The sequence below is a fragment of the Sphingomonas mollis genome (assembly GCF_016427505.1).
GTDB lineage: Bacteria > Pseudomonadota > Alphaproteobacteria > Sphingomonadales > Sphingomonadaceae > Sphingomonas > Sphingomonas mollis.
The window spans coordinates 57,008-516,115 of the sequence record NZ_JAELXS010000001.1; the positions used below are offsets into that span (position 1 = coordinate 57,008).

A 459,108-nucleotide genomic window follows, 5' to 3' on the forward strand; every position below is an offset into this window, starting at 1 on the left:
TCACGACCGCCGAACATGCCATCGCCCTGATGTTCGCGCTCGCCCGCCAGTTGCCCGAGGCGGATGCCTCGACGCAGGCCGGCAAGTGGGAGAAGAACCGCTTCATGGGGGTCGAGCTGACCGCCAAGACGCTGGGCCTGATCGGCGCGGGCAATATCGGCGGCATCGTCGCCGACCGCGCGCGCGGGCTGAAGATGAAGGTCGTGGCGTTCGATCCGTTCCTGACGCCGGAGCGCGCGGTGGAGATGGGCGTCGAGAAGGTGACGCTGGACGAACTGCTGGCGCGCGCCGACTTCATCACGCTGCATACGCCGCTGACCGACTCGACGCGCAACATCCTGTCGGCCGAGAACATCGCCAAGACGAAGAAGGGTGTGCGGATCATCAACTGCGCGCGCGGCGGCCTGATCGACGAGGCGGCGTTGAAGGCGGCGCTGGATTCGGGCCAGGTCGGCGGCGCGGCGCTCGACGTGTTCCAGACCGAGCCGGCCAAGGACTCTCCGCTGTTCGGCACGCCGAACTTCGTCTCGACCCCGCATCTGGGTGCATCGACGACCGAGGCGCAGGTGAACGTGGCGATCCAGGTGGCCGAGCAGATGGCCGATTTCCTGGTGTCGGGCGGCGTCACCAACGCGCTGAACATGCCGAGCCTGTCGGCGGAGGAAGCGCCGAAGCTGAAGCCGTACATGGCGCTGGCCGAAAAGCTGGGCTCGCTGGTCGGGCAGCTGACGACCGGATCGATCGGTCGCATTTCGATCCATGCGGAGGGTGCCGCCGCCGAATTGAACCAGAAGCCGCTGGTGCAGGCGGTACTGGCCGGGTTCCTGCGCACGCAGACCGACACCGCCAACATGGTCAACGCGCCGGTGCTGGCGCGCGAGCGCGGCATCGAGGTGCGCGAAGTGCGGACCGAGCGCGAGGGCGATTACCACACGCTGCTGCGCGTGTCGGTGAAGACGGAGGCCGGCGAGCGGTCGGTCGCGGGCACGTTGTTCGGCGATGCCGCGCCGCGGATCGTGGAACTGTTCGGCATCAAGGTCGAGGCCGATCTGGATGGGCCGATGCTGTATGTCGTCAACGAGGACGCGCCGGGCTTCATCGGTCGTCTGGGTACGGCGCTGGGCGAGGCGGGCGTGAATATCGGCACGTTCCACCTCGGCCGTCGTCAGGCCGGTGGCGAGGCGGTGCTGCTGCTGTCGGTGGACGAGCCGGTGACGGCGGACCTGTTGGCCAAGGTGAAGGCGCTGCCGGGCGTCAAGGTCGCGATGGGCCTGTCGTTCTGAGCGAGCCTTTACATAACCGCCTGAAGGTCTGGCTGGCGAACACCACCGGGCTCGACCACGCGACGCTCCACGTCCATATCGGCATGCTGATATGGATCGTGGGCGTCGCCGTGGCGGGCGATGTCGGTGCGGTGTGGCCGCTGGTGATCGTGATCGTCGCGGAACTGGTCAACGAAGTGTTCGACCGGATGCGGGTGGGATCGTGGCGGATCGCCGATACCACGCAGGACATCGTCAATTCGGTTTTGTGGCCGGTCGTGCTGTTCACGCTGGCGCGCACGGGAATAATCTGACCCGGACGGAATAAGCACGTGTCCTTCGCCTTTGTTAAAGGCATGGGACGTATGCGATACCGGATGGAGGACGATTGAGCGTGTTGGCATGGACGACGGCGTTGTTGCTGGCTACCAATCCGGTGGTGCAGGAAGTCGTGCCGGTCGATCCTGCGGCAGCCGCGCCGGCGGATGCGCAGGCTGTGCCACCATCGACGCCGCCGGCGGTCACCCCCGTTTCGCCGCCAGTCCCGACACAGATCCCGACCCCGGTCGCACCGCCGCCGCCTGTTCCGGCCAACGCCCCCGTCGATGCCGTCCACAACGATATCGTGGTCACGGCGCGGGCGCGGTGGGAGGCGCCCGATCCCTTTGCCGATGTCAACGCCGAGTCGTTCGCGGTGACGCAGAAGATCGACAATGCGGTGATGGGTCCGGCGGCGCTGGCATACAAGAAGAAGGTCCCCGGTCCGGTGCGCCGCGGTATCCACAATTTCCTCTATAACCTGCGCGAGCCGGTGGTGTTCGTGAACTTCGTCCTGCAGCACAAGATCGGCAAGGCGGCCGAGACGGTGGGGCGCTTCGCGATCAACACGACGATCGGCGCGATCGGCCTGTTCGATGTCGCGAAGAAGAAGCCGTTCAGGCTGCCCCGCCGCAGCAACGGGTTCGCCAACACGCTGGGTTTCTATGGCGTGCCGAACGGGCCGTTCATGTTCCTGCCGATCGTCGGGCCGACGACGGTGCGCGACCTGTTCGGCGGCGCGATCGACCGGATCGTGTTGCCGGTGACGCTGGGGCAGGGCGTCACCGATCCGAAATTCGCGATTCCCGCCGGGGTGCTGGGCGCGCTCGACCACCGGGCCGAATTTGACGAGACACTTAAGCGGTTGCACGACGGCGCGGCCGATCCGTACGCGAATTCGCGTGATTTCTACCTGCAACGGCGGCAGGCTGAGATCGACCTGTTGAAGGGGCGCGGCAAGGGCAATGGTGGTCCGCTGTCCGATCCCCCCAAGGGGCCGATCATTCTGAAACCGCGTACCGGAGCTTCCCCGGTGGTGCTGCCCCCTGCCACACCGGTAGAGCCTGTTCCGTCGCTGCGATGAGTATGTCGGGCCAGTAAGTATAAGATTGGTTCGCGCGGAGACGCGGAGACGCGGAGGGGGGGCGCCCGATGAAGGGTTTGGCATGATAACACGGCGTGTCTGAAATTGTCGCCGTTGTGGAGATGACGGGCTGCGCCGCACGAGACGTCTCCGCGTCTCCGCGTGAACCTCTTCAGGGTTGTCCGACTCAGTGGTGCGGTGCGACGGAAGGGCATCGCCGTGGCCGCGATTAGCCGCTAACAGCGCGCGCATGACGATGCCCGGTTTGCTCCCCGAAGGATTCCACGACCGCCTGCCGCCGGTGGCCGATGCCGCCGCGGCGGTGGAGGCGCGCGTGTTGGAGGCGGCGCGGCTGCATGGATATGAGCGCGTCGATCCGCCGCTGGCCGAATTCGCCGACGAACTGGCGGTGAGATTGAAGCCTGTCCTGAGCGGCCGGCACGGCCGGCCAGTCGAAGGGACGGGCGGGCTGACCGACGCGGTGCGCTTCGTCGATCCGGTCGGACAGGCGACGCTGGCCATCCGGCCGGACATGACGGCGCAGGTCGCGCGGATCGCGGCGACGCGGATGGGACATCACCCGCGACCGGTGCGGCTGTCCTATGCCGGATCGGTGCTGAAGCTGCGCGCCTCGCAACTGGCCCCCGCGCGCGAGCGGCGGCAGGTGGGGGCCGAATTGATCGGTCTCGATTCGATCGCCGCCGCTTGTGAGGTCGTGCGCGTCGCGGTCGAGGGGCTGGCGGCGGCGGGGATCGTCGATGTGTCGATCGATTTCACGCTGCCCGATCTGGTCGATACGCTGGCGACGGGGTCGTTGCCGGTGGCGGCCGAGGCGATCGGGCCTTTGCGCGAACGGCTGGATGCCAAGGATGCGGGCGGGGTCGCGGCGATCGCGCCGGCCTATCTGCCGCTGGTCGAGGCGGCGGGGCCGTTCGACAGCGCGATGGCGCGGTTGCGCGCGTTCGATACGGACGGCGTGCTGGCGAGCCGGCTTGACGGGCTGGCGACGATCGCGGCCGCGCTGGGCGACACGGCGGCGATGACGCTGGACCCGACCGAGCGGCACGGCTTCGAATATCAGTCGTGGCTGGGATTCTCGCTGTTCGCGGCGGGCGCGGCGCGCGAACTGGGGCGTGGCGGCACCTATGTCATCGTCCATCCCGATGGCACCGAGGAGCCGGCGACCGGCTTCTCGCTCTATGCCGACATGCTCGGCGGCATCGGCGCGGCACCGGCACGGCGGCGACTGTTCCTGCCGCATGGTACGCCGGCACACGAAGGCGCGGCGATGCGCGCGGCCGGGTGGGTGACGGTGGCGGCGCTGGAGCCGGGCGATACGCCCGAGGCGCAACTCTGTACGCACCGGTGGGTGGCGGGCGCGGCGCAGGCGGTAACTCCCGCCGGGTAACCGGACGCCCGCCATGGTAACGGCATGCCGCTTGGCGGTTGACCCCGGCACCATCCCCCTTTAGGCGCGCCCTCGCATCTATCGAACCATTCGTGTGCCGAGTCCTGTCGAAGGGCGCACGGATCGACCCCGGCAGGGGGAAACCTGTACATGGCGAACGTAGCGGTCATCGGCGCGCAATGGGGCGACGAGGGCAAGGGCAAGATCGTCGACTGGCTCGCCGAGCGCGCTGACATGGTCGTCCGGTTCCAGGGCGGGCACAATGCCGGCCATACGCTGGTGGTGGGCGAGAATGTCTACAAACTGTCGCTGCTGCCGTCGGGCATCGTACGCGGTACGCCGTCGGTGATCGGCAACGGCGTGGTGCTCGACCCGTGGGCGCTGAAGGCGGAGATCGCGCGGCTGGGCGAACAGGGTGTCCATGCCACGCCCGATACGCTGCGCATCGCCGACAATTGCGCGCTGATCCTGCCGTTCCACCGTGATCTGGACGGGTTGCGCGAGGATGCGTCGGGCGCGGGCAAGATCGGCACCACGCGGCGCGGCATCGGCCCGGCTTATGAGGACAAGGTCGGCCGTCGCGCGATCCGGGTTTGCGATCTGGCGCATCTGGATGATCTGGGGCCGCAGCTCGACCGGCTGACCGCGCATCACGACGCGCTGCGCGCCGGCTTCGGCGAACCGCCGATCGACCGCGAGCGGTTGCTGGGCGAACTGCGCGAAATCGCCGGCTTCGTCCTGCCTTTCGCCAAGCCGGTGTGGCGCGACCTGAACGAGGCGCGCGCGGCCGGCAAGCGTATTCTGTTCGAAGGCGCGCAGGGTGTGTTGCTCGATGTCGATCACGGCACCTACCCCTTCGTCACCTCGTCGAACACGATTGCGGGCGCGGCGGCGGGTGGTTCCGGCCTCGGGCCATCGGGTGTCGGTTTCGTGCTGGGCATCGCCAAGGCGTACACGACCCGCGTCGGCTCCGGCCCGTTCCCGACCGAGCTGGAAGATGCGATCGGCGAGCAACTCGGCGTGCGCGGCCATGAGTTCGGCACCGTCACCGGCCGCAAGCGCCGCTGCGGCTGGTTCGACGCGGTGCTGGTGCGCCAGTCGGCGGCGGTCGGCGGCATCACCGGCATCGCCCTGACCAAGATCGACGTGCTCGACGGCATGGACGAGGTGAAGATCTGCACCGGATACCGCCTGCGCGGCGAGACGCTGGATTACTTCCCGTCGCACTCGGCGGATCAGGCGGCGGTCGAGCCGGTGTACGAGACGATGGAGGGCTGGCAGGGCACCACCGCCGGCGCGCGGAGCTGGGCCGACCTGCCGGCACAGGCGATCAAGTATATCCGCCGGGTCGAAGAGTTGATCCGCTGTCCGGTGGCGCTGGTATCGACCAGTCCGCAGCGCGCGGACACGATCCTGGTGCGCGATCCGTTCGCGGACTGAGGGGTCTCGGCACAGTTGAGCAGGCGGAGCGGCGGCATGACGATGGCGGATCGGCGAAAGCCGGTCTGACCACGGCCGCCGCTTTCAGCCCGTTTTCCGGCGCAGGGTTTTCGCGATCAGCCAGAAGTGCATGAGCTGGATCGCGATGAACATCGTGCCGAGGCCGGCCAGTGTGGGTATCACAAGGCCCTCCTGCCCCGCTCGGGGCGGGACGGTCAACGACATGATGACGAAGACGACGAGGGTGGCGATGGCAACCGCCGGTATGAAGGCAAGGGCCAGACGACGCGGCGCGGACCAGGTGACCTCTCCCGTGATCCACCATTGCATCGGCAGTCGATCCTCGTGCCGGAAGCGGGCATCGGCCCGGCAGGCCAATCCACCCAGCATCAGGCTGAATATCGCCGCGACGATCAGTGTGGTCATCGGACACTCCTTCGTCGAACCGGATAGCATATTCCACACCGCCGGGCATCCCGCCGGTCGCGGCGTGTTGTACCGGGGATGACGAGGGGCGGCATCCTGACCGTCGCGGTTCGCGTACAAACTGGCCATCGCCGATCCTTGCCACCCCATCGCCCCTGTCGCATAGCGGGGGGATGGAGACGCCCCCTGAGATTGCGATCGACGATCTGTCGTTCGAAGACGCCCTGAAGGAACTGGAACGGATCGTCGGCCGGCTGGAAAGCGGCGATGCGACGCTCGACGAATCGATCCGGCTGTACGAGCGCGGTGACCGACTGCGCGTGCGCTGTGCCGAGCGGCTGGATGCGGCGCAGGCGCGGATCGAGGCGATCCGGCTGGATGCCGAGGGCAAGCCACAGGGCACGCGCCCCTTTGCCGCCGGTTGATCGCGTGAGCGCATTGCCCGCTTCGCTGCCCGATGCGATCGCCGTCGTGGCGGCCGATATCGACCGCCGGTTCGACCAGTTGCTGGCGGTGCCGGACGATCCGCGCGCCGACCTGTACCGCTGCATGCGCCACGCTGCGATCGGTGGCGGCAAGCGGTTGCGGCCGCTGCTGACGATGGCCACCGCCGATCTGTTCGGGGTCGATCGCGACTGTGCGGCGCTCGTGGGGACGGCGATCGAGGCGATCCATGTCTATTCGCTGATCCATGACGATCTGCCGGCGATGGACGACGACGACCTGCGTCGTGGCAAGCCGACCGCGCACAAGGCGTTCGGCGAGGCGACGGCGATCCTGGCGGGCGATTGCCTGCATGCGCTGGCGTTCGAGGTGCTGGCCGATCCGGCGACGCATGCCGATCCGTTCGTGCGTGCCGAACTGGTGCTCGATCTGGCGCGGGCGGCGGGGCCGTCGGGCATGGCGGGTGGGCAGATGATGGATCTGGCGGCGGAACAGACGCGCTTCGACCTGAACACCGTCACCCGGTTGCAGCAGATGAAGACCGGCGCGTTGATCTGCGCGGCGGTGGAGGCGGGCGCGATCCTGGGCCGGTTGCCGGCGGAGGGACGCACGGGCCTGCGCGGTTATGCCCATGATCTGGGGCTGGCGTTCCAGATCGCCGACGACCTGCTCGATGCCGAGGGGGACGAGGCGCTGGCCGGCAAGAAACTGCGCAAGGACGAGGAAGCGGGCAAGGAGACGTTCCTGACGCTGATGGGCGTCGATCGCGCACGGGCGCAGTGCGCGATGCTGGTCGATCAGGCCGTCAGCCACCTGCATGCCTATGGCGCCGAGGCCGATCTGTTGCGCGCCGTGGCGCGGTATGTGGTGGAGCGCGACCGTTGACCCGCGTCGGCGTCTATCCGGGGACGTTCGATCCCGTGACGCTGGGACATATGGACATCATCCGGCGCGGCGCGAAGCTGGTCGACCGGCTGGTGATCGGGGTCACGACCAATCCGTCCAAGTCGCCGATGTTCACGCTCGACGAGCGAATGGCGACGGTGCGGCGCGAGGTGGCGGACGTGCCGGGTGTAATCGATGTGGTCGCATTCGATTCGCTGCTGATGGACTTCGCCACGCGCGAGGGGGCAAAGGTGATCGTCCGCGGCCTGCGCGCGGTCGCCGATTTCGAATATGAGTACCAGATGGCCGGCATGAACCAGCAGATCAACCGCAGCGTCGAGACGGTGTTCCTGATGGCCGATGTCGGCCTGCAACCGATCGCGTCGCGGCTGGTGAAGGAGATCGCGCTGTATGGCGGCGATGTGTCGAAGTTCGTGACGCCGTCCGTGTGTGACGAATTGGCCACGCGTGTTGCCCTGATCGGACGCAAGGGCAGCTGAGCCGCGTTGACCCGTGCGGTCCCGGTACGGTAACCGCCGGCGCGTGACGGGTTCCCGGCGACGGGATCAAAAGGGAAGTCGGTGAGCGGGAAGCCCCCGCGGTTCCGGCGCTGTTCCCGCAACTGTGACCGGCGAGCGGCCACCCCATGATGCCACTGGATCGTTTTCCGGGAAGGCGGGGCGGTTCGCGACGACCCGGAAGCCAGGAGACCTGCCTGTCACGGTCGATCCTTCGCGCCGGCGGGAGTACCGGAGCGGACGAGGGGTTCCCCCTCGAGCGAGCGACGCCCGACGGCCGGTCGCAATCACGCGCACGGCCAGCAAGGACGTGCCCGATGCTGAAATACTTGCTTCTCTCCGCCGCGGCGATCGCCGCGCCCGCCGCCGCCCAAAGCCTTGACCAGCCCTCCACCAATGACGACCGGATCGTCGTGACCGCGACCCGCGCCGAACAATCGGTGCGCGAGGTCGGGCAGGCGATCACCGTCATCGACCGCGACGAGATCGAGCGCCGCCAGACCGTGGTTGTCTCCGACCTGCTGGCGACGATGCCGGGTGTAACGGTGACGCGCAACGGATCGATCGGTGGCTTCACCGGCGTACGCCTGCGCGGCGCGGAGGCCGAACAGACGCTGGTGGTGATCGACGGCGTGCGCGTGAACGATCCGTCGTCGCCGGGCGGCGGCTTCGATTTCGCCAACCTGTTGTCGAGTTCGGTCGAGCGGATCGAAATCCTGCGTGGCCCCAATTCGGTGCCATGGGGCAGCCAGGCGATCGGCGGTGTGGTCAACATCATCACCGCCCAGCCAACCGAGGGGCTGCGCGTGCGCGGCAACGCCGAATATGGCTATGCCGATCAGGTGTTTACCAGCGCCGGCGTGGCCGGTGGTACGGGCGGGCTGACGGGATCGCTGACCGGCGGCTACCTGCGCACCGACGGCATCTCGTCGGCAGCGGTCGGCAGCGAGCGGGACGGGTATCGCCAATATGGCGCCAACGGGCGGCTGGGATACGAGATCGTGCCGGGCATCGGCGTCGACCTGCGCGGCTGGTACGCGCATAGCCGGGCGCGGCTGGACGGGTTTCCGGCGCCGGCCTTCACCTTCGCCGACACCAACGAATATTCGACGATGCAGGAAGTCTATGGCTATGCCGGCGTCCATGCCGATCTGGCCGATGGCCGCTTCCGCAACCGCGCGGCGTTCACCATCGCCGACATCAACCGCGACAATTACGCGCCCGATTTCGGCGACGAGCCGTCGTTCATCGGTCGCGGGCGATCGGAGCGGTACGAGTATCAGGGCGATTTCCGGCTGATCGAGCAAGCCCGTCTGGTCGGCGGCGTCGAGCATGAGACCAGCCGCTATGGCGATGACTTCGCGCGCTATTCGGTCGGCATCACCAGCGTTTATGGCCAGTTGATCGTGAAGCCGGTCGACATGCTGACGCTGACCGGTGGCGTCCGCAACGACGATCACGACCAGTTCGGCAGCCACACCACGTTCGGCGGCGATGCGGCGCTGGCGCTGGACACGGGTACGACCTTGCGCGCGAGCTATGGCGAGGGGTTCAAGGCGCCGACGCTGTACCAGCTCTACAGCGATTTCGGTAACGGGCGGCTCGATCCGGAAACCGCGCGCAATTACGATCTGGGCGTCGAGCAGACGTTTCTGGGCGGCCGTGCGCGGGTCGGCGCGACCTATTTCAACCGGCGGACGAAGAACCAGATCAATTTCCGGTCGTGCACGCTGGCGGAGCGGAACACGGCCGGCTCGATCTGCGTCGGGCGCCCCTTCGGCGTCTATGACAATATCCAGCGCGCCGATGCGGAGGGTGTCGAACTGACGATCGCGTTGATGCCGGTCGATGGGTTCACCGTGACGGGCAATTACAATTACATCGACAGCGAGAACCGGACGCCGGGCGCCAATTTCGGACGCGATCTGGCGCGGCGACCGCATCAGACGGTGACGATGAACGCCGATTATCGCTGGTCGTTCGGTCTGTCGCTGGGCGGCACGATCACGCATGTCGGCGACAGTTTCGACAATGCGGCGAACACCGTGCGGCTGGACGGATATGTGCTGGCGGGCCTGCGCGCCGAATTCCCGATCGGCGAGCGGCTGGTGATCTATGGCCGCGTCGACAATCTGTTCGACGAGGATTACCGCAGCGTCGCCGGTTACGGCACGGTCGGGCGGGCGGCGTTCGGCGGGATACGGGTGAAGCTGGACCAGTGAAGCGGGTGAGCGCCCCCGTCTTTAGCATTGCCCTGACGCTGGCGGCCTGCGCGTCGCCACCGCCAGACTTCAGGGGCGGGGGCGGGGGGATCGTGTCGGTCAATCCGTGTGCGGACGCGATGCTGGTGCGGCTGGTCCCGGCATCGCGGATCGCGGCGATCAGCCATTATTCGCACGACCCGGTGGCGACGTCGCTACCGATCGCGGTCGCCCGCCGCTTTCGCGCGACTGCGGGGACGGCGGAGGAGGTGATCGCGCTGGCGCCCGATCTGGTCGTCGCGTCCAGCTTCACCGCCCCCGCAACCCGCGATGCGTTCGCGCGGGCGGGGGTGAAGACGCTGTATCTGGATGCACCGGCGACGATCGCGGCGAGCGAGGCGCAGGTGCGGCAACTCGCGGCGGCAGTCGATGCGAGCGCGGCGGGGGAGCGGATGGTGACGGCGATCGAGCGATCGTTGCCGCCGGTCCCAACGGGAAGACGGCCGGCGGCGCTGCTGTTCATTGCCGGCGATCTGGCGACGGGGGTCGGGACGCTGCTCGACGAGATGATGACGCGGGCCGGGTTCGCCAATGCGGCGACGGCATATGGCTTGCAGTTCACCGGCCGCCTTCCCGCCGAGCAACTGGTGGCCCGACCGCCCGAGGTGGTGATCGCGCCGGCGGGCGGGCGCGGCGTCGATCTGCGCCGGCGGTTGCTGCCTCATACGGTCGAGGCGAATTTCCCCCGGCAATTGGTGAATTGCGGCGGACCGAGCATCGTGCCGGCGATGCGGCGACTGATGGCGATCCGGGCGAAACTGGCATGAGCCGGGCCATGAAGCTCGCGCTGTTGGCGGCGCTGGTCGGCCTGTCGTTTGCCGGGTCGCTGATGACGGGCAAGTCGGTCGTGCCGTTGTCGGCGTGGTTTTCCGACGATCCGCGCTGGTGGATCATCCTGCAATTGCGATTGCCGCGGGCGGTGCTGGGGCTGGCGCTGGGCGCGGTGCTGGGCCTGTCGGGCGCGGTGTTGCAGGGATATCTGCGCAATCCGCTGGCCGATCCGGGCGTGGTCGGCGTGTCGTCGGCGGCGGCGCTGGGCGCGGTGACGGCGATCGTCGCGGGCGTGGCGACGGGGGCGGGCGTGTTCGCGGCGGCGATCGTCGCGGCGGCGGGGGCGATGGCGTTGCTCGCGGCGCTGACATGGCGGTCGGATGGCACGGTGACGTTCGTGCTGGCGGGGACGGTGCTGGCCAGCCTGGCGGGGGCGCTGACGGCGTTTGTGATCTCGGTCGCGCCCAATCCCTATGCGGTGGCGGAGGTGATGGACTGGCTGATGGGTGCGCTGACCGATCGAGGTTGGGGCGACGTGGCGCTGGCGGGGCCGCCGATGGCGGCGGGGGCGACTCTGTTGCTGCTGACGGCGCGGTCGCTGGATGCATTGTCTTTGGGCGAGGCAGCGGCGCGGTCGCTGGGCGTCGATCTGGGGCGGACGCGCGGGCTGGTGGTGGCCGGCACCGGGCTGGCGGTGGGGGCGGGCGTGGCGGCGACGGGGGTGATCGGTTTCGTCGGGCTGATCGTGCCGCATCTGTTGAGGCCGGTGTTCGGGGCGCGGCCGGGGGCGTTGCTGGTGCCGTCTGCCCTGGGTGGCGCGGTGCTGGTGCTGGTCGCCGATGCGCTGGTGCGGCTGGTGCCGGGGGCGGGGGAAGTGCGGCTGGGCGTGGCGATGGCGCTGATCGGGGCGCCGTTCTTCCTGATGCTTTTGCTGCGGTCGCGGGGTGAGGCGTGGCGCTGATCGTCCATCGCCTGTCGGTGAGGCTGGGGACGCGTGCCATTCTGCGCGACGTGTCGGCGCGGTTCGAGGCGGGGCGCGTCACCGCGATCCTGGGGCCGAACGGGGCGGGCAAGAGTACGCTGGTGAAGGCGATGGCGGCGCTGGTGACGGCAAGCGGATCGGTGACGCTGGACGGCGCGGCGATCGGCGACATGGACCCGCGCGCGCGAGCGAGGGCGATCGGATATCTGCCGCAGGACGCGGTGGTCCACTGGAACATGCCGGCGCGCGAGGTGGTGGCGCTCGGCCGTCTGCCGCATCGGCGCGCGTCGGTGGCACCGTCGGCGCTCGACGCCGTGGCGATCGACCGGGCGATGGCGGCGACCGATACCGCGACGCTGGCGATGCGGCCGGTGGGCGAGTTGTCGGGCGGCGAGCGGGCGCGGGTGTTGCTGGCACGGGTGCTGGCGGGGGAGCCGCGCTGGTTACTGGCGGACGAGCCGCTCGCCAGTCTAGATCCCGCGCACCAGATCGATCTGCTGGCGCGGTTGCAGGCGCATGCGCAGGGTGGCGCTGGCGTCATCGTGGTGCTGCACGATCTGGTGCAGGCGGCGCGGGCGGCGGACGATGTTCTGTTGCTGAAGGACGGCGGCGTGCTGGCGTTCGGGCCGGTGGCGACGGTGTTGACGCCGGCGTTGCTGGAACAGGCATTCGGTGTACGGGTGGCGATGCTGGACGAGGGCGGGCGGCGATTGCCCGTGCCGGTCGGGCGGATCGACCGATAGGTCGACGGATGCGGCGGCGGCGCTTATGTCGCCGACGTGATCGATATTCCCGCTCCGCTCCGCCTGCGTCTCGATAGCGAGGCCCTCGTCCATAACTGGCGCACGCTGGATCGCCTGAGCGGCCGTGCGGCATGCGGGGCGGCCGTGAAGGCCGATGGCTATGGTCTGGGCGCAACCGGGGTGGCGGAGCGGCTGGCGGCGGCGGGGTGCCGCGATTTTTTCGTCGCCACATGGAGCGAGGCGCAGGCACTGGCCCCGCTCGGCCTGCCGGTATCGGTGCTGCACGGCGTGCGGGCAGAGGACATGCCGGCGGCGATGGCCGGCTTCGCACGACCGGTGCTGAACACCGCGCAACAGATCGCGCGCTGGCGGGCGGCGGGCGGCGGTGCGTGCGACGTGATGGTGGACACGGGCATGAACCGATTGGGCGTATCGCCCGACGAGGTTCGCGGTGGCCTGCTCGACGGTCTGGCGATCGAGACGCTGATGAGCCACCTCGCCTCCGCCGACGAGGACACCGACACCGCCCGTGCGATGAGCGAGCGCCAGCGGGCGACGTTCGCGGCATTGGCGGGCGTGACGGGCGCGCGGCGGATGAGCCTGGCCAATTCCGCGGGCATCGGTCTGGGGGCGGATTATGCGTTCGATCTGACCCGGCCGGGACTGGCGCTGTATGGCGGTGTGCCGCGTGCGGAGATGGCGGCGGCGATCCGGCAGGTCGTGTTTCCGGAAGCGCAGGTGCTGCAACGCCGACGCGTGCGGGCGGGGGAGAGCGTGGGGTACAACGCGACGTGGACGGCGGCGGTGGATACCGAGGTGGCGATTATAAATCTGGGGTATGCGGATGGGTATCGGCGGGCGTTTTCGGGGGTTGGATCGGCCAGCTTTGGAGAACATCGGTTGCCGGTGCTGGGGCGGGTTTCGATGGATCTGGTGGCACTTAAACTGCCAACGAATTGCCATGCAGATGACGAAGCTTGGGTATCGATCGATTATCGCTTGGCGTCCAATGCGATCATAGCAGCAGTATCGCAGTATGAATTGTTGACCAACCTCGGCGCACGATATGATCGTCGTTGGGTGTCAAACGTTTAAATAAAAGTAAGTGTCTCTTAGTCTTAATTCAAACAAAAAGGGCCGCCTATCTTAGGCGGCCCTATCTAGTGTATTATCGCTTAAAACTTTGCTTCGAAGCCTGCATACATGAAGCGGCCAACATTTTCATAGATTCCCTGTGCGCCAGTTGTACCGGTGATATCGTAAGGTGGCTGCTTATCGAAAACGTTATCAACGCCCGCATAGAAGCGGAACTTCTCGTTAATGTCTGCTCCGATGCGGATATTGTGATAAGTAACATCCGGGTAAAACACAAACGGGAAAGCATCAGGATTAAGCGCAGGGCGCCCTTGGACAGAATTTTGCGTTTCATACTGTGCGGCGACAGTCTGCTTGCCAACATACCGCATATTATAGTTTAGATCAAAAACACCAAAATCGGCGTTGATGGTGAATGAGCCTGCCCATTCCGGATCGCCAACTTCGAATTTCTGCTGGTCGATGTAGCCCGGCGTATTAATGTCCGTGTAATTGTCACGATTAATCAGATAGCTCACAATACCGCGCATCGTGATCTTCGTATCACCAAAATTATGGCTGTAGCTCAGATCTGCGTCGATGCCCGACGTCTTCTGCTTCGCGAAATTAAACGGACCTGACAGGAACGACTGACCAGTCGCCGGAAAGGAAACCTGCACACCGCCGTTGGTGACCCCGGTCTGTCCAGCAAATGTGCCGTTCGGATTGCGCGTCAATGCAGCGCAATACTGATTGTTGATGCCGCTAGGGCTGTCATAACACTGGTTGATGATCGTCTGCGGCGCCAACGAGAAAATTACGTTGTTGATCGTGATATTGTAGTAATCGACCGACAACGTGAGGCCTGGGATCATGCTCGGCTGAAGTACAACGCCTCCGGTAAAGCTGTCAGCAGTTTCTTCACGCAGATTTGGGTTGCTTCCGTTCAGGCCGCTGATGCCCGATGTCGGCACGTTAGTGAATGGCTCGGTGATGCCGTTGAACGTCTGGGTCGTGGGCACGCCCGCCGCGGCGCAGTTGGCGACGCGGTTGGGATTGTCACGGATATTGTTCTGGCTGCACGGATCGATCAGACCGTTCAGGAAGGTCTGGCTCGGCGAAGAGAACAGATCCGACTGCGTAGGCGCACGAACGGAGCGAGCATAGCTGCCCCGCAAGCGAACATCGCGCACCGGCGACCAGGTCAATCCGCCGTTATACGACCAGACGGTCCCTGTTGCGCCGATGTTGTAATTCGAAACGCGAGCCGCGCCATCGATCGTCAGTTCCTGAAAGAACGGAACGTCCTTGAGCAAGGGAATACGAATTTCGCCATAACCTTCCTTCACGATCTGCGCGGGCGGATCGAAAATCGGGATGGCGTTGAGGAAGGTGGCGCCGCTGCGCGTTACGTCGTCGAACGCGGAATAGGCGGTTTCACGACGATATTCTCCACCGATCGAGAACTGGATTGGCCCACCTGGCAATTCGAACAGCTGCGAAAGGTCACCCGAGACAAACGCCGTGGCGTCGTACTGGTCCGCCTTTTCGCGACGCGTCGAATTGACAACAAAGTAGTTCAATGCAGCAGCGCTCGGCGTGTTCATTCCGAACAAATTGACCGGCACGCAACTGGCGTCGTCATTGGTGGTGATCGCGTCGGCGTTTATGCCGCAAACGATCGCGCCGGAAGTGTTGCGAACCGCATTCTGCGAGTTGCGGAACTTCTGAACATTTACGTTGCCCTGCGTTGCGTAGAACGTGTCCAGATGCCCATAGTTCAGTGCAACTTCGTAACGCCAGTCGGTATTGAACGTACCTTCGACACCACCAACGATCCGATAGGTTTCGCGACGATGATCCTCACCGCGTGCACCGAAGTCGACGTTGATACGCTGAGCCGTGAAGGTCGTTGCGCCTGGCGCCAGGCTTTGTGCGAGCACCGAACGAGCCTGCGTGCTCAGATATGGATTGTTGACGCTGTATGTGGCCGGCAACGTACCTTGTAAGAAGGTCGGCTGACCTTCCTGAAGTGCGTCGACACGCACATACTTCGCCTCGACAAACGGCCGGAACGCGTCCGAGACATCGTAATGTGCCAGGATATTGGCGGAATAGCGCTTGACGCCCGGCTGCAACTGGCCAGTCAGGCGTTGCGACGAACCCAGACCGCCGATGGCATTACCCGAACCAAAGGGCCGGAAATCCTTCACGACGTTGTTGGGCACGAGGTTGCCGGTGTTGTCGAAGACAAAGACGCGACCAAGTGCAGCACCGGTATTGCTGAATTCGCCGGTGCAGTTGAAAGCGCGACGGGCGGCATTGGCTGCGTCACCGGCCACTGCGGTCGGACACGCCGACGTGTATGCGCCGCCTTCGGAAATCGCGATGTTGCGGACATTCCGCAGGAAAGTCGTGTCCGGAACGCCGTTTCCGGTTGATGGTTCGTTCAGAACATTCTCGGTCGCATTAAACTGACGACGGCCTGTAGTGCTATAACGGCTACGGTCGGTGAAATAAAGTGCGTCCGACTGGCTGTATTCCAGTGCTGCGGCAATATTGCCACGTCCATCACCGAAGTTCTTACCTGCGGTCAGGCTGCCAAAATATGACGGGCGATCGCCTTTCGATGTTACACCGCTTTGGCCGCGAAGGCGAAAGCCGTCGTAATCACGTTTCAGAACGAAGTTAACGGCGCCAGCCACTGCATCGGAACCATAGATGGCTGAGTTACCGCCCGTCACCACATCTACCCGCTCGATCAGATCGACTGGAATCGTGTTGATGTCCACGCTGCTGTCGCCGGGTGTCGTGGTCACGTGGCGGCGACCGTTGACGATGACCAGCGTGCGATTCGTTCCTAGACCGCGAAGGTCCAGAACGTTCAACCCCGCCGTTCCGATGAACCGCGTCGAGTTCGATCCGCTAAACGTCGAGCGAAGTGCAGGCAGCTTGTTGAGCGTGTCGCCGAGCGACACGTCACCTGTCTGTGTCAACTCCTGCGCGCTCAGCGACGTAATCGGTGCTGGCGAATCAAGATTGGGGCGGGCAATGCGCGAGCCGGTTACGACGATAGCCGTATCGTCGGAAGCCTCCGCAGCTTCCGCGGCAACCTGCGTACCGGTCTCCATCGGCGTATCATCTTTTGTCGATGGCGCAGTCTGCGCAATGGCAGAGTTTGGCAATACCACTGCGCCGAGCAACATGGAACTTACCAGCGCGGTTGCGCCGAGAAAACGGTTGATTGACAAAATCGGCCCCTTTGGAATGGCGTTATGCCCTATCCACAGTGAGCCGATTTTCTCAGATTGATGCAAGCGACCCTTGGCCAGACATTACAGTTTGCTGAATGAATGTTGCAGCATTGCAACATATTAGTAATGCGTCGGCAATCTACGCCTCACCGCTCCAGACACATCGCAATGCCCATGCCGCCGCCGATGCACAGCGTAGCCAGCCCCTTCTTGGCATCGCGCTTGCCCATTTCATAAATCAGCGTCGTCAGCACGCGCGCACCGCTGGCGCCGATGGGATGGCCCAGCGCGATGGCGCCGCCGTTGACGTTGACCTTGTCGGGGTCGAAACCCAGCTCCTTGCCGACCGACAGGGCTTGCGCGGCGAAGGCTTCGTTGGCTTCGATCAGGTCGAGGTCGGCGACGGTCCAGCCGGCCTTGGCGAGTGCGCGCTTCGTGGCGGGGACGGGTCCGATGCCCATGACGGAGGGGTCGACGCCGGCCGATGCCCAGCTCTTGATGGTGGCCAGCACGGTCAGGCCGCGCTTGTCGGCTTCGGCGCGGCTGGTGACGACGATCGCGGCGGCGCCGTCGTTCAGGCCGGAGGCGTTGGCGGCGGTGACGGTGCCGTCCTTCTTGAAGGCGGGGCGGACGCCCGACACGCTGTCGAGAGTGGCGCCGGCGCGGATATATTCGTCGTCGGCGACGATGGTGTCGCCCTTGCGGCCCTTGATGGTGACGGTGGCGATCTCGTCCTTGAAGCGGCCCGATCCGCGCGCGGCCTCGGCCTTGTTCTGCGAGGCGACGGAGAAGGCGTCCTGCTCGCCGCGGGTCACCTGATATTGCTCTGCGAGATTTTCGGCAGTGATGCCCATGTGGTAACCGTTGAAGACGTCGGTCAGGCCGTCATGCACCATCGTATCGACGAGGCTGACCGCACCCATCTTGGTGCCGGCGCGCATATTCTGCGCATGGGCGGAGAGCGACATCGATTCCTGACCGCCGGCGACGACGATCGTCGCATCGCCGGTCGCCACCGCCTGTGCGGCAAGGGCCACGGCGCGCAGGCCCGATCCGCAGACCTGATTGACACCCCAGGCAGGGACTTCCTTGGGAACGCCCGCGGCCATCGATGCCTGGCGCGCGGGGTTCTGGCCCTGCGCGGCGGTGAGGACCTGGCCCATGATGACTTCCGATACGTCTTCGCCGGCGATGCCGGCCTGCGTCAGGGCGGCCTCGATCGCGACGCGGCCCAGTTCGTGCGCCGGGGTTGCGGCGAACGCGCCGAGGAAGCTGCCGACCGGCGTGCGCTTGGCGGCGACGATGACGATATCGGTGGGTGCGGTCATGAAGCTGTCCTCTCGAATCCGTTGTTGCGTTCTATCTAGGGGGAGGAAGGCCGTCGATCCAGTCGGCAAGCGGATGCCATAGCTGGTTGCGCGCCTTGCCGCCGACGATCATGCCGACATGGCCGGCGGCAACGTCGCGCCGGTCGGGCAGGCCGATCGCGGTGGCGGCGGGGACGATGCGATCGGGCAGCGAGACGAACTCGACCATCGGGCAGGATAGGTCATGCGGCACGATCGTGCAGCCACCGACGTGCCAAGCGCAGGTGCCGGGCAGGTCGGCGGCGATCATATCCTCGAACAGCGAACGCCCGGCAGCGTAGGTGAGGGGCGCGCCGGCATTGGCCCAGTCCTCCAGCCGGACGAAGGCGCGGGCGGCATCGCCGGTGGCGGTGGCGAATGCCTCGTACTTGGCGATCGTGCGGGCGGCGTCGAGCGTCCAGAACCCGGTTTGCAACAACTCCACCGGGACGAGGCCCATCGCCGCGCAGGCATCACGCGCGCCGTTCCATAGCCGGGCGAGCGGCGCGCGGGACTCGCCATAGCCGGCGAAATGCCAAGGCGCGGCGATGGTGGCGAGGCCGGCGACAGGATGTAGCGCGGCGGCGGCGATGGCCATGGTGCCGCCGAGGCAATAGCCGACCAGGACGGGTGGCTCGTCCAGCCGGGCGAGCAACGGGAGCAGCAGCCGTTCGACATGGCCGGCGATATCGAGATCGCGCTCGTCGGGCGTCGGCATGCCCCAGTCCAGCAGCCACGTGGCGTGGCCCCGATCGCCCAGCCAACGGACCAGCGATTGTTTGGTGGAGAGGTCGAGAATGGTCGAGGGATTGATGAGCGAGGGGATCAGCACCACCGGCCGCCCCGCGCCGCCGGTGCCGTTCAACGTCGCCCGGTCGTGGCGATGCTGCATCGGCAGCGCGGGCGGTGGCGGCGGGCGATCGGCGTGCTGATAGGCCGTCAGACCGGCCAGCGCGGCGCGGCGGCGGTCGGGCGATGCTGCGGTCTCGTTGCGCAGCATGTCCATGAATAAGGGCAGTGGTCGCGGTGCATGTTGCGGCGCGGTATCCCGGCGTGTAGGCTCGTCACAAGACATGGAAGGGGAGAGCCATGAAGAAGCAGAACACCACCGGTATCGTCACCATCAAGAAGTACGCCAACCGTCGGCTCTACAACACCGAAACATCATCCTACATCACGCTCGAACATCTGGCGACGATGACGCGCGAGGGGCGTGATTTCAAGGTCGTCGATGCGAAGACCGACGAGGACATCACGCACAATGTGCTGACCCAGATCATCATGGAAGAGGAAAGCCGGGGTGAGGCGATGCTGCCGGTCAGTTTCCTGCGCCAGCTGATCTCGATGTACGGCGATTCGATGCAGGGCATGGTGCCCGGCTATCTCGCCGAATCGATGGACAATTTCCGGCGTAATCAGGACCAGTTCCGCTCGGCCGTCGAAGGGGCGTTCGCGCAGACGCCGTTCGCCGAACTCGCCAAACGCAATCTGGCGATGTTCGATGCGGCGGCCAGCGCGTTCAAGCCGCCGGTCGGAGGTGTCGCTTCGGCTCCCGCCGCTGCACCGACACCGGCCGAGACGACGGCATCGGCCAGCAAGGACGATGAGATCGCCGCGTTGAAGGCGACGCTGGCGCAGTTGCAGGCGAAGGTGGACAAGCTGGTCTCGTAACGCGAGCCCTCGCACCGTGCGGCGATTGATCCCGCCGCACGGCGCCCCATATCCGGCGCATGAGCGGTAACAATGACTCCATGCCGGTATGGCATGGCACGACGATCCTTTCGGTGCGACGCGGCGGCAAGGTCGTTCTGATCGGCGATGGCCAGGTATCGATGGGCCAGACGGTGATGAAGCCCAATGCACGCAAGGTGCGGCGGCTGGGCGACGGATCGGTGATCGGCGGGTTCGCTGGCGCGACGGCGGATGCCTTCACCCTGTTCGAGCGGCTGGAACGCAAGCTGGAACAGCATCAGGGACAATTGCTGCGCGCGGCGGTCGAACTGGCCAAGGACTGGCGCACCGACAAATATCTCCGCAATCTGGAGGCGATGATGATCGTCGCCGATAAGGACGTGACGCTGATCCTGACGGGTAACGGCGATGTGCTGGAACCGGAAGCGGGCGTCGCGGCGATCGGATCGGGCGGTAATTATGCGCTGGCCGCGGCGCGGGCGCTGGTCGATTACGAAGCGGATGCCGAGACGGTGTGCCGCAAGGCGATGGCGATCGCGGCGCAGCTTTGCGTCTATACGAACGACCGGCTGACCGTCGAAGTGATGGATTCTTCTTCCTAAACTTCCCTCCCGCTCGCGGAAGGAGCTGGGGGAGGGCCTGTCCTCCCCGGCCCGCTCGCGGACATGCCCTCCCCCGACCCCTCCCGCAAGCGGGAGGAGAGAGAGATTACACCATGAACGAACAGCTTACCCCCAAGGCGATCGTCGCCGCGCTCGACGCCCACATCATCGGTCAGGCCGACGCCAAGCGCGCGGTCGCGGTTGCGCTGCGCAATCGCTGGCGGCGGCAGCAACTGTCGGCCGATCTGCGCGACGAGGTGACGCCGAAGAACATCCTGATGATCGGGCCCACCGGGTGCGGCAAGACGGAGATCAGCCGGCGTCTGGCGAAGCTGGCCGATGCGCCGTTCGTAAAGGTCGAGGCGACCAAGTTCACCGAGGTCGGCTATGTCGGCCGCGACGTGGAGCAGATCGCGCGCGATCTGGTCGAGGAGGCGATCCGGCTGGAAAAGGAACGCCGCCGTATCGCGGTGAAGGACAAGGCCGAAGAGGCGGCGATGGGGCGGCTGCTCGATGCGCTGGTCGGCAAGGATTCGAGCCAGGCGACGCGCGAGAGCTTCAAGCAGCGCTTCGCCGATGGCCATCTCGACCAGAGCGAGATCGAGATTGAACTGGAACAGGCGCCGGCGATGCCGTTCGAGGTGCCGGGCGGCGCGCCGCAGATGATCAATCTCGGCGAGATGATGAAGTCGTTCGGCGGCGGCCAGCAGTTGAAGCGGCGCAAGCTGACGGTGCGGGCGGCGTGGGAGAAGCTGGTCGACGAAGAGGCGGACAAGCGGCTCGATCAGGACGAGGTCAGCCGCTTCGCGCTGGCGGATGCGGAGGCGAACGGCATCGTCTTCCTCGACGAGATCGACAAGATCGCGATGTCCGAACATCGCGGCGGCGGGTCGGTCAGCCGTGAAGGCGTGCAGCGCGATCTGTTGCCGTTGATCGAGGGTACGACGGTCGCGACCAAATACGGGCCGATGAAGACCGACCATGTATTGTTCATCGCCAGCGGCGCGTTCCATGTCGCCAAGCCATCGGACCTGCTGCCCGAATTGCAGGGCCGCTTGCCGATCCGGGTCGAGCTGAAGGGGCTGACCGAGGCGGATTTCGTCGCGATCCTGTCCGACACCAAGGCATCGTTGCCGGCACAATATCGCGCGCTGCTTGGCACCGAGGGCGTGTCGATCGAATTCACCGAAGACGGTATCGCCGCGGTCGCGCGGATCGCGGCCGAGGTGAACGGCGAGATCGAGAATATCGGTGCGCGCCGGTTGCAGACGGTGATGGAGAAGCTGCTGGAGGAAATCAGCTTCGGCGCGGAGGATCGGCAGGGCGAGACGCTGACGATCGACGCGGCCTATGTCGACAAGCAGTTGGCGAGCATCGCGCGCAACACCGACCTCAGCCGGTTCGTGCTGTAAAACATTCGTCGTTGCGAGCACAGCGAAGCAATCCAGGGCAGCGCGGGCGACACTGGTTTGCTTCGCTACGCTCGCAATGACGATGCAGGCTTATTGAAATCGCTCAGGGCTTCTTCGGCTTCTCATACGGGGTGAATTCGCGGAAGCGGCAATAGGCCGATGCGATGCTGGTGCCGGGCTGCAGCACCCGGAATAGGTCGTTGCGGCATAGCTGGCCCGAACGGATCTCGACGATCAGCGTGGTCATCGGGCGCAGCGACGGGCATTTGCCCACCGGACCGGTGCGATACAGGCGCCGGCCATTGGCGTTGTAGAGGATCGTGTCCGCATCGATGATCGTCGGGCCGTTATTCATTTGCGGATCGATGCAGTTGACGGGCTTGCCCGCCACCCGACCGGCAAGGAAATCCTTGTCGGCGGCGGACGACGGAATGGCAAGCGTGACGAACGCCAGAGGCGCCAGTGCGACGATCCGGCGCATCAGCGGGCCTTCCGATAGGGGATGAAGTCTCCGAACGAGCAACTGCCGGTCGGGAAGCCGGAGACCCGATCGACCAGACGGACGATGTCGCCGCGGCAGAATCGGCCCATCGGCGTGCTGGCGACCATGACGTCGCCGGAATTGCCCATCCGCTCGCAACCCGGACCCATGTCGTTGCGGTATTTCAGGTTGGCGCTGTATCGATAGACGATCGTGCGCCCATAGGAGGAGCTGGACGGCGTGCGGGTCTGGGGCAGGCAGCTTTCCGGTTTGCCTGGGGTGAGGCCAGCCAGCGCCTGATCGAGTTTCTGGCCGCTGTCGTAAGACACCTGTTCGCCCAACGGTTTTTCGGGCGTTCGCGAACCGCTGCCGGCGCAACCGACCAGCGTCATCGCGACGAGGGGGATCAACAGGGATCGCATCGACATTCTCCAGTCATGACGGATTCGGTCGGGGGTCAGCCACGAAAGCCGTCCTTTTGCGTACGAAGTTCACCCAGCCGTGCCGCGGAGCCGGCGCGCATGAAGGGATTCGTGTCGCGCTCCTGACCGATGGTCGTCGGGATCGTCGGTTCGTTGCGGGCGCGCAGGGCATCGACCGTCGCGCGGCGATCGGCGATCGCCGTGTTGTCCGGTTCGACATGGGCGGCGAAGGCGGCGTTCGATTTGGTATACTCGTGACCGCAATAAACCACCGTCTCGGCGGGCATCGCGGCATAGCGTTCCATGTTCGCCCACATCTCGGCCGGCGTCCCTTCGAACAACTTGCCGCATCCCATCGCGAACAGTGTGTCGCCGGTGAACAGGACCGCATCGTCGGCAAAATGGAACGCGACATGGCCAGCGGTGTGACCGGGCACGGCCAGCACCTTGCCCGTGTGGCTGCCCAGCCGGATCACGTCGCCTTCGCGCACGAAGGTGTCGAGCGTCGGGATGCGCTCCTTTTCGGCGCGCGGACCGGTGATCGTAACACCTGTCCGCTTCATATCGGCATTGCCGCCGGTGTGGTCGGGATGCCAGTGCGTCGTCCACACCTGCGAGATATGCCACCCCCGCTCCGCCGCGGCGGCAAGGACCGGCGCGGCTTCGCCCGGATCGACAACGGCGGCGTCGTCGGTCTTCGGGTCATAGATCAGCCACGCGTAATTGTCGGCCAGCACCGGCACCGCGACGATCTGGAGCGGGGGCGTCGTGGTCATCTCACCATGTCCCGGTGTTGGGCATCGACGCCCATGGTTCGGCCGGGGGCAGGGAGCCATCCTGCAACAACTCGATCGAGATGCCGTCGGGCGTCTTCACGAACGCCATATGGCCGTCGCGCGGCGGCCGGTTGATCGTGACGCCGGCATCCATCAACCGCTGGCACGTGTCGTAGATGTCATCGACGCGGTAGGCGAGATGGCCGAAATTGCGACCGCCTTCATAGTCTTCCGGGTCCCAGTTGTGGGTCAGTTCGACCTCTGCCGACTCGTCGCCGGGAACGGAGAGAAAGATCAGCGTGAAGCGACCCTTCTCGTTCTCCATGCGGCGGGCTTCTTTCAGCCCGAGCAGTTCGAAGAACCGGATCGTCGCGTCGGGGTCGGTCACGCGGATCATGGTGTGTAGGTAGCGCATCGTCTCTCCGGTGGTCAGTATAGCGCTTCAACCCCCCGGCGGTCGAACATATCCCTATCGCGTGCCGGTACTGCCGAACTGGGCCAGCGCGGCGGTGGCGCTCCGACCGGCGGGCAGGGTCGGGGCCAGCCGGGCGGCTTCTCCCCACGCGCGGCGCGCGGCGGCCTCGTCGCCGGTCAGCGCGGCGAGATTGCCCGCCTCCAGCTGGACCGCCGCATCGTCGGGGGATCGTTTCAGCGCCTCGGCCAGATCGGTGCGCGCGCGGGGCAGGTCGCCCATCCGCCGGGCGAGCGTCGCCGACAACAGCCACGCGAGCGGATCGTCAGGCGCGTTGCGCAGCGCCGAATCGAGATCGAGCCGCGCGGCCGCCGGTTGTTGCAGGGCGACGAGCGTGCGCGCCCGATCGAGTTGCGCCTCACCCAGATCGAGACCGGTCAGCGTACCGGCGGCCAGCGCGGCATCGAGCGCGGCGCGGGCCTTGGTCGCATCGGCCGCGGCCAGCCATGCGTTGCCGGCCTGCGCCCAATAGGTGGCGGCGGCGGGATCACGCGCCACCTCTGCCTCGCGCGCGGCCTGTTCGAAACTGGCGGCGGCATCCAGCCAGCGCGCGTCCTTCGCCCAGGCCAGACCCATGCACTGGCGTGCCATGGGACCACCCCCGGCGAGGCGCCAGCGTTCGGCATTGCCCCGCGCCCTGGCGGGATCGCGTGCCGCCAAAGCGGCACAGGATTCGGTCGGTGGCGGGGCCGGTGGGCCGGCGACCTGCGCGGCCAGCAGCAACAGGGCAGGGATCATCGCGTCACATCCTCGACCGCGCGGATCAGCAGCGCGATATCGGACGCGCGCGACAGGCGGTGGTCGCCGTCCTTGACCAGCATGGTCTGCACATCGGCTGAACGGATCAGCCCGGCGAGCTGCATCGTGCGTTGCCAGGGGACGTCGGCATCCGCCTGCCCCTGCAACAGGCGGACCGGGCCATCGAACGCGATCGGCCCGAACATCAGCCGGTTCGCCTCGCCCGACGACCAGAAGGCGCGGGTGTAGAGCGTCGGTTCGGGGCCATAGGGATTGGCGCGTTCCAGCTTGCCGTGGTTCAGCATCGTCATCTTTTCATCGATGGTGAAGCCCCAGTCGGTGAAGTCGGGCGCCGGCGCGATGCCCACCAGCGCCACGACCCGGTCGGGCCGCGCGCGAGCCGCCAGCAGCATCAGCCAGCCACCCATCGACGAACCGACCAGCACCACCGGTCCCGTCGTCACATCGTCCAGGATCGCCAGCACATCGTCGCGCCAGCCGGCCAGCGTCTGATCGGCAAAGGCACCTTCGCTGAGGCCGCAGCCCGCGTAATCGAACCGGACGAAGGCGCGGCCGCTGGATTTCGCCCAAGCCTCCAGCGCGATCGCCTTCGTCCCGCTCATGTCGGACGCGTAGCCGGGCAGGAAGACGATGGTCGGTCCGGTGCCGGGCGTGTGGTGGAAGGCGAGGCGCGGGCGGGGGGCGGCAGGGGGTGTCATCGGACACGCCTTGCCATCGCCGATGCAGGCCGCCCAGCGGAAACGCGCGGCAGACAGGCTCCGCCATCAAGGCACGCCGTTTATGACGCCGTGGCGACAACGACGTGATAACCAATCCATGTCAGAGTGATTCGTGTCGCGCAGGGCGGCGAAGGAACGACATGGTTCTCGACATGGGCACCCTCTATGCAGTGGCTGCGATCGCTTCTGCGGTGGCGGGCGTTCTGCACCTGATTCCGTGGTTGACCGGGCGTCTTGCCCCGTGGGCGGCATGGTGGGGCCTCGGTCATATCGCCGTGGGCGGCAGCAGCCTGATGGTGGCCATCTTCGACGTTAAGTCGGTGGCCATGCCGGTGTTCATCCCCAACATCCTGTCGGTCATCGGCTATGCGGCGGTATTGCAGGGTGTCCGCGTCTTCGAACGGCCGCAAGCGCGGGCGGCGCCGTTGTTGATCCTGGTGGCGATCGCGGCGGTGCCGCTGTTCCTGTCGCGCGATCCGCAGGCGTTTGCGGGGCGGATCGCCTATCTGTGTGCGGTTCGTGCGTGCTGCGATCTGGCCGTCGCCTATGTGGCGGTGCGGATGGCGCAGCGGCAGGGTTTGCAGAATGCGTGGCTGATGGCGTTCCTGTTCGGGGCGACGGTGCCGTTGTTCGTCGGGCGGGCATGGCTGGCGGCGACGGGCCGGATCGGATCGACGCTGCTGGGACCGGCGGATGATCTGGCGTCGTGGCTGGCGGCCAGCGCGATCGCCTTCATCGTGTTCCGTGGCTTCTCGCTGTTGTTGCTGGATGCCGAACGGAGCCACCGGTCGCTGGCCGATCTGGCGTGTCGCGATGCGCTGACCGGCGCACTGAACCGGATGGGACTGGCGCAGTTGCGGCAGCGGCTGGACGGGCAGGTGGCGGTGATGATGATCGACGTCGATCGGTTCAAGGCGCTGAACGATGTCGAGGGCCATGTGGTGGGCGATACCGCGCTGCGCCTGCTGGCGGAGACCGGCCAGATGGTGCTCGGCCAGCGCGGATCGCTGGTCCGGACCGGCGGCGACGAGTTCCTGGGCGTGATGCCGCGCCTGTCGCACGAAGAGGCGCGGGCGCTGGCGGACGCGATCGAGCTTCGCTTCGATCAGGAGATCGGCCGCTGTACCGCGCTTGCGCCGCGCCCGACGCTGAGCATCGGGCTGGCGGAGGGGGCGATCGCCGATGGCTTCGAACGCCTGATCGCGCAGGCGGATCAGGCAATGTACGCGGTGAAGCGGATGCGGCAGGGCAACCGCCGCGCGGCCTAACCGCCCAACCGGGCAAGCATATCCGCGGCCAGCGTGCTCAGCGTATCGTCGCGTGCGCCCATCACGACGATGCGGTCGCCCGGTCGCGCCAGCTCTACCAGCCGGCGGGCGGCATCGGTGCGATCGGAGTCGTGATATGCCCGTCGTCCCGCATCCGCCACCGCCGCGACGATGTCGCCGCTGCCGACTTCACGATTTACGGTGCCGCCGAAATAGGCCGGGTCGGGCATCGTCAGCACGTCGTCGGGGGCCATCCGTTCGGCAAAGGTGCGCGCCAGTTCATGGCCCATGACCTTCAGCGGGCCATAGCCGTGCGGCTGGAACAGGATCAGCAGCCGGCCGGGATGCGCGTGCAGTGTGTCGAGCGTAGCGGCGATCTTGTCGGGATTATGCCCGAAATCGTCGATCACCGCGACGCCGGCCGCCTCGCCGACCAGATCGAAACGGCGGCGCAGGCCGGTGAAGCCGGCGATCGCCGCGATCGCATCGTCGCGATCCACCCCCGCCGCGATCGCCGCGCCGATCGCGGTCAGGGCGTTGGCGACGTTGTGGCGGCCGGGAACGGACAGCCGCACGCGGTGCCTTGCGTTGCCCGTGACCAGATCGAACGCGATGGCGAAGGGTTCGGGCGACAGGTTCTCTGCCATCAGATCGGCCGGTGATTCGATGGCGACAGTCACCAGCGTCTCGCGTGGGAGCGTCTCGACCAGCGCCGCGGCCTCCGGATCGCCGATATTGACGATCGTCGTCGTCGCTTTTGCCGCGAAGTCACCGAACAACTGCCGAAGCTCGTCGAGCGTTTTGTGGTCGAGGCTGACATTGTTGAGCACGGCGATACGCGGTGCATACAGCGCGATCGAGCCATCGCTTTCGTCCACTTCGCTGACGAAGGCGTCGCCCGCGCCGACCAGCGCACTGGCGAACGGTGCGTCGGGGCGGACGAAGTTCTTCATCACCGCGCCGTTCATCACCGTCGGGTCGCGGCCGGCGGCGTGGAGAATCCAGCCGATCATGCCGGTGACGGTCGATTTGCCGCTGGTGCCGGCGACGCCGATCGGGAGCGCGGCCTCGTTGAACAGGCGCGCGAGCAGTTCTGCGCGGCTGGCGCGGGGCGCGCCCAGGCGGTGGGCGGCGGCGATGTCCGGGACGCTGTCCTCCACCGCGGCGGAGGCGACGACCAGACGGTCGGCGGCGATGCCGCTGCCGTCCTGCGGGAACAGGCGGATGCCGGCGGCGGCGAGGGCATCGAACTTCGGCGTGCTGCGACCGGCATCGAAACCGCGATCCGATCCGGCGACGTCACCGCCGCGCGCCCGGACGATCATCGCCAGCGGCATCATGCCCGATCCGCCGAGCCCCACGAAGAAGAATTTGCCGTGCTCCATGCTGGCGGGCTATCGAGATCGGCGGACCGGGGCAAGCGTTGGGGAAGAGTGTTGAGGATAGGCGTGGTGGCGCCCGGACGGCCGATCGATCCCATCGTGGCGGCGCGGGCCGGTGCCTTTGCGGCAATCGCCTATCCGGCAATCGATCTGGTCTTTCATCCGCAATGTTTCATGAGCGAGGGGCATTTCGCCGGGTCGGACGCGGTGCGGGCGGCGGCGTTCCTCGATGTGGCGAACGATCCGTCGTTCGGCGCGGTCTGGTTCGCACGCGGCGGTTACGGATCGAACCGCATCCTGGCGGAGGTGATGCCGAAACTGGCGCCGGCCGCGCGGAACAAGAGCTATGCCGGTTATTCCGATGTCGGGTTCCTGCTCGCCGCGCTCTATACACGCGGGATCGGCCGCCCCGTGCACGCGCCGATGGCGACCGACATCAACCGTGCCAAGGGTGACGAGACGGTCGCGCGGACGCTCGGCTGGCTGCTGCGACGCGACCGGCAGGGGCTGGAGCCGGGACTGGCCGGGCGGCCGGCGGTGGCCTTCAACCTCGCCATCCTGCAGGCGCTGGTGGGGACGCCGTGGCTGCCCGATCTGGCCGATCACGTCCTGATGATCGAGGAGGTCTCGGAGCCGCTGTATAACGTGGACCGCATGCTCTTCACGATCGCCAATGCGACCCAGTTGAAGGGGGTGGCGGGGGTACGGCTGGGGCTGGTCAACGACATTCAGGAAAACGAGCCGCCCTGGGGCGAGACGCTGGAGTTCATGATGGATCGCTGGTGCCGCGACATGGGCGTGCCGTATCTGGGGCGCGCGCAGATCGGCCATGCGCAGGCCAACATGGTCGTGCCGTTCGGTATCGCCTGATGACGGAGCGATCGACCTTCGACGGGTTGATGACCCGGCGCGTGATGATCGGCGGGGTCATGGCGGGGGTCGCCGCGCCCGCGCTCGGCCTGACCGCGCCGGGGGTGACGACGGCATGGGCGACGCTGGACAAGGCCACCGGTCGGTTCTCCGGCGTGAACGTCAACGATCGCATGCCGATGTGTTCGACCTTCAAATGGCTGTTGGTCGCGTGCGTGCTGGCACGCACCGATCGCGGGCTGGAACGGCTGAGCCAGCGGATTTCGTTCGGGCCGGATGATTTGCTGGGGTACGCGCCGACGGTCCGTGCCGCCCTGACGGCGGCCGGTGGCGATCGCGCTTCGCTCAGCATCAAGAATTTGTGCGAGGCGGCGGTGACGGTCAGCGACAACAGCGCGGCCAATCTGCTGCTGCCCGTCGTCGGCGGGCCGGAGGGACTGACGGCGTGGTTGCGGCGGGCCGGCGACCCCATCACCCGGCTCGACCGGACCGAGCCGGCGCTCAACCGGGTGCCGCCGGGCGATCCGCGCGATACGACGAACGCGGCGGCGATGCTGGGAACGCTCGACCGGTTGCTGTTCGGCGCGGTGCTGTCGCGCGGATCGCGGCACCGGCTGACGGAGTGGCTGCTGGCGTGCAAGACGGGCGCCGACCGGCTGCCGGCGGGATTGCCGGCGGGGTGGCGGGCCGGACACAAGACCGGCACCTATACGACCGACCGGCCGACCCGGATCGATCGCAACGCCGCGGGCGATGTCGGCCTGTTGCTGCCGCCATCGGGCAAGCCGATCCTGATCGTCGCCTATGTCGCCGGCAGTCGCCAGCCGCAGCCGGTGGTCGATCGCTGGTTCGCCGGTCTCGCCCGCGATGCCGTCAGGCGCCGGATCGGGTGACACCCGCGGCGCTTGCCTGTATGCGCCACCGGGCGGCATAAGCCGCTCCCCTCTTGTCTTTTGCGAGTTTCTCCATGTCCGCCATGTTCCGCATCACGCTGCCCGACGGTTCCGTCCGCGAGGTTGCGCCCGGAACTACCCCCGCCGACGTGGCCGCCGCGATCGGGCCTGGCCTGGCCAAGGCGGCGCTGGCGGCGCGGATCGACGGACAGGTGCGCGACCTGAGCCGGCCGTTCGATGGCGATACCGCACTGGCGCTGGTGACGGCGCGCGACGAAGCCGATGCGCTGGAACTGGTACGCCACGATCTGGCGCATGTGATGGCGGAGGCCGTGCAGCATCTGTTCCCCGGCACGCAGATCACGTTCGGCCCGGCAACCGACGACGGCTTCTATTACGACTTCGCGCCAAAGGACCGGCCCTTCACCGAGGACGACCTGCCCGCGATCGAGGCGGAGATGCGCGCGATCATCGCCCGCAACGAGCCGTTCGTTCGCGAGGTCTGGTCGCGCCAGCAGCTGATCGACCGGTGGACCGAACAGGGCGAGACGTTCAAGGCCGAATGGGCCGCCGAACTGCCGGAAGGCGAGGAACTGACGATCTATCGTCAGGGCCAGTGGCTCGACATGTGCCGGGGGCCGCACATGGTATCGACCGGCAAGCTTGACCCGCAGGCGTTCAAGCTGACGCGCGTGTCGGGCGCCTATTGGCGCGGCGACCAGAAGAACGCGATGCTCAGCCGCATCTACGGCACAGGCTGGCTGAACAAGAAACAGCTCGACCAGCACCTGTTCCGGCTGGAGGAGGCGGCCAAGCGCGATCACCGCAAGATCGGGCAGGAGATGGACCTGTTCCACCTCCAGTCCGAAGCGCAGGGGTCGGTGTTCTGGCATCCCAAGGGCTTCGTCCTGTGGCGGCAGATGGAGGCGTATATGCGCCGCCGGCTGGACGCCGCCGATTACGAGGAAGTGAAGACGCCGCAGCTGATGGACGCGCGCCAGTGGGAGCAGTCCGGCCACTGGGGCAAGTACCGCGAGAACATGTTCGTCGTGCCGGACGAGATTCCGAACACGGAAGACGAGGGTGCCGTGCTGTCGGGCGAAGGCGACCTGATGGCCCTGAAGCCGATGAACTGCCCGGCGCACGTCCTGATCTTCAAACAGGGGATCAAGTCGTATCGCGACCTGCCGATCCGCATGGCGGAATTCGGCTGTTGCCACCGCAACGAACCGCATGGCGCGTTGCACGGCATCATGCGGGTGCGCCAGTTCACGCAGGACGACGCGCATATCTTCGTGCGCGAGGACCAACTGGTCGGCGAGGTGCGCAAATTCTGCGAGTTGCTCGACAGCGTCTACAAGGATCTGGGATTCGAGGATTACGCGGTGAAGCTGGCGCTGCGCCCCGACAAGCGCTTCGGCGACGACGCGATGTGGGACAAGGCGGAGGCGGAGCTGCGCGAGGCGGTGAAGCAGTCGACGCTGTCCGACACGATCAAGGACAAGTTCGAGGAACTGCCGGGCGAGGGCGCCTTTTATGCGCCCAAGCTGGAATTCCACCTGACCGACGCGATCGGGCGGACGTGGCAGGTCGGGACGATCCAGTCGGACCGGGTGCTACCCGACCGGCTCGACGCATCCTATGTCGGTGAAGACGGCAACCGGCATCGTCCGGTCATGCTGCACCGTGCGATCCTGGGGACGTTCGAACGCTTCATCGGCATCCTGATCGAACATCATGCCGGCCGCTTCCCGCTATGGCTGTCGCCGGTGCAGGCGGTGGTGGCGACGATCGTGTCCGACGCCGACGATTATGCGCGGGACGTCGTCGCCCGGTTGAAGGCGGCGGGCATCCGCGTCGAATCCGATCTGCGCAACGAAAAGATCAACTACAAGGTGCGCGAGCACTCGCTGGCCAAGGTGCCGAACCTGCTGGTGGTGGGCAAGCGCGAGGCCGAGGAGGGCAAGGTCGCGCTGCGCCGTCTGGGCAGTCAGGGTCAGACGATGCTGACGCTGGACGAGGCGATCGCGATGCTGACCGAACAGGCGACGCCGCCCGATCTGCTCCGACCCGTACCGGCTTGACAGATACCCCCATTCGCGGGGTGCGGGACGGCTTTCAAATGGGCGGCGGATGCCCTATATCGGACGAGTAATTTTACAGGAGCTATACCCATACGTCCTCCCACGATGCGCCGACCCAATCAGGCGCCGCCGATGAACGGTCCTCGTTTCAACGAATGGATCCAAAGCCCCAAGGTCCGCGTGATCGACCACGAGGGCGAGAATCTCGGCGTGATGTACACGCGCGAGGCGATGGCGGCTGCGCAGGAGCTGGGTCTCGATCTGGTCGAGGTGTCGCCCAACGCCGATCCGCCGGTCGCGAAGTATCTGGACGTGGGCAAGTTCAAGTATGAGGCCCAGAAAAAGGCGAACCTCGCCCGCAAGTCGCAGAAGACGCAGGAAATCAAGGAGATCAAGATGCGTCCGAACATCGACGACCATGACTACGACACCAAGATGAAAAAGGTGCACGAGTTCATCGGTGAGGGCGACAAGGTGAAGGTGACGCTGCGCTTCCGCGGTCGCGAACTCAGCCACGGCCAGCTCGGCATGGCGGTGTTGCAGCGCGTGGCGCAGGATACGACCGAAGTGGCCAAGGTCGAAGCCTATCCGCGCATGGAAGGCCGGCAGATGCTGATGGTGCTGTCGCCCAAATAAGGTGCGCCTGCCCCTTTCGATTCAAACGAGGCGATCGGCGACGGTCGCCTTTTTTTGTTGCATTGCACGATGTTGCTTCAGTGCGACACCCTCGATCAAAAAAGATGGGGTCCCATTAAAAAACAGGGGCGATCTTCAAATTCGTTGGACGGCACTCGGTAAATCGCCCTAGCATCCATCAAACCAGATATTCGAATTATTCGGAACGGGTTGTTTAGGAGAGATGCCACCATGCGCCTGACCGCGTACCTGCTGTCTGCTGCCGCCACCATTGCGATCGCAGCGCCCGCTCTGGCGCAGGAGCCCGTCCCGACCAACGGCGCGGCGCGGCAGGTGTCGAGCCAGGCCACCGCCAACGGCGCGGTACAGGCCGAATCCCCCAATGCCGGCGCGCCGGCCCAGAACGCCGGTGCGACCGATCGTGACGCGGATGGACCCAGCGCGGGCGACATCATCGTCACCGCCACCCGCCGTGCCAGCCCGCTGTCGGACGTGCCGATCGCGGTCAGCGCGGTGACGCAGGAGGCGTTGCAGAACACCGGCGCCAATGACATCCGCTCGCTCAACCAGCTGGCCCCGTCGCTGCTGGTGTCTTCCACCGGTTCGGAAGCGAACGCCTCTGCCCGTATCCGCGGTATCGGCACGGTCGGCGACAACCCCGGCCTCGAAAGCTCGGTCGCGGTCTTCATCGATGGCGTCTATCGCAGCCGTACGGGTGTCGGCCTGAACGAACTGGGCGAGATCGAGCGGGTCGAGGTGCTGCGCGGGCCGCAGGGCACGTTGTTCGGCCGCAATGCGTCGGCCGGCCTCATCAACATCGTAACCCAATTGCCGAAGTTCAAATTCGGCGGCGTGGCCGAGGCGACCTATGGCAATTATGACAATTACCGCTTCGTCGGTGGCCTGACCGGGCCTTTGATCGGTGACTCGCTCGCGTTCCGGGTCGACGGCATCTATAACAAGCGCGACGGCTTCTACCGCAACGTCACCGCCGCCAATGGCAGCGAATCGCGCGTCAACGACCGCGACCGCTATTTCGTCCGCGGGCAGTTGCTGTTCAAACCGACCGACGCGATCAGCTTCCGCCTGATCGGCGATTACACGCATCGCAACGAAAGCTGCTGCGGCGCGGTCTATTACAGCCAGAACGAGACGACCGACCCGACCGCAAATCCAGCTCAGGCGAACGGCAGCACGGTCAACGCCGATGGCCAGGTTACCTATGGCACGTCGAACCGGATCGTCGATGTGCTGCGCCGACAGGGCGCGGTCTATCCGCTGGCCGGCACGCGCGCCAATCCGTTCAGCCGCGAAGTGGCGGTGACGCCGGGCCAGACATACCGCAACAAGACCGAGGATTATGGCGGTTCGGGCCAGCTCGACTGGGATCTGGGCGGCGCCACGCTGACCTCGATCACCGCCTATCGCGAATACAAGTCGGGCAATGCCGGCGACGTCGATTACACCAATGTCGACCTCACGCACCGTGCCGCCGACGGCAATGCGTATCGCCAGTTCAAGACGTTCACGCAGGAAGTGCGGCTGAACGGCTCGCTGTTCGAGGGCAAGCTCGACTGGCTGGTCGGCGGGTTCTATTCGAAGGAGAAGCTGAAGCTGGTCGACAACGTCGTGTTCGGCGCCAATTACGGCGCGTTCGCGGCTTGCCGGCTGGTCGCCACCGCCAACCCGGCAGCGTTCCTGCAGAACCAGGCGAATCCGGGCTGTCTCGGCACCACGCCGCTGGCGGCACTGGGTGGCGCCACGGCGCGGCAGGCGCTGGGTGCGAATTTCGGAGCGCTCGCCAACACGGTGCTGGGTGGCCTCGATCGCCTGTCGACGCTGAACAGCCGTGGTGACCAGCGGTCGGTCTATCGGCAGGACAGCGAGAATTATGCGTTCTTCACGCACAACATCCTGAACATCACCGACACGCTGTCGGTGACGCTGGGGCTGCGTTATACGCACGAGAGCAAGGACTTCCGCGCCAATTTCAACAACAACAATACGATCTGCCCACAACAACAGGCAGCGTTGTCGCCGTTTATCGCCAATGCTGCGGTGCCGGCTGCGGCGCGTCAGTATATCGCCGCGATCGTCACCCTGTCTTGCACGGGTAATTCGTCGTCGACGCTGAACGCGCTGAACCTGAACGATGGGTTCGATGACGGCGAGTTCACCGGCACCGGCGTGGTGTCGTGGAAGCCGACGCCGCGACTGCTGACCTATGCATCCTATGCCAAGGGGTACAAGGCCGGCGGATACAATCTCGACCGGTCCGATCTGGGCGGCCTGACCGGCGTCTTCGCGCCGCGCACCAATGCGGATGCACCGGGTCTGCGCTTCGATGCGGAAAAGGTGAACGCGTATGAAATCGGCGCGAAGTACAACATCCGCGGCGCGTTCAGCCTGAACGTCGCGGCATTCCGTCAGGAGTTCAAGGACTTCCAGCTGAACACCTTCAACGGGTCGGTGTTCGTCGTGCAGAACATCCAGTCGTGCAAGAACAACCTGGCCGGTGCCGATACCGACAGCCTGTCCGGCAACGGCACCTGCGCCGGCAATGCCGACAAGGCGGGCGTTATCTCGCAAGGTGTCGAACTGGAAGCGACGATGAACCCGGCGCGACACGTGACGTTCACCGCCGGCTACACCTATGCCGACACGCATTTCCGCAAGAACCTGGTCGGCAGTTCGCAGGGCGAGGCGCTTGATCCGGCCCTGTTCCTGCTGCCGGGCAACCAGTTGTCGAACGCCCCGAAGAACGTCGTCACGACCTCGTTCGCGTGGACGCCGGATATCGGCAGCAACGGCATGTCGGCCCTGTTCTACGTCGATAGCCGCCTGACCTCCGACTACAACACCGGGTCGGATCTGGCGCCGGAGAAGAAGCAGGACGGGTTTGCGCTGGTCAATGCGCGCATCGGCATCCGTGGCCGCGATCAGCTCTGGGCGCTGGAATTCTGGGCGCAGAACCTGCTGAATCAGGATTACATCCAGGTCGCCTTCAATACGCCTTTCCAGGGGGCAGGGTCGATCGCCAACACCCAGCGCTTCGGCACGACGGCCAACGCGCTCTACTCGTCCTTCCTGGCCGAGCCGCGCACCTATGGCGTGACGCTCCGCTCGCGCTTCTGAACATATCGTCCGGGAAAAGGGCCGGTCCGCTCCACCGGGCGGGCCGGCCCTTTCGTGTCAGGCGGCGACCATGTCGACCGCGTGTCCAGCCGCTGCATCAAGCAGGCGCTTTTCCAGCGTTTTCAACCGGGTGGGCTGGGTCAGCCGGTCGCCGGTCAGATCGGTGAGGTAGAAGGTGTCGACCGCGCGCTCGCCATAGGTGGCGACGTGCGCCGAATGGATCGTGACCTTCGACTGGAACAGCGCCTGTGCCAGTTGATTGAGCAGCGCCGGCCGGTCCCGAGCATTGACCTCGACCACGGTGAAGCGGTTCGAGGCGTCGTTGTTGATGAGGACGTTGGGCTGGATCGTGAACGCATCGGCGCGCATCCGTGCGGCGGGCTTGGCAACCAGCCGATCGTTCAGCTTGCCGCGATTGGCCAGCGCATCCTCGATCGCGATGCGCAGCCGGTTCAGCTGCGCCGGATCGTCGAACGGCCGGCCGAACGGGTCCTGCACCAGAAAATTGTCGATCGCCATGCCGTCGCGCGTCGTGTGGATACGCGCATCGATGATGTTGCCGCCGGCGACATGGATCGCACCGGCGATGCGATAGAACAGGCCGGGGTGATCGGCGGCATATATCGTGACGAGGGTCGCACCACGCTCCGCATAGACCTGTGCATCGATCGACAACGGCGCATCGCCGGCCGCCGCCATCAGCCGGGCGTTATGTTCCAGCACGTCCTCCGGTTCGGCGATCCAGTAGGATTCGGGCAGGCGGCGGACGAAGACGGCAAAACGCGCATCTCCCCAGTCGAGCGCCCGGGCCAGCCGCGCCTGCTTGGCGGCGATACGTTCTTCCCGACCGCGTTGCTTGTGACCGAGGCGCAGCACCTCCTCGGCCGATTCGTAGAGTGTGGAGAGCAACTGGCGTTTCCAGCTGTTCCACGTTCCCGGCCCTACCGCGCGGATATCGACGACGGTCAGCAGCAGCAGCAGGCGCAGTCGTTCCGGACTGGCGATGATGGCGCTGAAATCGAGGATCGTCTTGAAGTCCGACAGGTCGCGCTTGAACGCGGTATCCGACATCAGCAGATGATACCGGACCAGCCACGACACCGTCTCGGTTTCGGCGGGCGTCAGGCCGAAACGCGGGCAGAGCCGACAGGCGACTTCGGCCCCCAGCACCGAATGGTCGCCGCCGCGTCCCTTGGCGATATCGTGCAGCAGCACAGCGACGCGCAGCACCCGGCGCGAGATGATCTGGTCGATCACGGCGCTGGCGAGCGGGTGATCCTCGCGCAGGGTGCCCGCCTCGATCCGGGCGAGCAGGCCGATCGCCTGGATGGTGTGCTCGTCGACGGTGAAGTGGTGGTACATGTCGAACTGCATCATCGCCACGACGCGGCCAAAATCGGGGACGAAGCGGCCGAACACTCCCGCCTCGTTCATCCATCGCAGCACCAGTTCGGGATCGCCGGGACTGGTCAGGACTTCCAGGAACAGCGCGTTGGCGTGCCGGTCCTGCCGGTAATCGTCGATCAGCTTGGCATCGCGGGAGGCGGCGCGCATCGCCAGCGGATGGATTTCCAGATGATGGGCATCGGCCAGCGCGAAAATCTCGATCAGGCGGACCGGATCCTCGGCGAAGAAATCGTCGCCGGGCAGCGCAAGGCGTCCGCGATCCAGCACGAAGCCGTTCAGCCGTTTCGGCGCGCGGCGGATCGTCGGCAAGCCGAAACGCTTGCCCCGCGATGCGAACCGCTCGTCGAGATGCGCGAGGAACACCCCCGTCAACGTACCGACGGTGCGCGCTTGCAGGAAATAGAATTGCATGAAGCGTTCGACGGCGGGCTTGTCGTGCCGGTCCTTGAACCGCATCCTCGCCGCGACCTCGCGCTGCACGTCGAAGGTCAGGCGGTCCTCCGCCCGGCGCGCAATGACGTGCAGGTGGCACCGCACCGCCCACAGGAACTCGTCGGCACGGTGGAAGGCGCGGTATTCGGCGGGCGTGAAAAGGCCGACATCGACCAGCTGACGCGCTCGCTGCACGTCATAGACATATTTGCCGATCCAGAAGAGCGCGTGCAGATCGCGCAGGCCGCCCTTGCCCTCCTTCACATTGGGTTCGACCACGTACCGCGTGTCGCCCATCCGGCGATGGCGGGCGTCGCGCTCGGCCAGCTTGTCGGCCACGAACTGGCGCTCGGTGCCGCGCTGTACCTCTGCCTTGAAGCGGCGGGCGGCGTCGTCATACAGCGTGGTGTCGCCGGTGACGAAGCGCGCCTCCAGCAGCGCGGTACGCACCGTCACATCGGCCTTGGACTGGCGGATCATCTCGTCCAGCGAGCGGCTGGAATGGCCGACCTTCAGCCCCAGATCCCATAGCGCGTACAGCATCGTCTCGATCACCAGCGCGGTGCGCGGCGACGGCGTGTTGCGCGTCAGGAAACCGATATCGATGTCGGAATGCGCCGCCATCTCGCCCCGGCCATAGCCACCGACCGCCAGCAGCGTGATCGGCTCGTCCGCCGGATGCAGGCGCGTGGTGGCAAGGTCGAACAGGATCGCCAGCAACTGATCGATCAGATATGCCTGTCCGCTGGCGACCTCCAGCCCCTTGGTCGGCCGCTCGGCGAGCCGGTGCGCGATCTCGGCGCGGCCGGCGGTGAGCGCGTCCTTCAGCAACTGGATCGTGGCGGCACGCAGCCCGGCCTCGGGCAGCGCCGCCACCGCCTCCGCCAGCGCCCGACGATCGACGATCGCGCGGCGGTTGGGTAGGTGTTCGAAACGGGAGGAGGGTGATGGCATGGCGGCTCGCTCAGGCTGGTTGCGGCTGGGCGCGAAGCCAGCCGGTGATCGAATAACGTCGGTCCGGCGCGGCGCGCGTTACCATCGATACGCTATGCGGCTGCGGCACCGAGAGGATGTCCAGCGTGTTGAAGGCAGGCACGCTGCCCGACACGCTGCTGTCATCATCATGGAACAGCAGTATCCCGCCCCATTCCGGCCGCCAGCGCGGATTGAGGCCCAGGACATAGGCCGCCCGCCGGTCTTTGCCCGCCACCTCATCGTCATGCGCGGTGAGCAAATCGCCCGGAGAATAGGCAGTCGCCTGCGCGTCGGCAAAGACGATGTCGCCGGCACCGGTGATATGGCGCAGAAAGGCGAGCGGTTCCGGGCCGGAGAGCCAGATCGCGAAATCGTTCAGGACGTCGGCCGCGGTGCGCCGGGCGGAGGCGGCGTCCGATACGCGGATCGATTCGTACCGGTACTGGAACCCGTCACGAACCCCCGCCATCACGCCGTCGTCGAGCGCGGATCGCTGGGTATCGGTCATCCCGGCGCGGGTGGCGCGGTCCAGCTCGAACACCTTGTCACCGCTGTTCAGTATCTGCCGCCAGTCTTCGCGCGCGCTCAAATGCTTATGCAACCGGGCGGCATCATCGGGCATGAGGAAATCATGTACCCGCACGCGCCCATCGCGCCGATACACCGTGCCAAGTACCCCCGCATCGAGATCGGGATTGAGACGGAACGAGGGGGAGGACATACGATCTATCCGTAGTGTGGCGGTCATGTAGCGGGCCATGCCTACCATCTCCGATATGGTATCGCGACCCGCCTATCCCTCGCGCGCCAGGGCTTTCAGGCGATAGAGCGTGTCGAGCGCCTCGCGCGGCGTCAGTGCGTCGATGTCGAGCGCTTCCACCTCGGCGCGGATCGCGTCGCATTCTTCTTTCTCTGCGAGCTGCGCGGCGGCGAACAGGGGCAGGTCGTCCAGCCCGGCCGCCAGTCCGCCGGTCTTGGCACGACCGGCCTCCAGCTTGGCGAGCACCGCCTTGGCGCGGGCCACGGTCTGCGGCGCCATGCCGGCGAGGCGGGCGACGGCGAGGCCATAGCTGCGGTCGGCGGGGCCGTCCGTCAGTTCGTGCAGAAGGACGAGATCGCCCTTCCATTCGCGGGCGCGGACATGGTGGAGGGACAGCGCCTCGCATCGTTCGGCGAGACGCGTCAGTTCGTGATAATGGGTGGCGAACAGGCAGCGGCAGCGATTGTCCTCATGGATCGCCTCCACCACCGCCCACGCGATGGCGAGACCGTCATAGGTCGACGTGCCGCGCCCGACCTCGTCGAGGATCACGAAGCTGCGCGGCGTCGCCTGCGCCAGGATCGCGGCGGTCTCGACCATCTCGACCATGAAGGTGGAGCGGCCACGCGCCAGATTGTCGGACGCACCGACGCGGCTGAACAGGCGATCGACCAGTCCGAGCGTCGCGCGGGTCGCGGGGACGTAACTGCCGCATTGCGCCAGGACGGCGATCAGTGCGTTCTGGCGGAGGAAGGTCGATTTGCCGCCCATGTTGGGGCCGGTGACGAGCCACAGGCGCGAGCTTTCCGACAGGCAGCAATCATTGGCGACGAAGCGGTCGCCGGCGCGCGCGACCGCCGCCTCGACTACCGGGTGACGGCCACCCTCGACATCGAAACAGGGGTGTTCCACCAGCACCGGCCGCGCCCAGCCGCCCTCCGCCGCGCGCTCCGCCAGTCCGGTCGCGACGTCGAGGCGGGCGAGCGCGTCGGCGGTGGCGGCGATCGCCTCGCGCCGGTCGAGCGCCTGTGCGGTCAGGTCTTCCAGATGCGCCGCCTCCGCCGCCAGCGCGTGGGCGCCGGCCTGCGCCACTTTCGTCGCCACGTCGTGCAGCGCGGGGGTATTGAAGCGGACGACGCCAGCCAGCGTCTGGCGGTGGGTGAAGCCGCTGTCGGGCTTCATCAGCGCGTCGGCTGCCCGGGCCGGCACCTCGACATGATAGCCGAGCACGTTGTTGTGGCGGATCTTGAGCGCGGTGACGCCGGTCTGTTGCCGAAACTCGGCCTCCAGCGCGGCGATGGCACGCCGACCGCCGGCGCCGGTATCGCGCAGATCGTCCAGCGCCACATCGTACCCGGCAGCGATATAGCCGCCATCGCTCGCTTCGATCGGGGGCGAGGGGACGAGCGCGCGGCGCAACAGATCGATCAGCGCGCCGTGACCGCGCAGTTGCGGTGCCAGTTGCGCGAGCAGCGGCGGCGCGCCGGCCACATCGAGCCGCTCGCCCAGCGCCCATGCGCCGTCCAGACCGTCGCGCAACTGGCCCAGATCGCGCGGGCCACCACGCCCCGCCACCAGTCGCCCCATCGCGCGGCCGATATCGGGCAGCGCACGCAGCGCCGCCCTGATCCGCTCGCGCAAACCCGCATCGTCATGAACATGCGCCACCAGTTGCAGCCGCGCGTCGATCGCTGCCCGGTCCATCAGCGGCGCGCCGATATCCGCCGCCAGCAACCGCGCACCGGCGCCCGTCACCGTCCGGTCCACCGCATCGAGCAGGCTGCCGCGCCGCTGGCCGCCGGCGGTCTGCGTCAGTTCCAGACTTTCGCGCGTCGCCGCGTCGATCGCCATCGTCGTGGCGGCGCGGTGCAGGACGGGGGGACGCAGGAACGGCAACGCGCCCTTGGCGGTGTGGTCGAGATAGGCGATCAGCCCGCCCGCCGCGGCCAACTCCGCGCGGCCAAACTGGCCGAACCCGTCGAGCGTCGCGACCGCGAACAGGCGTTTCAGCCGCGTCTCGCCGGTGCCGCTGTCGAAATCCGCCTTGGGTCGCATCGACGTGGCGGCCTCGATGAACGCGCCCGCTTCGGAGGCGACGACCTCGGCCGGGGACAGGCGGGCCAGCTCGGCAGGCAGCGTTGCCGCGTCGAGCGCGATCACCTGGAACCGGCCGGTCGAGACATCGGCCGCGGCGAGTGCCACGTCGCCGCCCGCCTCACCGATCGCCACGCACCAATTGTCGGATCGCGCGTCGAGCAGCGCTTCCTCGGTCAGGGTGCCGGCGGTGACGACGCGGACGATCGCGCGGTTGACCAGCGCCTTGGAGCCGCGTGCCTTGCGGGCGGCGTCCGGGCTTTCGGTCTGCTCGGCGATGGCGACGCGGTGGCCCGCCTTGATAAGGCGTTGCAGATAGGCGGTGGCGGCGTGGACCGGCACGCCGCACATCGGAATCTTCTCGCCATCATGCTCGCCGCGCGCGGTCAGCGCGATGTCGAGCACGGCGGCGGCAATGCGGGCGTCGTCGAAGAACAGCTCGAAAAAATCGCCCATCCGGTAGAAGAGCAGGCAATCCGCCGCTTCCGCCTTCAACGTCAGATATTGCGCCATCATCGGGGTGGGGGCAGCGGCAGGGGTGGGGGAGGCGGCGGACATCGACCCCGTCTAGCGAGCGTGGCGGCGCGGCCCAAGTCCTGCCGACATGGCCGCGGCGGGTTTCGCGCGAAGTGCCGATTCCTGCACATGAAATGGCGTCTGCAGGGCGCGGACGAGGCTCCAAGGGGCGAAACCCGCCTGAAACGTGTCGAATCGAGCGTTCCCTTGGCGGGCCGCTACGCCTAATACCGTCCCAAAATCCGTGGGAGAGTTGTTCATGTCCGAGGCCGTCAACGTCCAGTTCTCCGAGCGTGAAGCATTGCTGTTCCATTCGGAGGGGCGTCCCGGCAAGATCGAGATCATCGCGTCCAAGCCGATGGCGACGCAGCGTGATCTGGCGCTGGCCTATTCGCCGGGCGTCGCGGTGCCGGTGCAGGCGATCGCCGACGATCCGTCGACCGCGTACGACTATACCGCGAAGGGCAATCTGGTCGCGGTGATTTCCAACGGCACCGCGATCCTGGGCATGGGCAATCTCGGCGCGCTGGCGTCGAAGCCGGTGATGGAGGGCAAGGCGGTGCTCTTCAAGCGCTTCGCCGACGTCGATTCGATCGATATCGAACTGAAGACCGAGGATGTCGATCGCTTCATCGACGCGGTCGAGCTGATGGAGCCGACCTTCGGCGGCATTAATCTGGAAGACATCAAGGCGCCGGAATGCTTCATCATCGAGCAGACGCTGCGCGAGCGGATGAACATTCCGGTCTTCCATGACGACCAGCACGGCACCGCGATCATCTGCGCCGCGGGCCTCATCAATGCGTGCATGCTGACCGGCCGTCACCTGAAAGACGTGAAGGTCGTGGTGAACGGCGCCGGCGCGGCGGCGATCGCGTGCACCGAGCTTATCAAGGCGATGGGCGTCCGCGCCGACAACGTCCTGATGTGCGATCGGACCGGCGTGATCTATCAGGGGCGCGACGATGTGAACCAGTGGCAGTCGGCGCACGCCGCCGTCACCGAGCGGCGCACCCTGACCGAAGCGCTGGCGGGCGCGGACATGTTCCTGGGCCTGTCGGCGGCGGGGGCGCTGAAGCCGGAGATGGTAAAGGACATGGCGCCGTCGCCGATCATCTTCGCGATGGCCAACCCGGAACCTGAGATCCGCCCCGAACTGGCCAAGGCCGCGCGGCCCGACGCGATCGTCGCCACCGGTCGGTCGGACTATCCCAATCAGGTCAACAACGTGATCTGCTTCCCGTTCATCTTCCGCGGCGCGCTCGACGTGCGGGCGACGGGGATCAACGACGCGATGAAGATCGCCGCCGCCAACGCCATCGCCGAACTGGCGCGCCAGCGCGTGCCCGACGAGGTCGCGGTCGCATATGGCGTGCAGCACAGCTTCGGCCCGGAATACATCATCCCGTCGCCGTTCGATCCGCGCCTGATGGAGATCGTGCCGGTCGCGGTCGCCAAAGCGGCGATGGATTCGGGCGTCGCGACCAAGCCGATCATCGACATGGCGGCGTACCGCCAGTCGCTGCGCGAGCGGCTGAACCCGACCACCTCGGTCCTGACGCTCGCCTATGAAGGGGCCAAGGCGCATCCCAAGCGCGTGCTGTTCGCCGAGGGCGAGGAGGAGGTCGTGCTGCGCGCGGCGATCGCGTTCAAGGAGGGTGGCTACGGCACGCCGGTGCTGGTCGGCCGCGACGATGTGCACGACCGGCTGCGCGCGCTGGGCGTGACCAAGCCCGACGAATACGAGGTGCATAACAGCCGCACCTCGACGCTGGTGCCGGAAATGGTCGAGTTCCTGTACCGCCGGTTGCAACGTCGCGGCTATCTGCGCCGCGATATCGAACGGATGGTCAATCAGGACCGCAACACCTTCGCCTCGATCCTGCTCCAGCTGGGCCATGCCGATGCGATGATCACCGGCATCACCCGCACCTATGCCAAGACGTTCAAGGACGTGCGCCGGGTGATCGACCCGATGAAGGGCAAGGTGCCGTTCGGCATCCACCTGCTCGTCGGGCAGAGCCACACCGTGTTCATGGCCGACACCACGATCAACGAACGCCCGACCGGCGAGGAACTGGCCGACATCGCCGAACAGACCGCCCAGGTCGCGCGGCGGATGGGGCATGAGCCGCGCGTCGCGTTCCTCAGCTATTCCACCTTCGGCAATCCGGACGGTCAATGGCTCGATAATATCCGCGAAGGCGTAAAGGTGCTCGACGGGCGGCAGGTTAGTTTCGAATATGAGGGAGAGATGGCGCCCGATGTTGCACTGAACCCGAAGCAGTTGAAGAACTTTCCGTTCGCGCGCCTGTCCGGTCCCGCCAACATCCTCATCATGCCGGGTCTGCAATCGGCCAATATCTCGGCCAAGCTGCTGCGCGAACTGGGTGGCGACGACATGATCGGGCCGATGCTGATCGGCATGGAAAAGCCGGTGCAGATCGCACCGATGACCTCGACCGCCAGCGAGCTGGTGACCTTGGCGGTGCTCGCCGCGGGCGGGATCGCGCGCTGAGGGGTTTTATGGTCGACCGATGGTGGGCGGCGCTGGCCGGCGTCGCCCTGTTGCTGGCCCCGGCCGTGGTCGCGCAAGGGCCGGCGGCGGGGGCGCGGCCCGGCATCGTCCGGGTGCGGCTGGATACGTCGCGCGGGCCGATCATGCTGGCGCTCGACGCGCGGCGGGCGCCGAAGACGACGGCCAATTTCATGGCCTATGTCGATGATGGCCGGTTCGATGGCACGACCTTCTATCGCGCGGCACGGGGCAAGGCCGATCCGACCAAGGGGTTCGTGCAGGCTGGCATCCGCACTGATGCCAAGCGCATCCTGCCGCCCTTTCCGCTGGAGACGACCGCCCAGACAGGTATCCGCCATCTCGACGCGACGATCTCGATGGCGCGCGGCGACAATCCGGCATCGGCGGGCGGCAATTTCGTGCTGACGGTGGGGCCGACGCCGCAGATGGACACGCGGCCGGGCTATGCCGGCTATGCCGCATTCGGGCGGGTGGTCGGCGGCATGGACGTCGTGAAGCGTATCCTCGCCGAGCCGTCGGGCGGCGGCTTCGATGCGATGAAGGGCCAGATGATCCTGCAACCGGTGCGCCTGTTCCGCGCCGTGCGGATCGATGGCCAGCCCAAACCGACGAAGGAACCGCGCGTCTGGTTGCTGGTGCCGCAAAGGCACTGACGGAAAAAAAGCCCCTCCCGCTCGCGGGAGGGGTTGGGGTGGGCCTGTCCCGGCACGGCGCGTTTGCGGACAGGCCCACCCCCGACCCAGTTCCGGGTGAACAGCGCCCCACGCTGTTCAGGCCATGCCGGGGGCATGGCCGACCCGGAACTCGTAAACGGGAGGGGAGTTTACGCGTCGATCGAACTGCCCAGCGAGGCATGGACCAGCCCGCCATCGACGGTGATCGTCTCACCCACCACATAATCGCCGGCCCGGCTGGCGAGGTAGATCGCCGCGCCGGCCATGTCCTCCGCGGCGCCGATCCGGCCGGCGGGAATGGTGTGGGCTACGGTATCGCCATGATCGCGCGCCGCCTTGTTCATATCGCTGGCAAAGGCGCCGGGCGCGATCGAGGTCACGTTGATCGCGTCGCGCACCAGCCGCGCCGCCATCCGCTTGGTCAACTGGATCAACGCGGCCTTCGACGCCTGATAGCTGTACGTTTCCCACGCATTCAGCCGCATGCCGTCGATCGAGGTGATGTTGATGACCTTGGCGGGCCGGTCCGGCTTGCCCGCCGTCTTCAACAGGCCGTGCAACGCCTGCGTCAGGAAGAACGGCGATTTGACGTTCAGGTCCATCACCTTGTCCCAGCCGCTTTCCGAAAATTCCTCGAACGGCACGCCCCAGGCCGCGCCGGCATTGTTGACGAGGATGTCGAGTGCGCCCTCGCGCTCGCCCAGCGCCGTGGCCAGCGCACGGCAGCCGTCGATCGTCGACACATCGGCGGGCAGCGCATGGCACTTCGGCCCCAGCGCCGCCGCGGTCTCTTCACAGGCGGCCGCCTTGCGCGACGAGACATAGACCGTCGCCCCCTGGGCGATGAAGCCCGCCGCGATCATCCGGCCGATGCCGCGACTGCCGCCGGTGACGAGCGCGACGCGGCCGTCGAGGCGAAACAGGTTGCTGGTGTCCATCATCTCTCTCCTGTGTTTGCCACAGGCGTAAGAGAGCGGCGGGGCGGGGGCAAGCGCGGCCGGCCGAAGGCGTTCAGCAGGCGTCAAAATCCGGTCGTCGCCGGCGATACACCGTTCGCCCGATAAGGTTCCCGACCTTATTTCCTATTAACGAATTTGCCCGTAGCCACACTCCCACAACCGATTTCAACCCGGGGGGTCCCGAGCATGATGAAGGCGTTGGCAGTGCGTTTCGCGCTGGTGTTTTCGTGCGGCCTGATGATGGCGGCACCGGCGGCCGCCCAGTTCTGGCAGTGCGCGCCCTATGCCCGGCAGATTTCGGGCATCGACATCCATGGCAACGCCGACACATGGTGGAGCCAGGCCGAGGGCCGGTACGAGCGCGGGCATCTGCCCAGGCCGGGATCGGTACTGGCGTTCGCGGCGACCGGCCGGATGCGCGTCGGCCATGTCGCGATGGTGTCACGCATCGTCAGCGACCGTGAAGTGCTGCTCACCCATGCCAACTGGTCGCGCCGTGGCGGCATCGAAACCGATGTCCGCGCGATCGACGTATCGCCCGCCGGCGACTGGAGCGTGGTGAAAGTATGGTACGGGCCGCAGGGCGATCTGGGCACGTCCAGCTACCCGACCAGGGGCTTCATCTACGCCGATCACGGCCCGACGCCGCTGCCGCCGCTGCAGTTCGCCCGGAACGTCATCACTGCCGACGGTATCGCCGGCTGATCCCGGCTCAGGCGGCGCGGAAGGTCATCGCGACGCCGTTCATGCAGTAACGCTTGCCGGTCGGCTTCGGACCGTCGTCGAAGACATGGCCCAAATGGCCGCCGCAGCGGCTGCAATGCACCTCGACCCGCGACATCATCATCGATCCATCGGTCCGCGTACCGACCGCACCCTTCAGCGGCGCCCAGAAACTGGGCCAGCCCGTGCCGCTCTCGAACTTGGTCTTCGAGGAGAACAGCGGCTGCGCACAGCCCTTGCAGCCGAAGATACCGGCGCGATGCTCGCCGTTCAGCGGGCTGGAATAGGGCTGCTCGGTCGCCTCCTGCCGCAGCACATTATACGCCGCGCCGCCCAGCTTCTTCTTCCACTCGGCGTCGCTCATGCTGACGGGGAAGCGCTCCGCCGCCACGGCCGCGCCGCGACAGCCGAACAGGGCGACGGCTGCGGTGCCGAGGCTGGCGATGGTCAGGAACGAGCGGCGGTCGGCGGACTGGGTCATGCCCCTGATATAAGCGGGATTCCGGCGGTTGCTATGCCTTCGCCCGCCGCCGCCAGAATGGCCGCGCGCTGCCGGATTGCAGCACGCCGCGGCGGAACAGGCGCGCGCCGATGGTGATGAACAGCACCACCCACACCCCCTGCCACAGGATCGCCAGCGCATGTGGCCACAGTTCGGGTGAATTGGCGGCGCGGCCGGCCATCGCGAAGGGCGAGGAGAGCGGGAACACCTCCGCCACCGTCGCGATCCAGCTGCCGGGCAGGCGGGCGGCGGCGCTGGCGAGCGCGAACATGCCGACCTGCACCAGCGTGATCGGCAGCGACAGCATCTGGATCTCGCGCATCGTCGATGCCTGCGCGCCGATGCCGAGAAAGACCGAACCGAGCAGCAGATACGCCATCGAGAAATAGGCGGCGAACAGCACCGCGAACATTGGCGCGCCGACCGCCGGATACAGATCGCCGAACGCGGCGGCGGCGGCGGGTGGCAGCAGCGTGGTCAACTGCCCGACGACGGTGCCCCAGAACGCGACGAACAGCACCGCGACGCCGAACATGCCGACCAGCTTGCCAAAGAACACCGCCTCCAGCGGGACGGCGGCGGCCAGCACCTCGATCACCTTGTTGTTGCGCTCCTCGGCCATGGTGCCGACGACCTGCCCGGCGAGGAACAGCGTCAGGAAGAAGATGCCGAACACCGCGAAGAAGCCGGACTGGTGCTGGCCGCCGATCGACGTGCGGGTGCGGGCGGCGGTGATCCGGGTCGCGGTGACCATCGTGGCGCCGGGGCGGATGGCGGCCACCGTCGCCTGCGCCAGCGCCTCCAGATAATTGCCGGTGTAGCGGCCCGGCGCCGCGAGCAGCACGGTGGGGCGATCGAGCGGGCCATAGAGGACCGCGTCGATATCATATTGCTTTTCGTCGATGGTCGCTCTCGCCTGCGCGGCGGGATCGGCGGACGGGGTCGCGATGGACAATTCCGGCGGCCGCTCGTCGCCGCGGAACAGGCGGCGCAGGCGGTCATCCTCGCGAATCATCGCCGGGGCGATCGTGGCGGGGACGATGGCGACGAGGCGCGATTTGTCGGCGGCACCGTCGCTCATGCTCGCCGCGCCCATCCCGCCGATCGCGCCGAACGATCCCATCAGGATCGGCGCGAACAGGAACAGCAGGAAGATCGGGGTGAAGACGGTGGCGACGAAATCGCGGCGGGCGATGGTCAGCGTCTGGCGCAGCGTGCGGCGGAACCGGGTCATGCGATCGTCTCCGCGCGCGGCGCATGGCCGATGTTGCCGACGATGCGGACGAACGCCTCGTGCAGGCTGGGGCGCTCGACCGTCAGGCCGGCGATGCCATGACCTGCTTCGATCAGTGGCACCAGCAGCGGCTCGATCCCGCTGGCGGGTAGCATGAAGCGCCAGCCATTGCCCACCGCCACCGCATCCGGCGGCAACAGGCGGGCGATGGCGGGATCGGGGCGATGCGGCAGGTAATGGACATGCGCGGGCAGGGTGGCGCGGGCATCGTCCACCGTCCCCTCGAACCGGCGCTTGCCGCCGGCGATGATGGCGAGCCGGTCACAGAGCCGTTCGGCATGGGCCATGACGTGGGTCGAGAACAGGATGGTAGCGCCGCGGTCGCGCTCGGCGACGATCAGCGCCTCCAGCTTCTCCTGATTGACGGGGTCGAGGCCGGAGAACGGCTCGTCCAGCACGATCAGGTCGGGGCGATGGACGACGGAGCCGAGCAACTGGACGATCTGGGCCATGCCCTTGGACAGTTTGCGGACCTTTTCATCGACGGCGTGGCCGAGACCGGCTTCCTCCAGCAATTCGGCCGCCCGCTTGCGGCCCTCGCGCCACGGCAGGCCGCGCAGCGCGCCCATGAAGGCCACGGCCTCGCGCGCCTTCATGCCCGGATAAAGCCCGCGTTCCTCGGGCAGATAGCCGACGCGGTCGCCGGCATCGCGGGGATTGTCCTCGCCCAGCAGCGTCCGCTGTCCCTCGTCGGGTTCGATGATGCCCAGTAACATGCGCAGCGTGGTCGTCTTGCCAGCGCCGTTGGGGCCGAGCACGCCATAAATCGCGCCCCTGGGCACCATCAGGTCGACGCCGTCGACGACGCGGCGATCCTCGAACCGCTTCACCAACCCGGCGGCGGTGACCGCCCATTCATCCGACACGATCTTCCTCCCGCCTGCCCCGTCGTGGTAGCGGGACGGTGTGGCCGAACACAAGCTGGAAGACCGGATCAAGGAAAAGGCCGCCGAGCTGGGCTTTGCGGCGTGCGGCATCGCGCGGGCGGATGCGGCGCCGCTGGCCGGCGAGCGGCTGCGGCAATGGCTGTCCGAAGGCCAGCATGGCGACATGATCTGGATGGAGGAACGGGCGCATCATCGCGAAAGCCCGGCCGGCTTGTGGCCAGAGGTGCGCAGCGTCGTGTCGCTGGGGATGAGCTATGCCCCCGCCATCGACCCCCTCGCGCTGGCGGGGGAGGGCGGGATCGGCCGTATCTCCGTCTATGCGCAAGGGGCGGATTATCACGATGTCGTAAAGCGTCAGTTGAAGGCGCTGGGCCGCTGGCTGGCGGGCGATGCGGGGTGCGACCTGAAGGTCTTCGTCGATACCGCGCCGGTGATGGAGAAGCCGCTGGCCGAGGCGGCGGGGATCGGGTGGCAGGGCAAGCACACCAACCTCGTCAGCCGGACCGAGGGTAGCTGGCTGTTCCTGGGCGCGATCTACACCACGCTGGACCTGACGCCGGACGGCAGGGGCGGCGGCGCGTGCGGCAGTTGCGATGCGTGTCAGGTGGCATGCCCGACCGACGCCTTTCCCGCGCCCTATCGGCTGGATGCGCGGCGGTGCATCTCGTACCTGACGATCGAACATGCCGGGCCGATCCCGATGGAGTTTCGCGAGGGGATCGGCAACCGCATCTATGGCTGCGACGATTGCCTGGCGGTGTGTCCGTGGAACAAGTTCGCGGTGCGGGCGGCCGCCAATCTGGCCTTTGCGCCACGGGCGGAGCTGGTCGCGCCGGCGCTGGCGGACCTGCTGGCGCTGGACGATGCCGGGTTCCGGCAGGTGTTTTCCGGGTCGCCGATCAAGCGGATCGGGCGGGACCGGATGGTGCGCAATGCCTGTATCGCGGCGGGGAACAGCGGCGATCCGGGGCTGGCCGCAGTGCTGCGGCCGTTACTGGCGGATGCGTCGCCGGTGGTGCGCGAGGCGGCGGACTGGGCGATCGGGCGATTGCCTGTTGCGAATGGAAGTTCGCACTGATTCGCACCCAGAGGGGGTTTTTAGGGTGTTCGATATATTGATATAATCGTTTATTATCAATGCTATAGAATGTTTTCGCTATTCTAGCGGCGGATGCTGGCAGCCGCCAGGCCGGCGAAGATCAGGGCGCCACCGCCGGCGCGCTGCGACCAGCGCAGGGCCTTGGGGGAGGCGAACAGGCTGCGGGTGCCGGAGGCCAGCCATGCATACAGGAAATCGGTCGCGGCCAGCGTCAGGCAGAAGGTGGCGGCAAGGATCGCGGCTTGCGGCGCATAGGCGCGGGTCGGGTCCATGAACTGCGGGGCGAAGGCGGCGAGGAACAGGATCGTCTTGGGATGAAAGGCACCGATCGCGATGTTGGCGAGGAAGGCGGTGCGCGGCGCGACGGCGGGGGTGGCGGCGACGGTCAGCGGGCCGGCGCCGCGCGCCTTCCAGATGGTCAGCAGGCCGACCCCGATCAAATAGCCGGCACCCGCCCATTTGACGATTCCGAACGCCAGCGCCGATGCGGCGAGCAGTGCGCCGACGCCGATCAGACTCGCCACCGCCGCGACGAAATTGCCTGAGGCCAGCCCCGCCACCGAGGCGAAGGCGGTGCGCCGCCCCGATCCGATCGCATAGCCGACGATCGCCGCGACGCCCGGCCCCGGCACGAAACCGATCACCATCGTCGCCGCGACGAAGGCCAGCCACAGGTCCGGGCGCATCAGCGGGCGCCGGGTCGCCGGGTAAGGGCGGCGACGCAACTGGCGCGGTCGATCGCGCTACCGTCCGGCTCGCGCGCGTCGAGATAGGTGACGCGCGGTTCGGCACCATCCTTGGGATAGAGATAGGTGTCGAGGATGCAGATCGCGCTGGCGAATTGCAGTTTGCGCGCGGTGCCTTCACGGACATCGGCGTCGGGCTGGCCGAACAGCTTCGTCAGCCCGGCGGCATCCTGACCGATCACGCGTTCCAGCCCGACGGTGGGATAGGCGATCGCCATCGGCGGTGGTGCGACGCGGGCGGCGGGCGGAGCGGTGGCGCAGCCTGCGAGCAGCAGGCCGGTGGCAAGGGCCAGTTTCTTCATATGCGCCTCGTGTGGAACAGATGGGTGGCCATCGCCGCGCCTAGCACGGGGGCGACGAGGTTGACGAAGGGGATCAGGAACAGCGCGGCATCGCCGGTACCGAGCAGGAAGCGACGGCCGTTGGTCAGTCGCCGCCACGCCGCCATCGCGCCGACATCCATATGGCGGGCCGCGACCATGTCGCCGAGATCGCGGCCGAGCAGCCAACCATTGACGATCAGGAACGCCGCCGCCGTGCCGACGCCGGTCGCGAGCAGCACGACGTACAACGGCAACAGGATCAGGTTGGTGACGATGACCCGCACCGCCGACCGCAGCCCCATCGCCGCCGAGCGCGCGAACGGCACCGGCCGGGCGGTGGCGAGCGCGGCGGGATAATGCCGCCGTTCGACCGCCTCCACCACCTCGTCCGCGAACAGGCCGACCACCGCGACGGCGACCGCGCGGAACAGCAGCCACATCGCCAGCACGGTGACGACGGCGGCGAACGCGGTGGCGAGGCCGGTCGCGCCCCAGCCGACCCAATGCGCCAGCAGCGCCTGCAACCCCCACCACAGCGCAAAGCCGGCGACGGCGAAGATCGCCAGCGTCAGGCCCATCGATTTCGCAAATACGCGCAGCACCGCCGGATCGCCGAGCTGGCCGACGGACAGAATGAACGCGCGCATCATGCGACCGGGATGGCCGGGCCACCGCGCGCCGTCAACATTGCGTGCGGCAGGGGGCACCGGTAGGGCGGCGGTTTCGATGCCTGACCGGAGCATATCCTTTTGACCACCCCCCAATATGACGTCGTCGCGATCGGCAATGCCATCGTCGACATCCTCGCCCAGACCGACGACGCCTTTCTGGCGGAACAGGGGATGACGAAGGGGGCGATGCAGTTGATCTTCTCGCCCGAAGAGGCCGATGCGCTGTATGCCAAGATGGGGCCGGGACGTGAAATTTCGGGTGGCTCGGCGGCGAACACGCTGGCCGGCATCGCGGCGCTGGGCGGCAAGTGCGGCTTCGTCGGGCAGGTCGCCGACGATCAACTGGGTCAGGTGTTCGCGCATGACATTCGCGCCGCCGGCATCCGCTTCGACACCCCCGAGCGCGCCGGCGCGCCGACGACGGGCCGTTGCCTGATCTTCGTGACGCCCGATGGCCAGCGGACGATGAACACGTTTCTGGGCGCGTCGCATTATCTGCCCGAGGCGGCGCTGGACCGCGCGCTGATCGCCGATGCGGCGTATCTGTATATCGAGGGCTACCTCTGGGACCCCGAAGAGCCGCGCGCCGCGATGCGCGCCGCGATCGAGGTGGCGCGCAAGGCCAGCCGCCAGATCGCCTTCACCCTGTCGGCCGAATTCGTGATCGACCGCCATCGCGCCGATTTCCACGACCTGATCGACCATGACCTGATCGACATATTGTTCGCCAACGAGGCGGAGATCATGGCGCTGACCGAGACGACCGATGTCGAGGCGGCGATCGCGGCGGTGCAGGACAAGGTGCCGACCGTGGTGGTGACGCTGGCCGAACAGGGCGCCTGTGCGATCCGCGGCGGCAAGCGCACGACGGTGCCGGCCGAACCGGTGGCGCAGGTGGTCGACACGACCGGCGCGGGCGACCTCTTCGCGGCGGGCTTCCTCCACGCTCAGGCGCGAGGGCATGATCTGGAGACGTCGCTGAAGCTGGGCGCGGTATGTGCGGCGGAGATCATCAGCCACTTCGGGGCGCGGCCGCAGGTGGATCTGAAGGCGCTGGCGGCGAAGACGTTGGGGTGAGCTGGCGTCTTGGCGTGGTGATGTGAAAAAGGCCGGGGAGCGATCCCCGGCCTTTTTTAGTTCCCCGGCGAAGGCCGGGGTCCAGTTGGGTGAAGCGCCGTGATTACCCACTATGGCCTTCCCAACTGGGCCCCGGCCTCCGCCGGGGAACAGTTAAATGCAGGGCGCAAACCTCAAAACCTCAATGCCCCCCGCCGATCATGTCGTCGGTCACGACCTCGACCCGCCCGTGCGCGACGTGGCTCGTCCGGTATCCGTACAGGTAATAGACCACGAGGCCGATCGCGCCCCAGATCACCAGCACCAGCATGGCGGCCGTCGGCAGATTGAAGAACAGGAAGATGCAGCCGACGATCGTGGCCGGCGCGACGAACCAGATGGCCGGCGTGCGGAACGAGCGCGGGCGGTTCGGTTCGACCTTGCGCAGGATCAGCACCGCGAACGCCACCATCATGAACGCATACAGCGTACCGGCATTGGCGATGTCGGCGAGCGCCCCGACCGGCAGGAACGCGGCGGCGAACGCCACGGCCGCGCCGGTGATCGCGGTGACGACGTGCGGCGTCTTCCACTTCGGATGCACCTTGCTCAGCGCATCGGGCAACAGGCCGTCACGGCTCATCACGAAGAAGATGCGGGTCTGGCCGAACAGCAGCACGAGGATGACCGACGGCAGCGCGACGAAGGCGGCGATGCCCAGCATGTTGCCGATCGTTCCGAAACCGATCGTGCGCAGCACATGGGCCAGCGCCTCGTTGGAGCAGACCAGCGCCTGCGCGTGCTGCGGCAGGGCGCACTGGCGCGCGAGTTCTTCCGATCCGGCGGGGAAGGGCACGCCGCCCGGCCCCATGATCGGCTGGCCGCCGATCGTGCCGATCGCGCCGGCCGCGACGAGGATGTAGAAGACGGTGCAGAACAGCAGCGATCCGATCAGGCCGATCGGCACGTTGCGTTGCGGGTTCTTGGTCTCCTCCGCCGCGGTCGACACCGCGTCGAAGCCGACATAGGCGAAGAAGATCGTCGCCGCCGCACCGACCGCACCCACACCCGTGCCGAAACCGCCGAAGACGCCGGCGGGCAGGAAGGGATTGAACTTCGTCGTGTCGATCTTGCCATAGGTGAGGAAGATGAACGCGGTCAGGGCGACGACCTTGATCGCCACCAGGATCGCATTGACCTTCGCGCTTTCCGAGGTGCCGATGATGAGCAGCCACGTGACCAGCCCGGCGATCACGACGGCCGGCAGGTTGATGAAACCGCCCGCGACGCCGCCCAGCGCCAATGGCCCCGCCGACAGCCAGACGGGCAGCTGGATGCCGAGGAACTGGTTCAGGATGGTCCCGGTGAAATATCCGGACCATCCGACCGCGACGGCGGAGGCGGCGACGGCATATTCCAGCACCAGCGCCCAGCCGACGGTCCACGCCACCAGCTCGCCCATCGTCGCATAGCTATAGGTATAGGCGGAGCCGGCGACCGGGATCATCGCCGCGATCTCCGCATAGCAGAGCGCGGCGACGATGCAGATCGCCCCGGCGATGGCGAAAGCGAGCATCAGACCGGGTCCGGCCTTTTGCGCACCGGCGGCGGTTAGGACGAAAATGCCCGTGCCGATGACCGATCCGATGCCGAACAGCGTCAGCTGGAACGCCCCCAGCGTTCGATGGAGCGACTTGCCTTCAGTCGCAGCGAGGATGGCGTCCAGAGATTTGACGCGCCCGAATATCATGTGCCTGATCCCCCAATCGACCGGCGCTTGCTGCGCCGCGTCAAGGTATGGCCGGGATGCTAATGGCAATTTTATTACGCGCAACTCCTAACGCGATCTGATGCGGCAGGGCGCGGGTGCTACTTCACCAGCATCGGCCCCAAAGGTGCACCGCCGAACAGGTGGACGTGGAGGTGCGGCACCTCCTGCCCGGCCTCGACGCCGATGTTGGCGAGCAGGCGATAACCGGGGGCGACCAGCCCGTGGTTGCGGGCGACCTGACCGATCGCGCGGACGAACCCGGCGATTTCCTCGGGCGAGGCGTGGCTGCTGAAATCGTCCCACGACACATAGGGGCCGCGCGGGATGACGAGGATATGGACGGGCGCCTGCGGGGCGATGTCGTTGAAGGCGATCGCCCATTCGTCTTCATGCACGACGGTCGCCGGGATCTCGCCACGCAGGATGCGGGCGAAGATGTTGCTGTCGTCATAGGGCAGGGTGGCGTCGATCGGCATCGGGCGGCTCCTTCAGGAAGCGGGGCGTTCAGGAAGCTGGACGGGCGGCTTTCTCGTCATGGCCCGACACCCCGTCGCGGCGGGAGAGTTCGGCGCGGACGTCGTCCAGCCCCAGCCCCGCATCGGCGAGCAGGACGATCAGGTGGAAGACGAGGTCGGCGGCCTCGGACACCAGCTTGTCGGGCTGGGCCATGGCGGCGATGACGGTCTCGACCGCTTCCTCGCCCAGTTTCTGCGCGATCTTCGGCCTACCCTTGGCGAACAGGCTGGCGGTGTAGGAGCCGGCGGGGTCGGCGCCACGACGGGCGAGGATCGTGGCTTCGAGGCGGTCTAGCGGGTCCATCGCGGTTCCTGGGCGGTGACGGGGCGGCGCACGGGGATGCCGGCGGCGGCGAGGGCGGCATGCGCGTCGGCGATGCTCGCCTCGCCGAAGTGGAAGATCGAGGCGGCGAGGACCGCGGACGCATGGCCGTCGCGGATGCCGGCGACGAGGTCGTCGAGGCCGCCGACCCCGCCGGAGGCGACGACGGGCACGGTAGTGCGGTCGGCGATGGCGCGGATCAGGTCGAGGTCGTAACCGCCGCGCGTACCGTCGCGGTCCATCGAGGTGACGAGCAATTCGCCCGCGCCGAGTTCGGCAAGGCGGAGCGCGTGGGCGACGGCGTCGATGCCGGTCGGGCGGCGGCCACCATGGGTGAATACCTCCCAGCCGCCGTCGACACGGCGGGCGTCGATGCTGGCGACGCAGCACTGGCTGCCGAAGCGTTCGGCGATATCGGCGACGACCTCCGGCCGGGACACGGCGGCGGAGTTGACCGCGACCTTGTCGGCGCCGGCCAGCAACAGCGCGCGGGCGTCGTCGGCGGTGCGGACGCCGCCGCCGACGGTGAGCGGCATGAAGCAGACCGCGGCGGTGCGGCGGACGACGTCGAGGATGGTGCCGCGATCCTCGTGACTGGCGGTGATGTCGAGAAAGCAGAGCTCGTCGGCGCCGGCCGCGTCATAGGCGCGGGCCTGTTCGACCGGATCGCCGGCGTCGCGGAGTTCGACGAAGTTGACGCCCTTGACGACGCGGCCGTTGGCGACGTCGAGACAGGGGATGACACGGGCGCGGACGGTCATGCGGGGTGCCGGAGAAGAGGTTCACGCGGAGACGCGGAGACGCGGAGGGGCGGCTTTGCCGCCCAAAAATGTTCACGCGAAGGCGCGAAGGCGCGAAGGCGCGGTTTCTTCCAAGTCTTCGCGTCTTCGCGACTTCGCGTGAGAATTTCCATGCCTGCGGCGCAAACAAATCCTCCGCGTCTCCGCGTCTCCGCGTGAACACTCATGCCGCGCTCGCCACGGCGATCGCCGCCGCCAGATCGAGACGACCGTCATACAGAGCGCGGCCGGTGATGACACCTTCGATGCCGTCGCGGGCATGGAGCGCGAGGACGTGGATGTCGGCGATGCCGGCGACGCCGCCGCTCGCGATCACGGGAATCGATACGGCGCGGGCGAGATCGACGGTGGCCTCCACGTTGCAGCCCTTCAGCAACCCGTCGCGGCCGACATCGGTGAACAGCAGCGCGGCGACGCCGGCATCCTCGAACCGGCGGGCGAGGTCGGTCGCGGTGGTGGTGGAGACGTCCGCCCAGCCCTTGGTCGCGACCATGCCGTCCTTCGCATCGACCGCGACGACGATGCCGCCGGGGAAATCGCGCGCGACACCACGCACGAAATCGGGATCGTCCAGCGCGGCGGTGCCGATCACGACGCGAGCGACGCCGAGACCGAACCAGCGTTCCACGGACTCGCGGGTACGGATGCCGCCGCCCAGCTGGACATGGCCGGGGAAGCGTTCGACCACGGCGCGCACCGCGTCGCCATTGACCGACGCGCCCGCGAAGGCACCGTCGAGATCGACGACGTGGAGATGCGTCGCACCGGCATCGGCGAACAGCATCGCCTGATGCGCGGGATCGTCGCCATAGACGGTGGCGCGGTCCATATCGCCCTCGGCGAGGCGGACGACCTGCCCGCCCTTCAGGTCGATGGCGGGGAAGACGATCAGGCCGGAATTCAGGAGCGCCATGCGAGGAATCTTTCGAGGATCGCCAGCCCATAGGACTGGCTCTTTTCCGGGTGGAACTGCACGCCCAGCATATTGTCACGGCCGATCGCGGCGGTGACGGGGCCGGCATGGTCGGTGGTGGCGATCACGTCGGCGCCGTCGAAGGCGTAGCTGTGGAGGAAATACGCCTCGCCAGGGACGATCAGCGGATGCTCGCCGGTCGGGATCACGTCGTTCCAGCCCATGTGAGGCACTTTGGCGTCCATGCTGCCCGGCTCCAGCTTGCGGACGCGGCCGGCGATCCAGCCGAGGCCGGGATGCGTGCCCATTTCCTCACCGGCATCGGCCATCAACTGCATACCGACGCACACGCCGAGAAAGGGTGCCGCCTCGGTCCGCACGCGCCGGTCCAGTGCATCCACCATGCCATCGATCGACCGCAGCGCCCTGGCGCAGGCACCGAACGCGCCGACACCGGGCAGGACGATCCGGTCGGCCCGCGCCACGGCATCGGGATCGGCGGTGACGATCAGGTCGTCGCAACCGGCGGCCTTCAGCGCGTTGGCGACCGAATACAGGTTGCCCGCGCCGTAATCGATCAGCGCTAGCAAAGCAGGTCGCCGATCTCTTCCATTGCGAGGGTCGCGGTGAAGGGAATTACCTCAAACGTGGCGACACCATTGACCACGAAGGGATCCTTTGCCGCTTCCTCGCTCACGACATCGGCCTCGCCCTTGAACAGCAGGACACCTCCGGTCGGTGGGTCACGCCGCCCGGCCAGCAGCATCACGTTTTCCTCAACATAGTTTTCGATCCACCGGACATGTGCGGCGCGATGCCGGTCGACCTCGTCAAGCGGTTTCACATAGGTGAGCAGCACGAGGCACAGTGGTGTCATCGGACGGGCAACCATTATAGCGTACCCTTGGTCGAGGGGATCGCATCGCCCTTGCGCGGATCGATCTCGATCGCCTTGCGCAGCGCGCGGGCGAGGCCCTTGAACGCGCTTTCGGCGATGTGATGGTTGTTCTCGCCGTGCAGCGTCTCGACGTGCAGCGTGATGCCGGCGGCCTGCGCGAAGCTGTGGAACCAGTGCTGGAACATCTCGGTATCCATCTCGCCCAGCCGTTTCTGGCTGAATTCGGTCTTCCACACGAGCCATGGCCGCCCGGAAATGTCGAGCGCCACCCGCGTCAGCGTCTCGTCCATCGGGCTGAGCGCGTCGCCGTACCGGTGGATGCCGCGCTTGTCGCCCAGGGCCTTCGCCACCGCCTCGCCGATGGCGATGCCGGTATCCTCGACGGTGTGGTGCTGGTCGATGTGCAGGTCGCCGACGGTGCGGACGTGCAGGTCGATCAGCGAATGGCGCGACAATTGTTCGAGCATATGGTCGAAAAAGCCGACGCCGGTGTCGATGTCATAGACGCCGGTGCCGTCGAGATTGACGGTGACGGCGATTTTCGTCTCGCTGGTGTCGCGATTGATCGTGGCGATGCGCATATCGCGGTCCATAACGCACCACGCGGTTCGTGCAATCTTGACGCTGGGGTGGAGGGGGGCCTACCCAAAGAGAATGAGCGATGGCCTTCCCGACAGCCTGATCCCGTATGACGAGATCGTCCAGGAAGCCCTGCGTGCGGTGGTGGGCCGTGTGCTGGGTTCCGTGGCGGAGGCCGGCGGGCTGCCCGGCGAGCATCATTTCTACATCACGTTCAAGACGCAGGCGCCCGGGGTCGACATCCCCCGGCGGCTGATCGAGCGGTTTCCGGACGAGATGACGATCGTCATGCAGAACCGGTACTGGGACCTGACCGTCGATGACGAGCGGTTCTCGGTGGGGCTGAGCTTCAATCAGGTGCCGTCGAAGCTGGTGATTCCCTATTCGGCGATTACCGGGTTCCACGATCCGGCGGTGAATTTCGAATTGCGCTTCCAGGCGCAGGAGGAAGTGGACGGTCTGCCCGAAATCCCCGACGCCGCCGAGAATGACGGCCCGCTCGCGCAGCCGGTCGAGGACGGATCGAACGTCGTCAGCGTGGACTTCAAGCGGAAGAAGTAGAAAAGCGAGGCGCAAGAGCGCCAAGCCCCGCCCGGCCGACGGGCCAAAAGCCCGTTCGACGACGCGGCTTCGCCGCGGCGCGGGCGTGTCCGAGCGTGATGGTATGTTACAGATCCATCCGTCATTGCGAGCGCAGCGAAGCAACCCAGAGTCGCGCACGACGCCCTGGGTTGCTTCGCTGCGCTCGCAATGACGACTGGGATAATATTCCGCTAAAGAAGCACGCTGGCCATACACGGCAGTCCGCAACAAGATCACGCGGTCCGCCGTTATCCCGGCATGACCAACACCCGCACCGAAACCGACTCGATCGGCCCGATCGAGGTCCCCGCCGACGCCTATTGGGGCGCACAGACCGAACGCAGCCTCGAAAATTTCCCGTTCGGCGCGCGCGAGCGGATGCCGATCGGGATCGTCCACGCGCTGGCGATCGTGAAGCAGGCCTGCGCGCGCGTGAACCGCGATCACGGTCTGGACGCGGGCAAGGCCGACGCGATCGAATCGGCGGCGGCAGAGATCGTCGCGGGCACGCTCGACGACCAGTTCCCGCTCGTGATCTGGCAGACGGGCAGCGGCACGCAATCGAACATGAACGTCAACGAGGTGATCGCCGGCCGCGCCAACGAGGTGCTGGCGGGGACGCGCGGCGGCAAGATGCCGGTCCATCCCAATGACGATGTGAACCGGGGGCAGTCCTCGAACGACAGCTTCCCTACCGCGCTGCACGTCGCCGCCGCGCTGGCGGTGACGCGGGTGCTGTATCCCGCGCTCGACCGGCTGCACGCGGCGCTCGACGCCAAGGCGCGCGAGTGGGACGATCTGGTGAAGATCGGCCGTACGCATCTGCAGGATGCGACGCCGTTGACGCTGGGGCAGGAGTTCTCCGGCTATGCGGCGCAGATCGCCAACGCCCGCGACCGGATCGAGGGGACGCTACACCGCAACATCATGCCGCTGGCGCAGGGCGGCACCGCGGTCGGCACCGGGCTGAACGCCCCGGCGGGGTTCGGCGAGGCGGTGGCGGCGGCGATCGCCGACCTGACCGGGCTGCCGTTCGTCACCGCGCCCAACAAGTTCGAGGCGCTGGCGTCGAACGATGGGCTTGTCGACCTGCACGGCGCGCTCAACGTGCTGGCGGTGGCGCTGGCCAAAATCGCCAACGATATCCGGCTGTTGGGCAGCGGACCGCGATCGGGGCTGGGCGAGCTGGAACTGCCCGCCAACGAACCGGGCAGCTCGATCATGCCGGGCAAGGTCAACCCGACCCAGTGCGAGATGCTGACGATGGTGGCCGCGCAGGTGATGGGCAACAACGTCGCGGTCACCGTCGGCGGGTTGCAGGGCCATCTGGAACTGAACGTCTTCAAGCCGTTGATCGGCGCCAACGTGCTGCGGTCGATCGACCTGCTAGGCATCGGCATGACCAGCTTCGCCGAACGGACGGTGGAGGGCATGACCGCCAATCGCGACCGGATCGCCGAACTGGTCGACCGATCGCTGATGCTCGTCACCGCGCTGGCACCCGAGATTGGGTACGACAATGCCGCGAAGATCGCCAAGCACGCGCATCGTCACGGCCTGACCCTGAAGGAGGCCGGCGTGCAGATGGGGCTGGTGGACCCCGAAACGTTCGATCGCGTCGTCAAACCGGAATCGATGCTGGGCCGGTGACGGAACCTCGCGGGCGTTGCCGCGCTATGCCTGCGATGAAGGAGATCGGTTCGTGAGTGCAACGACGATAGGCGCTTTGGTCGGTGGTGTGATCGACAGCATGGGCGGCGATGATGACGGCAATTGGGATGGCGCGATCAAGGGCGCGATCGTGGCCAATGTGCTGAAGGTCGCGATCCCGGTAGCGATCACCTACGCGGTCGGCTGGGCGGTATTGCGTGGCGCGGCGGAACTGAAGGATCAGGTTTTTGGAGAAGTGAAATGATCGGCAAGATTATCGGTGCACTGGTGGGTCGCGAGATGGATCGTCGCGATGGTTCGGGCGGCATGAAGGGCGCGGCGATGGGCGCGCTGATCGGTGGCGGCCTGCGCCGGATGGGGCCGCTGGGCATGATCCTGGGCGGCGGTTACGTTGCCAAGAAGGCGTATGATCGCCGTCGCGCATCGCGCTCGGCACCGCCGGTGATCTGAACGGCATTGGCCGGCGGGGCGTCATCGGGCGCCCTGCCGGGTTGACGACGCCGGGTTGACGACGCCGGGTTGACGACGGGGGCATCGCCCGGCCAAAGGCGCGCATGGCGCCTGTTCTCCCCACCGATCCGCACAACCTCAAGCGGCGGGGCATGTTGTTCGTGCTGTCGTCGCCATCGGGCGCGGGAAAATCGACCATTGCGCGCCTCTTGCTGGCCGACGAACCCGAACTCGAAATGTCGGTATCGGCCACGACCCGCCCGATTCGGGAGGGCGAGATCGATGGCCGCGATTATCATTTCGTCGATCTGGAAGAATTCCGTCGCATGGTAGCGGCGGACGAATTTCTCGAATGGGCGCACGTCTTCGACAATCGTTACGGCACGCCGCGGGCGCAGGTCGAGGCATTGCTGGCGGATGGCAAGGACGTGCTGTTCGATATCGACTGGCAGGGCGCGCAACAGCTGTTCCAGATCGCCGGCGGCGACGTGGTGCGCGTGTTCATCTTCCCGCCGTCGATGCCCGAACTGCGCCAGCGGCTGGAACGGCGGGCGACCGATTCGCCCGAGGTCATCGACGCCCGCATGGCGCGCGCCGCGAACGAGGTCAGCCACTGGGATGGCTACGACTATGTCCTCGTCAATCACGACGTCGAAACCTGCTTTCGCGGCGTGAAGACGATCATCGCGGCCGAGCGGTTGAAGCGGTCGCGGCAGACGGGATTGATCGGCTTCATCCGGCGCCTGACGCGATAGGCCTGACGCGATAGGCCTGACGCGATATGCCTGACGCGATAGGCCTGACGCGATAGGGTCGCTCAGCCGCGTTGCTCCGGCACCCGCAACAGGCAACTGGTGCCATGGTCGCGCTCGATCGTGATCGTCGCATCGATCGCATCGGCCAGCCCCTGGATCAGACGCGACCCGATGCCGGGTTGACGGACGGCGCTGGCCATCACCCCGTCATCGGCCACCACGACCATCACCTCCGTCCCCACCTGTCGCGCATCGATCACGATCGTGCCCGCGCCGTCGCCGAAGGCGTATTTGACGGCGTTCGTCACCCATTCGTTGACGATCAGGCCGATCATCAGCGCCTTGTGCGCCTCCATCGCGATTGGTGAACTGGTCAGCGACAGGTCGATGCCAGCGGGCACGAAGCCGGCGCGCAGCGATCCGACGATCTCCGTCAGATATTCGTCGAGCATCAATTGATGCGCCTGACGGCCCGCCAGCCCCAGATTGCGATAGACCGAGGCGATCGATTCCAGCCGCACGGCGGCGCGTTGCAGCTCGATCGTCACCTCCGTGCTGGCCGATGCCCGCGCCTGCGTCGACAGCAACGCGGCGGCGATCTGGAAATTGTTCTTCGTACGGTGGTCCATTTCACCGATCAGCAGCGACAGCGTCTTCACCTCGCGCTGGCAGGTCTGGCGTAGCTGCGCCGCCGCCGTCCGGTACGCCGCCGTCGCCCAGATGGTGAGCAGCAGCGCAAGGCTCGACAGGACCAGATTGGCGGCGCTGGTCGATCCGACACGGGTCACCGTCCAGTGCGGAAAGACGAAGAAGACGACCAGCGCCTGGCATCCGATCGCCGCGACGATCCCCGCGCGCGCACCCGCCAGCAGGGTGGCGACGATGACCATGGGAAAGGTGAGGACGAACGGGATCACGCCGCCGACGACCTGTTCGATCGCGATCCGCGCCAGCACGGCGGCGGCCACGGTCGACAGCCCGACCGCCAGTTCGATCGGCCATGTGACGGTGCCGTTGCGGGCCAGGATGTCGCCGCGTTGCAGGCCGGTGAACAGCCGCGCCAGCGACCATCGCTGTGACCGCACCACGGCGACGCCGTCCGCACGCATCAGCGGTCTTTACCTACGATAGTGGCCGACTCGCCGGATCGTGCATGGCTCATGGCGACGCTCCCTCTTCGGCATCGTGCACCTGCGCCAAGCCGCTGTCACGCCCGCATATCGGGGGTGATTTCAATCAGCCCAGAGCATCGAGCGCTTAATCCAACCCGTTCGTGCTGAGCGAAGTCGAAGCACATTGCGGAGAGGTAGCCTTCGACTTCGCTCAGGCCAAACGGTCAGGAGATGGCTCCGATTTCACGCCATTTGCTCCAGCGTCGCGAGGAAGGCGGCGGCGGCATCGAACTCGCGGCGATGCGCGGCGGTGGTCGCCGCGGCCAGCGCATCCTCGCCCCAGCGATCGATCTGCCATTGCTCGTCGACCTGCGCGGCGGTCCATGTCGCCTCTGCGGACATCGTCCCCTCCGCCAGCGCCAGCGCGAGGATCAGCGATCCGGACAGCGTCACCACCGGCGACAGGCCGGCGAGATGCCACGCGTCATAGGCACCCATCGCCTCCGCCAGCCGTGCGATCGTCGCGGGCGGCTGCGCGCGGTGGACGATGCCGGCGGTCACCTCGACATGCAAGTCATAGCGCGCGCGCGCCCAGTGGAGGGGCGGGTCCCACGCCGCAACCTGACGCTCGACCAGTTCGGGCGGCGCTTCGGCCCGGTAACAGAGCAGGTCGCTCTCGCCGTAGCGCGCCAGCCCTTGCGCGAAAAGCGCGGGATCCGGAGCGATACGATCGATCGCGGCGTTCGACAGGCCGGTCAGCGGCATCGCGCGCGGATCGATCGTCTCGTCGACCGCCAGCCATTCCGCCGCCACCGCCGCCGCCAGCGCATCGGTCGGCAATGCCAGCGGCACCCGGCCGGGGGTGCGGACGGGCCGCCCGTCGAGCAGCACCTCGCGCCCGGCGATCGTGACGTCCTGCCAGAACCGCTTCATGGCGCGGGCGGACTGCGCCAGCGATGGGCGAGGCTGGCGGGCACCACGGCGATCACTACCAATGCCGACAGGACGAGAAGGATGCCGATCACCTTCACCGGCCATTCCTGCGCCCGCGCCGCGATCACCATGCCGAACACCGCGCCGGCGACGCCGACGATCCGGATGCCGACCAGCGCCAGCCAGCGCCGCTGCGCGACATGTTCCGGCACGCTCATGCCAGCAACGCCGGCAGGTCGCGGGCGTGGTCGGCGACCATATCGGCACCGGCGCCGATCAGTTCGGCGGCTGCGTGATAGCCCCAGGCGACACCCACCGCGCGCGTGCCGGCGGCGCGGGCCATCGCCATATCGAAACTGGTATCGCCTATCATCGCCGTCATGTGGGGCATCGCGCCGGTTTCCGCCATGGCCGCGTGCAACATCGCCGGGTCGGGCTTCGACGGATGACGATCCGCCGTCTGCAACGTCGCGAAATACCGTTCCAGACCGTGATGGGCCAGGACATGCGCCAGACCGCGATCGGATTTGCCGGTGGCGACGCCCAGCTTCCAGCCGTCGTCCGCCAGCCGCTCGATCACGTCGACGATCCCCTCGAAAAGCGGTTCGTCGTCCAGCCCGCCATCGGCGCGCAGCCGCTGGAACGCCTGTTTGTAATCAGCGGCCAGCCGGTGATGGTCGGCACCCGGCCGCAGCACGCGCATCGCCTCCACCAGACTGAGGCCGACGATGCGGCGAGTATCGGCGCGGGGCGGCGGATCGAGCGCGGATTGCTGGAACGCCGCCTCCATCGCGCGACAGATGTTCGCCTGGCTGTCGACCAGCGTGCCGTCGCAATCGAAGACGGCAAGGCGGATGGTGGTTAAACGCATCGGTTCGCCATAGCGCCACCGTGCGGCCTGTCACCCGTTGACGGCAGCACGTCCAGCATGGCTTCGGCCAACGCATCGTTCCCGCAAGCCGTCAGACCGGCGATGACGCCGTCGCGGTCGGGTGGGCGCTTGTTCTGGCTGAGCTTGGTGGTCGTGCGGATCGCCGTCACCGTCAGTTCGAAGCCACGGATCGCGCGCAGCATCGCGGCGAAGGCGCGCGGGTCCATCTTGTCGCGGGTCCACGGCGCGGCGGGATTGACGCGGAGTTCGTGGGTTGCGGCCAGCGTATCGAGCTGTTCGACCAGCCCGGCCTCGTCCAGCGCCCGCACATACCCGTCGATCTCGATCGCGACATAATTCCACGTCGGCACCTGATCGCCCGGCACCGGATACCAGTTCGGGCTGACATAGCCGTCCGGCCCGACGATGCTGACGAGCGCGGTCGCGCCATCCAGATGCGGGGCGATGCGATTGCTCCGCGCGACGTGAAAGCGCAGCGTCGTGCCGTGGCGCGTGACGGGCACGTGCGCGACCATCAGCCCCGCCGGCGTCGCGATCGTCAGATGTGCAAAGCCGATCGCCGCCGCCCGCGCCAACACCGCCGCGACGGGTTCATCGGCACGGAAGGCGGGGTTGGGGTGCACTATTCGCGCGTACCCCGCCCGCGCCGCTCGCCGCGGCGTTCCTTGCGGACCGATTTGGCATGCGCCTTGGCCCGCTGTTTCAGGATAGCCTTGGGCGGCGGGCCCTTTTCCTCTTCCAGATCGAACGCGTCGGCGGCGGACAGTTCGAAGCCGAGACCGGCGAGGCTTTCGCTGAAATGTGTCGGCAGTTCGGCGGTCTCGTCGATGCGGCCGCCATCGGGGTGGTCGACGCGGATGCGGCGCGCGTGGAGGTGCATCTTGCGACTGATGCCGCCGGTCAGGAACGCGGCGGGGCCGCCATATTTGCCATCGCCGACGATCGGGTGGCCGATCGCCGCCATATGGACGCGCAACTGATGCGTCCGGCCGGTGAACGGCTGCAACTCCACCCAACTGGCCCGGTTGCCGGCCTGTTCGATGACGCGGTACCGGCTGCGCGAGGGCAGGCCGTTCTCCTCGTCGACATGCATCTTCTCGCCGCCGGTGCCGGGCTGTTTGGCGATCGGCAGGTCGATGGTGCCGTCCTCGATCGAGGGGACGCCGACGACGAGCGCCCAATAGACCTTGCGCGCGGTGCGGCCCGAAAACGCCTTGGCGAAGAACGCGGCGGCGCGGCTGGTGCGCGCGACCAGCAGGGCGCCGGACGTATCCTTGTCGAGCCGGTGGACCAGTTTCGGCCGCCCCTCGTCGTCATAGCACAGGGCATCGAGCAGGCCGTCGACATGCGTCGTCGTCTTAGTGCCGCCCTGCGTGGCGAGGCCGGGGGGCTTGTTGAGGACCAGCGCCTGCGGATCGCGGTGGATCACCATCGCGCGGGCATAGGCGATCTGTTCGTCGGACAACTGGACCCGCTCGCGCTCCGGCTTGGCACCGGGCGGCAACGGCGCCTCGGGCGGGGGGACGCGCAGGATCTGGCCGGCGGCGATGCGGTCGCCCGGCGTCGCGCGCGACCCGTCGACCCGCAACTGGCCGGTGCGCGCCCATTTGGCGACGGTGGTGAAACTGGTGTCGGGCAGATGCCGCTTGAACCAGCGATCCAGGCGGATGCCGTCATCGTCATACCCGACGGTGAACTGGCGCACCTCCTTCGGATCGGCCTTGGCCGTGTTTTTCGGGGCGGCGGCCTTTTTCGGAGCAGGGGACTTGGGAGAAGACGTATCGGCGCTCATACGAGGCTCCGGGAGATGGCGAGGCCAGCGACAAGGGCGGCGACCGCGCCGACGACCGAGATCAGGGCATAACCGAGCGCGATGCCCGGCTGTCCCCGTTCGGCCAGCGACACGACGTCGAGCGAAAAGGCGGAAAAGGTGGTGAAGCCGCCGAGCACGCCGACGCCCAGAAACAGGCGCCACGGCTCCCCCGCGGTCGTGCGGGCGAGGATGCCGGCGAGCAGTCCCATGAACAGCCCGCCGATCAGGTTCACCGCCAGCGTGCCGGCCGGAAAATCCGGGCCGAACAGCGCCAGCGTCGCCCGGCCGGTCAGATACCGGGCGCCGGAACCGAGCGCACCGCCGAGCATGACGAGGAATAGAGAGGGCATCGTGCCGCCCTAGCCGCTCGTCGGCGCCACGGCAAACGATGGGGGCGGCGTACTGGAATCTCCGCCATCTTGTCTGGCGGGGCGGATCGAACCATGTTGGCGACCATGCTCAACATCGTCTCCGTCCTGATCGGCCTCGTCACGCTGGCGCTGGGTCTCGTCGCGTTCTTTCCCCTGCTGGGGTGGATGAACTGGCTCGTCATCCCGATCGGGATCGTCGGTGCCGCGGTCGGCGCGCTGTCGTCGAGCAATGGCGGTCGCAACCTGAACCTGGTGCTGATCGTGATCTTCGCGCTGCGCCTGTCGCTGGGCGGCGGCATCATCTGAACGAAAAGGCCCGGCGATCGCTCGCCGGGCCTTCGTCATGGTCGGCCGCCGATCAGCGGCAGCGCACGTTGCCGCGATCGATCGACTGGCCGAGCAGCGCACCGCCGCCGCCACCGATCAACGCGCCGAGCAGGCTCGATCGACCATTGGCGATGACGCTGCCCAGCGCGCCGCCCGCCAGACCGCCGACGATCAGGCCCGTGGTGCCGTCGTTGCGCCGGCAATAATAGCGCCCGTTGCCGCCGCGATAGATGCGGTCGTTACGACCCAGCCGGCGGGGCTGGTAATACCGGCCGTCGCGATAATAGCGGTCGGCATAATAGGTGCGCTGGCCGGGTTCGAACCGGTTGTAATCGTAATTGCGATAACGGCGGATGTCGCGCAGGTCGCCGCGCCGGTCCTGACGGGCGTCGCGGACGTCATCGCGATACTCGCGCCGTGCCTCGCGCACATCGCGCCGTGAATCGGCGTTGCGGACGTCGCGGCGATAATCGCGCTGCGCATCCCGAATTTCGCCGCGATATTCGCGATTGGCCTCGCGCCGTGTGTCCTGCGCCGTGGCCGGGATCGCTGCAAAGGTCGTCGCGGCCAGTGCGACGGTGAGAAAGGCGATACGCATACAAACTCCTTCGTTCGTGACGGGATGAAAACGATCCTGTCGATGGCGAAGTTGCGTGAACCGGAAACTACCTGCCGTTCACCGGCCGGACACCTCGAATGACGGACACGGAAAAGGGCGTCACGGTTGCCCGTAACGCCCTTTCCGACGAAAACCGATATGATCGGCGATCAGCGGCAGCGGTTGTTCGTGCCGCCACGATCGATCGCGCGGCCGGCCAGCGCGCCGGCAGCGGCACCGCCCAGTGTGCCAACCGTACGGTCGCCGCGGGTGTCGATCGTGCGGCCGAGCAACGCACCGCCCACGCCGCCGACGATCGCGCCGGTCGTGCCGCTGTTCTTCTTGCAGCGCACGCGACCGCGGTTGTCGCGATACTCGCGGTCGCGGTCGATGTTGCGATAGCGCCGCTGCGCATCCGCCGGGCTGACCGTGACCATCAGGCTGGGCACCACCATCGCGGCACAACCCAGTGCCAACAGGATCTTACGCATTACCATTCTCCCGTACTAAGAATATGTTGATAGCGTAACGTTGTTCTATCGGCCGGGTTGCATGAACGTCATACAACGACGTTGCCGGCGCCATTTGGTCGTCCCGCATCGGGATGGCGTTCCCATCTGCCGATGGTTCGCGGTACAGGCGCTCGCGATGATTCCCCCCGTACCCTTGCTGCCGACCGCTGCGCCGTGGCTCGATCTCGCCGGCCTCGCCGTTTTCGCCACGTCCGGCGCGCTGGCGGCGGCGCAGCGTAGGCAGACGCTGGTGACGCTGTCGTTCTTCGCGCTCATCACCGGGGTCGGCGGCGGCACGGTGCGCGATCTGCTGATCGGGGCGCCGGTGTTCTGGGTGCGCGACGGGAAGGTCGCCGCGCTGTGCCTGATCGTCGCGCTGCTGATCTGGATGACGCCCCGGCGCTGGTGGTCGGGCGCGGCGCTCGACTGGTTCGATGCGGTCGGGCTGGCGGCCTATGCCGCATACGGCGCGGCGAAGGCGCTGAAATACGGCGTGCCGCCGGTGCCGGCGGCGGTGATGGGCGTGGTGTCCGCCTGCGTCGGCGGCATCATCCGCGACGTGCTGGCGGGCGAGCCGTCGATCCTGATGCGGCCGGAGCTGTACGTGACGGCGGCGGCGCTGGCGTCGGCCAGCTTCGTGACGCTGACCGCGCTGGGGCTGGACGCGACAACCGCCGGCCTGATCGCGGCGACCGCCGGCTTCGCGCTGCGGGCGGCGGCGATCCGGTGGAAACTGGCGCTGCCGGGGTATCGTTGACGCTATTCGGTGCGATGGGGTTCGCAAGCGATCCCGTCATCATCGCCGTCCATCTCCGGGCGATAGCCGGGCGAACCGCGATGGATCGGCGCAACACCGGCGGCGCGCGCGGCGCGGCAGCCAGGATAATAGACCGATCGTTCGACCTGGGCGATATCCTCGGTCGAAGAGGTCGATGCCGGTAAGGCCGATCCGGTGACGGGTGCCATCCGGAACACGGTCAATCCGACCACGACGGCGGCGCCCAGCACCTTGGCCATAAAGGCGCCGGTGATGCCTCCGTCAGCCCCCATGGGGCCGCCGCGACATGGCGGGAGAATCGATACGCATGACCGCAATGTCGGCGAGGGGCGTTACGGAAAGTTTAACGGGGGGCGTGAATGGCCCCGGTCATGGCGAAGCTATCTCCAGATGGAGTATTATTGGGCGAGCCCCGAACGGGTTCACGCAGAGACGCGGAAAAAAGAAAAAGAGAGATCATGGCGCTGCGCGCAACATCCGGGGTCTCAGGTTCTTTTCAATTATCATAGAGGTCGTGCCGGATCGTGATCCCCAACATCGCGATCGAAACCTTGCAAACCGTTCTTCTCCGCGTCTCTGCGTGACAACCCCTGTACCTCTGGCGCGGACGCCTAGTCCCGCACGATCAGTCCCGCACGACGCCCGTGTCGGTGAACGGGCGCGGTTCGGCGGGTGGGGTGGCGGGCTGGGCCAGTTCGCGCTGCCACAGGCCGACATCGATCCAGCGGCCGTGCTTGAAACCGATCTCGCGCTGGACGCCGGCGCGGCGGAAGCCGACGCCCTCATGCAGCGCGATCGAGGCGTCGTTGGGCAGGGCGATGCGCGCGATCGCCTGCGTGAAGCCCTGCGCGGTCAGCGTGTCGACCAGCGCTTCGTACAACAGGCGGCCGGCCCCGCGTTGCTGCGCGGCGTCGGCGACGTAGATCGTCGTCTCCACCGACCAGCGATAGGCCGCGCGACTGTGGAACGCGGTGGCATAGGCATAGGCGAGCACACCGCCCCGCGCCTCTCCCTGCGTCGCGACGATCCACGGATACAGCCCTTCGCTCGCCGCCATCCGCCTCGCGATCGTTCGCGTATCGGGTGCCTGTTCCTCGAACGACGCGGCCCCGATCAGCACGTGCGGCGCATAGATCGCCGCGATCGCGGCGGCGTCGTCCGGAGTCGCGGCGCGGATCGCGATCATCGCCCGATCCTATAGCCCGAGACGGGCGACGAGCAGATCGAGCAGCCGGGTGTCACCGATCGTCGTCGCGCTCGGCCCCAGACCGCCGCATTCCAGACAACGCGCCTGCACCGATCCGCCGCTGGTCAGCCGCGCCACATCGCCCAGCGCGCGCGCCACGACGGCACGGCGATCGGCGGCGATCCGGGCGAAGGCGTCGCCGCCGGGCGTGGCGGTATCCTCGTCCTGGCTCGACAGCGACTGCGCCAGCTTCGCGGCCCAGCCCGGCTCCTTTTCCAGATAGACGGTATGCACCTTGGCCGGATCGAGCTTCGCGCGCCGCGCGGCAAAGGCCACCGCGTCGCTCAGCGAGCCGAAATTATCGACCAGCCCCAGTTGATGCGCGGTGCCGCCGTCCCAGACGCGGCCCTGACCGATCTCATCGACGCGCGCCGTCGTCATCTTGCGCGCCGCGGCGACGCGACCGATGAACTGGCGATAGCCGTTTTCGATGCCCGCCTGCAGGATCGCGTCCAGCTCGGGGCTGGTGCCCGCCAGCACGTTGGGCTGGCCGGTCAGCGGTGTGCTGCGCACCCCGTCGGTGGTCACGCCGATCTTGGCCAGCGTGTTCTCGAAGGTGGGGATGATGCCGAAGATGCCGATCGATCCGGTGATCGTCGCCGGTTCCGCGAAGATCGTGTCGCCCGCCGTCGACACCCAGTAACCGCCCGACGCGGCGAGGCCGCCCATCGACACGACGATCGGCAGGCCGCGCTTCTTGGCCTCCATCACCGCCAGACGGATGCGCTCCGACGCCAGCGCCGATCCGCCCGGCGAATCGACGCGGACGACCAGCGCCTTCAGGTTCTTCGTCGCCAGACCGTTCAGCATCGCCTTGGCGATCGTGTCGCCCGCCGCGGTGCCGGGGCCAGCCTCGCCATCGACGATGTCTCCAGCAACGGTCAGGATGCCGATCGCCTCGCCCACGGTCGGCAGCGGATTGGCCGCGACCCAGGCGTCATAGGCGATCGTGCGGAAGCTGCCGATCGGCTTGCCCGACGCCGCGCCCGCCAGTTGCGCGACACGCTGGCCAAAGGCGATGCGGTCGCCCAGCTTGTCGACCAGTCCGGCGCGCAGGTTGGCCTGAGCAATATCGCCATTGGTGGCCAGCACCGCCTGTTGCGGGTTGGCGAGGAACGGCCCGACCTGCGCCTTGGGCCGCGCCCGCGCGACGCCGTCATGCCATTGTTGCAACAGCGATCCGTACAGCGCCTCCGATGCGGCGCGCGCATCGGGGCTCTGGTCGGCGCGGGTATAGGGTTCGACGAACGACTTGTAGCGGCCGACGCGATAGACGTGCGCGTTGACGCCCAGCTTGTCGATCAGACCCTTGTAGTAAAGCTGCGTGCCGCCCGGCCCGGTAAACAGCGTGCCGCCCAGCGGGTTCACCCACACCTCGCTCGCCGCCGCCGCCAGCCGGTAGCTGCCATCGGTATAGGCGGTGGCATAGGTCAGGACGGGCTTGCCCGACTGGCGCACGCGGACCAGCGCATCGGCGATCTCGCCCAGCGCCGCCGGATAGGCGCCGCCGAAGCCGTCGAGGTCGAGCACCACCGCCTTCACCCGCGCATCGGTGCGCGCGGTATCGATCGCGCGCAGCACGTCGCGCAGGCGGAACTGGCGCGCGACCTGTTGCCCCGACAGGGCGGCGAAGGCGGCGGGTTCCTCGGGCTGTTCGACGATCGATCCGCTCAGATCGAGCAGCAGCGCACCATCGGTGATCGCCTTCGTCCCCGGCCGCGCATTCAGCGCCGCGAAGAGCAGGCCGAAGAACAGCAGCAACAGGATCAGCGCGAGGCCGTCCTTGATCGCCACCATCAGCTTCCACGCACCGCGCACCAGCCGCCAGCCACCGCTGCGTTGCTTGGGCGGACGGCCATCGGTGAAGGAGGGGACGGGACGGGGCACGGCGGTGTCTGTCATGGCCGGTACGGCTAGAACAACCGTGCAGGGCTGGCAACATGGGTGGCGGGGGTGGCGCATCTTTCCATGTTTTGGGCTTCCAGCTGGCCAGCCATGTCGATGCTCCCTCCCGTCATCCCGGCGCATGCCGGGACCCATGGTCACGGAGAGCGGGGTGACGTTGCGCGCGCTATCCCATTGTACCGTGACCATGGGTCCCGACTTTCGTCGGGATGACGGAAAGGGGTTCTAGGGTGCCGCGTCACAAGCCTGGGGAAAGGCCAACGCCGCCCCTCGACTTGCCACCAAGGTCCGGGCAGGGGACGCCTATGCATTCCCCCGCTCCCCCCTCCATCACGGCCGCCGCGCCGGCGAGCGTGCGGGCGGAGCTGCGCGCCACGCTGGCGCTGGCGACGCCGCTGGTGGCGGCGAACCTGTTGCAGATGGGCGTGTATTCGATCGACGTGATCTTCGTCGCGCGGCTGGGGACGACCGAACTCGCGGCGGCGACGCTGGGGGTGTATCTCTACAGCGTCCTCGCCTTTGCCATGATCGGGCTGGTGAGCGCGGCGGCGCCGTTGATCGCCGCCGAACTCGGACGGCGCGCGCATGCGGTGCGGCAGGTCCGGCGGTCGTTCCGGATGGCGATGTGGCTGGCGGTGGTCGCGGGACTGGCGACGATGTCAGTGCTGGCCAATGGCGAGCGACTGCTGCTGCTGACGCATCAGGACGCGCATGTCGCGGCGCGGGCGGGGCGGTTCCTCGACATCCTGTTATGGGCAACGATCCCGGCGGTGGCGACCGGGGTGATGCGCGTCACCGCATCGGCGCTGGGGCGGCCGGGCTGGGCGATGCTCGTGACTGGGCTGGGCCTGTGCATGGGTCTGCTCGGCAACTGGTTGCTGGTGTTCGGGCGGGCGGGGTTCCCCGCGCTGGGGCTGGAGGGATCGGCGATCGCCAGTGTCGCGACCAGCGTGGCGATGATGCTGGCGTTCGTGCTGATCCTGCTGCTCGACCGCAAGCTGCGCCGTTATCGCCTGTTCGGCCATTGGTGGAGGACGGAATGGTCGCGGCTGCGCGAGATATTCCGGCTGGGCGCGCCGATCGCGCTGACCATGACGTTCGAGGGTGCGCTGTTCTCCGCGGCCGGTTTCCTGATGGGCCTGATCGGCGTGACCGAGGTGGCGGCGCATGCCATCGCGCTCCAGATCGCGGCGATCGCGTTTCAGGTGCCGTTCGGGATCGCGCAGGCGGCGACGATCCGCGTCGGCATGGCGTACGGCGCGCGCGATCATGTCTGGATCGGGCGGGCGGGGCGGGTGTCGCTGACGGTCGGGATCGGCTTCATGGTGTTCACCGCGTCGTTGTTGCTGATCGCGCCGCGGCTGTTCGTCGGTGTCTATGTCGATCCCGATGCGCCCGCCAACGCGGCGCTGGTCGCGCTCGCCCTGCAATATCTGGGTGTCGCCGCCGCGTTCCAGTTGTTCGACGGGGCGCAGGCGGTGGCGGCGGGGGTGCTGCGCGGGCTACAGGATACGCGGGTGCCGATGCTGGCGGCGCTGTTCGGATACTGGGTCATCGGCGCGGGGTGCGCGGTATTGTTGGGCTTCGGTGCCGGGTGGCAGGGGCTGGGCATTTGGTGGGGTCTGGCGGCCGGGCTGGCGGCCGTGTCCGCGCTGTTGCTGTGGCGGTGGACGGCGCGTGCCCGGCTCGGCCTGCTTCCGCCCACGCTTCATCCAAATTAGTTCCATGACCCCGTTGACGACGGTCGGCGGCCTGCACATATGAGCGGTGTTGGCACTCGCCGCTTGTGAGTGCCAGAAATCTGTAACACTGTACCAGAAAGAGGGCACAGCAATGAACTTTCGTCCGTTGCACGACCGCGTTCTCGTCCGCCGCGTTGAGGCAGAGGAGAAGACGGCCGGTGGGATCATCATCCCCGACACCGCCAAGGAAAAGCCGCAGGAAGGCGAAGTCGTCGCCGCCGGCACCGGCGCCCGCAGCGAGTCCGGCGAGGTCCACCCGCTCGAGGTGAAGGCCGGCGACCGCGTGCTGTTCGGCAAGTGGTCCGGCACCGAGGTCAAGGTCGATGGCGAAGACCTGCTCATCATGAAGGAAAGCGACATCCTCGGGATCGTCGGCTGACCTGCCGGTCGCTCCCCGCGCGCGCATCCGCGCGTGAAGGGTGTGACTTTCGAGACTTTACAACTCATCTGAAAGGGTAGCCACCATGGCAGCCAAGGACGTGAAATTCAGCCGTGACGCGCGCGAGCGCATCCTGCGCGGCGTCGACATCCTCGCCGATGCGGTGAAGGTGACGCTCGGCCCCAAGGGCCGCAACGTCGTGATCGACAAGAGCTTCGGCGCACCGCGCATCACCAAGGACGGCGTCACCGTCGCCAAGGAAATCGAGCTCAAGGACAAGTTCGAGAACATGGGTGCGCAGATGCTGCGCGAAGTGGCCTCGAAGACCAACGACATCGCCGGCGACGGCACGACCACCGCGACCGTTCTGGCGCAGGCGATCGTCCGCGAAGGCATGAAGTCGGTGGCCGCCGGCATGAACCCGATGGACCTGAAGCGCGGCATCGATCTCGCCGTCGTCAAGGTCGTCGAGGACGTGAAGGCGCGTTCGAAGCCGGTTTCGGGTTCGAAGGAAGTGGCGCAGGTCGGCATCATCTCGGCCAATGGCGACCGTGAAGTCGGCGAGAAGATCGCCGAAGCCATGGAGAAGGTCGGCAAGGAAGGCGTCATCACCGTCGAGGAAGCGAAGGGTCTCGAATTCGAGCTCGACGTCGTCGAGGGTATGCAGTTCGACCGCGGCTATCTGTCGCCGTACTTCATCACCAACCCGGAAAAGATGACGGTCGAGCTGAACGATCCGTACATCCTGATCCACGAGAAGAAGCTGTCGAACCTGCAGGCGATGCTCCCGATCCTGGAAGCGGTCGTGCAGTCGGGTCGCCCGCTGCTCATCATCGCCGAGGATATCGAGGGTGAGGCTCTGGCTACGCTCGTCGTCAACAAGCTGCGCGGCGGCCTGAAGGTCGCAGCGGTCAAGGCGCCCGGTTTCGGCGATCGTCGCAAGGCGATGCTGGAAGACATCGCGATCCTGACCAAGGGCGAGATGATTTCGGAAGACCTGGGCATCAAGCTCGAGACGGTTTCGCTGGCGATGCTCGGTACCGCCAAGCGCGTCACGATCGACAAGGACAACACCGTCATCGTCGACGGTGCCGGCGATCATGACTCGATCAAGGGCCGCACCGAAGCGATCCGCCAGCAGATCGAGAACACCACCAGCGACTATGACAAGGAGAAGCTCCAGGAGCGTCTTGCCAAGCTCGCCGGCGGCGTCGCGGTCATCAAGGTCGGTGGCTCGTCCGAGGTCGAGGTCAAGGAGCGCAAGGATCGCGTCGACGACGCGCTGCACGCAACCCGCGCAGCCGTCGAAGAAGGCATCGTCCCCGGTGGCGGTACGGCGCTGCTGTACGCGACCAAGGCACTCGAGGGCCTGACCGGCGCCAACGAGGACCAGACGCGCGGTATCGACATCGTCCGCAAGTCGCTGACCGCTCTGGTTCGCCAGATCGCCAGCAACGCGGGCCATGACGGCGCCGTGGTGTCGGGCAAGCTGCTCGACGGCAACGACTCGAACATCGGCTTCAACGCCGCGACCGACACCTACGAGAACCTGGTGGAAGCCGGCGTGATCGACCCGACCAAGGTCGTCCGCACCGCGCTGCAGAATGCGGCATCGGTCGCCGGCCTGCTCATCACGACCGAAGCGGCCGTGAGCGAACTGGCCGAAGACAAGCCCGCCATGCCCATGGGCGGCGGTGGCGGCATGGGTGGTATGGGCGGCATGGACTTCTGATTTCGGACGGGGCCAGCGGTGCTGGCCCCGACACGAAATCGGAAGCGGCCGGCCGGTCGGCATTGCCGATCCGGTTCGACGTCCAGCGCGGGCTTTGACCGCGCCACCTGACCGACAAAGCACAGAGCCGGCGGAGCGATCCGCCGGCTCTTTGTTTGTTGGAGGGCTCATGATAGCATCCGGTTATGCGCCAGGACCCGTTCTACGAGCCGATCACGGTCGAACAGTTCCTCGACATCGATTTCCCGAGCGATCGGAAATACGAGTTGGTCGACGGCGTGATCCGGATGATGACCGGCGGCACGCCCGCGCATTCGCGGGTGGCCGGCAATATTTTCGGTTATCTGTACGTCAAACTGCGAGGCTCGGGCTGCCGGCCCTATAATTCCGACATGGGCGTTCGCGTCACGGATACCGATATCCGCTATCCCGACGTCAGCGTCTATTGCGGTAACCCGGCGAGCGTGGAGCGAGAGGAAGAGCGGCTGTTCACCGACCCGGTCGTGCTGTTCGAGGTTTTGTCCGCCTCGACGGTCCGTATCGATGAAGGGGAAAAACTGGCGCAATACCGGGCACTGCCGTCGGTCGATACGATCGTCTTCGTCGATCCGCAGAACGAAACCAGCCGCGTCGTCCAGCGGCTCGGCCCCGCTTCCTGGCGCGACGATCTCTTCGCGCAGCCGCATGATGTCGATCTGCCGGCGCTGGGCCTGTCGATCCCCCATGCCGAGATATTCGCCCGCGACTGATCCCGGCCGCGGGCGAAGGATCACCGTTTCATCGCCTCGATCAGCTTCTTGATCTCCTGACTGCGGCCACGCGGCAGGATCAGGACGTCGTTACCGCTCGCCACGACGATCAGGTCGCTGACGCCGACCATCGCGATGCGGATGCCGTCGGAGCGAACCAGGCAATGACTGGTGTCGAGCGCGATCACCTCGCCGCCATGGGCGTTGCCATCGGCATCCAGATCGCTGATCGCATGCAGCGCATCCCAGCTGCCGACGTCGTTCCAGCCCATCTGGACGGGGACGACCGCGACGCGCTCCGCCTTCTCCATCACCGCGTAATCGATCGAATCGGCGGGTGATGCGGCGAAGGCGGCGGCATCGGGATACAGGCGCAGGCCATCGTGACGGGCACCGGCGATCGACGCCTGCACGGCGGTCAGCATCGCCGGCGCGAAGGCGGCCAGCGCGCCCAGATACATGTCGGCGCGGAACAGGAAGATGCCGCCGTTCCAGGCATGGCCACCGGCGGCCAGCATCGCCTCCGCCCGGTCGAGCGGCGGCTTTTCGACGAAACGCGCCACGCGGTGAACGCCGGGTGCGATCTGTTCCCCGGTCTGGATCCAGCCATAGCCGATCTCGGGCGCATCGGGTTCGATGCCGAACGTGACGAGCCAGCCGTCGTTGACCAGCGGCAGCGCCGCCTTGATCGCGGCATGGAAGGCCGGGATGTCGGCGATGACATGATCCGACGGCATCACCAGCAACGCCGCTTCGGGATCGGGGGCGGCGAGGGCAGCCAGCGCGATCGCGGGGGCGGTGTTGCGGCCGGCAGGCTCCAGGATGATCGCCTGCGGTGTCACGCCGACGGCGGCGAGCTGCGTCTCCACCTCTTCGGCATGCTGGGCGTTAGCCACCACGACGGGGTCGGCGAACCGGTCGCCGGTCGCGCGCTGGACCGTCAGTTGCAGCATCGTCTCGTCGGCGGTGAGCGGCAGGAATTGCTTGGGCCGTTCGGGCCGGGACATCGGCCAAAGGCGGGTGCCCGACCCACCGGACAGGATAACGGGAACGATGGTATTGGCGGTCATGGGTCCTCCTGAAGCCCTTCCTATACACGGAAGGCGGCATTGCCCAACGTGGCCGTCCGCATTTCGCTGCGTTCAGGCTTTATTGGTGTTTTGCTGGCACTGCGCCTGTCGGCATTCCTTACAATGCAGGCGATCGATGGCGGGACGATGACGGCAATCCTGATCCTTTGGGGTCACGCGCTGGCGGCCTTGCTGTTCGGCGCGCTGGGGCTGGCCGAATGGCGGCGCGGCGTGACCGATCGCTGGTCGGGGCGGGCGTTCGTCGCGGCGCTGGCGCTGACCGCGCTGTGGGCGCTGGCGGTGGCCGGGATCGATTCCCGCGACGTGAGTACACATCTGGCCGAGGCGGCGCGCAACATCGCCTGGTTGTGCCTGATGGCGGCATCGGTGAAGCGGGCGCGGGCGGGGCATGTGCCGCTGGCGGCGCTCTATGCCGTGGTGATGCTGGTGACGGCCGCGGCAGGCATGGTGGCGCTGCTGGAGCGGGCGCCGTTCGACGGCGACATGCTGATCGCGCTGGCCATCGCCCGGCATATGCTGCGGATGATGGCGATCGCGGGGGCGCTGTTGCTGCTAAGCCATGTGGCGCAGGCGACGGAGGCGGCGCGATCGGGCGCACGGCGTCTGTTCGTGCTGGCGCTGGCGGTGATGTGGGGGCTGGACCTGGGCGTCGCGGTGATGGCGTTCGTCCATCCCGGCTGGACGGGCATGCTGGTGGTGGTGCGCGGGCCGGTGATGGCGGCGGTGGCGCTGTTGCTCGCGGCCTCGACGACGCAGAGCGGGGCGGCTCCGGCGACCGTGTCGCGGACGGTGGCGATGCAGTTGCTCGTGGTCGCGGCGCTGCTGCTGTATGCGGGCGCGACCGCGCTGGCGGCCAATCTGGCGGGCGCGATCGCCGGCGGGCAGGCGCGGGCGGCGCAGACGGCGATCGTGTTCGGCGCGACGGCGGCGTTGCTGGCGCTGGTATCGACGCCGTGGCTGCGGGCGTGGATGCGGGTGAAGGTTGCCAAGCACCTGTTCAGCCATCGCTATGACTATCGTATCGAATGGCAGCGCTTCACCGCGACGCTGGGGGTGCCGGGCGATGGCGCGGCGCCGCTGGGAACGCGGATCGTGAAGGCGGTGGCGGATTTGACCGACTCGCCGGCGGGGCTGTTGCTGGTGGCCGATGGTGGCGGGCTGGCACCGGCGGCGGGATGGCGCTGGGCGGATGGCGGGCAGGCGATGGAGGCGGGGTTCGCCCAACATCTGGCGAGCACGGGGCGGATCGTTTCGCTGGACGAGGCGCGGGTTGAGACGGGTGAAACGACGATGCTGCCGGCTTGGCTGATGACGGATCGAGATGCCTGGGCGGTGGTGCCGTTGATCCATGGCGACGACTTGGCCGGCGCGATCGTGCTGGCCCGGCCGCCGGTCGACCGGTCGCTGGACTGGGAGGACTTCGACCTGTTGCGCGTCGCGGGGCGGCAGGCGGCGAGCTATCTGGCGGAGGACCGGGCGCATGCGGCGTTGGCGGATGCGCGGCGGTTCGACGAGTTCAACCGGCGCTTCGCGTTCCTGATGCACGATATCAAGAATGTCGCGAGCCAGCTGACGCTGGTGGCGCGCAATGCCGAGCGGCATGCCGACAATCCGGATTTTCGCGCCGACATGGTGGTGACGCTGCGTGATTCGGCGGCGCGGATGACGACGTTGCTGGCCCGGCTGGGGCAGCATGACGGTGCGCGGCCGGAGGCGACGCAGCCGGTCGACGCGGTGGCGCTGGTGCGGCGGATCGCGGCGAACTGGCGGGCCAAGCATCGGATCGATGTCGTCGGCGAGGGACCGGCGATAGTGGTGGCGCAGCCCGGTCGGCTGGAACAGGCGCTGTGCCATCTGGTGCAGAACGCGGTCGAGGCGAGTGCGGCGGGGGCGGCGGTGACGATCGCGGTGCAGCGGGACGATCGCGGCGGGGTGGCGATCGAGGTGATCGATACCGGGTGCGGCATGGCGCCGGGCTTTGTCCGCGATCAGCTGTTCCGGCCGTTCGCCTCGTCCAAGCCGGACGGGTTCGGGATCGGTGCCTATGAAGCGCGGCAATTGGTGCGGGCGATGGGCGGGGAGATGGATGTGGAGAGCCGTGAGGAGGAAGGCACGCGCTTTCGCATCCGCTTGCCGATCGCTGGCGATGCAGCCGCGGCGATGGAGCAGGCGGCGTGACGCGGCCGGTGTTGCTGGTCGTCGAGGATGACGACGGTCTCGCCCGGCAATTGCGCTGGGCGTACGAAGCGTATGAGGTCGTGGTCGCGGGCGACCGGGCGGCGGCGCTGGATGCGGTGCGGCTGTATGAGCCGGCGGTGGTGACGCTGGACCTGGGCCTGCCGCCCGATCCGGACGGGACGGCGGAGGGCTTTGCGACCCTGCATGCCATTCTGGCGATGGCGCCGGGGACGAAGGTGATCGTCGCGTCCGGCCACGGGGCGCGGGAAAGCGCGCTGACGGCGATCGGGGACGGCGCCTGGGATTTCTATGCCAAGCCGATCGATATCGATGCGCTGGGGCTGATCGTGGCGCGGGCGTTTCATGTCCACGCGCTGGAGGCCGAGAACCGGCGGCTGGCGATGCGGGTCGGCGGCGCCAACATCAATGGGGGTTTCGGCGGGCTGCTGTATGCGTCGCCGGAGATGGCGGTCGTGGCGCGGACGCTGGAGCGGGTGGCGCCGGCCGATGTGTCGGTGATGCTGCTGGGGGCGAGCGGGACGGGCAAGGAATTGCTGGCGCGGGGGGTGCATGATGCGTCGCCCCGAAAGCGCGGGCAGTTCGTGGCGATCAACTGCGCGGCGATCCCGGAGACGCTGCTGGAAGCCGAACTGTTCGGCTATGAGAAGGGTGCGTTCACCGGCGCGGTGAAGACGACCGAGGGCAAGATCGAACAGGCGGCGGGCGGCACGCTGTTCCTCGACGAGATCGGCGATGTGCCGCTGCATCTGCAGGTTAAGCTGCTGCGGTTCCTGCAGGAGCGGGTGATCGAGCGGGTCGGCGGGCGGCGGGCGATTCCGGTCGATACGCGGATCGTGTGCGCCACGCATCAGGATGTCGATGCGATGGTCGCGGACGGGCGGTTCAGGGAGGACCTGTACTACCGGCTGGCGGAGATCGTGGTGCGAATTCCGACGCTGGCGCAGCGGACGGGGGATGCAGGCCTGCTCGCGCGGCATTTCGTCGGGCGATATGCGGCGACGCTGAACCGGGCGGTGACGGGGCTGGCAGCGGATGCGCGGGCGGCGGTGGATGCGTGGCGTTGGCCGGGGAATGTCCGCGAACTGGAAAACCGGGTGAAGCGCGCGGTCATCATGGCGGAGGGGCGGCTGGTGACGGCGGCGGACCTCGATCTGGCTGCGCCGGTCGATCCGGCTGAGCTGAACCTGCGGGCGGCGCGGGAGGCGGCCGATCGGAGGGCGATCGGGCGGGCGCTGGCGCAGGCGGAGGGCAATATCTCCGGCGCGTCGAGGCTGCTGGGGATCAGCCGGCCGACGCTGTACGACCTGATGAAGAGTTACGACCTGAGCGCCTGATGCTTGCACTGGCCGCGAGGCGCTTCCAAGGGGGCGGCATGGACCCGCTGGAACGTATCGCCGCGGCGCTGGAGCGCCTGTCGCCGCCCGCCCCGCCTGCCGCCAATCCTCGTGCGCATCCGGCCTATCGCTGGACCGGCGAGACGCTGGCGGCGACGCGGGGCTTCGCGCCGTTGCCGCTCGACCGGCTGATCGGGATCGACCGGCAGAAGACGGCGCTGGTGCGGAACCTGACGCGGCTGGCGGCGGGCCATGCGGCGCAGGACGTGTTGTTGTGGGGTGCGCGCGGCACGGGCAAATCGGCGCTTGTGAAGAGCGCGGTGGCGGCGGTTCAGGCTGCCGATGGACAAGAGGGCGGCGGCGATCTGGCATTGGTCGAGGTGACGGCGCTAGACCGGTTGCCGGCGTTGTTCGCGGCGCTGGCGCCGGTGTCGCGGGGCTTTGCGCTGTTCGTCGACGATCTGGGCGTGGATGAACCCGCCGAGGCGCGGGCGCTGCGATCGATGCTGGAGGGCGGGGCGGAGCCGCGACCGGCGAATGCGCGGTTGCTGGTGACCGCGAACCGCCGCCATTTGATGCCGCGTGACATCGCCGAACAGGACAGCGCGATCAATCTGCGTGACTCGGTTGACGATCATCTGGCGCTGGCGGACCGGTTTGGGCTGAGCCTGGGGTTCCATGCGCTGGATCAGGACGGGTATCTGGCGATCGTCGGTCGCTATGCCGAGGTGCATGGGTTGCCGTTCGATCCGGTCGAGGCGGTGCGGTGGGCGACGCAGCGGGGCAGCCGGTCGGGGCGGGTGGCGTGGCAATATGTGGTTGATGTGGCGGGGCGTGAGGGGCGTTCGGTATGACGTTAAATGACGTCAGCTCGATCCGTTCGTGCCGGGCAGCGCGGCAAGGGGTGTGTCGAGGCTCTTTTCCGAGCGCCAACCTGTCCTTCGATACGGGTCCTCGGCTACGCTCGGCCCCTACTCTGGACGAACGGTGGGGGGTGGGATCGATACGAAATCATCCCGTGTCAGCGGGCGGAAAGTCCCGAAAGTCATACCTGCCATCGCGCGCGATCGTGCGCGCCTGTGTGCGGGCGCGAGGGGTGGCCGGAGTTTAATCGGGGGTGAGAAAGAGCAGTGGTTTGGAGGTAACTTAGGTCGGGGGTTGTAGGACAGCGGTTTTTCGATCTGTTTCGCCTCTACGATCCGGTTCGCTCGCGGCGATCCCCCTCCACCGGCTTTGCCGGTCCCCCTCCCCGTGCCGGGGAGGATTTTAGGTTAGTTCAGCGCTTCGAGTTGTTCGGCGAGGTCGAGCCAGCGGAGTTCGGCGGCGTCCTTTTCGGTGCGGGCCTTGTCGATCGCCTGCATCAGGCGGGCGAAGGTCGCGGGTTCCTTCACGTACAGGTCGGGGTCGGCCAGCTTCGCCTCGTCGCGGGCGATGGTCGCCTCGATCTCCTCGATCCGTTTGGGGAGGAGGTCGTAATCGCGCTGGTCCTTATACGATAGTTTGCGCGAGGGGGCGGGCGCAGGCGTCGGGGCGGTGGCGGCGACCTTGGCGGGCTTCTTGCCATCGCCGCGCGGGCGGCGGCGCTTTTCCCAGTCCTCGTAGCCGCCTGCGACGACATCCACCGTGCCGCTGCCGTCGAGGCCGAGCGTGACCGTCACGGTGCGGTCGAGGAAGTCGCGGTCGTGGCTGACGATCAGGACGGTGCCGTCGTAATCGGCGATCACCTCCTGCAACAGGTCGAGCGTTTCGAGGTCGAGGTCGTTGGTCGGTTCGTCGAGGACCAGCAGGTTCGACGGGCGGGCGAATTCGCGCGCCAGCAACAGCCGCGATCGCTCGCCGCCCGACAGCGTGCCGACCTTCGCCTCGGTCAACGAAGGATCGAACAGGAATTCCTTCAGATAGCCGTGGATGTGCTTGCGCGTGCCGAGCACGTCGATCCACTCGCCACCCTCCGCCAGCACGTCGCGCACCGTCTTGTCGGGGGCCATCAGCTTGCGCTGCTGGTCGATGACGATGCCGTCGAGCGTTTTCGCCAGCTTGATGGTGCCCGCGTCCGGCTGGAGTTCGCCGGTCAGGAGGCGGAGCAGCGTCGTCTTGCCGGCCCCGTTCGCGCCGACCACGCCGATGCGGTCGCCGCGCGTGACGCGCAGGTTGAAGTCGCGGATGATGGTGCGCTTAGTGTCTCCGGCACCAAAATTCTTGGTGACGTGGGTGGCATCGATTACGACTTTCGAGCGGCCATCCTCGTGACCGATCGAGATGGCGGCGGTGCCCTGCGGCCCCATCATCGCGGCGCGTTCGGCGCGCATGTCCTTCAGCTTGGCGAGGCGGCCCTGGTTGCGGCGGCGGCGACCGGTGACGCCGCGTTGCAGCCAATGCTCCTCGATCTTCAGCTTGGCGTCGAGGCGTTCGGCGTTGCGCTGTTCCTCGGCAAAGACGGTTTCCGTCCATGCCTCGAAGCCGCCGAAGCCGATCTCGGCACGGCGGACGCTGCCGCGGTCGAGCCACAACGTCTGCTTCGTCAGGCGGGTGAGGAAGGTGCGATCATGGCTGATAACGACGAACGCGCCGTTGAAGCGGCCGAGCCACCCCTCCAGCCAGTCGATCGCGTGGATATCGAGATGGTTGGTCGGCTCGTCGAGCAGCAGCACGTCGGGTTCCTGCGCCAGCGCGCGGACGATGGCGGCACGGCGGCGTTCGCCGCCCGAAGCGGATTGCGCCTCGCGGTCGAGGTCGATGCCCAGCTTGTCGGCGATCGCCTCCGCCTCATGGCCCAGCGGCGCGTCGTCCCCGGCGGCGACGTAATCGCGCAAGGTGGCGAAGGCGGAGACGTCCGGGTCCTGTTCCAGCATCACGACGCGGGTGCCGGGGACGATGGTGCGGCGGCCCTCGTCGGGATCGACCGCGCCGGCGAGCAGGCGAAGCAGGGTGGACTTGCCGGCGCCGTTGCGGCCGATCAGGGCGAGGCGGTCGCGCTGACCGACCTGGATATCGAGGTGGCGGAACAGCCAGCCCGATCCCTGAACGAGGCCGAGGTCTTCATAGGATAGGATCGGTGCGGCCATGGTCCGCCACGTAAGCGGCGCGGGTCGTCGCGGCAACCTTTGGGGTGCAGTGCGGCATATTTGCCACGGCTTTGCGTAACCGAACCATATCGGGACGGGATGCATTCACAGCGCGTTCAATGCCCTCTAGCTATCGCCCCTGTCCATGATGCGTTCCACCATCCCCGCGATACTGGCCGCCCTGTCGGTCGCATCGACGCCCGGTCCGGCCGGGGCGCAGAAGCGTGGCGACCAGATGCAGGCGTATCAGGCGCGCAAGCAGGGCAAGCTGCTGCCCCTCCCCGAGATCGAGCGGCGCGTGGTGCCGCAGATGAACGGCGCCGAATATCTGGGTTTCGATTTCGATGGCGGCAGCGGCGTCTATACGCTGAAATTCCTGCGCGACGGGACGGTGATCTGGGTCGATGTGGATGGCCGGTCGGGACAGGTGATCGGCCGCACCGGGCGGTGATTGGCGCGGGGGTTTAGCCCTTCTTTCCCGCTTGATCGCGTCAACGCTGTTCCCCGGCGGAGGCCGGGGTCCAGTTGGGTAAAGGTCGTGATGAATTACGACGGCCATCGCAACTGGGCCCCGGCCTCCGCCGGGGAGCAGACTGGTTTGGCCCATCTATTGCCTGCACAAACAGGTCCCGCCTGCGCGGGAATGACGATAGGGACACGATTCCGTTAAGCCCCCCGACAGCGACGTTTCCGTAACCGCCGGCACCGTGGTAGCGGATGCGGGCCGTTTCGTTAGAGGACTGGAGAGAAGATGCGCGTCTTGATCGTCGAGGACGAGCCCAATCTGGGCCAGCAGTTGAAGAATACGCTGGAAGGCGCCGGCTATGCCATCGACCTCGCCACCGATGGCGAGGAGGGGCATTATCTGGGTTCCACCGAGAGTTACGATGCGATCGTGCTCGATCTGGGCCTGCCGGAGATCGACGGGCTGACGGTGCTCGACCGCTGGCGCAAGGAGGGGCGGACCGCACCGGTCCTGGTGCTGACCGCGCGCGACAGCTGGTCGGACAAGGTCGCCGGGCTGGATGCGGGCGCGGACGATTATGTCGCCAAGCCGTTCCAGACCGAGGAGCTGATCGCCCGCCTGCGCGCGCTGATCCGCCGTGCATCGGGCAATGCGTCGTCCGAACTGACCGCCGGCGACGTGCGGCTCGACACGCGGTCGGGCAAGGTGACCAAGGCCGGCGAGGCGGTGAAGCTGACCGCGCAGGAATACAAGCTGCTCAGCTATCTGCTCCATCACAAGGGCAAGGTCGTCAGCCGGACCGAGTTGATCGAGCATATCTACGATCAGGATTTCGACCGCGATTCGAACACGATCGAGGTGTTCGTGACGCGTATCCGCAAGAAGCTGGGCCAGGATGTCATCACGACCATCCGTGGTCTGGGCTATAGCCTGGAAGATCCGGACGCCTGAGCCGGTCATGAGCGAGCCGCTTCCCGAACAGCGGGTGCGACCGAAGGCGACGGGATCGCTGTCGCGACGGATGATCCTGATCGCGGCGGCGTGGATCGTCGTGCTGCTGGCGGGCGGCGGCTTTGCGCTCGACCGGGTGCTGGCGTCGGCGGTGACGCGCAACTTCGACGACCAGCTGGAATATGTGATGACCGCGCTGATCGTGTCGGCGGAAATCGATTCCGGCGGCGAGGTGATGTTCACGCGCGAGGCGGCGGACCAGCGGTTTCTGGAGCCGAATTCCGGGTTGTACTGGCAGGTCGGTGCGCAGGGGCGGGAGGCGTTTCCGTCGCGGTCGCTGTGGGACCGGCGGCTGGCGTACGGCACGCCGCACAGCGACCGGGGGGTGCACAGTTATGACAGCGCGCAGTTCGGCACCGAGAAGCTGCGCATCGTCGAGCGCGACGTGAAGCTGCCGGGATCGCCGGTACGCTGGCGGTTTCAGGTGGCGCAGAGCCGCGAGGGGCTGGATTCGCAGATCACGGTGCTCCGGCGGACGCTGGTGCGGTCGTTCGCGCTGCTGGCGCTGGGGCTGATCGCGATGGCGGCGTTGCAGACCTTTTATGGGCTATGGCCGCTGAGGAAGGTGCGGGCCGAGATCGCGCGGATGCGGGCGGGTCAGTCGGCGCGGGTGTCGGATGCGATGCCGCTGGAAGTGCAGCCGATGGTCGAGGAACTGAACGCGCTGATCGAACATAACGAGCGGCAGGCGGAAGAGGCGCGGCGGCATGCGGGCAATCTGGCGCATGCGCTGAAGACGCCGCTGACGGTCATCATGAACGCCGCGACCGCGCAGGCCGACGACCTCGCCGATACGGTGATCCGCGAGGCGCGGACGATGCGGCGACAGGTCGATCACCATCTGGCGCGTGCGCGCGCAGTCGGCCGGCGCGGATCGGCGCACAGCCGGGCGGAGGTGTGGCCGAGCGTGGAATCGGTCGAACGCGCGGTCGCCCGCCTGTACCGCCATGTCCGCATCGACGTGGCGGGGCCGAAAGACCTGTCGGTGCATGTCGAGCGGCAGGATCTGGACGAGATGCTCGGCAACCTGATCGAGAATGCCGCGAAATATGGCGGCGGCAGCGTGTTCGTGACGGTGGTGGCGGAGGCGGGCTTCGTGGAACTGCTGGTCGAGGACGACGGCACCGGCATCCCCGAGGAGGACCGCATCCGCATCTTCGATCGCGGCGTACGGCTGGACACGGGGAAGCCGGGCACGGGGCTGGGCCTCGCGATCGTGCGCGACGTCGCCGAGATCTACGAGGGTACGGTGTCGCTGGAGGAGAGCGAGGATCTGGGCGGGTTGATGGTCAGGCTGCGCTTGCCCGCGGCGGGGTGACAGCGGGTCAGGCGGCCACCTTCATTTCGCGCGCGGCGTCGGCGGTGATCGACAGGCTGCGCTTGCGGGCGTCGTGATCGTAGATCGCGCTCGTCACCATGATCTCGTCGACCTGCGTACGCTTCATGAAGGCGGCAAGGGCGTTCGCGACCTTTGCGGGGCCGCCGATGGCCGAACAGGACAGGACCTGATCGAGGACGGCATTGCCTTGCGCGCCGAGCGATTCGCGATAACCGGCGACGGGCGGGGGTAGCTGGCGCGGGTTGCCGGTGCGCAGCGCCACGAACGCCTGTTGCTGCGAGGTGGCGAGCAGTTCCGCCTCCGCATCGGTGTCGGCGGCGAAGACGTTAAAGCCGGCCATCGCGTAGGGGCGGTCGAGCTGCGCCGAGGGGCGGAAATGGCGGCGGTACATGTCGAGCGCCTGATCCAGCGCGTCGGGCGCGAAATGCGAGGCGAAGGCGTAGGGCAAGCCGAACTGCGCCGCGACCTGCGCGCCGTACAGGCTGGAGCCGAGAATCCACAGGTCGGGCTTGGCACCCGCGCCGGGGGTGGCGACGATGCCGGTCTGGCCGTCATTCGCAAAATAGCTCTGCAGTTCCAGCACGTCCTGCGGGAAGGCGTTGGGATCGCTGTCGAGCGTGCGGCGCATCGCGCGGGCGACGCGCTGGTCGCTGCCGGGCGCGCGGCCGAGGCCGAGATCGATGCGGCCGGGAAAGAGGGCGTCGAGCGTGCCGAACTGTTCGGCGATCACCAGCGGTGCGTGGTTGGGCAGCATGATACCGCCGGCACCGATGCGGATGGTGCGGGTCGCGGCGCCGATATGCGCGATGACGACGGCGGTCGCGGCCGATGCGATGCCGGCCATGCCGTGATGCTCGGCAACCCAATAGCGGCTGTATCCGAGGGTTTCGGCATGGACGGCGAGATCGGCGGCGCGGGTCAGCGCCTGCGGGATGGTGCCGCCTTCGACGACGGGAACGAGATCGAGAAAGGAGAGGTTGGGCATGGGGCGAAGATGGGGAGGGATGCTGCTGAGTTCCAGTCGGGGATGGGGGCTATCACCTTTGGCATGTGGCTTGGCGGAGACCTGAATTGGTTCGCGCGGAGGCGCGGAGGCGCGGAGAAGAAGATTGATGAAGGCGCTGCGCGCAAAGTGCCGGGGCCGCGGTCCTTGCCCTCCGCACTTCTTTCTCACGTGTCCGCGTGGGTTCGTTTTTCCGGGGGAGTTTCAGAACCCGAACGAATACCTTAGCGCCAGACCGTAGTCGTCGGGCAGGGCGGCGATGTTGCCGGGGTCGCGGCGCCAGAACAGGTTGGTCTGCACGGTGCCGGGGCCGAGGAGATACGCGTAGCGCGCCTCGATATCGAGTTCGCGGCCCTGGGGGGCGAGGTTCAGGCGCTGGGTGGCCCAGTCCGTGACGCTGAGCGTGTCGTAATCCCATAGCGTCGGCAGGCGCATGTCGATGCCGCCCGAGGCGATGCGCAGCGGCTGGGCGATGCGCAGGCCGAGGCTGTCGGTGCCGAACACGCCGTCCTTGCCGATGTCGGCGGCGAAGGCGCCGGTGCGGATGCGGCCGGTGCCGTCGATGCCGCCGCGGACGCGGGCGTCGGTCCAGCCGCGACGCAGCGAGCCGCCGGCGGTCCAGCCGTCGCCGACGTCGAGACGCGCGCCGACATCCGCGAACCAGCTGACCGCGCGGGTGGCGCCCAGCCCCGAGCCGAAGCGCGCGCCGAGCAGCGTGTCCTGTTCGGCGAGACGGGTGCCGGTGGCGGTCAGTGCGATGGGACCGACGTGGCGATCAAGGGTGAACGAGGCGCGGTCGAAGCCGGAACGGGCATAGGGATCGGCGAACGGCGTGAGCTGGTCGCGCCGTGTCGAGACGCGGCCGCTCTCCATCGCGGCGGTGATGCCGAGTGCGCCCCATTGCTGGCGGATCGCGCCGGAGGCCCGGGCGCCGCCGTCGAACCCCAGACCATCGGCGGTGGCGACGAGGAAGGCGGGCTCGCGCCGTCCGGCCAGTTGCGCGTTGAGGGTGCCGGACCCTTGCACGAAGCCGAAGCCGAACGACAGTTTCTCGCCCAGTCGCTGCGTCACCGTGCCGGCGATCGCGCGGGCGATGCCGGCATCGGCCATGCCGAGCCGCGATGGCTCGACCGACACGCCGCCGCCGATACGCGGTGCCAGCGTCATCGCGATGGTCATGCCGCCGGCGCTGGCCGCGACCTGACGCCCGCGAAAGCCGAGCGCGCCGAGCATCGTGCGCGGCGGCGCGGCGCGGGTGATGGTCCGGGCCAGATCGATGCCGAACGCGCGGCCGAAGCCATCGAGGATCACCGCGCCGAGACCGGCCTGCATCGCGTCGCCCATCGGCGCGGACAGGATGGCGTTGCCGGTCAGCGAGACGGCGGCGGTGCTGCCCGCGACCTGCGTGCTGCCGAGCGGCTGGAATGCACGGGTAATATCGATGACGCCGTTGCCATAGACCGGATCGACGCCGGCCGCGCCGACATCGCGCGCGCTGGAAAACAGGATCTGGACGATCTGCGCGCCCGACAGGTTGGGGAATGCCTGTGCCAGCAGCGCGACCGCGCCCGAAATCTGTGGTGCGGCGAACGAGGTGCCGGACCAGAGGAAGACGGTCCCTGCCTCGTCCGGCGCGCGCACGCGCTCGCCGACCGCGGTCAGGAAATGCGCGGCGCCGGTGCCGGCGCGGTCGCTGAAAGTGGAGATGCCGTCGGTCGATCCGACCGAGCCGGCGATGATGACCTGATTGCGGGCAACGGAAGCGTTGTTCGCGACCTCGGTAAAGGCGTCCGGGTTGTCGGAGCCGTCATTGCCGGCGGAGATGACGATGACGATGCCGGCCGCCGTCGCGCGGCCGATCGCGGCCTGCAACGCGGTGGGCATGGTGGTGCCGCCCAGCGACATGTTGATGACCTTTGCCCCGGCGACGCGCGCGGCATCGACGCCGCGCGCGATCGCGTCCGACCCGAACTTGCAGCCGCTGTCGGCGACGGCGGCATCCTCGGTCGCGCAACTGCCGGGGCGATCGGCCCGGAGCGCGATGACGGTGGAATCGAACGCGACGCCGTGCGTGCCGGTGCCGTTGCGGCGGCCGGCGGCGGTGAAGGCGACGGCGGTGCCATGGCCGTCCTCGTCATTGACCGACGCATTGCCGGCGACGTCGGCGGAGGCGGCGGACAGGCGGCCGGTGAACTCCTCGCTCGCCAGCGCGATGCCGCTGTCGATGACGCCGATCGCGATGCCGGCGCCGGTCGCGCCGCGTTGATAGGCGGCGAGCGCGTTCATCGATACCGCGCCGACGGTCGCACGATATTCGGTGGTGTCGTAATTGGTCGCGGATGGTGTCGGCGTGGGGGCCGGCGTCGGTGCTGGTGTAGGCGCGGGTGTCGGCGCCGGGGTGGCGATCGGCGTCGGGATTTCGGCGCTGGGCGGGGTGGGCGTGCTGTTGACGCCGCCACCCCCACCGCCGCCGCAGCCGGCGAGCAAGCCGGAGACCATGACGGCGACGCCCCCCAACAACGCTGTCTTCAGGGTCATACGCCACGTCACTCCGGGGGGATTCTATGTGCTGATAGGGCGATACCCTTAATCCATGGTTCATCCAAGCGGCGGGCTGTTCGACTGGTCGTGCCGTGGAGAGATATGGGGTTCACGCGGAGACGCGGAGAGCAGAAGTGATGTTCGCGCAGAGGCGCGGAGGACGCGGAGATGTAGCGCGCCGGACTGATCGGGGCATTCCATCATCAGGACGGGGCGATCCGGATGTATCCCTCTGCGTCCTCCGCGCCTCTGCGCGAAATCCCTTTCTGCGCGCGACTTGCCAGTCGGCCGATGCGATCACCTTCGGTGTCATGCGCTTGCCCGCGCCCGCCCGCTTGCCTATTGCGCGCGGCGATGATCGAGCGCCTTGCCCATGTCCGCAACTGGATATTCGACCTCGACAACACGCTGTATCCGGCGAGCGCGGACCTGTTCGCGCATATCGATACGCGGATGACGGCGTTCGTCGCCGACCTGTTGCAGGTGGACCGAGTGGAGGCGCGGCGTATCCAGAAGGAATATTTCCTGGGCCATGGCACGACGCTGGCCGGGTTGATGACCGAGCATGACGTCGATCCGTACGCGTTCCTCGATTACGTCCACGATATCGAGATGGACGTGCTGGCGGCGGATGCGCCGCTCGCCGCCGCCCTTGCACGGTTGCCGGGGCGCAAGATCGTGTTCACCAATGGCGACCGGCCCTATGCGCTGAAGGTGCTGGAGCGGCTGGGGCTGGGCGGCAGTTTCGAGGGGGTGCACGACATCCATTCGATGAACCTGCGCCCCAAGCCGCAGCCGGACGCCTATGCGGGGCTGTGCGCGGCGTTCGACATCGATCCGGCCGAAAGCCTGTTCGTCGAGGACATGGCGCGCAACCTGAAACCGGCCAAGGCGATCGGCATGACGACGGTGTGGGTCGACAACGGTTCCGAACAGGCGAGCGACGTCGATCGCAGCTTCATCGATTTTCATATCCACGAACTGAATCCGTGGCTGCATCATATTCTGGAGACCGCATGACCGAGCAATCTGGCGATCTGGCCACCACCATCGACGCCGCATGGGAAGACCGCGCAGCGTTGGGTTTCGACACCAGGGGCGCGGTGCGCGACGCGGTGGAGACGGCGCTGGCGATGCTCGACGCGGGTACGGCGCGGGTGGCGGAGCCCGACGGTGCCAAAAACGGGGGGGGCTGGCGCGTCAACCAGTGGTTGAAGAAGGCGGTGCTGCTGTCGTTCCGGTTGAACGACAATGTGCTGATCGATGGCGGTCCGGGTGCGGGCCATTGGTTCGACAAGGTGCCGTCGAAGTTTTCGGGCTGGTCGGAAGCCGAATTCCGCAGCGCGGGTTTCCGGGCGGTGCCGGGCAGCATCGTGCGGCGTGGCGCCTTCATCGGCAAGGGCGCGGTGCTGTTGCCGAGCTTCGTCAACATCGGCGCCTATGTCGGTGAGGGATCGATGATCGATGCATGGGCGACCGTCGGGTCGTGCGCGCAGATCGGCAAGGGCGTGCACGTGTCGGGCGGCGCGGGCATCGGCGGCGTATTGGAACCGTTGCAGGCGGACCCGGTCATCATCGGCGACGGCGCGTTCATCGGTGCGCGTGCGGAAGTGGCCGAGGGCGTTCGCGTGGGCGAGGGCGCGGTGCTGTCGATGGGCGTGTATCTGGGCGCGTCCACCAAGATCGTCGACCGCGCGACCGGTGAGGTCTTCAAGGGCGAGGTGCCGGCCTATTCGGTGGTCGTGCCCGGGACGCTGGGCGGCGGCGACGGCAAGCCAGGCCTGTATTGCGCGGTGATCGTGAAGCGGGTGGACGCGCAAACGCGGTCGAAGACGAGCATCAACGAGTTGTTGCGGGACTGAACTTTTTCCGTTCGCGGGTAGATTTGGTTCACGCGAAGTCACGGAGAGAAGAGTTATTCGCGCGGAGGCGCGGAGGACGCTGAGGTGTTGTGTTCGGTGCTGATCGTAGGGTCGATCACCGCTCCGTGAGATTGTTTATAAGGACGACGCCGGGGCGCGAGGCTAACCCTCCGCGCTCTCTGCGCCTCTGCGCGAATTCCTTTTTGCTTCGCGTCTTCGCGGCGTCGCGTAGGTATTTGTTCCGGCCGGTCGGGGAGTCGTGACCGGGTTGCCCTTGGCCGTCCACGCGCCTATCGTCGTGTTTAACGTGTTCAACAAACCGGCCTTGCCGAGGAGACTTCCATGACCGCGACGCCCAGCTCCGTCCTCGACCGCGTTCTTGTCCTCGAAATGGTGCGGGTGACCGAGGCGGCGGCGATCGCGTGTCTGCCGCTGGTCGGGCGCGGCGACGAGAAGGCGGCCGATGCGGCAGCGGTCGAGGCGATGCGTGCGGCGCTGAACGAACTCGACATGGACGGCACGGTGGTGATCGGCGAGGGCGAGCGCGACGAGGCGCCGATGCTGTTCATCGGCGAGAAGGTAGGAACCGGCAACGGTCCGGCAATCGACATCGCGCTCGATCCGCTGGAAGGCACGACGATCTGCGCCACCGCCGGCCCCAACAGCCTGGCGGTACTGGCGATCGCGGAGAAGGGCGGGCTGCTGAATGCGCCGGACGTGTATATGGACAAGATCGCGGTGGGGCCGGGCTATCCGGAGGGGATCATCGACCTCGATCGCTCGCCGACCGAGAATGTCTGTGCGGTAGCCAAAGCCAAGGGCGTCGATCCGCGCGACATCATCGTGTGCGTGCTGGATCGACCACGGCATGAGGCGATGATCGCGGAACTGCGCGCGGTCGGGTGCGGCGTGATGCTGATCGGCGATGGCGACGTCGCGGGGGTGATCGCGACGACCAATCCGGATACGACGATCGACATCTATATGGGATCGGGCGGGGCGCCGGAGGGGGTGCTGGCGTGCGCGGCGCTGCGCTGCGTCGGCGGGCAGTTCAAGGGGCGGCTGCTGTTCCGCAACGACGACGAGCGCGGGCGTGCGGCGAAGTGGGGCGTGACCGACCTCGACAAGCAATATGACCTGACCGAACTGGCGCGCGGCGACTGCATCTTCGCGGCGACCGGCGTGACCGACGGGTCGCTGCTGGAAGGCGTGAAGCGCAAGGGCGGCATGATGACTACCGAAAGCGTCGTGATGCGCGCCTCGTCGGGCACGGTGCGCTGGGTGAAGGGCGAGCACCGGCAGGGATGACGACGGCGCTCGCGCTGCTGGCGGGCGTGCTGGCGGCGCTGTGGTGGTTCGTGCGGGCGCGCGGCCGGCCGGTCGGGCGGGCGGCGCGCTATGTCCGGTGGATGCGGCGGGCGATGCTGGGCTTTGCGGTGCCGGTGGTCGTGGTGCTGGCGGTGCTGGGGCGGATCGATGCGCTGTGGGTGATGCCTGCGGAGTTCGAGCCGCTGCGCGCGTGGTTGCCGGTGATGGCGCCGATCGATCTGATGATCGGTGCCTTGGCGGGGATCTCGATCGGGCTGGCCGTGGCGGCGGTGCGGGCGCTGCGAGGCGCGCGACCGATCGGGCGGCCGGGCGCGCTGACGCCGCGGAACCGGGCGGAGCTGCCCTGGGGTGCGGCGATTGCCGTCGTCGCGGGGGTGACGGAGGAGCCGTTCTTTCGACTGGTGCTGCCGCTGTTGGTGACGCTGGTGACGGGGAGTGCGCTGGCGGGTTTCGGTGTCGCGACGCTGCTGTTCGGGGCGCTGCACCGGTATCAGGGATGGCGCGGGATGGTTGCCACGACGCTGTTCGGCGGGGTGATGACGTCGGTGTATCTGATGAGCGGGGCGTTGTGGCTGGTGATGCTGATCCACGCGCTGATCGATCTGAACGGGCTGGTGGTGTGGCCGGCGCTGTCGCCGCAGTGGCTATCGGAAGACCGTGGTCGAGGCGTCTCGCCCGAAGTAGGATGTTCACGCGAAGGCGCGAAGCAGTAAAGATTTGGTTCGCGCGGAGGCGCGGAGGACGCAGAGATGCAGCATACTGGTCCAATGGCAGGGCTTGCCCGACAGGGCTGATAGATTGCTTTGATAAGGAGGATGAGGCCGCGTCACACGCAACTCTCCGCGTCCTCCGCGCCTCCGCGCGAACCATCATTCTTCTCTTCGCGCCTTTGCGCCCTTCGCGGGAACCCCATGCCTTTCCGTGACGAAGACGGATCGGCCGTCAGCTCTTCAGGCGCCAGCCGGTGCGAAAGATCAGGGTGATGGCGGCGAGGCAGGCGAGCAGGAACGCGATCGTCACGGTCAGGCTGATGCCGACGGCGACGTCGCTGGTGCCAAAGAAGGTCCAGCGGAAGCCGTTGATGAGGTACACGACCGGATTGAACAATGTGATCGTGCGCCACGGTTCGGGCAGGATCGTGACCGAATAGAAGGCGCCGCCGAGGAAGGTTAGCGGGGTGACGACGAGCAGCGGGATCACCTGTAATTGCTCGAAGCCCTTCGCCCAGATACCGATGGTAAAGCCGAACAGGCAGAAACTGGCGGCGACCAGCACCAGGAAGCCGAAGGCGAGCAGCGGGTGTGCCACGGGCAGATCGACGAACAGATGCGCGGTGGCGAAGATGACGAGGCCGATCAGCACCGACTTGGTCGTCGCTGCACCGACATAGCCCAGCACGGTTTCCAGCGGTGACAGGGGTGCCGACAGGATCTCGTAGATCGTGCCGGTGAATTTGGGCATGTAGATGCCGAGCGACGCGTTCAGGATGCTTTCCGAAAAGATCGCGAGCAGCATCAGGCCGGGGACGATGAACGCGCCGTACGGGATGCCCGACACCTGTTGCATCTGGCTGCCGATCGCGGAGCCGAATACGATGAAATAGAGCGAGGTGGTGATGACGGGGACGAGCAGGCTGGTCCAGATCGTGCGGCCGAAGCGCGCCATTTCGAAGCGATAGATCGCCCAGATGCCGTGTAGGTTCATGGGCGTTCTCCGACGAGATCGACAAAGATGTCTTCCAGGCTCGATTTCGAGGTTTCGAGATCCTTGAATGCGATGCCGCATTCGGACAGGCGGTTGAGGAACGACGGGATGCCGGTGCGTTCCCCGGTCGCGTCGAACACATAGCGCAGGGTGTGGCCATCATGTTCGAGACTGGGGTGCCAGTCGGCGAGTTCGGGCGGAATCGCGGCAAGGGGTTCGACCAGGGTCAGGTCGAGCTGACGCTTGCCGAGTTTCTTCATCAGCGCGGTCTTGTCGTCGACCAACAGCAATTTGCCTTTGGCGATCACGCCGACGCGGTCGGCCATCTCCTCGGCCTCTTCGATGTAATGCGTGGTCAGGATGATGGTGACGCCGCGTTCGCGCAGGCCCCGGACCATGTTCCACATGTCACGGCGCAGCGCCACGTCGACGCCGGCGGAGGGTTCGTCGAGGAACAGGATGTCGGGTTCGTGCGCCAGTGCCTTGGCGATCAGGACGCGGCGTTTCATGCCGCCCGACAGTTCCATGATCTTGGCGTTGCGCTTGTCCCACAGCGCCAGATCGCGGAGCAATTGTTCGATATAGGCGGCATTGGCGGCGCGGCCGAACAGGCGGCGCGAAAAGCTGACGGTGGCCAGCACGCTTTCGAATGCGTCGGTCGCCAGTTCCTGCGGCACGAGGCCGATGCGGCGGCGCGCCTGCCGATAGCCGGTCTGCGTATCGATGCCGTCGATGGTGATCGCGCCGGTGGAGGGGACGACGATGCCGCAGACGATCGAGATCAGCGTGGTCTTGCCGGCGCCGTTGGGGCCGAGCAGCGCGAAGATCTCGCCGCGTCGAATGTCGAGATCGACCGCGTGGAGCGCGGTGACGGCGGGCGCCTTGCCGCGCGCGGCATAGGTTTTCGAGACGCCGGCGATGGAGAGGATGGTATCGGTCATGCGGTGCCCGAACGGGCGGCGGCGATGGCGCGTTCCAGTTCCTCGATCGGCAGCGCGCCCGAGAGGATGCGATCGCCGACCACCCAGGCGGGCGTGCCGCTGACGCCGAGACGGGCGGCGGTTTCCATATTCTTCGCAATTTCCGCATCGACCCTGGGCGCGACGCTGGCGATCTGGCCGGGATCGATGCCGGCGGTCTTCGCGGCGGCGGCGATGGTGGCATCCGTCACGCGACCACCCGCATAGAGCGCGTCGTGGAAGGCGGCGAATTTGCCCTGTAGCGCGGCGACCAGACTGATGCGCGCGGCGCTGCGGCTGGTGTCGGCGAGGATCGGCAGTTCGCGGAAGACGACGCGCAGCTTCGGGTCGCGTTCGATCAACTGGTGGATCATCGGCAAACTGGCGCGGCAATATCCGCAATTATAGTCGTAATATTCGACCAAGGTGACGTCGCCCTTCGGGTTACCCGCCCATGCGCTGGCGAAGGGCGTGACGATCGCCGGGCGGTTGGCGGCGACGGAGGCGCCGGCCTCGCGCTCCTGCAATTTCTGCATCGCCTCTGGAATCACCTCGGGATGGGCGAGCAGATAGGAGCGGACGTCGGTGCCGGCGCCGCCCGCCTGACCGAGGCCGTAGACGGCGCCGCCGCCAGCGAGGCCACCGGCGAGCGCGACCAGTGCGATGGTCCAGCGGGTCATCGGCGCTTGCGCTTCTGGTTCGCGGCGGCGTCTCCTGAAGTCATGGCGATATCCTGTGCGCGGATCCAGTCCGGCGTGTTGGCGGGGATGTTGGCCATGGCGTATTTCGCGGAGGCGACGGCGGTGCGGGCATCGCCCATCATGCTGGCGCGCTCGGCGGTGGCGAGGGCGGCGCGGGCCTCGTCACCGGTCAGTTCATAGGCGGTGCCGAGCTGCATCCACGCCCATGGATTGTCGTCGTCGCGTTGAGTGGCGACGCGCAGCACGCGGATTGCCTCTGGCACGTTCGCCTTGTCCTCGGTCGCGATCAGCGCGTGGCCGAAGGTGGTGGCGATCAACGGGTTGTTGCGCGAGCCTTCGGTCGCGGCGCGCAGGGGGACCAGTGCGTCGCGGGGCCGGCCGGCCTCCAGCAGGATCTGGCCCTGTATCTCCTGAAAATAGGGATCGTTCGGCTTGGCGGCGACCAGCGCGTTCGCCTCGGCATCGGCTTTGTCCGGGTAGCCGCCCTTGTGATAGGCATAGGCGCGGGCATAATGGCCGTAGATGGTCCGGTCGGTCTCGGGATAATCCTGCAACGTACGCTCGGGCGGCATTACGAAGCCCTCCAGCTTGGCCTTTACGCGGCGGAAGCGGTCGTCGAGCGCGGGATCGGGTTTGGCGTTGTACGCGGGCGATGCCTGCACGTCGGCGGTCAGGTTGGCGATGCGCTCGCCCGACAGCGGATGGCTCTGCATGAACGGATCGATCTGGCCGCGATAGCGCAGTTCCTGGCGCTGCAACTTCTTGAAGAAAGTGAGCATGCCGCGACCCGACAGGCCGGCGGTGGCGAGATAGCGGATCGCGGAGGCGTCGGCGGTGGCCTCCTGCGTGCGGTTGAAGGCGAGGTACTGGCCCATCGCCGCCTGCTGGCCCATCGCCATGATGCCGGCCCCCGCCGCGCCACCGCCCGCCGCCATCGCGCCGAGGCCCAGCACCATCGACAGGATCGTCATCGCGAGCGCGGGTTTCTGCGCCGCCGCGCCCGAGATGACATGGCCGTCGGCGATGTGGCCGAGTTCGTGGGCGATCACGCCCTGCACCTCGTTGGCGTTATCGGCCGCCTGGATCAGGCCCGAATGGACATAGACGACCTGCCCGCCGACGACGAAGGCGTTGATCGAGTCGTCGTTGATGAGCACGACCTTCACGTGGCGCGGATCGAGCCCGGCGGCCTTCACGATGCCGGTGGACATGTCCTGAAACATCGATTCGGTTTCGGCGTCGCGCAGGATCGATTGCGCGGCGGCCGGCTGCGCCCAGAGCAGCGCGCCGATCAGCAGGGCGGGGAGGCGGGCGGCGGAACGCTTCATTGCTGAGGGTCTATCGGCCAAACGGGAGGTCGGATCAACGCCGGCAGATGCGGTTCGCGTGCTGAACGGGGTGTGAAGGGCGGTTATCTGGCGGGCAAAAAGAAAGGGGCACGTCCGGGTATCGGACGTGCCCCTGTTCGATCAGGCGCCGAAAGTACGCTGCCACCAGCCGCGGCGGGGGCCGCCGGACTGATCGTCCGGCTCACCCTCGCCACCGGTCGGCGCCGGGTCGGCGTCGGCCGTGGGAGAGGCTGTGGAGGCTACCGGCTCCGGTGCCGGTTCGGCGACCGGTTCAGCCTCCGGTGCCGGCGCGGGCTTCGGGGTGCGCGGCGTCCGTGCCTTGGGCGTTGCCGCCGGTGCGGCGACGGTGTCGGCGTCCGACGCCTTGCGGCGGCCGCGACGCGGCTTGGGTGCCGCTTCTTCCTCGGTCGGGGCGGCGGGCTCCGGTGCTACCTCCGCAGGTGCCTCGACGGCCGTGTCGGCTGCCTTGCGACGCGAGCGGCGCGGCTTGGCGGGGGCCGGTTCGGCTGCTTCCTCGACGGCGGGCGCCGGTGCCGGTGCCGGTGCCTCGGCAACCGTTTCGGGTGCGGCGGCACGGGCGCGGGGACGACGGCGGGTCTTGGGGGCGGCTGCCTCCGCTTCCTCTACCGGTGCCTCGGCGACGGGCTGGACGACCACTTCGACGGGTGCCGGGGTCGGCAACGCGAGCGGATCGGCGACCGGGCCGGCATCGCTGGCATCGGCCGCTTCGGCCGGCGTCTCGACGACAGGCTGATCGTCGTCGTTGGCGACCGAGGCATCGGCCACGGTGTCACCACGGCGACCGCCGCGACGACCCCGGCGACCACGCCGACGACGACCGCCGGTCTCACCCTCGGCCGGCTGCTCACCGGCGAATTCACCGGTATCCACCGTCTCGTCATCGGTCTGGTCGGCGGTGTCGATCTCAGCCTGATCGTCGCCCTGCTCACCCTCGGCCAGCTCGGACTGTTCGCCTGCCGACCCACCTTCGGGATGTGCGCGACCGCGACGACCGCGACGGCGGCGGCGGCGCTTGCCGCGGGCTTCGCCTTCATCGTCACCACGGGCTTCGCGCGGTTCGCGAGGGGCGCGGACGGTGGCCTCTACGGCCTCCTCCTCGATCTCCTCTTCCTCGACCTCGGGCTCCTCGATGTAGTCGTCCTCTTCCTCGTCCATGACGAGTTCGTCGATGCGTGGTGCATGCGCGGGCGGCGGGCCGCTGGCCTCCACCGACATGCGCGCGCCTTCCTCCTCGCGATCCGGGATCACCTCGATCGTCACGCCGTAGCGATCCTCGACCTCGGCGATGTCGGCGCGCTTGCGGTTGAGGACGTAGATCGTCGCTTCGTGGCTGGCGCGCAGCGTGAGCAGCGAACCGCGGCCGCGGGCAGCCTCCTCTTCGAGCAGACGCAGCGCAGACAAGCCGGCGGACGAGGCGGTGCGGACAAGGCCGGTGCCCTCGCAATGCGGGCAGGCGCGGGTGGATGCCTCCAGCACGCCGGTGCGCAGGCGCTGGCGGCTCATCTCCATCAGGCCGAACGACGAGATGCGGCCGACCTGGATGCGGGCGCGATCGTTCTTCAGTGCCTCCTTCATCGCCTTTTCGACCTTACGGACGTTGGACGAGTGATCCATGTCGATGAAGTCGATCACGACGAGGCCGGCCATGTCGCGCAGGCGCAACTGACGCGCGATTTCCTGCGCCGCTTCCAGATTGGTCGCGGTGGCGGTCTGTTCGATATTGTGTTCGCGGGTCGACCGGCCGGAGTTGATGTCGATCGACACCAGCGCTTCGGTCGGGTTGATGACCAGATAGCCGCCCGATTTCAGCTGGACGACGGGGTTGTACATCGCCGCCAACTGGTCCTCGACATGCGCGCGCTGGAACAGCGGCACGGCGTCGGCATACTGCTTCACCTTCTTGGCGTGGCTGGGCATCAGCAGACGCATGAAGTCCTTGGCCTGACGATAGCCTTCCTCGCCCTCGATCACGACCTCGTCGATATCCTTGTTGTAGATATCGCGGATCGCGCGCTTCATCAGGTCGCTGTCGCCGTAGACGAGCGCGGGCGCGGCCGACGTCAGCGTCTTTTCGCGGATCTCGTCCCACAGGCGGGCGAGATAATCGAAGTCGCGCTTGATCTCGACCTTGGTGCGCTGGAGCCCGGCGGTGCGGACGATGCAGCCCATCGACTGCGGCAGCGCGAGATCGGCCATGATCGTCTTCAGGCGCTTGCGATCGCCCGCGTTCGAGATCTTGCGGCTGATGCCGCCGCCATGCGACGTGTTGGGCATCAGGACGCAGTAACGGCCGGCGAGAGACAGATACGTCGTCAGCGCCGCGCCCTTGTTGCCGCGTTCTTCCTTCACGACCTGCACCAGCAGCACCTGACGGCGGCGGATGACGTCCTGTATCTTGTAGCGACGGCGCAGGTTCTGGCGACGCTGGCGCAGCGCCTCTACCTGATCGTCGTTGCTGCCACCCTTGCGTGCCGGACGCGGAGCATCGCCGTCCGATTCGCCATCGGCGTCATCATGGTCGTGATCGTCGTCGTCATGGTCGCCGACGAAATCGCCCCTGCCGTCATGATCGTCGTCGTCATGATCCTCGTCATCGTCCAGCTCGGCGCGCAGTGCTGCTTCCTCGGCGGCGTGTTCCGCCTCCTCGGCCAGCAGCGCCTCGCGATCCTCCTTGGGGATCTGGTAGTAATCGGGGTGGATTTCCGAGAAGGCGAGGAAGCCGTGGCGATTGCCGCCATATTCCACGAACGCCGCCTGCAGCGACGGTTCGACGCGGGTCACCTTGGCGAGGTAGATATTGCCCTTGAGCTGCTTTCGCTCGGCGGATTCGAAGTCGAATTCCTCGATCCGGTTATTCTGTACGACGGCAACCCGGGTCTCTTCCCGGTGGCGTGCGTCGATCAGCATACGCGTGGTCATCAAATGGTCTCCGCGCGCGCGTCGGGCATGTCCTCAAAAAGGGCCCTCGCGCGCGATGATAGAAGGCGACCGGCCGCGAACGGGCCGGAACGCCGGGTTCATGAAAAATCGTGTCTGCGCGCGCGACGTGCCGGGGCAAATGGCCCTGCGGCTGAATCCCGGTCGCGCCGCCGCCGGCCGAGGCCTGGCGGTGTTGCGAAAGGGAATGATACGTCATGCGAGCGTCAACCTGGATTGGCCCGCCGGATGGCGGGCTGGCAGCCCGGCGGCGCGTCCGCGAGATCGCGGGCAACGCATGGGTGCACGCACTAGCTAGCATCGCCCGTCATTCGTCGCAACCGGCGCGATGCGATCGCCGGCGACGTCTTCAACGACCGGAATCCCGTTAACGCCAAGTCAAGGGCGACCCGTGCATCCGGGCGTGCTACATGGCGAGGCGGGAGGCGATCGCGATGATCGCAAAGGGTATGAAGGGCAAACGGGTCTGGACCCATGGCCGTCCGACACGGCATGGACGGCGCGTGCTCGCGATCCTGATCTTTCTGTCGACCCTGTTCGGCGACGTGCCGGCCGCGTTCGCGGCGGCCCTGACGGCGGCGGTGTCGTCGATCGGGTCGAGCGTCACCATCGATTCCGCGCGAATCATTATCCGCTTCGATCGCGGCATGGCGAGCGCGCAGGCGACGCTGGACGATGCGCCGCGACGGATCGCGATCGACCTGCCCGCATCGGTCGCCAGCGGACCGACGCGCGCGACCGGCCCGGTCGCGGCGGTGCGGCAACAGCGGACGACCACCGGCACGCGGCTGGTGTTCGACCTGAAACGGCCCGTGGTGATCGTCGACGGCGGTTTCGACGCGGACGGGCGGGAACTGACGCTGGCGCTGAAACCCGTGGACGAGGCGACCTTTGCCGAGGCGAGCATGGCGGGGCCGCTCGATTTCTTCCCGTTCAACCTGTCGTTCGGGCGGCGGCCGCGATACCGGGTATCGGTGCCGGTGCCGCCACCGGCCAAGGCGCCGCCGCTGCCCAGGGTGCGCGGCGACGATGCCCGGCCGCTGGTGGTGATCGATGCCGGCCATGGCGGCGTCGATCCCGGTGCGATCAACCCCGCCACGGGACTTCGCGAAAAGGACGTGACGCTGCGGATCGCGCGCGCGATCCGGCAGGAACTGCTCGCCAGCGGGCGGGTGCGGGTGGCGTTGACGCGTGACAGCGACAAATATCTGGTGCTGCGCGAGCGGTACGGCATCGCCCGCCGGCTGAAGGCGGACCTGTTCATCTCGATCCACTGCGACAGCGTGGGATCGCCGACCGCGCGCGGCGCATCGGTCTATACCCTGTCGGAGGTCGCGTCGGACAAGGAAGCCGCGCGGCTGGCGGCGCGCGAGAACAAGGCCGACGTGATCGCGGGCGTGAACCTGGGCGAGGCGGGCGAGGACGTGTCGTCGATCCTGATCGACCTGACCCGGCGCGAGACGATGAACAATTCGGCCACTTTCGCCCGCCTGCTGGGTCGCGAGGCGCGGACGCTGGTGCCGATGAAGGTCAATTTCCACCGGATGGCGTCGCTGATGGTGCTGAAGGCGCCGGATATGCCGTCGATCCTGTTCGAGACGGGCTATATCTCGAACCCGCAGGACGCCGACTTTCTCGATTCGACCGAGGGACGCGAGCGGATCGCGGAGAGCGTGCGCCGCGCGGTGGAGGTGCATTTCGCCAAGCGGATGGCGGTCCGGTAGGGGTGGGGCTGCTTCAGTCGTTCGTGCAGAGTAGAGACCGAGTAGCCCGAAGGGCGTATCGAGGGCTCGTATCGAAGCACCGTTTCGCGCGCTAACCTGTCCTTCGATACGGGCCTTCGACAGGCTCAGTCCCTACTCTGGACGAACGGTAGAGAGTGGATCAACTGAAGTAGTCTACCCATCCTTCACTCGCCAACCGCGCGGCTGGCGAGCCGCGATCAAGCTGGTATAGGGTCGGGTGATGGTTCGCGTATCTCCCTGTTCGTCTGTATCTGCGATCCGTCGCGCGTCGGGGCATGCCGCGTGATTGCGGGTTGGTGGCGGCGCTGGTGGGTGAAGCTGCTGGCGGTGCTGGTATTGCTCGCGGGTTTTGCGTGGGCGCTGCTGTGGCTGCTGGTCATCCGCGACCTGCCGTCGGTGGATCAACTGCGCACCTATGAGCCGCCGTTGCCGACCAATGTCCGCGGCGGCGACGGCGTGCCGGTGCAATCCTATGCGCGTGAGCGGCGGGTGGAACTGGCCTATTCGGAATATCCGCCGTTGCTGGTGAAGGCGTATCTGGCCGCCGAGGACCGGACGTTCTTCGACCATCACGGCGTCGATTTTCCGGGGCTGGCGGGTGCGGTGGTCGATTACGCGTCGAAGATCGGGACCGGCCGCCGGGCCAAGGGCGGATCGACGATCACGCAGCAGGTGGCCAAGAACCTGTTGATCGGCAACGAATATTCACCGACGCGCAAGCTGAAGGAGGCGATCCTCGCCTACAAGATCGAGGATACGCTGACCAAGGAACAGATCCTCGAACTGTACCTGAACCAGATCGCGCTGGGGCGGAACGCGTTCGGGGTCGAGGCGGCGGCGCATGCCTATTTCGACAAGGAACTGGATCAGCTGACGCTGGCGCAGATGGCGTATCTGGCGATCCTGCCCAAGGGGCCGTCGAATTACGACCCGGTGCGCCATCCCGAACGGGCGATGGAGCGGCGCGATTACGTGCTGCGCGAGATGCTGCGCAACGGTTTCATCACGCAGGGGCAGGCGAGCGAGGCGCGGGGCGAGCCGTTGGGCACGGTGCTGCGGCGGACGCCGAAGTACGAGGCGTTCGGCGGCTATTTCGTCGAGGAGGTCCGCCGCCTGCTGATCGCGCGGTTCGGCGAGACGGCGAAGGCCGGGCCGCTGAGCGTGTACGAAGGCGGGCTGTGGGTGCGGACCTCGCTCGACAAGCGGTTGCAGGAACTGGCGGCGCAGGCGTTGCGCGACGGCCTGATCCGCTTCGATGGGGGACGTAGCTGGACCGGGCCGATCCGGCATGTCGACATCGTCGAGGGCAATTGGCTGCAGCCGCTGCTCAACACCAATATCGGGCTGGATTACAACGACTGGCGTGCCGGCATCGCGATCGCGCGCGAAGGCGATGGCTGGCAGATCGGCTTCGCCAACGGCAAGACGGGGACGCTGCCGCGCTGGGCCGCGCAGATGCCGCGGCGCGGCACCGCCAGCGCCGCATTCGGCGCGATCGAGCCGGGCGATATCATCGCGGTGTCGCCATCCGGCAGTGACTGGGCGCTGCGGTCGATTCCGCGTATCTCCGGCGGCTTCGTGGTCGAGGAACCCGCGACCGGCCGGGTGCTGGCGATGCAGGGCGGCTTCGACGCGCGCATCCAGGCGTTCAATCGCGCGACCCAGGCGATGCGGCAGCCGGGATCGACGATCAAGCCGATCGTCTATTCGGCGGCGCTGGAAAACGGGATGACCCCGGCGTCGATTATCGTCGACGGGCCGTTCTGCGTCTATCAGGGCGCGCGCCTGGGCAATAAATGCTTCCGCAACTTCGCCAATATGCGCGCGGCGGGGCCGAAGACGATGCGCTGGGGCATCGAACAATCACGTAACCTGATGACGGTGCGCACCGCCGCGCAGACGGGGATGCCGCGCGTGGTCGATGTGATGAAGCGGATGGGGATCGGCGATTATCCGCCCTATCTGTCGTTCGCGCTGGGCGCGGGCGAGACGACGGTCGGGCGGATGGTCAACGCCTATGCGATGCTGGCCAATAACGGTCGCGGCAACGCGCCGAGCCTCGTCGATTTCGTGCAGGATCGCCATGGCAAGGTCGTGTTCCCCGACAATTGGCGCCCCTGCGACAATTGCAACGCGCGCGACTGGAACGGCGGGCCGATGCCCCGGCCGGGCAGCCGGATGCGGCAGGCGATCGACGCACAGACCGCGTATCAGATGGTCCACATCACCGAGGGCGTGATCCAGCGTGGCACCGCGACGGTGCTCCGCGATCTCGACCGGCCGATGTTCGGCAAGACGGGGACGACCAGCGGGCCGACCGACGTCTGGTTCATCGGCGGGACGCCGCAGTTCATCGGTGGCCTGTATATCGGCTACGACACGCCCCGGAACCTCGGCGGGGCGGAGGGCGGTACGGTGGCGGCGCCCATCTTCAAGCAGTTCGCGGTCAAGGCGTATGAAGGGCTGGAGAAGCTGCCGTTCCGCGCGCCGGCCGGTATCCGCATGGTGCGGATCGACCGGATGAGCGGGCGGCCGGTGTTCGGCACCTTCCCGACCGACACCGATCCCAAGGCGGCCGTGATCTGGGAAGCGTTCAAGCCCGAGACCGAACCGCGCCGCGCATCGCGTCGAAACGGCCCGGCAGCCACCACCGCCGCGCCTGCCGCGACACAGACCCAGGCGCCCCGCGACAGCGATTTCTTGCAAAGGGAAGGCGGAATCTACTAGCCGCCCTATATCATCAGGTCAGCGGCCGCTGGCCTGATGGATGAGTTTTGGAGAACTGCAATGCGCGCCGAAGCGCAGGCTCATGTCGATACGATCAACGAAGCGCTGGCCTTGCTGCGCCGTTTTCTGGATTGGGACCGCGCGCTGCGCCGTCTCGACGAACTGAACGCGCGCGTCGAGGATCAGGCGCTGTGGAACGATCCGAAGGCCGCACAGGAGGTGATGCGCGAGCGTCGCCGGCTGGACGAGGCGATCGCCGCGACGCGCGCGATCGAGGCGGAACTGGAGGGGACGGTCGAGCTGATCGAACTCGCCGATGCCGAGGGCGATACCGCGCTGGCGGACGAGGGCGCGCAGAGCCTCGCCGAACTCGCCGCACGGGCGGATCGCGACAAGGTGAAGGCGCTGCTGGCGGGCGAGGCCGATGGCAACGACACCTATATCGAGGTGAACGCCGGCGCCGGCGGCACCGAGAGCCAGGATTGGGCGGGGATGCTCAGCCGGATGTATTCACGCTGGGGCGAGCGCCACGGCCTGAAGGTGGAACTGATCGACCAGCATTCGGGCGAGCAGGCGGGCATCAAGTCCGCCACGCTGCTGCTGAAAGGCGAGAACGCGTACGGTTATGCCAAGACCGAATCGGGTGTGCATCGGCTGGTGCGGATCAGCCCGTATGATTCAGCGGCGCGGCGGCACACGTCGTTCGCGTCGGTGTGGGTCTATCCGGTGGTCGATGACAATATCGAGGTCGAGTATAATGAGAGCGACCTGCGCATCGACACGTACCGCGCATCGGGCGCAGGTGGTCAGCACATCAACACGACCGATTCGGCGGTGCGGATCACGCATATCCCGACCGGCATCGTCGTGCAGTGCCAGAACCAGCGGTCGCAGCACAAGAACAAGGCGGAGGCGTACAACCAGTTGCGCGCCCGCCTGTACGAACGCGAACTCGCGATCCGCGAACAGGCGGCCAATGCCGAGAATGCCGGCAAGACCGATATCGGCTGGGGCCACCAGATCCGGTCCTATGTCCTGCAACCGTATCAGATGGTGAAGGACCTGCGCACCGGGATCGTTTCGACCAGTCCGTCCGACGTGCTGGACGGCGATCTCGATCCGTTCATGGCGGCGGCGCTGTCGCAGCGGGTCACGGGCGAGGTGGCCGAGGTGGAGGACGTGGATTGAGCCTGCCCCGGACCGGATTGCTGGCTGTCCTGTCGCTGGGCGTCCTGTCGCTGGGCGCGTGCGACGGGTCCAAGCCGCTGATCAAGCGCGAGCCGGAACAGCCCGAATTTCCGGTCGCCGACCGGCCGGTGGCGCATATCGTGTCGCCGCGCTGGTCGAACGAGGAAGCGCGCGACCGGGTGCGCGAGGCGGCGACGGTGATGGACAAGGCGTCGATCCGTTCCGGTATGACGGTCGCCGATATCGGCGCGGGCGAGGGATATTACACGATCCGCCTCGCCGCGCGGGTGGGCGAGGACGGGCGGGTGCTGGCGGAGGACGTGGTCGCCGCGACCCGCGACCAGTTGGCCGAACGCGTGTCGCGCGAGCGGCTGGAGAATGTCAGCGTGCGGCTGGGCACGCCCGCCGACCCGAAGCTGCCCGACAACAGCTTCGACCGGGTGCTGATGGTGCATATGTATCATGAGATCGAGCAGCCCTACGAGTTCCTGTGGCGGCTGCGGCCGTCGCTGAAGCCCGATGGGCTGGTCGTGGTGGTCGATGCCAACCGCCCGACGCGGGATCACGGCACGCCGCCGGAACTGCTGCGCTGCGAATTCGCGGCGGTCGGTTATGTGCCGGTATCGTTCGAGCCGATGCCGCGTGCGGGCGGCTATTTCGCGACGTTCCGCGTGCAGGGTCCGCGGCCGCAACCGGAAGCGATCAAGCCGTGCCGGATGCAGCCGGCACCCGCCGCCAATCCGGGAGTTGCGCACCCATGAGGCAATATCTCGACCTGATGGACCGGGTGCTGACGACCGGATCGCGGCAGATGGACCGTACCGGCACGGGGACGCTGTCGGTATTCGGCGCGCAGATGCGTTTCGACCTCCGCCAGGGCTTTCCGGTGCTGACGACGAAGAAACTGCATCTACGGTCGATCCTCGTCGAACTGCTGTGGTTCCTGCGCGGCGACACCAACGTGCAGTGGCTGCGTGATCGCAAGGTGAGCATCTGGGACGAATGGGCGGACGAGGCGGGTGATCTCGGCCCCGTCTATGGCAAGCAGTGGCGCGACTGGGAGGCGGCGGACGGTCGCCATCTCGACCAGATCGCCGAGCTGGTGACGACGATACGCGACAATCCCGCCTCGCGCCGGCAGATCGTGACGGCGTGGAATCCGGGCGAGCTGCACGCGATGGCGCTGTCGCCCTGCCATTGCCTGTTCCAGACGCATGTCGCGGACGGGCGGCTGTCGTTGCAACTGTACCAGCGGTCGGCGGACATCTTCCTGGGGGTGCCGTTCAACATCGCCAGCTATGCGCTGCTGACGCATATGCTGGCACAGCAATGCGGGCTGGAAGTGGGCGACTTCATCTGGACCGGCGGCGATTGCCATCTGTATTCGAACCATCTGGATCAGGCGCGCACGCAACTGGCGCGTGATCCGGGGCCGTTGCCGACGCTGGAGATCCTGCGGCGGCCGGATGCGATCGACGCGTATGAGCCGGAGGATTTCGTGCTGCACGATTACGTCGCGCAGCCGCATATCAAGGCGCCGGTCGCGGTCTGATCCGAGAGTAATTCGCAAGAGGAACGCGTCGTCCTGTCCGCGGTTGGGCGGGCATGGACATCACGCAACTCATCCTCGACGAGCATGCCGAACAGCGGAAGCTCTTTTCCCAGATCGAACAGATCGATCGCAGCGACAAGGCCGCGCTGGGTGCGATCTGGAACCGGCTGAAATCGCTGCTCGACAGCCATGCCGAGGCGGAGGAGCGGTTCTTCTACCCGCGGCTGATGGAGATCGGCACCGGCGGTGGCGATGCCGATTCGGCCGCCGAGGAAACCGAGGATGCGATCGAGGATCACAACGACATCCGCGACACCGGCGAGGCGGTCGACCAGCATCCGATCGGCAGCGACGAATGGTTCGAGGCGATCAACAAGTGCAACGAGGCCAATAGCGACCATATGGCCGAGGAGGAACGGCAGGGCCTGACCGATTTCCGCCGCCATGCCTCGCTGGAGGAACGCCATGCGCTGGCGGTGCGGTTCGCGCAGTTCGAGGCGGAGCACCGGATGGGGGTGAAGCCGGTCGACAAGGACCCCAAGGCGTATGTGAAGGAACACGCGCCGAATTGATCCGTGGTGGTGGTCCGGGGCAGGGATGGGCGATGATAAGCTTTCACCTTGCCCGTGCCGACAATGGCGTGATCGGTGTCGATGGCCAGTTGCCCTGGCATATCCCGGCCGACCTGAAGCGGTTCAAGGCGCAGACGCTGGGCCGGGCGATGGTGATGGGGCGCAAGACGTTCGAGAGCTTTCCCGCGCCGTTGCCGGGACGGCGGCATATCGTGTTGACGCGCGATATCACTTGGCGCGCGGACGGGGCGGAGGTCGCGCATACGGTGGCGGAGGCGCTGGCACTGGCTGGCGATGATGTGGCGGTGATCGGCGGCGCGGAGGTATTCGCGTTGTTCGAGCCGGACCGGGTGGAACTGACCGAGGTACATTGTTCGCCCGAGGGTGATGCGCTGGTGCCGCCGTTCGATGCGTGGAACGAGGTGTTCCGTGAGGAGCATCCGGCGGAGGGCGATCGGCCGGGGTATAGTTTCGTGACGCTGGTTCGGTAGGCTTCCTTCCTTGGTTCCCCGGCGGAGGCCGGGGTCCAGTTGGAAAGGCGATCGTAACGGATCACGGCCCGTCATTATCAACGTCCCCCAACTGGACCCCGGCCTCCGCCGGGGAACGGCGTGTGCAACCCCACTCGCTATCCTCCCGTCGCGAAGCTAAGGCGCGGCGATGCAGCGGCTTGACGGCGGCGCGGCCATTCCTCCGCATCTGGCGGGCGGGATTGTTGCGCTGGGTAATTTCGACGGATTTCATCTCGGCCACCAGGCGGTGGTCGGGGAGGCGGTGGCGCGAGCGCGGGCCGAGGGGCGGCCGGCGCTGGTCGCGACGTTCGATCCGCATCCGGTGCGGCATTTCCGGCCCGATGCGGCGCCGTTCCGGCTGACGACGCTCGACCAGCGCGAGCGGCTGTTCGCGGCGGCGGGGGCGGATGCGATGGTCGTGTTCGGATTCGATGGCGCGCTGGCGGGGCTGGATGCGGAGGCGTTCGTGGCCGAGCGGCTGGTGGGTGCGCTGCGCGTCGGCGGCGTGGTGACGGGGGAGGATTTCACTTTCGGGCGGCACAAGGGCGGCAATGTCGCGGTGCTGCGCGCGGCGGGTGTCGCGCATGGCTTTTCCACCGATGCGGTCGGGGCGGTGACGCTGAACGGCGACACGGTGTCGTCCACCGCGATCCGCACGCATTTGCGGAACGGCGAGGTGCGCGAGGCGGCGCGGTTGCTGACGCGACCCTATACGATCCAGGGCGTGGTGCAGCATGGCGACAAGGTGGGGCGGACGATCGGTTATCCCACCGCCAATATCGACATGGGGAATTATCTGCGTCCCGCTTACGGCATCTATGCGGTGCGCGGTCGCCTTGACGCCAACGGACCGGATGGGGGCCAAGTCCTGAACGGCGCGGCGAATCTAGGCATTCGCCCGCAATTCTCGCCGCCCAAGGAATTGCTGGAGCCGTATTTCTTCGACTTCGACGGCGACCTCTATGGCCGCACGATCGAGGTGTCGCTGATCGAATATCTGCGGCCCGAGGCGAAGTTCGATGGGCTGGACGCGTTGATCGAACAGATGGACGCCGATTGTGCGCGGGCGCGGGAGGTTCTAAGCGGCACGCACTCATGACCGACGCTGCTGACACCACCCCGCACGACGCCACCCGCGATTGGCGCGATACCGTCTTCCTGCCGAAGACCGATTTTCCGATGAAGGCGGGGCTTGCCGCCAAGGAACCGGCGATCCTGGAACGCTGGGCGCGGATCGGGGTGTACGATACGCTGCGCAAGGAGCGCAGCGGGCGCGAGCGCTTTATCCTGCATGACGGCCCGCCCTATGCCAATGGCGACATCCATATGGGTCACGCCATGAACAAGGTGCTGAAGGACATCATCGTCCGCAGCCAGACCCTGATGGGCAAGGACGCGCCGTACGTCCCCGGCTGGGATTGCCACGGCCTGCCGATCGAATGGAAGGTCGAGGAAGCGTATCGTGCGAAGAAGCTGAACAAGGACGACGTGCCCGTCGACCAGTTCCGCGCTGAATGCCGTGCCTATGCCGAGAAATGGGTCGCGGTGCAGCGCGCACAGTTCGAGCGGCTGGGCGTGATGGGCGACTGGGCCGATCCGTATCTGACGATGAAGTACGAGGCCGAGGCGGCGATCGTCGGCGAACTGCTGAAATTCGCCGAGAGCGGCCAGCTGTATCGTGGGGCCAAGCCCGTGATGTGGTCGCCGGTGGAAAAGACCGCGCTGGCAGAGGCGGAGGTCGAGTATGAAGACGTCGTGTCGACGCAGATCGACGTGGCGTTCGAAATCGTGGACGCGCCGAACGCGCCGGAACTGGTCGGCGCGCATGCGGTGATCTGGACGACGACGCCGTGGACGATCCCGGTGAATCAGGCGCTGAGTTATGGGCCTGAGATCGAGTATGTTTTGCTGGACGTGTTGGTTGGAGGTGAACTCACCACAAGCAGTAATGAGCAGGTTCAAAGCTCTCGGCAGATCAAATCAGATACGAAAATTCTTATCGCTGCTGATTTGGTTTCTTCGTTCTCCAAGCGCTTGCCAATTCATGAATTTGTAGAAGTTCCGTTATGGCGCGGTAAGGGCTCCGATCTCGAAGGCGCGACCGCGCGTCACCCGATGCACGCGCTGGGTGGGTTCTTCGCCAAGCCGCGCCCGTTCCTCCCCGGCGATTTCGTAACGACCGATGCCGGCACCGGCCTCGTCCATATGGCGCCGGATCATGGCGAGGACGATTTTCTGCTGTGCAAGCAATACGGGATCGACCCCGTGTTCGCGGTCGATGGTGCGGGGATGTACCGGGCGGACTGGGCCTGGCTGGGCGGGCAGGGCTCGGTCATCAACAAGAAGTTTGTTGCTGCGGAGGGGCCGATCTGTACGGACCTGCGCGCGGCAGGGGCCTTGCTGGCGGCGAGCGATGATTTCGCGCACAGCTATCCGCATTCGTGGCGGTCGAAGGCGAAGGTGATCTTCCGCGCGACGCCGCAGTGGTTCATTCCGATGGACAAGAGCGCAACCCAGTCCCCCGCCCGCTTGCGAGTTTCAGGTCGGTCATGCTCCCAGCATGACCTAAACGATGCGGGGCATCGTTTACCTGAAACTGGGTTAGGGGAGGGCTTGTCCGCAAGCGATACCCTAGCTGATTTGGCAGGCCCTCCCCCGACCCCTCCCGCGAGCGGGAGGGGAGCAGAAGAAGGCAATGGTGCTACGCTTCGCCAGATCGCCCTCGACGCGATCGCCGCAACAAAGTGGGTGCCGGCCCGCGCGGAGAATCGCATCACCTCGATGGTGTCCGGCCGCCCCGACTGGGTGATCTCGCGCCAGCGCGCATGGGGCGTGCCGATCGCGCTGTACGTGCATCGCCAGACCGGCGAGTATCTGAACGATCCGGCCGTCAATGCCCGGATCGTGGCGGCGTTTCGCGAAGGCGGGGCGGATGCGTGGTTCACCGCGGATCATGCGGTACTGCTGGGCGCGGGATACGACTTGGCCGAGTATGAGCCTCAGCGCGACATTCTGGACGTCTGGTTCGATTCGGGTTGCACCCATGTCTTCACCGTCGAGGCGCGCTATGGCGAGGGGACGCGCGCGAACCTGTATCTGGAGGGGTCCGACCAGCATCGCGGCTGGTTCCAGTCGTCGTTGCTGGAAAGCTGCGGCACGCGCGGGCGGGCGCCGTATGATGCGGTGCTGACGCACGGCTTCGCGCTCGACGGGCAGGGGCGCAAGATGTCCAAGTCGCTGGGCAATGTCGTCGATCCGCTGAAGATCATCGGCGAGAGCGGCGCGGACATTCTGCGCATGTGGGTCGCCTCGACCGATTATTTCGACGATGTGAAGATCGGCAAGGAAGTGCTGGCGACGGCATCGGATGCGTATCGCAAGCTGCGCAATACGTTCCGCTATCTGCTCGGCGCGCTCGACGGGTTCGACGAGGCGGAGCGGGTGCCGGTGGCCGACATGCCCGAGCTGGAGCGGTATGTGCTGCACCGGCTGGCGATGCTCGACACCGAGCTGCGCGAAGCGGCGACGGGGTATGAGTTCAACCGCTATATCCGGTTGCTGACCGACTTCGCGAACGAGGACCTGTCGGCGTTCTTCTTCGACGTGCGCAAGGACAGCCTGTACTGCGACGCGCCGGATAGCGTGACGCGGCGCAGTTATCGCACCGTGCTCGACGTGCTGTATCATGCACTGGTCCGCTATGCGGCGCCGGTGCTGTGCTTCACCGCCGAGGAAGTGTGGCAGGCGCGGTTCCCCAGCGAGGACCGGTCGGTGCATTTCCTGGAATGGCCGACACTGCCTGATCTGGCCGCCGACGGCGCGCTGATCGAGCGGTGGCGGACTTTGCGGCTGGTGCGCGGCGACATCAACGTGGCGCTGGAAAGCGCGCGGCGTGAAAAGCGAGTGCGGACGGGGCTGGAAGCCGATCTCGACGTGCGGATCGCCCTGGCGCCGCCGCTGCGCGCGATCGAGGAAGTCGGGCTGGATGCCTTTACCGAGATGTGCATCGCCGCCTCGGTCGAGGTCGCGCCGGGTGACACCGCCGGGGCCGCGGTCGCCGTGGTGGTGACGCCGACGGAGAAGCATAAATGCGGTCGTTGCTGGCGGCATCTGCCGGAGGTCACGGTGGACGGCGCACTGTGCGACCGCTGCACGTCGGTGGTCGCGTGAGCGTGCCGGTGCGCGGCCTTGGCGCCGCCATCGCCCTGTTCGTGGCGGACCAGTTGAGCAAGTGGGTCGTCACCGGGCCGCTCGGCATCGATCACCTCGGTGCGTCGCAGGATCTGACCGGGTTCTTCTCGCTCCGCTTCGTGCCCAATATCGGCGTGTCGCTGGGGCTGTTGTCGGCCGATAGCGACGCCACCCGGTGGGCGTTGGTGGCGATGACGGGGGTGATTGCGGCGGGTGTCGCGGTGTGGATGACGCGTGAGAAGCATTCGCTGGATCAGGTCGCGTTGGGGCTGGTGCTGGGCGGCGCGCTCGGCAACATCCTCGATCGCATACGTTTTGGTTATGTCGTCGATTTCGCCGATCTGCATATCGGTGAGTGGCGACCGTTTTTGGTCTTCAATGTCGCCGACGCGGCGATTACGGTGGGCGTGCTGGTGCTGCTCGTCCGTGCGCTGCTGACCCGCGACAAGCCCCGGCCTTCTGTGGAGAGTCCCCATGCGTAACGTCGTTTTTCTGGCCGCGGGGCTTGCGCTCCTGTCCGGCTGCGCGAGCAAGTCGCTCGACCGGGCGCGGCCCGACGAGTTCGCGGTGGCGAGGCAGGCGCCGCTGGTGATCCCGCCCGATTACGCGCTCGTCCCGCCGCAGCCGGGCGCCGCGCGGCCGCAGGATGCCGCCGGGCAGACCCAGACGCTGGACGCGCTGTTCGGTGGTGCTGCCCCACGCAGTGCGGCCGAGACGGCAACGCTGGATCAGGCGGGTGCCGATGCGGTCGATCCTGGCATCCGCTCGTCGGTCGGCGATCCGGGCACGAACGTGGTCGACAAGGGCGCCACGACGCGCGCGATCGTCGCCGCGCCGGCCGGTGACGGGCAGGACGCCCGCGCGACCGCCAATGGCGCGACGCCTAGCGCAGCACCGGTTCCTGCGGCTACGCCTACGCCTACGCCCAAGCCGTAAAGGTACGCCGACAGCGCCAGCCATGAAAAAGCCCCGCTCGCTGGTCGCGAGCGGGGCTTTTTGCTGTCGAAGATGGGCGGCGCCTTCCCCCCGGAAGCGCCGCCCGCTCGCTCAGAACGCGGCGGTCAGCGCGAACACCACGGTCGAGCCGGCGATCGAGCCGGCGCCGTCCTGGCCCCGGCTGAAACTGGGCTGGAGATAGGCCGAATCGGACTTGCTGATGTTGGTGTCGGTGTACGCGACGCCCACGGTCAGCGGTGTGCCCTTGATCGCGTAGTCGGCGCCGATCAGCCAGTCGACATATTCGCCCGTCGGCGCGACGCTGGTGGCGAACGGTCCCAGCCCCTTGTTGCCGTTGGAATAGCCGAGATGTCCCTTCACGGTCAGGCCGGTGTTCGGGATGCCGGCGCTGGCGTCGCCCCAGATGTAGAGGTTGTCGTCCTTGGCACCGCGATTGGTGTACGTTTCGGCGGCGGCGGCAGCGCCGTTCGCATACCACGGACCCAGCGCCTCCTGCTTGGGTGCATAGGCGACGCCAGCCGTCAGACTGGCGGGGCCGACGGTGCCCGACAGCTTTGCATACGGCTCGATAAAGTCGGTGTTATTGAAGCCGGCGGGGTACATGTACCACGTGGCGCCGACGTCGAGCGTGCCGCCGCCGACCGGAACCTTGTAGCCCGCGATCAGGTCCAGTTCCATGTTGGCGCCGCCGAACGTGCCCCATCCGGCCAGGTTCGATCCCCAGGTGCCGATGTACAGGCCGCTTTCATGCGCGATGGTGATGCCGCCCTGGACCGCGAGATTGCGATCCGATTGCGATACGCCGCGGAAGCGATAATCGGACACCAGCCCGACCGAACCGGAAACGGTGACCGGTTTGGGAGGAGCGGTTTCTTCCTGCGCGAGTGCAGGCGTAGCGGCCATCAGGCAAAGCCCGCTGGCCATGAGGTGCGAGAAGCGCATCGTTTCCCCTTTCGTGGGATAAGTCCGATGTTCTCGCCTGCGGGTACCGGGATGCCGCGTCTTTGCCGGGATATAGTCCCGTGCGCGATCTGTCCGCTGGTAGGGCGGACATGCCAGCGGGCTGGCACACACACAAGAACATTTGTGAGTGTGCGAAGTCATGAGGCAACGGATGTTGCGTGGGGGACACAGGGTAGATGGTTGGGATGGCACCGAGGCGGGGAGAAGCGTGCTCCTCCCCATCACCGATTTCCGTTAGAACAGCTTGTCGAGCGCGATGCGGGCGCCGGCATAGAAATACCGTCCGACGAATGAATAGGGGATCGAATTGCTGGCGACGTCGCCTTCCTTGCCGGTCAGATTGTTGACGCCGACATAGAAGCTGTAGCGGTCGTTAGGTGCGATCGACGCCTGAAGATCGTGTTCCCATTTCTCACGGAAGAACAGATATTCGGGCGCGGCGATGTCCGGGTTGGCCCGAACCTGATCCTCCGTATAGCGGCGCGTCTTGCTGTAATAATTGATGCCGTAGTTCAGCGTAACGGGCCCGTTCGACCATGTCAGATCGAAAATGCCGCTGTATTTGGGGGCCGGCAGGTTGGACAGCAGACGCTGGTTCTCGCGATCCGCCCCTGGCGTCGGCACGAAATCGAGGCGGTCGAGGTAATTGCCGACGACCCTGGCATTGAAAGCGCCGATCGAGCCGGCATCCAGACGGTAATTGACCACCAGGTCCAGTCCCTGCGTCCGGAATGCCGCGACGTTCTGCGGACCGACCAGATAATCGCTGACATATCCGGTCGTGCCGCTGCGCGTGATGTTGGTGCAGTAGACATTGTCCAGCGTCGGTTGATCGACGCACAGATCGACCAACTGCTGCGCGGTCGGCGTGTTCACGGCGTTGGTCAGCTTGATGTTGTACCAGTCCGCCGTCACCATCAGCCCGGAGAGGAAGCGTGGTTGCAAGACGACGCCGGCTGTCCAGGTCTTCGCGGTTTCCTCCGACAGATCGCGGTTGCCGCCTGCTCGGCCCGGCAGGCTGACGGTCGCCGTTGGGTCGTTGACCGGATTGAAGGCGGCGATCTGGGTCGGGGACAGGCCCGCGGCGGTCAGCGCGGCCCGGCAATTCGCGGCGCGGAACGACGTCCCCTCCGGCACATTTTCGGGATCACATGGATCGTCGATGAACGAGAAGGTGCCGTTGGTTGGCGAGAACAACTCGGTGATGTTTGGCGCGCGCACAGCCTCCGAATAGCCACCGCGGATACGAATATCGCGGATCGGCGCCCAGATGCCGCTGAGTTGCCACGTGGTCGTGCGACCGACGGTGGAATAATCAGACAGACGAACGGCGGCATTGAATTCCAGCGTTTCGGCGAACGGCAGCTTGCTCAACAGCGGAATGCGAAGTTCGCCAAAGGCTTCCTTGACGTCGAAACTGCCCTTTTCCGGTAGAATCTGCGCCAGATCGGCCAATGCCCCCGCTTGGGACAGGGGATCGGAAACGAACGCGCTGCTTTCCTTGCGATACTCACCGCCGACGGCAAAGCCGATCGGACCACCCGGCAGTTCGAAGAACTGGCCGAAATCGCCGCTGATCGATCCTGATGCAACGTGCTGCTGTACCTTGTACGTATTGACCAGATCGGCGTTGATGAATGACAGCGCCGCCGCGCTGGGCGATCCTTCGCCCAGAATGTTCAATGGCTGGCAACCGCTATTGGCGCCCGGGGTGAACGTGGTGGCGGGCTCATCGAGATTATTGGGATCAATGTTGGCACCGGGCGTCAGGTTGGACCGGCATACAACCTGTCCGGTCGCCGGATTGCGCACGGCATCGAGCGCGGCGAAATACCGGTCCCGAATACGATAGTTGGTGCTGAGGAACGTGCTGTCCGTACGACCATAGACATAGGACAATTCGTAGCGCGCGTGATCGCTGATCCGCCCGTCCGCGCCGATCACGCCGCGATAGGTTTCACGCTTCGTCGATTCGCCGCGTACGCCCAGATCGAAATTGTCGCGTGAAACCAGCGCGCCGTTCGATGCGGCGGCGCTGCCGAACCGGTCGATCAGGAAGGCGTTGTCGGGGGCGAGATAGGTGAAGAAGTCGAAGCTCGGCTGCGCCACCGTAAAGCTCTTCGTATTGGTGTATTTGCCTTGGGCGAACAGGCGCAGCGCCGGCGATACTTCGAAACTGGTCAGCAGGTTGACGTTGTGGATGCGGTTCTTGGGTTGAAGATCGCCCTGATACCCTGCCAGCGGGGTGCTGTCGCCGCCCTGAACCAGTCCCGTACCTGGTAGATTACGGCCGCGATCATAGGGGGTGCCGTTGCCGTTGAAATCTGGAATGCCGTCCAGATCGAGATCAACGGCACCGCCGCGAGAAGTGTCGGCGTAACGCAGATTGTTGGTCAGGACGCGGTCGAACCGCGAGGCATCGTCCGGAAAATCGTTCGGGTCACGGACGATACCGAAGGATTGCAGCGGATCGCCGGAGCGAGCGCGATCGAAAGAGTTGACCCGGTCGTCGTCGCGAAATTCGTAATTGAGGGCGATATTACCACGGCCGCCGGCGAAGTTCTTGCCGCCGGTGATCGAGAAATACCGGTTGCCGGCGTCGCCATCCTCGGAAATGCCGGTCTGGCCGCGGGCGACCAGTCCTTCGAAATTGCGCTTCAACACGAAATTGACGACGCCCGACACGCCATCGGCGCCATAGATCGCCGATGCGCCACCGGTCGTTACGTCGATGCGATCGATCAGGTCGGCAGGAATGGTGTTGATATCGACCGAGGCTGAACCGGGCAGACCGGCGACGTGGCGGCGACCGTCGACCAAGACCAGCGTGCGCGCGGTCCCGAGATTTCGGAGGTTGAGCAGGTTCACCCCGGTCTGGCCGAAGCCGCCGGTGGAGCCGGACTGCTGCGCGCTGGTCGATGAGCCGATCAGGGCGGGGGTCTGCGCCAGAAAGTCGGTGACGTTGACACGGCCCGATTGCTGCAAGGTTGCCGCGGAATAGGATGTCACGGGCGTCGGCGAGTCCAGTTCCGGCCGAGCGATCCGCGATCCAGTGACGACGATTTCCGTATCGCCGGCCTCGTCGGACGGCGTCGCCACGTCGGCGGCGGTGGGTGCCGCATCGACCGGGGCCTGTGTCGGGGTTGGTGCGGTTTGCGCCTGCAAACCCGTGGCCAAGCCGAAGGATGCCACGGCCAGACTGATGATGGAGGTGCGAACAGCCAGATCGCAGCGGCGGCCAAAGGTCATCATGTACTTCCCTGTCAGCGTCGCGGTTCACCTGCCGGAGACCGCAAGATCGTTTCAGAGACAGCGGGGTCGGGCCTGACGCAACCCCTTGATGACCGAATATGGGACAGTGTTGCTGTCTGGCCACAGAGGGATCAGGCTGGCGATCAGCTATATTTCGCGGTCTGGCGGTTCGCGCCGTTCGATGATCCGGATGTCGCGGCGGGGGACGGGGATGTCGATGCCGTTGTCCTTCAACAGCCACCACAACCGGTTCAGCACGTCGGAACGGACATTGCCGACGCCGCCTTCGGGATCGCTGATCCAGGCGAGGATTTCGTGTTCGACCGCATAGTCGCCGTACGACGTCAGCCAGACATTGGGTTTGGGGCTGTTCAGCACGCGCGGGGATTCGCGCGCGGCCTGCAGCATCAGTTGCTGGGCGACGCGCAGGTCGCATTCGTACGGAACGCCGACGGGGATGCGGACGCGGACGTTGCGGTCGGAGAAGGACCAGTTCTCCACCTCCTGCGTCATCAGATTCTCGTTCGGGATCAGATGTTCCTTGCCGTCGCGGGTGATGATCGAGACGGCGCGGACGCCGATCCGGTTCACGCGGCCGGCTTCCTGCCCGACGACGATGACATCGCCCGGTTTGATCGACCGGTCCATCAACAGGATGATGCCGGCGATCAGGTTGCCGACGGTCTTCTGCAAGCCGAACCCGACCGCGAGGCCGAGCGCACCGGAGAAGACCGCGAAGGTCGTCAGGTCGATGCCGAGCAGATCGATGCCAAAGAAGAAGGCGGCGATGACGACGAAGATGCTGATGAGCTTTTGGGCGAGCAGTTTCTGCGTCGCGTCCAGACTGCCGGTACGCGCGATCCAGTGGGCGATGACCCGGTTGGCGAGGCGGACGATGGCGAACAGCACGACGACCGTCAGCATCATGGTGATGACGGTGAGAACCGACAGGCGACGACGGCCGATGTTGATGCCGATCCGCTCCAGCACCGCGGTAATCGGGTCGAGGCCGCCGACCGCCTGACTGAGGAGTGCGACGAAGGCGATCAGGGCGACCGACCAGCCGATCCAGCGCGGCAGGCCCAGTCCGCGCAATATCTGGTGCGCGGTGAATGCGGCGGCGAGGCCGAGCGCGATCCCGATCGGCAGCGCCGCGAACGATCCCCACGGATAGACCGCGAGCAGCAGTTCCAGCAGCAGCGCGGCAGTGCCGTGGCGGACGATCGCACATAGACGCGGCGCGACGCCCTCTCCCCAGGCGGGCTCGTGATGCCCGGCGACATGATCTTTCCACCAGCGGGCGATGACGGGGCCAAGGTGACGCCCGGCCATGACGCCGGCGACGAGACACAACAGCACGAAGCCGCCGGCGATCGCCACTTCGGTCAGGTCGGTGCGGTCCGGCGTGTCGAAGCCGGTCGAATGCCACCAGACGGCGAAAGGATTGGCGCCCCCCGCAAGGCCCGGTGACGGCGTCATCCCCGCGCGGCAGCGAAGCGGGCGAGGCCGCGGTCGAGATCGGCGATCAGGTCGTCGGCATCCTCCAGCCCGATCTGTAGCCGGATCATCGGCCCGGCTTGGTCGCGGCGGGTGACGCTGCGGTGGCGATGCGGATCGACGGGGATGGCGAGGCTTTCATAGCCGCCCCAGCTATAGCCGATGCCGAAATGGGCAAGGCCGTCGATCAGCGCGGCGCGCGCGGCCTCGTCGCCACCGTTCAGGACGAACGAGAACAGGCCGGCGGGGCCGCGGAAATCGCGGACGAACACGTCGTGGCCGGGGCAGTCGGGCAGGGCGGGGTGGAGGACGGTGGCGACTTCCGGCCGTCCGTTCAGCCAATGCGCGATCTTCAGCGCGCTTTCGCCATGCTGCTTCAGGCGGATCGCCATCGTGCGCAGGCCACGGCTGCCGAGCCACGCGTCGTCGGGGGAGACGTGCTGGCCGAGCTGGAAACTGGTATCGCGCAGGGCGGCGAAGCGGTCGGGGCCGGCGGTGACGGAGCCGAGCATGACGTCGGAATGACCGACGATATATTTGGTGCAGGCGAGAATGGTGTAGTCGATGCCGAATGCGATGGCGGGCAGCAGCAGCGGCGTCGCCCAGGTGTTGTCGAGCAGGGTCGCGATCCCGTGCGCCTTCGCGACGGCGACGATGGCAAGTATATCCTGCACCTCGAACGTCAGGCTGCCGGGGCTTTCCATGAAGATCGCGCGCGTGTTCGGGCCGATCAGGTCGGCGATGCCGGCGCCAATCATCGGGTCGTAGAAGCGGGTGGTGATGCCGAAGCGCTTGAGCAGCCCGGTGGCGAGGCCACGGGTGGGATCATAGGCGCTGTCGACCAGCAGCAGCTCGTCGCCCCGCGACAGGATCGCGAGCAGCGCGGCGGCGATCGCGGCGACGCCCGAGGGGTAGAGGAAGGTGCCCTCCGCTCCCGGTTCCAGTTCGGTCAGCGCATCGGCGAGCGACCATTGCGTCGGCGTGCCACGCCGGCCGTAAAACAGGCGGTGATGCGTGTCCCGACCAGCGGAGTCGCGCAGATGGGCGACCGAGTCATAGAGGATGGTCGATGCGCGCCAGACCGGCGGGTTGACGATGCCGGCGGTCCATTCGGGTCGGCGACCCGCCTGTACGACCTGCGTGGCGGGTTTGTCGGAACGGGAATCGTGGCTCATGCGGTGCCGGTCGCCTTGGGAGTGGAGGGATCGCGGCCCCATTCGGACCAGCTGCCGTCATAGATCGCGGCCTCGCGACCGAGCAGATGCAGGCCGAACGCGAGCACCGCGGCGGTGACGCCGGAGCCGCAGGTGGCCACGATGGGCGCGTCGAGATCGAAGTCGGCGAATTCGGCCGCCAATGCCTCGCCCTGTTTCCAGGTGCCGTCGGCGGTGAACAGGCGGCCATAGGGAATGTTGCGCGATCCGGGGATGTGGCCAGGGGCGGCACCGTGTGGGTCGCCTTCATCGCCGGTGAAACGCGCGGCGGAGCGGGCGTCGATCAGTTGTTCGGCGCCGCTCGCCAGATTGGCGCGGATCTGGGCCATGTCGCGCCGCCGGGCCTCGTTGAACAACGGTGTCGCCGAACGCTGGGTCGGAGTTGCCGGGCCGGTAGCGAGGGGGCGGCCTTCGCCACGCCATCTGGCGATGCCGCCATCGAGGATCGCGACGTCGCCGATGCCGTAACTGCGGATCAGCCACCACGCCCGCGCGGCGGTGCGCCATGGCGACGCGTCGTACAGGACGATGCGCTTGCCGTCGCCGATCCCCAGCGCCGACAGATGCGCAGCGACTTGTGCGGCGTCGGGCAGCATGTTGGGCAGCGACGACGCGGTATCGCGCAGGTTCGCGAGGTCGAGAAAGACCGCGCCGGGGATGTGCCCGTCCTCGAATTCCGCGCGCGCATCGCGGCCAAGCGACGCGTCGAGCAACGTCGCATCGACGACGATCAGATCGGGCGCGCCGAGGGCGTCGGCGAGCCAGTCGGTGGTTACCAGCGAGTCCATGGGGATCGTCAGTAGCCAGCGTCTCCGCTGGCGTCGAGCCGGCTGAGGAAACGGGCGGCCTGCGCGCGGGTTTCGGCCTTGGCGTCGTCCGATTGCTTGGCCCAGGTGCGGTAGGGCATCGCCATGCGGCGGTTGCGGCCGAGATTATCCTCGTGACGAGCAATGAAATCCCAGTAGAGCGCGTTGAAAGGGCAGGCATCGTCGCCGATCCGTTTCTTCACATTATACCGGCAACGCCCGCAATAATCGGACATGCGATCGATATAGGCGCCCGACGAGATATAGGGTTTGGAGCCGACGAGGCCGCCGTCGCCGAACTGGCTCATGCCCAATGTGTTGGGCAGCTCGACCCATTCATAGGCGTCGATATAGACCTCCAGATACCATTCATGCACCTGCTTCGGATCCGCGCCGATCAGCAGCGCGAAGTTTCCCGTCACCATCAGCCGCTGGATATGATGGGCGTGAGCGGTGTCGAGCGTCTGGCCGATCGCTTCCGCCAGACAATGCATGTCGGTGTCGCCGGTCCAGTACCAGCCGGGGAGCGGGCGATGATGGTCGAGCGCGTTGCGGTCGACATAATCCGGCCCCTCGCGCCAATAGATGCCGCGCATGAATTCGCGCCAGCCGATGATCTGGCGGACATAGCCCTCCACTGAGTTAAGTGGCGCGCGGCTGGCGCGGTACTCGGCCTCCGCCCGGCGGCACAGGTCGAGCGGATCGAGCAGGCCGGAATTGATGTAGGGGCTGAGGATCGAATGCCAGAGATGCCGCTCGCCGGTGAGCATCGCATCCTCGAAATCGCCGAACTGCGGCAGGGCGTTGGCGAAGAACGCAGCGGCCTGTCGCTCGGCATCGACGGCGGTGACGGCATAATCGAATGCGTCGAGGCTGCCGGGATGGTCGGCGAAGCGGGTGGCGACGAGATCGAGCACCGCTTGCGTCGTCTTGTCTGGCGGGAAGGACAGGGGGCGGGGCATCAGCAGATCGGCCCTGGCCGGCTTGCGATTGTCCTTGTCGAAATTCCAGCGGTCGCCGGCGGGCTGGTTGCCGTCCATCAACAGGCCGGTCTTGCGGCGCATGACGCGGTAGAACCACTCCATCGTCAGCTCGACCCGGCCGTCGTTCGCCCAGTCGTCGAATTCGGCATGGGTGGCGACGAAGCGGGTGTCGGGGCGGATATCGACAGGGATGCCGAACAAGGTCTCCCATGCATCGATCATCGCGGCGACGCGCCACTCGCCCGCCTCGGTCACGACGATCCGGTCCGGGGCGTGACGGGAAACGGCGCGGGCGATCTCGCCGGTGAAGCTGCCGCTGTTGTCGGGATCGTCGAGCGTGACGTAGTCGACCGTCCAGCCGGCATCGCGCAACGCATCGGCGTGGTGGCGCATGGCGGACAGGATGTACGCGATCTTGCGCTTGTGGTGGCGGACATAGGTCGTCTCGTCGGCGACCTCCATCATCAGGACGACGGTATCGGCCGGGTCCGCGTCATTCAGCGACAACAGCGTCATCGTCAGTTGATCGCCCAGCACCGGGATCAGCGTTTTCATCGAGCCGTCGATCTCCTACATGGTCGCGCATGACACCCATGCATCTTGGCCAGACCAGCGCGCTTCCCGCTACACCGGAAGAGGCGGTGCTCGATTATGTTCCCAATCCCCGGCCCGGCAGCACCTATCTGGTGCGTTTCGCGGCGCCGGAATTCACATCGCTGTGCCCGGTGACGGGGCAGCCAGATTTCGCGCACCTCGTGATCGATTACGCGCCGGGCAAGACGATCGTCGAATCCAAGTCGCTGAAGCTGTTCCTCGGCAGTTTCCGCAATCACGCCGGTTTCCACGAGGATTGCACCGTGGGCATCGGCGAGCGGCTGTTCGAGGAGATGCAACCGCGCTGGCTGCGGATCGGCGGATACTGGTATCCGCGCGGCGGCATCCCGATCGACGTCTTCTGGCAGTCGGGGACGCCACCGGCCAGTCTGTGGCTGCCCGATCAGGGGGTCGCACCCTATCGCGGACGGGGATAACGTCAGTCAGAACGACGTAATTTCTTATTGCGATGCACCATATCCATGCAACTTTCTGCCAGATGAACGGTTTATGTATCTGGTGCAGTTTCCGGGAGTGCTGTGACCACGCTCATTTAGAGGAATAAAGATGGCGGAAGCGACGAACGCGACGGCAATCAATCATCTGGCCCTGATCGGCAATTTCCTGCCGCGCCAGTGTGGCCTCGCGACGTTTACCACCGACGTCTATACGGCGGTCCGCCATCGTTTTCCCGATATCCGCGTCGACGTATACGCGATGGACGATCATCCGGGTAAATACGACTATCCCGATGCGGTCATCGGCACGATCCCCCAGAACGACCTGTCGGCCTATTTCGACACCGCCCGCAAGATCGAGGCGAGCGGGGCGAAGGCGATCTGGCTGCAACACGAATACGGCATTTATGGCGGGCCGGCGGGGGAGCACATCCTCGCGCTGCTCGACCGCACGACGCTGCCGGTAATCGTGACGCTGCACACGGTGCTGGAAAAACCGAGCGTGGACGAGCGCCGGGTGCTCGAAGAGCTATTGCGCCGCGCCGCCAAGGTGATCGTGATGGCCGAGCGGGGCCGCGACATCCTGCAACGTGTCTATGGCGCCAATCTGCGGCAGGTCGTGATGATCCCGCACGGCGTACCTGATCGTGCGCTGGTCGATCCCGCCGATGTGAAGGCGAATTTCGGCTGGGCCGGACGACCGGTGGTGCTGACGTTCGGGCTGCTCGCGCCGAACAAGGGGATCGAGACGATCATCGCCGCGTTGCCCGTGGCGGTCGAGCATCATCCCAACCTCCTTTATGTCGTGCTGGGCGCGACGCACCCGAATCTGGTGGCGCATGAAGGCGAGAAATACCGCGACCGGTTGAAGGCGCTGGCCGAGGAAAAGGGTGTCGCCGCGAACGTCGAGTTCGTCGATGCCTTTCTGGAGCATGACGAACTGATCGATTATCTGCAGGCCGCGGATATCTACGTCACGCCGTACACCAACCCTGCCCAGATCACGAGCGGCACGCTTTCTTATGCGATCGGTGTCGGCAAGCCCGTGGTATCGACGCCATACGTCCATGCGACCGAGATTCTGGCGGACCGGCACGGCGTGTTGGTCGATTTCGGTGACGTCGCGGCGTTCGCACATGAGATCGACGCGCTGTTGTCGAACGATGGCGATCGCCGTCGGTTGTCCGAGCGTGCCTATGCGCGCGGGCGCACGATGATCTGGCCGCGCCTGGCCGAAGCGACGATGGAGGAGACCGAGGCGGCGGTAGCCGCCCGCCCGCGACGGATCGCCAAGGCGGCCCCGAGCGTGAAACCGCTCGCCCCCGATTTCGCTGCGGTCGAGCGGATGAGTGACTCGACGGGGATGTTGCAGCATTCGATCTATTCGATCCCCGATCGCCGCCATGGTTATTGCATCGACGACAATGCCCGCGCGCTGATGCTGGTCAGCGCGATGGCCGATCTGGATGCCGAACGGCGCGACAAGTGGATGACGATCTATGGATCGTTCATCCAGTATGCGTGGAATCCCGACAAACGCCGCTTCCGCAACTTCATGAACTTCGATCGCACCTGGTGTGAGGATGAGGGGTCTGAGGACTCCAACGGCCGGACGTTGTGGGCATTGGGCGTCACCGCGCGCGATGCACTGGAACAGAAGCATCGCGATTGGGCCGGGGCGATGTTCGACATCACCGCCAGCATCGCCTTCGATCTGGGATCGCTGCGTGCGCAGGCGTTCGCCATGCTGGGCGCAGCGGCGATGCTGGAAGCGCGGCCGGGGCATGAATTGTCGCGGTCGATCCTGCAACGCTTCCCTGACATGCATCTCGAACTGCTCGCCGGCACGCGGCGTCCGGAATGGCAATGGTTCGAGATCGTGCTCGCATACGACAATGCTCGCCTGCCCGAGGCTTTGATCCGGGCGGGACGGGCACTGGAGCGGGACGATCTGGTCCAGTGTGGCCTTTCCACACTGGAATGGATTTGCACGACGCAGACCTCGCCCGAAGGTCGGTTCCGCGCGGTGGGGACGGAGAGCTTCCACCGGCCATACGGCGAACCGCTGCAGTTCGATCAACAACCGCTGGAGGCGCAAGCGACGGTCGATGCCTGTCTGGCGGCGTTCGAGGCGACGGGTGACGAGCGGTGGATGAAGGAAGCCAAGCGCGCCTATGGCTGGTTCCTGGGGATGAACGATCTCGACCTGCCATTGGCCAGTCCGAAGGACGGTGGCTGTTTCGATGGGTTGATGCCCACCGGTCTCAACCGGAATCAGGGTGCTGAATCGATCCTGGCCCTGCAATTGGCGAATTGTGCGATTTCTGGGCTTTCGCAAGGGGTCGTCCCCGTGGCAGGGGCTACACGCGCCGTCGCGTAGCCCCGCTCGCATCGGCGTGCCGAAGATTACGAGCGAGGCCATCTTTCTGCGATGAATCTGTTCACTCACGAACTTCGGCTGCATGCCGATCCGTCGCGCGTCGTCGTGCGCCCGTTCCACATCGCCTGGGGCGGCAAGGGCGCGACGCCGAACCGTACCGAGCGGCTGGTGGCGGAAGTGCTCGGCATGACGCCGGCTCAGGCCCGCGAGCAGCTGGAAGTGGTGCTGAAGGATTTCGAGGCCCGCCACTGGCAGACCCGCCGCGTGTTCATGACGCGGTACGACGAGATCGAGGATCTGCTCGGACTGGACGGCGCGCAGATCGGTGACGAGAAGCGGCAGTTGATCGGGGCGTATTTCTGCCACGAGTACAGCTATGCCGCCGCCGCGCTGATGAACCCCAGCGCGGTGCCGCATTTCGACCAGTCGGGCATGCCGCCGGGGTCGCTGCGCATCCTGATGTCGATGCGTGCGGTAGGCGAGGGACATATCTCGTCGGTGGCATTCCGCGAGGGGATCATCACCGACAGCCAGCAGATGAAGCTGGCGCCCGAGCCGCCCTTTGCCACGGCCACGGACGCGGTCGGCAGCGATCTGGAATCGATGCCGGAAGGGCCGATCACCGTCCATCGTCACCGCGATTCGACGCTCTCGGGCACGGTGATCTTCCCGATGACCGCCGCCCAGTCGAAGGGGCTGGAGGATCTGCGGATCGTCCATTTCCAGCACGACGACGGTACGTGGGAATGGATCGGCACCTACACCGCCTATAACGGCTCGCAGATCCAGTCGGAGCTGATGCGAACCCGCGATTTCCGTGCGTTCGATCTGGTGCCGATGACGGGCGCCGCCAGCCGGAACAAGGGCATGGCGCTGTTCCCGCGCAAGATCGACGGCCAGTATATGATGATCGGCCGGTCGGATGGCGAGAACCTGTTCCTGCTGAAGTCGGACGACCTGACCCATTGGGACGACGGCGCCAAGATACTGACGCCGGAATATCCGTGGGAACTGGTGCAGATCGGCAATTGCGGGCCACCGATCGAACTGGACGAGGGCTGGCTGTTGCTGACCCACGGTGTTGGGGCGATGCGCAAATATTCGATCGGCGCCGCGCTGCTCGACAAGCGCGATCCGTCGAAGGTCATTGGCCGGACGAAAGAACCGTTGCTGGCCGCGAAGGATCAGGATCGCGAGGGATATGTACCCAATGTGGTCTATTCATGCGGCGCGATCCGGCACGGCAATTCGCTGTTCCTGCCCTATGGCATCGCCGACAGTTCGATCGGGTTCGCGTTCGTGCCGATCAGCGAGTTGCTGGCCGCGATGTGAGGCAGCCCCGATGGCGGCCGGCGATCAGGCCGGTTCGTCGGAGGGGACGAGGGCGTGGCGATGGAAGATCGCCATGATGTCCGCCGCCAGCGTTTCGAGGCAGTGCGCCTCGGTCGGCGAGATGGGCTCGCGAGGCTCCACATCGATGACGCAGATCGTGCCGAGCGGCAGGCCGTTGTCGTCGATGATCGGGGCGCCGGCATAGAAACGCAGCTCCATCCCCTCGGTCACGACGGGGTTGCCGGCGAACCGTGGATCGCGTGTCGCATCCGGCACGCAGAAGATGGTGTCGGGCGCCATGATCGCGTGGCCGCAAAATGAGGTTGAGCGGCGATAGACGCCCGCCTTCATACCCTTGGTCGCGATCAGATATTGCCAGTCGCGAAACACGATCGATACCGACGACATCGGCGCCACGAACGCCTCGCACGCCAGATCGACGACGCGCTGCAATTCAGCGCGGCCGGTGGCGTGCAGCGCGCCGGAGCGGATCACCGCCTGCTCGCGCTGTGCCTCGTTGGCGGGATGCGGTGACATTTCGTAACTGGTAATGCCCATCGCCGCGCCGGACCCCGCCTACAACCCCGTATGTTGTGACTGGTAAGCAGTGAAGTAGATATTAATCCACCGTTTTTAGAACCAAAAGGGCAGTGATTATTGCAGATTATATACCTGCATCAGCCGCCACGAAATTCGATCCGAAAAGCGACCGGATGGTCAGGCGGGCCGGACCATTCGCTGCGCATAGCGATAGAGTATGACGACGAGGATCAGGAACAGCGCCGTCCCCCCGACGGCAGCCGTTACTGCCCACGAATCACCGACGAGGGCCAAAGGCGCGTCGCTGCCGGTCGCATAGACGATGCCGGCAAAGGCGACCCCCCACAGGCTTTCGCCGACGATCATCCCGGTCGCGGCCAGCACGCCCATCCGCTCCGCCGCCTCCGGGTCGGCCTGTCGCTTTGCCCAACGGTCGTAGACGGACCCGATCACCGCGCCGATCACCACCGGCAGCGTCACCGTCATCGGCAGATAGACGCCCAGACCGACGCCGAGCGGCGGCAGGCGCATCCGCCCCGTTCGGCCCAATGCCTCATCGACGACGATGACGATCGCGCCGGCCAGCGCGCCCCAGCCTATCATCGCCCAGTTCAGGTCGCCGCCCAGCACGCCCTTCGCCAGAGCGGAAATCAGCGCGGCTTGCGGTGCGGCCAGCGCATTGGGGCCGGCGCCCGGCGCGCCGACGAAGCCCAGCGTGCTGCCAAGGAGGTTCAGGACCGGCGGTACGACCAGCGATCCGAAGATCACGCCGAAGATCAGCGCCACCTGCTGCTTCCACGGTGTCGCGCCGACCAGCTGGCCGGTCTTCAGATCCTGAAGATTGTCGTTGGATATCGTGGCGACGCCGAACACGATGCCGGTGACGATCAGGGCATAGGCGACCAGCGCCTGCGTCGTTTCCGGCGGGGTGCCGCGACCGAACAGGCCGACGAGCATCAGGCTGGCGGCGAGGACGGAGAGGATGCCGATGCCCGACACCGGGCTGTTCGACGCGCCGATCAGGCCGGCCATGTATCCGCACACCGCCGCGATGACGAGGCCGATGACGAGGATGAACAACAGCGCCCCGCCGATCAGCGCGACTTCCGATCCCGCCAGCGGCCCGCCGGCGATGACCGACCAGAGGAGCAGGCCGATCGGGATCATCATCAGGAGCGAGACGAGGCCGACCAGACCGATCGGCAGGTCGCGTTCGGTATCGGCGATGATCGCGCCGCCGCGTCGTGCCCGCGATGCCGCCAGCGCCGAGCGGATGCCGTTGGTGACCGGACCGATGATGCGCAGCAGCGTCCAGATCGCCGCGACGCCGATCACGCCCGCGCCGAAGAAGCGCACGTCGCTGCGAAAGACGGTGCCTGCCCATTCGGCGATGCCGGCGGCGGGCATCGGGCTGGCGGCGGTCAGGATCGGCAGGACGATCCACCAGCCGATGACGATGCCGGCGAACATCGCGAGGCCGACCGACAGGCCGACCAGATGCCCGGCGCCGATCAGGGCGAACGACAGGCCGCCGGCGATGCCGGTCGCGCCGCCGCCGGCGCGGAACCAGAGGGCGGCCTCCGCCACCGCCAGCTTCGTCTGGGTCAGGATGGCGAAACCGCCCGATACCAGCGCGCTCCAGATGATAACCCACAGGCCGCGGGCGCTTTCCGCCGCGCCTTCGCGACTGCCGGCGCCGACCTTCAGCACCTCGGCGGCGGCGCGGCCCTCCGGATAGGGCAGGGGGGTGTCGATCACTAGCGCGCGGCGCAGGGGCACGGAGAACATCACGCCTAGGATGCCGCCGAAACCGGTGATCGCCGCCGTCGTCAGATACGGGAAACCCTGCCACCAGCCGATCATGACGAGGCCGGGCAGCACGAAGATGATCGCCGCCAGCGTGCCGGCCGCCGAGGCGACCGTCTGGACGATGTTGTTTTCCAGGATCGTCGCGCCGGGCAGGTAGCGCAGGATCGCCATCGAGATCACCGCCGCGGGGATCGAGGTGGCGAAGGTCAGCCCGACCTTCAGCCCCAGATAGACGTTGGCGGCGGTGAACAGCAGGGTAATCAATCCGCCGAGCAGGATGCTGCGGACGGTGAGTTCGGCGATCGGCCGGGTAGCGGTCGTGGTCATGCACCGACCATGGCGCGAACGCCGGTGCTTTGCAAAGCCGGCCGGCTCGCCTAGTCGCAGGCCATCAGGATCGGGAATTCATGACGATGGCAAAAGCGTTGCGGGTGGCGTTGGCGGGACTGGGCACGGTGGGCGGCGGGGTGATCCGCGTGCTGGACGCCAATCGCGATCTGATCGCGCGGCGGGCGGGCCGGCCGATCGAGGTCGTCGCGATATCCGCCCGCGACCGGACGCGCGATCGGGGGATCGACCTGTCGCGCTTCGAATGGGTGGATGACACCTCTGCGCTGGCGGCGCACCCGGACGTCGATGTCGTGGCCGAGCTGATCGGCGGATCGGACGGCCCGGCGCTGACGCTGGCACGGGCGACGCTGGCGGCGGGGCGCGGCTTCGTCACCGCCAATAAGGCGATGCTGGCGCATCACGGGCTGGAGCTGGCCGAGGCGGCGGAAAAGGCCGGCTGTCCGCTGAAGTTCGAGGCGGCGGTGGCGGGCGGCATCCCGGTCATCAAGGGGCTGCGTGAGGGCGCGGCGGCCAATGAGATCGGCCGCGTCTATGGCATCCTGAACGGCACGTGCAATTTCATCCTGTCGAAGATGGAGGCCGAAGGCCGCGACTTCGCCGAGGTGCTGACGGAGGCGCAGGCGCTGGGCTTTGCCGAGGCGGACCCGACGTTCGACATCGACGGCATCGATGCCGCGCACAAGCTGTCGATCCTGGCGAGCATCGCGTTCGGCACGCGGCCGGCGTTCGGCGACGTGGCGGCGCAAGGCATCCGCCACGTGCTGGGCGCCGACATCGCCGAGGCGGCGGCGTTGGGCCACCGGGTGCGGCTCGTCGGACTGGCCGAATCGGGGCCGAACGGGCTGTTCCAGCGGGTGCATCCGCATCTGGTGCCGTTCCATCATCCGCTGGCGCATGTCACCGGATCGACCAACGCGGTCGTGGCGGAGGGGAATTTCGTCGGCCGCCTGCTGTTCCAGGGGCCGGGAGCGGGCGAGGGGCCGACCGCAAGTGCGGTGGTCGCCGACCTGATCGATATCGCGCGCGGCGAGTTCGGTCCGCCGTTCGCGATGCCGGCGGCGGTGCTGACCGACGCAAAACCGGCGGACAGCGGCGAGCGCCGCGGGCGGGCGTATCTGCGCTTCATGGTCGAGGACCGGGTCGGCGTGCTGGCCGAGATCGCGGCGGCGATGCGTGACGCGGGCGTGTCGATCGAAAGCCTGATCCAGCGGGGGGCAACGGTCGACGACCGGGTGCTGGTCGCGATCGTGACGCATGAGGGACCGGAACGCTGCGTGGCGCAGGCGCTGGAGCGGCTGCGCGGGTCGCAGAGCGTGGCGGGGCAGCCGTTGTGGATGCCGATCCTGGGGTGAGGAACGGGCGCGGAAAGTCCCGAAAGTCACACCCACGTACGCGTGTGTACGCGCGAGGGGGTGCTGGTGCGGGGGGCTGGACGGTGTGAAAGAGCGGTCGTTGGGCGAGTATAGTCTGATGGCCTGCTGTAGGACATCCGGCATGTCGCCGACCGTCATCTCCGCGGAGGCGGGGATCAGAACCTTTGAAGCCTGTGATTCCTGCCGCCGCGTTCGCCAATATGGATTTCCGCCTTCGCGGGAATGACGGGGGTGATCGAGCGGCGGTCGTGGTTTCGCCGTGTTACGGCAGCAACCGGCCGGCCGTGGAGGGCGGCGGGGTATCAAGCGCGACGGACACGCGGTTCGACTTGTCGGGCTTTTTGGCGAAGGCGCGTTTGATGCCGCCGACCATGTCGCCGATCAACATGCCGGCGCTGGTCGATTCGCCGGGGCGTTCGCAGCAACTATCGGGGTCGATCAATTTGCCGATCAGCCGGATCGCGGCGGTGCCGCCGCCGAGAACATCAATGCCGGTCTGACAGCCGCCCTGTAACGAAGCGCAAGGCGCAGCAGTCTGGTTCATCGCCGTCGTGGGGCGAAGATCGGGATTGGACGGCACGGGATGATCGGGCGGACCGCGTTCGGCCGGCAGCGGCAGGCGCGGCTGCGCGACGGGGGCGCAGACGGTGATTTCCTCGCCGGTCGGTTTGGGACAATCGGACGCGAGGATCGACAGGCGTTGCGGCGGCGATGCCGGTTGCAGGGGGACGGCGGCGGTCTGTGCGGCCAGAAGCAGCGCGAGGATCACGGCGCGAGTTTTCGCATGCCGCCGACGCTGGTGCCGTTGCCGCCGGTGGTCATGTGGACGCCGGCAAAGCCGCAGCCGACCTGAATCGCGCGTTTCTCCTGACAATTGTCGGTGCGGGCGAGCAGGCGGTTTCGCTCCGCCGATACGCCTTCGTGGCGTGGATCACCCGGATCGTGGACGACGAAGGGGACGCGGTAACGATCGGCGTGGCGCAGGCCGCAGACGGTGATGTCGGTGGTATCGGCAGTGGCGACGCAGCGATGTTCGGCGGCGGTGCGGTCGCGTGCCGATTGCATCAGCGCGCCCATGTCGTCGGCCAGCATCAACATCAGCAACAGCATCCGCGCCTCCCGCTACGGCGACGATCATGCCCGGTTCGGCTCCATCGGTAAAGCGGGGCGTCCAGAAGGCAGGGGTCTCACGCGGAGACGCAGAGGGTCTTGGGTGGTTATCGTGTGCTGATCGTGAAGATCGGTTTGCGATCGTCTTCCGGTCGAACCCGATGATGTCGTCAGGCAGCAGGTTCGATGCGCGCCAGCCCAAGCCGGGGAATGTCGATGGCGGGGCAGCGGTCCATGACCACTTTCAGGCCGGCGGCCTCGGCCCGGTCGGCGGCGTCGTGGTCGATCACGCCCAACTGCATCCAGACGGCCTTGGCGCCGATGGCGATCGCCTGATCCACCGCCTCGCCCGCCGCAGCGGATTTGCGGAAGATATCGACGATGTCGATCGGATCGCCGAGCTGCGACAGTTCGCGGAAGACGAATTCGCCGTGGATGTGCTCGCCGGTGATCTGCGGGTTCACCGGGATGACGCGGTAGCCGTGGCGCTGGAGCATGGCCATCACTCCGTAGGATGGGCGATTCGGCCGATCCGAGGCGCCCACCAGGGCGATGGTGCGCGCCGATTCGAGCAGGTCGCGGATTTCGGCATCGGTCGTGAGCGGCATGGCGGGAACTCCTGATCTCTCGCCCGCCTCAACGTCCGCCCGCCGCGCCGGGTTTCACCGTGCGGCGAGCCATGCGGCGACCTGCGCGGCCAGCGGCGCGAAGACGGTATCGTCCGGCTCGGCGGCGGGTGGCCTCCCTGCGTCGGAGGCGGTGCGGATGGCGATCTCCAACGGCACCCGACCCAGAAAGGGGATGCCGAGATCGCGCGCCGCCGCCTCTGCGCCGCCGCGGCCGAAGGGGTCGGATACCTCGCCGCAATGGGGGCATTGATATCCGGCCATGTTCTCGACCAGACCGATGATCGGCACGCCTGCCTTCACGAAGAAATCGATCGCGCGGGTGGCGTCGATCAGCGCGAGATCCTGCGGCGTCGATACGATCACCGCGCCGGCCGGGCGATGTTTCTGCACCATGGTCAACTGCACATCGCCGGTGCCGGGGGGCAGATCGACGACCAGCGTGTCGGCGGCGCCCCATGCACCCTCTACCAGCTGGCTGAGGGCGCCGGCGATCATCGGCCCGCGCCACGCGATGGCGCGACCGGGTTCGACCAGCTGGCCCATCGACAACAGGGGGACGCCGAAGGGGGTGGCGACGGGAATCAGCTGCTTCTCCAGCGCCTCCGGTCGGGTGCCCTCCGCGCCCAGCAGCCGCGGCTGCGACGGGCCATAGATATCCGCATCGACCACACCGACCCGGCGGCCGCCGCGCGACAGGGCGATGGCGAGATTGGCGGCCAGCGTCGATTTGCCGACCCCGCCCTTGCCGCTGGCCACCGCGATCAGGGCGCGGGCCGCGCGTTCGGCGGTGACGATGACGCGGGCGGCGGGGGCGGCGGCGCGGACGGCGGCCTCCATCGCGTCGCGCGCGGCGGGCGACAGGCCGGTGGCGTCGATCACCACGCCCATCCGCTCACCATCCATCCGCACCGTCGCGCGCGCACCCGCCACCGCGACGATCGCCGCTTCCATCGTTTTCATATCCGCCATGGCGCATCAGATAGGCCGGCAATGGTTCCTTGCCACTGTTTTTCGCGCGACGGCCTTCCTATAGAGGAAGGATGACGATCCTGCCGCGCTGGTTCAAGCGCCCGATTATCCTCGCCGCCGACAATCCGAAGGGCCCCTGGGGCGGCTCGGACGAAGGCAATGACGGCGGTCCCCGCAACCCCTGGGCCTTGCCGCCGGGGGGGCGCAAGGGCGCGGCCCGGCCCAGCGCGCTGGACGAGTTCCTGAAAAAGGCACGTGGGCCGGGCGGCGGCGGCGGTTCGGGCGGCGGCTTTCCGGGCCTGCCCGCCGGGGCCAATCCGCGCATGTTGTGGGCGATCGGCACCGCGATCATCGTCGCGGTGTGGGTGCTGTTCACCTCGATCCACCAGATCGGGCCACAGCAGCGCGGGATCGTGACCTATTTCGGTCGCTATGCCGGGGTGCTGCAGCCGGGCGTGCAACTGACCCCGCCGGCGCCGATCGCGCGGGTGCAGACGGTGGACGTGCAGCGGTTCCGCACCGAGAATTTCCCGCGCGGCGACGGCGTCAATCTGGCGCTGACGGCGGACCAGAACATCGTCGACCTGACCTATTCGGTGCGGTGGAATATCGGCGATCCGCGCGATTACGTGTTCCAGCTGGCCCAGCCCGAGGAAACCGTACGCGCGGCGGCGGAAAGCGCGATGCGCGCGGTGATCGCCACGACGACGCTCGACCAGGCGCTGGGCGCGGGGCGGACGACGATCGAGCAGCGGGTGGCGGAATCGATGCAGTCGATCCTCAACAGCTATAAATCGGGTGTCCGAATCCAGGGCGTGTCGATCAACCGGGCAGCGGCGCCGCAGCAGATCGTCGACGATTTCAACAAGGTGACGGCGGCGCAGCAGGAAGCGGTCGGCGCGGTCAACAAGGCGCGGTCCTATGCGCAGCAGGTGATCGCCAGCGCGCAGGGCGAGGCCGCGGCGTTCGACCGGGTGTACGAGCAATATCGCCTCGCGCCCGACGTGACGCGTCGGCGCATGTATTACGAGACCATGGAGGCCGTGCTGGCGAAGTCCGACAAGACCATCGTCGAACCATCGGGCGTCGTATCGTACCTGCCTTTGCCCAACGCGAAGCGGGCAGGTGAGCCGCAGGCCGCCCAGCCGGCGGCGCAGGCGCAGCCTCAGGCGGCCGAACCGACGGCGGGAGCGGGACAGTGAACGCCATGTCGTGGAAGAACCCGGTCATCCTGGGCATCGCCGCCCTGCTGATCGTCATCCTGGCGGCGGCGACCTTCGCGATCGTGCCGGAAACGAAACAGGCGGTGGTCTATCGACTGGCGCAACCGATCCGGGTCATCAACCGGTATCAGGCGGGGCAGGCGCCGGGTAACAGTGGTGCCGGCCTGATCGCGCGGGTGCCGTTCATCGACCGCGTGACCTATGTCGACAAGCGGACGCTGGATCTCGATCTGGAAAATACGCCGGTGCTGTCGACCGACCAGTTGCGGCTGAACGTCGATGCGTTCGCGCGGTTTCGCGTGGTCGATCCCCGGCTGATGCTGGCGACGGCGGGCAGCGAGGAGGGCGTCGTCAACCAGTTGCGGCCGCTGTTCGGATCGACGCTGCGCAACGAACTGGGCAAGGTGCGGTTCGCCGTGCTGCTGACCGCCGAGCGCAGCGAAGTGATGGACGCGATCCAGACGGGACTCGACCGCCGCGCACGCCAGTACGGCGTCGAGATCGTCGATGTGCGGATCAAGCAGGCCGAACTGCCCGAGGGTACGCCGCTGGAAAGCGCGCTGCGCCGGATGCAGACCGCGCGCCAGCAGGAGGCGATCACGATCACCGCCGAGGGGCAGCGTCAGGCCCGCATCGTGCAGGCGGATGCGGATGCCGCGGCGTCGCGCGTCTATGCGCAGAGTTTCGGCAAGGATGCCGAGTTCTACGACTTCTATCGCGCGATGCAGTCATATCGCCGCACCTTCGGGGCGGACGGCAGCACCGACGGGCGTGGGGCAACGCAGATCATCCTGTCGCCGAACAATTCCTATCTTCGTCAGTTCGAAGGTCGGACACGCTGACCAGCCGTTCATATTCAACCGTCGTTCAGCCGTTTTCGTCGATAAGTCGACGGGTTCGAACGACGAACGAGAGGAACTAAACACAGTGCGCTACGCCTACGCTATTACCGGTGCGTTGCTGCTTGGCGGTGCGACCGCCACGCTGGCGCTCCAGCCGACCTCCGCCCAGACCGCGCAGAACGAGCCCGGTGCGATCCAGGCCGCTGCGCCCAAGGGCGGCGCGCCGATGAGCTTTGCCGACATGGTCGCCCGGTTGCAGCCGGCCGTGGTCAACATCTCGACCAAACAGTCGATCGCGGCACCGCAGCAGCAGGCCAATCCCTTTGCCGGGACTCCGTTCGAGGGTATGTTCGGTCAGGGTGGACCGCAGCAGCCGCAGAAGCGTGAAGGGCAGTCGCTTGGTTCGGGCTTCCTGATCTCGGCCGATGGCTATGTCGTCACCAACAATCATGTCGTGGCGCCGGCGCGCGGCGCGACGGTGGAATCGATCACCGTCACGCTGAATGACCGCAAGGAGTACACCGCGCGCCTGATCGGCCGCGACGAGGCGTCCGATCTCGCCCTGTTGAAGATCGATGCGGCGAACCTGCCGTTCGTTAAGTTCGGCGATTCGGCGCGTGCGCGGGTCGGCGACTGGGTGGTCGCGATCGGCCAGCCGTTCGGTCTCGGCGGCACGGTGACGGCGGGTATCGTGTCGGCGGTGCATCGCGTGACCGGGCAGGGCGGCGCGTATGACCGCTTCATCCAGACCGACGCCTCGATCAACCAGGGCAATTCGGGCGGCCCGATGTTCAACCTGAACGGCGACGTGATCGGCATCAACAGCCAGATCTTCTCGTCGTCGGGCGGCAATATCGGCATCGGTTTTGCGATCCCGGCCGAAGAGGCCAAGCCGATCATCGCGACCCTGATGAAGGGCCAGAAGATCCAGCGCGGCTATCTGGGCGTGACGTTGCAGCCCGGCGGTATCGATGATGATACGGCCGCCGCACTGGGCATCGCCAAGAATCAGGGCGAGTTGCTGGCGGGCGTCGCGCCCGGTGGTCCGGCGGCGAAGGCCGGTCTGCGCGCGGGCGACGTGGTGACGAAGGTGAATGGTCAGGCGGTCACGCCGGACACGACGCTGTCGTACCTCGCCTCCAACGTCGCACCGGGCCAGCCGGCGAAGCTCGACGTGCTGCGCAATGGCCGTCCGCAGTCGTTCAACGTCGTGGTGGCCGAGCGGCCGAGCGACAAGCAGCTGGCGGCGCTGAGCGGTCAGGGCGATGACTTCACCACCGACGACGGCGACGACAGCACGCCGGGCGCGACGTCACCGGCGGGCAGCAACACGCTGGGCCTGACGGTGCAGACGCTGACCCCGGCGATAGCCCGGCAGGTGAACGTTGATTCGACGGTGCAGGGCGTGGTGATCGCACAGGTCGATCCGGCCAGCGACGCGGCGGGGAAGTTGCAGCGCGGCGACGTGATCTCCGCCGTCAACGGCACGCCGATCCGCACGCCCGCCGAAATGGCGAGCGCGGTGGCACAGGCCAAGGCGGCTGGTCGCCCGCAGGTGCTTGTACTGGCGCAGCGTGGCAAGAGCCCGGCGCGATTCCTGCCGCTGAAGATCGCCAAGGGCTGAGCATTCAGGACGGCGTTGAGCCTGTCGAAGACCCGTATCGAAGGATATGCCTCTAGCGGTGGCATCCTTCGATATGGGGCTTCGACAGGCTAAGCAGCGTCAGGGCGTGATATACCTATCCGTCATTGCGAGCGTACCGAAGCAACCCAGAGCGTCATGGACCACGCTCTGGGTTGCTTCGCTACGCTCGCAATGACGGGCTAAGCCGAGGCCTCAGGCGCCAAGGCGAACGGTTCGGGCTGAGCCTGATTTTTACCAACGGCAAGGGGTCGTCGCGGGAAACCGCGGCGGCCCTTTCCTTTTGAGCGCGACGGGGCGTAGGGTGATGGCATGACCGACGGCATCTTCATCGGGCTTGGCGGCGGCAAGCCGCAGGCGATCGACCTTAAACGCGCCAACCGCCACGGCCTGATCGCCGGGGCGACGGGCACCGGCAAGACGGTGACGTTGCAGGGGATCATCGAGGGGTTCTCCGCGGTCGGGGTGCCCAGCTTCGTGTCTGACGTGAAGGGCGACCTGTCGGGACTGGCCATGGCGGGATCGGCGACGGGCAGGAACCACGCGATGTTCGCCGCCCGGGCGGCGGAGGTGGGCGATACCGGTTGGGGATATCGCGACAATCCCGTGCAGTTCTGGGACCTGTTCGGCGAACAGGGGCATCCCGTGCGCGCCACGATCAGCGAGATGGGGCCGCTGTTGCTGGCGCGGCTGATGGATCTGAACGAGGTGCAGGAAGGCGTGCTGACCATCGCCTTTCATCTGGCGGACAAGGAGGGGTTGCTGCTCCTCGATCTGGACGATCTGCAGGCGTTGCTGGCGCATTGCGCGGAGCGGGCGGCGGAATTGACGACGATGTACGGGAATGTGTCGAAGCAGTCGGTCGGTGCGATCCAGCGCGCGCTGTTGCAGTTGCGTGCCCAAGGCGGCGAGCATTTCTTCGGCGAGCCGGCGCTGGACCTCGCCGACATGATCCGCACCGACGACAAGGGGCGCGGGGTCGTCAATATCCTGGCCGCCGACAAGCTGATGGCCAGCCCCAAGCTGTACGCCACGTTCCTGTTGTGGCTGCTCAGCGAATTGTTCGAGGTGCTGCCCGAGGTGGGTGATCCCGACAAGCCGGTGATGGCGTTCTTTTTCGACGAAGCGCATCTGCTGTTCGACGAGGCGCCCGATGCGCTGCTCGACAAGATCGAACAGGTCGTCCGGCTGATCCGGTCGAAGGGCGTCGGCATCTATTTCATTACGCAGAATCCGTTGGATATTCCCGACAAGGTCGCCGGGCAACTGGGCAACCGCGTGCAGCATGCGCTGCGTGCCTTCACGCCCCGCGATCAGGCGGCGGTGCGCGCGGCGGCGGAGACGTTCCGCGCCAATCCGGACGTGGACGTCGCGACCGCGATCACCGAGTTGAAGGTGGGCGAGGCGCTGGTGTCGCTGTTGATGGCCGATGGCGCGCCCTCGCCGGTCGAACGCACGCTCATCAAGCCGCCCGCCAGTCGGGTCGGCCCGGTCACGGCCGAGGAGCGCAAGGTGCTGATCGAGACCGACATGGTCGGCGACAAATACGATCACGTCGTCGATCGAGAGTCGGCGGAGGAACTGCTGGCCGCGAAGACGCAGGAAGCCTCCGCCTCCGCCGCCGCCGCGCGGGCCGCCGACGATGCGGAGAAGGCCGCCGCACTGAAGGCGAAGGACGATGCCAGGGCCGCCAAGGAAGCCGAGCGCGCACGGATCGCCGAACAGCGCGAGGCGGATCGGCAGGCGCGCGCCGACGCGCAGGCACAGCGTGAGGCCGAGCGCGAGGCGGCGAACAGCCCGTGGTCGAAGATGGCGACGTCGGCGACGCGCGCGGCCTCGTCGTCGATCGGCCGGCAGGTGGCGAACGAGGTCGGCAAACAGATATTCGGCGGCGGCACGCGGCGGCGATCCTCGTCCGCCGGTGGTGGCCTGATCGGGCAGATCGCGCGCGGCGTGCTGGGCGGGCTGTTCCGGGGTTGATGGAGATGATGCGATGAGCCTGGACGATTCCGGCGCCGCCGACTGGCAGGGCGCGAGCGAGGCGGTGTTCGACGAGGTCGTGGCACTGCGCCGCGCGATCCATGCCGAACCGGAGATCGGCCTCCACTGCCCGCGCACGACCGACAAGATCAAGACGGCGCTGGCTGGTCTGCCGCTGGAATATCGCGAGGGATCGTCGACGACGGGCCTGATCGCGATCCTGCGCGGTGGCGGTCGGCGGGGCGGCGACAATGGCCGCACCGTGCTGTTGCGCGGCGACATGGACGCGCTGCCGATGCAGGAGGAGACGGGACTTCCGTTCGCCAGCACCATCGCCGGCGCGATGCATGCGTGCGGACATGACTCGCATACGGCGATGCTGGTCGGCGCGGCCAAGGCGCTGGCGGCGCGGGTGGACGACCTGCCGGGTACGGTCGTCTTCATGTTCCAGCCGGGTGAGGAGGGATATCACGGCGCGCGCTTCATGATCAAGGACGGCCTGCTCGCCGATCCCGCGCCCGACGCCGCGTTCGCGCTGCACATCACCCCCAATGCGCCGTCGGGCGTGGTGGTGACGCGGGCGGGATCGATCATGGCGTCGGCGGAGACGGTGCATGTCGTCGTGCGCGGCGCAGGCGGCCACGCGGCGATGCCGCACGACTGCATCGATCCGATCCCGGTGGCATGCGAGATCGTGACCGCACTGCAGACCTTCATCGCGCGCGGCATCGCCGTCACCGATCCGGCGGTGCTGTCGATCACCAAGATCGAGGCGGGATCGGCGCACAACATCATTCCGGGCGAAGTCACGATGCTAGGGACGCTGCGCACCCTGTCTGAGGCGTCACGGGTGACGATGCATGCGGCGCTGAAGCGGATCGCCGGGAACATCGCCGCCGCGCACGGCGCCACCGCCGAGGCGTGGATCGACAAGGGCTATCCCGTCACGGTCAACGATCCGCGCGGTGCGGCGATGATCCGCGACGTGGCGACCGGCTTGTTCGGCGCCACCGGCTTTGCGCCGATGCCGCAACCGATGATGGGGGCGGAGGATTTCTCCTATGTGCTGGGCGCGATCCCCGGTGCGTTCGCCTTCATCGGTGCGGCGCCCGAGGGCAGCGACCCGGCGACCAACCCCCCGCTGCACAATACGCGGATGACGATCGACGAGGCCGTGATGGCGCGCGGCGTCGCGCTGCACTGTGCGATGGCGCAGCGGTTTCTGGAGCGCGGGTTCGACTGACGATGCTGCCGGCGGCGTTGCGGGCGACGCTGGCGATGGTCGCCGGGGCGATGGCCGGGACGGTGGACCCATGGTGGGTGATCGGTAGCGCGGCGGTGGCTCTGCATGGGGCCGACGGTGTCGAGGTGGGGGACGTCGATGTCCTGTCGAGCGAACGCGATGCTTCGGCGGTGTTGGCGCGGCTGGGGGTGGCGGATGTTGGTAATGAGGGGACGGCGCTGTTCCGGTCGGCGGTGTTCGGGCGCTGGGAGGGGCCATTGTTGACGGTGGAGTTCATGGCGGGGTTTCGGTTTTGCGGGGCCGATGGCTGGCGGGCGGTTTGGCCGGTGACGCGGGAAGCGGTGATGGTGGACGGTTTCGCGGTGTTCGTGCCGGGGCGGGCGGAGTTGGCGGCGATGCTGTTTGGTTTTGGCCGGCCGAAGGATTTGGCGCGGGCCAAAGCCCTCTCCCCTTCAGGGGATAGGGTTGGGAGAGGGGGAGAGCGATGACTGTAGTTGTTGCAGGACGCCTTCGAGGTTTCTGATTACGTCCGCGTTGGTGAAGCGGATGACGCGCCAGCCTTGCTGCTCAAGGAACGTCGTGCGGTTGGCATCGTAAGTGGTTTGCGTGGCGTGGGTGTCGCCGTCGACTTCCACTACCAGCATCGCGGCGCGGCAGGTGAAGTCGGCGATATAGGGGCCGATGACGGTCTGGCGGCGAAATTTCAATTGGTCGAAACGGCCGGCCCTCAGGTGGTGCCAGAGCCGCACCTCCGCCGGCGTCATCTCGCTGCGCAGGCGTTTTGCATGCGCCAAAGAACTCTGGTTGCGCACTCCCCCTCTCCCAACCCTCTCCCCTGAAGGGGAGAGGGCTTTTTGGGCTACGCCTTTATCAGGCCGATCTCGACCAGGCGTTCGTGCAGGTAATCGTGCGCGGTGATCGGCGTCGGGTAGCGGCTCGGGTTCTCCGCCGTCACCGTCTGCGGCAGCGTTTCGATCAGGAAATCGGGTGCGGGATGCAGGAAGAAGGGCATCGAATAGCGCGAATGGCCGCGGCGCTCGGGGGGCGGGTTGACGACGCGGTGGGTGGTCGAGGGGAGGACGTGGTTGGTCAGGCGCTGGAGCATGTCGCCGACATTGACGACCATCGCTCCTTCGGGCGGCTTGATCGCCAGCCAGCGGCCGGTAGCGCGGTCGAGCAGTTCGAGGCCGGCTTCCTCGGCACCCAGCAACAGGGTGATGAGGTTGATGTCCTCATGCGCGCCGGCGCGGACGCCCTCCGCATCGAGGGGGATAGGCGGGTAATGGAGCAGGCGCAGCACGCTGTTGCCGTCCTTCACCGCCGGGTCGAACCAGTCGGGGGCGAGGCCGAGATGGCGGGCGATCGCCGACAGCAACTGGTCGCCGGCGCGGTCGAACGCGGCGAACAGATCGATGAAGGTGTCGCGGAAACCCTCCGGCCGGGTGGGCCAGATGTTCGGCGTCATCTGCCCGTCGAACCGGTGACCGGCGGGGAGTTCGCGGCCGACGTGCCAGAATTCCTTCAGATCGACGGCGCTGGCGCCCTTGGCGATCTCGGTCTTGAACGGGGTGTAGCCGCGGGCGCCGCCGCCGCCGGGGATGTGATAGCCGCGCTTCTCGTCCTCTGGCAGGGCGAACAGCGCCTCGGTTTCGGCCCAGGCGCGGTCGATCAAATCGAGCGGCACGCCGTGATCGGCGATGACGGCGAAACCGAAGCGTTCGAACGAGGCGCCGAACGCGGCGGCGAAACCGTCCGGGTCGGTCGCCTGATCGGCGAGGCTGAGCGTGGGGACGTGCGCGGCGGGGGTATCGAGCATGACATATCCTTCGAGATGACCGCAACATAACCTCTCGCACCGGCGGGCGATAGGGTTCCGCCGCGCGCCGGCAGCGGCTAAGGGCGGCGCATTATGGAAAACCCGGATCATCCCACGCCGGACCTGCCCGGCGCGCCGATCGGCTTTGTCGAGTTCGTTGCCCTCGTCGCCGCGCTGATGGCGCTGGGGGCGCTGGGCACCGATGCGATGCTGCCGGCGCTGCCCGCGATCGGCGAGGCGCTGGGCGTGGCGGACGAGAATTCGCGACAGTTCGTCGTCTCCGCTTTTCTGGGCGGGTTCGGCGTCGCGCATCTGGTGCATGGGCCGCTGGTCGACCGGTTCGGGCGGCGGCGCGTGCTGTTGTGGGCGATCGCCGGTTATGTCGTGGCGAGCAGCGCGGCGGCGGTGGCGGGCAGTTTCACGCTGTTGATCGCGGCGCGGCTGGCGGGCGGTGCCACGGTGGCGGCGACGCGGATCGCCACGATCGCGCTGGTGCGGGACTGTTACCATGGCCGGGCGATGGCGCGGGTGATGTCGATCGCGTTCATGGTGTTCATGATCGTCCCGATCCTGGCGCCGAGCGTCGGGCAGCTGGTGCTGCTGTTCGGCAACTGGCGGGCGATATTCTGGGTGATGGCGGGTAGTGCGGCGGCGTTGCTGGTGTGGGTGGCGATCCGTCTGCCCGAGACGTTGCGGCCGGAAGCGGCGCTGCCGATCGCGCCGGGACGGATCGTCGCGGGTTGGCGCCTGACGCTGACCGACCGGCAGTCGGTGGGGTATACCGCGGCGGCGACGTTGCTGACCGGGGCGCTGTATGGCTACCTGAATTCGATCCAGCAGATCATGTTCGACGTGTATCATCGGCCCGCCCTGCTGGCGGCGGTGTTCGCGGGCACGGCGGCTACGATGGCGGCGGCGAACCTGCTGAATGCGCGGTTCGTGATGCGGCTGGGCACGCGGCGGATCGCGCATGGCGCGGTCGTGGTGCTGGCGATCGTATCCGGCTTCCATCTGTTGCTGGCGGAGACGGGACGGGATTCGCTGATCGCGTTCGGGGTGTTGCAGGCGTTGACGATGGCGTGTTTCGGCCTCGCCACGTCCAATTTCTCGGCGATGGCGATGGCCAATATGGGGGCGATCGCCGGGACCGCATCCAGCGTGCAGGGCTTCATCAGCATTACCGCCGGCGTGCTGATCGGTGCGGTGATCGGGCAGGCGTTCGACGGGACGACGGTGCCGATGATCGCGGGCTTCATGGTCGTCGGCATCCTGTCGCTGGGGGCGATCGCGCTGACCGAGCGCGGACGGCTGTTCGGCGCATGAGCCGCTGAACGCCGGGAACCGCCGGCCCCTCCGCACCGTTCGCGCTCTATCAACCCCAAGGAGAGTGATATGGGCGGACATCAGGTGCCCGGCATGGGTTCGGGCGACGACGGGTACGACGAGGAAGGCTATGACGAGAGCCAGCGTGCCGAAATCCTGGAAGCCACCCGCTCCGGGCCGACCGACGGCATCGTCCTGACCGATCTGACCCCCGATCTGGGTGACGACGACGAGGAGGACGAGGCGATCGACGATCTCGACATGGATTCCGAAGAGGTCGGCAAGGCCGATTCCAGCGTCACCATGGACGAAGAGGACATGGACGAGGACGACGTCCAGGACGATTTCGACAAGGGCGAGGTCGAAGAGGACGAGCTGGACGATGGCGACGACGTCGCCCTGAAGCCCTGATCGAAACCCTGATGTTCAGGCCGGCGGCGGTAGCGATGATGTCGCTGATCGTCGCCGGGTGCTCGACGGACCGGCTGGCGGATGGCCGGCCGTCGGTGGCGACCGCGACATATGATTGCGGGCAGGCGCGGATCGTGTCTGCACGGTTCGATAACCGAGCCGACAGGCTGACGCTCTCCATGGCCGGACGCTCCACCGTGTTGACGCAACAGCGGGCGGCATCCGGTATCTGGTATATCGGCGATGGTGCGGAACTGCGCGGCAAGGGTCGGGCGGCGACCGTCACATTGCCCGGCGCAGCGCCGATGGAATGCGTCGCGCGCTGACGGATCGATATACTTTGGTATTGCCCCAAGGCCCGGCGGGAACGCGGCCGAAATGGGGCAGGTGACATCTAAACCATTATATTGCCATGGTTGGTTCATCTGGATGACAGGAACCGTGGCCGATCGGCAACACATACCAATTAGCGATCCGAAAGTGCATTTTGCACTGCAACCAACCGTCGGTTTGTGGCTTTGAGCGGGTCTGGATCGGGCCGAGGCCCTGCGGTCCGGTTGTTGTAGCAGATCAAGGTTTCATTTTTATGCGTAAGCTGTCCCTCGCCGTCGCACTCGCGGCTGCGGTCGTTGCCGTCCCCGCCGTCGCGCAGGACATGGCACCCGCCGACACCACCGTCACCACCACGACGACCACCGACGAACCCGCCCGCGCACCGGACGGCACGCGCGCCTTCGGTATCGAGCCGTACGTCGCCGTGATGGGCGGCTGGGAAGGCTTCGACCGTCGCGTCGGCCACGGCATCCCCAACACGCCGATCGGCGGCAACAAGCTGCAGGGTGCGATCGTCACCGGCATCGTCGGCGTGAACGTGCCGCTGGGCCCGGTCTTCGTCGGCGCCGAGGGTGAAGTGACCAAGGGCGTCGATGGCGCGATCGATTGGGGTTACGGCGCCGCCGGTCGCTTCGGCTTCCGCGCGGGCGAGAGCGGCCTGTTCTACGGCAAGGTCGGCTATCGCTGGGTGAACTTCGACCGGTTCGGCAAGAACAGCCCCGATTTCGACGCGATCACCTATGGCGTCGGCGCCGAGGTTGGCCCGAAGGACATCGGTCTGGGCGGCATCACCGGCAATTCGGGCGTGCGTTTCCGCTTCGAAGTGTCGACCTTCGGTTCGGCGGACAGCTTCCGTCCGCAGGCCGGTATCGTCGCTCACTTCTAAGTGACGCGCGGGCGGTAAACGCCTGACGATCGATGGGGCGGGGGTGGCCGATGGGCCGCCCCCGCCCTTTTCGTTGCGTGTCGTCGATCCGATATCGGGGCGATGGGCGGCAGGGTGAAACGCAGGGCTGGGCTGGCCGCGGCCGAGGTGCTGAGGGAGCGGGCGACGCCGCCACAGGCGTGCGCGCTGTGCGGGCGGCCGCTGGGCGCGCGGGTGGAGTGGCATCACCTAGTGCCCAAGAGCGAGGGCGGCCGCACGACCGCCCCCGTCCACCCGATCTGCCACCGCACGATCCATGCGACGCTGACCAATGCCGAACTGGCGCGCGACCATGCCGATCCGGCGGTGCTGCGGACGCACCCGGAGATCGCGCGGTTCCTGCGCTGGATCGCGAACAAACCCGCCGATTTCCACGCGCCGGTGCGGCGGGGTCGATAGGCCGCCCGCCGACCGGTCGGGAAGCTGGCCGGAAGGCTGGCCAGGGAACCGGCCAGAGAACCGGAAAGTCCCGAAAGTCACACCCTCCACGCGCGCGTGATCGCGCGGGCGTGCGCGAGGCTGGTGAACGCAGGAGCGCGGGCGGTCACGCATCGCCGCCGGTCGGCGCGTCGTTCTCGTCCCAGTCGTCGATCGGATCGGCGGCGACGGGGCTGTCGGCGAGCGCGGCCATCGTCGCCATCAACGCGACGGGATCGGGCGCGACGGGGAGCGCGGGCGCGGTGCCGGCCTCGCGACCGAAGCGGGCGGGGGCGAGGTGGCGCAGGAGGAACATCAGCATCCGGTCGGACGGTTCGCGGATATGACCGACGAGGACGCCGTCGCGCCAGATTTCCTTGGCGACCCCGCGCGTCGCCCGTTCGAACGCGATGGCGGTCAGGCGGCCGACCGCCAGATGCAACGCCGCGTCCCACCCCGCTGCGAACGCCGCACCACGCGGATCGGCGCGCAGGCGATAGGCGGAGCGGGGCGTGATGCCGGCCTCCTCGCACGCGGTGGACACGGTGCCGGTCTCGGCGAGCGCGGTGAGGAAGAGACGCTGGCGCTCGGCGGTCCAGCCGTCGTGGCGGGGGCGGAGGGTAAGCTGATCCATGTGATGCTCCTTCGATGTGAGGAGCCGGACCAGTTATACGAGGTTTGGCGTGTAGGACAGGATGGCGCTAGTCATTGAGGATTTACACTTATTCAAATATACTTGATGCGGTAATTTCGCACGACAAAAGTAGGCTATTCGCCATAAATTTTCTCCCAACGAAGTAATCCTGCCTTATCTCGAGATGTTATGGCATAATAATTTTTACAATTAGCTAATATTGAAGATGATCCGACAAATGCAACTCGACAAACATTCCCTTCTAGTTTAATTTTTGGAGAAAGTGCGTCGGTTGTGGCATCGCCATAGCCAATCGCCAATGGGCCAATTACTGCCCATGTCATTCCAAAGCATATGCCAGCTAATTTCAGTCTATCACGATCTACAAATGGCTGCAGCGGCATGCTAACATAAAATATCACAATTAAAAACATCGCAAATCCCTTAGGATTTATCATTATGGCGGGTCTTACTTCGTATAAAAGGTAGATTAAGGGCGTATAGGTTAACAGTGAGAAGAAGATTATTCTTAACCTTGATAAATTAGATAGGTCTCGCCAGATAAGTTGTTCATTGCCTTTAGATTTAGAACTTTTCATATTATCTGATAGTAACGACAATGCAGTTGTTGAGATAAAAATATATGATAATAAACATCCTACTCCAGATGCAAATATTATCGATGATTTAAATAATATGTCACCAAATAAAAACGCTCCTAAGGCATCTTTAGGAAAATCCCAAAACAAACCAGCGGCGTATAACCCAACAAATAGGGGGTATACGCCTATGGCTATAGTAAGAGCAGATTTTAGCTGCTCAGTTTTAGAGATGGGTGGCGCGGTCTTTACTCCGCCGCCACGCCAGCCCGCGCGAACATGTCGCCCATGCCGCTCAGTTCCTCATTCGCCGCCGGCATGATGATCTTCGCCTTCTGGCGCTTGTCGAAGCTGTCCCAGACGTCGTTCCACTGGCCCTTGGTCGCGGCCTTCGAATATTCGGTGGCGCGCTGTTCGAAGAAGTTGGCGTGCTCGACGCCGTTCAGCATCGGGGCGAGCCAGGGCAGGGGGTGTTCGTCGATCATGTAGATCGGCTTCAGACCCAACTGGCCCATGCGCCAGTCGGCGATGAAGCGGATGTACTTCTTGATCTCCTTGGGCGTCATGCCGTTGACCGGACCCATTTCGAACGCGAGGTCGATGAAGTTGTCCTCCAGCCGGATCGTCGTCTGGCAGACGTCGGCGATGTCGTCCTTCACCGCCTTGGTCAGGCACTGGCGCTCCTGACAGAAGGTGTGGAACATCTTGATGATGCCCTCGCAATGCAGGCTCTCGTCGCGGATCGACCAGGTGACGATCTGGCCCATGCCCTTCATCTTGTTGAAGCGCGGGAAGTTCATCAGCATGGCGAAGCTGGCGAAGAGCTGCACGCCCTCGGTAAAGCCGCCGAACATGGCGAGCGTGCGGGCGATATCCTCGTCATTGTCGACGCCGAAGGTCTGCATGTAGTCATGCTTCTCCTTCATCTCGGCATATTCGAGGAAGGCGCCATATTCGCTCTCGGGCATGCCGATGGTGTCGAGCAGGTGGCTGTAGGCGGCGATGTGGACCGTTTCCATGTTGCTGAACGCGGTCAGCATCATCTTGATCTCGGTCGGCTTGAACACGCGGCCGTATTTCTCGTGGTAGCAATCCTGCACCTCGACATCCGCCTGGGTGAAGAAGCGGAAGATCTGGGTCAGCAGGTTGCGCTCATGCTCGGACAGCTTCTGCGCCCAGTCGCGGCAATCCTCGCCCAGCGGCACCTCTTCGGGCAGCCAGTGGAGCTGTTGCTGGCGCTTCCAGAATTCGAACGCCCAGGGGTATTCGAAGGGCTTGTACTGCTTGGAGGCGTGAAGGAGGGACATGCGGGTTACTCCGGTACGAACGGGGAAAAGGGTACGAAAAAGGGGCGGGTCATGCCATGCTCCATCGCCACATGGCGGTGGCGGACATGGCGAGCACGATGCCGGCGGAGGTCAGCATGATGCCGATCATCCGATACGCATAGACCTGTCGTTCCGAGATGGTGGCCGAGCCGAGCCGTACAAGGAGCACGACGCCGGTCAGCCCCAGCACCGCGGCGACCAGATACATGATGACGACGCCGTACGTCATGCGACCAACTCCCGTGTGACGCGTTGAGCGGCCGGACCCTCTACAGGAGAATCATCATGGTCGATGTTACGCAGATCAAGGAACATGCCGAAGTCGTCGGCGCGGATGGCGTGCATGTCGGCACCGTCGATCACGTCGATGGCGACCGCATCAAGCTGACCAAGAACGACTCGCCCTCGACCGAGGACGGGCAGGGGCAGAAGCACCACTACCTGCCGATCGGCCTGGTCGCGGAAATCGAGGGCGATACGGTGCGCCTGTCCGCGACGGGGCAGAACGCGGTGGATATGTTCGAAGAGGCCGAGTGACTTCTGTCCCTCTCCCATTGGGAGAGGGAGGGAGCCGCATGGCGGCGGAAGGGTGAGGGTGGTGCGGGTCATTCCGTGCCGCCCTTTTTCGTTGTTGAAACACCCTCATCCTTCCGCGCCGTTGGCGCTCCCTCCTTCTTCCGGAGGGAGAAGGATAATTGGGTCAGGACGCCTTCTGGGTTCTGCATCACGTCGGTGTTGGCGATGCGGGTCACGCGATAGCCTTCGCGCGCGATGAACGCGGTGCGGGCGGTGTCGTAGGCGTCCGTGCTGGCATGGGTATCGCCGTCCACTTCGATGACCAGTCTTTCCGAGAAGCAGAGGATGTCGGCGTAATAGGGGCCGACGGGTGCCTGATGCCGCCATTTGAGGTGGGGGAAGGATTCGCGAAGCGCGCGGAGCAGGGTGCGTTCGGGGGTGCCGGCGTCGCGGCGGAGTTGCCGGGCGCGGGGGACGGTGCCGGAGCGATGATTGTCATAAGTCCGCACACCCTCACCCTTCCGCCGCTTTGCGGCTCCCTCCCTCTCCCGGTGGGAGAGGGAATTGGCGTTCCTTCACACCTCTCCCACCGGGAGAGGGAGGGGCCCGTCGCGTAGCGATGGGAGGGTGAGGGTGGACGCCTTTCCGTTTACTTCACTGGCAGGCCAGACACTCGTCGTAATCCGTGCTTTCCAGCTCGTATTTCGGCTTGGCGATGGTGTTGTCCGTCTCCACCCCGCCGGCGAAGCCCGCGCGCTGGACCGATTTGGAGCGCAGGTAATAGAGCGACTTGATGCCCAGTTCCCATGCGCGGAAGTGGAGCATCAGGAGGTCCCATTTTTCCACGTCGGCGGGGATGAACAGGTTCAGCGACTGCGCCTGGTCGATATAGGGCGTGCGGTCGCCGGCGAGTTCGAGCAGCCAGCGCTGGTCGATCTCGAAGCTGGTCTTGTAGCAGTCCTTTTCCTCGACCGAGAGGAAGTCGAGATGCTGGACCGATCCGCCGTTTTCGAGGATCGAGTTCCACACCGCGTCGGAGTTCTTGCTCTTTTCGCTGAGCAGCTTCTCCAGATAGGGGTTCTTGACCGAGAAACTGCCCGACAGCGTCTTGTGCGTGTAGATGTTGGCCGGGATCGGTTCGATGCAGGCGCTGGTGCCGCCGCAGATGATGCTGATCGACGCGGTGGGGGCGATCGCCATCTTGCAGCTGAACCGCTCCATCACGCCCATGTCGGCGGCGTCGGGGCAGGGGCCACGCTCGACCGCGAGCTGCATCGATGCCTCGTTCACCTGCGTGTTGATCTGCCTGAACATGCGCAGATTCCACGACTTGGCCATCGCACCCTCGAACGCGATGCCGCGGGCTTGCAGGAAGCTGTGGAAGCCCATGACGCCGAGGCCGACCGAGCGTTCGCGACCGGCGGAATAGGCAGCGCGCTCCATGCCGGGTTCGTGGCGGTCGATATAATCCTGAAGGACGTTGTCGAGGAAACGCATGACGTCCTCGACGAAGCCCTTCTCGTCCTTCCACTGGTCCCATGTTTCCAGGTTGAGCGAGGACAGGCAGCAGACGGCGGTGCGGTCGTTGCCGAGATGGTCGCGGCCGGTGGGCAGCGTGATCTCCGAACACAGGTTCGAGGTCGAGACCTTCAGGCCCAGATCGCGGTGATGCTTGGGCATGGTCGAGTTCACGTGATCGGCGAACACGATATACGGCTCACCGGTGGCGAGGCGGGTCTCGACCAGCTTCTGGAACAGCGCGCGGGCATCGACGCGGCCACGCTCGGTCTGGTCCTTCGGCGAGCGGAGGATCCATTCGCTGCCGTCGCGGACGGCCTCCATGAAGGCGTCGGGGATCAGGACGCCGTGATGGAGGTTCAGCGCCTTGCGGTTGAAATCGCCCGAGGGTTTGCGGATTTCGAGGAACTCCTCGATCTCCGGATGCGATACGTCGAGATAGACGGCGGCCGATCCCCGGCGCAGCGACCCCTGCGAAATGGCGAGGGTCAGCGAATCCATGACGCGGACGAACGGGATGATGCCGCTGGTCTTGCCGTTCAGGCCGACCGGCTCACCGATGCCGCGCACGTTGCCCCAATAGGTGCCGATGCCGCCACCGCGCGAGGCGAGCCAGACATTCTCGTTCCAGGTGTCGACGATGCCGTTCAGGCTGTCGGGCACCGAATTGAGGTAGCAGCTGATCGGCAGGCCGCGACCGGTGCCGCCGTTCGACAGCACGGGCGTGGCGGGCATGAACCACAGCTTCGAGATATAGTCGTAGATGCGCTGCGCATGCGCGGCATCGTCGGCATAGGCGGAGGCGACGCGGACGAAGAGATCCTGGAAGGATTCGCCGGGGAGCAGATAGCGATCCTTCAGCGTCTCCTTGCCGAAATCGGTCAGGAGCGCGTCGCGGCTGTGATCGACGTCCAGCGCATAGGGCTGCGGCGCGACGGCGCGGCTGTCGAGCGCCACCGGGCCGGTGGCCGGGGCGGCGGTAGGCTTGTCGCTAACCTGTTCCATCGTGTCCGTCATATCGCTGTCCCGGCCGTTGCTGAAGTCCATCACCGCGCCACTCCTTGTTCTATCCAGACCGAATCGCGGCACGCCACATCGTTATCACCATACCGCAGTATAGAGGAGAACAAACAGGGTCCATCGATCCGTATGTCACCGGCGCGAGCGTTGCCGCCAAGGTGACGAGGTTTCAACGAACACACCATCACTTGGGTCCGCCCCCGGTTCACACCGCTACTGATTGTGGCAGATCGCGGTCGGGAGCAAGTGGCTTTCGGGCCGGTCGCGACGAACCGAGCGTCGTCGGCGGGCGACCATGCGCCACGACGCGTGGATCTCTGCGGGGTTGCCGAAGTGCAAGCGGAATGTGGGGGAATGGAAATAATTCCGGGAGCCTGCGCCCCATACCCGGTAATCCAGCGTGGTCGGCTTTTACCCTCGCCCGGCACGGCGACTTGCGTGGCGGCGCGAATCCATTCAACGATTCAGCCGGTACGGGGCAGTTCGGGAGGAACGATAAATGGCGGCGATCGGGCGAGTGGCATCCTGTGTGACCCTCCTCGTTCTCACGAGCGGGACGACGTCTCCGCCTTTCCCGTCCCCGCAATCTCCGTCGGGCGATTTCTGTTCACGACTGGCCATCAACAGCGGAATCGACAAACCGGCGGCACCCGACGGACGCACCGAATGGACGGTGAACGCGATGAACTTCGGCCAACGCTTCATTCTCGGCGGTTCGGCGGCGACGGGTGTCGGCGTCAGCCCGGTCGAACCCGCGACCGTTGAGGATTATCGTCGGCTGGAAAACATGTGCATGCCCGAAGGCAAGGGCGCCGTCTGCAAGCTTGCGGGGCCGGTGATCTTCAATTTCACCTGGAAGGGACGCAAGATACCGACGCCGATGGCGATCGGAGAGCGTGCGACCATTTTGGTCGCCGGCACCCGCACGACCTGTCGATCCGAGGCCCCGCCATCGACCTGAGCGAACGGTCGCCGGATCGCGCGCCACGATTACGCCGTTTTACCATCGGCAGAGGATGCCGATGGGAAAACGGCGGAAGGATCACCCCGCCCGGCGCGTCTGGCGGGGGACGGTGAGGATCGACAGGTCGATCGGCTCGGCGAATTGCAGGCCGGCGCGGCCCCCCTCGGCCCAGCGGACGCGCGCGGCCATCATCTGGTTTTCGACCAGTTCGATCAGCACGTCGAGGCCGACCGGCTGATCGCCCAGCGCCAGACCATCGACCATCGCGCCCGTCGTCGAGATGTCGCGGATGCGGACGTCGCCGGGCCGGCCATGGACCATGATCCGGGCGGAGCGGAGCAGGCGGGTGCGCGGTGCACGACTGACCTTGAAGCCGATCGGGCTGGCATGGGGATCGATGCCGAGCGCGGTCGCGACCTCGATCGCGGGGGCGGGGCGGCCATAGACGTAACCCTGGATATGGCTGCACCCGAGATCGCGGACCAGATCGATCTCGTCCTGGATCTCGACCCCCTCGGCGGTGGTCTCCATGCCCAGCGTGTCGGCCAGCGTCACGATCGCGCGGATGATCGCGGCGTTGCGATTGCCCGGCTGGGCGGCGCCGCGGACAAAGGACTGGTCGATCTTGATCTTGTCGAACGGCGCGGTGCGCAGATAGCCGAGGCTGGAATAGCCGGTGCCGAAATCGTCGAGCGCCAGCCGCACGCCGATATTCTTCAGCGCCCGGAACATGCGGTCGGAATCGTCCGAATCGTTCAGGAAGACCCCTTCGGTGATCTCCAGTTCCAGCCGGTCCGGCAGCAGGCCCGATTGCGCCAGCGCGCTGGTGACGATGGCGGGCAGATGCGGGTTGGCGAACTGGATCGGCGACACGTTGACCGCGACGCGCACGTCGCGCGGCCAGCGGGCGGCCTCTGCACAGGCGGTGCGCAGGACCCATTCGCCCAGCCCCTCGATCAGGCCGCATTCCTCGGCGACGGGGATGAAATCGGCGGGAGAGACGAGGCCGCGCATCGGATGCTGCCAGCGGACCAGCGCCTCGTACCCGACGATGCGGGCGTCGGCGGTGCTGACGACGGGCTGGTAGCAAAGGTGGAAATCGCCACAGGCCAGCGCGGCGCGCAGATCGGTTTCCAGTTGCTGGCGGTTGCGCGCGCCGAGCAGCATGTCGCCATGATAGAAACGGTGGACGCCGCGGCCATCCGCCTTGGCCGCATAAAGCGCGAGGTCGGCGTTGCGGACCAGCGTCTCGGCATCCTCGCCGTCATGCGGGGCGATGGCGACGCCGATCGAACAGCCGATCGTGACCGACGTGCCGGCGATGAAATAGGGTTGCGACAGCGCGGTGATGAGATCGGTCGCCAGCGTCGCCAGCGGCTCGCGCGTGTCCATGCCGGGCAGCAGAACCTGAAACTCGTCGCCGCCCAGCCGGCCGACCAGCCCCGATTCGCCGACGCCGCGTTGCAGTCGCTGCGCGACCTGTTTCAACAGGGCGTCGCCGGCCTGATGACCCAGCGTGTCGTTCACCGCCTTGAACCGGTCGAGATCCATCAGGAACAGGGCGGAGGGGCGATGCTGGCCCGTGGCCTGTGCCAGCGTCTTGTCGAGCGACAGGCGCATCCGCTGGCGATTGGCGAGGCCGGTGAGGCCATCGAACAGCGCGAGGCGGGTGATCTCTGCTTCCGACCGGCGCTTTTCCGTCAGATCGCTGCCCGATCCGATGAAGCCCTGGAACCGGCCGAGATCGTCGATCACCGGCCGGCCGGAGATCGACCACCAGCGGCTGCCGTCGCGATCGCCCATCGCGCAGACCGAATAATCGGAGAACGACGTGCGCGACGACAGGTGGAAAGCGAGCGTGCGTTCGGTGCCGGGCACCGCGCCGTCCATGCGGAAGATGTCGGTCAGCAGACGGCCGATCGGCGCGGGGTCGTGTTCGGCGATCTCGGCGGCGACCTTGGCCGACAGATAGGTAACGCGGCCCTGGCGATCGGCCTCCCAGAACCAGCCGGTGCCGTGGACCTCGAACTCGGCGATCATCTTGGAGGCTTGCTGGCCCTCGTCGACCTGCCCCGCCTGTGCCAGCGTGGTGGCGTGGTCGTGGCGGGCGAGGCGCCAGGTCGCGATGGCGAGGGCAAGCAGCAGCGCCAGCGCCTCGACCAGCACCAGCGACGGGCCGACCATCAGCGCCATCGTCGCGACCAGCCCGACGCCGAAGCCGAGGATGGCGGCGCGGACCGGGTGCACCGCCAGCCCGGCCATGCCGATCGCCCCGGCCAGCGTGACGGTGGCGGCGGCCTGAATCGATCCCTCCGGCGCATGGGCGGCGGTCCAGAGCAGGCCCAGCAGCGACGCGGCGAGGAGGGCGGCGGAGGCGGTCATGCCCTGCACCCGGTGATGCGGCCGCCAGTCGCCGGGGGTGATGGCGGCGAGCAGCATGATCGCGGCGGCGGCGGCAGCGATCAGGGTGGCGAGCGACAGGGCGAGCGCCGATCGGCCATCGGCGATGCAGCCGGTGCCGACGGCGATCCCCTGCACCACGGCGGCCAGCGGCCACGACGCCGCGACCTGTGCCAGCCGCGGCAGCGTCCGCGCTTCGTCTCCCTCACCCGCCACGACGCCCAGCAGCACCGCCAGCGAAGCGGGAGGTGGGGCCGGGGGAAGGGAGGCGCGGATCTGCATGAGGATGCGATGCACCCATTCCTGTTACGATTCCCGCCTGCGAAACTGGTCAATGGCCCATTAGGAACGAACCGGCGATCGAACGGCCGCGGATTGCGTTGGGCGCGCCGGTGTCGCAAAAGCCCCGGCCATGACCACGATCATCCGCGATACCGACCTGATCGAGAGCGTCGCCGACGCGCTCCAGTTCATCAGCTATTATCACCCGATGGATTATATCCGCGCGCTGGGCGAGGCGTACGAGGCGGAGCAATCGCCGGCCGCCAAGGACGCGATCGCGCAGATCCTGACCAACAGCCGGATGTGCGCCGAGGGGCATCGCCCGATCTGTCAGGATACCGGCATCGTCACGGTGTTCGTCAAATGGGGGCAGGATTGCCGCCTGTCGGGCGACCGATCCCTGCAGGAGGTGATCGACGAGGGGGTGCGTCGCGCATACCTGCACCCGGAGAACAAGCTGCGCGCCTCGATTCTGGCCGACCCCGCCTTCACCCGGCGCAACACGAAGGACAACACGCCGAGCGTCCTGCATGTCGAGATGGTGCCGGGCGCGACCGTGTCGGTGGATGTCGCGGCCAAGGGTGGCGGGTCCGAAAACAAGTCGAAGTTCAAGATGATGAACCCCAGCGATTCGATCGTCGACTGGGTGCTGGAGATGATCCCGCAGATGGGCGCCGGCTGGTGCCCGCCGGGAATGCTGGGCATCGGCATCGGCGGCACCGCGGAAAAGGCGATGCTGCTCGCCAAGCAATCGCTGATGGGCGCGATCGACATGGGGCAGTTGAAGGCACGGGGCCCTCGGAACGATGTCGAGGCGCTGCGTATCGAGCTGATGGACAAGGTGAACGCGCTGGGGATCGGCGCGCAGGGGCTGGGTGGCCTGTCGACGGTGCTGGACGTGAAGATCCTCGACTGGCCGACGCATGCCGCGTCGAAGCCCGTCGCGATGATCCCGAACTGCGCCGCCACGCGCCACGCGCACTTCACGCTGACGGGCGCGGGGCCGGTGTATCTGGAGGCGCCGAAGCTGGACGAGTGGCCGAAGGTGGACTGGACGCCCGACAAGGCGGCGATCCGCGTCGATCTGGACACGCTGACGCCCGAAGTGGTGCAGACGTGGAAACATGGTGACCGGTTGCTGCTGAACGGCAAGATGCTGACCGGGCGCGATGCCGCGCACAAGCGGATCGCGGATATGCTCGCCAGGGGTGAGCCGCTGCCGGTCGATTTCGCGGGTCGCGTCATCTATTATGTCGGGCCGGTCGATCCGGTGGGCGAGGAAGTGGTCGGCCCCGCCGGGCCGACAACGGCGACGCGGATGGACAAGTTCACGCGGATGATGCTGGATCAGGGCCTGCTGGCGATGGTCGGCAAGGCGGAACGCGGGCCGGATGCAACGAAGGCGATCGCCGAGGGCAAGTCGGCCTATCTGATGGCGGTGGGTGGTGCGGCCTATCTGGTGGCGCGCGCGATCAAGGGATCGAAGGTCGTCGGGTTCGAGGATCTGGGCATGGAGGCGATCTATGAATTCGAGGTCGCCGATTTCCCGGTGACAGTGGCGGTGGATGCCGAGGGGCAGAACGTCCATCAGCTGGCGCCGCTGGTCTGGCGCGACAGGATCGCGCGCGAGGGGTTGTTGATGCCCGCCTGAGCGAACGGTGCCTAGAGGGAACGGTGCCTGAGGGAACGGGCGGCGGGGGGATTGGTTGAGAGGGGACAGGTTTCCCCGAGCAAGGAACGATCCCATGAAGAACGTCCTCACCGCCCTTCTCTGCGGCGCCATGATGACCGGCACCGCGACCGCGCAGACGGGGGCGGGCGGGCTTGGCGGTCTGCTCGGCGGGGCATTGCCCAACGTCGCGTCGGCGAGCGCGGGCAATGCCGCCGGGCTGCTCGGCTATTGCATCAAGAACAACGTGCTGGGCGGCAATGGCGCGGCGTCGGTGCTGGGCAAGCTGACCGGCAAGCAGGGCGTCGCCGCCTCGCCCGGCTTCGAGGCGGGGAAGCAAGGCGAGTTGCAGACGGGCGATACCGCGCTGTCGCTCGATTCGCTGAAGGGCCGGGTGAAGACCCAGGTGTGCAGCATGGTGCTGAAGCGGGCGCAGTCCTTTCTGTAAGGGCTATTTCTTCATAAATGCAGCGACCCCCAGGTCCCAGCTATCACGTCCGCGATCGAACAATACGGCGCATACCCGTCCGATCATGAGCGTCCATGCCACCATGAAAAGAGCAAGTATGCCGTTATCGCCCTGACGAATATCCAGCATCGTCGTACTCATGGTGGTGACGTAGCTGATATAGAGGAAAAGACCGCTGGCGATTGTGGCGAGAAACAACGCGGTCCACCGCTGCTTTTCGAATTTCTTCATGACGGTACGCGCGAAGCCGGCCAGTTGCGTTCCCGTGACGATCATCAGTGCTATGCCAGCGAAGACGAGTACACGCAGCACGTCGTCGAGATAGATGACATCGGCTGCCTTGTCGGCATTGCTAAGATGAATGACATATAGCAGCAGATGTATCGGTAGTATAACCAGCAGATACAGCATCTGGGTCAGCATTGCGAACATGCTCCACCGGGTTGCATGTTCCACCCAGGATGGATGACGGCGGCTGAAGCCATCACGCCATGTAAGGAAGACGATCGTCAACAGAAGCGTGCGGACAAACATCGCAATCTCCGATATCGATTTCGAACTATATCTTCCGAAAATCCGGCAATCGCGGGCAATATCACCAGATATGAAAAGAGGTTGCCGAGCGTCCCTCAGGACGCCCGACAACCCCCAGACATGGTCAGCGGCCGGAGAGCTCCAGCCCGGAGGACCATGCGAGCCTCTTCATCCTGTGGGCCTGTCGTTGATTGGAGGAGGATACCTCCCGACCGGCCCGGCGGACTTAGAAGCGCGTCCCCCGAACGAACCGAACCGAACTCACTGCTGAACCATGAGACATCGGATCACCTCCTTTCGCTAGTTGCTAAACGATGCGGCCATCTCTGCCCGCAACCGGAATGTGGGCGATCCCCGGATCACATACAAGCCTTGTTTTGCGCGATAATCCGGCCGATTATCCTTGGCTCCGCCGATCTGGAATCAGGAGCGGCAATCCTGGATCACGCGGCCGACTTCGGCCCAGGCGGGCAGGACGACCGGCGGGGTGCCTGCCTGTTCCACCACGAAGCGACCGCGGCTGAAGGCCATCGCGTCGAGCAGCGGATCGGCGGCGGGCAGGGTGGCCTGAAGGACGATCGGCGCCCACACGCCGGTCTGCGCGGTCAGGCGACCGGGCAGGGCGCGGGTGACGCTGGTCGTGCGGATGGTCATCGCGGTGGCGGTGGAGCCGGCTGTGGTCAGCGTGATCTGGCGGGCGGCGCGGTTGCAGGTCATCGACAGCGCGGGCTTGCCGGTCGCGGTTCCATAGGTCGCGACGGTATCGGTCGGGGTCGCGCCATATCGCCAGTCGCCGGGCGTCCGTGCCCAGTCGCGCCAGTCGGCGGCCAGCGGCACGGGGCGCGGCGGCGGCGCGGGGGCGGGTGTCTTTTCGACCGGTGGCGGCGGCGACGCGGGGGGCGCGACGCAGGCGGACACGGATAAAAGAGCGAACAGGATCGGCTTGGGGCGCATGGCGGCGGTTTAGGCGGGCGGGGACGCGCGCTCAACCCGCGAAACCGATGGAACCGGCAGGACGCTCCGCCGGTTCGACCGGCAACCAAAAGGAGCTACATATGTCGACCGAGACGATCCCGACCCAGATCCTCATCCAGTCCAACGTCGCGCACAGCGTGAAGATCGAAAGCCGCGATGGCGATACGGTCGGATCGGTGTATTCGTTCATGGTCCACAAAGGCACCGGCAAGGTGACGCATGCCGTGCTGAGCCTTGGCGGGTTTCTGGGCATGGGCCGCAGTTTCTATCCCATCCCGTTCGGCCTGTTGACGTTCGATCCGGTGCGCGACCTGTATGTCGTCACGATCGATCGTCGCCTGTTGGAGGGTGGCCCGAGCTGGGCGAACAATGCGCCGATATTCGATCAGGCCTATGCCGATCGTGTCGCCAGCTATTACGGCGTCGGTTCCGAAAATCTCTCGGCCGCCTGATCGACTGACGGGAGAGTATGTCATGAGCATTTTCGGCAAGATCAAGACCGCCATCTTCGGCGAACACGGCCCGCTGGGCGGCCAGTTCAGCGGCAGGAAGGATGCGCCGGCCGCGCCGACATCGGCGCCGGTCGCACCACCACAGACGACGGCGGCCGAGCCGTCGTCACCGCCGCCCGCCGCACCGGCTTTGCCTGCGCCCGCATCCGCGCCCGCTCAGGCAGTCGATGTCGAGGCGGTGCTGACGGGGATCGCACAGCGCAAGGGCGGACAGGACCTGAACTGGCGTTCCTCGATCGTCGATCTGATGAAGCTGCTCGATCTCGATTCGTCGCTGGCCAACCGCAAGGAGCTGGCGACCGAGCTGGGCTATTCGGGCGCGAAGGACGGATCGGCCGAGATGAACATCTGGCTGCACAAGGCGGTGATGCGCGAACTGGAAAAGAACGGCGGCACCGTGCCGGCCGGGTTGAAGGACTGATCCATCGGCGGACGGGGGCGGCAATGGCGTCGCCTCCGTCGATCAGGGGTCGGTTCGCGTCCGGTGCACGGCCTGTGCGATCGCCGCGCCGACGATCCATAATAACGCGACGCACAGCGCCACGACGCTGGCGAACCAGCCCATCACGATCGCGAAGCTCGGGCCAATGCCCTGATCGGGGCGAAGGTCGGTGTACAGCACATAGCCCCAGCCGATGGCGAGGATCAGGGCGGTGACACCCCAGATGGCGCGCGTGTGCCGGCGGGCCAGGCTGGCGACCACCAACGGTACGGCGATCGGCACCGCCAGCATGGGAAGCTGGATCGCCAGCGACGAAACGCTTTTATAGTAGCTCCCCGCGACCATGATCGCGAGTGTTGCCATTACCGCGACCAGCAGGCTCAGCCCGATCCATGACCGGCGGCGCATCACCGCCCGCCGCGCCGGCCGCCCATCCGCATCTTGCTTTCCTTGCCATAGCGCGTCTTGCGGGTGCCGGGTTTGCCCTCGTTACTGCGGCCCATGATCGGCAGTTTCTGCTGGTCGACGGGCAGGCCGAGTTCCTCGTTTTCCAACTGGCGGATTTCGTCCCGCAGGCGGCCGGCGGTTTCGAATTCCAGATCGGCGGCGGCCTTGCGCATCTGTTTTTCGAGGTCCTCGATATAGGCGCGCAGATTGTGGCCGACCATGTGCGGGCGGTCGTCGTCGATCTCGACCGTCACCTGATCGCGGCTGGCGACGTCCTTGATGATGTCGCCGATGTTGCGGCGGATCGTGGTCGGCGTGATGCCGTGTTCGACGTTGTACGCCTCCTGCTTCTCGCGCCGGCGCGACGTTTCGTTCATCGCCCGCTCCATCGATCCGGTGATGCGGTCGGCATAGAGGATGACGCGGCCGTCGACGTTGCGCGCGGCGCGGCCGATCGTCTGGATCAACGAGGTTTCGGAACGCAGGAACCCTTCCTTGTCGGCATCGAGGATCGCGACCAGCCCGCATTCGGGAATGTCGAGACCCTCGCGCAGCAGGTTGATGCCGATCAGCACGTCGTACACGCCGAGGCGCAGGTCGCGGATCAGCTCGATACGCTCCAGCGTCTCGACGTCGCTGTGCATGTAGCGGACCTTGATGCCGGCTTCGTGCATATATTCGGTCAGGTCCTCCGCCATGCGCTTGGTGAGCGTGGTGACGAGGGTGCGGTAACCGAGTTCGGTGGTCTTGCGCGCCTCGACGATCAGGTCCTGTACCTGTTCCTCGACCGGCTTGATCTCGATCGGCGGGTCGATCAGGCCGGTGGGGCGGATGACCTGTTCGGCGAAGACGCCGGCGGCCTGCTCCATCTCCCACGGACCGGGCGTGGCCGAGACGCAGACGGTCTGCGGGCGCATCGCGTCCCATTCGTTGAAGCGCAGCGGCCGGTTGTCGATCGCCGAGGGCAGGCGAAAGCCATATTCGGCCAGCGTGATCTTGCGACGGTGATCGCCGCGCGACATGCCGTTGATCTGGCCGATCGTCTGGTGACTCTCATCGACGAACAGCAGCGCGTTTTCGGGAAGATACTCGAACAGCGTGGGCGGCGGCTCGCCGGGCAGGCGACCGGTGAGGAAGCGGCTGTAATTCTCGATGCCGTTGCAACTCCCGGTGGCGGCGATCATCTCCAGATCGAAGTTGGTACGCTGTTCGAGACGCTGATGCTCGATCAGCTTGCCCTCCGCCTCCAGCTCCTTCAGCCGCTCGGTCAATTCGTGGCGGATGGCGTCGGCGGCCTGCTTCATCGTCGGGCCGGGCGTGACATAGTGGCTGTTGGCGTAGATGCGCACCGAGTTGAGCGAGGCGGATTTCTGGCCGGTGAGGGGATCGAATTCCACGATCTCCTCGATATCGTCCCCGAAGAACGAGATGCGCCACGCGCTGTCCTCATAATGCGACGGGAAGATTTCGAGGTTGTCGCCCTTCACGCGGAAATTACCGCGCTGGAACGCGGCGTCGTTGCGCTTGTATTGCAGCGCGACGAGCTTGCGCACGACCTCCCGCTGGTCGGCGGTCTGGCCCTTTTTCAGGTCGAAGATCATCGCCGAGTAGGTTTCGACCGAGCCGATGCCGTACAGGCACGACACGGACGCGACGATGATGACGTCGTCGCGTTCCAGCAGCGACCGGGTGGCGGAATGGCGCATCCGGTCGATCGATTCGTTGATCGAGGATTCCTTCTCGATATAGGTATCCGACCGCGCGACATAGGCTTCGGGCTGGTAGTAATCGTAATAGCTGACGAAATATTCAACGGCGTTGTTCGGGAAGAACGACTTGAATTCGCCGTACAACTGCGCCGCGAGAATCTTGTTGGGCGCGAGGATCAGGGCGGGGCGCTGCAACGCCTCGATCACCTTGGCCATGGTGAAGGTCTTGCCCGACCCGGTGACGCCGAGCAGCACCTGATCCTTTTCGCCGCGCAAGGCGGTGTCGACCAGTTCGCGGATCGCGGTCGGCTGGTCGCCGGAGGGACTGTATTCGCTGACGATCTCGAAGCGCTTGCCGCCCTCCACCTTGGATGGTCGCTGCGGGCGGTGGGGGACGAAATGCTCGTCCGTGTCCGGTTCGGCGAGGCTGGTGCGGATCTGGATGGCCATGCGCACGGATATGGGGAACGGGTGCGGAACAGGCAACGTGGGGCGGGGCCGAGATGTGTAAGGGTGACGCCGGTGCACGGCGTTTCCGATTGCCTTTTGCGTCCGTTTCGGGACTATATGCTTCCTTCTTCCATCGGGAAAGTGACGATATGATCGATGCAGTGTCACCCCCGCCGCAACAGATCGTGCAGAAGATGGTCGAATGCGGGGTCGACCGCGCCGGGATCGTCGTGGAGGCAGATGGCGAAGCGACGGGCATCATCATCAAGGTCCGGCATAAGGCCCGTGTCACGGTCGACCGGATCGCGTGCATCCATCAGGCGACGGACACGGCACTGGTCATATTCGACGATAATGCATTGCAGCATGCCTATGACCGCTATGCCCTCGAACGGTCCCGCCCGGCGATGCTGGCCAGCGCCAAGGCGGAGCTCGACCGGCTGGGATTGACCGAGCGTTTCCCGCGACGGGTGAGCTACGCCGACAAGCAGGATTATGTCCGTGCGCTGGAACGGCATGCCGGCTTCGCGGCCGGTAGTAAGTTGAGGGTGTCGGGCGACGGCGTGATGTTCGACGGGGGGGATACTTCGGGGGCGATGGCCGGGTTCGAGCGGAGCTTCAGGATTATTGCGGTGGTGATGTACGCCACGGCGATCGGCGATCTCGACGGGATGAGCTTTTCCGGCAACGTGCCGGCTGCCGGCCCGGGCCAGTAGCGGCTGCCGCGACAAGCTGCGCATGGCAGCGCAACAGGGTGACTATGGTTGACCCCCCGACGCCTCGCACTTATTGCGCCCCATTCGCAAGAAAGCTGTCGGAACCTATGACTGTCGCCACCGAAACCCGCGCGCCTGCGCTTATCCCCGAAAACGCCGCTTTCCTGAGCGCCAAGGTGCTGTGGGTGCGCCACTGGAACGAGCATTTGTTTTCGTTCGCGATCGAGCGGCCGGCGAGCTTCCGGTTCCGGTCGGGCGAATTCGTGATGATCGGCCTGCCGGGCGAGAAGAAGCCGCTGATGCGCGCCTATTCGATCGCGTCGCCGCACTATGCGGAAGAGTTGGAGTTCCTGTCGATCAAGGTGCAGGACGGCCCGCTGACGTCGCGGTTGCAGGCGATCGAGCCGGGCGACGAACTGTATCTGGGCAAGAAGCCGACGGGTACGTTGGTGCTCGACGCGCTGTTGCCGGGCAAGCGGCTGGTGATGCTGTCGACCGGCACCGGGCTGGCGCCGTTCCTCAGCCTGATGCGCGATCCGGATGTCTATTCGGTGTTCGACAAGGTGGTGGTCGCGCATTCGGTGCGGCGGGTCAGCGACCTTGCCTATCATGAGGAAATGACCGGCCGGCTGGCCGAGGACCCGCTGGTATCGGACGAGGCGGCGGCGCAGTTCCATTACGTGCCGACGGTGACGCGTGAGGCGTTCCATACGTCCGCGCGGCTGGGTGTGCTGATCGAGGACGGGACGCTGTTCAGCGGAATCGACGGCGGCGCGACGCTGGACCCGGAGACGGACCGGGTGATGCTGTGCGGATCGACCGAGATGATTCGCGACTTTGCCAAGTCGCTGGAGGCGCAGGGGTTCGTCGAGGGGTCGAACGCCAATCCGGGTAGCTTCGTGATCGAGCGGGCGTTCGTGGGGTGATGTGTCGTTGCGGCGCAGGATCGACGGACCTTCGACCGCACATGTGACTTTGATTCGACCGTCATTGCGAGCGTAGCGAAGCAACCCAGTGTCCCGCGTGACGCCCTGGGTTGCTTCGCTGCGCTCGCAATGACGGATGGACGATGTGTCGGTCACCATCCGTATGGTGTCAGCGAAGCACCCTCACCGCAGGCGTATCCATGCACCGCACCATCACGGCGTCCGACGTCGTGGTCGCCACCGCCTCCGCACCAACCGGCGCGATCGCGGTCGGGCGCCCGATCGCGACCGGCGCGAAGCCGGTGCGGCCTGCGCAGGCCATTGCCGCCTTCAGCAATCCCGGTGGTGTCCGGTATCCTTCGTATGACAGGCGAAACGTGCCCCAGTGGATGGGGATGGCGGTGGCGGCGCGGAGGCGCTCGAACACCTGCACCGCTTGCGGCGGGCCGATATGGCTGCCGCTCGCCATCTGGCCGGTGACGAAGCGGAACGCGCCGATCGGGATCAGGGCGAGGCGGATTGGCCCCAGCGCGGCGGCTTCGACGGGCCAGCGGCCATCGCCCATGCCGGTGTCGCCGGCGAAGAACAGATTGCCGCCGGGCAGGGTCACAACGAAGCTTGACCATAGCGCGCGGTTACGGTCGGCGAACCAGCGGCTGCCCCAATGATGGTTGCGGGTGACATGGACGCGCACCGGCCGGCCCCAATAGGTGTTGGCGCCGACGCGGGGACGACCCGCCACCGTCACCGCCTGATCCCAGTCCGCCGCGACCGCCGGGATGCCGCGACTGCGCAGGATCGCATCGTTGCCCAGACTGGTGACGATCAGCGGCCGGTCGCGCGCCCACAGGCGTTTGAGGGTCGACAGGTCGAGATGGTCGTAATGATTATGGCTGAGCAGGATCAGGTCGACATGCGGCAGATCGGCGAAGGCGATGCCGGGGGCCGCCACGCGCTTCGGGCCGAAACCGAACGGGCCGCTATGATCGGCCCATACCGGATCGGTCAGGATGTTGAGGCCGGGCGTCTGCACCAGCACGCTGGCATGGCCGATCCATGTGGCGACCATCGGCGTGGCGGCGGCCTGCGCGGGCGTCGCGACGGTGAAGACCGGCGGGGCGGGCAGGGGCTGCAACAGTTCGGCAGGCTTCGCGGCATGGATCGGCACGGCGTCGGGCCAGACCGGACGACCGTCACGCCCCGTCATCGCGTTCCAGAAAAAACCGGCGCGGCTGCCGCCGGTCGGCGGGGCGGCAGTGTCGGTATCGCCGTCCGGATTGAAGAAGCGTTCGGTGTCGAAATGGCCGCTGGCAGGGCCGGTGTAATAGATGCGGTCGAGGAAATGCGGGACGATCGTCATCGCCATCCCCGCCGTCACGCCGAGGAACAGCAGCGCGACGGCAATGAGGCGAAAGATGGCGGCCAAAAGCGGTTTCCTGAACGAGGCGTAGGACGATCAACGCCGCTCTGTCGCGTCGGTTCAGTCGGGACATGAGATATGACCGGTCTTGGGGGGCGGCCTTATCGCTCGTCGAGATATTCCTTGCGGACATGGATCGCGCGCAGGGACAGCCGCACCTCGAACATGAACGAGATCAGCGAGGCGATCAGCATCACCATCGCCAGGATGAAGCAGATCGCGACCGCACTGGCGAAATGCAGCTTGGCCAGCGTGGCGACGAACAGCGCGGCGACGACGAGACTGGTCATGACCGCGCTGGACACCGCGAGGAACAGCGAGGCGTTGATGATCGAGATGCGGCGATCGAGCAGGCGCAGTTCCCAGACGTGCCGGTCATGCTCCGGCCCGGTCGAGCGTGGGTGAAGCTGTTCCAGCGCGCGGACCCGGTCGATGACCCGGCTGAGGCGGCCGGTCAGCACGTTCAGCAACTGACCGATCGCGGTCAGCATGAAGATCGGCGACAGCGCGAGCGTGATGGTCTGTGCGACGGTGGTTATGCCGGGAAGCGTCGGGATCATGCGATACCTGATAGGGAAGCGGGGGGGACAGGCTGGCACGGCGGGCGCGGACATACCAGAGGCGGGTTGGCGGGTAGCGGCTGGGGGCGCGATCAGCCGCGGCGGATGACGACGACGCCGATCAGCATCAGCGCGGCGCCGGCGAGCTTGGTGATGCTGACGGGATCGCTTTTCAGCCCGAACCACCCGAAATGATCGAGCGCCAGCGCGGCGGCGACCTGCGTCGCGATCGCCACGGTCAGCGTGGTCGCCAGCCCCAGACGCGGCGCGGCGAAGGCGACGGCGGCGACGAACACCGCGCCGTAGAAACCGCCCAGCCATGCCCAGCCGGGCACATCCTTCAACGTGCTGGGCGAGGTCCGGTCGAACGCCAGCCATAGCGAGAACAGGATTGCGGTGCCGCCCGCGAACGACATCAGCGACGCAAGCAGGATCGATCCCGATGTCCGGGCCAGCATCGCATTGGTCGGCGCCTGTACGGCGACGCCGATACCGGCCAGCAGCACGGCAATCAGGGGAAAGAGCGTGGACATGGGGCGGTTAACGCGCCGGAACCGATCGGGGACCGTCAGACGCGGCGATAGCGGAAATACCAGACTTCGTGCCCCTGCCGCCGGGCCTTGCGTTCGTAGCGGGTTTCCGGCCAGTCGTCGGGACGGGTCAGGAAATCCTTCGGGCCGGTCGCCAGCCATTCGAAATCGCGGCGCTGGTCCATCACCATCATCGCCCAGCGACAATAGGTCGGATCGTCGGTGCCGAGGCGGAATTCGCCGCCGGGCGCCAGCTTGGCGGCGATCGCGTCGAGCGGGCCGTGGTTCATCATCCGGCGCTTGGCGTGGCGCGCCTTGGGCCACGGATCGGGATGGAGCAGATAGACGCGCTCCAGCGAGGCGTCGGGCAACCGCTCGACCACCTCCAGCGCGTCGCCCATGTGCAGGCGGATATTGGCGAGATCGCCGTCGCGGATATGGTTGAGCGCGCCGACGACACCGTTCAGGAACGGTTCGCAACCGATGAAACCGGTGTTCGGGTGGGCGGCCGCCTGCCCGGCAAGATGCTCGCCGGCGCCGAAGCCGATTTCCAGTTGCAACGGACGGTCGGCGCCGAACAATGTGGCGGCATCGAGCGGGCCGGTGTCGGGGACGCTGATCGTCGGCAGCAGCTCCTCGACCAGCGCGGCCTGACCGGTGCGCAGCTTGTGGCCCTGGCGACGGCCATAGAGGCGACGGATAACGGCGGGATCGTTCATGGCGCGGCTCCTAGCCGGGCCGGCGCCGGGAGCAAAGCCGGGAGCGGCTCGTTACCCGATATGAATGACCGATCCCCACCCCGATAGCGCGCCGGATGCCGGTAACGACGATGTCGAGGACCTGAAGGCGGCCGACGCGACAGAGTTGCATCGTGCGGTGCGCGAGGCGGGCGAGGAGGAACTGGACCGGCCGTTTGCCGCCTTGTTTTGGTCGGCGTTGGCGGCCGGACTGGCGATCAACACATCCCTGATCATCGAGGCAGCGCTGCACCGCGACCTGCCCGATGTGCCGTGGCGCGGGCTGGTCGTGTCGCTGGGCTATCCGATCGGTTTCCTGATCGTGATCCTCGGGCGGATGCAGTTGTTCACCGAAAGCACGGTGACGGCGATGTTGCCGCTGGTGACGCGGCCGTCGTGGTGGGCGCTGCGCCGGACGGTGCGATTATGGGGAATCGTGCTGGGTGCCAATCTGGTCGGCACCGGCATCGCCGCCGGCCTGATCGCGGCGGGCGTGCTGGGGGACGACAGCCTGCGGGTGGCGGCGATCGAAATCTCCCTGCGCATCACCGAACTGGGGCCGTGGGCGACCTTCCTGAACGCGATCCCGGCCGGCTTTCTGATCGCGGTGCTGGCCTGGACGTTGCCCAATGCGCGCGATCAGGCGTTCTGGATCATCATGGCGATCACCTATGCGGTCGCGATCGCCGGGTTCAGCCATTCGGTGGTGGGATCAGACGAGGCGTTCCTGCTGGCGTTCAGCGGCCATGTCGGCTGGGCGGAGGCGCTGTTCGCGCTGATCGCGCCGGCGGTGGTGGGCAATCTGGTCGGCGGTGCGGGCTTGTTCGCGGTGCTGGCCCATGCGCAAGTGCGCAGCGATAAGGAAAATGACGATGGCTAAGCCGAAAAAGGCCGCGAAGCAGGCAGCGAAGGCGGCGAAGCGGGCCGATATCGAACAGACGCACCGTGCGACCACCCGTCCCGATGGCCCCGTCGCGCAGATCGCGGGCAAGGCGAGCGAACTGGCTGACCAGCCGCCGCTGATCGCGATTTCCGCCGCGACGATCCTGCTGGGCGCGGCGATGCGGCGGCCGGCGGTATTGCGCAGCGGGGTACGGATGCTGGCGAGCCATCTGCTGGCGACGGGCGTGAAATCGGTGCTGAAGGCCAGTATCGACCGCACCCGGCCGGCGCGGGCGGTGAAGGAAGGGCATCGGATCGAGCGGGGCAGCGGCGCCGGGGACACGTCGATGAACTCGTTTCCCTCCGGCCACACGGCGGGCGCGGTGGCGGTGGCGCAGGCGGTCGCGACCGAATCGACCGCGGCGGGATTACCGTTACAGGTTGCGGCGCTGGGTGTGGCGGCGATGCAGCCGGTGCGCGGGAAACATTATATGAGCGATGTGCTGGCCGGCGCGGCGATCGGATGGGTGGCCGAGCGGGTGGCCCATGCCGGGCTGCGCGTCGGCGAGGCGGGGCTGAAGGCCGGCATCGCGCGGTTTCGGGAATAGGAGTGGCGTTCGCAGGCAGCGTTGGCAATCCTGCCCACCCTCACCCTTCCGCGGCTTTGCCGCTCCCTCCCTCTCCCATCGGGAGAGGGAAAGACGCCGCAGGCGGCGCAGGGTGAGGGTGATTGCCGCGCTTATACGGCGACGGCGGCCTTCAGTTGGTCGACCAGATCGGTCTTTTCCCAGGTGAACAGGTCGCCCTCGGGATCGCGGCCGAAGTGACCATAGGCGGCGGTCTTGGAATAGATCGGCGCGTTCAGTTTCAGATGTTCGCGGATGCCCTTGGGCGTCAGGCGGACGAGCTGGGGCAGGATCGCTTCCAGCTTCGCCTCGTCCACCGTGCCGGTGCCATGGGTGTCGACATAGACGCTCAGCGGCTCGGCGATGCCGATCGCGTAGGACAGCTGGATCGTGACGCGGCGGGCGAGGCCGGCGGCGACGACGTTCTTGGCGAGATAGCGCGCGACATAGGCGGCCGAGCGATCGACCTTCGTCGGGTCCTTGCCGCTGAATGCGCCGCCGCCGTGCGGGGCGGCGCCGCCGTACGTGTCGACGATGATCTTGCGACCGGTGACGCCAGCGTCGCCGTCAGGGCCGCCGATCTCGAACAGGCCGGTCGGGTTGACGTAGATCTTGTCCTCGGCGGGCAGCCAGCCATCAGGCAGGATGTCGGCGAACACGCCCTTCACATAGTCGCGCAGTTTCGCCTGACCGGCGTCGTTGGACAGGTCGGCGGAATGCTGGGTCGACACGACGAGCGCGGTGGCGCGGACGGGGACTTCGTTCTCGTACTGGAGGGTCACCTGGCTCTTGGCGTCGGGCTCAAGGAACGGCGCCGCGCCGGAGTGGCGATCGGCGGCCATCCGCTCCAGAATCTTGTGGCTGTAATAGAGCGTGGCGGGCATCAGGCCGGGCGTCTCGTCGGTGGCGTAGCCGAACATGATGCCCTGATCGCCGGCACCCTCGTCCTTGTTGCCGCTCTCGTCGACGCCCATCGCGATGTGCGCGGACTGCGGGTGCAGGTTGTTCTCGAACCGGAAGGTCTGCCAGTGGAAGCCCGACTGTTCGTAGCCGATGCGCTTCACGGTCGCGCGGACGGTCGCCTCGATTTCGTCCTTCACGCCCTCGGCCCAGTTTCCGTCGGCGTCCATGATGCCCTTGCCCCGGATTTCACCGGCGAGGACGACGAGTTGCGTGGTCGTCAGCGTCTCGCAGGCGACGCGCGCCTCCGGGTCCTTGGACAGGAACAGGTCAACGATCGAGTCGCTGATCTGGTCGGCGACCTTGTCCGGGTGGCCTTCGGAAACGGATTCGGAGGTGAAGATGAAGGAAGAGCGCATCAGTGCCTCATAACGATATAAAGATAGCTTTATATGTTCTCTATCGACCGCGACGGCGGATGGCAACGCCGACCGCGAACAGACCGAGCGCAACGATCGCCGCCAGCGCATTGCCGATGCGCGCGAACAGGGTGGGGGCGAGGGCGGGCGGGATCGGCCGTTCGATCGCGCCGGCGGTTTCGTGCGGCACGATGGCGATCAGGCGGCCATCGGCGGCGATGATCGCGGAAATGCCGGTGGGGGTCGAACGGATGATCGGCAGCCCTTCCTCGATCGCCCGCATCCGTGCCTGCGCCAGATGCTGCGGCGGTCCCCAGCGGCCGAACCACGCGTCGTTCGACGGGTTGAACAGCACGCGCGGCCGGTGCGCGCGGTCGACGACCTCGCCCGAGAAGACGATCTCGTAGCAGACCTGAATGCCGATCGGGCCGAAGCCGCGCCATTCGATCGCGCGCGGGCCGGGGCCGGGGGTGAAATCGATATCGCCGGGGACGAGCCGGGCCATGCCCAGCGGCCTGAGCAGCGCCGGCAGCGGCAGATACTCGCCGAAGGGGACGAGGTGTGCCTTGTCGTACCGCGCGACGATGCGGCGGTCGGCGGTCATCGCCAGCACCGAATTGCCCGCCCCCGCGATCCCGTCATTGGCGTCGAAGGCCAGCGTGATCGCGTTGGTCATCAGCAGATCGCGGGGGCCGAGGGTGCGGGCGATCCGCGCCCGCGTGTCCCCGGGCCAGCGTCCGGCATAGACGTACGACGGATAGCCGTCCTCCAGCAGGTCGTGCACCAGTCCCTCCGGCCAGACGACCAGCCGGGGAATGGCACCGGGGGTGCCCGACAGCCGGATCAGTCTGGCGAGGGCGAGTTCGCCGCCGGCCTCGCCGCGTTCCTCGTTGCCGATGTTTGGCTGTACGACGCGGACCAGCGGGGTGCCGGGCGCCGCATCGGGTGCGTTCGTCCACAACGCCGACAGCGCGGCGAGGCCGGTGACGCCGCCCGCCAGTGCCGGCAAGGTCCAGCGCCGCCGCGCCAGATGCAGCAGGGCGCCCGCCGCGACGATCGTCAACCCCGACAGCGCATAGGTGCCGACCCATGCCGACAGTCGCGCGACACCGATCGCGGGCAACCAGATGACGCCGAGCGGGTCCCACGCATAACCGGTGAACAGCACCGCGCGCAGATACTCGGTCGCGATCCACGCCGTGGCGAAAAACATTACATAGGCCGTATCAGGCGCCCGCCCGCGCAGGCGCCATGCGATGCCCGCCGCGACCATCGGATACACCGCCAGATACAGCGCCAGCGCGACCGCCGCGAAATAGCCGAGCACCGGCGGCATCGCGTCCTGAAAGTCGAACGCGTGCTGGAACCAGTTGTTGTTGACGGTGAAATGCCCCAGCCCGAACAGCCAGCCGCGCGACAGGGCGGTGCGGAACGTCGGCGCGGCATGGATCAGCGCCATCCAGGCCGCGAAACAGATCAGGGTCAGCGGCCACAGGTCCAGCGGCGCAAAGCCACAGGCGGCCAGCGCGCCGAGCAGGATGCACGACAGGGCCGGGCCTAGGGCGGGGCCGGGGGCGGGATAGCGGTTCATTGCCGCGCTATGGGTCGGGGCGTCCGTCGCCGCAATCCTTCCGATCATGTGGGCGATTGCGCGAGAGGGTGGGGATATCTTCGTGCCGCCGATCATTATGTCGTCATGCCGCGTCGTCCGCGGTCCCCCATCATATCCGACACGAGGAATCTTCCATGGCGACCAAAGCCTATGGCGCGCACGCCGCCGACCGTCCGCTCGAAGCGATCGAGATCGAACCGCGCGCACCCGGTGCGACCGACGTGCAGATCGACATCGCCTATTGCGGCGTCTGCCATTCCGACCTGCATCAGGTCCGCGCCGAATGGGAAGGTACGCTGTACCCTTGCGTACCGGGGCATGAGATCGTCGGCCATGTCACCGCGGTCGGCGACGGCGTGTCGGGCTTCAAGGTCGGCGATACGGTCGGCGTCGGCTGTCTGGTCGACAGCTGCCAGCATTGCGGATCGTGCGACGAGGGGCTGGAGCAATATTGCGAGAACGGCTTCACGCTGACGTACAACTCGCCGACCGAAGACAAGCCGGGCCACACGCTGGGCGGCTATGCGGAGCGGATCGTCGTCGACGAGAAATTCGTGCTGCGGATCAGCCACCCCGCCGAACAGCTCGCCGCCGTCGCGCCGCTGCTGTGCGCGGGCATCACCACCTATTCGCCGCTGAAGCATTGGGGCGCGGGTCCGGGCAAGAAGGTCGGCATCGTCGGTATCGGCGGCCTTGGCCATATGGGCGTGAAGATCGCCCATGCGCTGGGCGCGCATGTCGTCGCCTTCACGACGTCGGAATCGAAGCGTCAGGACGCGCTCGATCTGGGCGCGGACGAGGTCGTGGTGTCGCGCAACGAGGACGAGATGGCGGCGCACGCCAACAGCTTCGACATGATCCTGGATACGGTGGCGGCCAGCCATCTGCTCGACGCGTTCACCGCGCTGTTGAAGCGGGACGGCACGCTGGTGCTGGTCGGCGTGCCGGATCAGCCGCATCCGTCGCCCAATGTCGGCGCGCTGATCTTCCAGCGTCGTCAGATCGCCGGCTCGCTGATCGGCGGCATCGCCGAAACGCAGGAGATGCTCGATTTCTGCGCGGCCAACGACATCGTCTCGACCATCGAGATGATCCCGATCCAGAAGATCGACGAGGCCTATAACCGGATGCAGAAGAGCGACGTAAAGTATCGCTTCGTCATCGATACGGCGTCGCTGGCGGCGTGATCCAGACGGACGGGGCCGGTGCGTTACCGGCTCCCGTTCTTCCTGTCGAAAGCGCGGGTGCGGGTGATGACGACATTGTCGCGCACCACCTGCATCCGGCCATCGAGTTCGCGACGCTCGGCATCGGACAGACCGTTTTCGGCATACATGCCGGCCAGCAGGCCGACCGACGCGGTTTCCCGGCGAAGGCCGCGTGCTTCACGTCTGGACAGCGCACCGCTGTCACGGGCCTTGTCGACCCGTTGACGGACGTCCGCGACCTCGTCGTTGATCGTCGGACCGGCCGGGCGCTCCACCGGCAATCGCGGGGACGACCAGCTATCTGGCGGCAGGCGATCGCCCGGCAGGCTACGCTGTTTGAATTGAGCCTGCGCGCCGACCGACAGCGACAACAGAACGAACCCCATGGCCAGCCAGCGCATCACATCCTCCCGACATTGCGATGGCATAATGTCATGCCCTGTCGATGAACGGCGGCTGAGTGGCTGCGGCCTTTCGCGACCGTGGTGCATTGGCTAGAACCCGCATCATGACCCTGCGCCCCTTCCATCTCGCCTTTCCCGTCCACGATCTTGCCGCCGCGCGCGCCTTTTACGGCGATGTGCTGGGTTGCGCGGAGGGGCGATCGAGCGACCAGTGGATCGATTTCGATCTGGGCGGGCATCAGATCGTCGCGCATCTCGATCCGGCGGCGAAACCCGTCGTGGTGGAGAATGGCGTCGACGGCCATCACGTGCCGGTGCCGCATTTCGGCGTCGTACTGACCATGCCCGACTGGGAGACGATGGCCGACCGCGTTCGCGCGGCGGGCATCCCGTTCGGTATCGAACCCCATGTCCGCTTCAAGGGGCAGACGGGCGAGCAGGCGACGATGTTCTTTTACGACCCCAGCGGCAACGCGCTGGAGTTCAAGGCGTTCGCCGACGACGCTTCCCTCTTCGCCAAGGATTGACCATGGGCCAGCCGATCTCACTCGATATTCCGCATAGCCTGGGCAAGGCGGGTGTCCGCCAGCGGCTGGACGGCGGCATCACCCGGATTACCGAGAAGATCCCCGGCGGCGGCCATGTCGATCATCGCTGGGAGGGGGATACGATGCACTTCACCGTCTCGGCGATGGGCCAGACGATCGCGTCGAGCGCGACGGTGTTCGAGGACAAGGTGCATGCCGTCGTCGATCTGCCCGGTTTCCTCGGCCTGTTCGCGGGCAAGGTCCGCGACGTGATCGCGCGGGAAGCGCCGAAGCTGCTGAAGTAACCGGCGCCCGCCTCAGCCCGCCGGTGCGCGGCGTATCGGGGGCAGGGCGTTGCAGATATCCGCCCCGCCCGCCGGCACCACGAAGAATGGCGGCGCGCGGTTCTCGCGTGAAGCGATCCAGGCGGTGAAGCGTGGATTGTCGGTACGGCGATACTGGAACCGGGGACGCTCGGCCGCCGGGATCTCGCTCGCCAGCCGGACCGCCGTGATCGCCACCTGCTCGCCCGGCGTCTTGTAGAAACCCAGATCGCCGGTGCCGCGCGGCAGAGCCGACAATCGCTCGATCCCGTCGATCACCCGGCCGACGATCGCGACATTGCGGTCGAGCGCGCGGGGACCATGGCCGATCGCGGCATACAGGTCGCCGCCGCTGCCCGTGCTGGGCGCCAGATCGCGGGCGACGCCGACCATGCCATAACAATGCGGCACCCACTCGGCGGTCGCATTGCCCGCCAGCGGCCACCCGTCGCGGCTGTACCCAGCCCATGGTGCATACGGGTCCGGCTTCGTCAGCTTCGCCACCGCGGTGGTGCCGGCATGATCGTACTCGGCGGGCGGGTTGGCGACGATGCCGGGCGGCAAGGGCTTCTTCTCGGTCGCATCACCCCATTGCCCCACGTAATTGTCCTGCACCCGGTACACGCTGGCGCCGGCATCCCACCACCGCGCCGCGGCCAGCCGGCGGATATTGTCGACATGCACCGGCGCATAGGCCGGCGCCAGCCGCACCGCCACGGTGCCGCCACCCGCCAGCGTGACCACCATCACCTCGTCATCGGGGATCGCGACCCAGTCCTCGGGCAGGGGGGCGGACGGCAGGGCGGCGGGGGCCGCAGCCGGGGCGGGAACGGGCGTGGTGACAGGGGCGGCGGGTGCAGGGGCAGCCTGAACCAGGCCGGCGAGGACGAGCGCGATCATCATGCCATCAACGTGCCCGAGCGATCGTCTGCACGCAATGTCTTGCGCCGCCGCCCACTCCCGCCTAGTGCCGCCCCTTCCAGAGCATGCGGAGCGGTGGCCGAGTGGTCGAAGGCGCTCGCCTGGAAAGTGAGTATACGCCAAAAGCGTATCGAGGGTTCGAATCCCTCCCGCTCCGCCATTTCGTCTCAAAGGCAAATTGTCCTTGAGAATCGACGCCGGAAACGGCGCTGTTCCAGGCGTTTTGATAGATTCAGAGGTCTATTGATGGATTCTCCGTCGCCTTTGGGCGCGGTATGAAACCAGATGCCGCGCGCTATCGATGCTGCGCGGATCGCCTGATTGTCCGCGCGTGCCTCAGGTCGTTTCGGTTTTCCGATCGTGACCAGTACCCCAACGCTATGGGCCAGGGTCAGGGGTCGAGCGGGTCGATGGGGTCCACGCGCCGTGAGGCGGCGTCGGGGCGGAAAGTGATGGCATTCGGCGCAGGTCGCGAGCCGATCCGGCCCGGTTGATAGCCGAGTTCGCGCTGATTGCGCGCCGTGAATGCCGGACTGGCGATCGCGTCGATATGCGCGGTGTTGCTGACGACGAGCGTGTCGCGATCCAGCGGCGCGCCGAGTACGATCAGCTGACGGGTCGCGTTGCGCAGGTTGGTGGTGGTGTGCCGCGCATAGGGTTCGACGATGATCGCGTCGGCCGGAATGCCGAACCGGTCGATCAGCGCGCGGCGCATCTCCACCGCCTCGACATGCGGCGTGTCACGCGGGTGGACCGCGCTGCCGCTGACGATAATGAAAGGCGCCAGCCCCTGGTCGAACGCGTCCGCGGCCAGCCGGACGTTGGCCTTTCCACGCGCACTGAGCGGCGTTGCGATGTCTTCTGGCCCGACGCCCAATGCGATGATCGCGCTGTAGCGGAAGCGCGACCAGTCCATTCCCCGAGCCTTCGCTATCGCGCCGGCATTGTATCGCTGGCCGAGCGGCTCGAATGCGATCGCCGCGTCCTTGCCGTTCGCGTCGAGCAGGGCGAGAGCCAGCGAAAGGCTGGGATCGCCAGTGACCGCGGGATCGTTGCGCTGCATGGTCGCCAGCATCACGGCATCAGCAACTTTCGCCGCGAAGCCGGCGCTGCCGAACGCCTCGTCGGAACCGTCGATCAGGGGGTAGCGCGGCAGCTTGCCGACGCCATAGACGCGCAGCACTTCGTTCAGGCCGTCGACCTCACGCCGTACGTCGTCCGCAGCGGCGCCGGCGTCGCGGGCCAGCGCCTCGCGCTCGTCGTCGCGCCAGATCGCGGCCTCGACCAGGCAGGGCGCGGCGGCAGCGCAGTCGGCAATACGCCGTTGCCTTACCGCGCCCGCCAGCGTGCGTCCGCGCAGCGACGGGAACAGCCGGCCTGCCATGGCAGCGAGATGGGCGTCGCGAACGGGCGCTGCCGCCGCCGGGATCGCGGCGAGCAACGCCGCGGCCGTTAATGCCGCGGCGCCGCGTCTCACCATGACTTGCTGACGATGAAGCGCACGCTGCGGCCGAAGATCGGGCGGCCATAGATCGCGTCGCGCGAGGTCTGTCCGTCAAGCTGGTCGGTGCGGGGATTTCCCTCGGTCAGGCCCTTGTTGTTGAAAATGTTGTCACCGACGACCTGGAACTGAAAGCCATTGGACGTCAGCGTCCCACCCAGACCGAAGGTGTTGTAGGATGGCAGCCGCGTGTTGTTGAACAGATCGACGAAACGGCGGCCGACATATTCATAGCGACCATAGATTTCGACCTGGCTGCTGCCGGCTTCGAACGAAAACGTGGGACGCACGTTGCCGAATACCTTGGGCTCGCGGATGATCTGGTTACCGTTGACGGCCGAGGGATCGGCACCGGCCGTATTCTCCAGATTCTTGTACTTCGGGTCCTGATAGGTGAACGATCCCGACAGGAAGAACCAGGGCACCGGCACCAGTGCACCGTCGACCTCGATACCCTTGACCTCGGCCTGACCGATGAACGGCACCGCCTGATCGTTGCGGCCGGTGGTGGGGTTGAACGCGACGAACGATGCGTTGAACGGATCGAACTTGGTGTAGAAGCCGGTGAGGTACAGGTAGTTGCGGCCGAACGATGTCTTCAAGCCGGCTTCGTACTGATCGGCCTTCGTCTTCACCAATACCGGGTTGATGCCATAATAGCTGCTCGACTGCGGCGGCACCTCCAGATGCGAGGCGCGGGCGTAACCACCGAAATGGTCGCTGACGTCGTAATTGACGCCGATCGTCCAGTTCGTGGCGGTCGGGCTGTCCTTGCGTGACTGGCGGGCACCGTCGAAGCTGCGGACGCTGTTGTCGGCCAGCGTGGTGGCATCGCCCAGATTGACCGAGGTCGAGGTCAGGCCATAGCCGTCGATGTGATACCATTCGTGCCGGATGCCGCCATCGAGACGCAGGCCGCGCGTAATCTCCCACGTATCGTTCCCGTAAAGCGCATAGACTGTGGAATCGACCTCGCCCTGATTGAGCGTGGTGCCGTAGCGCAGCACGCCGCGATCGGTAACCGAACCCAGAACCGCCCCGGTGGCTGAATAGGCAACCAGATCGAGCGTCCGCGGCTGGCCGCGCACTTCCATCAGATAGTCCTGATAGACCGCCTTGTTGGTAAGGCCATAGGCCGATCCGTAGCCACCGATCCGCAGGTCGTGCGTACCGATGCCGGTGTCGAACTTGCGCGTGACGCTGACATCGCCCTGCCCCGAATAGAAGCTGGAGCCGACACCGCGATACTGACCCTGCACGACCAGCCCCGATGCCGCATAGGGATCATAGGCCGTGGCGCCGTTCGTGCCCGACAGCGCATAGCCCAGCCGCGCTACCGGTGTCGCGGCAGTCCCGAAGGCGGTATTGGCGGCCGAGCGGAAACTGGCGGCGAACGTGTTGGCGTCGACCGGGTTGGACGTCGAGTAGAGGGCGTCGAAATTCAGGCGCCCTTTGGTGAACCCGGCGCGCACGGCCAACTGCCATCCGCCGAGATCACCGTCATATTGAAGACCGATATTGCCATATTCCATGTGTCGGCCATCGGCGAGATCGCGCGTCTGGCTCTGCGTCACGCCGGCAGCATCGCGGTATTTGAGCGTCACGCCACGGAACGCGGGCGAATTCAGCGTACCACTGAAGAAATCGATGAACGGGTTGAGCGATACCGCGGGGTTGCGCGGATCGGCGACGGGAATGGGCAGATAGAAGCTGTTGTGATCGTTGAGGTAGTTGACGCTCAGTCGCACCGAGCCATTGTCCAGATCATGCTTGATGTTCGCCCGGATCTGGCCGCCGCGATCGTTCGGGAAGCCATTGTCGCGCTGGCCGCCATCCCGGCGCAGATAGCCGCCGACCGCATAATAGGTGCCCCCGCCAAGCGGGCCGGACTGCACCGCGTCGAGCCGGTAGAGATCGGTGGTGCCCGCCGTCACCTGCACCTTGCCGCGCGGCGTGTCGCCGCCCGTCACGGTGATGTTGTTGACGATCGCCGCTGCCTGGGATGCGAAGATAGGCGCGGGGCCGCCGCGCACCACCTCGACCCGCTCGGTCATCAGGTCGTAGCGGTTGAGGCTGTCGCCGCGGAAGAAATTGCCGTTGATGTCGTGGAACAGCGGCAGGCCGTCCTGCTGGAACACCGCATAACCGTCATCGGTCGGGATGCCGCGGATGCGGGTGACGTTCTGCACCTCGCCGCCGGTCGCCTCCACCTGGATACCCGGCAGCTTGCCCAGGAGATCGGCGAAGTTGAGCGGCGCCAGCCGCTTGATGTCGTCCTGCCCCAGCGAGTTCACCGCATAGGAGACGTCGAACCGCCGCTGCCGACGCGCCGAGCCGGTGACGATGATGTCCGATCCGGTGTCGTCTTCCGCCGTGTCGGTGCCGGCTGCCCGGGCGGTATCTGCATTCTGCGGCGTGCTCGGCGTGGCGACCGGTGTCGCGCTCTGCGCGGATGCCGCACCGGCGGGCAGCACGATGCCGAGCATGGCGAGACAGGTGCCGAGCAACAGCACGGACTTGGTAGAAGCGATCATTATTTCCCCCACGCATTCTTGTTGATGAGGCCCGTTGCGCGAGTTTGCGTCACTTTGATGAAAGGTCACGCATTATCGGGGGGCGGGCAGGGTGATTGCGGCAGCCCTGTTGCCTCAAAGTCGCTATCGCGCACGGGTCGTGACGGTCAGCGTGCCGCCTCGCGACAGCGTCGCATGGTCGATCCGCCAGTCCGTAAGGGGACGACCGTTCCAGTCTGCGCGAACGATCATGCCGTCATATGGCCCGACCCGCCGGATCGACACCGCGCGACCGTCGCCCAGATCGATCCGTGCATTCGCGATCGCCGGTATGGTGACGATGTACCACGGCTCGCCAGGGACAAGCGGATAGAGGCCGAGTGCCGCGAAGACGTACCACGCGGTCATCGCGCCGGCATCGTCGTCCATGCCGTCGGCAAAGCCCTGCGGCGAGAGCGCGAAGCTGGGGCCGACGAACGGCGTCGCCAGCTTGCCGCTGTTCGTATAGGGGTGCGCGATCGGCCGGGTCATGATCTTGCGGACCAGATCGGCGGTACGCTGGGGCTGGCCGACGATCGCGAACAGCCAGGGTACGTGGATGTCCGGTTCATTGGTCATGTTGAACAGGCCGGCATCGAAAAAATGGTGCAGCTCGTCCCCGAAACTGGCCGGGCCGACCGTTCGTACCAGCCAGTCGAGATCGAATACCGGCGCCCAGCGATATTGCCACAACGTGCCCTGGTAAAGGCCGCGCGCCTTTACGATGTCGGCGTCCGGCCCCGGCGTCTGGAAGGTCGATCGCCACATCGACCGATAGTCATGCGCTTTTCGTGAGAAATTGGTGGCGATGTCCGTATCGCCCAGATCGGTGGCCAGCGCGGCGGTGGCCCAGTCGTCATAGGCCGCCTCGATCTGCTGGTCGGGCGTGTCGCGTTGCAGGGTGGTGCTGTCCTTCACCATGCCGGCCAGCGCTGCTTTCGCGTCGAACCCGGTGATGCCCTTGCGCCGCAGGTCGAGCAGCGCGATCCCGGCATGTTCCGTCCGCACCGTCAGGAACGGTTCGGTCAGCGTCGCCCATTGCGGCTTACCGCGAATATATAGGTCGGCGAGCGAACGGGCGATGTCGGCGCTGCGGCGCGGCTGCAACAGCGCGAGCAGCGGCAGTTGCGTCCGGTAATTGTCCCATAGCGACCAGCTGGCGTAGCGTGTCTGTCCGCGCGCGGACCGGGCAACGCGGCCGTCATTTTCCCGGTGCCGGGAATCGGGATCGTCGATCGCGACCGGTGTCTGGAAGACGCGGAACAGCGAGGAATAGAACAAGGCGCGGTCACGCATGTCGCCGTCGATCGTGACGCCGCCCAGCACATCGTTCCACGCGGTCCGGGTCCGGGCCGCCACCGCCGCGAACGGGCGCGTCGATAGCTCCCGATCGCGCACCAGCGTCGCGCCCGTCGCGTCGACCGTCGACAGTCCGGTGCGGACCTCGATGGCGTCACCCGCCTGCATCGGCACGGCAAGGGTCGCGATGTCGCCATCCCGGGTCATCATGCGATGCAGTGGCCGTCCGTTCAGGGTGATGCGACTGCTCGTAAACAGGCGATAGCGGCCCTTGTCGCACACGGTGCCGGCGACCAGTTCCACCCGGAGATCGTCGCTGCGGTCCGTATGCCATGCGCTGGACAGGCGCTGCGCGTATTGATGGCGCAGGTCGATCCGCAGGGTCATGTCACCCGCCCGTGCCACCGTGAAACGCAACAGCCCGGCACCACGGGTCGCCGTGGCTTCGGCGAGGATGCCGTCGTCGTAACGCACGCCGTAGCGGCCCGCCCGTGCGGTCTCGCTGCGCTTGTCGATCAGGGCGTTCCCGGTCGCGCCGGTTCGGCGCAGCGACACCAGCAAGTCGCCACCACCGCCGCTGCATCCCACGCCCACGCCACGGGTATGAGAGAATCCTCGCAGCCGGGTGGCGGCATGATCGTAGCCAGCGTGGTTGGCGGGATCGGTATCCGGGCCGAGCTGCACCATGCCGAACGGTGCCACCGCCGCCGGCGAAAGCTGCCCGAAATCGGCCAGTGTCCCCACGAACGGATCGACCAGATCCGCTGGCGTATCATCGGCGGCGGCTGGCGTCCCGGTGAGAAGGAGAAGGGTCGCTACGAGGTATTTCATGGCTATGCGCGCCTTGTTTGCCGTCGATCAGGTAGGTGCGTTCGCTGCGGCGGTATCTGGATTTATCCGGCAATCAAACGGCCTTGATTCCGATAGGGGCTCCAACCCTGTTTCTGCCCGTCAGCGATGACAGCGCAATGACGTCGCAGAAGGTATCCCCCGTCCAGCCCTTAAAAAGGCCAAGCGGCCTGAACGAAAGACCGGTTCGGAGGGAATGGCATAAGAGACCAGATATTCGCTTTTGTGAAGGAAATCCGGCACCGGCAGGGGTCCGATTTCTCACAAAGCAGGAGGCGCAGTCGCTGCGGAACGGAATGTGTCCGGGTCATGATGCGGTGGTCTTGAACTTGCTGTGCCCTAGCGGCACCCCGGCCTTCGCTGGCCGGCTCCGGATCGCGAAAGATGTTATTTGAGATTTAGACGACTTTCAGGGAAACTTATCTGATCTTGATTCTGACGATTGCAATTGCTCCGCATTTTACTTCACCATAACGTGGCATGGCAATCGGGGGATTGATGATGCTCAGGTCGTTGGGGTGGATCGGCATAATTGGCGCTGCACTGGCGGGTGTCATATCAAGCTTGGGCACGCTCTACCTGTTCGCACCTTCTGCGCCGTATTTGTGGATGCTCATTGCACTGCCCTTGCTGGTCGGCGCGGCCATTGCCGCTTTGCTTGGGCGATTGGCTGCGCCTTGGGCGGGCGTGAAGCGTGCGACGGCGACTGTGATCGCGGCGATCCTGGCGATCCTGCCGCTTGGCGGTCTCGTCGCCGCGATGCTGCTCAGCCCGGCGTTACCGCAAGCGAACGCCGGCCCCGATCCACGCGGGCCGCATCGAACATTGAAGACCGCCGCGGGGTCATCGCTTGCGTGGTGGTCGATCACACCCACACATGTCGCACACAGAACGCCCGTGGTTTTCCTTCATGGCGGCCCTGGGACGTTCACGCGCAATCGCGACTTCGCCGTGGGGCAGGGATTCCGTGACGCCGGGTTTTCGACGATCTACTACGACCAGTCGGGCAGCGGTGCGTCGGGCAACCTGCCGATCGAACGTTACACGCTGGCGAACGCCGTCGCCGATCTCGAAGCGTTGCGGTCGGCGATCGGTGCCGAAAAGCTGGTCGTATGGGGACAAAGCTGGGGGGCGTCGCTCGCGGCTGCCTATGTCCGTGCTTACCCGGGCCATGTGGCGGCAACGATCCTGGATTCACCGGGTGATTTTCCCGGTGAGCCGCATCCGCTCGACTATGCGAAGACCGACAGCCGCGGCGATTTCGAACCGACGCTGCGCGACGCTACATTGTACCTTCTGATCGGCCATGCTCCGCAGCTCGCCGAGCGGTGGCAGAGCCAGGACGACGCACGCGCGACCCAGCAGGCGCGGGTCGACAAGATCACCAGCATCTATGGCTTTCAGTGCAAGGGGGAACGGGTCCCGCTTCGCCGTCCGTTGTCGCCCCCAGGTGGCAATCTCTATCCGCAGTTGCGATTGCAGGATGATCTGGCGCGGCAGCCACCGGTGATCGGTCCCCTGTCTCGTGCGCCTGCGCTGCTGATCCGCGGCGATTGCGACTACCTGCCGCTGGCGACCGCTGCGCGTTACATGAAAGCGTTTCCGGCAGCGACGCGGATCGACGTGCCCGGTCGTGGTCACGCCTTCTACGGACATGACGACGATTTGCGCATGATCCTGCACCGGTATGCATCGACGACGCTACGATCCCTTCCCTGATCGCCCGTCATGGGCTGTCGTGCGACAGGGTGCCGATGAACCAACTTATCGTGCGGCGGGCGCCGGTCCGGTCAGCAGCAGTCGCGCCTGCGTTCCCCAGCCGCCGATGAAGATGTCAGGCTGGCCGTCGCCGTCAAGATCACCCGTGGCCATGCCCCAGCTTCGCCCGGTCGTGGCCTTCGGTACGATGCCGGCCGTGGCATCGGTGAAGCGTCCGCGCCCGTTATTGATCCACGCCCGGACCTGCAAGGGCGTAAAGCCCGGCACCTGGATGGCACCGACGAGAAGATCGGGCGCGCCGTCGCGGTCGAGGTCGATCACCGTACCGGCCCAACTCGAGAAACGGTGTTTCGGCAGACGCGTTGCCGTCTCGTCACGAAACCGCCCGTTGCCGTCGTTGACGAGCAGGCGACTCTGCGGGTCCTTGTCCCACGCCTTGTTGTTGCTGGTCAGGTTGAGGAAGAAAATGTCGGGCCGGCCATCGCGATTGGCGTCGAAGACGTGGACTTCGCGCGTCTCCAGCGGGGTTCGCAGATCGAGCCTGTCGGAAGCGTCGGTAAAGCGACCCTTGCCATTGTTGAGCAGGAGGCGATTGGGCGGTGTCTGGTTGGCGACGACCATGTCGAGATCGCCGTCACCGTCCATGTCGGCGAGGGCGATGCCCTGTGCGTCCTCGGCGTTGCGGGGCAGGTGGGTATCGCTGGCATCGATGAACCGGCCGGGGCGGGCGGGGTCGTTCAGCCACAGGAAATTACGCGGATCGGGCTTCGTCTCGCCCTCCCTGGCTTCGCTCGAATTGCCGATGACGATATCCGGCAAGCCATCGCCGTCGACGTCGCCGACCGCCAGTGCGTTACCCTGGCTTTGCCGTGGCAGCCGGTCGCTTGCATCGGCGAAGCCGCCCTTGCCGTCCCCGAGATAGAGCTGGTGCCGCCGGGTGTCCTCCGCGACGAACACCACGTCCATGTGACCGTCGCGGTCGAAGTCGGCGGCGCGGACATGTTCGTTATCGTGTTCGGTGGTGCCGAATACATCCTGCTTCCACGTCAGCCGGCCTGCACCATCGTTGATATAGAGCCGGCTGACGCCGTTCTCCACGGCAAGGACGACGTCGAGATCGCCGTCCGAGTCCACGTCGATCATGACGGCGTCGAGCGCGTGGAGATCGGGTGCCATCGGAACATGCGTCGTGGTAACGTCACGATAGGGTGCGGCCGACCCCCGCGATGCGGAGACGACCGACGTGGTGAAGGACGCGCTGGCGATAAGGGTCGTGGCGAGAAACAGGGAGCGACGAAGCATATCTGCGCCTTTCGATCTGGTAGAGCGGCTTCGGTACAACCTCCATCTCATCGAACAGATGCACGTGACAGGCTCCGCCGACCGACTTCGAACAGATACTCCATTCCATGGCGCGGGCAGCACCGGCGTGGGTCAGATCAAGGGTCGCTCGCCATGGTGAAGCATCGCGGGGATGACCAGATCTTCTTCATCGGCGAGATGCTTCAGCAACAGATCGAGGAGGGTTTCAGCTTCGCCGGTATAGGCGTCCGCTGCCCGGCGCGCCGCATCGCCGGGGGACGACAGCGCGGACAATAATCCGCGCGCGTGCTCGACGGTTGTCACTAGCTGATGGTGGATCAGTGCGTGGTCCGACTCCAGCAGATCGAAGCCCGTGACGAGGCGCTGGTCCAGTTGTCGAAACTTCGGGAAATAGGCGTCATCCTCGATCCGGTGGTGCTGGTCGAGGTGCTGGAGGAAGCCGTTCAGTCGCGGCACGAACGCGCGCTGGAACTGCTCTCCACCCAGCTGCCGTTCGCGGAAGGCGTGCATGATGCGCGACACTTCGCTGCCTTCATGGCGCAGGCTGGCATGCACCTGCAGCCAGAAATCGGCGAGTCGGCCGAAGTTCGCATGCGTGCGCCAGTCACCACGCGGATAGTTTGCCCGGAGAAATGCGATATCGTCCGGCAGGCCGTTGCGATCACCGAGCCGAAGCGCGGCGGTCGAGGTGTCGTTCATCGTGACATTCCCGTTCGGTCAGGTCTGCGCGGGGCGTCGCCGCCAGTCTGACTCATTTTCCTGCCCAGCGGATCGCATTGACGAGAATGCGCCGGTAGTTCGGATCATCGTATGACGCTGGCAAATGGCCCAGCGCGGAGTACATGATGCGCGCGTTCGATGCGGGATTGATCCAGATGACGGGATGCATACCCATCGCCAGCCTAGTGCCGGGACGGTAGCTTGCCTCATCGATCCGCGCGAGAACGGTCATGCCGCGGGCGGCGGGATTGGCGTCGAAAGAGTACCATTCATCGACGGGTGACCAGGGTAGTTTGATACCGGCCATGATCGGATGATGCGGTCGATCGACGATGATCCGGGCCGGCTGGAACTGATCTGTTCCACCCGGATGGCCGATGAATTTGGTGCCGATGATCGTGTCCTTGTACCAGGCCTGCGTATGACTGTCGTCGCCGGCGGCGTGCAGGGCCACCACGCCACCGCCGCGTGCGACGAAGCGCCTGAACGCAGCCTGTTGATCGCTGGTGAGGAAATCACCGCTGGCGCTGTTGAGGACGACGACGGCAAAGTGCCGCAGTTGGTCGTCGTTGAAGACGGCGGTGTTTTCGGTAACGTAGCTTGGACGGCCCAGGCTGTGCGCGATATCGGCGAGGACGGCATTCGAGTGCGGGATATGTTCGATATGCCGCCAGCCGTTCGTCTTGGACACGATCAGGACGGCGTGTCGCAGCCCGGTGGGAAGCACCGGGGGCGTTGCGTCGAAGGTGGCGGTCGGCAGATGAGGATCGGGTGCCGATTGCGCCATCGTCAGCAGGGCCACCATCACCAGCATTCTGTGCATCGCGCGACCTCCCGGGGTAACCAGGATCGGCGATAGCGCACCGGGGCCGCCGTTTCGATACCGGGCGACACGAAGCAGCTATCGCACGCCCCACGCGTTGAGGGGGTTCAGCATGGAGGAAGCTTGATGAAGCTCTATTACTCGCCGGGCGCTTGCAGTCTGGCCGATCACATCGCGCTGCATGAGGCGGGCCTGTCGTTCGAACACGAGAAGGTCGATCTGAAGGTGAAGCGCACCGACAGCGGTGCCGATTACATGGCGATCAATCCGAAGGGATATGTCCCCGCGCTGACGCTCGACAGCGGTGAGACGCTGAGCGAGAATATCGCGATCCTCGACTGGATCGCGCATCAGGACACGAAGCTGAAGCCCGCAGGCCCGATGGGACACACGCATCTGCTGGAGGCGCTGGCGTATATCTCGACCGAGATACACAAGAGTTTCAAGCCCTTCTTCGCCGGTGCCGGTGATGATGAAAAGGCGAAGGCCGGCGAGACGATCCTGAAGCGGATGGGATATCTCGCCGACACGATGGAGGGCGATTTCCTGTTGGGCGCCGACCTGAGCGTCGCCGACTGCTACCTTTTCGTCATGCTGCTCTGGGCGCGGAAAAACGGCCTCGACGTACCGGAGAAATTGGCTGCCTATCGCGATCGGCTGATGGAGCGGCCGTCCGTCAAGACGGCGATGACGCATGAGGGGTTGATCTAAACAGACGGCGCAGGGGTGACGCCGCCTTTTCCTTAAGCTGGCGTCCCTCTGCCTTGGGAGCATTTCAACTACATACCTTCGATTGCAATTCGTTGTGCCTTTGCCCTGCGAGGTTTGCCGCGAGTCATCGCAAGGTCGTTCCCAGAAGAAGCGGCCACGGCCGGAAAAAGATCGTCGATCCTGTATGCGAAACGGCTGATATGCCAGCGTTGGCACAAACACCGTTGACTTTTATTGCCTCTCTGAGGAAGCAGGATGCCCGGCCGACGCTCCAACGCAAAAAAAGCGTGGTGACCAGTCGATAGGGAGAGAGCGATGCGCCCAGATCCGATGCGGCATATAGCCATGGCGTGCGCCATGGCGGCCGTGGTGCTTCCCGCCGCGGCGGATGCACAGGCGTTGCAGACCGAGACGATGATGCTGTCCGGTACAGGGCCTGACGATGCCGTGGATTGGGATTTCCGGATCGGCGGCGGCCGACGCGCGGCCGAGGCCGCGCACATCCCCGTTCCCTCCAATTGGCAGCAGCATGGTTTCGGACGCTATCAATATGGCGAGGAAGGACGGTCGGGCCAGCCGGATCACGGCACCTATCGCCGGCAATTCACCGTGCCGGCGGCATGGAAGGGCCGGCGCATACGGTTGATCTTCGACGGCGTGATGACCGATGCGGCGGTGACGGTGAACGGCGTGTCGGCCGGGCCGGAGCATCAGGGCGGTTTCTATCGCTTCGGCTTCGACATCACTCCGCTGCTGAAAATCGGTCAGGCGAACATGGTCGAGGTGGTCGTCCACGAAGCATCCGCCAATCCCGACACCAACCGGGCCGAGCGGGCGGCGGATTACTGGGTGTTCGGTGGCATCTTCCGTCCGGTCTGGCTGGAGGCCACGCCGGCACAGGCGATCGCCCATACCGCGATCGACGGGCGCGCGGACGGAACCCTGACCGCGGATGTCACGCTCGCCGCGCCGCAGGATGTCACCCACCTGATCGCGCAAGTGACCGCGCCCGATGGCCGGCCGATCGGTGCGGCGTTCACGCAAACGATCCCGGCGGGCGGTGGTGGCCGCATCCGGCTGGCCACCCGGATCGCCGGTCCGCGTCTGTGGACCGCCGAGACGCCAAATCTCTATGGCCTGACGCTGACGCTCTATCGGGGCGATCGGGCCGTCCATCAGATCCATGAACGCTTCGGTTTTCGCACGTTCGAGGTGCGCGCCGGGCAGGGTCTGTTCCTGAACGGGCAGCGTATCCTGTTGAAGGGTGTCAACCGGCATAGCTTCCGTCCGGATACCGCGCGTGCGCTGACCACGAAAGACAATTACGACGACGTCCGCCTGATACGCTCGATGAACATGAACGCGGTGCGGATGTCGCATTATCCACCCGACGAGTCGTTCCTGAAAGCCGCCGACGAACTCGGCCTCTATGTGCTCGACGAACTCAGCGGGTGGCAGCATGCGCACGACACGCAGGTCGGGCGGCGGCTGGTGCGCGAGATGGTCGAACGCGATGTGAACCATCCCAGCATCCTGTTCTGGGACAATGGTAACGAAGGCGGCTTCAACCTCGATCTCGACGGTGACTATGCGCTGTACGATCCGCAGAAGCGGCCCGTCCTGCACCCCTGGGCGATCCATGCCGATGTCGATACCAAACATTACCCACCCTATGCCGATGCGCTGCGGCGGCTGGCCGGTCCCAACATCTTCATGCCGACCGAATTCATGCACGGATTGTTCGACGGTGGCGGCGGTGCGGGACTTGCGGATTACTGGAAGGCGATCGCCGGTTCGCCCCGTGGCGGTGGTGGCTTCATCTGGGTGTTCGCCGATGAAGGCATCGCGCGCACCGATCGCGGCGGCGCGATCGATACGTTCAGTACCTTCGCGCCCGACGGGATCGTCGGCCCGCGCCACGAACCGGAAGCGAGCGTCGCCACCATCCGCGATCTGTGGTCGCCGGTGCAGATCGATGCGCCGACGCTGGACGATCGCTTCACGGGTCTGGTGAGCGTCCGCAACGGGTACGATTTCACCAGCCTGTCGCAACTCCGTTTCAGCTGGCGGCTGCTCCGCTTTCCCGGACCCGGCGCTGGCACGACAGTGGCGAATGTGATCGGCAAGGGCGAGACTGCTGGCCCCGACATCGCACCGCATGCCAGCGGCGGGCTGTACCTGCGTCTGCCCGCCCGCTGGCACGAGGCGGACGCGCTGGCATTGACCGCGATGCGGGACGGACAGGAAATATGGACCTGGACATGGCCCACCGCACGGCTCGATGCGGCGATGCCCGTCGTCACTGCCGGACGATCGGTGGCGCCGGCCGTCGCCCGGACCGGGGGCATGGTTCACCTGAGCGGGGGCGGCGTCGACGCGACGTTCGATCCCGTATCCGGATTGCTGCGCGAAGTCCGCCGCGGCGGTCGGCGCTATACCCTGTCCAACGGTCCACGGCTTACCTTCGCCCGGCCGCGAGACACGGGCGTATCGACATGGCTACCGATCGCCGGCGGGGACGATGCGAGCCTGACACGACAATTGCCCACCGCGATGCTGGCCAGTGTCGCTGAGGTCGAACTGGACTTCACGCAAGCCGATAGCTGGGCCGGCTTCGCGCTGGATATCTCACCCGCTGGACAGCAATGGCGGACGATCTTCGACGGATCGCGCCGCAAGACCGATGGCGAGCGCTATGTATTCCCGCCGCAGATCGTGAAGGCGATCCGCATCCGCGATCCCCAGCGTGCCGATGGACAGGCAGTCGCGGTGAAGGCGGTACGGCTGGGCTATGAACCCGATCGCTTCCCCGCCGCATCGACGCCGGTAACGGTCCAGGCCGGTCGTGGCCGCAACGCAACGACGGGCGCGGAGGAGGCGTGGGTAGAGGCACCGGGCGCGGGCGGCCTCGACCGGGTGCGCTGGACGATCGATGCGCGTGGCGCGCTCACGCTCGATTATGGCTACCGGTTATCGGGGCCGGTTCTCTATCACGGCGTCAGCTTCGATACGCCGCTGGCCGACATCCGCGCCGTCCGGGCGCTGGTGAATGGTGGCGATCCCGTATGGCGCAACCGGGTGCAGGGCGGCGTGCTGGGCGTCCACGATATCGCTGGTACGCGTGGCGGCCTGCCCGACCCGGCGACGGCGGGATATTTCGCCGGATTGCGGTGGGCGACGTTCAGCGGCAACAATACATCATGGTCCGTGACCAGTGCTGTTCCGGGTCAGTATCTGCGGGTGGGCACGCGCCCGAACGATCATCCGTACACAACGGTCGACTTCCCATCGGGCGACGTCTCTTTTCTGGGCGCGATTCCCGGGATGGGATCGAAGTTCATCAGGCCTGAGGATTCCGGGCCTTCCGGGCAGCCCACGATCGTCAGCGGCGAGCAGCGTGGAAAGCTGACCATTTCGTTTTCGCAGAATTGAACCTCGCAACCATCAAGCCCGCAAATCCGTGATCGTTTGCGATGTGGCTGTCGATCGCATGTCCCCGACCTGATCGTTCCTCGCTCTGGCATTTCGATTACCGGCTTTGACGCTCATGGCTCAATGCCGCGCTTGCGCTTCGGCCTGGCTGGTGATCGCCTCGCAGATTTCATGGGTCGACAGAATGTCTGCGGCAAGGGTCGGATGTTTCTCGCGCACGGCCAGCAGGAAGTCCGCGCACATCGCCTCGAAGCCTCGCTGACGGCCGACGGATGTCCAGTCGCCGCGCCGGTGGTGATATTCCGTGCCCGCCGATCGGACCGTTTCCGCCAGATTGCGCACCGACTGCCGAACGCCGTTTCCGATCACGTCCAGTCGTTCCTCGTCCAGCCCGCTATCCCGGTGCATGGTGCCGAGGGCGGTATAGCCGTCGCCGGCCAGCGTCAGCGTCACCACCTTCAGCAATCCATGTTCGACATGGGTTTCGATCGTGCGGCGCCGCACCGGGGCAGGGGCCAGGAACAGCAGCGTATCGACGACATGGATGAAATCGTCGAACACCACCCGTCGCGGCGTATCGGGCTGACGGTGACGATGCTTTTCCATGACGATCAGGTTCGCGCCGGTGTCGCGAAGGGCCGCATAATCGGGCGCGAAACGGCGATTGAACCCGATTTTCAGCAGCGTTTCCTGCCGTTCCGCCAGTGCGACGAGCTGTCGGGCTTCGGCAAGGCTGTCAGCGAGCGGCTTGTCGACGAAGGTGGGGATACGCCGTTCGAGAAGCATCCGGACGAGCGCCGGATGCGCCCCGGTCGCTGCATGAACGAACGCCGCGTCGAACGTCGTGGCCGCCAGTGCCCGATCGATGCCGGCATGTAGATGAGGCATACGGAACATACGGCCGGCGTCATGGAGCATCGCCTGATCGCGGGTCGCCAGATGCACCTCCAGCTCCGGAAGCGCCGACAACACCGGTAGATATCCTTTGCGAGCGATATCGCCCAATCCCGTCACCAGCACGCGCATCGCGATCTCCGAACTCTCAGTGATGGCCTGTGCGCCGGGTCGTCACCGTGTCGTAAGTATGGCGCGGCGCCCGCGGCGCATTGACCAGGTCGGCACCGCGATCAAGGGTCGGTCGCATCGACTCCGTCTGGGTTGTCAGAAGACATCCGAAGGGGATCGAATTCGTGCACCGCCTGCTCCTGACTTCCTCCGCCACATTTGCCCTGGTCGCCGCCACGTCCGCATTCGGACAGACGGTCGTCGATACGAAGCGGACGATGTCCATCCGCACATCGACCATCCGCAGTGGCACGCCCGACAATATCAGCATCGTCGCCGCCGGCGGCATCGCCCCGACCACCGGGACGGCGGTGACCATCGACAGCAACAACAACGTGACCAACGCCGGCACCATCCAGGTGACCGATGCCAACGGCGCGACCGGCATTCTGGCGCAGGCCGGTGTGCGGAGCGAGATCAGCAACAGCGGCAAGATCATCGTCGACGAAACCTACACGCCCACCGATCTGGACAAGGACGGCGATCTCGACGGTCCTTTCGCGCAAGGCACCGGCCGTACCGGCATCCGCACGGCGGGCGCGTTCACCGGTACAATCTCCAACGCTGGCGAGATCACCGTGGAGGGCAATGATTCCGCCGGCATCTATCTGGGCGGTCCGCTGACCGGCACCCTGACGCATGGTGGCAAGACCAGCGTCGTCGGCGACCGCACGGTGGGCGTGCGGGCGGCGGCGGTGACCGGCAATGTCACGCTCGGTGGCACGATCACCGCGGTCGGCCGCGATGCGGTCGGCGCGCGGCTGGACGGCAACATCGCCGGTGCGCTGGTTGTCGAGGGGGTGATCGGATCGACGGGATATCGCTCGACCACCGCACCAGCAGACGTATCGAAACTGGATGCCGACGACCTGTTGCAGGGCGGGTCGGCGCTGGTCGTCGCGGGCGATGTGACAGGCGGCATCACGCTGTCGAACGCCACCGGCAAGATCGCCGATGTCATCTCCTATGGCGCCGCGCCGGCCTTTCAGATCGGTGCGGCGGATCGGGCGATTACGATCGGTGCGGTGGCGGGTACGACGCCGTCGGCCGGGCTGGTGGTCAACGGCAAGGTGACCGGCAACGGTGTATATAACGGCGTTTCGGCCACCGCGCTGTCGATCGGCGGGCTGGGCGGTGGCGTGACGATCGCGCAAGGGGTGGCGATCGGCGGCACCGTTCAGGCATCCGCCGTGAACGCCGCCGCCACGGCGATCCACTTCGGGGCGGGCGCGGCCACGCCCGAATTGCGGGTGTCCGGCACCGTGGCCGCCACCGGCGGCGGCGTCGCGACCACCCGGTCGACGGGTGTCCTGATCGATACGGGCGCGTCGGTGGCGACGATCCGCAACAGCGGCACGATCCGCGCCGGCGCCACGGGGGCGACGGCGGCGGCCATCCTCGATCGCACCGGCGGCGTCACGCTGGTCGAAAACAGCGGCACCATCGTCGCGGCGGGCGCGGATGCGACGCGATCGGTCGCGATCGATCTGTCGGCGAACACCATCGGCGCGGTCGTCCGTCAGGTCGCGGTGACGGGTGCGGCCGCCCCGGCGATCACCGGCGCGATACGTTTCGGTTCGGGCAGCGACCGGCTGGATATCGCGGCGGGATCGGTGGCGGGTGAGGTGTCGTTCGGCAGCGGCAACAACCGGCTCGACATGAGCGGCGCCGGCACCTTCGCCGGCACCGCGATCTTTGACAGCGGCGTGGATACGCTGGCGATCGGTGGCACCGCGCGGTTCGACGGCACGGCCGATTTCGCCGGCGGCGGTCAGGATGTGCTGGCGATCGCGGGCAAGGGCGTGTTCGCCGGGCGGCTGGTCAATGCCGGCAATCTGGCGGTGACGGTCGCGGCCGGCGGCGGCACCTTCGCGGCGAGCGGCGGTGCCACGATCGGTTCGCTGACGCTCGGCGAGCAATCGATCCTGAGCGTCGCACTCGACAGGGCGAACCCGGCCGCCAACCTGATCCAGGTGACCGGTGCGACGGCGATCGGCGCCAACAGCCAGCTGGCGCTGCGCGTGACCGGCGGCACCGACATCACCGGCCGCTATGTCGTCCTGCGCTCGGGTACGCTGACCGGAGCGACCAATCTCACCCTCGCCACCACCGCCGTCCCGTTCCTCTACAAGGGAGCGATCGTCGCGACCGCCCCGAACGAGATCGCGGTCGAGGTCGTGCGCAAGGCACGTACCGAACTGGGGCTGAACGCCGCCGCCGCCAGCGCCTTCGACGCGATCGACACGGCGATCGGGAGTGACGTGAAAGTCGCCGCCGCGATCCGCGGGATTTACGACGGTGCCGCCTTTCGCGGCGCGATCGACCAGATGCTGCCCAACTATGCCGGCGGCGTGTTCGAGAGCGTGACGCTCGCGTCGCGGGCGGCGGCGGGGCAGTTGCGCGAGCCGGCGGGCGAGTTCACCGAGGAGGGTAGCTGGGGCATGTGGCTGACCCCGGTCGGCTGGGACGCATCCAAGGCGGCACGGAGCACGACCAGTTACGATGTGCGCGGCTGGGGCATCAGCGGCGGGCTGGAGCGCAAATCGCAGGCGGGCAATTTCGGCGTCTCGCTCGCCTATCTGCGCGGCCGCGACAATGAGGGCGTGGCGGTCAACCGGGTGAACCACAGCCAGTACGAGCTGGCCGGTTTCTGGCGCGGCCATTGGGGAGGGTTCGCCGCGCAGGTGCGCGGGTCGGCGGCGTTCCTGTCGTTCGACGCGCGGCGCCAGTTCGACGGTACGATCGGATCGGAAGTCGTGCAGCGTCGGGCCAATGCGGACTGGAACGGCATGCTCTATTCCGGATCGGGCGGCGTGTCGTACGAACATGTCATTGGCCAGTTCAGCCTGCGGCCCAATCTGGCGCTCGATTACTACAAGCTCAATGAGGACGCCTATCGCGAGACGGGGGGCGGCACCGCGTACGACCTGACGGTGCGCAAGCGCAGCAGTGACGAACTGGCCGTCACGGCGGCGCTGGCGGCGGGGATCAATTTCGGCGGCGACAATCGTTACGAGCAGTGGAGCCGCATCGAGGTGGAAGGGGGCCGTCGCGAACGGATCGCCGGCGCGCTCGGCCGCACCACCGCCAGCTTCGGCAGCGGCACCGCCTTCACGCTCGATCCCGAGGCGCGCGGTGGTGGTTGGACCGGCCGCGTCCGCGCGATCACCGGCACCTCGGAAGTCCGCCTCAGCGGCGAAGTGGGCGCCGAACAACGACTTGGCGACGTGGCGCTATCCGCGCGCGCCGCCCTGCAGTTCGCCTTCTAGGCGAAGCGCGTGGGCACCCCCGACCTGCGCATCCTGCCGGATCTCCACCCCGCCCCGGGGTGGAGATCCTTCTCCCATGACCGTCGTTCGGCTAGACGACCGACCTCCCCGATCCTCCAGCCGGTTCCTGTTATGCCGCCCACCGGGCTCGAAGCCGTCTATCTCGCCAATCGCGACAAGCTCGTGCGCTTCCTGAGGGCGCGCGGCGCGGACGACGCGGCGGAGGATCTGGTGCACGACCTGTGGCTGCGGGTGTCCGGGCAGATGGCAGGGCCGGTGGGCAATCCGCTGGCCTATCTGTTTCGGGCGGCGGACATGCTGATGATCGATCGCTATCGGTCGCGTCGGCAGGCGGAACGCCGGGAGCAGGCATGGGAGGAGACGCGGGCCGGCGATGCCGCATCCGGCGAACCGGAGGCGGAACGGCTGGTCGCAGTCCGGCAGGAAGCGGCACAGGTGGAGCGGATGCTCCGCGCGCTCGGCCCCCGCAAGGAAGCGATCTTTCGTCGGGCGCGGATCGACGGGGTTCCCCAGCGGCGGATCGCGGAGGAACTCGGCATCAGCATCAGCACGGTGGAAAGCGACCTGCGAGCCGCATGCAGGGCACTGGCCCAGCTCAAGGAAGACATACGATGAGCGAGGATCGCAACGACGTCGCATCCGGGCCGGTTGGCATCGATGACGAGGCACTCGACTGGGTGATCCAGATGGCGGAGCCACAGGCGGATTGGGATGCCTATCTGGCATGGCTGGAGGCGGACCCGACGCGCGCCGAACGTTACGATCGGGCGGCGTCCGCTCTGCAGGATGCGGCGATCGCCGTCGCCCGGCTGCCGGTTTCCCCGCCAGCGACCGCGGCGCACCCCGATACCGCCGACGCCGGCGGCGACCCCACTGGCTGGACACGCCGCCGCTGGCTGGGCGGCGCGGTCGCGGCGGCACTGGTCGGCGCGATCGGGCTGGGCGTCTGGACCGGGCGGAGCGATCCCTACATCGTCGCGACGGCGGCGGGTGAACAGCGGACCGTCGATCTCGGTGACGGTAGCAGCATCGTGCTGGCGGGGGCCTCGGAGGTACGGCTGGATCACAAGGCGCCCCGCGTCGCCGCGGTCGAGCGCGGCGAGGCGCTGTTTCGGGTGCGGCACGATCCGGGTCGGCCGTTCGATGTGCGGGTCGGCGATCTGGCGTTGACCGACCTCGGCACCGTGTTCGACGTGCAAAGGCTGGGGCGGCGGACGCGGGTATCGGTGGCGGAAGGCGCGGTGATGGTCGATCCCGACGGTGCGGCGCTGCGCCTCGATCCGGGGCAGGCCGTCATCGCCGATGGCGCAGTTCTCGAACGCCAGTCGATCGATGCGGTGGATGTCGGCGGCTGGCGGGACGGCCGGCTGGCCTATGACGACGCCACCTTGGCCGAAGTGGCCGAAGACCTGTCACGTCAGCTCGCGATGCGGATCGCCACGGCACCGTCGGTCGCGGGCCGGAAGTTTCGCGGGACGCTGGAGATCGGCAGTCTCAGGAACGATCCTACGCTTCTGGGCGAGTTGCTCGGTGTGAGCGTCCGGCGGACAGGGGGTGGCTGGATGCTGGAACCGCGCCGGTGAGGGGAACGGCGGCGGGTGTCGGTTCCGCCTTCCTGTTGATGGTCGCCGCGCCGGTCGCGGCCGAGCCGTTGCTGATCGACCTGCCGGCGGGCAGCGTCCGTCAGCAGGTCATGGCGCTCGGCCGGCTGGCGCGCGTCAGCATCGTCGTGCCGGATGCGCGCCTGTGGTCGCGGCGGGTGCCGGCGCTGCGCGGCCGTATGCCGGCGTCTGCGGCGCTTTCCGCCATCGCCGCCCAGGCGGGTGCCCGGGTGGAGGCGATCGGGCCGGGCAGCTGGCGGCTGACGAGACGGGTTGCCGTCGCTCCGCGACCGCCACATCGCACCGTTCCTTCTCCGCCGACCGCCGCACCGGTCGAGGTCGGACCCGATATCGTCGTGACCGCGAGCAAGCGTGACACGACGCGGGCCAATTTCGCCGGACAGGTGGTACGCGTATCGGGTCGCGATCTGGAACTGGGTGGCGCCGGCGGCACGGAACGCCTGACCCAGCGGCTGACCAGCGTCACCTCGACCTATCTGGGGGCTGGCCGCAACAAGCTGTTCATCCGCGGCATCGCCGATTCGAGTTTCACCGGACCGACCCAGGCCACCGTCGGCCAATATTATGGCGATCTGCGGCTGAGCTACAACGCGCCCGATCCCGATCTGCGGCTCGCCGATCTGGCGGCGGTCGAGGTGCTGGAGGGGCCGCAGGGTACGTTGTACGGCGCCGGTTCGCTGGGCGGGTTGATCCGCCTCGTGCCCAATCCGCCCGATCTGGTGAACATATCCGGATCGGCGGCGATCGGTGGATCGGCGACGACACACGGCAAGCCGGGGGCGGATACGCAGGTCGTGCTCAACCTGCCGGTCGTATCGGAACGACTGGCTCTCCGGCTGGTCGCCAATACGGCGAGCGAGGGGGGCTATATCGACAAGCCCCTGCTGGACCGGGTCGATGTGAACCGGACCCGCATCGCCGGCGGCCGTGCGACCGCGCATCTCGAACTGGGGGCCGGCTGGAGCGCCGAGGTCGTGAGGCTTGGCCAGCGGATCAGGGGAGCGGACAGCCAGTACGCGGATCGCGACGGGGTGCCGCTGACCCGGTCGGCCGCGGTGACCGAGGGGTTCCGGTCGGACTTCGCACAGGGCCAGTTCGTTCTCGCCGGCCGGATCGGCGACGTGCGCCTGCGATCGACCACCGGCGTCACTGCGCATGACCTGATGGAGCGGTATGATGCCACCGCGCCGGATGGACCCCCACGCCTGTTCGCTCAGGCGAACAGGACGCGGATGCAGGCCAACGAGACCCGCGTCTGGTCGTCGGCGCCCGATGGATCGGGCTGGCTCGCCGGGTTCAGCTATGTCCACAACCGGACGCGGCTGACCCGCCTGTACGGCACGCCGGGTGCACTGGTGCCGACGACGGGCGTCGTCAACGCGATCACCGAGCGGACGTTGTATGGAGAGGCCAGCGTGCGGTTGCTGCCGGGATTGCTGACGACGGGTGGGTTGCGCGTCACCCGGTCGCGGCTCGACGGCGAGGGGGAGGACGTACCGCTGTCGCTGGTTCTCCCCGCCGCCATTACGGCGCGGCGGCCGCAGACGATCGTCCTGCCGGCGGCGGCGGCGCTGATCGATCTGGCGCCGCGCGCGAAGCTGTTCCTGCGCTATCAACAGGGGTTTCGGCCGGGCGGTCTGGCGATCGAGGGCGATTACGTCCGCCAGTTCCGTAACGACCGCGTCGCGACGATCGAAGCGGGCGCGCGTCTGGGCGAGCCCGGTGTCGACACCATCGACGCCAGCCTGACGCTCGCACGCGCATCGTGGCGCGATATCCAGGCCGATTTCATCGACGGCAGCGGGCTGCCCAGCACCGCCAACATCGGCGATGGCGAGTTGTGGACCATAGAGGGCGTCGTCGGCGCGCGGGTGATGGATGGGTTGCGGCTCGAAGGGGCGTTTTCCTATAACGACGGGCGTATCGAGGAACCGTCGCAGGCGCTGATCGCGTTCGCGACCGCCGATCCGCGAGTGGACAGCGCCGCCGCCCGCGCCGAGATCCTCGCCCGGTTGAAGCAGATACCGAACATCGCCCGCATCACGGCGCGGGGTGGTGCAACGTACCGGCGACGAATGGGTGATGGGACCGATCTGACCGTCGACGGATGGCTCCGCTATGTCGGGTCCTCGCGCCTCGGCGTGGGGCCGGTGCTGGGACAACGGCAGGGCAGCTATCTCGATTCCGGTATCTCCGGGCGTCTTGGTCTGCCCGGTTTCGGCATCACCGCCAGCATCACCAATCTCACCAACGAACGCGGCAATCGCTTTGCTCTCGGCACGCCGTTCACCACCGGCCGCGATCAGGTGACACCGCTGCGGCCACGCACCGTGCGGATCGGCATCGATGCACCGTTCTGATCCGGCGATGCAAGGGATCGGCGCAATGTCTCCGTCTTGTTCCTCAAACCCATGAACGAGGAAATGCGATGATGAGCCGTGCTGCAGTCTTTCTAGCGGCCAGTGCCGCCCTGCTTGCCGGATGCGCAACGGACCGTCCGGCGATGATCCAGCCAGGGGCCGAGCGCCTCACCATCGCCGTCGGCCCCTGTTATGGAACCTGCCCGGTCTATTCGATCGAGCTTGCCCCTGATGGTACGGGTCGTTTCCAGGGCAAGGAGCATGTCGCGGTGTCCGGTACCCGATCCTTTCGTGCCGATGTAGCCGCGCAGGGCGACCTGATGGCATCGCTCGCTCCCTATCGACCGGCGACGGGTACGATTACGCAAACCAGGTGCGAGCAACAGGTCAGCGATCAACCGTCCTACACGCTCACATGGACGATGGCGGACGGGCGATCGACTATGCTGACCCATGATCGCGGATGCCTGTCGGCGGCCAATGTTCGCCTGAACGAGGTGCTTGCGGGCGTCCCGGAAACGCTCGGTTTGCGGGAGATGATAGGGCGCCGTTGAGGGCTCTCGCCGCCCGCGCGAGATCGCATCATGCTGAAACGCGGGTAAGCGCCGCCAAGGAATGGTGCGCCGGCAATTGCATCGACCGCCATAGCGCGCGACAAGCGCCGTCGATGGGAGAATTCGATGCGTGTTGCCCTTGCCCTGTTATTGATGTCGACGATGCCGATCGTCCAGGCTGCGGCGCCGGTTCCCGTGCAGACCCAGCGCACGGCAGCAGCGGACGCCGCACTGCTCAAATTCCTCGACGCCGCCTATGACCAGCAACTCGATCTGAGCCCCGAATCCCTGACGCAACTGGGCCTGAAGACGCATTACGATCGGCTGGACGATTACACCGAAGCGGCCGCCGTCCGCGCGCAGACGCTGTCGGAGCGGCAGTTGACGGCGATGCGGGCGCGGTTCCGACCCGAGCAACTGGGCGAGAGTGCCCGCGTCAGTTACCGGTTGTTCGAATATGAGGTCGAACGCGGCCGCCAGTCGCTCCAATTCCGCAAGCTGCGCTTTCCGGTGTCGACGAACGGCAGCCCGGCGGGCGAGATTCCCGTGTTGCTCATCAACAACCACAAGGTCGATACGCTTGCCGATGCGCAGGCCTATATCGCCCGCCTGCGCGACACCGAGCGCGTGATGCGCGAGATCACCACGACGATGCGGGAGCAGGCGGCGGCGGGCATCGTCCCGAACAAGGTGAATTTCGCACCGGCGCGCGCCGATGCGCGTGCGGTCATCACCGGTGCACCGTTCGATAGCGGCGCGGATTCGACGGTCATGGCCGATTTCAGCAAGAAGGTGACCGCGCTGAACGTGCCTGCCGCGACCAAGGCGACGCTGTTGCAGGAGGCGAGCACGGCGCTGACGGGGCCGTTCCGCCGGGGCTATGCCATGTTGTTCGCGACGCTGGACGCGATCGAGCCGCAATCGAAGGGCAATTTCGGCGCCTGGAGCCTGCCCGATGGTGCCGCCTATTATGCCGACCGGCTGAAGAGTTCGACCACGACCGACCTGACCGCCGACCAGATCCACGCGATCGGCCTGAAGCAGGTCGCCTCGATCCGGCAGGAGATGGAAGCGATCAAGCGCGAGGTCGGATTTCAGGGGACGCTGGAGCAGTTCTTCGACAAGATCAGGACCGATCCTCAGTTCAAATATCCCAATACGGCGGCCGGTCGCGAGCAGTATCTGAGTGACGCGCGTGGTGTGATCGCATCGGTCATGGCGGTCGCGCCGCGCTATTTTCGGAAACTGCCCAAGGCACCGCTGGAAGTCCGCGCGGTCGAGAAATGGCGCGAGGGCACCGCGTCCACCGCCTTCTACAATCCGCCGTCGGCGGACGGATCGCGGCCCGGCATCTATTACGTGAATCTGGTCGACATGAACCAGACGCAGAAGGTGCAGGTGGCCGGCATCGCCGCGCATGAGGGCGCACCGGGCCACCATTTCCAGATCGCGCGGCAACAGGAACTGACGGGCATACCGAAGTTCCGCAAGTTCGGCGGCTATGGTGCCTATGTCGAGGGCTGGGGGCTGTATTCGGAGCGGCTTGCCAACGAGATGGGCGTATACAAGGACCCTTATGCCCGGTTCGGCATGTTGTCGTTGCAGGTATGGCGGGCGATTCGGCTGGTGCTGGATACCGGTATCCATGCCAAGCGGTGGACGCGCGAACAGTCGATCGCGTATTTCAAGGCGAACAGCTCGGTGTCGGACACCGATATCGCGCGGGAGGTGGACCGGTATTTCAACTGGCCGGGGCAGGCGACCAGCTACATGGTGGGTCAACTGAAGATCGCCGAACTGCGCGCGCGGGCTGAACGTGAGTTGGGACCGCGCTTCGACATCCGCGATTTCCATGAGGCGGTCCTCGATCAGGGCGCATTGCCCCTCGACGTTCTGGACGAGCAGATCGGCCGGTACATCGCCGCGCACCGGCAATAGATGTCTGCCGCTATCTGCCGGGGCGGTAGGTGCGCTCGACATGCCCCTTGAGCTCGTCGGGATAGAAATAGACGGGACGTAGCTGTCCCTGCGCATAGCGGGCGATCTGGTCGGCGAAGTGCGGTGATGCCGGGTCGCCGCTCTGGCCGCCGGCCATGACCGCCATCGCCTTCACGCGCGGCCCGAACTCGACGACCGCGACGAAGCTGTTGCCGCTGGTGCCGTAATAGCGTTTCGTACTTGGCCATGGCTTGGCGCCGAACGACGCCAGGCTGCCCCATTGCGCCGACGTGAACGGCACCGGGACGGACGCCCGGGCATCGTCGAAATGCGGCTTGATCGCGTCGTCGAGCCGCTGGAACCGGTTGATGTCCTGCCACGGCGTCCGCCAGTCGCCGAAGTCGCGGGTCAGGCGATCGACCGCGGCGGACAGCGCGGCGAGCTTGGCATCCGGTTGCACGCGGGTGGCGATATAGTCGGGCACGTTCAACCGCTCCGCCTGCGCGAAGCTACCCACCTCGCGCCAGAGCTGGTCGCCCCAGAACACGGCGAGGCTGGTCGCGACGGAATCATAGGCCCAGCGGTGGTCCCATGCCTTCAGCAAGGCGATCGGCGCGGCGAGTGATCGCTGCCGGGGATCGTCGGCGGGCAGGGCCGCCCACGCGTCGATCAATCCGGGGATCAACCGGGCGAAGGCAGGCAGATAGGGATCGAACGCGGCGGCGCGCAGGCCATCGGGCGTCCAGCCGCGTTTGTTCGTCAGCAACAGGTCGGCATGCACACCGCGTGCGTTGCCGCCCACCTGATCCATGTAGCGGGGATAGTCGCGGGCGTCGGGGCTGTCCGGACCCGCGGCGCTCCACGGCCAGTCGTTGGTGTTGTGTACCCAGCCGGTGCGCGGGTTGGCGACGCTCGGCAGGCTGGCGAGCGTATGGAGTCCGTGCCAGTCGGTCGCCGGATCGCTGCCGTCGACGGGACGGGTATAATCGAACCGGTCGCTGCGGATCGGCATGAACTGCGGCATCAGGAACGCGATCTCACCCTTGCTGTCGGCGAACAGCGTGTCGTTCGACGAGTTCGCCTTGCGCCGGGCGACGGCCATGAAGCTGGCGAGGTCGGTCGCCCTGGTGCGCAGATAGCTTTGTTCGAGGGCGGGGACGGGTTTCCACATCAGCGCGGTGGCGATCCACCGCCCCGATTTCATCGCGACGATCGGGCCGTGATGCGTGCGATAGGTGGTGAAGCGGCGCTCCCCCATCCTGCCGTCGGCCTTGCGATAGCGCAGCGTGACGGCACGCATCGTGACCGGACGGCGGGCGGTGCCATAGCGATAGGCATAGCCGGGGCCGGTGCGCGTGATCCGTTCGGCGAATTCGTCGATATTGTCGACCGTCGAGGACGTGTGCATCCAGCCGGCGTTCGCATTGAAACCCTGATAGATGAAGAACTGGCCCCAGGTGCTGGCGCCGTACGCGTTCAGGCCCTCCGCGCTGGTCATCTGCGCTTCGGAGCGGAAATAGAAACTGGTGTGCGGGTTGATGAGCAGCAGGGCGCGGCCTTTGGTGGTCAGGCGGGGTGCGATGGCGATGCCGTTCGACCCCGACGGCTCGCGCGGCACCATGCCCCGTTCCTCCGGGGTCGGCGGGGTGGGCGTGCCGTAGAACGTCTTCAGGTCGCTGAGCGAGATCCGCTCGATATCACCGCCGATGCTGCCCTCGGTGAAGCTGAGCGCCATCCACGGTTCGAACCTTGTGATGACTTTCGGCTTCGTCTGCGGGTGCGTCGCCAGATAATAGTTCAGGCCGTCCGCCCATGCCTGCATCAGCGTGCGCAGCCAGGCCGGACTGGACGCATATTGTGCCTGCAATTCCCCCGGATCGACGAACAGCCGCTGGCGCAGATCGGCCCAGATCGCATCCTCTCCCTCCGCTTCGGCGGTGCGACCGAGCGCGGTCAGGTAATTGGCCTCGATACGGGCGAAATCGTCCTCCGCCTGCGCGTACATCAGCCCGAACACCGCATCCGCATCCGATTGCCCGCGGATATGCGGGATGCCCCAGTCGTCGCGGGTGATCGTGATGCGGGCGCTTTGCGCCTGCCACCGGGCCGCCTCGGGCAGCGGAGAATTGGACGCCGCGGCGAGCAGCGCGGGCAAGGCCAGCAGGAAGACCGGATTGCGTGTTCGCCTGAGGACCCTATCCATCGACACAGGGTAGGGCGGCAAAGGGGGAAAGACCATGCGTTGGTTGGCGATGGGGATGATGGCGGTCGTGACGACCCTGATCGGGCCGGCGGGTGCGGTGCCCGCCGCCGATCGGGCGTCGATCCTGTTGAAGCCCGCAGGCGTCTTCGACGGTATCGACGGCACGGTACACACCGGCTGGCAGGTGCTGGTTACCGGCGACCGGATCGACGCGGTCGGCCCCGACCTGCCGGCGCCTGCGAATACGCGGATCATCGAGCTTGCCGGCGATACGCTGATGCCCGGCATGATCGAGGGGCACGGGCACCTGTTCCTGCATCCCTATGACGAGACGAGCTGGGACGATCAGGTCCTGCACGAGTCGCTGGCGCTGCGAACCGCACGGGCGGTGGCGAATGCGCGGGCAACCTTGCTGGCGGGTTTTACCAGCGAGCGTGATCTCGGCACGGAGGGGGCGGGCTATGCCGATGTCGGGCTGAAAGAGGCGATCGATCAGGGGATCGTGACGGGGCCGCGCCTGTCCGTCTCGACGCGGGCCATCGTGGCGCTCGGTGCCTATGGTCCCAAGGGCTTCGAGCCGGGCGTCGCCGTGCCGCAGGGGGCGGAGGAAGTGTCCGGCGTCGATCAGATCGTCGCCGCCGTCCGTCGCCAGATCGCCGCCGGCGCCGATTGGGTGAAGCTCTATGCCGATTACCGCTGGCGGCCGGGCGACGAGAGCCGGGCGACACTGAGCCTGGCGGAGATGATCGCGGCGGTCGCCGCTGCCCATGATGCCGGCCGACCGGTCGCCGTCCACGCCGCGACGGCGGAAGGGATGCGTCGTGCGATCGCGGCCGGCGTCGATACGATCGAACATGGCTATGGCGGCACGCCCGACATCTTCGCGGCCATGGCGGCGAAGAAGATCGCCCTGTGTCCGACGCTGGCGGCATCGGACGCGACGTCGCGTTACCGCGGCTGGAACGGCAGCGAACCGGCGCCGCACGCGGTTCAGCTCAGCCGCACGAGCGTGCAGATGGCGATCAAGGCGGGTGTGCCGATCTGCATGGGCGGCGATGTCGGTGTGTTCGCCCATGGCCGGAACGCGCGCGAGATGGACCTGCTGGTCGCTGCCGGGATGAGCCCGGCCAAGGTGCTCGTCGCGGCGACATCGGGCAATGCCCGGTGGCTGTATCTCGCCGACAGGGTCGGTGCCGTGAAACCCGGCCTGCTCGCCGATCTGATCGCCGTGTCGGGCGATCCGACCAGGGATATCGGCGCGGTTCGCCGCATCCGGCTGGTCATGAAGGGCGGGGTCGTGGCCTCGTAAAACAGGGTCGCTGCTTTATTCGGCCTGTCGCAGCGTAATCCGTGTGATCTCCGACGGCACGCCAAGCCTCAGCGCGAAGCCGGGCCACAGCCCGGTGCCGTTGCTGACGTAGAGCGTCATGCCACCGACATCGTAACGCCCCGAGACGAACCCCGCATTGCCGCGTGCGACGAGCCGGTCGAGCCCGACGATCATACCGCCATGGGTGTGTCCCGATAACTGCAACGCGACGCCCCGCGCTGCCGCGGGGGGCGCCCGGCGCGGTTGATGGTCGAGCAGGACGATGGGCGCTTCGGCAGGCGCGTCTTTCAGGGCGAGGCCAAGGTCGGGTCCGGCTTCACCGACGCTCGGCGCCGACAGGTCGGTGACACCGGCGATCACCAACTGCCCGCCGCCGCGGTCGATGACGGCATGTGCGTTGGGCAACATGAGGAAACCCATGCTCGTCAAATGCCGCATCCAGTCACGATAGTTGAAGAAATATTCGTGATTGCCCGGAATGGCGTAGACCCCGTCCGGCGCCCGTAGCTGTCGCAGCGGCTCCACGTCGGCGCGGCGCATCGCCACCGATCCGTCGATGAAGTCCCCGGTCACGACGATCAGGTCGGCGCCGGCCGTGTTGGTGCGATCGACAACCGCCTGCGCCCATCCGGCCGTGAAGAGGCGGCTGATGTGGAGGTCGGTCAGCTGGACGATCCGATAGCCGTCGAACGACGCCGGAAGACCGCGGACCGCAACGGTCACGTCCCTGACCGGTGGCACGCGGAGCGCATTGCCGACACCGATCGCCGCCAACAGCGCCGCCAGCATTGCGGCGGCATAGCGAAGCTGCGCCGGTTGGCCGACGCCGTGCTGTCGGATCAGCATCGTCAGCAGGGTACCGAGATCGAGGACCAGCTGAAAGACGGCGAGCAGGACAAGCGCGCCGAACGCCCAGTTGAACAGGATCACGACCGCGCGCGGAAACTCCGGCGCGAACACCGAGCCCGACGACAGCCGGCTCCACAGATGGAACTGGGACGCGGCGAGCATCAGCAGCGCGGTCGACACCTTGGCCCAGACCGGCAGCGGGAGCGGCCATAGCCAGCGGGCGATGACGACCAGCGCCGGTACGGCAAAGACGAGGTTGAAGATGGTTGGGCTCCCGGTGTCGCGTGTGATGTCGGCTGTAACGAGGCGCACGTCGCGAATGTCCGCCGCTGGCCGTTTCCATCGTCGCTTATGTTCCCCATCTGGGCGGGATGCATCAAGAACTCAACCGCCTCGGACTGATCGACGACGAGGAGATCGACCTCGACGATGCCGCGTTGTCGCTGGCGCTGCTCGATCATCCCGATACGGATATCGCGCCTTATAATGATCTGCTGGACGCGATGGAGATGCGGCTCGATCTGGTCGGCGCCGAAACCGGAACACCTGCCGAGCGGGCCGATGCCCTTGCCGCGGTGCTGACCGGCGAGTTCGGCTTCGCCGGGGACGCCGAAACCTATGACGATCCCGCCAATGCCGATCTCATCAGCGTTCTGGATCGCCGTCGCGGATTGCCGGTGAGCCTGTCGATACTCTGGGTGGCGATGGCCCGGCGGCTTGGCTGGCGGGCCGATGTGCTGGACGTTCCGGGTCATGTCCTCGTGGTCGTCGGCGCGGAGGCGGCGCCGGTAATCGTCGATCCCTTCGCCGGCGGCGTGCGGATCGGCGCCGAACGGCTGGCGGCCCTGGTCGAAGCGTCTGCCGGTGCCGGCCGCGCGGTGGCGCATGTCGCGGCGATGCCGAACCGGGCCGTGCTCGTCCGCCTCCTGCAGAACCAGGCATCGCGCGCCGAGCAGGCGGGGCAGGGGCGCCGGGCGCTGGAACTCTATATCCGTATGACGACGATGGCGCCGGCCTTTCCCCATGCGTGGTGGGAGCGCGCCAGGCTCGAACTCGTCGACGATCAGATCGCGGCGGCGCGCGGCAGTCTGGGCGCCATGCTGGAGATCACACGCGATCCCGACTTGCGTCGTCGCGTGACGAGCATGCTCAACGCGCTGCCGGGTTGATTGAAACGGGCGGTTGGAGTCCGGTTACCAAACACGCCTCATGCGCCTGTTCTCAGGCCAGACCGATCCTTCGGGACCAGCCCAGCCAAAGATCGGGCCACGCCGCGACGGGCTTGCCCGCGATATTCCATAGCCCGAAGCCGTGGCCACCTTCCGCGAACAGATGCGTATCGACCGACACACCCGCTCGCCTGAGCGCTGCGCGCAATTGCAGGCTGTTGTCCACCGGCACGCTCGCATCGTCTTCGGCGTGGACGAGGAAATGGGGCGGCGATTTCGCCGTGACGTTGCGATCGACCGAGTGCGCCGATTCCATCGTCGCCGACGGATCGGGGCCGAGCAGTTTCTCGCGCGATCCGGGATGCGCGATCCGTGGGTCCATGCTGACGACCGGATAGATCGGCGCGGCGCAACAGGGCCGGGCCGACAACCGGTCGGCGGCATCCACCGGCGCATAGGTCGCGGCGGCGAACCGGTTCGCCAGATCGGCACAGGCATGCCCCCCCGCCGACAGGCCCATGACCGCCACCCGGTCGGGCTCGATGCCATAGACGGTTGCCCTGTGCCGGATCAGGCGGATCGCCCGCTGTGCATCGGCCAGCGGCACGTCCGCGCGGTCGGCCCAGCCTTCGCCCGGCAAACGGTGGATCAGGACGAAGGCGGTGAAGCCGTGATCGACCAGCCAGCTCGCGATCTGATAGCCGCCCTTGTCCACCGCCAGCCAGCGATAGCCGCCACCCGGCACGATCAACACCGCCGCGCCGTTCGGCCGTTCTGGCCGAAACGCGACGATGCGTGGGCGGGCGATGCCGTACACCACCCGGTCTGGACGATCAGGGATGGTCGTCCGCTCGTCGACCGTCTCCACCGGCAGGCTCGATGGAGCACCCGGCGCCGTGCCGGACCACAGATCGATGCGTTGGCCCGCGTCGGCGAAAAGGCGCGGCGTCATCGTCGCGGCGCGGGTGGTGGCAGGCAGAACGACCGGCGCGATCAAGGCACCGGCGATCAGGGCTCTGCGATCGATCGTCACGATGCCTGCCATCCTTTCGTCGATCGTCAGGCCGCTGCCTTCAGCGGTGTCTTCGCCGTTTCGACCAGCGCGGCGAGCATCGCCACTTCGTCCGGCGTCAGGTCGGTCAGCGGCGACCGGACGGGGCCGGCGGGGCGGCCGACGACGGTCATGCCCGCCTTGACGATCGACACCGCATATCCCGCGCTGCGGTTGCGGATCGCGATATAGGGAAGGACGAACGCGTTCAGCTGCGCCAATATCGTCGCCGTGTCACGTGCGCGAACCGCGTCGTAGAAGCCCAGGGCCCATTCCGGCATGAAGTTGAAGATCGCCGAGGAATAGGTCGTCACGCCCATTTCCAGATAGGCCGGCGCGAACGTCTCCGCCGTGGGCAGGCCGCCGATATAGGTCAGCCGATCGCCCATTTTGGCATAGATGCGCATCATCAGTTCGACGTCGCCGACGCCGTCCTTGTACCCGATCAGATTGGCGTTGCGATCGCACAGCCCGGCGAGCGTATCCTCCTGCACGATCGCATTGTCGCGGTTGTACACGATCACGCCGAGCGAGGTCGCGCGACACACCGCCTCGATATGCGCGGCAAGCCCCTCCTGCGTCGGCTGCACCAGATAGGGCGGCAGCAGCAGGATGCCGGCGGCGCCGGCCCGTTCCACGTCGCGCGCCATCTCGGTCGCGATCGCGGTGCCGTAGCCGCAACCGGACAGGACGGGCACCTTGCCGCCGGCTTCCTCGACCGCCGCCTTCACGATCAGCGGTACTTCGCGCGGCGTCAGCGAGAAGAACTCACCGGTGCCGCCGGCCGCGAACAGGCCGGCCACCGCATAGCCGGCGAGCCATGCGCAATGTTCGCGGTAGGCGCCTTCGTCGAAGACCATATTCCGGTCGAAGTGCGTGACCGGAAACGACAATAGGCCGCCACCGATCGTGGTGGCCATTTCCTGAGGCGACATCGCGATGCTCCGATTGACTGATGCACCGTTGGTAAAGACTGCCGGGGCGCCCACCCACCGCTTAGAATGGATCGATCCATGTCCGCGCGACATCGATCGCCCGACGGGATGAACGACGCCGCGCGCTTCCCGTTCGGGGCGACACGATGTATCCCTCGACCATGTTCGAGTTGACCCATCTGCGCTGCTTCGTCGTTCTGGCCGAGGAACTCCACTTCGGTCGGGCCGCCGAACGGTTGCACATCACGCAGTCGCCGCTCAGCCGGCAAATCCAGGTGCTGGAACGTATTCTCGGCGTCGAACTGTTCAACCGCGCCAGCCGCCGCGTCACGTTGACGCTGGCCGGCGAGACGTTCCTGCAGGAAGCGAAGCGGATCGTCCGCCTGTCCGAAAGCGCCGCACTGGCGGCGCGACGGGTGTGGAAGGGGGAGACGGGCCGTATCTCCATCGGCTTCACCGCCGTGTCCGGCTATGTCCTGTTGCCCGGTATCGTCAAACGTGCGGCGGCCGAATTGCCGGGACTGGAATTGCAGCTGCACGAACTGGTATCCGGCGATCAGTTCGAGGCGCTGCATACCGGCCTGATCGATCTCGCGCTGGTCCGCCCGCCGGTCGACCGGGTGCAGTTCGATTCGGTGCCGCTGTTGCTGGAGAAGCTGCTCGTCGCCCTGCCCGAATCCGATCCGCGATCGACGCAGGCCAGCTTCGTCCCCAAGGACTTCGACGGCACCGATCTGGTCATGTACACGCAGCGGGGGGCAGGATATTTCCACCATCTGCTCGGCAGTCTGTTCGAGCGCGCCGGCGCGTCGCCCCATTATGTCCAGCACGTCACCCAGATTCACTCGCTGTTGGGGTTGGTCGGGGCGGGACTGGCGCCGGGGATCGTTCCCGAAGCGGCGGCGGGGATGAATCCGCGCGGGGTCGTGTTCCGTCCCCTGATCTGCGAACCGCAGACCCCGGTCGAGCTGCATCTGGCGTGGCGGCGCGAAAGTGGCAATGCCGCCCTGCCGGCGTTCCGGGAACTGTGCCTGAAGGCGGTGGCGCAGCCGCATTGATCGGCGGGCGCCGACGATCGATCACCCGGTCAGGTCGGGCCAGTCGAGCGTCGGTGGCTGGCTGTGGCGCCGCATCTCCAGAACGATCCGCGCACCCGAACCGGGCTCCAGCCGTACCGTAACGTCGCGGCGGCCGACGGCGATGCGCCGGTCGCCGATCCGCACCGCCTCGATCCGGTGTTCGCCATAGCCGCCGCCACGGATCACCATCCGCCGTGGCAGTGCCGGGTTCAGGTTCACCAGCGACAACGTCGTGCTGCCCTCCTCCAGTTTCTCGACCAGCGCGGCGACGTCTTCGGGCAGGCCCGGTCGCTGGCGATCCGCATCGAAATGGCGCAACCGCGTGAACAGCAGGGTGCCGCCCTGATTGGGGGAGTTGGGTGACCAGGGCGGCCGCGCGACATGGATCGCGCCCATCGTCTGGTGCAGCAGGGCGGTGACGGACACCGGATTGCGCTCGATCGGATTGTCCGCCAGCCGGGTCTGCGCGGTCGTTTTATCCTCGCGGACGCGGACCATCTGGGTTCGCACCAGGTCCATGTCGTCCATCAACGCCTGTTCGGCCCAACCCGGTGCCTTGCCGCCCAGGAAGTCGGTCCACGGCGTGGCCGCCATTGCGGCCCGATCGCTCTCGCGCATCGACAGATACCAGATTTCGCCGGTGTTGAGCCGATAGGGACCGGGCTTGAATCCGTACCAGCCCCGGTCGCCGTGCATCGTCGGCGCGGACAGGACGCCGTCAACGGTCCGCGAAGCCGCGTTGATCCGCGCATTCTGATCGCGCCACGCTTGCAGATAACGATCGTCGCCCGTCGCGAGATAGGCGTTCATGAAGCCCATGATCGCGCGCGGGATGCGGTTGCGATCCTCGCGCTTGCCGGTCACGGGCGAGACCGGGCTGAACCCCCAGCCATAGGTGCCGCCATACCATCGGCCGCGTGCGCCGCCGCCGATGCGGCCATCGACCCCGATGTTGCTCGGCAGGATGCCGTCATTGGCGCGGGCGCGGGCGGCCCATGCGTCGACATAGTCGAGCATCCAGTCGCGGAACCGCGTCTCGCCCGTCATCATCCATGCATTGAGACCGAGCGCGGTCGAATGGAGGTTCAGCGGGTTGTCGCCCATCGTCTCGGTATATTCGCGGTAATGCTCCAGCGTCTGGGCATAGCTGGTCTCGCCATGCACCATCTCGAACCGGCTGGTGTCGAACGGGTCGCCCGCCCAGTCGAGCATGGTGGCCGGGCGCATCAGCGGACCGATGCTGCCGTTGAACATCGACCGGATCAGCCGCAGCCTGGGATCGTAATTGGGTGCCTTCGGATCGCGGCCGGTGTAGAAATCGGCGAAGCGGCGAGTGCGGTCGATCAGGCGACGATCGCCGGGCGTGCACAGGCCCAGCTGATTGAACGTCGTCAGCCCCTCGCTGATATGTTGCCAGTCCATCTGCGGCGGAAATTCGCGGACGTACATGCCCTGCCGACCCATCGGCACGTCGCGGGTACGGGCGCGGGAGAATTGCGCGAAGTGCGCCTCCTGCACCGCGCGCGCCAGATCGAGGATGCCGGCGTCGCCACCGACCAGATAGAGATAGGGCCAGTCGTTGATCGCCTCGATCGCATCGTCGGGGCCGTCGTTGGCGCCCCAGCGCAGGAACGCCTCGATCTCGTGCCGGCGGTTGAAATAGCGATCGTGGAATGCACGCGCCGCGTCGCTTTGCATCGCGATCAGATGGCGTTGCAGCACGGCCCAGCGCGGCGGCGGCATCGGCGTATCGATGACGATCGCGGCGGTCGCGGCGCGGGCGATGCCCGGCAGCGCCATCGCCAGCGCCGCCACGCCGCCACTCGTCAATACGGCGCGTCGATCGATCGTCATGCGACCAGCTCCAGCCGTTCCAGCTTCTGGACGATGACGAAATAGGCGACGATGGTCAGCAGGCAATGCGCGCCGACGAACACCAGCGCGGTATCGAACGATCCCCCGCGCGCGACCAGTATGCCGACGACGATCGGCGTGACGATGCCGGCGGTGTTGCCGAACGTGTTGAACACACCGCCCGCCAGCCCGGCCAGCTTGCGCGGCGCCACGTCGGACATCACGGCCCATCCGAGCGAGGCGACACCCTTGCCGAAGAACGCCAGCGACATGATCGCGACCACGCCCCATTGGCTGTCGATGTAGACCGCCGCCATGATGAGGCTGGCCAGCAGCATCCCGCCCAGCAACGGTGCCTTGCGCGCCAGCGTGATCGACCCGGTGCGGGCGAGGATCCTATCCGATATCAAGCCGCCGACGATGCCGCCGGCGAAACCGCACAGTGCCGGCACCGCGGCGACGAACCCGGCCTGCAGAATGTCGAACCCGCGATCCTTGACCAGATAGATCGGAAACCACGTCACGAAGAAGTACGTCAGCACGTTGATGCAATATTGACCCAGATAGACGCCGATCATCATCCGGCTGGTCAGTAACTGGCGCACATTATGCCAGGTGAAGGTCGGCTCGCTGCCCTTGCGGTTCTGCGAGTCCAGCTCCACCAGCCCGCCGCCTTCACGGATCAGGTCGATCTCGGCCTGATTTGCCCATTTGTGTTTCACCGGATCGCGGATGAACGCGGAGAAGGCGACCATCGCGAGGAGGCCGAGCCCGCCCATGACGAAGAACACGGCCCGCCAGCTCGTCGTGTGGACGATCCAGCCCATCAGCGGTGCGAACGCGACCAGCGAGAAATACTGCGCGGAATTGAAGATGGCCGACGCCGTACCGCGCTCGTGCGCCGGAAACCACGCCGCGACGATGCGGGCATTGCCGGGGAAGGACGGCGCCTCGCACAGCCCGACCAGAAAGCGCATCACGAACAACTGCGTAACGACGGTGGCGCCGAAAAAGAAACCGGCGAACCCCTGGATCGCGGTGAAGACCGACCATGTCCCGATCGCCGCGATGTAGATCCAGCGCGTGCCGAACCGGTCGAGCAATGCGCCGCCCGGTATCTGCGCGGCGGCGTAGGACCAGGCGAAGGCGGACAGAATGAAACCCATCTGCACTGCGTTCAGCCCCAGTTCGTCGGACGCGGCCGAACCGGCGATCGAGAAGGTCGCGCGATCCGCATAGTTGAGCGAGGTGATGACGAAGATCAGCGCGATGATGAAATAGCGGACGCGCGTCGGGCGTACGATCGTTCCCGTTCCGTCCGTCATGCGCGATTCTCCCGTCCGATTTTCTGGTTCTCTTGTCGGATGGTCTAGGCGAACGATGGCCGCCCGTTCCATGCCGCAATGCAAATCGATTGATGTCCTGACAGCATCGTGCGCCGATGACCGGCCATCCGCACCGATGCGGTACGCGCATCGATCCAACCTCTTTTCGCCGACGAAATCATGGCGACCTTCGCCTAGCATCGACAGGTTGATGACAAGATTGATCCCGGTGTCATATGATGCCGACAAGACAGCGAATCAAAGGACCAGCGGCGGTCGTGAACAGTCGCGGCCGATACTTGCGTCATGATGGGGAGGATAAACATGGTTTCTTCTACGGTTGCGCTTCGTCGACATTTCATCGGTGGTGTTTCGGCTGCGGTCATCGCAATCGCCTGGTTATCGCCCGCTGTCGCCCAAACTGTTGATGCAGCGCAGGAAACGCCGTCTTCCCCGCAAACTGACGATGCGCCCGAGCCCAGTGCGCCCGATATCGTGGTAACCGGTTTCCGCAGCTCCATCCAGAGCGCGCAGATCGAAAAGCGCCGCGCCACGGGCGCGGTCGATGTCATCAAGTCCGAAGACATCGCCAAGTTTCCCGACAACAATCTGGCCGAATCGCTCCAGCGCATTCCCGGCGTCGCCATCTCGCGCGAAGGCGGCGAGGGGCGCAGCATCGCGGTGCGCGGGCTTGGCCCCGAATATACCCGCGTGCGGATCAACGGCATGGAGGCGGTGGCCACGACGGGCGGCTCCGATGCCGGCGGCGCGGTCAATCGCGGTCGCGGTTTCGATTTCAATGTCTTCGCGTCGGAGCTGTTCAACTCGCTGACGGTCCGCAAGACCGCCTCTGCTTCGGTCGAGGAAGGGTCGCTGGGCGCGACCGTCGACTTGCAGGCCGCGCGCCCGCTCGATTTCCGCGACCGTTTCGTCGTCGCCGGGTCGGCGCGCGCCGGATATAACGACCTGTCGAAAAGCTGGGACCCGCGTCTTGCCGGCCTCGTCAGCTGGCAGAACGGCTCCGGCACGCTGGGGGCACTGTTCTCCGCCGCCTATTCCACCCGCACCATCGACGAGACGGGGCATTCGACGGTGCGCTGGAGCCCCACCGGTGCCAATGGCGGCTTCAACGCCGCGTCCACCCTGCCGGGATACAGTATCGCCCAGATCAATACGGTGCCCGCCACCAACGGATCGAACTGGGGCAATCTGATCTATCATCCCCGCATCCCGCGATACGACACATGGTCGAACGACATCGAACGGCTGGGTCTGACCGGTGCCGTGCAGTGGAAACCGAACGATGGCACGGAGATCGTGATCGAGGGGCTGTACGCGAAGTCCAAGACCGAGCGGCAGGAAAACTATATCGAGGCACTGTCGTTCAGCCGCACCGGCGCGACCGGCAAGGCGCAGTCGATCATCCGCACGGGTGAGGTCGACGACCGAAACAATCTGGTCTACGGTGTCTTCGACGATGTCGATGCCCGCATCGAATCCCGCCGCGATGAATTCAGTACGACCTTCTATCAGGCCAACACGGTCCTGAAGCAGGAGATCACCGATCATTTCCGCCTGAACGGCTATGTCGGTTACTCGAAGTCCACGTTCGACAGCCCCGTCCAGACCACCGTCGTGCTCGACCGGCTGAACACGGACGGGTTCAGCTGGGATTACCGCGACAACGATCGCCTGCCGACGATGAACTGGGGCTTCGACACCGCGAACCCGGCCAGCTGGTCGTTCATCAATGGCACCTCCGACATCCGCATCCGCCAGAACGAGGTAAAGAACGACTTCCTGTCGACCAAGCTCGCCGGCGAGTGGGACGTGACGGATGGCTTCAAGCTGTCGGTCGGCGGCGAGTATCGACGTTTCCGGTACGACACGTTCGAATCGCGCCGCTTCGTCGCGGAAACCAGTTCCGGTACGCTGACGGCGGCGCAGGTCGCGGCGCTGACATCGCCGTTCAACGGCGCCACCGGCGATCCGACGCGCAGCAGCTACGTCATCCCCAATCTGCAGGGGTTCATCGACACGCTCGGCATCTATTGCAACTGTGTCAGGAACATCAACGGCCAACAGGTCGACTTTCGCGTCAACGGCCGCGACGTGGCGGGTACGAACCCCAACGCCACCGCCGCCAGCAACACCGGCAACATCAAGGAAGTCGACAAGGCGCTGTGGTTCATGCTCGATTTCGAGCGGGAACTGGGTGGCATCACCTTCCGCGGCGATGCCGGTGTCCGTTACGTGAGGACCGGGCAGACATCGTTCGGCTACGGGCTGGCCAGCGGTGCCGCCAATCCGATCACGGTCAAGCGCAACTATGACAACTGGTTACCATCGATCAATCTGGTCGCGGAGCTGACGAGCAACCTGCAACTCCGCTTCGGCGCCGCGCAGGTCATCACCCGCCCCGGTCTCGGTGCGCTGTCGCCCGGCGGCAACCTGACGTTGCAGGCCGCCAACCAGGTGTTCAACCAGGGCAATCCCTTCCTGAACCCGACCGAGGCATCCAATCTGGACGTGTCGGCGGAATGGTATTTCGCGCGCGGATCGCTGCTCGCGGTCAGCCTGTTCCAGAAGAACATCGGGTCGCTCAGCGGCACGCAGATCTCCACGCTGGTGCCGTTCAACCAGCTCGGCTTCCCGCTGAACCTTGCGACCGATCAAGGACTCGCGGTCGACGTGCCCGTCACCGTGCGCCGGACGATCAACGGCGAGGGCGGCAAGCTGAAGGGCTTCGAGATCAATTATCAGCACCAGCTGTCGTTCCTGCCCGGCATCCTGCGCAACCTCGGCGTCCTGACCAACTACACCTATGTGAAGGCCGATCTGAGATATCCGGGGCCGGGCGGGGTCGGCACCGTCATCGGGCCGCTCACCAACCTGTCGAAGCACACCGCCAACGGTACGTTGTTCTACGAGGACTCGCTCCTCAGCATGCGCGGGTCGGTGTCGTACCGGTCGGGCTATGTCGAGGCGTTCGGCGGCGGTGCGCGCGACCAGAATAATGAGGAGGGGGTCAACGGCGCGCTGAACGTCGATGCCTCGATCGGCATCAACATCACCAAGAACATCACGCTGACGGTCGAGGGCAACAACCTGACCGACGAACCGAAGGATCAGTACATCGACGCCACGGACCGCGTGGTGCTCAACCATCGGTTCGGCCGGCAATTCTATTTCGGCGCACGCTTCAAGTTCTGATCGGAGACACGACGATGACCGACGGTTCCTCGATCGATCGCCGCATGGTCCTTGCGGGTGGTGTGGCGCTGCTTGCCACCACACCGCGTGTCATGGCGCAGGGGGCGACTGTCCGGAAGCGACCGCCGTTTCCCATCGAGGACGATGTCGGCCGCCGCGTCGCGCCGCCGCCGGCCGGTTATTTCGATGTGAAGGGGCGCAGCGGCCCCGGCCAGCGCGTCACGCCCGCCACGGAGCGTGGCGGCTGGGTCACCAGCGAGGCGGCGGTCGATCGCAAGGGCGTGCGCTATCGCGGCCCCGGACCGGCACCGGCCAATCTGTTGCCATGGGGCGAATCGGATTCCGGCCGCGTCGTGTCGCAGGGTCTGATTCCGCCGGTGAAGCCGCTGCTTCATGTCCATCTGCGTGACACGATCGTCTGTCTGGGCGGCGATGGAAACTATTACATGACCGGATCGACCGGCGACGACATCTGGAAACAGAATGACGGTGTCGAACTCTGGCGCTCGCCCGATCTGAAGCGTTGGGATTATCTGGGACTGGTCTGGAGCATCGAACGCGACGGCGGCTGGGAAAAGAACTGGACCGTCCGCAAGGGCGATTATTTCCGCGCGGTCTGGGCGCCCGAAATCCACTTCATCAACGGCAATTACTACATCTGCCATTCGATCAGCCGATCGGGCATCGCGATCCTGCGCAGCACGACCGGCCGTGCGGAGGGGCCGTATGTTCACGCCTTCTCGCCCGACGCGCCGCTGCGCAACGGTATCGACGCGACGCTGTTCGGCGACGACGACGGTTCGGTCTACCTGACCTATGGCGGCGCGTTCGAGATGGTCCGCCTGAAGAAGGACCTGTCGGGCTATGACGGCGACTGGCAACCGATCGTGCTGGAAACCCCCGACCCGGACCCGGCCCATCACAACAAGAAATGCATCCGGCATGATTACAAGGATATCGGGTTCGAGGGCGCGACCATGTTCAAGCATGATGGCCGCTATTATCTGGGCGCCGTCGATCGCTTCGTCCCCAACCGCTATTCCTTCGCGCTCGCGACGTCCGACAAGCCGTTCGGCCCTTACCGCGACCGGTATGAAAGTGTGCCGTGCGGTGGCGGCGGCAACATCTTTCGCGACAAGCAAGGCCGCTGGTGGTGCACCATCTTCGGCAACGACGACGAAGCGCCGTTCCGCGAAAAGCCCGGCATCGTTCCGGCACGGATGGACGAGAAGGGGCATCTGGTCGCCGATTTCCGCCCGCGCGACATCTAGGCAGTATCGCTTGCCGTGATCGCCGTCACTGCCGCCGCGCCGATGCCGCCGGATCGATCGCCGCGATGCTCAGGCGGCTGATGTCCGCCGACCCGCCGGTCGTGCTGGCCGCCCAGGTCAGCGGGCCTTTGCCTGGATAGAAACGGTCGGTGATCGTACGGGTGCCGTCGGCGGCATAGAGTTCGATGATCGAGCGATCGATCAACAGGCGCAACGTGACGGAACCGGTGCCACTTGGCAGGCGTGCCACATGCCGGTCCGCAAAGGCATCGTGGAAATGCGGGCCGGACCGGGTGCGGTCGATGAACACTTCCCGTGTCGCGGGCGTGTAGCCGACCAGCGTCTGATATCCTTGCGCATCGCTCAGCGTCAGGACGATCTGTTTCGCATCGAGCGGATCGATGGTCATCGTGGCATCCGCGCTATCGCCGGGTAGCGGCAATGGCGTGGGCGTCGCCGTCAGGCGGATATGGTCGATCTGCCGGATCGGCCCATGATGGCTATCCAGTTCGCGCACCGGCGCTTGCACGACCCGCCAGTCGCTTCCATCCCGGCGCAGGGACAGGACGCGCGGCACGGTCATCAGTCCGCGGGCGGGATAGGTCGGGATGTCGTTGGCGTAGCGCCAGTCATTGGCCCAGCCGATCCAGATACGGCGACCATCGGGCACGTCGTTCCACGACACCGCCGCATAGAAATCCGCGCCGGCATCCATCCAGTGCGGCTCTCCCGACCAGTCCGGCTCCAGCGTGAAGCGGGTGCCGTCGAACGATCCGACGAACCACTGGCCGCCCGATCCGCCACCGGGGCCGTTATCGCCCTGACTGACGCTCAGCACCCACCGCTTCTCGCCGGGACGACCGTTCGCGACGGGCAACTCGAATAGATCGGGACATTCCCAGTTCTTCCCCCGTGCGCCGGCGGGGCCGAAATCGCTGGCGTGAGTCCAGTGCTTCAGATCGGGCGAGGTATAGATCGTCGCCCTGTTCTCAATCGCCCGGACGGCGATCATCACCCACCGGTGCGTGTCGTCGTGCCAGAACACCTTCGGGTCGCGGAACTCGGACGATCCGATGTCGAGAACCTTGCCATAGGGCGTGAAGGTCCGGCCGCGATCGTTGCTGTAGGCGGCATATTGCGACTGGTTCTTCGTGACGGGATCGAAGCCGGTGTAGATGGCGACCATCGCGGGCTTGCCCGCCCGCCCGAAGCCGCTGGTGTTCCGCCGATCGACGACGGCGCTGCCCGAAAATGCCATCACGTCCGTCTCGGGGATCGCCAAGGGCAGTTCTTCCCATGTGACCAGATCGCGGCTGACGGCATGGCCCCAGCTCATATGCCCCCACCGGTCTCCGTGCGGATTATATTGATAGAACAGGTGGTACTCGCCACCGTACCAGACCAGGCCGTTGGGATCGTTCATCCAGTTTCGGGCAGGCGCGAAATGATAGCGGGGCCGCGGATCGGGTTGCGGCCATTGCGCGGCGGCGACGGTGGTCAACATGCCGCATAGAACGACGAACAACGATGCCAGACGCATGGCGATCTCCCGATCCGATCATATCATCACACCGCCGACCGGCCTTCGATCGACTGGATGATGGTGTATTGCAAACGATTGCTATGCCAATTATGCCATGTCGCGCAACGCCCGCAAAGCAGGTCGGGCGGGCATGGGCGAGGGGGCGATGATGCATCGTTGGGCGGTTCCGGCATTGGTGGGTTCCATGGTGTCGGCGGCACCCGCAGCGGCGCAGGAGTGGCGATCGATCCGATCCCCCGATGGCCGCATCGTCGTCGATCTGGCGGTGGACAAGGGCGATGCCGTCTATCGCGCCTCGTTCAAGGGGCGGCCGATCCTCGACCGGTCGAAACTGGGATTCCGGTTCAAGGACGCCGCACCCCTCGATACCGGCTTCCGTATCCTGAAGGCGCAACCGCTGGCGCATGACGCCGCTTGGCAGCAGCCATGGGGCGAACGGCGCCAGATGCGCGAGCGGTACAACGGCCTCGCGATCACGCTGGCGGCGGTGGATGGCCGTACGCTGGGCGTTGAATTCCGGGTGTTCGATGACGGCTTCGGTTTCCGCTATACGCTGCCGGGTGCGGCCGGCGACCGGTTGATCGTCGGCGACGAGGCGACCGAATTCCACTTCGCGCATAATTACCGCGCCTGGTCGATCCCCGCCTATCGCGAGAAATACAGCGAATATGAATATAGCCGATCGGCCCTGTCGGCGATCCAGACCGCGCAGACGCCGTTGACGTTGGAGGGGGACGGCATCGCACTGGCGGTTCACGAGGCGGCTTTGGTCGATTTCCCGTCGATGAACCTGCGCATGCCCGACGAGAACAGCCGCACGCTGAAGGCCGATCTGTCACCCTGGTCGAACGGTGATCGCGCGCGCGTGCAAGGCGGGCAGGCGACCCCGTGGCGGGTGGTGATGGTGGCCGACGATGCCGCGCATCTGGCGGACTCGACGATCGTCCTCAACCTGAACGAGCCCAACCGGCTGGGCGATGTGGCGTGGGCGGTGCCGCAGAAATATATCGGCATCTTCTGGGCGATGCATACCGGCCTGCTGACATGGGAGCCTGGCCCGAGGCTGGGCGCGACCACCGATCGCACCAGGCAGTATATCGACTGGGCGGCGGCGCATGGTATCAAGGGCGTGCTGGTCGAGGGCTGGAACGTCGGCTGGGATGTGCCGGAATGGTGGAAGAACGGCCATTCGCGCTTCGTCCTCGACCGCGCGCAGCCGGCATTCGATATGCCCGTTGTCTCGGCTTATGCGAAGGCGAAGGGCGTGAACCTGATCGGGCATCACGAAACCGGCGGTCAGGTGAAGGACTATCTGGCGCAACTGGAACCGGCGCTCGATTATTACGACCGCTACGGCGTGCGGTCGATCAAGCTCGGCTATGTCGGCACGAAGCTCGACCTGACGGAATGGCCGGACGGGCAATATGCCGTTGAGGCTTTCCAGAAGGTGGTGGAGGCCAGCGCCCGCCACCGGATCGCGATCTTCCCGCACGAACCCGTCAAGGATACCGGCCTGCGCCGAACCTGGCCCAATTTGATGAGCCGCGAGGGCGCGCGCGGTCAGGAATATAATGGCGGCAGCCCCGATACCGGCAACGCGCCGGACCACACGACCATCCTGCCGTTCACGCGGTTGCTGTCCGGGCCGTTCGACTACACGCCGGGCGTATTCCACTTCGATTATCGCGCGACGCGGCCGAACAACCGCGTTCCCTCCACACTCGCCAACCAGCTGGCGCTGTACGTCGTGCTCTATAGCCCGGTACAGATGGCCGTCGATCTGCCCGAGCATTATGACGAGCATCCGGGCGCCTTCCGCTTCATCCGCGACGTGCCGACCGATTGGGAACAGTCGCGGACCCTGCAGGGCCGGATCGGCGATTACGCCGTCGTCGCCCGACAGGATCGTGCCGGCCCGGACTGGTATCTGGGCGCGATCACCAATGGCGAGGCGCGCACGCTGAAGGTGCCGCTCGATTTCCTGACGAAGGGCCGCCGGTACGAGGCGCAGATCTATGCCGACGGTCCGGGCGCCGACTGGCGCACCGCGCCCGAGCGGATCGCCATCAGCAGCCGGACCGTGACCGACGTCGATATGCTTGATCTCGTTCTCGCGCCGGGCGGTGGACAGGCCATCCGGTTCAGGGCGCTCGACTGACGGCCGACGGCGCCATGGCCGGCACCGGCGTTGACGGCGATAATCATTCGCAATAATGCCGATGTGCTCGCCGTTGCCGTCGCGATCCCCGCCTGCTCGGTCACGCTTCCAGGGGCCGACGCCATGTTGATCGCCATTCCCGATGTCTTGTCGCCCGTCGAACTGGCGCGGGTGCGCGCCCTGCTCGACGCTGCCGACTGGATCGACGGCAACGCCACCTCCGGCGCGCAATCGGCGCTCGCCAAGCGCAACGAGCAACTGCCGGAAGGATCGGCGGCGGCGCGGGAAGCGGGAGGCATCGTGCTCGACGCGCTGGGCCGTTCGCCGCTGTTTATCGCCGCCGCCCTGCCGCTGAAAGTGTTCCCGCCGCTGTTCAACCGGTATGGCGACGGCCACAGCTTCGGCACGCATGTCGACAACGCGATCAGGATGCAGCGCGGCAGCGATTTCCGCATTCGCAGCGACCTGTCGGCCACGCTCTTTCTCGCCGATCCCGACAGCTATGACGGCGGCGAACTGGTGGTCGAGGAGCAGTTCGGCGATCAGCGGGTGAAGCTGCCTGCCGGCCACATGGTTCTCTATCCGGCGTCCAGCCTGCACCATGTCACGCCGGTCACGCGCGGGCGGCGCGTGGCATCGTTCTTTTGGATACAGTCGATGGTTCGCGACGATGGCGAACGCCGGCTGTTGTTCGAGCTGGATCATGCGGTCCAGGACGTCGCCGGCCGCCATGGCCATGCCGATCCGGCGGCGATCCGGCTGACGGGCGTCTATCACAATCTGCTGCGTCGCTGGGGCGATGCATAGGGCAGCGGATCGGACCCATGGATGCTAGGCGAGCAGCTGATTATCCCGTATCGCGTCCATCACTTGCGGTGCATCGTGCCGGGGTGAACGAGGGGATCGTCGCTTGTCGTCAGAAGATATACTGCCCGCGCTTGCGCTGACGGGCATCAAGGGGCTGGACGATATCCTCAACGGCGGGTTGACGCCGGACCGGATGTATCTGGTCGAAGGGACGCCGGGCACGGGCAAGACGACGCTCGGGCTGGGCTTCCTGCTGGCCGGCGCGGAAGTCGGCGACACCGGTCTTTACATCACCCTCGCCGAAACCGAGGTCGAACTGCGCGCCGTCGCGAAGACTCACGGCTGGTCGCTCGATGCGCTGACGTTGTTCGAGATGGTGCCGGTCGATGGCCTGGGCGAGGATCAGGAACAGACACTCCTCCACCCCAGCGAGGTCGAACTGGGCGAGACGATCCGCGACATGATGGCCAAGGTCGACGAACTACGCCCGACGCGCGTCGTGATCGACAGCCTGTCGGAACTGCGGCTGCTGGCGCAAAGCCCGATCCGCTATCGCCGCCAGATCCTCGCGCTGAAACATTTCTTCTCGACCCGGCAATGCACGGTTCTGTTCCTCGACGACAAGAGTGCAAGCGGCAGCGACCTGCAATTGCACAGCATCGCGCACGGCGTGATCGCCCTCGAACAGGTCCTGTCCGGTTTCGGCGCACAGCGACGGCGACTGCATGTTGTGAAGATGCGTGGCGTGCGTTTCCGCGGCGGCTATCACGATTTCGAGATCGAGCGTGGCGGCCTGTGTGTCTATCCGCGGCTGGTCGCTGCGGAACATGATGCACGGGAGGCGGGCGACACGGTATCCACCGGATCGTCCGAACTGGACGCGCTGCTGGGCGGCGGGCTAGTGCCGGGAACCGCGACATTGCTGACCGGGCCGGCGGGCGTCGGCAAGACGACCGCGTCGGTCCAGTGCATGGTGGCCGCCCTGAAACGAGGGGAGAAGGCCGCCTATTTCCTCTTCGACGAACGCCTGCCGACCCTGATGACCCGCAGCGCCGCGCTCGGCATGGACCTGCAACCCTATCTAGATAGCGGCACGCTTTCGATCCGGGCGATCGATCCGGCGGAGATGTCGCCGGGACAATTCGCCGGGTCGATCCAGGCGGCGGTCGAGGAAGACGGCGCTCGCGTCGTCATTATCGACAGCCTGAACGCCTATCTGCAATCGATGCCCAACGAGCAATTCCTGGTGCTCCAGATGCACGAGATGCTGACGTATCTTGGACAAAAGGGCGTCGTCAGCCTGCTGATCCTGGGTCTGCACGGCGTGATGGGCGATATCCGGTCGGATGTGGACCTCAGCTACCTGTCCGATACCGTCGTGCAGTTGCGCTATTTCGAGGCGCATGGCGAAGTGCGTCAGGCGATTTCCGTCATCAAGACCCGCACCGCACGGCACGAAAGGGCGATCCGCGAGTTTCAGATAGGCAGCAACGGCTTGCAGGTCGGGAAGCCGCTGCACGATTTCCAGGGCGTGCTGACGGGCGTTCCCACTTTCTCCGGTGAAGGCAAGACGTTGATGGCAAGCCGGATGGGATCAATGGACGCACACGGATAATATGGAGGGCAGGGTCCTCATCCTGGCGCCCCGTGGTCGCGACGCGGCGATCGCCGCTGGTCTGCTGGCGCGTAACGACATCCGCGCCGAAGTCTGTGCCGATCAGGTGGCGCTGTTGACGGCATTGCGGGCCGGTGCCGACGTCGTGATGCTGACCGAAGAGGCGTTGGTGATGACCGATCCGGCCGCGCTGACGGCTTGGGTAGCAGCACAGCCGGCATGGGCGGATATCCCGTTCGTCGTCCTTGCCAATGGTACCAGGGCACCGCGAACGGCGATGGCGACGCAGCGCCTGGCCGATCTGGGCAATGTCGTGTTGCTGGAACGACCGCTCCATGCCGAGGCGATGCTGGGCGCGGTGCGATCCGCCTTGAAGGCGCGGCATCGCCAATATGAACTGCGTGACGCCGCCGACACGCTCGAACGCGCGGTCGTCGACCGGACCCGCGATCTGGAGGCGGCACGCGACAGTCTCGAAATCGCACTCGATGCGGCCGCGATGGGTAGCTGGGATCTCGATCTGGTGACGGGCGACGCGCGGCGTACGCCGCGTCATGACGAGATATTTGGCTATGCGACGATGCTCGATCGGTGGGATAAGGATATGTTTCTCAACCACGTCGATCCGGCCCAGCGCGCCATGGTCGACAAGACGTTTGATGATGCGCTGAAATCCGGTACGCTGGATGTCGAATGCGCGATCACCGCCGCGACGGGGGAAAGTCGCTGGATCGTGGCACAGGGGCGGGTGCGATACGGCGCCGATGGCACGCCGGTGCGGATGACCGGCGTCATTTCCGACATCACCGACCGCCGCGAGGCCAATGCGCAACTGGCGCAGGCGCAGAAGATGGATGCGATCGGACAACTGACCGGCGGCGTGGCCCACGACTTCAACAACCTGCTGACGCCGATCGTCGGCAGCCTCGACCTGCTCCGCCGGCGTCACAAGGACGACGAGCGGACGCAGCGGATGATTAGCGGCGCATTGCAGGCGGCCGAGCGCGCCGCGACGTTGACGCAGCGGCTGCTGTCCTTCGCCCGCCGACAGGCGTTGCAACCGCGCGCCGTGGACGTCGGCGCGCTGATCGACGGGATCGTCGATCTGATCCGGCGGTCGCTGGGGCCGTCGATCGTCGTCAGCCTCGAAATCCCCCGGCATCTGTCGTCGGCGCGGGTCGATCCGAACCAGCTGGAACTGGCGCTGCTGAACCTCGCGATCAACGCGCGCGATGCGATGCCGGGTGGCGGCAAGCTGGTCATCGGTGTCGGCGATGTCGTCGTGGACGACCGCAACGGCGTCGGCCTTCAAGCCGGCAGCTATGTCCGCCTGATCGCGACCGACACCGGCACCGGCATGGATCGCGCCACGCTGGCCCGCGCCACCGAGCCGTTCTTCTCGACCAAAGGCGTCGGCAAGGGGACGGGGCTGGGCCTGTCGATGATCCATGGCCTCGCCGCGCAGTCCGGTGGCACGTTGCGCCTGAGCAGCGAGCCCGGTCGCGGCACGGCGGTGGAGTTATGGCTGCCCGCCACCGACGAAGCGGCGGCCGGCACCGGCGAGCAGAGCGCCGAACCCGTCGCGGCGCGGCGGGCGGCGACGATCCTGCTGGTCGACGACGAGGATCTGGTTCGCTCGGCCACCGCCGATATGCTGCGCGACATCGGTTATACCGTGATCGAGACGAATTCCGGGACGCAGGCGCTGAGCGCGATCCGTGCGGGGGCGGAGGCCGACATGCTCGTCAGCGACTATTTGATGCCGGGGATGACGGGCGGACAGCTCATCAACGAGGTGCGCGCATCGGGCATCCGGCTGCCGGCGCTGCTCGTCACCGGTTATGCGGCCGCGGGTGAGGATGTGCCGGCCGACGTCATGCGTCTCGCCAAGCCGTTCCGTCAGGTCGATCTCGCCGCGAAGGTCGATGAATTGCTGCGCACGGCCGCCGTCGGCCGCGCGCGGTTGAAGGTCGTCGACTGATCCGGTTCAGCGGTCGCGCCCGCCGCCGACCTGTCCCGCTGCACCCGTCAGTGCCAGCGCCACCGCCTCGGCGATCTTGATCCCGTCCACCGCCGCCGACAGGATGCCGCCCGCATACCCCGCGCCCTCGCCGGCCGGATAGAGCCCGGCGGTGTTGACGCTCTGGAAATCGTCGCCCCGCGTCACCCGGATCGGCGACGATGTCCGCGTCTCCACGCCGGTCAGCACTGCATCGGGATGATCGTAACCGGGTATCTCCCGCCCGAACGCTACCAGCGCCTCCCGCATCGCCGTTACCGCGAACTCCGGCAGGCAGGCCGCCAGATCGGTCAGCTCCACGCCGGGGCGATAGGACGGGATGACGCTGCCCAGCGCCGTCGATGGGCGCCCCGCCAGAAAGTCGCCCAGTCGCTGCGCCGGTGCCTTGTACGTGCCGCCGCCCACCTCGAACGCGCGCGTTTCCCAATGTCGTTGCAGTTCGATGCCGGCCAGCGGATGGCCTGGATAATCGCGCGCCGGATCGATGCCGACGACGATGCCGGAATTGGCATTGCGCTCGTTGCGCGAATACTGGCTCATGCCATTGGTCGCGACCCGCCCGACCTCCGATGTCGCTGCGACGACGGTGCCGCCCGGACACATGCAAAAGCTGTAGACCGTGCGCCCGTTCTTGCAGTGGTGCGACAGGCTGTACGCGGCGGCACCCAGATCGGGATGTCCGGCGCATGGCCCGAACCGCGCATGGTCGATCCAGCTTTGTGGATGTTCGATGCGGACGCCGATCGAAAACGGCTTGGCCTCCAGATACACGCCGCGATCGTGGAGCATGTGGAACGTGTCGCGTGCGCTGTGCCCGACCGCGAAGACCACCGGACCGGTCTCCATCACCTCGCCGCTGTGCAGGCGGATGCCGCGCAGGCGGCGTGCGCCATCGGCATCCTCGGCGATGTCGAGATCGTCGACCCGGTGTTCGAAGCGATATTCGCCGCCCAATGCCTCCACCGTCCGGCGCATGCTCTCGACCATCGTGACCAGCCGGAACGTGCCGATATGCGGGTGTGCCTCGGTCAGAATTTCGGGCGGCGCGCCGGCTTTCACGAACTCGATCAGCACCTTGCGGCCGAGGTGGCGGGGGTCCTTGATCTGGCTCCACAACTTGCCGTCGGAAAAGGTGCCGGCCCCGCCTTCGCCGAACTGCACGTTGGATTCGGGGTTCAGCTCGCTGCGCCGCCACAGGCCCCAAGTGTCCTTGGTCCGCTCGCGCACCACCTTGCCGCGATCGAGGATGATCGGGCGGAACCCCATCTGCGCCAGGATCAGCCCGGCGAACAGGCCGCAGGGTCCGGCACCCACCACCACCGGTCGCGGCCCCGCATAATCGGCCGGCGCCTTCGTCACGAAGCGGTATCCGGTGTCGGGCGTCGTATTTACATGCCGGTCGCGCCGGAACCGGGCGAGCACCGGCGCCTCGTTCTTCAGCGTCACGTCGACCGAATAGACGAGCTGGATGTCCATCTTGTCCCGCGCATCATGCGCGCGCCGGGCGATGGTGTAGCGGACCAGATCGCGCGGCGTGATGCGCAGCCGGTTGCGGATCGCGGCGGGCAACGCCTCCTCCGCATGGTTCAGGGGCAGCTTCAGATCGGTAATGCGCAACATACCGGCGACTTAGCGCCGCCGGCCCGCAATCGCCATGATCGATCGCGTCAGTCGGGTCGATCGGTCGGCTTCGCTTCGGCGCGATCGAGCACGTCAGCCAGCGGATCGTCGTCCACCCCCTCCATCCGGGCGCCCGACAGATAGGCCGCACGGCCCAGCAACTGCGCACCGATCGGCAGGGTCAGCAGCAGGAACAGGATCGTCAGCAACCCCGTCGACAACCGCGCCGTCTGGTCGAGCAACAGCACGCCCAGCACGATCAGGCTGGTCCCCAGCGTCCCCGCCTTCGTTGCGCTGTGCATCCGCTGAAACGGATCGGGCAACCGGACGAGGCCGATCGCCGCCACCAGCAGGAACCCGACGCCCAACGCCAGCATGGCGACCCCCAACACGATCATCGCCCGCCACCTTTCCGTTCCAGAAATACCGCGAAGGCCGCCGTCGCCACGAAATTGATGAGCGACAGGCCCAGCGCGATGTCCAGAAACGCGCTCCGCCCCGTCGATACCGCCGTCAGCGCCGAAAACGCCACCGCGACCGCCGTCAGCATGTCGAACGCGACGAACCGGTCGGCGAAGCTCGGTCCGCGCACCATCCGCCATCCGGCCAGACCCAGTGCGACGCACAGCACCACCGACAGGATGGCGGCGACCAGTTGCAGATCAATCACCGTTCCAGCTCCGCGATGGGGCGCTCGTACAGCCGCTTGAAGCGCGCGATCGTCGCCGCCGGATCGCGCGTATCCAGCACATGCAGATACAGGGTACGGCGATCGTCGGCGACATGCAGGCAGGTCGATCCCGGCGTCAGCGAGGTGAAATAGGCGAAAAGCGCCACCGCCCATGGCCGCTCCACCGCCACCGGCACCATCACGATCGCCGGATGCGTCTCGATCCGTGGCGACAGGACCAGCCGCGCCACCGCGAAGGACGAGAAGAACAGGTCGGCGACGAAGCTGACCGCCAGCACCACGACCGCGACGGCTTTGCGGAGGATGCTCATGAGCCTGTCCCTCCCAGCGCGTCCGCCGACAGCCGCGCGATCCGCAGCAGCGGTTCCGGCATCAGTCCGATCGCCAGCGTGACCGCCGACAGCACCGCCATGCCGGCCAGCATCGCGCCCGGCACCTTGCGCACCCGCCGCCCGCTCAGGCTCTTCCAGCACGCCTCCGACCAGATCGTCGCCATCGATACGATCGTCAGCATCGCCGCGACCAGCGCCGCCGCCGCGATCCACGCGCTGCCGCCGTCGAACGCGGCGCGGATCACCAGCAGCTTCGCCCAGAAACCCGACAGCGGCGGAATACCGGCCAGTGACAGGATCGGCACCGCGAACAGGAACGCGAACAAGGGATTGGACCGCGTCATCCCGCCCGCGCGCGTCAGGTCCCAGCTGCCCGTCGCGCGCCGGATCGCGCCGGCGCCCAGGAACAGGTTGGCCTGCAGGATCATCGAATGCACCATGTAGAAGACCGCCCCCGCCACGCCGTCGCGCGTGCCGATTGCCAGTCCCGCCGCCATATAACCGACCTGCGCCACGACCTGATATCCCAGGATGCGGCGGATATCGCTCTGCGCCAGCGCCGACAGCGCGCACAGGATCATTGTCGCCGCCGCCATGACGCCGATCGTCGTCAGCAGGGGGGGGCTGACCGCCGTGGTCGCGCCGATCCCGCCGAACACGCCGGCGACGATGACCAGCAGGGCGTAGAAACCCATCTTGGTCAGCAACCCCGCAAACGCCGCCGCCGCCGGCAGAGGCGCCGACGCATAGGACGCCGGCAACCACGCATGGAATGGAAACAGCCCGGACTTCAGCGCGAAACCGCACAGCAGCAAGGTCCCCGCCGCCGCGACCGCCACGCTCGGCGGACCGCTGCCCAATTGCGTCGCCAGCGTCTCCAGATCAAGTGTCCCCGCGACGCCATAGATGATGCCGATACCGGCCAGTACCGCCGTCGCCCCGACCATGCCGAACGCCGCATAGCGGATCGCGCCGCCGATCTGCGCCTCCCGCCGGTCGATCGTGATGAGACCCAGCGCGGCGAGCAACGCCAGTTCGAACCAGACGTACAGGTTGAACAGGTCGGTGGTCAGGAACGCGCCGTTGACCGCCGCCAGCATCGCGAGGCTCATCGCATCGTACCCACGCCGCCGCCGACGTGGCCCGATATCGGCATGGCCGTACAGCGCCACCGCGAGCGCGATGATCGACGCCACCACCACCAGCGCCGGGCCCGGCAGGCGGGCGGCGAACGCGATGCCGATCGCCTGTGGCCAGCCGCCGAACACCACCAGCGCCGCCGGTCCGCCATCGATCGCCCGCCGGATCAGCGCGATCGCGGCGATCAGCGTCGCGGCGACGGAGACGAAACCAAGCGCCTCGCACGCGCGTGGCCGGGTTCGCAGTAGCGCGGTGACCGCTACGCCCAGCAACGGAATGCCAACCGGCGCCAGCAGGACCAGCGGATCACCCATTGTCCGGGTCCAGAAGTTCGGGAGCGTCGGGCTGCTCGGTCGCCTCGACGGTGCGGGCATCCAGCGATCCCGTCGCCCGCCATGCGCGCAACACCACCGTCGCCAATACCACCGTCAGCGCGAAGCCGATGACGATCGCGGTCAGGATCAGCGCCTGCGCCAGCGGGTCCGCTGCGTCGCCCAAGCGGTCCTGGCCCGGCGCGATGATCGGTGGCTGGCGGTTGGAGAAGTCGCCGGCGGTGAACAGCAACAGGTTGGCGCCTGTCGACAACAGGGCAAGTCCCAGCATGATTCGCACGAGGTTGCGCGACAGGATCATATAGATCGCCGCCGCCATGATCGCGGCGACCGCAGCGGCATACAGCACGTTCATCGCGCCGCCTCGCGCTGCAACCCGAACAGGAACGCCAGCACCGCGCCGACGACGACCATGTACACGCCCAGATCGAACGAAATGGTCGTGCTCAATTTCGGCACCCAGCCATAGGGTTCGGTCCATAATTGCGTCATGAACGCCTGACCGCCCATCATGCCCGGCAGGCCGCTGACGATGGCAAGCACCAGACCCGCGCCGACCAGCGTCGATGGTTGCGCGCGCAACGTCCGCTCGGCGGATCGCACGCCCCGCGCCAGCGACAGGATCGCAAACGCCAGCGCCGCCGCCAGCCCGCCGACGAACCCGCCGCCCGGCTGGTCATGGCCGCGCCACAGGATGACGATCGATGCGACCAGCAACAGCACGAACAAGGGGCCGCTGGCGGCGGCGAAGCTGTAATGCACCGGTTGACCGGCATCGTCGCCGTCCCGCTTGCCGGGCCGCACGCCCAGCAACGATCCCGCCAGCAGCGCCGCGATGGCGATCACCGCGGTCTCGCCGAGCGTGTCGAATCCCCGGAAGTCGACGAGGATCACGTTGACGACATTATGCCCCTGTCCGGCGATGTAGCTCATCTGCCCGAACCAGTCGGCCGCGGGCGTGGCGTTCTGCACCGCCGCCATGTCGAGCAGTGTGACAAACATCACCATGCCGAACGATGCGGCGATGATGCCGTCCGTCCGTCGTTGCGAACCCGATCGCGTCGATTTCACGGACAGCGGAACGATCAGCAGCAGGGCGGTCAGCAGCACGACGATCAGCGCCTCGACCGCGAACTGCGTGATTGCCAGATCGGGTGCGCCGTTGGTCATGAAGGTGATCGCCACCGCAAACCCCGTCAGCCCCACCGCCACCATCGCCGTCAACAGGTTCTTCGCCCGCGCCGCCGCCAGTGCGCCCGCAACGCCGGTCAGCGTTACCAATATATCGCCAAGCATCGGCCGGTCGCCGATGACGATGCGCGGCGCCGCCCCAATCCGCCACCAGGTCGCGATCACCAGCGCGGCGATCACCCCGATCGTCGTCGCCAGATAGCGGCGAAGGTCGCCATGCTCCACCAGCCGCGTCAACGCCGCGCTGGCGCGCAACAGCGTACGGAGCAGACGTTCCCACATCCGCTCGATCCCGAAGCGTTCGAAGCCACCCTGACGCCGCAACCGCAGATGGATCGGCCGCCAGTAGCGCACGATCACGAAACCGATCGCGACGACGACCGCGCTCAGCGCCAGCATCGGCGTCAGCCCATGCCATACCGCCACGTCCACCTTCACCGGTTGTCGGTAGACGGCTGCCACCGCCGGACGGATCGCGACGCGGGTGATCCAGTCGGGTTCCAGGCTGATGACCAGTCCGGCCAGCGACAATAGCAGCGGCGGCACCGCGACCGACAGACTTTCGGGATGCTCGATCTCGATCGGATGATCCGCCTTCAGGAAGAACGGCTTCAGCGTGATGACCGCGGCGACGCCGACCATCACCGCGTTGACCAGCACCGCGATCGCCAGCGGGATCAGCTCCCAACTGCTCTCCAACTGCGCCTCGAACAGGAACTCCTTCGAGATAAAACCCAGAAACGGCGGGATGCCCGCCATCGACAGGCTGGCCCCAGTGCAAGCGAGCGCCGTCAGCGGTAAGGATTTGCGCAGGCCCCCCAGCGCGCGCAGACTGCCCAGTCCGGTCGAATGCAGCACCGATCCGGCGCAGAAGAACAGTGCCGCCTTGTACAGCGCATGCGCCAGCAGGAACCCGATCATCGCCACCGTCGCCGCCGGTCCGTCCAGCCCGACCAGCAACACGAGGATGCCGAGCGACGCGATCGTCGAATAGGCGAGCGCCGCCTTGAAACTCTCTGCCCGCAACGCCTGCGTAGCGGCGATCAGCATGGTGATGCAGGCGACGGTGATGAGGACGGTGCGCCCCCACCAGATACCCGCGACCAACGGTTCGAACCGCGCGAGCAGATATATGCCCAGCTTCACCATCGTCGCCGAGTGTAGATAGGACGATGCCGGCGTCGGTGCCTGCATCGCGTTCGGCAGCCAGAAATGGAACGGGAACTGCGCCGATTTGGTGAAGGCCGCGATCAGGATGCCGATGATGATCGGCGCCGCCAGCGGGCTCGCCAGTATCTCCGGCGCCCGGTCGATCGCACCCGACAGCGAATAGCTGCCCAGCACATGCCCGATCATCACCGTCGCGGCGACGAGGGCCAGGCCACCGCCGGCCGTGACCTGCAACGCCATGATCGCCGCACGGCGGGCACGGGCGCTGCGGCCGTCGAAACCGATCAGCAGGAACGACAACACGCTGGTCGCTTCCCAGAACACGATCAGCACCAGCATATTGTCGGCCAGCACCGATCCCAGCATCGCCGTCATGAACAACAGGATAAGCGTCAGGAACCGGCTGCGGTCCGGCCGCGACCTGTTGGTCAGGTAACCGCCCGAATAGATCGTCACCAACCCGCCGATGGCCGTAATCAACAGGCAGAACAGAAACGAGAAGCCATCGAGCCTCAGCGTCACGTCAAGACCCAGCGACGGCGCCCAGCGCCAGCTCTCGCTCCGCACCCAGCCACGCTCGATTACCGGCGCCAGCGCGATGAATGCGCCCAGTAGCCCGAACGGGAACAGCGCGACGACCAGCCCCGCGCCCTTCCCCATGATCCGGGCGACGAGCGGAACTATGCAACTGCCGACGAGCGCGACGAACAGGATCAGGAGCATAGCGCCCCTTCGGTACCAACCATCCTCACCGAACGCGCGTCGTCGCGATGTGTTCGGACGGGACGGTGATTTTTGCCGGACCGGGCCGACGCATCCCCGTTCAGCGTTCGCTCCGCCGCGCCGCCGGCCGCTGGCGCGGGGCCGCATCGGATTGTCGGCGCACCAGCGTGTAATCGGCGGTGACCTGGCGGGGATGCTCGGGATCGGCGGCACGGCCAGCCTTGCGTGCCCGGATCGCGCGGACCAGCAGGTCGACGGCGGTACGCGACATCTCGGTCACCGGCTGGCGGATGGTCGTCAGTTCGGGCCAGATCGTCGTCGCCAGCGCGGTGTCGTCGAACCCGCACACCGTCAGGTCGCCCGGCACGTCCAGCCCGCGGCGATGCGCGATGGCGACGGTCGCCGCCGCCATGTCGTCGTTGGAGGCGAAGATCGCGGTCGGCGGATCGGTCAGGTCCAGCAACTGGTCGGCGGCATCCAGCCCGGATCGATAGGTGAACAATCCCTCCGCGACCAGTTCCGGCACATCGGGCAAACCCAGATCGGCCAGCGCCATCCGGTAACCGGCCAGCCGCTCGCCGCTCGCCGTCTGGTTGCGGTTGCCGGTGATGAAGCCGATGCGGCGATGGCCCAGTCCGCCCAGATGACGCGTCATGTCGTAGGCCGCCCGCGCATCGTCGATGCTGACCGCCATCGCCCATTCCGGCGCGCGACCGGTGGCTACCGCGACGACCAGCACGTCCTGCTTCTCCAGTGCTGCCAGCACGGCGGCGGAATCCGACAGTGGCGGCGGCAGTACGATGCCGTCGATCCGTCCCTTCATCAGATGTTCGACCGCGGTGCCTTCCAGCCCGGCCTCGTCGCATTTCTCGACGACCAGTTGCACGTTGCTGCGGCTCGCCTGATCGAGGCTGCCGACCAGAAATTCGCTGAGATACGCAAAGCTGGGATTGGAATGGAGCAGGCCGATGCGGATTTCCTCGCCACCGGCCAGCGCCCGCGCCGCAGCGCTGGGCGCATAGTTCAGCTCGGCGATCGCGGTCCGCACGATCTCGCGCGTCTCGTCGCGGACATTGCCCTCGTTGTTGATGACGCGCGATACCGTCATCGGCGACACGCCGGCCAGTTTCGCCACGTCGCTGATCGTCGGCGCGTTGCGCTGGCGCCGGGAGGCGCGCGGTTCCTTCATGCAGACCCCTTCCGTCCGGCAGCATGAACCGCCGGACGACAGGGGGCAAGTTGCACCACGGCGCGGGCCGTCGCGCAGGTCAGCGCGGCGACACCTCGCGCGTGCCGTCCATCCGGCGGGCGACACCCCATGGATTGCCGTCGCCCAGCGCGGCTGGCAGCAACGACGGCGCCAGATTCTGGAAGCACACCGGCCGCAGGAAGCGATAGATCGCCAGCGTGCCGACCGATGTGGTGCGACCGTCGCTGGTGGCGGGGAAGGGGCCGCCATGCACCATCGCGTGGCTCACCTCGACGCCCGTCGGCCAGCCATTGGCGAGGATGCGGCCGACGCGGCGCGCGATCACCGGTACCAGATGCGCGGCATCCGCCTCGTCCGCGGCATCCATCTGCAACGTCGCGGTCAACTGGCCCTCCAGCGAGGCGATGACGCTGGCGATCTCGGCCATGTCGGCGCAGCGGACGACGATCGACGACGATCCGAACACCTCATGGCCCAGCGCACGATCGGCCAGAAAGCTGGTCGCATCCGTCTGGAACAGCGCGCCAACGGCCTGATTGACGCCATCGCCCACGCAACCGCGGGCGACCGTCTTTACCGACTGATGCGCGGCGAGGGCATCGACGCCCTGTTCGAAGCTGGCATGGATGCCCGGCGACAGCATCACGGCCGGCTGGCTGCCGGTCATCGCGGTGGTCGCTGCCGCGATGAACGCGTCCAGCGCCGGGCCGTCGATCGCGAGCACCAGACCGGGGTTGGTGCAGAACTGGCCCGCGCCCATCGTCAGCGACTGGACGAACGCCGTCGCCATCGCCTCGCCCCGTGCTTCCAGCGCGGCGGGGAACAGGATGACGGGGTTGATGCTCGACATTTCGGCATAGACCGGGATCGGCTGCTCGCGTTCGGCGGCGATCCGCACCAGCGCGAGGCCACCGCCGCGCGATCCGGTGAAGCCGACCGCCTGGATGCGCGGATCGGCAACCAGCGCACCGCCCAGATCGTTGGTTTCACCCGGCAGGTACGAGAACGTACCGGCGGGCAGGCCGGCATTCGCCACCGCCTTGGCGATCGCGCGGGCGACCAGTTCGCCGGTGCCGGGATGTGCCGGATGGCCCTTCACCACCACCGGGCAACCGGCGGCCAGTGCCGAGGCGGTGTCGCCACCGGCGACCGAGAAGGCGAGCGGGAAGTTCGACGCGCCGAACACCGCGACCGGGCCGATCGCCAGATTGACGCGGCGCAGGTCGGGGCGGGGCAGCGGGGCGCGATCGGGCAAAGCGGGATCGATCGTGGCATCCAGCCAGTCGCCCTGACGCACGACCTGCGCGAACAGCTTCAACTGGCCGACGGTCCGGCCGCGCTCACCCTCCAGCCGGGCACGCGGCAGGCCGCTTTCGCTCATCGCGCGGACGATCAGGTCGTCGCCGATCGCGACGATCTGATCGGCGATGCCTTCCAGAAACGCGGCGCGATCCTCGGGCGTCGTCGCCGAATAGACCGGGAAGGCGGCATCGGCGAGCGCACAGGCATCGGCGACCGCGCCGGCATCGGCAGACGAGAAATCGGGCGTCAGCGTCTCGCCGCTCGCAGGATCGATCGCGCTGAAACGCGCCGTCGCCTGGCGTTCGTCGCTGCCGATCAGCATGGCTCCGTCGATCATCACTCACATTCCTTGATTGTTCTATTGTCGGACAGATAGCGACTGTCGGGCCGTTTCGCGACCCCTTGATGACAGATCGCGCTATCAGACTTGGGCGGCGAGCGGCAAGGCCGGGTCAGTGGTCGCTCGCGCCCGCCGCGCCAATGCCCGTTTCCGACCGGACGCGCTGCGCCAGATAGCCGCCCCGGTCCACCGCCGCCCGGCCGCTGCGATCCAATGTCGACACCAGCCAGATGACGAAGAACGCCGCCGGCATCGAAAAGATCGCCGGCGAGCCATAAGGATAGATCGGCGCGGTATGACCCAGCACCGTCACCCAGATCGCCGGGGACAGTATGGTCAGGCCCAGCGCCAGCACCAGCCCGGTCGCGCCACCCGCCACCACGCCCCGTGTCGTGCAGCCGCGCCACAACAACGACAGCAGCAGCACCGGGAAATTGGCCGACGCCGCGAGCGCGAAGGCGAAGCTGACCATGAACGCGACATTCTGCGATTCGAACAGGATGCCCAGCACGATCGCGATGGCCGCCAGCACCAGTACGGTGATCCGCGACACGCGCAGTTCTTTCGCGGAATCGACCCGGCCGCGCGCGAAGACGCTGGCGTACAGATCGTGGCTGACCGCCGACGCGCCCGACAGGGTCAGGCCCGCGACCACCGCGAGGATGGTGGCGAACGCAACCGCCGAGATGAAGCCCAGAAAGATATCGCCACCCACCGCATGCGCCAGATGGATCGCCGCCATGTTGCCGCCACCGCGCAACGCGCCCGCCGCATCGAGATAGCCCGGATCGGTCGCTACCAGCACGATCGCGCCGAAGCCGATGATGAAGGTCAGCAGGTAGAAATACCCGATCCATCCCGTCGCCCACAGCACCGAGGTCCGCGCCGCCTTGGCATCTGGCACGGTAAAGAAGCGCATCAGGATATGCGGCAGGCCGGCGGTGCCGAACATCAGCGCCATGCCGAGCGATATGGCGGAGACCGGGTCCTTCACGAAGCCGCCGGGGGCCATGATCGCGCTGCCGGCCCTTGCGGCGACCTCTGGCGTCGCGCCCTTGCCCAGCGCCAGTTGCGTCTTCACCTCGACGGCGCGGGCGAACATCGCTTCGGGCGAAAAGCCGAATTTGGCCAGCACCGCCACCGCGATGAACGTCGCCGCGCCCAGCAACAGGCCCGCCTTGACGATCTGCACCCATGTCGTCGCGGTCATGCCGCCGAACAGGACGTAGAAGGTCATCAGCACGCCGACGATCACGACCGCATAGCCATAGGGCAGGCCGAACAGCAGCCGGATCAACTGCCCCGCGCCGACCATCTGTGCGATCAGGTAGAACAGCACGACCATCAGCGTCGATATCGCCGCGAACGTCCTGACCGGCGTCTGCGCGAAGCGGAACGAGGCGACATCGGCAAAGGTGAAGCGCCCCAGATTGCGCAGCCGCTCCGCCATCAGGAACAACAGGATCGGCCACCCGACGAGGAAGCCGATCGAATAGATCAGCCCGTCATACCCATCGGCGTAGATCTGCGCGGAAATGCCGAGGAACGACGCCGCCGACATGAAATCGCCGGCGATCGCGAGTCCATTCTGGAACCCGGTGATGCCACCGCCGGCGGTATAGAAATCGGATGCCGTCTTCGTTTTGCGCGCTGCCCAGCGGGTGATGCCCAGCGTCAGCAGGACGAAGCCCGCGAACATGCCGAGCGCGATCCAGTTGGTCGGTTGCTGCGCGCCACCGGGCGCGACGGCGTGCGCCTGCGCTGCATCGGCAAGGGCGATTCCGCCGACAGTGGCGACGCCCGTCGCGATGCGCCTCACGCGTCGACCGCGCGCAGCACGGCGGCGAGATCGGCGTCGAACACCCGGTTCGCCCGCCAGACGTATAACCCGGTCAGCGCGATCGCGAGGATGATGATGCCCAGCCCGACCGGCACCCCCAGCGTCGTCGCACCGCCGGCGATCGACCGGCCGAGAAAGGTGGGATCGAACGCGATCAGCAGGATGAAACCGAAATAGGCGATCAGGATGATCGTGGTCAGCACCGCCGCGAACCGGTTGCGGGTACGGGTGAGATGGCGATAGGCCGGTGTCGCGGCCAGTTGCTCCAGCACGTCGTCCTGAACGGTCACGGTCATCCTTTCCCCCTCGTTTATCCGATCACGCTATCCGCTGTGGCGGCGGAATCACAGCGCCATGATGCCTTGACCCGCCGCGGGTTGCTCCGCCATGTCGATGGCACGACTGGGGGAGGAATGATCCGATGAACGCAACGCTGGCACGCGGCGTCGCCGTGGGGGCGCTGGCCGGGCTGTTGTTCGGTTTCGACACGGCCGTCATCGCGGGGACGACGGCGGGCGTGCGTCAGGCGTTCTCGCTGGATGCGGCCGGCGTCGGCGTCACCGTGTCGAGCGCGTTGTGGGGTACGCTGGCCGGCGCCCTGCTGGCGGGAAAGCCGGGCGACCGGTTCGGCGCGCGCGTGTCGTTGCAGGCGATCGCGCTGCTGTATGTCGTGTCGGGTCTGGGTTGCCTGCTGGCATGGGACTGGGGCGCGTTGCTGCTGTTCCGGGTGATGGCGGGGCTGGCGGTCGGTGCGTCGTCGGTGCTGGCGCCGGTGTATATCGCGGAGATCGCGCCGGCGGAGAAGCGCGGCGCCTTGGTCGGCGCGTTCCAGTTGAACGTCGTGCTGGGCATCCTCGTCGCGTATCTGAGTAATTTCTGGGTTTCCAGCCTCGATCTCGGCGACTGGGAGTGGCGGGTGAAGTTCGGCGTCACGGCGGCGCCGGCGCTCTTGTTGCTGCTGTTGCTGTTCACCATCCCAGACAGCCCGCGCTGGCTGGCGGCAAAGCGCCGCGATGACGAGGCGTTGGACGTGCTGGGGCGGCTGGGCATCGCCGATCCAAAGGCGGAACTGGCGAGCTTTCACCGTGCTGACGACACCACCGGCGAGGCGAAGTTGAGCTGGCGGCGGCATCGCAAGCCGATGCTGCTGGCGATCACCATCGCCGCGTTCAACCAGCTGTCGGGCATCAACGCCATCCTCTATTATCTGAACGACATCTTCGCCGCCGCCGGCTTCGACAATGTGTCGGCGGACAAGCAGGCGATCGTGATCGGTGCCGCGAACCTGTTCTTCACCGCGCTGGCGCTGACCGTCATCGACCGGCTGGGGCGGCGGACGTTGCTGCTGATCGGATCGGTCGGGTTGACCGCGACGCTGGCGGGGACGGCGGCGGTGTTCCTGAGCGGGGTGGGCGAGGAGTGGCTGTTGTGGCTGCTGGTCGGTTTCATCGCGTTCTTCGCCTTCAGCCAGGGGGCGGTGATCTGGGTCTATGTCAGCGAGATCTTCCCGACCGAGGTGCGGGCGCGGGGACAGGCGCTGGGATCGTCGACCCATTGGGCGGTGGACGCGGTGATCGCCACCGGCTTTCCACTGGTCGCCGCCGCGTCGCGCGGGGCGCCGTTCGTGGTGTTCGCCGCGATGATGGCGGCGCAGTTCGTCGTCGTGCTGCTGTTCTTTCCGGAGACCAAGGGGAAGTCGCTGGAGAGGCTCGGCAGCGGGCTTTGACGGGGCTTGTTGCGAATCGAAGTTCGCACTGATTCGCACCCGGACGAGGTTTTTTCTCGCCTTGGGCGGGCGGCATGGAATGCATGCCTTTCGAGGATACCGGTTTGTTCGTGTGTAGGACAGCCCCGGATCATCGATGATTCAGAGCAAGTTGCGTGAAATCGGACCCACCCTCGACCGTTCGGCCTGAGCGCAGTCGAAGGCCACCTTTCCACACGGTGCTTCGACTTCGCTCAGCACGAACGGGTCGGATTTAGCGCTTAGTGCTCTAGGGAAGCAGCGTTCTGACCAGGTCGAGGTCGGCGGGTTTGTCGACGTCGACGGCGGCCAGGCCATAGGGCGTCGCGACCACGGCCGCTTCCACGCCGGCACGGCGGCCGAGATGGCGAACGGCATCGTTCAACGTCAGGCGGCCGGTCAGGTAGCGGAGGAGCAGGCCGGGGCCGAGGCGGCGGACGATGCGCCAGGGGCGCTTGCGATCCGCCTCGACCTGCGCCCACAGGCCGATCGCGGCGGCGGCGCGGGGGGTGGCAAGCCAGAACAGGTTGCATCCCGACCATGCGCCATCGGCGAAGCGCAGATAGGTGCGGCGCGTGCCGGGCGCCGCCGCCTCGATCACGTCCTGCCGCGCCAGTAATGTCGCCACATCCGTGCCCGGCGGCAGATCGGCGATGAAGCGGTCGATCCACGCCGGCTGCAACAAGGCATGGTCGGCGGTGGTGACGAGCAGGGGCGCCCCCAGCGCCTCCAGCCCGCGCGCGACGCTGCCGCTCGGTCCCGACGCGGTCGGGATCACGCGCAGGCTCAGCCGGTTCGCCTCGGCAATGACGGCGGGATCGTCCGCCGACACCGCGATCATCGTCGCGCCGGCCCCGCGCACGGCGGCGGCGACGCGGGCAAGCAGCGTCTCGCCGTTCAGCACGATCAGCGCCTTGTGCGGCACCCCAGCATAGGCGGCGAGCGGATCGACCACCCCCGGCCGCGACCCGGCGAGGATCAATGCCGACCAGCCTGTCGCCGTGTCGGTCATCGCCGCGACCGCCACACTTGCCAGAAGACCGCCGGTGCCGACAGGATCGGATGCCGCTCGCGCCACGGCGTCAGCGCCACCTTCACACCGGTATGCCGCTCCACCTTCCACAGGCCATAGGCGGCGGCGCCGTCGAAGGTGAAGGCGGCACGGACCAGCCGGGCGATGTTGAGCGGCTTGCCGGCGCGGCGGCGGCGGTGCCAGCGGGCGAGTATCCGTGCCCGGTCCGACACATCGGGGGTGAGGATGTCGCCGTCGCGGTCGAAGGCGATGCCACCGGCCTGCCACGCCAGCGGCAGGATCGCCTGATAGCGGCCGGCGCCGTGGTCGAGGATCTGCTCCTCCCGCCCGCTCTTTTCGACGCGCAGTTCGGCGGCATAGGTCTGGCGGAACAGCGCGCGCCAGTAATCTGCGGCGGTCCCGCGCGCTGGACCGAGCGCGGCGGCGAAGCGTGCGGCGGTTACGGCAGCGGCGGCGATCGCCTGCACCACGCCGGCGCGGGCCTCGTCATCGCGCTGCCAGACGAGGGCGGCGGGCTGGACGAAGCGGGTCCAGATCGTCGTGTCGATCAGGTCGCCCGATGCCGCCGCCCGAAACGTCGCCAGCCGCATCGTCGCGATCTTGGCGCGCAGGGTGACGCCGTCGCGCGTGACTTCACGGTAGCTGACGGTCGGCCACAGCCCGCGTTCCGGCGGGCCGGCGGTCAGGACGTAGAAATCGAGCACGCCGTCGAGCGAGCCGGTGCGCAGGTTCGATCCATAGAACAGCACCGCCTGCACCGACGGCTCCGCCGCCAGCATCTCGGCAAGATCGCGCACTTCGATGCGAACCCCGGCGTCCAGCGCGGCGGCGACATACGCGTCCAGCGCGTCAATCACGGGATCATGGGGCGATGAAGGAGAGAACCGGCCCTTGCCGCACCGCCAGCTTGCCACCGGCGAAATGCTCGCCATCGAGGATGAAGCCATCGTCCAGCGACACCTCGAACGACGCGGTGTCGATATGGTGATACCCGGCCCGCCGCATCCAGTCGGCTTCCGATCCCGCCAGCAGGGCCGGGACGGTCAGCATCAGCCGCTTCGGCGGCGCATCGACTACCAACAGCTTCATGCCGTCACGCGGTTGCCCGAACGGCTTCAGCCCCAGCGGCAACTGGCGCAGCGCAGAGGCGAGCAACAGATAGCGGGGCCGGGGATCGACCGACCCGCCGGGCAGCTTCAGACCGAGCGGGGTGCCCACACGCCAACTGCTCGTGGCCCCGCCGAACATCGTCTGGATCAACGCCCAGCCGAGGGCGAGGCCGACCGCGACGCCGTTGAAGGCACCCGCGCGGTGCGTATGCTGGGCCAGTTCGGTCGCCTTCACGAACGCACCGGCGCCGAACAGGAAACCGCGCAGCGGGCGCGATCCGTCATCGCGCGCGATCTCGACCGGGCGGCGTTCGACCCGGCGGCCGCGCGTCACGGCGGCCAGCGCATCGGCCAGCGTCCAGCCGGACGGAATGCCCAGATCGATCGCCAACGCGTTCGTCTTGCCCGACGGGATCACCGCGATATCGGGCCACTTGCCCTTCCACAGATGCGCGGCACAGGTCAGTACGTCGCGGACCGTGCCGTCACCACCGTCGATCACCAGCAGGTCGATCTTTCGCTCGGCGAACTCGGCCAGCGTATCGGCTAGTGCGGCGCGGGTGCCGGGTGCGGCGAGCAGGACGCTGTCGACGCCGGGCACGCCCGCTTCGTACTCCGCGCCATGGTTCAGATGGCTTTTGGGATTGCAGACGATGCCGATGCGCAGGCGACCGACCGCGGCGGCGGTCGGCGCGGCTTTCACCGTTACCGATCGCGCGGACTCAGGTCCGGCAAAGGCGAGAACGCTGGCAGGCGAAAATGACGACACGCTTACCTCGCTACCGCGAACATGGCATGGCTGCTACAAATTTGTGACGGGATCATCACGATCGCTCCTCAACGACGGTAACGCATCGCCATGCGGATGGTCGCACCGCCGGCGGGAACGGCGAACCGTGCGGACGCGAACGAGGGCAGGCCGATCGAGGTCGGCGCATCGTTGGAAAAGCCGAATCCTTCCTTGGGCGCCCACAGCGTCCGGTTGAAACTGTGGTCGCCATTCTCGTCGTGATATTGCGCGATGGCGTAGTAACCGGGCGGCAGCCAGAAACAGGCGGTGGTCGCCGGCGCGCGGGTCGGCACGCGCGCGCGCAGCAACTTGCCGCCCTTGGCCAGAAAGCGGCCCTTGTCGTCCGGATAGACGGTGAACGCGACCTCGCCGTCGCCGCTGTGCAGGCCGGTCGCCTGCACGGTCAGCTTCACCGCATTGCCACCGGGCGTGCCGGTGCAGGATTGCGCCGCCGCCGGGACGGCCGCCATCACGCCCGACAGGGCGGCGAGCAGGAACAGGGTTTTCATCGAACGCATCTCTTTTCGCAACTGCGATAAGGATGTGGGCGTGAACCGCGGCTTTACTGTGGCGAATTGTGGCGAGGGGCGCGTGACAGGCGCAGCGCGGCGATCGCCATCAGCACCGCGACCGCCGCCGATCCCACCGTCACTGCCATCGCGACCCCGGTGGCGCCGTACCAGGGGGTCAGCATCGCAGTCGCGCCGAACAGCACGCCGACGCCGGCGGCCCGGATCGCGAAGACGCTGCCCGCGCGCTGCATCGCGGTCATCACCGTATCGACGCCGGTCGTCGCCAGATCGAGGCAGCCGGCGACCGACAGCCACAGCAGGACCGGCCACGCGCCCCGGAAATCACGCCCGCCGACCAGATTCAGCACCGGCTTGCCCGCCACCAGCACCAGCGCCATGATCGCCACCGCCGCCAGTCCGCTGCCCAGGAACAACCGCGACATCAGCCGCGCAAGGAGCGCCGGCGGGGCATCGCGCAACGTCTTCACCACCTCCGGAAAAGCGGCACGCGAGATGAGTTGCGACAATTTCGCCAGCGCCTGCGCGATCTGCGAGGCGAGGCGGAACACGCCCGCCGCCGCCGGTCCCGCCGCCGCGCCGACCAGCAGCAACGGGATCTGCTTGCTCGACAGGCCGAGCGTGGAGCTGGCATTGGTGCTGAGCGCGAAGCGGACGATGCCGGGATGCTCACGCGCCAGATGCCGCGATCCGCGCCCGCGCCACATCAGCCCCAGATCGCCGCTGCGCGCGACCATGATCCAGTATGTCGCCGCGGTCAGCACCTCCGCCGCCGCCCACGCCGCCAGAAACCCCTGCACGGTCGGATGGATCAGCCACACCCCGATCGCGCCGAAGAAGCGCGCGACCGGCGTCACGCTGTCGGCGATGGCGGCCAGCGCGAACCGGTCGCGCAGGCGCAGGATGCCGAGCGGCGTCGACCGGATCGTGACGAGCTGGATGATGACGAAGATCAGCGTCGCCCGCTTCAGCGTGGCACCGATGCCCAGCGCCTCGCCCCACAGGTCGAGGATCAGCCAGGCCAGCCCGGCCCCGACGATCGATCCCAGAAAATCGAGGATCGCGCTGCCCCGGAACAGCCGGGCCAGCGCCCCGTCGTCGCGGGTGGCGAGCGGACCGACGCCGTATTGCACGATCACCTGCCAGCTTTGGAACGCGACCAGCGTCGCCAGCGTCTGCGCCGCGCCGGTGATGAGCGCGAAGCGGCCGAACCCGACGACGCCCAGCGAGCGCGTGGCGATACCCAGATAGAACAGGGACAGCACCGCCAGCACGCTGCGGCTTGCCAGCAGCCAGCCGAGATTGCGCGCGGCGGCGCGGAACAGGCCGCCCGAACTATCCCCGGACGGCAGGGGGGACGATGATGGCGGGGGGCTCGACATGCGTCCGTCGGGGATTAAGCGGCTCGACCGGATGCGGCAAGAGCCGTGACATGGCGGGCGGGTCCGCCCTATGCGCTGATCGCGATCAATCGGGAGTATGGCACCATCTGCGGCATCGCCGGTCTTTATGCACGCGGACGGGGCGTCTCCGCCGACACGGTGCGCGCGCAATGCGCCGCGATCGTCCACCGCGGTCCGGACGACGAGGGCGTGTTCGTCGATCGCGATTTCGGATTCGGCATGCGGCGGCTCAGCATCGTCGATCTGGCCGGCGGGCATCAGCCCTTTCATTCGCCGGGTGGCCGCTATGCGCTGGTGTTCAACGGCGAAATCTACAACTTCCCCGCCCTGCGCGCCGAGCTGGCGGCGATGGGCCGGGCGTTCGACAGCCATGGTGATACCGAGGTCGTTCTGGCCGGCTATGAACGCTGGGGCGACGGCATCTGGTCGCGGCTGGACGGGATGTTCGCGGTGGCGGTGTGGGATCGGGCGACCCGCACGCTGACGCTGGCGCGCGACCCGGTGGGGATCAAGCCTCTCTATTATACCGACCAGCCCGCCGGGTTCGCCTTCGCATCGGAACTGAAGGCGCTGACGCTGCTGCCTGGTTTCGCGTTCGACACCGACGAGCGCGGGCTGCTCGACTATTTCCGCTTCGGGCATGTGCGAACGCCGCGATCGATCCATGCGCAGGTCAGGACGCTGCCGCCGGGGCATGTGCTGACGCTGGCGGCGGGCGGCGAGCCGGTGCTGCGTGCGTATTGGACGCCGCGCTACACGACGCCCGAACCGCTCGGCGACGGCGAATGGGTCGACCGGTTCCGCACCCGGTGGCTGGAAACCGTGGCGGAACAGATGGTCGCGGATGTCGAGGTCGGCGCGTTCCTGTCGGGTGGAGTCGATTCGTCGGCGGTGGTGGCCGCGATGATGCGGATATCCGATCGCCCGGTCCGCACCTTCACGATCGGTTTCCCCGACCCGCGCGTCGACGAAAGCGGCCCGGCGGAGGCGATCGCCCGCGCGCTCGGCACCCGTCACGAAAGCCGGCGACTGGAAATGGCCCACGCCCGCGATCTGCTGCCGGCGGTGGCGGCGGCCTATGACGAGCCGTTCGCCGACCCGTCGATGGTGCCGACCTGGTATGTCAGCAAGGTGGCGGCCGAACAGGTGAAGGTCGCGCTGTCGGGGGACGGCGGCGACGAACTGTTCTTCGGCTATAAACGCCACGCCACCGAACGCCGGATCGGCCGCCTGCCAGCCCCCCTGCGCCATGCCGCCCGGGCGATCGGCGCGATCCCGCCGCTGCCCTCGCGCGCGCTGAACGAGCGTATCCAGCGATGGACGAAGACGGCGGCGAGCGCGGGCCTGCCCAGCGGCGTCGCGCGGTTCTTCGCCAAGACGCAGATCACGGCGGCGGGCTTTCGAAATCGCGTCTTCACCCCCGATTTCCTCGCCCGCGCCGGTGGCGGCGAGGGTGAGATCGAGCGGCTGTGCGCAGAATATTTTCCCGATGCCGGTGCGATTTCGGCCGACACGCTGGAGCAGTTCGGCCTGTGCGACCTGGCGCTCAACCTGCCCGGCGCGATGCTGACCAAAGTCGATCGCGCCAGCATGGCGCACTCGCTGGAGGTGCGGGTGCCGATGCTCGGCCAGCCGATGATCGATCTGGCATTGGGGACGCCGGTGCACATGAAGCTGAACGGCCGGGTGGGGAAGCATGTGGTGCGCGAAGCCATCGCGCCATGGCTGCCCACCGGCATCCTCGACCGCCGCAAGCAGGGTTTCCAGATGCCGCTGTCGGCGTGGTTCGCGGGCGATTTCGGTCGCTATGCCGAGGAGCTGTGGCGCGACAGCGGTGCGCGAGGCGAGAGTATCTGGCACGCGGCGGCGGTGGATCGGGTGTTCGCCGATCACCGTGCGGGGAAGCGGGATTACAGCCGCTTTCTTTACGCGCTGGCGGTGTATTGTTTGTGGCGGGTCAGGACGGGCTCCTGATCGTTCCGCCAGTCCTTCCCTCCGTCATCCCGGCGAACGCCGGGACCCATGGACACGCAGGTCGGGGTAAGTTTGCACCCGCTATCTAATGCGCCCCAACCATGGGTCCCGGCGTTCGCCGGGATGACGGAAGGGGGGATGGGACATGGGATTAATCCCCACCAAAATCACGCCAGCCAGCTCACCATCGCCACGCCGGCGCGCTTCACCGCCATCGCCTGCAACAGCCGCACCAGATGCACCACCAGCGAGATCGCGGTCCACGCGGCCACCCCGATGATCCCCCAGTCCGGCCGCCCGATCAGCAGTCCGGCGAGCAGGATCACCATGTTCGGATTGCGCCGCGCGGTGACCAGCCGGAAATCGCTGTCGAATTTCTGCCAGACATGGATGTGCATCCCGAAGCGGACGATGAACGCTCCCTCGATCAGCCGTTGCGCGACATAGCCGAACAACATCGTGCCGATCACGATCCAGAACATCTCGTCCGACAGCGCCCGGCCATAGGGTGCACACCCCGCCGCCCATGCCCACCACCAGAAGGGCGGATGGACCAGATCGACGCCGTGATCCCACGCATTGCCCAGTTTCGACGAGGTGATCGTGCACCGCGCCAGCTTCCCGTCGACGGTGTCGAGCACCATGAAGACGAGGCCGGTGGCGAGGCCGGTCCAGAACCAGCCGTACCAGAACGCCACCGTCGCCATGATGCACAGCACGCTGCCGATCGCGGTGATGCCGTTGGGGCTGATCCCGATACGCGCCGACAGCTGCGTCAGCCGGAACGCCCATTCGGGCCAGAGATATTTGGTCAGGACGTCGGTCACGCCCTTGTACGCACCCTTGTAGCTCAGCCGCTCGATCGCCGGCACGGTCGCGGGGGTCAGCGGTTCCATGAACGGCCGTTCGCGCTTCCTCAGCACCTCGTTCAGGATGCCAGCCTCGTCCTCCGCCTCGATCACCTTTAGGCCGGGGAGCGGCCGGCCGGCGATCATCAGCGCCGCCGCCTCGTTCGCCTCGACCTCGCCGACATGCGCCAGCACCGGCCGGCCGTTCCGCGTCACGACCGTGCCGGGCCGGGATTTCAGATACGTGGTCCACATCGGATCGAACGCGTAATCCAGATGCGCCAGGATGATGGTGGGACCCTGTTCGTCGAACCCCTGCGCCTGCGAGATGCGGCGCACGCGTTCGGCATTGGTCATGCCCCATAGATGCGTGGAATTGTCGCCGATGGTGGCGAGCGCGGGAGAAGTCATGGGGGCGCGTTACCCCATCACGCTCGTTTGTCGAGCAGGTCCCGGATGACCCGTGCCGCGCGTGCGGGGGCTGACCCGCGCGTGTCGCCCAGCGAGTCGCCTGCGAACCGTGCCTGGATCGCGGCAAACGAATCATGCACCGCCGGTGCCCGCGCCAGCATCGGCAGCAGATCGCCGACATCGTTCACGACCTCACCGCAGGTCCATTGCGCATAGGAGGGATCGCCCCGCCACTCGACGCCGCCCGCATTCAGGAACACGCAGGGGCGCGGGCGTTGCAGGAATTCGATCACCTGGCTCGACGTATCGCCCAGATAGAGGTCGGCGGCGGCGGTGTAGCTGCCATCGACCATCGCGAAGCCATCCATGTCGCAATGGACGTTGGGCAGGCCGCGTACCTCGTCCATCACCGCCCGCACCTCCGGCGCACCCTCCGCCAGCCGCTGATGCGGCGCGAAGATCAGGTTCCAGCGGCCATCCTGGGCGATCCGCCGCACGGTATCGGCCCCCCATGCCCACCAGGACGAGCGGTGTCGCTGCCAATGCGGGGCATAGAGGATCGTCGGACGCGGCTCGGCAAAGGGCAGATTGGTCATGCTCCGCTGCCGGAACGACGCCTTCACATATCCCGTCGCCACCACCCGCGCCGGATCGAAGCCGCGTTCGAGATACGTCGCGCGTTCCCGCTCGCTCGGCACCATCATCACCGCGGCGGCGCGGCGGCGAGGATCGTCGCGCGCGCTCATCGATCCGACGCCGTGCGAGGTCTTCACGAAGGGCGTGCGCAGCGGCAGCAAGCGCGGCAGCCACAGGCTGGTCTGTTCCGCACACACCGCCGCGCGGGCGCGCAGCAGATGCGGCAACAGCCGCAGCAACGTCGGGATTTTGGGCGGCAGCGGCGGATTCTGTCCCTCGCCCGCGTCGGCGATCCGCCGGAACCCCGGCACCCGGCGGATGCGGACGCCGGTCAGCCCCTCGCTCCACCGGGTCAGCAGCGTTTCGTGGACGGAGGTCGCCACCCACAGGTCGATCGCCACATCGCCGTCCGCCGCCAGCGCCTCGACGATCGGATAGAGATGCGGGATCAACAACGTCTCGCCCAGGAACAGGAAGGCGACCGGACCCTTTTTCTTCGGGCCTTGCCGGCTCAAGCGCCATGCTCCCGTCGCCAGCGTTCGATATCGTCGGGCCGGTCGATCTCCTGCCAGTGCGCGTCGCGCGGCACGGTGACGGCGGCGACCGCATCGACGCCTGCCAGCCGGTCGATAATCGCATGGTGGAACGCATGGATGCCGTCCGCCGCGCCGATGACCGCGCGAAGCGCGTCGGCATAGGCGCCGCCCCCCTTCGACGCGACGACGCCCAGCGACCGGTGCGTCGCCCGCGCGGTATCCAGCGTCTTGCCGACCGCGCGCACGCGGTTGCTCGCCACCTCGACCAGCATGTCGTCCGGCTCCGGCTCGTCCAGCGTATCGACCACCAGTTTCACGCCGCGCCGTTCGTCGTTCACCGCGGCGGCGAGGATACCGGCATCGAACACCGTATCGCCATTCATCAGCACAAACGGATCGTTCAGGCAGGCGCGCGCCGCCCAGACGCTGCCGATGCTGCTGCCCGCCGCCCAGAACGGATTGAAGATCAGGTCGGTCGCCACCGCGCCGCCATGCCGCGCCAGATGCTCGGCGATCTGTTCGACCCGGTAACCGCCGACGACCACGGCGTGGCGAATCCCCGCCTGCTCCACCGCGCGCAACTGATGATCCAGGATCGCGCGACCGCCCACCGGCACCAGGCATTTCGGCGTCTCCAGCGTCAGCGGCAACAGGCGCGAGCCCTGGCCCGCCGCGATGATGATGGCTTTCATGCGTGTGTCCGTTTTCCTTGACCGTGCCTTCAGATCGTCGAGGCCCGCCGCCCTTCTGCTCCCCGGCCTCCGCCGGGGAACAGCAAAGTGAATTCTGGTCGAACCACTAATCCGCAATGGTGGTCGGATTGCGGCGGCGGCGAAAGGGCTGTCCTACAACTAACCAGATAGGATAGTTGGTTGCCCTCAATGACGAATGGGGGTGGCCATGAACATCGATGAATTGATCGACGCGGTGATCGATCGGGAGGGCGGGTATGCCGATCATCCCGCCGATCGCGGCGGGGCGACCCGCTGGGGCATCACCATGGCGGTGGCGCGCGAGCATGGGTGGCGCGGCGACATGCGGCATTTCCTGCGCAGTGCGGCGGTGACGATCTATCGCCGGCTCTATTGGGACCGGCCGGGGCTGGACGCGGTGGCGGCGCGCGCGCCGCTGGTCGCGGCCGAGCTGTTCGACACGGGCGTGAACATGGGGACGGCGACCGCCGTCCTGTTCCTGCAACGCGTGCTGAACGCGCTCAATCGCGGCGCCACCGATTATGCCGACCTGACGCTGGACGGCCGGATCGGCGCGGCGACGCTGGCCGCACTCGACGCGTTCCTCCGTACGCGTCGTGCGATCGGGGAAAGCGTTCTGCTGAAGGCGATCGAGGCGTTGCAGGGTGCGCGCTACCTGACGCTGGCCGAACGGCGGCCGGCCAACGAGGCGTTCCTGTATGGCTGGCTGGCGAACCGGGTGGGGGAGCCGGCATGAGCGAGCAACGACTGCGCTACCGCGCGTTCCTTGCCGTCGTGCTGGCGACCCTGGTGGTCGCGCTGGCGCCGGTCATCGTGTCGGGCCTGCTCGGCAAGGTGCTGCCCGATGGCCTGATTGCTACGTCGGACAAGGTCACAACGGGGCTCGTCACGCTGCTCGGTACGATCGGCGGCCTGTTGTTCCGCCGCGTCGACACGGGGGTGGAGCGGTGAGGGCGGCGCTGATCCCGATCGCCGCGCTGTGCCTGGGCGCCTGCACGGCCATCGCGATGCGAACGACGACAGCGGACCCCGCCATCGTCCGCCTGCAACGCGCCCATGAAGCGGCACGCGCCGTCGCCCTGTTGTTCCGGCCATATCTGTCGCCTGCGCAAACCGCGCAGATCGATGCGCTCGGCCTGCTGGTCGATCGCGCACTGGCGGCGGCGCAGGTCGCCGACGACCGGGCGGCGCGGCGGGCCGCGCTCGCCGACGCGGCGACCGCCGCCTGTGCCTATCGGCTCGCCACCGGTGGCTGACCTTTCCTATTTCCATTCGGAGACATGATGATGCTGACGATCGCCAGCGATCTTTCCACCTTCACGCTGTCGGCTGGTGAGCCGTTCCTGCTCGACGTGCAATTCCTCGACCCCGCCGGCGCGGTGATGCCGCTCACGAGCCGCGCGTTCGTACTGTCCTTCTATGGCGACGGCCGCGAGACGGTCGATGCGATCGCCGGGGAGGCGATGGCCGATGCCAGCGGCGCCTTCGTCCGCTTCGCCCGCGACGGTCGCCTGTCGGAGGCGCTGTACGGCCAGCCGGTAATCGCCGAACTGGCGGAGCGATACCGGCTGGGCCGCGACGTGATCGCGAGCGGGCTGATGACGGTGGCGGCCTCGGCAAGCGGTGTCGCGTCGCTCGACGGCGGCGTGACGGGCGCGGTGGTCACGCGCGTGACGATCCGCGCGGGTGCCGATGGCGCGGCCTTCACGCAGCGATCGATGACGTTCGATGGCGAGGTTGCCGTACCGCCGCCCGCCGTTGCGCTGGGCGCTTTGACCCTGTCCGGCGCGCTGACGGCGGGAACGGCGTCCACCGGGACGATCGCGGGTGCATCGGCCGGCTCGATGTTCACCACCGACCTGCCGGGGTTGACGATCAACAGTGCCGCCCGTCGATATGCGTTCGACGGCATCGCGGCCGGCGGCGTCGCCGGATCGCTGATCGAGACGCTGGCCGGTGCGACCGGATCGCCCCGATCGACCGCGATCGCCATCGTCGCGGCGCCAGCCCCGACACCGACACCGACACCGACACCGACGCCAACGCCAACGCCTGCGCCGGCCGACGTGGTGCTTGCCCCGCACCTCACGGGGCCGATCAACGTCGGCACGCTGTCCAGCCTCGCCTATCGCGACACCGGATCGGCCGCCCAGACGGTCGGCGCGCGGTTCCGCCGGGCGACCAACACCGCCGACTTCTATTTCCGGATGACGGGACCGGGCGACGGCATGGTGTTCCGGATCATCGACGACGATCATTACCGCCTGTCGCGGCTGGTCGGCGGCGTCATGGATGACGTCAGCGGCTTCGCCTATCGCACCTTCGCGCCGCGACTGGTGGCACAACCCGGCACCGCGATGATCGCGTTGCGGACGGCGGCGGACGGCAGTGCCGGCTTCTATCAGGACGGCGTGCTGGTATCGGAATGGGTGTCGGCGGACCTGCTCGACGCCCTGCAACCGGTGCGCGGCACCGGCGTGCGCTTCGTCGTCACCGTCGGGCCGGCGATGGCGGATGTTACATGGGGCGCGGTGGTCGCGCCGCTGGCGATCCGGTCGGCGACGTTCGATGTCGGCGCTCGCACGATCGATCTGGCGATCGGCTACACCGGCAGTCCCGATGGCTATGACCATGCGCTGGACGGCGGCGACTGGACCCCTGCGCGGACGCTGTCGTCATCCATCGCGGGGCAGGCGGTGGTCCGGGTGCCGGCGCTGACGGCTGGGTATCGCGGCGTCGTGTCGGTCGCCCTGCGTCAGCGGAACCTGCCGTCGGTGACGGCGACCGTTACAGTCACCGTCTAGCGGGGCGGGGCGTCACGGAGGCGGTAGACGAACTGGCGCAGCCGGCCGATCCGCACGACGCCCACCAGCCGATACCGGTCGGCGACCGCGCGCAGTACCAGCGCCTCGGTCGCCGGATTGGTCGTCGTCTTGCGTTCGCGCATCACGATCACGCCGGGATCGCGGGCCAGCAGGCGCGCGGTCTCGGCGACCGGATCGACGCCGATCCCCTTCGATTCGACCGTCTGGCCCACATGACTGCGAAAGACATAGGCGGTCGGCAGGCAGGATCGCGTCAGGTAATAGAAGATCGGCTCGCTGTTATATCCGAACAGGCATCCCGCCGGCCGGTCGCCGATCAGCCCGACCAGCGCGGCGGCCTGGGCCGGCGTGCCACGCTGGCGCACGCGCAGCCCGGTCACCAGCACGGCGATCGCCACGCCGATCAGCAGCACCGTGATGCCGCGGCGTACCGCCAGCGCCCTCGACCCGTCCGGTCGCGGGTGATCCAGTCCAGCCGCGCTCGCCACGGACAGCGTCGTATATTTGATCTGCATCGCGATCCCGACGAGCAGCATCGCCGCCGCCCCACGCGCCCGCTGGCGTTTGGCGGAGCGAATGCCGTCCAAGGCATATAGTGCCGCACCGGCCATCGGCAGGCCGTACTGGGCGACGCGAACCGGCGGGCGATCCGCGTGGCGACGAACGCGGTGAGCGCCGCACACAGCGTCGCGCCCAGTTGATAGACGAGGATGCCGTTGCCGCCGATCGCGCGCAGCCCGGCGAAGATCAAGAACAGCCCCACCGGCTTGCGATCGAAGATATCGACGAACGGCCATGCCCCTTGCAGCATCCGGTCGCCGACCAGCAGGTAGAATTGCTCGTCGCTCAGCATCAGGGGATCGCCGTACAGCGCCACCCGCGTTGCGATTGCCGCCACCAGCAGCCACAGGAACCGCGCGACGGGCGACGACGGGATCGATCGGCCGCGCCATGCCGGGCGCGGCGCGGTGGCGACAAGGCGAACGGGGGAAGAGCGCGACATGGCCGCCCCCTATAGCGGGAACGCCCCCGTGTCTTGCCGTCAGCAGCGTTCTACAGACAGGCTTCCAGATACGCCTGATCGAACCCGAACTGCTTGGCCTTTTCCAGCGTATAGGGGCGCAGGCCCATCGACCGGTATTCGCCGATGATCTTGCCGTCGGCGCTTTCGTCGAGATACTCGAACTTGAACAGCTCCTGCGTCACGATCACCGGGCCTTCCATGCCGATGACCTCGGTGACGTTGGTCACGCGGCGAGAGCCGTCGCGCAGGCGCTTCACCTGGATGATGAGCTCGACCGAATCGGCGATCTGGCGGCTGATCGCCTCCTTGGGCACCTTGATGTCCGACATCATCACCATGTTCTCCATACGGGCCAGCGCCTCGCGCGGGGAGTTGGCGTGGAGGGTACACATCGATCCGTCATGGCCGGTGTTCATGGCCGCCAGCATGTCGAAACATTCGGAACCACGGATTTCACCCAGGATGATCCGGTCCGGTCGCATACGCAGCGCGTTCTTCACCAGATCTCGGATCGATATCTCGCCCTGACCCTCCAGATTGGCCGGCCGGGTTTCCAGCGGCAGCCAGTGCGGCTGCTGCAGGCGAAGCTCGGCCGCGTCCTCGATCGTCAGCACGCGCTCGCCGGGGTCGATCATCTTCGACAGGGCGTTCAGCATCGTCGTCTTGCCCGAACCCGTACCGCCGGAGATGACGACGTTGAACCGGCTGGCGCCCGCGATCTTCAGCGCGGTCGCCATCTTCGGGCTCATGCTGCCGAAGCCCGCCATCATGTCGATGGTGATCGGCTTGGCGGAGAATTTACGGATCGAGATCGCGGTGCCGCGCAAGCTGAGCGGCGGCACGATCACGTTGACGCGGCTGCCGTCCTTCAACCGGGCGTCGGCCAGCGGCGATGTCTGGTCGACGCGGCGGCCGACCGAATTGACGATGCGTTGCGCGATCTGGAACAGATGCTCCTCGTCGCGGAACTGCACCTGCGCCAGTTCCAGCTTGCCCTTGCGCTCGACATAGGTCTGGTCGGGACCATTGACCATGATGTCGCTGACGTTCGGATCGGCCAGCAATTCCTCCAGCGGCCCCAGACCCAGCAGTTCGTCGACCAGCACCTTTTCCAGCGCGAACTGCTCGCGGCGGTTGAGGGTCAGCTTCAGCTCGGCCAGCACCTCGCCGATGATCGGGCGGAATTCCTCGGCCAGCTCGTCCTTGCCCAGCGTCGCCGCCGCTTCGGGATCGACACGTTCCAGCAGGCGGGGGAGCACCTGTTCCTTGATCTTGTGGATCGAGCTTTCGAATCCCTCGACCCGGCTGTTGCCCGCCTCGCCCGACGAGTTCTGGCGATCGGACAGCCGCTGCATCGCATCGACGGTCGCCCCGGACATGCCGACATCGCCATCGCCCGACAGCGACGCCATGTCGATCGGCGGGAATTGCTGCCCGCCCTCTTCCGCGCGTGGCTCGGTACGGGGGGCCAGCCCGCCGCCCTGCATCGGCCGCGCGACGCCGAACGCCGGCCTCACCGGCTGACCACCACTCACGCCACTACGCCGACCGAACGCGCTCATACCCAAACCTTTCGAGTTAAGCAGATCGATAGGCGTCAACATTTTAGATTTGGCTAATTTTGCGTTGCGCGTGATCCGGATTGCGCAACCGTGCGCCGGCGATCTACACGCTCATATACGGGGGAGATGCGGATGGCACGGTGGCGACGACTGGGCTGTGCGATGGCGGCGTTGGCCGTGGCATCGCCGGCATCCGCGGCATGGCGGCTGGCCCGTTCCCCGCATTTCATCGTCTATTCCGACGGCAACGAGGCGGCCCTGCGCGAAAAGGTGACGCGGCTGGAACAGCTCGACGCGCTGATGCAGATGCTCGGGCGGGTCGATGTGCCGGACGAGGATCGCCGCGCCAATCCGCTTACCGTCTTCATCGTCGACGACATGGGGGAGGTGCAGGAACTGTTCGGCGAGGGAGGCCGCAATATCGGCGGCTTCTATATTCCACGGGCGACCGGTTCGATCGCCTTCACGCCGGCGCGCTTCCCCAATGGCACCGAACCGGACAATGTGCTGTTCCACGAATATGCCCATCATTATCTGCTCGGCACCTACGCCGCGCCCTATCCCGGCTGGTTCAGCGAAGGGTTCGCCGAATATATCGGTGTGACGGCGTTCGAGCGGGACAAGGTTCGGTTCGGCATGCCCGCCAACCACCGGGTCATGGCGTTGCGCACCAATCCCGTCCCCGTCGAACGGCTGTTCGCGTTCGGGACGGCGAAATTGTCGGATGGCGACCGGGAGGCGATGTACAGCCGCGGCTGGTTGTTGACGCATTACCTGTTCAGCAATGCCGAACGCGGGAAGCAGTTCGACGCCTATCTCGCCGCGATCGCGGCGGGCAAATCCAGCGTGGCGGCGGCACAGGAGTCGTTCGGCGACGTCGGCGTGCTGAACAAGGAACTGAACACCTATCTGTCGCGCAACCGCTTCACCGTGAAGGAGATTCCGCGTGCGCGACTGGGGTCGCCCGACATCACCATCACCACGCTCAACCGCACACAGGCGGCGATGATCCCGCTCCGGATGCGATCGACGCGCGGGGTCGGCCGTCAGACCGCGCAGCCGATCTATGCCAGGGCGATCGCCATCGCCGCCGAGGCACCGGGCGATGCGCTGGTGCAGGGATGGCTGGCGGAGATGGCCTATGACGCGGGCGAGGATATCGCGGCGGAGGCGGCCGCCGATCGCGCGCTGGCGGCCGATCCCCGGTCGGTGCAGGCGTTGCTGTACAAGGCCCGCGTCCGCCTGCGCCGCGCCGCCGCCACCAGGGCGGACGATGCCGGCTGGAAGGAAGCGCGCAGCTGGATCGTCAAGGCGAACCGGGTCGACAACAACGATGCCGCAGCGCTGTCGCTCTATTACCAGAGCTTCATGATGGAGCGGCGCAGGCCCAATACCGCTGCCATCGACGGCCTGCTTAGGGCCAGCCAACTCGTATCGCAGGACCCGTCGCTGCGCTGGCTGTCCGCCCGCGAACTGCTTCGCCGGGGGGATGTCGCCGGGGCGAAGGCGGCGTTGCGGCCATTGGCGTTCAACCCGCATGCCGCCGCCGACAATCCGGCCGCCAAGCTCGTCGCGCAACTGGATGGCATGGATGAAAAAGCCGCGCGGGCGTTTGCGGAACGGGATGCACAGTCGATGGACGACCAGCAGAAGACGGACTGACCGCTATCGATCTTGGCCCGCCCGATCCGGCGCCTGCGCCTCCCGCTCCAGCAACACCCGCTTGCGGTCGGGGCCATAGGCATAGCCGCCGATCGCGCCATCGCCGCGCAGGATGCGGTGGCAGGGGATGACCACCGCCAGATCGTTCGCCCCGCATGCACTGCCGACCGCGCGCATCGCGGTGGCATGACCGGCGAGCGCCGCCAGTTCGGCATAGCTGCGCGTCTCACCCGGCGGGATCGTGCGCAGCGCCCGCCACACCGATTCCTGAAACGCGGTGCCGCGCACGTCGAGCGGCAGGTCGGCATCGCGCCCCGGCGTCTCGACCATTGCCACCACTTGCTCGGCCCAGGCGTCCAGCGCGGCATCGCCCGGCAGGATCGTGGCATGGGGGAACGACCGCGCCAGCGTCGTCTCGTCCTCGTCGAACGCCACCCGGCACAACCCCTTGTTCGTCGCCGCGATCAGCAGCGGTCCCAGACTGGTGTCGGCCCGCGTCCACCGGATCGTTTCGCCGGGCGCCCCCCGCCGCCGCTGGCCGGGCGTCATCCCCAGTCGCGGTGCGGCCTCGTCATAGAAGCGGCTCGGCGCGGCATATCCCGCGTCGTAGATCGCCGCCGTCACGCTGTCGCTCGTCGCCAGCACAGCGGCGGCGCGGTCGGCGCGGCGCGCACGCATATAGGCGGCGGGGCTGATCCCCGTCGCGCGCACGAACAGCCGCTGGAAATGATGCGGCGCATAGCCGACCCGCGCCGCCAGATCGGCCAGCGTCGGCGTCGCGCCGGTATCCAGCAGCGCGGCGGCCGCCGCCACCGCCGTCCGGTCGCGTGCCACCGCATCGGGCAGGCACCGTCGGCACGCGCGATAGCCCGCCGTCCGCGCCGCATCGGCATCGGGGTAGAAGCGGACATGCTCGCGCTTCGGCCGCCGCGCCGGACAGCTCGGCCGGCAATAGATATGCGTGCTCGTCACCGCGACGACGAAGCGGTCGTCGGCGGCCCGGTCGCGCGCGGCAAAGGCGGCCCAGGCCGTGTCGGTATCGATGATGGCGTTGTCGATCATGCCGCCGATATAGCGCGTCCGCCCCGCCGGCTCATCCCGGCGCTTGCGGTCAAAGCGCGGCCATCCGCTTCACATCCGCCTCGCCATCGGCCAGCGACCGTACGCGGCCCAGCCCCTTGCTGATATCGCCGCCCGCTCGCGGCGAGAAGATCCGGGCGCGGGTGTAGAGGTCGCCCGCCATCGCATACCGCCCCTCCGCCTCGGCACACAGTGCCAGATTGAACAGCGTCGATCCGTTGTCGGGCGCCATCCGGTCGACATCCGCGAAGGTGCGGCAGGCGGCGGACTGGTCGGTCTTGGTCAGATGCACCGCCTGCTTGAACCGGTCGGCAGTATCGTGCGGCAGGCCGTCGCGGTTCTCCTGCACGCGGATCGTATAGCGCTCGCGGTGCGGCGCGAGATCGAGCCGCACCGCCCGCGCGATCGACTCGGTCATCACGTCCACCGCCAGCCCGACGATCGGCTCCACGCCGCCATCCTCGCACCACGATCCGCTGTCGTCGCGCGTCTGCGGCACGGCATAGAGCGTCCGCCCGTCGCTGCGACGGATCAGTTGCAGGTCGGCGCGCAAGCGGATGGTCCGTGTGGTGCAGGCGACGCGGTACGTCACCCGCCGCACGCATTTGCCGTCCTTCTTCTCGGTGCAGCGTTCGCGCGCCTCGGTATAATCATTCTCCTCGACCGCGACGTCGGCCTGTCCGCGCAACAGGCCATCGGGGCGCAGCGACGCCGGCACCAGCCGGGGATGCGGCACGCCGCTAGTTTCCAGTTCCTCCAGTTGCCGCTCGATCGCCATCCCCAGTTGCTCGCCCTCCGGCCCGGACAGGGTATCGACGCCGATCGTCGGCAGGAAACTGGCTTCCCGCGCCGTGGCGGCGAAGATGCCCTCGATACGCAGCGTTTCGGCGTGGGCGGGCAGGGCGGTCGCGATCGACCCGATCGTCATGGCCATTCCCAACACGCCGCGCCCCTCCTTGCCCAACATCGCCCGCTTCCTCCGCCATTCGAGCGACCGATACGGCCCTGATCCTGAATGCGGACTGTCCACCGTCTTGCATCCGCGCCACCCCCATGCTAGCCGCGCCGCAGCCTATCGGCAGCGCTTTTCGGCGCTCCGTTTCCTATGGGCAAAACCGTTCTGATGACGAGGAATTCCGGGTCCGTGGAGACAGCTGGCGGTATTCAGGCAAGCTTGGGCGGTCGCTATGCCGTGGCGCTGTTCGACCTTGCACGCGAATCGAAGAGCATCGAGGTGGTGGAAGCCAGCCTCGCCACGATTCGTGACGCACTGTCGCAGTCGGACGATCTGCGCCGGCTGACGACCAGCCCGCTGATCGCGCGCGGCGCGGCGGTGAAGGCCGTGCTGGCCGTCGCCGACCAGCTCGGCGTCGATCCCACGACCAAGAATTTCCTCGGCGTCCTCGCCGAAAACCGCCGTCTCGGCCAGCTATCGGCGATCGCCCGCGCGTTTCGTACGCTCGCCGCCCGCCACCGTGGCGAGATGTCGGCCGAAGTGACCAGCGCCCACCCGCTCACCGACGATCAGGTCGGCGAGCTGAAGCAGCAGTTGCGCCAGCGCGTCGGCCGCGACGTGTCGGTCGATCTGTCGGTCGATCCCGCATTGCTCGGCGGCCTGGTGGTCCGCCTCGGTTCCCAGATGATCGATTCGTCGATCCGCACCCGTTTGAACGCTCTCGCGCACGCGATGAAAGGCTGAGTTGATGGATATCCGCGCCGCAGAAATCTCGAAGGTCATCAAGGACCAGATCGCCAGTTTCGGTGACCAGGCACAGGTCTCCGAGACCGGTCAGGTGCTGTCGGTCGGCGACGGCATCGCCCGCATCTATGGCCTCGACAACGTCCAGGCCGGCGAGATGGTCGAATTCGCCAACGGCGTGCAGGGCATGGCCCTGAACCTCGAAGCCGATAACGTCGGCGTCGTGATCTTCGGCTCGGACGCCGAGATCAAGGAAGGCGACGTCGTCAAGCGCACCGGCACGATCGTCGACGTCCCCGTCGGCAAGGGTCTGCTCGGCCGCGTGGTCGACGGCCTCGGCAACCCGATCGACGGCAAGGGCCCGATCGTCGCCGAGAAGCGCAGCCGCGTCGAGGTGAAGGCCCCCGGCATCATCCCGCGCCAGTCGGTCAGCGAGCCGATGCAGTCGGGCCTGAAGGCGATCGACGCGCTGGTGCCGGTCGGCCGTGGCCAGCGCGAACTCATCATCGGCGATCGCCAGACCGGCAAGTCCGCCGTCGCGATCGACGCCTTCATCAACCAGAAGGGCGTGAACGCCGGCACCGACGAATCGAAGAAGCTGTATTGCGTGTACGTCGCGGTCGGCCAGAAGCGTTCGACCGTCGCCCAGCTTGTGAAGACGCTCGAAGAGAATGGCGCGATGGAATATTCCATCGTCGTCGCCGCGACCGCGTCGGAGCCTGCGCCGCTCCAGTTCCTGGCGCCCTATACCGGCACCGCGATGGGCGAGTATTTCCGTGACAACGGCATGCACGCACTGATCGTGTTCGACGATCTGTCGAAGCAGGCCGTCGCCTATCGCCAGATGTCGCTGCTGCTGCGTCGCCCGCCGGGCCGCGAAGCCTATCCCGGCGACGTGTTCTATCTCCACTCGCGCCTGCTGGAACGCGCCGCCAAGATGTCGGACGCCAATGGCGGCGGCTCGCTCACCGCGCTGCCGATCATCGAGACGCAGGCGGGCGACGTGTCGGCGTACATCCCGACCAACGTGATTTCGATCACCGACGGCCAGATCTTCCTCGAAACCGACCTGTTCTTCGCCGGCATCCGTCCCGCGATCAACGTCGGTCTGTCGGTCAGCCGCGTCGGCTCGGCCGCGCAGACCAAGGCGATGAAGAAGGTGTCGGGCTCGATCAAGCTGGAACTGGCGCAGTATCGCGAGATGGCGGCGTTCGCGCAGTTCGGCTCGGACCTCGATGCCTCGACGCAGAAGCTGCTGAACCGCGGCGCGCGTCTGACCGAGCTGCTGAAGCAGAAGCAGTTCGCGCCGATGCCGTTCGAGGAGCAGACCGCGTCGATCTTCGCCGGTACGCAAGGGTATATCGACAAGGTGCCGGTGGCGGACGTGACGCGGTACGAAACCGCGATGCTGTCCGACCTGCGCGCCAACCACGCCGGCGTCCTCACCAAGATCCGCGAAACCCGCGATCTGGGTGACGAGGCGAAGGCGGGGCTGAAGGCCGCGCTCGACCAGTTCGCGAAGACCTTCGCGTAAATCGTAACTCCCTCTCTCCTTTAGGGGAGAGGGCAGGGGAGAGGGGCAGTGCGGCGCACTACCCTCATCCCCCTCTCCCCGGCCCTCTCCCCTGAAGGGGAGAGGGGGTAGAAAGTAGAAGATGGCGTCACTCAAGGCCCTCAAGATCCGCATCGGCTCGGTGAAGTCGACGCAGAAGATCACCAAGGCGATGAAGATGGTCGCCGCCGCCAAGCTGCGCCGTGCGCAGGAAGCGGCGCAGAACGGCCGTCCCTATGCCGAACGGCTGGAACAGGTCATGGCCTCGCTCGCCGGTCGCATCAGCGGTGTCGGTGCGTCGCCATTGCTGGCGGGCACCGGCAAGGACCAGGTGCATCTGATCGTCGTCGCCACCTCCGAACGGGGTCTGGCCGGCGCGTTCAACACCAACATCGTCCGCGCCGCCCGCCGCAAGGCGGACGAGCTGACCGCGCAGGGCAAGACGGTGAAGTTCTACCTCGCCGGCAAGAAGGGCCGGGTGCTGAAGCGCTTCTACCCCACCGCGATCCTCGCTGACCATGAGATGGGCGCGATCAAGAAGCTGACGTTCGACGACGCCCGCGTCGTCGCCGACGACGTCATCGCGCGCTATCTGAACGGCGAATTCGACGTCGCGCACCTGTTCTATTCCAGGTTCGTCTCGGCCTTGGTGCAGGAGCCCACGGGCATCCAGATCGTCCCCGTACCGCTCGCCCCCAAAACGGGCGCGAACAAGGTCGAATCGACTAGCGGCGGTGCGGTGACGGAATATGAACCGGACGAGGAAACCATCCTTGCCGATCTGTTGCCGCGCAACGTCGCGATCCAGATCTTCCGCGCGCTCCTCGAAAATGCGGCCTCCGAACAGGGCAGCCGCATGAACGCGATGGAGAACGCGACCAAGAACGCCGGCGACATGATCAAGCGCCTCTCCATCCAGTACAACCGCGCCCGCCAGGCCGCGATCACGACCGAACTGGTCGAGATCATTTCTGGCGCGGAAGCGCTTTAACGTTTCGAAGCAGGAAGAACGCCATGGCAACCGCCGCTGAAGATATTCGCCAGACCACTGGCGCCACCAATAACGTCGGCACGATCGCGCAGGTCATCGGCGCGGTCGTCGACGTGCATTTCCCCGAGCAGCTGCCGGCGATCCTGTCCGCGCTGGAAACCAGCAACAACGGCAACAAGCTGGTGCTGGAAGTCGCGCAGCATCTGGGTGAGAACACCGTCCGCACGATCGCGATGGACGCGACCGAAGGCCTGACCCGCGGCCAGACCGTTACCGACACCGGCGCGCAGATCAGCGTCCCCGTCGGCCCGGCGACGCTCGGCCGTATCATGAACGTCATCGGCGAGCCGATCGACGAGCGTGGCCCCGTCCTCACCGACCTGCGCAGCCCGATCCATGCCGATGCGCCGCTGTTCGTCGACCAGTCGACCGAGAACGCCATCCTGGTGACCGGCATCAAGGTCATCGATCTGCTCGCGCCCTATGCGAAGGGCGGCAAGATCGGCCTGTTCGGCGGCGCCGGCGTCGGCAAAACCGTGCTGATCCAGGAGCTGATCAACAACATCGCCAAGGGTCATGGCGGCACGTCGGTGTTCGCCGGCGTCGGCGAGCGTACCCGCGAGGGTAACGATCTCTATCACGAATTCCTCGACGCGGGCGTCATCGCCAAGGATGCCGACGGCAATCCGACCAGCGAGGGATCGAAGGTCGCACTGGTGTTCGGCCAGATGAACGAGCCGCCGGGCGCCCGCGCCCGCGTCGCCCTGTCGGGCCTGACAATCGCCGAGTATTTCCGCGACGTCGAGGGGCAGGACGTGCTGTTCTTCGTCGACAACATCTTCCGCTTCACCCAGGCGGGCGCCGAAGTGTCGGCGCTGCTCGGCCGCATCCCGTCGGCGGTGGGCTATCAGCCAACGCTGTCGACCGACATGGGTGCGCTGCAGGAGCGGATCACGTCCACCAACAAGGGCTCGATCACCTCGGTGCAGGCCGTCTACGTCCCCGCCGACGATCTTACCGATCCGGCCCCGGCCACGTCGTTCGCGCATCTTGACGCCACGACGGTGCTGAACCGCGCGATTTCGGAGCTGGGCATCTACCCGGCGGTCGATCCGCTCGATTCCACGTCGCGCGTCCTCGAACCCCGCGTCGTCGGTCAGGATCACTATGATACCGCCCGTGCGGTGCAGTCGCTGCTCCAGCGCTACAAGTCGCTGCAGGACATCATCGCCATCCTCGGGATGGACGAGCTGTCCGAAGAGGACAAGCTGACCGTCACGCGCGCCCGCAAGATCCAGAAGTTCCTCAGCCAGCCGTTCCACGTCGCCGAGGTCTTCACCGGCATCAGCGGCAAGTTCGTGCAGATCGAGGACACGATCCGCAGCTTCAAGGGTGTGGTGAACGGCGAATACGACCACCTGCCCGAAGCCGCCTTCTACATGGTCGGCGGCATCGACGAAGCCGTCGCCAAGGCCGAGAAGATGGCACAGGAGGCGTAAAGCCGACTATTTGTCCCCCTCCCGCTCGCGGGAGGGGCTAGGGGAGGGCCTGTCCGCGAGGACTATCCTCCGTGACAGGCCCTCCCCCGACCCCTCCTGCAAGCGAGAGGGGAGAAGGTAACAAGATGCTCCACTTCGAACTCGTCACGCCCGAAAAGCTCCTCCGCTCGGAGGAAGTTCACATGGTCGTCGTCCCCGGCACCGAGGGCGATTTCGGCGTGCTGGAGGGCCACGCCCCCTTCATGTCCACCGTCCGCGACGGCATCATCTCGATCTATCGCAGCCAAGGCGGCACACCCGAAACCGTCGCGATCAAGAGCGGCTTCGCGGAGGTCAACGCGAAGGGCCTGACGATCCTTGCCGAACACGCAGGCTGATCCGGGCTCGCCAGTGGCATAAACGTCGTGCTCCTGCGAAGGCAGGAGTCCAGGATCAAAAGCGACATCGTCAGCGGCTCTGGGTTCCTGCGTTCGCAGGAACACGGACGTAACCAGTGTAGCTGCAAAAGCTGAGCACAAGGACGGATCGATTCTTGCCGCCTCGGTGAGAGGCTCACGCGAAGCCGCGAAGACGCGAAGCAGATAGATTTCACGCGGAGACGCGGAGGGTTGCGCCTCACGCAACCGTCTATTTTCCATCGAACCAATCTGCCCGCCCGAGAGCGCTCGGCCTCACGTTCGCCCGGTGCACAACACCTCCGCGTCTCCGCGCCTCCGCGCGAACCATCTACTTCTTCTCTTCGCGCCTTCGCGTGAACCAGCCCCGCCTCACAAAAAGCTATAAGGGTCCACATCCACCGTAACCCGCGCCTTGGCCGACCAGTCCAGCGCCCCCAGCCAGGCCCGGATCACATCCTGCACATCCAGCGCCCGGCGCGCATGGACCAGCAACCGATACCGGTGCCGCCCGCGCAGCATCGCCAGCGGTGCCGGCGCCGGCCCATACACCGCCATTCCGTCGACCTTCGGCGCCGCCCGCCCGACCAGCAACGCGGTCTCATGCGCGCAGGCCTGATCCTCCGACGACACCACGATCGCCGCATAGCGCCCGAACGGCGGCGCGCCCGCATCCGCCCGTGCCTCCGTCTCCGCCGCATAGAACGCATCGGCATCGCCGGTAATCAGCGCCTGCATCACCTGCGCGCCGGGACTGTGCGTCTGGATATAGACGCGCCCCGGCTTCTCGCCGCGACCGGCGCGACCCGATACCTGCCTTATCTGCTGGAACGTCCGCTCCGCCGCGCGCAGATCGCCGCCCTCCAGCCCCAGATCGGCATCGATCACGCCGACCAGCGTCAGGTTGGGAAAGTGGTATCCCTTCGTCACCAGCTGCGTACCGACGACGATGTCGATATCGCCCATCTCCATCCGGCCGACGAACTCCGCCGCCTTGGCCGGCGACCAGATCGTGTCGCTGGTGACGACCGCCGTCTTCGCGTCGGGAAACAGCACCGCCACCTCGTCCGCGATCCGCTCCACGCCGGGGCCGCACGCGACCAGCGTATCCTCGCCCTTGCACTCGGGGCAGGCGCGCGGAACCGGTTCGACATGCCCGCAATGATGGCACGCCAGCCGCCGCGTCAGCCGGTGTTCCACCATCCACGCGGTGCAATTGGGGCACTGGAACCGATGCCCGCACGTCCGGCACAGCGTCAGCGGTGCATAGCCCCGCCGGTTCAGGAACAGCAGCGACTGTTCGCGCCGTTCCAACGTCTCGCCCATCGCCTTTACCAGCCGGGGGCTCAGCCAGCGGCCGCGTTCGGGCGGCTCCTGGATCAGGTCGATCGCCTCGATCACCGGCATTTCCGCCAACCCGAACCGCCCGGTCAGCTTCAGTTCGGCATAGCGGCCCAGCGCCACCTGTTGCCGCGTCTCGATCGCCGGCGTGGCGGAGGCGAGGATGACGGGGCATTCCTCGAATTTGCCGCGCATCACCGCCACGTCGCGGGCGTGGTAATGCACGCCCTCTTCCTGCTTGAAACTCGTCTCGTGCGCCTCGTCCACCACGATCAGGCCGAGCGCCGCATAGGGCAGGAACAGCGCCGACCGCGCCCCCACCGTCACCAATGCCTCGCCGCTCGCGATCGCTCGCCACGCGCGCCGCCGCTGGGTGGAGCGCAGTCCCGAATGCCACGCTACCGGCTCCACCCCGAACCGGTCGCGGAAGCGTTTCAGGAACGGCTCGGTCAGCGCGATTTCGGGCAGCAGGACCAGCGTCTGGCGACCCTGCCGGATCGCTTCCGCCACCGCCTCGAAATACACCTCGGTCTTGCCCGATCCGGTCACGCCGTCGAGCAGGGTCGGCTCGAACCGGTGCGCCGCCACCCCCGCCGCCAGCACATCCGCCGCCGCGCGCTGGTCGTCGGACAGGTCGGGCGGGCCGAAGGCGGGGTCGGGCACGGGATAGGGGCTGTCGATGTCCACCGTCACCGCCTCCAGCACGCCGGCCTTCACCAGCCCCCGGATCACCGCGTCGGACACATCGGCAATACCCGCCAGCTCGCGGATCAGGCCCTGTCGATCGCCGATCCGCTCCAGCGCCTGTTCGCGCTGCGGCGTCAGCCGCCCCGGCACCTCGCCCGTGGCGCGATACTCCGTCACCGTCCGCGCGCCCTCCAGCGCCGAGGTTGAGGCGAGGCACATGCGCAGCACGGCGGCGGGCGGCGCGAGGTAGTAATCCGCCGTCCACTCCACCAGCCGCCGCAGGGCAGGGCGCAGCGGCGGCACATCGGCCACCGCCAGCAACGGCCGCAGCCGGTTGTCGCCGACCTCCGCGTCCGACGGCATCCGCTCCGCCTCCCACGCCACGCCCAGCAACTGGCGCGGCCCCAGCGGCGCGACGACGATCGACCCCGGCTCCACCGTCATCCCATGCGGCACACGGTAATCGAGCGGCCCGAGGGCGGCATTGAGGAGCAGGACACGGGCGCGCGACATCGGGCCGCTATATGGGGCCTTCGGGAGTCCCCGTGAAGTCGAAGGCGTGAAGTCGAAGGCGTGAAGTCGAGAGCATGGGGCATTCTCCCAACCCTTCGTCATTGCGAGCGCAGCGAAGCAACCCAGTGTTCCGCGCGCTGCACTGGGTTGCTTCGCTACGCTCGCAATGACGATCCAAGGGGTGACGACAGGCATGGCGCCCGGGCACGGCGGATGGCACATACCTGGCCATGCCCGTCGTCGCCCTCCCGCATCCGCTCGCCGCCGACTGGGCCGCGCATCTGTCGCGCGACCGGCGGCGGTCGGTGCATACCGTGCGCGCCTATCACGCCACCGCCGACCGGCTGCTGGCCTTCCTCAGCCAGCATTGGGGCGGCGCGATCGATGCGAAGGCGCTGGCAGCCATCACCGCGGCGGACCTGCGCGCCTTCCTCGCCAGCCGGCGCGGCGACGGCCTCGGCAACGCGTCGGCCGCGCGCGAGCTGTCGGCGGTCCGCGGCTTTCTCGAATGGACCGGCACCGCCAGCCCCCGCCTGCGCGGCCCGAAAGTGGCAAAGGGCATCCCGCGCCCCGTCGCCCCCGCCGACGTCATCGCGCTGGCCGAGGACGTGGCCGAGGACGCACGCGAACCATGGATCGGCGCCCGCGACTGGGCGCTGCTCCTGCTGCTGTACGGCGGCGGCCTGCGCATCGGCGAGGCGCTGGCGCTGACCGGCGCCGCGATGCCGCTGGGCGAGACGCTGACCGTCACCGGCAAGCGCGCCAAGACCCGCATCGTCCCGCTGCTCCCGCAAGTGCGCGTCGCGATCGAGGAGTATGTCCGCCAATGCCCCTGGCCGCTGCTCCGCACCGAGGCACTTTTTCGCGGCGCGCGCGGCGGCCCGCTCGACCCCGCCGTGGTCCGCCTGTCGGTACGCGGCGCCCGCGCCCGGCTGGGCCTTGGCGAGCGGACCACGCCCCATGCCTTGCGCCACAGCTTCGCCACGCATCTGCTCGGGCGCGGTGCCGACCTCCGCTCGCTCCAGCAATTGCTGGGGCATGCCAGCCTAAGTTCGACGCAGGTCTATACCGCCGTCGACGCCGCGCATCTGCTCGACATCTATCGCCACGCCCATCCGCGCGCGTGACAATGGTCAGTCGCGCTGCTCGCGCGGCTGCCACGTCACCACGCGGTAGATATAGAACAGCACGATCGCCACCGTCAGCGCGACCGCCGCCGGCCCGACATATCGGTCCAGTTCCTCGAACCGCTGGTCCAGATACAGCCCCGCGCCCGCCAGGATCGTGTTCCAGATCGCCGACCCGCCTGCCGTCGCGATCAGGAACCGCCAGCGCGGCATCGCCGACATGCCGGCGGGCAGCGACACCATCGTCCGGAACGTCGGCATGAAGCGGAACACGAAGACCACCCAGCCGCCCCGGTCGTGGAAAAAGCGGGTGATGCGCTCGACATCCTCCCACTCCACCGTCAGCCAGCGTCCCCACCGCGCGACGAAGGGCCGCAAGCCCTGATACCCGAACCGTCGCCCGACCCAGTACCAGAAGTAATTGCCCGCAACCGTCCCGACGGTGCCCGCCAGGATCAGCCAGCCGAGCTGCATCCGTCCCCGCGCCACCGCCATTCCGCCCAGCCCCATGATGACCTCTGACGGGATCGGCGGGACGATGTTCTCCAGCGCCATCAACAGGGCGATGCCGAGATACCCGCCCCGCGCGATCCATTCGACGATGAATTGGGTCATGGGAACTGGGTCATGATGAATGCCATCGCCGCTTAACGAGGCAGGGCGGTCTTTCGCTCGCCCACTTTTCGCTCGCCCACTTTTCGCTCGATCGCATCCCAGATCATGCCCGCGACATCCGTGCCGTCGAACCGCTCGATCGCGACGATGCCGGTGGGGGAGGTGACGTTGATCTCCGTCAGCCACTCGCCGCCGATCACGTCGATGCCGACGAACAGCAGCCCGCGCGCCTTCAGCGCCGGCCCGAGCACGGCGCAGATCTCGCGCTCCTTCTCGGTCAATTCCGTCTTCTCCGCCGATCCGCCGACCGCCAGATTGGACCTGATCTCGCCCTCTCCGGGCAGCCGGTTGATCGCGCCCGCCACCTCGCCATCGACCAGCACGATGCGCTTGTCGCCCTTGGCCACGTCGGGCAGGAACGCCTGCACCATATGCGGCTCGCGCCATGTCTGGTTGAACACCTCCATCAGCGCCGACAGGTTCTCGCCCTCCGGCCCGACGCGGAAGATCGCCTTCCCGCCATTGCCGTGCAGCGGCTTGATGACGATCGCGCCATGCTCCTTCAGGAACGCCCGCGTTTCCTCCAGCGAGCGCGTGACGAGCGTCGGCGGCATGAAGCGCGCATAATCCAGCACGAACACCTTTTCGGGCGCGTTGCGGACGCTGGCGGGGTCGTTAACCACCAAAGTGCGGTCGGTGATCCGCTCCAGCAGATGCGTCGCGGTGATATAGCCCAGGTCGAACGGCGGGTCCTGCCGCATCAGCACCACATCCGCCTCGTCCCCCAGATCGAGGCTGACGGGATCGCCGACGCGAAAGTGATCGCCCTGCACCCGCTGCACCGTCACCGGATGCGCCCGCGTCCATAGCCGCCCCTCCGACCAGTTCAGGTCGCCCGCATCGTAATGCAACAGCCGATGCCCCCGCGTCTGCGCTGACAGCATCAGCGCGAAGCTCGAATCCCCGGCAATGTTGATATCGGCAAGCGGGTCCATCTGGACGGCGACGGTCAGGGACATGCAACGATCCTTTCGTGGCTCCTCCAAATCCGTCACCCCGGCGGAAGCCGGGGTCTCCCCGTTACGAAGAGACCCCGGCTTCCGCCGGGGTGACGGCAAGGGCAGCGCGGCACTTAGGCATCGGACATCCGAATGTCACCCGATCGCGGTCACGGCATCCACGCATTCTCGATATGCCGCGGCCGCATCCCAGGTGCCATCAACAGCACGTCGACGCGAATATCGTCACCCGGCCCGGCATAGCGCGGCATCAGCACCTCCGCCGCCGCCGCGACCCGCGCCAGCCGCCGCTGGTCGATCGCCCAGTCCAGTTCGGCAGCGGACCCCCGCGTCTTCACCTCGACGAATGCTATCAAATTTCCTTTCCGAGCGACGAGGTCCACCTCGCCCGCTGGCGTGCGGACACGTCTGTCAAGGATGCGCCACCCCTTGAGCCGCAGCCACCACGCCGCCAAGCGCTCGCCTCGTCGGCCTGACTCTTCAGAAGCACGACGGTTTTCCTTCGAGCGTGCTTTCAGCTTCATGCCCATGGGATCGAAGGTTCGCTTGTAACAATGTTCATGCTCTCGGAAGTGGCATGATCGACGGCTATGATGTGACGGAACTCAAAGGGCAGCTCTGTTCCGCTCCAAAGGCTATCGTTCTTGGCGATAGCGGAGGGTTGATTGTCTAGCACGCCAACATAACCAAAGGGATGTCGCTCACGAACAACCACCCACATTCGTTCGACGGCATCGTCTCCGTCCGCGTCATCGACAGCAATGCGGAATATAAGTTTCGCCAAGTCTCCCGGCTTAAGCGTTTGTCGCAACTCACGGCTCGGGATTTCGAAGGTGGCCGGGGCAGCTGACGCACGCTGTTCCCCATCTTCCAAACACCAACCGTCTGTTGACCAATCTGGCATCCGCATGCCTACTTCTTCCTCCACTGGAGCCACGGTGTAAATGCCGTCTCCAAGAACGCGACCAGATCTACCTCGCCCGCCGGCGTGCGCACGCGTCGGTCGAGGATGCGCCATCCCTTCAGCCGCAGCCACCACCCGGCCAGCCGCTCGCCGCGCCGGCCGGCGGCCTCGGCGACGCGTCGATCGGGTTTGGCACGGCGAGGGCCGGCGGGCGGTGGCGTGTTCGACGTCATCGGATCGATCGGTCGCCCGTCACTGCTGCATCTCGCGTTGCGCCTGTTCGGGCTGCTGCATCTTCGCCGGATCGGCCGTCCGGTGGATATACCACGCCATCAACGCCGACGCGCCGAACAGCACGGCGACCATTGCCATCACCAGTACCTTTGCCGGTTTGAAGCCCTTCTTCTCGTTCATATCGGTCTTATTCTCGTGATCGGTCATTGGCGTATCTCCCGGAAAACACCGACCCAACGCGCGGTGATCGTCGATGGGGACGAACGGATCGCTTCCCGGTCACTTCCCGCTCATTTCCCCATCATTTCCCCATCATTTCATCGTCAGCGCCCGCGCATACAGCGTCCGCCGGTCCAGCCCGAGTTGCTTGGCCACTTCGCTCGCGGCCCGTCCGGCGGGCAGGCGGGTCAGCGCCTCGGCCAGCGCGGCATCGCCATCCGCCGCGCTCGCCGGCGCGGCCTCGCCCGGCGGGGCGACGACGACCACGATCTCGCCGCGCGGGGGGGCATCGGCATAGCGGGCGGCGAGCATCGACAGCGATCCCGTCACCGCCTCCTCGAACTTCTTGCTGATCTCGCGCGTCACCGCCGCCTCGCGGTCGCCCAGACCGGCGGCCAGCGCGTTCAGGCAGGCGGCCAGACGTGGCCCCGATTCGTACATCACCAATGTCGCGCGGATGCCGGCGATCTCGGCGATCGCTTCCCCGCGCGCCTTTTCCTTCGACGGCAGGAAACCGACGAACAGGAACCGGTCGGTCGGCAGGCCCGCCAGCGTCAGCGCCGCGACCGCCGCGCACGGGCCGGGGATCGTTACCACCAGATGCCCCGCCGCCCGCGCATCGCGGACCAGCTTGTATCCGGGGTCGGAGATCAGCGGCGTGCCGGCATCCGATACCAGCGCCACGGCCTCCGTCGCCATCCGCGCGATCAGGCCGGGGCGGACCCCTTCGGCATTATGGTCGTGATACGGCACCATCGGCCGCTTCGCGCCGATATGGCGAAGCAGGCCGGCCGTGACGCGGCTGTCCTCCACCGCGATTACGTCGGCGCGCGTCAATATGTCCGCCGCGCGGGGCGATAGGTCACCAAGATTGCCGATAGGGGTGGCAACGATGTAGAGGCCGGGATCAAGAGGGAGCATGGATACCGTCATGGCAGACGCCGGAGCACTACCGCAACGTTTGGGTGTTGGACGCTGGATCGCCTTGACGGCCGCGTGCCTGCTCAGTGCATGTCAGACCGTCCTGCCGCGCGGCGTCGAACGCCCGCCCGAACGCGTGGTGACGCGCCCGACCGGGCCGGTCGCGCCGCCATCGGTCGAACTCGGCATCCCCAAGGACACCGCGCGCAACCGGGTCGCGCTGCTCGTGCCGCTGTCGGGCAGCAACGCCGGCGTCGGCCAGTCGATCGCCAACGCGACGATGCTGGCGCTGCTCGATACCCAGAACCAGTCGGTGCGGATCACCAATTACGACACCGCCGGCGGTGCCGCCGCCGCCGCGAATCGGGCGATCGCCGAGGGCGCGCAGCTGATCCTGGGGCCGTTGCTCGCCGACGACGTGCGCGCGGTCGCCCCGATCGCGCGGGCGGCGGGCGTGCCGGTGCTCAGTTTCTCCAACGACACCGGCGTCGCCGGCAACGGTGCGTATCTGATGGGCTATGTCCCGTCGCAGTCGATCGAGCGCGTCGTCGATTACGCCCGGTCGCGCGGCGTCACGACCTTCGCCGGACTGGTCCCCAACGGCCTGTACGGCGAGCGCGCGTCGACCGCGTTCCTGCGCGCCGTGGAAGGGGCGGGGGGGCAGGTCGTCTCGCTCCAGCCCTATGGCCGCACCGCCGGCGCGATCGGCGCGGCGGCGCAACGGCTGGCGGCGAAGTCGCCCTATGACGCGGTGCTCGTCGCCGATGCGGCGGCGACCGCGGCGGCGGCGGCGCCCGCGATCAAGCGCGGCGCCGGCGCATCGACGCGGCTGCTCGGCACCGAATTGTGGAACTCCGACACCGGCATCGCCCGGCCGGCGCTGAGCGGCGCGTGGTTCGCCAGCGTATCGAACACGCTCTATCGCCAGTACGTCACCAAATACCGCGCCCGCTTCGGCACCGCGCCCTATCGCCTGTCGAGCCTCGGCTATGACGCGGTCCTGCTGACCGTCCGCATCTCCCGCGACTGGAAGGTGGGTCAGCGTTTCCCCGAAGGTCGGTTGCGCGACGCCGACGGTTTCTCCGGCATCGACGGCGCCTTCCGCTTCAACCGCGACGGCGTCGCCGAACGCGCGCTGGAGGTGCAGGAAGTGACCGGCGGCGCCGCGACAACCGTGTCGCCGGCCCCGGCGGGTTTCGGTAAATAGGCGGGCCGGCCGGATGCGGCCATGTCCTACAGGGCCGCATCCGGTTATGGTTTCCCCACCACCGGTCTTTCTCATCGTCCGCCACCCGCATCCCGCCGCCCTCATGCGCACACACGCGATCCCGCGCGCGTAAGTAGGGTGTGACTTTCGGGACTTTCCGAAGGGGATCAGGCCGCGATCACCGGCGCATCCAGCACGACTTCGGGCAGGATCGCATCCAGCAACAGCGCCCCGGCTTCCGTCACCCGCAGCCAGTCGCCGGTCCGCTCGATCAGGCCCAGCGCGGACAGGCGGACGACCGCCGACCGGTCCACCGGCGCGACACCCCCGGCCAGCGCCGCGATCCGTGTCAGGTCGATCCCCTCGGCCAGCCGCAGGCCCATCAACAGCGCCTCGGTGGCGCGATCGTGCGGGGGTAGCACATCCTCGCTCTGCGCACCGTGGCCGTTGCGCTCCACCGCGCCCAGCCAGTTCTCGGGTTTGCGATGCCGCACCGTCGCCAGCCCGCCGCGCCGGCCATGCGCACCGGGACCGATACCGGCATAATCGCCATATCGCCAATAGGTCAGGTTGTGGCGGCTCTCCGCCCCCGGCCGCGCATGGTTCGACGTCTCATAGGCCGGCAGCCCGGCCGCGGCGGTCATCGCCCGCGTCGCTTCGAACAAATCGGCCGCCGCATCGCCATCGGGCAGCACCAGCCGCCCCGCCAGCGCCTCGGTGGCGAAGCGTGTGCCGGGTTCCACCGTCAACTGGTACAGCGACAGATGCTCGGTTCCGAACGACAGCGCACGCGTCAGCTCGTCGGACCACGCCGCCATCGTCTGCCCCGGCCGCGCATAGATCAGGTCGAAACTGACCCGCGCGAACACCGACTGCGCCACGGCGAGCGCGCCCAGTCCCTCGGCCACGTCATGCGCCCGACCCAGAAAATGCAGCGCCTCATCGTCCAGCGATTGCAGCCCGAGCGACACCCGGTTCACCCCCGCCGCCGCCAGATCGGCGAAACGGGCGGCCTCGACCGAGGAGGGGTTCGCCTCCAGCGTGATCTCGACGCCGTCGGTGAAGCCCCATGCCGCCGCCGCCGCATCCAGCACCGCGGCGACGGTGGCCGGCGGCATCAGCGACGGCGTACCCCCGCCGAAGAACACCGATCCCACTCGCCGGCCGGGCAGCAGCGACGCCTCGTACGCCAGATCGGCGAGCAAGGCGCTTCGCCACGCCTGTTGATCGACTTCGGCCCGGACATGGCTGTTGAAATCGCAATAGGGGCATTTCGACACGCAGAACGGCCAGTGGACATATAGCGCCAGATCGGTCGCGGTGTCGGACGGGTTAACGATAGGCATTCTGTCCGGTTTCATCTTTGCCCGATAGATGATCGGGCATGGAGTTGGCAAAACTTCCCTTGTTGATCGTCAGCCTGATGGCAGCGGCCGAGATGCCCGCGATCGGATCGACGCAATTTTCAGGCGACACGTTGCGCGACACGATGCTGGGCGCTCATAGCGCCGCCCGCCGCGCGGTGGGGGTAGGGCCACTTGCATGGAATCCCGATCTGGCCGTCCGGGCGCAGGCGTATGCCGACGAACTCGCCCGCACCGGTCGCTTCCGTCATTCGGGCGATTTGATGCAGGAGGCGCAGGGCGAGAATCTCTGGATGGGCACGCGCGGCGCCTATCGCTTCGACGAGATGGCCGGCGCCTGGGTCGAGGAGTCGCGCAACTTCGTCAACGCACCTGCACCCGCGTTCAGCCGCACCGGCCAGTGGCAGGACGTCGGCCATTACGCCCAGATCGTGTGGCGCGGCACGCGGGAGGTGGGGTGCGGCATGGCCAGCGACGATGAGGAGGATTACCTCGTCTGTCGCTATAGCCCGGCCGGCAACGTGATCGGCCGCGCCGCCTTCTGACGGCCCGTCCGGCGACGGTGGGTCAGAAGACCGCCGCCACCATCTGCCGGAACGCCACGCCCCGGTGGCTGATCTCGTTCTTCAGGTCCTCGTCCATCTCGGCGAAGGTCGTGTCGTAACCGTCGGGCTGGAACATCGGGTCGTAGCCATGGCCCTTGTCGCCACGCGGCGGAGTGACCAGCGAGCCGTCGACGCGTCCCTCGAACCATTCAACATGCCCGTCCGGCCACGCCAGCGCGAGCGCGCAGACGAAATGCGCGGTGCGCGCCGGTGCGGGGCCGGATGCGGCGACGTTGCGCTCGATCAGGTCCATCGCCATGCCGAAATCCTTCGATTCGCCGGCCCAGCGCGCCGAAAAGATGCCGGGATCGCCGCCCAGCGCATCGACGCACAGCCCGCTGTCATCGGCCAGCGCCGGCAGGCCCGACAGGTCGGATGCCACCCGCGCCTTCAGTTCGGCATTCATGACGAAGGTCGTGCCCGTCTCTTCCGGTTCGGGCAGGTCCAGTTCGGCCGCCGACACGACGTCGAGGCCGCGGCCGGCGAGCAGCGCGGCGATCTCGCGCACCTTGCCGGCATTGTGACTGGCGATCACCAGCCGACCCGGTGTCAGCTTGCGGATCGCCTGTGGTTCCTTGCCCTCGCCGCTCATTTCTTCACCGCCTCCGCCTGCGCCCGGAAGATATCCGCACAACCCATCCGCGCAAGTCGCAGCAGGCGGAGCAGCGATTCCTCGTCATAGGTCGCGTGTTCGGCGGTCGCCTGCGCCTCGGCGATATGGCCGTTTTCCAGCAGCACGAAATTGCCGTCGGCATCGGCGTTCGAATCCTCGTCGTAATCGAGGTCGAGGACGGCCGTACCCTGATAGATGCCGCAACTGACCGCCGCGACCTTCTGGCGAATCGGATCGACCGTCAGCTTGCCCGACGCCAGCAGTCCGTCGACCGCAAGGCGCAGCGCGACCCAGGCGCCGGAGATCGACGCGGTGCGGGTGCCGCCATCGGCCTGGATCACGTCGCAATCCAGCACGATCTGGCGTTCGCCCAGCGCCTTCATATCGACCACCGCACGCAGCGAACGACCGATCAGCCGCTGGATTTCCTGCGTCCGGCCGGACTGCTTGCCCTTCGCCGCCTCACGGTTGCTGCGGGTGTGGGTGGCGCGGGGCAGCATGCCATATTCGGCGGTGACCCAGCCTTCGCCCTTGCCGCGCAGGAACGGCGGCACGCGTTCTTCGATCGAGGCGGTGACGAGCACTTTCGTGTCGCCGAAGCCGATCAGCACCGAACCCTCGGCATGGCGGGTGAAGCGCGGCTCGATCGTGATCGTGCGCATCTGGTCTGGCGTGCGGCCGCTGGGGCGCATGGGAATTCCTTACTCGTGAACCGGTGCGGCTGCGTAGCCTTCCGTTCCGGGCCACGCCAGCCTAGATCATGGGGATGGGCCCTCCCGTCACCGAACTGACCGACCGGGCGCGCGATATCTTTCGAGCGGTCGTGGACGGTTATCTGACGTCGGGCGTGCCGGTGGGGTCGAAGACCATCGCGCTCGCCACCGGCCTGAACCTGTCGCCCGCGTCGATCCGGCACGTGATGGGCCAGCTCGAATCGCTCGGCCTGCTCGCCAGCCCGCATACCTCCGCCGGCCGGGTGCCGACCGAGCGCGGGCTGCGCCTGTTCGTCGATGGCATGATGCAGGCCACCGAACCATCGGCGGATGAGCGTGCGCAGATCGAGGCGGAACTCGGTCGCAACGCCGGCCGCGGCGGCCCGGTGGAGGCTGCGCTGGCGGCCACCACCGCCGCGCTGTCGGGCCTGTCGGCCTGTGCGGGGCTGGTGCTGGTGCCCAAGCGCGAGCTGACGCTGCGCTCGATCGGCTTCGTGCCGCTGTCGCCGGTGCAGGCGCTGGCGGTGCTGGTCGCCGAGGACGGCACGGTCGAGAACCGGGTGCTCGACCTGCCGCCCGGCCTGACGGGATCGGCACTGGTCGAGGCGGGGAATTACATGTCGGCGACGCTCGGTGGCCTGACGCTGGGCGAGGCGCGGGCGCGGATCGAACGGGAACTCGCGGATGGCCGCGCGGCGCTGGACGGTGCGGCGCGGACGCTGGTGGAGCGTGGGCTGGCGGTGTGGAGCGAGGATGGCGACCGCCGGCCGGTGCTGATCGTGCGCGGGCAGGGGCGGTTGATCGATGCGGCGGCGGCCGCCGATCTCGACCGGGTGCGCGATCTGCTCGACGATCTCGATGGCAAGCAGGAGATTGCGAGCCTGCTCGATTCCGCCAGCGCGGGCGATGCGACGCGCATTTTCATCGGCGCGGAGAACAAACTGTTCGCGCTCAGTGGATCGTCGGTCATCGCTCGACCGTTCCGGGGACCGGGCGGACAAGTGGTCGGTGTGGTCGGTGTGATCGGGCCGACGCGGTTGAACTACGCGCGGGTCGTGCCCATGGTGGATTTCACGGCGGCAACGCTCGCCCGTCTGATGGGCTGAAACACAGGGAATATGATGATCGACGAGAATGAATCCGGCGCCGACACCTTGCGGCAGGAAACGGCCGAGGCAGCGCCCGAAGTAGCCGAGCATGACGGCGCCGCGGCCCGTATCGCCGAACTGGAGAACCAGCTAGCCGAGGCGAAACAGGCCACGCTTTATGCGCAGGCGGATATCCAGAACGTTCGCCGTCGTGCCGAAAAGGACGCGGTCGATGCGCGCGCCTATGCCGCGACCAGCTTTGCCCGCGATATCCTGTCGGTGGCGGACAATCTGTCGCGTGGTCTGGCGGCGATTCCGGCGGATGCACGCGAGGACGAGCGGTTCAAGGGTCTCGTCACCGGGCTGGATGCGACCGGCCGCGAACTCGACAGCGTGCTGTCGCGCCACGGCATCACGCGGATCGACGCGATGGGCCTGCCGCTCGACCCGAACAAGCATCAGGCGATGATGGAACTGGCCAGCGATGAAGCGCCGGGGACGATCGTGCAGGAGATGCAGGCGGGTTACATGATCAAGGACCGCCTGCTGCGGCCGTCGCTGGTCGGCGTGGCGAAGAAGCCGGACTGACAGCGCCGATCAAGGCCGCGTTACGACGCGGCCTTGATCAGGTCGGAACGGTGGCGGAAAACATGGACGTCGGTGAACGGATAGCCATCCGCCGCTGCCGCTCGTGTCAGGGTTGCGAGCCGCTCGCGATCCTTGGCCAGTGTTTCCAGCGCGCGGGCGAGTGCCACGGGGTTGCCCTCGGTCAGCACGCCGCCGCGATGTTCCTTTATCAGATCGTCGGGATAGCTGCTGTCGTAGCCGACGATCGGTGTGCCGGAGATCAGCGCCTCGACCAGGCAACGCGGTGATTCCGGCGTCTTGTGACAGAACAGGAAGATGTCGGCCGCGCGCATATGCCGCATCAGCGCATCGCGATCCCGCAGCGGGCCGGGGAAGGCGATGCTGCCCTCCAACCCCGCCGCCGACACCGCGCGGCGTGCTTCGTCGAACTGCGGACCATCGCCGTACCAGGTGGCCTGATAATCGACACCGGCATGCGCCAGCAGGTTCAGCGTTTCGACCCATTCCAGCACGCCCTTGTCGGGATGTGCGCGCCCGGCATAGATGATCGACAAGGGACCCGACCGCCGTGTCTTGGCGTCCAGTTCGGCCGGGCTGATCCGCGAGTCTTCCGACAGATGGATATCGTGGACCAGATGCGGATCGGGGCTGTAGGCCGCATAGGCGGCAAAGCAGTCCGCGCCGTGGAACAGCCCGAGCGCGCTGCGCCGGATTACCAGCCGCTCGTAATGCCGCATCGCCCATGCCGTGGCCGACCAATAGACCTTGCGAAGACCCGTGGCTTGCGACGCGGTGAAGCCCAGCACTTCTGATTCGACCCGGTCGGTCCAGATCGCCGCTTTCCGGCCCTTCTTGGCGGCGCGCAGGGCAGCCACCGCCGCCCAGTCGCCGAACAGGCCGCCGATCGCGAAGCACAGGTGCGTGCTTTCGTCGATCAACGCGTCCAGTTGCTTCGTCGTCGTCCCCAGCACCTTCATGAACGGCACCGGCTGGCGATGGTCGGGCAACCGGACGAGGCGACAGCGGCCACCGAAATCGTCTTTCAGGAGTGGCGATACGTCCGCCGACGCATCGGCCGCCGGCAGTTCCGGCATGCAGAGGATGAGACGGTCGAAATTGTCGAGCCAGCGGCGGATACCGTTATGCGCCTGACGATCGATCACGCAGGCGTCGCCGTCGCAGAAGATAGGTAGCGGCAGCACCAGCATCAACGTGGTGAGGCCGACGGCAGGCATCGTGTCAGCCACGCGACGGACGGTCTTCGATCGAGGCGATCCGGTCGATCGTCACGATCTTGTGGACGCCCGTCTTGACGCCGTACGGCGCCATATAGGCCTCCGCTTCGGCCCCGGCGGCGGCGACATCGTACGTCGCGGCGATGGGACTGGTGTGACGCAGCGCGACGCCGTCTACCACGCCGACCTTCCACCCGTTACGCTCGGCGATCACCGGCCAGACCAGATCGAGACCCCAGCCATAACGCAGGCTGGGCAGCGGAAACACGGAGGCATAGGTATCGCGGTGGAACGCGGTGATCGGTCCGACTTCGACGAAATTGGTCTGACGGACCAGCATGCCGCGCTGGCGATGCGTGACGTCGTGGCTCCAATAGGAGAACGAGCGATGGGCGGGCGAGCTGATCTTCAGATCGGCATATTCGGACAGCGCCACGAACGGATCGGTGAAATCGGCGGGCAACTCGACATCGTCGTCCACCATCCAGATCCAGTCGAACTGGCTGATATCATGGCGCTCGACCAGCAGATTGATGTTGTCGAGCTTGCCGATCCCATCGACGCCCTTGCTGTCGACCACGACCTCATGACGACCGCTGTTCTGCATCGTCTGATAGATGCGATCGAGCGATCCGGGCCGGCGGGGTGATTGCACGCCCAGCGCCAGGATACGGCGACGGGGCATGTCGGCATAGAAGGACGAAGCGCGAAGCTGCGCCAGCTTCGGCTTCACCGCCCGATCGGCGTCGATATCCTCGATACGCGACGTCAGCGGCCAGATGCGCCGTTTGACGGCCGGCCAGATCGATTGGGGGCTGATAATGATGATCCTCCAGAGCCGCGACAGGCGGGGTGGCTATACCGCGGCCTCGCGGAGGGATGAAGCCATATATGGCCGGCGTTGCGACCGGGTTAAGGCGGGTGTCGCAAAGAGCGCCGCCTCAACCCGGTCAGCGTGTCAGGCGGCGATCAGCGCGGCGTCCGGCACCGGCAGGCGGATCAGGTGATCGAAGGCGGCGAGCGATGCCTTCGATCCCTCACCCATCGCGACGACGATCTGCTTGAACGGCACCGTCGTCACGTCGCCAGCGGCAAAGATGCCCGGCAACGAGGTTTCGCCGCGATCGTCCACCTCGATCTCGCCGCGCAGGGTCAGCGCGACGGTGTCCTTCAGCCATTCGGTGTTGGGGACCAGACCGATCTGGACAAAGATGCCCTCAAGCTCGATCTGGTGCAGCGTGCCGTGGTGCCGGTCCTTGTAATGCAGGCCCGCCACCCGGTCGCCGTCACCGACCACCTCGGTCGTCATCGCCGACGTGATGACCTTTACATTCGGCAGGCTGGCGAGTTTTCGCTGGAGGACGGCATCGGCGCGCAGGTCGGTATCGAATTCGATCAGCGTGACGTGCGCGACCAGACCGGCGAGGTCGATCGCCGCCTCGACACCGCTGTTGCCGCCACCGATCACCGCGACGCGCTTGCCGCGGAACAGGGGGCCGTCGCAATGCGGGCAATAGGTGACGCCCTTGTTCCGATAAGCTTCCTCGCCCGGCACGTTCATCTGCCGCCAGCGCGCGCCGGTCGACAGGATCACCGTCCGCGCCTTCAGCGAGGCACCGCTGGCAAGCCGCACCTCGTGCAGACCGCCTTCCTCACGCGCCGGGATCAGCCGTTCGGCGCGTTGCAGGTTCATCAGATCGACGCCGTACTCGGCAACATGCTGTTCCATGTTCGCGACCAGCTTCGGCCCTTCGGTATGCTGGACCGAAATGAAATTCTCGATCGACATCGTGTCGAGCACCTGTCCGCCAAACCGCTCGGCGGCGATGCCGGTGCGGATCCCCTTGCGCGCGGCATAGATCGCCGCGGCCGCGCCGGCGGGGCCGCCACCGATGACGAGGACGTCGAACGGGTCCTTGGCGCTGATCTTCTCAGCGGCGCGGGCGGTGCTGCCGGTGTCGAGCCTGGCGAGCACCTGCTCCACGTCCATCCGGCCCGATGCGAACAACTCGCCGTTCATGAAGATCGCCGGCACGGACATGACGCCGCGGCTGGCCACCTCGTCCTGAAACAGGCTGCCCTCAATCGCGACATGGCTGATGCGGGGGTTGATGACGCTCATCAGGTTCAGCGCCTGCACCACATCGGGGCAGTTCTGGCACGACAGCGAGAAATAGGTTTCGAAGGCATAATCGCCATCGAGGTCGCGGACCTGCTGGATCACGTCCTGCGCCAGCTTCGACGGATGACCGCCGACCTGAAGCAGCGCCAGCACCAGCGAGGTGAATTCATGCCCCATCGGGATGCCGGCGAAGCGGACGCCGAGGTCGGTGCCGGTGCGGCGAATCATGAAAGAGGGGCGACGGCGGTCGTCATCCCGGCGGACGACGGTGACATCGTCGGACAGCGCCGCGATCTCGGTAAGCAGCGACAGCATCTCGGCCGACTTGGCGCCGTCGTCCAGCGACGCGACCAGCTCGATCGGCTGGCGGATGTTGGCGAGATAGGTCTTAAGCTGGGTCTTGAGATTGGCGTCGAGCACGGACGGCTCCTCTTTAGTTAATCCTCCCCGGCACGGGGAGGGGTACCAGCGAAGCTGGTGGAGGAGGGATCGCCGCGAGCGGTACGTTCGTGGAAGCCCCCCTCCGTCAGGCCTTTGGCCTGCCACCTCCCCGCGTGCGGGGAGGAGCGCGAAATCAGATCTTGCCGACGAGGTCGAGCGAGGGAGCGAGCGTCTCTTCGCCCTCTTCCCACTTGGCGGGGCAGACCTCACCCGGATGCGCGGCGATGTACTGCGCGGCCTTCACCTTGCGCAGCAATTCCATCGCGTTGCGGCCGACGCCTTCCGAGGTGATCTCCATGAACTGGATCACGCCATCGGGATCGACGACGAAGGTGCCGCGATCGGCGAGGCCCTGGCCTTCGCGCATCACGCCGAAATTGTTGGTGATGACGCCGGCGGGATCACCCAGCATGGTATAGCGGATCTTGCCGATCGCGGGCGACGTGTCGTGCCATGCCTTGTGGCTGAAATGCGTGTCGGTCGACACGCTGTAGATTTCGACGCCCATGCGCGCGAACGTGTCGTGCTGGTCGGCGAGGTCTTCGAGCTCGGTCGGGCAGACGAACGTGAAATCGGCCGGATAGAAGAAGAATATCGCCCATGTGCCACGCACGTCGGCGTCGGACACTGTCAGGAACTTGCCCTGCTTGTACGCCTGGGTCGTGAAGGGCTTCAGCTGGGTACCGATGAGCGACATGGAAACTCCTTTGTGCATCGCAACGTGAAAACGCTGTTACCTTGCTGCGATGCAGCATGGAAATCGGTTTCTCTTATCGATGCGACCGGAATTTCCGATCAGCCCATCCGGCGGCCCATCTCCTTGTTCAAACCCAGCGCGATTAGCGTACAGGCAGCGCCCGACAACAGATACGCACCGGCCGCCAGCAGTCCGAAATTGCTCGACAGGAACAGCGCGGCGAGTGGCGCGAAGCCGGCGCCGACCAGCCAGGCGAGATCGGACGTCAGCGCGGAACCGGTATAGCGTCGCGCTGGCGTGAAGCGCGAAGCGATGACGCCCGACGACTGACCGAAGGCGAGACCAAGCAGGATGAAGCCGACGATCGTGTAGATCGTCTCGCCCATATCGCCACCGTTCAGCAACTGAGGCGCGAAGCCGCTATAGGCGGCGATCAACGCGGCGGACACGCCGAGCAGGGTACGCCGGCCGACCCGGTCGGCGATAATGCCCGATGCGAGGATCGACACGACGCCGAAGCCGGCGCCGATCATCTCGATCACCAGAAAACGCACCGGCGCCTGCTGTGTGAACAGCACGACCCATGACAGCGGAAACACCGTGACGAGGTGAAACAGCGCGAAGCTGGCGAGCGGGGCGAACGCGCCGAGCAGGATCACGCGACCCTCGAACCGTATCGTCTCGCGGATCGAGGCGGGCTGCAACTCGCGGCTTTCGAACATCTCCTGAAATTCCGGAGTGGCGACGATGCGCAGGCGGGCGAACAGCGCCACCACATTGATCGCGAACGCCACGAAGAACGGATAGCGCCAGCCCCATTCAAGGAAGTCGGCTGTGGTCAGCGTCGCGAGAAAGAACGCGAAGAGGCTGGACGCCACGAACAGGCCGATCGGCGCGCCCAGCTGCGGGATCATCGCATACCAGCCGCGCTTCTCCTCCGGGGCGTTCAGCGACAGAAGCGAGGGCAACCCGTCCCACACGCCGCCCAGTGCCATGCCCTGACCGATGCGGAGCAGGCCGAGCAGGACCGCGGCATAGCTGCCGATCTGCTCGTAACCGGGCAGGAACGCCACCGCCATCGTCGATCCGCCGAGCAGGAACAGTGCCATCGTCAAGCGGACGCTGCGACCATAACGGCGGTCCATGATGCTGAAGAGCGCGGTGCCGAGCGGCCGGGCGATGAATGCCAGCGCGAAGAGCGCAAATGAGTACATCGTCCCCGTCAGCGCATCGACGTACGGAAAGATCAGCGACGGGAACACCAGTACCGATGCGATGGCGTACACGAAGAAATCGAAGAATTCGGAGGTCCGGCCGATGATGACGCCGATCGCGATCTCGCCGGGCGCGACCTTGTGGCCGTCAGAGTTGATCTGGCGCGCGTCGCGTTCGAGTTGCGTCGAATTCGACGCGGCGGTTGCTGCACTCACGGCCATGGCTCCGAATAAACATGCGAGCGCCGGACTCGGGTGCTCGCAGGGCGGCTTATGACGATAGCATAGGCCGGAGGGGATTGGACAAACTGTCCAATGTCGCAGTGCAGCGTAACGGCCTAGCTGCCCGCCATTATGCCGCACCTTCCCCCCGTCGCGTCCGCCGCCCGCGTCCTCAAAGGCCGCTGGGCTCCGCTTGCCCTGTTGGCGCTCCTGCCGGGGTGCAACATGGTGGTGATGAACCCGTCGGGCGACGTCGCCCTGCAACAGCGCGACCTGATCCTGATCTCGGTCGGCCTGATGCTGCTGATCGTCATTCCGGTGATGGTCGCGACCGTGGTGTTCGCCTGGCGCTATCGCGCCGGCAACAAGGACGCCGCGTACGATCCCGATTTCGACCATTCGACGATGCTGGAACTCGGCATCTGGTCGGCACCGCTGCTTATCATCATCTTTCTGGGCGCGGTGACATGGAGCAGCACCCATCTGCTCGACCCGTATCGTCCGATCGACCGGCTGAAGGCGGGACAGCCGCTGAAGGCCGGCGTGAAGCCGCTGGAGGTGCAGGTCGTCGCGCTCGACTGGAAGTGGCTGTTCATCTATCCCGAACTCGGGATCGCGACGGTCAACGAGCTGGCTGCGCCGGTTGATCGCCCGATCACGTTCCGCATCACCGCCTCGTCGGTCATGAACTCGTTCTATATCCCCGCGCTCGCCGGCCAGATCTATGCGATGCCGGGCATGGAGACGAAGCTGCACGCGGTGCTGAACGAGCCCGGCACGTTCGACGGGATCGCCGCGCACTATAGCGGTGCCGGTTTCTCGGACATGAAGTTCAAGATGCTGGGCATGGACCAATCCGGCTTCGCCCAGTGGGTGGAACGGGTGAAGGCCGATCCGCGGCGGCTCGACGCGTCGATCTACACCCGTCTCGAAAAGCCGACCGAAAAGGTGCCGGTGATCCGTTTCGCGACCGTGGAGGACGGGTTGTTCGGCAAGATCGTCAACCGCTGCGTCGAACCGGGCAAGCCGTGCATGTCCGACATGATGGGTCACGACCGCCGTGGCGGCGGTGACCCGCACAGCATGCGGCCCGGTTCGGGCAGCCCGCCGGTCAACGACGCTGCGCCGATGCACGGCGACAAGGCCGAGGGCGCGTTGCTGAAAGACCCCGGTGAGAAGGGCACGTCGCCGCACCAGAGCAAGGAGCGCCTGCCCGGATCGCCGGGCAACGCGGCCCCCGGCAATGAACGCAACCGCGACATGACCGCGCTCGACCCCCGTTCCACCATCCCCCACGCGCGCGCCGCCGGCGCCGCCGACCGCGCCTGAAGGCACCCGCCATGGACCCCACATTCCTGAAGACCATCTTCGGCCGGTTGACGATCGACAGCCTGCCGATCCACGAACCGATCGTCGTCGCGACCTTCGTCGCGGTGGTGATCGGCGGTATCGGCGTGCTCGGCCTGCTGACCTATTTCAAGCTGTGGGGTTATCTCTGGAAGGAGTGGTTCACCAGCGTCGACCATAAGAAGGTCGGCATCATGTACATGGTGCTGGCGATCGTCATGCTGCTGCGCGGCTTTGCCGACGCGATCATGATGCGCGGGCAGCAGGCGATGGCGTTCGGCGCGAACGAGGGCTATCTGAACGCGCACCATTACGATCAGGTGTTCACCGCCCACGGCGTCATCATGATCTTCTTCGTGGCGATGCCGCTGGTGACCGGGTTGATGAACTACGTCATCCCGCTCCAGATCGGCGCGCGCGACGTGTCGTTTCCGTATCTGAACAATTTCAGCTTCTGGATGACCGCGGCGGGTGCCGTCATCATCATGATGTCGTTGTTCATCGGCGAGTTCGCGCGGACCGGCTGGCTGGCGTTCCCGCCACTGTCGGGACTGGATTACAGTCCGGACGTCGGCGTCGATTATTACATCTGGGCGTTGCAGGTGGCCGGTGTCGGCACGACGCTGTCGGGCATCAATCTGGTCGTGACGATCATCAAGATGCGCGCGCCCGGCATGACGATGATGAAGCTGCCGGTGTTCTGCTGGACCAGCCTGTGCACCAACATCCTGATCGTCGCCAGCTTCCCGGTCCTGACCGCGACGCTCGTCCTCTTGTCTCTCGATCGCTACGTCGGCACGAATTTCTTCACGAACCAGGCCGGCGGCAATCCGATGATGTACTTCAACCTCATCTGGATCTGGGGCCATCCGGAGGTGTACATCCTGATCCTGCCGGCGTTCGGCATCTTCTCTGAAGTTACCTCGACTTTCTCTGGCAAGCGGCTCTTCGGCTATACCTCGATGGTCTATGCGACGGTGGTCATCACCATTCTGTCGTACCTCGTCTGGCTGCACCACTTCTTCACCATGGGGTCCGGGGCGAGCGTCAATTCGTTCTTCGGCATCACCACGATGGTGATCTCAATCCCAACGGGGGCGAAGATCTTCAACTGGCTGTTCACGATGTACCGGGGCAAGATCCGGTTCGAGCTGCCGATGATGTGGACGATCTCGTTCATGCTGACCTTCACGGTCGGCGGGATGACCGGCGTGCTGCTGGCGGTGCCGCCGGCGGACTTCGTGCTGCACAACTCGCTGTTCCTTGTTGCGCATTTCCATAACGTCATCATCGGCGGCGTGCTGTTCGGGGCGTTCGCGGGCATCAATTACTGGTGGCCCAAGGCGTTCGGATACACGCTGGACAAGAAGTGGGGCCTCGTGTCGTTCTGGTGCTGGTCGATCGGCTTCTGGGTCGCGTTCGGGCCGCTGTACGTGCTCGGCCTGATGGGCATCACCCGTCGTCTGCGCCACTTCGACGATCCGTCGCTGCAGATCTGGTTCATCATCGCCGCGATCGGTGCCGCAATCATCGCGGTCGGGATCGGCGCATTCCTGATGCAAATCTTCGTCTCGGTGCGGAACCGCGAGGCGCTGCGCGATACGACCGGCGATCCCTGGGGTGGCCGGACGATGGAATGGTCGACCTCGTCGCCGCCGCCGCACTACAACTTCGCGTTCACGCCTGTCGTCCATGATCTGGATGCGTGGTCGGACATGAAGGCGCGCGGGTACGAGCGGCCGGTGGAGGGGTATCGTCCGATCCACATGCCCAAGAGCACCGGCACCGGCGTGATCCTGGCAGGCATCAGCATCGCCTTCGCGTTCGGGATGATCTGGTACATCTGGTGGCTGGCGGCGATCAGCTTCGCCGCGATCGTCGGCGTGTCGATCTTCCACAGCTTCAATTATGACCGCGACTATTACATTCCGGCCGACGAGGTGCTGCACGAGGAGGGCGAGCGTACCCGCCTCCTGGCGCTGCCGGCCGGGGTGGGGAGCCACAACTGATGTCGTCCTCTACCCTTTCCAGCGATCCGGCGCAGAAGGCGACCTTCTACCTCGCCGAGGAGGAAGCGCACGATCACGGCGGCATGGGCGGCACCGCCCTTGGCTTCTGGATCTACCTGATGAGCGATTGCCTCATCTTCGCGGTCCTGTTCGCCACCTATGGCGTGCTTGGTACCGCCTATGCCGGCGGGCCGACGCCGCGGGAAATCTTCGAGTTGCCGCTCGTCGCGCTCAACACGTCGATGCTGCTGCTGTCGTCGATCACCTATGGCTTCGCGATGCTGGCCATGGAGCGCGGGGCGCAGCGCGAGACGCAAGGGTGGCTGGCCATCACCGGGCTGTTCGGCCTCGCGTTCCTGTCGATCGAACTCTACGAATTCGCCAACCTGATCCATGAAGGCGCCACGCCGCAGCGGTCGGCGTTCCTGTCGGCGTTCTTCACGCTGGTCGGCACGCACGGGCTTCACGTGACGTTCGGCATCATCTGGCTGGTCACGCTGATGGTGCAGGTATCGCGCCGCGGCCTGATCCAGGAGAACAAGCGCCGGCTGCTGTGCCTCAGCATGTTCTGGCACTTCCTCGACGTCGTCTGGATCGGCGTCTTCACCTTCGTATATCTGCTGGGAGTGCTGCGATGAGCGCCGGCCCCGTGAATGTTCCCTCCTCGGCCGTGGCCGACGACGAGGCGAACCACGATCATGAACTGCACAGCCATGGCGACACCCATGGCCATGGATCGCGCAAGAGCTATCTGATCGGCTTCGCGCTGTCGGTGGTGCTGACGGCGATCCCGTTCTGGCTGGTGATGGGCGGGCCGTTGTCGGCCGGCGTCACGGCGATGGCGATCATGGCGTTCGCGTTCGTGCAGATCATCGTCCACATGATCTATTTCCTGCATATGGATTCCAAGTCCGAGGGCGGGTGGACGATGATGGCGCTGGTGTTCACCGTCGTGCTGGTCGTCATCACCTTGTCCGGGTCGATCTGGGTCATGTACCATCTGAACAGCAACATGATGCCCGCCGAGGCGATGAGCGAGATGCGGTGACCGACCGCCGGCGCCCGCGCGGCCTGGCCCTGGTGCTGGGACTGGGCGGGATGCTGGTGATCGCGCTCGTGGCGTTGGGCACCTGGCAGGTGCAGCGCCGGGCGTGGAAGCTGGACCTGATCGCCCGCGTCGAGGCGCGGGTGCACGGGAAGCCCGTTGCGGTGTCGGCGTTGGGCGGCGATCTGCGCGATGACGAATACCGGCGGGTGCGGCTGACTGGCCGTTTCCTGCCGGGCGCACCTACATTGGTGCAGGCGCTGACCGAGCGGGGCGCCGGATACTGGGTGATGGTGCCGCTGGCGACGACGGCCGGGCCGGTCGTGCTGGTCAACCGCGGCTTCGTGCCGACCGAGCCGGCGGGGCTGGGGCGTGTAGTACCGCAGGGCGACACCTCGATCGTCGGGCTGGTGCGGTTGACTGAGCCGAAGGGTGGGTTCCTGCGCAGCAACGATCCCGCGGCGGACCGCTGGTTCTCCCGCGACGTGGCCGCAATCGCTCAGGCTCGCGGGATCGTGGCGGCGCCCTATTTCGTCGATGCGGATGCGACGCCCAACGCAGGCGGCTACCCGGTCGGCGGGATGACGGTGATCCGGTTTCCGAACAATCATCTGGTCTATGCCATTACATGGTATGCGCTGGCGGCGATGGTGGCGGGCGCGATGGTCATGGTGGTGCGGAGCGGCAAGAGAAGCGGCGGGCAGGACGGATGATCGATCCGCCGCTGCTGTCGCTGGCGCGCAAGGTGACGGGCGGTCCCGACCGCACGGGCGCGCGGAACATGCGCCAGCTGGTCGAGTTGCGGTGGCTGGCGGTGGCGGGCCAGCTGGTCACGATCCTGATCGCCAGCGGGCCGATGGGGGTTCCGCTGCCGCTGGTGCCGATGCTGGTGATCGTCGGCGTGGCGGCTTTGGTCAATCTGGCGAGCACGCCGCGGATGCGGCAGCGGACGATCGGCAATCTGGAACTGTTCTTCGCGCTGCTGTTCGACATCGCCTCGCTGACGTTGCAACTGGGGTTGAGCGGCGGGGCGACGAATCCGTTTGTGTCGCTGTTCCTGTTGCAGGTCGTGCTGGGGGCGATCCTGCTGAACGCATGGGCGGCGTGGGCGGTGGTGGTCATCACCAGCCTGTGCTTTGCGCTGCTGACCGTCATCTATCGCCCATTGCTGTTGCCGTCGTCGCTGGCGATGGATGCGCGCGAGCTTTTCACGCTGGGCGCGTGGTTGTGTTTCGGACTGATCGCGACGTTGCTGATGATGTTCGTGACGCGGATCACGCGCAACCTGCGGGCCCGGGACGCCGGCCTCGCCGATCTGCGGCAACAGGCGGCCGAGGAGGATCATATCGTTCGCATGGGGATGCTGGCGAGCGGTGCGGCGCATGAGCTGGGGACGCCGCTGGCATCGCTGTCGGTGATCCTGAGCGACTGGCGACGGATGCCGGTGTTCCAGCGTCACCGTGACCTGCTGGGCGAGATCGAGGAGATGCAGGCCGAGGTCGCCCGCTGCAAGGCGATCGTCACCGAAATCCTGCAATCCGCCGGCGAACCGCGCGGCGAGGGGCCGGAGGTCACCTCGACCCATGCCTTTATCGACCATGTCGTGGAGGGCTGGCGCACGAGTCATGCCGGGATACCGCTGGCATATGTCCGCGACGAGGCGGCGGACGTGCCGATAGTGGCGGAACCGACGTTGCGACAGGCGATCGCCAACATCCTGGACAATGCTGGCGAAGCATCGCCCGAGGGTATCGAGCTGGAGGCGAGGGTGCGCGACGCGGCGCTGGTGCTGGCGGTGCGCGACCATGGTCCGGGTTTCGCGCCCGCTCTTCTCGCCGATTTCGGCAAGCCCCATATCTCGACCAAGGGATCGGGCCACGGCGTCGGCCTGTTCCTGGCGGTCAATGTCGTGCGCAAGCTGGGCGGGCGGGCCGATGCCGCCAACCGGCCGGGGGGCGGCGCGGTGGTGACGCTGACGTTGCCGTTGTCGACGATCGGCATCGACGAGGAAGGACGGTAGCATGGCAGATACGCTGGTGATCGTGGAGGACGATCAGGTCTTCGCCCGCACGCTGAGGCGATCGTTCGAACGGCGCGGCTATCTGGTGTCGACCGCGGCCGGCCCCGAGGAGCTGGCGGCGCTGCTGGCGGAGGGGACGTTCGACCGGGCGGTGGTCGACCTGAAGCTGGGCACAGCATCCGGGCTGGAATGCGTGCAGACGCTGCACCGGCACGATCCGGCGATGCTGATCGTCGTCCTGACCGGGTTCGCCAGCATCTCGACCGCGGTCGAGGCGATCAAGCTGGGCGCCTGCCACTATCTCGCCAAGCCGGCCAATACCGATGACATCGAGGCGGCGTTCGGCAAGGTCGGCGGCGGCGATGCGACCGCGCCGATCAGCGTTCGGCCGAGTTCGATCAAGACGGTCGAATGGGAGCATATCAACGAGGCGCTGGCGGCTACGGGGTTCAACATCTCGGAGACCGCGCGGCGGCTGGGGATGCATCGGCGGACCTTGGCGCGGAAGCTGGAGAAGCGGCAGATCAGCTGAGTTTCGCGACCGCTGGCGGGTGTGGAAAGTCTCGAAAGTCACACCCGTCCACGCGCGGGCGCGCCCGCGCGGGGGATGTATGCGCGCGGGACGCCGGGGGGCGGGGAGGGTGGTCATCCGGTGGGGATAACCTCGATGGGGTGGTGTAGGACATAGAGCAAATTGCGTGAAAATCGAGCCAACCACTAACCGTTCGGCCTGAGCAAAGTCGAAGGCCACCTTTCCATAAAGTGCTTCGACTTCGGCGCTAAGCGCCGAAGTTTATCCTGAGCGGCTGGCTTGCCAGCCAGTCGAAGGGCTCAGCACGAACGGTTCGGATCAAGTGCTCGATGCTCTATTTTCACCGAAGACCGATCGATGTTCGTCGTTGCGAGCGTAGCGAAGCAATCCAGGGCGGCACGCGGGACACTGGGTTGCTTCGCTGCGCTCGCAATGACGAGGCGTTGGGATGGCGGCTTCGTCGCTCCTTCCCTCTCCCGAGGGGAGAGGGAAGGGGCATCGTCAGGCGGCGAACTGGTTCATCGTGTTGTGGACGCCGCCTGCCTTGAGGGCCGCGTCGCCGGCGAAATATTCCTTGTGGTCGTCGCCGATGTCGCTGCCCGACATGTTCTGGTGGCGGACGCAGGCGATGCCGCGGCGGATCTCCTGACGCTGCACGCCCTCGACATAGCCGAGCATCCCCGCTTCGCCGAAATATTCGCGGGCCAGTTCGTCGGTCGACAGCGCGGCGGTGTGATAGGTGGGCAGGGTGATGAGGTGATGGAAGATGCCCGCCCGCGCCGATGCCTCGCGCTGGAAGTTGCGGATGCGGTCGTCCGCCTCGATCCCGAGCGGCGTATCGTCATAGTCCGCGCTCATCAGGCGGGCGCGGTCATAGGCGGCGACGTCGCGGCCGGCGGCGGTCCATGCGTCGTACACCTGTTGGCGGAAATTGAGCGTCCAGTTGAACGAGGGCGAGTTGTTATAGACCAGCTTGGCGTCGGGCACGACGTCGCGGATGCGGTCGACCATGCCGGCGATCTGCTCGATATGCGGCTTTTCCGTTTCGATCCACAACAGGTCGGCGCCATTCTGGAGCGAGGCGATGCAGTCCAGCACGCAGCGATCGACGCCGCTGCCTTCGCGGAACTGGAACAAGTTCGACGGCAGGCGTTTCGGCCGCATCAGCTTGCCGTCGCGTTCGATCAGGACGTCGCCGCGCAAGCTGGCGAGGTCGGTCACTTCCTCGCAATCGAGAAAGGCGTTGTACCGGTCGGCGAGATCGCCGGGTTCGCGCGACCAGGCGATCTGCTTGGTCAGTCCGGCGCCGAGCGAATCGGTGCGCGCGACGATGATGCCGTCATCGATGCCGAGTTCGAGGAACGCGTATCGGCAGGCGCGGATCTTGGCGAGGAAGTCCTCGTGCGGGACCGTCACCTTGCCGTCCTGATGGCCGCATTGTTTTTCGTCGCTGACCTGATTTTCGATCTGGAGCGCGCAGGCGCCCGCCTCGATCATCTTGCGCGCCAGCAGGTACGTCGCCTCGGCGTTGCCGAAGCCGGCGTCGATATCGGCGATGATCGGCACGACGTGCGTCTGGTGCTGGTCGATGGCGTGGATCAGGCGCTGTTCCTCGATCCGGTTGCCGGCGGTCTGCGCGATGTCCAGATCGCGGAACAGCTGGCCCAGCTCGCGCGCATCGGCCTGGCGGAGGAAGGTGTAGAGTTCCTCGATCAGCGCGGGGACGCTGGTCTTCTCGTGCATCGACTGGTCGGGCAGGGGGCCGAATTCGGAGCGGAGCGCCGCCACCATCCAGCCCGACAGGTACAGGTAGCGGCGGTCGGTGGTGCCGAAATGCTTCTTGATGCTGATGAGCTTTTGCTGGCCAATGAACCCGTGCCAGCAGCCCAGCGACTGGGTGTAGGCGGCCGGATCGGCATCATAGGCGGCCATGTCGCGGCGCATGATCGCGGCCGTGTACCGGGCGATGTCGAGCCCGGTGCGGAAGCGGTTCTGCGTCTGCATGCGGGCCACCGCCGCCGCGCCGATGCCGTCCCATGCCGGTCCGCGTGCCCGGGTCAGCCGTTCGGCCTGCGCGATGCGATCCTGATATCCCATATCTACTTCCTCCCCGCGAATGATGCGATCAGCCGAGCCGGCCGAGCCGGTGGTACAGATTGGAGAATTTGACCGAGCGGGGGTCGTCCGCGATCTTGCGGACATAATCGGCGACCGCTTCCTTCATCAGGCCGAAATCCTCGGTCGAGAAGACGGCGCGGCTGCGTGCTGGTTCGGTATTCATCTCGTCCCTCCATGAAGCAGCCGCCTGATCCGGCGTTGCTTGTGACGGTTTGATGCGGCAGGGTTGGTCATATTAGAACAAGTTCTTGCCGGAAATTGCGTCATATCGTTGGGTTGCGCCGTCAGGTTTTGGTAAGGATGTAATGTTCTTTACAAGGGGACGGGCGTGGCGGAGCGGAAGCTGTTGGCGGGGCAGGCGGTGCGGCGATTGCGGCGGCGGGCGGGCCTGACGCAGGCGGCGATGGCGGAGATGCTGGCGGTGTCGCCCAGTTATCTGAACCTGATCGAGCGCAACCATCGGCCGCTGTCGGCATCGTTGCTGGTGCGGATGGCGGAGCAGTTCGATCTCGATCCGCGGACGCTGGCGGCGGGGGAGCCGGGCGGCGGCGCGGTGGCGATCCGGCGGCGGCTGGCCGATCCGCTGTTCGCCGATCTGGAGGTCGATCGATCCGAGGTGGACGAATGGCTGGCGGCCGCGCCCGGTGGGGCGGAGGCGTTCGCGCGGGCGTTCGACCGGCTGGGCGGGGCGGGGAGCGATACGGCGGCGACCGGCGGCGACGATCCGCTGGCGCTGGTGCGGCAGGAGGTGGAGCGGTGGCAGAACCACTTCGCCGATCTGGACCAGCAGGCCGAGATGCTGGCCGACGACCTGCGGCTGGTCGGTGCCGACCTGTACGGCGCGATGGTCGAGCGGTTGCGGGTGAAGCACGGGCTGTCGATCCGGGTGTTGCCGGTCGACGTGATGCCCGACGCGCTCCGCCGGCTGGACCTGCATGCGCGGCAGTTGCAGTTGAGCGAGGCGCTGGACGCGCCGGGGCGGGTCTTCGCGGTCGCGTTCCACCTGGGCCTGATCGAGGCGCGGACGGAGATCGAGGCGCTGGCGCGCGGGGCGGGCTTTGCCGACCGGGTTGCGGAGCGGCTGTTCCGGCGGCATCTGGCCAGTTACTTCGCCGGCGCGATCGTCATGCCCTATGCCCGGTTCCTGCGGGCGTGCGAGGGGAGCGGTTACGACCTCGACCTGCTGCAACGCCGGTTCGGCATGGGGTATGAACAGGTCGCGCACCGGCTGACGACGTTGCAGCGGGTGGGGATGCGCGGGCTGCCGTTCTTCATGATCCGGCTGGATCGGGCGGGGCAGGTGTCGAAGCGGTTCGCCGGGGCGAGCGGATCGGTGCTGGCCACCGCCGCGGGTCGTTGCCCCCTGTGGCAGGTACACGGCGTGTTCGACCGGCCGGGGGCGACGCAGGTGCAAGTAATTGAACTAGAGGACGGTGCGCGCTGGGTGACGATGCAGCGGGTCGTCTCGTCACAGGGTTGGGGCGGGGAGCCGGTCGGTTTTGCGATCGGCATCGGCGTGGAGGTGGCGCGGGCGGGATCGCTGGCGGCGGTGCGCGGGGTCGATCTGGCCGGGCCGGCGACACCGATCGGGCTGGGGTGCCGGGCATGTTTCCGGCCCGATTGCCGGCAACGATCGTTGCCGCCGGTGGGCCGGTCGCTGTCGATCAACGAGCGCGAACGCGGCGTGCCGGCGCTGCGGTTTGCCGGCGACTGACGACGCATGTGGCAAATATGCCGCGGCATGACAGAACCGTGGCGGAAGCTCGAAGAAACAATTGATAATCAGCCAATGATGAACGATCCGTTAACCAGACAGCGGCGCTGACCGATCCCGACCGGTCGATCACGCCCGGTGGCGAACCGGCGATAGGCGCCAGGTAAAGGGTCAGCGTTCATGAGCATGATGAAACACGTTTTCGCAGCAGGGGTCGCGGTGGCGGCATTGACCGCGGCGCCGGCACAGGCACTGACGTTCGATCTGGTCGATTACAACGGATCGGTCCGCGGTACGCCGGCCGAAATCGGGTTCAGGATCGCGACCGATTACTGGGCGTCGGTCCTGACCAACGACGTCACCGTCCGGCTGGAGATCGGGTACAACGCGCTCGCCGCCAACGTCATCGGATCGACGGGCAGCACGCGTTATCGGGTCGCCACGACCGACATCTACGAACAGCTCGCGGCGACCGGCGACAGCAGGCTCGACGCGATCGCCGTCGCCAACCTGATGCCGCTGACCAGCGCCGGTGGCCTGCAGGCGATCACCAGCGGGTATCGCAACGACGCGACGAAGGTGGGGATCGACACCACCAAGCGGGTGTTCGATGCCGACGACACGCTCAACAACACGACGATGGGCGTCAACGGCGCGGCGCTGAAGGCGCTGGGCTTCACCGGCTTTCCGGCTGCGACCCGTGATGCGCAGGTGAATTTCAGCAGCAATTTCGCGTTCGATTTCGATCCCAGCGACGGGATCACGGCGGGCCGGATGGATTTCATCGGCGTGGCGATCCACGAGATCGGGCACGCGCTGGGCTTCACCAGCGGTGTCGACATCTACGACAATCCGGGCAATGCCGCCGCCAACATCAATGGGTCGGGCGCCATCTTCACGACGCTCGACCTGTTCCGGTACAGCCAGGACCCGACCAACGTCGTGCCCGGTTCGGGACCGGTGCTCGATCTGGCGGTGGGATCGCCCGCGTATTTCTCGATCGACGGCGGCTATTCGCAACTGTTCGGCGATTCGCGCTTTTCGACCGGTCGCAATTTCGGTGACCGGCAGCAGGCGTCGCACTTCAAGGACAAGGGCGGCTGCACCAACCAGATCGGGATCATGGACCCCAATTTCTGCTTCAGCCAGATGGGTGAAGTGACCGCGACCGATCTGGCCGCGTTCGATGCGATCGGGTGGAACCTAAACTTCGACGTGCTGGCGAACTCGTCGTATCTGACGACGTCGGCCGACATCTATCGCGTGCTGGCGCCGGTGCCGGAGCCGACGACGTGGGCGATGATGCTGGTCGGCTTCGGCCTGGTCGGCGGCGCCATCCGGTACGGACGGCGCCGGACGACGGTACGTTTCGCAGCGGCCTGAGGAAATGAAGGGCACCGTCGACCGATCGGGTCGGCGGTGCCCTTCGCCCCCCGCGTTAACCAGCGCTGTTGACGCGCCCCTAACCCCACCGACCGCATAGACTGACCGATGATCGGTTGGAGATGCGTATCATGTCGCTGACGGCGAAGCTCTATCGCGAGCAGGACGAGCGGATCGCCGATCGGCAGCCGGTGAATCTGGGCGCCACGGTGCGCCGCGACGACCAGCGGCCGATCGACGTGCAGATCGACGACCTGTCGTCGACCGGCTTCCGGATGCAGAGCGACGAGCCGATCGCGATGGATTCGACGGTGTCGATCGGTATCGCCGGCCTGGGCCGCCATACCGCGCGGGTCGTGCGCCAGAACGGCAATCAATATGGCTGCAGCTTCCTGCGGCCGGTGTCGATCGACGGCATCGACGTGGCCGAACCGCCGCAGACGATCGTCCGCGCCGATTTCGGCACGGTTGCCTCGCCGGCGATGGTCATGCGCGAAGACCCGCCGCTCGATGCGATCGAGCGGCGTATCCGTCAGTTCCGGGGGCCGATCATCCTGACCGGGCTGATCGTGCCGTGGATCATCATCGGCGCGATCCTGACGGCGCTGGCCTGAACGCTGAACTCAGCAGCGGCCTGAACGCTGAACTCAGCAGCGGGGGCGGCATGCGATCAATAGAGCCACTTGTCCCACTGGCCGGTCACGCGCCAGCCATCGGTGGCGCGCTCGACCGCATAGGTGGTGCCCCAGTGATCGGCGGTGACGGTGATGAAGCCGATGCGATCATTGCGCGCGATCCGCGACAGGACGAACGTCCGTTCGCACCCGCGCATGATCCGGTTCATCAGCCACCAGCGGACGGCCATGCCGGCGGGTGCAATGTCGTCGTTCATCGCGAACGATTCGGAGCGGTCGGCCAGCGACAGCGCGCGGGCGGCGGCATCGAAGCGGGCCTGCGTCTCACGCGGCAGCTCGGCGGTTTCCGCATCGGGTTCGCGGATACGCAGCCGGTCGCGGCCGGTGGCGTCGTCGAACAACTGGCGGCCGACGACGCGCGGCGGCGTGCCGAGCGGGGCGGGCAGGCGCCATGGCCGCTCGTCCGGCTCGGTCGTCATCCGCATCGTGCGGAAGATGGCGAGCGCGGCACCGCGGGGGCGCGAATCGACGCACAGGCCCGGCGCGGTCGGCGCACGGCCGGATTGCAGCAACGCCAGCGTCGCCCGGACGATCGCGGCATCGTCGTTGCCGGGTCCCACGGTGCAGGCGGCGAGCGCGACCGGCAGCATCGCCGTCCCGATCCGGGTCATTTGCCACCGGCGCGAGCGTGCAGAGTCCCCGAACGGGCCGGTCGGGACGGTCGGCCCCTGAAAACGACGCATCGATGATCGCCATCGGTCGTTGACCGCGCTATACATGCAGGTGAGGAACCGCATCATGATATCTTCCCCCTTGGCCTTGGCTTCACACGAACGACGCTTCCAGGCGGTCGTAGTCGGCGGTCTTGTTACCGTGTTCGCCATCGTTGCCCTATCTCCCCATACGGAGCGAGCGCTATTCGAGGAAGGGCGGATACCCGCCGCTTTCGCGGCCGTGGTGCCGGCACCCGTGATCCCGACGCTCAGACGCTTCGGGGTGATGACGCCGACGTCGTTCGCGCGCGCTTTCCGGTCGGGGCGGCCGACGGCGCCGCAGGGACCGGCGCGCACCGTGCTGTCGAACCTGGTACCGGGGACGGTGCCTGATTCGCCGGTCAACGATAGCTTCCTGACGCCCGCGACCGATGGTCCGCCGGTGCTGGTCAGCGATGCCGGTGGCTTGACGCCGGCGAGCAGCGCCGGGTCTCCGGGGCCGCAGCTGGCGGCGTTGACGCCGGGCTTCGGTCTGGTCGGCAGTGGACCGGGACCGACGGGAACCACGCCGACGCCCGATCCGGTCGCGACCGCGACGCCGGTGCCGGAGCCGACGGCGGTTCCGACTGCGACGCCGACCGGGACACCCACGGCGACGCCCACCAGCACGCCGACCGCGACGCCGACGAGCACCCCCACCGCGACACCGACCGATACGCCGGTGGTGCCGCCGATCACGACGCCGACGCCCGATCCGGTGACGCCGGTGCCGGAACCGGCATCGTGGATGATGTTGCTGTTGGGCATGGGGCTGGTTGGTATCGTGACCCGTCGCGCGCGCCGGGCGAAGGCAGCGGCTGTTCCTGCGGTCTGATTGCGGTTGAGTCGGCTATCCTTTGGGTAGCCGGCTTTTATCGCAGGTTGGGATGCGGGGCGGTGCTTCGATACGAGTCCTCGATACGCCCCTTCGGGCTACTCGGTCTCTACCCAGCACGAACGGTGACAGGGAAGTCGTCGATTGGCGAGGTTTTTGGCTTGCCCTTCGACTTCGCTCAGGACGAACGGCGCTGGCGGACGACCTGCTCCTGTTGGGAGACATGGCCTCGGGAACGGCGTCAGCGTAGTTCCAGGCGATTGCCGCGCATCGTGACCGAGTCGAGGCGCGACAGCACCGATTGACCGAGCAGCGAATGCGGCGGGCCGTTGCCCGTCAAGATCGCGGCGTCGGCACTGGTGACGGCGTGGTCGCCGATCGTGACGTGATCGATCTTCGCCCAGTGCATCCCCGATTCGCCGGCGGCGGTCTGCAAGGCGCGGCTGGGGCCGGCGGCTTTTTCGACCCCGGCGGCGAGGGCGTCTTCCTTGGTCAGGACGACGACATTGGCACCGGTATCCACGACGAAGCGAATCGGGACCCCGTTCACTTTGGCGGTGACGTAGAACAGGCCGTCATGCGCCCTGGTCAGGGTCAGCGGGTCGATCGTGTCCTCTGCGGCGACGACCGGGATCACCGCCGGCAGCGGCACGACGCGCGCGCCGCCGCTGGGTGGAGCGACGCCGGTGAAGCCGAGCGCGGCCAGGGCCAGCGAGAAGGATTTGAAGGACAGCGAAGCAGCCATGAGCATACTTTGCGCCCACAGGCCTGAAGATTGCCTTCCATGGCTCCGTTAACGCGGCATTAGGAAATTTGGAGCGGGACCGGGCCATGTCGAACCATCGTCATCGCCCTTGGGGCGCCCGCTTCGTGGCGGTGGTTCCCCATGGTCCGGTCCCGCTCTAGAGCATCAAGCGCTTAATCCGACCCGTTCGTGCTGAGCCCTTCGACTGGCTGGCAAGCCAGCCGCTCAGGATAAACTTCGTCGCGTCGCGCCGAAGTCGAAGCGCCGTGTGGAAAGGTGGCCTCCGCTTCAAGCCGAACGGTCGGGGGTGGGTCCGATTTCATGCAACTGGCTCTAGGCCGGCGATGTCGTCGCCGGCGCGATCACCTCGTCCTGATCGCGCAGATGCCGGCGTAACCGTTCGCGCCGCACATGCAGACCGCCCGCCGCGATCAGGCAGATCAGGCCGACGATCGCCAACTGGATCGCCGCCACCCGGTACGGCCATTGCAGCGCGCTGCGCGAGGCGAACAGGACGTAATAGGGGTCGGCGACCTCGTAACCGGCATATTGGAACAGGCGGACCAGTTCGCCGGGCAGACCGTGACGGCGAAGCACGCCTTCGCGCGTGCCGTCGCTCTGCAACGTCGCCGCATTCTCGTCGGCGCCGATCTCGACGAAGAAATGCAGCGCCTCGCGATTGTTGCCGCCGGGCGACAGCATCGGCGCGAAACGGATGGTGCGGCGGGCGACGAGCAGTTCCTGATTCAGGCCGGCGGTGCGGCTGCGCAGGACGGAGCCGACCAGTTCGGTCGGGCCGGTGCGCGGCTCCATCGCCGCGGGCGAGCCGATGGCGATGCGCTGCACCTGACCGACGTCGCTGGGCAGCGAGGCCATCGCGATCAGCACGACCAGACAAGCCACCACACAGCCGCCGGCCACGCCGAGGATGGCGCGGATGAAGTTGCGCCCCGGCAGCTTCGCAGCGACCTGTGCCGCCTCCGTCATCGTGGTATCGTCGTGGCGGTCGCCATCCCGGTCGCCATCCCGTTCATCGTCGCGGCGACGACGGCCACGAAGCAACCAGAGTACCGGCGACGCGATGATCGTGGCCAGCAGGATATAGGTGAGGGAGGGATAGTAACGGCCGAAGGTGTTGAACTGCCACTCCGCAGCCAGCGCCATCAGCCCGCGATAGGTCAGGGTCTGCCACAACAGGAACACCGACACGAACACCGCCCATATCGCGAGCAGCGATCGGACCCGCCGCCGCCGCCGTGTCCGCCGTTCGATCTCGTCATGCTGCATCAGCGGTTCACCCGCGCTGCGGCCATGCGATGGCGAGCGATGCGACCCCGATTGTCAGCCATGTCCCTGTTCTCCCCAATGACGGTGCCCGAGTCCCGTGTAGGGACAGTGGCCGCATCTGTACATTATCGCAATGACGCCACGCTTGGTCGCGGATTGCCAAATTCGCGGACGACCGCTACATCCAACGTGTTGGAGGGGGTGCGACATTACCGGAAAGCCGCTTGCGCCGTTCGGTATCCATCGACGTGGAACGCCGCTCATCAGCGCCTTGTGGGTTCGCCCTTAACCTTTGCGGGTTAGACTTGCTGATATCATGGACCTGAGCGCTTCTTCACCTACCGCATCGTCAGAGCCGGAATGGGTCTCGCCGACCAATGCAAAGGGGCTAGCGGCGGGCGGTACGCCGCCCACATTGCCACCCCGGCGCGAAGAGTGGCTGGCGAGGGCGACCGTCATCTGGGCGGCGCTGCGCCGTGACCCGATCTATTGGCTGGGCCTTATCCTGCTGGCCGGGCCGACGCTGTTCGAGCTGGCCGCGCGCGGATGGGGCACGGATCAGGCGGCGCATGCCCCGATCGTGTTCGCCACCGCCATCTGGATCTTCGCGCTCAGTGCCAAACAGGCGGCGGCGGTTGCAGATCCGCCGCGCGCGTGGATCGCCTATATGTTTCTGGTGCCGTGCCTGATCCTGTATGCGGCGGCGCGGATCACCGGGTTGCTCGAAGTGCGTGGGCTGGCCGCGTATCTGTCGTTCGTGGCGATCCTGTATGCGGTCGGCGGGCGTCGATCGCTGGAAGTGCTGTGGTTCCCGATCCTGTATTCGCTGTTCCTGATCCCGATCCCCGACACGTTCGTCGATATCGCGACACAGCCGGTGAAGCTGGCGATTTCCAAGGCGGTGGTGGGCTTGCTCTCGGGCATCGGCTATCCGGTCGCGACGTCGGGCGTCAGCATCTATATCGGCCAGTTCGAGCTGTTGATCGCGGCGGCGTGCGCCGGGTTGAACTCGCTCATCAGCCTGACGGCGATCGGCAGTTTCTATGTCTATCTGCGCCACAATGCGAGCTGGCGGTACACGCTGCTCCTGATCATGACGATCTTCCCGATCGCGGTGTTCGCCAATTTCCTGCGCGTGCTGATGCTCGTCCTGCTGACCTATTATGGCGGCGAGGCGGTGGCGCAGGGCTTCCTGCACGAAGCCGCCGGCCTGTTCATGTTCGTGGTGTCGGTGCTGACGATTTTCCTGGTCGACAAGATCTTCACGGTCGTCGGCTATCGGCTTGGATTGATGAAGGCATGAGCGCGGAGACGACCGGCGGCCGCAATATCTCGCGGCGCAAGATGATCATCGGCCTGGCGGTCGGCGGAACGGTGGTGCTGTCAGAGCTGTACGTGCCGCAGCGGAGCGTCGCGCGGATCAGCGAGAAGGGGTTCGAGCGGCTGGTGCCGACGACGCTGGGGCCGTGGCGCTACCTGACCGAATCGGGGCTGGTGCTGCCGCCGGAGGACCAGCTGTCGCGCACGCTGTACGAACAGCTGCTGACGCGGGTCTATGCCGAGAACGGCCGCGACGACGAATCGGTAATGCTCGTGCTGGCGTATAGCAGCGTGCAGGAGGGGCGGTTGCAGGTCCACCGTCCGGAGGTGTGTTATCCGGCGGCGGGGTTCTCGATCATCGAGAACACGGCCGAGGAGATCCCGATCACCAAGGATTTCGCGATCCCCGTCCGCCTGCTGACCGCCGATCGCGGCGCGCGGCGGGAGTATGTGGTGTACTGGACGCGGGTGGGCGATTCGATGCCGGTGCGCTGGTTCGACCAGCGCCTGATGATGGCGAAGGCGAACCTGCAGGGGTCGATCCCGGACGGCCTGCTGGCGCGCGCTTCGATCATCGGTACGGACCGCGACGCCGCCTTCGCGACGCTGACGCGGTTCGTGCAGACGATGGTGGCATCGACCGGCAAGCAGGGGCGGGAAATGCTGATCGGCCCGCACTAGCCCGAAGGCCGGGCGGGCCGGAAATGGATCAGGTCCGCGCGAAGGGTTTCAGAAAGTACAGGGTATACGCGATGATGCCGACGAAGATGAGGATCGCGAACGCGTCGTAGCCATTGTTGCCGAGATAATTGGTGACGGCGCAACCACCGGCAGGCACGATGTAATGGAGCATCGAATCCTGTTTCTCCTCCGGTCCCACGGAACGCTGGAGCAGCAGGACCACGAGCCCGGCAAAGAAGGCCACCGTGATCCAATCGTACACAGTCTGCATCACGTATTCCTTCTAGAATTCCGCCTTGGGCGGTATATGCGGGCACCCTTCACCTGATGGGCTTGCCATATCCGGTTACTGGACGTTGGTTAGGAGTGAAAGACGGTTATGCGATCTAAAGCATTAACGATCCTGCTTATGGCATCGGCGATCGCCGTGACGGGGTGCAAGCGCTCCGCCACCGGTCAGGTCGTGGCCGTGGTGAATGGCGAGGAAGTGTCGCTGTCGGAACTGAACGGCGAGTTGAAGAACGCGCCGACCGGTGGTGACAAGGAAGTGATCCGCGCCGCCGCCCTGCAGAGCCTCATCAACCGCAAGCTGCTGGTGCAGCAGGCGCGCGACCGGGGGATCGACAAGGACCCGGATTACCTGCAGCAGCAGCGCCGCATGGACGACGAGGTCATGATCGGCATGCTGGGTCAGCAGGTCACGAAGAACGTGCCGGTGCCGACCGCGGCCGATATCGATCGCTACATCGCCAGCCATCCCGAGATGTTCGCCAACCGCACCGTCTATGCGATCGACCAGATCGTGTTCCCGCTGCCGGCCGATACCAGCGGGTTGAAGGCGCTGGAAGCCGACCACACGCTCGACGCGGTGGCGACGCGCCTGCGTGGCATGTCGATCCCGTTCCAGCGGGCACCGGGCAAGCTGGATACGGTGGCGACGCCGCCGCAGTTCCTGGCGCAGGTCAACGCGCTGCCGGCCGGCGAGCCGTTCGTCGTGGCGACCGGCGGCAAGGGTGTCGTCAGCGTCATCACCGGCAAGGAATCTCAGCCGATCGCCGGCGAGCAGGCCCGTCGGATCGCCGCCGAGGCCATCCGGAAGACCGCGGTGTCGGAAATCGCCCAGAAGCAGCTCAAGCAGGCGCGCGACGCGGCGAAGATCGAATACCAGCCGGGCTTCGCGCCCAAGACCGATGCCGGCAAGCCGGCAGCGGCAGGCGCCAACAAGACCTGATGTTACGTGACGCCCGGCGCTGCCCCTATGCGCCGGGCGTTGCCCCGCCACGATGCTGCCGGGCCAGCCGGAAGATGCGCGGGCCGGTGACGAGATAGCGTTTCCACAGGCGACGCGGGTTCGACGCCAGCCGGAACGCCCATTCCAGATGCAGCCGCTGAAGCACGCGGGGCGCGCGTTTGCTTTCGCCGACGACGAATTCGATCGCCGCGCCGATGCACAGGCCGATACCGGTCGCCCCATCCGATCGCGCGATGAGCGCGGCGAGCAGTTCCTGCTGCGGCGATCCGATCGCCAGGAACGTGAACCGCGCCCGCGCGTCGGTCGCGAACCGGGCGGCGGCGGCCATCGCGACGGGATCGTGGCGCAGGCCCATCGGCGGGCTGTGCTGGACGATGTCGAGATCGGGAAAGCGCTTCGCCAGCGCGATGACGGTCGATTCGCCGCCGCCGATGACGGCGATCCGATCGCCCGGCCGGCACAGTTTTTCCAGGATCAGCGCGGTCAGGTCGCTGCCCGCCGCCACCGGCAGGTCGATCCCTTGCGGGCGGGCGAGGGCGGCGAGGATGCGGCTGTCGCAGGTGCACCAGGTCGCGCCGCGATAGGCCGCCCAGATCGTCTCGCGATCGGTGCCGTGATCGTCGTGCAGGCGGACGACGTGATCGACATTGGGCGTCACCAGATAGGCGAAGGGCGCGGTGGCGGGACGGGCGTCGAGCTGCGCCGCGACCTCCGCCAGCGTCAGCGGGTCGTAATCAATGCCGAGAAACGTCGTGCGGGGGCGACCATCGATCATTTCGCGTCTCCGCCGTCGCTGTAATCGCGTTCGGCCAGTTGCTCGTCCTCGGGCGTGGCGGGCAGCGCCGCCGACTGGCCGTGCAGGCGCGCGATCATCGCGGTCGCACGGGCGGTGCAGTTGGCGTCGCGGGTCTGGCGGCAGAGCTGTTGGCGGATCGACCAGCCGGCGACGGAGGCGGGGTTGCGGACGGTGAAGCCGCGCGCATAGTCGATCGCATCGTCGCCGCGGCCACGCTGGACCAGCATGGTCGTGAGCTGGCGAAGCGCGATGGGATCGTTGCGGTCGGCGTTGATCGCATCGAACAGCGCCCTGTCCGCCAGCAGCTTGTCCCCCGCGACGTTGAAGACGCGCGAGAGCAGGGCGGAGCCCGGCGCATAGTCCGCGCTCTGGGCCGCGACGACGCGGGCATCGCGGAGCGCCCCGTCAATGTTGCGGGCCGCCAGTTCGACGAGCGTGCGCGCCATCAGCGCCTCGGTCTGGCCGTCATCGAATTGCAGCGCCGTCTTTGCGCGACCGGCGGCATCGTCGGTGCGGCCGAGCCCGGCGAGCGCCAGCGCATAGGCGCCCTGTTCGTCGGCGGTATCGGGTCCGACCTGACGATCACGCGCGGTTGGCGCCAGCAGCCGTTCCGCGGTGGCATAATCACCGCGCGCGAGCGCATATTGCGCGGCGGCCAGCGCCAGTTCCGGATCGGGCGGCGACAGGGTGGCGAGCATCGCGATCAGCGTCGGGCCGGCGACATCGACATCGGCGAGCATCGCCACGGTCAGGTCGCGCTGGGCATCGCCCGGTGCGGCGCGGTGGATCTGGTCGAGCGCCTGCGCCGCGGCGCGGTCCTGCCCGGACAACAGCAGTTGTTTGGCGAGGGCCAGTTGCGTGGCGGGATCGCGCGGTTGCTCGGCGGCATTGCGCTGCGCGATGGCGAGCAGGCCACGGGCATTGCCGCTGCGTTCGTAGAGCGATTGCAGCTGCCGTCGCAGCTCGCGGCCGCCCTCGCCGGCGATGAAGATCGGCTCGATCAGCGACTGCGCCTCTGCAAGCCTGCCCCGACGCTGGGCGAACTGACTGGCGAGGACGCGGCCCGCCTCGTTATCGGGTTCCAGCGTCCTGATCTTCGCGATCTGCTTTTCGGTGTAGTCCAGCCGGCCACGACGGAAGGCGACGGTGGCATCGACGAGCAGGGCGTTCATGTTGTTCGGATCGAGCGACAATATCTGCGTCGCGTAATCGCGGGCATCGTCCAGCCGGCCGGTCGCCAGCGACAATTGCGCCACGGCATCCAGCGCCTCGCGATTCGTGCGATCCTGATCCAGTGCGTTGCGGAACGAACCGAACGCGCCGGCATAATCGTTCAGCGCGACCTGGTTGCGCGCGCGCGCCATCCACAGTTCGGGCAGATCGTCGCGCGCCGCGACGGCGATGTCGAATTGCTGCTGCGCCGGGCCATATTGGCCGGCCGACGCGAGCTGTTGCGCCATCGCCATCGCCTCCGCCGCGCGTTCGGCGGGGGACTGGCAGCCGGCGAGCAGGATCGCGCCGCCGACCGCCAGCGCCGTCATCACGATCCGCCGCGCCGATCCACCGCCGGGGTGCCGGGACGTCGCGATTCGCGCGCCGCGTCGCCGCTGTTGTCTGACCATCACCCGGTTTCCGATCGTTCGTCTGCCCAGGGCAGGTGATCTGCCCTATCATGCCGTCCGGCCGATGCCGCCGGCGCTTGGCGTATGGCTTTCTCAAGGTTCTGAAGCTAAGGCAAGCAGCACGAACGAATAGGCGTGGGGGTTTCGGATGAAGATGGTCCTGGTGCGGGCGCTGGCGATTGCCGGCGCGGCGACGTCGATGGTCGGTGGCTTGCCGGCAGCCGCACAACAGCAGCCCACGGCGCGGGCGACGGCGACCCTGCCTCCCTATCGCATCAATCCCGGCGACGAGCTGGAAGTCTATGTCTGGGGCGAAGAGCGGTTGCAGCGCGGCGTCCGCGTCCTCCCCGACGGCACGTTTTCGTTCCCCCTCGCCGGCCGGATCGACGCGGCCGGCAAGCTGCCGGGCGAGATCGAGGCGGCGATCTCACGCGGGTTGGCCAGCCAGTTCCGCGAGCAGGTGCCGCAGGTGACGGTATCGATCCGCACGCCATCGGGTTTCCAGTTCTCGGTGATCGGCAAGGTGCGGGCACCGGGTTCGTTCACGCCGGGGCGCTATCTGAACGTACTGGAGGCGTTGTTCATCGCCGGCGGTCCGACCGATTTCGCCAACACCAACGACATCATCATCCTGCGCAAGCAGGGTAGCGGCCTGACCCCGATCCGCGTCCGGTTGAGCGATGCGATCAAGGGCAACCCCAGCGCCCGCGATCTGACCGGCCTGCCCGAGTTGCAGAGCGGCGACACGGTCATCGTCCCGTGACGATGCGCCGTCTCTCGCTCGCCACGGCGTCGTTGACCGCGATGGCCGTCGTCGTCCCCTGGGGTGGCGCCGGGGCGCAGATCACCACCGTCCCGTCGCTGACCGCGACGGTGGGCGGTTCCTATTCCACCAACCCTTTCCTCGGCGAGGAGAAGCGCGGGGCGGGATCGACGCAGGTCGATATCCGACCGTCGCTGGAGCTGATCGACGGCGTCAATCAGGCGACGATCACCGGCAATTACAACCGCTCCGATTACTTCTCGCGCTATGGCAGCAACGATGGCTACGGCGTCGGGGTGAATGCCGGCACGCAGTTGAATCCACGCGCATCGCTCGGCCTTTCCGCATCGTACGACAGTTCGATCCTCGGCAATAACGGCGGGTTCAACATTCCCAACGTGTCGACGGTCACGACGCCGACCACCGGGGTGACGGGCGGTACGACGGTGACGACGCCTGTCGCGACGGCACCGATCCTGACGACGCCGGCGGTCATCGGGCCCGACCTGACGGGCGTGAACGGCGATGTCGGCCTGATCGGTCTGCGGCAACGGCGCAACCAGCTGTCGGCGCAGTTGAACGGCTCCTATGCGCTCAGCACCCGGTCGTCGGCCAATCTGGGCATCTTCGGATCGCGGACGACCTATCCCGGCGGGAACGTGCTTCCCGGCGGCGACGCGTTCGTTTCCAACAACAAGAGCTATGGCGCCAATTTCGGCTATTCGCGGACCCTGTCCGAGATTTCGTCGGGCGGTTTCCAGATCGCGGCGAGCAAGGTGGATTACAGCCGCGGCCTGTCGTCGCAGATCTATACCCCGCGCCTGACCTATTCGCGGACGCTATCGGAAATCTGGTCGATCACCGCGGCGATCGGCGCCGGCATCGTGAAGGACAGCCTGAACGGCACGTCCACGTCGGTTTCGCTGGAGGGATCGGTCTGCCGCCAGGGTGAACGGGGCAGCGGGTGCCTGTCCGTGTCGCGTGTTCCCGGTGCGACCGGGCTGGGCGGCGTGACGGTGCAAAATCAGGTCAGCCTGACCTATTCGCAACGGTTGAGCGAAGTGTTGAACATCGGCGTCAACGGTTCCTACAACCATACCAACAACGGTATCGTCAGCACCGGCACCAGCCTGCTGAACGCCGGTTCGCAAGACTTGTTTTCCAGCGACGTCAGTCTCAGCCGGGCGCTGGGGCGGCGACTGTCGGCGGTCGGTTCGGTCGGTTATCGGTACGTTAATGGCGTGTATGCGAGTGGATCGGACCTGAGCGCACGGCTCGGTCTCTCGGTGGCGATTGGTGGACGTGAATGAACGAAGGCTATTCCCAGGACATGGACAATGAGGGCAGCGGTGCTGGCTTCATCGCCTATCTGCCATCGATCGCATGGCAGCGCCGCTGGTGGATCGTCGGGCCGCTGGTGGCAGGGACGATTCTGGGCAGCGCCGCCGCGTTCCTGATGCCGTCGACCTATCGGTCGGGCGCGACGTTGCTGGTCGAATCGCCGCAATTGCCCAGCGAGCTGGTCGGCGGTCAGGGGGCCAACAGCCTGATCGATCGCCGCATCGCCAAGGTGCGCCAGCAGATCCTCAGCCGCCCCGACCTGATCGAGCTGATCGAGGCGAACAACCTGTATGGCGAAGAGCGGCAGAAGAAGCCGCTGTCGGCGATCCTCGACAAGATGCGCGGATCGACCAGCATCTCGCCGGTGGCGGCGGATATCGGCAACGGTCCGGGTTCCAACACGATCGCCTTTACGCTTACGTTCGATTATTCGGAGCCGCAAAAGGCGCAGATCGTCGCGCAGGACTTCGTCGAGCGACTGGTGAGGCTGGATGCCAGCCAGACCGCCGAGCAGGTGACGGGCACGGTCGAGTTCCTGCAAGAGCAGGCGGGCAGCCTGTCGGGCCAGATCAGCGCGATCGAACGGCAGATCGAAAGCATCAAGCTGACCAACGGCATGGCCCTGTCCAGCGCCAACAGCCTGATGTTGCCGGGCGGCAGCGATTATTCGGGCCAGATCGCCAGCCTGCAGCGGGAGAACGCGCAGTTGGGTGCGCAGCTTCGCCAGCAATCGGGTGCGATCGACCGCGATCCGGGTGTCATCGCGGCCGAGGCGCAGCTGGCCAGCATGCGGGCGATCTATTCGGACAATCACCCCGATGTCCGCCTCGCCGAACAGCGGCTGGCCGAATCGAAGAAATTCGCCGCGACCAACGTGACGCGGGCCGATCTTGGTGCCCAGATCCGCGCCCAGATCGCGACGAACAACCAGTCGATCGCGAATCTGCAGGCGGCACAGGGCAGTGCGGCGGCGCGTACCAGCGCGGTCGCCAACGCGCAGGCACGGGCACCGGCGGTGCAGGAGCAGATTTCGCAGTTGCAGGCGCGCGCCGATGGCCTGCGGGGCAATTACCAGACGATCCAGACCAACCTGATGAACGCGCGCGGGTCCGCCCGGATCAGCGAGCAGCAGCGCGGCGAGCGGTTGAGCGTGATCGATCCGCCGGTCGTGCCGGATCATCCCTCCTCGCCCAACCGGCCGGTCCTGATCGCCGGCGGCATCATCGCCGGTGGCGGTCTGGGTCTGGCGATCGCGCTGTTGCTCGAACTGATCGCGCGGCCGATCCGCGGCGTCGGCGCCTTGCAGGACATCACCGGCGAGCCGCCGTTGGTGATCGTGCCGAAGCTGTTGCAGAAGAAGAAATGGTGGCAGACGTTGCTGCGTCGCAAGAATGCACCGGCCGCCGCGGTCACGAGCTGAGCACGGGAATTTGTCGATGAATTTTCAGTCTCCGGCCCCCTCCGGCCTGCCGATCATCGGCACCGAGCCCCGGCACTTCCTGCCTACGGAAAATCTGGGCGAGGCGATCGTCGGGTTTCGTAGCCGGGACGAGCGGTCGCGGCCGTTCAACCTGTTGCGCACGCAGATCGCCCGGCTGGTCGCGAGCGGCGTCCGGGTGATCGGCGTCACGTCCGCCACCCCGCGGGTCGGCAAGACGTTCGTCGCGTGCAATCTGGCCGCATCGATGGCGCGGTTGCCCGATCTGAAGACGGTGCTGATCGATCTCGACCTGCGGCGCGGATCGGTGGCGGAGCGGTTCAACTTGCCGGTCGAACAAGGCATGACCGAATATCTGGCGGGGCGGATCGACGATCTGTCCGAGATCGCGTGGGGCGTGGAGGGGCAGGAACTGACCATCTACCCGGCGGCGGTGCGCAAGGTGCTGTCGTCCGAGTTGCTGGCCGGTTCGCGGTTCCAGGAACTGATCGCGGCGGCGCGGGCGATGCCGGAACAGGCGGTCGTGCTGTGCGACCTGCCGCCGATCTTCGCCAATGACGATGCGATGATCGTAGGCGAGCTGATCGACGGTTACCTGATGGTGGTCGAGGACGGGGTCACGACGGCCAAGCAGGTTCGCGATTCGATGCGCCTGATGAAATCGGTGCGCTGCTTCGGCACGGTCCTGAACAATTACGTCCAGGGTTTTACCGGCGACGATTATGGCTACGGCTATGGCAAGGGCAGTGGCTATTCGGATTACTACAATTGATCGTTGACGGTGCAGCGACGGGCGGAACGGTGTTTCGCAAGGTATATTGCGTACTCGGCGCGCGGTCGCTGCGCTATGCGCGGGCCTGTCTCGCCAGCCTGTTGCAGCAGTCGCAGGAACCGATCGATCTTTTCCTGCTGACCGATGCGCCGGCCGATGCGGCGGCCCTGCGCGAGGCGATGGAGCCGCTGGCCGATGGCACCGTGCATCGCCTGACGGTGTACGATCAGGCCGATGCCGATGCCCGCGCCGCCGATATCTTCCGTGATTATCCGGCGATCGTCCGGTTCCGGGGCGGGCATCCGTGCTGGCGCAAGATCACCGATCCGGTGCTGTATGCCGCGCCGGGCGAAGAAGTCATCATCATCGATCCGGACGTTTATTTCCCGAACCGCTTCACGTTCGAACCGACGCCGGCCACCGGCCTGTTGCTGATGTGGCAGCGGCCGAATTGCCTGTTGCCCGAACCGCTGGTGCGCGACGCCTATGCGAAGTCGGTGCCGATGGCGGACCATACCGATATCGGCGTCTGCCAGTTTCGGGCGCCGTTGCCCTATGCGGAACTGGAGCGTTTGCTGGAGACGCTCGACACCGGGTCGTACGCGCATTCGATGCATGTCGAATCGATCGTCTGGGCGGCGCTGGCCGAGCGGATGGGCGGCGGCTATCTCGATCCGGACAGCTGGCATTGTTACGGCAACACGGTCACCGGGCGACTGGCGCGGCGACTGGGTCGCAGCGGTCCGGAGATGCTGCGCAAGCTGGCGTTCGGACGGATGAAGGCGTTCCACGCCGGCGGGATCGCCAAGGACTGGCTGGTCGATGCCGAGCGCGAAGGCGTGTTCGCCGATGGATCGCCACGGGTCGAGGCGACGCCGGTGCGGCCGTTCGTCCGCTATCCGCGGGTCAAGTTCGAACGCAAGATCCGCATCCGGCGACTGGCGCGCAAGCTGGGTCTCTATTCGGTGCTGGGTAACGGCTGATGCCGGATACCGCGACCGGCGATCGCGGGGACAGCCGACAGCGCATCCTGCTCGTCGCCCCCAATATCTCGCGCCAGATGGGCGGCGAGGGTCTGAAGGCGCTCCAGATTCACCTCGAACTGCGGGCGATGGGCCATGACGTCCGTCAGGTGACGCATGCACGCGTGCGCGACGAGATGCGGCGCGACCAGCCCGATCTGGCGATCGATTATGTCGAGGACGATGTGGCGCAGATCTGGCTGCACCGGCTGCGGCTGAAGCCGTTGCTGGGACTGTTGAACGGATGGCAGCTGCACCGGTTGAGCCGGACGGTCGCCGAGCGTTTCGATCCGTGGGTGGTCCATTTCACCTCGCCGATTTCCCCCGTGCTGCCGTATTTCCGGATGCCGGGGCGATCGGTGGTGATCGGGCCGCTCAATGGCAACGTCGCGCATCCGGCCGCCTTTCAGTCGCGGGAGCCGCTGGGCAAGAAGCTGGGCCGCGCGGTGTTGCGGCCGATGCAGGCGCTGCTCGGGCTTCTGTTCCACGGCAAGAAACAGGCATTGCTGCTGATCTCCGGTGGCGAGCGGACGGCGGATGCGCTGGCGATGGGTGGCTGCACCGCCGACCAGTTCGTTTTCACGCTCGATTGCGGCATTCCCGACGCGCTGGTCGACCGCGCGCGGATCGCGCATGCTGGCGTCAACCGGTCGTTCCTGCATCTGGGTCGGCTGGTGCCGTACAAGGGGTGCGACCTGGCGATCAGGGCGCTGGCGCGGGCGCATCCAGAGGCGACGCTGGACATCATCGGTGACGGCAGCGAACGGCCGGCGTTGCAGACGCTGGTCGCGGAGCTGGGTCTGGGTGAGCGTGTAAAGTTCGTCGGCTGGGTGCCGGCGGGGCCTGAACTGTACGACCGGCTGTCGGGATACCGTGCGCTGGTGCTGCCCTCCGTGGCCGAGGCGAACGGGATCGCGTTTCAGGAGGCGATGGTGCTGGGCCTGCCGGTGGTCTGCGTCGATTGGGCGGGGCCGCAGGAATTGCTGACCGCCGACGAGGCGATCATGATCGCACCGACCAGCGAGGACGATGTCGTGGCGGCGGTGGCCGCGGCGATGGATCGGCTGGGGCAGGACGGCGCCTTTGCCGATGGCCTGTCGGAACGCGCGCGGGCCAAGGCGATGGCGCTGGGGTTCCGTTGGCGTGATCTGTTGACGCGGTGGCAGGACGTCTACGCCGACGCGCATGACCGATCCGTTCGTTCCTCCTGATCCGCACGACCAAAGTGAGTGACGATGCACCCGAGAATGCTGAAGAACCCCCTGATGTCCGGGATCGGCGCGGCGCGACGCGGCCTGGCGAGCGACGCCGGCGTCGTCGTCGGGGTGATGGTGTTCCAGAACCTGCTGCGCATCGGCAGCTCGATGATCCTGACACGCCTGCTGAACGTCGAGGCGTTCGCGGTCGCCGGCATCGTGACGTCGGTGATGGTGACGTTCGCGTTGATCTCCGACGTCGGCATCATCGCCTTCATGGTCCGGCACGAGCGGAGCGCCGAGCGCGAATTTCGCGATCAGGTGTGGACGCTGCGCCTGATCCGCGGGATCATATTGTCGATCCTGATCGCGGTACTGGCGAGCACGGTCGCCGATTATATGCAGAAACCGTATCTGCAATGGGCGATCGCGGCGGCGGGACTGTTCTCGATCATTGACGGGCTGGGCTCGATGGCGCCGTTCACGGCGTTGCGCAATCGCAAGGTCCGGCTGCTCAGCGCGATCGACGTGATGAGCCAGTTGCTGGGGGCCGCCATCACCATCGCGCTGGCGCTGGTGTTCCATTCATACTGGGCGATCATCTTCTCCAGCCTGCTCGGTCAGCTGATGGGCGTGTTCTTCAGCTACAAGCTGTACCCGGATTCCGGGCAGCGCTTCAATTTCTCGCGCGAGCGGGCGGCCGAGCTGTGGCGGTTTTCGCGGTTCATCACCGGTTCGACGATGCTGACGCTGGTCATCAGCCAGGGCGACAAGCTGGTGCTGTCGCGTGCCTTTCCGCTCAGCATCATGGGGCTTTACGTGATGGCGGCGGGGCTGGCGGCGACGCCGGTGTCGCTGGTCGGGTCCTATGCGGGGCGGGTGCTGTATCCGCAATATGCCGAGATTTTCCGCAACGATCCGGGCGCGCTGAGGGAGAAATTCTACAGCGTCCGCATGCGGTTGTCGTTGCTGTACGCTTTTGCCGTCGGCGGATTCATCGGCTGCGCGCCGCTGGTCGTGAACATCCTGTACGATCCGCGATATACCGATGCGGGCCATTATCTGCAGATCCTGCTGATCTCGACCTTCTTCGCGGCGGGGACGAGCGTCGCCAACGACATCATGATTACGATCGGCAAGACGAGCTACACCTTTGCCGCCAACGTCGTCCGGATCATCTATCTGGGCGCCGGCGCCTGGGTGGGGTGGACGTATTTCGGACCGATCGGGATCATCTGGGTGGTCGGTACGGTGGAACTGGCCGGGCAGGTCTATGCCTGGACGCAGCTCGCGCGACAGGGCTTCTTCCGCCCGTCACGCGAATTGCTCATCATCGCAGCGGGCCTCGCCGGTCTGGCCGTCGGTTATGGCGTCGATGTGCTGGGACATTCGGTCTTTCATATCCGTTGACCGGCGGATGTCCCCCGGTGCCGCTGCTTGCCATGCAGAACGGCCACGGCGTAGGAGAACGGCGATGCCGCTGCGGGGTGAGACGCGGCGGACGCACGGGAGCGCGGAAACAGGTGCGTGATTTGATCCTCGGTATGGCCACGGCAGGAACGGGGCGAGACCCGGTCCGGGTGGCAGGCCCGCGGGCCGGTGTTGCCGGTCGAACATCGATATGACGACCCTCACGCTGCCGCGTATCATCGACCGTCGCGTGACGGCGGTGATCGTCAATTACCGCACGCCCGATCTGGCGATGGCGTGTCTGGCGGCGCTCGACCGGGAACGGCGTTTCCTGCCGGGGCTGGATGCGATCCTGGTCGATGGCGGATCGGATGATGGATCGGCCGAGAAGCTGGCCGACGCGGTGACGGCGGACGCGTTCGCCGACTGGGTGACATTCCTGCCGCTGGCGTTTAACGGTGGTTTCGGCTGGGCCAATAATCAGGCGATCCGTCGCGCGTTGACGCGGAGCGATCCGCCCGAATTCATCTATCTGGTGAACCCCGATGCGGTGATCGAGGAGGGCGCGTTGGCGTTGCTGGTGGCGACATTGGTCGATGCGCCGAAGGCGGCATCGGCCGGCAGCCTGCTGCTGTCGCCCGAGGGGCATCCGCTCGGTTCCGCCTTTCGTTTCCCCACCGTCGCGCGCGAGTTTCTGCGTGGTGCCAATACGCCGTTGATCGAACGCCTCGTCGGCAGTGCACCGCTGGTCATCGAGACGGCCGAGACGACCGAAGCCGACTGGGTGACCGGCGCCAGCGTGTTGTTGCGGGCGGAGGCGCTGCGCGACTGCGGCCTGTTCGACGAGGGGTTCTTCCTGTATTTTGAGGAGGTCGAGCTGATGCATCGCCTCGCGACCGCGGGGTGGCGGTCGCTGCATTGTCCGGCCAGCCGCGTCTGGCATGTCGGCGGCGCGGCGACGGGCGTGGTCGATGGCGCGAGCGCGCAGCGACCCTTGCCCGATTACTGGTTCCGGTCGCGTCGGCGGTTCTTCGCGAAGGCCTATGGCCCGTTGCAGGCGCGGCTGTCGGGGATCGCATGGCTGGGCGGCTATGCGATCTGGCGCCTGCGCGAGATCGCCGGGCTGGGCCGTGACAGCGCGCATGCGCCGGGCGAATGGCGCGACCTGATCCGTAACGGCGTGGGGCCGTCCTCGCTAGACCGGGAAACGGCGATCGGCCGCTGGGATGGTCCACAGGATCAATTGCCGCACTGGAAGACGCGATCATGACCGAAGCCCGGCCATCGCCTGCGATCATCGCGATCGGGCGCAACGAGGGGGAGCGGTTGAAGACCTGTCTCCGCTCGCTGCCCGCCGATGCCGCGCGCATCTATGTCGATTCGGGATCGACCGACGGCAGCGTGGCCTTTGCCCAGACGCAAGGCGTGGAGGTCGTCACCCTGCCGCCCGGTACGCGCTTCACGGCGGCGTTGGCCCGCAATGCCGGGCTGGCGGCGCTGGCCGGGCATCCGACCGAGTTCGTGCAGGTGGTGGATGGCGATTGCGAGCTCGATGCCGCGTGGCTGGATACCGCCGTCGCGGCTCTCGTCGCCGATCCCGGACTGGCCGTGGTGTTCGGTCGTCGGCGCGAGCGCTTCCCCGATGCCAGCATCTATAACCGCATGTGCGACGACGAGTGGAACGTGCCGGTGGGGGAGGCCAATTCCTGTGGCGGCGACGCGCTGTTCCGTCGCGCGGCGCTGGATCAGGCGGGGGGCTATGCGCCCGAACTGATCGCCGGGGAGGAGCCGGACCTGTGCCTGCGGCTACGGACATCGGGCTGGCGCATCCGACGGCTGGATGCGGAGATGACCCGACATGATGCGGCGATGACGCGGTTCGGCCAGTGGTGGCGGCGCACCGAGCGCAGCGGGCATGCATTTGCGCAACTGGCGTGGCGGCATGGCGCGGCCGGCGATCCGCACTGGCGGCGCGAGGTGCGCAGCATGACCGTCTGGGCAGGGTTGCTGCCGATTCTGATCGTCGTCGCGGCGCTGGCGATCGGATGGTGGGCCGGCCTTGCCATCGCGTTGCTCTATCCGGTGCAGGTCGTGCGGATCGCCCGCCGGATGCGGCATCGGCCGGGGCTGGACGATCGGGCGGCGTGGTCGCTGGCGTTCCATCTGGTGCTGGGCAAGTTCGCGCAGATCAAGGGCGCGGCGCTGTTCCACTGGCGGCGGCTGACCGGGCGCAGCGGATCGCTGATCGAATACAAGGGCCCGGAAGCGCAGCGGGCATGACGCTGGGCGATCTGTGTCGGCGGATAAAGGCGGATTGGCGGGCGCACGGTCAGGACTGGACCAAGCCCGGTTTCCGCACGATCGCAGCCTATCGTTTCGGTGTCTGGCGGATGGGGGTGCGGCAGCCGTTCCGCGCCCCGCTGTCCGTCCTGTACGTGTGGGCATTTCGCTGGTGCCGGAACATCTATGGCATCGAATTGCCCTATACCGCGACGGTCGGGGTCGATGTCGTGATCGAGCATCAGGGCGGGATCGTGGTGCACGGGTCGACCGTGATCGGCGATCGCTGCATCATCCGGCAGAACTGCACGCTGGGCGTCCGCTCGCTCGACCGGTTGCAGGATGCGCCGGTGCTGATGGCCGACGTGAACGTCGGGGCGGGGGCGGTGATCCTGGGCCGTGTCACGATCGGGGCAGGAGCGGCGATCGGGGCCAATGCCGTGGTGCTGACCGATGTGCCGGCGGGCGCGCTGGCCATCGGAGTACCGGCGACGATCCGGTTGCGGGCCTTGCCGGATACGGCCGGGGTCAGTCTGCCCCGCTGATGACCCGCGCGGGGATGCCGACGGCGGTGGCGCCGGCGGGTATGTCGGACGTCACGACGGCGTTCGCGCCGATCCGGGCGTGATCGCCGATCGTCACCGGTCCGATGATCTTGGCACCCGCCCCGACATCGACATGCGCGCCCAGCGTCGGCGCGCCCTTGCCCGTGTTGCCGATCGTCACCTGCTGGAACAACAGGCAGTTGGGGCCGATCACCGCCCAGGGTGAAATGACGATTCCGGACGGATGCGGCATCATCAGGCCGCCACCGATCCGTGCGCCGATCGGGATGTCCGCGCCGGTAATGATCGACCAGAAGCGATGGCGCTCGGACGCCAGCCGACGCTTCAACCGGGCGAAGGGACCGCTGGCCGCCTGATAATCGCGGATCGCGCGCAGCAGGGCGCGCGAGGGATACCATTGCAGCCGCCCCTTATATTCGCGCGACCAGTCGGGTTCGATCACGGTCGTCCGCGACGGGGCCGGATCGTCGATGCTGCCGGTCATGCGCGTGATCTCTTTCCCGTGATAGTGCGGCTTTCCACCGCTAAACCCGACTTTCCCCGACACTGACAAGAGGGGTTGGAAGGGGAAGACGTTGACCTTGCGCGTCCGATCGTCTTTGTCGTTTATACCGAAGGCGTATCATCGGTGTACAACGGGGCGGGGCGATCCGATCAGTCATGAACATCGCGTATCTCGTCAACCGTTATCCGACCGTGAGCCACACCTTCGTTCGCCGGGAAATCCTGGGTATCGAGGCGGCCGGTCACCGCGTACACCGTTTTTCGATCCGCGCCGCGCCCGATGACCTGCCCGACCCCGCCGATCGCGCGGAGCGGGAGAAGACGGCGGTGATCCTGACGAAGGCAGTGCCGCTGTTGCTGGGCGCGGCGGGGTTGGTGCTGCGGCGGCCGGGGGGCGCATGGGCCGCGTGGCGTGCAAGCAAGGCGATGACGCCGCCGACCGCGCGTGGGTTCGTGGCGCGCGTGGCCTATCTGGCGGAGGCCTGTTCGCTTAGTTCGGCGATGCACCGCGCCGATGTCCGCCATCTGCACGCGCATTTCGGCACCAATCCCGCCGCCGTCGCGCGGATGGCGCATCTGATCTCGGGCATCCCGTATAGTTTCACGGTGCATGGCCCCGACGAGTTCGACGAGCCGCGCCAGCTCGATCTCGCCGGCAAGATCGCCGATGCGAAGTTCACCGTGGCGATCAGCGATTATGGGCGCAGCCAGTTGTGCCGCTGGGTCGATACGGCGCATTGGCCGCGTATCGTGGTGGTCCGCTGCGGCGTCGATCTGGCGGCAATCGACGCCGCACAGGCCGATGCCGAACCCGGTTTCGATTTCTGCTGCATCGCACGCCTCGCGCCGCAAAAGGGGCTGCCGATCCTGCTGGACGCGTTGACCCTGCTGGGCGAACGCGGCGTGCGGCCGCGCGTGGCGCTGGTCGGGGATGGTCCACTGCGCGACGAACTGGAACGCGGCATCGCCGCGCGGGGGCTGGGCGGACAGGTCGCCTTGCTGGGCAGCAAGGGCGGGGCGGCGGTCGCTGCACAGTTGCGGGCGTCGCGGGCGATGGTCCTGCCGAGTTTCGCGGAAGGCCTGCCGGTCGTCATCATGGAGTCGCTGGCGGTCGGCACGCCGGTCGTGACGACGGCGGTGGCGGGCATTCCCGAACTGGTCGATGACGGCTGTGGCTGGGTCGTGCCGGCGGGGTCGGTCGAGGCACTGGCCGATGCGATGGCCGAAGCGCTGTCGGCGGATGCCGATCGCCGCGCGGCGATGGGCGCGGAGGGTCGCCGCCGGGTTGCGCACGACCACGATGCGGGGCGCAACGCGGCTTTGCTGCTGAAATATATGGAGGCGGCATGACGGTAATCGACCTGCTCTGCCTGCTGGTGGTCGCCCCGCTGATCCTGGCGACCGGCGTCTTTCTGGTCGAGGCGTGGGGCGGTGCGATCCCGCGCCGTGATGCGCGGGGCACGCTGCCGCCCTTCGATGCTGCATCGACCGTCATATTGGTGCCGGCCCATGATGAGGAGCTGGGGATCGGCAAGGTGCTGGCGGCGATGCGGGCCGGCATCCCCGCCGACATGCGTATTCTGGTGGTGGCCGACAATTGTTCGGACCAGACCGCTGCCGTCGCGCGGGCAGCCGGGGCGGATGTGGTCGAGCGGCATGATGTCGACCGGCGGGGCAAGGGCTTCGCGCTCGATCGCGGTCGGCAGGAACTGGCCGGCGATCCGCCCGCGTGCGTGATCGTGGTGGATGCCGATACCGTGCCGGCCGCCGGTGCGCTCGTGCGGCTCGCCGGCGCGGCGATCGCGTCTGGCCGCCCGGTGCAGAGCGCCTATACGATCGCCGTCACCGATGCGGATGGCAGCGTCGCCCGCTTTTCCGCCGCCGCCTTCTATATCAAGAACGCCGTGCGTCAGCTGGGCGCGGCCCGGATTGGCGCGCCGGCGTTGCTGACCGGATCGGGCATGGCGTTTCCGTGGGCGATCTTCGCCGATCTGCCGCTGGCGACGGGGCATGTCGCCGAAGACCTGATGCTGGGCGTACAATCCAGCCTGGCGGGGCGGCCGCCGTCGTTCGATCCGCTGGCGATCGTGCTCGGGTCGGCCAGTTCCGATCGCGGCACGGCGGTGCAGCGTCGCCGCTGGGAGTCCGGCTTTTTCCAAGTGGCGGGCGACAGCGCCGGTGCGTTGTTCCGCCGTGCCGTCACCACCCGCCGCCCCGGTCTGGCGTGGCTGGGCCTGCACCTGCTGACGCCGCCGCTGGTGCCGCTGTTGACGCTCGACATCGCCGCGACCCTGCTGTTGGTGCTGGCCTTCGTCATCGCCGGTGTCGGTGGGGCGGCGATGGGTATCCTGATGGTAATGACGGTGATGGCGGTGACCGCGGTCGTCGTCGCGCTGATGGCGCACGGTCAAACAGCTTTGTTACGGGGTTGGCGCGATGTACCGCGCTATGTCGTGTGGAAGCTCGGCCTGTCGTTGGCGGCGCTGGTGCGGCGCGAGCGGACGTGGATCAGAACCGATCGGGACTGATCGGGATCGAGTTTGCGCACTGTTAATCATGCTATCCTTATCATGGTGACCAAGGGGTAGAACGGGGGAATGGGAGTTGAGACGATCGTGAGCCCGGTGACTGATGCTGGCAACGGCGCCGGGGCCGGCCCTCCGAAGCAGAATCGGCGTGCGAGTCGCACGCCGGCGATGCTGGAACTGTCGAGCCTCGCGGCGCGGCTGTTCGAGGGCCTGACCGTGCTGATCGTCGGGCTGCTAGGCATCTGGCTGACCTTTGCGATATTCGATCTGCGGCCGCTGGACGAATATGTCCGCGTCGCGTGGCTCAGCGCGGTCGTCTATGCGCTGATCGGCGAGCTGATCGGCTGTTACGACGTCGATGCCCGCTTCTCGCTGCGTTTCGGATGGACGCGGGTGCTGACGGCCTGGATCGGGTCCTGCGTCGCGATGTTGACGCTGGCATTTTTCCTGAAGGCGTCCGAGGGCTTCTCGCGCGGATGGACGGTTTTCTGGTTCGTGTCGGTGGCGCTATCCCTCGTCGTGGTACGTGGCCTGACGACGGTAGGGCTGCGATCGCTGAAGCGGCGCGGCATCTTCAACGAGCGTGTCGCCATCCTCGGCGCGAATACGCAGGGGCGCCGGCTGGCCAGCTACATCCGGTCGAACAGCGTGCTGACGGTGGATATCGTCGGATGTTACGACGATCGCGGCACCGGTGACGACGGCGGCTGTATTCCCCTGCGCGGCGGGGTCGAGCAACTGCTGACGGATATCCGCGCCGAACGGATCGATCAGGTCATCGTCGCGATGCCGTTCGCCAGTGACGAGGAATTGCAGGACGTGGTCGGGCGGCTGGCGATGCTGCCGGTGCTGATCCGGCTGGCGCCCGACCTGTCGTCGTTCACGATGGCCGGCCAGTCGATGGTGATGCTCGGCGATCTGCCACTGATGACCCTGTTCGAGCGGCCGATCAACGATGTCGATCAGGTCATCAAGCGGGTGGAGGATCTGCTGCTCGGGTCGATCGTCCTGATCCTGGCGGCGCCGTTCCTGGCGATGGTGGCGCTGGCGATCAAGATCGACAGTCCCGGTCCGGTGTTCTTCAAGCAGGAGCGGGAGGGTTTCAACCATCGCCGCTTCCGCATCTGGAAATTCCGGTCGATGCGTAACGACACGCTGCAATATGACGAGATCAAGCAGGCGCAGGTCAGCGATCCGCGCGTGACGCGCGTCGGCCGGATCATCCGGGCCACGAGCATCGATGAGATTCCGCAGCTCTTCAACGTCGTGATCGGCAACATGTCGCTCGTCGGTCCGCGCCCGCACGCCCCCTCGACAAGGGTGGCGGGCGTGTTGTTCAGCGAGGCTACGCAGAAATACGCCGCCCGCCACCGCGTGAAGCCGGGCATGACCGGGTGGGCGCAAGTGAACGGCTGGCGCGGCGAAACCGATACCGACGAGAAGTTGCTGAAGCGCGTCGAGTTCGATCTGTTCTACATCGATCACTGGTCGGTGGGTTTCGACCTCTACATCATGGCCCGCACCGTCGCAGCCGTGCTTTTTCCCAAATCCGCCTACTGATTCGGCCGGCCGGCACCATGGTAGAGTCGGGATCGCGATCGCCGACCCTTTCCGCCGATTAACCGGCGGGGTGCTGTTTCAGCATGGGACGGGGATCTGACCCGTTAACCACACCGGCGCATAAATCGTCCGAAAGCGAGCCTTTTATCGCCGGCAACAGCTTTACTCGCCGATTAACGACTGCTTTACCGATTGCAGGCCGCAACGCGGTTCGCCCCCGCGATCAAGCGCTCCATCAGCGAAGCGCAGGTTGCAAGACAAGGTGAAACAGGGAGATTATGATGATCAAGCAGGTATTGTTCGCCGCCGCCGCTCTCGGCGCACTGGTTTCCGTCCCGGCATCGGCCGCCACGCTGGTTTCCGAGCAGGGTAGCGCCGCCACGTTCGCCGCCCCCGCCGGCGCGCTGACGTTCAACTTCAACGCGGCAACGCCGGCGTTCACGCTGAGCAACGCCGCGATCGTTTCCGGCACCACGCCATTGTCGTGCGTCACGAAGTGCAGTGCACAGCCGGCGTTCAGCGACGGCAGCGACTATCTGGCCGTCTATGGCGGCGGCGTCGCATCGTATCAGGGTTCGACTGCCTTCGAGTCGGTCAGCTTCTTCCTGGGTTCGATCGACACCTTTAACTCGGTCCGCATCTTCAGCACCACCGGTGCCCTGATCGCCGCCTATACCGGCGCCGATTTCACCCTGCCGTTCGAACCGAATGGTGACCGGTCGTTCCCGTACTTCAACCGTCGCATCACCTATTCGGTGGGCAGCGGCGAAGCCAAGATCGGTGGCATCTCGTTCAGCAGCGGCCTGAACTCGGCGGAAGTTGACAACGTCGTGTTCGCCGTGCCGGAGCCTTCGACCTGGCTCACGATGCTGGCCGGGTTCGGCATGATCGGTCTGGCGATGCGCGCTCGTCGCCGCCGCACGAACGTCGTGTTCGCCTGATCCATCCGGATATCTGACGAAGGGGCGTCGCCACCATGGTCGCGGCGCCCCTTTTTCTTCGGTCCATGGCGGGACGGACTGCCCGCACTTTCCGGGCTGGCCTTGATCCGACGATGGCGTAGAATGCGATCATGGGGGAACCATGATGACGACGCGGCCGATCGATCCGTTCGTGGATGACATCCACCGGTATGAGCGATCCTGGACACTGGTCACGGGGTCGCGGCGCTGGTCCTTTACCAAGGTCGATTATCGCTCTTCCTGTACCGCGTTGCAGGTCATCGACCATCGCGCGGCCCCGCAGCGGCGGTCGATCACGACGATGCTTGGGATCATGCTGGCGCTGATCGCGGGTGCGACGACGCTGGGTCTTGCGGTGAATTCCGACCGGGCAGCGGCGGGCAATCGCTACACGTTGAGCATCGCCGTGCCGGAAAAGCCGCGAACCGCCGTCGTAAAGGCGAAAGCCATCAGGAAGCCCGCTGTGGTGCCGGTCACCGCTGTTGCCGCGTCACCGGTGCCGTCGGCGGACGCGGTGGCGGACGATACGGCTGTGTCGGTGATCGACGATGATCCGGCGCCCGACCAATCCGTCACCCGACTGCTGGCAATGCAGCCGGCGGTGTCGGCGGCGATGAGGACCGGTCAGATGCAGCAATGGGCTAAATCGGACGGCAGTGAGCGCGGCTTCGTCGTCGCGGGGCCGTCCGCCGGCGGGTGCCGGACGTTGTCGGTGCTTATCAAGCGCGGCGGCGATAACGAGGTGAAGAGCCTGCGCGAATGCGGCGCGACCGGAAAGGCCGTGCCGGCGGCCGCCAGCGCCGGGGATCAGGCGATGACGGCCGGGGATGTTTCGATCGATCAGTGAGCGTCGTTGACCGCGGCGAGGATGGCGCGGCCATAGGCGGTCTTCTTCAGCGCTTCGCCACGCTCACGCGCCTGATCGGCGGTGATGAAGCCCTTTTCGAACGCGATCTCTTCCAGACAGGCGACTTGGATGCCCTGACGATGCTGGATCGTGCGGACGAATTCCGACGCCTCCAGCAGCGAATCATGCGTGCCGGTATCCAGCCACGCATAACCGCGGCCCATCTGTTCGACGTATAGATCGCCCGACTCCATATAAAGCCGGTTGAGATCGGTGATCTCCAGTTCGCCGCGATGCGACGGCTTAAGATCGCGGGCTAGCTGCACCACGCGGTTGTCGTAGAAATACAAGCCGGTGACCGCGTGGTTGGACCTGGGCTTTTCCGGCTTTTCCTCAAGGCTGATCGCCTTGCCGCCAGCCGCCAGTTCAACAACGCCGTACCGCTCGGGATCGTCGACGCGATAGCTGAACACGGTCGCACCCTCGGTCCGCGCCACGGCGCTTGCCAGCAGGTCGGTCAGGTGCGCGCCGAAGAAGATGTTGTCGCCCAGCACCAGCGCGACACGGTCGTCACCGATGAAGTCCGCGCCGATCGTGAACGCCTGCGCCAGCCCCTCGGGCTTCGGCTGTTCGGCGTAATCGATCGACAGGCCCCAGTTCGACCCATCGCCGAACATGCGCTTGTAATTGTCGATATATTCGGGGCTGGAGATGATGAGGATGTCGCGGATCCCCGCCAGCATCAGCACCGACAGCGGGTAATAGATCATCGGCTTGTCGTAGACCGGCAGCAACTGCTTGTTGATCGCCAGCGTCGCCGGATGGAGCCGGGTGCCGGAGCCGCCGGCCAGAATGATGCCCTTCATTTGGGTGCTCCCAGGAGTTCGTCGAGAATGTCGCCCAGCGCCGATTGCCAGCCACGGGGATGGATGCCGTGTTCGCGCTCGATCGCGCGGTGGCTGAGCAGCGAATTGGCCGGGCGCTTCGCCGGGGTCGGATAGTCCGCCGTCGTGATCGGCTCCACCGTGGGGGAGGGGCCACCACGCGCGGCCGACTGGCGGAAGATCTCCTCGGCAAAGCCGTGCCAGTCGGTCGGGCCGGCGTTGGAGAAGTGATAGGTGCCAGTCGGCGCGTCGATGTCCTCGACCAGCCGTACCGCCAGCGTGGCGAGCGCGGCGGCGAGGTCGGTGGCGCTGGTCGGGCTGCCGCGCTGATCGGCGACGACGCGCAGGGTCGGACGATCCGCCCCGACGCGCAGCATCGTCTTGATGAAGTTGTTGCCATGCGCGCTGACCACCCACGCGGTGCGGACGATCGCATGGCGGGGGCAGGCGGTGCGGACGGCGAGTTCGCCGCCCAGCTTCGATGCGCCATAGACGCCGAGCGGGGCGACGGGATCGTCGATCTCCCATTCGCCGTCGCGGTCGCCGGCGAAGACATAATCGGTCGAGACATGGACGATCGGGATGCCCGCCGCCTGCGCCGCCGCCGCCAGTGCGGCGGGGGCGATCGCATTGACCGCCCATGCCGTCAGCACGTCGGTTTCCGCCTTGTCGACCGCGGTATAGGCGCCGGCCGAGACGATGGCCGCCCAAGGCTGGCCGTCATGACCCGCCGCCACCGTTGCGGTGATCGCGGCGGGATCGGTCAGGTCGAGATCGGCGCGGGTCAGCGCGACCGCAGCCCATCCCTCCGGCCAGGCGTGACGGGCCAGTTCGGTGCCGACCTGCCCGGAGGCACCGGTGACGAGGACGTACTTCACGGACAAGGTCAGGCCGCCAGACCGCGACGCTGGTCGGCGCCGCTCTTCTCGACGATCGGCCGCCACCAGCTTTCGTTGGCCAGATACCAGCCGACGGTCTTCTCGATGCCGCTGTCGAAGGTTTCGGCGGGGCTCCAGCCGAGTTCGTCGCGGATACGGCTGGCGTCGATCGCGTAGCGCTTGTCGTGGCCGGGGCGGTCGGCGACGTAGCCGATCTGCGTCGCATAGGACTGGCCATCGGCGCGTGGGCGCAGGCGATCGAGGATCGAGCAGACGGTGTTCACCACCTCGACGTTCTGCTTCTCGTTGTTGCCGCCGATATTATAGGTGCGGCCGATCTGCCCCTTTTCGAACACGGTCTGCAACGCGCGGGCGTGATCCTCGACGAACAGCCAGTCGCGGACCTGATCGCCCTTGCCATAGACGGGCAGCGTCTCGCCGGCGAGCGCCTTGACGATCATCAGCGGCACCAGCTTCTCCGGGAAGTGGTACGGCCCGTAATTGTTCGAGCAGTTGGTGATGAGCACCGGCAGGCCGAACGTGTGGCCCCATGCCGAGACGAGGTGATCGCTGCTCGCCTTGGATGCCGAATAGGGCGAGCGCGGGTCGTAGGGCGTCTCTTCGGTGAAGAAGCCGGTGTCGCCCAGCGAGCCGAATACTTCGTCGGTCGAGATGTGGTGGAAGCGGAAGGCTTCCTTCGCGGCGCCCTCCAGCGTCTGCCAGTAGCGGCGGGCCTCGGTCAGCATCTGGAACGTGCCGACGATGTTGGTCTGGATGAACGCGTCCGGGCCGTCGATCGACCGATCGACATGGCTCTCGGCGGCGAGATGCGTGATGATCTCGGGCCTGAATTCCTCGATCGCCGCGCGAACGGCGGCGCCGTCGCAGATATCGCCCTGCACGAAGCGATAGCGGTTGGAGCTGGACACCTTTTCGACGGTGGTCAGCGTGCCGGCATAGGTCAGCTTGTCGAAGTTCAGGACCTCGTGCTCGCTGTGGTCGATCAGCTGGCGGACGAGGGCCGAGCCGATGAAGCCGGCACCGCCGGTAAGCAGAATGCGCATGATGTTACCTCAAGCCAGGGGCGCCAGCGGGCTGCCGTCATAAGGGAAGGGGCTGTCGAAATCGGCGAGCGTCGGGAGCTTCACGTCCTTGGGCGACAGTTCGGGGACAGTGCTGGCGGGCATCGGCCAGTCGATACCGCAACTGTCCCAGCGGACGCCGCCGTCGCAATCGGGGGCGTAGAGCGACGACACCTTGTACGTGACCTCGCAATCCTCCTCCAGCGTCAGGAAGCCGTGGGCGAAACCGACGGGTACGAACAACTGGTGGCCGTTTTCCGCGGTCAGTTCCGCCCCGACATACTGGCCATAGGTCGGCGATCCTTTCCGGACATCGACCGCGACGTCGAAAATGCGGCCACGGATGCAGCGCACCAGCTTGTCCTGCCCGTGCGGCTGGCGCTGGAAATGCAGGCCGCGCAGCGTGAAGCGCGGGGCCGACATCGAATGATTGTCCTGCACGAAGCGGCAGGTGATGCCACGTTCGGCGAACGTCGCCTCGTTATAGACCTCGGTAAACCATCCGCGGGCATCGCCGTGGCGGCGCGGTTCGATCAGGGTGGGCAGGGTGGATTGCATGCTGGCTTCATCCCTTAAATCACGGGGTTAAACAAGTCGTGGATGACCGTGTTTTGTTGCGGTGCAGCGACAGCGGGCAGGAAACGGGACAGGCGGTGGCGATTGGGACCCGGCCGGAAAGTCGCTAAAGTCACACCTGCGGCCGCGCGCGCGGGCGCCAGCGCGCGAGGGTGTCCGTGAGTTTAATCGCTTCGGTGAGAAAGAGTAGGTGTTGGGGGAGTACGTACATCGAAGGCTGTAGGACAGTTTTTTTTGCTGACGCCGACCCTCACCCTTCCGGCGCTTCGCGCCTCCCTCCCTCTCCCGATGGGAGAGGGAAAAGAAAAAGCCGCCATCCGTTGGTCCGGATGACGGCTTTTCCTCATTCAGCCTGAACGACGGATCAGTCGTTCAGATACTCGCCCGCATCGGCGTCGGTGCCGGTGCCCGACGTTACGACCGCAGCCAGTGCATCGTCACCCGTGCCAGCGCTTTCGCGTGCGGTACGGGCCTTTTCGGCGGCGCGCTGATCGGCGGCCGTCAGCGGCGCGACGATCGAGGCCGACAGGGCCTTCTGTTGCGCCCGGAGCGCGACGTCGCGGCTGGTGGCCGCCACGCGCAGGCGGTTCATGCCCGCACCCGTACCGGCCGGGATCAGGCGACCGACGATCACGTTCTCCTTCAGGCCCATCAGCGTGTCCTGCTTGCCCTGGACCGCCGCCTCGGTGAGGACGCGGGTGGTCTCCTGGAACGACGCCGCCGAGATGAAGCTGCGGGTCTGCAACGACGCCTTGGTGATGCCGAGCAGGACGGGCTTGCCCGCTGCGCGTGCCTGACCCTTGTCGAGCTTGTCGTTGACCGCATCCATCTCGTCGCGATCGACCTGCTCGCCCTTCAGCAGCGTGGTGTCGCCGCCGTCGGTGATCTCGACCTTCTGCAGCATCTGACGAACGATGGTCTCGATGTGCTTGTCGTTGATCTTCACGCCCTGGAGACGATAGACCTCCTGGATTTCCGACACGAGATATTCGGCCAGCGGCTCGATCCCCATCGTCTCCAGGATGTCGTGCGGATCGGGGCTGCCGCCGATCAGGTTGTCGCCACGCTTGACGTAGTCGCCTTCCTGAACGTCGATCACCTTCGACTTCGGCACCAGATACTCGACGATATCGCCGCCATCCTCGGGCTGGATGCCGATCTTGCGCTTCGCCTTGTAATCCTTGCCGAACACGACCCGGCCGGAAACCTTGGCGATGATCGCCGCCTCCTTGGGGATACGTGCCTCGAACAGTTCGGCGACGCGCGGCAGACCGCCGGTGATGTCGCGGGTCTTGGCGGACTCGCGGCTGACACGGGCCAGCACGTCACCGGCATGGACCTGCGCATTGTCATCCACCGACAGGGTGGCGCCCGATGCCAGCATGTAACGGGCGGCCTCCGCCTCGCCTTCGCCGGTCAGGGTCAGGCGGGGACGCAGATCCTCCTTCGACTTGGTCGACGTGCGATAGTCGATGACGACGCGCTGGGCGATGCCCGTCGCTTCGTCGGTCTGCTCGGTGAGCGTCTTGCCCTCGATCAGGTCGACATACTTCACGATGCCCGAGTTCTCCGTAATCACCGGCATGGTGAACGGGTCCCATTCGGCCATGCGATCGCCCTTGGTCAGCACATGGCCGTCCTCGAACAACACATAGGCGCCGTAGGGGATACGGTGCGTCGACAGCTCGCGACCATCCATGTCGAGGATCGCGATCTCGCCCGAGCGGCTGAGCGTCACGCGGCGACCACGCTGGTCGACGATGAGGCGCAGGTCGCGGAACTGGGCGGTGCCGTCGACCGGCGCCTCCAGGTTCGACTGCTCGTTCAGCTGGGCCGCGCCGCCGATGTGGAAGGTCCGCATCGTCAACTGCGTGCCCGGCTCGCCGATCGACTGCGCCGCGATCACGCCGACCGCCTCGCCGATGTTCACCGGCGTACCGCGTGCGAGATCACGGCCGTAGCACTTGCCGCAGACGCCGATCTTCGATTCGCAGACCAGCGGGCTGCGGATCTTCATGCCCTGGATGCCGATCGCCTCGATCTGCACGATCATCGCCTCGTCGAGCAGCGTGCCCGTCGGGATGACGACCTTGCCGGTCTTCGCATCGACCACGTCCTCGGCCGTGGTGCGGCCCAGGATACGCTCGCCGAGCGACGCGATGACCGAGCCGCCCTGCACGATCGCCTTCATCTCCAGCGCACGCTCGGTGCCGCAATCCTCCTCGATGATGACGCAATCCTGCGACACGTCGACGAGACGGCGGGTGAGGTAGCCCGAGTTGGCGGTCTTCAACGCCGTATCCGCGAGGCCCTTGCGGGCGCCGTGGGTGGAGTTGAAGTATTCGAGGACGGTCAGGCCCTCCTTGAAGTTCGAGATGATCGGCGTCTCGATGATCTCGCCCGACGGCTTGGCCATCAGCCCGCGCATACCGGCGAGCTGCTTGATCTGCGCCTGCGAGCCACGGGCACCGGAGTGCGCCATCATGTAGATCGAGTTGATGTCCTTCTCGCGGCCCTTGTTGGGACCGTCGGTGTAATGCCGGACCGCCTTGATCTCGTTCATCATGGAGTTCGCGACCTGGTCGCCGCAACGGCTCCAGGCGTCGATCACCTTGTTGTACTTCTCCTGCTGCGTAATCAGGCCGTCCTGATACTGCTGCTCGAAGTCCTTCACCTGATCGCGCGTCTCGTCGACCAGCTTGTCCTTGTCCGGCGCGATGATCATGTCGTCCTTGCCGAACGAGATGCCGGCGCGGAACGCGTGACGGAAGCCCAGCGCCATGATCGCGTCGGCGAACAGCACGGTCTCCTTCTGGCCGGTGTGGCGATAGACCTCGTCGATCACGTCGCCCACGTCCTTCTTGGTGAGGAGGCGGTTGACGGTCTCGAACGGCACCTTCGACGATTGCGGCAGGGTTTCACCCAGCAACATGCGTCCCGGCGTCGTCTCGAACCGCTTCATATACTGCTTGCCGTTCTCGTCGGTCTGCGGAACGCGGCTGATGATCTTGGTGTGCAGCGTGACGGCCTTGGCCTCCAGCGCCTGATGCACTTCCGACATATCGGAGATCAGCATGCCCTCGCCGGGCTCGCCTTCCTTCAGCATCGACAGGTAATACAAGCCCAGCACCATGTCCTGCGACGGCACGATGATCGGCTTGCCGTTGGCGGGCGACAGGATGTTGTTCGTCGACATCATCAGGACGCGCGCTTCCAGCTGGGCCTCGAGGCTCAGGGGGACGTGCACGGCCATCTGGTCGCCGTCGAAATCGGCGTTGAACGCGGAGCAGACTAGCGGGTGGAGCTGGATCGCCTTGCCCTCGATCAGCACCGGCTCGAACGCCTGGATGCCCAGACGGTGGAGCGTCGGCGCGCGGTTCAGCATCACGGGATGCTCGCGGATCACCTCGTCCAGGATGTCCCAGACTTCCTTGCGCTCCTTCTCGACCCACTTCTTCGCCTGCTTCAGCGTCATGCTGAGGCCCTTGGCGTCGAGGCGCGCGTAGATGAACGGCTTGAACAGTTCGAGCGCCATCTTCTTCGGCAGGCCGCACTGGTGCAGCTTCAACTCGGGACCGGTCACGATGACCGAACGACCCGAATAATCGACGCGCTTGCCCAGAAGGTTCTGGCGGAAGCGGCCCTGCTTGCCCTTCAGCATGTCGGACAGCGACTTCAGCGGACGCTTGTTGGCGCCGGTGATCGTGCGACCACGACGGCCGTTGTCGAAAAGGGCGTCGACCGCCTCCTGCAACATGCGCTTCTCGTTGCGGACGATGATGTCCGGCGCGCGGAGTTCCATCAGCCGCTTCAGGCGGTTGTTGCGGTTGATGACGCGGCGATACAGGTCGTTCAGATCCGACGTCGCGAAGCGGCCGCCGTCCAGCGGCACCAGCGGGCGCAGTTCGGGCGGGATGACCGGCACGACTTCGAGGATCATCCACTCCGGACGGTTGCCCGAATCGATGAAGGACTCGACGACCTTCAGGCGCTTGATGATCTTCTTGGGCTTCAGCTCGGACTTGGTCGTCGCCAGCTCTTCAAGCAGTTCCTTGCGCTCGCCTTCAAGGTCGAGCGATTCCAGCATGATGCGGACCGCCTCGGCGCCGATGCCGGCCGAGAACGCGTCTTCGCCATACTGGTCCTGCGCGTCGAGGAGTTCATCCTCGGTCAGCAGCGAGAACTTCTCCAGCGGGGTCAGGCCCGGTTCGATGACGATATACGCCTCGAAATACAGCACGCGCTCCAGCTGCTTCAGCTGCATGTCGAGCAACAGGCCGATGCGCGACGGCAGCGACTTCAGGAACCAGATGTGCGCGACCGGCGCGGCCAGTTCGATATGGCCCATCCGCTCGCGGCGAACTTTCGACACCGTGACTTCGACACCGCACTTCTCGCAGACGATGCCCTTGTACTTCATGCGCTTGTACTTGCCGCACAGGCACTCGTAATCCTTGATCGGACCGAAGATGCGCGCGCAGAACAGGCCGTCACGCTCTGGCTTGAACGTGCGATAGTTGATGGTTTCGGGCTTCTTGATCTCGCCGAACGACCACGAACGGATCTTGTCGGGGGAAGCGATACCGATCTGGATCTGGTCGAAGGTTTCGGGCTTCGCGATCGGATTGGCGAAATTGGTCAGTTCGTTCATGTCTGTACCTCATTCCCCTCCCGCTTGCGGGAGGGGCTAGGGGAGGGCCTGTTACCGGGGAAGTGCCTGCCCACAGGCCCTCCCCCGACCCCTCCCGCGAGCGGGAGGGGAGCAGAAGGATTACTCCGCCGCGATGGCGATGCCGTCCGCGTCGACCTCGTTGCTCTTGAGATCGACGTTCAGGCCCAGCGAGCGCATTTCCTTGACGAGCACGTTGAAGCTCTCCGGAATGCCGGCCTCGAACGTGTCGTCACCCTTGACGATCGCCTCGTAGACCTTGGTGCGGCCGACCACGTCGTCCGATTTCACCGTCAGCATTTCCTGCAAGGTATAGGCGGCGCCATAGGCCTGGAGCGCCCAAACCTCCATCTCGCCGAAGCGCTGGCCGCCGAACTGCGCCTTGCCACCCAGCGGCTGCTGCGTGACGAGTGAGTACGGCCCGATCGACCGGGCGTGGATCTTGTCGTCCACAAGGTGATGGAGCTTCAGCATGTAGATGATGCCCACCGTGACCTTGCGGTCGAACTGATCGCCGGTGCGGCCGTCGAACAGGTCCGACTGGCCCGACACGTCGAGGCCCGCCAGTTCCAGCATCGCCGCCACATCGGCTTCGACCGCGCCGTCGAACACCGGGGTGCCCATCGGAACGCCGCCGCGCAGGTTCTCCGCCAGTTCGACGATCTCCTGCCCGTCGCGCGCCTCGATGTCGGCGATGTAGTGATCGCCGTAGACGACCTTCAGCCGCTCCTTGACCGCCTCGGGCATCGCACCCGCCTTGACATCGGGATTGGCCTCGCGCCAATCGTCCAGCGCGACGCTGATCTGCTGGCCCAGACCGCGTGCGGCCCAGCCCAGATGCGTCTCAAAGATCTGACCGACGTTCATGCGGCTTGGCACGCCCAGCGGGTTCAGCACGAGATCGACCGGCGTTCCGTCCGCGAGGAAGGGCATGTCCTCCTGCGGCAGGATGCGGCTGATGACGCCCTTGTTGCCGTGACGGCCGGCCATCTTGTCGCCCGGTTGCAGCTTGCGCTTCACCGCGACGAAGACCTTGACCATCTTCAGCACGCCCGGCGGCAACTCGTCGCCCCGCTCCAGCTTCTCGCGACGGTCGTGGAACTTGTCGGTGATCAGCTTGGCGGCGTCGTCATACTGCTGCTTGACGGCTTCCAGATCGGACTGGACCTTGTCGTCCTGCACCGCGAACTTCCACCAGTCGTGTCGGTCGACGCTGTCCAGCAGGTCCATGTCGATCGCCGAGCCCTTCTTCAGGCCCTTCGGCACAGCCGTCGCGACCTGATCGAGCAGCATTTCGCGCAGGCGGCTCCAGGTCGCCCGGTTGAGGATCGCGCGCTCGTCGTCCGAGTCCTTCTTCAGGCGCTCGATCTCCTCGCGCTCGATCGCCATCGCGCGCTCGTCCTTGTCGATGCCGTGGCGATTGAAGACGCGGACGTCGACGATCGTGCCGGCAACGCCCGGCGGCAGGCGCAGCGAGGTGTCGCGCACGTCCGATGCCTTTTCACCGAAGATGGCGCGGAGCAGCTTCTCCTCCGGCGTCATCGGGCTTTCGCCCTTCGGCGTGATCTTGCCGACGAGGATGTCGCCCGGCTCGACCTCTGCGCCGATGTACACGATGCCCGCTTCGTCGAGGTTGCGCAGGGCTTCCTCACCGACGTTGGGGATGTCGCGGGTGATGTCCTCCGGCCCCAGCTTGGTGTCGCGGGCCATCACCTCGAACTCGTCGATATGGATCGACGTGAACACGTCGTCCTTCACGATCCGCTCGGAGATGAGGATCGAGTCCTCGTAGTTGTAGCCGTTCCACGGCATGAACGCGACGAGCGCGTTGCGGCCCAGCGCCAGCTCGCCGAACTCGGTCGACGGACCATCGGCCAGCACGTCGCCGGCCATGATGACGTCGCCCACCTTCACCAGCGGACGCTGGTTGATGCAGGTCGACTGGTTCGAGCGCTGGAACTTCATCAGCGTGTAGATGTCTACGCCCGACTTGCCGGCATCGACCTCACCCGTGGCGCGGATGACGATACGCGACGCATCGACCTGATCGACGATGCCGGCGCGGCGGGCCGAGATGGCGGCGCCGGAATCGCGGGCCACCGTCTCTTCCATGCCGGTGCCGACGAACGGCGCCTCGGCGCGTACCAGCGGCACGGCCTGACGCTGCATGTTCGAACCCATCAGCGCGCGGTTGGCGTCATCGTTTTCCAGGAACGGAATGAGCGACGCGGCGACCGAGACGAGCTGCTTCGGGCTGACGTCCATCAGGGTGATGTTGTCGGGCAGCGCCATCAGGAATTCGCCCGCCTGACGCGACGACACCAGTTCCTCGGCGAACCCGTTGTCCTCGGTCAGTTCGGCCGATGCCTGCGCGATCGTGTGCTTGGCCTCTTCCATCGCCGACAGATAGACGACGTCGTTCGTCACCTTGTGATCGACGACCTTGCGGTACGGCGTCTCGATGAAGCCGTACTTGTTCACCCGGCTGAACGACGCCAGCGAGTTGATGAGACCGATGTTCGGGCCTTCCGGCGTTTCGATCGGGCAGATGCGGCCATAGTGGGTCGGGTGAACGTCGCGGACCTCGAAGCCCGCACGCTCACGCGTCAGGCCGCCCGGCCCAAGCGCCGAAACGCGACGCTTGTGCGTCACTTCGGACAGCGGGTTCGTCTGATCCATGAACTGCGACAGCTGCGACGAGCCGAAGAATTCACGCACCGCGGCGACCGCCGGCTTGGCGTTGATGAGGTCGTTCGGCATCACCGTCGATACATCGACCGACGACATGCGCTCCTTCACGGCGCGCTCCATGCGGAGCAGGCCGACGCGGTACTGGTTCTCCAGCAACTCGCCGACCGAGCGGACACGACGGTTACCGAGGTTGTCGATATCGTCGATGTCGCCCTTGCCGTCCTTCAGATCGACCAGCGTCTTGATGACCGCCAGGATGTCCTCGGTGCGCAGCGTCGTTACGGTATCCTCGGCATCGAGGTCGAGACGCATGTTCAGCTTCACGCGGCCGACGGCCGACAGGTCGTAGCGATCGGGATCGAAGAACAGGCCCGAGAACAGCGACTCGGCCGTCTCCAGCGTCGGCGGCTCGCCGGGGCGCATCACGCGATAGATGTCGGACAGTGCCTGCTCGCGCTCTTCGGCCTTGTCGGCCTTCAGCGTGTTGCGAATCCACGGACCCACCGAAACATGGTCGATGTCGAGCAGTTCGATCCGCTCGATCCCGGCCTTGTCCAACGCCTCCAGATTTTCCGCCGAGATTTCGTCGCCGGCCTCGACATAGATTTCGCCGGTGGTCTCGTTGATGAGATCATAGGCGGAATAGCGGCCGTAGATTTCTTCAGTCGGAATCAGCAGCTCGGTCAGACCGTCCTTGGCCGACTTGTTGGCGGCGCGCGGCGAGATCTTCTGTTGCGCAGCGAACACGACTTCGCCCGACGAGGCGTCGACGATGTCGAACAACGGCTTCACGCCGCGCCAGTTGGCCGGATCGAACGGGATGATCCAGCCGCCCTGACCGCGCACATAGGTGACGCGGTTATAGAACTGGCTGAGGATGTCCTCGCTCGTCATGCCGAGCGCATAGAGCAGCGCCGTGACCGGCAGCTTGCGCTTGCGGTCGATGCGGACGTTCACGATGTCCTTGGCGTCGAATTCGAAATCGAGCCACGAACCGCGATACGGGATCACGCGGGCAGCGAACAGATACTTGCCCGATGCGTGCGTCTTGCCGCGATCATGGTCGAACAGCACGCCCGGCGACCGGTGCATCTGCGACACGATCACGCGCTCGGTGCCGTTGATGAAGAAGGTGCCGTTCTCCGTCATCAGGGGCATGTCGCCCATGTAGACGTCCTGCTCCTTGATATCGATGACCGACTTGGCTTCCGTGTCGGGGTCGACCTCGAACGCGGTCAGGCGGAGGGTGACGCGCATCGGCGCGGCATAGGTGATGCCCCGCTGACGGCATTCCTCGACGTCGAACTTCGGCGGTTCAAGGACGTAATCGTCGAAATCGAGATAGGCGGTGCCGGCGAAATCCTGGATCGGGAAGACGCTGCGCAGCGTCTTTTCCAGGCCCGAGACGTGGCCGATCGACTTGTCCGAACGCAGGAACTGCTCATAGCTTTCGCGCTGAACCTCGATCAGGTTCGGCATCTGCACCACTTCGTGGATGTTGCCGAAGACCTTGCGGATGCGCCGCTTCGCGGTGCCGCTCTCGGTGCGCCGTGCGCTCCCGCCGTCGATCGCCTTGGTTGCCATGGGTAGCTTTTGCCTCATCAGCCAGAATTACGGGCGCAGGGGTCGGACGCAAAAAAGCCGATCGCAACCCGTGCGTCGGCTTTCGGCGTCCTGATACCGTCAGTTTCCCATTCGATCAGCGCGCTGCGCGACGGCGCGTCGTTTCCCGGAGACTGTGGCAAGGATCGCGATATAGGGTCGGTGTTGGGTCGTGTCAAAGGGTAAGCCGCGTTACCTCAGTCGGCGCGGATCGATCACGACGTGGCGGATGCGGGTGCGGTTGTGGGTGTAGGTGACGTGGATCAGGCCGTCGCGTGTCTGGATGACGGCGGGATAGGCATAGCCATCGGGCACGGGTCGGCTCTCCAGCGTCAGGGCGTTGCGCCAGTGGATGCCGTCATCCGACAGGCCGATGTTGAGCGGCCAGCGGGGGCCGTCGCCGGGGCGGTCGGGGAAATGGGCGCTGTGATTATAGACGATGAGCTGACGGCCATCGCGCAGCGTCACCGCATCGGTGCCGGCATTGGGATTGGGCAGGTCGATCGCGGCGAGCGGCGACCACGTGACGCCGGCGTCGCTTGACCAGCTCATGGCCAGCGCTCCCTGTCGGGTGCGGGCGACCAGTTCCAGCTTGCCGGCGGGGTGCGACAGGATGCTGGGCTGGATCGCCTCGATATGCATCGGCGAGGCGATCCGGTCGCCGACCCGCCATGTCCGGCCGCGATCGGTGCTGCGCTCGATGCGGATCGACCAGATATTGTCCTCTGGCGTCCCTTCCTCGCGGCTGGAGGGGGAAAGCCATGCGCCGTCCGGGGCGATGACGGGCTTGTTCTTGATCGGGCCGAGGACGCCATCGGGAAGGCGACGCGGGGTGCTCCAGTGACGACCGCCATCGGTGAAGGTGATGACCATGCCCCACCAGTCGCGCGGTGACGGGCCGACCTTGTAGAACAGGTGCAGGTCGCCGCCGGGCGGCTGGAACAGGACCGGGTTCCAGGTCGGAAACTGGCGGCCGTCCGTGGTCTTGCCGTCGGCGACCGCGACGGGCGTCGCCCAGCCGGCGGGGCCGCGGCGGGCGAACCAGATCGCTACGTCCGGGCGGCTTTCGCCAGTGCCGCCGAACCAGGAAGCGGCCAGCGTGCCATCGGGCAACTCGACGATCGTCGAGGCGTGGGCCTGCGGATAGGGGGCGGTGGTGTAGATGAATTCGGATCGGATGATGGGGGAGTGCGGGGCGGCGGGTGAGGGGGCGGCGAAGGTGATGGCGATGGCGATGGCGACCGCGATCGCTGCGAATATCCTGATGCTGTCAGAGATCATTCGTTGTTCCTTCGCTGACTTTGCCTGTTTGGCTTCTTCGTTTGAAGGCGGGGTGGCGCTCAAGAACAATCGTATGTCTTCATCTGTCTGTTCGTGCTGAGTAGAGATCGAGTAGCCCCGCAGGGGCGTATCGAGGGCTCGTATCGAAGCACCGTTCCGGCTACCAACCTGTCCTTCGATACGGGCTTTCGACAAGGCTCTCCTCGTATATTGCTGGCAGGATCGGCGCAGATGTGATGCGCTGCTCCCGCGCGATGCCGGTTCATGACCCGGCATCGCGCGGGAGCGGGCAGATCGTGGCTCTCCTTGGTCTTCGAGATCGCAACTCAGCTCGGCCGCCTGCTCCCTCGTGATTGTGTCGAACGGTTGATCGGGCGCCCGAGCCCGCATGCGAGGTGGAGTCATCATGCAGCAGCCAAGCCATGTCGGCATCGACGTTTCCAAGCATCATCTCGATGTCGCCTTTCCCGGCGTGTCCAAGGTATGGCGCACGCCGAACGATGCCAGCGGCATTGCCGCGCTGATCCGGCGGGTCCAACGGCTGAACAGCCCACATGTCGTCTGCGAGGCGACCGGCGGGTACACACGACGCTTGACGAGCGACCTGGCCGCCGGGGCGGTTTCGCTCAGCCGGGTCAACCCCCGCCAGGTGCGGGATTTTTCACCCGTGCCACCGGTCGACTGGCGAAAACGGACGAGATTGACGCGGCCGCCATCTTGCGGTTCGCTGATGCCATGCAGCCGCCGGCATCGCCTGCACCATCGCCTGAACAGGTCCGGCTGACCGACCTGGTCCGCCGACGCCGCCAGCTAGTCGATACCGCCGCCCAGGAAAAGCAGCGCGAGCCGATCCCGGGGCAGCCGCTCGTCACCGGTTCGGTTGAACGGCACCTGGCTTTCCTGGTCGGGGAAATCGCCGCCATCGACCAAGCGATCGCCGACGCCATCGAAGCTGATGGCATGCTCGCCCGGCGTGCTGAACTGCTGCGGAGCATCCCCGGTGTCGGGGTCGTCACCGCTGCAACGCTGGTCGCCGAATTGCCGGAACTCGGTACCACCGGCAACAAGCAGATCGCCGCGCTCACCGGTGTCGCCCCCATGAACCGTGACAGTGGCATGTCCCGCGGCCAGGCACATATCGCCGGCGGACGAATGTCGGCACGCTGCTGCCTCTACATGGCCACGGTGGTCGCCATCCGCTGCAATCCCGCCATACGCCCGTTCTACAAGCACCTGCGCGAACAAGGAAAGCCGCCCAAGGTCGCCATCGTCGCCGCCATGCGCAAACTTATCACCACCGCTAACTCCATGCTCGCCCATGATCGACCATGGCGTGCCGATCCTGCTTGACCCGCAATACGGTTGCTGAGCGAAGTCGAAGGGCTCAATCCCTACTCAGGACGAACGGGTGAGCTAAGATCGTCCGGTTCTGGCCGCTTTTTTCGCCGAAACGAGAAAGGGCGGCCCCCGTGTGGGAGCCGCCCTTTATCCTTGGCGAGCCGTCATGGGAGTAAATCCCATGACGTCGGTCGGGCTATGCCCGCCGGCCGGCCTTGCAGGGATGCCGGGTAGCTTCGCTGCCCCGCATTCCTGCTGCGGCTTACTTGACCTCGACGGTCGCGCCGGCTGCTTCCAGCTGAGCCTTCAGCTTGGCGGCCTCGTCCTTGTTCACGCCTTCCTTGACGGCCTTCGGAGCGCTCTCGACGAGCGTCTTGGCTTCCGTCAGGCCCAGGCCGGTGATCGCGCGGACTTCCTTGATGACGTTGATCTTCTTGCCACCGTCGCCGGTCAGGATCACGTCGAACTCGGTCTGCTCTTCAGCGGCCGGTGCGGCGGCGCCGCCGCCAGCTGCCGGTGCTGCGACCGCTGCTGCGGCCGAAACGCCCCACTTCTCTTCGAGCAGCTTCGACAGCTCGGCTGCTTCCAGGACGGTCAGTTCGCTCAGGCTCTCAACGAGCGCGTTCAGGTCTGCCATGTGTATTCTCCATGCGGGGGACGATGCCCCCAAAGTTCAGGTTGAAACCAGGAATGCTCAAGACGGCTTATGCCGCCTCCTTCTCCGCATAGGCGGACAGCACGCGCGCGAGCTGTGCAGCCGGAGCCTGCGTGATCGTGGCGATCTTCGTGGCGGGTGCCACGATGAGGCCGACGATCTTGGCACGCAGTTCGTCCAGCGACGGCAGCGTTGCGAGTGCCTGGATGCCCGCGACGTCGAGGGGCGTCGAGCCCATCGCGCCACCCACGATTTCGAACTTGTCGTTCGTCTTCGCGAAATCGACCGCAACCTTGGCTGCGGCGACCGGGTCGATCGAGGAAGCGAGAGCGACAGGGCCGGTCAGCATATCGCCGATCGATCCATAGTCGGTCCCGTCGAGCGCGATCCTGGCAAGCTTGTTCTTCGAGACCTTGTACGTCGCGCCAGCGTCCCGCATCTTGCCGCGCAGCACAGTGGACTGTGCGACGGTCATGCCGAGGTTGCGGGTCACGACGACCACGCCGACTTCGGCAAAGTTACGGTTCAACTCGGCGACGGCTGCGGCCTTTTCAGTCCGATCCATGCCATTCTCCACGTTTGGACACGCCCGAAAAGGACGTGCCCGGTTGAGTCCATCGATGGGGAAGGGGGACCGGCCGCATGGAATACGGCAGATAAATCTCTATCCCCGTCTCGGCAGGACATTAAGCCGTGGCAAACCCACGACACCTGCTGTCTCGGACGGAGTTCGGCGGGCAGAAGCCTGCCGAACGCGGGGGTGCCACTAGCGCGTCGTACGTGAAAGTCAACTTTCGCGTGCAATTGACCGCAGGGCACCGGGCCGCTTAACGCGTCGGCAAACGGAGGGATATCGATGCGAAAGCTTTACCCGGATGCCGCGAGCGCGCTGGAGGGATTGCTCCACGACGGCATGACGATCTGTGCGGGCGGGTTCGGCCTGTGCGGGATTCCCGAGCGCCTGATCGACGCGATCCGCGATGCGGGCACCACCGGCCTGACGATCGCCAGCAACAATGCCGGCATCGATAACGAAGGGCTCGGCAAGCTGCTGCGCACGCGACAGGTGAAGAAGATGATCTCCAGCTATGTCGGCGAGAACAAGGAGTTCGAGCGGCAATATCTGAGCGGCGAGCTGGACGTGGAGTTCTGCCCGCAGGGGACGCTGGCCGAACGTTGCCGCGCGGGCGGCGCCGGTATCCCCGGCTTCTACACCAAGACCGGCGTCGGCACGCAGGTGGCGGAGGGCAAGGAGGTGAAGGTCTTCGACGGTGAGGAGTTCATCCTCGAACGCGGCATCCGTGCCGACCTGTCGATCATCAAGGGGTGGAAGGCGGACGAGAGCGGCAACCTGATCTTCCGCAAGACCGCGCGCAACTTCAACCAGCCGATGGCCACCGCCGGCCGCATCTGCGTGGCGGAAGTGGAGGAGGTGGTGCCGGTCGGCTCGCTCGATCCCGACCACATCCATCTGCCCGGCATCTATGTTAAGCGGATGATCGTCGGCAGCCCTTACGACAAGAAGATCGAGTTCCGTACCGTGCGCGAAAGGGAGCCAGCATGAAGACGGAGCAGCAGGGCGCCATCCGGCTGGAGGACGGCGATGTGCTGACCGAGGAGTCGGCGGAGATCGCACGTATCTGGATCACCGATGGTGCGGGCAGTAGCGTGTGGATCGCCGCGCATGTGCTCGAAGATCCCACCGTCTTCGGTTATCTGATGGCCGACACTATCCGCCATGCGGCCCGCGCCTATGCCGGCACATGGTCGATCGACGAGAGGCAGGCGCTTCAGGCGATCGTCGATGGCGTGGGTGAGCAACTGCGCGACCAGTTTGGCAAGATCGAGACGATACAGGAAGGGAAGCTGAACTGATGGCCTGGACTCGTGACCAGATGGCCGCCCGCGCCGCGCAGGAATTGCAGGACGGCTTCTACGTGAATCTCGGCATCGGCATCCCGACGCTGGTGGCCAACAACATCCCCGCCGGCATGACGGTGACGTTGCAGTCGGAGAACGGGATGCTGGGCATCGGCCCGTTCCCTTATGACGACGAGGTCGATGCCGACCTTATCAACGCCGGCAAGCAGACGATCAGCGAGCTGCCGTCCTCCGCCTATTTCGGCAGCGAGCAGAGCTTCGCGATGATCCGCGGCGGCCATATCGACCTGACCGTGCTGGGCGCGATGGAGGTCAGCGAGGGTGGCGACATCGCCAACTGGATGATCCCCGGCAAGATGATCAAGGGCATGGGCGGGGCGATGGACCTGGTCGCCGGGGTGAAGAAGATCATCGTCGTGATGGAACACACGTCGAAGAACGGCGACCCCAAGTTCATTCCAGCCTGTTCCCTGCCGCTGACGGGGAAGAACGTGGTCGACATGATCGTCACCGATCTGGCGGTGTTCCAGCGGGCGGATCACGATACGCCGTTCCGGCTGGTCGAATGCGCGCAGGGGGTGACGGTGGACGAGGTGAGGGCGAAGACGACGGCGTCGTTTACCGCGTGACCGATCCCCGGCGGAGGCCGGGGTCCAGTTGGAAAGGTGGTAGTGACCGGCCGCAGCGCTCGATAATCAGCGGCTCCCAACTGGACCCCGGCCTCCGCCGGGGAACAATTCATCGCCCGGTTCTGCCCTCCAGCCGCGTCATCATATCGAACGACGTGTGCGGCGGCTGATTATATGCCGTGTTCTGCCACGCGACGCCCGCGCGATAGACCGGGTCGTGCATCAACGTCGCCAGCCGGTACTTCGTCGGATACGGCGTGGCGTAGATCCGCAGTTCTGTGCTGTCGGTATCGCGGACCACCAGTTCCTCGCGCCAGTCGCCCAGGATATCCGCACTCAGCGCCGGATTGTTCTTCGTGCCGTTGTTCGACGCCGCGCCCTCCGGCGACAATAGCGGCCGCTCCGTGCCGGTCAGCCAGTCCCATTTGCCGATCCGCGTCCCGTCGAGCAGTTCGCGCAACGGATCGCCGTCCCACCAGATCGCGAAATTGGCGGCGCGAGGCCGGCCGCCGGGGATCGCCCGACCCTTAACGTCGAACAGATCGCGCGCGTTGGATGCCCAGATTTCGGCGCCCGGATGGCGGGGATCGATATCGGCGGCGATGCCGCGCCCGGTGTCGGTGTCGGCGGGCTTCGTCCACAATCGCTCGCCGGTGCGGGCATCGAGCATCGCCGCGCCGATCCCGCCATTGCCGCGCACATCTTCATGCACGCCGAACTTCTCCAGTCCAGGCCGCGTCGGATCGAGATCGGAGACGTGCATCGCATCGCCGTGCCCCAGTCCGCTCGACCACAGACCGCGCCCGGTATCGTCGATCGCCATCGACCCATAGATCACCTCGTCGCGGCCATCGCCATCGACATCGGCGACCGACAATTGGTGATTGCCCTGACCGCCGAAGGCGGCGTTGCCCGGCGCGGCGGAATCGAACAACCAGCGTTGCGTCAGCTTGCCATCGCGCCAGTCCCATGCCGCCACCGTCGACCGCGCATAATAGCCGCGCCCGAAGATCGCGCTCGGCCGCGCGCCGTCCAGATAGGCGACGCCCGCCAGATACCGATCGGACCGGTTGGCATAGCCATCGCCCCAGGTCGCGGTCAGCTGCGCGGTCGTCGGCGTTGTCGTGGTCGCATCGCGTGGCGGCGCATAGGGCGCGGTGGCGAGCATCCCGCCGGTGCGACCGTCGAAGACCGAGATGAACTCCGGCCCCTTCAGGATACGCCCGACCAGCGGCGCAACGCGGCGGCCGTCGGCCAGCGTCTTCGAGCCTGTGCGGTCGCGTTGATCGACCTCGCCATCCGCTGCCGTGCCGCGCCAGTCTGCCTTCGCATCGCCAATTGTCCGACTGGTGCCGTCGATCGTGCCGTCGGCGGTCTTCATCATCACCTCCGCCTGGCCATCGCCGTCGAAGTCCTGCACCATGAACTGCGTATAGTGCGCGCCGGATCGGATATTGCGACCCAGATCGATCCGCCAGAGCCGCTTGCCATCCAGCGTATAGGCATCGAGCAGCGTCTCGCCGGTATAGCCGGCAAAGGCATTGTCCTTGGCGATCGTCGGATACCATTTCACGATCAGCTCGTAGCGGCCGTCGCCATCCAGATCGCCGACGCTGACGTCGTTGGCGGTATAGCCATATCGCTCGCCATCGGGCGTCGTGCGGTCGGCCGGCTTGTCGAGCGGGATGCGCAGGAAACCGGCGGCCCAAGGGGTTACGGCGGCGGCGCGTTCCCGCGTGCCCGGTACGGTGATGGTGTAGCGCGACGTGGCGGTGCCGCTGCGATCATGAAAGCTGGTGGCCTCGCCGCCGCCAATCGCAGCCAGCCGCCGGCCATCGCGCCAGATTTCGAAGCGGGTGCCGGCGGGATCGGTGCCGAGCGATCGCCACTGGACATGGTTGCCGCCATCCGTCGCCGGCACCGCGATCAGGCCACGATCCAGCCGCTCCATCTGGCGCCCGCCGACCGATGCGGTCGGGCTCGCGGCATAAGCCACAGCCCCCGTCGCGACCGCCATGGGAAGCCACGCCGCCCACCAAATCCTTCGCATGACATCCTCCTCATATTTTCTTTGTCCTAACATATGGATTAATTTTCGACATGTTGAAAATAGATTTGCATCCTGCCCGATCTCGGATATGTCGGATTTAAGGCATGGGAAAAGTGCCGGCGGTACCCTGACCGGTGCCGCGGGGAGTGATGACAGGGGAGGTTTGCTTGATGACGTTTCGGACCCGTATGGTCGCCATCCAGGGCGCGACCTCGATCATCGCATTGGCGAGCGGCATGGCCCTGATCGCGCCCGCGCAGGCGCAAACGGCCACGACGACCGCCCCTGCGACCGATACGACCGGCAGCCAGGCCGTCGAAGCCGCGCCGGAGACGGTGTCTACGACGCAGGACCCGGCGACGCCGGACACGCCGGAAAACACCAACCCCGAAGACATCATCGTCACCGGTACCCGCGCGTCCCTGCAGTCCGCGATCGCCCGCAAGAAGAACGCCGGCACGGTGGTCGATTCGATCGTCGCCGACGACATCGCCAGCTTCCCGGACAAGAACGTCGGTGAAGCGTTGGGTCGCATCACCGGCGTGCAGTTGAGCCGCGCCTTTGGTGAGGGCAACCAAATCTCGATCCGTGGCGTCGAACCCGATCTGAACCGTGTCGAGATCAATGGTGTCAGCCAGCAGTCGGCGCTCGGTGGTCGCGGCGGTGACTTCCGTGAACTGGCGGTCGAACTGGTCAAGTCGATCGATGTGTACAAGGGCTATACGGTCGATCTGACCGAAGGCGGCATTGGCGGCACGGTCAGCGTCGAGACGCGGCGTCCGCTGGAATTGAAGAACCCGATCTTCAGTGTCCGGGCGGAGGCGCAGCACCTTGATCTGACCGAGTCTTGGAAACCACGGTTCAATCTGACGGCAGGCCGTGGCGATTATCTAGACAACCGGCTCGGCTTCATCGTCAACGTTACCTATTCCGATGTCGATACGCGCGAAGATTACGCAGCGAACACGAATTGGGGGCGCATTGCCGATTTCGATCGCTCGACCACCAAGACGATCGCTAATCCGACCTATGCCAATTACGCGACCTATGAGAGTTGCTCCGGCGCGACCGGCAATACGCAGGCGGTCGCGACCGCCAATCGTCTTGCCTGCGAAACCCAGTTTTTCGACTGGGCTCCAACGATCGCCCGTTACCGGACGCTGGACCGCAACGACAAGCGCACGACCGCCGATTTCCAATTGCAGTTCAAGGTCGCCGACAACTTCAACGTCTGGGGGCAAGCGCAGGTCAATCAGCGTATCCAGCAATTACGCGATGCCAATTATGCGGTGAACGCCGGTTCAGTCGATCGCTTCAACTTCGATGGTCCGATCACTCCGGTCGGTCGTGCGCTCGGCACGAACCTGTTCGAGGGCGCCAGCCGGCAGCGCATTACCCCGGGCACATTCAGTATCGACCAAGAGACGCACACCGTCACCAGCTGGATCACGCAGGCTAACGGCATCAATACCGGCACGGCGGCGGCGCCGACCTATCTTGGCGCAAACAGCATCGTTTCGGTGCAACGTCGCGATTTCGACTATAACCAGCTGACGCAATATTATCAGACCGGTTTCAACTGGGAACTGGACCGGATGAAGATGATCGGCCTTGCTTCCTATTCCAAGGCAAAGCTCATCAACAATACCAACCTGGTGGCGATCAGCACCGGTGTGGGCAGCATCCAGGTCGATCGCCGCAACGAGGCGGGGGTGCCCGTGCTGACCTTCCCGGAAAGCTTTGATCCGGCAAATCCAGCTGACTACGCCAATTTCAACCGTACAGGTGCCAATGGGCAGCGGTTGTTGCAGGCGGGGCCAAGCGTTCAGTATCGTCCCGAAGATGCTGGCACGAGTGAGAAGCAGTTGAAGCTGGATGTCGATTACGACACCAGCGGCCTGTTACCGGTGCTGAGCAGCGTGGAATTTGGTGGCCAGTATCGTGAATCCGGATTTTTTCGCTATCTCGGCGGCGGTAACCGGTTGTTGCGGCCACAGGTAACGGCGGTTCCAGCCGCCGGCATCGTCGGCGTGCCAGCCCTGTTTCAGACAAGCGCCAACGTTTCGCTGAACACGATCATCACCGATACTCCGCCCGCCGTTCGTGCGGCCAATACCGTTTATCTGACGCAATCGCAGTATCAGCAGTTTGTGGCGCAGAATGCAGGTGTTACTGGCGGTGCGCCGCTGTTCTCGGGCCTTTCCGTTGCCCCGGACGGTGCGCCAACGCGACTCGCGATTCCCCTGTTCGATTACGGCAACCTGTCGCGCTATTATGACCTTTCCGGTTTCGATCAGGACAATGTCCGTTTCGCCGACGGCCTGCCGCAGATACCGAGTTATGTCATCAACGAGGACATCGTCGCCGGGTATCTGAAATTCAATTTCGAACAGGAATTGTTCGGCATGCGCCTGACGGGCAATGCCGGTCTGCGCTACACCTACACGCGTGATCGCGGCACCAGCGTCAATACGCGTAACGAGCGGCGCATCGTCGCCGGCACCGGTATCACATTGCCCAATGGTACGATCGTGCCGGCCGTCACCGAGACGGTGGCGACGTCAGTGCAGGAAATCACACTTCAGAACGACTATCACGACTGGTTGCCTGCCGTGAATTTCAATCTGGAAGTGCAACAAAACCTGTTCGTTCGCGGAACCTATGCGAAAAACCTCGCTCGTCCCAGACCAACAGATCTGTCGCCTTCGATCGCCTGCACGTTCGATACGTTGGATACCGTGGGCATCAACGACATCTGCACGGCGGGCAATCCCGATCTGCTGCCTTATCGTGCTTCTCAGTATGATTTGAACGTCGCGTGGTATCCCAACGTCGATACGCTCATCAGCCTTGGCTACTATTACAAGAATATCGAGAGCTTCGTGCTCGCCAACCAGACGCGAGCGGACGTCAATCTGTTCGGCGATGGCACCCTTTATACAGTGCGTCAGCCAGTCAACGGCTTCGGTGCAAAGCTCGACGGGTTCGAGGCGAGCGCGCAGACCGTGTTCACGTTCCTGCCACAGCCGTTTGACGGTTTTGGCCTCAGCGGTAACTTTACCTATGCCCGCGTACTCAACAACGCGCTGACCAATCAGGCCACGGGCGAGCCGCTGAACGCATATCCGGGTTTGTCGAAGTTCACCTACAACGCCAGCGTATTCTACGACAAGGATTGGCTGAACGTGAAGTTCAACTACAACCGTCGTAGCTCATGGCTTGTCGAGGCAAGCAACGCTGCGAACGGCAACAATCCGATCTTCCGTCGTGGTGAAACCTATATCGATGGCAAGGTGCTGTTCCGCATCACCCCGCGCTACAACGTCTGGGTCGAAGCGCAAAACCTCGGCAAAGAGTTCACGAAGACCTATATCGATGCCGCGCGGCCGATCGAGTACTCCTATCCCGGTCAGCGCATCTTCGTAGGCGCACAGTTGAAGCTGTGACGAACCGGGGCGAGCAGGTGCCGACCATGTCCGCTGCCGCCCGCCCGGCGCCTGAAAGTTCCCCCTCCGATCGTCCGTTTCATGGCGGTCGGATAGGCCCGGCGCGATCCGTTCGCGTCGGGCCTCTTTTTTGGGGAGTGGCGGTTTGCTCCACGATGATGGCGGCCGCATTGCCGGCCCGCGACCTGCCGATCCGCGCCGATGCGTGGCGGATCGAGGCGGAAAATCCGGCCGCTCGCGTTCGCATGGCGGCGGGGACGATCGACGTCGATACTGCCGGCGGGCTGACGCTCTGGTATGCGAAGCGCCTGTCGGGGCCGGTGGCGATCGAGTTCGAGGCGATGGCGGTTGCCGCTGGCGGCGCAAACGATACGGTCAGCGATCTGAACGCCTTCTGGATGGCGACCGATCCGGGCGCGACCGATGGCTCGCCGCTTGCCGCGCCGCGATCGGGCAGGTTCGAGGAATACGACACGCTTCTCACCTATTATGTCGGCATCGGCGGCAACCGGAACACGACGACGCGGATGCGGCGCTATGTCGGGCGGCCCGGCGACCGGCCGTTGTTGCCGCAGCATGACCGCGCCGACCGGCCGGCAATGCTGGTCGCCAATCGCTGGACGCGCATCCGGCTGGTCGCGGACGGGCGGCGGATTGCGGTCAGTCGCGATGGCGCGCCGCTGTTCGCGATGGACGATCCGCATCCCTACACGCGCGGCTGGTTCGGTTTCCGCACCACCGCCAGCCACTGGCGCCTGCGCCATGTGCGCGTCACGCATCCCTGAAGGATTTGAGAGCCATGACCATCAACCGACGTGATGCGGTGAAGACCGCGCTGTTGGGCGGCGTTGCCGTCGCCGCACCCGGCACGGGAGCCGCGATCGCGCGCCCGGCTGCCGTTCGCCCGGTGCCGCTGGGCTGGATCGACGGCGCCGCGCCGCCATCGCATCTGGGGCAGACGGTCGGCGTCGCGTGGCCGCGCGGTGCCTTGCGGAAAGGCGCGGCGCTGTCGGTGAGTGCGGGTGGCGGGGCGGTGCCGTCGCAGCACTGGACCACCGCCACCTGGCCCGACGGATCGATTAAATGGACCGCCCATGCGGTGCCGCCCGGCACGGCGATGGAGGGGTTGGCGGTCGCGCCCGGTCGCCCCGCCATGCCGTCGCAACCGGTGCGCGTGACCGAGCGTAGCGACACCATCACCGTCCGCACCGGCGCGCTGACGTGGGAGATCGCCCGGAGCGGCGACGTGTTGATCCGTGGCGCGCGACAGGGCGACCGGCCGGTGCTCGGCCCCGTCACGCTGGTCGGCGCGATGCGCCCCTCGCTCGATGGCGCACCCGCCGCCTTTACCGGTCGCATCGACAACGCCGTCGTGGAAAGCACCGGCCCGATCCGCGCGGTGATCCGGCTGAGCGGGATGCATCAGGGTGCCGGCAAGAGTTGGCTGCCGTTCACCGTGCGCCTCTATGCCTATGCCGGCACCAGCCATCTGCGCATCGTCCACAGTTTCATCTATGACGGCGATCCCGCGAAGGATTTCCTGTCGGCGATCGGCGTGCAGGCGAGCGTGCCGATGCGTGGTGCGCTGCACGATCGCCACCTGCGCCTCGCCACCGATGGCGCGATGTTCGTGGAGGGTGTGCGGCCGCTGACCGGCCTGCGTCGAGATCCCGGCGAGGCGTTCCGCGCGGCGCAGATCGCCGGCCGTGCCACGCCCGCACTGGCGTCGATGGCGCCGGCGGTGCGCGACAAGCTGGAGCGTATCCCCGCCTGGGGCGACGTGTCGCTGGAACAGCCGACCGCGCACGGCTTCACTATCGTGAAGCGGACGGAGGAGGGCCATGCCTGGGTCGATTCCGCGCAAGGGTCGCGCGCGCCGGGGCTCGCCTATGTCGGTGGCCCGGAGGGCGGCGTCGCCATCGCGCAACGCTATTTCTGGCAACGCCATCCCAGCGCGCTGCACATCCGCGATGCCGCGACCGACAAGGCGAAATTGACGGCGTGGATGTGGTCGCCCGAGGCGCCGCCGATGGACCTGCGCCCGTATCGCGGCGTCATGGGGATGGAGGAATTCGCCGCCCAGAACGAGGGGCTGGACGTCACCTATGAGGATTACGAACCCGGCTGGGATTCGGCGACCGGCATCGCCCGCACCAGCGAACTGACGCTGTGGGCGCTGCCCGCCACCCCCGATACCGGCACGCTGCAGGCGATGGCCGCCGCCAGTGCCGTGCCGCCGCAGTTGATGGCCGATCCCGCCAGCCTGCACACGGCGGAGGTGCTGGGCATCTGGAACCTGCCCGATCGCTCCACCCCCAATCGCGCGGCGATCGAGGATCAGCTCGATCACCTCGTCGATTTCTATGCGGGCGAGGTCGATCGGCGGAACTGGTACGGGTTCTGGAACCATGGCGATGTGATGCACAGCTATGATTCCGACCGGCATCAGTGGAAATACGACATCGGCGGTTTCGCCTGGGCGAACAGTGAACTCTCGCCCGACCTGTGGCTCTGGTACGCGGCGCTGCGCAGCGGCAAGGCGCAGGCGTTCCGGTTGGCGGAGGCGATGACGCGCCATACCGGTGAGGTGGATACGTATCATCTCGGCCGCTTCAAGGGGATGGGCACGCGCCACGGCGTGCAGCATTTCTCCGACAGTTCGAAACAGCCGCGGGTGTCCAACGTCGCCTATCGCCGGCTATTCTATTACCTGACCGCCGACGAGCGGGTCGGCGACCTGATGCGCGACCTGCTGACATCGGACGAGACGCTGACCCGTGTCGAGATCGGTCGCAAGGTACCAAGCGGCCCGCCCGCCCCGACGCCAGCCGGCACGATCGACATGGGCTTCGGCCCCAGCTGGACCGCGATGGCCGGCGCGTGGCTGACGGAATGGGAGCGAACCGGCGACACGAAGTGGCGCGACCGGGTGGCGAACGGCATGGACAGTATCGGCCGCATGGAGCGCGGCTGGCTGACCGGCAGCGCGCCGTTCGAATTGAAGAGCGGGCGTTACCTGGATCCCGGCAGGAAGATCCGGCTGTCGCATCTGAGCGCGGTGTTCGGCGCGGTGGAGGTGAATGCGGAACTGATCCAGCTGATCGACGTGCCGCGTTACCGCGCCGCGTGGCTGGAATATTGCCGCTGGTACAATGCGCCGCGCGACCAGTTCGTGGCGAAGTTCGGCCCGCCCGCCGGCCCCCGCAACCTGCGCGAGGGACATTCGCGCCTGACCGCCTATGCCGCGCAGATGGAGCATGACCCGGCGCTGGCGACCCGCGCCGCGAGCGAGTTTTTCTCGGGCGAGGCGGGGCTGGGCACTTGGACCAACGATCCGCGCCGTACAGTGGCGGGGGTCATGGAATGGCCGGGGGTGTCGACCAACGCCGCCTCGCAATGGGGGCTGGCCGCGATCCAGTTGCTGGCGCTGGTGCCCGACGCGATCGATCGCGGGACGATTCCGGCCTGGTCGGAGAAGGGAAAATCGCAACAGGTATCCTGAGCTTTACGTACCGCTCCCGATCGATTACTCAGACAATATAACAAGGGAGCAGGATCGGATGAGAGCAGGATTGTTCGCGCTGGTAATGGCGTCGGCGGCGATGGTGATGACGCCGATGGCGGCGATGGCGCAGGAGGCCGCGCCGTCGGCCACCACCGTGACCGCGACGGCCACGTTGAAGGCCGATGCGCCGGGGCCGGTGATCGACCGCCGCATCTTCAGCCAGTTCGCTGAGCATCTGGGCTACGGCATCTATGGCGGCCTGTGGGTCGGGCCGGGATCGAAGATCCCCAACACCCGCGGGTATCGCAACGATGTCGTCGCGGCGCTGCGTGCGCTGAAGGTGCCGGTCGTGCGTTGGCCGGGCGGCTGCTTCGCCGACGAATATCACTGGCGGGAAGGTATCGGTGCCCGCAACAAGCGCCCGGTGAAGATCAACACGCATTGGGGCGGTGTCACCGAATCGAATGCGTTCGGCACGCATGAATTCATGGATTTCGCCGAACTGATCGGTGCCGAGGCGTATGTATCCGGCAATGTCGGCAACGGCACCCCGGCCGAGATGGCCGAATGGGTCGAATACATGACTTCGCCTGCCGGTACGCTGGCGGACGAGCGCGCGAAGAACGGCCGCAAGCAACCATGGAAGCTGCCGATGTTCGGCATCGGCAACGAGCTGTGGGGATGCGGCGGCAATATGAAGCCGGACTATGCCGCCGATCTGACCCGCCGTTATGGCACCTTCATAAAGGTGCCGGAGGGTACGAAGACGCTGCGCATCGCCAGCGGTGCGAACTCCGACGATTACAACTGGACCGAAGTGATGATGCGCGAGGCGGGCGACCGCATCGACGGCATCGGCGTGCATTATTACACGGTGCCGGGTGACTGGGGGCGCAAGGGGTCGGCGACGCAGTTCACCGAGGAGGATTACGCCCGCACCATCTCGAAGACGCTGAAGATGGACGAACTGATTACGAAGCACGGCGCGATCATGGACAAATATGATCCCAAGAAGCGCGTGAACATGGCGGTCGACGAATGGGGGACGTGGTACGACGTCGAGCCGAACACGAATCCCGGCTTCCTGTATCAGCAGAACACGATGCGCGATGCGATCGTCGCGGCGCTGAACATCAACATCTTCGCGCGTCATGCCGATCGCGTGCGGATGACCAACATCGCCCAGATGGTGAACGTGCTGCAGGCGATGATCCTGACGCGCGAGGGGCAGATGGTGCTGACCCCGACCTATCACGTGTTCGAGATGTACAAGGGATTCCAGGACGCGACCTATCTGCCGCTGGAACTGAAATCGCCGTGGTACAACAAGGAACAGTGGACGGTGCCATCGGTCAGCGCCGCCGCCGCTCGCGGTACGGACGGCGTGGTCCGCGTAGCCCTGACCAACGTCGACCCCAACCGGGCGGCATCGGTGTCGGTGGCGATCACAGGCGTCGCGGCGACCGGCGTGACGGGGCGCATCCTGACGGCGGCCACGATCGGGGCGCATAACGACTTCGGGTCGGGCGATGCGGTGAAGCCAGCGGCGTTCACCGGCGCGCAGATTGCCGGCGGCACGCTGACGGTGACGTTGCCGGCGAAGTCGGTGGTGATGCTGGACCTGCGCTGATCGCCTGAAAAGCCCCTCCCGCTTGCGGGAGGGGTTGGGGGTGGGGATGTCTCAACCGAGAGGGCGTCCTTCTCCCCAACCCCTCCTCTGAAGAGGAGGGGCTTTTTTCACACCCCATCGTCGTTGCGAGCGCAGCGAAGCAATCCAGAGGCCGCGCGCGTGACGCTCTGGATTGCTTCGCTACGCTCGCAACGACGGACTCAGGCCTTCGGCACGAAATCCACCTGCCGCAGCCACGCCGCGCAGAGTTCGGGCCACAGCCGCACCGGCCCCGTCTTGGTATCCAGCGCAAAGCCGTGCGGGGCATCGGCGAACACATGCAGTTCCGGCGCACCGCCCTTCGCGACTAGCGCGTCCTTCAGCCGGTACGCGTTCGCCACCGGCACGACCGGATCGTTGCCGGCATAGACGATGAACACCGGCGGCGGTGCGTCCGCCAGTTGCGCGTCGGGTTGCAGCCGGTCGTACAGCGCCTGCTTCTCCACCGGCGGCAGCGGCGGCTTGTCCGCGATGACGGTGCGGCCCGCCGCGTTGGTCGAGATCGGGGCGTAGCCGATCACCGCCACGTCCGGCCGCGCCACTTCCGCTCCCGCCGCGAGCAGGCATGCGGCCAGATGCCCGCCCGACGACAGGCCGACGACACCGACTTGCCCATGACCGTGCGCCCGGATCATTGCCATCGCGCGGATCGCATCGGCGCGCGGTGCCATCGGTCCGGTGTCGGCGGTCGGGAAGCGATGTACCAGCACATAGGCGTGGATGCCCAGCCCGTTCAGCCAGCGCGCCACCGCGACGCCCTCGCGCTCCACCATCAATTGTGTATAGCCGCCGCCGCCCAGCACCAGCATCGCCGCGCCGGTCGGGTTGGCGGGGGCGAAACCGAACAGCCACGGCCGCGCCACCCCGCCGACGACCCCGGCATCGGTGATCGTGAACGCGCCCTCGACCGGCTGTTCGTCCCACAGGGGCAGGGCGCTGTCCGCCCCGAACATCGTCGCGCTCATGCCACCGGGTTCCGGCCCCAGAGCTGGTCGTATCGCCAGCCCGACAGATCCTCGACCACGCGCGCGTTACGTTCGTCGGTGGGCGTGTCGTGGCCGGCGCGCAGATGCTCGATCTCGTCCAGCAGGATCGCGTGGGTCTTCGGATCGAGCCGGAAGCGCGTCGATACGATCACACCGAAGATCAGCATCGCGACCGTGCCCAGCCCCAGCACGCCGACGATCGCCGCGATCGCCTGCGGACTCTGGACGGTCGCCTTCGATACGAAGCCCGACGCCTGCATCACCTGACCCACCAGAATGACCGCTGCGGCTTGGCTCATCTTGCGAACGAACGTCATCACGCCGGCAAAGGCGCCCTCGCGGCGGCGGCCCGTGACGATCTCGTCCACGTCCGCCATGTAATTGTACGTCGCCCACGGGATGTAGTTCAGCGCGCCGCGGCCGAGCCCGGCGAACACCACCGGCAGCCAGAACAGCGACGACGTCGCAGTATAGCCCGCGCCGTACATGCCGAGGAAGATGAACACCCCGATCGCGAAACTCAGCGCCGCGAACCGGTACGCCATCGCCGGCGACAGCCGCAGCGCGAAGTTGATCGCCAGCACCACCGCCACGAGCTGCACGATATACGTCACGCCGACCAGCTGCCCGACGATCGCCGTCGATCCGGCCAGCGCAAAGATCACGAAATAGGTGAAGGCCGCGTTGTAGATATCCTGACTGATGTACCCGCCCAGATACATGCCCAGATGCAGGCGAAAGGCGCGGATGCGCAGCGTCGAGAACAGGTTGCGGTACAGCGCCCGGAACGACGCGCCCAGCGTCGGCCGCTCGCGCGCATCCTCCTCCGCCTCAAGCTCGGGCGGGCGTTCCCGCTCCCAACTGAATGCATAGAGCAGCCCCGCCGCGCCCATGAACAGGATCGAGAAGATGATGCCCATGTACAGATAGGTATCGGGCGAATCCGGTCCCAGATACGCGATCAGCCAGGCCGGCAGGAACGCGGCGGCGATCGCGGAGCACTGGCCGCACAGGATGCGCGCGCCGGCGAACTTCGCCTTGGTCCGGTAATCGGTCGCCATTTCGGATGCGAGCGTCTCGTACGGGATGATCTCCATCGCATAGACCATCTCGAACAGCACGTAGGTGACGAGGTAATACCAGAAGCTCTGCCCCGACACCCACATGATCGCGAACGCCGGCAGCAGCGGAATGGCGGCCAGGATGAAGAACCGCCGCCGCCCGAACCTTTTCCCCAGCCGCGTCCGTCCGATGTTATCGGACAGATGCCCGATCATCGGACTGGTGAACGCATCCAGCACCCGCGCCACGCCGAAGATGATCGTCGCCTGCGCCGCCGACAGCCCGCAGAAGCTGGTATAGAAGATCAGTATCCACGTGCTGATGACCGCCATCGACCCGGCGCCGAGGACATCGTTCGAGCCATAGGCGAGCAAATTGTACCAGCGCACCGGCCGCGTGGGGGCCACGGGCATCGCGGGAACGACAGCGGCGGGCGTGCTGGCCATGGGCTTCCTCAACGTAAGAACAATCCGTTCCCCGGCGCCGGCCGGGGTCCAGTTGCGATGTGGGTCGTTGGCGGGCGTTGCGCGTCTTCGCGTCGCTTCGGCCCAACTGGACCCCGGCCTTCGCCGGGGAACAGCCATCGGTCAGTCGTCAGATATACGAGCGCAGGAACTCGCCCAGCGCAACGATCGCGAGGCTCTGGCCGTACGGCATGCTGGTCAGCGCGATGTCCTTGTAGAACTGCATCGTGTCGCCCATCGCGGTGCCGAAGCTGACCTGCTTCAACTCGCCCTTGTCGTCGATATTGGCCAGCACCGCCTGCACCGCCTTGATTCCGACGCTCTCATAATGGCGCGGCAGATATCCCTTCCGCACCGCCTTCAGGATGCCGTACGCGAAGCCGGCGGTGGCCGATGCTTCCAGATAGCTGGTCGGATCGACGATCAGCGTGTGCCACAGGCCGCTCTCGTCCTGATGCTGCGCCAGCGTCTTCACCTGTGCGGCCAGCGTATCGATCAGGAAGGTGCGGAACGCATCGCCCTTGGGCAGATCGAGCATCTCGATGATCTCGGGGATCGCGATCGTGACCCAGCAATTGCCCCGCGCCCACAGGGCGCCGGCAAAATTATGCCGTTCGTTGAAGTCCCAGCCGTGAAACCACAGGCCGGTCTTCGTATCGAACAGATATTTTATGTGGATCAGGAACTGCCGCTTGGCCTCCTCCACATAATGCGGACGGTTCAGCAGCAGGCCGATCTTGGCCAGCGGCAGCACCGACATCATCAGCGTGTCGTCCCACAGCTCACCCGGATTCTCGTCGTTGAAGACGATGTGCTGGAACCCGCCCTCCTCGGTCTTGGGCAGGCCGTCATCGGCCATCAGCCATTCGGCCCAGGTGTCGAGATAGGGGATATAGCTCTGATCCCCGGTCTGCTCGTACAGATAGGCGAGCGTCAGGAACGGCGACATGGTGTTGATGTTCTTGGTCGGCGTGCCCGCGGCGAAGCGGTCCTCGAACCACTTGACCATCACATCATAGGCATGGGCATCGCCGGTCTGCTCGTAATAGCGCCACAGCCCGAACAGGCCGATGCCGTGCGTCCATTCCCAGTCGTTCCACCCCTTGGTGTCGATGACGCGGCCGTCCTCCAGCCGCAGCAGGAACTCGCCCGTCTCGTCCTTGATGTTGACGAGGTTGTCGATCAACAACGTGATCGCGTCGGTCACCTGCTTGCGCGGAACCTGATGGGTTAGGGCGGCCACGAATTACTCCTTGGGGGTCGATAGGGTGGTGGGAGCGGCGACGAGGCCGACTGGCACGCCTCCGCGAACATGATGAAGCGTGACGAGCTTGACCGGTTCCAGCGCGGCACCCGGCGCACCGTCGCCGGTGACGGCCAGCGCGATGCTGTTGCGGCCACGGTGGTTCAAAATACCTTCCGGCACGGGGAAGGTGCGCTGCGGCCCGACATTGGCAGCGAACTGCCCCATCTGCCAGCCGTTGACGAAGATCAGCACGCGGTAACGCCCCGGTCCCGGCGAACGCGGCGTCGCGGGATCGCCGATCTGGACGCCGATCGTCGCATCGTCACCCTTGGGGACGTTCAGGTCGAAGCGGGTGCGATACCACACCGTTCCCGGCACCGGCGTCGCCACCGGCACGCTCGCGGGCGTCCAGCCGGCGTCGTCGAAGCCCGGCAGGTGCCAGCCCATCCGCTCGCCATATTGGCCGCCATTGTTGGCGGGGCCGCGCACGGGATCGGGCAGGTCCTCGCCGCCCAGCTTGCCCTGAATCTTCCACGCCACCGGAACTGCGAAGCTGATGCCGCCGGGCCGCGCGATCGACACGGAGATCAGTCCGCGCGCTTCCTTGTGGAACTCGTCGGAATCAAGGTCCCAGTTATGGCCGTTGTTGCGCACCATCACGGACAGCACATGCTCGCCGGGCGCGGACGCCGCCTCGGGCAACGCAAACTCCGCAACGCCGGTGGTGATCGGGCGGGGCAGGCCGGTCGGCAATTCGTGCTGGCCGATCAGTTTCCCGTCGAACCACAATTGCAGCATCCCCGCACCGCCCGCGCCATAATGCAGCGCGATCGTCTTCGCCTCGGGCGATCCGGTGAAGCGCCCGCGATACCAGACGTCGCCGTCGTGGAAGCCGTAGCCATCCATCGACAGGCTCGGCTGCCCGGTCGGCGGCTTTATCGTGCTGGCATTGCGGCCGCCCGATGCGACCGCCCATGTGCTGTCATCGAAGCGCGGATCGGTTTCGGGTGATCCCGCCGCCGTCCGCCAAGCGGTCAGTTCCGGCAAGGCCAGTGCACGGGGACCCGCCAGCGGCGCCCGCGCCACCAGACTGCCGCTCGCCGAACGTCCGGTGGCGACCGATTGCCCGTTCCACCGCACGCGCGCCGCGCCGCTCCACACTTCCAGCGGCTCGCCGCCAGCCGTATCGCCGGTCAGGCTCAGCGTTCCACCCGCCGGCGCCGCATGTCGCACGAGATTCGGCCCGCGCACCAGCGTCGCCGCATCGGGGCGGAAGAAGCGCTGCGCCTCCTTCACCTCACCGATCAGCAACGTCAGCGGCGCTTTGCCCCCCTCGATCCGCACCCGCGCAAGGCCGGTGTGCGCATAGTTCAGCTTCAGATCGCGCTTGCCCGCATCCCAGCTGGACGAGACATCGCCCTCCAGCACGGTGACCTTCGGCGCGGCGGCGAAGCGCAGCACGGTCTCGCCCTTCTCGCCCGGACGGCCGTAGAACAGCGCGATATCCTCCGCCCCCCGCCGCAACGAGGTCTGCAATTCGGAGGTCGAATAGACCAACCGCTGGCGTTCGAGATCATACCCCGCCAGCAACAGCTTCGCGTCCAGCCCATGCAACTCGCTGGCGAAACTATAGCGGCCATCTGGCAGGTCGGCGGTGATCGTGAAACTCTTGTCACCACCCGATGTCGACGGCTTGTGCGCCACGAACAGCAACCGCGCATCGGTATCGGGATTGCGATCCGAATAGACCTGCACGTCGGCGACCGACACGGTGACCGGCGGTGCCTTCACCAGCTTCGCCAGATCGGGAACGCCGGTCGCGAACTGGCCGAGTTGCTTCAGCTCCAGCGCCTTGTCGCGCAAGACGCGCGGCTCCGAAATCGCCGAGCCGTAATCATACGACGTATACACCACCGGGGCCGGCAACCAGCCCCAGCTGGTGCCGCCATAGCCCATGTAGAAACTCTGCGCGGCGATGCCGTTGGCGATGTTGGTGCCATAGAACACGCGCTGGTAACCGACGCCGCGCTGGATCGCGTTGCACGGGTACATGCCGTTCGATCCCCAGTAATCGAACCAGCCGCCACCGAACTCCGCGATGAACCCCGGCGTCTTGGGCGATGCACTCGCGCCGCCCCGCGCGCCCTCGCCATAAAGGCCCCAGTCGGGGGCGGGGGCGCCCTTGGTCACGGTGTTGTGGACGGTACAGGTCGCGCCGGGATAGCCGTCGAACGCGTACAGTTCCTGCGGCCCCGGCACCGTCAACGGCACGGTCGACGATTTGGGCACCCAATATCCGTTGCGGCCCTGATCGTTGTGGAAGATCGGCACGGTGATGCCGTCGGCGCGCGCCTTGTCGTACAGGTGCTGCATGTAGCGCGATTGCGACGGCGTGGTCAGCGCCAGCTCATTCTCGATCTGGTGCAGGATCACGGTGCCGCGCCCGTCATTCAATTGATGGCGCGCGATGATCGCGTTGATGCGGGTCAGCCATTCATCAGCCGCCGCCATATATTCGGGATCGTCGGTACGCGCTTTCGCACGCTGGTTGACCAGCCAGCCGGGAAAGCCGCCGCGCGACAGTTCCGCATTCACATACGGCCCGGCGCGGGTGATGACGTAGAGCCCTTCCTCCTTCGCCATGTCCAGCACCCGGTCCATGTCGCGAATGCCGGTGAAGTCGTACACGCCCTGTTTCGGGCTGTGATATCCCCAGTCGAAATAGATCGCGACGGCGTTGAACCCGCTCGCCTTCATCTTCTGCAGGATGTCGCGCCACAGGTCGGGCGAGGGCAGGCGGAACGGGTGGAATTCGCTCGACCAGATCAGCGTCGGCTTGCCGTCGACGATGAACGACCGCTCGTCGAACGCCACGCGCTGTTTGGCCGGCGCGGCGACCTGCGCGGGGGCGGCGGTGGCGCCAAGCAGCGCGGCGAGAAGGGCGAGACGACGCATCAGGCGAGATGGAACAGCGGCACGAGCGGCCATTCGACCGGCTTGTTGTCCGGCTCCACGACCATCAATTCGGCCATGTAATCCCACCAGCGCCGCATGACCGGCTGATGCGGCAACTGGTCGCTGGTATGATCGTCGCGCCGCTTCAGCACCGCGAACAGCGACAGCGTCTCTTCGTCCAGGAAGATCGAATAGTCATAGATGCCCGCCGCCGAGATCGCCTCGGCCAGTTCCGGCCAGATCTCGTCGTGACGACGGCGATACTCGGCGATCGTGCCGGGCTTCAGCTGCATGCGAAACGCGTGAGTGGACATCGACTCCTCCGTCCGTTGATTATGTGGAACAACGGATCATTATCTGGGAGTCATGCCCGATCCAGGCGAGGTCGTCAATTACGACGCAGCGTCGATCCTGACATTCCGACCGTCGCGCACGACCGGCTCGCCGCTTGCGCGCAAGTCCGTGATGCGAACGTTGCGTGCGTCCTCGACGATCACCGGCGGCCGTGTGTCGGGCGTGTCGGTGGCGATCGTCAGCCCCTTCACCGCCAGCCCCCGGACGTGACGGACATACAGGCCATAAGCCGGCAGCGTGCCGAACATGCTCGGTTCCGGATAGCCGTCCCGCGCCTCCGGCACCACCCGAGCCGCCTCTGCCGCCGTGCCGCCGCCGGCATAGCGCAGGTCGATATTGGTCAATCGCACATCCTCGACCGGCCGGTCGGGCAGGCCGGCGATCGTCGCGGCATAGCGCGGGTCGATGCCGGTCGCGGTCAGGTTGGCGATCGATACATGCCGCAGCCGGCCGACACCCGTCCCCGCCGGCCCACGCCGCCGGTCGCCCAGCCGCAGGAACAAGGGTGCGGTCGTCACTTCCTCCATCGACAGGTTGCGCGCCGTCACCTCCTCCAGCACGCCGCCATCGACCATTTCGATCGCGAGGCCGCGTGAGCGCAGGAAGCGGCAGTCCTCGATCCTGATCCGCCGGAAACCGCCGGTCGATTCGGTGCCCAGCTTGATCCGCCCGGTCACGCGGTCGCGGTCGGGCGCCAGTGCCTGCGTGCGCCCGCGCGTACCGTCCAGCAGCGTGCCGGGGTCGTATCCCGATACCGTGCAGCCGGTGATCGTCACGTCCTCGCACGCCCGCGTCTCGCCCAATGCATAGCTGGCCTTCAACACGATCGCGTCGTCATTGGGGCTGTTGACCTGGCAGTCGCGGATGGTGACGTGGCGGCAGGCGTCGATGTCGATGCCGTCGCGGTTGGTGTCGATGCGGAGCCGCTCGATCGCCACATCGTCGCATCCGGTGGCGAGGATCGCGAAATGCCCGCCGCGGGCGATCGTCAGGTCGGCGATCCGCACCCGCCGCGCATTCTTCAGCGCGATCGCCTTGTTCCCGCGGCCGTTCATCAGGCTGCGGTCTGGTTCCAGTTGCCGCATCTCCGATGCCGTCACACCGCGCATTGAGGCGGGATGCGATCCTGCCTTTGTCCACCGCGCGCCCGGACCCTCGCGGGTCAGGCCGATGCCGTCGATCATGCCGGGGCCGATGATCGCGACGTCATGCACGCCGTCGCCCCAGATCAGGCTGTTGTGGAAATGGCTGTGTCCGAAATCCTGATACACATCGTTCGAGGGCGGTTCGGGCAGGTCATATCCACCTGCATGACGGGCCGGATCGGCCGCCTCGATCACCGCGCCCTCCGCCAGCATCAACGTGATGCCGCTCAGCAACCGGATCGAGAAACACAGATACCGCCCCGCCGGCACCAGCACCGTCCCGCCCGTCCGTGCCACCGCGACGATCGCGCGGTTTATCGCGTCATGGTCCAGCGCGACGCCATCGCCCTTCGCCCCGAAGTTGCGCACATCGACGGGGACCGTCGTGGCGGTGAGCAGCGGCATCGCCAGTCCTGCGCCGATCAATGTCCGGCGTCCGATCACGCCACTTTGACCATAGAAGAAGGTGGGTTCGCGCGGAGGCGCGGAGACGCGGAGAAGAAGAGAAGGTCAAGGCGCTGCGCGCGGCTTCGTCTCGACGCCGCAGGCGTCTTCGATAAAGACTGCCCCCGCCGGATGGCGCTCCGTCGCATCACCTGTGACGACGACCACTCCTTCTTCTCCGCGCCTCCGCGCCTCCGCGCGAACCCATTCAGACCCCAGCCGCGCAGGACCACCGCTCGCTGCACGATCACGCCGCCACCCACCCATGCCGCGCCGCAAACGCCGCAACCAGATCGAGCCACACATGCGGACGACCATCGCGTCCGATCAGCGGCACACCGTGCCCACCCGCCTCGGCGATCATCATCTCGGACGGGATCTTCGCGGCCTGCAACGCGGTGAACATGCGGATGCTGTTGGTGTACGGCACCGTCCTGTCGTCCGCACAGTGACACACGAACGTCGGCGGCATATCCGCCGGTACATGCCGCTCCAGCGAGTATGTGTCGCTCATCTGCGTGGTCGGCGCTGACCCCAGCAATTCGCGCTTCGACGGCCCGTGCGCATCCGCCTCCGCCATCGTCACCACCGGAAAGAACATGCCCACCGCGATCGGTTTCGCCGACAGCGTATCGGCGGCATCGACCGGCTGGTACGTCGCCGACCCCACTTGCTCCGCCAGTCGCCCGACCAGATGCCCGCCCGCCGAAAAGCCCAGCGCCAGCACCCGCACCGGATCGAAGCCCCACCGCCGCGCGCCGGCGCGGATGATCCGCATCGCCCGCTGTGCATCCTGCAACGGCGCATCCGGCCCGGCCGCCCAGTTGTCGTGCGGCAGGCGGTACAACAGCTCGAACGCACTGACGCCGTTCGCCGCATACATCTGCGCCAGATTCGACGGCGCGTTGCCCACCGCGATCCGGGTGTAGCCGCCGCCGGGGATCATCAGCACCGCCGTGCCGTTCGGCTTCGACGCCGGCGTCACCTTCAGCACCGGCGTCGCCAGATGCGTCCACGCGATGTCGTCCGCCGGGCCATCGGGCGACCGCTTCACGAAGGTGTCGGCAACGCTCAGACCCTCGCCCCCCGGCACGCGCCCCGGCCAGAGCGGAATACGCTGCGCCGGTTTGGCGGACAGTTGCGCGCGCAGCGGCGCGGTCGCGGTCACTCCAGCGGCGAGTCCAGCGGCCAGTAACGTGCGGCGGTCCATCGGATCAGTTTCCTGCCGGTCGCTGGTCGCTGGATACGACGCTGGGGGCGATCCGGAATGTGTCGGGTGCGGGAGGATGCGCGGGGTCGAACGGCGTCAGGCCGGGTGCGAGCATGGCCGCGAGCGGCAGGCCCGACGTCCGTACCGCCTCCGCCACCGCGCGTGCCAGCCCCCATGCGCCGTAATTGTCGTGATGCGTCGCATCCTTGCCGCCATCGTTGAACGCCAGCGGCGCGCGCGCCGGCCCCAATGCCTCGTAGAACGCGATAGACGCGGCGTTCAGGTCGATCAGCGGCACCTTCTCCTCGGCCGCCACCGCGCGCACCGCCCCGGCATAATCCGCGAGCGTCGGCTTGATCCGATCGCCCGTCCAGTTCCGCCGCTCGGGCGAGGTGACGAGGATCGGCACCGCGCCCCGCCGCCGGAACTCCGCAATGTACGTGCGCAGCCAGTCGCGATAGGTCGTCGCGGCCGGCGCATGCGTCTGCGGCCATTGCGCCTTCTGGTCGTTATGCCCGAACTGGATCATCGCCCAGTCGCCCGGGCGTACCCGCGACAGCGCCTTGTCCAGCCGTAGCTCGGTAACGAACGACTTCAGCGTCTCGCCCGATTCCGCATGGTTCGCCACCGCGATGCCGGAGCCGAAGAATACCGGCAGCATCTGCCCCCAGCTCGCCGCCGGCTCGAACCGCTGGTCCGTAACAGTTGAATCACCCAGCAAGTACAGCGTCGGCACATCGGCCGGCTCGATCGCCACCGCCGTCGCGGCGGCGCGGTCGCCCAGTATCTCCAGCGTTAATTTGTCGTCCCAGCTGAACGATCCCGCCTCGCGCGCATTCAGCCGCACCGCGACCCCGCCCGGCGCATTGGCTGGCGGCGGGGGCAGGGCGGCGGTGCGGACATTGACGACGAAGCTGCGCGTAACCGATCGGCTGCGCGGCACGGCCACGGCGTCAAGCATCAACCGCCGGCTCTCCGCCTTGATCGTCGTCTCCGATGCGTGTTTCGGATCGCCCAGCGTCACGGTGACGCGGTAATTGCCCTCGGGCACCTTGACGGAGAACAGGCGCGGCTGTCCCGGCTCGAACCCCGATGCACCATCATAGGGCCGCGCTGTTTTCAGGTCGAACCGCTGCGCCACGACGGGCGAGGCGATCATCGCAACCATGGCGATTGCGATCAGCCGCGCCGCTATCAACGGCATAGGGGCCGCCGCCGAATCGTCTCCGCGACCGGCAAGCGCGTGCGCTTCAACCCGCCCGCGACCAGCGCCGCGACACCTTCGGCACCCGCCTTGCTGAAATGCACATCGTCATCGACGCCCTTGGGAAAGCCCGGCCAGTTATCGGCGGCGGTCGCGTGCAGATAATATCCGCGCGACCCGTCCTCGCCCGCCCGCTCCACCCAGCCGCGCGACAGCAGCGACAGGTCGATCAGCGGCGTCTTCGTCTCTGCCGCGACCTGCTTGGCCGCATCCTCGTACAGCGGGAAACTGCGCGGCACATGCCCGTCCTTGAACGCGCGGCGGGTGACCGGCGTGATGATGACCGGCAACGCGCCATGTTTGCGCGCCATGCTCACGAAGCGGCGCAGGTTCGCGATGTAATCGGGAATCGGCGTGAACCGCTCCGCCATCTTCTTCGTATCCGCGTCGTTATGACCGAACTGGATCAACAGCGTATCGCCGGCTCGAATGTCGGTCGCGATTTTGTCGAACCGCCCCTCCGCGATGAAGCTGCGCGTGCTGCGCCCGCCGATCGCGCGGTTTTCGACCGCCAGCGGCGTCCAGCAGCGAAGCATCGTGCCCCAGCCGGATTGCGGTGCCTTGTCCGCCTTGTAATCCTGCGCCGTCGAATCGCTGGCGATGAAGATGCGCGGCGGCTCGGTCGCGCCGACCAGCAATATGGCGGCGAGGGTGGCAAAGGTCGCACGGATCATCGGTCGCTCGCAAAGCTGGTGGTGGCGCTCTTCAATCCGGGCGCGGTCGCGCTCAGCCGCACCGGCCCGCGCCCGTCGCCGGCGCGCACCATCGCCAGCGCGCGGCCGGCATTGGTCGTCCGCGTCGGGCTGGCGAAAGCGGTGTGGTCGGTCACGCCGGCATTGTCGAACGCCGCCAGCGTCCCGCCATCGACCGCGACCGTCACCGGCACCGCCGCATCGGGGACGACCACACCCTTCGCATCGACCACCTCGACCCGGACATAACCGACCGCATCGAAGCCGCGCCCGATCGTCCGCGCCTCCGGCACCAGCCGGATCGCCGCCGCCGGTCCTGCCGTGCGCAACCGGTCCTCGGCGACCTTGCGTTTCCCGTCCCATCCGATCGCCCGTACCTCGCCCGGCACGAACCCGACCTGCCATGTCCGCGCGCTGTCGTCGGCCGGTCGGAGTTTGCGCCCCTGCGAGCGGCCATTGACGATCAACTCGACCTCGGGCGCATTGCTGTACACCTCGACCGTCTCGGCATGCGGCGCGCGGTTCGTCGGCGACCAATCGGCCAGCGCGCCCGGCCCCTTGGGCTGGGGCAGGGCGACGCCGACCATCGTCGGCATCTCGCTGATGTCGATCACCTCCGTCACCCGCCGCGCGACCTTCACCACGGGAGTGTCGGACCACCAGCTTGCGCGTTCCCAGCCGATCGGCTTCACCACATCGGTGCGATCGACCAGACCCGATGGATTGCTGATCGCCGGCCAGCCCGATCGATCCGCCTCGCCCAGATAATCGACGCCGGTCCACAGGAACATGCCCGCATAGGCCGGGTCGTCACGCACCACGAGCCAGTTGCTGCGGTTCTTACCGTTCTCCGTACCGATGATCTTGCGGCTGGGCTTGTCGGCATGCGCCTTGGCCAGTTCGTTCTCGCGGTAATTCTGGCCGACCACGTCGAGCAGATCGGCAGTGCCGTTCTCGTAATCATGCGTCACGTTCGGGCGGAACAGCGCCATCGTCACCGGGCGGCTCGGGTCCTCGGCATGGAACACGTTGCGCAGCCGCGTGATGATCGACTGCGCGACCAGCGGATAGGGCGTGTCGTGGATCTCGTTCCCGATCGACCAGATCGCGATCGAGGGATGGTTGCGATCGCGCCGCGCCATCGCGCGCGCATCGATCGTCGACCAGTCGGTGAAGAACAGGTGATAATCCTGCGGGTTCTTCGCCACCGTCCACATGTCGAACGCCTCGTCCATCACCACCAGCCCCAGCCGGTCGCACAGGTCGAGGAATTCCGGCCCGAACGGATGATGCGCGGTGCGGATCGCGTTGACGCCCAGCGCCTTCAGCCCCTTCAACCGGCGTTCGTAGAAACTCAGCGGCACCGCCATGCCGAACGCGCCGCCATCGGCGTGGATCGCCGCACCCTTCAGCTTGAAGTTGCGGCCGTTCAGCCAGAAACCGGTCGGCGCCTCGAACTTCATATCACGGATGCCGAAGCTGACCCGGTCCTCGTCCAGCACGCTGCCGTCATCCGCGACGACCCGCACCACCGCACTGTGCATCGCCGGGTCGTTAATGTCCCAGCGGCGCGGCTTCGCCACCGAGCCTTGCGCCGACAGATCGATCGTCCGCCCGACCGACAGCGCGACCGCCGCGCCCTTCGTCGTCACGACCCGGCGGCCATCGGGGCCGATCAGATCGACCTCCAGATGCGCGGTCCGCTCCGCCGTGCCCTGATTGACGACGCTGCTGCGCACCGCAACCGTCGCCGCATCGGCGGTCAGCACCGGCGTCGTGACATAGGTGCCATCGGTATCGACGTGCACGTCGCCGCTCACGATCAGCCGGACATGGCGATAGATGCCGCCGCCCGCATACCAGCGCGACGCCGGCTGCGACGACGTATCCGCCCGCACGGCGATGACGTTGTCGCCATCCGCCTTCAGATGCGGCGTGATCTCGTAGCGGAAGCTCGCATAGCCACTGGGCCGGTGGCCGACATGCACGCCGTTTACCCAGACGCCCGACCGCTCCATGACGCCGTCGAACTCGACGAACACCCGCTTGCCGCGCATCTCGGGGGTCAGCGCGAAATGCTTGCGATACCATGCGACGCCGGTCGGCAGGAATGCCCCCGATCCGGTCGCGGCGGCATGTTCGTCGAACGGCCCGGTGATCGCCCAGTCGTGTGGCAGGTCGATCTTCGTCCAGCCGGTGTCGCCGAATTGCGTGGTTTCGGCGCCGGCCACATCGCCGCGCGTGAAGCGCCAGTCCGCATCGAACGGCATTTTGTCGCCCGCGAGGGCCGGGGTGGCCAGCAGCATCAGCGGCGCGAAGAAGATCGCGAGACGGCTTCTCGTTCCAACTCCTTTTACTACCCCGGCGGAGGCCGGGGCCCAGTTGGGAAAGCTTTTATGTAAGCCACCACCGCCATTCCAACTGGACCCCGGCCTCCGCCGGGGAACGGTGATGGAGGTGCCGGCGGCGGCCTTTTCAAACGGACGGCTCACTTGCCCGCTTCCTGCGCGGCCTTCGCCACCTCGACTGCGTAGATCGCGTTGCGGCCTTCCATGTTCGACCGGAACACTATCCACTTGTTGTCCGGCGTGAAGTGGATGTTCGGTTCAAGCTGGTAATTGTGCTTCGACAGGTCGACCAGCCGCTCCGGCGCGAACGTCCCCGGCGCGATCAGACTGTCCGCGTCCGCCGCATGGATACCCGCGACATCGGGGATCGCCTGCGGGGTCAGCAGGTAGATCCATTTCCCGTCCGGCGCATGCGCCACCATCTCGCTGTCGCCGCCGTCCCCGGCAAAGGTCTTGCCGTCCGACGAGGTGTTGTAGTGCACCGACCACTGATTGCGCTCGACATGATACCAGCGCCGCTTCTGCGTCGCGACGTCGTATCCCGCCACCCAGAACACCTGTCCCCGCGGAGTTTGCAGATCGTACCAGATCGTCTTGCCGTCCGGGCTCCACCACTCATGGCCCGCGATCTCCATGTTCATCATGCGCGTATGGATTTTCGTCAGCTGCGTGCCGTCGGTACGGATCGTCCAGATGCGATCCACTTTGTGCCACGGCCCCTCGTGGCAGAACATCAGCAGCCCCGGATCGGTCGGCGAGAATTGCAGGTGGTTCAGCCAGTCGGTCGCCTTGTGCGCCACCGTGCGTGCGCCGGTCTTCAGGTCGATCGTGAAGATCTCCATCGGAATTCGCGCTTCCAGCCGGTCGTTCAGCCGCACTTCCTTGGCCTCGGCAAAGGGCAGGGGTTTGCCGTCGGGGCCGTTCGCGGCATATTCCGCCTGATCGGTCTTGCCGCTGCGCTCGGTCCGCCCCGGCTGCAAGGGCATGGCGCGTTCGGCGACCTGACCCGCGACCAGCGTCTCGTCCGCGTTCATGGTGTCGATCTGACCGGCGGGCAGGTCGATGACCTTCCTCGCCTTGCCGCTGTCGATATCGGCCGCCCACAGCTCCAGCGGATCGCGCTGCCCGTCCGATCCCGCGCCCGTCGTCGCCGCCTTGCCGGTGGCGCGGACGGTATAATAGGCGGTGCGCGTCTTGTGACCGGTGAACAGCAGTCGCACGATCTTCTGTTTTACCAGCGCCTTCACGGCCCACGTCTTCAGATCGACGACCGAGATGCCCTCGGCGGTCGAGAACACCATCTTGTCGCCCTGCGGCGTGAAGGCGTTGTAATTGAAATACAGCAGGTAATTACCCGGCGCATCCGACAGCCGCATCACCCGGTGCCCCGTCTTCGCATCGACCCACGACGCGGGCTTTTGCGCGGCGGGGGAGGGCGTCTGCGCCACGGCGGCGGCGGGCAGGGCAAGGGCGAGCAACAGGGACGCGAACTTCATGCACCACTCCTCGGGCAACCAATCGCGATCTGACGCCGCTTCTGTCCCAGATAATCATGATGTATTTCATATGATGCAAGCGGTTTGTCGCGTGGTGTCGGCTTCGGTGCGTCGATCAAGGAGAGAAGGTTGGTTCGCGCGGAGGCGCGGAGGCGCGGAGAAGAAGGGGTGGTTGCCGTTCCAACATGACGCACCCGATCCTGCTCCGGCGATGACAGGCGTGATGAAAGACGCCTGCGGCGTCAAAGACCAGCCGCGCGCAGCGCTATAGCTACTTTCTTCTTCTCCGCGTCTCCGCGCCTCCGCGCGAACAAAACCTTCTTATTTTCGAAACTCAGGTCAGCCCCTGACATCCACCAGGGCATCCCGCGTGATCCGGTCGATGCTGGTGCAACTGGTTAGCGCCATCGCCACCCGCATCTCCGCCTCCATCAGTTGCAGCATATGCGTCACGCCCGCCTCACCCGCCGCCGCCAGCGCATAGACCCATGCCCGGCCCAGCAGTACGCCATGCGCGCCCAGCGCCAGCATCCGCACCACGTCCAGCCCCGACCGCACGCCACCGTCCGCCAGGATCGTCAGTCGATCCCGCACCGCATCCGCGATCGGCGGCAGCGCCCGCGCGGTGGAGGGGACGCCGTCCAGCTGTCGTCCGCCATGGTTCGACACGACGATCCCGTCCGCGCCCAGATCGGCCGCGGCAATCGCATCCTCGCGGTCGAGGATACCCTTGATGACCAGTGGCCCGTCCCAACTGTCTCGAATAAACTCCAGATCCTTCCACGACACGGTCGGATCGAAATTGTTGCGCATCCAGGCGAAGAAATCCTCCAGCCCGGTATTCTTCCCCAGCACCGGCGCGACGTTGCCCAACTGGTGCGGCCGCCCCTTCACGCCCACGTCCCACGCCCAGGCGGGTCGCAGCATCGATTGCACCGTCCGCCGGAACGAACCAGCGAACCCGGAAGCCCCAGCCAGCCCCGACCGGTAATCGCGATACCGCGATCCCGGCACCGGCATGTCGACGGTGAAGATCAGCGCGGTGCACCCGGCGGCCTTTGCCTGCGCCAGCAGGTCCTTCATGAACCCCCGGTCGCGGATCATGTACAACTGGAACCAGATCGGCTGGCTGGTGCCGCGCGCGACCTCGTCGATCGGACAGGCCGACACGGTCGACAGACAGAACGGAATCCCCGCCTTCTCCGCCGCCCGTGCCGCCTGCACCTCGCCACGCCGCGCGTTCATGCCGGCAAGGCCGATCGGGGCGAGCGCCACCGGCAGCTTCTGCTCGCGCCCGAACAGCGTCGTCGTCAGGTCCAGCGTCGACACATCGGTCAGCACCCGTTGGCGCAGCGCGATCGCCTCCAGATCGGCGACGTTCCGGCGCAGCGTCACCTCCGCATAGGAACCGCCGTCGATATATTCGAACAGGAAATGCGGCAGTCGCCGCCGCGCGAGTTCCCGGTAATCGAGCGCGGATGCCGCCTTTGCCATTACTGTCAAAGCCCTATTGGAGGTTTACGAACATGCCGCCATCGACCAGCAGTGCCGCACCGGTGACGTATTTGGCGAGATCGGAGGCGAGGAACACGATCGGCCCTTCCAGATCGTCGGGCTGCCCCAGCCGGCCGAGCGGAATGCGCTTTTCCATATAGTCGCGCTTCTCGACGTCGGCGAGATCGTCCTTGTTGATGTCGGTCAGGATCGTGCCCGGCAGCACCGAGTTGCAGCGGATGCCGTATTTACCCAGCGCGATCGCGGTCGACTGCATCAGCGAATGCACGCCCGCCTTGGTCGGGGTATAATGCGTCTGGTACTCGCCACCGACAAGGGCCGAGATCGACGACACCGCGACGATCGCGCCGCCGTGACCCTGCTTGACCATCTGGTTGGCCGCCGCCTGCACCATGAAATAGGCGCCGTGCATGTTGACGCGCATCGTCCGCTCGAACGTCTCGACCGGCATGTCGAGGAAGGCATGGAAGGGGCAGATGCCCGCATTGTTGACGAACACGTCCACCTTGCCAAACTTGTCGACGGCCTTCGCCACGAAGTCCTTCGCGGTGGCCGGATCGGCGACGTCGCCCTGCACGTACAGGCCGCGCTGGCCCAGCGCCTCGATCTCCGCGACGGCCGATGCCGCGCCGGCTTCGTCGCGCGAGAAGTTGATGACCACGTCGGCACCGTGGCGCGCCGCGCCGATCGCGGCGGCGCGGCCGATTCCGGCCGACGCACCCGTTACCAATACCGTCTTGCCTTCCAGTAACTTCACGAACGCTCTCCTGATTATCGCTTTTGCCTGGGTATCGGCGTCTCGTCGGTCCAGCCGAGATCGCGGCTGATCGCGGTCGCGGTGCCGCGCACGTCGTCGCTCAGCGTTCCCATCCGTTCGTCGGACATGTATTGCGCCGCGCTCGACACGCTGATCGCCGCGACGATCCGACCGGATGCATCGCGGATCGGCGCGGCGACGCAGCGTATCTGGTCCTGATTCTCTTCCAGATCGAACGCGCGGCCGGCACCGACATAGCCCTGCATCCGCTCCGCCCACAGACCGTAATCGGCCGCCGGTGCGCCCGCCGCCTGATCGCCCGCGAACAGCATTTCCCACCGCGTCGGCAGGTCGTCGAGCATCAGCGCCTTGCCCAGACCCGTCGCGGTCAGCGGCTGGCGATCGCCGATCCGGCTGGAAATCTCCACCCGCCGCCGGCCCGGAATCTTGTCGAGGTACAGCGCCCGGTCCTGGTCGAGGATGCCGAGATGCACCGTATCCTCGCTCAGCGTCGCCAGTTCCTCAATATGCGGTCGCGCGATCTGCACCACGTCCGCCTGCCGCTGCGCCAGGAAGCCCAGCTCCAGCAGCTTCGGTCCGAACTGGTATCCCAGCCGCGGCACGAACGTCAGGTATCGCCGGTCGATCAGGGCATTGGCCAGCCGATGCGTGGTGGACCGCGTCAGCCCCAACCGGGCGGCGAGATCGGCGAGCGCGATCGGCCCATCGACCACGGCGTCCAGCACGTCGAGCCCGCGCAGCAGCGTCTGGCTGCCGGGCGGGCTCTTGACCGTGCTGTCGGCCGATTCTGGATTTGACGGAGAGTTTTTCATTTCGTAATACGCCATTCCATAATGTGGAAGTTAAGCCGCTGCAAGCGGTAGGAGAGGGGCCTTGGACAGCAATCGTCATCCACTGCGATGCGACGACGTACCAAATGCTGGTACGCGCTGCCTATCTCTCATGTTCGGAGAAGACGCATGAGCCTGTCGAAGATCAAGCACGTCCGCGCGTTCGTCGTGCGCGGCGGCGGTGCCGATTATCACGATCAGGGCGAAGGCCACTGGATCGACGACCACATCGCCACGCCGATGAGCCGCTATCCCGAATATCGCCAGTCGCGGCAGAGCTTCGGCATCAACGTGCTCGGCACGCTGGTGGTGCAGATCGAAGCGGAGGACGGCACGACCGGCTTCGCGGTGACGACCGGCGGCGAGCCGGCGGCGTTCATCGTCGAGAAGCACCTCGCCCGCTTCCTCGAAGGACGCGATCCGGCGGAATATGAGAAGATCTGGGACCAGATGTACTTCTCGACCCAATATTACGGGCGCAAGGGTCTGGTCGTGAACGCGATCTCCGGCGTCGACCTGGCGCTGTGGGACCTGCTCGGCAAGCTGCGGCAGGAGCCGGTGTATCATCTGCTCGGCGGCGCGGTGCGTGACGAACTGCAATTCTATGCCACCGGCGCGCGGCCCGATATCGCGAAGGAACTGGGCTTCATCGGCGGCAAGCTGCCGCTGCACCACGGTCCGGCCGAGGGGCTGGAGGGGCTGCACAAGAACGTCGCGCTGCTGGCCGACATGCGGTCGAAGGTCGGCGACGATTTCTGGCTGATGTACGATTGCTGGATGGCGCTCGACGTCGACTACGCCACCCGCCTCGCCATCGCCTGCCACGAACATGGCCTGAAATGGATCGAGGAGGCGATCAGCCCCGACGATTACTGGGGCTATGCCGAACTGAAGCGCAACGTGCCCAAGGGGATGCTGGTGACCACCGGCGAGCATGAGGCGACCCGCTGGGGCTTCCGCATGTTGATGGAGATGGATTGCTGCGACATCATCCAGCCCGATGTGGGCTGGTGCGGCGGCGTGACCGAGTTGCTGAAGATCAGCGCGCTGGCCGATGCCAAGGGCAAGATGGTCGTGCCGCACGGATCGTCGGTCTACAGCTATCATTTCGTCATCACCCGCCACAACTCGCCCTTCGCCGAATTCCTGATGATGCATCCGGGACCGACCGAAGTGGTGCCGATGTTCAGCCCGCAGTTGCTGGGCGAGCCGGTGCCGCAGAACGGGCGGCTGAAGGCGTCGGCACTCGACAAGCCCGGGTTCGGCGTGGAACTGAACCCGGAAGTGGCACTGCACCGGCCGTACACGCACTAATTAAGCCCCTCCCGCTCGCGGGAGGGGTTTGGGGTGGGCCTGTCCCCGGGCAAAGAGTTTGCGGAACCGCCCACCCCCGACCCCTCCCGCAAGCGGGAGGGAAGAGATTGAACTCTTCCAAAGGACCTACCCCCATGAAACTCTGCCGTTATGGCCCCAAGGGCGCCGAGAAACCCGGTCTGGTCGATGCCGATGGCGCGATCCGCGACCTGTCGGGCAAGGTCGACGACATCACCGTCGCCAGCCTCACGACCCTAGCCGGCGTCGATGCCGCCAGCCTGCCCGTGGTGGAGGGCAGCCCGCGTTACGGCGTGCCCGTCGCCGGCATCGGCAAGATCGTCGCGATCGGCCTCAACTACCGCGACCATGCGATCGAATCGAACCTGCCGATCCCGACCGAACCGATGATGTTCATGAAGGCGCTATCCAGCCTGACCGGCCCGAACGATCAGGTCGTGCTGCCGAAGAACTCCACCCACGGCGACTGGGAAGTCGAGCTGGGCGTCATCATCGGCAAGACCTGCCGCTATGTCGACAAGGCCGAGGCGATGGATCACGTCGCCGGTTACGTGCTGGCGAACGACGTGTCGGAGCGCTTCAACCAGAAGCAGCGCGGCACCCAGTGGTCGAAGGGCAAGGGCCACGACACCTTCTGCCCCGTCGGCCCATGGCTGGTGACGCCGGACGAGGTGGGTAATCCGCAGGATCTCGCCATGTCGCTCGACGTGAACGGCGACCGGATGCAGACCGGCAACACGAAGACGATGATCTTCGCGATCGACGAGCTGATTTCCTACGTCAGCGAATATGTCACGCTGGAGCCGGGCGACCTGCTCATCACCGGCACGCCGCCGGGCGTGGGCGAGGGCAAGAAGCCCGAGGCGATCTTCCTGAAGGCGGGCGACACGATGACGCTGTCGATCGACAAGCTCGGCACGCAGACGCAGAACGTCGTCGCCTGGGCGCACCCGCGCACCGGCACCGCCGCATGACGACCTTTCCGGGCCGCTTCGACGGCCGCACCGCGATCGTCACCGGCGGCGCGTCCGGTCTCGGCAAGGCGGTGGCGAAGCGCATCGTCGCCGAGGGTGGCAAGGTGTGCCTCTGGGACCTGAACCCCGACGCGCTCGCCGCCGCGCGCGGCGATGTCGGCGCGACTCACACCGTCGCGATCGATGTGTCCGACCATGCCGCCGTCGCCAACGCCGCGCAGGAATCGAACGCGGCGCTCGGCGGCCGGATCGACGTGCTGGTCTGTTCGGCGGGCATCACCGGCGCGACCGTGCCGGTGCATGAATTCCCGATCGACAGCTGGCTGCGCGTCGTCGACATCAATCTGAACGGCCTGTTCTATTGCAACCGGTCGGTCGTGCCGTTGATGCTGGCGAACGGCTATGGCCGGATCGTCAACGTGGCATCGGTGGCGGGCAAGGAGGGCAACCCCAACGCCTCGGCCTATTCCGCGTCCAAGGCCGGCGTGATCGGCTTCACCAAGTCGCTGGGCAAGGAGCTGGCCGGCAAGGGTATCATCGCCAACACGCTGACCCCCGCGACCTTCGAAAGCCCGATCCTGGAGCAACTGCCCAAGAGCCAGGTCGATTACATGCGATCGAAGATTCCCATGGGTCGCTTGGGTGAGATCGACGAATCGGCGGCGATGGTGTGCTTCATGGCGAGCGAGGAATGCAGTTTCACGACCGCCTCGACGTTCGACACATCCGGCGGCCGCACGACGTTCTGACCACCTTTCGTTCGTCCTGAGTAGGGGCTGAGTGAAGTCGAAGACCCGTATCGAACGACATTGCCCTAGGCGGGCCAGTCCTTCGATATGTCGCTTCGACAGGCTCAGCGACTACTCAGGACGAACGGTTCTTTTCATTTCGACGGAGCAACCATGGGCAATCCCCTGATCGGCGTCGCGTTCCACTGGCTGGGCGGCCTTGCCTCCGCCAGTTTCTACGTCCCCTACCGGGGCGTGAAGCGCTGGTCGTGGGAGGTGTATTGGCTCACCGGCGGCATTTTCTCTTGGCTGCTCGCGCCGTGGTTCTTCGCCAGCATCCAGACCAACGACCTGCTCGGCGTGCTGGCCGCGACGCCGTCGCCCAACATCTGGTGGCCGGTGTTCTTCGGCGTCCTCTGGGGCTTTGGCGGCCTCGGCTATGGCCTGACGATGCGCTATCTCGGCCTGTCGCTCGGCATGGCGGTGGTGCTGGGGTTGTGTACGGTGTTCGGCACGCTGGTGCCGCCACTGTTCCTCGGCGATTTCCATGAAAAGCTGCTCGCCACCGCATCGGGCAACATCATCCTTGCCGGCATCCTGCTGACGCTGGTCGGCATCATCGTCGTCGCCATGGCTGGCGCCCGCAAGGATGCCGCGCTGTCCGAAGAAGAGAAGGCTGCCGCCGTCGCCGAGTTCGATTTCAAAAAGGGCATCGTCGTCGCGATCTTCGCCGGCATCATGTCGGCCTGTTTCGCCTTTGGCCTCGCCGCCGGTGAACCGATCAAGGCCCTGTCCGCCGCCGCCGGCACCGGACCGCTCTGGACCGGGCTGCCGGTATTGTGTCTCGTCATGTTCGGCGGCCTCATCACCAACGCGCTGTGGTGCGGATACCTTGTCGTGAAAAACCGCAGCGCCGGGCAGTGGGTCGGTCGGGGGCTGGGCAGGGGCGTCGCCAGCGATCCCGCCGCACAGACTGTTTCGCCCGATCACGGTGCCACGTTCGAACCCGCTGCCACCGCCGCCGGATCGACCGCCCCCGCCAGGGCGCCGATGCTGCGCAACTACCTGCTCTGCGCGGTCGCCGGCATCGCGTGGTATTTCCAGTTCTTCTTCTACACGATGGGCGAGAGCCAGATGGGTCGCTACGGCTTCTCGTCATGGACGTTGCACATGGCGTCGATCATCATCTTCGGCACATTGTGGGGCTTCGCCTTTCGCGAGTGGAAGGATGCCGCCCCCCGCGTCCGGGGCATGGTGTGGAGCGGTGTCGCCATCCTCGTCCTCGCCACCATCGTCATCGGTTACGGCAATTATCGCGGAGCCTGATCCATGCGCGACGTTCCTTTCATCGATGCCCACGTCCATCTCTGGGACCTCGACCATCTCCGCTACCCATGGCTGACGCCGCCCTTCGCCGACGACGGCCCCAATGGCAGCGTCGAGCCGATCGCCCACACCTACCGCCCCGCCGACTATCGCGCCGAGGCAGCCGGCTGGGCCGTCGCCGGCATCGTCCATATCGATGCCGGCGCGCATGGCGACGATGCGCTGGCTGAAACCGAATGGCTCGAAGCACAGGCGAACGACAGCAACCTGCCGATGGGCATCGTCGCCTTCGCCGCGCTCGACGATCCGGACGTCGAGCGATTGCTTGCCGCCCATGCTGCGCATGGCCGGGTTCGCGGCATCCGCCACATCGTCAACTGGCACGCCACCCCGCGCCGCACCTATACGCCGCGCGACCTGACGACCGATCCCGCCTGGGAACGCGGCTTCGCGCTGCTCGCCAAATACGGCCTGTCCTTCGATCTTCAGGCCTATCCCGCACAGTTTCCCGCGCTCGCCACGCTGCTGGCCCGCCATCCGGGTACGCCGGTGATCGTCAATCATCTCGGCATGCCCGTTCCCGACGACACCGATGGCCGGGCTGAGTGGCGCGCCGGCATGGCCGCGCTCGCCGCCCTGCCGCAGGTAGCGATGAAGATTTCCGGCTTCGGCTTCGTCCAGCGACCATGGACCGCGGACGATGCGCGACCGTGGATCACCGAGACGGTCGACCTGTTCGGCCCCGACCGCTGCCTCGTCGCCAGCGATTTCCCCACCGACCGCCTGTTCGGCGATTTCGACGATACGCTGGGCGCCTATGCGACGGTCATCGCAAGCTATTCCGATGACGAGCGCCGCGCGATGTGGGGCCGCAACGCCGACCGCATCTACCAGATGGGCCTTGATATCTGACGAGGCGCTTGCCGCCCGCGCATCCACCCGCTATCGACTTGTCTGAGTAATGGACCGCAGGTCCGATCAGGAGAGGATGGCCGATGCGCCTGTCGTTGCTGCAATTCCGCGATGCGTCCGGTAACCGCGGTGTTGCCGCGCTGGGTGAGGACCGCGTTCCCCGCCGCGTGACCGGCGCCACCAGCGTCCGCGCGCTGGCGCAGGGGGCGATCGATGCCGGCCACGATCTCGCCGCCGCCGTCGCTGCCGCCGGTCTTGGCGATGTGGTCGATCTCGATCAGGTAACCCTGCTCGCGCCGATCGACCATGACGATCCCGCGCATTGCATCCTGACCGGCACCGGCCTGACCCATCTTGGTTCCGCCGAGGGTCGCGATCAGATGCACCGCGCCGCCAAGGCCGACGCGGCTCCCACCGATTCGATGAAGATGTTCCTGATGGGGGTGGAGGGCGGCAAGCCCGCCGCCGGCACCGAGGGCGCGCAGCCCGAATGGTTCTACAAGGGCAACGGCCTGTCGCTGGTCGCCCCCGGCCAGCCGCTCGTCTCCCCCGCCTTCGCCAAGGATGCAGGCGAGGAGCCGGAGATCGCTGGCGTGTATCTCGTCGCCTCCGACGGCACGCCCGTCCGCATCGGCTTCGCCCTCGCCAACGAATTCTCCGACCATGTGACGGAGCGCGGCAACTACCTCTGGCTCGCCCATTCGAAACTGCGCCCCGCTGCGATCGGCCCCGAACTGCTCGTGGGCGAATTACCGCAGGAAGTGATCGGCACCAGCCGCATCATCCGTGACGGCGCGACGCTGTGGGAAAAGCCGTTCCTGTCGGGCGAGGCGAACATGTCGCATAGCCTGGCCAATCTCGAACACCATCATTTCAAATACGCGCTGTTTCGCGCCCCCGGCGACGTTCACGTCCATTTCTTCGGCACCGCCACCCTGTCGTTCAGCGACGGCGTGACGACGCAGGAAGGCGACGTGTTCGAGATAGAAGCCGCGCCCTTCGCGCTGCCGTTGCGCAACACCGTCGCCACCGATACGCACAGCCCAGTCGCGGTGAGGGCGCTCTGATGACGATCCGTCTCGGCCTCGTCGGCGTCGGCAAGATCGCGCACGACCAGCACATCCCCACCATCGCCGCCTCGCCCGATTTCGAACTGGTCGCCACCGCCAGCCGTCACGGCAGCGTCGAGGGCACGCCCTCCTATTCCTCGATCGAGGAGATGCTCGACGGTCCCGAGACGATCGACGCGATCACCCTCTGCCAGCCACCGCATGTGCGCTACGACGCCGCCCGCCTCGCCATCGCCAGCGGCAAGCACGTCTTCCTCGAAAAGCCCCCCGGCATGACGCTGGGTGAGGTTGCCGCACTCGCCGAACAGGCGGAGACGGCCGGTGTGTCACTCTTCGCCAGCTGGCATTCGCGTTACGGCGCCGCGATCGACGACACCCGCGCGTGGCTCGCCGGCACCACGATCCATTCGGTCAAGGCCATCTGGAAGGAGGACGTCCGCGTCTGGCATCCGGGGCAGGAATGGCTGTGGGAGGCGGGCGCGCTTGGCGTGTTCGATCCTGGCATCAACGCGCTGTCGGTGCTGACCGCGATCCTGCCGCGCCGTTTCTTCCTGACCGATGCGACGCTGGAGTTCCCCGAGAACCGCGCCGCGCCGATCGCCGCCGACCTGACCTATGTCGATACCGCCGGCGTCCCCGTCGCCGCCGAGTTCGATTTCCGCCAGCCGGGCCCCCATACCTGGGAGGTCCATGCCGAAACCGCCGCCGGCACGATGCTGCTGGCCAAGGGCGGTAACGAATTGTGGATCGACGGCGTGCTGAAGACCACCGCGCCGGAGGCCGAGTATCGCGGCCTGTACGACCAGTTCGCCAGACTGATCGCCGCTGGCAAATCGGATGCCGACACCACCCCGCTGGCGCACGTCACCGACGCGTTCCTGCGCGGCGTCCGCGTGCCGGTGGAGCCGTTCCATTACTGATCGGTCGACACCTGCGGACCCCGCGCCCATGGTCGCGGGCTGACAGGAGAAATGCGGTGAGCCGCCAGCGATCGACGCCGGAAACATCGCCGCTGGGGACCAGTGCACCGCGCCGCATCCATGGCAACATCGCGCACGATCTGGGCGTCGCGATCGTCACCGGCCATCATCAGCCGGGCGAGATCCTGCCCGGCGAGATCGAGTTCAGCCACCGCCTCGACGTATCGCGCAGCGCGTATCGCGAGGCGGTGCGTATCCTCGCCGCCAAAGGGCTGGTCGAAAGCCGGCCCAAGACGGGCACCCGCGTCAGCGACCGCCGGCGCTGGAACATGCTCGATCCCGACGTCCTCGCCTGGATGTTCGAGAGCGAGCCCGATGAGGTCTTCATCCGCAGCCTGTTCGAACTGCGCATGATGATCGAACCCGCCGCCGCCGCCTTCGCTGCGGAACGGCGCACCGCCGACGAACTGTCCCGCATGGGGGCGGCGCTGCACGACATGGCGCATCACGGCCTCGCATCCCCCGCCGGCCGCACTGCCGACCAATTGTTCCACAATCTGGTGCTGGAGGCGACGCGCAACGAGCCGTTGACGACATTGTCGACCACCATCGCCGCGGCGGTCGGCTGGACGACGATCTTCAAACAGCGCCGCACCCTGCCGCCGCGCGATCCGATGCCCGAACATTTCGCGCTGTACGATGCGATCGCGGCGGGTGACGGCGACCTGGCACGCGTCCGCATGACCGAGCTGGTGGCGCTGGCCCTGCGCGACACCGAACAGGCGGTCGCGGCCTGATCGCCGACGACAGGAACACGGGCGACTAAGGATTGTTGAGTCTGCGCAACATTTACCACCGCCGGGGCTGCACCAACCATGTTTACCGACCGCAATGCGACATGGCTGGCCCGATTGGGCTTCGCCGCGCGGGGCCTCGTCTATCTACTCGTCGGCTGGTTCGCGATCGACGCGGCGCTGCGCGATGGCCAGACGGCGGACAATCAGGGCGCGATCGCTTCGCTCGCCGACGAGCAGTTCGGCCATATCCTGCTGGCGGTCATCGCCGCCGGGATGCTTGGCTATGCGGTCTGGCGCCTGACCGAGGGATTGGCCAATCCCGAACGGATCGCTCGTGACGCGAAGGGTAATTTCAAGCGGCTCGGCCACCTGGTCAGCGGCATCGCCCACGTCATCCTCGCCTGGACCGCCGCCCGCATCGCGCTGGATATCGGCAAGACCACCGGCGGCACGTCCCCCGGCGACGAGAGCGCGCGCGACTGGACCGCATGGCTGCTCGCGCAACCGTTCGGCCAGATCCTCGTCGGCATCGTTGCGGTCGGCCTGATCGTCGCGGCCGGGCAACAGGCGCACAAGGCATGGACCGGCGGTTTCGCCGTCGACCTGCGCAGCGATACGCCGACGCCGGGCTATGTCTGCACCATCGGCCGGCTCGGTTATGGCGCACGGGCGCTGGTGTTCGTGATCCTCGCCGGCTTCTTCACGCTCGCCGCGTGGCAGGCACAGGCGAGCGAGGCCGGCGGCATGGCGGCGGCGCTCGGCATGTTGCAGGGCCAGCCCGGCGGCCAATGGCTCCTCGCTGCCACCGGCATCGGCCTCGGCCTGTTCGGCATCTACAGCTTCGTCGAGGCCCGATACCGCCGCATCCATGTCGATCTGCCGGGGTGTGACTGACCGAACCACGGACCCTCGCCGTTCCTCATGGGTTGAGCGGCTCCCCACCATGAAGGAGCCGGCGTGTCGATCGACCTGCAACATATCGTCGATGAGGTCGCCACCGCGATCGTCGCCGAGGCCGCCACGATAGAGGCCAGCGCCGACGCCAAGGAGGAGGGCGTCGCCCCCGGTCCGTTCGGCATCGCCGTCGCCACCACCGATGGCCGCGTGTTTACCGCCGGCGACATCGCCACCGGCTTCCCGATCCAAAGCATATCGAAGGTCTTCGCGCTGGAACTGGCGCTGTCGGCGATCGGCGACGATGTGTTCCACCGCGTCGGTCGCGAACCGTCCGGCGATCCGTTCAATTCGATGATCGATCTCGAACGCAACAAGGGCGTGCCGCGCAATCCGTTCATCAACGCCGGCGCGCTCGTGGTCGTTGACATGCTCGTCGAACAATTCCCCGACGACCGGGCGGAGGGCGCGGTCCTGCGGCTGGTGCAGCGCGCGATCGGCGGCGGCGAGACGATCGGCCTCGACGACGACGTCCTCGCTTCCGGGGAAGAGGCCGGCGACCTGAACCGCGCGATGATGTATTTCGCCAAGGCGCACGGTAATCTCCATGCGCCCGTCGACGACGTGATGACCGCCTATGTGCGGCAATGCGCGATCACCCTGAATTGCCGGCAACTGGCGCTGGCCGGACGATTCCTTGCCGATACCGCGCATCATCCGGACGATCCCGACGCCGATCGCACCGCCCGGCGGATGCGCCGGCTGCTGGCACTGATGACGACATGCGGTCATTATGACGGCTCCGGCGACTTCGCCTACCGCGTCGGCCTGCCCGCCAAGAGCGGCGTCGGCGGCGGCATCATCGCGGTGGCGCCGGGGATCGCCTCGATCGCGACATGGTCGCCCAATCTCGACCAGCACGGCAATTCGATCCTGGGCGTGCACGCGCTGGAGATGCTGTGCGACCGCACCGGCTGGTCGGCCTTCGCATAGGGCAGGGGTGCGTAGGGCAGGGGCGCCTCGCGCGCCGGGAACCATCGCGACGGCCGTTCGCTTCACCGCAGTCTCTATTGTCCACTAATGTGGTGGGGTATAGATAGAGATCGGGAAGATGGTCGGCCGCTTCCGGTGGCAAGAAACCAGTCTCCTGGCGACTCGAAGGAGAAGCGTGATGGGTTCATTCGCCGCGTATGACGCCGTTCGACCTACGATCCTGACCGTGCCGGGTCTGGGCGGCTCCGGGCCTTCGCACTGGCAGACCCTGTGGGAACAATCGGTGCCGGGCGTCCACCGCGCCGATCTGGGCATGTGGAACACGCCCCACCGCAACAGCTGGGTGACGAAGCTGGACGAGGCGATCCGCCATGCCGAGGCACCGGTGATCCTCGTCGCGCACAGTCTCGGCTGTCTGGCGGTAGCGTGGTGGGCGCAACTCAGCCCGCAACCCTATGGCTGGCCCGTCGCCGGCGCGCTGCTGGTCGCGCCCGCCGATACCGACCGGTCCGATGCCTGTCCCGAGCTGAAAGCGTTCGCACCCAGCCCGCGCATCCCCTTGCCGTTTCCGTCGATGGTCGTCGCCAGCACCGATGACCCGTGGATCACGATCGACCGCGCCCACAGTCTGGCGGCCGAGTGGGGCAGTCATTTCGTCGATGTCGGCGATACCGGCCACATCAATGCCGCCAGCGGCATCGGTCGCTGGCCCGAAGGGCTCGACCTGCTCGACCGCGTGATTGCCGCCGCCGGGCAGGACGGCCGGCCCACGCTCAGCCCCGGCGACGCCCGCGCCCTGCTGACCCGCAGCCGCGACCTTGATCCGCCGCCGGTGTTCGGCGACCGGCCGGTCAACTCACCGGTGATCGCCCGGACGCAGAGGGGATTGCATTAGAGTATGAATACCTCGGTTTGACCCGTCATTGCGAGCGAAGCGAAGCAACCCAAGGCGGCACGTAACGCCCTGGGTTGCTTCGCTTCGCTCGCAATGACGGACGGATGAGTTTTTGGTCACCCGAGATTCGGGTCGGATCAACGTTCAATTGCGCCAGGATGCGAAGAAAGAGAGTGTTCGCGCGGAGGCGCAAAGAACGCGGAGGTGTTTCATGCGCGGCAGCGCGTCATCCCTGCTTCGGTCGTGATAGACAGGCCGCTGTCGCGGCAGGTCCATCACCTCTGCGTCCTCCGCGCCTCCGCGCGAACAAACTACTATTTCTGGAATCTTCGCGGCTTCGCGTGAATCAAAACGAGAAATGTCGATACGCCCAACCAATCGACAACCGGCCCGAAACGGAAAATCGCCCCGAACCGGCCACCTCATCAATGGTTATCCCGCGGCAACCCCCGCGTCTGCGCGATCCGCTGGTATTTCTCCGCACCCTCGACGATCGCACCGGTATTCATCTGGCCGACATGGCTGCGGCTGATCTCCTGCCACGGCGTCTGCGAGGCGGGATAGGCATAGCCACCCGCCGCCTGCAACGCCGCCCGCCGCGCCTCGATCTCCTCCGGCGCGATCAACGCGTCGACCGTGCCCTTGCCCAGATCGACACGCACGCGGTCACCGGTGCGCAGCAACGCCAGGCTGCCGCCCGCCGCCGCTTCCGGGCTGGCGTTCAGGATCGACGGCGACCCCGACGTGCCCGACTGGCGACCATCGCCGATGCAGGGCAGGGCGTGGACGCCCTCGGTAATCAGATAGGCCGGCGGCCGCATGTTCACGACCTCGGCCGCACCCGGATAGCCGATGGGGCCGGCGCCGCGCATGAACAACAGCGTCTCGGGCGTGATGCCGACCGAGGGATCGTCGATGCGGTGGTGATAATCCTCCGGCCCGTCGAACACGACCGCTGGCCCCTCGAACGCCTCGGGATCGTCGGGGTTCGACAGATAACGTTCGCGGAACTCCGGCCCGATCACGCTGGTCTTCATCACTGCCGCGTCGAACAGATTGCCCGACAGCACGATGAAGCCCGCATCTTCCTTCAGCGGCTCGGCAAACGGACGGATGACCTTCTCGTCCTCGATCGCCACGCCGCGGCAATTGTCGCCCATCGTCCGGCCGTTCACAGTCAGCGCGTCCTCGGCGATCAGGCCCTGGCCCATCAACTGGTTCACCACCGCCGGCACGCCGCCCGCGCGGTAATAATCCTCGCCCAGATATTCGCCCGCCGGTTGCAGGTTGACGAGCAACGGCACCTTGTGCCCCTCCGTCTCCCAGTCCTTCAGCGGCAGCTCGACGCCGATATGGCGCGCGATGGCGGCCAGATGGATCGGCGCGTTGGTCGATCCGCCGATCGCGGAATTGACCTTGATCGCGTTGTGAAACGCCGGTTTCGTCAGGATGTCTGAAGGCTTGATATCCTCCGCGACCATCTCGACGATGCGCTTGCCCGTCCGCCATGCCACTTCCTGCCGGTCGCGATAGGGCGCCGGGATCGCGGCCGAGCCGGGCAGCGACATGCCGAGCGCCTCGCACAGCGAGTTCATCGTCGTGGCGGTGCCCATCGTGTTGCAGTAACCGGTCGATGGCGCCGACGACGCGACCAGCCGGATGAACTCCGCATCGTCGATCTCGCCCGCCGCCAGCAACTGACGCGCCTTCCACACGATCGTCCCCGACCCGGTGCGCTCGCCCTTGTGCCAGCCGTTCAGCATCGGCCCGACCGACAGCGCGATCGCCGGGATGTTCACCGTCGCCGCCGCCATCAGGCACGCCGGCGTCGTCTTGTCGCACCCGATCGTCAGCACCACGCCGTCCAGCGGATAGCCGTACAGCACCTCGACCAGCGCCAGATAGGCGAGATTCCGGTCGAGGCCAGCGGTCGGCCGCTTGCCCGTCTCCTGAATGGGATGGACCGGGAATTCCAGCGGGATGCCGCCCATCTCACGGATACCGTCGCGCACCCGCTCCGCCAGCACCAGATGGTGGCGGTTGCAGGGGGAAAGGTCGCTGCCGGTCTGCGCGATGCCGATGATCGGCTTGCCCGACTGCAATTCCTCCAGCGACAGGCCGAAGTTCAGGTAGCGCTCCAGATACAGCGCCGTCATGTCGATATTGTCGGGATTGTCGAACCAGGCGCGGCTGCGCAGCTTCGGGCGGTCGGTCATGGTGATGGTAGTCCGGGGTTGGATCAGCGGGCGCTGGTCGAGAAACGATAGACGATGACGCTGCGATATGTCTGGCCCGGATCGAGTCGGGCCGAACCGAACGCCGGCTGGTTGGGCGTATCCGGGAACACCTGCGGTTCCAGCGCCAGCCCGTCCGACTGGCGATAGGCGAGGCCGGAACGGCCGATCGCCGTCCCGTCGAGGAAGTTGCCGGTGTAGAACTGCACGCCCGGCTGGTTGGTCGCGATCTCCAGCACGCGGCCGGTCGACGGCTCCTCCACCCGCGCGGCGGCACGGAGCCCCTTCGCGTCGGCGGCGCCGAGGATGTAGTTGTGGTCGTACCCCTGACCGAACACGATCTGCTGGTCGCGGCCGTCGCGTACCCGGTCGCCGATCACGCGGGGGGTGCGGAAATCGAACGGCGTGTTCGCCACCGCCCGCCGCTCGCCCGTGGGGATCAGCGCCGCGGATACCGGCGTGAACTGTTCGGCGGGCAGGGTCAGGACATGGGTCAGGATCGACTTGCCCGATCCTTCGCCGTTGAGGTTGAAGAAGCTGTGGTTCGTCATGTTGACGATCGTCGGCTTGTCCGTCTTCGCCTTGTATTCCACGGTCAGCGCGTTGCTGTCGTCCAGCGTGTAGGTGGCCGTCACGTCCAGCTTGCCCGGATAGCCTTCCTCGCCATCCGCGCTGGTGTAGGACAGCGTCACCGACGGTGCCGGCCCGTTCTTCACGTCGACGATGCGCCACAGCACCTTGTCGAAGCCGACCTTGCCACCGTGCAACGCGTTCGTCTGGTTGTTGAGCGCCAGCGTGTACTGCTTGCCGTCCAGCGAGAATTTGCCGCCCGCGATCCGGTTGGCATAACGGCCCACCGTCGCGCCGAAATAATTGGGCGCCTTCAGATACCCGTCCATGCTGTCGTACCCCAGCGCGATCTCGGCCGATTTGCCGGCGCGGTCGGGGGTCTGCACCGATTGCAGGATGGCACCGTAATTAATGATCCGCGCGGTCACGCCGTGGGTGTTGGTCAGCGTCACCGCCTCCACCGCGCGGCCATCGGCCAGCGTGCCGAACGGGGCGCGCTTCGCTTCCGCGGCATGGGCGCTGCCCGAGGCGAGGGCAAGCGCGGCGGCGCCGGCGGCCGGTAATATATTCATGGACGATCCTCCCGTTCCGGCCAGTTGCCGACCGTTGACGTACTCTGCCATCGCTTATACTCAGACAAAAAGCGCAAGAGCAAGTCTGCCCGCGTACCTGCGGACCGGATGCGCGAAAAAACAAAGAGGGGTTTGCACGCATGGCCGCACCGATTGGCACCACCAGCGCGAGCGCCATCGCGCCCGGCCAACCCACATCGGGTTATGGCAAGGCGCTGGGCCTGCTCGCCAGCCTGTTCTTCATGTGGGGCTTCATCACCGTCATCAACGGTACGCTGCTGCCGCATCTGCGCAGCGTGTTCGACCTCAGCTATTTTCAGGCCGCGCTGATCGAAAGCGTGTGGTTCATCGCCTATTTCTTCGCCTCGATCCCGTCGGCCAAGCTGATCGAGCGGATCGGGTATCAGAAGTCGCTGGTCATCGGCCTGCTTATCATGGCCGCCGGCGCGCTGGGCATGATCCTCGCCGCCAGCATCCCGTCCTATGGCGTCACGCTGGTCATGCTGTTCGTGATCGCCAGCGGCATCACCCTGTTGCAGGTCGCGGCCAATCCGTACGTCACCGTGCTGGGATCGCCGAAAACCGCATCGTCGCGGCTCAATCTGGTGCAGGCGATGAACTCGGCCGGCACCATGCTCGCGCCGCTGTTCGGCGCGTACCTGATCCTCGGTCGGTCGAAGGGCGGCACGGCGGAGGCCGGTGTCGTCCTGACCCAGGCGGAGCGACTGGCCGACGCGCAGTCGGTCGTCCTGCCCTATGCACTCGTCGCGATCGTGCTGGTCGTGCTGGCGATCATCATCGCCCGTTTCCCGCTGCCGGCGATGGGATCGGCCACCAGCCGCGTCGCCAAGGAAGAGCGCCGCAACCACTCGCTGTGGAAGCATCGCAACCTCGTCTTCGGCATCCCCGCGATCTTCATCTACCTGATCGCCGAGATCGGCGTCGGCAACCTGTTCGTGAACTTCGTCAGCCGCCCCGAAATCGGCAACATGACCACCGAATCGGCCGGTCGCTACCTGACGTTCCTGTGGGGCGGCATGATGGTCGGCCGCTTCGTCGGCTCGGCGATCATGCAGAAGGTCGCGGCGGACAAGGTGCTGGCGTTCTTCTCGATCGGCGCGTTCGTCGTCATGTCGATCACCGTCGTCACGACCGGCCATGTCGCGATGTGGTCGCTGATCCTCGTCGGCCTGTTCCACTCGATCATGTTCCCGACGATCTTCACGCTCGGCATCAAGGGGCTGGGGCCGCTGACCGAGGAAGGCTCGGGCCTGCTCATCATGGCGATCGCCGGTGGCGCGCTGGTCGCGGTGCAGGGCTGGCTGGCCGACAGTTACGGCCTGCAGCTTTCCTTCGTGCTGACCGCGGTGTGCGAACTGTACATCCTGTTCTACGCCGTGTGGGGCAGCAAGCCGACCAACGCCTTCCCGGATGAGGCTGCAACCGATCCACAATAAACATTTGGGAAATCATCCCAGCATGTGCGAATAGGTGGTCAAACGCAGGAGCGACGGCTTCCCCTGACGGGGTGGCCGTCGTAGCGTTCCCCTGTCAGGGCGCGCGGCCCCCGGCTTTGCCGACGCCACCGCCGAAACCGGAGTGATCTGATGTTCGACCGCACCTACTACGCCACGCATCCCGACATGATGGAATGCGTCTCCAACGACGAACTGCGCGACCGCTACCTGATCCAGGGCCTGTTCCGCGACGGCGAGTGCGTCCTGAATTACACCCATGCCGACCGCTTCGTGATCGGCGGCGTCGCCGTCGCCGGTGCGCCGGTGAAGCTGCCCGCGCAGACCGAGCCGAAGTCGGCCGTCGGCCACCCCTTCCTCGAACGCCGCGAACTCGCGATCGTCAACGTCGGCGACGTCGAGGGCACCGTGACCGTCGATGGCGAGACGTTCACGCTCGGCAACAAGGATTGCCTGTACGTCACGATGGGCGCCGCCGACGTCGAATTCGCCGGAGAGGGCGCGCGTTATTATCTGGCGTCGTGCCCCGCGCACAAGGCGTTCGCCACCCGCAAGCTGGGCATCGCCGACGCCAACGCGCTGGAGCGCGGCAGCCTGGAGGAATCCAACGAGCGCACCATCTTCCAGCTCGTCATCCCCGGCGTCTGCGATTCGGCGCAACTGGTCATGGGCCTGACCGTCCTGAAGCCCGGCAGCGTCTGGAACACGATGCCCCCGCACATCCACGAGCGGCGCAGCGAGATCTATTTCTACTTCGAACTGCCGACCGACAACGACAAGGTGTTCCATTACATGGGCGAGGGTGAGGCCATGCGCCACATCGTCGTCGGCAATGAGGAATCGGTCATCTCGCCGCCCTGGTCGGTCCACATGGGCTCCGGCACCCGCGCCTATGCCTTCATCTGGGCGATGGCCGGCGAGAACCAGGACTATACCGACATGAACGTCCTCGACATCTGCCAGCTGGCGTAACCAATACTCCCCTCCCGCTTTGCGGGAGGGGTCGGGGGAGGGCCTGTCCTCCCGGAATGCCGTCAGGGAAGGGGGTCTCGTCTCCCCTCCCGCTTGCGGGAGGGGTCGGGGGAGGGCCTGTCCCGCGGTATCGCCCGACATGCCCTCCCCTAACCCCTCCCGCAAGCGGGAGGGGAATGAGGTAGCAATGACCACCAGCCCCTTCGATCTCACCGGCAAGATCGCCATCGTCACCGGCGCGAACACCGGCATCGGTCAGGCCATCGCCGTGGCCCTCGCCGCCGCCGGCGCCGACGTCGCCTGTGTCGGCCGCACGCCCGCCGAAGAAACCGTCGCCGAGATCCGTGCACTGGGCCGCAACGCGGAGGTCATCTCCGCCGATCTCTCCACGATCGAACCCGTCGGCCGCGTCGTCGACGAAACCGTCGCGAAGCTCGGCGGCCTCGACATCCTCGTCAACAATGCCGGCATCATCCGCCGCGCCGACGCGGTCGATTTCACCGAGGAGGATTGGGACGCGGTCGTCGATACCAATCTGAAATCGGTGTTCTTCCTGTGTCAGGCCGCCGGTCGCCACATGATCGCCCACGGCGGCGGCAAGATCATCAATATCGCCTCGATGCTGACCTTTCAGGGCGGCATCCGCGTGCCGAGCTACACCGCATCCAAGAGCGGCATCGGCGGCCTGACGAAGCTGCTTGCCAACGAGTGGGCCAGCAAGAACATCAACGTCAACGCGATCGCCCCCGGCTATATCGCCACCAACAACACCGCCGCGTTGCAGGCAGACGAGGCCCGCAACAAATCGATCCTCGATCGCATCCCCGCCGCCCGCTGGGGCGATGCCGACGATCTCGGCGGCGCCGCCGTCTTCCTCGCCAGCAACGCGGCGAAATATGTGCAGGGCCACATCCTGGCGGTGGATGGCGGCTGGCTCGCGCGATAACGATATCCCTCTCCCACCGGGAGAGGGAGGGAGGCGCAACGCGCCGGAAGGGTGAGGGTGGAAGGCATGGCCAAGTTCCTGGCATTCGGCGAGATCATGCTGCGCCTGTCGCCACCGGGCCGCGAGCTGTTGCTCCAGACCCCCCGCCTCGACGTATGGGTCGCGGGCGCGGAGGCGAACGTCGTCACCCAGCTCGCCCGGCTCGGCCATGACGTCGGCATGGCGACGATCGTTCCCGACAATGATCTCGGCCGCACCGCCATCACCACGCTGCGCGGACACGGTGTCGATACCGGCACGATCGCACTCGGCGGCGACCGCATGGGCCTCTATTTCGTCACCTCCGGCGCCGGTCTGCGCGCAACCGAGGTCATATACGACCGTGCATGGTCGTCGTTCGCCGACGCACCGACGAGCGCCTGGGAGTGGGATACGCTGCTCGCCGGGGTCGATCGTTTCCACCTCTCCGGCATCACCCCGGCGCTTGGCCCCGTACCCGCCGAAAGCGCCATCGCCGCCGCCCGCGCCGCCACCGATCGGGGCATCCCCGTGTCGTTCGACGGCAACTGGCGGGGCAAATTGTGGGAACGCTGGGATTCCGACCCCCGCCGCATCCTGACCCAACTGGTCGCACATGCCGACCTGATGTTCGGCAACCACCGCGACATCGCCCTATTGCTGGGCCGAGACGATTTCTCCGGCGACGGCGAGGACCGCCGCCGTCACGCTGCCGAGGCCGCATTCGATGCCTTTCCCCGGCTCCAGACAATCGCCTCGACCGCGCGCCATGTCGAACATGTCGATCTCCACCGTCTGTCCGCCCGCGTCGACTCGCGCGAGGGTCAGGCGCAGACAGAGGAAGTCGTCCTTGCTGGCATCGTCGATCGCATCGGCGGCGGCGACGCCTTTGCGGCCGGCGTCCTCCACGCGCTGCGCTCTGGCGGCGACATCGCCAACGCGGCGGCGACCGGCCTCGCGCTGGCCGCGCTCAAGCACTCGCTCCCCGGCGACGCCAGCCTCTTCCGCCAGCCCGACCTGGACGCCTACCTAGCCGGCGGCCTGGACGTCCGCCGATAGCCTAAATCCTCCCCGCTTCGCGGGGAGGGGGACCGTCGGCGCAGCCGATGGTGGAGGGGGGCTTCCGCATGCGCTGTCCTACAGACCGAAAAACAGCTACCCTGCCCTTCGCGGTCGCTTCATCGAATATTCGCAGCGGGAACAACCGACAGAAAAACCCTCCTGAGTGCGAATCAACGCGAAGTTCGATTCGCAATAACTACCCGCCGCACCGTCAGGATACGCACCGGGGCGACCAGCATCTGGCCCTTCATCCCCGGTGGTCCCGCGGTCGGCGACGTCGCCTCGCCCAATATGTGCCGGACGATCTCCATCCCGCTCGTCACATGTCCGAACACCGCATAGCCCAGCTTGTCCCCCGTCGCCGGGTTCGCATCCAGCGTCGGCACCGACCCCACCATGATGAAGAAGTCGCCCCGCCCGGTCCCCGGCTCCGCCCGCCCCAGCGAGATCGCGCCGTCGTCATGCGTCAGGCCCGTCTTCGTCGTCGGCTCATGCGCGATCGGCGGATAGACCAGCTTGGTCGCATTGCGCACGCCGCCCTGGATCAGCCCCGCCTCGCCCAGCTTCATCGCCCGGTAGAAGGTCGTGCCGTCGAACCGATTGCCATCGACATAGCGCAGGAAATTGGCCGTCGTGACCGGCGCCCGCTCGCGCTCCAGTTCCAGTACGATCGGCCCCTCGCTCGTCACGATCGTCACCCCGACCGTGGCATAGCGCTTCGGCGCAGGCGGCAGGATCGGAGAGGGTGCCGGCTCAGGTAGCGACGACACCTGCGGCGCCATCTGAGGCGCGGCGGCGATGGTCAGGCAGGACAGGGCAAGCAGGGCGAATCGATGGTTCATCCCACCAACCGTAATGGGCGCCGCCCGAAAGCCTAGCCCCGCACCACCCGCGTCACATGCCCCATCTTGCGCCCCGGCCGCGCCGCGCCCTTGCCATACAGATGCAGGTGCGCGCCCGGCTCGACCAGTGCGTCGGACCACGGATCGTCGCCGATCAGGTTGCGCATCGTCACGCTCGCACCGGTCAACGCCGTCGACCCCAGCGGCAATCCACAGATCGCCCGGATATGGTTCTCGAACTGGGACGTCTCCGCCCCCTCCATCGTCCAGTGGCCGGAGTTATGCACCCGCGGTGCCATCTCGTTGAACACCGGCCCCTCGGCCGTGGCGAAGAACTCGCACGCCAGCACGCCGACATAATCCAGCTCGGCCGCGATCCGGCACGCCAGCGCCGTCGCCTCGTCGACCTGCGCCAGCACGGCGGCGGGGGCGGGGAGGGTCGAGGTGCGCAGGATCGCATCCTCATGCACGTTCAGCGGCGCATCGTATCGCACCGTCGCGCCGTCCTGCCCGCGCACGATCAGGATCGAGAATTCATGCTCGAACGTCACGAACGCCTCCAGCACCGCCGGCCCGCCGATCGCCTCCCACGCCGCATCCGTATCGGCCGGGGAGGACAGCCGCACCTGCCCCTTGCCGTCATACCCGAACCGCGCCGTCTTCAGCACCGCCGGCGTGCCGACATGGGCGATCGCCGTCTCCAGCGTCTCGCGACTGTCCACCGCCGCCCAGCGCGCGGGGCGTCCGCCGACGCTCTCCACGAACCGCTTCTCCGCGATCCGCTCCTGCGCCGCCGCCAGTGCGCGGGGATGCGGATGCACCGGCACCCGCTCCGCCAGCCATTCCACCGGCCCCAGCGCGATATTCTCGAACTCGTACGTCACCACGTCGCACGCCTCGGCGAAGTCGGCCAGCACGATGCGGTTGTGGTAATCCGCCCGCGTCAGGCTGGACGCGGTCTGCGCCGCCACGCTCTCGCGATCGGGCGCCAGCACATGCGTGCGATACCCCAGTTGCGCGGCCGCGACCGCCAGCATCCGCCCCAGCTGCCCGCCGCCGAGGATACCGATCGTGGAGCCCGGTTCGATCATGCCGGATCGATCGCCACGCCGTCGGTCTGCGCCGCGCGCCACGCCTTCAGCCGTTCGGTCAGCGCCTCGTCACCCGTGGCGAGGATCGCGGCGGCCAGCAGCCCCGCGTTGATCGCGCCCGCTTTCCCGATCGCCAGCGTCCCCACCGGAATGCCGCCGGGCATCTGGACGATCGACAACAGGCTATCCATGCCCTTCAGCGCCTTCGATTCCACCGGCACGCCCAGCACCGGCAGATGCGTCATCGCCGCCGCCATGCCCGGCAGATGCGCCGCGCCGCCCGCGCCGCCGATGATGACCTTCAGCCCCCGATCCGCCGCGCCGGTGGCGTATTCGACCAGCCGCTGCGGCGTGCGATGCGCCGATACGACTTTCGTCTCGTACGGAACGCCAAGCGCATCGAGCGTCTCGGCGGCGTGGCGCATCGTGTCCCAATCGGACGTCGAGCCCATGATGATGCCGACCAGTGTCATGTCCGTCGCCTAGCGAGCGTCACGGGGCAGGGCAACGCCTACAGCGCCGTCGCCAGCGAGATACCGCCCAACAGCACGCCCGGCGCATTGGCGAACACGATCGGCCAGTCGCGCTTGGGCCTCAGGAAGCCATAGGCGACCCACAGCGCGCAGTTGACCATCGTCGCCAGCGGCTGGATCGTCGATCCCTTCTCGCCCTTCAGGTTCAGCGCGATCTGGTCGATGTACGACAGGTACATCGCCACCGCGGTGGCGGTGGCGACCCAGCCGAGGATCGCCAGCGCCCGCTCGCTCGTCATCGACAGATCAACGCTCCGACAGGTAATAGCGGTCGGTCGGGTTCAGGTCGGCATCGAGCTCGTACACGATCGGCTGGCCTGTCGGGATCTCCAGTCCGGTGATCTCGTCGTCCGGGATATTCGACAGATGCTTCACCAGCGCGCGCAGTGAATTGCCGTGCGCGGAGATCAGCACGCGCTGCCCGTCCTTCAGCGCCGGCGCGATCCGCTCTTCCCAATAGGGCAGGACGCGCTCGATCGTGTCCTTCAGGCTTTCGGTCGTCGGGATGGCAATACCGGCATAGCGACGGTCATGCGTCATATCGAACTCGCCACCCGGCTCGCTGACCGGCGGCGGCACGTCGAAGCTGCGGCGCCAGATCTTCACCTGATCCTCGCCGTGCTTGGCCACCGTCTCCGCCTTGTCGAGACCGGTCAGGCCGCCATAATGCCGCTCGTTCAGGCGCCAGTCCTTCTCGGTCGGCAGCCACAACCGGCCCATCGCCTCCAGCGCCAGGTTCAGCGTTTTGATCGCGCGCAGCTGCAGACTGGTGAAGGTCTGGTCGAAATCGAGACCCTTCGCGGCCATCAACTCGCCCGCCGCCCGCGCCTCGGCCGCGCCCCGCTCGGTGACGTCCACGTCCCACCAGCCGGTGAAGCGATTCTCCAGGTTCCAGGTCGACTGGCCGTGGCGGATCAGGACGAGCTTGGGCATGCGGGTTCCTTACAGGTCGAGCGACATAAATTGGTTATGCGGGCTGGGCTGATAGTCGCCGAACGGCCCGGCGTCCACGAAGCCCGCACTATGGTATAGCGCGACGGCGGGCGCGTGCAGGTCGGCGGTGCCGGTTTCGAGATGCAGGACGCGACAACCCCGCGCCCGCGCCTCGCCGATCACATGCGTCAGCAGCGCGCGGCCGACACCCGTCCGCCGCGCCGCCGGGGCCGCGCGCATCGACTTCACTTCGGCCTGTTCGCCGTCCAGCCGCTTCAACGCGGCGAAGCCCGCCAGCGTCTCGCCCTGCCACGCGGTCCAGAACGTCACGCTGGGCGCCGACAGCCCCGTCGCATCCAGCGCGAAGGCAAATTTGCGCATGTGGCCGCGCAATTCGGTCAGGTGCAGGGCCAGCAGCGGCGCGACATGTGCCGCCGCCGGATCATCCTGCCGGATCACCAGTGCCGGCGTCACAGCTCGTCGATCATCCCGGCCAGCGTCTCCAACATGGCATGCGCCAGCCTCTTAGACCGTTCGCCGCTCCAGCCGAATTCCGGGTCGGCGTTAGGATCGTGATCCTTGAACGGCATCTCCAGCGTCATCGACACCGCGCCGAATCGCTCTGCCAGCTGGTTGGTCGACATCGACAGATTGGCATTGCCCGGCGCCGATTTGGTATAGCCCTTATCGGTCTGGAAGTCGGGCGTGTGGGCAGCAAGACGACGGCCATAGTCGTAGAACTTCTCGCCATGCGCATCCGTCCATGACGGAATACCCTCGTATCCGGCAAGGAAGTTGGCCGGGATCGCCTCGTCGCCATGCACGTCCATCGCCACATCGACGCCGGTCGCATCCATCGCATCGCGCACGCACAGCACTTCCGGGCTGCGCTCGGGCGAGGGGGCGTGCCATTCGCGATTCAGGTTCACGCCCGCTGCATTGGTGCGCAGATGTCCGCGCCGCGTGCCGTCCGGATTCATGTTCGGCACGACATGGAAGGTTGCCTTGGCCAGCAACGCCGCGGTGACGGGATCGGCGGCATCGGTCAGCCGCTCCAGCGCGCCTTCCATCCACCATTCGGTCATCGATTCGCCGGGGTGCTGACGACCATAGAGCCAGACCTGTTTCGGACCGGTGCCGATCGACAGGTAATCGATCGCCTGCCCGTCGAGGCTCTGGCCCAGCTCACGGTGACGCACGCCCGGCATCGCCGCGATGCGCGCCACCAGCGCCTCGTGCTGTTCCATCGTGTAGGGCGCGAAATAGGCGAACCAGCCCAGTGAGGCGTCCGCCGTCCACGTCCATTCCAGCACGCCGTCGGCATAACCGGTGTCGATCATCCGCCACGCCAGCCGATCGGTCGATCCGCGTACCTTGTACCCCGGCCAGCCGAACGGATAGGCCGACTTGCCCGCATTCAGGATGCGGAACGTGATCGCCTGTCCGGCCCGCGCCCCGGCGACCCGGAAATAGAACCACTGGAAGAAATCCGACTGGTGATCGGCGACGATCTCCAGATCGATGCGGCAGCCATCGGCCGCGTCGTCGATCGAGACGACGCGGATATTGCCGCCATCGAAGGCGGCGTTGATGGCGAGGGGAGAGGAGGTGAGGGTCATTTCACCTCGATAGTGCGGCCCGACTCACCCGGAAACCCCGTGAATAGCGCGGCGGCGAGCTTTGCCGCCTGCACGTCAGCATCGCCCTCCACCTTGCGCGGGTCGCCCACCGCCTGCGCGCGGCCTTCCCACACGGGCGACTGGTCGGCGCGGCGCTTGATCGTCACGACCAGCTCGGTCACCACCAGTTCGCGCGGGCCGCCACCGCCGATCGGAAAGCCGATCCCGCCGCCCAGACCGACGCCGCCGCCGCGACGCCCGCCACCGAACGATCCGCCGCCCAGGCCGATCTGCACCGGCGACGATCTTGGCGGTCCCAGCCGGTTCGCGCGATTGAAGCCGACGGTCGCCACCAGTTGCGGCTGCGTACCCACCGCCGGCATCGCATAGCCGTTGCGCAACAGCTGCGTTTCCACCGCGGCGGCATAGGTCTTGAACTCGATGCTCGCCGTACCCGTCGCCAATGGCTCGACGCGGATCGTGCCGCGATCGACCGGCTCGCCCAGATGATAGCGAATCACTTCGGTCGGTGGCAGTGCGCCGCCGGTCGCGCAGGCCGACAGGGCCAGACCGAGGGGGAGCAGGGCGGTGAGCGGGCGGATGGACATGGAAACCCCTTGAAAGGACGGTGGTCGAGCGAATGTTGCGAAGGCGTAACGCGCCAGAGCGGCGCTCCGTTGCTTGACTTGCACGTGATCGACCACTAGGCGCCAGCGCTTTCCGACACCATTCGAACAGAAGCGCGCAACCATGAAGATCCGCAATTCGCTGAAGTCGCTCAAGGACCGCCATCGCGATAATCGCGTGATCCGTCGTCGCGGCCGTACCTATGTCATCAACAAGACGAACCGTCGTTTCAAGGCGCGCCAAGGCTGATCCAGCCCGCGATGCCGGTGTCGTCGGTCATCTTCGACATCGGCCGCGTCCTGTACGATTGGGACCCACGGTTCCTGTACGAGCGTCTGATCCCACGGGGTGAGGCGCTCGAATCGTTCCTGCGCCATGTCGTCACGCACGACTGGCATTTCCAGCACGATGCTGGCCGCGACTTCGCCGATACGTCGGCGGAGCTTGCGGCATTGCATCCGCAGCATGCCGATCTGATCGCGGCATGGGGGCCGCGCTTTGGCGACAGCATTCCCGGGCCCATTTCCGGGATGCACGATCTGGTCGCACGGCTGGATCATGCCGGTGTGCCGCTGTTCGCGATCACCAATTTCAGCCACGAGTTCTTTCCGCCCTTTCGCGCGAAGGAAGCGGCGTTGTTCGGCCGGTTTCGCGATATCGTCGTGTCGGGCGAGGAGAAGCTCGTGAAGCCGGATGCGGCGATCTATCGACTGGCGCTCGACCGTTTCCGCATCGACGCGGGTGATGCGATCTTTATCGACGACAACGCAGATAATGTCGCCGGCGCACAGTCTGTCGGCATGACGGCGTTCCTGTTTACCGGTGTCGACGATCTGTTGCCGCGCCTGCGCGCGCTGGGGCTACCCGCTTAATAGCCCATAACGGCGGCCAGCCGGTCGTTGTTGGCCTGCATGGTATCCGTCATGAGCAGGGTCGGGTCGAGCGTTCTGCCCTCGACATATTGGTCGGTCACGACGACCGTGCTGCCCAGATCGGTGACGGCGAACAGCTTCTTGGCGAAACTGGCCGGCAAACGGATGCAGCCATGCGAATCGGGAAAGCCGGGATTGCGGCCGGCGTGCAGGGCGATCCCGTCCCATGTCAGGCGCTGCATGAACGGCATCGGCGCATCGTTATACAAGTTCGATTTATGGACCTCGTTCTTTTGCAGGATGGGATAGATGCCGGTGGGCGTGTCGTTGCCATCCCGGCCGGTCGATACGCTCGATGCGGCGACCAGTACTTGCCCGCGATAGACGAACGCGCGTTGCTGCGGAATGCTTACGACCACGGTCACCGGATCGGTTGTGCCGGGATCGACCCAGACATAGCGATTCGGCTCCAGTGTCGCGGCGGCCTCTTCCACCATGGCGCCCGTATCCGCCGCCATGGCGGGGGTCGCGCCCATCATCATCGTCACGCAGGCAGCGACAGCGAGCAAACCGGATTTCATACGCGTACGCCCTTCAGATTTATCGAATTTCAGGATGTCAACGTCTGATTCGACGAAATGTGCCATCGCCACGCCGTGCGACAAGATGGGGCAAGTTTGCGGCGAATGGCCCTTCGGCGGGGAACAAGTGGCGAGGAAGGTTAAGAAAATTCAGGTGTTTTGTGCTATCGAGCATCGGAAGGGGCTGCTTGGTAATCGGGAATTCGATGCACGATCACGATGTGGCGCGCGCACGACGCGCATTTTTGAAGACCGGCCTGACGTTGGCCGGAACGATCGCACTGCCGGGCGCCGTCGCCTGCGCGACCCGCGATATGACACAGATCGAACCAACCGCCCGGATCGCGCCGGCGCCGCTGGTATCGGCTCGCGTGGTCCGTCCGGAACTGCTGCGCAATGCCCTGGCCGCCCTGAACCGTCACGGCGCCCGGATCGCCCAGCGCGACCAGATCGCGATCGCCGACTTCACCGCGGGCTCTGACCAGGCACGTTTCCACCTCGTCGATCTCATCAGCGGTCGCAGCCAGTCGTTGCTGGTCGCGCATGGCAGCGGCTCCGACCCTGCGCATACCGGCTATGTCGAGCGCTTCTCCAACGACTTCGGCTCCAACGCCTCGTCAGAGGGTGCGTTCGTCACCGCTGATTATTATGTCGGCAAGCATGGCCGGTCGCAGCGGTTGATGGGGCTGGACCCCACGAACTGCAACGCACTGGGCCGGGCGATCGTCGTCCATTCGGCGTGGTACGCGAACCCCGACATGATTCGTACGCACGGCGTGCTCGGCCGCAGTCAGGGCTGCTTCGCGGTCGGCGAGGACGATCTCGACCGGGTCTTCGCCAATCTCGGCCCCGGCCGGATGATCTATTCCGCCAAGGTCTGAACGGGTCGACGCTGGCCCGACATCGCCGCCGCGGCTACCCGCAGCGGCGGCAGCAAATCAGCGAGTGGCGACCTGCCCGGCGGCGCTGACCCGCCAGATGCGGTTGCCGACATCGTCCGCCACCAGCAGCCCACCGGTCCGATCGGTAATGACGCCGACCGGGCGACCCAGCGCATCGCCATCCTTCGACAGAAAGCCGGTCAGCACGTCCACCGGCTTGACCCCCGGCTTGGGGTAGCCGTTGGGGCCGAACGGCACCCAGACGACCTTGTAGCCCGACACCGGCTTGCGGTTCCATGAACCGTGCTCGCCGATGAACGCGCCCTGCGCCCAGCGATCGCCCAGTTTCGCATCGGGCGCGAACGTCAGCCCCAGTGCTGCGACATGCGGGCCCAACGCGTAATCCGGGCGCTTCGAATATTCCTGCAACGCGATGTTCTGCGGCTCGACCCGTTTGTCGGGATAGCCGCCCCAATAGAACCACGGCCAGCCGAAGTGATCGCCGAATTCCACCTGCGTCAGGTAATCCGGTGCCAGATCCGATCCCAGCAGATCGCGCTCGTTCACTACCGTCCAAAGATTGCCGGTCGCGGGGTTCAGCGCCATGCCATTGGGATTGCGTAGGCCAGCGGCATAGATGCGCCAGTTTTTGTCGGGCCACACCTGCAGGATGTTGGCGCGGTATTTCTCGGCGTCCATGCCCTTTTCGGCGATGTTGGTGGCCGATCCGACGCTGACGAACAGCGTCTTGCCGTCCGGCGCCGGGATCACGTTGCGCGCCCAGTGATTGCCGCCGCCGTTCAGCTTCACGACCAGTTCCGGCTTCGCGGCGATGCTCGTCTGCCCCGCCGTATAGGGCACCCGCACCAGCGCGTCGGTGTTGGCGACGTAGAGCTGCCCATCCATCAGCGCCATGCCGAACGGCGAGTTCAGCCCGGTCATGAACACCGTCCGCTGCTCGGCGACGCCGTCACCATTCGCGTCGCGAAGCAAGGTCAGGCGGTTCGCCGATGGCACGCCGGCGCCGGCCTTGCCCATCAAATGCTTCATCACCCATGCCTGGATACCGCCGCCATCGCGCGGCGGTGAGTTCGTTTCCGCCACCAGCACGTCGCCATTGGGCAGGCGATACATCCAGCGGGGATGATCCAACCCCTCCGCAAAGGCCGCGACCTGAAGACCCGGCGCCGCCACGGGTTTCGCGCCCGCCGGCCAGCCGACCGCATCGGCGACCTCGACGGTGGGAATCGTCTGGATACGCGGGGCGGTAATGTCGGGCCGTTGCCCCTCCACCGCCGCGATCGGCACCTGCGCCTGATCGGGCCACGCCATATAGGCAAAGATACCGCCACCCACGACGATGACGAGCGCAAGGACGCGCAGGATGTGCTTCAGCATGACCGATATCTAGGCGGCGACGTCGAGCGCGGCAATGCCGGCGACCGGATGAAAGAAGGGCGCCGGCATTGCTGCCGACGCCCTCAATTCATTCAACGGCGAAACCGCTCAGTCGAGCAGGTCGTACCGGTCGGCGTTCATCACCTTCGTCCATGCCGTCACGAACTCGGCGACGAAAACGTCTTCCGCATCGGCGCAGGCATAGACCTCGGCCAGTGCCCGCAACTGCGAATTCGACCCGAAAATCAGGTCGGTCCGCGATGCGGTCCACTTATGGTCATGGGTGCCGCGCGTGGTGCCGACATATTCCTGGTCGCTGCGCTCATCGACCTGCTTCCACACCGTGTTCATATCGAGCAGGTTGACGAAAAAGTCGTTCGTCAACTGACCCGGCCGCGTGGTGAACACGCCATGCTCCTTCGCCTTTGCGGTGTTGGCACCCAGCACGCGCAGGCCGCCGATCAGCACCGCCATCTCCGGCGCGGACAGGCCCAGCAATTGTGCCTTGTCGACCATCAACTCCTCCGTCGGCACCGTGAAGCGCGTCTGGAGATAGTTGCGGAACGCGTCGGCCTTGGGCTCCAGCACCTTGAAGCTCTCGGCATCGGTCTGTTCCTCCAGCGCATCGGTACGACCGGGGGTGAACGGCACCTCGATCGTCTTGCCGGCCGCCTTCGCCGCCGCCTCGATCCCGACCGAACCACCCAGCACGATCAGGTCTGCGATCGACACGCGCTTGGCCCCCTCGCTCGGGTCCTTCGCATCGAACTCGGCCTTGATGCCCTCATAGACCTTCAGCACACGCGCGAGCTGTTCGGGCTCGTTGACCTCCCAGTCCTTTTGCGGCGCGAAGCGGATACGCGCACCGTTGGCACCGCCGCGATGGTCGGAGCGGCGATACGTCGATGCGGATGCCCATGCCGTGGCGACCAGCTCCGAAATTTCCAGGCCCGAATTGGCGATCGCCTTCTTGAGGTCGGTGACGTCGAACGAGTCGATCGGCTTGTAGTCGGCCTTCGGGATCGGATCCTGCCAGATCAGTTCCTCGGACGGCACTTCCGGGCCGAGGTAACGCTGCTTCGGCCCCATGTCGCGGTGGGTCAGTTTGAACCATGCGCGAGCCCAGGCATCGGCGAAGTAGGCGGGGTCCGCCCGGAACTTCTCCATGACCGCGCGGTATTTCGGATCGACCTTCAGTGCCATGTCGGCCGATGTCATCATCGTCGGCACGCGCTTGTCGGGCGAATGCGCGCCGGGGGCCAGCGTTTCGGCGGGATTGCCGACCGGCTGGAACTGATGCGCGCCGGCGGGGCTGCGGACCAGCTCGTATTCATGGTCGAGCAGCATGTCGAAATACGTCATGTCCCACGTGATCGGCGTCGGCGTCCACGCGCCCTCGATGCCCGAGGTGATCGTGTCGTCGCCCATTCCGGTGCCGTGGGTCGAGGTCCAGCCTAGACCCTGTGCCGCGATGTCCGACCCTTCCGGCTCCTTGCCGACCTTCGACGCATCGCCATTACCGTGCGCCTTGCCGAAGGTATGGCCACCGGCGGTCAGCGCCGCCGTCTCCACATCGTCCATACCCATCCGTGCGAACGTCTCGCGCATGTCGCGCGCCGATCCCATCGGGTTCGGGCAACCGCCGGGACCTTCCGGGTTCACATAGATCAGGCCATGCTGGATCGCCGCCAGCGGCTCCTCCAGCGCCATGCCCGCTTCCTCGTCGATGCGGGTCTGGCCGAGCCACTCCTCTTCGGTGCCCCAGTAGATGTCCTTCAGCGGCTCGAACACATCGGCGCGACCACCGGAAAAGCCGAACGTCGGCCCGCCCATCGATTCGATCGCGACATTGCCGGTCAGGATGAACAGGTCGGCCCAGCTGAGCGCCCGACCGTATTTCTGCTTGATCGGCCACAACAGGCGGCGGGCCTTGTCGAGATTGCCGTTATCGGGCCATGAATTGAGCGGCGCGAACCGCTGTGCGCCCGACGACGAACCACCGCGACCGTCGCCGGTGCGATAGGTGCCGGCCGAGTGCCACGCCATGCGGATGAAGAACGGGCCGTAATGTCCGTAATCGGCCGGCCACCAGGGCTGGCTGTCGGTCATCAGCGCCGTGATGTCCGCCTTGACCGCGGCATAGTCGAGCTTCTTGAACGCCTCGCGGTAATCGAAATCATCGCCCATCGGGTTTGCCGACAGGCCATCCGCCTGCAGGATTTCCAGCGGCAGCGTGTCCGGCCACCAATCGCGAGCGGTACGGCCCAGCAGCGCGCGCTTCGCGGCCGGCTGCTTGCCCGGATCGTTGATCGGGCTGCCCTCGGTAATCGCGTCCATGTCTCTCTCCTCGATCATTCCATCGCGTACCTGACCCAGATAAGGGGTCCGGCGGCAAATCGGCAATGGATTAGCCTGATCGATTAAAGTGGCAAAATCGATCAGTGGAAGATTGACGCGAGATTTGCCCGATCAGTACCGAGAGAGGCCGATCGTCAATCCTCCTCGATCACCAGCGCCACCGGGGGATGCAGCCGCAGGCGATGGACCCGCCGTTCGTCCGCCTCCGTGATCTCCAGCTTCCAGCCGGAAATATGATCGACGCACTCGCCCACCGGCGGCACCCGGCCCGCCAGCACCGCGGCAAGGCCGCCCAGCGTATCGACGTCCTCTTCCGTCTCCCCCAGCCGGTCGTCCACGACGCTCGCCACATCCTTCAGCGGCGCGCGCGCGTCAGCATCCCATGACCCGCCGTCTAGCGGGATCAGCAGCGCGGTCGGCGCGTCGTCATGCTCGTCCTCGATATCGCCGGTGATCTCCTCGATCAGGTCCTCGATCGTCACGAGTCCTTCGGTGCCCGAATATTCGTCGAGCACGACCGCCAGATGCACGCGTTTCGATCGCATGTCAGCCAGTACGTCGAGCGCCCCGCGCGACATCGGCACGTACAGTGGCTCGCGGATCAGACCGGCCAGGCTATCCGGATGCGGCGCCCCCGTCGCCAGGATCGTGAACACGTCCTTGATATGGACCATGCCGATGATCGTATCGAGCTTCTCGCGATAGACCGGCAGGCGGCTGTGCCCCGCCTCGGCGAAAATCTGGACGAGGTGATCGAAGCTGGTCTGCTCCTCCACCGCGACGATATCCGCGCGCGGCACGCCGACATCGCCGGCATCGCGCTCGCCGAAATGGAGCAGGTTGCGCACCATCTGCCGCTCCAGCGGGGTCAGGTCGCCCTTGGCATCGGGGGCGGGATCGCCCTCGTGCCGGTCGATCGCCTCTTCCAGCTGGTCGCGGAGCGATTCCTCGGCATCGTTACCGAATATCAGGGACTTCAGTCCCCGCCAGATGCTGTCGTGGTCGCCGTTGCCGGCGCTACTTCGGTCCTCGGACAATTATGCCTCTCGTATCAGGTAAGGGTCCGCGATGCCGAGGGTGCCGAGCGCCTCCCGCTCGATCTCCTCCATCGCTTCCGCCTCGTCGTCGTTCATATGATCATAGCCTAGCAGGTGCAGGACGCCATGCACCATCAAATGGGTCGCATGCGTCTCGACGGCGATGCCGCGTTCCGCCGCTTCGGCCACGCAGACGCCGTGCGCCAGCACGATATCGCCCAGTAACACCTCGCCATCGTCGGAATTCTGGCTGATCGTGTCGATCAGGTCGGGCTGTACCATCGGGAAGGACAGGACGTTGGTCGGCTTGTCCTTGCCGCGATACTGCCGGTTCAGGCCATGGACTTCCTCGTTGGAGGTGAGGCGCACAGAAATCTCGATCGCCGCCGGCGTGGTCAGCAACGGTCCCTGCGGCGTGCGCTCGATCGCCGCACGCGCGGCGCGTTCGGCCAGCGCCTGCCAGTCGCCTTCGGGCCACGGCGTTTCGATGGAGAGTTCGATCTGGATCATGCCCGTGTCCTAACCCAAATCCGTGTGAATGAAATCGTCGCCCTTGTAGAGCAGGGCGGCCGCGTTCGTCTTCGCGCAGGCATAGGCGAAGCAGTCGCCCATGTTGAGGCGGGCAGGGTGGCCGCTACCCTTGCCGTAACGCCGATGGGCATCGACCGCTTCCGTCGCCGCGGCATGGTCGATCGGCACGACGACGATCCCGAAATCCAGACGAAAACATTCGCAGAGGCGCGATGCCTCGGCGATGTCATCCTCACCCGCTTTGGCGACAGCCCGTATCGCTTCCCACATCGCCAGCCCGCTGGTGAGCCGTGTCTGATATTTTCCAATCGTCTCGATGAAGGAATAGGCTTCAGGCTCGTTCTTGATGATCGCGACCAAAGCCGACGCGTCGATGAAGATCGTCAATCGTCTTCCTCGTCATTCAACGAATCGTAAAATGCCTTGTCGATCACCACCGTCGGGTCGAACCGTAGCGTGGACGTGCGTCGCAGTTCGTCGGCGATCTCGTGCAACGATCGGGTCGGTGTGTCCTTTGCCAACTCGTTGGTCAGCGCCAGCCGCACCGCCGCCGTCTTCGTCAGATGCCGACGCTCCGCCAGTTCCTGCGCAAGGCGGGTCGTTTCCTCATCCTTGATATACAACGACGCCATTACTTCCTCCGGTATATCCCGAATTTAATCGGGTATATCCTCACCGTCAACCAGTGCCGCCGACACCCTCATAGGCCTCGACGATCCGGCCGACGATCGGGTGGCGCACGACATCCGCAGCGGTGAAACGGCACATCGAGATGCTCTCCACTCCCTCCAGCCGCACGACCGCATCGGCCAGCCCGCTGGCCTTGACCCCACCGGGTAGATCGACCTGATTGGGATCGCCGCAGATCACCATCCGGCTGTTCTGCCCGAAGCGGGTCAGGAACATCTTCATCTGTGCCGGCGTCGTGTTCTGCGCCTCGTCGAGGATCACGAACGCGTCCGCCAGTGTCCGCCCGCGCATGAACGCGATCGGGGCGATCTCGATCTCGCCCGACGCGATCCGCCGTTCGACCTGCTCGGCGGGCAGGCAATCGTACAACGCGTCGTAGAGTGGCCGCAGATAAGGATCGACCTTTTCCTTCATGTCGCCGGGCAGGAAGCCCAGCTTCTCGCCCGCCTCGACCGCAGGACGCGACAGGATCAGTCGCTGGACGCTGCCGGTGATGAGCTGCGCCACCGCCTGCGCGACGGCGATATAGGTCTTGCCCGTACCCGCCGGCCCGAGCGCGAAGATCATGTCGTTCGTCACCAGTTCGCGCATGTAATAGGCCTGCGCGGCGGTGCGCGGCGCGATCGTCTTCTTGCGCGTGCGGATCATGATCGGCGGCGTGCCACCACGTTCGGCCGAGACGATGCCGTCGAGCGTCGGCTCGTTCGCCATCGCGATCGACGCATCGACCAGTCCGGTATCGATCTGCTCGCCGCGCTGGATGCGGTTGTGCAGGTCGTGCAGCACGTCGCGGGCGATCGCCACCTGCTCCGCCGTGCCTTCCAGCCCGATGCGGTTGCCCCGCGCGGTGATGTAGACGCCCAGCCGATTTTCCAGCGCGACCAAATTCTGGTCATACTGCCCGAACAACTGCGCAAGAACCTGGGGTTTGTCGAAGAGCACCTCGACACGGGAACGCTCGCCCGCCTGCGCGGGGACTGGCTTACGGCTCATCGGGTCCTTTCTAGACTACGAGTCGAAGCCGAATGTGGGATGCCGCGGCGGGAAAGGAAAGCCGCTTTCGCCGATTCAGGCGGCGACCGGCATTCGGGCCACACCGGTCATCGACAATGGTCCTGCCGCCGCCAGTTCCACCTCGACCAGATCGCCGATCGCATGGTCGCCCATCAGGTGCACCGATTGCAGCCACGGCGACTTGCCCAGCATCTGGCCGGGCAGCTTGCCACGTCGCTCCACCAGCACGGTGCAGGTCCGCCCGACCGAGGCACGGTTGAACGCCTGCTGGTCGCGGCCCAGTGCCGCCTGCAACCGCTGCAACCGCTCGTCCATCACCGCCTCCGGCACCTCGTCGGTCATCGTGGCGGCGGGGGTGCCGGGGCGCGGGCTGTATTTGAACGAGAACGCCTGCGCATAGCCCATCGCGTCGACCAGGCTCAGCGTATCGGCGAAATCCGCCTCGGTCTCGCCGGGAAAGCCGACGATGAAATCGCCCGACAGCGCGATGTCCGGCCGCACCGCGCGCACCCGGTCCATCAGCCGCAGATAATCGTCACGGCCATGGCTGCGGTTCATCGCCTTCAGGATGCGCGTCGATCCCGACTGCACCGGCAGATGCAGGAACGGCATCAGGCTTTCGACATCGCCGTGCGCGTCGATCAGTCCCTGACGCATGTCGTTGGGATGGCTGGTGGTGTAGCGGATGCGCGCCAGCCCCTCGATCCGGTCCAGCGTGCGGATCAGGTCGTGCAGGCCGCGACCGTCGTCGTCCCACGCGTTGACGTTCTGCCCCAGCAACGTGATCTCGCGCGCGCCGGCATCGACCAGCGCCTTCGCCTCATCGACGATCGCCGCGAACGGCCGGCTGATCTCAGCTCCGCGCGTATAGGGCACGACGCAATAGGTGCAGAACTTGTCGCACCCCTCCTGCACCGTCAGGAACGCGCTCGGCCCCACCTTGCGCCGGGCGGGGAGTTTGCCGAACTTCGACGCGAGCGGCATGTCGGTGTCCAGCGCCGCTTCGCCCACCACCGCCTGCGCCACCAGCGCGGGCAGATTGTGATACGCCTGCGGACCGACCACCACATCGACCTTCGCGCGCGCGACGATCTCAGCACCCTCGGCCTGTGCGACGCAACCGGCGATCGCGATCATCGGCACGCGGCCCTGCTTGCCGGCGTCCTTGCGGATGCGGCCGATGTCCGAATACACCTTCTCGGTCGCGCGCTCGCGGATGTGGCACGTGTTGAGCACCACGAGATCGGCCCCGGCGGCATCGGCGGCCGGAGTCATCCCCTGCGCCGCCATCAGTTCGGCCATCCGTTCGCCGTCATAGACGTTCATCTGGCAGCCGAACGACTTGACGTGATAGGTCTGGGGAGCAGGCTTCATAGCCGCGCCCTTACGCGTTTTCGGTCGTGTCCGAAAGGGAAGGGCGGCCGCCCGCCTCGATCAGCCGACGCGCCTCGGCGGCGGTCGCCTTGCGCCCGATCGGCACGAACGGCGGGTGAAAGCGCAGCGTCGCGGTGAAATGCCCCGCCCGCCGCAACACGCGCAGCGCATGCGACAGGCCCGGCTCATCCCCCGTCCACGCCAGACCGGTGGTGTCGACGCCATAATCGATCCCGACGGGTTGGACGCGGACGTCCGGCGGCGGCGGATCGATCGCACCCAACAGCGCCGACTTGAACGGCAACAGCGTCCGCCCGTCGCCCGTCGTGCCTTCGGGAAAGATCGCCACCGGTCGCGGCCCGATCGCGCGCGCGACATCGGCCACCTGCGCGCTCACCGCCATCCGCTCGCCCCGCGCGACGAAGACCGTGTCGTTCAGCGCCGCCAGCCACCCGACCAGCGGCACCGTGCGCAACTCGCCCTTGGCCACGAACACCGCATTCGCGCAGCCGGTCAGCAACAGGATATCCATCCACCACAGATGGTTGGCGAGGAGCACGACATCCCGCGCCACCGGCACGCCGACGACCCGCGGCCGCGCCCCGATGATCCATGCGCTCGTCGCCAGAAACCGACGTGGCCACGGCGAGGGCCGGCGGAGCAACCGCCATGCCCCGTGCAAGGGCAGGCCGATCGCCAGCGCGACGATCAGCGCCGACAGGCGACCGACCAGCCGGATATTACCCATGGCGGCCCTTGTCGCTCAGACCTTGCGGTCTAGGCTGACGCCGTACAGCTCCATGCGGTGATCGACCAGCCGGAAGCCCAGGCGCTCGGCGATCGCCTTCTGCAACTGCTCCAGTTCGGGATCGACGAATTCCAGCACGCGACCGGACTCAACATCGATCAGATGGTCGTGATGTGCTTCGGGCGAAGGCTCGTAGCGAGCGCGGCCGTCACCGAAATCGTGGCGGTCGAGGATGCCCGCCTCCTCGAACAGCCGCACCGTGCGATATACGGTCGCGATCGAGATACCCTTGTCGATGGCGGAGGCGCGTTCATACACCTTCTCGACATCGGGATGGTCCTCCGCCTCCGACAGCACGCGCGCGATCACGCGGCGCTGTTCGGTGATGCGCAGCCCCTTCTCGTTGCAGAGTGCTTCCAGATCGATCTTGCGCGCCATGGTGCCTTACCCTTCAGTTAGGGATCATGTAGGCGCGTTCGCTTGTTGCGAAAAGGGATACCGACTCGCAATAAGGAAAATCAGATCGGTCGCGAATAGGTATGTGCGTCATAGTGACGTCCGTCGCGCCCGCGATAATAGCCACGCCGCTCGCCCACCTTGGCAAATCCATTGGCCTCATACAGCGCCACCGCGTCGTTATCGGCGCGCACCTCCAGATGCAGGATCGTCACGTCACGCGACTGGCAATCGGCGATCACGCCACGCAGCAACGCGCCGCCGACCCCGGTGCGTCGAAAGCCCGGCGCGACCGCCAGCAACAGCAACTCCGCCTCGCCCGCGATCGCCCGCGTCAGCGAAAATCCGGCCGGTCGATCGTCGATGAAGGCCAGCGTCAGGTGGACGCCGGGCATGGCCAGCACACCCAGGCACTGGCTGCGTGTCCACGCTTCGCCATATCGCGGGTCGAAGGCGGCGGCCATGACGGTATCGATCGATGCGGCATCGCGGGCATCGCCGTGGCGCAGGATCAGCGAGCGCGTCGCCATCAGCCGGGCAGCTTCGCATCCGGCGCACGGCCATAGAGCGGACGCGGATCGAGATCGGCGAGCAGGGCAGGGAGCAGCGTCCAGTCGCGCGCATCCGGCAACGCTTCGGTCAGATCGGCCGCCGCATCCGCCGATACGCCCGCCAGCCGCTTCACGCCGTTGCCGACCGCCGGAATCGTTCCGATCGCCGTCATCGCCACCATCGGCGGCAGCGAGACGACGGCGTCGATCGGCGACAGCGAGGCATCGAACATCTGCATGAAAACCTCGCCATGCCCCGCTTCCAGCACCACCGCAATCCGCTGCAAGGGTTTGCGCGCCAATGCGGCGGCGGCGACCAGCGCCACGGACGAAAACCCCCGCACCGTGCCGCCCCAGCCCAGTGCCAGTCCGCGCGCCGCCGCGATGCCGACACGGACGCCCGTGAAGCTGCCCGGCCCGACATCGACGGCGATGCGATCCGCGCGGCCGCCATCGATCAACGACGCGATCATCGGTATCAGCCGTTCGGCATGGCCACGCCCGACGACATCGTGCCGGGCGTCGATCACCCGCCCGTCCTCGATCAGCGCGACCGAGCACGCGGCGGTCGCCGTCTCGATCACCAGCGTTCTGGTCATGCTATCCGTCATGCCGGACCCCGTCGGGGCGTCCACCGGCCATCAGGCGATGCTGTTGAACCGGTCGAACGACGGCCGCGGCAACCGCTCGTGCAACGTCGACGGATCGCCATGGCCCAGCGTCGAGATGAAGTTCGTCTTCACCGCCGGCCGGTCGCTGAAGAACGCCTTGTCCACCGCGCCGGCATCGAAGCCCGACATTGGTCCCATGTCGAACCCCAACGCCCGCGCCGCCATGATGAGATACGCACCCTGCAACGTCGAATTGCGGAACGCGGAGGCCGCACGCAGTTCGGCATTGCCGGTGAACCAGCTCTTCGCATCGGTGTGCGGAAACAGCTCGGGCAGCAGTTCGTGAAACTCGTGATCCATCGCCACGATCACCGCGACGGGCGCCTTGCGGATCTTGTCGGCATTGGTATCGCTGGCGCAGGCGGCCAGCTTGTCCTTCGCGTCCTGGCTCGTGCACCACACCAGCCGCGCCGGCAGCTGGTTGGCCGATGTCGGCCCCATCTTCGCCAGCTCCCAGATCGCGTGCAGATCGGCCTCGGCGACGGGGGTGTCGGTATAATGGTTGTAGCTGCGGGCGTTCAGGAAAAGCTGGTCGATCGCGTTCCGGTCGATCGCCGCCATCAGACCGCCCTCACTTCGATGACTTCGGGGACATAATGGCGCAGCAACTGCTCGATCCCGTTCTTCAACGTGGCCGACGACGACGGACAACCGGCGCACGCACCCTGTAATTGCAGATAGACCTTACCCTTGTCGAAGCCGCGATAGACGATGTCACCACCGTCGTTCGCCACCGCCGGGCGCACGCGCGTTTCGATCAGCTCGCGGATCTGCGCCACGATCTCGGCATCCGCCGGATCGTCGGTCAGCACGTCGTCCGCCGGCGGCACGGAGAAGCCTGCACTCGCCGCGCGGAACAACGGCATCTGCGCGGTGAAATGGTCGAGCAGGATCGACAGCACGTCGGGCTTCAGGTCGCGCCATTCGGCGCCCGGTCCCGCCGTCACCGACACGAAATCGCGACCGAAGAACACGCCGGTTACATCGCCCAGCCCGAACAGCGCCTCGGCGAGCGGGCTCTGCTCCGCTTCCTCCGGCGTTGCGAAGTCGCGGGTGCCCGCTTCCATCACCATACGGCCGGGCAGGAATTTCAGCGTCGCCGGGTTCGGCGTGGTTTCGGTCTCGATCAACATACGCTCGCATGTGGCGTGGCGGGGCCGGGGGATCAAGCGGGATAGTCGTTCGGGGGATGTGCGACGAAACCGTGGCGGGACGCCGCCGGGATCGCTACATGGCGCTCCATGGCGTTTTTCCCGCGCGCGTTCCGCGTTTCCGCTCTTTCCCTTCTGCTGCTGTCGACCACGTCGCTCGCCGGCCAGTCCCGTCCCGCCGCCCGGCCCAAACCGCCGGCCGCCGCCGTCGCGGCGGCCGCGCCGGTGCCGGTCGATACCAGCGCGTGGCTGTACAAGGGCAGCGACATCGCGCCCGATCCCGAATGGAGCTTCGGTACGCTGCCCAACGGCCTGCGCTTCGCGGTCCGCAAGAATGGGGTGCCGCCCGGTCAGGTGTCGGTCCGCGTCGCGATGGATGTCGGCTCGCTGCACGAAACCGACAGCGAGCGCGGCTTTGCCCATTTCATCGAGCATCTGAGCTTCCGCTCCTCCGCCTATGTCCCCGATGGCGAGGCGAAGCGGGTGTGGCAGCGGCTGGGCGCCACCTTCGGCTCCGATTCCAATGCGCAGACTACGCCGACGCAGACGCTCTATAAACTCGACCTGCCCTCCGCGACCGAGGCGGGGCTGGACGAATCGCTCCACATCCTGTCGGGCATGATGGCCGCGCCGATCCTGTCCGACGCATCGGTCGGTGCCGAGCGCCCGATCGTGCTGGCCGAACGCCGCGAACAGCCGGGCCCGCAGGTGAAGTTCCAGGATGCGCTGCGCGAGACGTTCTTCGCCGGCCAGCGGCTGGCCGAACGCTCGCCGATCGGCACCGAAAGGACGCTGCTCGCGGCTAACGGCGCGACCATCAAGGCATTCCACGATCGCTGGTATCGCCCCAGCCGTGCCGTCGTCATCATTTCCGGCGATATGGACCCGGCGCTGTTCTCGCGCCTGATCGTCAAGCATTTCGCCGGCTGGCAGCCGATCGGCCCCAACCCCGCCGATCCCGATTTCGGCAAGCCTGATCCGACGAAACCCGCCACCGCCACGCTGGTCGAACCCGGCCTGCCGTCGATCGTCGCCACCGCCGTGCTGCGCCCGTGGCAGTTCAATGCCGACACCGTGATCTTCAACCAGAAGCGAATGGTCGACACCGTCGCCTCGCGCCTCGTCAGCCGCCGGCTGGAACAGCGCGCGCGCAGCGGCGGATCGTTCCTGCAGGCCTCCGTGTCGCTGAACGACGAGGAACGGTCCGCCAACGGCACCTTCACCACCATCGTGCCGGTCGGCGATCAATGGGCCGCCGCGTTGAAGGACGTGCGCGCCGTCGCCGCCGATGCGATGGCCACCGCCCCGACGCAGGGGGAGATCGACCGCGAACTGGCCGATTACGATACCGTCCTGCGTACCATCGTCGAAACTTCCCGCGTCGAGGCCGGCGGCAAGCAGGCGGACGACATGGCCGAGGCGCTGGACATCCGCGAAACCGTGACCTCGCCCGCTACGTCCTATGAAATCTTCAAGGATGCGCGCGCCAAGAAGATGTTCACGCCCGAAACGGTGCTGGCCGCCACGCGCCGCATCTTCCAGGGCGATGCCACCCGGGCGATCGTCAATACGCCGACCCCCGAAACCGGCGTCGCCGCCAAGCTGGACGCCGCGCTGAAGGCGGACGTCACCGGCCTCGCCGGCAAGCGGCGCGTCCAGTCGTCGGTCGATTTCGCCAGCCTGCCGTCGCTCGGCACGCCGGGCAAGGTCGTCGCGCGCAGCGCGATGGCCGATATCGGCGTCGAACAGGTCACGTTCGCCAACGGCGTTCGCCTGCTGGTGTTCGCCAACCCGTCCGAAACCGGCCGCGTCTATGTCCGCACCCGCTTCGGCGGCGGTTATGGTGCCTTGCCCGCCGACAAGCCCAGCCCGGCATGGGCAGCCGACAGCGCGCTGGTCGCCAGCGGCGTCGGCAAGCTCGATCAAGGCGATCTCGAACAATTGTCGTCGGGCCGGCGCATCGGCCTTGATTTCGGGATCGACGACGACGCTTTCATGCTGGCGGCGATGACCTCGCCGGCCGATTACAAGGACCAGCTGAAGCTGATGGCGGCCAAGCTGGCGGTCCCCGGCTGGGACCCGGCACCCATCGCCCGCGCACGGGCCGGCGCACAGGCGGCGCAGGCCGGCTATGGCGCTTCACCGTCCGGCGTGCTCGGTCGCGATCTGGAAGGATTGCTGCGCGACGGCGATCCCCGCTGGACGACGCCGACGCCGGCCCAGATCGCCGCGTTGACGCCCAAGAACTTCCGCCATCTCTGGCAACCGCTGCTGGCCGAAGGGCCGATCGAGGTGATGGTCTTCGGCGACGTGAAGACCGACGAGGCGATCGCCGCGGTCGGCGATACGTTCGGCGCGATGAAGCCGCGGACGGCCGCCGCGCCGCCGGCACCCGTCGTCCGCTTTCCCGCGCACGTCGCGACGCCGGTGATCCGCACGCATGACGGCCCCGATACGCAGGCCGCAGCGGTGATCGCCTGGCCGACCGCCGGCGGCGTCGCCGAAATCCGCACCAGCCGCCAGCTCGATGTGCTCGCGCAGTTGTTCTCCGATCGCCTGTTCGAGCGGTTGCGGCAGGAATCGGGCGCCAGCTACAGCCCTTCGGTGCAAAGCCAATGGCCGATGGGCATGACCGCCGGCGGCCGCCTCGTCGCCATCGGTCAGGTGTCGCCCGACAATGTCGCGATGTTCTTCCGCCTGTCGCGCGAGATCGCGGCCGATCTGGCGAAGAACCCGGTCGGCGCCGACGAGCTGGAGCGCACGGTGAAGCCGATGGCGCAGCAACTGATGCGCGCCTCGACTTCCAGCCAGTTCTGGTTGTCCCAGATGGGCGGCGGCACGCTCGACCCGCGCCGGCTGGCGGCGGTGCGCTCGCTGGGCACCGATCTGATGAGCGCCACGCCCGCCGAAATCCAAGCGCTCGCCGCCCGCTATCTGCGGCCGGATACCGACTGGACGCTGGCGGTGGTGCCGAAGGACAAGGTCGGGGCGGTCGCGGCGAAATAATCGAATGTCGGTGCCGCTGCCGGGCGCGGCGGCACCGTTCCTACCGGTACAATCCCTCCAGCCGCTCGCCATAAACCTGCCGGATCACATGCCGCCTGATCTTCAGGCTCGGCGTCAATTGTTCGTTCTCGATCGTGAATGGCCCGTCCGCCAGCACGAAGCGGCGGACGCGCTCCGTCACCGACAGGTCCTTGTTCACCCGCTCCACCGCCGCCGACAGCGCGGCGCGATAATCGAGGTCGTCGGTCAGCGTGCGGAAGTCGCACTTCCCGCCACCCCGCGCGCACCATTCCTGCGTCCATTCCGGGTCCGGCACCAGCAGCGCGACCATGTACGGCCGTCGGTCGCCGAAGATCATCGCCTGCCCGATCTCGGGTTGCAGAGTCAGCATGCCCTCGACCTTCTGCGGCGCGACATTGTCGCCCTTGTCGTTGATGATGAGGTCCTTCTTGCGGTCGGTGATCCTGATCCGTCCGCCTGCATCGATCTCGCCGATGTCGCCGGTGTGCAGCCAGCCGTCCTTCAGTACCCGCGCCGTCTCGCCCTCGTTGCGCCAGTATCCATGCATCACCAGTTCGCCGCGCACCAGAATCTCGCCATCGTCGGCGATCCGCACCTCCGTATTCGGCAGCGGCGGTCCGACCGAGTCCATCCGTATCCCCGCCGCCGGCCGGTTGCAGGAGATCACCGGCGCCGCCTCCGTCTGTCCATAGCCTTGCAGGAACGTCAGTCCGAGCGATTCGAAGAACACGCCGATCTCCGGGTTCAACGGCGCGCCGCCCGACACCATCGCCTTCAGCCGCCCGCCGAATTTCTTCGCGATCTTCGGCTTGAACAGCACATTGATCGCCAGCTGGATCGGCCGGTCGACCAAGCGCAACCGCCCTTCGTACCGCCGCATCCCCAGATCGAGCGCCCGGTCGAGCAGCCGTTCGGGCAGGCCGCCCTGTTTGGCGATCGTCTTCGCGATCCGCGTCCGCAACACCTCGAACAGGCGGGGCACCACGACCATGATCGTCGGGCGCACCTCCTCGATATTCGCGGCCAGCTTCTCCAGCCCTTCCGAATAATAGATCTGCCCGCCGAGGCCGATCGGGAAGAACTGCCCGCCACTATGTTCATACGCGTGGGAGAGGGGGAGGAACGACAGGAACACCTCGTCATCCCAGCCGAAATCCTCGGAGATGACGGTGCAGCAGCCGTTGACGTTGTGCAGGATCGCGCCGTGATGCTGCATCACCCCGCGCGGCGCGCCGCCGGTTCCACTGGTGTAGATGATGCATGCCAGATCGCCGCGCCCGACGTCCGCCACCGATGCCGCCACCGTCCCGGGATCGGCGGGGTGCTGCGCGATCAGCGTCGCCCAGTCGTGGAAGTCGATGCTCCCCGCCGGTGCGCGCATCTCGTCGATGCCGATCACCGTCTGCCCCTGATTGGATCGCAGCACTGCGGGCAGCAGCACCTTGGCCAGCCTGGCGGTCGATACGATGATCCCGCATGCGCCGGAATTTTCCAGGATATGCATGTGATCGCGTTCGGTATTGGTGATGTAGGTCGGCACCGTCACGCAACCCGCCGCCATGATGCCCAGATCGGCGATGCACCATTCCGGCCGGTTCTCGCTGACCAGCATCACCCGGTCGCCGCGCTTCATGCCGATCGCCTTCAGCCCGGTGGCAAGGCTGGCGACCTGTCGCGCCGCCTCTGCCCAACTGGTCGATTGCCAGCGCCCGTCCTTCTTCGTCCACAGGAACGGCGCGTCGCCCTTTTCGCGCGCACGGGTGAAGAACATCGTCACCAGATTGGGGAAATGTTCCAGCGTCCGCATCGTCTCTCCTTCAGGCGTCCTTTTCAGACGTCGATCAATCGTTCAGTGCCGTACCCACGCTACGCGGATCGGCCGCCCCGACCCATCCCGTCGCGGTCCGCTCCGCCGCGTTCGCCTTCAGCGGCAGGCGACCGACGGTCACCTTGTGGCCCAGCTTCTCCAGCGCCGGCTGCATCGCCACCAGCCGCGTGCCTGCCTCCACGACCAGCCCGTCGCGGTTGAAGAACAATTGCGGCTCGCCCAGTGCCGCCCGCGCCGGCAGGCCCCAGTCGAAATGGGCGATCAGCGCCTTGGCGACCTGCATGATGATCGTCCGCCCGCCCGCCGCGCCGACCGCGAAGACCGGCTTGCCCGCCTTGTCGTACACGATCGTCGGCGACATCGACGACAGCGGCCGCTTGCCGCCCTCGACCCGGTTCGCCACAGGCGCGCCGTCCTTTTCGGGGGAGAAGGTGAAATCGGTCAGTTCGTTGTTCAGGACGTAACCGTTGGCGATCAGTTGGCTGCCGAATGGCCCCTCCACGGTAGAGGTCATCGTCACGATGTCGCCCGCTTTGTCGACCGCCACGAAATGCGTCGTCGCCGGCACTTCCGACGACATTGCCGCTGTCCGCTTGCCCGCGCCCGTGGGCGTCCCCGCCGTGTAAGTCCCCAACGTCTTCGTCGGCGAGATCGACGCCGACCGACGGCGCAGATACCCCCGGTCGATCATCCCCGTCACCGGATTGGCGATGAAGTCCGGATCGCCCAGATATTTGTCGCGGTCGGCATAGGCCAGTTGCATCGCCTCGCCGATCAGGTGCCACGCGACAGGCGAATCCTTGCCCAGCTTTTTCAGGTCGAACCGTTCCAGCATGCCCAGCACCTGCAACACGGTGATCCCGCCGGACGAGGGCGGTCCCATCCCGCACACGCGATAACCGCGATAGGACCCGCAGACCGCCGGCCGTTCCTTCGCCTTGTACGCCAGCAGATCGGCAGCGGTCATGTCGCTCGGCGCGACGCGGCTTTCGGTCGCGACGCGCAGCAGTTCCCTGGCATTGTCGCCGGTGTAGAATGCATCCGGCCCCTTGTCGGCCAGCATCCTGAGCGTCGCTGCCAGCCGCGGGTTCTTCACCGTCTCGCCGATCCGCACCTCACCGTACAGCATCCGCGTGTCGTCGAACTGCTTCCACAGGGGCGCGACCGTCTTCACCGCCCGGTCCATCGGCGCGGTCGCGGCATAACCCTGTTCGGCCAGCCGGATCGCCGGCTGGAACAGCGCTGCCCAAGGCAGCTTGCCCCATTTCTTCTCGGCCATCGCCATCAGCCGGATATTGCCGGGTACGCCGACCGACTTGCCGCCCGGAAACGCCTGGCCGAACGGCATCGCGGTGCCATCCGGGTTCAGCCAGCGCGTACGGCTCGCCGCCGCCGGTGCGGTCTCGCGCCCGTCGATCGTGTCGATCTTGCCGGTGCGCCCGTCGTTATGGACCAGAAAGCCGCCACCGCCGATCCCCGACGACTGCGGCTCCACCACGGTCAGCGCCAGCATCATCGCCATCGCCGCATCGGTCGCGCTGCCGCCCTGGCGAAGGATTTCCTGTCCCGCCTCGGTCGCGCGTGGATCGGCGGAGGTGACGACGCCCTGCGCCAGCACGGGGCAGGGGAGCAGGAACGCGGCGACGACGAGCAGTTTCTTCATGGCGCCGAACCGTAACGGCATCCGCGCGCCCTACAAGCCGTTACCCGACCGCGTCCGCCACGCCGGCAAAGCCGTCACGCAGCAACAGCGCATCCAGATCGCGCAGCATCCGCCCCGGCAACCCCGGCCCCTCATAGGCGAGTGCGGTGTACAGTTGCACCATGCTTGCTCCCGCCCGAATGCGCGCATAGGCTTCCTCACCGCTGGCGATCCCCCCGACCGCGATCAGCGGGATTGCCCCACCCGTCGCCGCCCGTGCCTCGACCAGTGCCGCCCGTGCCAGCGGGGCCAGCGGAGCGCCCGACAGCCCGCCCGTCTCGCCCGCCGCCCCCGACCGCAAATCCGCGGGCCGCGAGATCGTGGTGTTGCCGACGATCAGCGCATCCAGCCGCGCATCGATCGCCGCCCGCGCCACCACCGCCATGCCGGCCCGATCCAGATCGGGCGCGACCTTCAGGAACAGCGGCGTCACCCCCGCCGCCGCGCGCGACGCCGCCAGCAATTCGCCCAGCATCGGCTGCGCCTGCAGATCGCGCAGGCCCGGCGTGTTGGGCGAACTGATGTTGATCGTCACATAATCCGCCAGCGGCGCCGCCGCCGCCACGCCCGCCGCGTAATCCGCCACGCGGTCGGTCGAATCCTTGTTAGCGCCGACATTGATGCCCAGCACACCTGCACGTCTCGCCGTCTTCGCGCGCGCCAGCCCGGCCGCCAGCCCGTCGTTGTTGAAGCCATAACGGTTCACCACCGCCCGGTCCTCGACCAGACGGAATAGTCGCGGCTTCGGATTGCCCGGCTGTGGCCGCGGCGTCAGCGTCCCGATCTCGACCGATCCGAAGCCCAGCCCGAAAAACCCCGCAATCGCCTCGCCGTTCTTGTCGACCCCCGCCGCCAGCCCGACCGGATTGGCGAAATCGATCCCCGCCACCCGCGTCGCCAGCCGGGGATACGCCGCTGCGTCCCGCCCCAGCGGCGTTCCCACCCGTCCCCACGCCGCCAACGCCTTCACGGTCAGGTTATGCGCGCGCTCGGCATCGAGCGAGAAGAGCAGGGGATGATAGATGGCCATGCCGTCGCCTTTGCCGTGGTGTGGGGCGAGGGTCAAAGAAGGTTTGTTCGCGCGGAGGCGCGGAGGCGCGGAGAAGAAGGGCGGCGGGGCGCGCGGCTGTCGGCAGCGTCCGTGATCCGGCCAGGGAATGAATAGCTGCCTGCGGCGCTGGATGCCGCGCGCAGCGCAATCATCTCGTCTTTCTTCTTCTCCGCGCCTCCGCGCGAACAAATCTTCTTCCTCCCCACACCGCCCCTTGCGAGTCGTTAGCAAAGATAGCGGTTGATCCGCACCCCGCGCTGCACCATCTGCAATCCGAACAGATTGGTCCGATTGCCTCATGCGTCTCTCTTCCCTCGCCGATTACGCGGTCGTCATGATGACCGCCGCCGCGCGCCATTGCGGCGGCGCGGGTCGGCTGAACGCGACGTTGCTCGCGGAGGAAACCGGCGTGCCGCTGCCGACCGCGCAAAAGCTCGTCAGCCGCCTCAGCGCTGCCGGCCTGCTGGAAAGCGCACGCGGCACCGGCGGCGGTTTCCGCCTGTCGCGCCCGCCGTCGTCGATCAGCCTTGCCGATGTGATCGAGGCGGTGGAGGGGCCGATCGCGCTCACGACCTGTGTGGATGAGGCGCGCCATGACTGCGCCATCGAGGGAAGCTGCCGCGTGAAACCGCATTGGAATATCGTCAACGCCGCCGTTCGCGGTGCACTGGCGGGGGTCAGCCTCGCCCACCTCGCCCATGATGTCAAAGCCCCGGTCGGGCACCAGACCAAGATTGCGGAGATCGCGTGATGGCGACCAAGAACGCCGAGGCCTATGCGGCCGTATCGAAGACGTACGAGTGGGGTTTCTCCTCGGACATCGAACAGGAATTCGCGCCCAAGGGCCTGTCCGAAGACACCGTCCGCTACATCTCCGCCAAGAAGGGCGAGCCCGTCTGGATGCTCGACTGGCGATTGAAGGCGTTTCGCCTGTGGCAAACGATGGCGGCCCCGGACTGGGCCAAGATGAACGTGCCCCCGATCGATTATCAGGACGCCTATTACTACGCCGAGCCCAAGGCGAAGCCGAAGCTCGGTTCGCTGGACGAGGTCGATCCCGAAATCCTTCGCGTTTACGAAAAGCTCGGCATCCCGATCGCCGAGCAGAAGATGCTCGCCGGCGTCGAGGAACTGGACGCGGACGGCCAGCCCAAGCGCCGCGTTGCCGTGGACGCGGTGTTCGACAGCGTCTCGGTCGCCACCACCTTCCGCAAGGAACTGGAGGCCGCCGGCGTCATCTTCCGGTCGATCTCGGAAGCCATCAAGGAATATCCCGATCTCGTCCGCAAATGGCTGGGCAAGGTCGTGCCGCAGCGCGATAATTATTTCGCCACGTTGAACTCCGCCGTCTTCAGCGACGGCACGTTCGTCTACATTCCAGAGGGCGTCCGCTGCCCGATGGAGTTGTCGACCTATTTCCGTATAAATGCCGAGAATACCGGCCAGTTCGAACGCACGCTGATCGTCGCCGACAAGGGCAGCTACGTCTCGTATCTGGAGGGCTGCACCGCCCCGATGCGCGACGAGAACCAGCTCCACGCCGCCGTGGTGGAACTGGTCGCGCTCGACGATGCCGAGATCAAATATTCGACCGTCCAGAACTGGTATCCGGGCGACGAGAACGGTGTCGGCGGCATCTATAACTTCGTGACCAAGCGCGCGCTGTGTCAGGGCAGGAACAGCAAGGTATCGTGGACGCAGGTCGAAACCGGCTCCGCAATCACCTGGAAATACCCGAGCTGCGTGCTCGCTGGCGACGGCAGCGTCGGCGAATTCTACTCGGTCGCGGTGACGAACAACCGGCAGCAGGCGGATACCGGCACCAAGATGATCCATCTTGGCAAGAACACGCGATCCACGATCGTGTCGAAGGGGATCAGCGCCGGCCGCAGCGACAACACCTATCGCGGCCTTGTCCGCGTCGCTCCCACGGCAGAGGGCGTCCGCAACTTCACCCAGTGCGACAGCCTGTTGCTGGGCGACCAGTGCGGCGCCCACACCATCCCGTACATCGAAATCCGCAACCCCAGCGCGCAGATCGAGCATGAGGCGACCACGTCGAAGATCAGCGAGGACCAGCTGTTCTACGCCATGTCCCGCGGCCTCGATCAGGAAGCCGCCGTCGCCCTGATCGTCAACGGTTTTGCCCGTGAAGTGCTGAAGCAACTGCCGATGGAATTCGCGGTCGAGGCGCAGAAGCTGTTGGGGATCAGTCTTGAGGGGAGTGTGGGGTAATGCTCTTTCCCACGAAAGAGAAGGTCGAGCGAGAAGTTGACGCTCTACTCACTCGGTTCGAGCGAATCGAACAGCGCGCCGATTTTAACGTCAATGAAAGCAGTAAGTTTGCGAGCGTGCTTGGTCCGAATGAGATTGCTGAAAAGATTTTGCGTAATGCCCGAAGCATAATTGAGAACCTTCATGAGGCGGGCGCTCAGGCAAGGTTTGGACTTCGTCCCATCCGAGCTATCGCAAATGACCTTCCGGCTGTAGCCAAGGTAGCAAGCGAGTACTCTGGTATTCTCGACAATATGGATTTCACGCGAAAAAGCGGGCAAGTAAACTGATGCTCAAGATTGAAAACCTCCACGCCGAAATCGACGGCAAGGAAATCCTCAAGGGCCTGTCCCTGACCGTCAACGCGGGCGAGATCCATGCGATCATGGGGCCGAACGGCGCCGGCAAGTCGACGCTCGGCTATGTCCTCGGTGGTCGCCCCGGCTACGAAGTCACCGCCGGCTCGATCACCTTCAACGGTCAGGACCTGCTGGAACTGGAACCGCACCAGCGCGCCGCCGCCGGCGTGTTCCTCGGCTTCCAGTACCCGGTCGAAATCCCCGGCGTCAGCAACGTGCAGTTCCTCCGCGAGGCCCTGAACGCCCAACGCGCGACCCGCGAGGAAAAGCCGCTGTCCGGTGCCGAATTCCTGAAGCTGGCGCGCGAGGAAGCCCGCAAGCTCGACATGGATGCCGAGATGCTGAAGCGTCCCGTCAATGTCGGCTTTTCCGGCGGCGAGAAGAAGCGCAACGAGATGGTCCAGATGGGCATCGTGAACCCCAGGTTCGCGATCCTCGACGAAACCGATTCCGGCCTCGACATCGATGCGCTCCGCATCGTCGGCGACGGCATCAACCGCATCATGCGCGCGCCCGACAAGGCGGTGCTGCTCATTACCCATTACCAGCGCCTGCTCGATTACGTGCAGCCCGATGTCGTCCACGTCCTCGCCGACGGCCGCATCGTCCGCTCCGGCGGTGCCGACCTCGCGCACGAACTGGAGCGCGAGGGCTATGCGCAGGTGACGGCGTGAGCCTGATCGAACTGCCCTCAACCCGTGAGGAAGAATGGCGTTGGGCTGATCCGGAGGCGATCGCCGCCGCCGCCTCATTGCCATGGTCCGACGCGACCGAGAACGCCGCCGACTGGTGGATCGATCTTCCCGGCGCTCGCATCGTCGTGCGTGACGGCGTGGTCGATCAGGCCGCCAGCACGCTCGACCGCGTCACGCTGCGGTCGATCGAGGCCGGCGACCACGCACTCGGCCAGCGCGCCACCGGCCCCGGCTGGTCGCTGCATCTCGATACCGATGCCGCCGCACACCCGGTACAGATCGTCCACATCTCCACCGGCGGCGCCAATCATCTGCCGTCCGAGATCGTCCTCGCCGACGATGCCGTCGCGCAGGTCGTCGAGACCTATGTCGGCGCCGGCTGGGCCAACCGCTACCTTCGCGTCACGCTCGGCGCCACCGCCCGGCTGATGCGCTCGGTCCGCCTGTTGCAGGCGGGTGGCTTCACCAGCTTGCGCGAAGACGCCGCACTGGGCACCGGAGCCAGCCTCGTCACCATCTTCCTCGGTGCCGGTCAGGCCGGCACCCGCATCGATGCGACCATCGTCGCAGGCGCGGGTGCCTTCGCCGACTACGGCGGCGCGCTCCTCACCGCCGGCGACCAGCGTCAGGAATGCGCGGTCGCCGTCCGCCATGCCGAACCCCATGGCAGCAGCCAGCAGGTCTGGCGTGCAGTCGCCGCCGATCGTTCGACCGCCAGCCTCGCCGCCCGTGTCGAGGTCGCGCGCGACGCGCAGAAGACCGACGGCGTCCAGTCGCTTCGCGGCCTGCTCCTGAAGCGTACCGCGACGGTGAACCTGAAGCCGGAACTGGAAATCTTCGCCGACGACGTGAAGTGCGCCCACGGCGCCACGGTCGGCGAACTGGATGCCCGCGCCCTGTTCTACATGCAGAGCCGCGGCATCCCCCATGCCCGCGCACAGGCGTTGCTGACGACCGCCTTCGTGGCCGACGCGCTCGACCGGATCGGCGACAATACCGTCCGCGCCGCGTTTTCGGCGGACGCCGAAACATGGCTGGACGGCGCCCTGTGAGCAGCGCCGCCCCCCTCGACGCGCTGGCCGACTTCCCTGCGATCCCGGCGGGCTGGGCCTATCTGGACACCGCCGCCACCGCGCAGAAGCCGCAGGTCGTCGTTGATGCCATCACCCGCGCGTACGGCGAAACCTACGCCACCGTGCACCGCGGCGTGTACGCCCGCTCGGCCGACATGACCGTCGCCTATGAAGCGGTGCGCGGCCGCGTTGCCCGCTTCATCGGCGCGGCTTCGCCAGAGGAATGCGTCTTCGTCCGCGGCGCGACCGAGGCGATCAACCTCGTCGCGCAATGCTGGGCCGGTACGCAGCTGAAGGCTGGCGACCGCATCATGCTGTCGATGCTGGAGCATCACAGCAATATCGTGCCGTGGCAGATGGTCGCCGAACGCGTCGGCGCCGCGATCGACGTCTGCCCGCTCACCGCCGATGGCCGCATCGATCTCGACGCGATGGCGACGATGCTGACCGACCGGCACAAGCTGGTGGCGCTCGCCCATGTCTCCAACGTCCTTGGCTCGGTGCTCGACGTACCGCGCGCGGTCGAACTGGCGCACGGTGTCGGCGCGAAGATCCTTATCGACGGCTGCCAGTCGGTGCCGCGCCTGCCGGTGGACGTCACCGCGCTCGGCTGCGACTTCTATGTCTTCTCGGCACACAAGCTCTACGGCCCGACCGGTCTCGGCGTCCTGTGGGCGCGGGCCGACCTGCTCGATGCGATGCCGCCATGGCAGGGCGGCGGGTCGATGATCGACCGCGTCACCTTCGCGAAGACGACCTACGCGCCGCCGCCGGGCCGGTTCGAGGCGGGGACGCCGCATATCGTCGGCGCGCTCGGCCTCCATGCCGCGATCGATTATGTCGACGACATCGGCCTGACCCGCATCCACGCGCACGAAACCGCGCTGGTGGCGCAGGCGCGCGAGGCGCTCGGCAGCATCAACTCCGTCCGCCTGCTCGGACCGGACGATTCCGCCGGCATCGTCAGCTTTACGATCGAGGGGGTGCATCCGCACGACATCGGCACCATCTTGGACGAAGCACAGGTCGCGATTCGCGCCGGCCACCATTGCGCGCAGCCGCTGATGGATGCGCTGGGTGTCGAGGCGACCGCGCGTGCGAGTTTCGGCGTCTATAACGGCCCGCAGGACGTCGAGGCGCTGGTCAAGGGCGTGGAACGGGTAACAAGGATTTTCGGATGAACGGGTTCGAGGTCGAGGAAGTGGACGGCGTCCAGCCCCCACCCAAGGCACGCGTGGACGATGCGGTCGAGGCGGCTGCACCCGCTCCGCGCGAACGCGATTACCTGTCCGGCTTCCTGGCGCAGAAGCCGCAGGGTGACGCCCCCGGCGAACCCGGCGGCGCGCTGTACGAGGCGGTGGTCGATTCCCTCAAGGAAATCTACGACCCCGAAATCCCGGTCAACATCTACGATCTCGGCCTGATCTACGGTGTCGAGGTGACGGACAATGGCCATGCCGTCGTGTCGATGACGCTGACGACGCCCAATTGCCCCGTCGCGGAATCGATGCCGGCCGAGGTCGAGATGCGGGTGTCTTCGGTTCCCGGCATTTCGACGGCCGATGTTAATCTGGTCTGGGACCCGCCATGGGACCCGCAGAAGATGTCTGACGACGCCAAACTGGAATTGGGGATGCTCTGATGGCCACCACGCTCCGCGCCCGCCCGGCGGCGCTCAACCTGACCCCATCGGCGCACGCCCGCATCGCCGACCTGATGGCCCGCGCCCCCGGCGACGCGATCGGCGTGAAGCTGTCGACTCCCAAACGCGGCTGCTCCGGCCTCGCCTATTCGGTCGATTACGTCACTGAGGCGAAGCCGTTCGATGAGCGGATCGAAACCCCCGGCGGGGTATTGTTCGTCGATGGCGGATCGATCCTGTACCTGATCGGATCGACGATGGATTGGGTGGAAGACGACTTCACCGCCGGTTTCGTGTTCGCCAATCCCAACGCCAAGGGCGCCTGTGGATGCGGAGAGAGCTTTACCGTTTGATGCCGACGACCGGCATCAGACGTTCTTACGCGGGTATCGGTTGGCGAATTCGACGTCGGACATCATTAGGTAGCGGATCGTGTCGATCAGCGCCAATGGTCCGGTCACAAGCAATCCAATTACCGTACAACTGAGCACGATCATCGCAATCGCCGATCCGGTTTGCCCAAGATAAAAGCGGTGGATGCCCAGCGTCCCCAGCAGAAACGCCAGCGCCGCCGCGACATATTTGTTGCGATCGTTAAAAGGCACCGCATCCACGGGTGCAGATGTAGTCAGTGGGGCAGCGACGGGCATCGGACAGATGCTCAGCGCGCGATTCTCGCTGGTTTCGAAGTCCACATAGGCGCCGATTGTCGGCTCACCTCGATGCGCCCAGTCGGCTGGGCTGAAAATGTATCGACGACCATCGTCACCGGTAACCAGTCCGTCACCGGTCCGCGTATCCACACCGAGTATCTGTCCGCGCATCCATCACCCCCGCATCGTCTTCTATGTCGATCATCCGGACCCGCGCGCATAGAAGATTTGCAGTCGATCCGGGAAGAGGGGGTATGGCGACCGACCATACCCCCATTTTTGCATCAGGCCGCCAGATTCCGCAGTACGTACTGCAGGATGCCGCCGTTCAGGAAGTATTCCAGCTCGTTGACGGTATCGATCCGGCAGCGCGTCATGAACGTCTCGGACTTGCCGTCCGCACGGACCAGCGTGACCTCGACATCCTGACGCGGACGGATCGCCGCGACGTTGTGGATCGTGAACGTCTCCGATCCGTCGAGACCCAGCGTCTCCCGCGTCACGCCCTCGGCAAACTGCAGCGGCAGCACGCCCATGCCGACCAGGTTCGACCGGTGGATACGCTCGAAGCTCTCGGTGATGACCGCCCGCACGCCGAGCAGGTTGGTGCCCTTCGCTGCCCAGTCACGGCTTGAGCCGGTGCCATATTCCTTGCCCGCGACGATGACGAGCGGCGTGCCGTCCGCCTTGTGGCGCATGGCGGCGTCATAGATCGCCATGACCTCGCCCTCGTACTTGGTCATGCCGCCTTCGATACCCGGCACCATCTCGTTGCGGATGCGGATATTGGCGAAGGTGCCGCGCACCATCACCTGATCGTTGCCGCGGCGCGCGCCATAGCTGTTGAAGTCGGCGCGGCTGACCTGCCGCTCCGACAGCCAGCGACCCGCGGGGCTGTCTGCCTTGATCGAACCGGCCGGGCTGATGTGGTCGGTGGTGATGGAATCGCCCAGGATCGCCAGCGGCTTCGCCTCGATGATGTCCATGACCGGTGCCGGCGTCATCTCCATGCCCTCGAAATAGGGCGGGTTCGCGACATAGGTCGACGCAGCCGGCCAGGCATAGGTCGCCGATCCGGTGACTTCGATGCCCGACCACTTCTCATCGCCCTGATAGACGTTGCCGTACCGGGTGCGGAACATCTCGTCGTTGATGTTCGCATTCATCACCGTCGCGACCTCGTCGTTGGTCGGCCACACATCCTTCAGATACACGTCCTGCCCGTCGCTGCCCTGACCCAGCGGCGTTTCGATCATGTCGGTCGTGACGCTGCCCTTGATCGCATAGGCGACCACCAGCGGCGGCGAGGCGAGGAAGTTAGCACGCACATCGGCCGATACGCGGCCCTCGAAGTTGCGGTTGCCCGACAGCACCGACGCAGCGACGAGGTCGTTCTCATTGATCGCGGCCGAGATCGGACCCGACAGCGGCCCCGAATTGCCGATGCAGGTCGTGCAGCCATAGCCGACCAGGTTGAAGCCCATCGCGTTCAGGTCGGCGGTCAGCCCCGCCTTGTCGAGGTAATCGGTCACGACCTGCGACCCTGGCGCCAGCGACGTCTTCACCCATGGCTTCGACTTCAGGCCGAGGGCGTTCGCCTTGCGGGCGACCAGACCGGCGGCGACCAGCACCGACGGGTTCGACGTGTTGGTGCAGCTGGTGATCGCGGCTATCACCACGTCGCCATCGCCGATGTCGTGGGTGGCACCCTCGACCGCGACGCGCTTGGCCTGCTCCTTGTGATAGACCTTGAACAGGTCGCCGTTGAACACCTCGTCGACCTTGTTCAGCGACACCTTGTCCTGCGGCCGCTTCGGGCCGGCCAGCGACGGCACGACGGTGCCCATGTCGAGTTCCAGCGTATCGGTAAAGATCGGGTCCGCCGCGTTCTCGTCACGCCAGAAGCCGTTGGCTTTGGCGTAAGCCTCGACCAGCGCGACGTTCTCGTCGGATCGCGCGGTCAGGCGCATATAGTCCATCGTCCGCTCGTCGATCGGGAAGAACCCGCAGGTCGCGCCATATTCCGGCGCCATGTTGGCGATCGTCGCGCGATCGGCGAGCGTCATCTTCGACAGGCCGGGACCATAGAACTCGACGAAGCGGCCGACGACGCCCTTCTTGCGCAGCATCTGCGTGACGGTGAGGACCAGATCGGTGGCGGTGATGCCCTCGGCCAGTTCGCCGGTCAGCTTGAAGCCGACGACTTCGGGGATCAGCATCGACACCGGCTGGCCGAGCATCGCGGCCTCCGCCTCGATCCCGCCGACGCCCCAGCCGAGCACGCCCAGGCCGTTGATCATCGTCGTGTGGCTGTCGGTGCCGACCAGCGTATCCGGATAGGCGATCGCCGACGTGCCCATCGCGTGCTGGCCGATCTCCTGCGATGCCCAGATCGCCTGACCGATATATTCCAGGTTCACCTGATGGCAGATGCCCGTGCCCGGCGGCACGACCTGGAAATTGTCGAGCGCCTTCGATCCCCATTTCAGGAACTCGTAACGCTCCATGTTGCGCTGATATTCCAGATCGACGTTATCCTGGAACGCCTTCGGCGTGCCGAACTCGTCGACCATGACCGAATGGTCGATGACCAGATGGACGGGCACCTGCGGATTGATCTTGGCCGCATCGCCGCCCAGCTTGGTGATGGCATCGCGCATCGCCGCCAGATCGACGACGCAGGGGACGCCGGTGAAATCCTGCATCAGCACGCGCGCGGGGCGATACTGGATCTCGCGGTTCGACCGGGCATCCTGCTGCCAGTCGACGATCGCCTGAATATCCTCGCGCGTCACGGTGACGCCGTCCTCGAAGCGAAGCAAATTCTCCAGCAGCACCTTCATCGAGAAGGGCAGGCGCGAGATGTCGCCGAGCTGCTCGGCCGCCTTGGCCAGGCTGTAATAGTCGTATGTCTTGCTGCCGACCGATAGGGTGGAGCGGGTGTTCAGCGTGTCCTGGCCGATGGCGGTCATGGGCGTCCTTTGCCTGTTGTCCCACGGCACCCGTCGGGCGGCAGGGCCGCGCGGGCGCGAGGGCGTCGGATGAGCGAATGCGTGCGTGCGCGATAGCAGCGGTGCGCGCGGGGGGAAAGGGCAGGTTGTATCGAACCTCGGCATCATCGTCGCAGACGGACGATTGACGGCGGCGGCCGGTGACGTACTCCTTCGACGATGGCCCGTGCGCTCAAGGTTTTCCGGATGCCGATCGGCTTTCACGACGCCTATGTCGCCGCGCCCAGCCGCAAGGCGGCGTTGGCGGCATGGGGCGCCGACCGCGACCTGTTTGCCCGCGGCATCGCCGAGGAGGTGACGGACGCCGAATTGATGGCCGAGCCGCTGGCCTCGCCCGGCACGGTCATCCGTCGCTCTCGCGGGTCCGCCGCCGAACAGATGGCGGCGTTGCCTGCGGACAAAAAGCCGAAGGTTCGGGCCAAAACCACATCCAGGAACCTACCAAAACCGGATCGCGCGGAGCTGGAGCAGGCCGAACAGGCGATCGAGGACGCGGCCGCGTATGCCCGCAAGACGACGCAAGCCTTCGATCGCCGCGCGGCGACGCTGGCGCGCGAGCGGCGTGAGGCGGAGCGGCGGCAGGCGGACGACCTCGCCCGGCTGGAGGAAATGCGCGACAAGGCCGCCGCTGCTTACGAGCGGGCAATGGCGATATGGCGCGATCGTTAGGGAAGGATCATGATCGGCGTAAGATCGTTTCCGACTCATCAATCACAAGCAGGAGAGCCCAGATGGCGACGGAATTTCAGGATCAGGCGAAGGCCGGTGCGGAAAAGATGAACGAAGCCGGACAGAAGATCGCCGAGCAGGGATCGACGATCGGCGCAAAGATCATCGATCAGGTCGAGACGAACACGCGTGAAGCCTTCGCTGCGATGCGTGCCGCCACGCGGGCCAAAGATATCACCGAGGTGATGCGCATCCAGAGCGACTATCTGCGCGATCAGGGCAACCGGGCGATGACGCAGGCGCGCGAGGTGGGCGAACTCATCATGCAATTCGGCAAGGACGCCGTGACCCCGTTCAAGCAATAACCCCGAGATCGCGGCATCGAGATCGATCAGGGTGTCGATGCCGCGGCCGACGTAGCTGAGGGCGAAACGGGCCGAGGGCCATCAGCCATCGCCTCCAGCGATGAGTCGCCACCCAGTACACGGTACAAGGTGACCCGGTTGGACGCGGCCGTCAGTTGCGTCGCCACCAGCGTCCGCTGGGCCGAATATAGCGAACGCTGCGCATCGAGCGTGTTCAGGAATTGCGTCACGCCCCCTCGATAGGACGCGTCCGTCAATTGCAGCGTATCGGCGGTCGAGGCGACGAGCCGGCGATTGGCGACCAACTGATCGGCGATGGTCCCTTGGCGGGCCAGCGCATCGGCCGTCTCCTGAAAAGCGGTCTGTATCGCCTTTTCGTACGTAGCCAGCGCCGCATCGCGTTGTGCCTGCGTGTACCGCACATTGGCCCGCGCCGCGCCGGCCTGAAAGATCGGATAGCTGACGCTGGGGGCGGCCGAATAATTGAACGCGTCGTTCGTGAACAACGACGACAGCGCGGTTGAGGCGAACCCGATCAGGCCGGTGAGCGAGATACGGGGGAACAGCGCGGCACGGGCGGCGCCGATCTCCGCATTGGTGGCCCGCAGTTCATACTCCGCCTGCACCACGTCGGGGCGGCGCAGCAATATGCCCGAGTCGAGCCCGGCGGGCAGGGCGGCAACCGTGGCGGAGGCGGCATCGATCGTGGCCGGCAGCAACGCCGGATCGATCGGCGCACCGACCAATAGCTGCATCGCGTTCGCATCCTGCGCGACCAGCGTCCGCTGCTGCGCCAGATCGGATTCCGCGGTCGCGAGGATCTGTTCGGCCTGCGCCACGTCGGTTCGCGCCGAAATGCCACCGCGCAGACGGGCGCGGGTCAGCACCACCGATCGTTGCGCCGACGAGGCGGTGTCCTGCGCAATGCGGAGCAGGCTCTGGTCGGCGGCATAGGTCAGCCATGCATCGGCGATATCGCCTACCAGCGTCAGCCGGGTCGCACGGGCGGCTGCCTCGGTGCTGAAATACCGGTCGAGCGCCGCGCGGCTCAGATTGCGGATACGGCCAAACAGGTCGAGTTCGAATGAGGTGACGCCCAGACCGACCGACCACGCGCTGTTCGACGACGATGTGGTAACGACGGTGCCGCCCGTGCCGGTGCCCGTTCCCGTGTTGCCGGTTCCCGTTCCGGTCCCTGTACCAGTTCCCGTTCCGCCACCGGCCACGCTGGACGCGCCCCGACCGCCGCCGGAATAGGTATAGCGCCCCGTCGCATCGACCTGCGGAAACAGATCGGCGCGCTGGATGCGATACTGGGCGCGCGCCGCCTGAATATTGGCGGCGGCCACGCGCAGGTCGCGGTTGTTCACCAGCGCCTGTTCGATCAGCGATTGGAGTCGGCGATCGGTGAAGACCGCCGGGTAGGTGATGGCAGGCAGCGTCGCTTCCGACTGGCGGAGATAGGCGTCGCCGATCGGCCACGATGTCGGCACCGGTAATTCCGGCCGAACATATTTCGGGGCGAGCGAACAGCCGGCCATCACCGTCGCCGCCAGCAGCAGGGGAAACGTCTTACGCATCATGCCGTCTCCGGCCGATGAGGGCCTTGCGGTTCGGGCGGGCCATATGCCTCACTATCGTTGTGACCATCGCTCTGAAAGCCGGTGGGCTTGCCACGCAACTTGGCCATGCCATCGCGCACGCCGCGACGGACGAGGACGAAGAACAGCGGGATGTAGAAGATCGCGAGGAACGTCGCGGACAACATGCCGCCGATCACGGCCGTGCCGATCGCGATACGGCTGTTCGCGCCGGCCCCCGTCGAAATCGCCAATGGCAGCACGCCGAAGATGAAGGCGAACGACGTCATCAGGATCGGTCGCAGACGGATCTTCGCCGCTTCCAGCGCCGCATCCAGCACGCGTTTGCCCTGCCGTTCGGCCTGTTCGGCGAACTCGATCATCAAAATGGCGTTCTTGGCCGCCAGTCCCATCGTCGTCAGCAGACCGATCTGGAGATAGACGTCGTTCGTCAGGTTGCGCAGCGTCACGAACGCGATGGCGCCGATCAGCCCCAGCGGAATGATGAGCAGCACGGCGAACGGGATCGACCAGCTTTCATACAGCGCGGCAAGACACAGGAACACGACGAGGATCGACAGCCCGTACAGGATCGGCGCCTGCCCCGACGATACGTCTTCCTGATAGGACAATCCTGCCAGCTCGACCGACGTGCCGGGGATATCGCCGGCCAGCCGCCGCATCGTCTCCAGCGCCTGACCCGAGCTGGTGCCGGGGGCCGACGAACCCTGGAATTCGAAGGACGGAATGCCATTGAACCGCGACAACGACACAGGTGCCTGCTGCCAACTGGTCGTCGCGAACGACGAGAACGGCGCCATCTGGCCACTGGACCCACGGACGAACCATTGGCTGAGATCGGACGGGGTCGACCGATAGGGCGCGTCACCCTGAACGTAAACGCGCTTCACGCGACCGCGATCGAGGAAGTCGTTGACGTACTGGCCACCCCAGGCGGTCGACAGCGTCGAATTGACGGTCGATTGCGTCAGGCCGAGCGAGGCCAGCTTCTGTGGATCGACATCGACCTTCACGGTCGGCACGTCGGGCAATTCGGTCAGTCGCACGCCGGCCAGCGTCGGTTCGGCGGCGGCTGCCGCGAGCAGCTTGTCGCGAGCGGCGGCGAACTTCTCCTGGCTCATCCCCGACGTGTTCTGGAACTCGATCGTGAAGCCGTTCGACTGGCCCAGACCACGAACGGCGGGCGGCACCAGCGCATAGACCTGTGCATCGCGCAGATTGGCGAACGCGCCGGAGGCACGGCCGGTGATCGCATCGGCCGAATTATCGGCGCCTTCCCGCAGCGACCAATCCTTCAGCGCCGCAAAGCCGATGCCGGTGTTCTGGCCGCCCGGCGCGCCACCGCCGCCGACGCCGCTGACCGTGAACATGGTCGCGACATTGGCGCCTTCGTTGCCGACGAAATATTTCTCGACTTCCTTCTGGACCTCGAACGTCCTGTTCTGTGTCGCGCCCGGCGGCAACTGGAACTGGACGATGGCGATGCCCTGATCCTCGGTGGGCAGGAAGCCGGTGGGCAGGCGCATGAACAACAGCGCCAGCACGACGACGGTGACGCCATAGATACCCAGCCACAACCACTTCGCCGCGACGATCTTTTTGACCGTATCGACATATCGGTCCGACGTGCGATCGAACCAATTGTTGAAATTGTCGCGGGCGCGGGCGAAGAAATGCGCAACCTTGGGGAAGCGGCGGCCCAGCCAGCCATCCTCCACCGGATCGCCGTTTTCGTCCTGCTTCTTCTGTTTCAGCAGGGTGGTGGTAAGAGCCGGCGAGAGCACCAGCGCCACGACTACCGACAGGATCATCGCCGACACGATCGTCAGCGAGAACTGGCGATAGATCACGCCGGTCGACCCACCGAAGAACGCCATCGGCAGGAACACCGCCGACAGCACCAGCGCGATCGCGACCAGCGCCACGGTGATCTCGTCCATCGACCGGATCGTCGCCTCACGCGGCGTCAGGTTCGGGTCTTCCTCCATCAACCGCTCGACATTCTCGACCACCACGATGGCGTCGTCGACGAGCAAGCCGATCGCCAGCACAAGGCCGAACAACGTCAACGTGTTGATCGAGAAGCCCGCGAGATAGAAGACCGCGAACGTCCCCAGCAGCACGACCGGCACCGCGATCGTCGGGATCAGGGTCGCACGCCAGCTCTGGAGGAACACGAACATGACGATGACGACAAGGATCACCGCCTCGATCAGGGTCTTCACCACCTCCTCGATCGACAGTTTGATGAATTCGGTCGAGTCGTTGACGAAGGTGTATTCGTAGCCCGGCGGGAAGCTCTTCGACGCTTGCTCGACCTGCGCCTTGACCAGTTCCGCCGTCTTCAGCGCGTCGGCGCCGGGGGCGAGCAGCACTGCGATACCGGCACCCGGGTGCTGGTTGATCCGACTGCGAGCGGAGTAATTTTCGGCACCGAGTTCGACCCAGCCGATATCGGAGACGCGAACGGCGGCGCCGTTGTTCAGCGTCTTCAGGATGATGTTGCGGAATTGCTCGGGCGTCTGGAGCCGCGACTGCGCCGTCACGACGGCGTTCAGATATTGCTTGTCGGGCGATGGCTGGCCGCCGATCTCACCGGCGGCAACCTCGGTATTCTGGTTCTGGATGGCGGTGATGACGTCCGACGGCATCAACTGGAAACTGTTGAGCTTGTTCGGATCGAGCCAGATGCGCATCGCATATTGCGATCCGAACACGTTGGTATCGCCGACGCCGGGCGTGCGGCCCAGCGGGTCCTGCAACGTCGATGTCAGATAGTCGGACACGTCGCGATTGGTCGTGCGATCGGTCGTGTCATACACGGCGGCGATCAACAGGAAGTCCGGATTGGACTTGCGGACGATCAGGCCCTGTTGCTGTACCTGACTGGGCAGTCGACTGAGCGATTGCTGGACCTGGTTCTGGACCTGAACCTGTGCGATGTCGGGATCGGTGCCCTTGTCGAAGGTGCAGGTGATCGTCACCTGACCATGCGAGGAAGACGTCGACTGGAAATACAACAGGCCGTCGATGCCGGTCAGCGTCTGTTCGACGACCTGCGTCACGGAGTTCTGCAGCGTCTGGGCATTGGCGCCCGGATAGGTTGCCCGGATGGTCACCTGCGGCGGCGCGACATCGGGATATTGCGCGATCGGCAGGCCCATGATGCCGCCGACGCCGGCGAGCATGATGATGATCGCGATCACCCACGCGAAAATCGGGCGATCGATGAAGATGCGGCTTATCATGAGGGCGTCAGCCGGCCTTCTGCTTTGATTGGCCGGTCTGGCCGTCGCCGTCCTTGCCCTGTTGCGGCGCCTGCACGCGCTGCGGCGTGTTCGCCGGCACCGGTTTCACGGATTGGCCGGGGCGCAGCTTGCTCAGGCCCTGCACGATGATCCGGTCGCCGGGGTTCAGGCCCTGCGTGACGACCCAGTATTCGCCCTGCGTGCGTTCCGCCGTCACTTTCTTCTGGACGGCCTTGTTGTCCGGGCCGACCAGAATGACGGTCGCGTTGCCCTGTGGATCGCGACTGACGCCCTGTTGGGGAACGAGGAACGCGCGCTGGTTGATCGCCTGCGCGAACCGGGCGCGGACGAACATACCGGGGAGCAGGATGCCCTGCGCATTCGGGAAACGGGCGCGGAGCGTCGTTGTGCCGGTGGTCGGATCGACCAGTGCCTCGGAAAACTCGATCGTCCCGGTCTGTCCATAATCGCTGCCGTCGGGCAGGGTCAGACGGACTCGCGCGGCGGTCGATACGATCCCTTGCGAGGCGAGACTGCGACGGAGCGACAGCAGGGCATCGGCGGATTGCTGAATATCGACGAACATCGGGTCCAGCCGCTGAATCTGTGCCAGCGGATCGGTCTGCGTCGCCGACACCAGCGCGCCCACCGTGAATAGCGACCGACCGATCCGCCCGGAAATCGGCGCCGGCACGGTCGTAAAGCGCAGATTGATCCGCGCCGTTTCCAGCGCTGCCCGCGTCTGCGCGACCGACGCGCTTGCCTGCCGCGCCTGCGCGACGGCGTTGGTGTAATCCTGCTTGGAGATCGCCTCGATTTCCGCCAGCGGGCGATATCGTTCGGCGAGGATGCGGGTTGCCTCGCGATTGGCCTGCGCGCTGGCCAGGTTGGCGCTCGCCTCGTTGGCGGCGGCGCGATACAGGCGCGGGTCGATCTCGTAGAGCGGCTGTCCCTGACGGACCAACGCGCCCTCGGTGAAGAAGCGGCGGCGGATCAGGCCCGTCACCTGCGGCCGGACATCCGAGCTTTCGAAGGCGGTGGTGCGGCCTGCCAGTTCGGTAACCAGGGCGGCCTCGGTCGGCTGGACGACGACGAACCCGACTTGCGGCGTTCCCTGTCCCGGCTGGCTGCCACCCTTGCCCTGACCCTTTTGCGCGGATTCGCCTCCACCGCAGGCAGCAAGCGCCAGGGCGAGGCCGATCGCGATGCACGCGGCACCGTGCCGCACTTCCAGTGATTGCAAGATAATCGTACCTGTCTGGCTGCCGGATTTCCGCCCGGAACGGGCGTCAAATGTTCGAGCGGGCAATTGGTTGCCGTCACAGGGTCATTTTTGACTGGTCACGGGACACGGATCAAGGGCGCGCGGGTTGTGGCATTCATGAATGACGACATGCGATCGCCCGACGACGATAAGCGACTGGCGGCGGAAGCGGCCGTTGCGGAGGTCGGGGAAGGGATGCTGATCGGTCTCGGCACCGGGTCCACGGCTGCCCACGCGATCCAAGCGATCGGTCGCGCCGGCATGGCCATCGATGCGGTCGCGACGTCGGAGGCCAGCGCGCGACTGGCCCGGCAGGTCGGGATCAAGGTCGTGGATTTCGCCCGTGTCGATCGGGTCGACCTGACGATCGATGGCGTCGACGAGATCGACGACGGTTTTCGTGCCATCAAGGGAGCCGGTGGGGCGATGCTCCGCGAAAAGATCGTGGCGGCGGCCAGCGACCGGATGGTGGTGATCGCCGATGGTTCCAAGAAGGTCGCGGCGATCGGCGGTGCTAGACTGCCCGTCGAGGTCGTCCCGTTCGCCACGGCCTATGTATCGGCGGCCCTGCGATCGATGTTCTGCGCTGTCCATCTTCGTGATGGCGGCAAGACGCTGACCGATAACGGCAATATCGTGCTGGACTGCATGGGCGCGCATACGGACGACTGGGATCGGCTGGCTGGCTGGCTTTCCACGGTGCCCGGCGTCGTCGGCCATGGACTGTTCCTGTCGGAGATCGACGCGGCCTATATTTCCGCACTCGGAATCGTTACGCGGCTGGAACGGCGACTGGCAAGCCGTTAGGGGCGTCCCCATCTCGCAACCGACCGAAGGTACGCGCGTTCGGTCAACGACCATAACGAGGCCCTCTCCATGTCCGATACCCTGACTGCCACACCCGTGGATGCCCATCTTCATGAGGACGGCAGTCCAGAACGACTGGCGATCGACACGATTCGCACGCTGTCGATGGATGCCGTGCAAAAGGCGAATTCCGGCCATCCCGGCACGCCGATGGCGCTGGCGCCGGTCGGCTATACGCTGTGGGCGAAATTCCTGCGGTACGATCCGGCCCATGCCGACTGGCCGAACCGCGATCGCTTCGTGCTGTCGGTGGGCCATGCCAGCATGTTGCTGTACAGCCTGATCCATCTCGCCGGCATCGAGGAGATCGACGCCGAGGGGAACAAGACGGGCAACGAGGCGGTCAGCCTTCACGATATCGAGCAGTTCCGGCAGTTGTCGTCGAAGACGCCCGGTCACCCCGAATACCGCCATACGACGGGCGTTGAGACGACGACCGGTCCGCTGGGGCAGGGTTGCGGTAACTCGGTCGGCATGGCGATCGCCGAGCGCTGGCTGGCGGCGCGGTACAACAAGGACGGCTTTCCGATCTTCGATCACGACGTCTATTCGCTGTGCGGCGATGGCGACATGATGGAGGGCGTCACATCCGAGGCGGCGAGCATTGCCGGCCATCTGAAGCTGTCGAACCTTTGCTGGATCTACGACAGCAATCATATCTCGATCGAGGGCGGCACCGATCTGGCGTTCGACGAGGATGTCGGCCTGCGCTTCAAGGCATATGGCTGGAACGTCATTCATGTCGACGACGCCAACGACACCAATGCGTTGGCCAAGGCGATCGAGCAGTTCAAGGCGACGACCGATCGCCCGACCTTCATCGTCGTCCATTCAGTGATCGGCTGGGGCAGCCCCAAGGCCGGCAGCGAAAAGGCGCATGGCGAACCGCTGGGCGAAGAGAATGTCCGCCTGACGAAGAAGGCCTATGGCTGGCCCGAGGACAAGAGCTTCTACGTCCCCGATGGTGTCGCCGAGGCGCTTCGTCAGGCGCTGGAAGTCCGGTCGAAGCCGCTGCGCGACGAATGGGTCGCGATGACCGATCGTTATCGTCAGGCACATCCCGATCTGGGTGCCGAGCTCGACCTGTTGCTGAAGGACAGCCTGCCCGAGGGATGGGATGCCGACATCCCCTTCTTCCCGGCCGATGCCAAGGGGCTGGCAAGCCGCGATTCCGGCGGCAAGGTGCTGAACGCGATTGCGGGGAAGGTGCCGTGGCTGATCGGCGGTTCCGCCGATCTTGCGCCCTCCACGAAGACCGATATCAAGGGGCAGCCGTCGTTCGAGGCGAATAATTATGGCGGCCGCAATTTCCACTTCGGCGTGCGTGAGCATGGCATGGGCGCGGTCGTGAACGGCATGGCGCTGTCGCATCTGCGTTCCTACGGCTCCACCTTCCTGGTGTTCGCGGACTATATGCGCGCGCCGATCCGGCTGTCGGCGATCATGGAACTGGGCGACATCTGGGTGTTCACCCATGACTCGATCGGTGTCGGCGAAGACGGTCCGACCCACCAGCCCATCGAGCACATGGCGACGCTGCGCGCGATCCCAGGTCTCGATACGATCCGGCCGGGCGATGCCAACGAGGTCGCATGGGCATGGCGGGCTGCGCTGGAAAAGGCCGATCGCCCGACCGCGCTGATCTTCTCGCGTCAGGCGCTGCCGACCCTCGATCGCGAAAAATACGCGTCGGCCGAAGGCGTGATGAAGGGTGGTTACGTACTGGCAGATTGTGAGGGCGACCCCGAGGTCATCCTGATCGGCACAGGCAGTGAATTGTCGCTGGTGGTGGATGCTTATGAAAAGCTGACCGCCGACGGCGTCCGCGCCCGCGTCGTCTCGCTGCCGAGCTGGTTCCGGTTCGAATTGCAGGAAAAGGGGTACAAGGATTCGGTCTTGCCGCCTGCAACCAAGGCGCGGCTGGCGGTCGAGATGGCCGGATCGCTCGGCTGGGATCGGTATGTCGGCAGCCATGGCGACACGGTCACCATGTCGACCTTCGGCGCGTCCGCGCCGCTGGCGAAGCTGGCGGACAAGTTCGGCTTCACCGTCGATCAGATTGCAGACAAGGCGCGGGCGTTGATTGCCGAGGCCGCCTCCACCGACAAGGAATGACTGTCATGAGCAAGCTCTCCGATCTTTCCGCCGCCGGTACGGCGGTGTGGCTCGACTTCGTGGATCGCAAGTTCCTCGAAGCCGGCGGTCTGAAGACGCTGGTGGAGGAGGATGGCCTGACCGGCGTGACTTCCAACCCGTCGATTTTCGAAAAGGCGATGGGTCATGACGAGGCCTATGACGGCACGCTGGCCGCCTATGACAAGGAGCATCCCGAGGCCGCGACGATCGATCGCTACGAGCATCTGGCGATCGAGGATATCAAGGCGGCGGCGGAAACGCTGAAGCCCGTCTATGACAGGCTGGACGCGAAGGACGGCTATGTCAGCCTGGAGGTGTCGCCGTATATCGCCGACGACACCGATGCCACCATCGCCGAGGCCCGTAAATTGTGGGACGCGGTCGATCGGCCAAATCTGATGATCAAGATCCCCGGCACCCCCGCCGGCGGCCCGGCCATCGCGGCGACGATCGCGGCGGGGATCAACGTCAACGTGACGCTGTTGTTCGCGCTCGACGCATACAAGAAGGTTGCCGAAGCCTATACGATGGGGCTGGAAGAGCGCGTTCGGCAGGGACAGCCGATCGACCGGATCGCATCGGTGGCCAGCTTCTTCGTCAGCCGGATCGATACGATGATCGACAACCAGATCGATCAGCGCGTCGAGGATGGCGATGCGGAGGCCGAAGCGTTGAAGGCGGTGCGCGGCAAGGTAGCGATCGCCAATGCCAAGTTGGCCTATGCCTGGTACGAGGAGTTCGTCGCATCGGATCGTTGGCAGGCATTGGCCGCCAAGGGTGCGCAACCGCAGCGGCTGCTCTGGGCATCGACGGGCGTGAAGGACCCTGCCTATCCCGATACGCTGTATATCGACACGCTGATCGGTCCCGACACGGTCAACACGATGCCGCCGAAGACGATGGATGCGTTCCGCGATCACGGCACCGTCGCGACCACGCTGACGGACAAGGTAGACGAGGCCCGGCATGTCTTGGCCGAAGCGGAACGTCTGGGTTTGAACCTGAACGGCGTGACCGACACGCTGGTTTCGGAGGGCGTGGCTTCGTTCGCGAAGGCGTTCGACGACCTGCTTGGTTCGATCGCGAAGAAGCAGCCGGCAACCGCCTGATCCGCTCCCCCGATACCAGGAAAACAGCATGAAGATCGGAATGATCGGCCTCGGCCGAATGGGCGGCAACATGGCCCGACGCCTGATGGCCGGTGGTCACCAGATCGTGGCCTTCGACCGCAATGCCGATGCGGTGAAGGCGCTGGCCGATGACGGCGCCGAACCCGCCACGTCATTGGACGATCTGCGCAGCAAGCTGGACAGTCCGGCGATCTGGTGGGTGATGCTGCCCGCCGGCGAGATCACCGAAACCACGATCGAGACGATCGCCGCCGATGCGCAGGCCGGCGATATCGTCATCGATGGCGGCAACAGCTTCTACAAGGACGATATCCGCCGCGCGAAGGCGCTGGCGGAGAAGGGTCTTCACTATGTCGACGTCGGCACCTCTGGCGGCGTGTGGGGGCGCGAGCGCGGATACTGCATGATGATCGGCGGCGATAAGGAAACGGTCGATCTGCTCGATCCGATCTTCGACACGCTCGCGCCGGGTACGGGTGATATCGTCAAAACCCCCGGCCGGGTTGCGGACAAGGTCGATCCGCGAGCCGAGCGTGGATACATCCATGCCGGCCCGGCCGGCTCGGGCCACTTCGTGAAGATGATCCACAACGGCATCGAATATGGCCTGATGCAGGCCTATGCCGAGGGCTTCGACATCCTGAAGTCGAAGAACACCGACAAGATCGCCGAGGACCAGCGCTTCGACCTGAACCTGACCGACATCGCCGAGGTCTGGCGGCGTGGTAGCGTGATCTCGTCATGGCTGCTCGACCTGACGGCGATCGCGCTGGCCAAGGACGAGATGCTGGAACAGTTCTCCGGCAGCGTCGCCGATTCGGGCGAGGGTCAGTGGACGATCGACGCGGCGATGGAGCAAAAGGTGCCGGCCAACGTGCTCACCGCCTCGCTGTTCGCCCGTTACCGCAGCCGTATCGACCATACCTATGGTGACAAGGTGCTGTCGGCGATGCGCTATGGCTTTGGCGGGCATGTGGAAATCCCGCAGTGACGCCACGCCTGGTGGTGTCCGATGTCGACGGTACGCTGGTCGACAAGGACAAGCAGCTGACATCCGGCACGATCGCCGCCGTCGCCCGGTTGCGGGCGGCGGATATCGGCTTCACGATTATCTCCGCACGGCCGCGATCGGGCGTGATGCCGATCGCAGACGCGCTGGAACTGGACGAGCCGATCGGTGCGTTCAATGGCGGCATCGTTTTTCGACGATCGGGGGAGGTGCTGGAGCATCACCGGATCGATCCGCAACTGGCGCGTGATATCTGGGCGATGGTCGGCGATGCCGCGGTGGATCGCTGGGTCTTCGCCGACGATCGCTGGTATGCCTCCACCGACCAGGGTGTGCATGTCCAACATGAGCGCGTCGCCTCGGACCAGCAGCCGATCGTGACCGACGATTTCGACGCGCTGTTGGACCGGGCCGACAAGATCACCTTCGTCAGCGACGATCCGGCCCTGCTCGGCGGCCTCCATGATCGCACCAGGCAATGGGGTGATCGCGCGACCATCGTGCAGAGCCAGACCTATTATCTGGACGTCACGGCGGTCGAGGCGAACAAGGGTGTCGGTATCGAGGAACTGGCGGCGTCGTTCGGCGTCTCGCTGGACGATACCGTCGCGATCGGCGATCAGGCGAACGATGTCGCGATGCTGGTGCGCGCGGGCCTGTCGATCGCCATGGGGAACGCGCCCGACGCGGTGAAGGCGAAAGCCGATCTGGTCACGCTGGCGAACGATGCCGATGGCGTCGCGCACGCCATCGATCACATGATTTTGAAAAGGGACACGGAATGAAGCAGCTCGTCGCATTCGATCTGGATGGCACGCTGGCCGAGAGCAAGCAGCCGTTGGGTGAACCCATGGGCGAGGCGCTGGCCGATCTGCTGGGCGTGGCGCATGTCGCCGTCATTTCGGGCGGCGACTGGCCGCAGTTCCAGAAGCAGGTCGCCAGCCGCCTGCCGGACCGGGCCGATCGATCGAAGCTGTGGCTGATGCCCACCACCGGCACGAAGCTCTACACGCACCGCGATGGCGACTGGTCGCCGGTCTATGCCGAACTGTTCGATGACGAGACGAAGGCCAACATCCTGACCGCCTTCGACGCCGCCCTGGAAGCGACGGGCTTCGTGCCCGAGCAGACATGGGGCGAACGGATCGAGGATCGCGGCAGCCAGATCACCTTTTCGGCATTGGGGCAGGAGGCACCGCTCCATGCCAAGGAAAGCTGGGACCCCGATTTCGCCAAGCGCAAGGTGATCCAGGCCGATCTGCGCCAGCGGTTGCCGGGCCTGTCGATCAACATGGGCGGCGCGACCTCGATCGACATCACGCGCGAAGGTGTCGACAAGGCATATGGCCTGAAGAAACTGCGCGATGCCAGCGGCATTCCGCTGGATGCGATGATGTTCATCGGCGATGCCATATTCCCCGGCGGTAACGATTACCCGGCTAAGGAACTGGGGCTCGACACCGTGCGCGTGCGTGACCCGGAAGAGACACTCAGCGTCATCGCCGCCATCGTCGCGTGCTAGCGCGGGAACTGACGACCGCCCTTTGCGTCTGCCTTCATGCGGCAGACGCCAGCCGTGGCAGCGCACAGGATCAGCGGCCCGATGCAGCACTCCCTTCCGTCCGGTGACGCCTTGTCACCGGATATCTATCGCCAGTTGTTCGATGCGGTCGATGCCGGGTTCTGCATTATCCAGATGATATTCGACGGTGAGCGGCCGTGCGATTACCGCTTTCTGGCGGTCAACCGTGCGTTCGAACAACAGACGGGGCTGTTCAGTCCCGTCGGTCGTACGGCAAGCGATCTGGTGCCGATGCTCGAACAGCACTGGTTCGACATCTATGGCGGGGTCGCGATGACCGGTCAGCCTGAACGTTTTGAAAACGGATCGGCCGCGATGGGTCGCTGGTTCGATGTCCACGCCTTGCGGGTGGGCGAAGCGGAAGCGCGTCAGGTCGCGATCCTGTTTTCCGACATTACCGAACGTCGACGCAGTGAACAGGACGCCCGCGAAAGTGACGAGCGGCTGCAATATGCGCTGTCGGCGGGCAGGGGCATCGGCACCTGGGACTGGGACGTACCCGCCGATCTGGTCCGTGCGGATATCCGTTTCGCCACGCTGTATGGGGTCGATCCGGTCGTCGCCGCACGTGGCGCGCCGTTGACCTCGTTCTTCGCCGGTATTCATCCAGGGGACAGGCCGGCGACGCAGAAAAAGATCGTGATCGCGCTGGAGACCGGTGATACTTTCACCGCGGAATATCGACTGGTGCAACCGGATGGATCGGTGCGCTGGGTTGCGGCGCAGGGGCGTTGCCGAATGGATGACGAGGGGCGGCCGCTTCGGTTTCCCGGTGTCAGTTTCGATATCAGCGACCAGAAGAACGCCGCGATCCGTCAGGCGGCGTTACTCGAACTGAGCGACCGGATCGCGGATTTGAGCGACGTCGGCGATATCGCTTATGTCGCGTCGGAGATTCTTGGGCGGACGCTCGACGTCAGCCGGGCCGGCTACGGCGTGATCGATCGGATCGCCGAAACCATCACGATCGAGCGCGACTGGAATGCACCGGGTGTTCGGAGCATTTCGGGCACGCTGCAATTCCGGGATCATGGATCGTATATCGACGATCTGAAAGCGGGACGAACGGTGGCGATCGCCGATGTCACGGTCGATCCCAGGACGGCCGATACCGCCGATGTCCTGATGGCGATCGATGCCGCATCGTTCGTCAACATGCCCCTGCTCGAACAGGGGCAGTTCGTGGCGCTCGTGTTCGTCAACAACCGGCATCCGCGTCCTTACGGCGATTATGACATCGCGCTGATGAGGGAATTTGCCGTCCGGGTGCGGGCCGCGACCGAACGCGTTCGGGCCGAACAGGCGCGGCGCGAGAGCGAGGAAGAGTTTCGCGTTTTTACGCAGGCCGTGCCGAACCAGATCTGGGCGGCGCGCACCGATGGTGCGTTCTACTGGTTCAACGATCAGGCTTATGTCTACACCGGCGCTGCGACGGGATCGCTGGTTGGTCTGGATGCCTGGCGCGCGGTCATTCATCCCGATGATCTGAGCGATGCAGAGAAATCATGGGCAGCCGCGCGGCTCGCCGGCACGGTGTACGAGAACGAATTCCGCATGCGTCGCGCGGACGGAACCTACCGATGGTTCGTCGCGCGCGGCGAGCCGGTGCGCGGCGACAATGGCGAATTGATCCGCTGGATCGGCTCCAACACCGATGTCGACGATTACCGCTGCGCGGCGGCCGATCTGGAGGCGTTGAACGCGACGCTGGAGGAACAGGTGTCGGTGCGCACCGCCGAATTGATGCGAGCCGAGGAGGCGTTGCGTCAAAGCCAGAAGATGGAGGCGGTCGGCCAGTTGACCGGCGGGATCGCTCACGATTTCAACAACCTGCTGACCGGCATCTCGGGCAGCTTGGAACTGCTCGGCGTCCGTATCGCGCAGGGCCGGTACGCGGATGTCGAGCGGTACTCGCTGGCCGCACAGGGGGCGGCGAAGCGTGCCGCCGCACTGACGCACCGCCTGCTCGCCTTTTCGCGGCGCCAGACGCTCGATCCCAAGCCGACCGATATCAACCGTCTGGTTGCCGGAATGGAAGACCTCGTTCGCCGGACCGTCGGACCGGCCATCGAGGTGGAGGTCGTCGGGGCAGGGGGGCTATGGTCGACCCTGGTCGATCCGCATCAGCTGGAAAACGCTCTGCTGAACCTCTGCATCAATGCACGTGATGCTATGCCGGACGGCGGCCGTCTGACGATCGAGACCGGCAACCGCTGGCTCGACGATCGGGCGGCGCGCGATCGTGATCTGACCGCGGGTCAATATGTATCGCTTTGCGTGTCGGATACCGGCACCGGCATGACCCCCGACGTGATCACCAAGGCATTCGACCCGTTCTTCACGACGAAACCGCTGGGCGTCGGCACGGGGCTCGGCCTGTCGATGATCTATGGGTTCGCGCGGCAGTCCGGCGGACATGTCCGCATCTATTCCGAACCCGGTGATGGATCGCTGATCTGTATCTACCTGCCCCGTCACTTCGGCGTGGCGGATGAGGGGGAAGTGGAACCCGATCTGGCCGATGCGCCGCGCGCGCGCGCTGGCGAGACGGTGCTGGTCGTGGACGACGAACCCACCGTCCGGATGCTGGTGATGGAGGTGCTGGAGGAACTGGGCTATGCCGCGATCGAGGCGGCCGATGGGGCCGCCGGCCTGAAGATCATGCAGTCCGATCGGCGCATCGATCTGCTCGTGACCGATGTCGGCCTGCCCGGCGGCATGAATGGCCGGCAGATGGCGGACGCGGCGCGTGTGGGCCGACCGACGCTGAAAATCCTCTTCATCACCGGTTATGCCGAGAATGCGGTGATCGGTAACGGATTGCTCGATGCCGGTATGCACATCATGACGAAGCCCTTCGCGATGGAAGCGCTCGCCGGGCGCATCAAGGAATTGATCGAGGGGGCCTGATTCGACCCGCCGTGCATTTGCGTTGCATCGGTGAAACGTCCATGTCTCGCCCTGCGAAGAGGATGAAGTACGAAGCATGGCGTCGCAAAGCATTCCCACCGATCCGGGGCTGGATCTCACCGTTTGCGATCGCGAGCCGATCCACATTCCGGGATCGATCCAGCCGCATGGGCTGTTGCTGATCGCCGATACGAACACGTTGGCCGTGATCGCCGGGGCAGGCGATCTGGAAACGCTGTTCGGCGATGCGTGGCTGGGGGCATCGCTGTCGACGCTGATCGGTCAGGACGTATCGGCGTTGCTGGCATCGGCGCCGATCGGCGGAGGGACACTGATGGGTGCGCCGATGACGGCGGGCGCGGCGTCCTTCGATGTTTCGATCCACCGGGCGGGTGATCGGTTGCTCGTCGAGCTTGAATCCGCCTCCCCGGCGCCGATGACGGCGGGCGCGACGCTCAACTGGCTCGATACGTTCGCGACCGGTTTCGAACGGGCGACCGGCGTTCAGGCCCTGTGCGAACGGGCGGCGGTGGCGTTTCGGGCGTTGACCGGTTTCGACCGGGTGATGGTGTATCGCTTTCTGGACGACGACGCTGGACGCGTCGTGGCGGAGGATCGTGATCCGGCGCTGTCGACGTTCATGCACCATCATTTCCCGGCGTCCGACATCCCCCGTCAGGCACGCGCGCTGTATATCCGCAATCGCACGCGGGCTATCCCGACGGTGGATTACGTACCACAGCCGATCCGACCCGCGACGTTCGCCGATACCGATCTGTCGGATGTCGCCGTGCGCAGCGTGTCGCCGATCCATCTCCGGTATCTGCGGAACATGGGGGTCGGCGCGTCCGCGTCGATCTCGATAGTGAAGGATGGTCTGCTCTGGGGCCTCGTCGCCTGTCATCATGCGGAGCCGCGTCTGCTGCCCGCTGACGTGCGATTGGCGGCGGCGACCCTCGCGTCCGGTCTCGCCCGACAGATTCGCGCCAAGGAAGAGGCCGAGACCTATCGCGAGCGATTGCGCCTGCGCGCGGCGGAAGATGCGGTCGTTCCCCATCTGAACGATACCGTCAGCCTCGCCCAGTCGATCGAGGGGGCGAAGGCGGAATTGCGGATGATGCTTGCCGGCGACGGGTTCGCCTTCATCCAGGGCCGCACCGTCATCAGCGACGGCACATGCCCGCCGCCGGCCGCCATCGCCGATATTGCGGCCTGGACGCGGACGCATGCGGGGATGGAGCCATTCTCCACGCACGCACTCGGCAGCGTGATGCACGCGGCGCAGGTCTATGCGGACAAGGCCAGCGGCCTGTTGGCGATGCCGCTGACGGATGGCGGTGGAACGTTGCTCTGGTTCCGCGTCGAGGAGGTTGAGGAAATCGAATGGGCGGGCAATCCGCACAAGTCGGTGCAGCTGGATGCCGGTGAAACGCTGACGCCGCGCGCCTCGTTCGAAACCTGGACGGAGGCCGTCCGCGGACGGTCGCGCCGGTGGACATTGGAGGAGGTGGAGGCCGCGCATCGTCTGCGCCGGGCGTTCCACGATGCCCATCAGGCGCGGCAGTTGCGAATGCTCAACGGCCAGTTGCAGCAGACCGTCGCAGAAAAGGATTCGCTCCTCCAGCAGAAGGACCTCCTGATGAAGGAGGTCGATCATCGCATTCAGAACAGCTTGCAGCTCGTCTCCGCCTTCCTGTCCTTGCAGGCGCGGGCGGCCGGGCCGGGTGAGGTCGCGGATCAGTTGCGCGAGGCGCAGGCGCGCATGGCGGCCGTGGCGCAGGTTCACCGGCGGCTGTACCGCGACGATCATATCGAAACGGTCGATCTGTCGCGGTATCTGGAGGAGTTGTCCGGGGACATGAAGGTGTCGCTGGGCAAGGACTGGGCGTCGCAGATGACGATCGATCTGGCGCCGGTGCTGGTGGCGACGGATCGAGCGGTCAATATCGGGCTGGTCATGACTGAACTGGTGATCAACGCGACGAAGTACGCCTATGACGGCGCGGCGGGGCCGATCGCGATCACGCTGGAACAACACCGCGCCCGTTTCCGCCTGATCGTCGCGGATGAGGGGAGGGGCAAATCGGGGCATAATGCTGGCTTCGGCAGCCGCATGATGTCCGCGATGATCGATCGACTGGATGGCGAGATGGATCTGACCGACAACCAGCCGGGCCTTCGTGCCATCCTGACCGCGCCCGTCGGCGCGGCCAAGACCGGCTGATGCGTCAGGCGGCGCGGGCGTAAAGATCGAAGGTAGCGGCCGCACCAGCCAGCGCACCGTCGATCCATGCCTCGTCCGTACCCCGGCGATCGATCGCCGACAGCAATTCCCGCCACTCGCCGGACAGATGACGGGCCGCCAGATATCGGCTGGGCAGCGTATCGGGTACGCTGCGGGCAAGCATCACGCCACCCAATCGCGACCCCTCCGTCACATACAACGCACCCCATGCCGCGCCCGGCCGATCCGGCAGGGTGAAGTCGAGCAGTGGCGGTGGCGGCAAATCCAGGTCGGCAAGATCGGCGAGCAGCAGCGATCGACGCTCCCGCCAGTTCGGCAAGTCGGTGTCGCGGCTCAGCACGGTTTCCGCCGCGGGTAACGCACGGGCATGCGCCAGCAAGAACCGGCGATAATCATCGGGATCGGTCAGGTCGTAACCGCCAAAGGCATTATCCACGCCGTCATGCGCGGGGCGGGTGGCGGTCCGCAATCTGGCAACGGCGCTCATGCGGCGGGGGCCAGGGCGGGGTCGGCCGGGTCGATGTCGGCGAGCATTCCCTGACGCTTGGCGACGATCGTAGGGATCAGCGCCTGTCCCGCCACGTTCACCGCGGTGCGACCCATGTCGAGGATCGGATCGATCGCCAGCAACAACCCTGCACCCTCCAGCGGCAATCCAAGCGTCGATAGCGTCAGCGTCAGCATGACCAGAGCGCCGGTCAGACCAGCCGTCGCGGCAGAACCGATCACCGACACGATGACGATGAGCAGGAAATCCGACGCATGGAGCGCGATGCCATAATATTGCGCCACGAACAGCGCGGCGATGGCCGGATAGATGGCGGCGCATCCATCCATCTTGGTCGTCGCAGCAAAGGGGACGGCGAAGGCGGCATAGCTTTTCGGCACGCCGATCCGCTCGACGGCGGCTTCGGTGACGGGCAGCGTGGCGATCGACGATCGCGAGACGAAACCCAGCTGGATCGCGGGCCATGCCGCCGCGAAGAAGCCGCGTACCGACAGGCCGTTCAGCTTCAGCAGCGTCGGATAGACGACCAGCAGGACCAGTCCCAGTCCGATATAGACGGCCCCGGCAAAGGCGCCCAGTGCCGACAACGACTGCCAGCCATATTGAACGACCGCGTGGCCGAGCAGACCAGCCGTGCCGATCGGCGTCAGCCGCACGACCCACCGCAATATCTGTCGAAAGATCGCCAATGCCGAGGCGTTGAAGGTCAGGAATGCCTCGCCCGCGCCACCGATGCGCACCGCAGCCACGCCCAGCGCGATCGCGACGACGATGATCTGGAGGATGTTGAACGACAGCGTCGTGCTGGCCGTGCCCTCAGTAATCCTGGTCGATGCGGCCAGACCCAGCATGTTCGACGGCACCAGCCCGCGCAGGAAGTCGAGCCACGATCCCGTCGTCGCGGGCCGCACCGCCGCCGCGACATCGACGCCGGTCTGCACGCCGGGCTGGATCAGCACGCCGAGCGCCAGACCGATGCTGACCGCAATCAACGCGGTGATCGCGAACCAGATCAGCGTGCTGCCGACCAGTCGTGCCGCATTGCCGACATCGCGCAGCGCCGCGATCGAGGCGACGATGGCTGTGAAGACCAGCGGCACGACCAGCGCCCTGAGCAACTGAACGAATGTCTCGCCGACGATCCTCAACGTCTCCGCCAGGGCGCTCGTCTCGCCGAGCGAGCGCGCCCAGAAGCCGAGGATCAGGCCGATGGCCATGCCCAGGAACACCTGGGCGCTGAACGAGATACGGGTCATGCTCACGGACGTGGCGTAGCGACCGCCATTTTCCCAGCAAAGATTATTATGGGTCGGGATAGCACCGTGTCGATCACGCCGATGCTGCCCGTACGCAGCGATTTGCCATCCCTGCCCATCAATCGCTTGTCGGGGCTATCGATTGGCCCGCAAACGCGGCATTCGTCGGGCCTATGATCCTTTTGCATATCATGTGGCCGACCTTCGCGATGGTCGCGCTGATCTTTACGACCTGGTCGACGATGCTCGTCCAGCGGCTGGGCCATCTGAAGCGGACGCCGCCATCCGCGGATGATTTCGCGACCGCCAGCGCGACCAATCGGTATTTCGACGGCGTCGATACCGCGGCGAACAACCTGCGCAATCTGTTCGAGATGCCGGTGCTGTTCTTCGCGATCGTCCCGTTGCTGATGGGCACGCGGCAGGCGGGCATCGCGCAGGTGCTGCTGGCGTGGATATTCGTCCTGCTGCGGGCGGCGCATAGCCGGGTACATATCGGCAAGGGTTCGCTTCAGGCCCGGTTCCGGCTCTATTTCGCGTCCGCCATCATCCTGTCGGCGATGTGGATCGGTTTCTTCGTCGATTTCATCCGGGCCGCCGCGGCGTATAGTCACGCCACAGGGATGACCTTCTGAACCCAGAAAAGCGATCAGGCCGCGCGGGAATCGTATCGTTTCTGCACCAGCGCGCGTGCTTCCGCGACCGGTAGCGGCCTGCTGAAATAATATCCCTGAACCTTGGTGCAGCCGAAACCCTGTACCATGCGGTGCTCCGCCTCGGTTTCGACGCCCTCTGCGGTCGTCGCCATGCCGAGGCTGTCGGCCAGAGCCACCACGGCGCGGATGATCGCCACCGCCTCGCGCTCGCCGCGCGATGCGTTCTGCACGAAGCTGCGATCGATCTTGATCGTCGAAAATCGGGTCCGCGACAGATAGCCGAGCGACGAATAGCCCGTGCCGAAATCGTCGAGCGACAATCGCACCCCCAGATCGAGCACCCGCTCCAGCACCTTGGTGGCACCAAGCCCCTCGTGCATGAACACGCTCTCGGTGACTTCCAGCTCCAGCCGCTCCGGCGACAGGCCGGAATTGGCCAGCGCCGACGCCACCGTGGTCACGAAATGCGGGTTCTGCAGCTGATCGGGCGACACGTTGACCGCGACCCGGACATGGCCCGGCCACCGTGCCGCTTCCAGGCAGGCGGTGCGCAACACCCACGCGCCGATCGGTGCGATCAGCCGCGCCTCCTCGGCCAAGGGTATGAACTTCACCGGCGATACCGCACCGAATTCGGTGCTCTGCCAACGTAGCAAGGCCTCGAAACCGCCCAGATTGCCCGTCTCTGCATCGACCACCGGTTGGTAGGCGATGTGCATCTCGCCCTTTTCCAATGCCTGGCGCAGCGCCATTTCCAGCAACCGCCGCTCCTCGGCCTGCGCATGCAACTGCGGCTCATAGGCATGGACGACGCCACCACCCGCATCCTTGGACCGATAGAGCGCCAGATCGGCCGATCGGATCAAGGTCTCGGCATCCTCGCCATCGCGCGGCCCGATCGCGATGCCGATCGAGGCGCCGATATAGAAGGTCTGCTGATCGACCTCATAGGGCCGCGACAGGGTGTCGATGATCCGTTGCGCGCTATGGAGCAAGGCGTCCTCGTCCTTGACGTCCGGCACCACCACCGCGAACTCGTCACCGCCCAACCGGCCGCACAGCGTGCCGCTCTCCATCATCTGGGCGAGACGTTCGGACACCCGGCTCAATACGCGGTCGCCGATCTGATGGCCCAGCGTGTCGTTGACCGCCTTGAACCGATCGAGATCGATCATCATAAAGGCGCAGCGACCGCCCCATTTTTCCGCCTCGGCCATCGCCCGGCCCAGCGTCTCGTTGATGAGCAACCGGTTCGGCAGGCCGGTCAGCGCGTCGTACCGCGCCATGCGGTTGATCTTGTCCGCCGAGGCCCGCTGTTCTGTGATGTCGGAGCCCACGCCGCGAAACCCCGCAAAGCCACCGCGCTCGTCATGGCGTGGCGCGGCGGCCAGTTCCCACCAGCGTTCCTCACCCCCGACGTACACCGGCAACCGCAGGTCGCGAAAACCCTCCCGTCCGTTCAGCCGGCCAGCCAGTTCGTGCAGGCCGGCGGCGAATTGCCCGCTATCCCAGTTCGGTCCCGCCAGCACCTGCAACAGGGGCATGCCGTTGATCGTGATCGGATCGAGGCCGCAGGCGACCGCGAATCGAGGGCTGGCCTTCACCACCCGCCGGCCCTTGTCGGTTTCCCACAGCCAGTCGGCGCCGGCTTCCTCGAACTCGCGCAGCAACAGGCTGACCGTCTCGTCCCGTTCGCCCAGTGCGATCTCGGCCGCCCGCAACGCCACCAATCCCCGCGCCCGACTGATGCAGATGGCGACCAGCAGGATGCAGAAGACCGAAAATCCTGCCGACGCCGCGAAATTATGTTCGAACGCCAGCCTGCCGATCAGCGCAAGCCCCAGCACCAGCAGAAAACCCAACGTGGCCAATACCAGTGGCGCCATCGTGAAGGCGGCGGCGGTCATCATGATGGCCATGACGATGCCCAGACCGGCAGCCACCCCCGGTGCGGTCTGCGGGCAGAAGACGATCGGCACGACCGACCAGATGAAACCGAGCGCCAGCCCTTCCAGCCCCGTGTTGCGGACGTCGGCGAGGCTCGCATAGCCGTTCTGGCGGTGTCTGGTGGAATGGCGGCGATGCGCGACGACGCCCGCGATCGTTAGCGTGACGGCCGCCCACAGACCCAGCTGCCATGCCGCGATCCAGGGGCGCAGCAGCCACAGGGTGGCGATGGCACCGGTGATGTTCGCCGCCAGCATGAACAGCGCAAGCCGGCGTCCCGCAAACAGCTGGGTCGCGCGGATCCTGCCCCATTCGGCCGTCCCCGCACGCTCGCGCAGCGCCAGCAGATCGCTGATGCCGGCCGGCGGGGGTGTCACGGGGGCGTCGTCGTCGTTCACCCCCCGGATTATAATGCCAGATAGTTAGCAGCAGGTTTCCGTGGTGCCGCAATATCGGTGGGGGCGGTCGAACGATCAGGCGGCGATATCGTAAGGCTTGATCTCGCCCGCCAGATACAGGTTGCGCGCCTTCGCCCGGGACAGCTTGCCCGACGAGGTACGGGGCAGCGTGCGCGGCGGGATCAATTCGATCACGCAGTTCATGCCCGTCACCGACCGCACCCGCTCGCGAATCGCATCACGCAGACGCGTGCGCTCGCCATCGTCGGAACTGCGGCACTGGACGAGTACGGCGGGCGTCTCTTCGCCACCGGGGGTCGTGATCGCAAAGGCGGCTATGTCACCGGCCTTGAAGCCCGGCAGCTGTTCCACCGCCCATTCGATATCCTGCGGCCAGTGATTGCGGCCGTTGACGATGATCATGTCCTTCGCGCGGCCTACAATGTAAATATAGCCGTCCGACATGTATCCCATGTCGCCGGTATCCAGCCAGCCATCGACAAGACAGGCGTCGGTCGCCGCCTGATCGCGGAAATAACCAACCATGACCGATGGGCCACGGCACCAGACCTTGCCGATCGCCCGTTCGGGCAGTGGCGTGCCGTTTTCCTCACGGATCGCGACCTCCATGTCACGCACGGGCTTGCCGCAGTTCACGATCGCGCGGAAACGCTGCGGCCGGTCGTCATTGGCATGCGCGCCCGACAACTCGGTCTCCTCGACCAGTTCGACGCGGATGCCCTCGCCCGGCGGCATGATCGACACCGCCAGCGTCGCCTCGGCCAGGCCATAGGACGGCAGGAAGGCACCCGCCTGAAATCCGGCATCGGCGAATGCATCGACGAAGCTCTGCATCACATCCGGGCGAATCATGTCGGCGCCATTGCCCGCCACCCGCCAGCGCGACAGGTCGAACCGGTCGGACGCCTTGGTCAGCGACGAGATGCGCCGCGCGCAGATGTCGTACCCGAAGGTCGGCGAATAGGAGAGGGTGGTACCCCCGTTACGGCTGATGAGGTCAAGCCACGCCAGCGGCCGTCGCGCGAAGTCCTCGGTCTTCAGATAATCGGTGGATACCTGATTGGCGACCGGCGACAGGAAGCAACCGACCAGACCCATGTCATGATACCATGGCAGCCACGATACGCAGCGGTCACTGGCCTGCACCTTCATCCCATGGCTGTGCGCGGCAAGATTGTTGAGCAGCGCCCGGTGAGTGATGGCGACGCCGTGCGGAAAGCGGGTCGAGCCACTGGAATATTGCAGATACGCGACCTGATCGCCGTCCGCCTGCGGCAGATCGACCGCCGGTGCCTCACGCTCGGCAAAGCTGGCCCAGTCGATACCCGCCACGCCCGCCTGAACCGCGGCGTCACCGGCCAGCGACGCCAGCTCCGGGGGATAGATCAACATGCTGGGATCGCAACTGGCCAGCTGCACACGCAACTGGTCGATGTACGAATCGCGTCCGCCGAACGAGGTCGGCAGCGGCAACGGCACCGGCCATGCCCCGGCATAGACCACGCCGAAGAACAACGCCGCGAACTGCGCCGATGTTTCGGCGACCAGCGCGATCCGATCCTCCGGCTTGATCCCGGCGGCGACCAGCCGCCGTGCCATGGCCAGCGCGTCGTCGCGCAGCGCGGCATAGGCGTAAGGCTGCGTCAGCGTGCCGCGGGCATCGTGGAAATTCAGCCCGCGCGATCCTTGCGCGGCGTAATCCAGTGCGTCACCCAGCGTCTCGAAATCGGCGAAACGGCGGGGAAGCTCGTCCTGGGTCGGCGTCGCGATCGGCGCGGCCTGGGATTGAGTTTCGGTCGTCATCGTCACAAGTGATCCTTCGGAGCTGCGCAGGTGCGCCGATTGTCTCTTCCTTAGGCAGTGTGGCACAATAAAGGCGATGACAGGACCAACCCGAACCGCACGGACGATACCGCCGCTCGATTCGGCCGCGCTGGAACGGCTGGCGCTGCGCTATGTCGAGCGGTTCGCGACCACGCGCGGCAAGCTGGCCGACTATCTTCGCCGCAAGATCCGGGAGCGGGGATGGGATGGTCCCGCCGCCGATCCGCAGGAGTTGGCGGAGCGGATGGTGACGCTGGGCTATGTCGACGACCGTGCGTTTGCAGAGGCACGGGCCGTATCGCTCACCCGGCGGGGTCTGGGGGCGGGACGAGTGACCGCGGCACTGCGTCAGGCCCGTGTCGGCGAGGCCGATGCGGCGGCCGTCCGTCCCGTAATGATACGATCTACAATCGACAGCGCGCTGACGATGGCGCGGAAGCGACGCTTCGGCCCCTTTGCCCTGACGGTCGCGGATCGCCCCCTGCAGGAGAAGCAGATAGCGGCGATGGTGCGGGCGGGGCACTCGTTCGGTCTGTCGCGACGTATCGTCACGACGGCGCCGGACGCCGTGGTCGATTTCGACGGCGTCATGCCGACTGAATATTGCGAGATCGATGAACCATGCTAGCAGGGGCCGATCAGGGGTTAGGTATGCCGTCGGAAACGCATGTGGCGCACACCGACGACGGTGCGGCGCCGGATGCCGTGCCGGTCGGAGGTGTAATCAAATGGTTCGACGTGACCCGCGGCTTCGGCTTCGCGGTCGCGGACGATGCCACGATGGGCGATATCCTCGTCCATTTCAGCGTGCTGCAACCGCATGGACGGCGAAGCCTGCCCGAAGGCGCGCGGATCGAGACGATGTCGGTCGAACGGGGCCGTGGTTTCCAGGCGCGTGAAATCCTGACGATCGACCTGTCCGGTGCCGTCGAGGAAGCGCCACCACCACGCGCGCGCGATCTGAAGGACCGGATCGATCCGGTCACGCTGATCGACACGGCGGGGCCGTTCGAACCCGCCAGCGTCAAATGGTTCAATCGTCTGAAGGGCTATGGCTTTCTGGTCCGCGACAGCGATGGCAGCGATGTCTTCGTCCATATGGAAACGTTGCGGCGCGGCGGCATCGCCGAGGTCGAACCCGAACAGCGGCTGCGCGCGCGGATCGTGTCTGGTCGAAAAGGGCCACTGGCGGTCGTGGTCGAGGCCAGCGAATGAAGGCGATTACCGCCGGGCTGTCCGTCGGCCTGATGCTCGCCGGCTGTGGTGATTCAGGTATGAAAGATGCAGCCACCCGGATCGTCCCGGTCACGATCGTCAGCGGTGGTACCCACCACGTCTTTCGGGCGGAACTGGCGCAGACCACCGCCGAACAGGCGCGCGGCCTGATGTTCCGCACCGACCTGCCCCCCGATTCGGCCATGCTCTTCGCGCCCTATCCGCCCGAAGGTGGCCCGGCGCGCGAGGCGAGCTTCTGGATGAAGAACACGCCCAGCGCGCTCGACATCATCTTCATCCGGGCGGACGGCAGCATCGCGCGCATTGCCGATAACACGATACCCTTTTCCGAAGCGCCCGTCGCATCGGGCGAGCCGATCGCCGCCGTGCTGGAAGTGCCGGGCGGCCGCGCCGCTGAACTGGGTATCGGCGAGGGCGATATGGTCCGCTGGCCCGTATCCGCCACGGCAGCCCCCGGACCGGCCAGATGAAGGTCGTTGTTGATGGGCGGCGATGGGCGCGGTAAGCGCTGTCGCATGGGTATCCTGACCTCGATCTTCACCTGGTGGAATGGCGCCACCATCGGCACGCGCTTCTATGGCCTGCGGGGCATGACCAGGGTCGGCGACGACGCACTGGGCAATGTCTATTATCAGGGTGGCGCCGATACGGCGGGCCTGCCCCGTCGCTGGGTCATCTATCTTGGCGCCAACGATGCCAGCCGCGTACCGCCCGACTGGTTCGCCTGGCTGCACCGTCAGGTCGACGAAGTGCCCGATCGCTCACTGCCGCCCCAGCGCGTGTGGGAGAAGCCGGCGGTTGCGAACATGACCGGCACCGCACTCGCCTATCGCCCCGCCGGTGCCATGGAGAAGGGCGGCCATCGCGCCGCCGCGACCGGCGACTACGAAGCCTGGACGCCGGAGGGATGATCCGCTGGCTCGCCGCGGCCGTGCTGGTCGTGGCGCTGGGGGTCGGCGGCTGGCTCGGCTACCGCGCGCTGCAAGGACCGACCACGCCGACGACCGGCGTCGCGGTGCAACAGGACGTGCCGGAGGGAGCGCCTTCCGATATCGAGACACTCGATACCGGCGCGACGCAGGCGGCGGTCGCGGGTGCCACACCGATGGCGGACCGGGTCGCGGTACTGGGCCTGTTGAACAAGCGGAACGGCGAAAGCCGCGAACTGACGGTGAAGCCGGGTCATGCGGTTCGCGTCGGCGATGTCGTCGTCCGGCTGCGCGCCTGCGACCGGACCGCGCCATGGGAGGTCGATCAGCTGACCGGCGCCTTCGTGCAGCTCAACGTCCGTGGACCCGACCGCGCGTGGCGTCGCGCCTTTTCCGGCTGGCTGTTCAAGGAGCGACCGGCACTAAACGTCGTCCAGCACCCGGTTTACGACGTGTGGACCAAAAGCTGCACGATGTCCTTCCCGACGACCGGACCGGATACCGAGACGTTGTCGGTGCCGCCGCGGTCGAGCCGGCCGAAATCGCCCGAGGCCAGCACACCCGCCGCCGATGGCGAGCCATCCACGACACCGGCCAACGCGTCGGACAACAACCCCATATAATCCGCGCGCGGCATCTCCACCGCGCCCAGCGATGCCAGATGTGGTGTCTGGAACTGACAATCGAGCAACGTGAAGCCGCCTGCGATCAATCGGGCCACCAGCCACGCCAGCGCCACCTTCGACGCATCGGTCGCGCGGCTGACCATGCTTTCGCCGAAGAACGCACGGCCCAGTGCCAGGCCGTACAGGCCTCCGACCAGACGGTCCCCGTCCCAGCACTCGATTGAGTGTGCATGGCCCATCGCGTGCAGGCGGATGAACACCTGTTCGATGCTGCCGTTGATCCACGTGTCCGGACGGCCCTCGATGCTTTCGGCACAGAGGCGCAGGATGCCGGCAAAGTCCTTGTCCGCCGTCACCCGGAACCGGTCCGCGACCAACGTCCGCCGCAAGGTGCGTGACAGGCGAAACCCGTCCAAGGGCAGGATGGCCCGCTGCCGTGGCTCCACCCAATATACGCTGTCGGCATCGCGATGGTCGGCCATCGGGAACACCCCGACCGCATAGGCGCCGAGCACGAGTTGCGGATCAAGAGTATCCATGGTCGCCGATCACGGTGGCGGCAGGGCGTGCCGGTGGCAAGTGCCAAGAAAAAGGCCGGCGGATCACTCCACCGGCCCGATGATGTCATGATCGGCAACGATCAGGTGTGGCAGCTAAGCGCCTTCTTGCCCGGCTCGGTCACCGTCACGGCCTTGTCGTCGCCGGTCAGCTTCCAGCCGCCTTCGGCGGTATAGGGCTCACCCTTCGCCGGGGCGGTCAGGCGGGTCGGGGTGCCGGTTGCCGGGATGCGGACGTTGGCCAGTGTATCGCCCTGGAAGAAGGCGACGCCGATGACCGATCCATCCGCACAACGGAACGTCTTGTCCGCGCGGATGGCCGGCGGCAGCTCGACCGGCGCGGCATTGGCGATCTGATTGGCCATGGGATCCGGATTGGAATCAAGCACTTCAGGCGTGGATGGCTGCGAGTTGCACGCAGTCAGGAGCGCGAGTGGCGCGGCGATGAGGAGGATATGCATCTTCATAGCGGGACGACGCTTTGCCGATCTGCTGCGGTGCGTCAAGCGACAGCCTGCCTTACTCATGAAACTCCGCGGCCTCCGGAATGCGGCCAAAGGCGATGCGGGTGCCGATCCGGTCGAGCCGCCCGCCGTTCAGCGGCCCGACTGACACGGCATTGCGACCCCAACGCTGGTTGATCCGGTCCATCGCCCGGCTGAGCGCCAGTCCCCGCGTCTCGCGCGCCAGCGGATCGTCCGGATCGAGAAAGGCGAACAGCGATCCCTGTTCGGCGGCGACCGGTTCGATCTCGGCCAATGTCACGCCGACCAGACGCAACCGGAACCCGCCGGGCCGGGAAGATGCGGCGGCGTGCAGACGGGGAAACAGCGTGTCGAGATGATGAAGCACGACGAAGCTGTCCTGCGTCGCGGGCAGCTTGATCGAGGTCCGCCAGCTCGATTTGTCATCCTCGAACCGGGCATGGAGCATCAACAGCCGCGCGCGATAGCCCTTGCGCCGCAACCGGCTGGCGGCCTTCAGCGCGAGGCGCCGCGCCGTGAGGCGCGCCGGTTCGACACCGCGATGGCGCGGCGACAGGACATGGCTATGCCCGACGGTGCGCGACCGGGTCGGCCGATCGGGCAAGTCGACCCCGTGCAGCAGATACCATAGCCGATCGCCATCTGTGCCGCCCCAGGCCATACCGGCATCGCGCGGCCGACGATCACACAGCTGCCGGATATCGTTGACGCCGTCGCGGGCCAGCCGCCGTTCCATCTTTTCGCCGATGCCCGCGATGTCGCGCAGGCGCAGATCGAACAACGCATGCGGCAGATCGCCTTGTTCGAAGACGACCAGTCCGTCGGGTTTACGCAGGTCCGACGCCAGCTTGGCCAGCAGGCGATTGGGGGCGATACCGATCGACGATGTCAGCCGCTCGCCGACCCGCCCGGTGATGCCCGCCTTGATCCGGCCAGCCAGCGCCACCGCGGCGTCGCGGCCGTTCTCATTGTCGAGCAGGCGGCAGGCGACCTCGTCGATCGAACAGACGCGGGTGATCGGGATATGCCGCTCGACCTCGGCGATGATCGCGTCGTGGAACTCGACATAGCGTTCGTGCCGCGCGGGCGTGACGATGACCTGCGGACACAATTCCTTCGCGCGCCAGACCGGCGTACCGGTGCCGATGCCATACCGCTTGGCCTCGATCGACGCGGCGATCGCCACGGTCGTATCGGAACCGACCGGCGCCACCAGTACCGGC

General features: G+C 66.4%; 411 protein-coding genes, 1 tRNA gene, 2 pseudogenes and 1 riboswitch (2 of these 415 only partly in view). Of the genes and pseudogenes, 204 read left to right on the forward strand and 210 right to left on the reverse strand.

Going from position 1 to position 459,108, the window contains the following annotated elements:
* From serA to JAO74_RS00275, 5 genes are all read left to right on the forward strand, one after another.
* Window positions 1-1,283, forward strand: the 3' portion of a protein-coding gene (gene serA / locus JAO74_RS00255; RefSeq protein ID WP_199033873.1) for a phosphoglycerate dehydrogenase. 295 nt of this gene lie to the left of the window's left edge; 1,283 of the gene's 1,578 nt are visible here — the last part of the coding sequence; the start codon falls outside the window, past its left edge; the stop codon is at window positions 1,281-1,283.
* Between the two features lie 83 nt (window positions 1,284-1,366).
* Entirely contained in the window at window positions 1,367-1,576 is a 210-nt protein-coding gene (locus JAO74_RS00260) for a hypothetical protein (protein ID WP_199033875.1), read from the forward strand.
* An 80-nt stretch (window positions 1,577-1,656) separates the two neighbouring features.
* The gene (locus JAO74_RS00265) at window positions 1,657-2,664 is read left to right on the forward strand and encodes an MlaA family lipoprotein (RefSeq protein WP_332908718.1); all 1,008 of its coding nucleotides are present in this window, start codon (window positions 1,657-1,659) and stop codon (window positions 2,662-2,664) included.
* A 250-nt stretch (window positions 2,665-2,914) separates the two neighbouring features.
* Window positions 2,915-4,072 carry an ATP phosphoribosyltransferase regulatory subunit gene (locus JAO74_RS00270; RefSeq protein ID WP_199033879.1) on the forward strand — a complete coding sequence of 386 codons (1,158 nt, stop codon included), beginning with the start codon at window positions 2,915-2,917 and terminating at the stop codon, window positions 4,070-4,072.
* 150 nt (window positions 4,073-4,222) lie between these two features.
* Window positions 4,223-5,512, forward strand: a complete 1,290-nt coding sequence (locus tag JAO74_RS00275; RefSeq protein WP_199033881.1) for an adenylosuccinate synthase — start codon at window positions 4,223-4,225, stop codon at window positions 5,510-5,512.
* Window positions 5,513-5,596: 84 nt separating this feature from the next.
* Here the strand turns inward: JAO74_RS00275 and JAO74_RS00280 are convergent, their stop codons facing one another.
* Window positions 5,597-5,938: a hypothetical protein gene (locus tag JAO74_RS00280; RefSeq protein WP_199033883.1), complete on the reverse strand. Its 342-nt coding sequence runs from the start codon at window positions 5,936-5,938 to the stop codon at window positions 5,597-5,599.
* Between the two features lie 173 nt (window positions 5,939-6,111).
* Here JAO74_RS00280 and JAO74_RS00285 point away from each other — a divergent pair, with 173 nt between their 5' ends.
* From JAO74_RS00285 to alr, 8 genes are all read left to right on the forward strand, one after another.
* Window positions 6,112-6,363 (forward strand): exodeoxyribonuclease VII small subunit, encoded by a 252-nt coding sequence (locus tag JAO74_RS00285; RefSeq protein WP_199033885.1) that lies wholly within the window; start codon window positions 6,112-6,114, stop codon window positions 6,361-6,363.
* A gap of 4 nt (window positions 6,364-6,367) precedes the next feature.
* Window positions 6,368-7,267 carry a polyprenyl synthetase family protein gene (locus JAO74_RS00290; protein WP_332908689.1) on the forward strand — a complete coding sequence of 300 codons (900 nt, stop codon included), beginning with the start codon at window positions 6,368-6,370 and terminating at the stop codon, window positions 7,265-7,267.
* Window positions 7,264-7,767, forward strand: coding sequence for a pantetheine-phosphate adenylyltransferase (gene coaD / locus JAO74_RS00295; RefSeq protein WP_199033889.1), 504 nt, complete (start codon window positions 7,264-7,266; stop codon window positions 7,765-7,767). The genes JAO74_RS00290 and coaD overlap by 4 nt, the downstream gene beginning before the upstream one ends.
* Window positions 7,768-7,798: 31 nt before the next feature.
* A riboswitch (cobalamin riboswitch) is annotated at window positions 7,799-8,000 on the forward strand.
* 102 nt (window positions 8,001-8,102) lie between these two features.
* Window positions 8,103-10,007 (forward strand): TonB-dependent receptor plug domain-containing protein, encoded by a 1,905-nt coding sequence (locus tag JAO74_RS00300; protein WP_199033891.1) that lies wholly within the window; start codon window positions 8,103-8,105, stop codon window positions 10,005-10,007.
* 5 nt (window positions 10,008-10,012) lie between these two features.
* Window positions 10,013-10,813, forward strand: a complete 801-nt coding sequence (locus tag JAO74_RS00305; RefSeq protein ID WP_199033892.1) for an ABC transporter substrate-binding protein — start codon at window positions 10,013-10,015, stop codon at window positions 10,811-10,813.
* Complete coding sequence (locus JAO74_RS00310) at window positions 10,810-11,778, forward strand: FecCD family ABC transporter permease (RefSeq protein ID WP_199033893.1); 969 nt, start codon at window positions 10,810-10,812, stop codon at window positions 11,776-11,778. The genes JAO74_RS00305 and JAO74_RS00310 overlap by 4 nt, the downstream gene beginning before the upstream one ends.
* Complete coding sequence (locus JAO74_RS00315) at window positions 11,769-12,542, forward strand: ABC transporter ATP-binding protein (RefSeq protein WP_199033894.1); 774 nt, start codon at window positions 11,769-11,771, stop codon at window positions 12,540-12,542. The genes JAO74_RS00310 and JAO74_RS00315 overlap by 10 nt, the downstream gene beginning before the upstream one ends.
* 45 nt (window positions 12,543-12,587) lie before the next feature.
* A complete protein-coding gene (alr, locus tag JAO74_RS00320; protein ID WP_199035041.1) occupies window positions 12,588-13,637 on the forward strand; it encodes an alanine racemase in 1,050 nt (349 codons plus the stop codon).
* A gap of 80 nt (window positions 13,638-13,717) precedes the next feature.
* Here the strand turns inward: alr and JAO74_RS00325 are convergent, their stop codons facing one another.
* From JAO74_RS00325 to JAO74_RS00335, 3 genes are all read right to left on the reverse strand, one after another.
* Window positions 13,718-16,933, reverse strand: a complete 3,216-nt coding sequence (locus JAO74_RS00325) for a TonB-dependent receptor domain-containing protein (protein ID WP_233150523.1) — start codon at window positions 16,931-16,933, stop codon at window positions 13,718-13,720.
* Between the two features lie 83 nt (window positions 16,934-17,016).
* On the reverse strand, window positions 17,017-18,198 hold the full coding sequence (locus tag JAO74_RS00330) for an acetyl-CoA C-acetyltransferase (RefSeq protein WP_199033895.1): 1,182 nt from the start codon (window positions 18,196-18,198) through the stop codon (window positions 17,017-17,019).
* Window positions 18,199-18,229: 31 nt separating this feature from the next.
* Window positions 18,230-19,216: an alpha/beta hydrolase gene (locus JAO74_RS00335; RefSeq protein ID WP_199033896.1), complete on the reverse strand. Its 987-nt coding sequence runs from the start codon at window positions 19,214-19,216 to the stop codon at window positions 18,230-18,232.
* 89 nt (window positions 19,217-19,305) lie between these two features.
* Here JAO74_RS00335 and phaR point away from each other — a divergent pair, with 89 nt between their 5' ends.
* The 3 genes from phaR (at window position 19,306) to hslU (ending at window position 21,922) form a co-directional block, all read left to right on the forward strand.
* The gene (phaR, locus tag JAO74_RS00340; protein WP_199033901.1) at window positions 19,306-19,887 is read left to right on the forward strand and encodes a polyhydroxyalkanoate synthesis repressor PhaR; all 582 of its coding nucleotides are present in this window, start codon (window positions 19,306-19,308) and stop codon (window positions 19,885-19,887) included.
* 59 nt (window positions 19,888-19,946) lie between these two features.
* The gene (gene hslV / locus JAO74_RS00345; RefSeq protein ID WP_269845912.1) at window positions 19,947-20,510 is read left to right on the forward strand and encodes an ATP-dependent protease subunit HslV; all 564 of its coding nucleotides are present in this window, start codon (window positions 19,947-19,949) and stop codon (window positions 20,508-20,510) included.
* A gap of 113 nt (window positions 20,511-20,623) precedes the next feature.
* Window positions 20,624-21,922: an ATP-dependent protease ATPase subunit HslU gene (gene hslU / locus JAO74_RS00350; protein ID WP_199033902.1), complete on the forward strand. Its 1,299-nt coding sequence runs from the start codon at window positions 20,624-20,626 to the stop codon at window positions 21,920-21,922.
* Window positions 21,923-22,025: 103 nt separating this feature from the next.
* Here the strand turns inward: hslU and JAO74_RS00355 are convergent, their stop codons facing one another.
* The 6 genes from JAO74_RS00355 to JAO74_RS00380 are packed head-to-tail and all read right to left on the reverse strand — an operon-like array spanning window position 22,026 to window position 25,530.
* Window positions 22,026-22,403 carry a hypothetical protein gene (locus JAO74_RS00355; RefSeq protein ID WP_233150524.1) on the reverse strand — a complete coding sequence of 126 codons (378 nt, stop codon included), beginning with the start codon at window positions 22,401-22,403 and terminating at the stop codon, window positions 22,026-22,028.
* Window positions 22,403-22,825, reverse strand: a complete 423-nt coding sequence (locus tag JAO74_RS00360) for a hypothetical protein (protein ID WP_199033904.1) — start codon at window positions 22,823-22,825, stop codon at window positions 22,403-22,405. Before JAO74_RS00360 ends, JAO74_RS00355 begins: the two co-directional genes overlap by 1 nt.
* Before the next feature lie 35 nt (window positions 22,826-22,860).
* On the reverse strand, window positions 22,861-23,601 hold the full coding sequence (gene gloB / locus JAO74_RS00365) for a hydroxyacylglutathione hydrolase (RefSeq protein ID WP_199033914.1): 741 nt from the start codon (window positions 23,599-23,601) through the stop codon (window positions 22,861-22,863).
* Between the two features lies 1 nt (window position 23,602).
* A complete protein-coding gene (locus JAO74_RS00370; protein ID WP_199033916.1) occupies window positions 23,603-24,016 on the reverse strand; it encodes a VOC family protein in 414 nt (137 codons plus the stop codon).
* Window positions 24,017-24,070: 54 nt separating this feature from the next.
* On the reverse strand, window positions 24,071-24,811 hold the full coding sequence (locus JAO74_RS00375; RefSeq protein ID WP_199033918.1) for a tetratricopeptide repeat protein: 741 nt from the start codon (window positions 24,809-24,811) through the stop codon (window positions 24,071-24,073).
* Complete coding sequence (locus JAO74_RS00380) at window positions 24,808-25,530, reverse strand: alpha/beta hydrolase (RefSeq protein ID WP_199033920.1); 723 nt, start codon at window positions 25,528-25,530, stop codon at window positions 24,808-24,810. Before JAO74_RS00380 ends, JAO74_RS00375 begins: the two co-directional genes overlap by 4 nt.
* A gap of 161 nt (window positions 25,531-25,691) precedes the next feature.
* On the opposite strand from JAO74_RS00380, the gene JAO74_RS00385 reads away from it, so the two are divergent.
* Entirely contained in the window at window positions 25,692-26,819 is a 1,128-nt protein-coding gene (locus tag JAO74_RS00385) for a GGDEF domain-containing protein (protein ID WP_199033922.1), read from the forward strand.
* Here the strand turns inward: JAO74_RS00385 and JAO74_RS00390 are convergent.
* The gene (locus JAO74_RS00390; protein ID WP_199033923.1) at window positions 26,816-28,204 is read right to left on the reverse strand and encodes a UDP-N-acetylmuramate--L-alanine ligase; all 1,389 of its coding nucleotides are present in this window, start codon (window positions 28,202-28,204) and stop codon (window positions 26,816-26,818) included. The two genes, JAO74_RS00385 and JAO74_RS00390, sit on opposite strands and share 4 nt — an antisense overlap.
* Before the next feature lie 51 nt (window positions 28,205-28,255).
* Between JAO74_RS00390 and JAO74_RS00395 the strand changes: the two genes are divergently transcribed.
* The 5 genes from JAO74_RS00395 to JAO74_RS00415 all read left to right on the forward strand — a co-directional run bounded on the left by JAO74_RS00395 (window position 28,256) and on the right by JAO74_RS00415 (window position 35,819).
* Complete coding sequence (locus tag JAO74_RS00395) at window positions 28,256-29,071, forward strand: LD-carboxypeptidase (protein ID WP_199035045.1); 816 nt, start codon at window positions 28,256-28,258, stop codon at window positions 29,069-29,071.
* Entirely contained in the window at window positions 29,071-29,964 is an 894-nt protein-coding gene (bla, locus tag JAO74_RS00400; protein ID WP_199033925.1) for a class A beta-lactamase, read from the forward strand. Before JAO74_RS00395 ends, bla begins: the two co-directional genes overlap by 1 nt.
* A gap of 74 nt (window positions 29,965-30,038) precedes the next feature.
* Window positions 30,039-32,048, forward strand: coding sequence for a threonine--tRNA ligase (gene thrS / locus JAO74_RS00405; RefSeq protein WP_199033927.1), 2,010 nt, complete (start codon window positions 30,039-30,041; stop codon window positions 32,046-32,048).
* A gap of 105 nt (window positions 32,049-32,153) precedes the next feature.
* Window positions 32,154-32,684 carry a translation initiation factor IF-3 gene (gene infC / locus JAO74_RS00410; RefSeq protein ID WP_056531786.1) on the forward strand — a complete coding sequence of 177 codons (531 nt, stop codon included), beginning with the start codon at window positions 32,154-32,156 and terminating at the stop codon, window positions 32,682-32,684.
* A gap of 231 nt (window positions 32,685-32,915) precedes the next feature.
* Complete coding sequence (locus tag JAO74_RS00415) at window positions 32,916-35,819, forward strand: TonB-dependent receptor (RefSeq protein WP_199033929.1); 2,904 nt, start codon at window positions 32,916-32,918, stop codon at window positions 35,817-35,819.
* A 57-nt stretch (window positions 35,820-35,876) separates the two neighbouring features.
* Here the strand turns inward: JAO74_RS00415 and JAO74_RS00420 are convergent, their stop codons facing one another.
* From JAO74_RS00420 to mutS, 3 genes are all read right to left on the reverse strand, one after another.
* The gene (locus JAO74_RS00420; RefSeq protein ID WP_199033936.1) at window positions 35,877-38,612 is read right to left on the reverse strand and encodes a [protein-PII] uridylyltransferase; all 2,736 of its coding nucleotides are present in this window, start codon (window positions 38,610-38,612) and stop codon (window positions 35,877-35,879) included.
* Between the two features lie 10 nt (window positions 38,613-38,622).
* A complete protein-coding gene (locus JAO74_RS00425) occupies window positions 38,623-39,354 on the reverse strand; it encodes a 2OG-Fe(II) oxygenase (RefSeq protein ID WP_199033937.1) in 732 nt (243 codons plus the stop codon).
* A 72-nt stretch (window positions 39,355-39,426) separates the two neighbouring features.
* Window positions 39,427-42,003: a DNA mismatch repair protein MutS gene (mutS, locus tag JAO74_RS00430; protein ID WP_199035046.1), complete on the reverse strand. Its 2,577-nt coding sequence runs from the start codon at window positions 42,001-42,003 to the stop codon at window positions 39,427-39,429.
* A gap of 259 nt (window positions 42,004-42,262) precedes the next feature.
* Between mutS and JAO74_RS00435 the strand changes: the two genes are divergently transcribed.
* Together JAO74_RS00435 and JAO74_RS00440 are read left to right on the forward strand one after the other, a co-directional pair.
* A complete protein-coding gene (locus tag JAO74_RS00435; protein ID WP_199033938.1) occupies window positions 42,263-44,521 on the forward strand; it encodes an NADP-dependent malic enzyme in 2,259 nt (752 codons plus the stop codon).
* An 8-nt stretch (window positions 44,522-44,529) separates the two neighbouring features.
* Complete coding sequence (locus JAO74_RS00440; RefSeq protein ID WP_199033939.1) at window positions 44,530-45,195, forward strand: peptidylprolyl isomerase; 666 nt, start codon at window positions 44,530-44,532, stop codon at window positions 45,193-45,195.
* 170 nt (window positions 45,196-45,365) lie between these two features.
* Here the strand turns inward: JAO74_RS00440 and JAO74_RS00445 are convergent, their stop codons facing one another.
* Window positions 45,366-46,154, reverse strand: a complete 789-nt coding sequence (locus JAO74_RS00445; protein WP_199033940.1) for an SDR family oxidoreductase — start codon at window positions 46,152-46,154, stop codon at window positions 45,366-45,368.
* 210 nt (window positions 46,155-46,364) lie between these two features.
* Here JAO74_RS00445 and JAO74_RS00450 point away from each other — a divergent pair, with 210 nt between their 5' ends.
* Window positions 46,365-46,880 (forward strand): CHAP domain-containing protein, encoded by a 516-nt coding sequence (locus JAO74_RS00450; RefSeq protein ID WP_199033941.1) that lies wholly within the window; start codon window positions 46,365-46,367, stop codon window positions 46,878-46,880.
* Between the two features lie 7 nt (window positions 46,881-46,887).
* Here JAO74_RS00450 and msrB read toward each other — a convergent pair whose 3' ends face one another.
* The 3 genes from msrB to JAO74_RS00465 are packed head-to-tail and all read right to left on the reverse strand — an operon-like array spanning window position 46,888 to window position 49,560.
* Entirely contained in the window at window positions 46,888-47,379 is a 492-nt protein-coding gene (msrB, locus tag JAO74_RS00455) for a peptide-methionine (R)-S-oxide reductase MsrB (RefSeq protein ID WP_199033942.1), read from the reverse strand.
* Window positions 47,380-47,410: 31 nt separating this feature from the next.
* Complete coding sequence (locus tag JAO74_RS00460; RefSeq protein WP_199033944.1) at window positions 47,411-48,634, reverse strand: ABC transporter permease; 1,224 nt, start codon at window positions 48,632-48,634, stop codon at window positions 47,411-47,413.
* Window positions 48,631-49,560, reverse strand: coding sequence for an ABC transporter ATP-binding protein (locus JAO74_RS00465; RefSeq protein ID WP_332908690.1), 930 nt, complete (start codon window positions 49,558-49,560; stop codon window positions 48,631-48,633). Before JAO74_RS00465 ends, JAO74_RS00460 begins: the two co-directional genes overlap by 4 nt.
* A gap of 40 nt (window positions 49,561-49,600) precedes the next feature.
* Between JAO74_RS00465 and queG the strand changes: the two genes are divergently transcribed.
* Window positions 49,601-50,659 carry a tRNA epoxyqueuosine(34) reductase QueG gene (gene queG / locus JAO74_RS00470; RefSeq protein WP_199033956.1) on the forward strand — a complete coding sequence of 353 codons (1,059 nt, stop codon included), beginning with the start codon at window positions 49,601-49,603 and terminating at the stop codon, window positions 50,657-50,659.
* An 83-nt stretch (window positions 50,660-50,742) separates the two neighbouring features.
* Here the strand turns inward: queG and JAO74_RS00475 are convergent, their stop codons facing one another.
* The 3 genes from JAO74_RS00475 to JAO74_RS00485 are packed head-to-tail and all read right to left on the reverse strand — an operon-like array spanning window position 50,743 to window position 52,399.
* Complete coding sequence (locus JAO74_RS00475) at window positions 50,743-51,366, reverse strand: LysE family translocator (RefSeq protein ID WP_199033958.1); 624 nt, start codon at window positions 51,364-51,366, stop codon at window positions 50,743-50,745.
* Window positions 51,366-51,728, reverse strand: coding sequence for a hypothetical protein (locus JAO74_RS00480; RefSeq protein WP_199033960.1), 363 nt, complete (start codon window positions 51,726-51,728; stop codon window positions 51,366-51,368). The genes JAO74_RS00475 and JAO74_RS00480 overlap by 1 nt, the downstream gene beginning before the upstream one ends.
* A complete protein-coding gene (locus JAO74_RS00485; protein WP_199033962.1) occupies window positions 51,725-52,399 on the reverse strand; it encodes an EI24 domain-containing protein in 675 nt (224 codons plus the stop codon). The genes JAO74_RS00480 and JAO74_RS00485 overlap by 4 nt, the downstream gene beginning before the upstream one ends.
* A 99-nt stretch (window positions 52,400-52,498) precedes the next feature.
* Between JAO74_RS00485 and JAO74_RS00490 the strand changes: the two genes are divergently transcribed.
* Window positions 52,499-53,497 (forward strand): adenosine kinase, encoded by a 999-nt coding sequence (locus tag JAO74_RS00490; protein ID WP_199033964.1) that lies wholly within the window; start codon window positions 52,499-52,501, stop codon window positions 53,495-53,497.
* A gap of 181 nt (window positions 53,498-53,678) precedes the next feature.
* Here the strand turns inward: JAO74_RS00490 and JAO74_RS00495 are convergent, their stop codons facing one another.
* The 8 genes from JAO74_RS00495 to hisB all read right to left on the reverse strand — a co-directional run bounded on the left by JAO74_RS00495 (window position 53,679) and on the right by hisB (window position 59,276).
* Window positions 53,679-55,226, reverse strand: coding sequence for an amino acid permease (locus JAO74_RS00495; protein WP_199033965.1), 1,548 nt, complete (start codon window positions 55,224-55,226; stop codon window positions 53,679-53,681).
* 119 nt (window positions 55,227-55,345) lie between these two features.
* Window positions 55,346-55,723: a histidine triad nucleotide-binding protein gene (locus tag JAO74_RS00500; RefSeq protein WP_199033966.1), complete on the reverse strand. Its 378-nt coding sequence runs from the start codon at window positions 55,721-55,723 to the stop codon at window positions 55,346-55,348.
* Between the two features lie 28 nt (window positions 55,724-55,751).
* On the reverse strand, window positions 55,752-56,066 hold the full coding sequence (locus JAO74_RS00505; RefSeq protein ID WP_199033967.1) for a phosphoribosyl-ATP diphosphatase: 315 nt from the start codon (window positions 56,064-56,066) through the stop codon (window positions 55,752-55,754).
* Complete coding sequence (gene hisF, locus JAO74_RS00510) at window positions 56,054-56,845, reverse strand: imidazole glycerol phosphate synthase subunit HisF (protein WP_199033968.1); 792 nt, start codon at window positions 56,843-56,845, stop codon at window positions 56,054-56,056. Before hisF ends, JAO74_RS00505 begins: the two co-directional genes overlap by 13 nt.
* Before the next feature lie 202 nt (window positions 56,846-57,047).
* Window positions 57,048-57,797, reverse strand: coding sequence for a 1-(5-phosphoribosyl)-5-[(5-phosphoribosylamino)methylideneamino]imidazole-4-carboxamide isomerase (gene hisA, locus JAO74_RS00515; protein WP_199033969.1), 750 nt, complete (start codon window positions 57,795-57,797; stop codon window positions 57,048-57,050).
* Window positions 57,785-58,387 (reverse strand): imidazole glycerol phosphate synthase subunit HisH, encoded by a 603-nt coding sequence (gene hisH, locus JAO74_RS00520; RefSeq protein WP_199033970.1) that lies wholly within the window; start codon window positions 58,385-58,387, stop codon window positions 57,785-57,787. Before hisH ends, hisA begins: the two co-directional genes overlap by 13 nt.
* On the reverse strand, window positions 58,381-58,689 hold the full coding sequence (locus JAO74_RS00525) for a YciI family protein (protein WP_199033972.1): 309 nt from the start codon (window positions 58,687-58,689) through the stop codon (window positions 58,381-58,383). The genes hisH and JAO74_RS00525 overlap by 7 nt, the downstream gene beginning before the upstream one ends.
* Entirely contained in the window at window positions 58,689-59,276 is a 588-nt protein-coding gene (hisB, locus tag JAO74_RS00530) for an imidazoleglycerol-phosphate dehydratase HisB (protein ID WP_199033973.1), read from the reverse strand. Before hisB ends, JAO74_RS00525 begins: the two co-directional genes overlap by 1 nt.
* A 73-nt stretch (window positions 59,277-59,349) precedes the next feature.
* Between hisB and JAO74_RS00535 the strand changes: the two genes are divergently transcribed.
* The 5 genes from JAO74_RS00535 to gmk all read left to right on the forward strand — a co-directional run bounded on the left by JAO74_RS00535 (window position 59,350) and on the right by gmk (window position 62,732).
* Complete coding sequence (locus JAO74_RS00535) at window positions 59,350-59,835, forward strand: SspB family protein (RefSeq protein ID WP_199033975.1); 486 nt, start codon at window positions 59,350-59,352, stop codon at window positions 59,833-59,835.
* 279 nt (window positions 59,836-60,114) lie between these two features.
* On the forward strand, window positions 60,115-61,506 hold the full coding sequence (gene fumC, locus JAO74_RS00540) for a class II fumarate hydratase (protein WP_199033977.1): 1,392 nt from the start codon (window positions 60,115-60,117) through the stop codon (window positions 61,504-61,506).
* Between the two features lie 16 nt (window positions 61,507-61,522).
* Entirely contained in the window at window positions 61,523-61,771 is a 249-nt protein-coding gene (locus JAO74_RS00545) for a hypothetical protein (RefSeq protein WP_233150525.1), read from the forward strand.
* The gene (locus JAO74_RS00550; RefSeq protein WP_199033979.1) at window positions 61,768-61,977 is read left to right on the forward strand and encodes a hypothetical protein; all 210 of its coding nucleotides are present in this window, start codon (window positions 61,768-61,770) and stop codon (window positions 61,975-61,977) included. The genes JAO74_RS00545 and JAO74_RS00550 overlap by 4 nt, the downstream gene beginning before the upstream one ends.
* Window positions 61,978-62,081: 104 nt before the next feature.
* Complete coding sequence (gene gmk / locus JAO74_RS00555) at window positions 62,082-62,732, forward strand: guanylate kinase (protein ID WP_199033981.1); 651 nt, start codon at window positions 62,082-62,084, stop codon at window positions 62,730-62,732.
* Between the two features lie 62 nt (window positions 62,733-62,794).
* Here gmk and JAO74_RS00560 read toward each other — a convergent pair whose 3' ends face one another.
* The 7 genes from JAO74_RS00560 to crcB all read right to left on the reverse strand — a co-directional run bounded on the left by JAO74_RS00560 (window position 62,795) and on the right by crcB (window position 67,832).
* A complete protein-coding gene (locus JAO74_RS00560) occupies window positions 62,795-63,841 on the reverse strand; it encodes a sensor histidine kinase (protein ID WP_199033982.1) in 1,047 nt (348 codons plus the stop codon).
* Window positions 63,842-64,087: 246 nt separating this feature from the next.
* A complete protein-coding gene (locus JAO74_RS00565) occupies window positions 64,088-64,777 on the reverse strand; it encodes an ATP12 family chaperone protein (protein ID WP_199033984.1) in 690 nt (229 codons plus the stop codon).
* Window positions 64,774-64,995, reverse strand: a complete 222-nt coding sequence (locus tag JAO74_RS00570) for a hypothetical protein (protein ID WP_199033986.1) — start codon at window positions 64,993-64,995, stop codon at window positions 64,774-64,776. The genes JAO74_RS00565 and JAO74_RS00570 overlap by 4 nt, the downstream gene beginning before the upstream one ends.
* Window positions 64,992-65,648, reverse strand: coding sequence for an HAD-IA family hydrolase (locus JAO74_RS00575; protein ID WP_199033988.1), 657 nt, complete (start codon window positions 65,646-65,648; stop codon window positions 64,992-64,994). Before JAO74_RS00575 ends, JAO74_RS00570 begins: the two co-directional genes overlap by 4 nt.
* Window positions 65,639-66,292: an FMN-binding negative transcriptional regulator gene (locus tag JAO74_RS00580; protein WP_199033990.1), complete on the reverse strand. Its 654-nt coding sequence runs from the start codon at window positions 66,290-66,292 to the stop codon at window positions 65,639-65,641. Before JAO74_RS00580 ends, JAO74_RS00575 begins: the two co-directional genes overlap by 10 nt.
* Window positions 66,292-67,461, reverse strand: a complete 1,170-nt coding sequence (locus JAO74_RS00585; protein ID WP_199033992.1) for an RluA family pseudouridine synthase — start codon at window positions 67,459-67,461, stop codon at window positions 66,292-66,294. Before JAO74_RS00585 ends, JAO74_RS00580 begins: the two co-directional genes overlap by 1 nt.
* Window positions 67,458-67,832, reverse strand: coding sequence for a fluoride efflux transporter CrcB (gene crcB, locus JAO74_RS00590; protein ID WP_199033994.1), 375 nt, complete (start codon window positions 67,830-67,832; stop codon window positions 67,458-67,460). Before crcB ends, JAO74_RS00585 begins: the two co-directional genes overlap by 4 nt.
* 93 nt (window positions 67,833-67,925) lie before the next feature.
* Between crcB and JAO74_RS00595 the strand changes: the two genes are divergently transcribed.
* Window positions 67,926-68,159 carry a hypothetical protein gene (locus tag JAO74_RS00595; RefSeq protein WP_416194260.1) on the forward strand — a complete coding sequence of 78 codons (234 nt, stop codon included), beginning with the start codon at window positions 67,926-67,928 and terminating at the stop codon, window positions 68,157-68,159.
* Between the two features lie 52 nt (window positions 68,160-68,211).
* On the opposite strand, the gene JAO74_RS00600 is transcribed toward JAO74_RS00595, so the two are convergent.
* Together JAO74_RS00600 and JAO74_RS00605 are read right to left on the reverse strand one after the other, a co-directional pair.
* Window positions 68,212-68,778 (reverse strand): glycine zipper 2TM domain-containing protein, encoded by a 567-nt coding sequence (locus tag JAO74_RS00600; RefSeq protein ID WP_199033996.1) that lies wholly within the window; start codon window positions 68,776-68,778, stop codon window positions 68,212-68,214.
* 170 nt (window positions 68,779-68,948) lie between these two features.
* The gene (locus JAO74_RS00605; RefSeq protein ID WP_199033998.1) at window positions 68,949-69,269 is read right to left on the reverse strand and encodes a glycine zipper 2TM domain-containing protein; all 321 of its coding nucleotides are present in this window, start codon (window positions 69,267-69,269) and stop codon (window positions 68,949-68,951) included.
* A 157-nt stretch (window positions 69,270-69,426) separates the two neighbouring features.
* Between JAO74_RS00605 and JAO74_RS00610 the strand changes: the two genes are divergently transcribed.
* Window positions 69,427-70,047, forward strand: coding sequence for a trimeric intracellular cation channel family protein (locus JAO74_RS00610; protein ID WP_199034000.1), 621 nt, complete (start codon window positions 69,427-69,429; stop codon window positions 70,045-70,047).
* Window positions 70,048-70,049: 2 nt separating this feature from the next.
* Here JAO74_RS00610 and JAO74_RS00615 read toward each other — a convergent pair whose 3' ends face one another.
* The 3 genes from JAO74_RS00615 to sppA all read right to left on the reverse strand — a co-directional run bounded on the left by JAO74_RS00615 (window position 70,050) and on the right by sppA (window position 73,111).
* On the reverse strand, window positions 70,050-70,340 hold the full coding sequence (locus JAO74_RS00615; RefSeq protein ID WP_233150526.1) for an excalibur calcium-binding domain-containing protein: 291 nt from the start codon (window positions 70,338-70,340) through the stop codon (window positions 70,050-70,052).
* 353 nt (window positions 70,341-70,693) lie between these two features.
* Complete coding sequence (locus tag JAO74_RS00620; RefSeq protein ID WP_199034002.1) at window positions 70,694-71,254, reverse strand: GNAT family N-acetyltransferase; 561 nt, start codon at window positions 71,252-71,254, stop codon at window positions 70,694-70,696.
* A 9-nt stretch (window positions 71,255-71,263) separates the two neighbouring features.
* Window positions 71,264-73,111, reverse strand: a complete 1,848-nt coding sequence (gene sppA, locus JAO74_RS00625; protein ID WP_233150597.1) for a signal peptide peptidase SppA — start codon at window positions 73,109-73,111, stop codon at window positions 71,264-71,266.
* A 413-nt stretch (window positions 73,112-73,524) separates the two neighbouring features.
* On the opposite strand from sppA, the gene JAO74_RS00630 reads away from it, so the two are divergent.
* The 4 genes from JAO74_RS00630 (at window position 73,525) to JAO74_RS00645 (ending at window position 77,821) form a co-directional block, all read left to right on the forward strand.
* Window positions 73,525-74,940, forward strand: coding sequence for an MATE family efflux transporter (locus tag JAO74_RS00630; RefSeq protein ID WP_199034007.1), 1,416 nt, complete (start codon window positions 73,525-73,527; stop codon window positions 74,938-74,940).
* Between the two features lie 112 nt (window positions 74,941-75,052).
* A complete protein-coding gene (gene groES, locus JAO74_RS00635) occupies window positions 75,053-75,340 on the forward strand; it encodes a co-chaperone GroES (protein ID WP_056531718.1) in 288 nt (95 codons plus the stop codon).
* Window positions 75,341-75,425: 85 nt separating this feature from the next.
* The gene (gene groL / locus JAO74_RS00640; protein ID WP_199034008.1) at window positions 75,426-77,072 is read left to right on the forward strand and encodes a chaperonin GroEL; all 1,647 of its coding nucleotides are present in this window, start codon (window positions 75,426-75,428) and stop codon (window positions 77,070-77,072) included.
* 185 nt (window positions 77,073-77,257) lie between these two features.
* Window positions 77,258-77,821, forward strand: a complete 564-nt coding sequence (locus JAO74_RS00645) for a Uma2 family endonuclease (RefSeq protein ID WP_199034009.1) — start codon at window positions 77,258-77,260, stop codon at window positions 77,819-77,821.
* A 20-nt stretch (window positions 77,822-77,841) separates the two neighbouring features.
* On the opposite strand, the gene JAO74_RS00650 is transcribed toward JAO74_RS00645, so the two are convergent.
* Window positions 77,842-78,891: a mannose-1-phosphate guanylyltransferase/mannose-6-phosphate isomerase gene (locus JAO74_RS00650; RefSeq protein WP_199034010.1), complete on the reverse strand. Its 1,050-nt coding sequence runs from the start codon at window positions 78,889-78,891 to the stop codon at window positions 77,842-77,844.
* 48 nt (window positions 78,892-78,939) lie between these two features.
* On the opposite strand from JAO74_RS00650, the gene prsK reads away from it, so the two are divergent.
* From prsK to JAO74_RS00665, 3 genes are read left to right on the forward strand one after another with little or no spacing between them, the layout of a single operon-like run.
* Window positions 78,940-81,090, forward strand: a complete 2,151-nt coding sequence (gene prsK / locus JAO74_RS00655; RefSeq protein ID WP_332908691.1) for an XrtA/PEP-CTERM system histidine kinase PrsK — start codon at window positions 78,940-78,942, stop codon at window positions 81,088-81,090.
* Window positions 81,087-82,445, forward strand: coding sequence for a PEP-CTERM-box response regulator transcription factor (gene prsR / locus JAO74_RS00660; protein WP_199034011.1), 1,359 nt, complete (start codon window positions 81,087-81,089; stop codon window positions 82,443-82,445). The genes prsK and prsR overlap by 4 nt, the downstream gene beginning before the upstream one ends.
* A gap of 38 nt (window positions 82,446-82,483) precedes the next feature.
* Window positions 82,484-83,299 carry a DUF815 domain-containing protein gene (locus JAO74_RS00665; RefSeq protein WP_199034012.1) on the forward strand — a complete coding sequence of 272 codons (816 nt, stop codon included), beginning with the start codon at window positions 82,484-82,486 and terminating at the stop codon, window positions 83,297-83,299.
* Between the two features lie 417 nt (window positions 83,300-83,716).
* On the opposite strand, the gene JAO74_RS00670 is transcribed toward JAO74_RS00665, so the two are convergent.
* Window positions 83,717-85,510, reverse strand: coding sequence for an ABC-F family ATP-binding cassette domain-containing protein (locus JAO74_RS00670; protein ID WP_199034020.1), 1,794 nt, complete (start codon window positions 85,508-85,510; stop codon window positions 83,717-83,719).
* A 145-nt stretch (window positions 85,511-85,655) separates the two neighbouring features.
* On the opposite strand from JAO74_RS00670, the gene JAO74_RS00675 reads away from it, so the two are divergent.
* The 3 genes from JAO74_RS00675 to JAO74_RS00685 all read left to right on the forward strand — a co-directional run bounded on the left by JAO74_RS00675 (window position 85,656) and on the right by JAO74_RS00685 (window position 88,305).
* Window positions 85,656-85,961, forward strand: coding sequence for a PepSY domain-containing protein (locus tag JAO74_RS00675; protein ID WP_199034022.1), 306 nt, complete (start codon window positions 85,656-85,658; stop codon window positions 85,959-85,961).
* A gap of 300 nt (window positions 85,962-86,261) precedes the next feature.
* Entirely contained in the window at window positions 86,262-86,927 is a 666-nt protein-coding gene (locus JAO74_RS00680) for a response regulator transcription factor (protein WP_199034023.1), read from the forward strand.
* A gap of 7 nt (window positions 86,928-86,934) precedes the next feature.
* Entirely contained in the window at window positions 86,935-88,305 is a 1,371-nt protein-coding gene (locus JAO74_RS00685) for a sensor histidine kinase (protein WP_199034024.1), read from the forward strand.
* A gap of 7 nt (window positions 88,306-88,312) precedes the next feature.
* On the opposite strand, the gene JAO74_RS00690 is transcribed toward JAO74_RS00685, so the two are convergent.
* Complete coding sequence (locus JAO74_RS00690) at window positions 88,313-89,311, reverse strand: LLM class flavin-dependent oxidoreductase (protein WP_199034025.1); 999 nt, start codon at window positions 89,309-89,311, stop codon at window positions 88,313-88,315.
* Between the two features lie 222 nt (window positions 89,312-89,533).
* Window positions 89,534-91,867 (reverse strand): S8 family peptidase, encoded by a 2,334-nt coding sequence (locus tag JAO74_RS00695; protein ID WP_199034026.1) that lies wholly within the window; start codon window positions 91,865-91,867, stop codon window positions 89,534-89,536.
* A 357-nt stretch (window positions 91,868-92,224) separates the two neighbouring features.
* Between JAO74_RS00695 and JAO74_RS00700 the strand changes: the two genes are divergently transcribed.
* The 4 genes from JAO74_RS00700 (at window position 92,225) to JAO74_RS00715 (ending at window position 95,774) form a co-directional block, all read left to right on the forward strand.
* Window positions 92,225-92,890, forward strand: coding sequence for a pyrimidine 5'-nucleotidase (locus JAO74_RS00700; RefSeq protein WP_199034027.1), 666 nt, complete (start codon window positions 92,225-92,227; stop codon window positions 92,888-92,890).
* Window positions 92,887-93,732, forward strand: coding sequence for a 2,3,4,5-tetrahydropyridine-2,6-dicarboxylate N-succinyltransferase (gene dapD, locus JAO74_RS00705; protein WP_199034028.1), 846 nt, complete (start codon window positions 92,887-92,889; stop codon window positions 93,730-93,732). The genes JAO74_RS00700 and dapD overlap by 4 nt, the downstream gene beginning before the upstream one ends.
* A 342-nt stretch (window positions 93,733-94,074) precedes the next feature.
* A complete protein-coding gene (gene glpX / locus JAO74_RS00710) occupies window positions 94,075-95,040 on the forward strand; it encodes a class II fructose-bisphosphatase (protein WP_199034036.1) in 966 nt (321 codons plus the stop codon).
* Complete coding sequence (locus JAO74_RS00715) at window positions 95,037-95,774, forward strand: CPBP family intramembrane glutamic endopeptidase (RefSeq protein ID WP_199034038.1); 738 nt, start codon at window positions 95,037-95,039, stop codon at window positions 95,772-95,774. The genes glpX and JAO74_RS00715 overlap by 4 nt, the downstream gene beginning before the upstream one ends.
* A 229-nt stretch (window positions 95,775-96,003) precedes the next feature.
* Here the strand turns inward: JAO74_RS00715 and JAO74_RS00720 are convergent, their stop codons facing one another.
* The 5 genes from JAO74_RS00720 to JAO74_RS00740 form a co-directional block, all read right to left on the reverse strand.
* Entirely contained in the window at window positions 96,004-96,765 is a 762-nt protein-coding gene (locus JAO74_RS00720) for an ABC transporter permease (protein ID WP_199034040.1), read from the reverse strand.
* On the reverse strand, window positions 96,762-97,706 hold the full coding sequence (locus tag JAO74_RS00725; protein ID WP_199034042.1) for an ABC transporter ATP-binding protein: 945 nt from the start codon (window positions 97,704-97,706) through the stop codon (window positions 96,762-96,764). Before JAO74_RS00725 ends, JAO74_RS00720 begins: the two co-directional genes overlap by 4 nt.
* The gene (locus JAO74_RS00730; RefSeq protein WP_199034052.1) at window positions 97,703-98,404 is read right to left on the reverse strand and encodes a DsbA family protein; all 702 of its coding nucleotides are present in this window, start codon (window positions 98,402-98,404) and stop codon (window positions 97,703-97,705) included. The genes JAO74_RS00725 and JAO74_RS00730 overlap by 4 nt, the downstream gene beginning before the upstream one ends.
* Entirely contained in the window at window positions 98,401-99,753 is a 1,353-nt protein-coding gene (locus JAO74_RS00735) for a M48 family metalloprotease (RefSeq protein ID WP_199034055.1), read from the reverse strand. The genes JAO74_RS00730 and JAO74_RS00735 overlap by 4 nt, the downstream gene beginning before the upstream one ends.
* Before the next feature lie 141 nt (window positions 99,754-99,894).
* Window positions 99,895-102,702, reverse strand: a complete 2,808-nt coding sequence (locus JAO74_RS00740) for a ribonuclease E/G (protein WP_199035059.1) — start codon at window positions 102,700-102,702, stop codon at window positions 99,895-99,897.
* 464 nt (window positions 102,703-103,166) lie between these two features.
* Here JAO74_RS00740 and JAO74_RS00745 point away from each other — a divergent pair, with 464 nt between their 5' ends.
* The 11 genes from JAO74_RS00745 to JAO74_RS00795 all read left to right on the forward strand — a co-directional run bounded on the left by JAO74_RS00745 (window position 103,167) and on the right by JAO74_RS00795 (window position 116,155).
* Entirely contained in the window at window positions 103,167-104,456 is a 1,290-nt protein-coding gene (locus tag JAO74_RS00745; RefSeq protein WP_233150528.1) for an N-acetylmuramoyl-L-alanine amidase, read from the forward strand.
* Window positions 104,457-104,762: 306 nt separating this feature from the next.
* Window positions 104,763-107,204, forward strand: a complete 2,442-nt coding sequence (locus JAO74_RS00750) for a penicillin-binding protein 1A (protein WP_416194273.1) — start codon at window positions 104,763-104,765, stop codon at window positions 107,202-107,204.
* A 60-nt stretch (window positions 107,205-107,264) separates the two neighbouring features.
* Window positions 107,265-108,392 carry a peptide chain release factor 2 gene (gene prfB, locus JAO74_RS00755; protein ID WP_199034062.1) on the forward strand — a complete coding sequence of 376 codons (1,128 nt, stop codon included), beginning with the start codon at window positions 107,265-107,267 and terminating at the stop codon, window positions 108,390-108,392.
* The gene (locus tag JAO74_RS00760) at window positions 108,389-109,153 is read left to right on the forward strand and encodes a class I SAM-dependent methyltransferase (protein ID WP_416194261.1); all 765 of its coding nucleotides are present in this window, start codon (window positions 108,389-108,391) and stop codon (window positions 109,151-109,153) included. Before prfB ends, JAO74_RS00760 begins: the two co-directional genes overlap by 4 nt.
* Window positions 109,150-109,944: a thymidylate synthase gene (locus JAO74_RS00765; RefSeq protein WP_199034064.1), complete on the forward strand. Its 795-nt coding sequence runs from the start codon at window positions 109,150-109,152 to the stop codon at window positions 109,942-109,944. Before JAO74_RS00760 ends, JAO74_RS00765 begins: the two co-directional genes overlap by 4 nt.
* 53 nt (window positions 109,945-109,997) lie before the next feature.
* Window positions 109,998-110,516: a hemerythrin domain-containing protein gene (locus tag JAO74_RS00770; RefSeq protein ID WP_199034072.1), complete on the forward strand. Its 519-nt coding sequence runs from the start codon at window positions 109,998-110,000 to the stop codon at window positions 110,514-110,516.
* Between the two features lie 32 nt (window positions 110,517-110,548).
* Window positions 110,549-111,007, forward strand: coding sequence for a dihydrofolate reductase (locus JAO74_RS00775; RefSeq protein ID WP_199034074.1), 459 nt, complete (start codon window positions 110,549-110,551; stop codon window positions 111,005-111,007).
* 169 nt (window positions 111,008-111,176) lie between these two features.
* Window positions 111,177-112,127: a bifunctional riboflavin kinase/FAD synthetase gene (locus tag JAO74_RS00780; protein ID WP_199034075.1), complete on the forward strand. Its 951-nt coding sequence runs from the start codon at window positions 111,177-111,179 to the stop codon at window positions 112,125-112,127.
* Window positions 112,124-115,198 (forward strand): isoleucine--tRNA ligase, encoded by a 3,075-nt coding sequence (locus JAO74_RS00785; protein ID WP_199034077.1) that lies wholly within the window; start codon window positions 112,124-112,126, stop codon window positions 115,196-115,198. Before JAO74_RS00780 ends, JAO74_RS00785 begins: the two co-directional genes overlap by 4 nt.
* On the forward strand, window positions 115,168-115,701 hold the full coding sequence (lspA, locus tag JAO74_RS00790) for a signal peptidase II (protein WP_416194262.1): 534 nt from the start codon (window positions 115,168-115,170) through the stop codon (window positions 115,699-115,701). Before JAO74_RS00785 ends, lspA begins: the two co-directional genes overlap by 31 nt.
* Window positions 115,694-116,155: a DUF3035 domain-containing protein gene (locus JAO74_RS00795; protein WP_199034081.1), complete on the forward strand. Its 462-nt coding sequence runs from the start codon at window positions 115,694-115,696 to the stop codon at window positions 116,153-116,155. The genes lspA and JAO74_RS00795 overlap by 8 nt, the downstream gene beginning before the upstream one ends.
* 111 nt (window positions 116,156-116,266) lie before the next feature.
* Here the strand turns inward: JAO74_RS00795 and JAO74_RS00800 are convergent, their stop codons facing one another.
* The 6 genes from JAO74_RS00800 to JAO74_RS00825 all read right to left on the reverse strand — a co-directional run bounded on the left by JAO74_RS00800 (window position 116,267) and on the right by JAO74_RS00825 (window position 125,446).
* Window positions 116,267-117,118 (reverse strand): TorF family putative porin, encoded by an 852-nt coding sequence (locus tag JAO74_RS00800; RefSeq protein ID WP_199034082.1) that lies wholly within the window; start codon window positions 117,116-117,118, stop codon window positions 116,267-116,269.
* Between the two features lie 255 nt (window positions 117,119-117,373).
* Window positions 117,374-120,388: a TonB-dependent receptor plug domain-containing protein gene (locus tag JAO74_RS00805; RefSeq protein ID WP_199034083.1), complete on the reverse strand. Its 3,015-nt coding sequence runs from the start codon at window positions 120,386-120,388 to the stop codon at window positions 117,374-117,376.
* 150 nt (window positions 120,389-120,538) lie between these two features.
* On the reverse strand, window positions 120,539-121,870 hold the full coding sequence (locus JAO74_RS00810; RefSeq protein ID WP_233150529.1) for a mechanosensitive ion channel family protein: 1,332 nt from the start codon (window positions 121,868-121,870) through the stop codon (window positions 120,539-120,541).
* On the reverse strand, window positions 121,867-123,063 hold the full coding sequence (metC, locus tag JAO74_RS00815) for a cystathionine beta-lyase (RefSeq protein ID WP_199034084.1): 1,197 nt from the start codon (window positions 123,061-123,063) through the stop codon (window positions 121,867-121,869). The genes JAO74_RS00810 and metC overlap by 4 nt, the downstream gene beginning before the upstream one ends.
* Window positions 123,060-123,890, reverse strand: a complete 831-nt coding sequence (locus JAO74_RS00820; RefSeq protein WP_199034085.1) for a sulfurtransferase — start codon at window positions 123,888-123,890, stop codon at window positions 123,060-123,062. The genes metC and JAO74_RS00820 overlap by 4 nt, the downstream gene beginning before the upstream one ends.
* A gap of 8 nt (window positions 123,891-123,898) precedes the next feature.
* Complete coding sequence (locus JAO74_RS00825) at window positions 123,899-125,446, reverse strand: cryptochrome/photolyase family protein (RefSeq protein ID WP_199034086.1); 1,548 nt, start codon at window positions 125,444-125,446, stop codon at window positions 123,899-123,901.
* Window positions 125,447-125,475: 29 nt separating this feature from the next.
* Here JAO74_RS00825 and queF point away from each other — a divergent pair, with 29 nt between their 5' ends.
* The 3 genes from queF (at window position 125,476) to JAO74_RS00840 (ending at window position 129,655) form a co-directional block, all read left to right on the forward strand.
* Complete coding sequence (queF, locus tag JAO74_RS00830; protein WP_199034087.1) at window positions 125,476-125,922, forward strand: preQ(1) synthase; 447 nt, start codon at window positions 125,476-125,478, stop codon at window positions 125,920-125,922.
* 130 nt (window positions 125,923-126,052) lie between these two features.
* Window positions 126,053-128,323, forward strand: a complete 2,271-nt coding sequence (locus tag JAO74_RS00835) for a glycosyltransferase family 4 protein (RefSeq protein WP_199034089.1) — start codon at window positions 126,053-126,055, stop codon at window positions 128,321-128,323.
* 51 nt (window positions 128,324-128,374) lie between these two features.
* A complete protein-coding gene (locus JAO74_RS00840) occupies window positions 128,375-129,655 on the forward strand; it encodes a glycoside hydrolase family 130 protein (RefSeq protein ID WP_199034091.1) in 1,281 nt (426 codons plus the stop codon).
* A 24-nt stretch (window positions 129,656-129,679) separates the two neighbouring features.
* Here JAO74_RS00840 and JAO74_RS00845 read toward each other — a convergent pair whose 3' ends face one another.
* Window positions 129,680-130,213 carry a GAF domain-containing protein gene (locus tag JAO74_RS00845; RefSeq protein WP_233150530.1) on the reverse strand — a complete coding sequence of 178 codons (534 nt, stop codon included), beginning with the start codon at window positions 130,211-130,213 and terminating at the stop codon, window positions 129,680-129,682.
* 159 nt (window positions 130,214-130,372) lie between these two features.
* Window positions 130,373-132,331 (reverse strand): OPT family oligopeptide transporter, encoded by a 1,959-nt coding sequence (locus tag JAO74_RS00850; RefSeq protein WP_199034093.1) that lies wholly within the window; start codon window positions 132,329-132,331, stop codon window positions 130,373-130,375.
* Between the two features lie 86 nt (window positions 132,332-132,417).
* Between JAO74_RS00850 and JAO74_RS00855 the strand changes: the two genes are divergently transcribed.
* Window positions 132,418-133,707, forward strand: a complete 1,290-nt coding sequence (locus JAO74_RS00855; protein WP_199035082.1) for a homoserine dehydrogenase — start codon at window positions 132,418-132,420, stop codon at window positions 133,705-133,707.
* 283 nt (window positions 133,708-133,990) lie between these two features.
* Here the strand turns inward: JAO74_RS00855 and JAO74_RS00860 are convergent, their stop codons facing one another.
* From JAO74_RS00860 to JAO74_RS00875, 4 genes are all read right to left on the reverse strand, one after another.
* The gene (locus tag JAO74_RS00860) at window positions 133,991-134,497 is read right to left on the reverse strand and encodes a hypothetical protein (protein ID WP_199034094.1); all 507 of its coding nucleotides are present in this window, start codon (window positions 134,495-134,497) and stop codon (window positions 133,991-133,993) included.
* Window positions 134,494-134,838 (reverse strand): hypothetical protein, encoded by a 345-nt coding sequence (locus JAO74_RS00865; protein WP_199034095.1) that lies wholly within the window; start codon window positions 134,836-134,838, stop codon window positions 134,494-134,496. Before JAO74_RS00865 ends, JAO74_RS00860 begins: the two co-directional genes overlap by 4 nt.
* Window positions 134,839-135,008: 170 nt before the next feature.
* Entirely contained in the window at window positions 135,009-135,446 is a 438-nt protein-coding gene (locus JAO74_RS00870) for a CoA-binding protein (protein WP_199034096.1), read from the reverse strand.
* A 54-nt stretch (window positions 135,447-135,500) separates the two neighbouring features.
* The gene (locus tag JAO74_RS00875) at window positions 135,501-136,436 is read right to left on the reverse strand and encodes an Mrp/NBP35 family ATP-binding protein (protein ID WP_199034097.1); all 936 of its coding nucleotides are present in this window, start codon (window positions 136,434-136,436) and stop codon (window positions 135,501-135,503) included.
* Between the two features lie 71 nt (window positions 136,437-136,507).
* On the opposite strand from JAO74_RS00875, the gene hflK reads away from it, so the two are divergent.
* The 6 genes from hflK (at window position 136,508) to JAO74_RS00905 (ending at window position 143,854) form a co-directional block, all read left to right on the forward strand.
* Window positions 136,508-137,638 (forward strand): protease modulator HflK, encoded by a 1,131-nt coding sequence (gene hflK / locus JAO74_RS00880; protein ID WP_199034099.1) that lies wholly within the window; start codon window positions 136,508-136,510, stop codon window positions 137,636-137,638.
* A gap of 5 nt (window positions 137,639-137,643) precedes the next feature.
* Window positions 137,644-138,501 (forward strand): protease modulator HflC, encoded by an 858-nt coding sequence (hflC, locus tag JAO74_RS00885; RefSeq protein WP_199035084.1) that lies wholly within the window; start codon window positions 137,644-137,646, stop codon window positions 138,499-138,501.
* A gap of 85 nt (window positions 138,502-138,586) precedes the next feature.
* On the forward strand, window positions 138,587-140,125 hold the full coding sequence (locus JAO74_RS00890; RefSeq protein WP_199034101.1) for a Do family serine endopeptidase: 1,539 nt from the start codon (window positions 138,587-138,589) through the stop codon (window positions 140,123-140,125).
* 330 nt (window positions 140,126-140,455) lie between these two features.
* Window positions 140,456-142,123 carry a helicase HerA-like domain-containing protein gene (locus JAO74_RS00895; RefSeq protein WP_199034103.1) on the forward strand — a complete coding sequence of 556 codons (1,668 nt, stop codon included), beginning with the start codon at window positions 140,456-140,458 and terminating at the stop codon, window positions 142,121-142,123.
* 13 nt (window positions 142,124-142,136) lie between these two features.
* Window positions 142,137-143,366 (forward strand): M20 metallopeptidase family protein, encoded by a 1,230-nt coding sequence (locus JAO74_RS00900; protein ID WP_199034105.1) that lies wholly within the window; start codon window positions 142,137-142,139, stop codon window positions 143,364-143,366.
* A 2-nt stretch (window positions 143,367-143,368) separates the two neighbouring features.
* Window positions 143,369-143,854 carry a hypothetical protein gene (locus JAO74_RS00905; RefSeq protein WP_233150531.1) on the forward strand — a complete coding sequence of 162 codons (486 nt, stop codon included), beginning with the start codon at window positions 143,369-143,371 and terminating at the stop codon, window positions 143,852-143,854.
* Here the strand turns inward: JAO74_RS00905 and JAO74_RS00910 are convergent.
* The gene (locus tag JAO74_RS00910) at window positions 143,819-144,178 is read right to left on the reverse strand and encodes an endonuclease domain-containing protein (protein ID WP_332908693.1); all 360 of its coding nucleotides are present in this window, start codon (window positions 144,176-144,178) and stop codon (window positions 143,819-143,821) included. The genes JAO74_RS00905 and JAO74_RS00910 overlap by 36 nt on opposite strands.
* A gap of 47 nt (window positions 144,179-144,225) precedes the next feature.
* The gene (locus tag JAO74_RS00915; protein WP_199034107.1) at window positions 144,226-145,182 is read right to left on the reverse strand and encodes an isopenicillin N synthase family dioxygenase; all 957 of its coding nucleotides are present in this window, start codon (window positions 145,180-145,182) and stop codon (window positions 144,226-144,228) included.
* Between the two features lie 93 nt (window positions 145,183-145,275).
* Between JAO74_RS00915 and JAO74_RS00920 the strand changes: the two genes are divergently transcribed.
* From JAO74_RS00920 to JAO74_RS00940, 5 genes are all read left to right on the forward strand, one after another.
* Window positions 145,276-146,505, forward strand: coding sequence for a multidrug effflux MFS transporter (locus JAO74_RS00920; RefSeq protein ID WP_199034109.1), 1,230 nt, complete (start codon window positions 145,276-145,278; stop codon window positions 146,503-146,505).
* A 69-nt stretch (window positions 146,506-146,574) separates the two neighbouring features.
* Window positions 146,575-146,916, forward strand: coding sequence for a DNA primase (locus JAO74_RS00925; RefSeq protein ID WP_199034111.1), 342 nt, complete (start codon window positions 146,575-146,577; stop codon window positions 146,914-146,916).
* 35 nt (window positions 146,917-146,951) lie between these two features.
* Window positions 146,952-147,242: an MliC family protein gene (locus tag JAO74_RS00930; RefSeq protein WP_199034113.1), complete on the forward strand. Its 291-nt coding sequence runs from the start codon at window positions 146,952-146,954 to the stop codon at window positions 147,240-147,242.
* A 260-nt stretch (window positions 147,243-147,502) separates the two neighbouring features.
* Window positions 147,503-148,135, forward strand: a complete 633-nt coding sequence (locus JAO74_RS00935) for an opacity protein (RefSeq protein ID WP_199034115.1) — start codon at window positions 147,503-147,505, stop codon at window positions 148,133-148,135.
* Between the two features lie 114 nt (window positions 148,136-148,249).
* Window positions 148,250-148,573 carry an HNH endonuclease gene (locus tag JAO74_RS00940; RefSeq protein ID WP_332908694.1) on the forward strand — a complete coding sequence of 108 codons (324 nt, stop codon included), beginning with the start codon at window positions 148,250-148,252 and terminating at the stop codon, window positions 148,571-148,573.
* A gap of 145 nt (window positions 148,574-148,718) precedes the next feature.
* Here JAO74_RS00940 and JAO74_RS00945 read toward each other — a convergent pair whose 3' ends face one another.
* The 4 genes from JAO74_RS00945 to JAO74_RS00960 form a co-directional block, all read right to left on the reverse strand.
* A complete protein-coding gene (locus JAO74_RS00945) occupies window positions 148,719-149,225 on the reverse strand; it encodes a hypothetical protein (RefSeq protein WP_199034117.1) in 507 nt (168 codons plus the stop codon).
* A gap of 134 nt (window positions 149,226-149,359) precedes the next feature.
* Window positions 149,360-149,974, reverse strand: a complete 615-nt coding sequence (locus JAO74_RS00950) for a hypothetical protein (protein WP_199034119.1) — start codon at window positions 149,972-149,974, stop codon at window positions 149,360-149,362.
* Window positions 149,975-150,072: 98 nt separating this feature from the next.
* On the reverse strand, window positions 150,073-151,131 hold the full coding sequence (locus tag JAO74_RS00955) for a ribonucleotide-diphosphate reductase subunit beta (RefSeq protein WP_199034121.1): 1,059 nt from the start codon (window positions 151,129-151,131) through the stop codon (window positions 150,073-150,075).
* Between the two features lie 49 nt (window positions 151,132-151,180).
* Window positions 151,181-151,381 carry a hypothetical protein gene (locus JAO74_RS00960; protein ID WP_199034123.1) on the reverse strand — a complete coding sequence of 67 codons (201 nt, stop codon included), beginning with the start codon at window positions 151,379-151,381 and terminating at the stop codon, window positions 151,181-151,183.
* A gap of 56 nt (window positions 151,382-151,437) precedes the next feature.
* On the opposite strand from JAO74_RS00960, the gene JAO74_RS00965 reads away from it, so the two are divergent.
* Window positions 151,438-151,689: a DUF2171 domain-containing protein gene (locus JAO74_RS00965; RefSeq protein ID WP_199034125.1), complete on the forward strand. Its 252-nt coding sequence runs from the start codon at window positions 151,438-151,440 to the stop codon at window positions 151,687-151,689.
* Between the two features lie 68 nt (window positions 151,690-151,757).
* On the opposite strand, the gene JAO74_RS00970 is transcribed toward JAO74_RS00965, so the two are convergent.
* Together JAO74_RS00970 and JAO74_RS00975 are read right to left on the reverse strand one after the other, a co-directional pair.
* The gene (locus tag JAO74_RS00970) at window positions 151,758-152,177 is read right to left on the reverse strand and encodes an endonuclease domain-containing protein (protein ID WP_199034127.1); all 420 of its coding nucleotides are present in this window, start codon (window positions 152,175-152,177) and stop codon (window positions 151,758-151,760) included.
* A gap of 145 nt (window positions 152,178-152,322) precedes the next feature.
* Window positions 152,323-154,191: a ribonucleoside-diphosphate reductase subunit alpha gene (locus tag JAO74_RS00975; protein WP_416194274.1), complete on the reverse strand. Its 1,869-nt coding sequence runs from the start codon at window positions 154,189-154,191 to the stop codon at window positions 152,323-152,325.
* A 514-nt stretch (window positions 154,192-154,705) separates the two neighbouring features.
* On the opposite strand from JAO74_RS00975, the gene JAO74_RS00980 reads away from it, so the two are divergent.
* Window positions 154,706-155,167: a hypothetical protein gene (locus JAO74_RS00980; protein ID WP_233150533.1), complete on the forward strand. Its 462-nt coding sequence runs from the start codon at window positions 154,706-154,708 to the stop codon at window positions 155,165-155,167.
* Window positions 155,168-155,248: 81 nt separating this feature from the next.
* Here JAO74_RS00980 and JAO74_RS00985 read toward each other — a convergent pair whose 3' ends face one another.
* Complete coding sequence (locus tag JAO74_RS00985; RefSeq protein WP_199035094.1) at window positions 155,249-157,852, reverse strand: EAL domain-containing protein; 2,604 nt, start codon at window positions 157,850-157,852, stop codon at window positions 155,249-155,251.
* A 130-nt stretch (window positions 157,853-157,982) separates the two neighbouring features.
* Between JAO74_RS00985 and JAO74_RS00990 the strand changes: the two genes are divergently transcribed.
* Window positions 157,983-159,503, forward strand: coding sequence for a fumarate hydratase (locus tag JAO74_RS00990; RefSeq protein ID WP_199034129.1), 1,521 nt, complete (start codon window positions 157,983-157,985; stop codon window positions 159,501-159,503).
* Between the two features lie 94 nt (window positions 159,504-159,597).
* The gene (locus JAO74_RS00995) at window positions 159,598-159,969 is read left to right on the forward strand and encodes a DUF2501 domain-containing protein (RefSeq protein ID WP_199034131.1); all 372 of its coding nucleotides are present in this window, start codon (window positions 159,598-159,600) and stop codon (window positions 159,967-159,969) included.
* A 3-nt stretch (window positions 159,970-159,972) separates the two neighbouring features.
* Here JAO74_RS00995 and JAO74_RS01000 read toward each other — a convergent pair whose 3' ends face one another.
* Complete coding sequence (locus JAO74_RS01000; RefSeq protein WP_199034133.1) at window positions 159,973-160,524, reverse strand: hypothetical protein; 552 nt, start codon at window positions 160,522-160,524, stop codon at window positions 159,973-159,975.
* A 423-nt stretch (window positions 160,525-160,947) separates the two neighbouring features.
* Window positions 160,948-161,478: a hypothetical protein gene (locus tag JAO74_RS01005; RefSeq protein WP_199034135.1), complete on the reverse strand. Its 531-nt coding sequence runs from the start codon at window positions 161,476-161,478 to the stop codon at window positions 160,948-160,950.
* Between the two features lie 101 nt (window positions 161,479-161,579).
* Here JAO74_RS01005 and JAO74_RS01010 point away from each other — a divergent pair, with 101 nt between their 5' ends.
* Both JAO74_RS01010 and JAO74_RS01015 read left to right on the forward strand, forming a co-directional pair.
* Window positions 161,580-161,951, forward strand: coding sequence for a PRC-barrel domain-containing protein (locus JAO74_RS01010; RefSeq protein WP_199034137.1), 372 nt, complete (start codon window positions 161,580-161,582; stop codon window positions 161,949-161,951).
* Window positions 161,952-161,973: 22 nt separating this feature from the next.
* Window positions 161,974-162,432, forward strand: coding sequence for a DUF3597 domain-containing protein (locus JAO74_RS01015; RefSeq protein ID WP_199034139.1), 459 nt, complete (start codon window positions 161,974-161,976; stop codon window positions 162,430-162,432).
* A gap of 42 nt (window positions 162,433-162,474) precedes the next feature.
* Here the strand turns inward: JAO74_RS01015 and JAO74_RS01020 are convergent, their stop codons facing one another.
* Together JAO74_RS01020 and uvrB are read right to left on the reverse strand one after the other, a co-directional pair.
* Window positions 162,475-162,861 carry a hypothetical protein gene (locus JAO74_RS01020; protein WP_199034141.1) on the reverse strand — a complete coding sequence of 129 codons (387 nt, stop codon included), beginning with the start codon at window positions 162,859-162,861 and terminating at the stop codon, window positions 162,475-162,477.
* Entirely contained in the window at window positions 162,861-165,059 is a 2,199-nt protein-coding gene (gene uvrB, locus JAO74_RS01025) for an excinuclease ABC subunit UvrB (protein ID WP_199034150.1), read from the reverse strand. Before uvrB ends, JAO74_RS01020 begins: the two co-directional genes overlap by 1 nt.
* A 149-nt stretch (window positions 165,060-165,208) precedes the next feature.
* Here uvrB and JAO74_RS01030 point away from each other — a divergent pair, with 149 nt between their 5' ends.
* Complete coding sequence (locus JAO74_RS01030) at window positions 165,209-165,775, forward strand: hypothetical protein (protein WP_199034152.1); 567 nt, start codon at window positions 165,209-165,211, stop codon at window positions 165,773-165,775.
* A gap of 107 nt (window positions 165,776-165,882) precedes the next feature.
* Window positions 165,883-166,701, forward strand: a complete 819-nt coding sequence (locus JAO74_RS01035; protein WP_199034154.1) for a ferredoxin--NADP reductase — start codon at window positions 165,883-165,885, stop codon at window positions 166,699-166,701.
* A 169-nt stretch (window positions 166,702-166,870) separates the two neighbouring features.
* Here the strand turns inward: JAO74_RS01035 and JAO74_RS01040 are convergent, their stop codons facing one another.
* The 4 genes from JAO74_RS01040 to trmB form a co-directional block, all read right to left on the reverse strand.
* Window positions 166,871-168,118 (reverse strand): MBL fold metallo-hydrolase, encoded by a 1,248-nt coding sequence (locus JAO74_RS01040; protein ID WP_416194275.1) that lies wholly within the window; start codon window positions 168,116-168,118, stop codon window positions 166,871-166,873.
* A 104-nt stretch (window positions 168,119-168,222) separates the two neighbouring features.
* Window positions 168,223-168,681, reverse strand: a complete 459-nt coding sequence (locus JAO74_RS01045; protein ID WP_233150535.1) for a DUF2721 domain-containing protein — start codon at window positions 168,679-168,681, stop codon at window positions 168,223-168,225.
* A gap of 92 nt (window positions 168,682-168,773) precedes the next feature.
* Window positions 168,774-169,214: a DMT family transporter gene (locus JAO74_RS01050; RefSeq protein ID WP_199034156.1), complete on the reverse strand. Its 441-nt coding sequence runs from the start codon at window positions 169,212-169,214 to the stop codon at window positions 168,774-168,776.
* A gap of 35 nt (window positions 169,215-169,249) precedes the next feature.
* Window positions 169,250-169,930: a tRNA (guanosine(46)-N7)-methyltransferase TrmB gene (gene trmB, locus JAO74_RS01055; protein WP_199034158.1), complete on the reverse strand. Its 681-nt coding sequence runs from the start codon at window positions 169,928-169,930 to the stop codon at window positions 169,250-169,252.
* 64 nt (window positions 169,931-169,994) lie between these two features.
* Between trmB and JAO74_RS01060 the strand changes: the two genes are divergently transcribed.
* Both JAO74_RS01060 and JAO74_RS01065 read left to right on the forward strand, forming a co-directional pair.
* Window positions 169,995-170,828, forward strand: a complete 834-nt coding sequence (locus JAO74_RS01060; RefSeq protein WP_199034160.1) for a formate/nitrite transporter family protein — start codon at window positions 169,995-169,997, stop codon at window positions 170,826-170,828.
* Window positions 170,821-171,438: a phosphatase PAP2 family protein gene (locus tag JAO74_RS01065; RefSeq protein WP_199034165.1), complete on the forward strand. Its 618-nt coding sequence runs from the start codon at window positions 170,821-170,823 to the stop codon at window positions 171,436-171,438. The genes JAO74_RS01060 and JAO74_RS01065 overlap by 8 nt, the downstream gene beginning before the upstream one ends.
* Before the next feature lie 131 nt (window positions 171,439-171,569).
* On the opposite strand, the gene metK is transcribed toward JAO74_RS01065, so the two are convergent.
* Together metK and lnt are read right to left on the reverse strand one after the other, a co-directional pair.
* Window positions 171,570-172,775: a methionine adenosyltransferase gene (gene metK / locus JAO74_RS01070; protein ID WP_199034166.1), complete on the reverse strand. Its 1,206-nt coding sequence runs from the start codon at window positions 172,773-172,775 to the stop codon at window positions 171,570-171,572.
* Between the two features lie 40 nt (window positions 172,776-172,815).
* Window positions 172,816-174,366: an apolipoprotein N-acyltransferase gene (gene lnt / locus JAO74_RS01075; RefSeq protein ID WP_199034167.1), complete on the reverse strand. Its 1,551-nt coding sequence runs from the start codon at window positions 174,364-174,366 to the stop codon at window positions 172,816-172,818.
* Between the two features lie 155 nt (window positions 174,367-174,521).
* Here lnt and JAO74_RS01080 point away from each other — a divergent pair, with 155 nt between their 5' ends.
* Window positions 174,522-175,574 carry an NAD(P)-dependent alcohol dehydrogenase gene (locus JAO74_RS01080; protein ID WP_199034168.1) on the forward strand — a complete coding sequence of 351 codons (1,053 nt, stop codon included), beginning with the start codon at window positions 174,522-174,524 and terminating at the stop codon, window positions 175,572-175,574.
* 23 nt (window positions 175,575-175,597) lie between these two features.
* Here the strand turns inward: JAO74_RS01080 and JAO74_RS01085 are convergent, their stop codons facing one another.
* Window positions 175,598-175,996: a hypothetical protein gene (locus JAO74_RS01085; protein ID WP_199034170.1), complete on the reverse strand. Its 399-nt coding sequence runs from the start codon at window positions 175,994-175,996 to the stop codon at window positions 175,598-175,600.
* 107 nt (window positions 175,997-176,103) lie between these two features.
* Here JAO74_RS01085 and JAO74_RS01090 point away from each other — a divergent pair, with 107 nt between their 5' ends.
* Entirely contained in the window at window positions 176,104-176,526 is a 423-nt protein-coding gene (locus JAO74_RS01090) for a VOC family protein (RefSeq protein ID WP_199034172.1), read from the forward strand.
* 2 nt (window positions 176,527-176,528) lie between these two features.
* Window positions 176,529-176,831: a polyhydroxyalkanoic acid system family protein gene (locus tag JAO74_RS01095; protein ID WP_199034174.1), complete on the forward strand. Its 303-nt coding sequence runs from the start codon at window positions 176,529-176,531 to the stop codon at window positions 176,829-176,831.
* A gap of 12 nt (window positions 176,832-176,843) precedes the next feature.
* Here the strand turns inward: JAO74_RS01095 and JAO74_RS01100 are convergent, their stop codons facing one another.
* A complete protein-coding gene (locus tag JAO74_RS01100; RefSeq protein ID WP_199034176.1) occupies window positions 176,844-177,752 on the reverse strand; it encodes a peptidylprolyl isomerase in 909 nt (302 codons plus the stop codon).
* Between the two features lie 87 nt (window positions 177,753-177,839).
* Here JAO74_RS01100 and JAO74_RS01105 point away from each other — a divergent pair.
* A tRNA-Ser gene (locus JAO74_RS01105) sits at window positions 177,840-177,930 on the forward strand.
* 231 nt (window positions 177,931-178,161) lie between these two features.
* Here the strand turns inward: JAO74_RS01105 and JAO74_RS01110 are convergent.
* The 3 genes from JAO74_RS01110 to JAO74_RS01120 form a co-directional block, all read right to left on the reverse strand.
* Window positions 178,162-179,250 (reverse strand): YdcF family protein, encoded by a 1,089-nt coding sequence (locus tag JAO74_RS01110; protein WP_199034178.1) that lies wholly within the window; start codon window positions 179,248-179,250, stop codon window positions 178,162-178,164.
* Window positions 179,244-181,757, reverse strand: a complete 2,514-nt coding sequence (locus tag JAO74_RS01115; protein WP_199035099.1) for a TonB-dependent receptor — start codon at window positions 181,755-181,757, stop codon at window positions 179,244-179,246. Before JAO74_RS01115 ends, JAO74_RS01110 begins: the two co-directional genes overlap by 7 nt.
* Before the next feature lie 171 nt (window positions 181,758-181,928).
* A complete protein-coding gene (locus JAO74_RS01120; protein WP_199034180.1) occupies window positions 181,929-183,953 on the reverse strand; it encodes a glycoside hydrolase domain-containing protein in 2,025 nt (674 codons plus the stop codon).
* A 705-nt stretch (window positions 183,954-184,658) separates the two neighbouring features.
* Between JAO74_RS01120 and JAO74_RS01125 the strand changes: the two genes are divergently transcribed.
* Window positions 184,659-185,690 carry an alpha/beta hydrolase gene (locus tag JAO74_RS01125; protein ID WP_332908696.1) on the forward strand — a complete coding sequence of 344 codons (1,032 nt, stop codon included), beginning with the start codon at window positions 184,659-184,661 and terminating at the stop codon, window positions 185,688-185,690.
* Window positions 185,691-185,735: 45 nt separating this feature from the next.
* On the opposite strand, the gene JAO74_RS01130 is transcribed toward JAO74_RS01125, so the two are convergent.
* From JAO74_RS01130 to JAO74_RS01140, 3 genes are all read right to left on the reverse strand, one after another.
* A complete protein-coding gene (locus tag JAO74_RS01130; protein WP_199034184.1) occupies window positions 185,736-186,992 on the reverse strand; it encodes an FG-GAP repeat domain-containing protein in 1,257 nt (418 codons plus the stop codon).
* Between the two features lie 132 nt (window positions 186,993-187,124).
* Complete coding sequence (locus JAO74_RS01135) at window positions 187,125-187,712, reverse strand: hemerythrin domain-containing protein (protein ID WP_199034188.1); 588 nt, start codon at window positions 187,710-187,712, stop codon at window positions 187,125-187,127.
* Window positions 187,713-187,764: 52 nt separating this feature from the next.
* Window positions 187,765-188,556, reverse strand: coding sequence for a ThuA domain-containing protein (locus JAO74_RS01140; protein ID WP_199034191.1), 792 nt, complete (start codon window positions 188,554-188,556; stop codon window positions 187,765-187,767).
* A 126-nt stretch (window positions 188,557-188,682) separates the two neighbouring features.
* On the opposite strand from JAO74_RS01140, the gene JAO74_RS01145 reads away from it, so the two are divergent.
* Together JAO74_RS01145 and JAO74_RS01150 are read left to right on the forward strand one after the other, a co-directional pair.
* Window positions 188,683-189,267: a glutathione S-transferase N-terminal domain-containing protein gene (locus tag JAO74_RS01145; RefSeq protein ID WP_199034193.1), complete on the forward strand. Its 585-nt coding sequence runs from the start codon at window positions 188,683-188,685 to the stop codon at window positions 189,265-189,267.
* Window positions 189,268-189,624: 357 nt separating this feature from the next.
* Window positions 189,625-192,699, forward strand: a complete 3,075-nt coding sequence (locus tag JAO74_RS01150) for a glycoside hydrolase family 2 protein (RefSeq protein WP_199034195.1) — start codon at window positions 189,625-189,627, stop codon at window positions 192,697-192,699.
* A gap of 120 nt (window positions 192,700-192,819) precedes the next feature.
* On the opposite strand, the gene JAO74_RS01155 is transcribed toward JAO74_RS01150, so the two are convergent.
* Window positions 192,820-193,725, reverse strand: coding sequence for a Gfo/Idh/MocA family protein (locus JAO74_RS01155; RefSeq protein WP_199034197.1), 906 nt, complete (start codon window positions 193,723-193,725; stop codon window positions 192,820-192,822).
* A gap of 164 nt (window positions 193,726-193,889) precedes the next feature.
* Between JAO74_RS01155 and JAO74_RS01160 the strand changes: the two genes are divergently transcribed.
* From JAO74_RS01160 to JAO74_RS01185, 6 genes are all read left to right on the forward strand, one after another.
* Complete coding sequence (locus JAO74_RS01160) at window positions 193,890-197,033, forward strand: autotransporter outer membrane beta-barrel domain-containing protein (protein WP_199034199.1); 3,144 nt, start codon at window positions 193,890-193,892, stop codon at window positions 197,031-197,033.
* Window positions 197,034-197,165: 132 nt separating this feature from the next.
* A complete protein-coding gene (locus JAO74_RS01165; protein ID WP_199034201.1) occupies window positions 197,166-197,669 on the forward strand; it encodes an RNA polymerase sigma factor in 504 nt (167 codons plus the stop codon).
* A complete protein-coding gene (locus tag JAO74_RS01170) occupies window positions 197,666-198,637 on the forward strand; it encodes a FecR family protein (protein WP_199034203.1) in 972 nt (323 codons plus the stop codon). Before JAO74_RS01165 ends, JAO74_RS01170 begins: the two co-directional genes overlap by 4 nt.
* Window positions 198,634-201,036: a TonB-dependent receptor gene (locus JAO74_RS01175; protein ID WP_332908697.1), complete on the forward strand. Its 2,403-nt coding sequence runs from the start codon at window positions 198,634-198,636 to the stop codon at window positions 201,034-201,036. The genes JAO74_RS01170 and JAO74_RS01175 overlap by 4 nt, the downstream gene beginning before the upstream one ends.
* A 143-nt stretch (window positions 201,037-201,179) precedes the next feature.
* Complete coding sequence (locus JAO74_RS01180; protein WP_199034205.1) at window positions 201,180-201,590, forward strand: DUF6438 domain-containing protein; 411 nt, start codon at window positions 201,180-201,182, stop codon at window positions 201,588-201,590.
* A gap of 126 nt (window positions 201,591-201,716) precedes the next feature.
* Window positions 201,717-203,528 carry a DUF885 domain-containing protein gene (locus tag JAO74_RS01185; RefSeq protein WP_199034212.1) on the forward strand — a complete coding sequence of 604 codons (1,812 nt, stop codon included), beginning with the start codon at window positions 201,717-201,719 and terminating at the stop codon, window positions 203,526-203,528.
* 10 nt (window positions 203,529-203,538) lie between these two features.
* Here the strand turns inward: JAO74_RS01185 and JAO74_RS01190 are convergent, their stop codons facing one another.
* On the reverse strand, window positions 203,539-205,731 hold the full coding sequence (locus JAO74_RS01190; protein ID WP_199034214.1) for a penicillin acylase family protein: 2,193 nt from the start codon (window positions 205,729-205,731) through the stop codon (window positions 203,539-203,541).
* Between the two features lie 58 nt (window positions 205,732-205,789).
* Between JAO74_RS01190 and JAO74_RS01195 the strand changes: the two genes are divergently transcribed.
* Window positions 205,790-207,040, forward strand: coding sequence for a metal-dependent hydrolase family protein (locus JAO74_RS01195; protein WP_416194276.1), 1,251 nt, complete (start codon window positions 205,790-205,792; stop codon window positions 207,038-207,040).
* Between the two features lie 15 nt (window positions 207,041-207,055).
* Here JAO74_RS01195 and JAO74_RS01200 read toward each other — a convergent pair whose 3' ends face one another.
* Window positions 207,056-208,222, reverse strand: a complete 1,167-nt coding sequence (locus tag JAO74_RS01200; RefSeq protein WP_332908698.1) for a metallophosphoesterase — start codon at window positions 208,220-208,222, stop codon at window positions 207,056-207,058.
* 59 nt (window positions 208,223-208,281) lie between these two features.
* On the opposite strand from JAO74_RS01200, the gene JAO74_RS01205 reads away from it, so the two are divergent.
* Entirely contained in the window at window positions 208,282-209,079 is a 798-nt protein-coding gene (locus JAO74_RS01205) for a SirB1 family protein (protein WP_199034218.1), read from the forward strand.
* 52 nt (window positions 209,080-209,131) lie between these two features.
* Here JAO74_RS01205 and JAO74_RS01210 read toward each other — a convergent pair whose 3' ends face one another.
* Window positions 209,132-210,124, reverse strand: a complete 993-nt coding sequence (locus JAO74_RS01210) for an alpha/beta hydrolase (protein ID WP_199034220.1) — start codon at window positions 210,122-210,124, stop codon at window positions 209,132-209,134.
* 14 nt (window positions 210,125-210,138) lie between these two features.
* A complete protein-coding gene (gene kdgD / locus JAO74_RS01215; protein ID WP_199034222.1) occupies window positions 210,139-211,065 on the reverse strand; it encodes a 5-dehydro-4-deoxyglucarate dehydratase in 927 nt (308 codons plus the stop codon).
* A gap of 161 nt (window positions 211,066-211,226) precedes the next feature.
* Here kdgD and JAO74_RS01220 point away from each other — a divergent pair, with 161 nt between their 5' ends.
* On the forward strand, window positions 211,227-212,123 hold the full coding sequence (locus JAO74_RS01220; protein ID WP_199034225.1) for a LysR family transcriptional regulator: 897 nt from the start codon (window positions 211,227-211,229) through the stop codon (window positions 212,121-212,123).
* 21 nt (window positions 212,124-212,144) lie between these two features.
* Here the strand turns inward: JAO74_RS01220 and JAO74_RS01225 are convergent, their stop codons facing one another.
* Window positions 212,145-213,998, reverse strand: coding sequence for a hypothetical protein (locus tag JAO74_RS01225; protein ID WP_199034227.1), 1,854 nt, complete (start codon window positions 213,996-213,998; stop codon window positions 212,145-212,147).
* The gene (locus tag JAO74_RS01230) at window positions 213,995-215,323 is read right to left on the reverse strand and encodes an MFS transporter (protein ID WP_199034229.1); all 1,329 of its coding nucleotides are present in this window, start codon (window positions 215,321-215,323) and stop codon (window positions 213,995-213,997) included. Before JAO74_RS01230 ends, JAO74_RS01225 begins: the two co-directional genes overlap by 4 nt.
* Before the next feature lie 495 nt (window positions 215,324-215,818).
* On the opposite strand from JAO74_RS01230, the gene JAO74_RS01235 reads away from it, so the two are divergent.
* Together JAO74_RS01235 and JAO74_RS01240 are read left to right on the forward strand one after the other, a co-directional pair.
* The gene (locus tag JAO74_RS01235) at window positions 215,819-218,536 is read left to right on the forward strand and encodes a TonB-dependent receptor (protein ID WP_332908699.1); all 2,718 of its coding nucleotides are present in this window, start codon (window positions 215,819-215,821) and stop codon (window positions 218,534-218,536) included.
* 14 nt (window positions 218,537-218,550) lie between these two features.
* Complete coding sequence (locus JAO74_RS01240) at window positions 218,551-219,807, forward strand: family 43 glycosylhydrolase (RefSeq protein ID WP_199034233.1); 1,257 nt, start codon at window positions 218,551-218,553, stop codon at window positions 219,805-219,807.
* A gap of 25 nt (window positions 219,808-219,832) precedes the next feature.
* Here JAO74_RS01240 and JAO74_RS01245 read toward each other — a convergent pair whose 3' ends face one another.
* Entirely contained in the window at window positions 219,833-221,347 is a 1,515-nt protein-coding gene (locus JAO74_RS01245) for a glycoside hydrolase family 32 protein (RefSeq protein WP_233150537.1), read from the reverse strand.
* 97 nt (window positions 221,348-221,444) lie between these two features.
* On the opposite strand from JAO74_RS01245, the gene JAO74_RS01250 reads away from it, so the two are divergent.
* The 4 genes from JAO74_RS01250 (at window position 221,445) to JAO74_RS01265 (ending at window position 227,911) form a co-directional block, all read left to right on the forward strand.
* The gene (locus JAO74_RS01250; RefSeq protein WP_233150538.1) at window positions 221,445-223,508 is read left to right on the forward strand and encodes a glycoside hydrolase family 97 protein; all 2,064 of its coding nucleotides are present in this window, start codon (window positions 221,445-221,447) and stop codon (window positions 223,506-223,508) included.
* Window positions 223,509-223,631: 123 nt separating this feature from the next.
* Entirely contained in the window at window positions 223,632-224,315 is a 684-nt protein-coding gene (locus tag JAO74_RS01255; protein ID WP_199035104.1) for a Fe2+-dependent dioxygenase, read from the forward strand.
* Between the two features lie 103 nt (window positions 224,316-224,418).
* Window positions 224,419-225,930, forward strand: a complete 1,512-nt coding sequence (locus JAO74_RS01260; RefSeq protein ID WP_269845913.1) for an ATPase domain-containing protein — start codon at window positions 224,419-224,421, stop codon at window positions 225,928-225,930.
* Between the two features lies 1 nt (window position 225,931).
* A complete protein-coding gene (locus tag JAO74_RS01265; RefSeq protein WP_199034235.1) occupies window positions 225,932-227,911 on the forward strand; it encodes a PAS domain-containing hybrid sensor histidine kinase/response regulator in 1,980 nt (659 codons plus the stop codon).
* A gap of 6 nt (window positions 227,912-227,917) precedes the next feature.
* Here JAO74_RS01265 and JAO74_RS01270 read toward each other — a convergent pair whose 3' ends face one another.
* The 11 genes from JAO74_RS01270 to JAO74_RS01320 form a co-directional block, all read right to left on the reverse strand.
* Window positions 227,918-229,570, reverse strand: coding sequence for an NAD(P)/FAD-dependent oxidoreductase (locus JAO74_RS01270; RefSeq protein ID WP_199034237.1), 1,653 nt, complete (start codon window positions 229,568-229,570; stop codon window positions 227,918-227,920).
* A gap of 47 nt (window positions 229,571-229,617) precedes the next feature.
* Complete coding sequence (gene mnhG, locus JAO74_RS01275) at window positions 229,618-229,968, reverse strand: monovalent cation/H(+) antiporter subunit G (RefSeq protein ID WP_199034239.1); 351 nt, start codon at window positions 229,966-229,968, stop codon at window positions 229,618-229,620.
* On the reverse strand, window positions 229,965-230,240 hold the full coding sequence (locus tag JAO74_RS01280; protein WP_199034241.1) for an MrpF/PhaF family protein: 276 nt from the start codon (window positions 230,238-230,240) through the stop codon (window positions 229,965-229,967). The genes mnhG and JAO74_RS01280 overlap by 4 nt, the downstream gene beginning before the upstream one ends.
* A complete protein-coding gene (locus JAO74_RS01285; RefSeq protein ID WP_199034243.1) occupies window positions 230,237-230,572 on the reverse strand; it encodes a Na+/H+ antiporter subunit E in 336 nt (111 codons plus the stop codon). The genes JAO74_RS01280 and JAO74_RS01285 overlap by 4 nt, the downstream gene beginning before the upstream one ends.
* The gene (locus JAO74_RS01290; RefSeq protein WP_199034245.1) at window positions 230,569-232,047 is read right to left on the reverse strand and encodes a proton-conducting transporter transmembrane domain-containing protein; all 1,479 of its coding nucleotides are present in this window, start codon (window positions 232,045-232,047) and stop codon (window positions 230,569-230,571) included. Before JAO74_RS01290 ends, JAO74_RS01285 begins: the two co-directional genes overlap by 4 nt.
* A complete protein-coding gene (locus JAO74_RS01295; protein ID WP_233150539.1) occupies window positions 232,040-232,420 on the reverse strand; it encodes a sodium:proton antiporter in 381 nt (126 codons plus the stop codon). The genes JAO74_RS01290 and JAO74_RS01295 overlap by 8 nt, the downstream gene beginning before the upstream one ends.
* Window positions 232,417-235,149, reverse strand: coding sequence for a hydrogen gas-evolving membrane-bound hydrogenase subunit E (gene mbhE, locus JAO74_RS01300; protein WP_199034255.1), 2,733 nt, complete (start codon window positions 235,147-235,149; stop codon window positions 232,417-232,419). Before mbhE ends, JAO74_RS01295 begins: the two co-directional genes overlap by 4 nt.
* Window positions 235,150-235,249: 100 nt before the next feature.
* Window positions 235,250-236,338 carry a LacI family DNA-binding transcriptional regulator gene (locus tag JAO74_RS01305; protein ID WP_199034257.1) on the reverse strand — a complete coding sequence of 363 codons (1,089 nt, stop codon included), beginning with the start codon at window positions 236,336-236,338 and terminating at the stop codon, window positions 235,250-235,252.
* Window positions 236,339-236,417: 79 nt separating this feature from the next.
* Window positions 236,418-237,998, reverse strand: a complete 1,581-nt coding sequence (locus JAO74_RS01310) for an aldehyde dehydrogenase (NADP(+)) (protein WP_199034259.1) — start codon at window positions 237,996-237,998, stop codon at window positions 236,418-236,420.
* A 115-nt stretch (window positions 237,999-238,113) separates the two neighbouring features.
* Window positions 238,114-239,781 carry a cation acetate symporter gene (locus JAO74_RS01315; protein WP_332908719.1) on the reverse strand — a complete coding sequence of 556 codons (1,668 nt, stop codon included), beginning with the start codon at window positions 239,779-239,781 and terminating at the stop codon, window positions 238,114-238,116.
* A 35-nt stretch (window positions 239,782-239,816) separates the two neighbouring features.
* Window positions 239,817-240,137: a DUF485 domain-containing protein gene (locus JAO74_RS01320; protein ID WP_199034263.1), complete on the reverse strand. Its 321-nt coding sequence runs from the start codon at window positions 240,135-240,137 to the stop codon at window positions 239,817-239,819.
* A gap of 125 nt (window positions 240,138-240,262) precedes the next feature.
* Here JAO74_RS01320 and JAO74_RS01325 point away from each other — a divergent pair, with 125 nt between their 5' ends.
* Window positions 240,263-241,567: a sugar porter family MFS transporter gene (locus JAO74_RS01325; RefSeq protein WP_199034265.1), complete on the forward strand. Its 1,305-nt coding sequence runs from the start codon at window positions 240,263-240,265 to the stop codon at window positions 241,565-241,567.
* Between the two features lie 268 nt (window positions 241,568-241,835).
* On the opposite strand, the gene JAO74_RS01330 is transcribed toward JAO74_RS01325, so the two are convergent.
* The 5 genes from JAO74_RS01330 to JAO74_RS01350 form a co-directional block, all read right to left on the reverse strand.
* On the reverse strand, window positions 241,836-242,597 hold the full coding sequence (locus tag JAO74_RS01330) for a nucleotidyltransferase family protein (protein ID WP_199034268.1): 762 nt from the start codon (window positions 242,595-242,597) through the stop codon (window positions 241,836-241,838).
* Window positions 242,594-243,475: a hypothetical protein gene (locus JAO74_RS01335; protein WP_199034269.1), complete on the reverse strand. Its 882-nt coding sequence runs from the start codon at window positions 243,473-243,475 to the stop codon at window positions 242,594-242,596. Before JAO74_RS01335 ends, JAO74_RS01330 begins: the two co-directional genes overlap by 4 nt.
* 4 nt (window positions 243,476-243,479) lie before the next feature.
* On the reverse strand, window positions 243,480-244,430 hold the full coding sequence (locus JAO74_RS01340) for a diacylglycerol/lipid kinase family protein (protein WP_199034271.1): 951 nt from the start codon (window positions 244,428-244,430) through the stop codon (window positions 243,480-243,482).
* A 134-nt stretch (window positions 244,431-244,564) separates the two neighbouring features.
* On the reverse strand, window positions 244,565-245,035 hold the full coding sequence (locus JAO74_RS01345; protein WP_199034273.1) for a DUF2141 domain-containing protein: 471 nt from the start codon (window positions 245,033-245,035) through the stop codon (window positions 244,565-244,567).
* Between the two features lie 44 nt (window positions 245,036-245,079).
* A complete protein-coding gene (locus tag JAO74_RS01350; protein WP_199034276.1) occupies window positions 245,080-246,429 on the reverse strand; it encodes a lipopolysaccharide biosynthesis protein in 1,350 nt (449 codons plus the stop codon).
* A gap of 45 nt (window positions 246,430-246,474) precedes the next feature.
* Here JAO74_RS01350 and asnB point away from each other — a divergent pair, with 45 nt between their 5' ends.
* Window positions 246,475-248,424, forward strand: coding sequence for an asparagine synthase (glutamine-hydrolyzing) (asnB, locus tag JAO74_RS01355; protein WP_332908700.1), 1,950 nt, complete (start codon window positions 246,475-246,477; stop codon window positions 248,422-248,424).
* A 167-nt stretch (window positions 248,425-248,591) separates the two neighbouring features.
* Here asnB and JAO74_RS01360 read toward each other — a convergent pair whose 3' ends face one another.
* The 3 genes from JAO74_RS01360 to JAO74_RS01370 are packed head-to-tail and all read right to left on the reverse strand — an operon-like array spanning window position 248,592 to window position 251,547.
* Entirely contained in the window at window positions 248,592-249,683 is a 1,092-nt protein-coding gene (locus JAO74_RS01360; protein ID WP_199034277.1) for a CDP-alcohol phosphatidyltransferase family protein, read from the reverse strand.
* 17 nt (window positions 249,684-249,700) lie between these two features.
* Entirely contained in the window at window positions 249,701-250,834 is a 1,134-nt protein-coding gene (locus JAO74_RS01365; protein ID WP_199034279.1) for a hypothetical protein, read from the reverse strand.
* Entirely contained in the window at window positions 250,831-251,547 is a 717-nt protein-coding gene (locus JAO74_RS01370; protein ID WP_199034281.1) for a phosphocholine cytidylyltransferase family protein, read from the reverse strand. The genes JAO74_RS01365 and JAO74_RS01370 overlap by 4 nt, the downstream gene beginning before the upstream one ends.
* Window positions 251,548-251,755: 208 nt before the next feature.
* Here JAO74_RS01370 and JAO74_RS01375 point away from each other — a divergent pair, with 208 nt between their 5' ends.
* From JAO74_RS01375 to JAO74_RS19015, 4 genes are read left to right on the forward strand one after another with little or no spacing between them, the layout of a single operon-like run.
* A complete protein-coding gene (locus JAO74_RS01375; RefSeq protein ID WP_199034283.1) occupies window positions 251,756-252,304 on the forward strand; it encodes a glycoside hydrolase family 108 protein in 549 nt (182 codons plus the stop codon).
* Window positions 252,301-252,519: a hypothetical protein gene (locus JAO74_RS01380; RefSeq protein ID WP_199034285.1), complete on the forward strand. Its 219-nt coding sequence runs from the start codon at window positions 252,301-252,303 to the stop codon at window positions 252,517-252,519. The genes JAO74_RS01375 and JAO74_RS01380 overlap by 4 nt, the downstream gene beginning before the upstream one ends.
* Window positions 252,516-252,824 (forward strand): hypothetical protein, encoded by a 309-nt coding sequence (locus tag JAO74_RS01385; protein ID WP_199034286.1) that lies wholly within the window; start codon window positions 252,516-252,518, stop codon window positions 252,822-252,824. Before JAO74_RS01380 ends, JAO74_RS01385 begins: the two co-directional genes overlap by 4 nt.
* Before the next feature lie 27 nt (window positions 252,825-252,851).
* Complete coding sequence (locus JAO74_RS19015) at window positions 252,852-254,372, forward strand: hypothetical protein (RefSeq protein ID WP_199034288.1); 1,521 nt, start codon at window positions 252,852-252,854, stop codon at window positions 254,370-254,372.
* On the opposite strand, the gene JAO74_RS01395 is transcribed toward JAO74_RS19015, so the two are convergent.
* From JAO74_RS01395 to JAO74_RS01405, 3 genes are read right to left on the reverse strand one after another with little or no spacing between them, the layout of a single operon-like run.
* Window positions 254,369-254,806: a hypothetical protein gene (locus JAO74_RS01395; protein WP_199034290.1), complete on the reverse strand. Its 438-nt coding sequence runs from the start codon at window positions 254,804-254,806 to the stop codon at window positions 254,369-254,371. The genes JAO74_RS19015 and JAO74_RS01395 overlap by 4 nt on opposite strands.
* Window positions 254,797-255,396: a hypothetical protein gene (locus tag JAO74_RS01400; RefSeq protein ID WP_199034292.1), complete on the reverse strand. Its 600-nt coding sequence runs from the start codon at window positions 255,394-255,396 to the stop codon at window positions 254,797-254,799. The genes JAO74_RS01395 and JAO74_RS01400 overlap by 10 nt, the downstream gene beginning before the upstream one ends.
* A gap of 50 nt (window positions 255,397-255,446) precedes the next feature.
* A complete protein-coding gene (locus JAO74_RS01405; protein WP_199034294.1) occupies window positions 255,447-256,979 on the reverse strand; it encodes a CpaF family protein in 1,533 nt (510 codons plus the stop codon).
* Window positions 256,980-257,111: 132 nt separating this feature from the next.
* Here JAO74_RS01405 and JAO74_RS01410 point away from each other — a divergent pair, with 132 nt between their 5' ends.
* Window positions 257,112-258,641: a hypothetical protein gene (locus JAO74_RS01410; protein WP_199034296.1), complete on the forward strand. Its 1,530-nt coding sequence runs from the start codon at window positions 257,112-257,114 to the stop codon at window positions 258,639-258,641.
* A gap of 3 nt (window positions 258,642-258,644) precedes the next feature.
* On the opposite strand, the gene ada is transcribed toward JAO74_RS01410, so the two are convergent.
* Window positions 258,645-259,703, reverse strand: coding sequence for a bifunctional DNA-binding transcriptional regulator/O6-methylguanine-DNA methyltransferase Ada (gene ada, locus JAO74_RS01415; RefSeq protein ID WP_199034298.1), 1,059 nt, complete (start codon window positions 259,701-259,703; stop codon window positions 258,645-258,647).
* A gap of 49 nt (window positions 259,704-259,752) precedes the next feature.
* Complete coding sequence (locus tag JAO74_RS01420; RefSeq protein WP_233150541.1) at window positions 259,753-260,688, reverse strand: hypothetical protein; 936 nt, start codon at window positions 260,686-260,688, stop codon at window positions 259,753-259,755.
* A 177-nt stretch (window positions 260,689-260,865) separates the two neighbouring features.
* On the opposite strand from JAO74_RS01420, the gene JAO74_RS01425 reads away from it, so the two are divergent.
* The 5 genes from JAO74_RS01425 to JAO74_RS01445 all read left to right on the forward strand — a co-directional run bounded on the left by JAO74_RS01425 (window position 260,866) and on the right by JAO74_RS01445 (window position 265,839).
* Window positions 260,866-261,420, forward strand: a complete 555-nt coding sequence (locus JAO74_RS01425; RefSeq protein ID WP_199035114.1) for a F0F1 ATP synthase subunit delta — start codon at window positions 260,866-260,868, stop codon at window positions 261,418-261,420.
* A 4-nt stretch (window positions 261,421-261,424) separates the two neighbouring features.
* Window positions 261,425-262,954, forward strand: coding sequence for a F0F1 ATP synthase subunit alpha (atpA, locus tag JAO74_RS01430; protein WP_056524661.1), 1,530 nt, complete (start codon window positions 261,425-261,427; stop codon window positions 262,952-262,954).
* 121 nt (window positions 262,955-263,075) lie between these two features.
* Window positions 263,076-263,963: a F0F1 ATP synthase subunit gamma gene (locus tag JAO74_RS01435; protein WP_199034300.1), complete on the forward strand. Its 888-nt coding sequence runs from the start codon at window positions 263,076-263,078 to the stop codon at window positions 263,961-263,963.
* A gap of 23 nt (window positions 263,964-263,986) precedes the next feature.
* On the forward strand, window positions 263,987-265,462 hold the full coding sequence (gene atpD / locus JAO74_RS01440) for a F0F1 ATP synthase subunit beta (RefSeq protein WP_199034302.1): 1,476 nt from the start codon (window positions 263,987-263,989) through the stop codon (window positions 265,460-265,462).
* 125 nt (window positions 265,463-265,587) lie between these two features.
* Window positions 265,588-265,839 (forward strand): ATP synthase F1 subunit epsilon, encoded by a 252-nt coding sequence (locus JAO74_RS01445; RefSeq protein ID WP_056524670.1) that lies wholly within the window; start codon window positions 265,588-265,590, stop codon window positions 265,837-265,839.
* A gap of 390 nt (window positions 265,840-266,229) precedes the next feature.
* Here the strand turns inward: JAO74_RS01445 and JAO74_RS01450 are convergent, their stop codons facing one another.
* The gene (locus tag JAO74_RS01450) at window positions 266,230-268,398 is read right to left on the reverse strand and encodes a primosomal protein N' (protein WP_199034303.1); all 2,169 of its coding nucleotides are present in this window, start codon (window positions 268,396-268,398) and stop codon (window positions 266,230-266,232) included.
* A gap of 230 nt (window positions 268,399-268,628) precedes the next feature.
* Between JAO74_RS01450 and JAO74_RS01455 the strand changes: the two genes are divergently transcribed.
* Window positions 268,629-269,525, forward strand: coding sequence for a tyrosine-type recombinase/integrase (locus JAO74_RS01455; protein ID WP_199034307.1), 897 nt, complete (start codon window positions 268,629-268,631; stop codon window positions 269,523-269,525).
* A gap of 6 nt (window positions 269,526-269,531) precedes the next feature.
* On the opposite strand, the gene JAO74_RS01460 is transcribed toward JAO74_RS01455, so the two are convergent.
* The 7 genes and pseudogenes from JAO74_RS01460 to rsmI all read right to left on the reverse strand — a co-directional run bounded on the left by JAO74_RS01460 (window position 269,532) and on the right by rsmI (window position 273,437).
* Window positions 269,532-270,140 carry a DedA family protein gene (locus tag JAO74_RS01460; RefSeq protein ID WP_199034309.1) on the reverse strand — a complete coding sequence of 203 codons (609 nt, stop codon included), beginning with the start codon at window positions 270,138-270,140 and terminating at the stop codon, window positions 269,532-269,534.
* A gap of 32 nt (window positions 270,141-270,172) precedes the next feature.
* On the reverse strand, window positions 270,173-271,159 hold the full coding sequence (gene gshB / locus JAO74_RS01465; RefSeq protein ID WP_199034311.1) for a glutathione synthase: 987 nt from the start codon (window positions 271,157-271,159) through the stop codon (window positions 270,173-270,175).
* Between the two features lie 149 nt (window positions 271,160-271,308).
* Entirely contained in the window at window positions 271,309-271,683 is a 375-nt protein-coding gene (locus JAO74_RS01470) for a YraN family protein (protein ID WP_199035116.1), read from the reverse strand.
* The gene (locus JAO74_RS01475) at window positions 271,680-272,069 is read right to left on the reverse strand and encodes a hypothetical protein (protein WP_199034312.1); all 390 of its coding nucleotides are present in this window, start codon (window positions 272,067-272,069) and stop codon (window positions 271,680-271,682) included. Before JAO74_RS01475 ends, JAO74_RS01470 begins: the two co-directional genes overlap by 4 nt.
* A 50-nt stretch (window positions 272,070-272,119) precedes the next feature.
* Window positions 272,120-272,296, reverse strand: a pseudogene (locus JAO74_RS01480) (YraN family protein); the annotation flags it as partial.
* Window positions 272,297-272,315: 19 nt separating this feature from the next.
* Window positions 272,316-272,504: a hypothetical protein gene (locus tag JAO74_RS01485; RefSeq protein ID WP_199034313.1), complete on the reverse strand. Its 189-nt coding sequence runs from the start codon at window positions 272,502-272,504 to the stop codon at window positions 272,316-272,318.
* A 105-nt stretch (window positions 272,505-272,609) separates the two neighbouring features.
* A complete protein-coding gene (rsmI, locus tag JAO74_RS01490; RefSeq protein WP_199034314.1) occupies window positions 272,610-273,437 on the reverse strand; it encodes a 16S rRNA (cytidine(1402)-2'-O)-methyltransferase in 828 nt (275 codons plus the stop codon).
* 10 nt (window positions 273,438-273,447) lie between these two features.
* Here rsmI and JAO74_RS01495 point away from each other — a divergent pair, with 10 nt between their 5' ends.
* Complete coding sequence (locus JAO74_RS01495) at window positions 273,448-274,644, forward strand: penicillin-binding protein activator (RefSeq protein WP_199034315.1); 1,197 nt, start codon at window positions 273,448-273,450, stop codon at window positions 274,642-274,644.
* 167 nt (window positions 274,645-274,811) lie between these two features.
* Here the strand turns inward: JAO74_RS01495 and hemW are convergent, their stop codons facing one another.
* On the reverse strand, window positions 274,812-276,005 hold the full coding sequence (gene hemW, locus JAO74_RS01500) for a radical SAM family heme chaperone HemW (protein WP_416194263.1): 1,194 nt from the start codon (window positions 276,003-276,005) through the stop codon (window positions 274,812-274,814).
* 23 nt (window positions 276,006-276,028) lie between these two features.
* Here hemW and JAO74_RS01505 point away from each other — a divergent pair, with 23 nt between their 5' ends.
* Window positions 276,029-276,553 (forward strand): CAP domain-containing protein, encoded by a 525-nt coding sequence (locus JAO74_RS01505; RefSeq protein WP_199034319.1) that lies wholly within the window; start codon window positions 276,029-276,031, stop codon window positions 276,551-276,553.
* Window positions 276,554-276,575: 22 nt separating this feature from the next.
* Here the strand turns inward: JAO74_RS01505 and rdgB are convergent, their stop codons facing one another.
* Both rdgB and rph read right to left on the reverse strand, forming a co-directional pair.
* Entirely contained in the window at window positions 276,576-277,205 is a 630-nt protein-coding gene (rdgB, locus tag JAO74_RS01510) for an RdgB/HAM1 family non-canonical purine NTP pyrophosphatase (RefSeq protein WP_199034331.1), read from the reverse strand.
* On the reverse strand, window positions 277,202-277,918 hold the full coding sequence (gene rph, locus JAO74_RS01515; protein ID WP_199034333.1) for a ribonuclease PH: 717 nt from the start codon (window positions 277,916-277,918) through the stop codon (window positions 277,202-277,204). Before rph ends, rdgB begins: the two co-directional genes overlap by 4 nt.
* Window positions 277,919-277,992: 74 nt before the next feature.
* Between rph and hrcA the strand changes: the two genes are divergently transcribed.
* On the forward strand, window positions 277,993-279,045 hold the full coding sequence (gene hrcA, locus JAO74_RS01520; RefSeq protein ID WP_199034335.1) for a heat-inducible transcriptional repressor HrcA: 1,053 nt from the start codon (window positions 277,993-277,995) through the stop codon (window positions 279,043-279,045).
* 12 nt (window positions 279,046-279,057) lie between these two features.
* On the forward strand, window positions 279,058-279,615 hold the full coding sequence (grpE, locus tag JAO74_RS01525; RefSeq protein ID WP_416194264.1) for a nucleotide exchange factor GrpE: 558 nt from the start codon (window positions 279,058-279,060) through the stop codon (window positions 279,613-279,615).
* 20 nt (window positions 279,616-279,635) lie between these two features.
* Here the strand turns inward: grpE and JAO74_RS01530 are convergent, their stop codons facing one another.
* The 5 genes from JAO74_RS01530 to JAO74_RS01550 form a co-directional block, all read right to left on the reverse strand.
* Window positions 279,636-280,862, reverse strand: a complete 1,227-nt coding sequence (locus JAO74_RS01530) for a glycosyltransferase (protein WP_332908701.1) — start codon at window positions 280,860-280,862, stop codon at window positions 279,636-279,638.
* On the reverse strand, window positions 280,855-281,583 hold the full coding sequence (locus JAO74_RS01535; protein ID WP_199034339.1) for a hypothetical protein: 729 nt from the start codon (window positions 281,581-281,583) through the stop codon (window positions 280,855-280,857). Before JAO74_RS01535 ends, JAO74_RS01530 begins: the two co-directional genes overlap by 8 nt.
* 225 nt (window positions 281,584-281,808) lie before the next feature.
* Window positions 281,809-283,392 carry an alkyl hydroperoxide reductase subunit F gene (gene ahpF, locus JAO74_RS01540; protein WP_199034341.1) on the reverse strand — a complete coding sequence of 528 codons (1,584 nt, stop codon included), beginning with the start codon at window positions 283,390-283,392 and terminating at the stop codon, window positions 281,809-281,811.
* A 154-nt stretch (window positions 283,393-283,546) separates the two neighbouring features.
* Window positions 283,547-284,110 (reverse strand): alkyl hydroperoxide reductase subunit C, encoded by a 564-nt coding sequence (gene ahpC, locus JAO74_RS01545; protein ID WP_056524711.1) that lies wholly within the window; start codon window positions 284,108-284,110, stop codon window positions 283,547-283,549.
* Between the two features lie 98 nt (window positions 284,111-284,208).
* Complete coding sequence (locus JAO74_RS01550) at window positions 284,209-285,540, reverse strand: MFS transporter (protein ID WP_332908702.1); 1,332 nt, start codon at window positions 285,538-285,540, stop codon at window positions 284,209-284,211.
* 138 nt (window positions 285,541-285,678) lie between these two features.
* Between JAO74_RS01550 and cyoA the strand changes: the two genes are divergently transcribed.
* The 7 genes from cyoA to JAO74_RS01585 are packed head-to-tail and all read left to right on the forward strand — an operon-like array spanning window position 285,679 to window position 292,499.
* On the forward strand, window positions 285,679-286,875 hold the full coding sequence (gene cyoA / locus JAO74_RS01555; RefSeq protein ID WP_199034345.1) for a ubiquinol oxidase subunit II: 1,197 nt from the start codon (window positions 285,679-285,681) through the stop codon (window positions 286,873-286,875).
* Between the two features lie 11 nt (window positions 286,876-286,886).
* A complete protein-coding gene (gene cyoB, locus JAO74_RS01560; RefSeq protein WP_199034347.1) occupies window positions 286,887-288,902 on the forward strand; it encodes a cytochrome o ubiquinol oxidase subunit I in 2,016 nt (671 codons plus the stop codon).
* The gene (cyoC, locus tag JAO74_RS01565) at window positions 288,902-289,540 is read left to right on the forward strand and encodes a cytochrome o ubiquinol oxidase subunit III (protein WP_199034349.1); all 639 of its coding nucleotides are present in this window, start codon (window positions 288,902-288,904) and stop codon (window positions 289,538-289,540) included. The genes cyoB and cyoC overlap by 1 nt, the downstream gene beginning before the upstream one ends.
* Window positions 289,537-289,950, forward strand: a complete 414-nt coding sequence (cyoD, locus tag JAO74_RS01570; protein ID WP_199034351.1) for a cytochrome o ubiquinol oxidase subunit IV — start codon at window positions 289,537-289,539, stop codon at window positions 289,948-289,950. Before cyoC ends, cyoD begins: the two co-directional genes overlap by 4 nt.
* A 50-nt stretch (window positions 289,951-290,000) precedes the next feature.
* Window positions 290,001-290,660, forward strand: a complete 660-nt coding sequence (locus JAO74_RS01575) for an SURF1 family protein (protein ID WP_199035120.1) — start codon at window positions 290,001-290,003, stop codon at window positions 290,658-290,660.
* On the forward strand, window positions 290,657-291,967 hold the full coding sequence (locus JAO74_RS01580; RefSeq protein ID WP_233150543.1) for an ATP-binding protein: 1,311 nt from the start codon (window positions 290,657-290,659) through the stop codon (window positions 291,965-291,967). The genes JAO74_RS01575 and JAO74_RS01580 overlap by 4 nt, the downstream gene beginning before the upstream one ends.
* 1 nt (window position 291,968) lies before the next feature.
* Window positions 291,969-292,499: a response regulator transcription factor gene (locus JAO74_RS01585; protein WP_199034353.1), complete on the forward strand. Its 531-nt coding sequence runs from the start codon at window positions 291,969-291,971 to the stop codon at window positions 292,497-292,499.
* A gap of 501 nt (window positions 292,500-293,000) precedes the next feature.
* On the opposite strand, the gene JAO74_RS01590 is transcribed toward JAO74_RS01585, so the two are convergent.
* Both JAO74_RS01590 and JAO74_RS01595 read right to left on the reverse strand, forming a co-directional pair.
* Complete coding sequence (locus JAO74_RS01590; RefSeq protein WP_199034355.1) at window positions 293,001-294,596, reverse strand: isocitrate lyase; 1,596 nt, start codon at window positions 294,594-294,596, stop codon at window positions 293,001-293,003.
* Window positions 294,597-294,624: 28 nt separating this feature from the next.
* Entirely contained in the window at window positions 294,625-294,780 is a 156-nt protein-coding gene (locus JAO74_RS01595; RefSeq protein ID WP_199034359.1) for a hypothetical protein, read from the reverse strand.
* 165 nt (window positions 294,781-294,945) lie between these two features.
* Between JAO74_RS01595 and JAO74_RS01600 the strand changes: the two genes are divergently transcribed.
* The 3 genes from JAO74_RS01600 (at window position 294,946) to JAO74_RS01610 (ending at window position 298,328) form a co-directional block, all read left to right on the forward strand.
* Entirely contained in the window at window positions 294,946-296,331 is a 1,386-nt protein-coding gene (locus JAO74_RS01600) for a helix-turn-helix domain-containing protein (protein WP_199034360.1), read from the forward strand.
* Window positions 296,332-296,520: 189 nt separating this feature from the next.
* A complete protein-coding gene (locus JAO74_RS01605; protein ID WP_199035124.1) occupies window positions 296,521-297,714 on the forward strand; it encodes an NF038122 family metalloprotease in 1,194 nt (397 codons plus the stop codon).
* Window positions 297,715-297,836: 122 nt separating this feature from the next.
* The gene (locus JAO74_RS01610) at window positions 297,837-298,328 is read left to right on the forward strand and encodes a PilZ domain-containing protein (protein ID WP_199034366.1); all 492 of its coding nucleotides are present in this window, start codon (window positions 297,837-297,839) and stop codon (window positions 298,326-298,328) included.
* Between the two features lie 56 nt (window positions 298,329-298,384).
* Here JAO74_RS01610 and JAO74_RS01615 read toward each other — a convergent pair whose 3' ends face one another.
* Complete coding sequence (locus JAO74_RS01615) at window positions 298,385-299,020, reverse strand: hypothetical protein (RefSeq protein ID WP_233150544.1); 636 nt, start codon at window positions 299,018-299,020, stop codon at window positions 298,385-298,387.
* Between the two features lie 298 nt (window positions 299,021-299,318).
* Between JAO74_RS01615 and JAO74_RS01620 the strand changes: the two genes are divergently transcribed.
* Entirely contained in the window at window positions 299,319-299,936 is a 618-nt protein-coding gene (locus tag JAO74_RS01620) for a PEPxxWA-CTERM sorting domain-containing protein (protein WP_332908703.1), read from the forward strand.
* Between the two features lie 241 nt (window positions 299,937-300,177).
* Here the strand turns inward: JAO74_RS01620 and JAO74_RS01625 are convergent, their stop codons facing one another.
* Window positions 300,178-300,681, reverse strand: coding sequence for a retropepsin-like aspartic protease family protein (locus tag JAO74_RS01625; RefSeq protein WP_199034377.1), 504 nt, complete (start codon window positions 300,679-300,681; stop codon window positions 300,178-300,180).
* A gap of 333 nt (window positions 300,682-301,014) precedes the next feature.
* A complete protein-coding gene (locus JAO74_RS01630; protein ID WP_199034379.1) occupies window positions 301,015-301,968 on the reverse strand; it encodes a hypothetical protein in 954 nt (317 codons plus the stop codon).
* A 316-nt stretch (window positions 301,969-302,284) separates the two neighbouring features.
* Between JAO74_RS01630 and xrtV the strand changes: the two genes are divergently transcribed.
* Both xrtV and epsI read left to right on the forward strand, forming a co-directional pair.
* Window positions 302,285-303,271 (forward strand): exosortase V, encoded by a 987-nt coding sequence (xrtV, locus tag JAO74_RS01635; RefSeq protein ID WP_199034381.1) that lies wholly within the window; start codon window positions 302,285-302,287, stop codon window positions 303,269-303,271.
* Window positions 303,268-303,969, forward strand: a complete 702-nt coding sequence (epsI, locus tag JAO74_RS01640; RefSeq protein WP_199034383.1) for an exosortase-associated protein EpsI, V-type — start codon at window positions 303,268-303,270, stop codon at window positions 303,967-303,969. Before xrtV ends, epsI begins: the two co-directional genes overlap by 4 nt.
* A gap of 28 nt (window positions 303,970-303,997) precedes the next feature.
* Here epsI and JAO74_RS01645 read toward each other — a convergent pair whose 3' ends face one another.
* Complete coding sequence (locus JAO74_RS01645; protein ID WP_056524762.1) at window positions 303,998-304,240, reverse strand: XrtV sorting system accessory protein; 243 nt, start codon at window positions 304,238-304,240, stop codon at window positions 303,998-304,000.
* A gap of 108 nt (window positions 304,241-304,348) precedes the next feature.
* Here JAO74_RS01645 and JAO74_RS01650 point away from each other — a divergent pair, with 108 nt between their 5' ends.
* Window positions 304,349-305,200 carry an EpsD family peptidyl-prolyl cis-trans isomerase gene (locus JAO74_RS01650; protein WP_269845914.1) on the forward strand — a complete coding sequence of 284 codons (852 nt, stop codon included), beginning with the start codon at window positions 304,349-304,351 and terminating at the stop codon, window positions 305,198-305,200.
* Window positions 305,201-305,225: 25 nt separating this feature from the next.
* On the opposite strand, the gene JAO74_RS01655 is transcribed toward JAO74_RS01650, so the two are convergent.
* Window positions 305,226-305,996, reverse strand: coding sequence for a WecB/TagA/CpsF family glycosyltransferase (locus JAO74_RS01655; RefSeq protein WP_199034387.1), 771 nt, complete (start codon window positions 305,994-305,996; stop codon window positions 305,226-305,228).
* Entirely contained in the window at window positions 305,993-307,639 is a 1,647-nt protein-coding gene (locus tag JAO74_RS01660; RefSeq protein ID WP_233150545.1) for a tetratricopeptide repeat protein, read from the reverse strand. Before JAO74_RS01660 ends, JAO74_RS01655 begins: the two co-directional genes overlap by 4 nt.
* Window positions 307,640-307,787: 148 nt before the next feature.
* On the opposite strand from JAO74_RS01660, the gene JAO74_RS01665 reads away from it, so the two are divergent.
* From JAO74_RS01665 to JAO74_RS01710, 10 genes are all read left to right on the forward strand, one after another.
* Window positions 307,788-308,402, forward strand: a complete 615-nt coding sequence (locus tag JAO74_RS01665; protein ID WP_233150546.1) for a polysaccharide biosynthesis/export family protein — start codon at window positions 307,788-307,790, stop codon at window positions 308,400-308,402.
* 2 nt (window positions 308,403-308,404) lie between these two features.
* Window positions 308,405-309,712, forward strand: coding sequence for a hypothetical protein (locus JAO74_RS01670; protein WP_199034389.1), 1,308 nt, complete (start codon window positions 308,405-308,407; stop codon window positions 309,710-309,712).
* Window positions 309,709-311,163, forward strand: coding sequence for a GumC family protein (locus JAO74_RS01675; RefSeq protein ID WP_233150547.1), 1,455 nt, complete (start codon window positions 309,709-309,711; stop codon window positions 311,161-311,163). The genes JAO74_RS01670 and JAO74_RS01675 overlap by 4 nt, the downstream gene beginning before the upstream one ends.
* A gap of 16 nt (window positions 311,164-311,179) precedes the next feature.
* Window positions 311,180-311,953, forward strand: coding sequence for a CpsD/CapB family tyrosine-protein kinase (locus JAO74_RS01680; protein ID WP_199034390.1), 774 nt, complete (start codon window positions 311,180-311,182; stop codon window positions 311,951-311,953).
* 29 nt (window positions 311,954-311,982) lie between these two features.
* Window positions 311,983-312,936: a hypothetical protein gene (locus JAO74_RS01685; protein ID WP_199034391.1), complete on the forward strand. Its 954-nt coding sequence runs from the start codon at window positions 311,983-311,985 to the stop codon at window positions 312,934-312,936.
* On the forward strand, window positions 312,936-314,186 hold the full coding sequence (locus JAO74_RS01690) for a glycosyltransferase family 4 protein (RefSeq protein ID WP_199034392.1): 1,251 nt from the start codon (window positions 312,936-312,938) through the stop codon (window positions 314,184-314,186). Before JAO74_RS01685 ends, JAO74_RS01690 begins: the two co-directional genes overlap by 1 nt.
* A 36-nt stretch (window positions 314,187-314,222) precedes the next feature.
* Window positions 314,223-315,581, forward strand: coding sequence for an oligosaccharide flippase family protein (locus JAO74_RS01695; RefSeq protein WP_199034393.1), 1,359 nt, complete (start codon window positions 314,223-314,225; stop codon window positions 315,579-315,581).
* A gap of 211 nt (window positions 315,582-315,792) precedes the next feature.
* Window positions 315,793-316,851, forward strand: coding sequence for a glycosyltransferase family 2 protein (locus JAO74_RS01700; RefSeq protein ID WP_199034395.1), 1,059 nt, complete (start codon window positions 315,793-315,795; stop codon window positions 316,849-316,851).
* Complete coding sequence (locus JAO74_RS01705; protein ID WP_199034397.1) at window positions 316,848-317,861, forward strand: glycosyltransferase family 2 protein; 1,014 nt, start codon at window positions 316,848-316,850, stop codon at window positions 317,859-317,861. Before JAO74_RS01700 ends, JAO74_RS01705 begins: the two co-directional genes overlap by 4 nt.
* On the forward strand, window positions 317,858-318,406 hold the full coding sequence (locus JAO74_RS01710) for a serine O-acetyltransferase (RefSeq protein ID WP_199034399.1): 549 nt from the start codon (window positions 317,858-317,860) through the stop codon (window positions 318,404-318,406). The genes JAO74_RS01705 and JAO74_RS01710 overlap by 4 nt, the downstream gene beginning before the upstream one ends.
* Here the strand turns inward: JAO74_RS01710 and JAO74_RS01715 are convergent.
* Window positions 318,390-318,911 carry a serine O-acetyltransferase gene (locus tag JAO74_RS01715; protein WP_199034401.1) on the reverse strand — a complete coding sequence of 174 codons (522 nt, stop codon included), beginning with the start codon at window positions 318,909-318,911 and terminating at the stop codon, window positions 318,390-318,392. The genes JAO74_RS01710 and JAO74_RS01715 overlap by 17 nt on opposite strands.
* Window positions 318,912-319,087: 176 nt before the next feature.
* Between JAO74_RS01715 and JAO74_RS01720 the strand changes: the two genes are divergently transcribed.
* From JAO74_RS01720 to JAO74_RS01740, 5 genes are all read left to right on the forward strand, one after another.
* A complete protein-coding gene (locus tag JAO74_RS01720) occupies window positions 319,088-320,281 on the forward strand; it encodes a glycosyltransferase family 4 protein (RefSeq protein WP_199034403.1) in 1,194 nt (397 codons plus the stop codon).
* Window positions 320,278-321,459 carry a glycosyltransferase family 2 protein gene (locus JAO74_RS01725; RefSeq protein ID WP_199034413.1) on the forward strand — a complete coding sequence of 394 codons (1,182 nt, stop codon included), beginning with the start codon at window positions 320,278-320,280 and terminating at the stop codon, window positions 321,457-321,459. Before JAO74_RS01720 ends, JAO74_RS01725 begins: the two co-directional genes overlap by 4 nt.
* Window positions 321,460-321,627: 168 nt before the next feature.
* Window positions 321,628-323,019: an undecaprenyl-phosphate glucose phosphotransferase gene (locus JAO74_RS01730; RefSeq protein WP_233150548.1), complete on the forward strand. Its 1,392-nt coding sequence runs from the start codon at window positions 321,628-321,630 to the stop codon at window positions 323,017-323,019.
* A gap of 281 nt (window positions 323,020-323,300) precedes the next feature.
* Window positions 323,301-323,960 carry a PEPxxWA-CTERM sorting domain-containing protein gene (locus JAO74_RS01735; RefSeq protein WP_199034421.1) on the forward strand — a complete coding sequence of 220 codons (660 nt, stop codon included), beginning with the start codon at window positions 323,301-323,303 and terminating at the stop codon, window positions 323,958-323,960.
* A 145-nt stretch (window positions 323,961-324,105) separates the two neighbouring features.
* The gene (locus tag JAO74_RS01740) at window positions 324,106-324,828 is read left to right on the forward strand and encodes a hypothetical protein (RefSeq protein WP_233150549.1); all 723 of its coding nucleotides are present in this window, start codon (window positions 324,106-324,108) and stop codon (window positions 324,826-324,828) included.
* Here the strand turns inward: JAO74_RS01740 and rfbA are convergent.
* From rfbA to JAO74_RS01775, 7 genes are all read right to left on the reverse strand, one after another.
* The gene (gene rfbA, locus JAO74_RS01745) at window positions 324,822-325,694 is read right to left on the reverse strand and encodes a glucose-1-phosphate thymidylyltransferase RfbA (RefSeq protein WP_199034423.1); all 873 of its coding nucleotides are present in this window, start codon (window positions 325,692-325,694) and stop codon (window positions 324,822-324,824) included. The genes JAO74_RS01740 and rfbA overlap by 7 nt on opposite strands.
* The gene (gene rfbD, locus JAO74_RS01750; protein ID WP_332908704.1) at window positions 325,691-326,590 is read right to left on the reverse strand and encodes a dTDP-4-dehydrorhamnose reductase; all 900 of its coding nucleotides are present in this window, start codon (window positions 326,588-326,590) and stop codon (window positions 325,691-325,693) included. Before rfbD ends, rfbA begins: the two co-directional genes overlap by 4 nt.
* An 8-nt stretch (window positions 326,591-326,598) precedes the next feature.
* The gene (gene rfbB, locus JAO74_RS01755) at window positions 326,599-327,654 is read right to left on the reverse strand and encodes a dTDP-glucose 4,6-dehydratase (protein WP_233150550.1); all 1,056 of its coding nucleotides are present in this window, start codon (window positions 327,652-327,654) and stop codon (window positions 326,599-326,601) included.
* A 9-nt stretch (window positions 327,655-327,663) separates the two neighbouring features.
* On the reverse strand, window positions 327,664-328,230 hold the full coding sequence (rfbC, locus tag JAO74_RS01760) for a dTDP-4-dehydrorhamnose 3,5-epimerase (RefSeq protein ID WP_199034425.1): 567 nt from the start codon (window positions 328,228-328,230) through the stop codon (window positions 327,664-327,666).
* Between the two features lie 382 nt (window positions 328,231-328,612).
* Window positions 328,613-332,899, reverse strand: coding sequence for a DNA-directed RNA polymerase subunit beta' (gene rpoC, locus JAO74_RS01765; RefSeq protein WP_199034427.1), 4,287 nt, complete (start codon window positions 332,897-332,899; stop codon window positions 328,613-328,615).
* Window positions 332,900-333,019: 120 nt separating this feature from the next.
* The gene (rpoB, locus tag JAO74_RS01770; RefSeq protein WP_199034428.1) at window positions 333,020-337,192 is read right to left on the reverse strand and encodes a DNA-directed RNA polymerase subunit beta; all 4,173 of its coding nucleotides are present in this window, start codon (window positions 337,190-337,192) and stop codon (window positions 333,020-333,022) included.
* A gap of 210 nt (window positions 337,193-337,402) precedes the next feature.
* Window positions 337,403-338,491 (reverse strand): sialidase family protein, encoded by a 1,089-nt coding sequence (locus tag JAO74_RS01775; protein ID WP_199034430.1) that lies wholly within the window; start codon window positions 338,489-338,491, stop codon window positions 337,403-337,405.
* Between the two features lie 406 nt (window positions 338,492-338,897).
* Between JAO74_RS01775 and JAO74_RS01780 the strand changes: the two genes are divergently transcribed.
* Window positions 338,898-339,275 (forward strand): IS110 family transposase, encoded by a 378-nt coding sequence (locus tag JAO74_RS01780; protein WP_199034432.1) that lies wholly within the window; start codon window positions 338,898-338,900, stop codon window positions 339,273-339,275.
* Window positions 339,227-339,841 (forward strand): transposase, encoded by a 615-nt coding sequence (locus JAO74_RS01785; protein ID WP_199034434.1) that lies wholly within the window; start codon window positions 339,227-339,229, stop codon window positions 339,839-339,841. The genes JAO74_RS01780 and JAO74_RS01785 overlap by 49 nt, the downstream gene beginning before the upstream one ends.
* Window positions 339,842-340,091: 250 nt before the next feature.
* Here JAO74_RS01785 and rplL read toward each other — a convergent pair whose 3' ends face one another.
* Together rplL and rplJ are read right to left on the reverse strand one after the other, a co-directional pair.
* Complete coding sequence (gene rplL / locus JAO74_RS01790) at window positions 340,092-340,466, reverse strand: 50S ribosomal protein L7/L12 (RefSeq protein ID WP_199034436.1); 375 nt, start codon at window positions 340,464-340,466, stop codon at window positions 340,092-340,094.
* Window positions 340,467-340,533: 67 nt separating this feature from the next.
* The gene (gene rplJ / locus JAO74_RS01795) at window positions 340,534-341,049 is read right to left on the reverse strand and encodes a 50S ribosomal protein L10 (RefSeq protein WP_199034438.1); all 516 of its coding nucleotides are present in this window, start codon (window positions 341,047-341,049) and stop codon (window positions 340,534-340,536) included.
* Window positions 341,050-341,340: 291 nt separating this feature from the next.
* Here rplJ and JAO74_RS01800 point away from each other — a divergent pair, with 291 nt between their 5' ends.
* Genes JAO74_RS01800 through JAO74_RS01810 form a run of 3 tightly spaced genes read left to right on the forward strand, consistent with a single transcriptional unit; the run spans window position 341,341 to window position 342,994 of the window.
* Window positions 341,341-342,048, forward strand: coding sequence for a CoA transferase subunit A (locus JAO74_RS01800; RefSeq protein WP_199034440.1), 708 nt, complete (start codon window positions 341,341-341,343; stop codon window positions 342,046-342,048).
* The gene (locus tag JAO74_RS01805) at window positions 342,045-342,359 is read left to right on the forward strand and encodes a DUF5076 domain-containing protein (RefSeq protein WP_199034442.1); all 315 of its coding nucleotides are present in this window, start codon (window positions 342,045-342,047) and stop codon (window positions 342,357-342,359) included. The genes JAO74_RS01800 and JAO74_RS01805 overlap by 4 nt, the downstream gene beginning before the upstream one ends.
* Window positions 342,359-342,994, forward strand: coding sequence for a 3-oxoacid CoA-transferase subunit B (locus JAO74_RS01810; protein WP_199034444.1), 636 nt, complete (start codon window positions 342,359-342,361; stop codon window positions 342,992-342,994). The genes JAO74_RS01805 and JAO74_RS01810 overlap by 1 nt, the downstream gene beginning before the upstream one ends.
* A 109-nt stretch (window positions 342,995-343,103) precedes the next feature.
* Here JAO74_RS01810 and JAO74_RS01815 read toward each other — a convergent pair whose 3' ends face one another.
* A complete protein-coding gene (locus JAO74_RS01815; RefSeq protein ID WP_416194265.1) occupies window positions 343,104-345,044 on the reverse strand; it encodes a rhamnogalacturonan lyase in 1,941 nt (646 codons plus the stop codon).
* 236 nt (window positions 345,045-345,280) lie between these two features.
* Here JAO74_RS01815 and JAO74_RS01820 point away from each other — a divergent pair, with 236 nt between their 5' ends.
* From JAO74_RS01820 to JAO74_RS01835, 4 genes are all read left to right on the forward strand, one after another.
* Complete coding sequence (locus tag JAO74_RS01820; RefSeq protein ID WP_416194277.1) at window positions 345,281-348,490, forward strand: TonB-dependent receptor; 3,210 nt, start codon at window positions 345,281-345,283, stop codon at window positions 348,488-348,490.
* A 155-nt stretch (window positions 348,491-348,645) separates the two neighbouring features.
* A complete protein-coding gene (locus tag JAO74_RS01825; RefSeq protein ID WP_199034448.1) occupies window positions 348,646-349,275 on the forward strand; it encodes a DUF6250 domain-containing protein in 630 nt (209 codons plus the stop codon).
* 14 nt (window positions 349,276-349,289) lie between these two features.
* Window positions 349,290-351,992, forward strand: a complete 2,703-nt coding sequence (locus JAO74_RS01830; protein WP_199034449.1) for an exo-rhamnogalacturonan lyase family protein — start codon at window positions 349,290-349,292, stop codon at window positions 351,990-351,992.
* Window positions 351,993-352,050: 58 nt separating this feature from the next.
* Window positions 352,051-353,625 (forward strand): alpha-N-arabinofuranosidase, encoded by a 1,575-nt coding sequence (locus JAO74_RS01835; RefSeq protein WP_199034451.1) that lies wholly within the window; start codon window positions 352,051-352,053, stop codon window positions 353,623-353,625.
* Between the two features lie 200 nt (window positions 353,626-353,825).
* On the opposite strand, the gene JAO74_RS01840 is transcribed toward JAO74_RS01835, so the two are convergent.
* The 14 genes from JAO74_RS01840 to JAO74_RS01905 form a co-directional block, all read right to left on the reverse strand.
* Entirely contained in the window at window positions 353,826-354,629 is an 804-nt protein-coding gene (locus JAO74_RS01840) for an alpha/beta hydrolase (protein WP_199034453.1), read from the reverse strand.
* On the reverse strand, window positions 354,626-356,158 hold the full coding sequence (locus tag JAO74_RS01845; RefSeq protein ID WP_233150551.1) for an MFS transporter: 1,533 nt from the start codon (window positions 356,156-356,158) through the stop codon (window positions 354,626-354,628). Before JAO74_RS01845 ends, JAO74_RS01840 begins: the two co-directional genes overlap by 4 nt.
* Window positions 356,159-356,306: 148 nt before the next feature.
* Window positions 356,307-357,419 carry a beta-galactosidase BglB gene (gene bglB / locus JAO74_RS01850; protein WP_199034455.1) on the reverse strand — a complete coding sequence of 371 codons (1,113 nt, stop codon included), beginning with the start codon at window positions 357,417-357,419 and terminating at the stop codon, window positions 356,307-356,309.
* A 3-nt stretch (window positions 357,420-357,422) separates the two neighbouring features.
* Complete coding sequence (locus JAO74_RS01855; RefSeq protein ID WP_199034456.1) at window positions 357,423-360,377, reverse strand: beta-galactosidase; 2,955 nt, start codon at window positions 360,375-360,377, stop codon at window positions 357,423-357,425.
* Window positions 360,377-360,691 (reverse strand): L-rhamnose mutarotase, encoded by a 315-nt coding sequence (locus tag JAO74_RS01860; protein ID WP_199034457.1) that lies wholly within the window; start codon window positions 360,689-360,691, stop codon window positions 360,377-360,379. The genes JAO74_RS01855 and JAO74_RS01860 overlap by 1 nt, the downstream gene beginning before the upstream one ends.
* Before the next feature lie 78 nt (window positions 360,692-360,769).
* A complete protein-coding gene (locus JAO74_RS01865) occupies window positions 360,770-362,320 on the reverse strand; it encodes a rhamnogalacturonidase (protein WP_332908705.1) in 1,551 nt (516 codons plus the stop codon).
* Window positions 362,321-362,567: 247 nt separating this feature from the next.
* Entirely contained in the window at window positions 362,568-363,530 is a 963-nt protein-coding gene (locus tag JAO74_RS01870; protein ID WP_199034458.1) for an alpha/beta hydrolase, read from the reverse strand.
* Between the two features lie 4 nt (window positions 363,531-363,534).
* Window positions 363,535-364,734: a rhamnogalacturonan acetylesterase gene (locus JAO74_RS01875; RefSeq protein ID WP_199034459.1), complete on the reverse strand. Its 1,200-nt coding sequence runs from the start codon at window positions 364,732-364,734 to the stop codon at window positions 363,535-363,537.
* A complete protein-coding gene (locus tag JAO74_RS01880; protein ID WP_199034460.1) occupies window positions 364,725-365,468 on the reverse strand; it encodes a rhamnogalacturonan acetylesterase in 744 nt (247 codons plus the stop codon). Before JAO74_RS01880 ends, JAO74_RS01875 begins: the two co-directional genes overlap by 10 nt.
* Complete coding sequence (locus JAO74_RS01885; protein WP_199034461.1) at window positions 365,465-367,792, reverse strand: glycoside hydrolase family 2 TIM barrel-domain containing protein; 2,328 nt, start codon at window positions 367,790-367,792, stop codon at window positions 365,465-365,467. The genes JAO74_RS01880 and JAO74_RS01885 overlap by 4 nt, the downstream gene beginning before the upstream one ends.
* Before the next feature lie 182 nt (window positions 367,793-367,974).
* A complete protein-coding gene (locus JAO74_RS01890) occupies window positions 367,975-369,330 on the reverse strand; it encodes an oligogalacturonate lyase family protein (protein WP_199034463.1) in 1,356 nt (451 codons plus the stop codon).
* Between the two features lie 339 nt (window positions 369,331-369,669).
* On the reverse strand, window positions 369,670-370,824 hold the full coding sequence (lldD, locus tag JAO74_RS01895) for an FMN-dependent L-lactate dehydrogenase LldD (protein WP_199034471.1): 1,155 nt from the start codon (window positions 370,822-370,824) through the stop codon (window positions 369,670-369,672).
* Between the two features lie 13 nt (window positions 370,825-370,837).
* Complete coding sequence (locus JAO74_RS01900) at window positions 370,838-371,602, reverse strand: SDR family NAD(P)-dependent oxidoreductase (RefSeq protein WP_199034472.1); 765 nt, start codon at window positions 371,600-371,602, stop codon at window positions 370,838-370,840.
* Window positions 371,603-371,616: 14 nt separating this feature from the next.
* A complete protein-coding gene (locus tag JAO74_RS01905) occupies window positions 371,617-372,435 on the reverse strand; it encodes an IclR family transcriptional regulator (RefSeq protein ID WP_199034473.1) in 819 nt (272 codons plus the stop codon).
* 147 nt (window positions 372,436-372,582) lie between these two features.
* Here JAO74_RS01905 and rhmD point away from each other — a divergent pair, with 147 nt between their 5' ends.
* The 11 genes from rhmD (at window position 372,583) to JAO74_RS01960 (ending at window position 383,294) form a co-directional block, all read left to right on the forward strand.
* Entirely contained in the window at window positions 372,583-373,767 is a 1,185-nt protein-coding gene (gene rhmD / locus JAO74_RS01910; RefSeq protein ID WP_199034474.1) for an L-rhamnonate dehydratase, read from the forward strand.
* A gap of 134 nt (window positions 373,768-373,901) precedes the next feature.
* Complete coding sequence (locus JAO74_RS01915) at window positions 373,902-374,759, forward strand: 2,4-didehydro-3-deoxy-L-rhamnonate hydrolase (protein WP_199034475.1); 858 nt, start codon at window positions 373,902-373,904, stop codon at window positions 374,757-374,759.
* The gene (locus tag JAO74_RS01920; protein ID WP_199034481.1) at window positions 374,756-375,508 is read left to right on the forward strand and encodes an SDR family NAD(P)-dependent oxidoreductase; all 753 of its coding nucleotides are present in this window, start codon (window positions 374,756-374,758) and stop codon (window positions 375,506-375,508) included. Before JAO74_RS01915 ends, JAO74_RS01920 begins: the two co-directional genes overlap by 4 nt.
* A 153-nt stretch (window positions 375,509-375,661) precedes the next feature.
* Entirely contained in the window at window positions 375,662-376,813 is a 1,152-nt protein-coding gene (gene rhaT, locus JAO74_RS01925; protein ID WP_199034483.1) for an L-rhamnose/proton symporter RhaT, read from the forward strand.
* A gap of 3 nt (window positions 376,814-376,816) precedes the next feature.
* Window positions 376,817-377,725: an amidohydrolase family protein gene (locus tag JAO74_RS01930; protein ID WP_199034485.1), complete on the forward strand. Its 909-nt coding sequence runs from the start codon at window positions 376,817-376,819 to the stop codon at window positions 377,723-377,725.
* A gap of 83 nt (window positions 377,726-377,808) precedes the next feature.
* On the forward strand, window positions 377,809-378,792 hold the full coding sequence (gene araD1, locus JAO74_RS01935) for an AraD1 family protein (protein ID WP_269845916.1): 984 nt from the start codon (window positions 377,809-377,811) through the stop codon (window positions 378,790-378,792).
* Entirely contained in the window at window positions 378,792-379,715 is a 924-nt protein-coding gene (locus tag JAO74_RS01940) for a Gfo/Idh/MocA family protein (RefSeq protein ID WP_416194266.1), read from the forward strand. The genes araD1 and JAO74_RS01940 overlap by 1 nt, the downstream gene beginning before the upstream one ends.
* A 56-nt stretch (window positions 379,716-379,771) precedes the next feature.
* Window positions 379,772-380,512 (forward strand): FadR/GntR family transcriptional regulator, encoded by a 741-nt coding sequence (locus tag JAO74_RS01945; protein ID WP_199034486.1) that lies wholly within the window; start codon window positions 379,772-379,774, stop codon window positions 380,510-380,512.
* 78 nt (window positions 380,513-380,590) lie between these two features.
* The gene (locus JAO74_RS01950; protein ID WP_199034488.1) at window positions 380,591-381,406 is read left to right on the forward strand and encodes a DUF1206 domain-containing protein; all 816 of its coding nucleotides are present in this window, start codon (window positions 380,591-380,593) and stop codon (window positions 381,404-381,406) included.
* 69 nt (window positions 381,407-381,475) lie between these two features.
* Window positions 381,476-382,399 (forward strand): glutaminase A, encoded by a 924-nt coding sequence (gene glsA, locus JAO74_RS01955; protein WP_199035144.1) that lies wholly within the window; start codon window positions 381,476-381,478, stop codon window positions 382,397-382,399.
* Window positions 382,400-382,577: 178 nt separating this feature from the next.
* Entirely contained in the window at window positions 382,578-383,294 is a 717-nt protein-coding gene (locus tag JAO74_RS01960; protein ID WP_199034490.1) for an RBBP9/YdeN family alpha/beta hydrolase, read from the forward strand.
* 425 nt (window positions 383,295-383,719) lie between these two features.
* On the opposite strand, the gene JAO74_RS01965 is transcribed toward JAO74_RS01960, so the two are convergent.
* Together JAO74_RS01965 and JAO74_RS01970 are read right to left on the reverse strand one after the other, a co-directional pair.
* Window positions 383,720-385,510 carry an IlvD/Edd family dehydratase gene (locus JAO74_RS01965; RefSeq protein WP_233150552.1) on the reverse strand — a complete coding sequence of 597 codons (1,791 nt, stop codon included), beginning with the start codon at window positions 385,508-385,510 and terminating at the stop codon, window positions 383,720-383,722.
* Between the two features lie 23 nt (window positions 385,511-385,533).
* Window positions 385,534-386,670, reverse strand: coding sequence for an aldose epimerase family protein (locus tag JAO74_RS01970; RefSeq protein ID WP_199034492.1), 1,137 nt, complete (start codon window positions 386,668-386,670; stop codon window positions 385,534-385,536).
* A 140-nt stretch (window positions 386,671-386,810) separates the two neighbouring features.
* Between JAO74_RS01970 and JAO74_RS01975 the strand changes: the two genes are divergently transcribed.
* The 4 genes from JAO74_RS01975 to JAO74_RS01990 all read left to right on the forward strand — a co-directional run bounded on the left by JAO74_RS01975 (window position 386,811) and on the right by JAO74_RS01990 (window position 391,140).
* Window positions 386,811-388,127 (forward strand): sugar MFS transporter, encoded by a 1,317-nt coding sequence (locus JAO74_RS01975; protein ID WP_199034494.1) that lies wholly within the window; start codon window positions 386,811-386,813, stop codon window positions 388,125-388,127.
* A gap of 150 nt (window positions 388,128-388,277) precedes the next feature.
* Window positions 388,278-389,117, forward strand: a complete 840-nt coding sequence (kduI, locus tag JAO74_RS01980; RefSeq protein WP_199034496.1) for a 5-dehydro-4-deoxy-D-glucuronate isomerase — start codon at window positions 388,278-388,280, stop codon at window positions 389,115-389,117.
* A gap of 187 nt (window positions 389,118-389,304) precedes the next feature.
* Window positions 389,305-390,063, forward strand: coding sequence for a 2-dehydro-3-deoxy-D-gluconate 5-dehydrogenase KduD (gene kduD / locus JAO74_RS01985; protein WP_199034498.1), 759 nt, complete (start codon window positions 389,305-389,307; stop codon window positions 390,061-390,063).
* A gap of 66 nt (window positions 390,064-390,129) precedes the next feature.
* A complete protein-coding gene (locus JAO74_RS01990; RefSeq protein ID WP_199034500.1) occupies window positions 390,130-391,140 on the forward strand; it encodes a sugar kinase in 1,011 nt (336 codons plus the stop codon).
* A 173-nt stretch (window positions 391,141-391,313) separates the two neighbouring features.
* On the opposite strand, the gene JAO74_RS01995 is transcribed toward JAO74_RS01990, so the two are convergent.
* The 8 genes from JAO74_RS01995 to JAO74_RS02030 are packed head-to-tail and all read right to left on the reverse strand — an operon-like array spanning window position 391,314 to window position 396,769.
* The gene (locus tag JAO74_RS01995) at window positions 391,314-391,985 is read right to left on the reverse strand and encodes a peptidylprolyl isomerase (protein WP_199034502.1); all 672 of its coding nucleotides are present in this window, start codon (window positions 391,983-391,985) and stop codon (window positions 391,314-391,316) included.
* Between the two features lie 32 nt (window positions 391,986-392,017).
* Window positions 392,018-393,076: a 5-(carboxyamino)imidazole ribonucleotide synthase gene (locus JAO74_RS02000; protein WP_199034505.1), complete on the reverse strand. Its 1,059-nt coding sequence runs from the start codon at window positions 393,074-393,076 to the stop codon at window positions 392,018-392,020.
* On the reverse strand, window positions 393,073-393,549 hold the full coding sequence (purE, locus tag JAO74_RS02005) for a 5-(carboxyamino)imidazole ribonucleotide mutase (protein WP_056524929.1): 477 nt from the start codon (window positions 393,547-393,549) through the stop codon (window positions 393,073-393,075). Before purE ends, JAO74_RS02000 begins: the two co-directional genes overlap by 4 nt.
* A gap of 38 nt (window positions 393,550-393,587) precedes the next feature.
* Window positions 393,588-393,848, reverse strand: a complete 261-nt coding sequence (locus tag JAO74_RS02010; RefSeq protein WP_199034507.1) for a SemiSWEET family transporter — start codon at window positions 393,846-393,848, stop codon at window positions 393,588-393,590.
* Window positions 393,849-393,855: 7 nt separating this feature from the next.
* Window positions 393,856-394,542 (reverse strand): 2,3-diphosphoglycerate-dependent phosphoglycerate mutase, encoded by a 687-nt coding sequence (gene gpmA, locus JAO74_RS02015; RefSeq protein ID WP_199034509.1) that lies wholly within the window; start codon window positions 394,540-394,542, stop codon window positions 393,856-393,858.
* Between the two features lie 9 nt (window positions 394,543-394,551).
* A complete protein-coding gene (locus JAO74_RS02020; protein WP_332908707.1) occupies window positions 394,552-395,016 on the reverse strand; it encodes a GNAT family N-acetyltransferase in 465 nt (154 codons plus the stop codon).
* On the reverse strand, window positions 395,013-396,161 hold the full coding sequence (locus tag JAO74_RS02025) for a M14 family metallopeptidase (RefSeq protein ID WP_199034511.1): 1,149 nt from the start codon (window positions 396,159-396,161) through the stop codon (window positions 395,013-395,015). Before JAO74_RS02025 ends, JAO74_RS02020 begins: the two co-directional genes overlap by 4 nt.
* Entirely contained in the window at window positions 396,158-396,769 is a 612-nt protein-coding gene (locus tag JAO74_RS02030; protein ID WP_199034513.1) for a DUF4136 domain-containing protein, read from the reverse strand. The genes JAO74_RS02025 and JAO74_RS02030 overlap by 4 nt, the downstream gene beginning before the upstream one ends.
* Window positions 396,770-396,911: 142 nt before the next feature.
* Between JAO74_RS02030 and ykgO the strand changes: the two genes are divergently transcribed.
* On the forward strand, window positions 396,912-397,037 hold the full coding sequence (ykgO, locus tag JAO74_RS02035) for a type B 50S ribosomal protein L36 (protein WP_003046794.1): 126 nt from the start codon (window positions 396,912-396,914) through the stop codon (window positions 397,035-397,037).
* Window positions 397,038-397,048: 11 nt separating this feature from the next.
* Window positions 397,049-397,660 carry an HAD family hydrolase gene (locus JAO74_RS02040; RefSeq protein WP_199034515.1) on the forward strand — a complete coding sequence of 204 codons (612 nt, stop codon included), beginning with the start codon at window positions 397,049-397,051 and terminating at the stop codon, window positions 397,658-397,660.
* Here JAO74_RS02040 and JAO74_RS02045 read toward each other — a convergent pair.
* Entirely contained in the window at window positions 397,657-398,241 is a 585-nt protein-coding gene (locus JAO74_RS02045) for a L,D-transpeptidase family protein (RefSeq protein ID WP_199034517.1), read from the reverse strand. The genes JAO74_RS02040 and JAO74_RS02045 overlap by 4 nt on opposite strands.
* A 206-nt stretch (window positions 398,242-398,447) precedes the next feature.
* On the opposite strand from JAO74_RS02045, the gene JAO74_RS02050 reads away from it, so the two are divergent.
* Complete coding sequence (locus JAO74_RS02050; RefSeq protein WP_199034519.1) at window positions 398,448-399,122, forward strand: murein L,D-transpeptidase catalytic domain family protein; 675 nt, start codon at window positions 398,448-398,450, stop codon at window positions 399,120-399,122.
* Window positions 399,123-399,179: 57 nt separating this feature from the next.
* Here JAO74_RS02050 and JAO74_RS02055 read toward each other — a convergent pair whose 3' ends face one another.
* From JAO74_RS02055 to JAO74_RS02120, 14 genes are all read right to left on the reverse strand, one after another.
* The gene (locus JAO74_RS02055) at window positions 399,180-400,520 is read right to left on the reverse strand and encodes a PQQ-dependent sugar dehydrogenase (RefSeq protein ID WP_199034521.1); all 1,341 of its coding nucleotides are present in this window, start codon (window positions 400,518-400,520) and stop codon (window positions 399,180-399,182) included.
* A 108-nt stretch (window positions 400,521-400,628) separates the two neighbouring features.
* Window positions 400,629-402,857: a catalase/peroxidase HPI gene (gene katG, locus JAO74_RS02060; protein ID WP_199034523.1), complete on the reverse strand. Its 2,229-nt coding sequence runs from the start codon at window positions 402,855-402,857 to the stop codon at window positions 400,629-400,631.
* 155 nt (window positions 402,858-403,012) lie between these two features.
* A complete protein-coding gene (locus JAO74_RS02065) occupies window positions 403,013-403,915 on the reverse strand; it encodes a hemolysin family protein (RefSeq protein ID WP_199034525.1) in 903 nt (300 codons plus the stop codon).
* A complete protein-coding gene (gene ybeY / locus JAO74_RS02070; RefSeq protein WP_199034533.1) occupies window positions 403,916-404,425 on the reverse strand; it encodes an rRNA maturation RNase YbeY in 510 nt (169 codons plus the stop codon).
* Between the two features lie 9 nt (window positions 404,426-404,434).
* The gene (locus JAO74_RS02075; protein WP_199034535.1) at window positions 404,435-404,833 is read right to left on the reverse strand and encodes a type II toxin-antitoxin system VapC family toxin; all 399 of its coding nucleotides are present in this window, start codon (window positions 404,831-404,833) and stop codon (window positions 404,435-404,437) included.
* Window positions 404,830-405,078 (reverse strand): type II toxin-antitoxin system VapB family antitoxin, encoded by a 249-nt coding sequence (locus JAO74_RS02080; RefSeq protein ID WP_199034537.1) that lies wholly within the window; start codon window positions 405,076-405,078, stop codon window positions 404,830-404,832. The genes JAO74_RS02075 and JAO74_RS02080 overlap by 4 nt, the downstream gene beginning before the upstream one ends.
* 46 nt (window positions 405,079-405,124) lie before the next feature.
* Window positions 405,125-406,129: a PhoH family protein gene (locus JAO74_RS02085; RefSeq protein ID WP_199034539.1), complete on the reverse strand. Its 1,005-nt coding sequence runs from the start codon at window positions 406,127-406,129 to the stop codon at window positions 405,125-405,127.
* 75 nt (window positions 406,130-406,204) lie between these two features.
* Window positions 406,205-407,524, reverse strand: a complete 1,320-nt coding sequence (miaB, locus tag JAO74_RS02090; RefSeq protein WP_199034541.1) for a tRNA (N6-isopentenyl adenosine(37)-C2)-methylthiotransferase MiaB — start codon at window positions 407,522-407,524, stop codon at window positions 406,205-406,207.
* 10 nt (window positions 407,525-407,534) lie between these two features.
* Entirely contained in the window at window positions 407,535-408,272 is a 738-nt protein-coding gene (locus tag JAO74_RS02095) for a lysophospholipid acyltransferase family protein (protein ID WP_199034542.1), read from the reverse strand.
* 15 nt (window positions 408,273-408,287) lie between these two features.
* The gene (locus JAO74_RS02100; RefSeq protein ID WP_056524970.1) at window positions 408,288-408,710 is read right to left on the reverse strand and encodes a Fur family transcriptional regulator; all 423 of its coding nucleotides are present in this window, start codon (window positions 408,708-408,710) and stop codon (window positions 408,288-408,290) included.
* An 80-nt stretch (window positions 408,711-408,790) separates the two neighbouring features.
* Window positions 408,791-409,258, reverse strand: a complete 468-nt coding sequence (locus JAO74_RS02105) for a GNAT family N-acetyltransferase (protein WP_199034543.1) — start codon at window positions 409,256-409,258, stop codon at window positions 408,791-408,793.
* Window positions 409,258-409,878, reverse strand: coding sequence for a tRNA (adenosine(37)-N6)-threonylcarbamoyltransferase complex dimerization subunit type 1 TsaB (gene tsaB / locus JAO74_RS02110; protein WP_199034546.1), 621 nt, complete (start codon window positions 409,876-409,878; stop codon window positions 409,258-409,260). The genes JAO74_RS02105 and tsaB overlap by 1 nt, the downstream gene beginning before the upstream one ends.
* Before the next feature lie 42 nt (window positions 409,879-409,920).
* Window positions 409,921-410,511, reverse strand: coding sequence for a malonic semialdehyde reductase (locus JAO74_RS02115; protein ID WP_199034548.1), 591 nt, complete (start codon window positions 410,509-410,511; stop codon window positions 409,921-409,923).
* Entirely contained in the window at window positions 410,511-411,083 is a 573-nt protein-coding gene (locus JAO74_RS02120) for a NifU family protein (protein WP_199034550.1), read from the reverse strand. The genes JAO74_RS02115 and JAO74_RS02120 overlap by 1 nt, the downstream gene beginning before the upstream one ends.
* A 108-nt stretch (window positions 411,084-411,191) precedes the next feature.
* Here JAO74_RS02120 and JAO74_RS02125 point away from each other — a divergent pair, with 108 nt between their 5' ends.
* Entirely contained in the window at window positions 411,192-414,107 is a 2,916-nt protein-coding gene (locus tag JAO74_RS02125; RefSeq protein ID WP_199034552.1) for a M16 family metallopeptidase, read from the forward strand.
* 40 nt (window positions 414,108-414,147) lie between these two features.
* Here JAO74_RS02125 and JAO74_RS02130 read toward each other — a convergent pair whose 3' ends face one another.
* From JAO74_RS02130 to JAO74_RS02140, 3 genes are read right to left on the reverse strand one after another with little or no spacing between them, the layout of a single operon-like run.
* Complete coding sequence (locus tag JAO74_RS02130) at window positions 414,148-415,935, reverse strand: AMP-dependent synthetase/ligase (protein WP_199034554.1); 1,788 nt, start codon at window positions 415,933-415,935, stop codon at window positions 414,148-414,150.
* Window positions 415,936-415,969: 34 nt separating this feature from the next.
* On the reverse strand, window positions 415,970-417,619 hold the full coding sequence (gene ggt, locus JAO74_RS02135) for a gamma-glutamyltransferase (RefSeq protein WP_233150553.1): 1,650 nt from the start codon (window positions 417,617-417,619) through the stop codon (window positions 415,970-415,972).
* 40 nt (window positions 417,620-417,659) lie between these two features.
* A complete protein-coding gene (locus JAO74_RS02140) occupies window positions 417,660-418,688 on the reverse strand; it encodes a quinone-dependent dihydroorotate dehydrogenase (protein WP_199034558.1) in 1,029 nt (342 codons plus the stop codon).
* Window positions 418,689-419,007: 319 nt separating this feature from the next.
* On the opposite strand from JAO74_RS02140, the gene JAO74_RS02145 reads away from it, so the two are divergent.
* From JAO74_RS02145 to JAO74_RS02180, 8 genes are read left to right on the forward strand one after another with little or no spacing between them, the layout of a single operon-like run.
* Window positions 419,008-419,460, forward strand: a complete 453-nt coding sequence (locus JAO74_RS02145) for an SUF system Fe-S cluster assembly regulator (protein WP_199034560.1) — start codon at window positions 419,008-419,010, stop codon at window positions 419,458-419,460.
* Window positions 419,460-420,944, forward strand: coding sequence for a Fe-S cluster assembly protein SufB (gene sufB, locus JAO74_RS02150; RefSeq protein ID WP_199034563.1), 1,485 nt, complete (start codon window positions 419,460-419,462; stop codon window positions 420,942-420,944). Before JAO74_RS02145 ends, sufB begins: the two co-directional genes overlap by 1 nt.
* The gene (locus tag JAO74_RS02155) at window positions 420,944-421,273 is read left to right on the forward strand and encodes a hypothetical protein (protein ID WP_199034565.1); all 330 of its coding nucleotides are present in this window, start codon (window positions 420,944-420,946) and stop codon (window positions 421,271-421,273) included. Before sufB ends, JAO74_RS02155 begins: the two co-directional genes overlap by 1 nt.
* Window positions 421,273-422,016: a Fe-S cluster assembly ATPase SufC gene (sufC, locus tag JAO74_RS02160; protein WP_199034567.1), complete on the forward strand. Its 744-nt coding sequence runs from the start codon at window positions 421,273-421,275 to the stop codon at window positions 422,014-422,016. Before JAO74_RS02155 ends, sufC begins: the two co-directional genes overlap by 1 nt.
* Complete coding sequence (locus JAO74_RS02165; protein ID WP_199034569.1) at window positions 422,013-423,089, forward strand: SufD family Fe-S cluster assembly protein; 1,077 nt, start codon at window positions 422,013-422,015, stop codon at window positions 423,087-423,089. The genes sufC and JAO74_RS02165 overlap by 4 nt, the downstream gene beginning before the upstream one ends.
* Complete coding sequence (locus JAO74_RS02170) at window positions 423,068-424,291, forward strand: aminotransferase class V-fold PLP-dependent enzyme (RefSeq protein WP_199034571.1); 1,224 nt, start codon at window positions 423,068-423,070, stop codon at window positions 424,289-424,291. The genes JAO74_RS02165 and JAO74_RS02170 overlap by 22 nt, the downstream gene beginning before the upstream one ends.
* The gene (locus JAO74_RS02175; RefSeq protein ID WP_199034572.1) at window positions 424,288-424,752 is read left to right on the forward strand and encodes an SUF system Fe-S cluster assembly protein; all 465 of its coding nucleotides are present in this window, start codon (window positions 424,288-424,290) and stop codon (window positions 424,750-424,752) included. Before JAO74_RS02170 ends, JAO74_RS02175 begins: the two co-directional genes overlap by 4 nt.
* Window positions 424,752-425,105, forward strand: a complete 354-nt coding sequence (locus JAO74_RS02180; RefSeq protein ID WP_199034573.1) for a HesB/IscA family protein — start codon at window positions 424,752-424,754, stop codon at window positions 425,103-425,105. The genes JAO74_RS02175 and JAO74_RS02180 overlap by 1 nt, the downstream gene beginning before the upstream one ends.
* Window positions 425,106-425,120: 15 nt before the next feature.
* Here JAO74_RS02180 and JAO74_RS02185 read toward each other — a convergent pair whose 3' ends face one another.
* Window positions 425,121-425,576, reverse strand: a complete 456-nt coding sequence (locus JAO74_RS02185; protein ID WP_199034574.1) for a TM2 domain-containing protein — start codon at window positions 425,574-425,576, stop codon at window positions 425,121-425,123.
* Between the two features lie 113 nt (window positions 425,577-425,689).
* Complete coding sequence (gene acnA, locus JAO74_RS02190; protein ID WP_199034575.1) at window positions 425,690-428,377, reverse strand: aconitate hydratase AcnA; 2,688 nt, start codon at window positions 428,375-428,377, stop codon at window positions 425,690-425,692.
* Window positions 428,378-428,575: 198 nt separating this feature from the next.
* Between acnA and JAO74_RS02195 the strand changes: the two genes are divergently transcribed.
* Window positions 428,576-429,085 carry a hypothetical protein gene (locus tag JAO74_RS02195; RefSeq protein WP_199034576.1) on the forward strand — a complete coding sequence of 170 codons (510 nt, stop codon included), beginning with the start codon at window positions 428,576-428,578 and terminating at the stop codon, window positions 429,083-429,085.
* Between the two features lie 62 nt (window positions 429,086-429,147).
* Window positions 429,148-429,450, forward strand: a complete 303-nt coding sequence (locus tag JAO74_RS02200; protein WP_233150554.1) for a phasin family protein — start codon at window positions 429,148-429,150, stop codon at window positions 429,448-429,450.
* Between the two features lie 26 nt (window positions 429,451-429,476).
* On the opposite strand, the gene JAO74_RS02205 is transcribed toward JAO74_RS02200, so the two are convergent.
* From JAO74_RS02205 to JAO74_RS02215, 3 genes are read right to left on the reverse strand one after another with little or no spacing between them, the layout of a single operon-like run.
* Complete coding sequence (locus JAO74_RS02205; protein WP_199034578.1) at window positions 429,477-431,033, reverse strand: efflux transporter outer membrane subunit; 1,557 nt, start codon at window positions 431,031-431,033, stop codon at window positions 429,477-429,479.
* Complete coding sequence (locus tag JAO74_RS02210) at window positions 431,030-434,299, reverse strand: multidrug efflux RND transporter permease subunit (protein ID WP_199034579.1); 3,270 nt, start codon at window positions 434,297-434,299, stop codon at window positions 431,030-431,032. The genes JAO74_RS02205 and JAO74_RS02210 overlap by 4 nt, the downstream gene beginning before the upstream one ends.
* 7 nt (window positions 434,300-434,306) lie before the next feature.
* The gene (locus JAO74_RS02215; protein ID WP_233150555.1) at window positions 434,307-435,542 is read right to left on the reverse strand and encodes an efflux RND transporter periplasmic adaptor subunit; all 1,236 of its coding nucleotides are present in this window, start codon (window positions 435,540-435,542) and stop codon (window positions 434,307-434,309) included.
* A 138-nt stretch (window positions 435,543-435,680) separates the two neighbouring features.
* Between JAO74_RS02215 and rpiA the strand changes: the two genes are divergently transcribed.
* The 8 genes from rpiA (at window position 435,681) to JAO74_RS02255 (ending at window position 447,421) form a co-directional block, all read left to right on the forward strand.
* Window positions 435,681-436,370, forward strand: a complete 690-nt coding sequence (rpiA, locus tag JAO74_RS02220; protein ID WP_416194267.1) for a ribose-5-phosphate isomerase RpiA — start codon at window positions 435,681-435,683, stop codon at window positions 436,368-436,370.
* Window positions 436,371-436,439: 69 nt separating this feature from the next.
* Window positions 436,440-438,545, forward strand: coding sequence for a transketolase (gene tkt / locus JAO74_RS02225; RefSeq protein ID WP_199034581.1), 2,106 nt, complete (start codon window positions 436,440-436,442; stop codon window positions 438,543-438,545).
* Window positions 438,546-438,550: 5 nt separating this feature from the next.
* Window positions 438,551-439,675, forward strand: a complete 1,125-nt coding sequence (gene tal / locus JAO74_RS02230) for a transaldolase (protein WP_199034582.1) — start codon at window positions 438,551-438,553, stop codon at window positions 439,673-439,675.
* A 28-nt stretch (window positions 439,676-439,703) separates the two neighbouring features.
* Window positions 439,704-440,687, forward strand: a complete 984-nt coding sequence (gene gnd / locus JAO74_RS02235) for a phosphogluconate dehydrogenase (NAD(+)-dependent, decarboxylating) (RefSeq protein WP_199034583.1) — start codon at window positions 439,704-439,706, stop codon at window positions 440,685-440,687.
* Window positions 440,684-441,490 carry a Cof-type HAD-IIB family hydrolase gene (locus JAO74_RS02240; RefSeq protein ID WP_199034584.1) on the forward strand — a complete coding sequence of 269 codons (807 nt, stop codon included), beginning with the start codon at window positions 440,684-440,686 and terminating at the stop codon, window positions 441,488-441,490. The genes gnd and JAO74_RS02240 overlap by 4 nt, the downstream gene beginning before the upstream one ends.
* Window positions 441,487-442,227: an HAD-IIB family hydrolase gene (locus JAO74_RS02245; RefSeq protein ID WP_199034585.1), complete on the forward strand. Its 741-nt coding sequence runs from the start codon at window positions 441,487-441,489 to the stop codon at window positions 442,225-442,227. Before JAO74_RS02240 ends, JAO74_RS02245 begins: the two co-directional genes overlap by 4 nt.
* 81 nt (window positions 442,228-442,308) lie before the next feature.
* Complete coding sequence (locus JAO74_RS02250) at window positions 442,309-445,197, forward strand: PAS domain-containing protein (protein ID WP_199034589.1); 2,889 nt, start codon at window positions 442,309-442,311, stop codon at window positions 445,195-445,197.
* 76 nt (window positions 445,198-445,273) lie between these two features.
* The gene (locus tag JAO74_RS02255) at window positions 445,274-447,421 is read left to right on the forward strand and encodes a histidine kinase dimerization/phosphoacceptor domain -containing protein (protein WP_199034599.1); all 2,148 of its coding nucleotides are present in this window, start codon (window positions 445,274-445,276) and stop codon (window positions 447,419-447,421) included.
* Between the two features lie 4 nt (window positions 447,422-447,425).
* Here JAO74_RS02255 and JAO74_RS02260 read toward each other — a convergent pair whose 3' ends face one another.
* On the reverse strand, window positions 447,426-447,929 hold the full coding sequence (locus JAO74_RS02260; RefSeq protein ID WP_199034601.1) for a biliverdin-producing heme oxygenase: 504 nt from the start codon (window positions 447,927-447,929) through the stop codon (window positions 447,426-447,428).
* Window positions 447,926-449,206: a dicarboxylate/amino acid:cation symporter gene (locus tag JAO74_RS02265; protein ID WP_199035154.1), complete on the reverse strand. Its 1,281-nt coding sequence runs from the start codon at window positions 449,204-449,206 to the stop codon at window positions 447,926-447,928. The genes JAO74_RS02260 and JAO74_RS02265 overlap by 4 nt, the downstream gene beginning before the upstream one ends.
* A 173-nt stretch (window positions 449,207-449,379) precedes the next feature.
* Between JAO74_RS02265 and JAO74_RS02270 the strand changes: the two genes are divergently transcribed.
* Window positions 449,380-449,841 (forward strand): MAPEG family protein, encoded by a 462-nt coding sequence (locus JAO74_RS02270; RefSeq protein WP_199034603.1) that lies wholly within the window; start codon window positions 449,380-449,382, stop codon window positions 449,839-449,841.
* Between the two features lie 14 nt (window positions 449,842-449,855).
* On the opposite strand, the gene JAO74_RS02275 is transcribed toward JAO74_RS02270, so the two are convergent.
* Both JAO74_RS02275 and JAO74_RS02280 read right to left on the reverse strand, forming a co-directional pair.
* Entirely contained in the window at window positions 449,856-452,207 is a 2,352-nt protein-coding gene (locus tag JAO74_RS02275) for a putative bifunctional diguanylate cyclase/phosphodiesterase (protein ID WP_332908708.1), read from the reverse strand.
* 75 nt (window positions 452,208-452,282) lie between these two features.
* Window positions 452,283-454,031: a fatty acyl-AMP ligase gene (locus JAO74_RS02280; RefSeq protein ID WP_199034604.1), complete on the reverse strand. Its 1,749-nt coding sequence runs from the start codon at window positions 454,029-454,031 to the stop codon at window positions 452,283-452,285.
* A 76-nt stretch (window positions 454,032-454,107) separates the two neighbouring features.
* Here JAO74_RS02280 and JAO74_RS02285 point away from each other — a divergent pair, with 76 nt between their 5' ends.
* The 5 genes and pseudogenes from JAO74_RS02285 to JAO74_RS18625 form a co-directional block, all read left to right on the forward strand.
* Complete coding sequence (locus JAO74_RS02285) at window positions 454,108-454,680, forward strand: regulatory protein RecX (protein ID WP_199034606.1); 573 nt, start codon at window positions 454,108-454,110, stop codon at window positions 454,678-454,680.
* Window positions 454,674-455,267 carry a cold-shock protein gene (locus JAO74_RS02290; RefSeq protein WP_416194268.1) on the forward strand — a complete coding sequence of 198 codons (594 nt, stop codon included), beginning with the start codon at window positions 454,674-454,676 and terminating at the stop codon, window positions 455,265-455,267. Before JAO74_RS02285 ends, JAO74_RS02290 begins: the two co-directional genes overlap by 7 nt.
* Window positions 455,264-455,758, forward strand: a complete 495-nt coding sequence (locus JAO74_RS02295) for a DUF192 domain-containing protein (RefSeq protein ID WP_199034610.1) — start codon at window positions 455,264-455,266, stop codon at window positions 455,756-455,758. Before JAO74_RS02290 ends, JAO74_RS02295 begins: the two co-directional genes overlap by 4 nt.
* Before the next feature lie 45 nt (window positions 455,759-455,803).
* On the forward strand, window positions 455,804-456,199 hold the full coding sequence (locus JAO74_RS02300) for an NADH:ubiquinone oxidoreductase subunit NDUFA12 (protein ID WP_199034612.1): 396 nt from the start codon (window positions 455,804-455,806) through the stop codon (window positions 456,197-456,199).
* A gap of 194 nt (window positions 456,200-456,393) precedes the next feature.
* A pseudogene (locus tag JAO74_RS18625) lies at window positions 456,394-456,627 on the forward strand (DUF2155 domain-containing protein); the annotation flags it as partial.
* A gap of 35 nt (window positions 456,628-456,662) precedes the next feature.
* On the opposite strand, the gene aat reads toward JAO74_RS18625, so the two are convergent.
* From aat to JAO74_RS02320, 3 genes are all read right to left on the reverse strand, one after another.
* Window positions 456,663-457,382 (reverse strand): leucyl/phenylalanyl-tRNA--protein transferase, encoded by a 720-nt coding sequence (gene aat, locus JAO74_RS02310; protein WP_199034614.1) that lies wholly within the window; start codon window positions 457,380-457,382, stop codon window positions 456,663-456,665.
* 101 nt (window positions 457,383-457,483) lie between these two features.
* The gene (locus JAO74_RS02315) at window positions 457,484-457,765 is read right to left on the reverse strand and encodes a hypothetical protein (protein WP_332908710.1); all 282 of its coding nucleotides are present in this window, start codon (window positions 457,763-457,765) and stop codon (window positions 457,484-457,486) included.
* A 154-nt stretch (window positions 457,766-457,919) separates the two neighbouring features.
* Window positions 457,920-459,108 carry the 3' portion of a Y-family DNA polymerase gene (locus JAO74_RS02320; RefSeq protein WP_199035158.1) on the reverse strand. Its footprint extends 98 nt past the window's final position, so 1,189 of the gene's 1,287 nt are visible here — the last part of the coding sequence; its start codon lies off the right edge, out of view; the stop codon is at window positions 457,920-457,922.

Excerpts from the sequence above, each read along its gene's own strand:
- JAO74_RS01460 (WP_199034309.1), bottom strand. The coding sequence starts at position 270,140 with ATGACCCAATTCATCGTCGAATGGATCGCGCGGGGCGGGTATCTCGGC.
- JAO74_RS00500 (WP_199033966.1), bottom strand. The coding sequence starts at position 55,723 with ATGCCGATCGACGCCACCCTGCCCTATGACGACAGCAACATCTTCGCC.
- JAO74_RS02290 (WP_416194268.1), top strand. The coding sequence starts at position 454,674 with ATGCTAGCAGGGGCCGATCAGGGGTTAGGTATGCCGTCGGAAACGCAT.
- JAO74_RS00895 (WP_199034103.1), top strand. The coding sequence starts at position 140,456 with ATGACCGACGGCATCTTCATCGGGCTTGGCGGCGGCAAGCCGCAGGCG.
- sufB (WP_199034563.1), top strand. The coding sequence starts at position 419,460 with ATGGCGACCAAGAACGCCGAGGCCTATGCGGCCGTATCGAAGACGTAC.
- JAO74_RS01000 (WP_199034133.1), bottom strand. The coding sequence starts at position 160,524 with ATGTTTGTCCGCACGCTTCTGTTGACGATCGTCTTCCTTACATGGCGT.
- JAO74_RS00695 (WP_199034026.1), bottom strand. The coding sequence starts at position 91,867 with ATGACCCTGAAGACAGCGTTGTTGGGGGGCGTCGCCGTCATGGTCTCC.
- JAO74_RS02200 (WP_233150554.1), top strand. The coding sequence starts at position 429,148 with ATGGCGACGGAATTTCAGGATCAGGCGAAGGCCGGTGCGGAAAAGATG.
- rdgB (WP_199034331.1), bottom strand. The coding sequence starts at position 277,205 with ATGAGCGGCGAGGGCAAGGAACCACAGGCGATCCGCAAGCTGACACCG.
- JAO74_RS00310 (WP_199033893.1), top strand. The coding sequence starts at position 10,810 with ATGAGCCGGGCCATGAAGCTCGCGCTGTTGGCGGCGCTGGTCGGCCTG.
- JAO74_RS00995 (WP_199034131.1), top strand. The coding sequence starts at position 159,598 with ATGAAGAACGTCCTCACCGCCCTTCTCTGCGGCGCCATGATGACCGGC.
- JAO74_RS00990 (WP_199034129.1), top strand. The coding sequence starts at position 157,983 with ATGACCACGATCATCCGCGATACCGACCTGATCGAGAGCGTCGCCGAC.
- JAO74_RS02300 (WP_199034612.1), top strand. The coding sequence starts at position 455,804 with ATGGGTATCCTGACCTCGATCTTCACCTGGTGGAATGGCGCCACCATC.
- JAO74_RS00375 (WP_199033918.1), bottom strand. The coding sequence starts at position 24,811 with ATGATCCCTGCCCTGTTGCTGCTGGCCGCGCAGGTCGCCGGCCCACCG.
- JAO74_RS01780 (WP_199034432.1), top strand. The coding sequence starts at position 338,898 with ATGCAGCAGCCAAGCCATGTCGGCATCGACGTTTCCAAGCATCATCTC.
- JAO74_RS01615 (WP_233150544.1), bottom strand. The coding sequence starts at position 299,020 with ATGACCCGGATCGGGACGGCGATGCTGCCGGTCGCGCTCGCCGCCTGC.
- JAO74_RS01265 (WP_199034235.1), top strand. The coding sequence starts at position 225,932 with ATGGAGGGCAGGGTCCTCATCCTGGCGCCCCGTGGTCGCGACGCGGCG.
- JAO74_RS00560 (WP_199033982.1), bottom strand. The coding sequence starts at position 63,841 with ATGCGTGCGGACGGCGTCGCCGTGGTGCGGTCACAGCGATGGTCGCTG.
- JAO74_RS02210 (WP_199034579.1), bottom strand. The coding sequence starts at position 434,299 with ATGATAAGCCGCATCTTCATCGATCGCCCGATTTTCGCGTGGGTGATC.
- JAO74_RS02010 (WP_199034507.1), bottom strand. The coding sequence starts at position 393,848 with ATGACGAGCGAGCGGGCGCTGGCGATCCTCGGCTGGGTCGCCACCGCC.
- JAO74_RS00780 (WP_199034075.1), top strand. The coding sequence starts at position 111,177 with ATGCAGCGGCTTGACGGCGGCGCGGCCATTCCTCCGCATCTGGCGGGC.
- JAO74_RS01720 (WP_199034403.1), top strand. The coding sequence starts at position 319,088 with ATGAACATCGCGTATCTCGTCAACCGTTATCCGACCGTGAGCCACACC.
- JAO74_RS01255 (WP_199035104.1), top strand. The coding sequence starts at position 223,632 with ATGTTGATCGCCATTCCCGATGTCTTGTCGCCCGTCGAACTGGCGCGG.
- JAO74_RS00565 (WP_199033984.1), bottom strand. The coding sequence starts at position 64,777 with ATGAAGCGGTTCTGGCAGGACGTCACGATCGCCGGGCGCGAGGTGCTG.
- xrtV (WP_199034381.1), top strand. The coding sequence starts at position 302,285 with ATGGACCTGAGCGCTTCTTCACCTACCGCATCGTCAGAGCCGGAATGG.
- JAO74_RS01065 (WP_199034165.1), top strand. The coding sequence starts at position 170,821 with ATGGCTAAGCCGAAAAAGGCCGCGAAGCAGGCAGCGAAGGCGGCGAAG.
- JAO74_RS01970 (WP_199034492.1), bottom strand. The coding sequence starts at position 386,670 with ATGAATATATTACCGGCCGCCGGCGCCGCCGCGCTTGCCCTCGCCTCG.
- JAO74_RS00725 (WP_199034042.1), bottom strand. The coding sequence starts at position 97,706 with ATGACCGATACCATCCTCTCCATCGCCGGCGTCTCGAAAACCTATGCC.
- JAO74_RS01190 (WP_199034214.1), bottom strand. The coding sequence starts at position 205,731 with ATGGATAGGGTCCTCAGGCGAACACGCAATCCGGTCTTCCTGCTGGCC.
- JAO74_RS00930 (WP_199034113.1), top strand. The coding sequence starts at position 146,952 with ATGATGTCGCTGATCGTCGCCGGGTGCTCGACGGACCGGCTGGCGGAT.
- JAO74_RS00385 (WP_199033922.1), top strand. The coding sequence starts at position 25,692 with ATGGTTCTCGACATGGGCACCCTCTATGCAGTGGCTGCGATCGCTTCT.
- hisF (WP_199033968.1), bottom strand. The coding sequence starts at position 56,845 with ATGACCGTCCGCGCCCGTGTCATCCCCTGTCTCGACGTCGCCAACGGC.
- JAO74_RS01950 (WP_199034488.1), top strand. The coding sequence starts at position 380,591 with ATGTTTACCGACCGCAATGCGACATGGCTGGCCCGATTGGGCTTCGCC.
- JAO74_RS02195 (WP_199034576.1), top strand. The coding sequence starts at position 428,576 with ATGGCCCGTGCGCTCAAGGTTTTCCGGATGCCGATCGGCTTTCACGAC.
- JAO74_RS00855 (WP_199035082.1), top strand. The coding sequence starts at position 132,418 with ATGGCAAAAGCGTTGCGGGTGGCGTTGGCGGGACTGGGCACGGTGGGC.
- JAO74_RS00435 (WP_199033938.1), top strand. The coding sequence starts at position 42,263 with ATGTCCGAGGCCGTCAACGTCCAGTTCTCCGAGCGTGAAGCATTGCTG.
- JAO74_RS00300 (WP_199033891.1), top strand. The coding sequence starts at position 8,103 with ATGCTGAAATACTTGCTTCTCTCCGCCGCGGCGATCGCCGCGCCCGCC.
- JAO74_RS01445 (WP_056524670.1), top strand. The coding sequence starts at position 265,588 with ATGCTCCACTTCGAACTCGTCACGCCCGAAAAGCTCCTCCGCTCGGAG.
- JAO74_RS01815 (WP_416194265.1), bottom strand. The coding sequence starts at position 345,044 with ATGCGAAGGATTTGGTGGGCGGCGTGGCTTCCCATGGCGGTCGCGACG.
- cyoC (WP_199034349.1), top strand. The coding sequence starts at position 288,902 with ATGTCGTCCTCTACCCTTTCCAGCGATCCGGCGCAGAAGGCGACCTTC.
- JAO74_RS02170 (WP_199034571.1), top strand. The coding sequence starts at position 423,068 with ATGGCTGGACGGCGCCCTGTGAGCAGCGCCGCCCCCCTCGACGCGCTG.
- JAO74_RS02260 (WP_199034601.1), bottom strand. The coding sequence starts at position 447,929 with ATGAGCGCCGTTGCCAGATTGCGGACCGCCACCCGCCCCGCGCATGAC.
- JAO74_RS01705 (WP_199034397.1), top strand. The coding sequence starts at position 316,848 with ATGACCGAAGCCCGGCCATCGCCTGCGATCATCGCGATCGGGCGCAAC.
- JAO74_RS01660 (WP_233150545.1), bottom strand. The coding sequence starts at position 307,639 with ATGGTCAGACAACAGCGGCGACGCGGCGCGCGAATCGCGACGTCCCGG.
- JAO74_RS01370 (WP_199034281.1), bottom strand. The coding sequence starts at position 251,547 with ATGAAAGCCATCATCATCGCGGCGGGCCAGGGCTCGCGCCTGTTGCCG.
- kdgD (WP_199034222.1), bottom strand. The coding sequence starts at position 211,065 with ATGTCGCCTCAGGAAATGGCCACCACGATCGGTGGCGGCCTATTGTCG.
- JAO74_RS00905 (WP_233150531.1), top strand. The coding sequence starts at position 143,369 with ATGCTGCCGGCGGCGTTGCGGGCGACGCTGGCGATGGTCGCCGGGGCG.
- JAO74_RS00900 (WP_199034105.1), top strand. The coding sequence starts at position 142,137 with ATGAGCCTGGACGATTCCGGCGCCGCCGACTGGCAGGGCGCGAGCGAG.
- JAO74_RS02025 (WP_199034511.1), bottom strand. The coding sequence starts at position 396,161 with ATGACCCTCACCTCCTCTCCCCTCGCCATCAACGCCGCCTTCGATGGC.
- JAO74_RS00415 (WP_199033929.1), top strand. The coding sequence starts at position 32,916 with ATGCGCCTGACCGCGTACCTGCTGTCTGCTGCCGCCACCATTGCGATC.
- JAO74_RS01135 (WP_199034188.1), bottom strand. The coding sequence starts at position 187,712 with ATGAACGACACCTCGACCGCCGCGCTTCGGCTCGGTGATCGCAACGGC.
- groL (WP_199034008.1), top strand. The coding sequence starts at position 75,426 with ATGGCAGCCAAGGACGTGAAATTCAGCCGTGACGCGCGCGAGCGCATC.
- lnt (WP_199034167.1), bottom strand. The coding sequence starts at position 174,366 with ATGAACCGCTATCCCGCCCCCGGCCCCGCCCTAGGCCCGGCCCTGTCG.
- grpE (WP_416194264.1), top strand. The coding sequence starts at position 279,058 with ATGATGATCGACGAGAATGAATCCGGCGCCGACACCTTGCGGCAGGAA.
- rhaT (WP_199034483.1), top strand. The coding sequence starts at position 375,662 with ATGGGCAATCCCCTGATCGGCGTCGCGTTCCACTGGCTGGGCGGCCTT.
- JAO74_RS00700 (WP_199034027.1), top strand. The coding sequence starts at position 92,225 with ATGATCGAGCGCCTTGCCCATGTCCGCAACTGGATATTCGACCTCGAC.
- JAO74_RS01920 (WP_199034481.1), top strand. The coding sequence starts at position 374,756 with ATGACGACCTTTCCGGGCCGCTTCGACGGCCGCACCGCGATCGTCACC.
- gshB (WP_199034311.1), bottom strand. The coding sequence starts at position 271,159 with ATGTCCCTGACCGTCGCCGTCCAGATGGACCCGCTTGCCGATATCAAC.
- JAO74_RS00825 (WP_199034086.1), bottom strand. The coding sequence starts at position 125,446 with ATGAAAACGCTGATCCCGGTGCTGGGCGATCAACTGACGATGACGCTG.
- crcB (WP_199033994.1), bottom strand. The coding sequence starts at position 67,832 with ATGCCCTCTCTATTCCTCGTCATGCTCGGCGGTGCGCTCGGTTCCGGC.
- rsmI (WP_199034314.1), bottom strand. The coding sequence starts at position 273,437 with ATGCTCCCTCTTGATCCCGGCCTCTACATCGTTGCCACCCCTATCGGC.
- rplJ (WP_199034438.1), bottom strand. The coding sequence starts at position 341,049 with ATGGATCGGACTGAAAAGGCCGCAGCCGTCGCCGAGTTGAACCGTAAC.
- JAO74_RS00505 (WP_199033967.1), bottom strand. The coding sequence starts at position 56,066 with ATGGACCCGCTAGACCGCCTCGAAGCCACGATCCTCGCCCGTCGTGGC.
- JAO74_RS02000 (WP_199034505.1), bottom strand. The coding sequence starts at position 393,076 with ATGATCGAACCGGGCTCCACGATCGGTATCCTCGGCGGCGGGCAGCTG.
- JAO74_RS02080 (WP_199034537.1), bottom strand. The coding sequence starts at position 405,078 with ATGGCGTCGTTGTATATCAAGGATGAGGAAACGACCCGCCTTGCGCAG.
- JAO74_RS01005 (WP_199034135.1), bottom strand. The coding sequence starts at position 161,478 with ATGCGCCCCAAGCCGATCCTGTTCGCTCTTTTATCCGTGTCCGCCTGC.
- JAO74_RS00280 (WP_199033883.1), bottom strand. The coding sequence starts at position 5,938 with ATGACCACACTGATCGTCGCGGCGATATTCAGCCTGATGCTGGGTGGA.
- JAO74_RS01090 (WP_199034172.1), top strand. The coding sequence starts at position 176,104 with ATGACCCTGCGCCCCTTCCATCTCGCCTTTCCCGTCCACGATCTTGCC.
- JAO74_RS00600 (WP_199033996.1), bottom strand. The coding sequence starts at position 68,778 with ATGCGTATCGCCTTTCTCACCGTCGCACTGGCCGCGACGACCTTTGCA.
- JAO74_RS01345 (WP_199034273.1), bottom strand. The coding sequence starts at position 245,035 with ATGCGTTCGATGAAAACCCTGTTCCTGCTCGCCGCCCTGTCGGGCGTG.
- JAO74_RS01095 (WP_199034174.1), top strand. The coding sequence starts at position 176,529 with ATGGGCCAGCCGATCTCACTCGATATTCCGCATAGCCTGGGCAAGGCG.
- JAO74_RS01295 (WP_233150539.1), bottom strand. The coding sequence starts at position 232,420 with ATGAACGTGCTGTATGCCGCTGCGGTCGCCGCGATCATGGCGGCGGCG.
- JAO74_RS00665 (WP_199034012.1), top strand. The coding sequence starts at position 82,484 with ATGGACCCGCTGGAACGTATCGCCGCGGCGCTGGAGCGCCTGTCGCCG.
- JAO74_RS01715 (WP_199034401.1), bottom strand. The coding sequence starts at position 318,911 with ATGACCGGCAGCATCGACGATCCGGCCCCGTCGCGGACGACCGTGATC.
- JAO74_RS00615 (WP_233150526.1), bottom strand. The coding sequence starts at position 70,340 with ATGGGGGCTGACGGAGGCATCACCGGCGCCTTTATGGCCAAGGTGCTG.
- rpoC (WP_199034427.1), bottom strand. The coding sequence starts at position 332,899 with ATGAACGAACTGACCAATTTCGCCAATCCGATCGCGAAGCCCGAAACC.
- JAO74_RS00610 (WP_199034000.1), top strand. The coding sequence starts at position 69,427 with ATGATTCCCCCCGTACCCTTGCTGCCGACCGCTGCGCCGTGGCTCGAT.
- JAO74_RS19015 (WP_199034288.1), top strand. The coding sequence starts at position 252,852 with ATGATGCTGACGATCGCCAGCGATCTTTCCACCTTCACGCTGTCGGCT.
- JAO74_RS01170 (WP_199034203.1), top strand. The coding sequence starts at position 197,666 with ATGAGCGAGGATCGCAACGACGTCGCATCCGGGCCGGTTGGCATCGAT.
- prfB (WP_199034062.1), top strand. The coding sequence starts at position 107,265 with ATGCGCGCCGAAGCGCAGGCTCATGTCGATACGATCAACGAAGCGCTG.
- ggt (WP_233150553.1), bottom strand. The coding sequence starts at position 417,619 with ATGAAGAAACTGCTCGTCGTCGCCGCGTTCCTGCTCCCCTGCCCCGTG.
- JAO74_RS01045 (WP_233150535.1), bottom strand. The coding sequence starts at position 168,681 with ATGATCCCGACGCTTCCCGGCATAACCACCGTCGCACAGACCATCACG.
- JAO74_RS01975 (WP_199034494.1), top strand. The coding sequence starts at position 386,811 with ATGGCCGCACCGATTGGCACCACCAGCGCGAGCGCCATCGCGCCCGGC.
- hslV (WP_269845912.1), top strand. The coding sequence starts at position 19,947 with ATGAGCGGTAACAATGACTCCATGCCGGTATGGCATGGCACGACGATC.
- JAO74_RS00480 (WP_199033960.1), bottom strand. The coding sequence starts at position 51,728 with ATGAAGAAACTGGCCCTTGCCACCGGCCTGCTGCTCGCAGGCTGCGCC.
- JAO74_RS01230 (WP_199034229.1), bottom strand. The coding sequence starts at position 215,323 with ATGACGGACGGAACGGGAACGATCGTACGCCCGACGCGCGTCCGCTAT.
- JAO74_RS00795 (WP_199034081.1), top strand. The coding sequence starts at position 115,694 with ATGCGTAACGTCGTTTTTCTGGCCGCGGGGCTTGCGCTCCTGTCCGGC.
- metC (WP_199034084.1), bottom strand. The coding sequence starts at position 123,063 with ATGAGCCACGATTCCCGTTCCGACAAACCCGCCACGCAGGTCGTACAG.
- JAO74_RS01290 (WP_199034245.1), bottom strand. The coding sequence starts at position 232,047 with ATGGGTGATCCGCTGGTCCTGCTGGCGCCGGTTGGCATTCCGTTGCTG.
- JAO74_RS01650 (WP_269845914.1), top strand. The coding sequence starts at position 304,349 with ATGCGATCTAAAGCATTAACGATCCTGCTTATGGCATCGGCGATCGCC.
- hisB (WP_199033973.1), bottom strand. The coding sequence starts at position 59,276 with ATGCGCATCGCCACGATCAATCGCGACACCAGCGAGACGAAAATCGCC.
- JAO74_RS01805 (WP_199034442.1), top strand. The coding sequence starts at position 342,045 with ATGAAGACGGAGCAGCAGGGCGCCATCCGGCTGGAGGACGGCGATGTG.
- JAO74_RS01155 (WP_199034197.1), bottom strand. The coding sequence starts at position 193,725 with ATGCGCGTGCTGGTGACGGGATTGGGCGATATCGCTCGCAAAGGATAT.
- aat (WP_199034614.1), bottom strand. The coding sequence starts at position 457,382 with ATGGATACTCTTGATCCGCAACTCGTGCTCGGCGCCTATGCGGTCGGG.
- JAO74_RS02255 (WP_199034599.1), top strand. The coding sequence starts at position 445,274 with ATGGCGTCGCAAAGCATTCCCACCGATCCGGGGCTGGATCTCACCGTT.
- JAO74_RS00720 (WP_199034040.1), bottom strand. The coding sequence starts at position 96,765 with ATGAACCTACACGGCATCTGGGCGATCTATCGCTTCGAAATGGCGCGC.
- JAO74_RS01145 (WP_199034193.1), top strand. The coding sequence starts at position 188,683 with ATGAAGCTCTATTACTCGCCGGGCGCTTGCAGTCTGGCCGATCACATC.
- JAO74_RS01890 (WP_199034463.1), bottom strand. The coding sequence starts at position 369,330 with ATGAAGTTCGCGTCCCTGTTGCTCGCCCTTGCCCTGCCCGCCGCCGCC.
- JAO74_RS01310 (WP_199034259.1), bottom strand. The coding sequence starts at position 237,998 with ATGATCGACGGAGCCATGCTGATCGGCAGCGACGAACGCCAGGCGACG.
- JAO74_RS00980 (WP_233150533.1), top strand. The coding sequence starts at position 154,706 with ATGGCGGCGATCGGGCGAGTGGCATCCTGTGTGACCCTCCTCGTTCTC.
- tkt (WP_199034581.1), top strand. The coding sequence starts at position 436,440 with ATGTCCGATACCCTGACTGCCACACCCGTGGATGCCCATCTTCATGAG.
- JAO74_RS02140 (WP_199034558.1), bottom strand. The coding sequence starts at position 418,688 with ATGGCCATCTATCATCCCCTGCTCTTCTCGCTCGATGCCGAGCGCGCG.
- JAO74_RS00605 (WP_199033998.1), bottom strand. The coding sequence starts at position 69,269 with ATGCGTAAGATCCTGTTGGCACTGGGTTGTGCCGCGATGGTGGTGCCC.
- JAO74_RS00675 (WP_199034022.1), top strand. The coding sequence starts at position 85,656 with ATGATGCGTTCCACCATCCCCGCGATACTGGCCGCCCTGTCGGTCGCA.
- ykgO (WP_003046794.1), top strand. The coding sequence starts at position 396,912 with ATGAAGATCCGCAATTCGCTGAAGTCGCTCAAGGACCGCCATCGCGAT.
- JAO74_RS01470 (WP_199035116.1), bottom strand. The coding sequence starts at position 271,683 with ATGAAGCTGAAAGCACGCTCGAAGGAAAACCGTCGTGCTTCTGAAGAG.
- JAO74_RS02205 (WP_199034578.1), bottom strand. The coding sequence starts at position 431,033 with ATGATGCGTAAGACGTTTCCCCTGCTGCTGGCGGCGACGGTGATGGCC.
- cyoD (WP_199034351.1), top strand. The coding sequence starts at position 289,537 with ATGAGCGCCGGCCCCGTGAATGTTCCCTCCTCGGCCGTGGCCGACGAC.
- JAO74_RS00875 (WP_199034097.1), bottom strand. The coding sequence starts at position 136,436 with ATGGCGGATATGAAAACGATGGAAGCGGCGATCGTCGCGGTGGCGGGT.
- JAO74_RS00730 (WP_199034052.1), bottom strand. The coding sequence starts at position 98,404 with ATGACCCGCTGGACCATCGCACTGGTCGCGCTCGCCGGTGGCCTCGCT.
- JAO74_RS01700 (WP_199034395.1), top strand. The coding sequence starts at position 315,793 with ATGACGACCCTCACGCTGCCGCGTATCATCGACCGTCGCGTGACGGCG.
- JAO74_RS00845 (WP_233150530.1), bottom strand. The coding sequence starts at position 130,213 with ATGGGCATTACCAGTTACGAAATGTCACCGCATCCCGCCAACGAGGCA.
- JAO74_RS01610 (WP_199034366.1), top strand. The coding sequence starts at position 297,837 with ATGCGTATCATGTCGCTGACGGCGAAGCTCTATCGCGAGCAGGACGAG.
- JAO74_RS01875 (WP_199034459.1), bottom strand. The coding sequence starts at position 364,734 with ATGCCGTTGATAGCGGCGCGGCTGATCGCAATCGCCATGGTTGCGATG.
- JAO74_RS01855 (WP_199034456.1), bottom strand. The coding sequence starts at position 360,377 with ATGCGTCGTCTCGCCCTTCTCGCCGCGCTGCTTGGCGCCACCGCCGCC.
- groES (WP_056531718.1), top strand. The coding sequence starts at position 75,053 with ATGAACTTTCGTCCGTTGCACGACCGCGTTCTCGTCCGCCGCGTTGAG.
- JAO74_RS01330 (WP_199034268.1), bottom strand. The coding sequence starts at position 242,597 with ATGACCGACACGGCGACAGGCTGGTCGGCATTGATCCTCGCCGGGTCG.
- rfbA (WP_199034423.1), bottom strand. The coding sequence starts at position 325,694 with ATGAAGGGCATCATTCTGGCCGGCGGCTCCGGCACCCGGCTCCATCCG.
- JAO74_RS00975 (WP_416194274.1), bottom strand. The coding sequence starts at position 154,191 with ATGGAACAGGTTAGCGACAAGCCTACCGCCGCCCCGGCCACCGGCCCG.
- JAO74_RS01905 (WP_199034473.1), bottom strand. The coding sequence starts at position 372,435 with ATGAAAAACTCTCCGTCAAATCCAGAATCGGCCGACAGCACGGTCAAG.
- JAO74_RS01965 (WP_233150552.1), bottom strand. The coding sequence starts at position 385,510 with ATGACCGACCGCCCGAAGCTGCGCAGCCGCGCCTGGTTCGACAATCCC.
- JAO74_RS01495 (WP_199034315.1), top strand. The coding sequence starts at position 273,448 with ATGGCAGACGCCGGAGCACTACCGCAACGTTTGGGTGTTGGACGCTGG.
- hisA (WP_199033969.1), bottom strand. The coding sequence starts at position 57,797 with ATGGCGCTCCTGAATTCCGGCCTGATCGTCTTCCCCGCCATCGACCTG.
- JAO74_RS01930 (WP_199034485.1), top strand. The coding sequence starts at position 376,817 with ATGCGCGACGTTCCTTTCATCGATGCCCACGTCCATCTCTGGGACCTC.
- JAO74_RS00630 (WP_199034007.1), top strand. The coding sequence starts at position 73,525 with ATGCATTCCCCCGCTCCCCCCTCCATCACGGCCGCCGCGCCGGCGAGC.
- JAO74_RS00820 (WP_199034085.1), bottom strand. The coding sequence starts at position 123,890 with ATGGACTCGCTGGTAACCACCGACTGGCTCGCCGACGCCCTCGGCGCG.
- rplL (WP_199034436.1), bottom strand. The coding sequence starts at position 340,466 with ATGGCAGACCTGAACGCGCTCGTTGAGAGCCTGAGCGAACTGACCGTC.
- kduI (WP_199034496.1), top strand. The coding sequence starts at position 388,278 with ATGTTCGACCGCACCTACTACGCCACGCATCCCGACATGATGGAATGC.
- JAO74_RS02130 (WP_199034554.1), bottom strand. The coding sequence starts at position 415,935 with ATGCGGACGCTGGAACATTTCCCCAATCTGGTGACGATGTTCTTCACC.
- JAO74_RS01835 (WP_199034451.1), top strand. The coding sequence starts at position 352,051 with ATGAGAGCAGGATTGTTCGCGCTGGTAATGGCGTCGGCGGCGATGGTG.
- JAO74_RS01455 (WP_199034307.1), top strand. The coding sequence starts at position 268,629 with ATGCCCGTCGTCGCCCTCCCGCATCCGCTCGCCGCCGACTGGGCCGCG.
- JAO74_RS02120 (WP_199034550.1), bottom strand. The coding sequence starts at position 411,083 with ATGTTGATCGAGACCGAAACCACGCCGAACCCGGCGACGCTGAAATTC.
- JAO74_RS00740 (WP_199035059.1), bottom strand. The coding sequence starts at position 102,702 with ATGCTGATCGACGCACGCCACCGGGAAGAGACCCGGGTTGCCGTCGTA.
- JAO74_RS01885 (WP_199034461.1), bottom strand. The coding sequence starts at position 367,792 with ATGCTGCTGGCCACCCCGGCCCTCGCGGGCGACAAAATGCCGTTCGAT.
- JAO74_RS01665 (WP_233150546.1), top strand. The coding sequence starts at position 307,788 with ATGAAGATGGTCCTGGTGCGGGCGCTGGCGATTGCCGGCGCGGCGACG.
- JAO74_RS01775 (WP_199034430.1), bottom strand. The coding sequence starts at position 338,491 with ATGATCTCTGACAGCATCAGGATATTCGCAGCGATCGCGGTCGCCATC.
- JAO74_RS01830 (WP_199034449.1), top strand. The coding sequence starts at position 349,290 with ATGACCATCAACCGACGTGATGCGGTGAAGACCGCGCTGTTGGGCGGC.
- JAO74_RS01845 (WP_233150551.1), bottom strand. The coding sequence starts at position 356,158 with ATGGCCAGCACGCCCGCCGCTGTCGTTCCCGCGATGCCCGTGGCCCCC.
- JAO74_RS00575 (WP_199033988.1), bottom strand. The coding sequence starts at position 65,648 with ATGCGTTTAACCACCATCCGCCTTGCCGTCTTCGATTGCGACGGCACG.
- JAO74_RS01625 (WP_199034377.1), bottom strand. The coding sequence starts at position 300,681 with ATGGCTGCTTCGCTGTCCTTCAAATCCTTCTCGCTGGCCCTGGCCGCG.
- lldD (WP_199034471.1), bottom strand. The coding sequence starts at position 370,824 with ATGGCAAAGGCGGCATCCGCGCTCGATTACCGGGAACTCGCGCGGCGG.
- cyoA (WP_199034345.1), top strand. The coding sequence starts at position 285,679 with ATGCCGCACCTTCCCCCCGTCGCGTCCGCCGCCCGCGTCCTCAAAGGC.
- JAO74_RS01165 (WP_199034201.1), top strand. The coding sequence starts at position 197,166 with ATGCCGCCCACCGGGCTCGAAGCCGTCTATCTCGCCAATCGCGACAAG.
- JAO74_RS02185 (WP_199034574.1), bottom strand. The coding sequence starts at position 425,576 with ATGCGCGGACAGATACTCGGTGTGGATACGCGGACCGGTGACGGACTG.
- JAO74_RS01210 (WP_199034220.1), bottom strand. The coding sequence starts at position 210,124 with ATGGCAGGCATCGTGACGATCGATCGCAGAGCCCTGATCGCCGGTGCC.
- JAO74_RS00960 (WP_199034123.1), bottom strand. The coding sequence starts at position 151,381 with ATGACGTACGGCGTCGTCATCATGTATCTGGTCGCCGCGGTGCTGGGG.
- JAO74_RS01670 (WP_199034389.1), top strand. The coding sequence starts at position 308,405 with ATGCGCCGTCTCTCGCTCGCCACGGCGTCGTTGACCGCGATGGCCGTC.
- JAO74_RS01185 (WP_199034212.1), top strand. The coding sequence starts at position 201,717 with ATGCGTGTTGCCCTTGCCCTGTTATTGATGTCGACGATGCCGATCGTC.
- JAO74_RS00965 (WP_199034125.1), top strand. The coding sequence starts at position 151,438 with ATGGTCGATGTTACGCAGATCAAGGAACATGCCGAAGTCGTCGGCGCG.
- JAO74_RS00645 (WP_199034009.1), top strand. The coding sequence starts at position 77,258 with ATGCGCCAGGACCCGTTCTACGAGCCGATCACGGTCGAACAGTTCCTC.
- mnhG (WP_199034239.1), bottom strand. The coding sequence starts at position 229,968 with ATGATCGTGTTGGGGGTCGCCATGCTGGCGTTGGGCGTCGGGTTCCTG.
- JAO74_RS01080 (WP_199034168.1), top strand. The coding sequence starts at position 174,522 with ATGGCGACCAAAGCCTATGGCGCGCACGCCGCCGACCGTCCGCTCGAA.
- thrS (WP_199033927.1), top strand. The coding sequence starts at position 30,039 with ATGTCCGCCATGTTCCGCATCACGCTGCCCGACGGTTCCGTCCGCGAG.
- JAO74_RS02115 (WP_199034548.1), bottom strand. The coding sequence starts at position 410,511 with ATGGCGGCGATCGACCGGAACGCGATCGACCAGCTTTTCCTGAACGCC.
- JAO74_RS00460 (WP_199033944.1), bottom strand. The coding sequence starts at position 48,634 with ATGACCCGGTTCCGCCGCACGCTGCGCCAGACGCTGACCATCGCCCGC.
- gnd (WP_199034583.1), top strand. The coding sequence starts at position 439,704 with ATGAAGATCGGAATGATCGGCCTCGGCCGAATGGGCGGCAACATGGCC.
- JAO74_RS01240 (WP_199034233.1), top strand. The coding sequence starts at position 218,551 with ATGACCGACGGTTCCTCGATCGATCGCCGCATGGTCCTTGCGGGTGGT.
- JAO74_RS02125 (WP_199034552.1), top strand. The coding sequence starts at position 411,192 with ATGGCGTTTTTCCCGCGCGCGTTCCGCGTTTCCGCTCTTTCCCTTCTG.
- JAO74_RS00355 (WP_233150524.1), bottom strand. The coding sequence starts at position 22,403 with ATGCGCCGGATCGTCGCACTGGCGCCTCTGGCGTTCGTCACGCTTGCC.
- JAO74_RS01350 (WP_199034276.1), bottom strand. The coding sequence starts at position 246,429 with ATGTCGAGCCCCCCGCCATCATCGTCCCCCCTGCCGTCCGGGGATAGT.
- JAO74_RS00620 (WP_199034002.1), bottom strand. The coding sequence starts at position 71,254 with ATGATCGCGATCCGCGCCGCGACTCCGGACGACGCCGCCGCGATCGCG.
- JAO74_RS01420 (WP_233150541.1), bottom strand. The coding sequence starts at position 260,688 with ATGTTGGGCAAGGAGGGGCGCGGCGTGTTGGGAATGGCCATGACGATC.
- gmk (WP_199033981.1), top strand. The coding sequence starts at position 62,082 with ATGGCGCCTGTTCTCCCCACCGATCCGCACAACCTCAAGCGGCGGGGC.
- JAO74_RS01250 (WP_233150538.1), top strand. The coding sequence starts at position 221,445 with ATGTCGCGCAACGCCCGCAAAGCAGGTCGGGCGGGCATGGGCGAGGGG.
- JAO74_RS00785 (WP_199034077.1), top strand. The coding sequence starts at position 112,124 with ATGACCGACGCTGCTGACACCACCCCGCACGACGCCACCCGCGATTGG.
- gloB (WP_199033914.1), bottom strand. The coding sequence starts at position 23,601 with ATGACCACGACGCCCCCGCTCCAGATCGTCGCGGTGCCGGTGCTGGCC.
- JAO74_RS01505 (WP_199034319.1), top strand. The coding sequence starts at position 276,029 with ATGGAGTTGGCAAAACTTCCCTTGTTGATCGTCAGCCTGATGGCAGCG.
- JAO74_RS00285 (WP_199033885.1), top strand. The coding sequence starts at position 6,112 with ATGGAGACGCCCCCTGAGATTGCGATCGACGATCTGTCGTTCGAAGAC.
- JAO74_RS00450 (WP_199033941.1), top strand. The coding sequence starts at position 46,365 with ATGAAGGCGTTGGCAGTGCGTTTCGCGCTGGTGTTTTCGTGCGGCCTG.
- JAO74_RS02155 (WP_199034565.1), top strand. The coding sequence starts at position 420,944 with ATGCTCTTTCCCACGAAAGAGAAGGTCGAGCGAGAAGTTGACGCTCTA.
- JAO74_RS01575 (WP_199035120.1), top strand. The coding sequence starts at position 290,001 with ATGCTGGTGATCGCGCTCGTGGCGTTGGGCACCTGGCAGGTGCAGCGC.
- JAO74_RS01120 (WP_199034180.1), bottom strand. The coding sequence starts at position 183,953 with ATGAAATACCTCGTAGCGACCCTTCTCCTTCTCACCGGGACGCCAGCC.
- JAO74_RS00670 (WP_199034020.1), bottom strand. The coding sequence starts at position 85,510 with ATGGCCGCACCGATCCTATCCTATGAAGACCTCGGCCTCGTTCAGGGA.
- JAO74_RS02175 (WP_199034572.1), top strand. The coding sequence starts at position 424,288 with ATGAACGGGTTCGAGGTCGAGGAAGTGGACGGCGTCCAGCCCCCACCC.
- JAO74_RS01030 (WP_199034152.1), top strand. The coding sequence starts at position 165,209 with ATGATCGATGCAGTGTCACCCCCGCCGCAACAGATCGTGCAGAAGATG.
- JAO74_RS00945 (WP_199034117.1), bottom strand. The coding sequence starts at position 149,225 with ATGGATCAGCTTACCCTCCGCCCCCGCCACGACGGCTGGACCGCCGAG.
- JAO74_RS00335 (WP_199033896.1), bottom strand. The coding sequence starts at position 19,216 with ATGCTGCGCAACGAGACCGCAGCATCGCCCGACCGCCGCCGCGCCGCG.
- dapD (WP_199034028.1), top strand. The coding sequence starts at position 92,887 with ATGACCGAGCAATCTGGCGATCTGGCCACCACCATCGACGCCGCATGG.
- kduD (WP_199034498.1), top strand. The coding sequence starts at position 389,305 with ATGACCACCAGCCCCTTCGATCTCACCGGCAAGATCGCCATCGTCACC.
- JAO74_RS01195 (WP_416194276.1), top strand. The coding sequence starts at position 205,790 with ATGGCGGTCGTGACGACCCTGATCGGGCCGGCGGGTGCGGTGCCCGCC.
- JAO74_RS01015 (WP_199034139.1), top strand. The coding sequence starts at position 161,974 with ATGAGCATTTTCGGCAAGATCAAGACCGCCATCTTCGGCGAACACGGC.
- ahpC (WP_056524711.1), bottom strand. The coding sequence starts at position 284,110 with ATGTCGCTCATCGGTACCCAGCTGAAGCCCTTCACGACCCAGGCGTAC.
- JAO74_RS00690 (WP_199034025.1), bottom strand. The coding sequence starts at position 89,311 with ATGCCCAACCTCTCCTTTCTCGATCTCGTTCCCGTCGTCGAAGGCGGC.
- acnA (WP_199034575.1), bottom strand. The coding sequence starts at position 428,377 with ATGACCGCCATCGGCCAGGACACGCTGAACACCCGCTCCACCCTATCG.
- JAO74_RS02265 (WP_199035154.1), bottom strand. The coding sequence starts at position 449,206 with ATGACCCGTATCTCGTTCAGCGCCCAGGTGTTCCTGGGCATGGCCATC.
- JAO74_RS01035 (WP_199034154.1), top strand. The coding sequence starts at position 165,883 with ATGACTGTCGCCACCGAAACCCGCGCGCCTGCGCTTATCCCCGAAAAC.
- JAO74_RS00985 (WP_199035094.1), bottom strand. The coding sequence starts at position 157,852 with ATGCAGATCCGCGCCTCCCTTCCCCCGGCCCCACCTCCCGCTTCGCTG.
- hrcA (WP_199034335.1), top strand. The coding sequence starts at position 277,993 with ATGGGCCCTCCCGTCACCGAACTGACCGACCGGGCGCGCGATATCTTT.
- JAO74_RS01960 (WP_199034490.1), top strand. The coding sequence starts at position 382,578 with ATGGGTTCATTCGCCGCGTATGACGCCGTTCGACCTACGATCCTGACC.
- JAO74_RS01130 (WP_199034184.1), bottom strand. The coding sequence starts at position 186,992 with ATGCTTCGTCGCTCCCTGTTTCTCGCCACGACCCTTATCGCCAGCGCG.
- JAO74_RS01695 (WP_199034393.1), top strand. The coding sequence starts at position 314,223 with ATGCTGAAGAACCCCCTGATGTCCGGGATCGGCGCGGCGCGACGCGGC.
- JAO74_RS01225 (WP_199034227.1), bottom strand. The coding sequence starts at position 213,998 with ATGACGATCGATCGACGCGCCGTATTGACGAGTGGCGGCGTGGCGGCG.
- JAO74_RS02250 (WP_199034589.1), top strand. The coding sequence starts at position 442,309 with ATGCAGCACTCCCTTCCGTCCGGTGACGCCTTGTCACCGGATATCTAT.
- JAO74_RS01110 (WP_199034178.1), bottom strand. The coding sequence starts at position 179,250 with ATGGTGAGACGCGGCGCCGCGGCATTAACGGCCGCGGCGTTGCTCGCC.
- JAO74_RS01085 (WP_199034170.1), bottom strand. The coding sequence starts at position 175,996 with ATGCGCTGGCTGGCCATGGGGTTCGTTCTGTTGTCGCTGTCGGTCGGC.
- JAO74_RS00810 (WP_233150529.1), bottom strand. The coding sequence starts at position 121,870 with ATGACGCCGTCACCGGGCCTTGCGGGGGGCGCCAATCCTTTCGCCGTC.
- JAO74_RS00420 (WP_199033936.1), bottom strand. The coding sequence starts at position 38,612 with ATGCCATCACCCTCCTCCCGTTTCGAACACCTACCCAACCGCCGCGCG.
- JAO74_RS00650 (WP_199034010.1), bottom strand. The coding sequence starts at position 78,891 with ATGACCGCCAATACCATCGTTCCCGTTATCCTGTCCGGTGGGTCGGGC.
- JAO74_RS01995 (WP_199034502.1), bottom strand. The coding sequence starts at position 391,985 with ATGAACCATCGATTCGCCCTGCTTGCCCTGTCCTGCCTGACCATCGCC.
- sppA (WP_233150597.1), bottom strand. The coding sequence starts at position 73,111 with ATGGTGGCGATCAAGGACGGCCTCGCGCTGATCCTGTTGCTGCTGTTC.
- ybeY (WP_199034533.1), bottom strand. The coding sequence starts at position 404,425 with ATGATCCAGATCGAACTCTCCATCGAAACGCCGTGGCCCGAAGGCGAC.
- JAO74_RS01140 (WP_199034191.1), bottom strand. The coding sequence starts at position 188,556 with ATGCACAGAATGCTGGTGATGGTGGCCCTGCTGACGATGGCGCAATCG.
- JAO74_RS01655 (WP_199034387.1), bottom strand. The coding sequence starts at position 305,996 with ATGATCGATGGTCGCCCCCGCACGACGTTTCTCGGCATTGATTACGAC.
- JAO74_RS02315 (WP_332908710.1), bottom strand. The coding sequence starts at position 457,765 with ATGGCCAATCAGATCGCCAATGCCGCGCCGGTCGAGCTGCCGCCGGCC.
- JAO74_RS01800 (WP_199034440.1), top strand. The coding sequence starts at position 341,341 with ATGCGAAAGCTTTACCCGGATGCCGCGAGCGCGCTGGAGGGATTGCTC.
- JAO74_RS01405 (WP_199034294.1), bottom strand. The coding sequence starts at position 256,979 with ATGAGCGCGTTCGGTCGGCGTAGTGGCGTGAGTGGTGGTCAGCCGGTG.
- JAO74_RS00425 (WP_199033937.1), bottom strand. The coding sequence starts at position 39,354 with ATGTCCTCCCCCTCGTTCCGTCTCAATCCCGATCTCGATGCGGGGGTA.
- JAO74_RS00360 (WP_199033904.1), bottom strand. The coding sequence starts at position 22,825 with ATGCGATCCCTGTTGATCCCCCTCGTCGCGATGACGCTGGTCGGTTGC.
- queF (WP_199034087.1), top strand. The coding sequence starts at position 125,476 with ATGACACCCATGCATCTTGGCCAGACCAGCGCGCTTCCCGCTACACCG.
- JAO74_RS00440 (WP_199033939.1), top strand. The coding sequence starts at position 44,530 with ATGGTCGACCGATGGTGGGCGGCGCTGGCCGGCGTCGCCCTGTTGCTG.
- JAO74_RS01360 (WP_199034277.1), bottom strand. The coding sequence starts at position 249,683 with ATGACTTCTCCCGCGCTCGCCACCATCGGCGACAATTCCACGCATCTA.
- JAO74_RS02270 (WP_199034603.1), top strand. The coding sequence starts at position 449,380 with ATGATCCTTTTGCATATCATGTGGCCGACCTTCGCGATGGTCGCGCTG.
- JAO74_RS00715 (WP_199034038.1), top strand. The coding sequence starts at position 95,037 with ATGACGACGGCGCTCGCGCTGCTGGCGGGCGTGCTGGCGGCGCTGTGG.
- JAO74_RS01380 (WP_199034285.1), top strand. The coding sequence starts at position 252,301 with ATGAGCGAGCAACGACTGCGCTACCGCGCGTTCCTTGCCGTCGTGCTG.
- JAO74_RS01325 (WP_199034265.1), top strand. The coding sequence starts at position 240,263 with ATGAACGCAACGCTGGCACGCGGCGTCGCCGTGGGGGCGCTGGCCGGG.
- JAO74_RS02105 (WP_199034543.1), bottom strand. The coding sequence starts at position 409,258 with ATGGCGACGCGCTCGCTGATCCTGCGCCACGGCGATGCCCGCGATGCC.
- JAO74_RS01990 (WP_199034500.1), top strand. The coding sequence starts at position 390,130 with ATGGCCAAGTTCCTGGCATTCGGCGAGATCATGCTGCGCCTGTCGCCA.
- JAO74_RS01020 (WP_199034141.1), bottom strand. The coding sequence starts at position 162,861 with ATGCGCCGCCGGTCATGGATCGGGCTGAGCCTGCTGGTCGCGGTAATG.
- JAO74_RS02285 (WP_199034606.1), top strand. The coding sequence starts at position 454,108 with ATGACAGGACCAACCCGAACCGCACGGACGATACCGCCGCTCGATTCG.
- JAO74_RS00765 (WP_199034064.1), top strand. The coding sequence starts at position 109,150 with ATGAGGCAATATCTCGACCTGATGGACCGGGTGCTGACGACCGGATCG.
- ada (WP_199034298.1), bottom strand. The coding sequence starts at position 259,703 with ATGATCGACAACGCCATCATCGATACCGACACGGCCTGGGCCGCCTTT.
- JAO74_RS01435 (WP_199034300.1), top strand. The coding sequence starts at position 263,076 with ATGGCGTCACTCAAGGCCCTCAAGATCCGCATCGGCTCGGTGAAGTCG.
- JAO74_RS00370 (WP_199033916.1), bottom strand. The coding sequence starts at position 24,016 with ATGCGCTACCTACACACCATGATCCGCGTGACCGACCCCGACGCGACG.
- JAO74_RS00840 (WP_199034091.1), top strand. The coding sequence starts at position 128,375 with ATGAATCTGTTCACTCACGAACTTCGGCTGCATGCCGATCCGTCGCGC.
- gpmA (WP_199034509.1), bottom strand. The coding sequence starts at position 394,542 with ATGCCCAAGCTCGTCCTGATCCGCCACGGCCAGTCGACCTGGAACCTG.
- JAO74_RS00390 (WP_199033923.1), bottom strand. The coding sequence starts at position 28,204 with ATGGAGCACGGCAAATTCTTCTTCGTGGGGCTCGGCGGATCGGGCATG.
- JAO74_RS00485 (WP_199033962.1), bottom strand. The coding sequence starts at position 52,399 with ATGATGCGCGCGTTCATTCTGTCCGTCGGCCAGCTCGGCGATCCGGCG.
- JAO74_RS01180 (WP_199034205.1), top strand. The coding sequence starts at position 201,180 with ATGATCCAGCCAGGGGCCGAGCGCCTCACCATCGCCGTCGGCCCCTGT.
- trmB (WP_199034158.1), bottom strand. The coding sequence starts at position 169,930 with ATGAACGATCCCGCCGTTATCCGTCGCCTCTATGGCCGTCGCCAGGGC.
- JAO74_RS01810 (WP_199034444.1), top strand. The coding sequence starts at position 342,359 with ATGGCCTGGACTCGTGACCAGATGGCCGCCCGCGCCGCGCAGGAATTG.
- JAO74_RS01050 (WP_199034156.1), bottom strand. The coding sequence starts at position 169,214 with ATGTCCACGCTCTTTCCCCTGATTGCCGTGCTGCTGGCCGGTATCGGC.
- JAO74_RS00260 (WP_199033875.1), top strand. The coding sequence starts at position 1,367 with ATGCTGATATGGATCGTGGGCGTCGCCGTGGCGGGCGATGTCGGTGCG.
- JAO74_RS00275 (WP_199033881.1), top strand. The coding sequence starts at position 4,223 with ATGGCGAACGTAGCGGTCATCGGCGCGCAATGGGGCGACGAGGGCAAG.
- metK (WP_199034166.1), bottom strand. The coding sequence starts at position 172,775 with ATGCGCTCTTCCTTCATCTTCACCTCCGAATCCGTTTCCGAAGGCCAC.
- infC (WP_056531786.1), top strand. The coding sequence starts at position 32,154 with ATGCGCCGACCCAATCAGGCGCCGCCGATGAACGGTCCTCGTTTCAAC.
- katG (WP_199034523.1), bottom strand. The coding sequence starts at position 402,857 with ATGGACGCGATTACCGAGGGCAGCCCGATCAACGATCCGGGCAAGCAG.
- JAO74_RS01630 (WP_199034379.1), bottom strand. The coding sequence starts at position 301,968 with ATGCAGCATGACGAGATCGAACGGCGGACACGGCGGCGGCGGCGGGTC.
- JAO74_RS00270 (WP_199033879.1), top strand. The coding sequence starts at position 2,915 with ATGACGATGCCCGGTTTGCTCCCCGAAGGATTCCACGACCGCCTGCCG.
- JAO74_RS01595 (WP_199034359.1), bottom strand. The coding sequence starts at position 294,780 with ATGAATACCGAACCAGCACGCAGCCGCGCCGTCTTCTCGACCGAGGAT.
- JAO74_RS01870 (WP_199034458.1), bottom strand. The coding sequence starts at position 363,530 with ATGGACCGCCGCACGTTACTGGCCGCTGGACTCGCCGCTGGAGTGACC.
- JAO74_RS00535 (WP_199033975.1), top strand. The coding sequence starts at position 59,350 with ATGAGCGATGGCCTTCCCGACAGCCTGATCCCGTATGACGAGATCGTC.
- JAO74_RS00685 (WP_199034024.1), top strand. The coding sequence starts at position 86,935 with ATGAGCGAGCCGCTTCCCGAACAGCGGGTGCGACCGAAGGCGACGGGA.
- JAO74_RS00915 (WP_199034107.1), bottom strand. The coding sequence starts at position 145,182 with ATGCTCGATACCCCCGCCGCGCACGTCCCCACGCTCAGCCTCGCCGAT.
- JAO74_RS02145 (WP_199034560.1), top strand. The coding sequence starts at position 419,008 with ATGCGTCTCTCTTCCCTCGCCGATTACGCGGTCGTCATGATGACCGCC.
- phaR (WP_199033901.1), top strand. The coding sequence starts at position 19,306 with ATGAAGAAGCAGAACACCACCGGTATCGTCACCATCAAGAAGTACGCC.
- JAO74_RS01605 (WP_199035124.1), top strand. The coding sequence starts at position 296,521 with ATGAAACACGTTTTCGCAGCAGGGGTCGCGGTGGCGGCATTGACCGCG.
- uvrB (WP_199034150.1), bottom strand. The coding sequence starts at position 165,059 with ATGGCCATCCAGATCCGCACCAGCCTCGCCGAACCGGACACGGACGAG.
- JAO74_RS00870 (WP_199034096.1), bottom strand. The coding sequence starts at position 135,446 with ATGCCGCTCACGACCGATGCCGAAATCCGCGACCTGCTCGAATCGGCG.
- atpD (WP_199034302.1), top strand. The coding sequence starts at position 263,987 with ATGGCAACCGCCGCTGAAGATATTCGCCAGACCACTGGCGCCACCAAT.
- glpX (WP_199034036.1), top strand. The coding sequence starts at position 94,075 with ATGACCGCGACGCCCAGCTCCGTCCTCGACCGCGTTCTTGTCCTCGAA.
- JAO74_RS00925 (WP_199034111.1), top strand. The coding sequence starts at position 146,575 with ATGGGCGGACATCAGGTGCCCGGCATGGGTTCGGGCGACGACGGGTAC.
- JAO74_RS00805 (WP_199034083.1), bottom strand. The coding sequence starts at position 120,388 with ATGACCTTTGGCCGCCGCTGCGATCTGGCTGTTCGCACCTCCATCATC.
- tal (WP_199034582.1), top strand. The coding sequence starts at position 438,551 with ATGAGCAAGCTCTCCGATCTTTCCGCCGCCGGTACGGCGGTGTGGCTC.
- JAO74_RS00585 (WP_199033992.1), bottom strand. The coding sequence starts at position 67,461 with ATGAGCGCCGATACGTCTTCTCCCAAGTCCCCTGCTCCGAAAAAGGCC.
- JAO74_RS01305 (WP_199034257.1), bottom strand. The coding sequence starts at position 236,338 with ATGAAGGAACCGCGCGCCTCCCGGCGCCAGCGCAACGCGCCGACGATC.
- JAO74_RS01285 (WP_199034243.1), bottom strand. The coding sequence starts at position 230,572 with ATGAGCATCCTCCGCAAAGCCGTCGCGGTCGTGGTGCTGGCGGTCAGC.
- araD1 (WP_269845916.1), top strand. The coding sequence starts at position 377,809 with ATGCGCCTGTCGTTGCTGCAATTCCGCGATGCGTCCGGTAACCGCGGT.
- mutS (WP_199035046.1), bottom strand. The coding sequence starts at position 42,003 with ATGATGGCGCAATATCTGACGTTGAAGGCGGAAGCGGCGGATTGCCTG.
- mbhE (WP_199034255.1), bottom strand. The coding sequence starts at position 235,149 with ATGCTCCTGATCCTGTTCGTCGCGCTCGTCGGCAGTTGCATAGTTCCG.
- JAO74_RS01840 (WP_199034453.1), bottom strand. The coding sequence starts at position 354,629 with ATGAGCGCGACGATGTTCGGGGCGGACAGCGCCCTGCCCCTGTGGGAC.
- JAO74_RS01725 (WP_199034413.1), top strand. The coding sequence starts at position 320,278 with ATGACGGTAATCGACCTGCTCTGCCTGCTGGTGGTCGCCCCGCTGATC.
- JAO74_RS00920 (WP_199034109.1), top strand. The coding sequence starts at position 145,276 with ATGGAAAACCCGGATCATCCCACGCCGGACCTGCCCGGCGCGCCGATC.
- JAO74_RS01410 (WP_199034296.1), top strand. The coding sequence starts at position 257,112 with ATGGCACGGTGGCGACGACTGGGCTGTGCGATGGCGGCGTTGGCCGTG.
- JAO74_RS01060 (WP_199034160.1), top strand. The coding sequence starts at position 169,995 with ATGACCGATCCCCACCCCGATAGCGCGCCGGATGCCGGTAACGACGAT.
- JAO74_RS01585 (WP_199034353.1), top strand. The coding sequence starts at position 291,969 with ATGGCAGATACGCTGGTGATCGTGGAGGACGATCAGGTCTTCGCCCGC.
- fumC (WP_199033977.1), top strand. The coding sequence starts at position 60,115 with ATGACCAACACCCGCACCGAAACCGACTCGATCGGCCCGATCGAGGTC.
- JAO74_RS02085 (WP_199034539.1), bottom strand. The coding sequence starts at position 406,129 with ATGAGCCGTAAGCCAGTCCCCGCGCAGGCGGGCGAGCGTTCCCGTGTC.
- JAO74_RS02040 (WP_199034515.1), top strand. The coding sequence starts at position 397,049 with ATGCCGGTGTCGTCGGTCATCTTCGACATCGGCCGCGTCCTGTACGAT.
- JAO74_RS02100 (WP_056524970.1), bottom strand. The coding sequence starts at position 408,710 with ATGGCGCGCAAGATCGATCTGGAAGCACTCTGCAACGAGAAGGGGCTG.
- JAO74_RS01270 (WP_199034237.1), bottom strand. The coding sequence starts at position 229,570 with ATGTTGCGCATTACCGATCTGAAGCTGCCCCTGAACCATGCGGAGGAG.
- JAO74_RS00835 (WP_199034089.1), top strand. The coding sequence starts at position 126,053 with ATGGCGGAAGCGACGAACGCGACGGCAATCAATCATCTGGCCCTGATC.
- JAO74_RS00495 (WP_199033965.1), bottom strand. The coding sequence starts at position 55,226 with ATGATATTCGGGCGCGTCAAATCTCTGGACGCCATCCTCGCTGCGACT.
- hflC (WP_199035084.1), top strand. The coding sequence starts at position 137,644 with ATGTCGTGGAAGAACCCGGTCATCCTGGGCATCGCCGCCCTGCTGATC.
- rhmD (WP_199034474.1), top strand. The coding sequence starts at position 372,583 with ATGAGCCTGTCGAAGATCAAGCACGTCCGCGCGTTCGTCGTGCGCGGC.
- JAO74_RS01100 (WP_199034176.1), bottom strand. The coding sequence starts at position 177,752 with ATGATGATCGCGCTCGTCCTCGCCGGCCTGGTTCAGGCTGCCCCTGCA.
- msrB (WP_199033942.1), bottom strand. The coding sequence starts at position 47,379 with ATGACCCAGTCCGCCGACCGCCGCTCGTTCCTGACCATCGCCAGCCTC.
- hflK (WP_199034099.1), top strand. The coding sequence starts at position 136,508 with ATGACGATCCTGCCGCGCTGGTTCAAGCGCCCGATTATCCTCGCCGCC.
- JAO74_RS02280 (WP_199034604.1), bottom strand. The coding sequence starts at position 454,031 with ATGACGACCGAAACTCAATCCCAGGCCGCGCCGATCGCGACGCCGACC.
- JAO74_RS01220 (WP_199034225.1), top strand. The coding sequence starts at position 211,227 with ATGTTCGAGTTGACCCATCTGCGCTGCTTCGTCGTTCTGGCCGAGGAA.
- JAO74_RS01450 (WP_199034303.1), bottom strand. The coding sequence starts at position 268,398 with ATGTCGCGCGCCCGTGTCCTGCTCCTCAATGCCGCCCTCGGGCCGCTC.
- epsI (WP_199034383.1), top strand. The coding sequence starts at position 303,268 with ATGAGCGCGGAGACGACCGGCGGCCGCAATATCTCGCGGCGCAAGATG.
- JAO74_RS01680 (WP_199034390.1), top strand. The coding sequence starts at position 311,180 with ATGAATTTTCAGTCTCCGGCCCCCTCCGGCCTGCCGATCATCGGCACC.
- JAO74_RS01735 (WP_199034421.1), top strand. The coding sequence starts at position 323,301 with ATGATCAAGCAGGTATTGTTCGCCGCCGCCGCTCTCGGCGCACTGGTT.
- JAO74_RS00955 (WP_199034121.1), bottom strand. The coding sequence starts at position 151,131 with ATGTCCCTCCTTCACGCCTCCAAGCAGTACAAGCCCTTCGAATACCCC.
- miaB (WP_199034541.1), bottom strand. The coding sequence starts at position 407,524 with ATGAAGCCTGCTCCCCAGACCTATCACGTCAAGTCGTTCGGCTGCCAG.
- JAO74_RS02245 (WP_199034585.1), top strand. The coding sequence starts at position 441,487 with ATGAAGCAGCTCGTCGCATTCGATCTGGATGGCACGCTGGCCGAGAGC.
- JAO74_RS01375 (WP_199034283.1), top strand. The coding sequence starts at position 251,756 with ATGAACATCGATGAATTGATCGACGCGGTGATCGATCGGGAGGGCGGG.
- JAO74_RS01115 (WP_199035099.1), bottom strand. The coding sequence starts at position 181,757 with ATGCTCGGCATCGTGCTGCCCGCCGGTGCGGCATCCGCGCAGAGCGCG.
- hemW (WP_416194263.1), bottom strand. The coding sequence starts at position 276,005 with ATGAAACCGGACAGAATGCCTATCGTTAACCCGTCCGACACCGCGACC.
- hslU (WP_199033902.1), top strand. The coding sequence starts at position 20,624 with ATGAACGAACAGCTTACCCCCAAGGCGATCGTCGCCGCGCTCGACGCC.
- JAO74_RS02030 (WP_199034513.1), bottom strand. The coding sequence starts at position 396,769 with ATGTCCATCCGCCCGCTCACCGCCCTGCTCCCCCTCGGTCTGGCCCTG.
- rpiA (WP_416194267.1), top strand. The coding sequence starts at position 435,681 with ATGAATGACGACATGCGATCGCCCGACGACGATAAGCGACTGGCGGCG.
- JAO74_RS00330 (WP_199033895.1), bottom strand. The coding sequence starts at position 18,198 with ATGACCGCACCCACCGATATCGTCATCGTCGCCGCCAAGCGCACGCCG.
- JAO74_RS01710 (WP_199034399.1), top strand. The coding sequence starts at position 317,858 with ATGACGCTGGGCGATCTGTGTCGGCGGATAAAGGCGGATTGGCGGGCG.
- rfbB (WP_233150550.1), bottom strand. The coding sequence starts at position 327,654 with ATGCGCATTCTGCTTACCGGCGGTGCCGGCTTCATCGGCTCGGCCCTC.
- rfbC (WP_199034425.1), bottom strand. The coding sequence starts at position 328,230 with ATGCAATCCACCCTGCCCACCCTGATCGAACCGCGCCGCCACGGCGAT.
- JAO74_RS02180 (WP_199034573.1), top strand. The coding sequence starts at position 424,752 with ATGGCCACCACGCTCCGCGCCCGCCCGGCGGCGCTCAACCTGACCCCA.
- bla (WP_199033925.1), top strand. The coding sequence starts at position 29,071 with ATGACGGAGCGATCGACCTTCGACGGGTTGATGACCCGGCGCGTGATG.
- JAO74_RS01675 (WP_233150547.1), top strand. The coding sequence starts at position 309,709 with ATGAACGAAGGCTATTCCCAGGACATGGACAATGAGGGCAGCGGTGCT.
- JAO74_RS01150 (WP_199034195.1), top strand. The coding sequence starts at position 189,625 with ATGGCGGCCGTGGTGCTTCCCGCCGCGGCGGATGCACAGGCGTTGCAG.
- JAO74_RS01485 (WP_199034313.1), bottom strand. The coding sequence starts at position 272,504 with ATGACCGATCACGAGAATAAGACCGATATGAACGAGAAGAAGGGCTTC.
- JAO74_RS00445 (WP_199033940.1), bottom strand. The coding sequence starts at position 46,154 with ATGGACACCAGCAACCTGTTTCGCCTCGACGGCCGCGTCGCGCTCGTC.
- JAO74_RS01860 (WP_199034457.1), bottom strand. The coding sequence starts at position 360,691 with ATGTCCACTCACGCGTTTCGCATGCAGCTGAAGCCCGGCACGATCGCC.
- JAO74_RS02095 (WP_199034542.1), bottom strand. The coding sequence starts at position 408,272 with ATGGGTAATATCCGGCTGGTCGGTCGCCTGTCGGCGCTGATCGTCGCG.
- JAO74_RS02055 (WP_199034521.1), bottom strand. The coding sequence starts at position 400,520 with ATGCTGAAGCACATCCTGCGCGTCCTTGCGCTCGTCATCGTCGTGGGT.
- JAO74_RS01820 (WP_416194277.1), top strand. The coding sequence starts at position 345,281 with ATGGCCCTGATCGCGCCCGCGCAGGCGCAAACGGCCACGACGACCGCC.
- JAO74_RS01740 (WP_233150549.1), top strand. The coding sequence starts at position 324,106 with ATGACGACGCGGCCGATCGATCCGTTCGTGGATGACATCCACCGGTAT.
- JAO74_RS00775 (WP_199034074.1), top strand. The coding sequence starts at position 110,549 with ATGATAAGCTTTCACCTTGCCCGTGCCGACAATGGCGTGATCGGTGTC.
- JAO74_RS00550 (WP_199033979.1), top strand. The coding sequence starts at position 61,768 with ATGATCGGCAAGATTATCGGTGCACTGGTGGGTCGCGAGATGGATCGT.
- JAO74_RS00475 (WP_199033958.1), bottom strand. The coding sequence starts at position 51,366 with ATGCGCCCGGACCTGTGGCTGGCCTTCGTCGCGGCGACGATGGTGATC.
- sufC (WP_199034567.1), top strand. The coding sequence starts at position 421,273 with ATGCTCAAGATTGAAAACCTCCACGCCGAAATCGACGGCAAGGAAATC.
- JAO74_RS00680 (WP_199034023.1), top strand. The coding sequence starts at position 86,262 with ATGCGCGTCTTGATCGTCGAGGACGAGCCCAATCTGGGCCAGCAGTTG.
- JAO74_RS00525 (WP_199033972.1), bottom strand. The coding sequence starts at position 58,689 with ATGGTTGCCCGTCCGATGACACCACTGTGCCTCGTGCTGCTCACCTAT.
- JAO74_RS00380 (WP_199033920.1), bottom strand. The coding sequence starts at position 25,530 with ATGACACCCCCTGCCGCCCCCCGCCCGCGCCTCGCCTTCCACCACACG.
- JAO74_RS01785 (WP_199034434.1), top strand. The coding sequence starts at position 339,227 with ATGCAGCCGCCGGCATCGCCTGCACCATCGCCTGAACAGGTCCGGCTG.
- JAO74_RS00595 (WP_416194260.1), top strand. The coding sequence starts at position 67,926 with ATGTTGGCGACCATGCTCAACATCGTCTCCGTCCTGATCGGCCTCGTC.
- JAO74_RS01475 (WP_199034312.1), bottom strand. The coding sequence starts at position 272,069 with ATGCGGATGCCAGATTGGTCAACAGACGGTTGGTGTTTGGAAGATGGG.
- JAO74_RS01245 (WP_233150537.1), bottom strand. The coding sequence starts at position 221,347 with ATGCGTCTGGCATCGTTGTTCGTCGTTCTATGCGGCATGTTGACCACC.
- JAO74_RS00735 (WP_199034055.1), bottom strand. The coding sequence starts at position 99,753 with ATGAAGCGTTCCGCCGCCCGCCTCCCCGCCCTGCTGATCGGCGCGCTG.
- JAO74_RS01915 (WP_199034475.1), top strand. The coding sequence starts at position 373,902 with ATGAAACTCTGCCGTTATGGCCCCAAGGGCGCCGAGAAACCCGGTCTG.
- JAO74_RS00865 (WP_199034095.1), bottom strand. The coding sequence starts at position 134,838 with ATGCTGTTGCTGATGTTGATGCTGGCCGACGACATGGGCGCGCTGATG.
- JAO74_RS01645 (WP_056524762.1), bottom strand. The coding sequence starts at position 304,240 with ATGCAGACTGTGTACGATTGGATCACGGTGGCCTTCTTTGCCGGGCTC.
- JAO74_RS01690 (WP_199034392.1), top strand. The coding sequence starts at position 312,936 with ATGCCGGATACCGCGACCGGCGATCGCGGGGACAGCCGACAGCGCATC.
- JAO74_RS02050 (WP_199034519.1), top strand. The coding sequence starts at position 398,448 with ATGCACGATCACGATGTGGCGCGCGCACGACGCGCATTTTTGAAGACC.
- JAO74_RS00745 (WP_233150528.1), top strand. The coding sequence starts at position 103,167 with ATGATCGCAAAGGGTATGAAGGGCAAACGGGTCTGGACCCATGGCCGT.
- JAO74_RS01880 (WP_199034460.1), bottom strand. The coding sequence starts at position 365,468 with ATGATCCGTGCGACCTTTGCCACCCTCGCCGCCATATTGCTGGTCGGC.
- atpA (WP_056524661.1), top strand. The coding sequence starts at position 261,425 with ATGGATATCCGCGCCGCAGAAATCTCGAAGGTCATCAAGGACCAGATC.
- JAO74_RS00570 (WP_199033986.1), bottom strand. The coding sequence starts at position 64,995 with ATGAGCGTGCCGGAACATGTCGCGCAGCGGCGCTGGCTGGCGCTGGTC.
- JAO74_RS01205 (WP_199034218.1), top strand. The coding sequence starts at position 208,282 with ATGCATCAAGAACTCAACCGCCTCGGACTGATCGACGACGAGGAGATC.
- cyoB (WP_199034347.1), top strand. The coding sequence starts at position 286,887 with ATGGACCCCACATTCCTGAAGACCATCTTCGGCCGGTTGACGATCGAC.
- JAO74_RS00935 (WP_199034115.1), top strand. The coding sequence starts at position 147,503 with ATGCGTAAGCTGTCCCTCGCCGTCGCACTCGCGGCTGCGGTCGTTGCC.
- JAO74_RS01590 (WP_199034355.1), bottom strand. The coding sequence starts at position 294,596 with ATGGGATATCAGGATCGCATCGCGCAGGCCGAACGGCTGACCCGGGCA.
- JAO74_RS01825 (WP_199034448.1), top strand. The coding sequence starts at position 348,646 with ATGATGGCGGCCGCATTGCCGGCCCGCGACCTGCCGATCCGCGCCGAT.
- rph (WP_199034333.1), bottom strand. The coding sequence starts at position 277,918 with ATGCGCCCCAGCGGCCGCACGCCAGACCAGATGCGCACGATCACGATC.
- JAO74_RS02295 (WP_199034610.1), top strand. The coding sequence starts at position 455,264 with ATGAAGGCGATTACCGCCGGGCTGTCCGTCGGCCTGATGCTCGCCGGC.
- JAO74_RS00770 (WP_199034072.1), top strand. The coding sequence starts at position 109,998 with ATGGACATCACGCAACTCATCCTCGACGAGCATGCCGAACAGCGGAAG.
- JAO74_RS01940 (WP_416194266.1), top strand. The coding sequence starts at position 378,792 with ATGACGATCCGTCTCGGCCTCGTCGGCGTCGGCAAGATCGCGCACGAC.
- JAO74_RS01320 (WP_199034263.1), bottom strand. The coding sequence starts at position 240,137 with ATGACCGTGACCGTTCAGGACGACGTGCTGGAGCAACTGGCCGCGACA.
- JAO74_RS02045 (WP_199034517.1), bottom strand. The coding sequence starts at position 398,241 with ATGAAATCCGGTTTGCTCGCTGTCGCTGCCTGCGTGACGATGATGATG.
- JAO74_RS01580 (WP_233150543.1), top strand. The coding sequence starts at position 290,657 with ATGATCGATCCGCCGCTGCTGTCGCTGGCGCGCAAGGTGACGGGCGGT.
- purE (WP_056524929.1), bottom strand. The coding sequence starts at position 393,549 with ATGACACTGGTCGGCATCATCATGGGCTCGACGTCCGATTGGGACACG.
- rpoB (WP_199034428.1), bottom strand. The coding sequence starts at position 337,192 with ATGGCAACCAAGGCGATCGACGGCGGGAGCGCACGGCGCACCGAGAGC.
- tsaB (WP_199034546.1), bottom strand. The coding sequence starts at position 409,878 with ATGACCAGAACGCTGGTGATCGAGACGGCGACCGCCGCGTGCTCGGTC.
- JAO74_RS01010 (WP_199034137.1), top strand. The coding sequence starts at position 161,580 with ATGTCGACCGAGACGATCCCGACCCAGATCCTCATCCAGTCCAACGTC.
- JAO74_RS01400 (WP_199034292.1), bottom strand. The coding sequence starts at position 255,396 with ATGTCGCGCTCTTCCCCCGTTCGCCTTGTCGCCACCGCGCCGCGCCCG.
- JAO74_RS00800 (WP_199034082.1), bottom strand. The coding sequence starts at position 117,118 with ATGCGCTTCTCGCACCTCATGGCCAGCGGGCTTTGCCTGATGGCCGCT.
- JAO74_RS00850 (WP_199034093.1), bottom strand. The coding sequence starts at position 132,331 with ATGACCACGACCGCTACCCGGCCGATCGCCGAACTCACCGTCCGCAGC.
- JAO74_RS01730 (WP_233150548.1), top strand. The coding sequence starts at position 321,628 with ATGCTGGAACTGTCGAGCCTCGCGGCGCGGCTGTTCGAGGGCCTGACC.